We start from the raw sequence: 461,373 nt of genomic DNA on the forward strand, positions 1-461,373 counted from the left end.
AATTCTAACCTGTCACGCAAATACCATAACAATGGCATGCTTTCATCTACGTCAATTGGCTGGTCTACGCCATTAATTTTAATAGTTTTGCTCATAGTCGTTCTCTTTAGAAGGTATATTAATAAGTTAATAACTTATTAATATACATTAAAATAGAAAATAAACACTATGGATGGCGTCTTCTTTAATTGTAAGAAATTATAAATAAGGCGTTATACCAGTTTACGTAAGTATTTAGTCAACTCAGTGCTTATGCATGATGGTATTAAATACAACGGGCTGGTTTTGGTAGGCCTGCTATTTTAGTTGCTTGTTTAGCTGGCCCTTTAGGAAATAATCGATAAAGGTAACGACTGTTAGCTTTTTCTTCGCCAAATTCTTGTTTTAGTGCTTTAATCAAGGCACGAATAGCAGGGGAGGTTTTGTACTCTAAATAGAAGTTGCGGACAAAATTCACAACTTCCCAATGATCTTTAGTTAATGAAATGTTATCGGCTTCAGCTATAACTGCCGCGAGATCTTCAGTCCAATCAGTAATATTTAATAGATAGCCCTCTTTGTCGGTATCTATTTGTTGATTGTTAAACGTTATTGCCATGTGATCACTTTTGCTGCTTCATCTGATAATAAAACCAAGTCTTTTAAATTGGCAAGAGTGATATTACTCGTACCTATATCGATACCACGAGCCTGTATATGATCGTTTAATGCATACACAGTCAGCGAGTCTTGTCTGATCATCAATTTAGGATGAGCAATATTATAAACACCATCGTCCATTAAAAAGAGAGTATCTTTGCCGCTAATAACATTTAGGCAAAGGTTGAGTTTATTGTCATTGAATGCGCTATTGCGCACTATGTGTAATATAGCCATAAATTAAAAAGTTAAAATAACGTCTGCTTGATTAAGGAAAATTGAAAATTCGTCTTTGTTTACTAATTTAGCATCTTTAAAGGCGAATTTTGCAGAAAGTTTCCTTTCTAATAAACAAGCCTCACTAATATAAATATCATCAATATCATAAAAACCTAATGCTTTAAATGAAGAGATAAAATCTTTACCGTTAACAAGTTCAGGATTTTGATTTGCTTGGCTTTGATATACACCATCACCAATAAAAAATAATGACACATCCATTTCATAGCTGGCTAATATCAATGCCGCATCCAAGGCTTCTTTAGCATTAAATTTATCAAAGGTTGAACTGGTATTTACGATGGCATATTTTTTAATTTGATCGGGCATCATAATTGTACAACCTTGTCTGCTGCACTGGTTAAAACGACTAATTCCCCTAAACCAGAGATAGTAAATGCAGCATGAATATTATGATTTAATTGTTCATCATCACTGTCGGTTAACCCTCGACGTTCACCGGCGGTAATACAAAGGTGTAATGGTGTAGATGTGTGTTTGTTGAAATCAGCCCAAGCAGTTAATAAATTAATTTCATCACTAGGCGCTTGCACATATTTATTCGCACTTAACACGCCATCTTGATAAAAGAAGATGCCGTTAATAGTGTGCCCTTGTTGAACCAATTCATTGGCAAAAGCTAATGCTGTATTGGTTTTATTATCAATGGGCGAGGTTGTAACAACCAAGGAAAAGCAGCTCAAAATAAATCTATATCTCTTATATGATTAAAATAATTGTTCTTACAAACTTAATACCATAATTTACACGACGTAATGAATGCCGTGAACGCATGGATGCGTAGGAACGATCCTTGGTGATTCTAAGTTAAGTTATCCATGTATAAATCACACTCTAAAGGCTATCCATGCCTGTCGTGTATAAGTATATCCCTATACAAAAAAAAGCTCCGTACATAGTAGGGAGCTTTTAATTATAAATGATTTTTTAAAATTTATTAATCATCATTTCCTGTAAACGCAGCAAGTAAATGCAATAGGCTTACAAATAAGTTGTATATGTTTAAGTATAAAGACACTGTAGCGCGAATGTAGTTTGTCTCGCCGCCGTGAATTATACGGCTTGTATCAAATAAAATTAAACCAGACATGATTAATACAATTGCAGCACTTACTGCTAGTGATAAAGCCGGGATGCCCATAAAAATGTTGGCAATAGATGCTACGATGGCAACTAATAAACCTACCATTAAGAAGCCGCCCATAAATGAGAAGTCTTTCTTAGTCGTTAATGCATATGCAGATAAACCAAAAAATATTAATGCAGTACCACCAAGCGCTTGCATGATTAGTCCACCACCACCAGGCATTGAAGCGTACATGCTTAACATTGGCCCTAAAGAAGCCCCCATTAAACCGGTAAAGCCGAAGATCCAGTAGATTCCGCTAGCTTGGTCAGCTTTTTTGTGTACTACAAATAATAAACCGAATGCAGCTAAGGTCATAACTAACGCTGCTACGTGAGAAAGGCCCATGGCCATTGATATACCCGCTGTTACCGCACTAAAAGCTAACGTCATACCTAATAACATGTAGGTGTTGCGTAAAACCTTATTGATTTCGATAGCTGAGCTTTGGCTAGCAGTATTAAAACCCATTTGAGATTGCATAAAATTTCCTTTGAAAACTTAATTACTTATATACCCGTTATCATTCAAGATACAGGTTTCAGAGTGTTTGAGCGATTCCAATACAAGGCGCAGTTATGTAGTAATGGTTATTCCCTTACAAATAGCTGCAACGAAGTAGTGGGATTGCTCAAGCACTTCTTCGATGGGTTTAAATGCAATTTATGCCGCGTTATTGAATTGAATAATGGAACAACCATTATCTAAATTCAATGCCTTGCCTAAATTTCATTTAACTCCCACTGTAATCCCGCACTTTGAATGGTAACGGGTATTAATTAGATGGGGTCAAATTAAAAAAATTCAATATTTATAATATTAAATGATGTTAAATCAATCCCTTTACCTACTTTTATATCGTATACCGAAGCTTAGGTAAACATAAATCGTGACATATTATGACATACGATACAAATAATGACACTAATAAGCATCAATAATTTGTTGTTTTCTGTAACAGTCATTGCTGTGATCATTTACCATACCGCAGGCCTGCATATGCGCGTAGATAATAGTAGAGCCAACAAACTTAAAACCTCTCTTCTTCAAATCTTTACTAAGTTTATCTGAAATTTCTGAAGTAGCAGGGTAGTCATCAAGATTGTTTAAATCATTCACAATAGGTTTATGATCAACAAAGGCCCAAATATATGCGCAAAAGCTACCAAATTCTTTTTGTATTTCAATAAACAGTTTTGCGTTATTGACTGCCGCTTTTACTTTTAAACGGTTGCGGATAATGCCCGCATCTAATAACAACTCTTCAACTTTTACATCATCAAAATTAGCAACCGCGCTAACATCAAAGTTTGCAAATAAACGCCTATAATTTTCTCTTTTCTTTAGAACGGTATACCAACTTAATCCAGCTTGTGCAGATTCCAAGGTTAAAAATTCAAACATAGTTTGATCATCTTTAACCGGAACTCCCCATTCTTTATCATGATACTCAACATAATCGGGTTTAGTTCCATCTAGCCAAGGGCATCGACATTTTAGATTATTATTAGAGCTGGACATTTGTTTTCCTTAAAACCAAGTTGGTTGTATATATATTGTTAATTTAGCAGAAAATTTCAGCTAACTGGTGAAAAAAATTACAAACAAACTTTTTTTTTAAATTAATGCTTTACAACAATTAAGAGAGCCTTTAATATGCGCTCCATCTTGAAGCAAGCATTGTTTTAAGACTTCAGGTGAGATGGCTGAGTGGTCGAAAGCACCGGTCTTGAAAACCGGCATGGGTTTGTAGCCCATCTAGAGTTCAAATCTCTATCTCACCGCCATATTTAAAGAAAAACCTAATCGAAAGATTAGGTTTTTTTTCGTCTCAAGAAAAGGCATGGGTTTGTAGTGCTAATCCAACTTAGAGTTCAATCTTCCATTACTCCGCCATATTAAAAGTAAAAGCCCAACATCAGTTTGGGCTTTTTTTTACCAAAATTTTAGAGCATGGGTTTGTAGCTCTAATCCAACTTAGAGTCCAATCTTCACTTCTCCGCCATATTAAGAAAAAAGCTCAATCAAAAGATTGAGCTTTTTCGTTTTAGAATTGAGATAAAAACCCATAGGGTTTTTATCCTACACATATTTTAAAAATCATAAGATAAGCCCAGAAGCGGGCCATGAGTGACGGTGTCGTACTTAAAGTAACCTTGCTTACCAGAACTACCATCTTCGTAATCTACCCAAGTGGCTTTATAGCGCATATCTAATGTTAAAGATTCAGTCATCCGGTACATAATTCCTGCTTGCATGGAGTAGGTAATATCTGAACTCACTCCGAAACCACCAACATCACCATGAAGCACCATAGTAGAATTTGGAGTAATGTGAACTAAAATTCGCATACCTAAGATAGGATCAACCCAGTCTTCTTCGATGTTACGTTCAAAATCAATCGGTAAAACTGCTGATTTAATGCGAACGTCAATATCGTTATCCCACCAACGAAAACCTATAAATGAATCGACAAAAACATTTGGGTAATGTTTTCTTTTGATCACTAGCCCTTCTAACACGCCTTGGCGCACACTGGCATCGACAAAACCGCCAGCATCTGACGATACTTTACCTTGTAAGTCCATAAAACCATAATCAAGGGCGAAACCCCAACCTGATGTGTGATGAGCTTCAAAATGCAGCATGCCGGCCATTTCGAGGTTTTCTAGTATAGTATCAAAATCTACTTCAATATCAGGTGAGTCAACAACACCTATACCAGCATCGCCTTCAATAGTTGTGGCTAAAGCATAAGGTTCTAGTTGAAACGACCAGTCATCGGCTAATGCGACGTTAGAGAGAAACATTAAACCTATGGTAAAGGTAAAACTTATTTTTTTGAGTGTTTGTATGTCCATTGAATACCCTAGAGAACTATTTTTATTAGTTCTTTTATTATAGTCATAAGTTTTCGTTATATGTTAATCAATAATGTTTGTGCCGTGTGTAATATCCTTCACTTAAGTTTGATGAAATCACAAGCTCTTAATTTACAATCCAGAGTTAAATTAAGCATAGTTAATTCCCGAACATTCTTAGCTAACGAAAGTCTTGTTCGTATAGACCAATCTTCTTCAAGTTTAAGAGAAACCCTGATCGAAAGATTATGTTTTTGTCATTGAAAAATAAGTATTTTGAAAAATCTACTTACAAATCCTTTAATCTTAGCGCTATTTATTAGAAAACGTAGCTGCTAGGCTTAATATATTCCAAGTATTTAAAGTCGACTTTATAAGTCTTTTGTACAACAGCTAATCCCAAGGACAATAGTGTTGAAAAATAGTGTACTCATCATACTGCTTGTTATTTTTGTAGGTGGTTGTGCCAATAATGACTGGCGAACAGCCAGTCGAGAATCTGCAGGTATTGCTTCCAACCCTGGTGACAATAAACGTGCGGTGATTGAAGTTTATGCCGCGGATGCGTTTAGCTGGCGTGGTTGGTTCGCTGTACACCCTTGGATCGCATTTAAAGAAGCGAATGCGTCAGAATACACCGTTTATGAAGTGATAGGCTGGCGGGTAAAAAGAGGTTTGCCAGCATTGCGAAGCTATCAAACCATAACCCCAGATCGTTATTGGTACGGATCTAAGCCTGAAAAATTACTCTCTATTCAGGGAGAAGAAGCTGGGCAATTAATTCCTAAAATTCAAAACGCAATTAAGCAATACCCTTGGGCAGATGAATATAGTGTGTTCCCGGGACCTAATAGTAATACGTTTTTAGCATGGTTAGGTTTGCAGGTTCCAGAGCTTGAATTAGAATTACCGTTTAGTGCTATAGGCAGTGGTTATGCCGACTTAGACAACTAAAACCTTGTAAAATAGCTCATAGGAAACCTAAGCCTAAAGCTGAAATAATAAAAAAACTCACTAACCACATTATTGATAGTTGTAAGTGTTTCAATAAGAACCAGCCTACAGCTACCAGAGCTATATCCAAGGTATTAAACACTGCATTTGTAAATACTGGCGTATACAGTGCAGCAAACAGTAAACCTACAACAGCAGCATTTACTCCGGCAATAGCGCCTGAAAGATTAGGGTGTTTTGCTAAGTTGTGCCAATTATTTAGTACGGTTAGCAGTAATAAAAAGCCGGGCAGAAAAACACCCAATGTTGCAATCAATGCGCCAACGATCGGCGCACTTGGTAACAATTGAAACCCTAAATAAGTTGCAAAAGTAAACATAGGGCCTGGTACCGCTTGAGCGGCTGCATACCCGGTGAGAAATGAATCTTGAGATATTTGATCACCTAATATGTTTTGTAGTAACGGCAGTACAACATGGCCACCGCCAAACACTAAGCTACCAGCTTGATAAAAATCACTAAATACTTTTATTGACGTTGAATATTGAGCTAATATTGGTAGGCCAAACAATAGACCAATAAAAAATAAAAAAGGAAATAATGAAATACTTGATTTATCAGCGACGTAGTCTGTATGGCCGGACAGGTATTTATAACCAACAAGCGCGGCTAAAATTAGTACAACTATTTGCGGCACAACACCTGAAATCAACCATAAAACAACCGCAGTAAAGAAACATAAAGATATTGTGATCGTTTGCTTACAAAAGCTTTTATACATTCCCCAACAAGCATCAGCAACAACAACAACAGCTAAAAGTTTTAAGCCATGAATAATATGTTCAAATGTACTGGTTTCAGTAAGTTGACTACTTACCATTGCAAGTATAAGCATTAGTAATATTGAAGGTAGGGTAAAACCGAGAAATGCTAAACAAGCACCAACAAGACCATGTTTTTTATAGCCAATAGCAAAGCCAACCTGGCTTGAACCAGGTCCTGGGATGAATTGGCTCAATGCAACTAATTGTGCGTATTCTTGATCATCAAGCCATTTTAATTTTTCAACAAACGTACTTCTGAAATAGCCTATATGGGCAGCGGGGCCACCAAAACTAACCCAACCGAGCAGAAAAAAGGTTTTAAAAACTGTAAACAATATATTCACCCTAACAACGTATTGCATTAATTTTATTAGAGCGTTGCTTAGGATTCAATTAAATTTAAGTTAAATTATGATGACAAGTTTCTTTAAATTTGTTGTTATACCAATCTGCATAAAGAATAGTATTAAGCAAATACCAGCACAGTTAATGTCCATAACATAGCCGCTAGCCCCGCAGCTAAAGACGCAGGCGCTATTTGCGACTTCACATGATCCATTAAATCACATCCTGTAGTCATCGCACTGAGTATAGTCGTGTCAGAAATGGGCGAGCATTGATCGCCATACACGCTGCCATTAAGTACAGTAGCAAAACATACCGCCATAAATAGTTCGGGGTTTGTCAGACCTTGCGACTCACAGATTGCCCAAGCGAGTGGCATTGCCAGTGGAAAAGCGATTGCGTATGTACCCCAGCTAGTGCCTGTTGAAAAAGCAATCACCATAGTCATTAATTGCAAAATAACCGGTAATAACCAAAACGGTAGCTGTGTACCCAGTTGTGATACGAGAAACAGACCACCACCTATTTCTTTACTAATAGTGCCAATAATAACTGCTAACATCAAAATTACCGAAGCGACAACAACCCCTTTTAAGCCATTACCAAAGCCATCAACAACATTGACAAGCGACATTCCTTTGCCTAAAGCGATAAAAATTGACAATAAAAGGGCACTGCCAAAGGCCCAGTTAATTTGTGGCGAACCGTAAACGATAAAAGTAACTACTGCAATCGCAATTAGACTTAGCAGAGGTATGAAAAATTCCAACACATGCGGATTGTAGTCTTCTGGAACATTACAATGCTGTAACTCTTTAGCACTCAGTGGCGTGGCATTACTTGCATCTAACTCACCCGTTGTTGCAGCGCGGTGATGTGCTGCTCTTATTCTCTTTCCTGAAAATTTGGTTATATTTAAACTTAATAACAAGGTACCAACCACGGCAAGTATGCCGTAAAAACTAAATGGAATACTGCTAAAGAAAAATTTTAAACGATCTGTTTCAGTTGCCAGGAATGCTACTCCCGGCACAAATATTAGCGCTTGTATATATGCGGGCCAGGCATTCAGGGCTATCACGGAAGCAATGGGAGACGCAGTAGAGTCAACAATGTAACTCATTTCTTCATGGCTAACACTTGCTTTATCCGCCAGTGGCCTTACCGTAGTACCAACCAGCACAGTACTCATGGTACCACCTTGAAAAAATAAAATACCAAGCAACCAGGTTACAACTTTTGCCGATCTTGGGCCTCTAACAAAATGTTTTGTCATATAGTCAGCAAATGCCTGCGCGGCACCTGTTTTGGTCCAAACCCCCAATAATCCGCCTAATAACCATAAATACAACAATAAAATTGCTGCTGTTCCTTCTTTAGCAAGGTTTGGGATAATGACATTATCGGTGAGGTTGTATTCTCCTAACATAACTGCACCCACAACTACGCCACTAAATAAGGCGGTAATAGGCTCTCTTGTTAACAAACACAAGGCGATAGTGATAAAGGCGGGTAACAATGACCAAAGACTGAAATGAAACGCCGGTTTTAACAGGGTTAATTGCTGTTTATCGTCTACCACCCACTGTTGCTCTAATTGTGGCGGAAGTTGGCGTTTGTTTAAATTTTCCTGACTGAGCAACGATTCATGATAAGGCACACTGTTAGTGATAACAATTTCTTGATCTTTGTATTTATATGCGGGTAAACCTGAGTCTGAGGTGTATATATTGTAAATATAAGATTGCTCAACCCAAGTTTTTTCAACATTTTTATTGATGTAAAGAGCGCAACACAGGCCAATTACAAAAACGAACAGGGCAACATGATTGTGACGTTCACTGATTAGCTTCATTCATTTTTCCATTGAAATTGCATTATTTAGCCTGCTAAGTAATGTGGATATTTGTTGATACAATATCTATCTATACAGGAAAAAAGCAGAAAAGAGAATGCTTAATTAATCGACATGTCGTAGTTGCAATGATAGTTAATGCGACCATCAATTAGAAACAAATTTAAGTTCAATTATGTTTATTACATATATGCCGATGAACTGACGCTAATGTCGCCTTCAACAAAATGATCAAAGCTTTGTCGTAAAACTTGGCCATCAGGCCAGTGTAATTCAACCACACCAAGTAATGGTTGGTAGCGAGCAGTGTATAATGTCCCCCAACCATGCCAGTCGCTGGATTTTCTTAACAATGGTGGCTGCAGAAATAAATCAACCAAAGAATTTTTAGCTTCTCGGGGGTCGGCTATACGAGTTGATAAATACTGTGCTCGAGTGTAACTGTCGGCAATAGCATCAATGTCTTCAATGGCACTGCCGTCTTGATGGTTGGTCGCGAAGGCTAGGGAGTTAACCTGAACTTTTTCGCCGGGACAAATTACAACTGTTTTGTTGTTACCTTGACGATCTACTACTGTAACGTTGTACGGCATATGAATGGGCACATGGGTCAACACGTCAACGGCTTGTTCGGTAGTGCTGCAAAACTCTAGTATATAACGTAATACTATGGTGATGGCAAAACCGTCACCATGTGCCTGACGGCCACCGTAGGCTAGTGAAACTGCCAAGCCATGCTCATTCATCCCATCAATAACCCCCCATAAACAGTCGGTCATGGCAATTACCCGAGTCCCATTCCAATTGGTATGCAATAATAATCGGTCGCATAACTGTGAAGGGAAGTCATAATTTCGCACCAGTTCGATACCGTAGTTGGTTTTGCAAGCTTGAGAGCAACCAGAGCGAAAAACAGGCGGTTTATACAGACATAAAAATGCACACGTTTGCTCATCAGCACCAAAGGCCTGGCATAAACCATCATAGGTAACGAGTAATTTGGGCATAAATTGTTGTATTTTTTCTCGCCCCTCTTGCGCACTTACACGTTCAGGGGCGCGGCTTAACCAGCGATGATAAGCTGGCCAGGTTTGAGCGTAGGTTAATGCCAACTTTTCACCTAGAAAGTGTTCTTGTTGGGACGAAAACCCCATTGTGGGGATTTGTTCAATCATGATTTAATGTATTGCTTAAACTGCGCTGAAGCATCTTTTAACCATTTTAAGTTGCCGTTTTCAGACTCCGTGCCGGCACTATTTTTATCGATCTCTATTTTTACACTTTCAGCTACTTTAGTCATAGCCGATAAATCAACAGTTTCTTTGGCTGCTATTGTTAAATTCAACTGTTTATGTGGCTCATTTGCTGCTGATGGATTATCACCAGAATGGTCTAAAGCCAAATTGCCATAATCAACTACGTTCAGATCATCGTTTGGCTCTGCAATTTTGTGCTGAGTAAATGGCTGAGTAACATCAGGGATAACAACATCATTATTAACACTTGGGCCCGGTTCTGTTGCGATCCTGCTTTTACTTTCCCTAGTTGGTTTTTGCAATGGACCTAAGCTGTCAAGATAATCATTCGTTCGTTGTTCTTTGTTATAAACAGTAAAGTTTATTTTGCTGTCACGAAAACTTTTTAGTGGTTGGCCTAGACTCCGTAAACCTACTTCTCGTTGACGACGAACGAGATCGAAATCAATTTCAGTAACCAAGTACTCATCAGTTTCACCTGCTTGATGCAGGACTCTGCCAGAAGGATCAATAAGGCATGACTGACCGACACCACCGACCCCCAAACCATTGACATCAATGATGTAGCTTTGAAAAAGAGCGCCACTACTACGGGCCAGGTTTAATTCAATCTCACGATCATTAGTGCCGGTTAATACCGGGTGCAAAATAACTTCAGCGCCCATTGAAGTAAGAGTCCGAAGTACCTCAGGAAACCACATGTCATAACAGATGCACACACCAAAACGGCCCGCGCCAGGTACATCAAATACTACAAATTCGTCCCCAGCTTCTACGCCTTCTTCAAAAGGACAAAATGGGAATAGCTTTCTATGACGGGCAATAACTTGGCCCTGTGGGTTGATCACTGGCGCGGTATTAAAAATTGCATTATCTCGTTGTTCAAAAAACGAACCGGGAATTAGCCATATGTTATGTTTTTGTGCCATAGCACAAAAACGATCTTCAGTTACCCCAGGCATGGGTTCTGCAAAACTATGTAAAGGACCATGAGCGGCCAGTTCACTGACAACTACCATCTCTACCCATGGGTACAAGCTCATCAGTACATTAATTTTATCTTCAATCGCGTCTACATTGTTACCATGCTGCAAATTCATTTGTATGCCAGCTATACCAAATGGCGTCATAATTAGTGTGTCCTGATTTAGTGATTATTATGTGGAAAGCCCTTGATTCATAATAGCCTAATTTGGTGTGGCAAATGCGACGGCTATTAACAAAAGCGGATTTATTGCAACCTGCTAATTGAAATAGTTAACTTACTCTTTCTGCAGATTTGTCTTTTTTGTTCTGAATCAAAATTTATCAAATTTTATCGAGAATTAGAAACACCAAGGTATACCTTTTTATCACTAGTGCATAACGTAAAGTTAATATTAATTGTTGTTCTAGTCATAAAAACATCAATATCTGACTACATTTTAACCATTAAAACATAGCATTAACATTCAGATTAAACAATATTAACAACCCACTCTCCGTTTACGAAAATGTTATGTATTCAATAGGATAGCGTATGTTTTGGTTCCGTTCATGGTTTGATTTTGTGCTAATCGATAACTTTTGTTGATCCTATCATTGGCAAAATTTTTATTTCCATCTAATTATCTATGAGCAACTTCTGTTGCTGTCACTCTATAACTTTAGGTTATCAATTTCACAAAAATCAGAATCTCTAAAATGCTGTGCTTATATTTTTTCTATGTATATTAAGACTTTAGAATTAATGGTCTTGCTTATAAATATCTCACACTACTGTGACAATAAAATACGTCTAATTTAATACGACGGAAATTTATATAAGGCTGATGGTAAACCTTGAACTTTATACGAACAAACACTGGATAATTACATTATGAGTAACGTTGAAAATAAAAAAACTCAAGAGATGATCGGCTTTTATCATCAACTTAATAATAAACGGCAAGATACCTGGGTGAAATTAAAAAAATATACCTTTCACCTTTCAACTAGCAGTCGCAGCAGTAAAGGGCATAACCGATTAAAGAAGGCAGTTGAACTCTCATTAACGTCACTGGAAAGTATTGAGGATTATACCGCATTTCCATCGAAAGAAGATTTTCGTTATTTATGGATCCAATTTGAACAGAAAGATTATGTTGGCTTAACCCATTCGGTCGCGCAAATTCATTATTTTTTGGAAAATGGTACTTATCGCCGTAAAGACGTGGATTTATCTTTATCAACCACTGAATCAAAAGCCAATTTAGAAGCGGATGATGAAAACCCGAATAGTATTCAGGGGGCGAATAATTCTCGCTCAAGACCATATTTTGAAGTTCTTATTGTCGATGATTTACTCATTGATGCAGAAAACCAATTGCTCAATGCGATGCGAACTATGCGTCATCATGATGATCAGTTCACCTACAACACCATCGTTGTGCCTACATTTGAAGATGCCATTATCGCGGTGTTAATTAACCCTAATATTCAAGCCTGCATCTTACGACCTAGTTTTCCGATGAAATCGAAACGTAATAGCGGTCTGATTACTCATGTAGTTGCGGCTATCGATGAAAAGCTGCGTAAATATGTTTATAACAGTAAAAATCAGGGCAGTGAACTGGGTCGATTGATCAATTATTTACGACCAGAGTTGGATTTATACTTAATCTCCGACATGGCCATGGAAACTACCAATCAAGATGATGATGGATATTTTAAACGAGTATTTTATAGTGAAAACTCCAACTTAGATATGCACCACAGTATTTTGGGCGGTATTGCTGAACGTTTTGATACACCATTTTTTTCAGCCCTAAAAAAATACAGTCGAAAACCTACCGGTATATTTCATGCGTTGCCAATTTCTCGTGCAAAATCGATAGAAAAATCGAACTGGATAGGAGATATGCTCGACTTTTATGGGGCCAATATATTTCTCGCTGAAACGTCCACTACATCCGGTGGGTTAGATTCATTATTGCAACCTAAAGGACCGTTAAAAAAAGCCCAAGAATATGCATCTAGAGCCTACGGATCGCGCAGTTCTTATTTTGTCACAAACGGCACATCAACTGCGAATAAAATCGTAGTACAAGCGCTGGTGCAGCCGGGTGATATTATTTTGGTTGACCGAGATTGTCATAAGTCACATCACTACGGCATGGTACTTTCTGGAGCACACGTAAAGTATTTGGATTCTTACCCGATAAATGATCTCTCCATCTATGGCGGCGTACCATTAAAAGAAATAAAGCGAAACTTATTGAAATACAAAGAATTAGGTCAGTTAGATCGAGTTAAAATGTTGCTGTTGACCAATTGTACCTTTGACGGTGTGGTATATAACGTGCGTCAAGTGATGGAAGAATGTCTGGCAATAAAACCAGATTTAGTGTTTTTATGGGATGAAGCCTGGTTTGCTTTTGCTAGCTTTAACCCTATTTATCGTACCCGTACAGCAATGTTTTCAGCAGCATCATTAAGTAGACGTTTTAAGCGCACAAAATATCGTAAAAAATATGAAGCCTATCAGCAGCACCTTGCCAAATTGTCACCCGATGAACAGCACGCCTGGATGTTAGAAAATAAGCTGATGCCTAATCCGGATATTGCCAGAATTCGTACGTATACCACGCAATCCACACACAAAACATTAACATCGTTACGTCAAGGTTCGATGATCCATATCTTTGATCAGGATTTTCGACAAAAAGTTGAAAGTACCTTTAACGAAGCGTATATGACACATACGTCTACTTCGCCAAATTATCAAATTTTGGCATCACTTGATATTGGTCGTCGACAAGCCGAACTTGAAGGCTATGAAATGGTCAACAAGCAGCTTGAATTGTCAATGACTATGCGTCAATCGGCGTATCAAAGTGAACGTTTGAAGAAATACTTTGATGTACTCGTTAATAAAGATCTGGTTCCCGCTGAATTCCGTGAATCCGGCGTTGAAACATACTTCAATGTTGACAGCGGTTTCAGCCAAATGGAAGAAGCCTGGGCTAATGATGAGTTTGTGGTCGATCCAACCAGGATCACCGTGCATATTGGTAAAACCGGTATCGATGGTAATACCTTCAAAGATAAGTATTTGATGGATAAATACGGCATCCAAATTAATAAAACCTCGCGAAATACCATTCTTTTCATGGTTAATATTGGTACTTCGCGTAGCTCGATCATGTATCTATTAAATTGTTTATACAAAACCGTTAATGAATTGGAAATTCGTGATGAAGAAATGAGTCCGGCCGAACGTGCTATTCATCAAAAACGGGTTGTATCATTAACCAAAGAGTTACCGCCATTGCCTGACTTTAGTTGCTTTCATAGTGCTTTTCGACCCGGTACAAATCTGGGTACAGATGAAGGAGATATTCGTAAAGCCTATTTCCTTTCTTATGATTGTGACAATTATGAATACATAAACTTAGATAACGGTGAACTTGAGCGCGCAATGCAAGCAGGAAGAGAGCTTGTTTCAAGTACTTTTATTATCCCTTATCCACCAGGTTTCCCTATTTTAGTACCAGGGCAAGTGATCAGCCAAGAAATTTTGGAATACATGAAAGCACTCGATGTGACCGAAATTCATGGCTATAACCCTGAGCTTGGTTTAAGTGTGTTTACTGAACAAGCTTTAAATCGACTCGAACAAAAAATGGTTGCTGAATTGGCAGCGGTTATGCCAATTAAAGAGCCCGCAAAGGTAGTCAAAACGGCAACTAAGCGAAAACAAAAAGTACCCGCAATAAAGTAACAGGTAGTTACTTTATTACAACTCGCCCCTCTGGTGCATAACTCAGAGGGGATTAAACTAAAAAACACGATAACAACACTAATCAGACTCTAAAGAGAATACAGCTATGAAAAAACTCAATGGTTTAACGGAAATATACAAATTTTTTCGGACCTACAAAAAACCGATATATTTTGTTTCAGCATCGCCTTTTAATATTTTAGGATTAGGACAGCTAGTTCCTTCGCTGACGTATGTTAACTATTTTGATTGTTTTGATGGTGTACATCATCGGGTATTTACCCCCAAAGATCGTGGCGCCCCTGAATTCACCTGTTTAGAAGATGTAGTTAACTATTTGTTAGAGCATAACGAAACAAAAGACTACATGGCAAAGCAGGGCGGTGGTGGACATATGATGGCAGTGATGTTCGATGAAAAAACAGAACAACTTGCTAAAGATATGGGTATTAACTTAGCGATGCCATCGCACGAATTACGTAACCATTTAGACTCGAAAATTGTCACTACCCAAATGGCCAATGAAGCCGGGGTAGCTAGTGTACCAAATGTGTTGGGTGAAGCCGAAACCTTTGAGCAGTTAATGGCGTTGGCAAAATCAGGAAAGCTAGGTAAAGACTTAGTGGTACAAACACCATACGGAGATTCGGGTAAAACCACGTTCTTTATCGCCTCGGAAAAAGATTGGCAGCAATATGAAAAGCTGATCATCGGCCAAGAAATTAAAGTAATGAAACGCATTGACCCACGTTGTGGCACTGTTGAAGCCGTAGCGACGAAACACGGCACTATTGTAGGCCCTATTTTAACTGAACTTGTTGGTCATAAAGAACTCACCCCATTTAAAGGCGGATGGAGCGGTAACGAGGGTTTCGTTAATGTACTCGAAAAAAATGCTCGTACTAAATTAGAGCGCATGGTGAAAAAATTTGGTGAGCGCCTTTATCAAGAAGGTTATAAAGGTACTTTCTGTATTGATTATTTGATTGATAAAAAAGATGGTCGTATGTATCTTGGCGAATTAAACCCGCGCATCAGTGGGGCATCACCAATCACTAATTTATTGACACAAAAATACGGTGGCGTGCCATTGTTGATGTTTCATTTGTTAGAGCATATGGGGATTGACTATGATATCAATATTCGTGACATCCAAAAACGCTGGCGTGATTTTGATACCTGGTCACAAGTTGTTTTCAAACATACCGGTGACGATGTTCGGTTACTTAAACAGGTGCCACGCTCTGGTATTTGGCGAACTACCCAAAACAATGATGTTGAATTAGTGCGTCGAACTGCCGATTGGAGTAATGTGTCAGGTATGGATGAAGCATTCTTTTTACGAATTTTAGGACCAGGAGAGTACATTTATAAAGGTGCTGATATGGGAGTGTTGTTAGTTAGAGGTCATTTGCAAACTAAAAACGACAAACTTACACCTAGGGCTAAAAATTGGGTTGGGGCAATGAAGTCGCAGTTCCAATCAGCAAGCCTTGAGACTGAAATTCACCCTAGTTTATCTGATACGGATATACTCGGTAAGGTTTTTTAAAGGCTCATTTAACTTCTTGTACCAGTAGTTAATAATACTAAAAATAACAAAATTTATAGCATCTCTGATAATTGTAAATTAATTCTCTCTGAATTAAAAAGGCTAGGAATATTTATTCCTAGCCTTTTTTTTATATAAAGAATACTAGGCCACAACACATTAAATGACGTAATTAAATTACATAAATATCGCTTAAAATCACATTAAACTTGATTCTTACCTGTTATTGTTGTAAAAATACTACAAAATATATTAAAGAGGAAAGGTTGATGGAAGATCAAAATGAAGTAATTGAAGAAAAAAATACGTTAGAGTCAACAAAGTTTGATTATGATAATGGCGGTTGGCCACGCGATTTTGATATTCGTATTGAAGTGGCTGAACAACGTGAAGTATTTGACGTATAAAAAAATACGAAGCTGATTTGATATTTAATCAAATAGGTATAAAAGCTATTTGCCTAAATATTTTTCAAGTTTTTCTCGCCAACTATCGTTGCGCACAATACGCAACAATACCCGATTTAACGGCTCTCTTAGTTCACTTCCTTGCGCTAAGGCAAAGCCGTAATCCTGGCGTTCAAAAGTTGCGGCTGAAATTTCAATTTGGCCTTTAAATTCAGTTTGAATAAAATATTGCAGTAATGGTGCATCGTATACCATTGCATCTACCTTGCCTTCAACAATGCCTTGTAGACCATCTCTTACATTTGGATAGGCCTTGATCATATAACCGTTATTTCTAAGAAAAGTTGCGCTGGTAGAGCCCGTTAATGTGGCTACACGCAAGTTATTCAAATCTTGCAAATGTTTTATATTAGTATTTATTTTTTGTACGGTTAATATACTTGAAAAGGCGGCAATAAAACTAGCAACTATCATCAAAGCAGTAAACATCCATATTACCCCAATCGCTCTACCTACTTTAGTGAGGGGGGTTTTATCACCGTATCCCACCGTTGTCATTGTTGCTGCAGCCCACCAAAAGCCTTCATTTACATGTTGAATGGTGTGGCTGTCTTCGCATTTGGATTTATGTTTATGTTCAACCAGCCACATGAGCCAACCTACCAAAAACAGTAGCAAAAATAATGATCCAACAACCTGAATAAATTGTAATGAAAATAACTGCTTAAAAGTAGATAGCCAGATATTACTTTCTTGATCAGATTTTGTCGCAATGGCAAAACCTGTAGTATGGTGTGGGTGGGTAAAATCCATTAAAGGCTCACGTTCTTCAGTGATCGTTATGGCTGCAATAACAGCATCTAACTCCTTCTGTTGTACACCATTAAGTAGTTCTGGCAGGGGACGCTCTTCAAATTCGTATTTAATGTTTAATTCGATGGCAATTTCTCGCCATAATTCGATACTGATCCCAGACCAGCTATTGTCAGAATTTTTAATAGCAAAAGGTGGCGAGTGCATAGTCCCTATGCGCAGCACTTGTTGGGAGGCGACTTGATTATTATCACTTTCTGCAAGTACAGTATTATTCGGCAGCAATGCTGCCGATATAAAGGCAATTAAGAAGATAAGCTTACGCAATATTTTACATCCTACCGTTAGTTTCCAACAAAAGGTAAACTTAAATATAGCTGAATCACCAAAGCATTTGTAATATCGATGAAAAAAGCACCAACTAAAGGTACGACTAAGAAGGCTTGTGGAGATGGACCGTGGCGGGCAACTAAAGCTTCCATATTAGCGACAGCTGTTGGCGTAGCCCCTAAACCAAAACCACAATGTCCGCCGGCCATAATTGCTGCATCATAATTTTTACCCATAATGCGAAACGTTATAAAATAGGCAAACATCATTAATACCGCGGTTTGGATCAATATAATAACCATCATAGGCCCCGCGAGGTTTGCCAGCTCCCAAATTTTTAATGACATTAGTGCCATCGCTAAAAATATTGATAATGCCATTGTGCCCCATAAATCGACACAAGCGCGACTCAAGTTGTAACATTTAGAGAACTCACATAAATTAGTCGCTAACACCCCAAACAATAGAGGAATTAAAAAAGAAGGGAGTACAACACCTGCTTCTTTTAGAGCCATGTGTCCCAAATGTCCGATCACCATACATGACAGAATAACAAATAAGGTTTCCATCATTTTTTTCGGTGTAACCAGGTCATGATCTTCTGGATTGAACGTTATGGTGTCATCGAGTTCTTCGTGGTATTCGCCGGCTTTCAAGTCATAGCGTTTAATTAAACGTTTACTTACTGGGCCGCCTACCAATCCGCCTAAGACTAGACCCATAGTGGCCGCCGCCATCGCCAACTCAAATACACCACCTGACATGTTATATTCAGTGATAAATAAATCAGCATAGGTAGCACCATTACCATGCCCTCCGGAAAGGGTTACTGAACCGCCAAGCAAGCCCATTAATGGGTTCATGTCGCTTGCTAGCGCTAATGATACTCCAACCGCATTTTGCAGGATCAAGTACATAGAAGTGACAATTAAAAACAGCACCACTTTCGGACCACCTTTAAGCAATAACTTAAAACTGGCACCTAATCCTACGGTGGTAAAAAATATCGTCATGAACGGCTTTTTAAAGCTCATATCAAAATTAAGTTCAATATTAAAATAGCTATAAGCAATTGCTGCAATTAAAGAAAATACAATACCTCCAACCACAGGTTCAGGAATATTGTTGTTACGTAAAAATGAAATTTTACTATTGCAAAAATACCCTGCAAACAAGATCAATAACGCTACTAATAATGTCTCAATAAGGCCAATTTCAATTTCCATGGGAGAGTATTTACCTCTAATTTATTTTATTGTTGTTTATCAGCTGCATACTAGCAGGGTGATTCTTGTGTGTAAGCTTTATATTTATCTCTGCTAATAAATTTTGTTAATTAAATATGAATAATTTATTTCTGTAATACAAAATAAAATATCGTAGTTACATTTTACTGGCTACGTCTTCAAAAGAATCTGCCTTGCGAATACAAGATATATTTAAGTTGTCATCTTTTCCGGTTACTGAAAATACACCGACACGAGGTAAGCTATTATAATCAAAGTGATTACTGAAGTAATAACCGCCAGTATCATGGGCCATAACATAGTCATTTGGATTTAATTTAGGCAGTTGTTGATCGACACAAATTAAATCACCAGCAAAACAACAAGGTCCTGCAACATCAGTCGCTATAATTTCATCAGTTTCTGCTGTTTTTTCAATACCTTTTGCATTATAACCAGTAACTCGTATTGGCCATGACTTTGGTAAAAAGGCCGTTCGAGTAAAAATTTGCGCGCCAGCGTGTGTAGTCGCAATATGACGACCGCCAGAGTTTTTAGTGTATTCAACGCGAGTAATAATCACACCATTTTTAGCTGCAATCGCTCGGCCAAACTCTGTTTTTACTTGGTATTTATCGGTAAAAAGCAATGGCACATTTTCTTTCAAAACTTGCGCATAATCGGCAAAACTTGGTTTTACTTCTTCAGAGCTAAAATTAACGGGTAAACCACCACCAATGTCTAAACGTTTAATTTGTTGTTGGCCAACTTGGTTATTTATTTCTTCTGCCAATTCAGTAATGACCCCGATACCCTTTGCCATCAATTCTAACGCGCAACCTTGCGAGCCAGTGTGTGTATGTAAGCTTGTTAACCAAGGGCGTTGTTGATATATGTTTATCAATTCTTGTTTGTTGTTGCCATCTGCTAACGGATATCCAAATTTTGATGTTGCTGTTGCTGTACTTGTTGAGCTTATTGCACCGCCACCAATTTGTGGATTAATACGAAAGCCAATCACTGACTTGGTATTTGGGAATTCCTGCATTAACTGATCTATACGAGCAAGCTCTTGAAGGTTATCGATATTTAATGAAATGTCATTCTCAATACAAGTACGTAAGTCGTTTAAAGTTTTCGCAGGTGAATCAAAAATTATACTTTCATTATCATAACCTGCATTTTTGGCTAATAATAACTCGCCTGGACTGGCCACCTCTGCACCCATGCCGTATTTACGTAAAGCGCTTAATACTTCAACCAAAGCATTGGCTTTTACAGCAAACGTATGAAAGAAATTATTTGGAAAAGCTGCGTAAGCATCACTAACTGTCTTTTGTAAACCGTCAAAATCCATAATACCAATTGCACTCAGGTTACTATCGATAATGTTGGCTTTTATTGCTGTTTGAATTATCTGTTGTTTTCTAATCATGTGGGTATCTCTAGATTTAAATGTTGATAAAATGTCAATGCATTTAAGATAAAGGAGCAATAAATCTATAGATATTATTAAGTGTTAGATGATGCATAACTTTAGGTTATGCATGTTAGAAATTTGTTGCGGCTTTGTTACAACTCATGGTTATACCTTTACTATAGAAATGAATTGGCCGCTGATATGTTCGCTCGCTATGATTTTTAAAATGATAAAGCTAATTAAATAACAAATTATTTGGCAAGATTTCAATTAAAATGAAGGTGATTATTATGACTACCAATATTTCTCAGGATTTAAACAGTTATATAAATAACAATTACAACAAAGCAAACGTTAGTCCTTTTATCGAATTCTCACAAGAGTTGCTGGAGTCGTCATTAAATGACGAAATCCAATACTTGCCAATTGAGCGACGCTTTAATTTAGCATTATCACTCTGGGAGCATGTTATCAGTCGTCAACCTCATGAAAATAAAGTAGAGATTCAAACCATTGAAGAAAATGGTGACAATGTGTCTACCTTGCACATTATTAGTGATGATCAACCATTTATTGTCGATTCAATCACCAACTTAATAGTCGAGGAAGGTTATCAGATTAAATCCTGTTTGCATCCGGTTTTGGATATCCAAAAATTATCCTCAGTCGATGAACGTCAGAAAAGTGTTGACGTTTCTGCTATTTATTTTCAACTTAGCAGTCAATTAAGTGAACATGCAGGACAAAATTTAAAAGATAAAATTCTTGCGCTATTGAATGAAGTTAAATTGGTTACCGATGATTGGGCAGCAATGCTTAATCAAGCAAAGGTCTTAGGCAACAGTCAAAACAATGACTCTAATGTTGAGCAGGCAAACGAATTTATGCAATGGCTTTGCCAAGATAATTTCACCTTTCTTGGCTACTACCCAGTTTCACTTTCAACAGAGAATCCGAGTAATACTGATATAGAGAGTTTAGGCATTTTTAAACAATCAGTTGACCCGTTATCTTTAGATAAGGTGTCGTTGAAAATGATGAGTAAAGAGTTGCAACACTTTATCGACTCTGAACTCACCTTGTTAATATCGAAATCGACGGTAAGGGCGAAAATTCATCGCCATGACTATTATGATCAAGTCAGTGTTAAACAATACTCAAAGCAAGGCAATGTTATAGCCATACATAGGTTTATTGGTTTATTTACCCAAGCTGCTAATAATCAAAACCCGATAACAATTCCTTATTTACAGGGTAAATTAAACGCTGTAATGCAGGAGATTAACTACAAAGAAGAAAGCCATAACTATAAAAAGTTTCGCCATATATTAAAGGCACTCCCTAAAAGAGAAATTTTTGAGAGTAACTCTGCCGATCTATTTAGCTTAGCTAAGGGCATTTATAACCTAACTTCTCAAAGTAAGTGTGGCACTTTCATTAGAGAAAACAGTTTTAATCAACAAGTATCAGCGCTGGTATTTGTTTCTAAAGATGCATTTTGCACGGATTTACGTGACGAAATAGAAAACGAATTATGTCAATTTTATGGTGGTGAAATATTATCACGTCGCTCAATGTTAAATGATAACTACTTGGCGCAATGGCATTTTACCTTAGTAAAAGGAAAGCAATCATCAAGTCAGCTATGTCTAGACAGCCTTATTGCTCGTATTGAAGCAAAAACCCAAAGCTGGATAGAAAGTCTTAGCACGTTCATTTGTGAACGTTGGGGGGATGCGCAAGGGTCACTGTTAATGCAAAAGTACCGCAATAGCTTTTCAAAAAGTTATCGCGAAAAATTTACAGTGGCAGCTGCGGTAAAAGATATTGAACATTTTGAGAAACTGAATCAAGACAGTAAATATCAATTTCAAATTTATCGTAACGAGCAAGATCAAAATAACTTGCTACGGTTAAACATTTATTCATTCGTGCCTGGTATTGCCTTAAGCGATTCAATTCCAATTTTAGAAAACCTAGGTTTTCGTCCTCTGGATGAATTTGGTTTTAAAGTGCTTAATAATGACTGTTCAACCAATGACATGTATAGCTACACACTTGAATGTCCTGCAGGTAAAGAGCTCGATTTGAAGCAAGTAAAATTCAATCTAGAACAAGCGTTAACAGATGTTTGGGCAGATAAAATAGAAAATGATGGTTACAACAAATTATTATTAACTGCCAATATCAATATTAGACAAATTGTCATCATTCGCGCTTACGGTAAATATTTACGTCAGCTTGGCCTTGGTTATAGTGAAGAGTATTTTCAACAAGCGTTGATTACCTATCCTGATATCGTTGCCGATTTAATTGCGTTATTTGAACAACGTTTTTCAATTAATGACAGTTCCATTGCCAAGCGTATGCTATTGACCAGTGATATATCCAAGAGCCTCTTTATTAAGTTAAATAAAGTAATCAAGATAGATCATGATCGAATTCTACGTAATTTTGTCGCGGCTATCTCGGCAACGGTCAGAACCAATTTTTATCAACAGACAAACACCGGTCAACAAAAATCGTATTGTTCTTTTAAGATCTTAAGTGGTGAAATTGAAGATGCACCACAACCACGTCCTTACGTTGAAACGTTTGTTTACTCGCCAAGAGTTGAGGGGGTTCATTTACGTTTTAGTGCAGTTTCACGTGGAGGTCTGCGTTGGTCCGACCGAGAAGAAGACTTTCGTACTGAAGTGTTAGGCTTAGTAAAAGCCCAACAAGTTAAAAACGTGGTTATTGTACCGCAAGGAGCAAAAGGTGGTTTTGTTCCTAAACAACTGCCAATCGATGGTTCTCGAGAGTCTATTACCAATGAAGCGATAGAATGTTATAAAATATTTATTTCCGCGCTGTTAGACATTACCGACAACAACACCCCAAAAGGCATAATTAAACCGCAACAAGTAGTGTGCTTTGATGGTGATGACAGCTATCTTGTTGTTGCAGCTGACAAAGGAACCGCAACATTCTCCGATATTGCTAATGATCTTGCCAAACAATATGATTTTTGGTTAGGCGATGCGTTTGCCTCTGGTGGAAGTGTTGGTTATGACCATAAAAAAATGGGCATAACAGCAAAGGGGGCCTGGGTGTCAGTACAAAGGCACTTTCGAGAAATGGGCATAGATGTTCAGCATGACGAAGTTAGCGCCATTGGTATTGGCGATATGTCTGGTGATGTGTTTGGTAATGGCATGTTGTCTTCACAAAGCATTAAGTTAGTCGCGGCGTTTGATCATCGTGATATTTTTATTGATCCAACTCCTAATGCCGAAGTTAGTTTTGAAGAGCGAAAAAGACTGTTTAACCTGCCACGTTCATCGTGGCTTGATTACAAAAGCGAACTTATTTCAACCGGAGGCGGAGTCTTTAGTCGAAGCCTTAAAAGTATTCCGTTATCTGCAGAAATTAAACAGTTGTTGAACATTGCAGACGATGTGCAAGCCTTATCTCCAAATCAATTAATCGCTTACATTCTTAAAGCTAAAGCCGATTTACTTTGGTTTGGTGGTATCGGTACCTATGTAAAATCGACTTTGGAAAATAATAATGACGTTGGCGATAAAGGTAATGATGCTCTGCGAGTAAATGCAGCCCAGTTACAATGTAAAGTAATTGGCGAGGGTGGTAATTTAGGTTGTACGCAATTGGCCAGAATTGAATTTGCTAAAGCAGGGGGACGTGTAAATACCGATGCAGTCGATAATTCTGCCGGAGTGAATTGTTCAGATAATGAAGTTAATATCAAAATTTTGCTTAATCGTTTGTTAATTGATAAACGATTAAGCCAGAAAGAACGTGATTGTTTACTTGAAGAAATGACCGAAGACGTAAGCCAAATGGTATTACAGAACAATACCTATCAAGTACAAGCCCTGAGTTTGGATGAAGCAAACAACCATGCCCATTTTGACAGCTTTACTCGTTTAACCCATTATCTAGTTGACAGTGTTGAATTAAATCGTGAGCTTGAATATCTGCCCGATGATGATGAATTACAAGGCCGTATCCTAAATAAAAAAGGTCTTACACGTCCTGAATTGGCGGTATTAATGGCTTATTCAAAAATGGATGTGAATAACGATTTATTACAACAAGAAAATTTTCTCGAAGATGATTACTTTGAGAAATATTTACTGGCGGCGTTTCCGCCTGTACTGCAGAAAAAATATTCAACAGAGATTGTCGAACACCCTCTGGCTAAGCAAATTATTGCCACTGCCGTTGCCAATGAAATTTTCAATCGAGGTGGTATTCATGCGGTACGGGAGCAAACCGGTGCCAACATTGCTCAAATTGTTAAAGCGTTTATCATTACGAAGGAGATCTTCCAACTAGATGAGATTTGGCAAGATATCGAGTCTTTAGAAGGGATTGTTCCTGCTGAGATCCAAATAAAAATGATGGTTGAAGTACAACGTTTCTATCGTTTAATGGCGATTTGGTTTATTAATAATGATGATCATAAATCCAGCATTCAAACGGTAGTCGCAAAATTCAGTCCGGGTATAAACTTATTACAACAGCTTAGTGGTGATGGAATAATCTTGCCATTTACACCAGTTGCCAAGTCTTTATATAAGTTAAATGCAGGAGCGGATAGCCGTGGAATTGTTGATAAAATTCATCAGTTAAAAGTGTCTAGTGTGGTTTTTTGTGACATTGTAAAAACAGCTCAAGAATTAGAAATTACCGTTGAAAAAGTGTTATTGAGTTATCAGAAAGTGACCAAATTAATAGGTATATCCTGGTTGATTGAGCAAACTGAAACAGTAGAAACAACAGATCATTGGTCAAGAATGGCGCTGTTCTCGTTATTACTCGACTTACTCGAGTTAAGAGAGCAGTTAGTATTAAAAATTACTAAAAGCTATGTAAAATACGCTCCTGACGTTGCAATTGACAAGTGGGCAGAAACAAAACGGTCTGATTTGAACCGAGTTGAACGAGTTATTGACGATCTAAAAGCTAATGGGGTGCTTAATATCGATAAGTTGTATTTTGCTAATAGACAGATGCGTACATTATTAAGTTAATAAATTAACTTATTGAAGATAAAGGCAGTTAATATTTAACTGCCTTTACTTGTTAATTACTTTTTGCTGGCAAACACTTTTGTTAAATAAGGAATAAATTCCTGTACAACTTTTGGTAAGCCTTTATTTTCCAAGTGCAATCCTTTGATCGTGATATTCAAAGGTGGATCAAAAGAAGCGATAGCAATATCATCGGTTAAGTTATTTTGCGCGGTAAACTTATCTACAATACAAATACCTAAGCCTTGGGCTACTAGTCGGGCGGCAATAAAATATGTTTGTACTTTAATTAAAGATTTTGGTGCAACCTTTTCTTCGATTAATCTTTTCCAGGCAATATCACCTAATGGACCACTGCTGGTGATATCAATAAATTCGACTTCTGCAACTTCACTGAGTTTAAGTTTATCCGGGCAATGTGGGAATAATTTCTTTGGGTAAACAATGACTAGCTCAGACGAGGCAAAATCTACTGTTTTCACACCAGGCATGTCTTCAGGTGCAAACAAAACAGCTAGATCACACTTGTGTTCCATCAAGGCTTGTTGCACAGAATCATTATGAATGGTGGTGATATTAAATTCGACATTGGGAAATTTTTTGTGAAAGTTAGCAATGCTGATTGGTGTGACATCAAAACCAAGTGCAGGGCTGATCCCCAAATTTATCCGGCCATACTCAGATTTTTTAATATTATCAGTGGTATTTTTTAAGGTTAAAATTTGTTTATATATTTTGTCCACTTCAGTATAAAGCAACTCTGCTTCTTCGGTTGGGATCAATCTGCCTTTAATCCGTTTAAATAAGTTAAAGCCTAACTGCATCTCAGCATGAGCTAAAACCTTACTAACAGAAGGCTGAGACACATGCAGCATATTTGCCGCATTGGTAATAGAGCCAGTGGTATAGATGGCATGAAATATTTCAATATGACGTAGGCGCATTCAGTTCTCTCTTTAGTTAAATACGTACAGTGCACTACAGTAAAAATCTCTAAACATGGATAAAAATATTACGATTTATGGCATGAATAGTTCCTAGCCGTAATCATATTTAAGTTAATCATATCTCAAGAAGAGTGCAAACTTATTGTTTTTAAATTATTTAATTTTTGTGCGTTTTTTAAAAATTGTGCTACTTTTTCAGTAAGATAACATCAATTTAACACCGTGTGATTTAGCTATTCATCCATAATGTATAACCTTAGGTTATAGCTTTACAATCAACAGTCATTGGTATTTGTTACGTTTTTTATTCATGGTTACTAGGTGTTAAATAAACGTAAACCAAATGAAAACTTAAAATCGAAATATAAACTTTGTAGTTACATACAAGTTTAAAAAAATAACGATTAACTGGGAAATAAGGTGAATAAAATGAAAACGAATACCAAGGCAAATTTAAAACGTAAACATTTAAGTTTGTGTATATTGGCAGCAATGTCATCGCAGTTTGCATATGCACAAGAGCAAACACAAGCAGAAAAAGAAGCTGATGTTGAACGAATTATTGTTGTCGGTTCAAACATTAAAGGCAGCACAATGGCTAGTGCTTTACCTGTAACTGAATTAAGTGCAGAAGACATTGCAGCTACCGGTGCTTTAGATGGTGATGAACTTTTACGTTCAATTCCTCAAATTGGTGCTGTTGGCTTTACCGGAACCCGTGGTGGTAATACCGGTACCAATGCTGCTCGTGGTGATGTAGGCTCGGTAAATTTACGTAGTATCGGTGAAGGTAATACCTTAGTTTTACTTAACGGTCGCCGTATGGTTAATCACCCAATTACGCAAACAAATTTTGGTGTGCCGGTAACCTCAGTTAACTCAAATACTCTACCTGTTTCTGGTCTTTCACGTGTTGAAGTACTTCGTGATGGTGCTGGTGCATTGTATGGCTCTGATGCCGTTGCAGGTGTGGTGAATTATGTTACCAAAGAAGATTATGAAGGTGGCAGCTTTAAAGTCCGTTATGGTGCTGAAGAAGGTACCGACCGTGATGACTTTACAATATCTGCTAACAAAGGCTTTGAATTTAACAATAGCCAAACGTTTTTCATGATCAGTGCAAACTACGCTAAGAAAAATGGTTTACAAGCATCAGAAAATGGTTTTTCAAGTAATCAAGACTTACGTTCAAGAGCACCAGAAGAGTTTGCCGATAATAACAGTTTTGATAACCGTTCAACTCTAGAACCGCATGCCGATCTACATTTTATCGGCTTACCAAGCAGTATCGATGATTATATCATTCGACCTACTACTTATACCAATGATGCAGGTGATTTAGTCACTGCGGGTAGTTGTGGTGGTGGTGCTTTGACTGATGGCGGCGGCGTTATGGGCGATGTATGTCTTGAGCAAACCGGCAGTCACAATAGAGCATTACGTCCTAACCGTAACGAAGAACGTACCTTGGTTCCAGATATTGACAGGTTAAATATTTTTACTAACTTAAGCCATGAATTTGATAATGGTATTGAGTTTTATAACGAGTCAACTTACTACAGCTCTAAAGCGGAACGCCAGTGGGAACAATCAGCAATTTTAAGTAATGGTACCTTTGATGTACCAGCGCACAGTTATTATAACCCATTTGGTCCAGTAAACTTTGCCGATGGTCGAGTTAACCCTAATCGTATTGCCGGTTTAGACCCAGCAGACGTGCCTGTTGAAGGTCTTGCTTATAATTTACGTATTCGACCTACCGATGTTGGTCCACGCCAAGTTGAAGTTGAAAGTACTAGCTACCGTTTCTTAAATGGTTTACGTGGTACATGGAATGATTGGGACTGGGATACTGGTATATTATACAGTGAAGCAGAAACTGATGATAATATGAGTAATCGCATTAGCTCTCCTTTACTACTAGCTCAGCTAAGTTTAGATACTGCAGATGCTTATAATCCCTTTACTGGCGTTAATCCAGATGATCCTACGAGCATTATAGATTCAACACCTAACCCGCAATCTAGTATTGACCCGTTTTTAACTACGGCTCAACGTAGTGCAAAAACAACATTAACAATGGTAGATTTTAAAGCATCAAACCCATTTTTATTTGAATTGCCTGCTGGTGATGTTGGTATTGCATGGGGTCTTGAATACCGCGAAGAAACGTTGGATGAAGACAACAGTGATATATTTGATGGCACAAGACCATTTGTTGAAGGTAATGCTGATCCGGTTAACCTAAGTAGTTTACAAGGCAGTAGTGTTCGTCTTGATGTATATGGTGAGCGTGAAGTTTTCTCTGCCTACGTAGAAGTTGCCGTACCATTGTTAGCTGACCTACCTGCTGTACATAGCTTAGATGTACAAATGGCGGTTCGTTATGAAGACTTTAGCGATATTGGTGATATTACTCGTCCGAAAATGGCCGTGTCATGGTACCCAATTGAAATGTTACAATTTAGAGGGGCAATTTCTAAAGGTTTTAGAGCGCCTAACTTAATACAACTAAACTCTCCTGGTGCGACACTTACTACGGGTGTTGATGACTTTGCTGAAAGTTCTTTAGATGCTAATGGAAATGTTGTAGTTAATTCTGACACGTTAGCAGAAGCCGATGGTAATGGTAACTATAATTTATCAACATCAGGTAACAAAGACTTAAAAGCGGAAGAAAGTGAAAATATTAGTTTAGGCTTAACCCTACAACCAATAGATAATTTAACCTTTACTTATGATTGGTGGGAAATTGAGACGACAGATACTGTTGGTGTGCTTTCAGACGAAAACATTTCCCGTCTTGACCTTATTGCCAGAGGCGAAGGTTCATCAAACCCTGACGTTGTTCGTGGTGAAATTGATGAGGAAAATCCGTTAGGTGAAATCGTACAAATCAATCGCAGTTACGAAAACCTGAATACCCGTACGATTACTGGTTACGATATTGCAGTTAATTATGACTTAGATACATCAATTGGTGATTTTGGCCTACAGTTAAATGGCGCCAGAACTTTAAAGTTTGACCAGGAAGCTGGCGGTGATGCTTTAACCATCGTTAATGCAGGAGCAAATCCAGAAGTATTAGGAACTGCAGTTGGTGATATCGTAGGTACCAATAGCATTCCTGAATGGCAAGCAACCGCATCAATTAAATGGAACTCAAATGATAAGTTATGGGCTGCAGGTTTATTTGTTAAATACGTTGGTGAAGTAGATACTGGAGTTTCAAATACGGTTGATAGTGTAACAACGTTTTATGAAATGGAGTCTCAAACCCGTGCGAATGTTTATTTAACACGTAAAGACTTTATGGGCTATGAAGACTTGAACCTTTCGTTTGGTATTAATAATATCTCTGACGAAGAGCCACCATTGGCTGATACAACGTTCGGTTATGACGGTTCATTACATTCAAGCCGTGGCAGATACTTCTACACTAGCGCAAGTTATAGCTTTTAAACTTTAGCTGGTAGATAGTTATCTATATTATATGGCTCGGCTCGTTAATCTAGTCGGGCCATATTTTTTTCTCTTTTAATCGATAAAACTAAAATAAGACAATATCATGAAAAAATTATTATTTACTTGCTCATTATTATTTTCATCGGCGCTACTTTACTCTTGTACATCCCCTGAACTGAATGAAAGTGACAATGCGCAAGCGTGTAATGTCGGCAATGTTAAGTTAACAACTGACTTTGCAACAGGTCGTATGGACAGTTGTAAACGTGTTGCTGATAACGAATTTTTAATTACATTAATACCAGAAATAAATAAAACAAACGCGCCGATAAATTCCAGCCCTTGGTATGCCTTTCAAGTACAAGCAGAACAAGCTACAACAATTAAGGTTACTATGCTAGTACAAGGTGACAAACATAGATACCCTCCAAAAATCAGCCAAAATGGAACAACTTGGAAACTACAGCCTTATAAGCTTAATGGTGAACGTTTAGTAATGAATATAGACGCATCAAACAATGCTGTCTATATTGCTGGTCAAGAAATAATTAATAACGAATACTATGATGATTGGGCAAAAACATTATTAGCTAAAACGTCTATAAGCTATGATTTACTTGGCGAGTCTACTCAAGGCCGCCCGATCTACAAAATTGAGAGTAAAGGCAGTAGTAATGAATGGTTAGTTATTTTAGGTCGCCAGCACCCACCTGAAGTGACTGGCGCACTCGCACTTTTCCCTTTCGTAGAAACCATTCTTTCAAACAGTGAATTAGCCGCTTCGTTTCGTGAAAAATACAATGTATTAGTCATTCCTAATATCAATCCAGATGGCGTACAAGCCGGTAACTGGCGTCATAATGCGAATGGTTATGATTTAAACCGTGATTGGATTGACTTTAATCAAATTGAAACCCGTCAAATAAATGCTTATTTAGAACAACTGGTTGCCAGGGGTCAAAAAATTAAATTTGCCGTCGATTTTCATTCAACCAAAAGTAATGTTTTTTACACTATGCCAGTGGATTATGGTGTTGAAAATGCCTATTTCGTGCGCCATTGGTTAGGCGACTTAGATCGCAAAATGCCAGATGTAGAAGTGGTATTAAAACCCGGTAACAACCCTGATCAGGCGGTTGCTAAACAGTATTTTTCAGATAAGTTTGGCGTACATGCCATCACATATGAAATGGGTGATAACACCGATAGGCAAGAAATCAAAGATATAGCCTTTAATGCATCAAACTTATTGATGGCAAATATGTTGTCTGATGTTGACCACAATAAAGAATAGGAACCAAGTTTTAATATGAAACCTTCAAATCAATTTTTAGTATTGCTTACCATAAGTTTGACTGTTTTATCAGTATTGTCAGCTTGCGGCCCTGAAGAAAATAACGTACGTACGTCTCTTAATGCCGATATTTTGATCAGTAATGGCACAGTTTATACCGGTGATAATTTAAAACCGCAAAACTTGGATATCGCCATTTGTGAACAAGTAATTTGTGGTTTATACAACACTGGTGATCATAACGTAGATGCTAAACATATAATTGATGCCAAAGGTAAAATTGTCAGCCCTGGCTTTATCGATCCACACACCCATAGTTTGTCAGAGTTACGCAGCAAAGATAAAAACCATAATCTTAACTACTTAACCCAAGGGGTCACTACGGTTGTTAATGGTAACGATGGTGAAGGCCCAGTTGATATTGCCGCAACAGCCAAGTTTCTGGAAGCAAATGGTATTGGCACTAACGTTGCTTTGTTCATAGGCCATGGTAGCGTGCGCGAGCAGGTAATGGGCCGAGAGCAACGCTTTGCAACAGATGCAGAACTTGCACAAATGTCGGCGTTAGTTGAGCAAGCAATGAAAGATGGCGCGGTAGGTTTATCAAGTGGTTTATATTATGTTCCAGGCAGTTATGCGAATACTGAAGAAGTGATAACGCTGGCAAAAGTAGCCAGTAAATATCAAGGGATATATGACACCCATATGCGTGACGAAAGTACCTTTAATATTGGTATTTTGGCTTCTCTTGATGAAGCGATAGAAGTTGCAGAGCAAGCGAATATTCATTTGCACTTAGCACATATTAAGGCCTTAGGCGTAGATGTTTGGGGGCTAAGCGAACAAGCCATAGAGAAAATTGAGCTAGCTCAAAGCAAAGGCGTCAGTATATCTGCTGATCAGTATCCTTGGCTTGCTTCCGGTACCAAGTTGCATAGTGCGGTAATGCCTAAATGGGTAATGGCCGATTCAAAAGCTGCATTTCATCAACGTTTGAATGATCCAAAGCTGACTGAAAAGCTCAATCAGGAAATTAAAGAAAACATCAGACGACGAGGCGGACCATCATCACTATTAGTTACCGCGTTTAAAGATCAAAATTTAGTTGGTTTAAACCTGGAACAAATAGCTAAACAGCGTAATTTAAGTGCTGTAGCCACAGCTATACAATTAGTACAAGAAGGGGATGTCAGAGTTGCATCATTTAATATGTCACCAAAAGATGTTGAAGCGTTTATGGTAAAACCTTGGGTGGTTACTTCCTCTGATGGTACAAATGGCCATCCACGAAAATTTGCCAGTTTTCCACAAAAATATAGTGAATATGTTCGCAACAAAAAACTACTTTCTATCGGCGAGTTCGTTTCTAGGAGCTCGACTGAAACTGCAAAAATACTTGGTTTGCAGCAGCGGGGCACATTGAAATCAGGTTTTAAAGCCGATGTTATTATTTTTGATGCCGATGAATTTGCCCCGCGGGCGAGTTTTGCTAAATGGAATGAATATTCTAAAGGTGTAAATACCGTTATTGTTAATGGCGCTGTTGTTATTGCAAATGAGCAATATAATAATAAGCTCCCAGGCAAATTTATTTTCTAGCAAAATATAAAAAACATTAATTGCGGATGTAATTACATTTTCAATTAATGTTTAACCTTTAACTGCTTTGTTTTTATATTGTATTGTATTGTTTAACCGATTTGATCGGGTGGAATTAATTGCAGTAAGACGAGTAGGGAAATTACGGAAAAATAAATGCGGTTAAATCCTTTTAACCGCTAAGTGACAGGGGAGTTGTATTAATCTGCTTAGTTATAGCCAAGCACAAAGGCTTCACCAGACTCTTGAGAGCCATCATAATATCTAGCGAGTGATTTTTGCTTTGTTTGTTTATCATCAATCACTTTTGGGGAATAGTATTTATTCAACAAGTCTAAAATTGAATAGTTATCTTCATTTTTAACTTCGTTCATGACATCACCTTCATTGCTGTACTATTGGGCTTGGTTTAACTTAATTTCTACATTAATAATATAAGACTTTTACACTTAAAAATATTAGTAAGAGTTTTGTATGCTATAGCTCAAGGTTATACCAATTCCATTAATTATGTGATTTACTTTTTATTGAGGAAAAATGGATAAATACAAGGCATGAAATTTTATAAGTAGTTATTCTACTTAAAGATTTTATAACGCAGTAGTTATTCATTTTAACCATTAAAAATGAGCAGATAATTAATGGAGTTGGTATTATGAGATTTTGGTAGTTTTTTTAATGAGTAAAGACGATTGTCGAGAAATCATGGCTTATTATTCAATTTTTCTACTAAATGACTATAATAAACAACCTTTAGCCTAGACTATCTATGTTCCTTAAAGCAATATAGAGTAATAGTACTAATTTATAATTATTTACCAAAATGAGTACAGCTGTGAATCCTGTTCAGTTAAGACAAAAAATTAGAAGTGGAGAACACAATTCTAACACTTCCGGATATTGCCATGGTTTTGTGCAATGTAATTTAGTGATGCTGCCAAAAGATTGGGCAGCAGATTTTTTAAAGTTTTGTCAATTAAATCAGAAGCCTTGCCCTTTAATTGGTGTTTCGGAAAACCCTGGTGATATACATTTGCCTGATATAGCTGCTGATTTAGATTTAAGAACTGATATTCCAAGCTATCGAATATTTAAAGATGGCATTCTGACGAAAGAAGTAACGGATATAACTGAATACTGGCGCGATGATCTGGTTACTTTTGCCTTAGGTTGTTCATTCTCCTTTGAAGAAAGCTTGATTGCTGATGGCCTCGATGTACGTAATATTAGCGAGCAGGTCAATGTACCTATGTATCGCACTAATATTGAGTGTAAACCGGCAGGACCATTTAAAGGTAATATGGTGGTAAGTATGCGTCCTTTTAATCCAAGTGATGCTATTCGAGCAATTCAAATTTGCACCCGATTTCCATCCGTTCACGGTGCACCTGTGCATTTTGGTGATCCAAGTATGATCGGTATCGAAGATATAAATACTACGGACTATGGCGATGCTGTAACTATTAAAGATGGCGAACAACCGGTGTTTTGGGCATGTGGTGTAACACCGCAAGTCGCTTTAGAACAGGCAAAGCCTCCATTTTGTATCACTCACAGTCCTGGCTGTATGCTAGTAACCGATTTACCAAACAGTAAATTAGCTGTTTTATAAGTGTAAAAGGGAATATGTATGTCGTTATTATTAAATTGTGACTTAGGTGAAAGCTATGGCTCTTGGACTATGGGGCTAGATGCTGCGGTAATGCCGTTTATTGATCAAGCCAATATCGCTTGTGGTTTCCATGCTGGTGATCCATTAGTGATGCAAAATACTTTAGCGTTGGCAAAAACACATAATGTTATGGTCGGTGCTCATCCTGGTTATCCAGATTTGGTCGGTTTTGGTCGTCGTTCGATGAAATGTTCAAAATCAGAAATTATCGCTTTTATGCAATATCAAATGTCAGCACTTTATGGCATGGCGCAAACACAAGGGTTAACCCTAGAATATGTTAAACCGCATGGCGCTTTGTATAATGACATGATGGCAAATATTGAGGTGCGTTCAGCGATTATGGAATCTGTAGCAGAATTTCCATACCCGATCACCTTAATGTTACAAGCAACACCTGCTTATAGAATTCATCAGCAAGAAGCAGAGCAATTAGGCATAAAATTATGGTTTGAAGCGTTTGCGGATCGTTGTTATGACGATGATGGCAAACTATTGGCTCGTTCAAAAATTGGTGCTGTACACAATAAAGAAAACATGATCGCCCAAGTTGAGCAGCTTTGCACACATGGTACGGTAACAACGGTAAGTGGTAATGCTTTATCTATTCATGCAGATACACTTTGTGTACATGGCGATAATATGGAAGGGGTAAATGCCATTGAAGAAATTAGAGAGCGTATCGGTAAATGAAGATCGAGGTAGCGGGTGAAAATTCGTTAATCATTTATTTTGGTGATAGTGCATCACCAGAAATCTCTGCACAAGTACAAAAAGCAGCTCGTCAGTTGCAAGAACAATTTACTGATAAGTTAATCGATCTAGTACCATCGTATGCATCGCTACTGGTTATATATGATGCTTTATTGACCGATCATTTTCATGTTCAATCCATTATCAAGCGAACGTTATCTGATAGTTCAACAGTGGGGGTAACTGCGGGCAAAGTCGTTATTTTACCTGTTTATTACTCACCTGAGTCTGGCGCTGACTTAGAAGCATTAGCAAAGCGAGCAAACTTAACCGTAGATGAAGTAATTGAAATTCATCAGCAAACCGAGTATCGAGTTTACGCCATTGGCTTTGCCCCAGGTTTTGCGTATTTAGGTGAAGTTGATCCCAGGATCGCGACGCCACGCCTTGCCATACCAAGGTTAAAAGTACCAAGGGGAGCAGTTGCTATCGCAGATAGGCAAACAGCGGTTTACCCGGCACAATCACCAGGTGGCTGGAATATTATAGGTTTATGTCCACAGCGAATGTTTGATCCAACGGCGACTACTACTATGCCGGTAGAAGTAGGGGATACAGTCAAGTTTAAAGCAATAGGCAAAGATGAATTCATCGCCTTAGGTGGAGAGTTATGAGCGGTTCAAAACCATTAGGCTTTAAAGTATTAAACCCTGGAATGCTAACGCTTATCCAAGATTTAGGCCGTTACGGTTGCCATGATATAGGTTTAACTACTGGCGGGCCATTAGACCCTGAGGCATTCAAATGGGCAAATAAACTACTTTTTAATGATTTAAATGAATCAGCATTAGAAATATCCGTTGGCGGGTTAGAGCTTGAAGCTCAGGTAAATACTGATATTTGTGTTACAGGGGCTAAAATACCTTTCACCATTAATGGTAATAAAACGCCACAATGGCAATCAATTACTGTACATGTAGGTGATAAAATTGCATTCGGTTTTGCCAGTGAAGGAATGCGCAGCTATCTAGCTGTACATGATGGTTTTCAAATATCTCCAACGTTTGGTAGCAGCAGCACAGTCGTTAGAGAAAACATTGGCGGCATTAACGGTACGAGATTACAAGGTGGAGAAGTAATTCCTTGTTCATATTATGAAAGTAATGCCAGTCATTTTAAATTAGTAGATAAACCTGTTTACAGCAATTCTATTACATTACGAGTAATAATGGGTTATCAACAAAGTGCATTTACGGATGTGCAAAAACAAATCTTTTTCTCCAGTACATACAACGTGACCGAAAGCTGCGATCGAATGGGTTATCGGTTAAGCGGTGCAGAGATAAAGCCTGCGGTTGATGGAATTTTATCTGAGGGTATTTGTTTAGGAGCTATTCAAGTACCGGCGAATGGCCAGCCAATTATACTAATGAACGATCGTCAAACTATTGGTGGCTACCCGAAAATTGGTTCAGTTTTATCGATTGATTTAGCGAAACTTGCCCAATGTGGTCAAGGAGCTACCATAAAATTTGAACAAATAAAGATAGAAGATGCGCATAACCTTTTACATTTAGAACAAGTGAAATTTGCACAAACACCAATGGCGAATACAGAAACTACATTAGTTTATCAACACGAATCTCCTGTTGATAAGTGATTAAGAGAGATATTTTGACTGAATTAAACCAGAGCCAAATAAACCTTAGCGAACTTGAGTTAAGCAAACAGATTGAAGATTTACTTGTCGCTCTAAACCCGCGCGGTATGAAAGATATTCAACCGGCACTAAAGCCTGGATATTATCTTCGTGCAGCCCAAATTCTTAAAGGTTTAACCGGCACAGTTTTAATCGGAACAGGATTTCCAGTAACTGACACTTTTGAAACAGATGGACCAGTTGGTGCTATTGCTCTGTATAACGCATTAGAAGAACTTGGTGCACATCCCATTTTAGTTGGTGGAGAATCTTTTGTAAGTTTGACTGAAAATGAATATCGTGTGCATAAACTGATAGAAGGTGATTTCACCCATTCCAAACAAGAGGCGATAGATACCCTAGCGAAGTTACAACCGCAAGCAATTATTTCAATTGAACGTCCAGGCCTTTCTGAACAGGGGGGCTATTTTAATATGCGCGGTGAAGACATAAGTGCTTATTGTGCCTGTTTTGATCATTATTTAAATGAGGCTGCTTGTCCTACGATAGCCATTGGTGATGGTGGTAATGAGATAGGTATGGGTAATATTAAACAAGCAATTTCCGGTTTAGATATAACCCCATCAATAACAACATGTGATGAATTATTGATTGCCGATGTTTCCAATTGGGGAGCATACGGGATCCTTGCGATATTAGGTATGTGGGTAAAAAATGATTTGCTTGCAAAGGTTGATCCAATCGCCGTGCTTGAATATATATCAGAAAGAGGCAGCGTTGATGGCGTTACTCGAGAAAATAATTTAACTGAAGACAGTTTCCCTCCTGCTTACGGACATGAAATTATTTCAAACTTAAGAAAGTTAACAAAATTTATTAAAGATTAGAGAGTGTTATGAGTATTGTATTTTTAAACGATTCGTTTATGCCAATGGAGCAGGCAAAAATTTCCCCTATGGATCGTGGTTTTTTATTTGGTGATGGCATTTATGAAGTGATCCCATCTTACGACACAAAACTAGTTGGCTTTGCCCCTCATATTGCACGTATGCAAGAAGGTTTGGAGTTAATTGGCATAAAGCTTGACTGGAATGTCGATAAATGGCGCGAAGTCGTTGAGTCGCTTATTGAAAAAAATGGTGGTGGCAACCTAGGTATCTATTTACATGTTAGTCGCGGTAACGATGGTAAACGCTCTCATGCTTATCCTGAAAATGTAGCTCCGACCATCTACGCTTTTGCCTTTGATATTCCTGCGGCTACGGTTGCAGATAAAACCATTACAAAAACCTATAAAGTAAATTCAACAGAAGATTTACGTTGGAAACGTTGTCATATTAAATCGACAGCTTTATTAGGAAATGTAATGCATTTTCAACAAGGCTTTACTGATGGTTGTAATGAAACATTACTATTTAACGCGAATAACGAATTAACTGAAGCAAGTTCTTCAAATGCTTATATTGTTAAAGATGGTGTAATTACAACGCCACCTTTAGACAATCAAATATTACCAGGTATTACTCGTTTAATTTTACTCGATATCCTTGCAAAAGATGGTTCACTGAAAGTTGAAGAACGTGTTGTTACTATGGATGAAGTTGAAAACGCGGATGAAATTTGGTTAACCAGCTCGAGTAAAGAAGTCGCTCCGGTAATAGAATTTAATGGTAAGCAAGTTGGTAACGGTGAAATTGGCAATGTGTGGTTAACCGCACAAACCCTTTATAGCGCAGGAAAATACAATTACTAATGGCCCGTCCTACGAAAGCTTTAATTAGCAAAAGTGCTCTACGTCACAATTATAAAGTGGCGCAGTCATTGGCACCTGATTCGAATAATCTAGCTGTGATAAAAGCGAATGCTTATGGTCATGGTGCCGTTGTAATTGCCTCTATATTAGAGCCTTTGGTACCTGCTTTTGGAGTAGCTTGCATTGAAGAAGCTATAGAACTGCGTCAAGGTGGTATATCTAAACCCATATTACTATTAGAAGGCATTTTTAGTAGTGATGAAGTAGAAATAGCAGTAGCTAACAACTTTTGGATTATGGTTGATAATTCCCAACAAGCAAACTGGGTGTTAAACGCTAAAATATCAGCGCCGGTAAAGGTTTGGTTAAAAGTTGACACAGGTATGCATCGACTAGGCCTTCAACCTAACCAAGTTAATGACATTTATTTATCGTTAAGAGCAAGTGAAAATGTTTACGATGACATTATATTAACGACTCACTTCTCCAGTGCTGATGAGCATGCAAGTTCTGCAACCTCAAATCAAATTGCAGTATTTAATCAGACAAAGCTACAGCTCCAAAACTGTTTAGGCAAAAATGATGTTATACCTTGTAGTTTAGCAAATTCAGCGGCTTTACTTGCTTTTCCTGAAACACGTTTAAATTGGAACCGCCTTGGTTTTATGCTTTATGGAAATTCACCTTTAGATCAAGATAATGAAGCGTCAAAAAGTTTAATGCCTGTGATGTCACTTAAATCGGCAATCATTTCGATTAGAGAAGTATCTGCAGGACAGTCCGTTGGTTATAATCAATCTTGGACCGCAACAAGAAATACTAAAATAGCCACTGTAGCAATTGGTTACGGTGATGGTTACCCAAGGAGTGCTAAATCTGGAACTCCAACATTAATTAATGGCCAACGAGCACCATTAGCAGGGCGTGTTTCTATGGATATGATCACTATAGATGTGACTGATATTGTAGATGTTAAACTCGGTGATGATGTTATTTTATGGGGAGCAGAGCTTCCCGTTAATGAAATTGCAGAATTTTCTGACACCATAGGCTACGAAGTATTAACGAGATTGTCGAGTAGGACACCTAGTATCCTAATCGATTAGTTATCAATAAAAATTATATTTAATCCGATTGATATAGAGCTATTTTCTAACTGGTTTATGTTTTTTATACAGGGTTTGTTGGTTTTTTCTGCAAACAATCAACTTTTATTAAATTATTTAGAAATATTTAGATTTAGCACTTTACAAGTGCGCCGTCAGTCTTTAATATTCGCAGCAACTCGGTGAGATGGCTGAGTGGTCGAAAGCACCGGTCTTGAAAACCGGCATGGGTTTGTAGCCCATCTAGAGTTCAAATCTCTATCTCACCGCCATATTAAGAAAAAAGCTCAACCAAAAGGTTGAGCTTTTTTCGTTTTAGAATTGAGATAAAAACCATAGGGTTTGTAGCGCTAATCCAATATAGAGTTCAGCCTATAACATACCGCCATATTAAGAGAATAGCCCAACACCAGTTGGGCTTTTTTTATCCAAAATTTAGAGCATGGGTTTGTAGTGCTAATCCAATATAGAGCTCAGCTTATAACATACCGCCATATTAAGAAAAAAGCTCAACCAAATGAGCTTTTTTCGTTTTAAAATTGAGATAAAAACCCATTGGGGGGGGGTATAGCCAACTCATACTAAAGAGTTCCAAAAGATGTATGGAACATTTTTTCACGAACTTTTTCGCCCGTAGGGTAAATTATATGGACGTAATTTATACAATCTCTATGTCCTGGCTTTGTATGCCTCCCCGTCAAAACCACATAGCTTCATCCATGAAGCGAACCGCTATATTTGAATAAAAACCTAAGAAAGGCATCGGTTTATAGCACGGAATCTATCTTAGAGTTCCCAAAAAAGGTGCCGAGTATATTTTAAATAATTGTAAGTTTGTATTTCTACACAATAGTCAACCTGTTATTTATTGCGATAATTGGTTATGCTTAAAATATCAACAAATAGTTATTTATTGATGAACTGAGGGTTTTATGACGATAAATATTAAACTAACAGTCTTATTTATGGTGTTTAGTTTCTCCATGCTTTTATCTGCATGCTCATCTCATCCCGAGCAAGCTACCTTAGTAGATATTGATACAAGCAATTTGTTGTATGATGACGCTTTCCCAACCCACTCAAACTTCTCAATTGAAACAGAAAAGCAAATTTATGCTCTAGATGATGTTATGCAAAAATTTGTTAGTTCTCGCTTATTGCATGAAGAAGACCCATACAAACGAGCACGTTTGTTGTTAAAGAAATTATTTCATCGTTCTCCAGAAGATTTAAGATATCAAAATGGAGCTAATTTAACCGCACAGCAAGCATTTCATCAAAATACAGCTAATTGTTTGTCCTTGACTATTTTGGCCTACACGTTGGCTAAAAAAGCGAATTTAAAGATTGAGTTTCAAGAAGTGCTAATCCCTGAATATTGGGTAAGAGATGGCAATTATAATTTGTTAACCGGGCATGTAAATATCAAGGTTGTTGGAAATTTGAAAACCACGAATACAATAGTATGGGGCAATAAAGAAACCGTTATTGATTTTGATCCTTATAATGTGAAAAAACATTTCCCTAAAAATCTCATATCCAAAAGCAGGGTAACAGCAATGTTTTACAATAATAAAGGAGCACAAGCACTGGTAAGAAGTGAGTATGATTTAGCCTACGCTTATTTTAAAGCATCTATAGAACAAGAGCCTAACTTTAGCCCTGTTTGGGGAAACCTTGGGTTACTTTATAAGACGGTTGGCCTTAAGGGATATGGAGAGCAGGCTTATTTTGCTTCGGTAAATTTTAATTATAAAAATTATAATGCCTGGAATAATTTAGCTATATTAATGTCAGAACAAAATAGACATGAAGAAGCTAAACAGATTTATAGCTTTATTCACAAAGCTCGGATGAAAAACCCGTATTACCATGCGTTATTAGGTGAGGAAGCGTATTATAATGGTGACTACAAAGTAGCCATTGAGCATTACAAAAAAGCCAAATCAATGACCGATAAAGAACATGAGTTTTATTTTGGTTTAGCTAAATCTTTTTATAAATTAGGTAATTATAAAAAGTCAGAATTTTACCTACTAAAAGCTAAACGGTATGCCAATTTCAAAGATATAGAGGACAAATATCAGCACAAACTTAATTTATTATCTCGCTTGTAATGGCAAGAATAAGTAAACGTATAAAGGCTTTAATAGCGGGGGGATTGGTTTATTTCTTCTGTATTCATCTACTTGCTTTTGAAGCTGACAACTCGCAGTTAATAGATCACCTTAAACAGCTATCCTCAAAAGAATTTTCAGGGCGTTATCCAGGCAGTAAAGGTCACGCACTAGCCTCTAGATATATTGCCCAAAATTTATCACCAGCGAATCACAACAGCACTTTTTTTAGTGAACCTTTTCATTATGATTATGGTTTTAGCCGCAAAATAGGGGTAAATCATATTTTTATTAGGCAAGGTAAGCTTTTTAAAAATAAATTTATCATTATTTCTGCGCACTATGATCACCTTGGAAAAAAAATGGGGAAAATTTATTACGGCGCTGACGATAATGCTTCGGGTACGGCAGCACTATTAAGTTTAAAGCCCTGGCTAGAATCTATAGATACTAATTATACGCTAATTCTATTAGCGACTGATGCTGAAGAATATGGTTTTAAAGGCGCGAAAGCTTTTTTGTCAGAGTCCAAAGTTAGACAAAAAGATATTATCTTCAATATAAATTTAGACATGATTTCTTATGGAAAAAAACATAAAGCATTGTATATAGCTGCTTCCAGAAATCAACCTGAGCTTAAGTCATTAGTCGAACAGGTAAATAAAATATCCCCTGTAAAGTTCATATTTAAAAATAAACTGGACAGTAATTCTATTTCGTCATTAAGAGCATCAATCAATTTACATAAAGCGAGTGATCATTACGAATTTCATAAAGTCGGCATACCATATTTATTCGTAACAGGTGATAACCATAAGAATTACCATTCCCCCAAGGATACGTTTAAAAACATTAACCTTGGCTTTTATTCAAATGCCTTTGAAAGTATTAAAAATCTTATCTGGGAAGTAGATCAAAATTTATCTCAAAAAACTGCAATATGAACATCATAATTAATCCATTTACGCTATAATCTGTTTTTATTTTTAAGTAACAGCTAAGTATAATTACTATAAGCTCAATCCATGAGGCCGATAATATGGATAAAAAATTCATTACCGCACAAGAACTTCTTGAAGATTCATTTCGTGTTGCACATAAAGTATATAAAGATGGTTTTAAACCGCAGTTCATTATCGGAATTTGGCGTGGTGGCGCACCGATTGGTATTGCAGTACAAGAGTACTTTGATTACAAGCAAATCGAAACTGATCATATTGCTGTTCGTACTTCGTCATATTACGGTATTAACCAGCAAGCAAAAGAAATAAAAGTACATGGCTTACATTACCTTATTGAAAATGCTAATGCTGGTGACTCATTATTAATTGTTGACGATGTTTTTGATTCAGGCCGAAGTGTTGCGGCCTTGATTGAAAAAATCCAAGAGCAAATGCGGTTAAACACGCCAAAGGATATTCGAGTTGCCTGCCCGTGGTATAAACCACAAAACTCAAAAGTTGATATTGTACCTGATTACTATGTGCATTCTTCTGATGAATGGTTAGTGTTCCCGCATGAATTATCGGGATTGACTAAAGAAGAAATTATTAATGGCAAGCAAGATTTGACCAATATTCATGACATATTATTTGAAGAATAATAAATTGTTATGATTTATATGAATAGGGCACTTAGGTGCTCTTTTTTGTTTTCAGAGAAGATGGAATGTAAACTGCCACGGATGGTGATAAATTAGTAAAACTTCAGGGATGAATGATAACAATTTACCATGAAAACGTTAAAATTTAAGCGTTTTATGACGGAAGGAGTTTAGTATTAATTCGTATGGTACAAAATTATATTTGAGTAAGGGAAATAAAAAAGGTCTCACAAGAGACCTTTATATCATCAAACTAATTACTTATAACTAGAATGTGTATGTAGCGCCAACTAATGCTGTTGTGCCTGAATCTTCCATTCCAGTTCCACGGTTAGTTGGAGCATCAGAGATAGCATCACCGTATGAAGTTGCTAAAACAGCACCGATTAATGTCCATTGTGGAGCAATATTATATGTGCCAATAAGACCTACTGAAACGTTTGTAGTGCTTTCACCGCCAGAGAATAATGGGTCACCAGAATTCGCATTTGCACCATAGTAGAAGTAGTTAACTGAATCTTCTGATAATGATTCTGCTTTTACCATACCCGTTAATGTTCCTTTAGCTGACGCTAAGAAGGTATAACTAGCAGTGATATGCATTTCACCACCACTGTCTTCTTCAGACGAAGCGAGTAAAGATGCATCTAATTTAAACATACCTGATTTCCACTGGGCGCGAACACCAGCTAAACCTGTATCGTCTACTTCATGCTCTATCCAAGGACCGTCACCACGATCATAACCTTTGCGAGATTGCGCAACCAAACCAACACGGAAACCTGTATCTTGAGGTTTCCAAGCCCACCAACCTAATTTGTTGTATTCGAAGTAAAACGTATCGTTGTAACTTACATTAATTAATGGCACTCCAGTTGATTCGGTATCATCAACACCAGCAAAAGTAGGCGCATTAACAACACCTAAACCTACAGACGCTTTCCAGCCAGATTTAGCTTCAGTTGGAGTATCTGGTACATCACTAACACTACCTGCAACACCAGACCCACCAGCCATAGCTGAAGTTGACGCTAAAAGTAGCGACGTAACTAATAATTTTTTCATTTTATTATCCTTAAATACAAATACAAACCTTGTGGAAGGCTAATTATTTTTTTAAAGGGAATTTACTTAATTCCTCTAGTTATTAAGTATTAGTTTAAAACGCAAACTATGCAAGAAAAAACATCTAAAGGTTACAATTTTCTAAGAAAAATCATAAAGTTGTAATTAGCTGATTACAAACAAGGTTAAAAAACAACCTAACCAAGAGGTTTTTATTTAAATATATTCATATAAAGCTTGCCTAAATTAAATTTATTACTAACAATCATATACATAAAACCTTTAATGCTAGGCGTTGTTAACTTTGAATCAAAAGCAATTTGCTTGTTATGAGTGTGATACATTAATAACAATCACTTCTATTAATGAAGGTGAGGTTGCTAGTTGCCCTAGGTGTCATCATCATATTGTAGATAAAAAATATGATTCAATAAATCGTACCCTGGCAATTAGTGGCACAGGTCTTTTGTTGTTTATCCCAGCGACATTTTTCCCACTTATGTCAATGCAGTTACTTTCTGTAGAAAGCTCTGCAAGTTTAATGTCTGGAATATCTGCATTATGGCAAACAGAACTTTATCTAGTAGCAACCTTAATCTTCTTATTTTGTGTGTTGGCACCTTTGGTAAAATTAAGTGCAGCGTTTTTTGTTACTTTAGGGTATAAACACAAGCGCCATCAACATCCTTTCTATAAACAATTAATGTTGTTTTATCATCACGTTGATAGCTGGGAAATGCTAGAGGTATTCTTGATAGGAATATTAGTATCTATTATAAAACTTAAAGATATGGCCGATTTATCCTTTAATTTAGGACTGTTATGTTTTAGTGCATTTATGCTTTGCGTATTATCATTAAAGGTAACTTTGGATAAACAGATGATCTGGGATGATCTTGACTATGAGCACTGATTTAAAATCCAGCAATCAAGAAAGTAACACAGCTAAAGCCCAAGGTTTGGCCCAATGCCATGTGTGTAACCTTTTGATTGATATTGATGAATCAATAGATAATTACTGCCCAAGGTGTGATAGTAAAATTCATATGCGTATATATGATTCTTTACAACGTTGTTGGGCGTTAACTATTTGCTCTTTAATTGCATTCATTCCTGCCAACGCATATCCCATTATGACCATTCTTTACTTTGGCAAAGGCCAACCAGATACCATACTCTCTGGTATTGTATTATTACTTAAGTTTGGTATGTACCCGATTGCAGCTATTGTGTTTATTGCCAGTTTTGTTGTGCCATTAGCTAAAATCATCGGATTGTTTGTTTTGCTACTATCATTAAGAAACAAATCCAAACTTACCAAACAACAGCGTACTAAAATGTATCGCTATATAGAATTATTTGGCCGCTGGTCAATGTTAGATGTATTTGTAGTGGCTTTATTAGTCGCCTTGGTTGAAATAGGTGCCGTTGTTGAGGTTGTTGCCGGGCCGGGGGCAACGGCTTTTGGAATTATGGTAATTTTAACTATTTTTGCTGCCAATAGCTTCGATCCACGTCTATTATGGGATGAAGAAGACAATGAAATGGCATTAACTAAAGAGAAGAAAAATAAAAGATGAGTGAAGAACAAGCTGTTATTTCAAATAAATCACCAATATCGTCGATCTGGTTATTGCCTGTTTTGGCAGCGTTAATTGGTTTATGGTTGTTATTCAAATCTTTCAGTGATGCTGGAATTGATATAGTAATAAAAACAGATAGTGCTGAAGGCATTGTTATTGGAAAAACCGAGCTTCGCTACAAAGGTTTTCCAGTTGGGCTAGTGACAGATTTAGATTTAGAAAACCTAAATACAGTATTAGTTTCTGTTGAAGTTAATAATAGTGTTAAACAGTATCTTTCAGAAAACTCTCTATTTTGGTTAGTTAAACCAGAAATTAGCTTATCTGGTGTATCAGGCCTTGATACAGTAATTACCGGGAATTATTTCGAAATATTACCTGAAGAAGGCACTAAATTAGTAAAAGAGTTTGTCGCATTAAAACAACCGCCACCTAAGTCTGAAGACTCCCCAGGATTACATGTAACTCTACATTCTAAAGAGCTCGGTTCAATTGCTCACGGTAGCAGTATTTATTACAAGCAAATAAAGGTAGGGGAAGTATATGGTTATGATATTTCCGAAGATAAAAGCCATATTAAAATTAATCTGTTAATTGATGAAGAGCATAAAGATTTAATAAAACTTAATACACGTTTTTGGAATGCAAGTGGCATTGAAATGAAAGGAGACTTGTCTGGTTTTAAATTAAGAACTCAATCTTTAGCTTCAGTGATAGGTGGTGGTATCGCATTTTATACCCCAGAAATCGGAGATATTAAAACCAAAGTTGAAAACTTTACCGAATACCCTTTATATGAAGGCTTTGATGAAGCTAAAGCAGGTATTGTGGTTAAAATGAATTTTCCCCGCAATAGTGGCATAAAAGCAGGGATCACTAAGGTTATCTTCGAAGGTGTAGAAGTGGCAACCATAGAAGACTTTGTTTATAACCAAGCTAAAGGTGGCGTTACAGCATCAGTGTTATTTGATCCAAGGCTAGAGCCATACTTACTAAGTGAGATGGAGTTTTGGTTGGTAAAACCAAGTATCAGCTTAGCAGGGATTTCTAATGTTGATCGATTGCTTAGTGGCACCTATGTTTCTTTTCGCATAGGAGGGGGGGAGCCAACAAGAGAATTTGATGTGCTACCTTCTGTACCGGCATTAAAGTATTCTGAAGAGGGATTACACCTTAATATTGAAGCAAACAGTGTCGACTCCTTAGCCTTTGGCTCTCCTGTATTTTATAAAAACTTAAAGGTAGGTAGTGTTCAAAATCATAAATTATCAGAAGACCAGCGATTTTTTAATGTACATATACATATTGAAAAAGAATACGTACATTTAATTAATTCCACTTCAGTATTTTATGAACAAGGGGGACTAGAGGTTTCAGGCTCATTAAAAGGCTTTACTGTCAAAACCTCACCGCTACAATCAATGCTAGTTGGCGGAGTGTCTTTTCACACCATAGATTTTGATGATGCACAAACGGTAACAAATGGTACAACGTTTGAATTAAACAGAAATTTTGAAGATGCTTTAAATACTGAACAAGTTACGATCACTGCAGCAATTAAATATGAACTTACCGCGGGAATTACCAAATTAATGTTTGCTGATAAACATATAGGCACTATAAAAGATATAACGCCTAGTTCAGATCTTAAATCTTCTATTATTTCTATTGGCTATCATCGTGATTATAAAAATTTATTTAAGGAAGATTCGAAAGTTTGGATTGTCGAGCCTAAACTTTCCACTGGTAATTTAGCCGGATTCAATGCACTACTAACCGGAACTTTCATACAGGTTAAGCCTGGTTTTAGTACAAAATATAAAAATCATTTTAAATTGCTGGCTAAAGCACCTCCATCGTCTGCAGATGATAGCGGTTTACAAGTACGCTTTAAATTAAAAGATGCCGATTCAATTGAAAAAGGCACGCCAATTTCATATATGAAAATGGTTATAGGTATAGTAGATACTGTTTATTTTAGTGACGATGGCATGCACGTAGAAGTAGCTGCTACCATAGAGGACAATTTTAGACATTTAGTTAGCAACACATCCCAATTTTATCAAAGTAGTGGCATAAGAGCTCATGCAGATATGACAGGTATGACAATACAAACGGAAAGTTTGCAGAGCATTATCAGAGGAGGGATTGCTTTAGATAATGAGCGTGCAAATTTAGATGATTTAGCCGAAGAAATGACAGAATTCGTATTGCATCCTAACTTCGATACAATGAATCAATCAGGTACAGAAGTGACGTTAACCTTTAATGAAGTTGTAGACATAAAGGTTAATGCGACTGTTCAATATGCAGGGCATATTGTCGGTCATGTAATGTCAGTGAAACTCAATGAAGCATTAACGAAAACTAAGTTATTATTAACATTAAGTAAAGACCACTCTAAATTAAGTTCCACAGGCTCTAAGTTTTGGTTAGTTAAACCTGAAGTTAGTATGGCAAGAGTAGCTAATGCGAAAGCATATTTTACCGGAAATTACATTGGTGTTTTAGCGGGTAATGGTGAACAGATAACAGAATTTACTGGCTTATTAAATGAACCGGCAACAACAGCAAAACCTAATGGAATTAATATCGTTTTAACCAGCAATGTTAAAGGTTCAATCAATATCGACAATCCAGTTTATTATCGACAAGTAAAAGTAGGACGAGTTCTAGGTGTGAACCTTAATGAAAATTCTGATGGTGTTTATATTTATATCAATATAGATGATCAATATACGCAGTTGGTGAATAACAAAACTGAGTTTTACAATGCCAGTGGTATAAAAATTGATGCGGGTTTATTTTCTGGTGTCAAAGTGGACACTACATCTATTGAAGCAATTTTAGCTGGTGGTATCGCATTCGCTACGCCGGAAGATCCAGAAGCAACAGCAATTGAAAATGGACACACATTCAATTTAAATTCTGAAGCTGAAGAAAGTTGGCATGACTGGAAACCAGTGTTAACGAAATAAAAAATGATGATTAAGTAAGGCTGCTAATTAAGTAGCCTTAATTTTATCAACGGATTTAAAATAGCTGTTTATTGGCTATAGAGTTAAACAAGGGCGTATTCCTTACACTGAAATGTCCGTTAATGTTAATTAGTGGACATTTACTTTCAAAGTATTTAACATAGGCTGTAATGCTGTTACTTAATAAAAATTAAGATTTGGCATTTATAACCATTAGCATTCAATAATAATAACTTTGGTACTTTTCTATGTCAGATGTTTTCAACGCTGAGCCATTATTCGATTCTCATCGCTATTTTCAACTTATCCATAAAAATACATTGTTCTGTGATGACAATCCTAATGTTAAAATTTTTGTCGAGCAAGCTTCTCAAACTGTTCCAGATGCATTAGAAGATTACCGTTACACTAAAGAGTTTCTTCAATCTAAAGGTCGACGAAATGAAGCTACCTATAATTTATTTCGCGGTGAAACTGAAAAGTTTTTATTGTGGTCATGGCTTATTGCAAAAAAATCTGTGGTGCAATTAAAACGTCGAGATCTAGAAACCTACATCGATTTTATTAATAAGCCACCACATTATTGGATCTCAGATAATGTGTATCGTCGCTTTGATAATCGCAACGGAATTCGTGATATCAACCCTGACTGGCGCCCGTTTGCCATCAAAATTCCTAAGGCGCAACGTTTAGCCAATGTGGACCATAAGCAAAAAAAACTAAACTACAAATGCTCTCAAGATACACTAAAAGCAACATTTTCAGTGCTTAATGTTTATTACGACTACTTGGTTACTGAAGATTACGCCTTTGGTAATGCTATTGCCTCAGTTAAAAAAGATTGCCCGTTTTTGATCAAAGACAGCTCATTTACCGAAGTTAAGCGTTTATCAAGCCTACAATGGGATTATATCCTTGAAAGCGCCACAAAAATGGCCGATGAAAATGAAGATCATGAACGCACCCTTTTTATCATAGCAAGCCTCAAAACCTTATATCTACGTATATCAGAGCTTTCAGAACGCAATAATTGGGCACCTGTTATGGGCCATTTTTGGCAAGATAAAGACAAGAATCACTGGTTCAAAGTATTTGGTAAAGGCTCTAAACAACGAGATGTATCGGTGCCTGACTCCTATCTTTTATATCTGGAACGTTACCGGGAATGTCGCGGCTTATCAGGCTATCCATTATCTAGTGAAACAGATCCGTTGATCCATAAACTTAAAGGCTCTGGCGGTATGACATCGCGTCAATTACGCAGAATTGTTCAACAAGCATTCGACTTTGCCTTTGAACAAATGGTTAAAGAAGGTTTTGCTAATGAAGCACAAACCTTAAAAGAAGCAACAACCCATTGGCTTAGACACACTGGTGCGTCGATGGATATAGACTCCAGACCTTTAAAACATATGGCTGATGAACTTGGCCATGCAAGTATGGGCACAACCGATAGAGTTTATGTACAGTCAGATCACCTAGAGCGTGCTAAATCAGGTAAGAAACGGCTAATAGAAAGTAGATAATGAGACCCTGAAATAAATTCAGGGAATGGTGTTAAGGGTTAATTTCAGATCAACCAAGCCACTAGCGGCTATTCAGCCGCTTTAAAGGTATGTGAATTTGGTAGGGTTAATGCTAATGCGGGGTCCAGTCTGACATTATGCCAATTTACCCGCCAATCAAGGTGCGGACCAGTTGAGCGCCCTGTCGAACCAATTTCAGCAATTGCCTGACCTTGTAGAACTTTATCACCAACTTCAACTCTGCTTGCGCTTAAATGCAAAAATGTTGATGTAATACCGTGACCATGATCAATAATCAATGTGCCACCAGAATAAAACATATTAGGCGACCAAAGTGTGATAATACCTGCAGCCGGAGATTTTACCGCAGTACCTTTGGGGCCAGCATAATCTAAGCCATAATGCGGATTTTTAGGAACACCATTATAAATACGCTGGCTACCATAAACGCCAGTGATCCTGCCTGTAGATGGCGCTTTAAAACCATGGGCAAAATCAATATTATCTGAAGAAATTGCCCTTGCGGCTCTAATTTGTATACTGTCTTTAGTAATTTGCTTAAGCGCCTCAGCGCTTGGCTGCATAATTTTTTTATCAATGCCTTCAATACTTTGTACATTATACTCGCGTTTAGAAGGTGTTAAATATTGGACCAACTCTTTACCTTCGGAATTTATAATTTTAAGCTCATGGGTTTGTTCATCATCTCTAGAAAAACCTAAGGTAAATAAGCCATGGCGAGATACTTTTAATGGATCTTTATCGAAATAAACTTCACTGCTAGGACTCGTTGAACCTACAACCAATCCACCTTGAGTGATGTCACCATCTAGCTCAAGTAAAACCTTAGCTTTTGCAGATTGACTCAAACACACTAATAATAAGCCCGATACTAGTTTACTAACTGGAAACTTCTTATGCACTTGCTATTGCTCCTTTACCTACACCTTCAAATGCTACAACTCTATAGTTATTAGCATCGTTTGCAGCTTTTAATTGTCTGGCAATATAATCTGCTAATAGTTCAACTGTAGAATCACAATCAACTATTTCTAGTGTGCCTGCTCTAACCGCAATGTCAAACCTTCCTTGCGGTGCATAGTAAGAAAAGTATTGGTGATCGGGTTTTAATTTACCCTTAGCTTGTTCTGACAGTTCTACTTGGCTTAGCTCAATTTGATCTGACACTGTTGCTAAGTAAATATCTTGCCAGCGATTGCACCACATTTGCTCAAGATCCGTTGATCGGACATCATTTTCATAAATATGAATGGTAGAGCGATGCCCATGTGCAATTCGTTGACAATTTCCATCATGTTTTTTCAAGCCGTGGGTATAATGGTAGTATTCACCATTTATATTTTCAGCGCGCAACGTTAATTCGATTCCCTGAACATTTTCTGGAAGTTGTTGTTTTATAACACTTTCCAGGTAACGCGTTACGCTAAGTTCGTTTATATAGTCAGTTTCAATTTGAGCAAATGCAGCACTTGGTGATTGTAAAAATATACCATTATCTTTTACGTCGAAATCAACATATAAATGATCACTACGGTTAGATTTTGAAATTGAAATATCAGAGTTTTGTGTTGGCAACACTAATTTGTGATCAACGCTGTCATCAATAATAGCTTTGATTTGTTTTTTAACAATGCCAAAATCTAATACCATGCTTTCAGCATTTAAGTCGCCAGATAATAGCACGTCAACTATCCAACTTTCACCGACAACTCCCCTTTCACTACATAAATAAGAGAAATCAATTACGGTTAAATCATTAACAAACAGCTGCATGTTCTTCATCAACCTTGCCCTACTTTACTTGCCATAAAATTTGTTCATTAGCACGAATAGGTACAACAACATCGTTACCAAACGGCATAGTTGCTGGAACGTCCCAGCTTTCTTTAACTAATGTAATTGAATCAGTATGACGTGGTAACTTATAAAAGTCAGGGCCGTTGAAACTGGCAAAACCTTCAAGTTTATCCAGTGCATTTTCTTGCTCAAACACTTCAGCATATAATTCTATTGCAGCATGGGCTGTGTACGCTCCTGCACACCCACAAGCGTTTTCTTTATTCGCTTTGGTATGTGGTGCTGAGTCTGTACCTAAAAAGAACTTAGTACTACCACTGGTTGCTGCTTCTACTAACGCTTGTTGATGAGTATTGCGTTTAAGTACTGGTAAACAGAAGTAATGTGGGCGTATACCACCAACTAACATATGATTGCGGTTAAATAATAAATGATGTGCTGTTATTGTGGCAGCTACGTTTTCACTAGCGTTATTAACAAAATCTACAGCATTTTTTGTGGTGATGTGTTCAAGTACAATACGTAAATTTGGAAAGTCTTTCACTACGGGTGTTAAAATCCTGTCTATGTAAGCTTTCTCACGATCGAAAATATCTATGTCGTTATCGGTTACTTCCCCATGTAGCAATAACGGCATATCTTCCGCTTGCATCGCTTCCAGCACTGGGTAAATATTTTTAATGTCAGTCACACCCGATGCAGAATTGGTTGTAGCGCCGGCAGGATATAATTTAGCCGCGTAAACAATACCACTTTCTTTGCAATCTTTAATGTCTTGTGCCGTTGTATTATCTGTAAGATATAACACCATTAAAGGTTGAAAGTGCTCAGTTTCGTTAACCGCTTGAATTCTATCAAAGTACTCTTGTGCCTGCTCAGCATTCATTACCGGTGGAACCAGGTTTGGCATGATGATTGCGCGGCCAAAATAACGGCCTGTGTCTCTCACTGTATCTTTTAGTACTTCGCCATCGCGTAAATGTACATGCCAGTCGTCTGGACGAGTAATTGTTAATGTAGTCATAGTTTCCAACTTATTCAGCTTAATTTATAGTAAGCAAATTTATATATTTGTGTTGCGTTGATTTTATCTTGCCCTAATTTTTAAGACAATCAAATCAACACTTTATTGCATTTTAGTTAAATATATTAACTAAAATTTATTTACTGTTTCTGCTTGATTCAGGCTTTCTTCCTGCTTTAGCTTTTCGTCTTCAGCAGCGGCAAGTAGTTTCATTAACTGATCTTTTAAGTTTGGCGGTACTTTATGAATAGTTAAAGAGCCTTTTAACGGGTTGTAGGTAACATCAGTACCAAAGTGCGAGCGTTCAAAACTCACGCTGATGCCAGCACCAAAGCCGGAATATTTTGTTACTTTGTTAATTACGGCTTGATCATGCGGAAAGCTATGTTCAATTTCATATTCATTTTCTTTACAGAAGTTAAAAAACTCATCGCCATTATCTTCATGCGGAATAGCTTGCGATAACTCTTGTAAGTCAACTTCTTTGCCTGTTTGTTGTTGTTCTTTACAATAAGAAAGCAATTCTTTTCTGGTATTTTGTTTTTCTTCAGGGTTTAGTTGATTTACATTTACAAAATCTTCAACCGCTTGTACTAATACGTGCGATTGTTGCTTAGGATCAACGCCTTCTTCACAACCCAAAAAGTCTAAAAAGAAATCTGATACTTTTCGGCCGGCACGCCCTTTTATAAAAGAGATATAACGTAATTTCTCAGGTGAATCAGCATAATCAAATAAATCGATTCTGGCTGCTAGTTGCATTTTAGAGCTATCAATATGTTGATCAGCAGCTATATTTAACTCACCATCAACGTAGTAATGTTCAGTAACAGGCAATAAACAGACAAATAAGTAACGGCCACCGAGCATTTCATAGTGGCAAGTTACTAAATAACCAGTTTCAGCAAGATCATATTTTTCAAGTTCTTGTTTTAATCTGATACTGGCCTGATTTGAAAACGGGATAAATTGTTCTTGATCGTCTAAATAATCTTGCATCAACTTTTTAAATGGTTGTGATACATCTTCACTTGCTTCATCTTTAAATGAACCGTAGGCTTTACTCCCCTTACTGTTATAAGTATTGTGAAGAGATTCAATGAAATTTGTAATTTTTTCATTGATTTCAATCAGCCCTTTACTTGATGTTATTTTAACTTCGGTACTATTTTCTGCTTTAGTTAGATAATGCAGATCGATATTGGTTATAATTAAACTCATAATAATTGGTCAGTTTTAACTTGTGTTAGGTTTTGATAAACTAAATGCTATTAAACTAAAAACCCTTAAAAAGGATGTAATTTAAAAAATAATGCCTATTGTATCTAAATATTCTAATGAACGTGTAGAAAAGATTGTTCAAAATTTAATTGATGTACTTGTAAAGGAAGAAGCTTCTACAGATCTTGCCTTGATGTGTCTTGGTAACACTCTATCAACAATTATAAATAATCAAGTTCCAGAAAAACAAAGAGACGCTATTGCTAAAAACTTTGCCAATGCATTAGCTCAATCAACAAAAACAATAAAATAACAAAATTTCGCGAATATTTATATGGTTACTACAGAAAATAGTTCATACAGTAAAAGGTTATTGCATCTTATTAGTTGGGGACATTGGTTTACCTTCTTTAATGTCGGTGCCGCAATTTTAATTGCTGTTATATTTCTTCATGCTGAAGGCATACCCGAAACATTAATTGGCAAAGCCTATATGCTAACCAATTGGTTTAGTCATATGGCTTTTTTAACTTTTATCTGTTTTGTTTTAACTGTATTTCCGCTTACTTTATTGTTCCCTAAAACAAGGTTTATTCGCGGCGCCGCATCGTTTGTCTTTAGTTTCGCCCTATGTTTATTGGTCATTGACGGTTTTACCTATGCTGAACTTGGTTATCATATAAATACCGACTCAAGCTCGCAGATATTTGCATTGTTAAAGGAAAAGTTTCAATTTGGAACGCTTTCTTTGACCACCTTAAATTGGATAATATTTATTGCCATTTTATTATTTCAATTAGTGATGAGTAATTATTGTTGGAAGCACCTTAAAGAATTACAGCAACTCAAAGCACCTAAATATTTGGTTGGTGTATTTGTTTCTTCTTTCTTTATTTCTCATATAATCCACGTGTGGGCCGATGCAGACCTTGAATACAGTGTATTAAGGCAAGACACTGTATTACCGTTCTCTTATCCTTCTACGGCAAAAACCCTGCTCACAAAATATGGTCTATTTGATCGTACAGATTATGTTCAACGCAAAAATAATCCTTTCTCATTTACCAATAAAACGCCTGATTACCCGGAACTTACAGAGGTATGCAAAAACATAAATACTCCACAACGTTCTACATTTTTAGTGTTAAATGATAAAGTTTTAACTGAAAAGCAACTCAACCAATTTAATCAAAGCTCAAGTGTAAAAGGTAGTAACTTACTAAATTACATCGACAATGCGAGTAGTCATGATGCTTGGTTTAACCTGCTCTATGGTCTTCCTACTATTTATCAAGAAGATATGAAAGCTCAGCAAGCTGAACCTATGTTGTTCCAGCAAATTAATGCTGCACAGTTAACTACGTCAATTAATGTTTTTGCCAGCAAAGACGGTAACTCAGATTTACCATTGTGGCTTTCGAATTTATTTACCAATCAAAGCCAATACGAAGATATATCGAGCTTTCTGTTTGCTGATAAATTAAATGGTTTAAAACCTGGCTTGCATGTTTTCTATTTTTCAGGTCAAACCGATTATCAATATGAACTGTTTGTAAATGCGTTATTACTAGCGCAGCAACAAAAAGATTTAAAAGATATCATCTGGCTAAGTTCTTTAGGTAACGATTTAGATAAAACTACATTAACACCAAAACCTGCTCTATTTATCTTCGCTGAAAAGCAAAGTCGAGCAATTAATGAATTAACGAGTGTTATGGATGTACAAAGTACTTTAATGCGAAATTGGTTTAATTGCCGTTTAGATTACAAGCGCTACAGTAACGGCCATAACATTTATCGAGTAAATGATGACCGATTATTTGCTAATACAGCTGAAAACGGTTTATTAGTGATTAAGAAAGATAAAAATTTATTTATCGATCAACAAGGAAATTTCGAAACTTATTCGACTCAACTCGATACATTAATTAGTGAAGATTCTGATTTTCCAATGCTTATCGATGGCGTAAAACTAATTAATTCATTTAGTTTACAAAACAAATCAATAGATCAGAACAAGAATTAAACAATCAAACACTTAAGTTCAATTTTAGCTATGCAACCGCTAAAAACTTAATTACTATTGAAGTGTCATTTATATGGTTCTTTATAGATGGTGTATTAATTGAAAATAGTCGGGGTGTAGCGCAGCCTGGTAGCGCGTGCGTCTGGGGGACGTGAGGTCACAAGTTCGAATCTTGTCATCCCGACCAATTTCAAAATATTTAATAATAAGTACACAAGTTACTAATTCCTAATATCCCGACCAATTTCAAAATATTTAATAATAAGTACACAAGTTACTAATTCCTAACATCCCGACCAATTTCAAAATATTTAATAATAAGTACACAAGTTACTAATTCCTGATATCCCGACCAATTTCAAAATATTTAATAATAAGTACACAAGTTACTAATTCCTGATATCTCGACCAATTTCAAAATATTTAATAATAAGTACACAAGTTACTAATTCCTAATATCCCGACCAATTTCAAACTTAAAAATATTTTATTTAAAAGATGTCTTTTCAAAAGGGTCTCACCACGTTCTTAGTTTTTAAAACGTTATGAATAGATTTCCCAAATTCACCTCAATTAACCGTTAACCCTTCTTATTTTATTTACCTGCTATACTTATTTTAAGCATTCATTAAATATGTTTCGCTCAGTTGTGCACTCTCCCCAAACCGCACTTGTTTAATGAATATTTTTCAACACTGAACAACGCGGAGAACCTTATGGTACGCCATTATTATTTAAGCAATGATTTGGATGAATTAGAAGACGTTGAAAACGAGCTTCTAAAAGAGGGATTTACCACACCGCAAATGCACGTATTAAGTGAAAATGATGCGGAAGTACAAAAACACCATCTACATGAAGTAGAGTCGGTATTAAAAAAAGATGTGGTCCATTCGACTGAAGTTGGCGCTTTAGTTGGCTTAGCTGGGGCTGCATTAGTTTTAATTACGGCATATTTACTCGAGTGGACAAATGGCGCAGCTGGATGGATGCCTTTCATATTCTTAGCTGTAGTTGTATTAGGCTTTTGTACTTGGGAAGGTGGATTTATAGGTATTCAACGTCCTAATGTTGAGTTTGTCCGTTTCCAAAAAATGTTGGCTGAAGGTAATCATATATTTTTTGTTGATGCTGAACCTGAGCAAGAACCGCTGCTAAAAAGATTGATGAAACATCATCCAAATTTAGTGGTTGAAGGACTTGGGGAAGCCACACCATCATGGGTGGTTAGAGGCCAAGACAAGTATCATGACTTTATGAAAACCATGCCATAACATACTATGTTCATATAAATGCCGTGTATTATTAATGTTATACGGCATTTTTTATTTTTAACTTATCGAAATTAAGCTTTCTGCTTAATGATCCTTCTTCTAAAAGTTAAATTCTGTAATAACAGAAATTTCAAATACTTGTGGTCAAATACCAAAAATAGACTATGTTTAATAAAGATAAAATTATTTGGTCTTTTCGTAGTTTGTAGTGGAAACCCTAAATAAATAATTAGAACTGGTAATGCCATAGAAGCATAAATAACAGTAATAATAATTTAAAAGGATTCATATGGTATGGCAATTGCGATTGTTATTCTTATACTCATACTAGCGACAGTAATTTTTCACTTCTTAAGCCCTTGGTGGTTTACTCCCCTCGCCTCTAACTGGAGCTCTATTGATGGCACCATAGATATAACTCTGTGGGTCACAGGTATTGTTTTTGTTTTAGTTAATTTATTTCTTGCTTACGCTGTTTATAAATTCCGTCACAAAAAAGATCAAAAAGCAGATTATGAGCCTGAAAATAAAAAACTAGAGACCTGGTTAACAATCATAACCACTATCGGCGTTGCCGCAATGCTTGCACCCGGTCTAGTTGTTTGGTCTGAATTTGTTCATGTACCAGAAGATGCAAAGGAATTTGAAGTTGTTGGTCAACAATGGAGTTGGAATTACAGATTTCCAGGTGAAGATGGCTTACTAGGTAAAATTGATAATACCGTTATTTCTGCTCAGAACCCTTTTGGTATTAGACCTGATGATCCTAATGGACAAGATGATGTGCTAATAAACTCTAACGAAGTTCATCTGCCAATAAACCAACCAGTCAAAGTTTTGCAACGTTCGAAAGACGTATTGCATAATTTTGCTATCCCGCAATTTCGGGTAAAAATGGATTTGGTACCGGGAATAACAAGTTATTTTTGGTTTACTCCAACAAAACTAGGAACTTATGATGTTCTTTGCCAAGAGTTATGTGGCATAGCTCATTACTTAATGCGCGGAAAAGTGGTTGTTCAAACTGAAGCTGACTTTAATATCTGGTTAAGCAAATTCCCAACCTTTGCTGAATCCTTACAACGGCCCAAAGGTGACGTAGTCGCTGGTAAAAAGCACTATCAAGCGTGCGTTGCTTGTCATGGCGTCGAAGGTTTAGGTAATGAAGCAATGAATGCTCCAAAACTCGCGGGTCTTTCTTCTTGGTACAGTAAGCGACAATTACAATATTTTAAGCACAATGTAAGAGGATCATCCTCAGAAGACACATTTGGTGCTCAGATGGCGGCCATGTCGGCAACTTTACCTGATGATAAAGCCATTAATGATGTTTCAGCATATATACAATCCTTACCTAACAATAAAATGAAACAGCGTACAGAAGCTGATAGTAGCAAAGGTAAAATTTTATACCGTAATTGCAGTTTTTGTCATGGCAATAATGGCGAAGGAAATTACGCATTGAATGCACCAAGGCTTGCCGGTCAACACGACTGGTATTTAAAACGTCAGTTGCTTAATTTTAAAAATGATATTCGTGGCAAACATGAAGGTGATCTTTACGGCAAACAAATGGTGCTTATGTCGCGTCTATTACAAAACGATGATGCAATTGAGCAGGTTTTAGCTTATATCAATCAACTGCAGCCAATAAATAACGAACAAAACAAAGCCGTTTTGCAAGAATAACAAGTAACCACATTTAAAGGTTTTTTATGACACATATTGCGATTGCTGATCAAATAGAAGAAGACCATGAACCAAGTGGCTTTATTCGTAAGTACATTTGGAGCCAAGATCATAAAGTTATTGCCATACAATATGCCGTTACTGCCATATTTGTAGGCTTAATCGCACTCGTACTTTCAGGAATGATGCGCCTGCAATTAGGCTTTCCAGATAGTTTTTCTTTTATTGATCCAAGTTCATACCTACAGTTTGTCACTATGCATGGGATGATCATGGTGATTTATCTATTAACTGCATTACTGCTAGGCGGCTTCGGTAACTATTTGATCCCGTTAATGGTTGGTGCTCGCGACATGGTATTTCCCTATTTGAACATGCTCAGTTACTGGACCTATTTATTAGCGGTGATCATTCTTATTTGCAGCTTCTTTGTTACAGGCGGTCCTACAGGGGCTGGCTGGACTTTATATCCACCGCAAGCAATATTACAAGGAACCCCTGGGGCTGATAAAGGCATCATTTTGATGTTGGCATCTTTAGGTGTTTTTATCATCGCGTTTACGATGGGTGGTTTGAATTATGTTACTACGGTATTACAAGCAAGAACAAAAGGTATGACCTTAATGCGGATGCCCTTGACTATTTGGGGGATATTTATTGCCACTATTTTAGGCTTACTTGCGTTTCCGGCATTACTCGTTAGCGCCATTATGATGTTGTTTGATAAATTACTTGGCACCAGTTTCTTTATGCCCGCGATAATTTCGCTAGGAGAGTCATTGCAATACACCAATGGTAGTCCTATTTTATTCCAGCATTTATTCTGGTTCTTTGGGCATCCTGAGGTTTACATCGTTGCCCTACCAGCATTTGGAATGGTTTCAGACGTAATCGCTGTTCATGCTCGTAAAAACATATTTGGTTATCGAATGATGGTTTGGGCTATTGTCGCAATAGGCGGTTTAAGTTTCGTTGTATGGGCTCATCATATGTATGTGAGTGGAATGAACCCTTATTTTGGCTTCTTTTTTGCGACCACTACACTGATTATTGCCGTACCTACGGCACTTAAAGTTTATAATTGGGTTCTAACGCTCTGGAAAGGAAACATCCACCTAACGGTACCTATGCTATTCGCAATAGGCTTTATATTTACCTTCACCCACGGTGGTTTAACAGGGCTTTGGTTAGGAAACGTTGTAGTTGATTTACCTCTGTCTGATACCTATTTTGTTGTTGCTCACTTTCACATGGTTATGGGCGTATCGCCAGTAATGGTGTTATTTGCGGCCATTTATCATTGGTATCCAAAAATTACTGGTCGCTATTTTCATAATGGTCTAGGAAAGATCCATTTTTGGCTCACATTTTTAGGTACTTACGCAATATATTTACCGATGCACTATCTAGGATTTTTAGGGGTGCCGCGCCGCTATTTTGCTATGGGTGAAACTAACTTCATACCTGATTCTGCAGCATCGTTAAATGCCAGTATTACCGTGTCAGCAATAATCGTTGGCGTGGTGCAATTAATATTCTTATATAATGTAATTTACAGTTTAAAATATGGCAAAAAATCACCACCTAACCCATGGGGAGCAACAAGTTTAGAATGGCAAACCCCTGATAATCCACCAAAACATGGTAATTGGGGAGAAAAATTACCGGTTGTACATAGGTGGGCTTATGATTTTAGTGTGCCTGGTGCTGCGGTCGATTTCTTACCGCAAAACCTCCCCGATAATGAAGTAAAAATGCTCGACAACTCTACCTATGTAGGCCAAAACCCTGAACAGCATGGAGAAAGTTAATGGGATTATTTAATACTCTAGCTGAAAAACCTTGGCAGGAAAGCTCGTCAGGTGTTGGTTTTGCCCACCTTGAAGAAAACTATACTCCCGGTAAAACTGCACTGAAATTCTTTCTTGCCGTTGTGTCTGTAGTATTTATCCTTTTTATCATTACCTTCTTGTCACGCACTCAATTTTCAGATTTTCAAGCGTTGGCTGGTGAGCCTTGGTTACCATTAGAAAATAGTGATCAACTAATGATAAATACGGGGGTTATTTTATTCGCCAGTATTTTTTTACAACTTTCAGTGCTACTTAAAAACAAGGTTTCTGCCAATACCAGGTTTAGCTTAATTTGTCTTGCTATGGTTGTCAGTTTGCTATTTATCTTTGGTCAGTGGCAAGTATGGCAACTACTAAACAACAATGGCTACTACGTTAACTCTAATCCTGCCAACAGCTTTTTTTATTTACTAACAGGTTTACATGCTCTACATCTAATAGGCGGGCTGATAGCAATGATGAGGCTGCTGTATGTATTTTATCGCAATAATAATTCATCACAATTTAATCGGGCGCTGCAATTAGCAACAACCTATTGGCACTACTTATTTTTTGTATGGTTAGCATTATTCACTTTACTAACCAGCTCTACTGAAACATTTAAAACGATAGCCCAAATTTGCGGCTTTTAGGTGATTTATGGCAAATGATGACAAACACAGTAAACAAACAAGCTCTTGGCAAAGTGCTGTAGCTGACTGGTCTGCCGATAAAGAAACCTTCAACATGCCTTGGGGCAAGTTGATGATGTGGATTTTCTTATTAAGTGACACTTTTATCTTTAGTATTTTCTTAACCAGTTATATGAAAGTTAGGATGACGACTACTGTAGAGTGGCCAAGTTCAAGTGAAGTTTTTGCCCTTACTATTGCGGGTAACCACATACCATTAGTTTTGATCGCCATAATGACATTCATCCTGATCACCAGTAGTGGCACCATGGCAATGGCGGTCAACTTTGCTTACAAAGGGGATAAATCAAAGACTTTTTATTTGATGATTATAACTGCAGTGTTAGGTGCATCATTTGTTGGTATGCAAGCATTCGAGTGGACAAAATTGATTGTTGATGAAGGTATCAGACCTTGGGGAAATCCTATGGGTGCCGCTCAATTCGGCTCTATCTTTTTCATGATCACCGGTTTTCATGGCCTGCACGTAAGTTGTGGTGTTATTTATTTGGCGATTGTCGCCAATAAAGTACGCAAAGGTGATTATGATAAAAAAGGCTTCCATATTGTCGAAATCACCGGTTTGTATTGGCATTTTGTCGATTTAGTTTGGGTGTTTATTTTCGCCTTTTTCTACCTTTGGTAAATTAATAGAGTTGTATTAGTTAAATGGAGAATTTTCATGAGTCAGTCAAGTGATCAACAACAACATCCAATTAGTCTCTATTTGAAAATATGGGGACTGTTGTTTGTTTTAAGTACCCTTTCATACCTTGTTGACTACTATCAATTAGAAGGGATTCTTCGTTGGACCTTAATATTAGTGTTCATGTTTTTAAAAGCTGGATTAATTATCGGAATATTCATGCACGTCAGTTGGGAAAAATATTCGGTAAAACTTTTACTCTTTATTCCTCCTATTGCTGTACTTATCTTTATTGCACTTATGGCGATAGAAGCAGATTACACCTATTTAAATCGTTTAACGTTTTCCAAGTAACAGTTCATAACATTAAAATAACGGATTAATAATGGTTGAGAAGATAGTCACTTTGCATAAACAATTTTCCCTGCACGGCTTAGCTTATTTTGAAATGTGCAAACCAAAAGTGGTATTTATGTTGTTGATAACAGCATTCGTTGGCATGCAATTAGCACCTAATGAAACTAATGATCCTGCTCTAGCTCGCCTTACAACGATGTTTATTGCTGTAATAGGTATTGGTTTAGCTGCAAGTGCTGCCGCCATTGTCAATCATTTAGTCGACGTTAATATTGACAGCAAGATGGTGCGTACCCATAAACGTCCGATGGTTATAGGTAGTGTGAGTAGCAGTAAAGCTAAACTTCTAGCAACGCTATTAACATTTACTTCTATGCTGTTGCTTATTAATTATATTAATTTGCTTACCGCGATATTAACTTTTGCCGGGTTAATTGGATATGCGTTTATCTACAGCCTTTATTTAAAGCACACAACGCCACAAAACATCGTTATAGGCGGCCTGTCTGGAGCTTTACCACCTTTATTAGGCTGGACGGCAATGACCAATGAGGTAAGCATAAATGGGCTAGTACTATTGGCTATCATCTTTTTCTGGACTCCTGCTCATTTCTGGGCTTTAGCCATAGATAGAGTTGATGATTATAGAAAAGCCAAAGTGCCAATGTTACCGGTTATCAAGGGCGTTGCTTATACTAAAGTTTGTGTCATTATTTATACCTTATTAACAGTATTAGTCAGCTATATCCCGGTTGCAACAGGTATGAGTGGTGCTATTTATTGTGTTTGCGCTACAGCGCTAGGCGCTTGGTTCATATTTAGTGCAATAAAACTTAAATGTTTTCCTACCCCAGGCTGTGCCATCAAATGTTTTTATGTGTCGATATACTACCTATTAGGCCTTTTTATGGCCTTATTGGTTGATCATTTTTGGCAAGTCTATATTCATTAATGAAAATGAACACATTATCAAAACAGCACTTTGCACTATTTGGATTAGTTATTTTATTGACGATAACTCATTTAATTTATCTTAGCAGCCAACCGTCTAAACAAACGCTCATACCGCCCAAGATCAGCGGTACAATATTAATTAATCCGTATAAGATCATACCCTTTACCCTTATCGACCAAAATAACAAAATATTTAACAATCAAAAATTAACGGGCAATTGGCATTTAGTCAGTTATGGCTATTTGCATTGCCCAGACGTTTGTCCTACAACCTTAATTCTATTAAGCCGTATTAAAGAAAAATTAACTAAGAACTCATATTCTTTGAATTATTTGTTTTACAGTGTTGATCCAACAAGAGACCGACCGAATAACTTAAAACAATATTTAAGCTTTTTTGACGATGAATTTATTGGTTTAACCCATGAAGATACTTCTGAACTCAATAATGATTTTGCTAATAATTTAGGTATTAAAGCCGATATAAAAACCATAACTGATAATTCCATTGTCCAAATAAAAGTTAGCCATGGGGTGCATTTATTTTTAATTAATCCTGAAGGTAAGCTCGTTGCAGTTTTTAATCCTCAAGAAAATTTTAATGATATTAACAACTCAATACCAACGTTTAATCAAGCATGGTTATATAAAGATATTACCGCAACAATTGATTATTTAAATTTAAAATCGAACAGTTGATCAAACCATCTCCACTTTATTTAGACACTAAAATGTAGTTATTAAAGAATGAACTAAGTCTCAAATTAATAATTTAATTCACTAACTATATACAAGCATAAAGACTCCGCTAACTCTGTATTGTTTTCGCTTAAACGATATGTGGATAAGTTAGTGAGCAAAGTTTCAATACCGCAATGCCAGCCTTTTATTTAACTGCTCATTTAATAAATTCAATCATGTTGGTAACTAACAAGTAGGTGAATATTTACACACTTAACGACAGAGTTATCAGGGTTACTCATGATAATGCAAGCAGGGTTATCAGGGTTACTGACATAAAGCTTCGGAGAGTTATCAGGGTTACCTTGAATTTATCACCTAGAGTTGTTAGAGTTATCAATAATTTATATGTTATTAAGAGAAACTGGCTATGCGCTTTCCAATTGTTTTGTTATTTAATCCTGAAACTAATGACTACAAGGTCACCGTTCCAGACATGCCTGGTTGCAGCTGTAGAGCTAAAACTATGGATATCGCTTTGAATGAAATTATTGCGGTAATCGAGAGTCATCTGTCTTTATTGGCAGAGTACTCAGAAGACATTCCAAATGCTTCAAGCTTTGAAAATCATGTAAGTAAAATGGAATTTAGAGGCGGAGTGTGGGCGGTTGTAGATATTGATATAACCCCATTTTTAGGGAAGAGTCATAAAATTAATGTAACGCTACCTGAACTTCTAATTAAGAAAATTGACGAGTGTGTATCATCAAACCCTAACTATGCGACACGCTCAGGATTTTTAGCTACGGCAGCAATAAATGAATTAAAAAACAGTTAAGTTGCTTTAACGGCAGTCTTGTATAATAAAACTATTAAGTCTAAAAACTTAAAACAAAAGTGAAAACAAATGAATAAAAACCTTTTATTGTTAAGTAGTTCAAGAGTTGGCGATACTGAATATTTACAGCACGCTAAAGAAATGATCAATGAACACCTTGGCGAAGCTCGAGAATTAGTTTTTGTTCCCTATGCTGGCGTTACTGTCAACTACGACCAATATACCCAAATGGTGCAAACCGCCCTAACCGATTTAAACATCAAAGTTATTGGTTTGCATACTTTTACCGACCAAGTAGCCGCTATAAACAATGCACAAGCCGTGGCCATTGGTGGTGGTAATACCTTTCATTTATTACATCAGCTTTATGAACATAACCTTGTAGAGCCACTAAGAGCAAAAACTGACAAAGGCATGCCTTATATCGGTTGGAGTGCTGGTTCAAATGTAGCGGGAAGTACCATCAGAACAACCAATGATATGCCAATAATACAGCCGAAAAGTTTTGATGCACTGGCGTTAATTCCTGTGCAATTGAACCCACACTATACCGACTACAATCCTCCGGGTCATAATGGTGAAACCAGAGAGCAACGCCTTGCTGAGTTTATGGTGTTAAATCCAACCACTCATATTGCCGCAATCGTTGAAGGTACAGCGTTAAAAGTTACAGACAATAGTATGACCCTTATTGGTGGTGCACAGGGTTATTTATTCTTAAATGGTAAAAAAGACATTATCGCAGCAGATGCGGACATTAGTTTCTTGCTTTAGGCTGAGTTAAGAAAACTTGGCAACGATATACTCGCAGGTACAGCCATGTGGGGTCAGACCAAAACCTATTCTTTTTGAATAGGGTTTTGCTCTGACCCCAGTTCCATGGACCGGAACTAGTTAACCCATAAGAAGTGGATTCATCGAAATGCGCGAGCGAATTATTACAGCAGCTCTAAATCTATAGAGTTAATTGCTTGCTCTATATCACTAATAAAACCAAGTCGGCCTAGTAAAGGGGCTTTGAATGTAGATTGCAGTAATTCAATATTCTCTTCAAGGTATTGCATATGCACCGGATGATTTGCCACCCAACCGACAACATTCACACCATCATTAAGTATGCTTTCATAAGTTAAAATTGCATGGTTTAAACAGCCTAGTTTCATGCCAACAACTAAAATCACATCGAGTTGTTGTTGTTTAACAAAGTCGGATAAAAAATCTCCGTTTCCTAAAGGTAAGCGCCAGCCACCAGCACCTTCCGTTATGATCACATCTGCATTTATTTGCATAACGTCGTTAAAATAAGCACTGATCAAATCTGTTTGTATCGCACTATTAGCTTTAAATGCCGCTATATGTGGCGCTATTGGTTCAGCAAAAGCAATAGGGTTAATGTTTTGAATTGATTGCTGACAATTTGACTGACCTTGTAAGAGCTTGGCATCTTGGTTCACTAAATTGCCGTCTATTAACTCACAACCTGCAGAAACAGGCTTAAATACTGCTACTTTGTTATTATTGGCAACAAAACCAGCGGTAATTGCTGTTGCAACTAAAGTTTTTCCTGCATCAGTGTCCGTTGCTGTTATAAAGTATTTATTCATGAGTATTCATCACCATACCAGTACAAAGTTGATACGTTGCTGGATAAACGCCCTGCTCGGTTAAATAGCCATCATAAGCTTGGGTCATTTTTTTCCAGCTGTTTTTACCTGACAAGCCTTTACGTGATCTTTTAGGTACTTTACTAGCGCCTAAATTTTTAAGCTCTTTTGCTAAGTGTCGAACATTATCGTAATCAAGTACAACCGGGGTTTTCTCTAGTTTGGTAATGCTCAAGCCACTAATCTGTAAAGAGTGCTTAATATCGATTAGCTCATTAAAGTCTATAACATGGTCATCGTTGTCGACACTAAGCCAAGATTGCTTTAATTCATTTAAAGTACCATCTAATAGACTTGAAAAAATAAGTACACCATCAGGCTTTAATATCCGTTTTATTTCAATAAACGCATCGGTTAATGGATTACACCATTGTATAGCAAGATTAGAAAATACGATATCAACACTGTTATCTGCCAATGGTATGTTGTGCATATCGGCATTGAGCCAATTTATGTTTTTGTTACGGTTCAATTTTGAATAATTGAGCATCTCTTTTGATAGGTCTAAGCCTATTACGGTATTAAATTTAGTTGCTAATACGTTAGCAAAATAACCTGTACCGCAACCTAAATCCAAGACTACACTATCGTTATTATTTGGTAGATTTGACAGTAATAATTCACCAGAATAACGCTGTAATCTAGCCGATTCATCGTAAGATTTTGATGCATTACCAAATGTATTGGCAATTTGTTGTTTTATTTGTTCTGTAGGCATTTGCCTATAACCTCATTAATACAATCAGCTAACTCTATGATATCTTTATCATTATGACTCGCACTCAAGGTAACGCGTAACCTTGATTTGCCAATTTCAACAGTCGGTGGCCTAATTGCAGTTAACCAAAAACCTTTGTTTTTCAATTGTAGCTGACAATACAATGCATTTTCTTCACTGCCGGTTAAAATGCCAATTATTGATGACTGAGAATCTGTTATCTCAATACTGTTATCAAGTTGAGATTTGAATAAACAGGTAAGCTTGCTTATTTTTTCTCTGCGCCAGTGTTCAGATTGACAAAGTTTAATACTGGTGATTGTCGCCACTGCATTTGCAGGCGGCATCGCCGTAGAATAAATATAATCCCGACAACGATTAACTAAATAATCGATAAATTCTGCGCTACCAGTAACCGCAGCGCCTTGGGTTGCTAGCGCTTTACCAAAGGTGATCATTTGAATAAGGTGACTGCCTTTTTCAATATTTTGTTGTTCTAAGGTGCCTTGACCTTCTTTACCAAGCACGCCAACACCATGAGCATCATCTATATATAAATTGGCTTGATGTTTTAAAGCAAGGTTATTAATACTGGATAAATTACCTGTATCGCCATCCATACTATAAACACCTTCAGCAATAATTAACTTGTCATTACAGTCACTACTGCTAAGCATATCGTTAAGTTGTTCACAGTTGTTGTGCTTGAAGCGTTTGCTTTTAGCTTTAGAGTTGAATGCGCCATCAATAAGTGATGCATGACTAAGTTTATCTAGAAAATAACCGGTATTAGTACTTTGCCCTAATGCAGATAACACACCTGAATTTGCACTAAAACCTGTTGAAAATAGTAAACACTTAGGTGCTTCTAACCAATCAGCTATTAATTCTTCTAACTCTTGATGTGCTTTACTGTAACCTGTTACTAAGCTTGATGAACCAGAGCCACAGCCATATTGCTCTATGCCCTTTTTAAAGGCCGATTTGATATCACAGTGCTGGTTTAAACCGAGGTAATCATTACTGGAAAAGTTTATGTATTGCTTACCTTGATGAACCAATAAGCGTCCAGCACCTTTATCTAACTCTTTGCGAGACCGATAAAGGTTCAGCTCTTGCTGTTTAGCAAGTTGTGGCTTTATAAAAGAAAAGGACATTTAACTAACTGAACTTACTTAGCAGTTGCGTCGTAAAACAAGTCTTTGTTTTCACTGTTTACAATAGCTGTTCTTAGGGCATATTCTTCGTCGGCTTGTTGCCCTTCTGTTTGTGCGTTTAATCGTTCTGTATTAATACCTAACTTTTTAAATAACATCATATCGGCATCAGCTTCAGGGTTATCAGTAGTCAGTAATTTACAGCCATAGAAAATAGAATTTGCACCGGCAAGGAAACACATTGCTTGCATTTGCTCATTCATAGCATCACGTCCTGCAGATAAACGAACGTGAGATCCTGGCATCATAATACGGGCAACAGCGATACAGCGAATAAAGTCGAAGTTATCTAAATCTGCAACATCAGCTAACGGTGTACCATCAATTTTAACCAACATGTTAATTGGCACACTTTCTGGTTGTTTATCAAGATTGGCGAGTTGTACTAATAATGATGCCCGATCAACTGAAGTTTCGCCAAGGCCCATAATACCGCCACTACACACTTTCATGCCAGATCCACGTACATTGTCTAAGGTGTTCAATCTGTCTTGATAAGTTCGCGTTGTAATAATTTGGTTATAATGCTCAGGTGACGTATCTAAGTTGTGATTGTAGTAATCTAAACCTGCATCACTTAGCGTATCAGCTTGCTCTTTTGACAACATTCCAAGCGTCATACAGGTTTCCAGTCCTAATTCTCGAACTCCCTCGACCATCTTTACAATATGAGGCATATCTCTTGCCTTTGGATTTCTCCACCCAGCCCCCATACAAAAACGAGTAGAGCCTTGTGCTTTAGCCTTTTTAGCCGCTTCCAGTACATTCTCTACTTCCATTAATTTTTCTTTATCAACATCGGTACTGTATCTGGCACTTTGAGAACAATATTTGCAATCTTCTGGGCATGCGCCTGTTTTTATTGACAATAAAGTGCTTACTTGTACTTCATTTGGATTAAAATTGGCGCGATGTACTGTTTGTGCTTGAAACATTAGATCGTTAAACGGTAAATTGAAAAGTGCTTGTACTTCAGATACGGTCCAATCGTTTCGGACAATGGCATTAATAGACATAAAATTCTCTGTGAATGTAACGGATATAAGTTATTGCAAGTATTGCGTTTAATAGGTAGTCTAACTTTCTCAATCATCCTGTCAACTAACTAAAAGTTTATTTGTTTACCTATGGTTAAAAATTATACAGCCATTTTGATGTATGACCAAGAACATCTTTGGCATCCCTATACTTCAATGAATTCTCCCTTACCCTCTTATCTTGTAGAACACGCTGATGGTGTATATTTACATTTAGCCAGCGGTGAAAAAGTAATCGACGGTATGTCTTCTTGGTGGTCAGTCGTGCATGGTTATAATCACCCAGTGTTAAATGCAGCGATGAAAGCTCAAATTGATAAGTTTTCACATGTGATGTTTGGCGGCTTAACCCATACTCCGGCGATAGAATTAGCCGAAAAGCTTATCAGCTTAACACCACAAGGATTAAATAAAGTATTTCTTGCTGATAGTGGCTCAGTTGCGGTTGAAGTTGCTATCAAGATGGCTATCCAATACCAACACAGTAAACGTAAACTTAATAAAAACAAAATGCTGACCATTAAAAATGGTTACCATGGCGATACATTTGCCGCGATGTCAGTCTGCGATCCTGTTAATGGTATGCACCAATTATTCAGCGGCTTTATCACTGAAAACTTTTTTGCTGATGCTCCACAAATTGGTTTTGATCAGCAATGGCATGAAGCAGACTTAGACAGTTTAAAACAGCAATTTAGTGATAACCATCATCATATCGCTGCACTTATACTAGAGCCAATAGTGCAAGGCGCTGGTGGTATGCGTTTTTATCACCCTGAATTTTTAAAAGCTTGCCGAACATTATGTGATCAATACGATGTGTTGCTGATTGCCGATGAAATTGCCACTGGATTTGGCCGAAGTGGAAAGTTATTTGCCTGCGAACATGCAGATATCAGCCCTGATATTTTATGCTTAGGTAAAGCCTTAACCGGAGGCTACTTAACACTTGCCGCGACTCTATGTACTGATCATGTTGCTACAACCATTAGTGAAGGAGAAGCTGGCGTATTTATGCACGGTCCAACATTTATGGGCAACCCACTCGCATGCGCGGCGGCAAATGCGAGTCTAGATTTGCTTATTGAAAACGATTGGAAAAATCAGGTAAGTAATATTGAATCACAATTAAACGCAGAACTCTTGCCATTATCCAAACATGACAACGTAGCAAACGTTCGAGTACTTGGTGCCATTGGCGTAATTGAAGCTAAGTACCCAGTAAATATGGCCATTATTCAACAAAAATTTGTTGAACTTGGTGTTTGGATAAGACCATTTGGTAAGCTTATTTATATCATGCCACCGTTTGTGATCAATAATACTGAATTGACGAAATTAACCAGCGCAATCGCTGAAGTAGTTCAATGTGCTGAAGTTTTTAATAAATAAAGCTATTTTGCCGAAAAATTGGCTGATAACGTTAAGTATTACTTGAGTCTACGCTGAGCGTAGGTAAAATACATCAATCCAATAAGTGCATATTTTATATTAAAATTTATATGCAGCTATTAATTTAATAATTATTCAAAATAAAATGAGGTCAATAATGACATTTACTGCAATTACTGATGCCCTAGCGGGTAAATCAGCTGTTGGCGATACAGTAACAGTAAAGGGTTGGATCAGAACCCGCCGCGACTCTAAAGCCGGTATTTCCTTTTTAGCAATTCACGATGGTTCGTGTTTCGATCCTATTCAAGCAGTTGTACCAAGTGATTTGAATAATTACGAAGAAGAAGTTTTAAAATTAACAACTGGCGCATCTGTTGCTGTGACGGGTACGTTAGTTGAATCTATGGGTAAAGGGCAATCGTTTGAAATTCAAGCCACACAAGTTGAAGTGCTTGGTTTCGTTGAAGACCCTGATACTTATCCTATGGCAGCAAAACGTCATTCAATTGAATTCTTACGTGAACAAGCGCATTTACGTAATCGCACAAACATAGGTGGCGCCGTAACTCGCGTACGTAACTGTTTAGCACAAGCTATTCACCGATTCATGCATGAAAAAGGTTACTTTTGGATCAGCACACCACTTATCACCGGCTCTGATACCGAAGGTGCTGGTGAAATGTTCCGTGTAAGTACGTTAGATTTAGAAAACTTACCTCGTGATGATAAAGGTGCCGTTGATTACACAGAAGATTTCTTCGGTAAAGAAACATTCCTAACGGTATCTGGTCAACTTAACGCTGAAACACTTGCCTGTGCCATGTCTAAGGTTTATACCTTTGGACCAACATTTCGTGCTGAAAATTCAAATACCTCGCGTCATTTAGCTGAGTTTTGGATGATGGAACCTGAAATTGCCTTTGCTGATTTAGGCGATGCAGCAACACTTGCTGAAGAAATGTTACGTTATGTCTTTAAAGCTGTTTTAAAAGAACGCCCAGATGATATGGCTTTTTTCCAACAGCGTGTTGATAAAACCGTTATTGACCGTCTGCAATCAGTTGTTGATTCTGACTTTGTTCGTATGGATTACACTGATGCAATCGATATCTTACAAAAATGTGGTAAGAAATTTGAAAACAAGGTTGAATGGGGGGTAGATTTAAATTCTGAACACGAACGCTACCTTGCTGAAGAATATGTTAAAGGCCCATTAGTATTAATGAACTACCCGAAAGACATTAAAGCGTTTTACATGCGCTTAAATGATGACGGTAAAACAGTTGCTGCTATGGATGTACTTGCTCCTGGCATTGGTGAAATCATTGGTGGTGCACAACGTGAAGAACGTTTAGATGTACTTGATATGCGTTTAGATGAAATGGGCTTAGATAAAGCGGATTATAGTTGGTACCGCGATCTACGTCGTTATGGTACTGTACCTCACGCTGGCTTCGGCTTAGGTTTTGAACGTTTAGTTGTTTATGCAACTGGCATGCAAAACGTACGTGACGTGATCCCATTCCCTCGTACACCAAACAATGCAGATTATTAATAATTCTGCAGCGCATTATTATCAGTTTTAAATCCAAAAAGGCGCTATGCGCCTTTTTTTGATCTTTAAAATAGCAAAGCTAATTCAACTTTGTTGGACTACATTAAGTGATAGAGTGAAATGAAGAATTCAACAGTTTACTTAAATCGTTGGGAGCAATTTCAATTTCTAAACCTCTCTTGCCAGCACTAACAAAAATAGATTGATGAAGTACGGCGCTTTCATCTATTACGGTAGGTAATAATCGCTTTTGTCCTAATGGACTGACTCCACCTAATACATAGCCAGAGCTTCTTTCGACAGCTTTCGGATCTGCCATTGCTACTTTTTTTGATTTACTCGCTTTGGCGAATCGTTTTAGGTTTAATTGCTGCTCCACCGGTACAATGGCAACCAGCAATTTATTTTGTTCATTAACAACCACCAAGGTTTTAAATACCCTGTTGGCAGCTACGTTAAGTTTTTCAGCGGCTTCCAGGCCATAGGACAAAGCGTTTTCATTATGAATGTAGTGATGGATTGTGTAATCTATTTTATGCTTATTCGCAGTATTTATTGCAGGAGTCATAGATCACAGCCACTTATCAATAAAGTCCGCAACTGGCTTTCTTGATTTATTTGTTAGTTCTCGGCTTTTAGTACCTATATAAATAAAGCCGACGATATCATTTTCTGCAGAAATCCCGAGACCATCTTTTACCACATTGCTATATGCCACATCTCCCGTACGCCACATTGCACCATAACCTAGAGAGGTACTTGCCATTTGTATGGCATGAGCAGCACAACCGGCTGTAACTAATTGTTCTTGTTTAGGCACTTTCGGGTGTTGTTTATAATCAGTTGATACCACAATAAGTAACGGTGCTCGATAGGCCATTTTCTCGGCCTTGGCAATTTTAACATTATCCTCAGTTAACGCTTTAATCGCGCGTACATAAATACTGGTTAACTTAGCTAAACCAGCACCTTGTATTTGATGAAATTTATAAGGGTTTAGACCTGCATGGTCGGGAACCGCCATGGCAGTAGCAAAAATGCTATCTAATTGTTCAGGTGATGGCGCAGGTTCTGCTAAGAAGCCATTTGACTGTCTTGCTAATAAAAATTCAATTGCCGACATATAGTAAATTTGAAAAAGAAATCGATGTTATAAATTAACATAAAAAGGCCTGAATAGTAATATTCAACAATTGCAGGCCAGGTAAACATGATCTGTTTAAGTAATATTTATTCGATTTTTTTTAAATCATCTTCTTCTGGTTTAAAAAGCCAATAATCTAAACTCACATATCGACCTGCACCAATAAAAAATAATGCTAATAACATAATAAAATAGGTAGAAGCGAATTCAATGCCGTTATTGAGTATTACCACATTGCCTTTTTCATACAGCCAATCGGGATTACCATTTTGATCAACAATTTCTTTAATTTTGGTTAGTCTTGTTCCCGCATCTTCACTATTTTGTAAACTATTATCTGCACTTTCAAAGCCAACCCAAGAAAAAACTTGGGCAGAACTGGTTGCTGGATTGGTCGGAGTAATCGCAAACCAGCCATTGTCTAAATGAACCGTGGTTGCAGCAACAATCATAGTAATCATTAACGGAATACTAAATAAGCGTGTTGCTAGGCCTATTAATAATAGCCAGCCGCCAAAAAACTCTGTCCATGCGGCTAAATTAGCTAACAAATCTGGAAACGGTAAACCTAAGCCCCACTCGGCATTGCCAAACCATTGTACAATTTCGGGTTTAACCATAATTTGTTCAAAAAGATCAAGCTCGCTATTACTTAATTGCATCTTGTTATAGCCCGCAATAATAAATACTGGCGCTAAAAAGATCCTTAATAATAAAGCAGGTATTGCATCAAGCTTAAGTAACTTATCAACAACCGTGTTGTATAAATTTATAATATTCATAATTGTCCTTTAAATTAGTTTTATTTCTTTTTTTCAATAACTAATAAGAACATTGTAGTTCAATTTATATTTCATACATTTTTAATAAACCAATATTTACTCAGTTTGTGTGTTTAATTGTAAGTATTTTTTAATAAATGATAGTTTGCAAAGATCTTTTATTGATTGCGATGTATATTAAGATAAGTAGAATTTTCAACAAGACGTGAGGATATATGTCTGAAAAACCAAGTGTTATTAAAAAAGTATTGAAAAAGTTATGGGCGATAATAAACACTTCTAGAAAGGTGTTTTTAAATTTAGTTTTTTTTGGCTTTTTGATCTTCTTATATAGTGTATTAACCGATGATTCCCACGAAGTTAAAATCCCCAATGAAACCGCGTTAGTGCTAAACTTTTACGGTACAATTGTTGAACAAAAACATGAAGTTGACCCGGCCGACGCTATCATGCAAGAAGCGTTTAATCAAAAAGAAGAAAATCCTGAAATGTTAATCACAGATATTAAAAATGTGATTAAGACAGCTAAGAATGATGATCGAATAAAAACATTGGTTCTATACCCACAAAATCTTAAACGTGCTGGTTTACATCACTTACAAGAGATAGGCGCAGCTATTAATGACTTTAAACAATCAGGAAAAGAAGTTGTCGCCTTCGGTGATTACTTCTCTCAAGATCAATATTTTTTAGCGTCTTACGCCGATAAAGTATGGATTAACCCAGAAGGCGCAATAGTACTTGAAGGTTTTGGCCGCTATAGAACTTACTTCAAAGCAGCCTTGGAAAAACTTAATGTTACTCAGCATGTATTTAAAGTAGGAACATATAAATCTGCAGTAGAACCTTACATTCGTGACAACATGTCTGAAGAGGCAAAGGAAGCCAACAAAGAATGGCTTACACAACTTTGGACTAGCTATAAACATGACGTTGCAGAAAATCGTAATATCGACATGAACGACTTTGATGAAACTGCGGTAGGGTTATTAGCTAAGCTTGAACAAGCCGAAGGTAGTTTTGCCGTTTATGCCCTCCAAAGCGGTTTAGTTGATGAACTTAGAACACGTGAACAAATACGCATTGCAATGATAGATAAAGTTGGCAAAGCTCATGCTGGTGATCAATATAACCAGATTAGTTATAAAGACTACTTAAAAGCTAATAAAGCACCTTTCCCTGTTGTTAACCCTATGACCGATAAAGTCGCAATTGTTGTTGCTAAAGGTACTATTTTAAATGGTGATCAAGATCCAGGCACTATTGGTGGGGACTCTACGGCTAAACTTTTAAGAAAAGCTCGTTTAAACGATAAAGTTAAAGCTGTTGTATTAAGAGTCGACAGCGGTGGCGGCAGTGCTTATGCCTCAGAAATTATTCGTCAAGAAGTTGAATTATTAAAAGCCGCAGGAAAACCAGTTATCGCGTCAATGGCAAACTATGCTGCATCAGGTGGTTATTGGATTTCTGCATCGGCAAACGAAATTTGGGCATCGCCAAATACTATCACCGGATCTATAGGTATATTCGGCATGTTTCCAACCTTCGAACGTGCTCTTGATAAAATAGGCATTCATACTGACGGTGTTGGTACAACCGACTTGGCGGGGCTTAGCGTTAGCCGGCCATTAAATAAAGACATAGGTAACATTATTCAGGCAAGCATTAACCGTGGCTATAAAGAATTTATAACGTTAGTATCGGAAAATCGAGGAATGACGTTAGAAGAAGTAGACGCAATTGCTCAAGGCCGGGTTTGGACTGGTGCTAAGGCCCAAGAACTTGGTTTAGTCGATAAATTAGGGAATCTCGATGATGCCGTTATTGCTGCAGCTGATCGAGCAGGATTAAAGGTTTACGATACTTGGCTCGTTGAAAAAGAGCTTAGTGCAAAAGATATGTTCTTAAGAAACATGTTTGAATCTGCACAAACATTTTTACCTGAATCTGAATCACCAATGACAAGCTTAGCTAATCCTACTTTAAAGCAACGTATTATGAAAATGATTAATGAGTTTGAAAGCATTAACCAATTGAATGATCCCAGGGGTATTTATTCAGTCTGTTTAACTTGTGAAATGAATTAACAGAGTAAGTCACACCCAAGCAAGACTAAAAATCTTGCTAAACTAAAATCGAGGATTTTTCCTCGATTTTTTATTTTATACATACATATATTATGTACTTAGTACATCATCGTACATACAGGTTTAAGTTGTGAGATTCGAAACATTATCAAATAAACATGCAGATTTACTATTCCAATTTGAGTTAGAAAATAGAGATTGGTTTGAAACATTAATAGCTTCAAGAGGAAATGACTTTTATACAGATAATGGATTTAACAAACATTTTTCAACTTGCATTTCGGATGCAAAATTAGGCAGAGCTTATTCCGGTGTGCTTATTGAAAAAGGTGCAGTTGTAGCACGAGGGAACCTTAAAGGTATAGATACTAAAAACAAAATTTGCTCTGTTGGTTACCGTGTGGCAAAAAATAGTATTGGCAAAGGTTATGCCAGTTACTGTCTTGCAGAGTTAATTCGAACAGCAAATACCTCATATTCAATAAAGGAGCTAAAGGCACAAGTATTGGACAATAACCCTGTATCAAAAGCAGTGTTAGAAAAGTTAGGGTTTAAAGCTACTCATCACGAGCATTATTTTACTGAGTTTAACGGAATAAATCTTGGGTGTGCAACATTTAATTTTGTATGTGCATAATATGCGATTTAAGTATTAACAAGTGAGCGTTAAAGGCACTTTTAATTGGGTCGGATTGAGTCAAAAATACGATTTATCCTTCAGCCAGTTCGCTTTATGTGGTTTAGGTTTAGTAACGCTTTGGCATTTATAAAATGCTAGGAGCTGATATACAATTCTAGAAAAACAACGATCATACTGGCAAAATCCGGTACATATATTTTAGGAAAAGATTGTTTCGTGGCACATTATATTCTAAAAAAGTTCCCGACTTGCGCCGGGATCAAGTAGTTATTTATATTTAGAACATTCACAGATTGAAGGGACTATAAAAGTTAACTAATAAAAATTGGTCTTACTCGGTCAAGTAAAGGCTGCTCTTCTTCACTTAAAGGCCCACAATTTAACCATTGTTTTAACTTTGTGGTTACATTCACCTCTTCACCCTGCATCATTTTATCTGACAACAATTGAACTTGAACAGCTAGCCTTTGCTCAGCAAACTCTGTTGGTGATTCGACATTTGCAAGAATTTCAAGCTCTAAAGTAAGCTGTTCACGCAGAGTTTTATTGGCTTCTTTGTTTAAAGCAAATTGTATCGCCTTTTGCCAACTTGTTGGTAAAGCTTGGTAATAACTGTTCTCAGTAAGATTTGCCTCATTTGTTTCTTCTGCCATAACGTTAAATAAATTAACAAATACTTGCTGTTTGGCTGTAATTTGAGACGCTTTAATCTTTGCTTTCACATTATTTTCAGCACTTATTGCTTGATTCAATAATGTTTTAAGTAAAGGTTTTGTGTCTTTTAAACTACTGATCAATGTTTCAATTTCAACAAGTAGATTTTGTTGAACTTTAATTTCTACAGCAGAGTTTAATGCGTTATTTAATGTAGTTAATTGCGCTGCAAACTCTTCAGTTCGAGCATTTAGTTGCACTTGCTCTTGTTGTTTAATGTCATTACGTTTGGCAAACATCTGATCGTTTATTTTTCTAAATGTCATCCATAAACTGTTTTCTTTGTTAGGGCCTGCATGACCTATATCTTGCCACTTTTGCTGCAGTGATTTCAGTTCATTGATTGCTGAAAATACATCTTCATTATCTAGTTGCAGCTTGGCTTTATTAATTAATAGTTGTTTTAATGCCGCATTATCGTGATGAAATGTATGTATAGCTTTTTTCAGTGGTTCTACTAATTCATTGAATTTTGGTTGAATTTTTACATATTCCGTCCGGTCTACTTCACCAGAATTACGCCATTCTTTTAATAGTTTATGTAGCTGATTATCAATTTCTCGCCAATTTACTTGTTCAGCATTCGATTGAATTAACAACGCATCAAGTTTTTCGATTACATCCACTTTTTGCTTTAAATGATTTGCTCGTATATTTGCTTGCTCCGCATAAAAAGCCCTACATGGAGCAAAAGCAAGCTCACAAGCGTTATTAAATTCAGTATTTAATTCTTTATCTAACGCTTCATCTGCATGGCCTAAAGCATTCCAATGCTTCCTGAATGTTTTAACTTGTTCAGCTTGTGCCATTGGATTATCTAGCGGTTGCTCAATAAGAGCTTTGATCTCTGCTAATACTTCTTGTTTACGAGGGGTTACGATAAATGCTTCAAGTTCATGTAACTCTGTGATTTTGCTTGTAACACTTTCAAAGTCAGCAACGATTTTTTGTTGCTGACTAGCAGATAAATCCTTTATTAAATAAGTTAATTTTTTGTGTAAGCCAAAAGCCGATTTGTACTTACCGTTTGCCATCAAGCGTTTTAGTTCTGAAACTTTTTTACGGAAATGTTCAAAAGCTACATGCTGCTGCTTTACCAGCGGCTTAAGAGCTTTAGTCCAACTTGCTTGTAATTCATCTCGGGCACAAATAATGGATTGCGGCAACACATCGTTAGCCAAATCGTTTATTTGATGCCATTGCTGTTGCCATTGTTCAAAAACAGGTTTACGAAGATTAAGCTCTTCTATTGTTTCAGGTATGGCTAACGTAGATAATTTAGATATAAGTGAGGTTGCACTGCTTACGCACTCCGCCACTTCAGGCAGTTGGTTGAGCTTTTTATGTAAACTTTTAACTTGCTTATATAAGCTGTCTTTCTCTGTATCTGCTACAGTTGATGACTCTATTTGCTTATTTATGTTATCTAGATGTTGGCTGACTTTAAATTCATCTAATTCGGTGTTTTCAAAAACGGCTTCACTAATTTGCTGAGAGATTAACGCTATCTCAGCCTTTATTTCGGCCTTTTCGGCTTGCTCTTTAGCTGTTTGCTCATTAATAAATTGCTGATGTAGATAAGCTTCTTCACGTTGACCAAAATGCTTTTTCAACTGCTGTTGAATATGTTCATGTTTATCAAGGTATTGCTGTTTTTCTTCTGCACTTAAGTGAACGAAGTCTGTGACTACCGCTTGCCATTCTTCTTCTAAAGAACGTTTACGCGCCTGCATGTCTGCAAAGTCTTGTAAATCTTTTAAAGCAAGTAACTTTGATAAAAGTAATTGTAATTGTTTTCTTATTTTTTCGGGCTTAGCCGCAAGTGCTAGAAGATTATTGAGCTTGTTAACAAGTTCAGTTTTAAATTTACCATCTTTGAGTTTTCTGGATAATTTCTCGAGTAAATTGATATCCTCGATACCAGTTAAGATTTCATGCTGTAAATCAATATTATCAGTTTTAACTATAAACTGAGTTAGCATATGCGGTTTGTTAACTTTCGCAATTAATGCCTGCAATATCTGATGTTCATGTTCAACCATTAACCAGCTTTCAAAAAATGAGGTTTTCTCGCATTGTTCTAAATAACTTAACTTTTGCTCGACAGTAATAGTTGCGGAATTTAAGATTTGCAATTGCAAGCGTTCATGCGCGAACTGGCGAATATTTAATTTATTGTGTTCAAAGGCTGTGCTACGAAATTGTTCGAATTCATTTAATTTCAACAACGCTGCGCGACAGACTAACTCGCTTGAATCATTAGCGATAATTTGCCTAATAATATCGATATTATTTTGCTCATCTAAATCAAATTCTTGAATTGCTTGTATACGTACATTGGCATCTTTGTGTTGCCATTTCGCTTTGAATAATTTGCTAAAGATCATAAGTTTTTGAACCTGGCTATATCATTATTATTATCAGAATTTACAGCTAGAGCAGCTTGTTTGAATTGTTTTTTTAATTCGGCTTTGCTCTTATGCACAATACCGCCATCACTGCCAATAGTAAGAATATCATCACTATTTAAGTGTCTAGATTGATAAGCCATAGACAATTGCATAGCTGAATCTCTTTGCGCTTGATCAACTGGTGTACCTTCTGGCCACTTACCCGTTTCAGCGGCATGTTTAAGACGTTCATACATTTCAATCGACATATTATCGACAACTTCAAAAAGATCCATGACTACTCTACTTCTTCTTTAACATTAAAATTCTAACACGATTTACTATATACCAAGAAAAACCTAATACGGCGGTTCCTGTAGCGACACTATATTGCCATGATTCTGGTGAAGGCTCTCCCCAAAACATGAAACCAAAACCGCCACAAAATAACAGCATAGCGACCATTGACTGATTCATTAATTTTTGTGAAACTTCCAGACGAGTTAATTGTTGCATATTTACTCGTTGTTCTTCATTTAATTCAGCCAAAACACATTGGCAATGGTTACACACTGCTGCTTTCGATGAAATACGCTTTGCACATTTGGGACAATTAATTAATGCCATAATAACCTCTTTGCATTGGATGGTTAATTTTACCTAAATAACGCCTAAAAAAAAACGCCCTTTTGGACGTTTTTTATAAATAAGCTTGAATTACAACTTAAAGTTTCTTTTCCCATAGTTCGGCATTCTTAATACCAAGCTTTTTCGGGTCAAATGTGTATTTTTCAACGCCAGCTTTACGTTGTTCTTCATAGTCTTTTAATGCTTTGAGCGCAGGTTTAGACATAAAGAAAATAATTAAGATGCCGATTATATTTAACCATGCCATTAAGCCAACACCAATATCTCCCATTCCCCATGCAATATCAGCAGCTTTTACTGTTCCGTAAAACGTGGCACTCATAATAACGGCTTTTAATAAAAACGTTAAACCTGGTATTTTTAACGTACGGTGAATGTAATAAACATTATTCTCCGCAATAAAGTAGTAAGCCAAGATAGTGGTAAAGGCGAAGAAGAATAAAGCAATAGCGATAAACGGTTTACCTACACCAACAAAAACACTGTCTACTGCCATTTGAGTAAATGCAGGGCTGTTGGCAGCAACTTCTGCAGCTACGTTTTGGATAATAAATGCGTCACCTACACCATGAACATTGTACGCGCCAGTAATAAGGATCATAAATGCAGTAGCTGAACAAACGAATAAGGTATCAATATAAACAGAAAAGGCTTGTACTAAACCTTGTTGCGCGGGGTGGTCTACTTCAGCGGCGGCTGCAGCATGCGGACCTGTCCCCTGGCCTGCTTCGTTCGAATAAACACCACGCTTAACACCCCAACCAATTGCAGCGCCTACACCAGCCATAGGAGTAAATGCATCACCAATAATTAGCATAAATACATGTGGCAATTGATCTATGTTTAAACCAATAATTATCAGAGACACTAAAATATACGCAAGCGCCATAAAAGGAACGACGATCTGGGTGAAGTGAGCAATACGTTTAACCCCACCAAATATGATAAACCCTAGCAATAACACAACTGCAGTAGCCGTATAAATTTTGGCATAACTAATTACACCTAATGCAGTATCAAGAGTACCCGCTGTCCCAAATGCTTGTTCTACAGCTTCACCAATACCATTAGATTGCACCATAGGTAGCATAACGCCACAAGCTAAAATTGTAGCAATGGCAAATATCCATGCGTACCATTTTTGGCCCATTGCTTTTTCAATATAGTAAGCTGGACCACCACGGTATGAGCCTTCATCTTCTTCTTTATAAATCTGCGCCAATGTTGATTCAACATACGCTGTAGATGCACCTAAAAATGCGACCACCCACATCCAAAATACTGCGCCGGGGCCACCAAAGCCAATAGCTGCAGCAACACCGGCAATATTACCGGTACCAACTCGGCCAGATAATGAAACGGCTAATGCTTGAAAAGATGAAATCCCCTTCTCAGAGCTTTTACCTGATAACAGTAGTCGGTACATTTCTCTGAAAAAACGCACTTGTACAAAGCGGGTTTTGTATGAAAAGAACAGGCCAGTGCCTAAACATAGGTATATTAACGCAGGGCTCCAAATGATCCCATTTATAAAATTAACAAACTCTAGCAAAGTAAACCCCTAAAAAATTATTTTAATTATTGTTATTTATCCACACTGATTTCATTAAAAGTATGTGTGGAGGTTTGTATTAATTTCCTCACAAGTAACGCCATTGACCAGTGAGGATTAACCTGTTCTTGTAATAACAAAAACAGGCCAGATAACTTATCTTAGATCATCTACAACATGATAGATAGCTGTCAAAGTATCTCTACCTAAGATGCTGCTGCGATTATCATTCCAACCCACTAAAGGATCAGGCAATAAATCATTATCTTTAAATGGCATTTCAACGGTATATGCCAAACATTTAAACTGTTCACCTACCCAGTTTGAGCCAACCGTTAAGTTGGCCTTTCCAGGTTCGTCTTTATCGTAACCCCGACTATCTTGAAACTCAGGTGTAATAGCTAAAAGAACATTTTTAAACTTTTCTTCTAACATTTTATGATGCTCGCTATAAGAAGGTATACCTTCGCAACCAGCAACAAAATTTACCGGTAACGCTTCATCGCCATGAATATCTAGATGCATATCCACACCAATTTGCTTCATCTTCTCGGTTACAAGATAAACTTCCGGGCTCTTTTCCATTGAAGGCGTTTGCCATTCACGATTCAAATTAACGCCAAGCGCATTAGTTCTTAAATGGCCGCGGTAACCACCATCAGGATTCATGTTAGGCACCATGTAAAAAACCGCCTTACTAAATAAAGCACGAGCAGTACCGTCATCCTCATCCAACAAGCGATCTATAAAGCCTTCCATAAACCATTCTGCCATCGTTTCACCTGGATGCTGACGAGCTGTTAACCAGATATTCATTTTACCTTCTTCAGGCTCACCCACTCTTAACAAGCTAATATCACGTCCATCATACGTTTGCCCTAATACTTCTAACTGGCAATCAGCATCAAGTTGCGCTTGATGGATCAAATCTTGATGACGCTCATAGCTATAAGGTACAAAATACGCAAAATACATTGAATCAAATTCAGGGGTAACCGTGATAGTTAAGTTTTGACCATCAAACGTGGTTGGTACTCTAAACCAGGTAATACGATCATAAGACGCTACCGCTTGATAATCTTTCCAACCTTCTACGTATGCAGACTGACCGGCATTGGTAATTGTTAAACTATGTTCACAGCGCTCGTTATTGTGCAATTTAAAATGAAACCATTGATAATATTCAGATTGATTATCAAGTTTTATTTCCAATTGAATATCGTTAGCTGAATCAGCTTTAATGACACGAATATTACCACTGTCAAAATTTGAAGAGATTTGCATTGTGAACCTATTATTTATTTAAAAATTTAAATAAGTGTACACAAGTGTTTGCTAGATAAAAAGCAAGGTGAGGATAAAGTTGGCAATAAGTTAACCTTATAACTGTAAAGAGATTAATACTTAAACAAATATATATTAATACCGCTAACGACTACGAAGAAATAGCCCTAACTCAGTCGAATAGCCCATTGATCTATGTTCAATTTCACCCAAATAATTGACCACGTAGTAACTAGGATATGCAGAGACTTGATAGCGCTGTTTAACTTCTTCATTGCCGTATAAAATCGGCAGAGACAGGTTTAATTTATTTGAAAAATCTGAAACCTCTTTTTTATTAACAAAATCCAGCGCGACAGCAACTACGCTAATATTGTTATCTCGTTCATATAAGCTTTGTAAATTTTGAATACTTATGCGACATATTGAACACCAAGGAGCGAAGAAATAAACAACAGTTTTGTGCTCTTTGCTATTGGGTGTTTGATAGATAAATGTTTGTTCTTCGCCAAGCCCGGTTAATTCAAAATTGGGCGCAGTATCTTTATCCCAACTAGATAACATGCTTGTCTCACGAACCATAGACACTAAATTAACAACAAGTGCGATAATAAATAACTGAGCGATAAAACCTTTCAATTTTTAATCCTATAAAACAACATGCTTAGTTAGTAGACCACAGTTAAATAAAATCTATTTCCAATTTTAGAAAAAATTGATGGTTGTGCATTATTATACCGCTCTGCATAAGGAATGAGTTGACTATATATTTAATCCGTTTGGTATTATCACTACCCCGATAAATAAGAAAGGCTAGAAGCACATGCTACTAGCCTTACATTTAAACTGTCACCGAATTTTACGACAATGAGTTTAATTATGCCTTTGGTAAGTTCTGGAACGTAACACCAGCCATTTTATGCATCACTTTAACAACCTGGCAGCTATAACCAAATTCATTATCATACCAAACGTATAATACAGCGCGATCGTCTTCAACAATCGTTGCTTGTGAGTCAACAACACCAGCGAAACGAGATCCAACTAAATCTGTAGATACAATTTCAGTTGAGGCTGTGTAGTCAACTTGTTCACGCAATGGTGACTCTAGTGATACACCACGTAAGTAATCATTCAATGCTTCACGGTCTGTAGCCGTTTTGAGGTTAAGGTTCATAATAGCCATAGAAACGTTTGGCGTAGGAACACGAATTGCGTTACCCGTTAATAAACCTTTCAATTCTGGCAATGCTTTCGCAACTGCTTTAGCTGCGCCCGTAGAAGTGATTACCATGTTAAGCGGTGCACTGCGACCACGACGTTCAGATTTATGGTAGTTATCAATTAAGTTTTGATCGTTAGTGTATGAGTGAACGGTTTCAACGTGACCATTTTTAATGCCATACTTGTCATTTAGTGCTTTAAGTACCGGTGTGATTGCATTGGTAGTACAACTTGCTGCTGAAACAATCTTGTCTTCATCCAAGATCATATCTTGGTTAACACCGTAAACGATATTTTTAATGTCGCCTTTACCTGGTGCTGTTAATAGTACTTTACCAACACCTTTAGATTGAAGGTGCTGACCTAACCCATCTTCATCAGTCCAAATACCAGTGTTATCAACAACTAAGGCATCTTCAATGCCGTATTGGGTGTAATCAATTTCACTAGGTGATTTTGCATATATTACTTTAATGTATGCACCGTTAGCACGAATTGCACCTTGGTCTTCATCAACTGAAATACTGCCATTAAATGCGCCATGGATTGAATCACGACGTAACAGTGATGCACGTTTTTCAAGATCACCATCTTTACCCGGGCGGATAACAATTGCACGTAAACGTAAGTTCGCCATTGGGCCAGTACGTTCGATAAGTAAACGAGCCAAGATCCGACCAATACGACCAAAACCGTATAAAACAACATCTTTAGGTGCTGGTGCGGCTTGCTCTTTTAATGGCGAAAGCTCTTTTTGAAGGTATTGCTCAATGGTTAAATCATTGGCTTCGCCTTGGAATAAGTAACGGTATGCTAATTTACCTACATCTATACTTGCCGGACGTAAGTCCATTTTACTTAATGCTTCGACAAACGGAAAACTCTCACGTAAACGTAACTTGGTTTCTTCATGAGTACCAACGTATTTATGTGCTTTGATAATATCAATTGCAGAAGCATTCACTAATGGACGGCCATATACAGAAACCTCTACACCGAAGTTACGATATAATTGTCCAATAATTGGTTGCATTCTTTCAGCGAAATCCTGGCGTTCCTGCCAGCTCTTTTGATACATTTCCTCGTGTTGAGAAGTCATTCGGTAAACCTTAATTGTTATAACTAAATGGAATTGTATCGGTAGCTTTTATGCAAAAACCAATACAATATTAAAATTCGACGCTATTGTAATAGATGTTGTAACTTTTCTCCACCACTTACAAAACGTTTTTACATTTTTTTAAACAACAACATTAACTGTCGTTAGAGGCTTCAAAATTTAGGCTTAAAGAGTTAACGCAGTAGCGTTTAAAGGTAGGAGCTGGGCCATCATCAAAAACATGACCAAGATGCGAGTCACAAGCTTTACACTTTATCTCAGTACGCTGCATACCATGACTGCTATCAGTTAGATAGGAAACTTTATTTTCTATTGCCTCAAAAAAACTTGGCCAGCCACAACCGGACTGAAATTTTGACGAACTTAAAAATAAATGATCTTGGCAACACGCACAAACATAACTGCCCTGCTGCCAATGATCATAATACTTTCCTGAAAAAGGTGATTCGGTAGCACCTAAGCGACAAACTTTAAAAGCGTCAGCCGATAATGTTTCTTTATACTTGTCATCTGCTGCACTCATCTTGTTTACCCTTTTAAACTTGCTCTATAGGACGTCCGGGAGATGTCCACTGTACATGAAACTTTTGCGTTGCTGGCTTATCGACTCGTTTAAACGTATGAGCACCAAAATAATCACGCTGCCCCTGTAATAGGTTAGCAGGTAGAACAGCACTACGCATTGAATCATAATAACTTAATGACGCAGAGATAGCGCCGATAGGGATACCCATCATGGTTGCTTTCGCTACCGCATAACGCCAGTTTTGTTGATACTTGCTTAATTGTTCACTGAAGAATGAATCTAGTAATAAATTCTCCAGTTTATCATCGCGTTCAAATGCATCGGTAATTGATTGCAAAAACGCAGCTCTAATAATACAACCTGAACGCCAAATTTTAGCTATAGATGCAAAGTTTAATTGCCAGTTTTGCTCCACACTGGCTAATTTCATTAACTGAAATCCTTGGGCATAGGCACAAATTTTCGCGCAATACAAAGCATCATGTAATTGGCTAACCAATTCTTGCTTTTGAGTATCGCTATAGCTTTCAACATGGGGCGCAGAAAGTGTTTTCGATGTCTGCTGACGCAAGGTTTTAAATGCTGAAATTGAACGAGCATAAACCGCTTGTGAAATTGTCGGGGCTGGACAACCAACTTCCAATGAACTAACGGCAGTCCATAAACCAGTGCCCTTTTGTCCCGCTTGATCAAGAATAAGATCAACCAGGTGTGAACCTGTTTCAGGGTCTTTATGACGTAATACTTCAACAGATATGCCCATTAAATAACTATCAAGTACACCTTCGTTCCATTGGGAGAATATATCAGCAATGTCATCACAGCTAAATTGTAGGCCTTCACGCAATACATGATAGGCTTCACAAATCATTTGCATGTCAGCGTACTCAATACCATTGTGAACCATTTTTACATAATGACCTGAGCCCGCGGGACCAATATAGTCTGCGCAAGGTTCACCATCTACTACAATTTGACCTGGTTCAGTACGCTCAATAGGCTTACCCGTTACAGAATCAACTTTAGCAGCAATCGCGCTCCAAATAGGCTTTACCCTAGTCCACGCATAAGCAGAGCCACTTGGCATCAAAGCAGGACCAAAGCGCGCCCCCACTTCACCACCAGAAACCGCGGAAGAAAAGAAGATAAAGTTGTCCTGATAGTTCGATTCTCGCTTTACGGTATCTGTCCATAAACTATTACCGGTATCAATTACGATATCATCAGGCTGTATGCCCGCGCCGATCAAATTTTGACAGACTTGATCTACTACCTCACCGGCAGGAACCGATAATACGATAAGGTGTGGCGTTTTTAATTTTGACAAAAGCTCTGTATATGATGAGCAACCAATAACTCTAGGAGTTTGTTTATTTGTTTCTAGAACATCTTGTTCGATAGCCGCTTCGACCTTTTCAGAATCTAAATCAAAAGCAGCAATTTTATAGCCATTATCAGCTAAATTTAGAACAAGGTTTTTCCCCATAACACCAAGACCTACAAAGCCGATGTCACATTTATTTGTATTGTTTGACATTTAAAATATTATCCACATTTACATCAAATTTATTATTAACCAGTGTATTTTGCCATAAACCACTTCATTTTGTAATATTTACAAACAAATTAAGCTTAAATCTAATAAAACTACACAAAAACGCAAATAAAGCTTGATATTTCGCTCAAATGTTGTAATTTTACTACATTATATTTTCCATAAGGATTTTAAGCATGAAAAAAATTGCAATTAATGGTTTTGGCCGTATTGGTCGCTTAGTATTTAGAGCTGCCGCAGAGCGAAATGATTTAGAAGTTGTTGCTATCAATGATTTGATCGACATAGATTATATGGCTTACATGCTTAAATACGACTCTACACATGGTCGTTTTAAGGGAACTGTTGAAGTTGCAGAAAATGCTTTAATTGTAAATGGAAAGTCAGTTCGTATCACTGCAGAACGTAATCCAGAGAATTTAAAATGGGATGAAGTAGGTGCTGAAATAGTTGTTGAATCAACCGGCCTATTTTTAACTGATGAAACTGCTCGTAAGCACATTGCTGCTGGCGCGAGAAAGGTTATCTTGTCAGCTCCTTCTAAAGACGCAACCCCAATGTTTGTTTCAGGTGTTAACTTTGATGAGTATCAAGGTGAAGACATTGTTTCTAATGCTTCATGTACAACAAATTGTTTAGCGCCACTGGCGAAAGTTATCAATGACAAATTTGGTATTGAAAACGGATTAATGACTACAGTACATGCTGCAACAGCAACACAAAAAACAGTCGATGCGCCAAGCGCAAAGGACTGGCGTGGTGGTCGTGGAGCTGGTCAAAACATTATTCCATCTTCAACTGGTGCAGCTAAAGCTGTTGGACGTGTTATTCCAGAACTAAATGGTAAACTTACCGGGATGGCATTTCGAGTACCAACACCAGATGTTTCTGTTGTCGACCTAACTATCAACCTTAAAACTTCTGCCAGCTATGAAGATATTTGTGCTGCTGTTAAAGAAGCTTCTGAGGGTGAAATGAAAGGTATTTTAGGCTATACCGAAGATGCGGTTGTTTCTAATGATTTTATTGGTGAATCTTGTACTAGCGTGTTCGATGCTAAAGCAGGTATTGCGATGACAGATAAGTTTGTAAAACTTGTTTCTTGGTATGACAATGAAATGGGATATTCAAACAAAGTATTAGATTTAGCAGCTCATGTATTCGCTTATGAGGAAGCTGTTATCCCAAAGCGTTTAGCTAGCTAAGAAACATATAGACTACTATTAGTTAGTTAACTCAAAAGGACCTATATAGGTCCTTTTTTGTTTTTTTGGGGAGAAGAAATGCAAACTGCCATGGACCGTTCTATCACATCCATGTGAACTCGGCATTCATAACATCGTTTTAATCATTACTTTAAGTTGTAATCTCAGGAATTTAATAAAGCCAACTAAATTCAACTTATTTGATATAACTGCAGCAGTAATCTGTAACTTTATTAATTTTGAGTTTAAACGTTGAATCTTTAGGAACTTCAAAGCTTTCACCACCTTTTATCTGTTGCCATTGAGAGTTGGGTAAAAGAACATCTAAATCACCAGCAATAATCTCCATTAATTCTTTTTCACTGGTATTGAACTCATACTCACCAGGCAGCATTATACCTAAGGTTTTGCTCGAGCCATCAGCAAAAATAACTGCGCGGCTAGTCACTTGCCCATCAAAATAAATATTGGCCTCTCGTACTACTGACACATTTTGAAATTCTGACATATTAAAATTCCTACATTAGTTTAAAATTGATATAAAACGTTATTTTAAAACAATATTCACGATGCGTTTCAACGTTTTAGTTATAACTTAGCAATAATCAAAAATTTCCCTGAATAGATTGCGTTGGGCATGGCACATTGACGTTTTCAATACTGCATGGTTGTTTAGGATTGGGGTCGAGCACAACTTTCTTATTGCCTGAGCCGAATGTGACAGAGGAACAAGCTACAGTGTTGCTAAATAGGCATATAATAAAGAATACATTGCACCTTTGTTTAAGCATAAAAATAACGGCCTGTACTAACTTCATAATTGATTCGTTTAATGTAAAGGACATAAAGAATGGCGTCAACGCATAGAGGCTAAGAAACAAACCATGGCAGTTTGCATTCCTTCTTCCATAAAGCAAAAAAGGTCGCAAAAGCGACCTTAATTAGTAATGTATTTTATCTATTTTGTAAATTGCCTAGCTGCAGCAACTGCATTTTTAGTAATTTCGGTAATTTTAGCCCAATCTTTGTTAGCAACGGCATCATTTGGTACTAACCATGAACCACCAATACAGCTTACATTGTTTAAGTTTAAATAATTGCCCATATTATCCTGGTTTATGCCACCTGTAGGGCAAAAGCGAATATTAGGGAACGGGCCTGAAATTGATTTGATCGATTTAGAACCACCTACAGCTTCAGCCGGGAAAAACTTAAAGTGATCAAAACCAGCATCTATACCTGTCATTAATTCTGAAATTGATGCAATTCCTGGAATTAATGGAATTTTTGACTCTTTTGCCGCGGCCAGTAACTCTTTAGTTAAACCTGGACTTATGGCAAATTTTGCCCCAGCATCAATTGATTGTTGCAGAGTTTCCGGGTTAATTACTGTTCCAGAGCCAATCATAGCTTCAGGAACATTAGTCGCGATTTCTTTAATCACTTCTAAAGCATTAGCTGTTCTTAAAGTAACTTCTAAAACATTGATGCCACCAGCAATTAATGCTTTTGCAATTGGTACTGCATCTTCAACATTCTCTATGACTAAGACAGGAACAATCGATCCTAATGAAAAAATTTCTTCTGGCTGAGTTAGCCATGTATTTGTTAACGACATAAGTCCTCGTTTATATTTTGTTGAATTAAGTAAGCGCTAGCACCAAGTAAACCAGGTTGTGATTCGGTGATCACAAAAGTTGGTATTTTCGCATTAAAATGGGTAAACCGACCTTTTGCTTCGAAACGGCGTCTAAAACCGCTCTCTTCAAAGAATTCCAAAAACCTTGGTACAATCCCACCTGCAATATAAACACCACCAAAACTGGCTGTTGTTAATGCTAAATTACCGGCAAAACTACCCAAAGTTTTACAAAACTGCTCCATTGTCTCTAAACAAATATCACAGCGTTTTTCGATTGCACGGTTGGAGATTTCCGCCGCACTAAAGTTTTTTGTATCGACATCACGATAGTGGCAAAGTGCTTGATATATTTGCTCAATTCCTAAGCCTGAAAGCAATTGCTCGTAAGATACGCGTGAATATTTTTCTTTTAAATAGTTTAAAATGGCAATTTCAACATCGTTAATTGGAGCAAAGTCTGAGTGACCACCTTCACCGCCAACACTTATCCACTGATCATTACCCCAAATTACGTTAGCAACTCCTAAACCAGTACCTGGACCACAAATTGCAATAGGTTTGTGACTTACAACCTCACCGCCGCCTATTTTATATTTTTGCCACTCATCTAAACTATTAATCGACCAGGCAATAGCTGTATAGTCGTTAATCATATGAAGTTTATTTAAACCTAGATCAGCTTTTAATTTTGCTTTAGAAAAGCTCCATGGCAAGTTGGTCATATCAATTAAGTCTTGATCAACGGGACAAGCAATAGCTAGACATGCGTTAACGTCTTGCTTAAGACTATTTATCTCTAATGTCTGCAAGTAATCATCAATTACATTACGTAAACAAGGATATTGTGAGCATTGATAAGTCTTTAAATTTTTAATATTTCCTAATTCATCTAGCATCGCTATACGTAAATTAGTGCCACCAATATCTGCAACAATATTAATTACATCATTTGACATTACACATTGTCCTCAGAAAACAATGAACAAGCTCCTAGCTCAGCGCCACTTAAATTGTTGCGCATAAAGCCAAACATTTCTCGGCCCATGCCTTGATGTTCATGCTGTGCAGCAAATTTTGCCAATGGGCGGTTGTTAAGCTCTTCTTCATCAACCATTAATGTTAATTCACCAGTTAAACCGTCAACTAAAATCATATCGCCAGTTTGTACTTTCGCAATTAAACCGCCATCGAGTGCTTCTGGCACTAAATGGATAGCAGCAGGTACTTTACCTGATGCGCCAGACATACGGCCATCAGTAACTAAGGCAACATTGAAGCCTTTATCTTGAAGAACACCTAATGGTGGCGTTAATTTATGACATTCTGGCATACCGCGGGCTTTAGGGCCTTGGAAACGAACAACAGCAACAAAATCTTTATCTAATGAGCCAGATTGAAAAGCAGCATCAAGTTCATGTTGATCTTCAAATACTACCGCTGGCGCTTGTATAACTTCTTGACCATCGCGTAAAGAAGAGGTTTTCAAAACAGAACGACCTAAATTACCTTTAAGTAGTTTTAATCCACCATCTGCTTTAAATGGTACACCAGGGTTTGCTATAACTTCAGCATCGCCAGATACTGTCGGTCCATCAATCCAAACTAATTTACCATCTTGCAAGGTAGGAACTTGCGTGTAACGTTCTAAACCTTGTCCACAAATTGTATCTACATCTTCATGCAGTAAACCCGCATCTATCAGCTCTCTAAACAGTAATGCCATACCACCAGCTTCTTGGAACTGGTTAATGTCAGCAAAACCATTTGGGTAAATTCTAGTGATTAATGGCACTGCATCAGATAAATCGGCAAAGTCATCCCAATTAATGATGATCCCGGCCGCGCGAGCAAAGGCGATAATATGCATAGTCAAGTTCGTTGAACCACCAGTTGCAAGTAATGCAACGATTGCGTTAACGATTGATTTTTCGTTGATCATTTTACCAACAGGAACAAAATTACCCGATTGTTGAGTTAACCGCGTAACTTGTCTGGCTGCAGCTTTAGTGAGCTCTTCTCTAAGTTCAGTGTTTGGCGCAACAAATGAAGCGCCAGGTAAATGCAAGCCCATCACTTCAACGACTAATTGGTTTGAGTTTGCCGTTCCAAAAAACGTACAAGTACCAGCACTGTGATAAGAAGCAGATTCAGCTTCTAATAATTTATCTTCACCAACCTCGCCTTTAGCATATTGTTGTCTAACACGAGCTTTTTCTTTATTTGGAAGTCCTGAAGGCATTGGCCCTGCTGGTACAAAAACTGTCGGTAAATGACCAAATGTCATTGCAGCAATAAGCAGACCAGGAACAATTTTGTCACAAATACCAAGCATTAAGGTACCGTCAAACATGTTATGCGACAGCGCAACGGCTGAAGACATGGCAATAACATCACGGCTCATCAAGCTAAGATCCATGCCCGGTTGCCCTTGAGTTACACCGTCACACATTGCAGGTACACCACCAGCAAACTGCGCAACACCGCCGGTATCACGAACAGCTTGTTTAATTATCTCTGGATAAGTTTCATACGGTTGATGTGCTGATAACATATCGTTATAAGCTGACACTATAGCTACATCACTATGATTTAACTGTTTTAAAATAGACTTGTCTTCTTTACCACAAGCGGCAAAACCATGAGCTAAATTGCCACAAGACAACGCAGAGCGGTGAACTTTTGAAGACTTAGCATTATCTATTTTTGTTAAGTAATCAGTTCTTTGTTTTTTACTTCGTTCAATAATGCGATTGGTGATCGCGGTAATATTTTCATTCATTTTGATATTCGACATCGGTTATTCCGCCCAAAAAATATTGCAGGTTTTATCTTCATTTTGTAAAAATGCTCTAATTGGCATTGCTACCGCGTCATCATTCGCAAGCGCTTGCGAGATAACATCTTGCTTTGATTGACCGACAACATGTAAATAAAGATGTGAAGCTTGAATTAAAGCAGCATAGTTAAACGTAACTCGTTCATAAGGAGCTGTAGTAGGTACAACTTTTATTAAAGCCGGATCTGCATTTTCATCAAGTCCTTGATGCACTTGTGCACTACAAGGAAAAATTGACGCTGTATGACCATCTTCGCCCATACCTAAAATAACCACGTCTAAAGGCAAAAAGCTGTTTGCTTGATCAGTTAAATTAGTTAAGTATTGCTCGGTTAGTGCATCAGCTTGTTTTAAAGAAAAGAATGTTGCATTTGCAGCATAGTTTTGTAATAAGTTTTCTTTTAATAAACGATCATTTGAATCAGTATTTTGGGTATCTACCCAGCGATCATCGACTAAGGTTATGGTAACCTTTGACCAATCAATATTTTTATTTGAAAGTTCTTTAAATAAACCTTTTGGCGTGCTACCACCAGAAAAAGCAATGCTGGCATAGCCTTTATCAGAAATTGCTGCAGTTAATTGCTTGGCAATACGCTGAGCAAATTTTTGATCTAGCATATTGCGAGTTCTAAATGTGTTGTTGATGTTCATTATTCGTCCCAATCTCTATCATCTCTGGCAATAAGAGCAATTGAAGAAACAGGCCCCCATGAACCAGCGGCATAACCTTTTGGTGCTTCATTTGATGAATCCCAAGCAGCTTTAATACTGTCTATCCATTCCCAGGATGCTTCTACTTCATCACGACGAATAAACAAACCGGCATTACCGTTAATCGCGCTTAAAATCAAACGTTCATAAGCGTCAATTACGCGTGAAGAATCGTTTATATCAGAGAAACTTAAATCAAGTTTAGTTTCTTTTATCTCAAGCTCTTTGGTGATCCCTGGAACTTTGTTCATCACGGTTAACTCTACACCTTCGTCAGGTTGCAGACGAATAGTTAATTTGTTTGCTGGCAATTGCGAGTAACTATTATCGAAGATATTATGTGGTTGATGTTTAAAATGGATCACAACTTCAGAATGCTTACAAGGCATGCGTTTTCCGGTTCTCATGTAAAATGGAACACCTGCCCAGCGCCAGTTATCAATCTCGGCTTTAATGGCAACAAAGCTTTCAGTAGTACTGTCTGTTACTGCCCCGTCTTCTTCAAGGTAGCCTGGTACCGGTTGGCCATTCATATGACCTTTAGTATATTGACCTCGTACCGTTTTTTCATGTACGTTACTGCGGTCAATCTTTCTTAATGCTTTAATAACTTTAAGTTTTTCATCACGAATATTTTCTGAGGATAAATCCGTAGGCGGTTCCATAGCGAGCAAAGACAATATTTGTAGTAAATGGTTTTGCACCATATCGCGAATTTGACCGGTATCATCATAAAAACCCCAACGGCCTTCTATTCCAACACTTTCTGCAACAGTTATTTGTACATGATCAATACAAGTATGATCCCAGTTGGTACTAAACAACGAATTGGCGAATCGCAATGATATTAAATTTAATACCGTTTCTTTACCAAGATAATGATCAATTCGATATATTTGAGATTCTTTAAAATGTCGACTGACTAAATCGTTTATTACTTTTGAGCTTTCTAGATCATGACCAATTGGTTTTTCCATCACTACCCGAGCAAAGTCATTATTTAGCTTATGCGCTTTTAAACCATCAGCGATGAGTCCATAAATCGAAGGTGGCGTGGCTAAGTAGTGTAATGTATAAACGTTAGCATCAAGTACTTTTGCTAATGATTTAAAACCAGCTTGATCAGAAAAGTCTAATTGCACATAGGAAAACAATTTAATAAATTCATCAACTTTATCGGCTGCAATTTGATCTGCGACAAAAGTGTTTAAATTTTCTTTTACAAACGCTTGAAAGTCAGCGTCTTCAAACGCCACACGGGCAACGCCAATTATTTTAACCTCGTCTACGAGTAGGTCTGCAACAAATAATTGATATAGAGCTGCGAACAATTTACGTTTAGATAAATCACCTGCTGCACCGAATAATACGATTTGTTTAGCTGATAATAATGAAGATTCAGACATGAATATTAATCTCTCAAAATAATGAAAATAAATTACATTTAAGCTTAATTTATACTGATATCGGGCTAAGGTAAAGAACAATTTGTAATTTAATTACAGCGAACATTCCTTGATATATAAGGATTAACGGCAAATAGGTGTTGTTTATTTATAATAAACCTGGATAAATTATAGAATTACGTTAAAATAATACATAAATATGAAATAAATTTACATAAAAGCTGTTTTATTTCATAAAAATAATTTACAGTAGCAGTAAATCAACCGAGGCCTGTTAATGAATATATTAGAAAAAATCACCAACGAGTTTGATTCTTTTAGTAAATCAGAACGTAAAGTTGCGGAAGTAATTTTAGCTTCACCGGCAACAGTAATACATTCAAGTATAGCTGCTCTGGCTAAGCAAGCGAATATAAGCGAACCTACCGTTAATAGGTTTTGCCGCCGTTTAGACACTAAAGGTTATCCAGATTTTAAATTGCATTTAGCTCAGTCATTAGCAAATGGTACACCTTATGTTAATCGTCACGTAGATGAAAACGACAGCGCTGAAGAGTATACAAATAAAATTTTTGAATCTACGTTAGCGAATCTTGAAATGGCACGCAAAAGTTTAGACACAAACTTGATCAATCGTGCGGTCGATGTGTTAACGCAAGCTAATAAGATATCTTTTTTCGGTCTAGGGGCATCAGCAATCGTTGCCCATGATGCGCAAAACAAGTTTTTCAGATTCAATGTTCCTGTTGTTTATTTCGATGACATATTAATGCAACGTATGAGCAGCATTAATAGCGCACAAGGTGATGTAGTCGTTGTTATTTCTCATACAGGTAGAACTAAGCCATTAGTAGAAGTTGCCGCCATGGCCAGAGAAAATGACGCTATTGTTATTGGCATCACCGATGCGAACTCGCCACTAGCGAAAGAATGCAACATAGTTTTATCCCCTACAGTGTCTGAAGATACCGATTTATATATGCCAATGGCCTCGCGCATTGCGCAACTTACATTAATTGATATTTTAGCCACCGGTTTTACATTACGCCGCGGTGATAAATTCAGAGATAACTTAAAGAAAGTTAAAGACAGTTTACGTAGCTCACGTTTTGAGCGTAAAGATTAATTAAATTTACAATATAAGGTTTCCCCTCCATGCCTAGAAGAACGAAAATTGTTGCTACCTTAGGGCCAGCAACAGATGATATCAATGTACTAAGAGAAGTAATAAAAGCCGGAGTTAATGTTGTACGCCTTAACTTTTCACATGGAGTGGCAGAAGATCACATTCAACGCGCTGAAAATGTACGTGCTATAGCTAAAGAATTAAACACTTACGTAGCAATTTTAGGTGACTTGCAAGGACCTAAAATACGTGTTTCAACGTTTAAAGATGGCCCAATCCAGTTAGAAATTGGCGATAATTTTATTTTAGATGCTGACTTAGGCAAAGGTGAAGGTACTAAAGAAAGTGTCGGTATAGACTATAAAGCCTTACCTAAAGATGTATCTAACGGTGATGTACTATTATTAGATGACGGTCGTGTGCAATTAAAAGTTGAAAGTATTGAAGGTAACAAAGTTCATACTGTTACAACCGTTGGTGGCCCTCTTTCTAACAATAAAGGTATTAATCGCCAAGGTGGCGGTTTATCAGCTGCAGCATTAACAGCAAAAGATAAAGAAGATATTAAACTCGCTGCTAAATTAGATGCTGACTTCTTAGCCGTTTCTTTCCCTCGTGATGCTGCAGATATGCGTGAAGCACGTTTACTTGCTCAAGAAGCTAACTGTAATGCTCGTTTAGTATCAAAAATTGAACGTGCTGAAGCCGTAAATGACAATGATGTACTTGATGGCATCATTTTAGCATCAGATGTCGTAATGGTAGCTCGTGGTGACTTAGGTGTTGAAATTGGTGATGCAGAGCTAGTTGGTAAGCAAAAACATATTATTGCTCGCTCTCGTCAGTTAAACCGTGTAGTTATTACCGCAACACAAATGATGGAAACCATGATCACTCAACCTATGCCTACTCGTGCAGAAGTGATGGATGTTGCCAATGCTGTTCTTGATGGTACTGATGCGGTCATGTTAAGCGCTGAAACTGCTGCCGGTAAATACCCAGTAGAAACAGTTAAAGCAATGGCACACGTATGTATAGGTGCAGAAAAGCAACGTTCTGTAAATATTTCAGGCCACCGTCTTGAAATGATGTTTGAAGGTGTTTCTGAAACAGTAGCTTTATCGGCCATGTATGCAGCGAATCACTTAAAAGGCGTTAAGGCAATTATCTCGTTAACAGAGTCGGGCATGACATCAAAAATCATGTCTCGTATTACTTCAGGTTTACCGATTTATTCATTATCTCGTCATACTAAAACCTTAAGTAAGTCTGCTATTTATCGCGGTGTTTACCCTGTTCAATTCGATTCAACCGACTCAACTGAACACGCTTTGTCAAAAGATGTACTAGACGCGGTGTTGGCGACAAATATTTCAGAATTAAACGACGGTGATTTAGTTATCTTTACTCATGGTGATACTATGGAAACGGTCGGTGCTTCTAATACTATGAAGATATTAACGGTTAAAAAATAAACATTCCCAATGTTTACTGATAAAGCCAGCTAATTAGCTGGCTTTCTCGTTTCTCGTTTCTCGTTTCTATAAAAATTTTATTCTCTTTAAACTGATCTGTTATACTTTATATATTAATGACTTATGAGTATAAGCTATAGCCATGACTAATAAAATTCCAGTCAAAAATATCGCCATTCTTACCAGTGGAGGTGATGCGCCGGGAATGAATGCGGCGATACGAAGCTGCACTTTAGCCGCCTTGCATTTTGGCCATAATGTTTATGGTTTTTTACACGGTTTTAAGGGCTTACTGAATAATGAATTTACCGCTTTAGCTGAGCAAGACGTAAGAGATATCATTCATTATGGCGGTACAATTCTAAAAAGTGCGCGTTGTCCTGAATTTTTAGATGAAAACAAACAACAGTTAGCGGCTGAAAATTTAACTAAGTTGCACATCGATGCTTTGATTGTTATTGGTGGTGATGGTTCATTTTGTGGAATGTTAGCGCTTGCAGAATATTATAAAGGCCAATTAATTGCCCTGCCCGGTACCATAGATAATGATGTCGATGGTACCGATCACACCATTGGTTTTGCCACTGCCGTAAATACCGCAATAGATGCCATAGATAAGATCAGAGATACAGCTGATGCATTCGAACGAGTTTTTGTTGTAGAGGTTATGGGTAGGCACAGTGGCTTTTTAGCTTTAAATATTGGAATAGCTAGTGGTGCTGAGCAAGTTTTAACATTTGAAAACTTTCAAAACCCTGGTGTAGAATTACAAAATATTGCTGAGCATATAAAACTTTGCAAAGAAAAACGTGGTGCCAGTAGCTATTTAATTGTTGCCGCTGAAAATCTTTGGCCACAAGGTGTTGAGCAACTCTGTATTGATTTACAAGCCTATGCGAATATAACTTGTACACCATGCATTTTAGGTTACATCCAACGAGGCGGCTCTCCAGTGGCGAAAGATAGGATCATGGCCACTAAAATGGGCGTGGCAGCTGTAAATGCGATTAATGCTGATAAATCGATGATTATGATTGGTGAAATCTCAGGTTCGATCAATGAAATTAAGATAACACAGGCCGTCAAACACAAAAAGCAAGTTAATGGCGAATTACTAATGGCGCAGAATTCTATATTAGACATTGCTGAATTAGCAAAAATAAATAAACTCTAATAGTTTTTGTCGTTAGAATAAAAATTAGCCTAATACTGCTTGTTTTACTTTATCTTTATAACTGCGACTTACTTTCATCTCTTTGTCATTAGTTAGAATTAAATAATATTCGCCACTAACATGATTACCAAACTTATCTATATAGGTTTTATTGACAATGCTTGAACGATGAATGCGAATAAACAGTTTAGGGTCCAACAATTCTTCTAAATCTTTCATTGTTTTTCTTAAAATATGGGTGCCTTCATGTGTATGTACGCACATGTAATCGCCAGCGGCATCAATACATAGAATATCTTTTGTTGGTACTAGCGTTGTTTCACCTACATCTTTAATCGCTAATACGTCGGAATACTGGCTAACACTAACCGGGCCATTAGCGGCCAGTTCAGCTAAGATTTTTTCACAATCATTGCCCGTAACTTCACTAACTAATTGCACAAGCTTGTCTTTATGCTCGCCATCTTTAGCATGCTCTAAGGTTTTAACCACTTTAATAATAGCGTCTTCAAGCCGGTCATGGTCAACAGGCTTTAATAGGTAATCCAGAGCGTGTATTTCAAATGCTTTAATTGCGTATTGATCAAATGCAGTGACAAAGATAATAAGCGGCATTTTTTCATGCATTTCTTCCAGCGCTTGTACAACTTGAAAGCCATTAATCTCGGGCATTTGAATATCAAGAAAAACTAAATCAGGCTGCTGCTTGGTTATTTCCTGTATCGCCTCACGACCATTGCTACATAATGCGCATACATCAATATATTCAAAAGCGCTAAGCCTGACCGCTAAGCCTTTTCGTGCGAGAGGTTCATCATCAACAACTATTGTTTTTAGCGTTTTATTCATTCGTCATGTTCAAGTTGAAAAGGGATCCGTATGTTTATTTTAACGCCTGTAGGAATATTGTCACTAACTACTATGGAATAATTATTATCATATAGTGCTGACAAACGATCTTTGGTGTTAACTAGCCCTACACCATTCTCTCGGTGTAAGTTGCCATTGATAATTTCAGTGCCTGGGCCATCATCGGCAATTTCTAACTGTAGATCGTTAGCAAATCTCGACACTTTAATGGCAATAGTGCCACCATTTTCTTTAACGGCAATGGCGTATTTAATGGCGTTTTCAACGAGAGGTTGAAATAACATACTTGGCACTAAAGCATTTTGACAATTATTTTGCACTTCAAAAGTAATTTTTAACCGTTCTTCAAATCTCACTTTCTCAATTTCAAGATAAAGGTTCACCGCTTTTATTTCTTGTGACAAGGTTACCTTTTTCATTGGGTCCATATCTAATGAATAGCGTAAAAAATCACTGAGTTTAGTCACCATACCATTAGCCGTTTTATTCTCATCTATAAGAATTAGAGTAGAAATAGCATTTAATGTATTAAATAGAAAGTGCGGGTTTAACTGATAGCGCAACATTTTAAGTTGTGCCTGGTTGGCCATATTATTAGCTTTTAGTACTTTTTGTTTTTCTTGCTGCAGCATTTGATAATATTTAATACCGAAATACAAACCACTCCAGCTCAACATAATGTAAAAGGACCATACTGCCGATTGTGCATAATAGAGCCAAAAATCGGGACGCCAGCCGTGTTTGTAAATTTCCCAATAGGTAATATTTTTTACTACTTGCCATAACAAGCCTGCACAATAAGATGAGACAATTATTACAATCGCAATTTTTAACGGTGATAAATTCCAAGCTTTTTGATAGATGTAACGTAGAGGGATAGAAAACAAGGCACCAGCATAGGCACTCAAAATAACTACCCAAGTAAATAGATCTCTTAAATCATGTAATAGCGACCCTAGGTAATGCACCAGAGCAAAACCGATCCAGCCGCCGATATGCAGTAACCAGAAAAAACGATTTCTATTTTCGATAAACTCTTGCCAATTCAAAATATTACTCAACACCGATAATGAACTTATTGTATAACTTCATTATTACTGAAGTAAAATGTAAACACACTGTGATTAATCGTAACTTTATTGCTATTTACCGCAAATTTTAATCATCCAATAGAGTTAATAACAGCTGTTTTTGCTGCTTTATTGATAAATCAGATACAGCATGCACCGAATCAGAAATATCATTAAAAAACCATAACGCATTGATTAATTGACTTATTTTAAAGTACCGCGTTACCTTATCTAGATTTAATGACCTTATATATGGCGCTAAATTTTGTGTAGTATTAGGGCTTGGTAATAAAAGCGAAGTTTGATCATCAGGTGAAACTCCATTTATAGCAAAGCACATACCAACATCGTATTCAGGCTCTGCTAATACACTATATTCCCAATCAATTAACCATGTATGTTTATCCGCTACAAAAATATTATTAAAATTAACATCACCATGATTTACTACATAACGTGTTTCATCAATATCAAGCGATTGCATAAGTGACTGCCAATAACGCTTAATTTGAGTTATCTGTTCATTGGTTATATTTGCTGTATTATCTATTTTTTCAACAAGCTCATTGAATATAAGCTGAGGATTAAACACTGGAAGTGCAGCAGGTAACTGTTGGCAGTGTTGTATTAGATTGACAGCACAATTGAGCTTGTCGATTGACGGTATTGCACTCTGCTGTAACGTTTCGCCAGTTAAATACTCGGTAATGATATAACCAAATAAATCTGACTCCTCAATGATTAAAGGACCAAAACCTGTAGCTGCGGCTGATTTTTGTAATTGTATCTGCTGTTCCCAAGCAATAGTATCAGGTAAATGATTATTAAATATTTTAAGAAAAAGCGAGTATGGTTTAGTAACAAAGCTTACCTTAAAACACTGATGACTTAAGCCACCAGTGATTTGAGTAACTGAACTATACCCTTGCAGAGTATTACTTATCGATAAAATTTTATTGAGTTGTAGCACGTTCAGGTTTCAACACTCTACTGGCCGTTTCAGCTTGTTCTACTTTGTACAGTTTAGACCAATTTATAAAACCAATTATGCACATTAATATATTGAAGCTACCAAGTACTGCTGTTGGCTCAAGGCCTTTTTGTAAATATAGAAACACTGACACTGTGTTTATTACAAACCAATACAACCAATTTTCAAGCAGTTTTATCGTGACTAAATACGTAGTAGATACAGCAAAAACCGTAGTAAATGTATCTAAGTATGCATAATCGGCGTGAGTATAATTATCCATGTACCAACCTAACAACAAACTTAATATTGTTAAAAACGTAATAAGTTTAATATGCTTTAAAATTGGCCAAGTACATACCGGCATTTGATTATTTGCTGTTAATACATCAGAGTTTTGCCAACGATACCAGCCATATAAAGCCATGGCCATATAATAAACGCTTAATAAAGATTCCATCAATAGTGACACATCATAGAAAATAACTGTGAATATTAATGTGCTAATAAACGCAGCTGGCCAACACCAGCTATTATTACGGGCAACTAAAACTACATAGGCTATCGACAAGCCTACAGCCAGTAATTCCCAAAAAGGTAACCCAATAAAGTAATTAATAATACTTTGCATTAACTGCCCTTTCTTTAACGATTATATTTCAGCTTCAGGCTCGCTACGATCGCCACTAATAAATTTACAAACAAACACCGCACTGCCAAGAGTTTGATGCACTTGCTTTATTTCCTGCATAACCGTAGCAACAGCTAAATCATACTCGCCAAACACTTGCGTACTCATTCCATTAGTTACTACTTTTAAACCGTCAACGGTTCTCAGAGTACGAATAAACGACCAAATTTCAGCTTTGAATTTTTCTTCCGCTAATGGATATAGGCTTATTTCTATGGATATTTGCATAATAATCTCATTGTTTAATTTTGTCAGAGGTGTCTTCCGTATTTTTTGTATTCAACACAGAGCCACCTCTAACACCACCACAAAGTGGCAAGTAGAATATTTAGTAGATTGATTAAAATTGATAATCTACTGTTATACCGAATTCAGCGGGTGCAGCTAATTGATAATACCCTTTGGCAGTATAGCTATCGCGCGGATCATTACCAAAATAAAAGCCGCGGCTTTGATAATCTTCATCAGTAATGTTACGTCCCCACAGTTTAACTTGCCAGGTATCTTGAAAATAAGTGACCGATGAATTTAATAATTCTATGGCTTCTGATTTTTCACGATGAGAATCTGAGAAATAAAACTCATCCTTGCCATCAACACTAACATTAAATAAGAAATTATCGTTTAGAAAGTAATTTACGCCAAAATTAAATTGGTATTGAGGGGAATGAGCTTGCTCTTCTCCAGAATAATCAGTTTCATTTCCATCTGAATCTGTGTGTATATAATTCGTATACTCACTATCAAGTAAGCCTAAAGATCCATACAGCTCGAAATTATCATTGATATTCCATGCTCCATCAATTTCTAAACCTTGGTTTGTACCAGATGAAGCATTCACTAGATAACTAACAAACTCTGTAGACCCATCTTCACGGAAAACTTCAGTATATGAACTGATTTGCATGTCATCTCTGTCCATATAAAACAAGGAAAAACGAGCATATGCATCACCGTCTAAATAGTTTTGCTTTAAACCTAATTCGTAGTTCATTACATATTCAGGTTCAAATTCACGGTTATCAGCACTCAAAGTGCCACTTGAATTGACTCCTCCGGCCTTAAAACCACGATTAACTGAACCATAAACTAAGCTATCAGCCGTTGCTTGATAGGCTAAAACAACTTTACCACCAACCATAGTGTCAGATGGCTCAAAATTTACTCCTTCTGAATTACTGTAATCTGCATTGCGGTCTTCAACACGAATACCGGTTGTTAAGGTTAAGTTATTAGCAACTTTACTGTCTAATTGCACAAAACCTGCAATAGTATCAGCGTCAAATTCAGATTCTAAGCCTCCATAAGTATATTCACGTATTAAGTCTTCGCTTTCATTTTTATGGTAAACACCAGCAACCCATGAAGTGGTGTTAGCAAATATTTGGTGATCGGGCTTAGAAACTAATCTGATCTCTTGGGTTGAAGACGCTTTATCTCTAAAATAATAATCTGTTGAAGAATAATCTCCCCACGGACATTCATTTTCTACGCATAAATCAGCATTACTCCAATCTTCATCATAGCCGTAATCAAGTTCAGAATCGGCGTAACTGAAAATTGAAACCACATCAACAGTGTTTAGTCCGCTATAAGTTGCTTTAATACTTGTTGCAATGGTTTCTTGCGTATCAAAACCAGGCTGATCGGATAACGTGTCACGGTTATTATCTAATGAGAAAGCGTCATAACCATTGTCAAAGTCTAAATAAAACACTGACATATCAATTGTTAGGTGTTCTGAGGCTTTGTATTTTAATTTGGTTCTAATCGTTAACTCATCTTTGTTATTGGTATCTTCTTTATCTAAGTAGGTATTTTCAATAAAACCATCACTCTGAAATTGCTCAACGGCTACTCGGTAGCCAAGCTTGTCACTTGCTGGTCCTGACAACATCAGTCCTAATGATGATGAATTATAGTTACCAACCATAGCTTTCACTGAGCCTTCAAACTCTTGAGCAGGATCGAAGGTAGTAATATTAATTACGCCAGCCATAGCATTAGCACCAAATTTTGTGCCTTGCGGACCTCTAAATATTTCAACTTGTTTTACGTCAAATAACGATGCCGCACTGCCAATACCGGTGAAATCTACTTCATCAATAATAACACCTACTGACGGGTTAATTGGCTCTTTAAATTGACTTCGCTCACCTATTCCACGTATTTGGTAATAGCGAGCGCGACTAGAGCCACTGGAAAAGTTAACATTTGGTGTAGCTAACACTATTTCTTCTAGGTTTTGTGCGTTACGTAGGGCAATATCATCACTATTCACTACGGATAAAGATGATGCAGTTTTTTGCAGGTTTTGCTCTCGAAAGTCACCGACTACTTGAATAATTTCAAAGTCTTGTTCTAATTCGGTATTAGCATCAGTTTCAGCAAAAACGCTGGTCGGAAGTAAAGCCAAAGTTATAGCCGAAGCTAAAATTGATTTACTGGCTTTAAGTGTAGTGTGAAAGTTCATTACAGATCTCAGATTAATTTTATAATGGAGATCCGGCACAAAGAAGGAAATATAGAAAATGGAACTGCTGTGTAAAAACGATCCAATGATTCTTAACCATCCCTACGCCGGTATTATCCGGTTCAGGTTCAAAGGGTTTGCGTTTTACAATAGAGCTTATTGTTAACTGCATCTCAGTTGTCATCACATTCGTAATAACAACACCCCCTGGCTCGGTGCGAATACTATCAAGTTTCATCATTTTGTAAATAGGTGTAACTATATAAATTACTACTAAAACAATATTAAACCTTATATAACTAAATGCTGTTCAGATAAAAGTGCATATTTAAAAGCTGGAGGAAGGCTACCCTGCTAACATCGGACCTAAACGTTTACCGCCAACTAAATGCATATGAATATGATAAACCTCTTGGCCGCCATGGTTATTACAATTAACCAGTAACCGATAACCATCTTCGCTAATGCCCTCTTCCATTGCTAATTTTCTAGCTACGGTGAACATACGACCCAGCGTTAATTCATCATCTTCAGTTACATCATTAACCGTAGGTATAAGTTTATTAGGAATAATTAAAATATGACTCGGTGCTTTTGGCGATATATCTCGAAAAGCGGTAACTAAATCATCTTGATACAGTAAAGGTGTTGGAATTTCCTGGCGGATAATTTTTGAAAATATAGTTTCTTCACTCATGAGAATTCCTTTATTACTGGGCCACAATTGGCGCTTTAAAGCTTGCTAACATGGCATTAACCAACTCTTGGATTTTAGCTTGTTTTTCTTCAACAGGTATTTTGGTTTTCTTAATCGCTTTAGACACTACTGAACGCCAAACTGATTTCCCTTCTGCAGGGTCAACAAAATCTATAATAATCGTGCCTTCCACATAATCCTTTATTTCAACTTGCGTTCCAGTATGATGCGGATAGCTATAAAAACCTCTACAACGCCAACATTGGTAGAAGCCAGTATTGTAAGTTCTTAATTGAGTTTTATCTTTAGTGACTAATTGAAAGCGTACTTGCATGTCTGCATCAGCTTTATCTACTTCAGCCATGCCTTTTTGTTTTAGCGTATTGCTAATAGCTTTAATCAAACGATCGTTGTCTAAACTGCTCAAGTTTCGGTTAAGTTTTTTTGACGCCTGTTGATTTGCTTCAAAGTCATCTAACACAACAAATGTTTGTAACTGTGCAAAGTTATATTCTGGATTGTAATCAATATCAGGATTATACGATGTAGCACAGCCAGATAGTAACAATAATAAAGCCGCGAACTTAAAACATGAAAATTTCATCAAAACCTCTATTTAATTATCTATGTATCTAATACTACTAATAATAATAGAAAAATGTAGATTTATTTCAGTTTTAAGATGATGAAACTAAAAAATATGTGCTTAGTATTGCGATTAGATGAATAACGCGGGATTTTAAATTAACTAGATTAAGATCAGATACTGAAATAAATTCAGCAAAATGATAGTGATACTGCAACAAGTTCAGCAAATATCTTGAGGTAGTCTGTAAATATGAATAAAGGAAATATATTAAAAATGGTACCCGGGGCCGGACTTGAACCGACACATCATGTTGATAAGAGTGACGTGGGATTTTAAATCAACAAGATTAAGAGCAGATACTGAAATAAATTCAGCAAAATGATAGTGATACTGAAACAAGTTCAGTAAGTAAGTTTATTAGGAGAATATTGGATATCTTAAAATGGTACCCGGGGCCGGACTTGAACCGGCACATCCGTTAAGACGCGGGATTTTAAATCCCGTGTGTCTACCAATTCCACCACCCGGGCACAGTACCTATAAAGGTTTGGGTATGCTTTTTTGAGTAGAGATTGGTTCCCTACTTTTCTAATAAATAAAATGAGATTTATAAGAAAGAAATTGGAGCGGCTAACGAGACTCGAACTCGTGACATTCACGTTGGCAACGTGATGCTCTACCAGCTGAGCTACAGCCGCTTCATATAGAGCTATGTTACTTAATACATTGTAGAAATGGTACCCGGGGCCGGACTTGAACCGGCACATCCGTTAAGACGCGGGATTTTAAATCCCGTGTGTCTACCAATTCCACCACCCGGGCATTGTATTCCTAAATTAGGATAATGCCTGTCATTTCTACATGACTAAGTAGCAAAATATTAGATTGGATTGGAGCGGCTAACGAGACTCGAACTCGTGACATTCACGTTGGCAACGTGATGCTCTACCAGCTGAGCTACAGCCGCTTCATATAATCTATTTTGTAACATTAAATTGGAGCGGCTAACGAGACTCGAACTCGTGACATTCACGTTGGCAACGTGATGCTCTACCAGCTGAGCTACAGCCGCTTAATTTAATTATTACGTTCTTCATACAAACCATCAAATCAATGAAAATGGTACCCGGGGCCGGACTTGAACCGGCACATCCGTTAAGACGCGGGATTTTAAATCCCGTGTGTCTACCAATTCCACCACCCGGGCAAAGTGGAGGCGGGTCCCGAAGTCGAATCGAGGTCCACGGATTTGCAATCCGCTGCATAGCCACTCTGCCAACCCGCCAATTTTCATCAACTGTTGGTGATGTACTTCCTTAGAAAAAATTGGAGCGGCTAACGAGACTCGAACTCGTGACATTCACGTTGGCAACGTGATGCTCTACCAGCTGAGCTACAGCCGCTTCAAGATGTCGACTCCTTGTCAACGGATGTGCATTCTACATCGTTCTATTGATGAGTCAACACTTTACCTTCAATTTTTTTCTATTTTTTTCTGTTTGCTTAAAATACGACTAATCTGTCGTTTTTTTAACTTAAATTTGTAATTTATTTAACCACCTAGTGAAAATAAATGTTTATTATTTTTTTGAAAATTCTGGCCAAGCTGCTTTAAGATATTGAAACATTGAAACAAAGGCAAAAACAGTGGCAAAAAAGTAAAACCCCCATGCTGCATAATTAATCACAATTGCAGGTAAATCGAACAAGCCTAAAGGAATTGGATAATTAGGATTCCAAATTAAGCCCATTAATGCCAACATTTGCGCTGCTGTTTTCCACTTACCTAATTCAGATACAGCAACATTACCGCGCTTACCTAAATCAGCCATAAATTCTCGTAGCGCTGAAATTATAATTTCACGAGCAACCATGATTAATGCCGGAACGGTAACCCAAAGGTTACGGTATTCAGAAACTATTAATACCAAGGCGATAGTAACCATAAGTTTATCAGCGACAGGGTCTATAAATGCACCAAAGTTACTAGACTGTTTTAATTTTCTAGCAAGGTATCCATCTAATGCATCGCTGATAGAAGCCACCCAGAATACTGCGAACGAGGCAAAATTTGACCAATTTTTTGAAAATGTTTCAGGCATCATGTCGTGCATGTAAAACACAACGACAAAAACAGGGATTAAAATAATCCGGAAAAGTGTTATTTGATTAGGTATTGTCCACATAACTCTACTACAGGCTTTTTATTATAAATACATTGTACATGATGAAGGTTAATTGTCATGTAAGCTATTGAAAATATTTGTCGCTAAATCTTTACTTATACCTGGTACTTTCATCAACTCATCTACCGTCGCTTTTTTAACTTCTTGTAATCCGCCTAAATATTTAAGCAGCGCTTGGCGCTTTTTCATGCCAATACCTGGAATTTCTTCCAACGTTGATTTAGTAGCAGCCTTTCCTCTTTTTGCTCTGTGGCCGGCTATAGCAAAACGATGTGATTCATCTCTGATATGCTGTACTAAATGTAATGCAGGAGAAGTAGCTGGCAAAGAAATAAGTTGATGCGAGCCTGCCATGATTAGGGTTTCTAACCCTGGTTTTCTAGATTCGCCTTTTGCTACACCAATAAGCATAGGCGGTTTTGTTATATTTAAATCGGCAAAAAATGTTTCCGCTCTTGCTAATTGACCTTTACCACCATCAATAAACACGATATCTGGCAGCTTATCTTCGTCAGTAACTTTACTATAACGTTTGTTCAGGGCAAAAGACATTGCCGCATAATCATCACCAGGAGTAATACCATGCACGTTATAACGCCTGTAGTCGCTTTTTAACGGCCCATCAGTATTAAACACAACACAAGAGGCAATAGTTTGTTGTCCCATGGTATGGCTTATATCAAAACACTCAAGCCGCTCTATTGGCTTGGATAACTCAAATTCATTATTTAAATCTCTAAAACGCGCTTGCATCGATTCTTTATGGCTATTTTTTACATTTAAGGCATTTTCGGCATTGGTCGTCGCCAATTTTAAATAGCGAGAACGCTCTGAACGAACGTTTACTGAAAGTTTAACGTCACGCTCTGCTTGTTTTGTTAATAACACTGCAATTTCTTTTTGAGATTCAAAAGCAAGCGGCAGAATGATTTCTTTGGCAATATTAGCTTGGTCAACGCCTTCGCCTAAATAGTGTTGACTTATAAATGCTTCTACAACTTCTTCATCACTGGTATTGGCTGGAATGTTAGGGAAAAAACTTTTACTTCCCAGAATTTTTTGATCGCGGATAAACAACAAATGCAAACAGGCTTGATTCTTCAAACGATGGAAACCAATCACATCTAACTCTGCGGTTGTACCACTAACAAATTGCTGTTGTTGAACTTTTCTTAACGTAGCAATTTGATCTCTATATCGGGCAGCATTTTCAAAATCCAATTGCTCACTTGAAACTTCCATATTACTAACAAGGGAGGAAATCACTTGTTCATTTTTACCTTGTAAAAATAATCGAGCCAAGCTTACTTGTTGTTGATAGTCTGCATCGGATATTTTTCCTACACAAGGGGCTGAGCAGCGCTTAAGTTGATATTGCAAACATGGTCTTGAACGGGCCCGGTAGTAACTATCTTCACATTGTCTAATTGGAAAAAGTTTTTGCATTAACCTAAGACTTTCCCATACAGCACCTGCTGTAGGGAATGGGCCAAAGTATTCGCCTTTAGTACGTTTACCGCCACGATGAGAGCCTAATTTAGGGTGCTTATGGGAACTAATTAATAGATACGGGTAAGATTTATCATCTCTTAACAGAACATTATATTTAGGCTGGTATTTCTTAATGTAGTTATTTTCTAAAATAAGGGCTTCGCCCTCAGTATGAGTTACAGTGACATCTATAGCTTTTATATGACTCACTAAGGCCCTAGTTTTAACACTGCCAACATCTTTTCGAAAATAACTACTCAGTCGACTTTTTAGATCTTTTGCTTTACCTACATAAATGATAGTTTGTTCACCATCATACATACGGTATACACCGCTTTGCTCAGTTACCGAAGATAAGAAAGCTTTATAGTCAAAGTCATTACTTTGCTCTGTCATCAAATTACCAAATATATTCTGTTAGGAAATTCTACAACATTTCTGTATTAAGCATGCCATAACGAATTGCTAAGTGAGTAAGCTCAACATCGTTACTCACCGAAAGTTTATCGAACATACGATAACGATAACTGTTTATGGTTTTACTGCTTAAACTTAATTGATCTGATATATCAACCACTTTTTCACCACGAGTGATCATCATCATAATTTGTAATTCACGCTCAGATAAAGAAGAAAACGGGCTTTCATCAGGTTTATTAAATTGACTCAATGCCATTTTCTGGGCAATTCCGGGGGTAATGTAACGTTGACCGCTTTTAACCGCTTTAATCGCCTGAATCATCTCCTGCGGTGGTGTATTCTTAGTTAAAAAACCAGAAGCGCCTATTTGCATTACTTTCGTTGGGAAAGGATCTTCAATATGAACAGTTAAAATTAATACTTTAATGTCAGGGTTATAGCGGATGATTTTCTTAGTTGCTTCTAAGCCCCCTATTCCAGGCATATTAACATCCATAAGCACAACGTCGGGAACATTAGCACGGCAGTACTGCACGGCTTCTTCACCGGTAGATACTTCACTAACAACTTCAATACCTGAAGCATCTTCAAGTAAACGTCTGATCCCCATTCTAACTAGATCATGATCATCTACCAACAATACTTTGATCACTTATTTCCCCTACGGTGCAAATCACTTTTTTTATTAATATAAAAATACCACATATGTTATATGCGATTAAAGTTTATTTTGATTAAGCCAATTATTAAGTAAGCCAATTTGGCCATTTTTATAAGCTGCATAAGTAATACGAATCGCATTTGATAAAATAACACTATCGTTCCAATCCGTTTGGTCACTAATTTTTGCATAACATTCAATGGCTTCGGAAGTTAAATAGCCTCTAACCTCCTTTTTTCCACTGTCTTTTTGTTTATCTCGAAATCTTTTTTGCTTTTCAGCATTGGTTAATGCGGCTTTTTTGCTAGGCTTATTAGTCATAGGCATTACCTTTTAATATATTTATTGCTTATGGTTACGGATAACCAAAGTAATTGCAATTTATTTCAAATAATTATTGTTTAGTGTACAAGTGTTCGCTAAAGTAGCGGCAGATTTTCTGATAATGCCAATTAGCTGATAATTAGCATTATCTATTATACATTTAATAGAGAAAGTAGAGTCATGACAAAACAAAACTCATTTGACAAAGCAGGTCTAATTCAAGCTGGTACTGGTGAATTATTTGGTCCTGGAAACAGCAAATTACCTTCAGACAATATGTTAATGATGGATCGCATCGTTAAAATTACTGATGAAGGTGGTAAATATGGTAAAGGTGAAATAATTGCCGAACTAGATATCACTCCTGATCTTTGGTTCTTCGATTGTCACTTTAAAGGTGACCCGGTAATGCCAGGTTGTTTAGGCTTAGATGCAATGTGGCAATTAGTAGGCTTTTTCCTGGCTTGGTCTGGTGGACCTGGTTTAGGCAGAGCGCTAGGTGTGGGTGAAGTTAAATTCACTGGCCAAATTTTACCAACAGCTTCTAAGGTTACTTACCGTATTGATCTTAAACGAGTAATTAAACGTAAGTTATTTATGGGTTTAGCAGACGGTACTGTAGAAGTTGATGGTCGTGTAATTTACGCAGCTACTGATTTAAAAGTTGGTTTATTTGAAGATACTTCAAAATTTTAGAAACTAGTTTTAAAATCATAAAAAAAGGGAAGTTATCACTTCCCTTTTTTATACGTATTTTATTGAAATTGTTAACTAACTCGACGTCGTCTAAACAATAAAGACATACCGGCAAGTATTGATAGGAAACCAAAGCTTGCGCCTCTTCGTTCGGTTTTTTCACCAAGCTCTACTGAACAGTCATTTACTTGAAACTCTTCACCTGTTGGCGTTAATCTAACCGCAACTAACACGTCCTGTTCAGCATCAAGAATAACTTGCCCATCAATAGAGAATGGTTCGCCTTTTGAATCTAATTTAGGAGCTTTAACCCAAGCAGTACCTAATATTACATTATTATCATCATTGATATCTCTGGCTTCTACTATGGTGTACTTAGCTTGATCATCACAGCTTAAAAACTGGTTAACGTTATAAAACGCATCATCGTTAATGCTGTATAAGAAACCATGACGGCGACGTGGAGTACTACCACTATCGACGAAATCTTCAACTTCACCTTCACCAACTATCATGCCATTATTATTAATCGCATGCGGGTAACTTGATGACCCCTTGAAAAAGTCAGTTGGAAATACAGGTGTAATTTCAGCATCATTTGCATTGGCGTAATAAAACTTTGTTCTGGCTTTACCGTTAACATATTTGTACATGTAACCGGTAAATACACCATCGTTGTTAATATCTAAGGCTTTTGAGTCAAAATAATCGTCGCGATCAGTAAAATCGATAATTTGGTCATCTTTAAATATTGCAGCGAAACTGCCCACTCGTTCATTTGAACTTGGTGTTGTTTCGTCTTCATCCCACCAAAAGTGAGAGTAACCAACAATGATGCCAGAATCATTGATACTTAGTGCATCACTGGTAAATGGTCGTTTATCGTCTTCATCAATATTTACCACACCCCGACCTAAATCGGTTGCAGCTATCAATGTGCCTGATTCGTCAACTTCCCATTTCAACGCATTTGAATAATATAGATTTGGTCGAATGATTTGCACACAGGCTTCAAATGGCATGTCATCCTCGCGATCATCACAGTAATCGCCCTCTTCCTCCAAATCTTCAACAGCTCTTGAGTTAAGTGCTACACTTGAAGTACCGATAGCGACAGTATTGCCATTTATAGACGCAATATCATTTACCGCAGACAAACCGCCATAGTGATTCGTTGTTTCATCTAATTCAGTAAACGGGATCAAATCAAATTCAACAGAGCCATCAATACTTCGTACCCAACCACGGCTAGCAAAATCATTAACCCAATGGGTATTTAATTCGCTGCCGCCATCATCAAATGGGTCTAATGCTTGGTAAGGAGCTGAAGAGTGTCCATAAACAAGGCCAGCATCTGTTATGCCTTTTGCTACATCGATAGTTGAACGAGTATAGTTACCGTCTTCGAATGTTTCATCAAACACTGGTAATTCTATTGCTGCGTCACTATTAGGCTCATAAACATAAACTTGCGCATCGCCGTACTTTTGATGTAGCGTACCACCTTTACTTCTGAGCCATAGAATTGTCCAAGAAAGAGCGTTTGCATCAGGATTCCCTGCGCGTAATGCATCTTCGGCGGCATCATCTATTTTAAATAAATCATAGTAACTATCATGAGTATTATTGGCTAAACGCACAATTTCATCAAAATCGTCACCATCTTCATCAAAATGTTGAAATTGAACAGGAAAGTTGTAAGTTGTTTGTCCAGACAATAAAACTTGTCCGGAGTTATTTTGTTCAATACCGTATGAATTTTCAACGGTATCAACAATACCTAAATCTTCTATGGTGTATGTAACAGCCTGTGCTGCTGGTGCTAATAAAGCACCGGAAATGCTTAACGCTATAACTGATTTTATCAAGGTTTTCATTAACTACTTTTCTCTTGAATTTCTTCTAATTCTTGCCAACGGTCAAAAGCCTGTTCAAACTTGGCTTCAATTTCTTGTAATTCTTTTAATACTTGTTGAGTTTTATCTGAAGATTGGCTGTAAAAATCAGCACTGCTTATTTGTTGCTGATAATCTTCCACTTGTTGTTCAAGGGTTTCCAATAATTCGGGTAATGATTCTAACTCATGTTTTTCTTTAAAAGATAATTTATTTTTAACTTTATTTACTGCAACAGATTTTTCCTGCGTTTTTTCTTTAGTTTTGTCTTTGATTGTAAATTTCGCATTTTGTTCCGCTTTGTAAGATAAATAATCTTCAACGTCACTATAACCACCAACAATTTGCCCTATTTCGCCACTACCGTCAAAGTAAAGACAACTATTTACACAATTATTTACGAAATCACGATCATGACTTACCAATAATACCGTGCCAGGGTAATTTGCTACTACCATTTCGAGTAATTCAAGGGTTTCAATATCCAAATCATTGGTTGGCTCATCGAGAATAAGTAAATTACTTGGTTTTAAAAATAGTTTCGCAAGTAACAAACGGTTTCTTTCACCACCCGATAACGCACGAACCGGTGTACGAGCTCGTTTAGGACTGAATAAGAAATCTTGTAAGTAACCAAGTACGTGACGCGGCTTGCCATTAACCATTACTTCTTGCTTACCTTCAGAAACTGCGTCTTGTACTGTCATGTTGACATCAAGTTGGTCGCGGTGCTGATCAAAATAAGCAATTTCTAAATTAACGCCATTACGCATTTTACCGGAGGTTTGTTGATACTGACCGGTAATTAATTTTAATAATGTTGACTTACCAACACCATTACCACCAATAAAAGCAACACGGTCGCCACGAGTGATTAATAAATCGAGACTATTAATGACGCTCTTATCACTGAATGTCATATTTAAATTTTCACACTCAAATACTAATTTACCAGAACGATCGCCTTGGGTAAGCACCATATTGTCTTGTTTTTTAACATCGCGGCGGGCTTTACGTTCTTCTCTTAATTTATCTAAAGCTCGAACACGGCCTTCATTACGAGTGCGACGCGCTTTTACACCTTGGCGGACCCATACTTCTTCTTCAGCAAGTTTTTTGTCAAACAAATGATTTTGCTGGGCTTCAACTTGTAAGTCATTTTCTTTTTGCTCAAGGTACAAATCATAGTTACCAGGGTAACTTGTTAATATACCACGGTCTAAATCAACTATACGAGTAGATACCGAGCGAATAAATGCTCTATCATGACTGATAAATATTATTGTTCCGTGATAGTTCTTAAGGAAGTTTTCTAACCACAGCACACTAGTAATATCCAAGTGGTTAGTCGGTTCATCCAGCAACAATACATCTGGATTCGTTACCAAAGTCCGTGCTAATGCCACTTTTCTTAACCAACCACCTGAAAGCTCTTTAATACTTTGATCAGGGGTTAAATGCAGCTTACTTAATACTTGTTCGATACGCTGTTCGTCTTCCCAAGCATTATTTTGTTCAAGCTTGCCTTGGATTTTCGCCATTTCTTCTAAGTTTTGCTCTGATGGGTCTTCAACTACAACATTAAGTATTTCGTGATACTGACGAATAAGTTTGCCGTTAACTTCTAGACCAAGAGCAACATAATCAAAAACAGTGGTATCTTCAGATTTAGGTGGATCTTGTGCGAGCATGGCCACTTTAATATTATTGGTAAAAACCATCTGTCCATCATCTAAGTTTTGCATACCATTGATGATTTTCATTAATGACGACTTACCTGCGCCATTACGACCAACGAGACATACTCGTTCGCCTGTTTGAATTCTAAACTCTGTATTGGCGAGGATCTTATCTTCGCCGAACGCAAGCTCTGCGTTAGTAATTCTAATTAGTTCCACTGATAAACTCTTGTAATTGTTCAATATTAAATGGCCAATATAAGGCCATATGACTATTTAAATGCTCTAACACAGGAATGCTTGTGCTGTATAACTCAACCAACTCAGGCTGTTCAATAATATCTACGTAGGCAATATTATCAGTATTGATCAGCTCGGCGCATAGCTGTTCAGCTATTTCGCATAAATGGCACCCGTCGGTGCCATATAAATTATATTGTATGGTTTTCATAACATTCGGTTCTTTATAAACGGCTAATACACCAACTGTTATGTATATGCTTGTTACGTTTAAAATCAAAATCGCGAGTAACTTCCGTTAAACACTCAGCTTTTAGGCCAACTAGATTTAACCCGTCAAAATCCATTTTAAAGCCACGTTTATTATTGGTGAATATCAGTTCACCTTTATCAGCAACAGATTTCATTCCGGTTTTAATTAAATCCATATGATCGCGCTGTACATCAAAGGTTGTATTCATCCGTTTTGAGTTTGAAAACGTAGGTGGATCAATAAATACAACATCATATTTAAAGCTATTTTCTTTTAACCATTGCAAACAATCAGCTTGAATAAACTCATACTTGTGGCCACGCAATTTATTTAATTCAAAGTTATCTTGGGCCCAGTCTAAATAGGTTTTAGACATATCTACCGTAGTTACTTTTTCAGAGCCTGCTATAGCAGCTTGTAATGAAACAGAGCCCGTATAGGCAAAAAGATTAAGTAATGTTTTACCTTTAGCTTTTTTAGCAACAATTTTACGGGTTTTACGATGATCTAAAAATAAACCGGTATCTAGGTAATCCCATAAGTTAACTTTTAGTAAAGCATCGTATTCTTTTACGATAAGTGACTTTTTACTTTTACTTAACTGTTGGTACTGGTTTTTACCTTTTTGTTTACTTCTTACTTTTAACGCCACCTTATCTGTGTCAATGTTCAATACTTTTGGAGCCCAAAAAATTGCTTCTTGTAAACGTTTCGCTGATTTTACTTCGTCAATGTCTTTTGGCGGCGCATACTCGTGCAATACTAAATGATCGCCATAGATATCAATAGAGACATTAAATTCAGGAATATCGGCATCATAAACGCGGTAACAATTAACATCGTTTTGCTTAAGCCAAGATTTTAAACCTTTTACATTTTTCTTTAAGCGATTGGCAAAGTCTGAATTCTGACCAGTAAAGTCGGTTTGCACAGGTGTACGATCTAATTGACCTTCGTCAATATTATATAACGCTAATTGACAATCTAATGGGCCATTTTTAAATTTATAACGTTTAAAGCTAGATAGCTTTAGTAATGAGAGCATTTCAACATTGGCGGTAATAAGGCCAACTTTCCAACCTAAAAACTCTTGTTTAAATACTTTACCAAGCTCGGTAAACGTAGACACAAGCTCAGGCAATGAACCAATACGTTCTCCATAAGGCGGGTTAAATAGAATATGGCCGGGTTCACCGAATTGATTTTTAAGTTCTTCAGCTCGACCTTGTTTGAATTCAATCATATGGCCAAGGCCAGCGCTGCGAGCATTCGCTTTCGCTGTTTGCATTACCCTGCCATCCATATCAAAGCCAAACACTTTAACTTTACTTTTTGCTAATGCTTGTTCGGTTTCTTGCTTTGCTTTATCTAATAGTTGATTAAATAAACTAGCATCGTGAAATTTCCAACGGCTAAAGCCCCACTGCTCTCTATCTACACCGGGTTGTATTCCCGACGCCATTGAAACAGCTTCAAGCAATAATGTACCTGAACCGCACATAGGATCAACTAGCGGCTTGCTTGTATCATTTAACCAGCCAGAGCGAACAACTAGTGCTGCAGCTAGGTTTTCTTTAATTGGCGCTGCTCCAGAATGTTCACGATATCCACGCTTAGACAATGAACGACCAGAAAAATCAATATAGAAAGTAACTTCATTTCTAAGTAACCTAGCCTGAATACGAATGTCAGGATTAGTTTTTTCAACAGAAGGCCTATCTAAACCCTCATCTCTGAAACAATCAACTATCGCATCTTTTACCGTTAACCCACCAAACTGTGAATCACGTATGTGTTCATTTTTACCAACAAAATCTACGGCGAAGAAGTCTTCACTGGTAAAATGCTCAGTCCAATCAATATCTTTTGCAGCTTTATATAGTGCATCTTTATCTTTTACTGCTGAAGGCGCATCAATACGAATTAAAATACGACTGGCTAAGCGAGACTTTAAACAGGCTTGATAACCCGTTTCCATAGTTGCACTAAAATGCACGCCTTCAGGGCGCTGCACTACATCACTGCCACCTATTGCAGTGATTTCATCGGCTAGAAGTGACTCTATACCAAAAGAAGTTAAAGCTAAAAATTGTTTCATGTGTTGATCCAAAGCATTTGATGGCGCAGATTATAAACGACCTGCCCGCATTTGTCTTATTACAAAGACAATTAACACAACTTTATTAACCATTTGATCGTTATTATAAATTTCAGTCCCCAAATAACTAAAAAATAGACTTTATAGCCTCAAAAATCATACAGTTTGAGTACATTAAAAAAGCGCCTGATTGTTTATTGCCCACAAATGTAAATTATATTAATTATTTAGATAAATCTGCTTGCATTATGTCATGGCAATCCTTATAGTACGCCTCGAATTCAGGCGCGGGATGGAGCAGCCTGGTAGCTCGTCGGGCTCATAACCCGAAGGTCGTCAGTTCAAATCTGGCTCCCGCAACCAATTCTCTTTAGTTAATGAAAGTTAAGTAAAAGAATTCTGAATTTATTCTTACATTATGAATCAAAACTGATGTGGCTTGTTTGAGAATTTTCTTAAACCATTCGGACGCGGGATGGAGCAGCCTGGTAGCTCGTCGGGCTCATAACCCGAAGGTCGTCAGTTCAAATCTGGCTCCCGCAACCAATTTTCAATTCAGTTTGTAAATTAAAAATGTCTGAATACCCTCTTTAGTAACAGAGTTTAAATAGTTACTGGCTTGTTTAAGTTTATCTTAAACCATTCGGACGCGGGATGGAGCAGCCTGGTAGCTCGTCGGGCTCATAACCCGAAGGTCGTCAGTTCAAATCTGGCTCCCGCAACCAATTCTCTAATAACAGAATTCAAATAGTTATTGGCTTTCCTATTTATATAGGTCATTCGGACGCGGGATGGAGCAGCCTGGTAGCTCGTCGGGCTCATAACCCGAAGGTCGTAGGTTCAAATCCTGCTCCCGCAACCAATTTCCAAATGTAAAAAAGCAAACGATGAAAAAGCCCTAACGGGCTTTTTTCGTTTCTGGCGTTTAAAAAACAATATAACCATATCCAGTTCTATAAAAAAATTGTTAGCTCGTCTGAGTCAGTACTGCATTATTGCAACTCAAATTCATCAGCATCTAGAAATGCAGGAAAGTCATGTTTGAATTTCTCAAGCTTGCTAAAATCGAGTTGCGTGGTAATAATTTGTTGTTGATTATCAACGGCACTAATAATGGTTTTACCGCTAAAATCAATTATCGTCGTGCCACCAGAGTGTGAAGTATTTCTACCATCTTCTCCGATGCGATTGACGCCAACAACCCAGGTTTGATTCTCCATTGCCCGCGCTTTTAATAAGGTATCCCAAACATGGCGCCTCGCCGCTGGCCAATTAGCGACATTGACCATGAGATCATAGTCCTGACGGTTTCTAGACCAAACAGGAAAGCGTAAATCATAACAAACCAATGGCAGTATGTTGATGCCATTAATCGTGATTATTTTTCTGTTTTGGCCTTGTGCGACGTGATCTTGCTCTTTGCCTAGGCGAAATAAATGGCGTTTATCGTAATGTTCAACAGTGCCATTAGCACAGACCCAATAAAAGCGATTCACCTTCTTATCGTTTTGACTTACTAACACACTGCCAGCAACCACACAGTTATACTGTTTTGCCATTTTCTTTAGCCATGCTAAGGCAATGCCTCCATCTTCGGCTTCTTCCACACCTTTTTTATTAATACAAAAGCCAGTTGAAAATGTTTCTGGTAGCAATAATAAGTCGGCAGCAAAATTTTCTCTAAAGTGATCTGCGAACAGTTGTTCTAAGCGATTAAAATTGGCTTGTTGATCTAGCCAATGAATATCGTATTGCACCGCTGCTATGGTTAAAGTTGACATAATATTTCTGCCGCTTGAAATAAGGTGTCGTCGTTTTTGGCAAAACAGAGTCGGATCACCTTATTATTCTGATGATAATTCAGCCGTTGCTCTGCTTGATAAAATGGACTGAGGGGAATAGCTGCAACACCTACCTCTTTCGTTAACCAATGACAAAATTCACGATCATTGAGTTCTGATATGGCTGAATAATCCAATAATAAGAAATAAGTTCCTTTTGACGGTAGTATGGTAAAGCGAGAATATTTTAGTGCGTTTATGAGTACATCTCTTTTTTGCTGATAGAAGCTTGCTAAGCTTGTGACATGCGAAGATTGCTCTTTTAACATTTGCGCAATCGCTATTTGTGCAGGAGTAAATGTGCTAAAGGTGACGTATTGATGGATTTTTCTAAACTCGCTAGTAAGCTTATTGGGTGCGGCGCAATAGCCCATTTTCCAGCCTGTACAATGAAAGGTTTTACCAAAGCTAGATACGACAAAGGCTCGTTTAAATAACTCAGGATAACGCAAAACACTTTCATGGCGTAAGCCGTCAAAGGTCATGTGTTCGTATACTTCATCGCTGATCACATATAAATTATATTTCTCAACCAATGCCTGTAACGTACTCAGATCCGACTGGCTAAGTATTGAACCCGTCGGATTATGTGGGCTGTTGATAATAATGGCGCGTGTTTTTGCATTAATTGTTTGCTCTACCAGAGCCCAGTTTATTGTATAACTTGGTGCATCAAGTGCGATGTGGCGACATTTTCCTCCTGCAAGCTCAATGGCAGGCTCATAAGAGTCGTAGGCGGGATCAAAAATAATCACTTCATCATTTTGGCGCACAAGGGTTTGTATGGCGACCCATAATGCTTCGGTGGCCCCTGAAGTAATAGTAATGTTGTTTAGCCCATCAAGCTTTTGTTCAACGGCTAAATCAGTTTGATATTGCCTATGCACCATTTCGGCAATTTGAGTTAATAGCTCAGGCAAGCCGTTTGATGGTGAGTATTGATTTTTCCCTTCATTAATCGCTTGGTTAATTTTATCTTTCAAAAAAGCAGGTGTATCAAATTCTGGGAAGCCTTGAGATAAATTTATTGCCTGATGTTGATTGGCCATTATCGACATTTCAGTAAAAATACTGGTCTCTAAATTTGGCAGTTTACTGATAAAAGAGGATGACACAAACGGCTCCTATGATTTTGTTTAAGTGAATATTGAAACAAAGTTCTAATGTTAAGGATAACGGCTTATTAGTTCAATTGTTATCAGTTTTTAAACACTAATATTAAAAAGGCTTTGATGCTTATATATATACATGTGTGGTCATTTTCTTTGATAACATCTGGACGAGTTTTAGTTAAACGATTACAGATAATGTAGGACATGCACGGGATTGAAAAACTCAAAATTGATTTCCTTGGCTATCATCGAGTTCATGACAGGGTTAAGCGAGAATTATGGTAATCATAAACTCCGTAAACATGCTGCCACATTCAGTTAGACAAAATGGGCACAGCCCTATCAATACTCATTAATTTAGAATGTATCTACATTTTATTTACATTTGTATTGACAAAATCTTTCAATAATTTATTATTGTCACACGTAATGACGAATCGTCACTTAAAATATGACCCCAAGAATTTTAGATGAGCACAGTTTAAAAGCTCGTGAACAAGACATTATTGATGCAACAATCGCATTAATTGAAAAACATGGTGTTGAAAATATCACTATGGATAAAGTCGTTGCTGCTGTGCCCTATTCAAAGGGCACTGTTTACAAACATTTTATTGGCAAAGAAGATTTGTTTTTAGCCATAGGTAATCATGCAGCAACCATATTGTCTGACTTATTCAGCCGTGCAGCACAGCATCAAGGTTGCGCTAGAGAGCGTATGATGCTTAAGAATATTGCATATTTGCTGTATGCAATATTGCATCCCTCGTTGTTTAAAACGGTTCAATGTTCTAAAAGCCCAAATGTATATGGTAAGTCCAGTGAAAAAAGAATACGAGAGCAGGATTTACTAGAGCAAAAACTAATGGGCACCATTTTTGGCATCATTGAAGATGCACAAGCAAGTAATCAGCTAGTTTTGCCTGCACACATGAGTATTATGCAGGTTTGCTTTAATATATGGGCAGCCAATTACGGTACCATCGAGTTGCTTTATTCTGAAAGTGATATGTGTGGTGGTATACCTATGGTCATAGAACGTGAATTATTTAATCAAAACAATCTCATTTTTGATGGCTTAAGATGGCAACCATTAACAGAAGAAAAAGACTACAAGCAAGCACTAGAATTAGGATTAAAGACAGTATTTCCAGGCGAACTTGCGCTAATGAAATCTATGGGTAGAGAATTAAATTTCAGATAATTAATCCCAGCAAACTTATGCAAAGAATTTACAGGTAAATACCTAATCTATTTGGGTTTTTATTAATAAATAAGCGGTGACTATTTTGCCGTTTTTTTAGCACATTATAGTGACGATTCGTCATTATAATACCAACAAATTGACCGGTGTGCGCACCGTTTTTTTTACAATAATTAGTGACGATTCGTCACAATGGAGAGACCATGAAAGATAAGCTGTTTGGCTTTGTCGGAAAACACCCAATTTGGGTTATTCTCGTTAGCCTATCCTTCGCCTTTTTTGCTGCTTCAGGAGCACAAAACTTGGTATTTAAAAGTGATTACCGAGTATTTTTTGGTGCTGATAACCCACAATTGATGGCTTATGAGTCAATGCAAAATACATATAACAAGAGTGATAATGTTTCATTTGTTGTTGTACCTAAAGACGGTAACGTTTTTAGCGCTGAGCATTTACAAGCGTTAAAAGACTTAACCAAACAAAGTTGGCAAGTGCCCTTCTCTACTCGAGTAGATTCAATTACTAACTTCCAATACACCTATGCCGAAGACGACGACATGATCGTTGAAGACTTAGTTATGGATACCAGCAAGTTAACTTCAACAGATTTAAGCAATATCAAAAACATTGCTATTAACGAGCCGCTTTTGCTTAATAAAATTATTTCACCTACTGGCCATGTATCTGTGGTCAACGTTAGCGTGCAATTTCCAGGGTTAGATCCAAATGCTGAAATTGCAAATGTGTCAAATTTTGTAAAAAAAATGAAAGCTAATTTTATCGTTGCCAACCCAGGAACTGAAGTTCATTTATCCGGTATGGTTATGATGAACGGAGCTTTTACTGAAGTTGCTATGAGTGATAGCGCGACTTTAATACCATTAATGTTCTTAATTGTTATTGTCTTTATTGGCCTGTTATTGCGTACTATATCCGGTACTTTTGCCACAGTGATGATTATCATCATAAGTATTGCTACCACTATGGGAATAGCAGGCTGGCTCGGTTTCTATTTAACCGGTCCTTCTTCATCGGCACCAACCATGATATTAACTTTAGCGGTTGCCGATTGTATTCATATACTCTCGTCAATGTTTTATGAAATGCGCCAAGGCAATGACAAAAAAACAGCTCTGGCGAAAAGCTTACGCCTTAATTTGCAACCAATATTCTTAACCAGTATCACCACCGCTATCGGTTTCTTGAGCATGAATTTTTCTGATTCACCGCCATTTAGAGATCTAGGCAATTTGGTCGCCATGGGGGTTATGCTGGCTTTCATATTTTCAATTACCATTTTCCCGGCATTACTGACGGTACTGCCAATTAAAATAAAAGCAGTGGCAGAAGGTAAAACCGATGCTATGTCTACTTTAGCAAGCTTTGTTATCAAAAAAAGAAAGCTATTGTTGCCATTAACCAGCGTTATTATTATAGCTTCAACGTTGTTTATTCCTAAAAACGAACTCAATGATGACTTTGTAAAATATTTCGATACATCAATACCATACCGTGTTGCTACTGATTACATGCAAGAACATTTATCAGGTATGACATTATTAGAAATATCCGTTAAAACAGGCATCTCTAGTGGTATAAATAACCCGGAATATTTACGTAATTTAGCCAACTTTAGCGATTGGTTACGCCAACAACCTGAAACGGACCACGTTAATACCATTACGGATACCTTAAAGCGTTTAAATAAAAACATGCATGCTGACGATCCTGCTTGGTACAAATTACCTACAGAGCAAGAAATGGCGGCGCAATACTTATTACTTTATGAAATGTCACTACCTTACGGGTTAGATCTAAATAACCAACTCAATGTAGATAAATCATCAGCTAAAATAGTGGCTACTTTCAAAAACTTAACCAGCAATGAATTGATTGAAATAGAGCAACGAATTAATGCATGGTTTGCCAATAACGCAGCCCAATACACAGTGGATGTTGCGAGTCCTAGTTTAATGTTTGCCCATATTGGCCAGCGCGGTATCAACAGCATGTTAATAGGCACCACGTTAGCCTTATTACTTATCTCAATTATTTTAGGCGTTGCCTTAAAGAGCTGGCGCTACGGCGCAATTAGCTTACTACCTAATTTGATTCCTGCGGGGGTAGCATTTGGTATTTGGGGACTCATTGAGGGTCAAGTTGGTATGAGTATATCCGTGGTTATTGGTATGACTCTGGGTATTGTTGTTGACGATACCGTGCACTTTTTAACTAAATACTTACATGCACGCCGTGAAAAGCAAGCTAGCCCTGAAGCTGCGGTTCACTATGCTTTTGGTAATGTTGGTAGCGCCCTGTGGACAACCACATTCGTATTAGTCGCTGGCTTTATCGTTTTGGCACAATCGTCATTTAGCTTAAATGCTGACATGGGTTTACTGACCGCCATCACTATTCTTATTGCATTGATCGTTGATTTCTTATTCTTGCCACCGTTGTTGATGGCACTTGATAAAGATAAAAACACAGCGTCAGTAATAAATCAGAACACCTTAACTGCCGAACTTTCAGCAAGTTAATTAAAATATTTGGAGAAAATTATGTTAAATAAACAAATCATTGCCAGTCTTTTTACTACTGTGGCTCTATCAATAGTAACTGCTAATGCAATAGCGGTGCCGTCACAACAAGTGCAAGCCGAAAAGCTGGGTTTAGAAATATCTGAAGAAGCTAAATCACGTGATACTGGTTGGGCAGATAACACTTCCGATATGTTGATGTTACTGCGGAATAAACAAGGCCAGGAGAGTATTCGTGAAATTAAAACAAAAACCCTGGAATTGTTAGACGATGGCGATAAAAGCCTAACTATTTTTAACAAACCAAGGGATGTAAAAGGCACGTCTTTTTTAAGCTTTTCACACCCTGTTGGCAATGATGACCAATGGCTCTATTTACCGTCGTTAAAGCGAGTAAAGCGTATTTCTTCACGCAATAAATCTGGCCCATTTATGGGCTCAGAATTTTCTTTTGAAGATTTAAGTTCATTTGAAATTGAAAAATATCGTTATAACTATTTAGGCGATGAGAACATAAATGGTCTTGAAAGTTTTATGGTTGAACAATTTCCAGTGGCTGAAAACTCTGGCTATACAAGGCGTATCGTTTGGCTGGATAAAATAGAATATCGCGTACAAAAAATTGATTTTTATGATCGTAAAAATTCACTGCTAAAAACCTTGTCATATAGCGATTATAAACAGTATTTAAATAAATATTGGCGTGCTGATTCGGCATTAATGATTAATCACCAAAGTGGCAAAAGCACCGAGTTACAATGGAGCAACTATGCTTTTAAAACGGGATTAGTCGAAAGTGATTTTAACCGTAACACCTTAAAACGTGCGCGTTAGTCACAATGAACCTGATACAGAAAATAAAAAAACCAGTGTTGCTTACTACGCTTGGATTAAACAGCATGTTGCTACCGTTAGCAGCCTCTGCTGACGATTTTGAGCTCTCTGGTAAGATTGGCTTTGAACAGCGCTACTTTGCCGAACAAGGCCAATACGATGGACAGCTAGAGCACAGCCAAGCATCAATCTTTGTTGAACCTGAGCTTTATTGGGGGTGGAATGAAGGCAGCGACACCTTAACTTTTAAACCCTTTTATCGCCAGGATGAGTATGACGATGAACGTAGCCATGCTGACATTCGCGAGTTGTCTTACATTCATGCCAGTGACAACTGGGAATTGAGGGCCGGTATTCGTAAAGAATTCTGGGGGGTTACAGAGTTTCAACACCTTGTCGATGTAATAAACCAAACCGATGGTGTTGAAGATACCGATGGCGAAGATAAACTCGGCCAACTTATGCTTAACCTTTCATTAGTGAAAGATTGGGGCATCATCGATATGTATTTATTGCCTGGTTTTAGAGAAAGAACGTTTGTCGGTCAGGAAAGTCGTCTGCGCGGCCCTGTAACGGTTGATAACCATAATATACGTTATGAGTCTTCGGCAGAAGATAATCATCTCGATGTGGCGATGCGCTGGAGTCACACTATAGGCGCCTTTGATTTGGGCAGTTACTGGTTTCATGGTACTAACCGCGAGCCCATACTAACGCCAGTAACTGAAGGCAATAAAGTAGTACTCAATCAATACTATAACCAAATGGATCAGTTTGGTGTTGATCTTCAAGCAACCATTAACGATTGGTTGTGGAAATTTGAAACCATATATCGTACTACCGACGATGATGACTTTTGGGCGACTCAAGCTGGTTTTGAATATACTTTTATCGGAGTATTTGACAGCAACGCTGATGTCGGCTTATTAACGGAATATGGTTGGGACTCGCGCGGTGAAGGAGATGAAAACTCTCCGGGTGCCAATATACAAGACGATATCTTTTTGGGCAGTCGTCTTGCGTTTAACGATATGCAAAGCAGTGAGATGCTGATTGGTTTTGGTGCAGATTTAGAGCACAATGCCTTTAGCTTTCTTATCGAAGGTAACCGACGCTTTGGTGAAAACGTTAAAATAAGTCTCGATCTCAGGCTACTGCAGAGCACTAATAGCACAGATCAACTTTATGTTATCAAAGATGATGACCATATTCAGCTTGCAGCAGAGTATTATTTTTAATGGTAGATTTATAGATGGGTAAGTTCCTGTATATAATCCTGTGATACTAGTAGTTATTAGTATCAATTGACAAAAGCCTCTCCCTGAGGCTTTTGTCATTTATAAAATTAATATAACGTAAGCATTTTGCTAATACACTATTATTGCTCATACTCTAGCTATTCCACAATTTAGTTATGTCACTGGTATTCAATGCGAAAGAACAATCCTACAATGCAACAATTGTTAAACACTCTACCCCAGCAAGGAGAGCTGGTTTGGATAGGAGTAAGGCCGGCAAGAAATGAAGTAATGTTAGAATTAATCCAGGCTGAAGTTAAAGTTGGTGAAGGTCTAGTTAAAGATAGGTTTACTGGAATTAGTGAAAGTAAAAGGCAGATCACATTAATTCAACATGAACATTTAATGGCAATGGCTTCGCTATTGCACCAAGACGAAATTTCAGCCAATATACTAAGACGAAACCTTGTAGTAAAAGGGATTAATCTGCTTGCCTTAAAAGGGCAAACCTTTTGTATAAACGATGTAGTATTGCAAACTACAGGCTTGTGCCACCCTTGTTCTAAAATGGAAACTACTTTAGGTCCTGGTGGTTATAATGCAATGCGGGGGCACGGTGGCATTACCGCGAAAGTGTTAAGTCCTGGATTTATCAAGATAGGTGATACCGTTAAATTAAGTCAGAAAAAAGCTCAATCACATTAAAATATGCCTAACTTTTGATTGTTGTAATTTAAAAATTACATTTATCATCGATACTAAATTTATTATTTTTATTTTTTACACGGCCCCTTCAGCACGCTCTATCACTCGTTTTAGGCCAAAATACGTCCAAAAAGTAAAAAAAGTTAAGATCTTTTAAAAAATCTATTGATCTTGCTGTAGAAGTGGTGTTTTATAGTGTTAGTGATTCTGCTTTGCTAATAAATAAACATTTTAGTAGTGTTACTTTTTTTAATTATTCAACAAGGAATAAAAACAATGAATAAAAGTGAATTGATTTCAAAAATCGCTGAAGGCGCAGATCTTTCTAAAGCTTCAGCTGGTCGTGCATTAGATACTTTAATCGAATCTGTTACTGCTGAGTTAGCAAGTGGCGGTGACGTTGCACTTGTAGGTTTTGGTACTTTTAAAGTTAGCGATCGTGCTGCTCGTACTGGCCGTAACCCACAAACTGGTGCAGAAATTCAAATTGCTGCATCTAAAGCTCCTGGCTTCAAAGCTGGTAAGTCTTTAAAAGATGCTTGTAACAGCTAATTAACGCTTTATAAGTATTTTAAAATAGCCGCTTTTTAGCGGCTTTTTTGTACCTGTAATAAAAGTCGTCATTCTATTAATTTCGAAGCGAAAGCGTCACCAATACAACGCCATGATCGGTACTTTCACCATCGCGTTCAAATATAGGGTTTATCAGGTGTCGGTCATAAGTGTCATAGTTACTCACTTCAAACAAACTGCCTTGGAAATTCGCATCAAACTCACATGATAATAAAATATAATCCAGTACTGATTCGGTAGCGCCGTAGTAATGTGTAGGCTTACGTGAAATATGCTCAGTATCGTTATCGGTACTTTGGTATAAATCCCAAGCATCACTTAAACAATATTTTTCAAGGTAGGCGTTGACATCAAATGCAGAGGCAAAGCGTAATGTATTGGTTAACAAATGCGTGAGTACCCCATCTTGTAGAGTATTGTTAAAATCTCCCAGTAGTATCATTGGCCGGCCTGATTGTTCTCTTTGGCAAATCATTTCAGCAAATAACAACGCCGCTTCACTACCACGTTGCACAGACGAGCCCCAACCTCCTATTACTTGCGCCTTGAGTTTCTCGATAATATTTTTTTCTGGCGACAATTCAATGTTTTGTTCATGCTCAATCAATGGTCGTTTAGATTTAAAGTGCACAACATAACAATCACAAAGTCCTATGTGAGGTAAATCTATGGTTGCCCTTAACACCTTGCGACTGAATGAAAAATCTGCATTAAGCCCTATCGCCTTTGCTAAAGCTTCATCCGGCTGCACGGCAGCTATTTCGGTAATGTTATATTTTGAGGCAATCGCAACTACCGGACTTTTACAAATAAAGTCATCAACAACTTCGGCTTCATCAACAACATAAAAGTATGGATAGCCTTGCTCTTGCACCAACTTATTTAATGGCACTGGGCTAAATACTTCCTGAAAGCCAATTACATCAGGTGTAAATTCAGATAAATAATCAGATATCCAATTTTGTTTTTTTTGCCATTGCTCAGCACTTAATATTTTTTCAAAATCGTAAAATGCAAAAGGAGGTTCAATATAGTTATATAAATTGAATGTGGCAATTTTGATGGATGAGTTTGGTACAAATTTGGCAGTATCTGCCGGCGTACTTGCTTCAATACTGTTATTGTTAGGCAACCGCAATCCTTGGGTATTGTTTCAATTATAATTTTTGAATAATAAAATTATAACTGATTAAAACACTACTTGTCCGCTTTTCACCTGCCGTAAAACACACAATTGCGATTAAAGTTACAATTAAATGAATTGTTTCAGTCATGAAATAAGGTATTATCGAAAATTATTATTTTATTTCTGAAAATTTCCTATGGATTTCACTGTTTTAGCTATCTTTATCCCAACCGTATTCTTCATTTCCATCACCCCGGGAAGGTAGACCAAGTTTTGTAAATTGGTATTGTGACATTGCCAGCGGTGGTTTAATTGATGCTGGTGGTGTTCTAACGGTGCATCGCCACACATCATCGCATTGATTCAATAGTTAAACGATAATGTTAGCGGTGTATCAATATTCAAAAGCGATTACCCTGGCATGATTAGCATTGGTAGCCGGTTGCTAATAGATAAGATGATCAACAATGCGCTAACCCAAACGCCACAAATTAATTCATCCGTTTATCCTGAACAACCTTACAATTCATTAGCTATGTTTCAACAATGTGAAGCTGATCCTTGGTCATTTTATGATCCAACGTCGCCGACATACTTTGAAGGTTTAAAAACACCTAAGTGGCAATTACCATAAATCATTAGCACGTAAATTCCTTAAACTTTTATAATGCAAAGTGTTTTTTCTTGGCTTTTTCAAACTCTTCTTGGTCTGCATTCCAAACCCTTTTAAGTGGTATTTCTTACTAGGCGTTACAATGATGCAGGTAAAATCATTTTCATCATCGCGGTACAAGAATTGCCAAAAATACGCCGCACAAGCCTGTTAAATGTCAGCCATAGTAAACGCTTGAACATCCCACCAAGTCATACCTTTAAGCATTTTGTAAGGTAAGCCGGTAATAACGGACCACTCTTTAATGGTGTCAAACTCACCCTTTAACGCATCATATAGCATTAATCCACTATGGCCCAGGCACCATAATTTATTCAAGCCTTCATTACTTAAACTGGCCTTAGTTTTTGAATTTTTGTTGACTGTTTTTTTATCAAACGAATCACTTTTTGCTTCAAAGTTTGTCTGTATCTTAGCCATAACTACCCCTAACGACTTAGTGACATATTATGTCAGAGCATAGCATGCGGCATCTATGGTAATGCCTGGTGAAACCAGCAATAGTCAGATTATGTTGAAATAGAAGTGCTTTACTGGTGATTATGTAGAAATAAGCGCAAACCAAAATGCATAATTGGATATTTGTACTAAACTTATTTTCAACTTTTAAAGGAGGAAATAACAATGAATATGTCCAAATATTTCATTGCCGTAATAACAAGTAGTATGTTCATAACTAACCCTGCACTTTCACAAGACGCAGGAAATGCAAGCAACAAACTAAGTCAACTCGATTGCTCGACAAACCAAATAGCCAAGTTTGATGGTGAAAATTGGGTTTGTGCCGAAGATGTTAAAGAAAGTGGTGGTTATGTAGTAATCGATAGTGAAGGAAAAGAAGTTGCTGAAGTGTTTCCTAGAACTATCGGAGGGTATTACTCTGTAATAAGAACTAAGTATACTTATCAAACCGCCACTGGTACCGAAAGAGCCATAATGTTACAACTAACAAAGGAAAGGTTGGCTGATGGAGTAAATATAGTTTTCAAAGAGTTGAATTGCCAAGGCCCCGTTTATATGTATTCCAATAATCTATTCTTGAGTGGTTTCGATTATCGTGCAGCAACTTTAGTCGACCCAGTGTCAGGGGATGCAACTGTATGGGTTAGTAAAAACGGAATTCCTGAAGAAACTACCTTAACAAGCTATATGACAAACTTTGGCGAATGTAGAAATTTTTCATCCCCTTCTACTCGACTATTGATTGAAGCTGAAGTTCTGTATGATGATTTTCATGAAGTATATCCCCCCCCTTATCATATGGAAGAAAGATAACTAATCGATAGGATCAGTAATATGGGCCTTTTCTTTACAACAAGCCAATGAGCCAAACCACCTCTTTTAGGCTAAGCTTTATTTTAAATGTTGAATACTGGTGACTAAATGAAAATTGCCTGTTTAGTTTTAACTTGTTGTTTGCTTGGCTCTTGTGCTTCAAACACGCGTCACGTGGTAACCGTTTCCGCAGATGATATGTCACATATTGAGTTTGTTGCTTTTCTAAAGTCTACGTTTGTAGAAGATATACCGACTAAAATTAAAACTCGTCAAGGCGAAATACTCCAGTTTGACGTTGATAAAATCACTGATGAATACGTTGTTGGCTACTACGTCCCTAAAGTAAAAATAAGCGATATTGAAACAATCTCATATCATGAAGGTGAAATTACAAAAGGAATTGATCCGGGAGATTTTTTTCAAGCAATGGAAGCTATTCCTGTCTTTTTAGCTGGTATCGTTCTTTTAATCGCACTATTGCTCTAAGCTAACGAGCCGCTTTCATACTCTTAGGTGAAGTAGATTTGAAAGCTAATTATTTTCTTTAGGGGGTAGGCACTTATAATCTTAAAGGACTTGGCGTCATTTAAAATCTATATTAGAACTTTCTAATGGGCTGCTATTGACTGTTTGCGTCAGTCGACAAAATAACGTAAGTTAAATCAAAAGCCTAACGACGGCTAGAGCGAACAGCAGTCGTTGATAGTGCAAATAATTTGGTAAGAAATCTCAATAAAAGCTCACACCCTTCATATATCGGTTATTAGATAAATAATTAATAACAAATCAACATACAATAAATAGACTCAAAGCTAAAAGTGGTTATTCTACTAAGAGCGATCTACGGACGGTGATGTTGTTCGGTTTTTAACAATTTTAGCAAACAATAACGTTTCAATTTTTAAGGAATTTAATTAATATGGATTTTTACTTAGATATATATTTTCCATTACTTTTTGTTTTTATGGCTGTCTTTTTTTTATACATTGGTATTAAAGTTATAGTATCAAAGAGACCTTTATTGTTCCCATCGAAAATTTTCTTTATATTTATGCTATTAGCTTTTTCTCCTCAATTTATTATGTCGTTTGAGCGTTTTGCTTCACCTACGTTTTTAGACATGGGAATAATTTTATATATCAGTCCTTTAATGTTCGTTGTTATCTTAGCTTTTATGTGGATTCAAATGAAAGGTTATATGGCGATTGGTATATCGGATAATTCATTTAGAAATGCAATCCATTACTCATTAAATAAAAATCAGATTGAATTTGAAGAACAACTTTCGTTAATTAAATTAACAAGTATAAAATCAGAGCTTCAGGTTGCAGTTCAAAGTTGGGTTGGTACTGGGCAATTAAAATTGAAAAAATCAAAAGATAAGGACTTAATGTTTAATTTGATTTCAAGTATAAATGAATATTATACATCTAATACTATTAAACCAAATAATATTACATCAATTTTTTATATTGTTATGGGGGGATTTATGTTGATTTTTGCTAGCTCCTCCTATTTTTTCACTCGATGATAAAAATAGCTCTAAGCATTTAAATCGGGTTTATTTGTTGTTTTAACATTCAACATTTACTAGTAAAAATCGACCAACGGCCGTTCAATATCAATTTAAAAAAGAGTAGGCGTTATTACTAAGAGGTCTACATATTAAACTGTTATAAATTATGGGTAATAGATTGACTCGCATTGAAATTATGATGCTCATTGGAGTATTAGGGATTATAGTAAGCTTCCTGGGACGGGCGGGTTATATAGATTTAGATGGCGCTATCAACGGTGTTGTAGTTGCAGTGCTTGATTACTTTAATGTAAGCACCAAAACACGAGAAAATCTTCTTTATACCTTCTATACCGTAGTCATATCTGCGATTTGCTACTTCACATATAAGAGGTTCATGCGCGAAAGGGCTGAAGCGCGGAGAGAAAATAAACCATGGAAAAGATGGTTATTGAGGGTGTTATTCATCATAGTTTGGTCTCCTATTATCTTTGTTTTTTCTTTAGTGCTCATAAACAGTGGTAAATAACTTATAACAAGGCATTAACTCAAGTATATGAGAAAATGCTAATAGGCAGTTAATGGCACAAAGCAGCCGAAATCATGGATTCCCGCCTTCGCGGGAATGACGGTGTTTTTCTACTACCGCTGGTGGCACTTTTGAGACGGTCATCGCAATATCAAAGAAGATCCTGAAACTAGTTCAGGAAGACGATTTTCTATCCACAATACGCTTAAGGAGGTCCCTCATTTCGCTCCACTCGTGGGGGATGGCGGTGTACTTTTTCTACTTCTCTTTGTGGGACTGATCCGACGGTTCGAGTCTGGTATCCTATCCTAAAACACACCTTGTTTTAAGATCGAAATCGAATAAGTAGAGAAACAGGATTTAAATGTTTCAAATGTCAGCTTACGGGTAATCGATTTATTTTCTTTTGAAAGCTCCGAGTAGGCATTTCTGCTGAGCCTGAATACCAATAGGCCAATTAAACCTTCCGCAATGTGGCATTTGCTGACGAAAAAAATAAAGCTCAACAATTAACGCTAATAGAGCCTTTTGTTTATTAAGTGACCGTTCACAACAATTTATCACTTTTTTTTATTTTTTTTTCAATATTAAAAATGATAAAATATCCTCTCTAAAACGTACTAGGTGAGTTTTGAAAAACACTAGTTATTTTCTCACCTAGTGACATTCTCACCTAGATACGCCACTAGTTAGGATAGCTTACAAATCACAACTAAAACCCACAACTACAAGGATTTACAGTATTGGACTTCACAATTTTAGCTATCTTTATCCCAACCGTTTTCTTTATAAGCATCACCCCGGGAATGTGTATGACGCTTGCGCTCACTTTAGGCATGAGCATTGGCGTTCGCCGCACAATGTGGATGATGATGGGTGAATTAATTGGCGTTGCCGCTGTAGCAGTTGCTGCGGTTTTAGGAGTTGCGGCTTTAATGCTTAAGCTACCCGAAGTCTTTAGCATTTTTAAAATCGTTGGTGCTCTATACCTTGCCTATCTAGGGATTCAAATGTGGCTATCTAAAGGCAAAATGGCTATTACCCACAATCGCGAAGCTACTCCTACCGTATCGCGTAAAGGGTTGTTTATGCAGGGATTAGTTACCGCTATAGCGAATCCAAAAGGTTGGGCTTTTATGATTTCGTTATTGCCACCGTTTATTAATCCAGAAAACTCTGTTGCTGTGCAGTTAAGCTTTTTGGTCGGGGTTATTATGGTATCAGAGTTTATTTGTATGATGTTGTACGCTACAGGCGGTAAATCATTAGGACTATTACTCGCTAAAGCTGAAAATGTACGTGTAATGAACCGTATTTCAGGAACCCTAATGATGGGAGTTGCGCTTTGGTTAGCATTAAGCTAACTAATACCAATTCGTATAACTTGAACGTGGGAACAAATTATTGATAACTGGTAAAATCAAACATTAAGATTTCAATTTTATCGTTAATTATCAATTCAACCCACATAGTCCAAATCATTTGATCTTCAGTGCAAGCACCGATTAAGGTGTTGGCAGAATAAATTCCATTGCTTTGTTCAAAAAACAATGGAATTTTTCCCATAAACATATCCTTACCTTCAAGCCACGCCGATTTTATTTGCATTGACGGGTTAGATTTTGATGTTAATGAAAAATATATTTCATTTTCTGACATTATCACATTTGGGCTAGCATTTAGTTCAAAACGACCAAAAGCATAAGTTCGTAAACAAGATCCAGCACTAAAATCACAATAATTTTGATCATGAATTTGTGGTTTATCTGTTTCAATAAATTGATAACCTAAAAAGCCTAAAATTATCAATAAAATTAGAATTATAGCTGTATAAAAATTACTCATAAATACCATTAAAAATAGTGAATAGTATGATAAAACCCAGATACACTGTACATAAAAGTTACAAATAGAAACATTTTGTTGATCTAGGTCATATTTTAAAACGTTAAGCGTGACAATTGCCCTTGCAACGCTTATTATCGCATCCGAAAAATAACAAACTATAAAGTGTTGTTTTTTTGAACTATAACTTAGTAGTTACAAAAGTTTTTTTGAACGCTTCAGGGTGGATGAATTCTAGTAACTATATTCACTCACATCAACTTTATAATTATATAATGTGGAACCTTTAATATGAGTCAAAGCAATCTGACAGAAATGGATTACAACTACAAAGTTGTTCGCCAGTTTACTGTAATGACTGTAATTTGGGGTATTGTTGGTACGGCAGTCGGTGTTTTAATCGCAGCACAGTTAATCTGGCCAGCGCTTAACTTCGAAACTCCGTGGTTAACTTACTCTCGTTTACGTCCTTTACACACCAATGCAGTAATTTTCGCATTTGGTACAAGCGCTCTGTTCGCCACGTCGTACTATGTAGTACAGCGTACCTGTAAAACAGCATTATTCGGCGGTAAACTTGTCGCTTTCACCTTCTGGGGATGGCAAGCCGTTATTTTATCTGCTGCAATCACCTTACCTTTAGGATTAACATCTTCAAAAGAATATGCTGAACTAGAATGGCCAATTGACATTTTAATTGCCTTAGTATGGGTGTCATATGCGATTGTATTCTTTGGTACATTATTAAAGCGTAAAACATCTCACATTTATGTGGCAAACTGGTTCTTTGGTGGTTTCATCTTAACCGTTGCTGTTTTACACATTGGTAATTCAATGGTTATTCCATTAACTTGGACTAAATCATATTCATTATACCCTGGTGCCATCGATGCGATGATGCAGTGGTGGTATGGACATAATGCCGTTGGCTTCCTACTAACTGCTGGTTTCCTAGGTATGATGTACTACTTTGTACCTAAACAAGCTGAACGTCCGGTTTACTCATACCGTTTATCAATTGTTCACTTCTGGGCACTTGTATCTTTATACATTTGGGCTGGACCTCATCATTTACATTACACCGCGCTTCCTGATTGGACACAAAGTGTCGGTATGGTAATGTCTATCGTTTTATTCCTTCCTTCATGGGGCGGTATGATCAACGGTATTATGACGTTATCGGGTGCATGGCATAAACTTCGCCATGATCCAATTTTACGTTTCTTAATTGTTTCTCTGTCTTTCTACGGTATGTCTACGTTTGAAGGGCCAATGATGGCAATTAAATCTGTAAACGCATTATCTCATTACACTGACTGGACTGTTGGCCACGTACACTCAGGCGCACTAGGCTGGGTAGCTATGGTTTCTATTGGTGCTATGTACCACTTAATTCCAGTACTATTTAACCAAGGTCGCATGTACAGTGTTAAATTAATCAACGTTCATTTCTGGTTGCACACTACCGGTATTGTTTTATACATAGTAGCAATGTGGATTTCAGGTGTAATGCAAGGTTTGATGTGGCGTGCGGTTAACACCGACGGTACCTTAACCTACAGTTTCGTTGAAAGTTTACAGGCTTCATATCCGTTCTACTTCATTCGTTTTGTTGGTGGTTGTTTAGTAGTAGCAGGTTTCCTATTAATGGCTTACAACATGTTCAAAACTATTGGTGCTAAAGACAATAGTTTAGAAAAACAAGAAGTGATGGCTTAAGGAGAACCCTATGCAAAATAAACATGAAAAAGTAGAAAAACACGTAGGTTGGTTCTTTACCTTTACTATTGCTGCGATCAGTATTGGTGGCTTGGTTGAGATAACACCTTTGTTTTTCCAAAAAGAAACAACAACACCAGTAGAAAGCTTACGCCCATATACTGCGTTAGAAATGGAAGGTCGTGATATTTACATTCGTGAAGGCTGTAACAACTGTCATTCACAAATGATCCGTCCATTACGCGCTGAAACAGAGCGTTACGGTCACTACTCTGTTGCTGGAGAGTCCGTTTGGGAACATCCTTTCTTATGGGGTTCTAAACGTACTGGTCCAGACTTGGCACGTGTTGGCCAACGTTATTCAGATGATTGGCATTATGCTCATTTAATGGATCCTCGTTCAGTAGTTCCTGAATCTAATATGCCATCGTACTCTTGGTTAGCTGAAACACCAGCGTCAAATGAACTATCAGCCAAGAAGATGGAAATTTTTAATATGCTTACCAAAAATCGAAGCCATAAAGATGCGGATGGTAACCCTATCCCACTTTACTCAAGCGACGATATTGCTAACGCAGGTTCAGAATTTAAAACGACGAAAAGTATTACTGGTAAGAACAGTCTAACTGAAATGGACGCTCTTATCGCATATTTACAATCACTTGGTCATGCGTTGAAATAATTATGGATATTGGCTTATTAAGAGGCATTTTTACGGTATTAATCTTTGTACTATTCATTGTGATAGTACTTTGGGCTTATAACAAAAACCGTAAGTCATCGTTTGATGAAGCCGCTAATTCTATATTTGACGAAAATGAAAATAAAAACGATAAAGTGAATACGAACAAAGGAGACAATTAATGTCTACATTTTGGAGTGTATGGATATCTGTTTTAACACTGGGTACCTTAGTAGGTTGTTACATACTACTACGTTGGTGTTTAAAAAACTTCGCTGGTGTTCCTGAAGGGGAATCAATGGGCCATGAGTTTGACGGTATCGAAGAATTGAACAACCCTCTTCCTAAATGGTGGAGCACGTTCTTTTTAGTAACTATTATTTGGGGCTTTGGCTACTTAGCGTTATACCCTGGTTTAGGTAACTACAAAGGTTTATTTGGCTGGAAAAGTTCTAACCAAGACGTAATGAGCCTTGCCGATTCAAAAGCACAAGTTGCCTCAATGAAAGAAGCTGGTTTTGCGGTTCAATATGACCGTGAAGTTGACCGTGCAAATGCTAAATTTGGTCCTATTTTTGCTGAATTTGCTAAGCAAGACGTTGAATCACTAAGTAAAGATAAAGCTGCGCTAAAAATTGGCCAACGTTTATTTTTACAAAACTGTTCACAATGTCATGGTTCAGATGCCAAAGGTACTACAGGCTTCCCTAACCTAGTTGATAACGACTGGTTATACGGCGGTGATGGTGCAACTATTGAGCAATCAATTTTGCATGGCCGTAAAGCGCAAGGCATGATCGCCTGGGAAACTATGTTAGGTGGCGATGAAGGCGTTAAAGAAGTTGCAGCTTACGTACTTTCTCTTAACCCTGAGCGTGCAACTAAAGTAGACTCAGCCCTAGCCGCTAAAGGTGAAGCTAAATTTGCTATGTGTGCAGCTTGTCATGGCGTAGATGGTACAGGTAGTACTGCAATGGGTATTCCATTAGGTGCACCAAATCTTTCTGACAATACCTGGTTATACGGTGGTTCTGAGCGAGCAGTGCAAGAATCAATCGCTAATGGCCGTGCCGGTGTAATGCCTGCTTGGAAAGGTATTTTAGGCGAAGATAAAGTACGTGTAATTAGTGCATACGTATATAGTTTATCTAACCAAGAATAACTAAAGACTTTTTAATAAAACCCTGTATGGCGATGCTAGACAGGGTTTTGTTTTGTATACAAACCAATTTGATTAAATTCATTACCAACTCAGAGCTATGTTATAGGGTCCATAACAAGCAAAATTTATTTAGATATAGTTGTTCTATATTAAATGAATTTTGTGCAGTTAGAGTTCCTAGAACAAGCTCCCGAGGGTGAGTTTAAAAGGCTTATATGCTGCGTTATTGATTTTGACAAGGGAACAACCATTCTCTTCAATCAATTACTTGCCTATAAGCCTTTTAATTCTCACTGAGTGGGAAGTAACTTAGTCAACTTGGTATTATTAGTTTTTATTTATTTATAATTTTATTAAAAATATAAATAAGTAAAAATTTATATCGAGAATCACCCTCTTTATCGTTGATTAAATACACGGTAAAATAGCGCCTCAAATTAAACGAGAAACAATTTATGAAAACAGCTTGGTACAAAGAGCCATGGGCTTATTTAGTCTTCGGCCTTCCTTTAATTTCAGTTGTCGTTGGCACTACAGTTTTTTTTATCGCCAATAAAAATGCTGATACTGTAGTCGTTGATGATTACTATAAAAAAGGCAAAACCATTAACCAAGATATTCGTAAGTACAAGCTTTCACAAAAACTAGGCATACGTTTTGATATGCAAATTTCAAACAATGAGGTTATATTAAAACCAACCGGCATTGAAAAAACATTTCCTGTCCTTAACGTTAATTTTTATCATGTTACCATTGCTGAACGTGACTTTTCAGTAAAATTAACACCTGATGGTAACGGTTGGATGCGTCAAAGCTTTGATCAAAATGTCGAGGGAAAATGGCGAGTGCTAGTTACTCCATATGATAACAAATGGAAAATGCAAACTACTGTAGCCCTACCGCAATCGCAATTTTCCGAGTTTGAATTACAGTACTAATGAATAAACCATTTAAATGAATAATAAAAACTGCTTTCATTGTGGCGAAATAGTCCCGCCGGGTTTTTCCTTATCTGTGCTCATCGACAACAAAATGCAAGATATGTGTTGTATCGGTTGCCAAGCGGTAGCTACAGCAATAGTTGAAAATAATCTTGAAGACTATTACCGGTTTCGCAGTGAAAAAGGTAATAAAGTTGATGCACAAGTTCCCGACTCTCTATTAAATAATCAATTTATTGATGATGAAAATTTACAAACCGAATTCACTTTCGATGTGGATAATTGCAAAGAAACAATACTGTCTATCGATGGTATGTCTTGTGCGGCATGTGCGTGGTTAATTGAAAAACAATTATCGCAACAAAGCGGCATAGCTAAAATACAAGTTAACGCCACAACACAAAGAGCAACTGTTGTTTGGCAAAATGAGTTGATCAAACTCAGTGATATTTTGACGGCAATTAATCAAATTGGTTATCAAGCACTACCGTTTAAAGCAAATCTAGCTGAACAACGTAATAAACAACAAGCTAAAGCCTTTATACGCCGCCTTGGTGTTTCTGGAATTTTAACCATGCAAGTAATGATGATTGCTTTTGGTTTATATTTTGGCGCATTTAGTGATCTGGCTGAGCATAATTTGGCTTATTTGCGCGGCACGAGTTTTGTTCTCACTCTCCCAATAGTTACTTTCGGTGCGTTTCCTTTTTACACTGGTGCTATATCAGCATTGAAAGCCCGTAGGTTATCAATGGATGTTCCTGTATCAATTGCCATTGTATTAGCGTTTTGTGCCAGTACTTGGGCAACATTTACTCGCTCGGGCGAGGTGTATTTTGAATCATTGGCAATGTTTACCTTTTTATTGCTTATTGGTAAATATTTAGAGTTTAGAGCGCGTGCAAAAGCCGCTGAAGTATCGGCTAACTTACTAAAACTCATGCCTTTAACGGCAACGAAATTACTCACCGTTAATAACCAAGTACAAGAGCAAGTGATCAGTGCTAAACAATTAGAATTAACCGATATAGTCATTGTTAAACCAGGAGAAACCATTCCTGGAGATGGATTAATACTGACTGGCCAGTCAAGTGTTAACGAGGCTATGCTTACTGGCGAGCACTCGCCAGTACAAAAATCTAAAGGCGCAACGGTTTTTGCAGGCACAGTAAATGGTGATGGCAACTTAACCATAGAAATTATTAAAACTAATTCAGACAGTTTTCTTACTAATTTGATCCGTTTAAGTGAGTCTGCACAGGCGCATAAACCAGCTATAGCTAAATTATCTGATCGTATCGCTCAATACTTTGTCGCATTAATATTGTTAACCGCAATTGCTACTTCCATTTACTGGACCATACATTCACCCGAAGAAGCATTTTGGATCACCCTTTCGGTTTTGGTAGCTACCTGCCCATGTGCGCTTTCTCTTGCCACACCCACAGCACTAACTTGCGGCACAATTAGGCTTAATAAAGACGGCATCATGATTAAAAATGCCCACGTATTAGAAACCATGCCAAAAGTAAATTGCTTTGCTTTTGATAAAACTGGCACGTTAACCAATGGTGTGTTTGCTATAACCAAAGTTAATTTACTTAATAAACAATACGACAAAGAAAGTGTGCTAGCCATTGCTGCGGCTTTAGAAGCTCATTCTGAACACCCTTTAGCAAAGGCATTCAACCAATACAGAAACCACGATATCAATGTTAATGATGTCGAAGTGGTTCCAGGTTGCGGTGTTAAAGGCACTAAGGATGGTCATCAAATATGTATTGGAAAGATAAGCTGGATAGAAGAGAGCTTATCTGTTGACGCTTGTTATAATAAATCACAGTGCTTACTCACCGTAGATAATATTCTTGTTGCTGCGTTTTATATGCAAGATACTTTACGTACTAATACTAAGTCAGTGATCAACAGCATGCGTTTATCCAACATTGAAACGATGTTGATCAGTGGTGATAATAAGGCTGGGGTTAACGGTTTTAATCAGCAAGTAAAACTCGATCAAAGCTTTGACACCTGCAGTGCCAATGACAAGCTGAAAATTTTGGCTGATAAACAAAATGCAGGTAAAACTGTCGCAATGGTTGGCGATGGCGTAAACGATTCACCAGTGTTTGCCCAAGCTCACGTATCGATTGCTATGGGAAGTGGTACAGAGATAGCGAAAAGTGGCGCCGACGTGATTTTAGTGAACAATCATCTTGCAAGCCTGTTAAGGCTTAAAGCTATTGCGTTGAAAACCTCGAATATCGTTAAACAAAATTTTGCCTGGGCATTGGCCTACAACGCCATTATTCTGCCGTTAGCGGTGTGTGGTTTTATCACCCCTTATATGGCAGTATTAGGTATGTCAGCAAGTTCGATTATTGTTGTTACTAATTCATTAAGATTATTAAAGTAGCTATTTTATGAGTGTTATTTATATCCTTATTCCTATTGCCATTATTTTTACCGCTATTGCAATTTATTTATTTTTTTGGGCGGTAAAAACAGAACAGTTTGACGATTTGGAAAAACAAGGCATGAGCATTTTGTTTGATGATGAACCGGTAAGTAATAAAATTAGCAGCACTGCCACCGATACAAATAAATCAAATGAATCTGAACTCCAAGATAACACCAGCCACTCAAATAAAGCTGACAAATAACTCCATATGGAATTAGACTTTTTATCCGCATTTTTAATTGGTATTGCAGGTGCGGGGCACTGTGTTGCTATGTGTGGTGGCATAACTACAATGCTGACAGCCTCAATAGCAGACAAAACCAAGGCCAGTATCAGCCTAATTTTCGCTTACAATTTTGGTCGCATTTTTTCTTATTCAGTTGCAGGTGCAATTGCTGGATTTACCGGCTCTTTAGCTGCTAAGTCGCTCGGTTTTCCGATATTATGGTTAAAAGTTATCGCTGCCTTATTCGTGATATTTTTAGGGCTTTATATTGCCAAGTGGTCTTTCGTTCTAGCAAAAGTAGAAAATATTGGTAAGTTTCTGTGGAGATACTTACAACCACTGAGTAAGAACTTTATCCCGGTAAAAAATGTTAAACAGTCTTTACTGTTAGGTATGGTGTGGGGTTGGTTGCCTTGTGGTTTGGTCTATTCCACCCTAACTTGGTCTATTGCCAGCGCGACATGGCAAAATGGCGCATTAATAATGCTAGCTTTTGGCTTAGGTACATTACCTGCATTACTTACTTTAGCTTCAGGTTATAAATTTGTAACCGAAATGTTACGTTCTGATCTAATTCGTACATTAACAGCTATTTTACTGATTTTTTACGGCTTATTTTCGTTATTTATTGCCCTAAATCAAATATTTTAGTACCCTGCACCACATTAAATATGGAAATAGCTGTAATAATATGCCTCAAATAATACCGATTGCAAATAACATTAAGTGTCAGAACTGTAGTATCAGTGAACTTTGTTTACCATTTAGTTTAAATGAAACCGAGTTGAACTTACTTGATGATATTATTCAACGTAAAAAACCAATCCAGAAAAATACGCAAATATTTAAAGCTGGCGAACAATTGCATACTCTATATGCAATACGCTCTGGTACCTTTAAAACATTCATTATTTCTGAGCAAGGCGAAGAACAGATTACCGGTTTCCATTTAGCCGGCGATTTAATGGGCTTTGATGCCCTTTCAGCCAAAAGCCATCCGAGCTTTGCTAAAGCGTTAGAAACATCAATGGTATGTGAAATACCGTTTGAAGTACTCGATACACTATCAAGTAAAATTCCTAAGCTTAAAGCCCAAATGATGAGCTTAATGAGCGACGAAATACAGTGTAACAGCGAAATGTTACTATTGTTGAATCGTAAAAATGCCGAAGAAAAGTTAGCAACATTTCTTGCTAATTATGGCCGTAGATTAGGTAACCGAAATTTGTCATCCGTTGAATTTAACTTACCAATGACCCGAAGCGAAATTGGCAATTATATTGGTTTAACCATAGAAACAATCTCTCGTTTAATGACCCGCTTTCAAAAAGAAGGCTTGATCAAAGTAGAGAACAAATTCATTACTATACTAGATAAAGATGCCTTATTAGAACTGGCCGGATACACTAAGTAAACTTCCTCCTCTCATCTCTTTATGCGTTGATTTATACTTGATTTAAATCAACGCGTTAATAAACCTTACATAAATTTTCAATACATATTTGTAACAATCGCCAGTTCATATTAAGCTTATATCAGCTTAATTATTTTTATATTGGTGAACGTATGGAAAGTTATCAGAATATATTAGTCGTTATTGACCCTACAACTGAAGAACAAAAAGCATTAGCACGGGCATGTACTCTGGCTAAACATTCAGGAGCTAAGGTCACCGCATTTTTATCTATTTATGATTTTTCCTATGAAATGACCACAATGCTATCCGGTGAAGAACGTGAGGCTATGCGTGAAACGGTAGTTAAGGGTAGAGAAAATTGGCTAACTGATTTGATCGAAGACTTTGATTATGACATTCAAACTAAAGTGATTTGGCATAATCGCCCTTTTGAAGCCATTCTTGCTGAAGTAAGAGATAATGCCTTTGATGTGGTCATTAAAAGCACACACGAGCACCCTACCTTACAATCAGTTATATTTACCCCAACAGATTGGCACCTTATTCGTAAGTGTTGGGTACCATTATTGTTAGTTAAAGAACACACCTGGCCTGATAATGGTCATATTCTAGCTGCAGTAAACGCTGGTAGCGAAGAAGAAGAACATCAATCACTGAATAACAAAATTTCTGAAGAAGCAATCAATCTAGCTAAACTCATTAACGCTGACGTACATTTTGTAAATTCATATCCAGGCACACCAATAAATATTGCCATAGAAATACCTGAATTTGATGCCAACGAATACAACGATGCAATGAAACAACACCATGTTGATGTAATGAAAGAACATGGTGACAAATACAATATGGCTGAGCAGTACTTACACGTAGAAGAAGGCCTGCCAGAGGATGTTATTGAAAAAGTTGCCAACCAAATTGATGCTGAATTAGTGATCTTAGGCACAATTGGCCGCACAGGGTTATCAGCAGTTCTTATTGGCAATACTGCCGAGCATGTAATTGACAGACTTAATTGTGATCTATTGGCATTAAAGCCAGATGGTTACCAATCGCCCTTCCTTAAATAAAACCTCTATCGTTCTCATTTCTCCGTTATAAGCATTATTAGCTATATTATTAATGCTTTTAACGTCAGATAGCCTTAGGTATAATGCGCGCCTTGAAGATAACTATACGGTACGCAACATGTCACTACAGACGCTAAATCACCCATTAAACGATTCTGACATTAAAATTGCAAAGCAACAATTAGCAAAACTTGCTAAGCGCTTTCGCCATCATGTAGGTAAAGCAATCAGCGATTACAACATGATTGAAGATGGTGACAAAGTCATGGTGTGCTTATCTGGTGGTGCCGATAGTTATACGATGCTTGATATTTTGCTAAAGCTTAAAGCTTCTGCACCAATCCACTTTGATATTGTTGCGGTAAATTTAGATCAAAAACAACCAGGCTTTCCTGAACATATTCTACCAAACTACCTTGAAGATTTAGGCGTTGAATACCATGTAATAGAAGAAGACACTTACTCTATTGTTATGGATAAAATACCAGAAGGCAAAACCACCTGCAGCCTTTGCTCACGCTTACGTAGAGGGATTTTATACAGCACGGCAAAAAGGTTACACGTAACCAAAATCGCCCTAGGTCATCATCGGGATGACATGATTGAGACACTTTTGTTGAACATGTTCTTTAATGGTAAAACTAAAACCATGCCCGCTAAACTTGTATCTGATAATGGCGAGCATGTAGTAATACGCCCACTGGCTTATTGCAAAGAAAAAGAGATTAAGCAGTATTCTTCATTAAAACAGTTCCCTATTATTCCATGCAATTTGTGTGGCAGTCAGCCAAACTTACAAAGACAAAATGTTAAAGCCATGCTACAAGACTGGGATGTTAAATTTCCCGGCCGGGCAGAATCTATTTTCACTGCATTACAAAATGTAGTGCCTTCGCATTTAGCTGATCAGCAATTATTTGACTTTAAAAACGTTGATTTAAATACCGGTGTAATCAATGGCGGCGACATAGCGTTTGATAAAGAAGAAATAAACTCAGCAGCAAGCTTTGTTCAACCTAAATTTGAGCAAGGTGATCTGGTAAACATTATTGAAATTAAATAATTCAGCTTTTTACCTAACTCACATTCACCTTAAAAGGCTAGTTTATTTATACAATTAAAGCCCCGGTTAACATATGTTATGGGGCTAAGCACTACTTTATAGCTTCTGTTATTTTCTTCTTAGTTAATTTCATATTAATGCGTACAAAAATTTCTTTACGTATAAAAGTAACAATTATAAAGCTGTTCATTGCTGTACCGAATATTGAACTGACAATAAGCATTATTAAGTACCATGTTGGCATTCTTGCACCGTCATGTAAAAACCGAGCAATGTATTTTAATTGATAAGCTAGGCTTTTCTCTTTAAATGTTTGCGCCGATTGTAATTGGCCATTATGTAGGTCGATTTTTATGGTGTCGGTTTGTTGTAAACCGAACATGGTATCGTCATTAAAACTTAGTGAGTATATATAACTATCCCCTTCCTTAGTTCGAGGTTTTGATATCGACACTAGCTTTGATTTTGGCCAAAGTTTTTGAGCAGCTAAAATTTGTGCTTGCCAGTTATTCGCATGGGCTATTACGGGTGTTGGTTTGTTTTCATCTAAGGTCGACTCTCCCCAAAAACCATAAGTAATGTAAGCACCACTTATTGCCATAACCAATAACGGTATTGAAAACAGTAAACCCAACTGAATGTGGCTCTTTATCAGTGCGCTATTTTTAGTGTTTTTAGGTAGAGTTTGCTTCCATCTAAAACCTTTTTTAATCAACCACCATAAATATAAACCAATAAACATAATAATAGTTGCCAAAACAGCGCTAATGGCATTTGCGTGCATACCTGCTTCACCTAATTGAAAGTTACGATGAAAAAAGAATAGCCAGCGCCAAACGTGATTATTGGCATTTAATTGCGTGTTTATCTCGGTTAATTCAGTGGTTAAAAATACCGACTTTTCTCGTGAATAAGCTTCTACATATGGATTGGTTGCAGTCGGTAATTTAACTGCGGTAGCAGTTGGGTAATTAGTAATAATATGCGCCGCTATTTGAGCTTTTTGTTCTGCAGTTAAACTAGAGTATGTTTGACCTTTATCATCGAAACGCTTAATTAAATCGACGCTACCAAGGTAAATACCTGTAGTTAATACTATGAGCATTACCAGACTGATAATAAAGCCAAGCCAGTTATGTAGAAGTTTTAAAAATTTTGTCATATGTGTTCAATTATTTAATATTGTGACCACTTGTTTAGTTATTTAATTACTAAACAAGTGGTAGTTATGGGGGATTTTCAAATGGGATTAAAAACTGGCTTTTACTTCAAAACGCACTGTGCGCTCTTCACCAACGGTGACGTTATTGGTGCCACCGCCAGCAAGATAGTTTGTGTCGAATAGGTTTTCAACATTCACTCTGAAGTTAATATCATTACTAGCAAATCTAGTGGTATAAGTAGCCCCTAGATCTACGCGTGTGTAGGATTCTTTTTCGATAGTATTTTCGCTATCAGCAAAACGGTCTCCCTGATAAAAAACACCTGCGTTTAAAGCAACGTTTTCGCTTAGTTCATAACGCCCCCATAAAGATGCCGACCATTGTGGTGCATCAACGGGAGTTTTCCCTTGATAGTTTTCATCCCGTTCAAATTCAGCATCAAGATTCATGGCTGAAGCCATCATAAATAACTTATCAGTTACGGCTCCCTGAGCTGAAAACTCAAAACCTTGGTGTCGTTGTAAGCCAGACTGGGTAGTGATGGAGTCATAATTTGGATCATTAAATAGCGCTTCAGTAATCAAAGAGCCGCTTTTTTCAATATCAAAGTACGCCGTTGTTACTAACAATCGCTCGCTAACTTGCCATTTTGCACCTAGCTCAATTTGTTCTGAGGTAATTGCGTCTATATTCATGCCATAGTTACTATCTGTTTCATCGGTAATTGTTTCGCTTGATTGTGGCTCAAACCCTTCAGTGTAACTGGCATAAATAGTTGCATCATTATTTGGGTGATACATGATGCCAAACTTGGGTAATATAGATTCGTTATCAGCACCTTGTTTATTTTGTTTGTCATACCGAGCACCGATTGATAACTGCCAGAATTCATTAAATGTAATTAAATCTTGAACATAGACCCCGTAATAGTCATATGCACTGGTATACAGGCTGTCGTCGGTTTTATAACTAATGTTTGGTTTTTCTGGCTCAGGAGAACCTGGTACATACTCAAATGAGTCTGCAGATGTTTTTAATTGGCCATAATAATAATCTAGGCTATTTGCGCCTAATAAAAGCTGATGAGTTATTCCTACTAATTCAAATTCGCCACTGAAATCAATAAACGTGGTTTTAAATTGCCAATCGTCAAAACGATCATAAGGCTTTGATTGATAACTATCTCCTGCTTGATAATCGTCAGGCTTTTTTGGTGCTGATTCAAAACGTTGACGTTCAAAATTTTGCTCGTTATATCCCAGCTTTACCTGCCAACTTTCCGCAAGATAGTAGGTCAAGTCGATACCTGTGTTTTCAACGTTAATGTCAGTGAATGCCCAAGACATATCATAAATTGTTTTATCATCGCCAATGATTTCGCCACTTTCATCAAGCCAGGCACCTGTATCAAGCCCTGCTTTGTCCTCAGTTCGGTCATAATGAATGCGTAGCAATAACTCATCGCTTACATCATAATCAAGCACCATAGAGCCCAAGAAACGATCACGTTCACGTTCTTCTCCATTTTCATATTCTCGGCTAAAAATAACATCTTGTTTTACCAATACCGTTCTGTAGCGTAAAGATTCATCATTGCTGAGCGCCCCACCACTATCTAAGGTGAAACGATTCGAACCGTTTTGATCGGTATCCATACTTACATTGGTAAATTGCTTGTGTGTAGGTTTTTTAGTTACCATATTAATCAGACCGCCTGGGGCAGATTGACCATAAAGGATGCTTGCCGGTCCTTTTATAATTTCTACAGAGTCAAGCGTTTCAATGGGTTGTTGATAGTGGGACCAATGTTGGTGACCATCACGTAAATATCCGGTAGATGAGCTTAGTTCAAAACCTCGGGAGCTAAATACTTCTCTATTTCGCTGTTTTGAGCCTGCAGTTAAACTTGCATCGTTTGCCACAACCTCACCTAGTGTCGTAGCCAGTTGTTCATCAATTATTGTAATTGGTATAACCGTTACCGATTGCGCAGTTTCGAGTAAAGGTGTATCTACTCGTGTGGCGCCAGATGCGTTATCAACTTTGTAATCATTGAAATAACTGCCTTGTATTTGAATAACTTCAATACCTGGCATTTGCTGCTCAGCCATAGCGGTTGAAAGTGAACAAGAAGAGAAAATTGCGAGAGAAAGAGAAGTTTTGTTCATTTTAGATCTCATTAAGTTGTTTGTTGTTTTTGTGTGTTCGAATCGCAACGGATTCTAATTCACTTGAAATCAAATGTAAATAAGAATCATTATCATTCGCAATAAACTTAAAAGGTATAGATTTATAAATATTTAATAAGGCCAAAGGCAGAAGCCTTATAAATATATTTATTTATCGATTTATATGAACTGGTAGATGAGGATTTATGGTAGGAAACAAGCTTTGAGACGGCTTATTAGCTTTATATAATCAATAAAGCTAAACGCTATGAATGTTTTATTTAAAAGGCTTTGTAGGGTATTTAAAAGCTAAACACCCTTCTTACGTTTGAACTGTTGAATTAATCGTCTTTGATCCAAGGTGATATTACTTGTGGCGGCATATCAAAGCTAATAGCCATATCATTAGATTGATTCTTTTGATTTATGTCTAACTTACACTTGTCTTGTTGGCAATTTAAAGCACTTTTAAATTCTTCATTGATATAAGAAATACTGTCAGCACGACTAAGTTCAACATGTAAGCCACTTACATTTGGCATCATAAACCAAAGGAATGAACCAAATTCATCAACAAGCTCTTGCATCTGCTTGGTGATTAACGCTAACTCACTAAAGCTAAAGTCTGTTTTGGTTTTATCTTTAACTTGCATCTGCATTTGTAAGATACAGTTTTGATATTCATCTTTTAGCTTTACTCGTAATAAAGCAAACTTGTCGTACAATTCACGCGATAATGGCACTAAAAGTTGGCCATCTGCAGCTATATCAACTTGCTCAGGCTCTTTGCCTTGTGCCAGCATAGTGGCACTAACCAGATCACAACGGGTTCTTTTATAAGAATCGACCAGATAAAATCCCATGGTAATTTGATCAAGCTTGTTTTCTTTAATCAAATCTAAGCGCTGATAAAAGCCTTTATACTCCAGATCTACCGCTTGGCTGGCAAAAGCAGTAAGCGATAACATGCCTGCCACAATGTACTGTTTTATTGATTTTGTTTTCATTGGAGTCTGTTTCTTAAATTTCATTTAACTCGTTCACGCTTTAATATATTTATGGTTATGACGCAGCATAGTATTTATTTCGACAATATAATCTATACCACGCTCTGAATACGGTAATAAGCCGGTAGCAAGTACATTAGGCAGAAGTTCAACATCATTGTCTCTTAACTGCCCTCTTATAGTTCTAAATAAGTCATACGCTGCATTGGTATTAATATTATGAAAATAATGATTAACCATCTGCTCTAGGCTATCAAAAGCTGCTACTTCATGATTAAGGCCTGAATCTCTGCCTTTAGGCACAAGGCCACAACCTTTTTTAAAGCACCACATACCAAAAAAGTTTAAACCAATGCGAGCAAAGCGAGAGCTGCCCCAAGCCGACTCATTTGCAGCTTGAACCAAAACTAATTCTCTTGGTATTTGATCAATTCTTAATAACAACTGCTTTATAATAATTTCAGTTGAGGAAGTATTTTTTAATTTGTACTTTTGCGCTTGTTTAGTTAAAAAGTTACGTTGTTTTCTCGATAAAGGTTTATCTGCAGCTAGGTCTTCAGCAATTTTAACAACCTTAGATCTACGCTTGGCAAGCCTTTTATTTTCATCATCGATGGCTGGTTTTAAAAAGTCAAAGAATTGCTGCTTGCGCGTCGGGATATCTTTAATAGTAATAAAATTAGGTAATTGCACATCATGTAACGGTTGTTCAACAACTCTAGTGGGTTTTGTTGCCGTTCTGTTTTCTATTTTATGATCACTTATCAGGACTTCTGTTTCACTAATAAATATAAATGGGAATAATGCCATCATAAAAATGGCAATGAGTAATACACCTTTAATTGTATTATGTTTTTTTCTATTTGGACTAACCATTATAAGATCCTTCTTATATTCATAAACTAAATTGATTCATATCTACTAAGCTGAAAAGTACATGTCTTGTTCACCAGGTTTACCGATTACCTGCATACGAACACCAAAAATTTCTCGATATAAAATACCCTTAATATTGTAATAAAGTGGCGCTAAAAACCCCATAGAGATAAAAAATATAACCATAGCAATTATTGGCGGAAAGCCCAGAAAACCAGGCAATAATGACAGCATCGCGGCCAGCAACAACAAGCTATATATCTGTAACAATTTAAACCATTGAAAGCGTGTTGCTTTTAACGATAAAACAATAGCAGGAATTGGTGACATATTTTTTTCAACAATAAGTGGAATTGTAAGCGATAAAGCTACTGCAAGGTAAATGCCGGGTAAAATCAAGTAAAAACCTAGTGAGGTGATACTGGCAATAATAAGCGCGGTAATCGCGGTATAGGCGCTGCGTTTTAAAAATGCAAAAACAAAACCGGTACGGGTTTTAATGCCAACAGCATGCGAAACCCCCATCATTTCAATACCGGCAATAAAAGGCCATAACAACACGGTAATGATTAAATTAATCGCCACTTGCGCTTGATTATTTTGCATTACCGTTTCAATACCGCCCATATATTGTGCGGCAACCATGGTAATAATAATGCCCATTAAAAAGACAAAAACCAAACCTAACAGTATTGCTTGTTTATTGGTTTTAGTTAATAACCATCCTTCTTTTAAAATTGCCTGAACATCGAGTTTGTATTCTCCTTGAACTGCTTTTTCAAGGTTAGAGCCTATTTCAACGAATCTTTTTTCTTGCACAATAATGATTTTCTTTTTTGAGAATGAAAGATGATTATACCAAACTAATACTAAGTCTAATACCGGGTGATTAGTAAAGTATGGTTAAGTTTGTAATGAATTATGTGATTTTGTACTAAAACAGGATCAAATAAGTACTATTTTTATTGCTAAAGCGATCAGCACTATTCCCATAAAACGATCAATTACATGGGCCTTTTGTAAAAGCTTTTCTCTAAATTTCCCTATGGTTAACATCACCGATAAAAAGCTAAACCATGCAGCAGTAGCAATTGCCATATAGCCACCGTAAAATGCTTGGACTGAAGTTGGCGTTTGCGCTGAAATTATCAAGGAAAACAAAGACACAAAAAATAAAGTCGCTTTAACGTTCAAGCCATTGACTAAAAATCCGGTCAAAAATGCTTTACCCGAAGATTGTTCCTGCTTATGTGCAAATTTTACATTGTCGTCTTTATGGCTTGCTTTCGCACGCAGTCCTTGCATACCAATATAGAATAAATAGGCTGCCGCGATATAAGACAATACGGTGAAATACATCGGATTTTGGGAAATTAATAAACCAATACCGATTAATGAATAAGTCACATGAAGAAGTATCGCCGTTCCTACACCAAGACTGGTGATAATTGCTGTGCGACGGCCGCGCGTTAAACTTTGTTTAACAATTACAGCAAAGTCTGGACCCGGGCTAGCCACCGCTAAAAAATGCACCAGTGCAATGGTTAAAAATTCGGCGTAATACTGACTTAAATCCATGTAAAAGATCCTTTATCTTTCTTTTTTGAGGTTTAGAAGAAACTGTGTAAAAAACTCGCTGCCTTTTTTATAGCACAGTTCAATATTTCTATCGGGTATTCCTTCTGGATCAGGGTGGGCATTAACTGCCCTATCCATCGACGCTTCCCGTATAATGTGCAAAATAGGAAATGGTGATCGGTTAGTAAAATTACTTTCATCATCTTCAGCCACGCCATTAAAGACATAATCGGGGTGAAAAGATGCTATTTGATAAACCCCTTCATATCCCTCTGCCACCATAAGGTTTTCAGCCATATTGACTAACTCAAGGTAATCGTAAAAGTATTGAAAGTTTTCTGGGTAAATAACTAAAGTCGTTTCAAGCTCTGGATGTTCATCCAAATGTTTACATTCTTCCAGTAAAGATTGCAGCGCCGAGGCTAAATCAACATTTCGAACAACCGGATAAGCAATAGTATTTTGTACAAACTCTTTTTTCGCAAAAGGACAAAAATTCAAACCGATAATGATTTCGTCTACCCATTGTTTGCATTGATTTATTACTTGTTGATCGCTGTACATAAGAAAATACTTGGTTTTAATAAAGTATTAGTTTACCAATTTCCCTCCGCTTGTTACTAATACATTTTAAATTTAATTATATTGGACGATGAACAGTCGGGGTTCTTGCTATTACCCATTGGTGAGTTACTATTAGAACATGTAAGTATTGTAACGGACTGATATGTTTAAATTTATTTTTAGCTCCTTAGATAAAATATTGTTTTCCGTAAATGTTGTACTAGCCATGCAATTACCGGGCTTTATTCAACAATACGGTCAGCGTATATCAGGCCATTTAGCTGAAGCTCAATATCAACTGCAAAAATATCAATACATTGCCGATCAACACTACCAGGGCGATATATTATTGTTGGTAAAGCGTTATCAAATGAATAGCGATCCAGGTATAAACGCTGCTGGTGATGTGGTGTTTGACTTAATTGAACGCATATCCTTATTAACGCATCACGTTGCTCATTTATTTGAGTCAGATTATTTTGCCAAAATATACTATTTTATAATTGAAATAGATTTAGATATAGCCAAAGCAACATTACAAGATTATCAATTAACAATCCCTTTAAATACTGCGGCAATAGCAACCGGTATAGGCTTTGCTATCTTCGTTAGCGTAATTTCTACAATGACTTTAAATTTATTTCAAAGAAACACTTAATTATTTGCATAAATTGTGTACATTATAAGTAACGGTTTACTAAATTTGTGGTGTCATTTTGAAAAAAACGGATGTGTCAAACTACAACCATTACCTAAAAGTTGTTGATTGCCAACAAGCTTGCCCTGCCCATACGCCTGTTCCTGAGTACATTCGCCTAATAAGCGATAAACGTTATACCGACGCCTACATGCTTAATTGGCAATCTAATGTATTCCCTGGCGTTTTAGGAAGAGTATGCGACCGCCCGTGCGAGCCCGCTTGTAGAAGAGGTAGAGTTGAAGAAGAGCCTGTTGCTATATGTCGGTTAAAACGAGTAACAGCAGACTATAAAGACGACATTACCGAACTTTTACCAAAAGCCCCCAGTGAAAATAATGGTAAACACATAGCTCTTATTGGCGCAGGCCCGGCGTCATTAACGGTAGCTAGAGATTTATTACCATTAGGTTATCGAGTATCTATTTTTGATCGGGATGCAAAGGGTGGCGGAATGATGCGTAGTCAAATACCAGCATTTCGATTACCTGAAACCGTGCTTGATGAAGAAATAGATTACATTTTAAATATGGGCGCAGAAACTCACTTTGGTAAACCAATCACCAGTCTGCATATGTTATTGCAACGAAATTTTGATGCAATCTTTGTCGGTACAGGAGCCCCTAGAGGCAGGGCTTTAAATATTCCTGGCTATGAACAAGCCAAGTCACACATCGCCATTGGTATAGATTGGTTAGCTAATGTCAGCTTTGGTCATAGCGATTCCGCCCCCAAAAGAGTTGTAGTGCTAGGTGGCGGTAATACTGCGATGGATTGCTGCCGCACTGCTAAACGGCTTGGCGCGAAAGATGTAAAAGTTATTGTGCGCTCGAGCTATGCTGCAATGAAAGCGTCCCCCTGGGAAAAGGAAGATGCGAAAGCTGAAAGCATCGATATTATTGTTAACCACACCCCAAAAGAATTTGTCATTGAAAAAGGTAAATTAAAAGGTGTGTTGTTTGATGAAGTTGAATCATTTTACGACCGCGGCGGTCACCGTGTGCTTAACAATACCGGAAATACTTTGCTGGCTGAATGTGACCTAGTGCTCGTTGCCATTGGCCAAGATACATCATTTCCTTGGATAGAACGCGATATAGGCCTAGATTTTAATGATTGGGATCAGCCCTGTTTAAACGAAGCAACATTACAATCGAGCATTGAAAAAGTCTTTTTTGGTGGTGATGCAGCATATGGCCCGGAAAACATCATAACCGCTGTTGCCCACGGTCATAAAGCCGCTATTTCTATCGATTTATTTTGTCAAGGCAAAGTACCAAGCCAAAGACCAATTAGTAACTTCAACCTTATCAGTCAAAAAATGGGCATGCATGAATGGAGTTACACCAACATTATAGACCATGACAATCGCAACCTTGTGCCCCATATAAGCTGGGAAGAAGCAGTAAAAGAACTAACAACAGAAGTTGAACTGGGCTTTGATGAACAATTAGCATTAGAAGAAGCGAGTCGTTGTTTAAATTGTGACGTGCAGACCGTGTTTACTGAAAGTACTTGTATTGAGTGTTCTGCTTGTGAAGATATATGTCCAACTGATTGCATTAACTTTATTGAGGATATAAAAGATAACCATACACCTGAGCAAGAACTGCTAAAAGGTAAACTGAAAGTAGACAAAGCCACCGACGAGCAAGACTATTTCATCTCCGACAAGCTCAAAACCGGCAATATTATGGTGAAAGATGAAGATATGTGTTTGCATTGTGGTTTATGTGCAGAACGTTGCCCTACAGCCGCATGGGATATGCAAAAACTTACCCTTGATAACATAGAGGCGACAATAAAATGATCAATGAAAATGTTGAAGATAATACCTCTACAAAGATAAATGACTTTGTCGTTAAGTTCGCCAATACCAATGGTACAGGCTCTGCCAGTGCCAATAATATGTTTGCCAAAGCGATTATGCGTATGGGCATACCGGTGAGTGCAAAAAATATTTTTCCGTCGAATATTCAAGGCGCACCTACCTGGTATGAAGTAAGGATTAATGAAAATGAATTTTTAGGTCGACGCGGTGGAAAAACAGAAATTATTGTTGCGATGAATGCGCAAAGTTTTATTGAAGATATAGAAGATGTTGTCTCTGGCGGTTATTTATTATTTGATTCATCGAAACAAATACCCGCTGATTTGCTCAGAGATGATATTAATTACCTTGGTATTCCTATTTCTTCCATGTGTTTAAAAGAGTTTCAAAACCCAAGGCAACGACAATTATTTAAAAACGTGATTTATGTCGGCGCGCTTGCTGCTCTGCTCGATATTGAATTTGGAGTATTAAAAACCTTAGTTGGTGACCAGTTTAAAGGTAAGGAAAAACTAATAACCCCGAATGTGTATGCTTTAGAACTTGGCTTTCAATATGCAAGCAATCACTTCTCTTGTCCATTGAACTTTAAAGTTCAGCGCCGTGATCTGATTGGTAACCGCATTATGGTAGATGGCAATACGGGTTCGGGGCTAGGTGCGGTATATGGTGGGGCTACTGTGGTTGGTTGGTATCCCATTACTCCTTCGACCTCTGTTGTTGAGAAATTTGCCAGTTACTGTCAGCGGTTAAGAATAGACCCGGCAACTGGCAAGAAAAACTTTGCTATTGTACAAGCTGAGGACGAATTGGCTGCAATTGGTATGGCGATAGGCGCCGGTTGGAACGGTGCACGCTCGTTTACCGCTACCAGTGGTCCTGGCATCTCATTAATGGCAGAGTTTTTGGGCTTGGCTTATTTTGCCGAGATCCCTGTGGTGTTGATCAATATTCAACGCGCTGGCCCCTCAACAGGTATGCCAACGAGAACACAACAATCAGATGTATTAGCATGTGCATATGCATCTCATGGCGATACCAAGCACGTTTTATTATTTCCTGAATCACCCGCTGAATGTTTTGAGCACAGTGCCCTCGCCTTTGATTTAAGTGATAGATTGCAAACCCCGGTGATCATTATGAGTGATTTAGATTTAGGCATGAATGACCACTTATCTGCGCCATTTATCTGGAATGACAAACAAAAATACGATCTGGGAAAAGTGTTATCTATACGTGAATTAGATAATACGGAGTCTTTCGGACGCTATCGTGATGTAGATGGCGATGGAATCTGTTATCGCACTTTTGCCGGAACACATCCCAATAAAGGGGCTTTCTTCACCCGTGGAACATCGAGAAATGAAGATGCCATTTATTCTGAAAAATCAGCTGACTATGTTGATAATATGCGGCGTTTAGAACGAAAATTTGCTACAGCCGCCACCTTGATCCCAAAAGCAGAAATATCATCAGGGCTACAAAACACCCAGATAGGATTAATTTACTACGGCTCAACTGCCCAAGCAATCGGTGAAACAAAACATATTCTACATAAACAAGGTATTCCCGTTGACTTAATGCGAATAAAAGGCTTTCCATTTGGTTCAGAAATTAAAAAGTTTATCGAACAGCATGAACAAATATTTGTAATTGAACAAAACCGAGACGCGCAAATGCGTACCTTGCTGTCAACTGAGTTAAACATTGATCCAAATTGCTTAACATCGGTTGTTTGTTTTGACGGATTATCAATTACAGCAAAACAAATAAGTAATGACATTATTCAGGTAATAGAGCAACAAATACCTAATCAGGAGGTTGTGTAAGATGAGCTTTGCAAAATCAAAATTTAGACATAAGTCACTACCAGTAAATGATTTAGGCTTAACCTATCGAGACTACGAAGGAGCAATATCAACACTGTGCGCCGGATGTGGTCACGACTCTATTTCTTCAGCTATTATTCATGCCTGTGCCGAATTATCTATTGAGCCACATAAAATTGCCAAGATGTCGGGTATCGGCTGTTCTTCTAAGGCGCCGAACTATTTCCTTAATAACTCCCATGGTTTTAATACCGTACATGGCAGAATGCCATCGGTGACTACTGGGGCCAACCTGGCCAATAAAGATTTAACCTATTTAGCCATGTCAGGTGACGGTGACAGTGCCTCAATAGGTTTAGGTCAGTTTGCCCATGTTGTTCGACGCCAGCTCAACATGGTGTATATGGTCGCTAATAATGGTGTTTATGGCTTAACTAAAGGTCAGCTTGCTGCAACATCAGATCGAGGAGTAAAAAATAAAACCGGTGATACTAGCCTATTTAATGACATAGATCTGTGTACTATGGCCTTACAACTTGGCGCGTCATTTGTAGCACGCTGTTTTTCTGGTGATAAAGCACAATTAGTTCCAATTATAAAAGCGGCAATTGCTCATCAAGGTTTTGCCTTTATCGATATAATCTCACCCTGCGTTACTTTTAATAATCATCCGGGTTCTACTCGCTCCTATGACTATGTACAAGAGCATGTTACAACAGGTGCGGTAACGGATTTTGTACCTATTAAGGAAGAAATCACTGCGCAAATACCAGAAGGTGAATTTGAAGATATTTGTTTACACGATGGTTCCGTTATTCGAATCCATAAACTTGATAAAGGCTATGATACCTCAAACCGCTTAAAAGCTATGACTGATGTAGAAGAGCATAAACAACGAGGTGAAATTTTGACTGGTTTACTTTATTTAAATCCTACAGCCAGTACATTTCATGAGTTAAATAACACTGCTGACACACCAATGAATCAAGTAAAGCAAGATTTACTCTGCCCAGGCGAACGTGTGTTAGGCAGTATAAATGACAGTTTTCGATAATAGCTTCAAGCCATAGGCTTGGAGCCATAAACTTTAGCAATGACATCAAATTTACAGTTTATTGCGCTGACATTGGTATAACCAACTCGTATTAAAGACTCTGCGCCCAAAGTTGCCCTAACTGCAGAAGCACAATGTAAGTAAATAGCGGTATTTTCTTGTTTTACTAACTCTAGTACTTTCATTTCTAACAAACCACGTGGAATATTAATAGCACCTATTGCAGAGCCAGCAGCATATTCAACAGGCTCCCTGATATCAATAAGTAAGCCATTATTTTCAGCTAGTTCAACAAATGCCTGTTCAGCAGTGACTTTTCTTACATTTTTACCTGCCTCTTTTAAGAGCTCAGGGATAGTTTTTAACATTAATAAATCCTAGTTTGAACAATGCTTATTTTTATCGAGCGATTATAATCAATAATGACTGTATATAAAAGACGTACATTAGATTTATCTAATATATAAATACATCCATTTTTTAATAAGATAAACCAACGTTACGTGTTAAAGAATTACCAATATAAATTTTACTTTCTTATCAGTTATTCCAAGTCCATTAAATAATTTGGCCAATTATTTAATGGACTTGGAATTAATTCTGCGCTACTTTCTTTTCATCCATAATCCACAGAAGTTTCAAGCTATGATAAACAATGGCATCGGCGGTTCAACCGCAACTAAAGAGTTAGGCAAATTAACGAATATGGTATCTGATATTGTGCCTATTTCTAGCGAAGAGTATCAGCAAAGGATTAACAAAGCGCAGCAAATTATGCAGCAAAACAACATTGCTGCTACGTACATAAATGCAGGTACTAACCTTTATTATTTTACTGGCACTCGCTGGTATGCATCTGAACGTATGGTTGGTGCAATTATTCCAGCCCAAGGTGACATTGTATATATTGCCCCGCATTTTGAAATAAGTACCCTTGAACAGTTTATGGTAATAAAAGGGGCGGTCAGCAGTTGGCATGAGCACATCAGTCCCTATCAGACATTTGCAGAAAGTTTAGCCGCAATGAATATCCTAGCGGGAAATATTGCTATTGATGAATCTACTGCATTCTTTATCGCGAATGGTATAAACAAGGCAGCACCGCAATTTAATTTAATCGATGCTAAAGTTGTAACGGCCGGCTGCCGAATGTGTAAAACTGCAGCAGAAATAGCCTTATTACAGCGTGCGAAAAACATGACCTTAGAAGTACATAAAGCCGCTGCAAAAATATTACATGAAGGCATAACGACTAAAGAAGTAGAAGCGTTCATTAATGAGGCTCATAAACGTGTTGGCGCTACTGCAGGTTCATATTTTTGTATTGTATTGTTTGGTGAAGACTCAGCCTATCCGCATGGCGTAGCCACCCCTAAATCATTAGATTTAAACGATGTTGTGCTTATTGATACTGGTTGTCAATTAGAGGGCTACAACTCTGATATTACTCGCACTTATGTGTATGGCAGTGCCAGCCCTAGACAAACACAAGTGTGGAATAATGAAAAAGAAGCGCAACGTTTGGCATTTGAAGCAGCGCAATTAGGCCAGCCGTGTGCAAGTGCAGATAAAGCAGCACGAGACTATCTTGCCACCGTTGGCTTTGGTCCTGATTATAATATTCCAGGCCTTCCACACCGTACTGGCCATGGCATTGGTTTAGACATTCATGAATGGCCTTATTTAGTGCTAAATGATCAAACACCTTTAGCCGTTGGTATGTGTTTTTCTAATGAACCGATGATTTGTATTCCAGGGGAATTTGGCATTCGCCATGAAGATCATTTTTACATCACCGAAAGCGGCCCTAAGTGGTTTACCGAGCCAGCTCACTCTATTGATGACCCATTTGGTTATAACGTTTAAAGTTGCATATGCTTACTCAAGGTAAAATATTCATCGTTGGTTTACCACGTACGGCGACCACAAGTATTTGTGTCGCCATGCTGGATTTGGGCTTTAAAGTTGCGCATACCTGCTATACCTTTAATTGTTTGCATCAAGCTCAGGTTATTGCTGATGCACCTGTTTTTTATCACTTTAAAGAGCTCGACCAAGCATTTCCAAACTCAAAGTTCATTTATCTTGAACGTGACCTAACAGATTGGTTACCCTCGATTAAGCAATTATTGCTAAGAATGCATACTAATGTTACCCGACAAGATGGTGGTTTTAACCCAATAATTAAACAGAGTTATACCAATATATTTAAGCCTTTTACTATTGAAAAACTTGCTGATGATAGCTTTCTTGAGCAATGTTACTTAAATCACCGGCAAGACATAGAACAATACTTTAGAAATAGACCTGATGATTTATTGCGTTTAAATGTTGCCAAGCAAGGTAGCTATCAAACATTACTTAATTTTTTTAAATTAGCCGTCAGTAATGATGATTTTGTAAAAATTAATATCGGCGGCAAGGTTACGGCCTGGAAAGATATTAAACACCCTAATAAAATTGAATCGACCAATAAAGGTCGCATCGATAAAAACTTACTCAACGAACTTAACATCGGTGACAATAATTAACCATTGTACGACATAAAAACTTATCAAAGCTGCGTAACAGCCACTAGTAAGCCCCACTAAGATTAGTTAGAATGAAGCTAATTTAAATTAATGTAGTATGTACCCAAATGGTTGCTTTTTTCGAATATATCCCGCTTGTCGTATTTTTTATCTTTTATAAAATGTTCGATGTTTTTATTGCTACAGGTGCGTTAATCGTTACCTCGGCAATGCACTTAGTTGTTATGAAGGCAACTGGCAAACCGATCCTGAATAGACATTGGATCTTCTTTGGTTTAATTGCGGTATTTGGCGGTTTAACCATCTTTTTCCATGACGATACCTTCATAAAATGGAAAGTTACCATCATAAATGGCTTCTTTGGTATCGCACTATTAGTCAGTAAATATGCGTTTAATAAAAATCTGTTGCAAAGCTTTATGGGTGAACAAATTAAGTTACCAGATGCAATTTGGAGCAAATTTAACTTGGCATGGGTAGGCTTCTTCTTTACTTGTGCACTGCTTAATTTATACATTGCCTTTAGTTTTGACCAAGAAACATGGGTTAACTTTAAAGTGTTTGGCTTAACCGGCTTAACTTTTACGTTTGCTATTGTTTCAATAATGTCGATATATAAATACATCCCTCAGGATGAAACTGAAAGTGCCACTCAAGATAAAATAGAGAAGTAAGCAACTATGTTATACGTAATTTACAGTGAAGATGTACCAAATTCGTTAGAACTACGGTTAAGTGTTCGTGAGCAACACATAGGCCGATTAAAGCAATTACAAAATGAAGGTAGGTTGATTGTTGCCGGACCTTGCCCTGCAATAGATAGCGAAGATCCAGGTAGCTCTGGTTTTACCGGTTCTTTGTTAATATTAGAATTCAACAGTTTAGAGGATGCTCAAACTTGGGCTGATGCTGATCCTTATGTGGCTGCAGGCGTGTACAGTAAAGTAACAGTTAAACCTTATAAAAAAGTATTACCTGCATAACTAATCTGAGCTTAATTAATCATTAAAGCAGAATTGAATAAATCAACTAGCGCTTTCGTTAGTTGATTTTTTTAATGGCTTGGCAAACAGTATAAAAGGCAAAGCTAACGGCCCTAGTAGAGCTCCCAAGATTGCCCAGTACTATACCAATTCCATTAAGTTATTTCACAACTCAGAGCTATATCAGTGGTTCAATAACAAACTAAATTTTATTGGTATAGTTTGTCTATCCCCATGAAATTTTGTGCAGTTAGTGGGCCACTGATAAGCTCCCAGTGGCGAGTTTAAAAGGCTTATATGCTGCGTTATTGATTTTAAAAAAGGAATAACCATTCTCTACAATCAATGCCTTGCCTATAAGCCTTTTAATTCTCGCTGAGTAGGAAATAACTTGATGGACTTGGTATTTACATTCGCTTTACGCCACCTGGCAATAAAATAGCATACGAAAATACAAATCACGTTAATAAATAATAAAAACAATATCGCCATTAGCTTTTCCGATTATTCTTCATTATGTAATATCTGAGCTTGCTGCTGTTTTAATTCATCAGCGGCCTGGTTTTCATCACCTAGCATAATAGAGAACCATTTGGCTTCATCTGAACTTTCTAAGCCTATTTTAATGATCATGGTTAGTGGTACCGACAATAACATGCCAACAGTACCTAATAGCCAACCCCAGAATATTAATGATAAAAATACTACCAAAGTTGATAAACCAAGGCCCCTACCTAAATAACGAGGCTCAACCATATTACCCATTACCGTGTTTATCAACATATATCCTGCCCCGATCATAGCCGCAGCAAATGGATTCAGTTGCAGTAACGCTAACAGCACCGCTGGCACTGCGGCAATAATAGAGCCAATATTAGGAATATAATTAAACAAAAAGGCTAAAACGCCCCACAGTAAAAAGAAATCTAACCCTATCGCCCACAGCATCAAACTCACTAAACAACCGGTAGCGATACTTACGTAAGTTTTAATAGCAATGTATTGGTTCACTGAGTTGAGGAATTTGTCGATTTGTTGCATCTTCATTTGTGGGTCTTTAAGCGCTAAATGAAGTTTTGCTGGTATGCTAGGCGCTTCAAACAACATAAATACCACGGTAATAATGATCAAAAACAGGTTGGCCATAATATTGCCAAACCCTGACAACATATCGGCAGCAAAGCCCATGGCCGCAGCAGGATCTAAATATTGCATCAATATGGTTGAAGACACTTTAATATTGTAGTCTGCTAATTTATCGATTAAACCAGCAAAATCACTGGATAATTGAGCCCGGTATTCAGGCATTAGTGCAGACAATTCAGCGAGCGAATTGCCAATTAGACTAGCAAGAGACATGCCTATAGCAACAAAAATGGCGATCACTAATATTATCGCTAGTCCTTTCGGTATTTTATATTCAGCGGCCTTATTAATAACCGGGTTGCACATTATGGCAATAAATAAAGAAAGTAAGAACGGGATCAAAATACTGCTGGCAGTTTTTATGCCTGCCATGATAATAACCAAAGCGGCTAAGATTATTAAAACTTTAACTATCCCAGTATTTTTAATTGATAAGTCCATGAGAAATCTCTTTTTTTTTATATTCTTATAAGATAACAAATAAATACACTATTTACACTCAATGAGTTATCGGTACTTAATACCGCTCTCCCTAAGGAATGAGTATAATTTGAAACTGGCACTTTTCTCTCCTTTTAGACTATTGTTAATAATGAAAGACATTTCATAATTACCCGTAAATTAAATAATGAACATTTTAATAACTGGTGGTACGGGTCTCATAGGCTCGGCTTTTATAAATAAATATCAACACAAATATAACTTTGTGGTATTAACTCGTGAGCCAATAAAAGCTAGAAATCACTTCCCTAGTTCAAATAAAATTAACTTTATCGATACACTAAATAATAAGGCAGATTTAAGTGATTTTGAGGCGGTGATAAACCTGGCAGGTGAACCTATTGCGGATAAGCGTTGGAGCTTAAGACAAAAGCGTGCAATTTGTCAAAGCCGTTGGAAATTAACGAACAAGTTAAGCCATTTAATTAATGCATCTGCTAACCCACCCAAAGTGTTCATTTCAGGCTCTGCAGTTGGCTATTATGGTCGACAAGGTAATACCGAGATCAATGAACACTACGAGGATATTAATGAAGAATTTACCCACAAAATTTGTAAAGTATGGGAAGACAAAGCTTTAATAGCGCATGATAAAAGCAGAGTCTGTTTACTCAGAACCGGGATTGTACTGGCAAATTCTGGCGGGGCATTAAAGAAAATGCTCCCGGCATTCAAGTTTGGTTTAGGAGGAAGAATATCATCAGGTCATCAATACATGTCATGGATCCATATTGAAGATATGATTGATGCGATAGAGTTTTTATTAAATAACCTAGACTGCCAAGGAGCATTCAACTTAACCGCACCAACACCAGTGACCAATGCAGAATTTACCATAGCTCTAGCAAAATCATTACATAGACCAAGCTTTGCAACAGTGCCGGCTATTGTATTAAAAGTACTGCTTGGAGAAATGTCTGATTTACTACTCTATGGACAAAAGGTACTCCCTGAGCACCTGTTATCACAGCATTTCAAATTTACTTACCCAAATATTAATATTGCGTTGGCTGAATTACACAATTCATAACGTACGCCTTATTAGCGTTAAACTCGATAAATTCAATAACCGCCAACAAGAAAAAAGTCCGACTAATCCAACAAATAAAGCCCCTAAACCAATGCCAACAAACCAATAAAGCAAATGCATTGACGGCTGCATCTCAAAGACTCTTGTTTGAATAACATAAACACCTATTTCCATAGCAATGCTCGCCATAAAGCCTGCGATACCACCTAAAATTACAAACTCTAGTACGGTTGCCCCCTTTAATAAGCTACCTTTTGCTCCTAATGTACGTAAAATTGCTAACTCTCTTTCACGCTCTTCCATACTGGCTTGAACTTGCGCAACTAAAACGAGTGATCCCGCGATAACAACTAAAGCAAGAATAAATTCTATCGCTAAGGAAACTTGCTCTATTACCGAGCGTAATTGACTGATCATTGCTTGCACATCAATCACACTTATTGTTGGGTATTGAGATAAAAATGTCTGCATTAGCTTTTGTTTATTTGTTGGTACGTGCATGGCTGAAATAAAAGTTGCCGGAAAATCTGCCAACACATTATCAGAGAAGATCATATAAAAATTTGGCTGCATCGATTGCCAATTCACTTCTCGGATACTAGTTACTGGTAACTTAATTTGTTCGCTACCAATTTGAAAACTTAATTGGTCGCCTAATTTTATTTCTAGTCGCTCAGCAAGCTTGGACTCAATTGAGACTTCTGCAGAAGTGCTGTTTGGTGCAAACCACTGCCCTTGCACAACTTCATTTTCTTTAGGTAAAGTAGAGTGCCAGGTCATATTCAATTCTCGACCAATACCTTGCCTGCCCTGATCGCTCTTGTTTGTTTCTTCTTTACTGGCCTTTTTTAATAATTTTTCTTCATTAATAGCGGTAAGTCTTCCCCTAACAATGGGATATAACTCACTAGAATTCATATCATGTTTGGTTAAAAAGCTCTCAACCTGCGGCACTTGTTCTTTAGTTACGTTTACTAAAAACTGATTAGGCGCATTTACAGGTAGTTGTGCTTGCCATTCATTAATCAAATCATTACGTACCACTAACATCAGCAATAATAAATTAATCGCAATAGTAAAACTTACTAACTGCACATTGTTCTGTTTGCCGCGACGTTTTAAATTTGCCATAGCCAAATGGAAAGCTTGCCCGGCTTGACTACCTACCGCCCGGCCGGTATTTATTAGCAAACGACCGAACAATAATAAAATTCCAATAATCACGCCACCACTTGCCATAAGTGCCAAAGATAAGGACCAGTCACGGCTAAATAACATTAGTAAAACAAAAATAGCAATTACAGGAGGAAGATTTCCCAGAACAGTTTTTTTAGTATTGATATCAGCAAAACCATGAATAACCGCTAAAACCGGTGTAGAAATCAGCATTTTCATTGGTGTTATAGCAAAAGCGAACGCACTGATCACCCCAGTTACCATAGCGACTAAAAGCGGGTAAAATGAAATTGAATTAGATGTTCCAGGCAAGTAGCTAGACATTAAAGACAAGCCAAAGGTTTGCAAAGCAAAACCAATAACTAAACCGATGCTAATTGAAAATATCGACAGGCTGGTCCAATGTAATAAATATAAATTTCGTATATGCACCCTATTCGCGCCCATGGCTTTAAACACGGCCACCATAGGCTGATGACGTTGACCGTACCTTCTACTTGCCACAGAAACAGCCACAGCCGCCAGAATGATCCCGAGCATGCTTGCCAGTGATAAATATTTTTCAGCTCTGGTTAATGCATTAGCCAACGGTGTTTGCTGACTTTTAACATCGTACCAACGCTGGATATCACTAATCTTTGGTTTTATCCATTGTTCATACTGACTAATTGCATCTGCACTACCTGAAAATAAATAACGATAGGTTAAACGACTGCCCGGTTGTACAACTTGGGTTAACTCTACATCAGCTAAATTGATAAAAACTCGTGGACCTTGAGTGAAGACACTAAAAGATGCATCAGGCTCTTTATTTATGGTTCCGGCAATTGTAAATTCTGCCGCGCCAAGCTCAAGTTTTTCGCCAATGTTAACGTCAAGCTTTTCAAGTAAATCAGCTTGAACCCAAACAGTGCCTCTAACGGGAGCACTCTTAGATAAAACATTTGAACTTTGCGGATCATTTATTAATAACTCCCCTCTTAACGGATATGAACTGCTAACAGCTTTAACCGACGCCAATTGCATTTCATCACCAGCAAACACCATGGAGGAAAATAACATCACCTCAGCATTGTTTAATTGTAATTCTTTCGACTTTATCAGTATTTCATTTGCTGCCGGGCGCGATGATTGAAGCACTCTATCAGAGGCAATAAAACTATTACTTTTATTGATCAATGCCGATTGAATTTGTTCAGAAAAACCCGACAGTGAAAAAACCGTCGCAACAGCTAATATGATGGCTAGGCAAATAATGGTTAATTCACCCCGTTTAAGCTCGTGTCTAAATAGCCGCAGTGACTGTTTAACCCATATAGGCATGTTAACTTACCTCTGCCATGGCTACTTCTTGATTGATAAATTCCCCAGCTTGCATCAAAAGCTGTCTTTGGCAACGCAACGCTAATGTAGAGTCATGGGTAACTAACACTAAGGTAGTACCTTGTTGTTGGTTAAGTTCAAACAACAATTCAGTTATTCTTTCACCAGTTTTACTGTCTAAATTGCCGGTAGGCTCATCAGCAAATAAAATGGCTGGATTTGATATAAACGCGCGAGCAATGGCTACACGCTGTTGTTCACCACCAGATAATTGCCCCGGATAATGTTCAATTCGATCAGCAAGGCCAACTTTTTCAAGCATGGCAATCGCTTTTTCTTTTGCATCAGAGTCATTAGCCAGCTCTGCAGGTAACATTACATTTTCGAGTGCAGTTAAACTATTTATCAATAAAAAAGATTGGAAAATAAAGCCAACATGATCTGCTCTTACTTTACTGCGACGTTCTTCATCAAATGAGTGCAGAGCTAAATTGTTTAAGTAAATTTCTCCAGAGCTTGGTAAATCTAACCCCGCGAGTAAAGACAATAACGTAGTTTTGCCTGAGCCAGAGGCACCAATGATAGCAATACTCTCTCCAGACTTGACTTGTAGATTAATTGCTTTCAGGATAGTTAAAGATTTTTCATGTTGACTATTACTGGCAGTTTTCACTGTTTTAGTAACATTGCGACACTCTAATATTATTTCAGGTTTTATATTCATGCTTAAAAAACTAACTCTTTCATTCTTGTTCATTTTAACCAGTACGTTTTCAATGTCGGTATTGGCTCAACAATCTATTTTACTCTTAGGTGATAGTCTCAGTGCAAGTTATGGGATGCAAGAAAAAGATGGCTGGGTAATGTTACTAAATAATACATTAGAACAAGAAAAAGCAAAGTATCGGATCATTAATGCCAGTATCAGTGGCGAAACTACAGCAGGCGGATTAGCGCGGCTGCCGGGTATATTAGAGAAGAATAGCATTGATTATTTATTGATTGAATTAGGCGGAAATGATGGTTTACGTGGTTTCCCACCTAAACTAATTAAAAATAACTTGTTACAAATTATTGAATTAGCACAAGCTAAAAATATTAAAGTATTGCTTTCTGCTATTCGAATTCCGCCAAACTATGGCCCTAGATACAATAAAATGTTCTCAGATGTTTTCACTCATGCAGCAAGTGAAACTAATGTAGTTTTACTGCCTTTTTTTATTGAGTCGGTTGCGGCTAAACCTGAATTAATGCAAGCCGATGGTATTCACCCAACAATTGCAGCACAACCATTAGTGGCCATTGAAATGAAGAAGATATTAGAGGCGGTTTTATAATATTTAATGGCGTGATTACTACATTTTTTTAGAGTATTGTCTGCGATCAAACTCCTTTTGGTACTCTTCTTCTTTTAGGCGTTCTTTTTCAGCATCAACAGGCTCATTTTTTAGCATTAGCACCGTCACATAAATAATCCCAAGTGGCGGGATTATCGACAAAAACACACCAAAAAACACCGCAACTATCGGAAAGCGAACTTTATCGCGGCCATAGTAATAGCTTAATGCACCATTTACTATCATCAATATTATGACGAAATCGCCAAACTCTGACATTGTCATTCATGTGTTCCTTTATACCCGTTACCGTTGAAGATGCAGGTTTTAATACGCTTTTAGTGTTTAGTAATTAAATTTACTGTGAAATAAGAGCGAACACAAGTTTTGACTTTATTAATAAATAGACAGGCACAAAAAAGCCGACTTACGTCGGCTTTTTTATCACTGTAAAGTGGCGTCCCCAAGGGGATTCGAACCCCTGTTACCGCCGTGAAAGGGCGGTGTCCTAGGCCTCTAGACGATGGGGACGCTGAAATTGCTTACGAAACAAGTTTCGTATTTCAGCGTAAGGGTGAACATTTCATTTATGAAATTGAACAATCTTTATTTTTCGCTGAATTTGCTTCCAAAGCACTGCTTTAGATATTTAAGCGTTCTTCACCAGCAAGCTGGTTAAGACCTAAGATAAAACTGTTTAGAACATCAAAGCAAAGCCCTGCTGTTCAATGGCGTGCATATTAATGAGATTAGGTTGTAGTGTCAACAAAAGTTATAGATAAAACACAAAAAAAATAACTTAATCGAACTGTATCGTACAATTTTTAAAAAAGCAGGTACAACAGAATTAAAACCGTTTTCAACATGGAAGCTGTATATGCCGTAAAGGCATGGATGCGTAATACCCATCTGCATAAAGAATGGTATAAGAACGGCCCATGGCAATTCTAAGTTATTTTATCCCAGACACAAAAAAGCCGACTTACGTCGGCTTTTTCATCACTATAAAGTGGCGTCCCCAAGGGGATTCGAACCCCTGTTACCGCCGTGAAAGGGCGGTGTCCTAGGCCTCTAGACGATGGGGACGCTGAAATTGCTTACGAAACAAGTTTCGTATTTCAGCGTAAGGGTGAACATTTCATTTATGAAATTGAACAATCCTAATTTTTCGCTGAATTTGCTTCCAAAGCACTGCTTTAGACATTTAAGCGTTCTTCACCAGCAAGCTGGTTAAGACCTAAGATAAATTGTATTGATAAAATAAGTGGCGTCCCCAAGGGGATTCGAACCCCTGTTACCGCCGTGAAAGGGCGGTGTCCTAGGCCTCTAGACGATGGGGACGCAGAATTTGTTTTACAAAACATGTTTTGTTAATTCTGCGTAAGGGCTAACGTTGAACTTGTTCAACTGAGCAATCCTATATTTTTGCAGAAATTATTCACGTTTACAACATACTGCTATTAGCAATGTGTTAGTTAAAACTTTTTTCTGTGTCCGGTGCAAGCACCTGGCACTAGAACTTAATCACTTAAGTTATCTAAAATAAGTTGGCGTCCCCAAGGGGATTCGAACCCCTGTTACCGCCGTGAAAGGGCGGTGTCCTAGGCCTCTAGACGATGGGGACGCAGAAACTGCTTATCAAAATATATTTTGATGTTTCTGCGTTGGCATTCAATCAAGCTCTGCGCCGATTGAATAATCCTTAAAAATTGCAGAAATTGTTTTTTAAATTCTGCGTAAGGCGAATGTTGAACTTGTTCAACTGAGCGACCTTATTTCTTGCAGAATTTGTTGTCAAAACATACTCTTAAAACGTCTCTGCGTAAGGGTGAACATTTCATTTATGAAATTGAACAATCCTTATTGAGTTGTCGATTCTAAAACCAACTATCAATTGCAGAGTTTTCTGTGTCCGGTGTAAAACACCTGGCACTAAGAACTTGTATATTACCTTACGGTACAACTTACTTTTTAAAAATGTTGGCGTCCCCAAGGGGATTCGAACCCCTGTTACCGCCGTGAAAGGGCGGTGTCCTAGGCCTCTAGACGATGGGGACGCTGGTGTTATCAATTAAGTTAACATTCGCATTGTTATATATCGAAATATATACCATCTCGTAAGAGATCTTACGTCGGTTTTTGCCAAAACCCTTAGAAGTATATTGGTGGAGCCATGCGGGATCGAACCGCAGACCTCTTCGCTGCCAGCGAAGCGCTCTCCCAGCTGAGCTATGGCCCCATACTTCTACTTTCAGGAGCGACCTAGACTCGTTGAAAGCGAGGCGAATTCTATGCAGTCATCCCAAAACTGTCAACCTATTTTTTTAAGAAAAACGCAAAAAAGTGTGAATTATTGTATGTTCGTTCATTTATCGATCGGATTGCCTGTTTTTTAACAAACTAAATGGCGGCAAATCGCAAAATATGATCGTTCTTTATTTATTTAAACGTTAAAAATAATAAAATTAAAGCACTAAAAAACATCCCACCTAGTCTGATTACAATTTTTATATAGCATAAACTACTGTTTTCACATTAAAATGGCTTATGCTTGAAGATACCAAGTAAAGTAAGTTATTTCCCACTCAGTGAGAATTAAAAGGCTTATAGGCAAGGCATTGATTGTAGATAATGGTTATTCCCTTATCTAAATCAATAACGCAGTCTATAAATCTTTTAAACTCACCCTTTGGGAGTTTGTTATAGCCTCACTAACAGCAGAAAATACATTTAATATAGAATAACTATATCTAAATTAATTTTCTTTGTTATTAAACTTATAAAATAGCTCTGAGTTGGGAATAAATTTACTTTAATTGGTATTTACTAAGTCTGCCTTTCTTTATTGCTATTATGAGGCTTATAAATAGGATATTTAGTTTATGCGTTTGAAAAAAATGAATGTTGTTGCAATTGGTGGTGGCCATGGTTTAGGAAGAGTATTATCTACCCTATCCTTTTTAGGCGATCAGTTGACCGGTGTTGTAGCTACTACGGATAATGGCGGTTCTACCGGGAAATTAAGAAAACGTAGCAGTACTATCGCTTGGGGTGATTTACGTAATTGCTTAATGCAACTTGTTGATCCTAACTCTGTAGGCTCTAAATTATTTAATTTCAGATTTGATGGCAGTGATGATTTAAGCGGCCACAATCTTGGCAATTTAATTTTATACGCACTCAATGACATCCATTCCCGCCCTCTTGACTCAATAAAGCTGATCAGACGAATATTACGAGTAAGAACTCGTGTGCAACCTATGTCTGAAACCCCTACTGACTTAATGGCTTTTTATGCTGAAGGTCGTTGTCGTGTCGGTGAAATATCAGTAGATGACATGGCTACTATGCCTAAAAACATGATGTTAGCGCCTTTAGTTAAAGCTTTACCTGAAACGTTAAAGGCGATTAAAAATGCCGATTTAATTATTTTAGGCCCAGGCAGTTTTTTAACATCGGTAGTCCCCCCTTTATTGGTAAGAGACATTTCAAAAGCTATTACATCAAGCAAAGCCCGCTGTGTTTTCATCGATAATATTGCAAAAGAGCATAGTCCCGCAGGCGAATTAACCATTGATGAAAGGCTTGAATGGTTAACTTATAATATTGGTTGTCAGCCTGTAGATATGGTGGTCACAGAAAATATGGACGCAACATCGAACTTTGTCGATTTAATTAAAACACCGCTCGCTAGTGGCAAAGTAGATTATTTTCATGACAAGGTTTTGTTAGTTGATGCGCTGGAGCAATGTTTACTTGCTTTTGATCAAGAGTCTATTACTGATCAAACAATTACGATAGATAGTGGCGATAAAAAGCAAAATCACAAACCCGTTAGCCACTAATTATAAATTTACAAAGATAATAAAAAGCCCCCGATTACTGTCAAACAATCGAGGGCTTTTTTAGATATAGCTAATTGTATTAATCGTCTTCGCTAATACGACTGGCAACTGCGCCTTGCTGACCTTTATATTTAGCATCCGCACGTTTATTGTACGGACGTAGTGCATCGCCTGACATAGTTTCAAAGTTTAACGCGGCTATTTTCATGCGTGGTCTTAATGCTAATGGCAACTTACCTGAATTGAAAAACTCTAAAACAATTTGGCCGGACCAACCTGGATCAATCCGGTGAGCCGTTACATGAACCATTAAGCCTAAACGTGCTAAAGATGAACGTCCGTCTAACCACCCCACTATATCAGCAGGTAATGTGACAGACTCGTGAGTTACTGCAAGGGCCAATTCACCCGGATGTAAGAAGAATGCATCGCCATCATCAATATGAATTTCATCACTCATTACTGTATTCATTGCATCTTGAACTTCAGCTTTAGGTCCACTTAAATCAATAAAAGGTGCGGTATGATCTTGGAAAACACGAAATTTATGACCTAAACAAATATCAACGCTTACTCCGGAAATCATCGATTCATCTGGTTTTGGCATAATTACAATTTTTTCTTGTTCAATTAATTCAATAATATCTTTATCACAAAGTCTCATATTTTATTCTTCTATATTCTTTACAGTAATGATTTCAGCAGTATATGGACTGTTGGCATCTAATTGATTATATAATTGTGCGGCCATATTTCGCGCTATTTTACGGTACAACATAGTAATTTCACTAGTAGTATTTGCTAATACTGACGATTTACCTGCGTCAGAGTCTTCTCTAATGTGGATATTAAGCGGTAATTGCCCCAATAAATCAACTTTATATTGCGATGCGATATGTTCTGCGCCGCCTTGACCAAATAAATGCGAGTGATGACCACAGTTTTCACAAAGGTGATAACTCATATTTTCAATAACGCCAAGTACCGGTACTTTAACCTTATCGAACATATTAATGCCTTTTACTGCATCCTTTAAGGCGATATCTTGTGGTGTGGTTACTATAGTGGCCGCCGCAACAGGTACTTTCTGAGCAAGGGTTAATTGTATATCGCCAGTGCCTGGCGGCATATCAATGATCAAATAATCTAAAGGCGCTCCATCACCCTGCCAAGCCGTTTCATTCAGCATTTGTGAAAAAGCAGAGCTGGCCATAGGGCCACGCCAAACAGTTGCATCTGTATCTGACACTAAAAAGCCGATAGACATTGCTGTTAGGCCATTTGCTAAAAGTGGTTGCATCAATTTACCATCAACAGATGACGGTCTTTGGTTTTCAATACCTAACATGGTTGGAATGGAAGGCCCATAAATATCAGCATCTAAAATACCTACTTTTGCCCCCTCTGCCATTAACGCATAAGCCAGGTTTACTGACGTAGTTGATTTTCCAACCCCGCCCTTACCAGAGGCGATAGCAATTATATTCTTAATACCAGAAATGTTATGCGTTCTCACAGGCTTAATATTAAGAGTTAGGGCAAGCTCAATATCGATATCTAAATGAGTCACAAGTTCTCGGGCGATATCTTCAAGCTCTCCTTGGCATGGAAACGGTAACGTAAACTCAAGTATATATGTCTGCTTATTTTGCGCGATATTAAAGGCAGACACAGAGTTTATTACACCACCTGGAAATAATTCAGATTGATACTCAGACAGAAATTCGGTGATTCTGTCACTAACATTTTCTTCAGGTTTGTTACTGCTAAACGGGTTTTTAAACATAATGGTTAGTTTTTCTGATGATTTATAATAATTATTAATGAAAATACGCCTTAAATTCTGTACTATCACACCCATTATTTCCATTAAAATATTTATAAATTAGGCAAGTTCGTTCAATGACTAGCAATAATCGTAAAATTCTTGTGACCAGCGCGTTACCATACGCCAATGGTCCGATCCATTTAGGTCACTTATTAGAGTACATTCAAACTGATATTTGGGTGCGTTTTCAAAAAATGCGTGGCCATGAAACTTATTATGTTTGTGCTGATGATGCTCACGGCACGCCTATTATGCTTAAAGCTCAGCAATTAGGTATTACACCAGAAGAAATGATCAGCCAGGTTCGTGAAGAACATATGGCTGATTTTGCTAGTTTTAACATTGAATTCGATAACTACCATTCAACACACAGTGATGAAAATCGCGTATTTGCTGAAGAAATTTATAATCGTTTAAATGCTAAAGGCCACATTAAAACTCGTACTATTTCTCAGTTATTCGATCCTGAAAAACAAATGTTTTTACCTGATCGCTTTGTAAAAGGTACTTGCCCTAAATGTAAAAGCGAAGATCAAAACGGTGATAACTGCGATAACTGCGGTGAAACTTACTCACCAACTGATTTAATTAATCCTATTTCAGTCGTATCAGGAGCAACGCCAGTATTAAAAGATTCAGAGCATTACTTCTTTGACTTACCGGCATTTGAAACAATGCTAAAAGAATGGACACGTAGTGGTTCATTACAAGAAGAAATGGCCAACAAATTGGCTGAATGGTTTGAATCAGGTCTACAGCAATGGGATATCTCTCGTGACGCCCCTTACTTTGGTTTTGAGATCCCTAACGCACCGGGTAAATTTTTCTACGTATGGTTGGACGCACCTATTGGTTACATGGGCAGTTTTAAAAACTTATGTGATAAACGCGGCATTAACTTTGACGAATTTTGGGAAAAAGACTCTACTGCAGAGCTTTATCACTTTATTGGTAAAGACATTATTTATTTCCATTCGTTATTCTGGCCTGCAATGTTAAGTGGTGCGGATTACCGTCAACCTACATCAGTTTATGCTCATGGCTTTGTCACGGTTAATGGTCGTAAAATGTCTAAGTCAAAAGGCACATTCATTAAAGGTCGTACTTACTTAGAACACCTTAACCCAGAGTTTTTACGTTATTATTATGCCGCTAAATTAACCAGCCGCATTGATGACTTAGATTTAAACCTTGAAGATTTTGCGCAACGAGTAAATTCTGACTTGGTCGGCAAAGTTGTAAATATTGCTTCGCGCTGTGCAAGTTTCATATCAAAGAAATTTGACGGCATGTTATCAACTAATATTGATAATCAAGAATTAGCTGATGAAGTTATGACTGCTGGCGACTCTATCGCTGATTTATACGAGAAACGCGAGTTTGGCCGTGCAATGCGTGAGATCATGGCATTAGCTGACAAAGTTAATGAATACATCGCAGTTAAAGAACCGTGGCAGTTGATTAAAGAAGAAGGTAAACAACAAGAAGTTCAAGACATTTGTTCTTTGGGTATTAATTTATTCCGCATCTTAATGATTTACCTTAAGCCGGTATTACCTGAGCTTGCTGCTAAAACCGCCGGTTTCTTAAATGACGAACTGATCTGGGATGGCCATAAAGCGCTATTAGTCGATCACAAAGTAAATAAATTTAAAGCGTTATTACAACGTGTAGAAATGGATAAAGTAAACGCTATGGTTGAAGATTCAAAAGAAAATTTAGTTGCCGCTCAAGAAGCCGCGCCTATTACCGGTCCGCTTGCTGATGACCCTATCGCTGATGAAATAGGTTTTGAAGATTTTGCTAAGGTTGATTTACGTGTAGCTAAAATTGTTGTTGCTGAGCATGTTGAAAAGGCCGATAAACTGCTTCGTATTGAGGTAGATTTAGGCGGTGAAACCCGTCAAATATTTGCCGGTATTAAATCAGCTTATCAACCTGAAGATTTAGTCGGTAAGCTTACTGTCGTCGTTGCCAACTTAGCACCTCGTAAAATGCGTTTTGGTATGTCAGAAGGCATGATCATTGCTGCAGGCCCTGGTGGGAAAGATATCTTTATCTTAAACCCTGATGACGGTGCACAACCTGGCCAGCGTGTAATGTAACACGCAGTTAGTTTATTGATTAAGGCGAGCTGTGCTCGCCTTTTTTTATGCATTCATATTGGGAATAACGGTTGCCGAACCTAACTTTTTCTTTACTTAAAAATCCACAACTAGCAAGATATTCTACAATTATAAGAATTAAAATATATGTGGAGTATCCATGCCAATAAATAATAATAAGCCATTAACGAAACAGGGGATTGGTCAGTTATATGAAGAAGATCCTATTGCTGCCGATTTAAAAGTATTTGGCAGAACTTCAAATCCACTTACCAGACGCGGGTTCTTAAAGGGTCTTACCGCCATGAGTACCATTTTAGGTGCTGAAATTGTCTTTAGCCGCTTTATGCCTTCAGGTATGATCCCGGCAGCACTGGCTCAAACGGCAGAAAGCTTTATCATTGAAGGTAAACACCCAGGCTTATTAGTATTGAACGATCGCCCTATTAATGCAGAAACTCCACCACATTTATTAAATGATGCTGTAACTCCTGCAGATAAACTATTTGTTAGAAATAACGGAATTCCCCCCACAAACGTAAATATTGAAAACTGGACACTTACCATTGGTGGTGAATCGGTTAAAGATGCAAAAATTTACACTTTAGCAGATCTTAAATCCAAATTTAAACATCATACCTATCAGTTAACGTTAGAGTGCGGCGGTAACGGACGTTCTGAGTTCAATCCTCCGGCAAAAGGCAATCAGTGGACGACAGGTGCTGTAGGTTGCCCTAAATGGACGGGTGTTCGCTTAAAAGACGTATTACTTGATTGCGGCATTAAAGATGATGCAATCTATATTGGCTATCATGGCGCTGATGCACACTTAAGTGGCGATCCAAGTAAAGCAGCTATCTCACGCGGCGTTCCTATGAATAAAGCGCTAGAAGATGAATCATTAATCGCATGGGCGATGAATGGCGAAGATTTGCCGATAATGAATGGGTTTCCATTACGATTAGTTTTTGGCGGTTGGCCTGCCTCTACCGGCGGTAAATGGTTAAAAGGTATCGATATTCGTAATAAAGTACACGATGGTACAAAAATGACCGGTACAGCCTATCGGGTACCTTGTGAAGCAGTTGCACCAGGAAGTAAAGTTGCCAATGAAGATATGTGCATTATCGAAAACATGCCGGTTAAATCATTAATCACCTTTCCTAAATCTGGTGCATTACATACCTTAGGGGAAAAGTTTGCTGTAAATGGTCATGCTTGGGCTGGTGATAAAGCAGTTGTAGGCATGCAAATATCGATAGATTTTGGTCAAACATGGCTAGACATTCCTGTTTCTAAAGCGGTTAACCGCAATGCCTGGCAACATTGGCAAACGAAAGTAGAATTCCCCAAAGCAGGCTATTATGAAGTTTGGGCAAAAGCAACCGACTCTGACGGCATTGCTCAGCCAATGATTTTGCCAGGTTGGAACCCTAAAGGTTACTTAAATAATGCCTGTCATAGAATTGCCGTGAAAGTTGTATAAGGATTGACTATGAATTCTAAAACGTTACTGCAATTAGGTTTTGCTACTTCGCTAGCATTTAGTGCAGTTAGCTATGCTGGGCAACAACTAGATAAAGATACAGGTTTAGTTATAGACGATGGTTTCGATATCGTTAAAGCCAACTGTACCGCTTGTCATAGTGCTGCACTGGTTAACCAAAATAGGATGTCGAGAGAAACGTGGTTAGAAACAATCCGTTGGATGCAGGAAAAGCAAGGACTGTGGCCGTTAATGCAAAATGAAGTCATAATCCTGGATTATCTAGAAAAGCACTATAGTCCAACGGATAGCGGACGGCGTAAAAATTTACCGGAACATTTATTGCCAGCAGAACAATAGCCTCTCTTCGAGAGTAACGTCCGAATGAATTCAGACCAACCAAAGCTAATTAACAGGCATTCGAATTACCACTGGATGTTAATTCGAGTACCTGAATCGACTAAATCAAGAAATTCATCCATTTCATTGTTCGTTAAAGCAATACAGCCATTAGTCCAATTAAACCTTTGCGTTATTTTAGGGTTCTTAGTATCGCCATTTTTTTGGCCATGGATCATGATAAATCCCCCAGGTTTTAATCCTTTATCCAGGGCTTGTTCAATATCTATTTCATTCGGATAACTAATGTGCATGGCTCGATAAAATTGCGAGTCTTCTTTTTTATAATCTAAACTGTAACTACCTTCAGGGGTTTTATTATCGCCCTCTTGTTCTTTATGACCCTTAGGACTGTTTCCTAAAGCTATGTGATACTTTTTCACTAACGTGTCGCCGGCATAGAGGAACATAGTACGTGTTGATTTGTCGACTTTTACCAAGTCAACTGCAAAATGAGGTGTGTTAGCCAAAGAGAGGCTAGAAAAAATAAATAAACAGCAAAGTAAAACGCGCATTATGGCCTTCATAAAAAAATAGTATACCGCTAGTTATATAAATATATATTAATTATAGCAACTTGATTTTGGCTATAAATATCTAGCCCCTAAACAACTAATGACAGATTTGTTGTTTGAAAAGTATATATTCATCGCTGCACTGATCTTCTTCAACGCAAATACTTAATAAATCATCGATCATATGATGTAAGGCTCTACGTTCAATTTGCTTTATTTGTTGTTGATGCTCTTCACTTAACATGTGATACATAGATGCTGCACCAAAATCGCCAAAGATAATATTAGCCTGTTGATCAAACAGAGTGTTATGAGCGTATAAGTCGCCATGACAAACTTGATTTTCATGCAAATGAGAAAATACATCTTCCATTTGTCTAATAATTTTAGCTATTTTTTCGATAGATAAAGTAAAACCAGAAGGAAACGTATCTCGAGTACAACTATTAAAGCACGGCGGTAACCCTAGGTTTTTATAATTAGCAGGTATCAAGGACATAATTAAGGCCAAATAACCTTGCTCATTTACCTGTGCCAATGACTGCACCAGATTTTTATGGTTACCTACTTTCAAACACGCTTGTAGTTCATCTTCAGGATAACCATCACTAGTAACCTCTCCTTTAAATACTTTAACAGCAATATCATCAGGAAGTGTAGTTTGACGGTTATTCCAAGTGGCCTTTGAAATAACTCCTGATGCGCCTTGACCGAGAACATTTTCTAATGTGAAGCTCGATGAAGCAATTTCAGGAACGGATTGAATATTAATATCTGCCTGACTAAATGGATTGCCAGCAAAAGCAAACCAAGCAAGTTTAGGTAAATTTAATAATTGAGTTGGACATTGTTTTAATTGATTTGCCGATATCCTTACTAACTCTAGATTAGTCGATTGGGTTAATGTTTGTGGCAGAGATGTTAAACGATTACCTGCTAATGCTAATTTTTGCAGGCGCGGACGCTTACCTAATGAGTCAGGCAAAACCTCAATACGATTATCCGTTAAAATAAGCCAACGCAACTTTATTGGTAATGAGTTATCTGGAACTACATTAATTTGGTTTGATTTAAACCCTACCATTTCTAAACTAACACAGCCGCCAAGCACTTGTGGTAATGTTTCAAAGTTGTTGTTACTGGCAAAAATAATTTTAAGTTTTTTTAACTGCCCCAACTCTTCTGGTAAAGAAGATAATTGATTATTGGATAAATCAAGAATTTCTAAACTATCGGCCAAAGTTAGAATTTCTAACGGAAACGATGTTAAGTTTTCAGAAAGTGCCAAACGTTTAGCGCCAGTCAGTTCGCCAGATTTTAATTGGGCAAGAGTCTGCATGAGGTATCCAGAAGATAAGAGATAAAAACGGGGGAAGTCTACTAGAAACTAATCTAAAAATATAGAAACCGATCGACTTAGTTAAAAAGGACTGATGGTTCGCTTTAAAAATTCAATAATTTTCTAACTTGATCTGCTTGCTGCTCAGCATTTTTTTCAGCTTTTAAACGCGCTTCTTCCTTGGCGTTGTCAATGGTACTTCTTCTACTGTCATTAATATATTGCAAGGTAACTCTGTTGATTAATGCCGGCTGTTCTTCTTTAGCTGATGCAAGAATTGCTTTTAAATCTGAAATTTGGCCATTCAGTTCTGCAATGATCACTTTACTTTTTAATAATTCTTCTTCAATCAGTTGCGAGTCAGATTGATTTGGCTCGGGCTCTAAATGCCAATTATTAAAATCGGTGGCGACTTTTTTAAAACCCCAAACGGTAGAAAGACTACATTGATTAAATAGTTGTACAGCATCTTGCAAAGAAACTCTGTTGGTAATGATCCACATACCATTAAGTAAAGCTTCTTGATTTGAGTAATTAGGAGTAGATGGTGAATTGCTGCTGTTTTTAACAGGGCGTACGATCACATCGCCATTACTAACAGCTTCGTTAAACAGGGTTTCTATTTTTTTTATTTTTCTAGAAGCCATAATAATCCATATCATTTAATAACGTATTCAAGATAAAGCAAATTCAACTTAAAAACAAGTTAATTGGCGTTTAGTCCTAAATAAAAAACACTCAAACCTGTTGTTTTTAAAGATTTTATTAAATTAAGTCAAAGCTAATTTATAAGTTTGAATCTTGATTAATGAAGTGTATCGTCTTTTGACAATACTCACCATTATTAAACGTATCTAAGGCTTGTTTAAAAATATCTTCTTCGCTGATTAGGTGAAATAACGTCATGCTGGAAATAAATTTAAGATCGTCGGGCCGCCCCATGATCTCAGTTAATGTTTTTTCTTTGTGTTGTAATATGCATTTTGTTGCAGCAATTAATCTCAGCTTTAATTTGGGTATTTTTAAATAATCTTGCGCTTGTTGTACAGACTCTATTCCGTAATGTTCGGCATTTTCAGAATGACCCAAACCGATTATCTGTGGAAATACATACCATATCCAATGGCTCTGCTTTTTACCTGCTTGCAATTCACAACATACACGTTGCCAACATTTGTCTTGGGCTCTGATAAATTTCAATAATGGCATTGCGGTTTCACCTTAACCTTTAAATAAACATAGATCGTTGGACAAGGTTTTTATATGACGCATTGCCTTTTGTTAACGAATTTGTGTTGCTATTGAATTGGTAAAACAAGTATAGCCAAAGAAAAAATGTTAGCGTTTATTTCTTAAATATTTAGATAGTTTGTTTAATCGTTGAAAAATAAAGTTCCAAATATCATAAGGCTATTCGTGTTTTTGTTGATCGACCACAATAAAATTTAACATTTTCTTTGTTTTATTTTATCAAACTGCGTTAGTTACGATATAATCCTGTTAATTATTTTACTCACCCAAAGGGTTAAAGGCATTTACATTGGCTAAACAAAAACAGAGTTCAGATAAAAACCAAGCTTCATATGATTTTGATTCCATTATCATAGGTACTGGCCCTGGTGGCGAAGGTGCAGCTATGAAACTGTCTAAGCAGGAGCAAACTGTTGCCGTTATTGAACGTTATAAAAAGGTTGGTGGTGGTTGTACGCATTGGGGCACTATACCTTCAAAAGCATTACGCCAATCAGTTAGTCAACTAATCCAATATAACTCAAACCCTTTATTTGCCAATAACGAGAAACCAAAGCATCTTACCTTTCCTGATATCTTAGGCCATGCCTCTTCAGTAATTGATAAACAAGTTCGTTTACGCTCTGGTTTTTATAATCGAAATAGAGTGACCAATTTTCATGGACAAGCTGAGTTTGTTGATGCACATCATGTAAAGATCACTCTTGATGATGGTTCAATTGAAGTTATTAGCGCTAAAAACATTATTATCGCCACTGGTTCTCGCCCTTATCATCCTGATGATGTAGATTTTACCCACCCACGTGTGTACGACTCAGACAGCATCCTTTCGCTAAAACATGATCCTAGGCAAATTATTATTTATGGAGCTGGCGTTATTGGTAGTGAATACGCGTCTATATTTAGAGGTTTAGATGTTAAAGTAGATTTAATCAACACTCGTGACCGTTTACTGTCATTTCTAGATGACGAAATGTCAGACTCATTAAGTTATCACCTTTGGAATAATGGCGTGGTTATCCGCCATGGCGAACAAATTGAAAAGGTAGAAACAACTGATCATTGCGTTGTTGTACATTTACAGTCGGGTAAAAAGATGAAAGCCGATTGTTTACTCTTTGCTAATGGCCGAACGGGTAACACTGCTGAATTAAATTTAGCTGCCGCTGGTTTAACTGCCGATGGCCGTGGTCAAATTAAAGTTAATGGTGCTTACCAAACCGACGTAGAAAACATCTACGCAGTTGGTGATGTTATTGGTTACCCAAGTTTAGCCAGTGCTGCTTATGATCAAGGTAGAATTGCTGCTAGTGCAATTATTGATAATAATGCCGCAGGTAAGCTCATTGCAGACATTCCAACAGGGATTTATACAATTCCAGAGATCAGTTCAGTGGGTAAAACTGAATTAGAGCTTACTGAAGCGAAAATCCCTTATGAAGTTGGCCGTGCACAATTTAAACACTTAGCTCGAGCACAAATTGCTAATAGCTTAGTCGGTTCTTTGAAAATTTTATTTCATCGTGAAACGAAAGAGATCCTTGGGATTCATTGTTTTGGCGAGAATGCTGCCGAAATTATTCACATTGGGCAAGCGATCATGCAACAGAAAAATGGTGGTAATACAATTGATTACTTCATTGAAACCACATTTAACTACCCTACTATGGCCGAAGCTTTTCGCGTTGCAGCGTTAAATGGATTAAATAGGTTGTTCTAAAATATAAAGGCTTGTAAAAGCATATTATAATTGGTCTAGAACTCCACCAGCCTCGCCATTGCGGGGCTTTTTTCTGCCCTTTGCTTTACATAATCATTAAACAGTCTTAAATTAAACAGAAACAGCTTTCATTGGCAACCAATTAACAATAAGACGTTACGGCTGAAAATCTGTAATGGCTCATCTTAATGATGCCAAGAAATTATCTAACTTAAATAATAACAATATCAAAGAGAATAACTTTGGAAATTCTAGTTTTAGCCTTGTCGCTTACTTTATTAATATGGCTTACCATGCGTGGCGCCAACCTTATCGTTGCGGCACCATTTTGTGCACTCATTTTAGCCTTTTTAAGTGGTATAGACATTGCGACTGTCGAAGAGCATGGCTTTACTTTTATCTACATGAAAGGCTTTACCAGCTTCTTCGCATCCTGGTTTTTGGTGTTTTTGCTCGGTAGTATCTTCGGAAAACTGATGGAAGATTGTGGCGCTGCCGAAAAAATATCGCATTATATCATGAGTCATGTTGGTCCAAGTCAGGCGCCATTTGCAGTTGTGTTAGCCTGTGCAGTTTTAACATATGGTGGAGTAAGTGCATTTGTTGTTGCCTTTACTTCATACCCTATTGCGTTAAGTTTATTTAGGGAAGCCAACCTACCTCGTCGTTTTATTCCAGGTTGTTTAGCGTTCGGGTCAGTCACTTTTACCATGACAACTGCAGGCTCACCTGAAATTCAAAACTGGATCCCGATAAAATACTTGCAGACCTCCCCCTGGGCTGGTTGGGAAGTCAGTCTTCCAATAGCATTGTTTATGGCGATTGCAGGATATTTTTGGCTTAACAAAATGGTAGCTACTGCAGTTGAAAATGGTGAAACCTTTATCGACAGAGATAACGACCCACATCCAGATGAACGAGATTTGCCGGGTTTACTACCCGCTCTCCTTCCTTTAATTTCAATTGTTTTGATCAGTTTCTTAGCTCATGAAGAGTTGCATCAAAATGCACTGGTTTTGGCCTTATTAGTTGGCTGTATTTTAACTTATCTATTAAACATCAAGCATTTCCACACTTTGGAAAATGACTTACATGAAGGCGCTTATTCAGCTTTGATTGCCACAGGAAATACTTGTGCTGTAGTTGGCTTTGGCGCTCTCGCAAAAGTGACGCCGGGGTTTGATATCGCCATGGATTTTGTGCTGAGCCTACCTGGCAGTGGTTTAGTCAGTGCTGCGGTCGCCATTGTTATTATTGCCGGTATAACTGGCTCAGCTTCTGGTGGACAGTCTATCGCTCTGCCTGAACTCGCGCCGCATTATTTAAATGCAGGGGTTGATGCCAGTGAATTGCATCGAGTGGTTTCAATAAGCTCAGGGGCATTAGATTCCCTTCCTCATAATGGTTATGTCGTTACTACAGTTAGGGCTATTTGTGGAGAAAGTCATGCAACAGCCTATGGACCAATCTTTGCGTTAACGCTTATTTTACCGTTAATTGGTACAGTATTAGCGGTTACATTATTTACTATTTTTTAACTTAAATTGTTTCTAACCTTCTGATTATAAAGCGCTATGTTAGCGCTTTAAGTTTCTCTCTTTAGCAATCGATCTAGTAAAGCTTTCTACGAGTAACAAAAAAACATTACTTTTTATTCTCATCAAACAAGCAAACTTCCTAAAATAATAAGTAAGAATATCTAAAATTGTATTATTTATTACTATTTGAATGATAAACAAATCTAAAGCACAAAAATGTGTAGGAAGAATATAATGACGACACTAACACAAAGCTATATGACCGGTGAAGGGTCAGGCCAGTTACTCTATGAGACTATAGGAAATTGTTTTGATCGAATTGCAAAGCAGTATCCTGACAATGAAGCCTTAGTGGTGCGTTATCAAAATATTCGTTGGACTTATGCTGATCTACACAAAGAAGTAAATAAATTAGCCACCGGCTTAATTGCCTTAGGTATAGAGCCAGGCGACCGTGTTGGTATATGGGGGCCCAATAGCTATGAATGGGTATTAACTCAACTAGCTACCGCAAAGATCGGTGCCCTAATGGTATGTCTTAACCCAGCCTATCGATTATATGAATTAGAGTACGCATTAAACAAGGTTGAATGTAAGGCTATTATTAGTGCCGAACAATTTAAAACCAGTGAATACCTGAACATGCTAACAACATTAGCGCCAGAGCTAAAAACATGTCAGCCAGGTAAGCTGAAATCAGAAAAATTACCACATTTAACTACCGTTATCCGCATGGGTGTTGAGCAAACACCCGGTATGTATAACTTTGGCAATGTTTGTGGCATGGGCTCAGAGCAAGGCAAATTAAAACTGGCTGAATTAGCCGTAGAATTACAACCTGATGATGCAATAAATATTCAATTTACTTCTGGTACTACAGGTAACCCCAAAGGCGCAACTTTAAGCCATAATAATATTCTTAACAATGGTAATAATACTGCCAACGGTATGCAATTTACTGATAAAGACAGACTGTGTATTCCTGTTCCTTTGTATCATTGTTTTGGTATGGTATTGGGTGTTTTGTGCTGTGTCACTACTGGTGCCACCATGGTATTCCCGGCACAAGCGTTTGACTCGCGTTCTACCTTAGAAGCCGTACATAAAGAAAGATGTACAGCTCTACATGGCGTACCTACCATGTTCGTAATGGAACTCGAACATCCTGATTTTAGTGATTATGATGTAAGTTCACTGCGCACAGGTGTTATTGCAGGCGCGCCATGCCCTGAAGAGTTAATGAATAACATCATTAACAAACTACATATGGAAAGTGTTGTTATTGGTTATGGTCAAACAGAAGTTAGTCCAATAAACCATATGACTTTACCGAATGATACCTTAGAAAATCGTACTCAAACCGTAGGTCGTGCAATCCCTTATGTGGAAATTAAAATTGTCGATGAATCAGGACGCGTAGTAGCAATTGGTGAGCAAGGCGAAATTTGTACCCGGGGTTATTCAGTGATGTCGCATTACTGGAACGATAAAGAAAAAACCGCAGATACCATAAAAAACGGTTGGTTATATTCAGGTGACTTAGGCACCATGGATGAACACGGTTATGTTCGCATTACCGGCCGTATTAAAGATATGGTGATACGCGGTGGTGAAAATATTTACCCGCGCGAAATTGAAGAATTTTTATACACTCACCCTCAGATTTCAGAAGTACAAGTATTTGGAGTGGTTGATGAAAAAATGGGAGAAGAAGTTTGTGCCTGGATCCAACTTAAAGAAGGTGAAACAGCTACAGAAGATGATATTAAAGCATTTTGTAAAGGACAAATAACCCACTTTAAGATCCCGCGCTACATTCGCTTTGTTGATGAGTACCCAATGACGGTAACTGGCAAAATTAGAAAAATTGATATGCGCGAGCAAATGGCGAAAGAGCTTTACGGCTAACTGTTATTAACACTTGCGCTTCAATAACCCTATAGCGTTGTTATCTAAACTAATTTTACTCGCCTATTTGCTGATTAACACAAATAATCATCAATAAATTAAAACAGGTTCATAAATGGTCGATACTATTTGTGAGCCTGTTATACCAAGCTCACTATTGGTTAAAACCACCAAGTTAAGCGCAAAGATGTCATCACAGAATCGGTTTCATAGCCAAGTGTATCGAACGAGTAATGACTTTGTGCCAAGCCCAGTGATACTGATTTAGATACATGAAAGTTAATACCGTAACTGAAAAACATATCCGTGCCACTATCAGAATTGAGTTTTTCACCATCAGAACACAAAATGAAGCATACATCAGACCTTCTCAGCTCGGTTTGCCAGTAATATAGCCCTAACTTGCCAACCAGATCAATATGCTGGTTCAACGGGTAATGAGCAACCCCGGCCAATGAATAAGAGTCCAGTTCAAATTCATTGTTAGTCTCAACTTCTTCGCTGTACCCATAAAACCCGCCAAACTCAACGGCAAAAATGGCATTAAATTTAGCGCCTATGTAGAGTTCCATTCCTGTATCTTCTTCCAGTTCACTCTCGCCGGGATCCCAACCCCCCAAACCAATACCTACATAAGGCTGCAGTTCAAACTCCTGCTCTTTGGCTTCACTAGTTTGCGCTGTAGCGGTGCTTAATACCATGGTGTAAAAAACAATAAATAGCAACATGGAAAAATACTGACTTAAAAACCTATCTGGTGTTAATTGATAAATATGGGCTTTAAATGTTTGTACATACTTACGGATCAATAAAATTCCACTATTTCTACGAAGCAGTAACTGATAAAGAATTGCGAATAACATAATTAATTCCTAGTTGATGTATGCCATAGCTATGCTATTGCAAGCAACTTACCAATCATGAAAAAAATGAATAACTAACTGTTATATAGATAAATAATCAACCGCAATAAATATTACCCTCAATAAAAGATGAGCTTTAATGCACATATCAAGTACATTTATGTGCTTCAAATTAGATAGAATACTCCCGGATATTCATCCCAGCTAAATCATTCAGTATCCCGGAGCAGTAAACAAATATAAACTCTATAAAAAAGGGCTACCGGTTAAGTAGCCCTGTTAGTTTAATTTGTCGCTTCCTGAAATGTGTTTACACTTTTAGGATGGAGGATAGCATTTTTGAACTCTTTATTTGTCTTTTTGTTGATGCAAAAACATAACGGTTATGCCCGCCAGAAAGGAGCCCGCGGCCATCATAAGTGCGACATTGGTTAACGGAATACCGGCGGCAAATAGAAACCCTGGTATCATCGGACCAAGTACTGCACCACCGCGACCAATGCCAAGAACAAGTCCAGAGCCAGACCCCAGCAGTGACGAAGGAAAAGATGAGGAAAACAGTCCAAAGAAACCAGAGATGGCGGCAAATATAAAGGTCCCAGTAAAGAAGCCAATTTGTTTCATGCTCGCTAATGTGTCGGTGAAATATGGAAAAAGTCCTACGCCGATTGCGGCAAAAATAAGACAAGTAACCATCAATACTCTAATAGGCAAAAATCGTGCAATAATCCCCATACCGATAGAGCCGACAACACCACCTAAACTGATAACACCTAAAACTTTAGTCGCTTCTGAAGCAGAATGTCCAAGGTCTGAAACAATCGTTGGTAACCATTTAACAAAATAATAATAAGTACCAATATTTCCAAAATAGGCGAATAGAAGAATACCTGTAGTGACAGCTAGACCACCTTTAAATAAATTTTTAGCGCCAACAGGTTCAATTTTTTGTTGTTCTTGCGACTTTAATGTTTCAGGTACGGAATGACCCAGACGGCGCATAATTTTTTGTATAAGTTCTAGGGCTCCTGCTGGGCGTTTACGCTCAAGGAAAGAAACCGTTTCTGGAACTAACAAATACACCAGTGGAATGAAGAGAAAACTAATAACAGCGCCCAAATAAAAGGTCACACGCCAATCGTACTGTTTAAGCAATGGTGCCAGAAACGTAGCGCCTAAATAAACACCAAAGGCAAAACCACCTGCGACCAAGGTTACCGCAAGAGATCTGTTTTTATTGTTGCAGTAATCACTTGATGTCGCCGTCGCCGCTGCAAGTAATCCACCAATACCTATACCGGTAAATACACGAGATGCCCCCAATACCCATACATTAGGCGCTAAACCAGCAATTGCCATGCCTATAGTCAGAATGATTAGGCCGAGCAACATTGTTGGTCTACGTCCACGCGTATCGGCCAACGCCCCCATTACAATTGAGCCCAATGCCATACCTACAAGTTCTAACGGCAAGATTATCCCTAACACGGCTTTAGAAAGTCCCCACTCGGCAGTCATACCAGGTGCGGCAAAAGCTATAGCCAAAACATCGTAGCCATCAAGGGCTAATATACCGATACAGATAGCGACAACATACCATTGCCCTATTTTCATTGGCTCCTGTTGAATTCTTTCAAGCGCTCCTACTTCTGCATTCATATTCTCTCCTAGTTATAATATTTCTTATTATCTAACCCCTAATAGGCTTGATATGGTGTTATGCATTGTTATTGGTTTTATTAATTGCACTTAACTAACTTACAATAATCAATTTACAATTGATGTAGGGCTGGAGGTCAATATGCCTAAAAGGATAGTCAATTGGGGCAAACTTGTTTGCTTTTACCGAGTTACCAAGGTTTGACTTATAGTGAAGGGGCTAAATATAAGTTGATGTTCTTAGTGTAACTTAAAAAATTAACAATTATATGTAACAGTGTTTTTTACATATTTAAGCAAAATAGCGCACAATTTTTTATGTCGAGAATCACTATATTTGAAATATATTATGAAAATAATCATTTGAGTTAAAACAGCTTTAATTTTTTAATGATGAAGATTTAACTCGCCAACAAAGAAGCATAAAAGCATATAGGTTGAGCCAAGCTAATGTTCCGCCACTAGAGCCTGAATTGTGTTTCGGCTCAACGGTAATTGTCACTTGCGCACTAGTACGAGCTCCAAGAGAGTCAGCTACTTGGTACGTTAACATTTCAGAGCCACTATATTTTGTTGGCGGCGTATAACTTAATTGATTATTATTTATTGTCACTGCGCCTTGGCCGTTATAAGTAACACTGGCAATAGATAAGCTATCATTAATATCTACGTCACTATCATTAACTAAAACGTCTAGCAAAGAAGACGCACTTTGATAAGGAACAGTAAAGGTATCATCTACAGCAACGGGAACATCATTAACGGCCAACACAGTAACAGTAAGCATAAAAGAATTACTATCGTCTTCACCGTCATTAACCGTTACCGGTACGCCTAACTCCCCATTGAAATTTTCATCAACAATAATGGTATTTTCTAAAACGTGATAGTGCTCAGATGCGGTGATCGACAAGCTAAACTGTTCAGGAAATTTATTGTCTGCATCAACAACTACCAAGTCTGTTAACGATATTGTAAGTTCATTGTCTTCGTATACTTCTAAAGGGTATTGAGCAACAATCTCAGGAGCGATATTTTCAGCGGTTGAATTGAATACTTGAAAGTCACTCGTCGACAGGGCAAAAAATACATTATCCGTACAAGTAATTTTTAATCGAGAGGTTTTACTATTAACGACAGGCGTATTAATTAGCTGTTCACCATCATTTTCAGTTTCTGTAGCCAAGATAAAATCAAAGCTCTGGCCACCATTGGCAGAAAATTCAATGTCTACATATTGGCAATTTACGCCATTAATATCCTCAGTATTGGCCACATCCCAACGGACTAGACTTTGTGCTTGCTCTGACCAATAATCATTATTCGCCGGCTCGGTAAGTACAAAGGGACCAGCATTTGCCAATACATTTACTAAAGTTGCATCTACAGCTACCCCACCTTGCTCATCACGAGCCGTTACTTTAAAATTCAATGTTCTTGTTGTGGTTGGGTAATTTTCACCAATAACTAATTCACCACTTAACACACTAGCCAATTGTGGAAACGTTCGTGCAGGGTTAGTGGTAGGTTTAAAAGACCTGAATATTGGCCTGTCACCATTATCAATCATAGTTTCTGGATCAAAAGATGCTGTACCTAAATCGTATTGCTCCCAAGCATAAGTTAAGACATTATTATCATCACTGGCAGTAGCAGTTAAGGTAAAAGGTGTATTTACAGGTATGGTAAAATTAACGCCAGCATCAACGACTGGTGGTTGATTAAGTGATTCATCCGGTGTAAAGCCTGCACCGCAACTATTTCCATATGGAGAATTAATTAAATAGTCACGCATTTCTAAAATAGAATTTATATGAAAATAATCATCCGAATTGGTTTGTAAGTTAGTTGGAGCACAAATACCCGTATAGGCCATAATAGTTGACCCGCTGCCAGGTTCGAAGGCAGAATCACTCCAGCGATTTCCCGAGCAAGCACCACTTAACGAGTTAAAACTGTGCTCAGCGCCTAGTTGATGACCTAATTCATGAGCGACAAAATCAATATAAAAACTGTCATTCGTTGGTGCTTCACTACCGGTTACGCCTACAGCTTTCCATGGGCCACCATAGTTTACCCCACCATCAATAAATTCTTCATTATCACAAATAACACCAACACCCGCTAAGCCACCTGCGCCAGTTGTTAACAAGTGGCCTATATCATAATTTGTGTTGCCAATGTATTGTTCGGCTATCGCTGGATTTTCATATACGCCATTGTCAGTATTATCAAATGGGTCCTGTGAATAATCGTAACTGCCGTCAGGTTTTTGCGGAGCTAAAAATATTACCGCATCAGAATTATCAGCCAAGATAAATTCAACCGCCAAATCACGACTAAACACCGCATTCATGCGATTAACTAAAGTGACGATAGCTGCTAACACTTGTTCCTTGGTATTACCATGAAATACGCTGTATTCAGCTGATGTTGAAAATGCGATACGATAGCGTTTATTTATTGAGGTTAACCCCGTAGTTTTTGCGGCTAAAGCAGTTAATTCGGCACTAATTTGCTCACGGCTAGCTTCCTTAGTACTGTCAGTTACCTTTGTCGTTAGCGGTAGAGCATCTTTTTTATAGTAGCTCAGGTATAACTCATTATTACCACGTTGTTGTGGGTCAATGTATACTGTTTCGCCATTATGATTAAACGCACCATGAAAGCCATTACTGCTAATATCGAATCGGCCACTATTTTTAGGATTACCAACTTGCATACCAGTAAATGTTTTTATTGTTGGATACTTGGCAGAAAGTGATTGTGGAAGCACTGAATTTTGCTGCAAATTAAATGTTACTAACTGGCCATTTGGTAATGGCAGTTCAAGTTGCAAGTGCGCTGTTTTCAACTGTTTATTTAAAGCGTTAATATTTGCTGATAATAAACGTGAATTTTTGGCTTTAATATTGAACAAAGCCTTTGCTTGATTACTTTTACTTTGAATAATATTGCTATGTTGATCTTGCTCAATCCATAAAGAAGAAGCTGTTCCTTGCGCAAAGGCTTGAGATGAGATCATACTCACATAAACAAAGATAAACTTAACAGGTGAAAACAACTTCATGGCTACAACTTAGGTAATTAATTTAATAGAGGTTAATTAACAGGCAAATATACTGGCAAAAATAGTAAATTAATTCCAGTCAAAAAGGTTTAATCTAATGTTAATTTGTAGATTTTAAAGTTTAGAAAGCAAAAAAAACAATTATAGGGCTTTCGGGCTGCTATAACGAGTTATTTAACTATTATCCAGTGAGCTTCGGTAATCTCTAGGTGACATACCTACCCAACGTTTAAATGCGCGAGAGAAGTTACTGCAGTCGGTAAAGCCTAATAAATAAGTGGCTTCTGCCATCGACATGCCATCTTTGCCAATGTATTGCTCAGCTAATTCTTTGCGAATTTGATCAAGTAAATCTTGATAGTTAGTGCCTTCTTTCTTTAATTTGTTATGAAAAGTACTTGCGGTCATATGTAATGACATTGCCACTCGTTCTCGTGAACAATTACCCGATGGGAGAAACTCGATAAGTTTAGCCATTACCCGAGATTTTAAATCTACCTTGGCGGTTTTCTCTAAAAATTCAGTAACGGTTTTATCGCTCTCGCGAGCAAGTTCACGGTTAGAAGCAGGTAATTCTTTATCGAGTTCAGATACTTCTAGACAGACTGCGGTTTGTTTGGCAGAGAACTCAATTTCACAACGAAAATAATCATGATATCTTTGAATAATATCATCACTTGGTGTCCAGATCAGACTAATCTTTTTAGGGGTATACTCAGGGCCGCGGATCATTCGAATAAACTTTACTGTGATCGCCGCAAAACAATCAGAATCAAAGTTTTTAACTACTTGTGAGCCGTTATCCAACTCGTTACTGCTTAACCAAGCCTTGCCTCCAGATTCATGATACTCAACAGTTAATAACGTACTGATTAATGCAAAATAACGCTGATAACGCTGACAAAATGAGCGGAGGTTATCGCTATATAATAAACCAACGCCCAGTGCATGGTAGCTGGCTGGGCTTAAAAATTCGCAGCTTTTTAAACTTAGGCTTGGATCAGTTGCTGAAATTCCCAGTTCAATAAACTTCCCCATTAAATCATAAGGAACCCGATTGATACCATGTTTGTACTCTTTAATATTGATGCCAGCTTGTAATAACAAGATGTTGGTATCCACATCAGATGCATTTAACGCCTGCGATATGGTGGCAGCATTGCCATAAAAACTAGTTGGAGAAATATTTGCCATTGAAGTGAGCGGCCCTAACGAGTATTTGATCCACATTAAAATAAATGATTTCCACTAAGGGATAATTTACTTTAAATGGTATAAGTATTTAAAAACAATAATACTTTAATATTAGCCTATGTTTGGAAATTAAATCAATAACTATAAAGAATCAGTTTCAACTACTTCTGTAACCCGATTATTTATAGCTATATGCGTTTAATAAAATGCGATATACACCGTAAGTAAATAATTGAAAAAAGAAAATAATAAAAACGCTGACGATAAACACATATCGCCCTTTACCACTAATGCGACTAAACCCACACGTTGTCTGGCTTGAAGATCTATTTAGCTTGATCAGGTCTAACTTTTCGTGGCGTGTCATCAATCTCTTCTGGAAATTCAGATAAATTGATTTGTACTCGTTTACTACTCTTTGCCAGTAACAACAAGCCTATACCAACAACGGTTTGGGTAATTAACCAATTCAGTTTCCCTTGGCCAAACAGCAAGTGTTGTCCCCAGTAAAAGCCTAAATCCAAACTCACAGCTATACAGCTATACATTAGAAACTTATTCCATAATGTTTGCAGCCACTTACTGGCATTAGGTTTTCGCGCAAAAATAACAATTAACAGTAAAATACCAGGGATACCTGTGGCTAAACTTAAATAAAATAGGCTCGAATCTGAATAGACCCACTGAATTAAACTTAACTTATCGCGTAAATTACTTAATGATAAAATACCCACAACATAGCCTCGTAATAAAAAGGCCAAAATAAAATAAAATATAAAAGACAGTTTTAAACAGTTATGTTTGTCAAAATCTTTGATTGAATAATTTGCTAACGGGTGCACTGCGATGTCTACTTTTGGTTAATGTTATTTCTTAGGTCTTAGATGCTAGATATCAGGTTTTGAAAGGTGAGCTAAAGTATCAGCATTATCTTCCCAATTTTGTCCATCAAAGTTTTCTACCGGCCATTGCTGCCATTCGTCTGTGTCTAAACATTTAGCGTTAACACTATAGCCATCAGGATTCGAGCGCGGAATATAAAATGATTTAACTCCGCACGTTTTACAAAAATAATGCTTCGCCACTTTTGTATTGAATTGATAACAGCTTAATTCACTTTGATCAGTCAGCAGAGTAAATTTATTACTTGGTACAATTAAATGAATAAACCCTGTAATCGTACACATTGAACAATTACACTCGGTAATATAGGGCGTATCTACTACCTCTATGGCAAAACGCACCTTTTTACAATGACAACCACCTTGTAATGTTCTTATCATATGTCCTCAGACTCTAAATCTTTGATCGCTAGGATTATTGCCCGCAAAGCCTTTGATTTAAACTCTCGGTAAAACAATACATAAACTACAGCAAGGCTTGAAACAATAAACATGAGCGGATGAAAAAACCAACTTAGCGCGGCTAACGAAAAATAGTACGAGCGTAAACCATAGTTATAGGCGTGCCCTGCTTGGTCTTGCACTACGCCCATTTGCTTGGCGTAATCAAGTAACGCTGGATTTGTGGTTTGTTCCGCCACGGGGGCCGCACCTATCAATATGTTTAAAAAACCGTACTGACGCATTGACCAGGTAAATTGAAAAAATGCCATAACAAATATCATACCTAGTAAACTAAGTTTAATTTGAATAGCGACATGATTGCGTTCAGTGGCAATTGGAATTGATGATAAAACTTCATTAACATTGTCTACCTGAGTAAACAGTGTTAACACACCAGCTAATATCAATAACGTTGTTGAGGCGAAGAAGGCGACATGGCGATCTAAATTTGACAGTAACGCTGCATGTGAAACACGTACATCATTATCAAGAATTTGTCGCATCCATAAAATTCTATGCTGATGTAGGACTCTCGACAAACAAGCGGTATTTTTTGCTTTAATACGAGCAAACTGGGTATAACCAATCCAACAGGTAAAAAATAGTGTTAAGGCAATAAAATCAAAAACGGTTAATGACACTATAATTCCAAATGATCTTTAATGAATAATTATCTATTTTCATTATGCCTATTCAATTTATATTATCCATAAGTTAATAACTAATTCGATAAAAAAATTTCACTATTAAGGCATAATCAACCCGCGTTAATTTAGTGTTAAGGGCTTAATTACATTGACAGTAACTCGTTAAATACGCTATAAAAAGGTTGTTAAAAGGTATTAACAATACAGGGCTCTGTAAATATTAAAGCTCTGACAATAATAATAAATGCAAACATAGGAAGTAGTCATGATTTTGCCCCGGAGGAGCGCGACAGTATTAGCCACGCTAATGCTATTTTGTAGTACTGCTTTTCCATCTTTGGCCGAGCCAATTATCATTCCAAACATTAAAGCTGACATTACATTTGATGGCGAGCTTAATGAGCCTGTATGGCAGCAAGCCAAGCATGTTTCGGTTAATATTGTTAACTATCCTTATGAAAACACCCCAAGCCCAGTACAAACTGATGCCTATATATTTGAAGATGGCACACAGATTTATTTTGCTTTTATAGCGCAAGATCCTAACCCAGAAAAAATTCAAGCGTTTATTCGCGACCGTGATGATGCATTTTCTGATGATATTGTTGGTATCAAGTTAGATACTTTTAACAATCACCGTCTGGCTTATAAGTTTTTTGTTAATCCTTATGGCGTACAAAACGACGGCATAGATAATGAAATGACTTCGCAAAATAGCAACCTTTGGGATGGCATATGGGATGCTAACGGCAAGGTAACCGAACATGGTTATCAGGTTGAATTTGCTATCCCTTATCGAGAGCTTAATTTTGAAGAAAGTGATGATATTAAAACTTGGGGGATAGAGCTGTTAAGACTATACCCAAGAGATAAAGTATTGCGTATTTCAAATATTGAGCTTGATCGTAATGACCCTTGTTGGACTTGCCAAATGGATGAAATGCAAGGTTTCGAGCAAGCAAAAATAGGTAAAAATTTATTAGTTACGCCATCAGTAGTTGCAAAAGTAGATGAAGAACGTGACGTTTATCAAAATGAAGATTGGCAATCTGACAATGATGCTGAGCTTGGCTTAAATGTACGTTGGGGTATCACCCCGGATGTAATGCTGAATGCAACAATAAACCCAGATTTTTCCAATGTTGAGGCTGATGCAGGGCAATTATCTGTTAATAAAACCTCTGCGTTATTTTTTGATGAAAAAAGAACATTCTTTTTAGACAATTCTGAGTATTTTTCCAGCCCACTTAATCTGGTGTATACCCGAAACATCACAGACCCTGACGTTGGAGCTAAAATTACCGGAAAACTTGATAAACAAACCTTTGGCTTTTTTATGACCAAAGACAATTTTACCAGCTTAATATTACCCGGTAATCTTTATTCACTACCTGATGAAATAAATGATGAGAGTTATTCAGGCGCGCTGCGCTATCGTTATGATGTAAATGAAAACTTGTCATTTGGCCTAACGTCAACAATGCGAAGCGCTGATCAATATCACAATTACGTTAATGCTATCGATGCTAAATATAAAATGTCGGTTAGCAATACTCTTATTGCCCAAGTACTAACATCAGATACAGAATATCCTGTAGCGCTTTATGAAAAGTGGTGTTCGAATGGTAGCGCACAAGATGAATGCTATTTACCGTCAATGATTAACAAAAATCAAGGTAGCTTTACCGACCAAGCCTTTAACCTTGAATTTGAACACGACAGTGAAAATTGGTTGTTTAAAACAAAATATCTGGCTATCGGCGAAGATTTTCGTGCAGACCTAGGCTATCTTCCACAAGTTGATTATAACGAGTTCACTACCACAATTAATCGAACTGTTTATTCTGATGATACCTTTTGGTCAGAAATGATTTTTGGCGGAGAGTTTCAAACGAGTCATAATGATGACGGTGATTTAATCAATAAGCGCTCATCAATAAGCTATACCATTTGGGGCCCATGGCAGTCCCTTTTTGATGTGATATATTCGCATGAAGAGCAAGTTGGTTTACGTTATGATCCCAACCTGAGTGCGATTGATGATAATACCAGTTTATTTGAACTGGATTATGTAGACTTATACATGAGCATTCAGCCCAGAGCCGATCTCATGTTTGGTTTTTCTAGTCGTATTGGTGACTCCATTGATTATACTAATGATCGCAAAGGTGAGTTAATTGAATTTGCCCCTGATCTTATCTGGAATATTACTACTCATTTAGAACTTGAATTAATGCATGTGTATGCTGAATTAGAAGCTGATAATGACTACGTCTACCGCGAAAATATTACTGATTTCAGATTAACCTATGCGTTTAATGTGAACAGTTTCCTGCGGTTAACCATGGTTTACAATGCTACCGATTACAACTCTAATAATAACCCTGATATTATTATTGATTCGAATTATCATGATAACCTTTCGACACAACTGCTTTATTCTTATAAATTAAATCCACAAACGGTATTCTTTTTAGGTTACTCTGACAACTCAATTGATAATGAATTGGTTGGCGAAAAGAAAGAATTAAAACAAAATCAACGTACCGCATTTTTAAAGCTTAGTTACGCTTGGATGTAATTTATTTACTAGAATCGAGAACAGACATTAACTGCTTCGCAATTAATTGTCTTCGAGAAACCAAGAGCCAACCCTGCTAGCGCACTAATCACGTTCTTAACGCATAACTACTTCATCCTAACGTCCTGGCATTTCCTGAACTTGTTTCAGGATCTAAAAGTAAAAGCGAGCTCCTGACCTTCGTCAGGAACTGGTGACGTTTTATACTCTAGGGGCAATCATTTCCTGAACTTGTTTCAGGATCTAAAAAAAAGCGAGCTCCTGACCTTCGTCAGGAACTGGTGACGTTTTATGCTCTAGGGGGCAATCATTTCCTGAACTTGTTTCAGGATCTAAAAATAAAAGCGAGATCCTGACCTTCGTCAGGAACTGGACTGGTATCGTTTTACACTACTTAACCGGCATTCATTTTATCTGATAAGCATTGTTGTCTAGCCAAATATTCCAGAGAAGCACATTCATCAGTTGGAGCACCACTCGCTTTAACCGAGCTTGATGAATCATCTCCAGTAGAAGTGCATGCTGTCAATAATATGCTGAAAAAGCAAAGCAATATAACTTTATTCATAATAGTCTCCATATAAATTCTACTTAAAGAATAGCTAAAGATTTTTGATTAGCTAAACCATTTTTTCATATTTTTCTTTGGCTGCATCAATAATTTCTTGTGCTACTTTTTTCTTTTCATCAATCACTACCGTTGCTGATATTTTATCTTGAATAGCTTGCCGATTAGGATCCCAATACACCTGTAAAAAACCTAGTAAACCAGTGGCAGGACCAGCAGCATAACCACCGAACCGACCAAAACTATCCCACAGAGATAACGGTGTACCATCAAGTTGCAACACTCGAATATTCATTAATCGTTTACCCGGTGTTTTACCATTCCAGCGTGCAGTGAACACGGTAAAATAAAACGCAGCCCAACCAACGCCTAAACCTAGATCGTCAATAATTCCTTTAAACAGCTCGATGATTGAATAAATAGGTCTATCATTTTTCTTTTCCTGATCTTCTGGATGCCCTTCGTAGTAATTATTTATATCGGGCTTTTCTACATTTTCGACAGCAGGTATTGATTGCTGTACAACTTCTCTTTTCTCATTTTCTATAGTGGTATCCATATCTTGTTTAAGTTCAATCAATGCAGTGTATTTATGTTCCAAGTATTGAACAAGCTGCTCTTGATCCACTTCAGATAATTCTGTTGATTCACTCACATCGGTGAATAAGCCAGTCGCCTGTTTGGAATTTAAACCAAGCTCGACAGCTCTGTCAGGAACTTCAGTGAGCACTTCTTGCCAACAAGATAATTCAGTACAGTTGTGTTTTTCTATTTCCTGAATGGTTTTGATCGCATAACCAGCCATTTTAAATGCCGTGCCTACATTTACATCTTTATCGCCAATAATAATAACGCCATCTTCTTTTAATTGTCTTAACTCTTCTTGGCTTTGTTCGTTAGTACCATCACCAAATAAAGATTTCATTAGCGGCGGTAAGGTATTTAATAGCAACACTAATACGATTAACGCACCAAAAAAACGCATAATGGCACGACGTTTACGCCCTTTCACCTTTCCTTGCTGCTCTGCTCTGCGTTTACTCCCCATTCTAAAGGCCATAATCGCTAATGCTATCGCTAATAACTCGCCACCAGCGCCGCTCAATGCTGCAATCAATAAAAAATCAATCGAAATAGCAACCCCGCGTTTCCATGGACTTGCTATTGCAGTGCCAAATAACTCTTCATTAAATTTGAACGCAAATGGGGTGATGATTTCTTGAGTTTCATCGAAAGTTAGCTTCTTTTTAGTTTTAGCGAATATGTTTATCATCAAACTTCCTGTTGATTTTTACTTAGCTCCCGCATCGAGTACGGGACGCCCTAATACCGTTTTTTCTTAGATCCCGTATCAAGTACAGGACGACTGGAGTCGGTTTAGAGTAACTCTTTAATGCCTGCCGATAAACCTTCAATCGTCATTGGGTACATTCGACTGGCCATCAGTTGTTTCATTAAACCAATCGATTGATAATAATTCCAGTATTTTAATGGCTGAGGATTTAACCAAATACAATTATCAAAATGTGCAGTGATACGCTCTAGCCAAACACTGCCTGGCTCTTCATTCCAATGCTCGACGCTGCCGCCAGGGTAGGCAATTTCATAAGGCCCCATAGTGGCATCCCCGACAAAGATAATTTTATAATCTTTTGAAAAACGATGAATGATATCCCAAACATCTAGCGTTTCTTGATAGCGGCGACCATTATCATGCCAAACATGCTCATACACACAATTGTGAAAATAAAAATATTCCAGATGTTTGAATTCGGTGTGCACCGCTGAAAATAGCTCTTCACAGACTTTAATATAATCATCCATTGAGCCGCCAACATCAAAAAACATCAATACTTTTATTGCGTTATGACGCTCTGGTTGCATTTTTACATCAAGGTAACCAGCATTTTTAGCAGTTGCTCTAATGGTATGATCTAAATCAAGCTCTTCTCCTGCCCCGGTGCGAGCAAATTGCCGCAGCTTTCTTAATGCAATTTTAATGTTACGTGTACCCAACTCTACACTTGAGTCCAGATTTTTAAATTCACGTTTATCCCACACTTTAGCTGCACTGAAATTTCTATTGCCATCTTGGCCAATTCTTACACCTCCAGGGTGATAGCCTTCAGCGCCGAACGGTGACGTACCACCAGTCCCTATCCACTTATTGCCGCCTTGATGGCGTTTTTCTTGCTCGGCTAAACGCTCTTTTAACGTTTTCATAAGCTCATCCAAGCCGCCAAGTTTTTTTACCTTGGCTTTATCTTCTTCACTTAAATGCTTCACAAAGCGTTTTTCTAGCCAGTCTTTAGGAATACCTGATAAATCCAGCTCTACATTAGCTACTCCTTCAAAATAATTAGCAAAGGCTCGGTCAAATTTATCAAAATGGCTTTCATCTTTAACTAATATCACCCGAGATAACGTATAAAAGTCATCGATAGAGCAAAAGATCACATGCTTTTTCATCGCACCAAGTAAATCGAGTAACTCACGTAAGGTGCACGGTACTCGATACTCACGCAGCTTGATAAAGAAATCTAACAGCATTAACGCTCACCACGATGCATGAACGCTAGCTTTTCAAATAAATGTACATCTTGCTCATTCTTTAATAATGCGCCATGTAATGGTGGGATAGATTTTTTCTGACTGGTTTGATGCAGCACTTCTGTCGGGATATCTTCGGCAACCAATAGTTTTAACCAATCAATGAGTTCTGATGTAGATGGCTTTTTCTTTAAACCGGGTATGTCTCTAAGGTTAAAAAATACCGCTAACGCTTCATCGAGTAAGGTTTGTTTTAAACCGTCAAAATGCACATCGACAATGCTTTGCATTTCATCTTTTTCAGGAAACTTAATGTAATGAAAAAAACAACGACGTAAAAACGCATCGGGCAGCTCTTTTTCATTATTAGAAGTAATAATTACAATTGGCCGTTGCTTTGCTACGACTTTCTCTTGGGTTTCATAAACGTAAAATTCCATTTTATCGAGTTCTAACAGCAAGTCGTTCGGAAATTCAATATCAGCTTTATCTATTTCATCAATCAGTAATACAGGGCGCTTGTCTGCAGTAAAGGCCTGCCATAGCTTACCCTTAATTATGTAGTTACTGATGTCTTTTACCCCCTCGCTACCTAACTGGCTATCGCGCAAACGAGAAACCGCATCGTATTCGTACAAACCCTGTTGTGCTCGAGTAGTAGATTTTATGTGCCATTGGATCAAATCGGTTCCTAATGCTTCGGCCAACTCTTCTGCAAGCATGGTTTTACCGGTGCCAGGTTCACCTTTAATTAGTAATGGTTTTTCAAGTGCTATTGCAGCGTTCACGGCAAGTTGGAGATCTTGGCTAGCGATGTAATTTTTGGTGCCTTTAAATGTACTCATGGGATCCTTGAAAATTTAATAAACATATTAAAACAAACAGTTATTAGTTATATCGTTCTATTACTTTCGAAAATATGAAAACGGTGTAATCTTAACTACAATTAACGCAAATATTAACGCGATTTAACCGATTTTCAAAGGACTAAACCATGACAAACTTATTTCAAAACAACCCAGATACTATTGGCCAAACGCCTTTAGTAAAATTAAACAATGTTACTGGTGGTAATGTATTCGCAAAAATTGAAGCGAGAAACCCTAGTTTCAGTGTGAAATGTCGTATTGGCGCAAACATGATTTGGGATGCTGAGAAAAAAGGAACTCTTAAAAAAGGCATTACCATAGTTGAACCAACCAGTGGTAATACCGGTATTGCTTTAGCGTTTGTAGCCGCATCTAAAGGTTATGACCTAATTCTTACTATGCCACATACCATGAGTTTAGAGCGTCGTAAGCTATTAGTTGCATTAGGGGCAAAACTTGAACTAACTGATGGCGCAAAAGGCATGAAAGGCGCTATCGATAAAGCCGAAGAAATTAAAGCTCAAGATCCAAATAAGTATTTAATTTTAGGTCAATTTGATAACCCGGCAAACCCAGAAATTCATGAACTAACGACTGGCCCTGAAATTTGGGATGATTTAGAAGGTAAAGTTGATATTTTTGTAGCAGGTGTAGGTACTGGCGGTACTATTACAGGTGTTAGTCGTTATATTAAAAACACTAAAGGTAAAGCATTACAATCAGTTGCCGTTGAGCCAGAAGACTCGCCAGTAATTGGACAAAAATTAGCAGGTGAAGAATTAACGCCGGGTCCACATAAAATTCAAGGTATCGGCGCAGGTTTCATTCCAGGTAACCTGGATCTTTCAATCATTGACTCAGTTGAACGTGTTTCAAATGATGATTCAATGGCAATGGCACACCGTTTAATGAAAGAAGAAGGTATTTTAGCTGGAATTTCATCAGGTGCCGCAGTTGTAGCAGCTAAACGTTTAGCTGAAAAGCCTGAAAATGCTGATAAAAATATTGTAGTGATATTAGCCAGCTCTGCAGAGCGCTATTTATCAAGCCCTCTGTTCTCAGATACATTCACTGACGCTGAACTTTCACAGTAATAAAATATGAGGGTCAGAGTCAGGTTATTTGTTAATAACCTGACTCTGACCCTAGTTTTTATTGACTAAAAACTTTACCTTCTCTGCGCGGGTCCGCTCCACCGATTAATTTATCTGTAAAGACCTCAATACCATGGATACCACTGTTTAAGTCTCTAACACTAACTTTATGACCCATAGATTCTAGCTGTAATTTATAAGCAGCAATGTCTGTGCCTTTCTCTAAAGTGGTAGCATCATTGCGATTAGTCACTTTAGGTAAATCGATGGCTGATTGAATATCAAGTTGCCAATCTAATACGCCAACCACAGTTTGCGCAACATAGTTAATTATTCGGCTACCACCAGGCGAGCCAACAACCAATCTAAGGCTTCCATCTTGATTAAACACCATAGTGGGTGCCATAGAGCTTCTAGGGCGTTTAAATGGCTCTAAACGATTAGCGACAGGGGAACCGTTTACCATTGGTGCTAATGAAAAATCAGTAAGTTGATTATTTAACAGAAAACCTTCAACAAATACCGCTGAGCCAAAGGCCATTTCAACACTGGTGGTCATTGAAATTGCATTACCTTCTCCATCAACAATTGAAATGTGCGACGTTGATGGCATTTCTATGGCATTATCATTGGCAAGTTTTGCAATGTTTTCAAATTCTCCGGCTACAGCCCTGCCCATATCAAACTTTGACGAGATCAATTGCCCACGTTGAGTTAAGTAATCTGTAGCAAGTAATTGCTCAACCGGTACGCTTACAAAGTCAGGATCGGCAATGTATTTTGCTCTATCAGCAAACGCTAACCGTGAACTTTGAGTAAAAAGGTGCAAAGCCTTTGCATCATTAGCTGGATATTGCGCTAAGTTATGCTGTTCAAGTTGTTTTAGAATTTGAATTACTGCAACCCCGCCGGAGCTAGGCGGCGGCATCCCACAGACTTCATAGAGCTTGTATGCACCACAAATTGCTTTACTTTCTGTTGCCCGATAATTTGCCATGTCTGATAACGAAAGGCGTCCTGGAGCTATTGCAGAGTTTTGAGCGGCATGAACAATACTATTTGCTATCCAGCCCTGATAAAACACTTTTGTGCCCTGTTTAGCGATAGCTTTATATACTTTAGCTAATTCGGGGTTCTTAAGTAATGTTCCAGCAGTTACGGCTTGCCCGTTTGGGAAAAAATAATTGCTCGCTGCTGGTAGTTTTTGAATTCCTGGATTAAACGCCATTGCGACCAGTTTTGCCATACGAGGCGATACTATAAAACCTTGTTCGGCTAAATTTATTGCATCATCAAAGAGTTCTGACCATGGTAGCTTGCCGTGTTTTTGGTGGGCATCTTCTAACGCTTTTAATACGCCGGGGACGCCAACACTACGACCACCAACTACAGCATCAATCCAACGCACAGGGTTACCTTGTGCATCTAGAAATTGATCTTGGCTAGCGTGTTCAGGGGCAACCTCTCTACCATCAAAAGTAGTTAACTGCTTATCCGAATTATTGAAATGTAAAATAAATGCGCCGCCGCCGATACCTGAAGACTGAGGCTCAACTAAAGTGAGCACCAGTTGCACAGCAATAGCCGCATCAATGGCATTACCACCTTTTGCTAAAATATTAAAACCTGCTTCGCTCGCATATGGATTTGCTGCAGCAACCATATACTTTTTGCCTACTACCGCTTTCGATTTTTGTATGCCCGTAGCAGCTTCAGGCTCTCTATCTTCACGAACAACGCTATTGCTTGATTGTTCCACGGTACAAGCTGTTGTGAACATTAATAATGGGATAAGGGTAAATAGTTTTAGCTTATTGAACACGTTAGTTCCTTTCGTTTCTATTTTTGTTAGCCAGTGACAATTGAAATTGATTGAATTTAGTAAAGCTATCTAGCAACTCAGCATACTTGTCATTGTTACCTTCTAAGGCTATTAATGCATGTGCGCATGCTTCTAATGAAGATACATCACTGTCTTTATGATGCTTGCGAATAACATACTGGCTTTTTATATTATTTGCCAGAGTGATTTTATTTAGTTGCTGCAAATTTGTTGATAACTGGTACATGCGATAGGCTTTTTTCCACGTACCATCCAGCACAAGAATTATTGTTTGCTTTTGCATATCAGTAGATAGCTTACTTACTACTTGGGTATCTTCCGTAGGATAAAGTAATAAGACATGATTATTTACATCGTTAATGAGGCTATTTAGTTCTACACTTTCATCAAAGTTTTCACCAATAATAATATTGGAGTTTTGCAAACTTAAATGCGCTAGCATCGCTGTACCTTTAGCTTGCTTCTCTTCACTAGGATGTTGTAAGAATATAACCCTTACATTGTTTTCAATGTGGCAACATAAATTACAAATACATGTGACTAGCGGTCGTTGACACCTTGTGCAATACTGTCTGCTCATAACACCGACAAGCAAAAGCTTGTTAAATAAAAATAATTAACCTTATTATAAACTTGAAAGTCCCCTATGTTGAAGTTGTCTTTACCTTTTAATTCGCAAGCATTCACCTTGCCCTTATGTATTTTCATTGTTGCGGTAATTGTTTACTTGCTGCCTGACGGTATTTCAGAGTATTTAATTTTTGATCGCAACCGGATAATCGATGGTGAATATTGGCGCTTTATCACTGGTCACTTTGCCCATACGAATTTCAACCACTTGTTATTAAATCTTGCCGGGCTAACTATGCTATGGGCGTTACACGGCGATCATTACAGCAATAAAACTTATAGCGTGTCATTTTTCCTTGCCGCGTTTATTTGTAGTGTAGGCATATTTTACTTGGTGCCTGACATGACACGATATGTAGGCTTGTCTGGCGTGTTACATGGCATCTTTGTTTGGGGCGCTATACTAGACATTCAAAAAGGTTGGAAATCAGGCTACTTATTATTGATTGGTGTTTGGGGCAAAATCCTTTACGAGCAAGTATTTGGTGCTAGCGCCGATGTTGAAGCGTTAATTAATGCCTCGGTCGCAATAGACGCTCATTTATGGGGCGCTGTTGGAGGCTTAATACTACCGTTGATAATATTTACTCAAAAGAAAATAAAAAGATAACTTCCCAGGCGCAGCATTCTAGCTTTGCTTCGCCCCCAACCCCATAGAAAACCGCTTGAAAGTCGTTAGGTAAATAATACCGCCACAGTAGTGGCCATTATAGAAATGCGCAGTAGATCTATTAATTCTTAGAAACTGTCTCCGGAGACGATAGTCCTATACGGTGCACCCAAATTGAATAGTTCGTTTCGCTAAAGCTCTGACCATATTCTTCTAACAATTCTTGTGCATCTTCTTTTGAATTCATTTGTTCACTTAAGCGCACAAAGAATGATTTATCTTGTGGCATCATGTCAGCATAACTTTCATGCCCAACCACTAATTGCAACATAGGTTTACCTCCTATACGCCTATTCCACGACCAGCTTTCTGGCCATTGCATTTGTTTAGCAGCATCGCTTATCGCTTTAATAGATGCTTGCATTTCAAAGCGTTCACCTGGTTTTGGGTAAAGCGTATCAACCGAGAAATATTTAAAGGTCTTAGAGGTGTCCCAAGAACTATTATCGCTATCAACTTTACTGTAAAAATGTTCTCTGTGTTTAATGTATTTAAGGATATTTTCACGCCAGTGCTTAGATGTTTTTGCGGCCTTACTCCATTCATTATGGTCGCTTATTTTGTCCCAATTAGTACAACATGCGCGTAAAACATAAGTATCAAGTTGATCACCAACTACTTGGGTGTATACATTCCAACTAACTTTCTCGCCTTTATCAACGCGGTATTGCATATGGGCCTTTAAACCTTTCTCAAAGGCTTTTTTATTCACATTATCGATTGTTATAACCCATACGTCCGTTAAAGGAGTTGCGTTTTCTTCTGAAGCCCTTGAACCAAAAGACAAGAGCCCCAAAAGCCAAATTAAAGATAAGCTTAAATGTAATTTTTTCATTATGTTCCCTAATACTAAGCGCCAGTTGATAAATTCATAAATGTAATTGATATAACTAATTTAAATCATTGAAATTACTATAGTTGATAAATTTTAAAAAAGAAACGAGGTTGAAAGAGACGAGGTTGCTAGAGACGAGAAATTAAGAGAGAGGGTTCGGTAATGTTTCGGTGTTTTATGAAAGCATAAGGAGACTGTTAGCATTTAACCGAAGACTAAAACAGCAAGCTGCTTTTCGTTTCTAGTTTCTCGAAGTAGATTTACGAAGTAAATTGAATGTTCTGATAAAATATTTTTAGGAAGTGAGAATTTTGAATATAAGTACTTGTATCTACTAACCACTGAAGAAGTGGTCGGCCGTGAAGGATTTGAACCTTCGACAAATTGGTTAAAAGCCAACTGCTCTACCAGCTGAGCTAACGGCCGATACAAGGGTATACTTTGATTTTTAAATGAATTGGTCGGCCGTGAAGGATTTGAACCTTCGACCTATTTGGGTATAAGCGTTAAAAGCCTCGGCTTTTATTATACTCAAAATTCCTATTACATTTTAATGAATTGGTCGGCCGTGAAGGATTTGAACCTTCGACAAATTGGTTAAAAGCCAACTGCTCTACCAGCTGAGCTAACGGCCGAATTCATTTTTTACAACAGCGTTTATATCACAACCTCAATCTTTTATTTAAAGAAAGTGGTCGGCCGTGAAGGATTTGAACCTTCGACAAATTGGTTAAAAGCCAACTGCTCTACCAGCTGAGCTAACGGCCGATATAAACTTTACAAAACTATTTTTACTTTTCCTTAAAACAAGAAAAAGAAGTGGTCGGTGTGAAGAATTTAATCTTCGACCTATTTGGGTATAAACGTTAAAAGCCTAGGCTTTTATTTTATAATCAAAATCTTCGTCTTAAAAAAGTGGTCGGCCGTGAAGGATTTGAACCTTCGACAAATTGGTTAAAAGCCAACTGCTCTACCAGCTGAGCTAACGGCCGCCATAGTTTTTTACATTGAAGTTGGTGCCTCAATGCGGGGCATATGATACTGATAATAATTATTAGTGCAACAACAAATTTCAGTTTTTTGTAAAAATAAGTTTGTATGCGCAAAAAGAGAGCAGATAGAGCAAGTTATCGTCAAAGTATGCAATCAATTGCGCTCAAAAAACATACAGTAACGATAACTAACATGGATTTTAATAAAACTAAAAAAAATTATAAACTAGATAAACGAGCTTTGGCTAATTGCGCCGCAGATGAATCTGCATATTCTTTAATCAGTTGATTAAAGATCGTTTTCGCCTTTTGCGGGTTATTTAGCTTTTCCTCAACCATGCCTAATTTCAACATTGCATCACTTCGCTTGTTTGAATTTTCAAAATTATTGATCACATTTGAAAATTCAGTGCCTGCTTCATTCAACTTTCCTTTATTAAAAAGTAATTGCCCTAACCAATAATGGGCATTGGCTGAATAACTTGAATTAGGAAACTTTTGGTTAAACGATTGAAACTCAGTAATGGCCTGATCGTATTTCTTCTGTTTCAAAACTAAATTAACCGCATGATCATAGGCTTCATTTTCGGTTAAGTTTGATGAGTAATTAACATTACTATTGTTGCCTGCAGCTGGAACTTTCGGCGCAGATTGTGCCGCTGCGAGCCTTCTATCAATTTCTTGATACAATTCACGCTGACGTTGCAGAATTTGATTAATAGTATAGGCCTGCTCTTCCGTAACACCTCTAAGCTCGCTGAGTTCAGTTTGTAGCTCATCTATTTGTTGCTGCATTGCGTTTAATGCATTGTTCCGAACCTGCAACGTACGTTGTAACGTAGTCACATCTGCTGGCTGTGCAGAGTTCACAGTTTGTTCATTGATGTCTAAAACAGGGGCTGGCTCAGCCGCTAATGCAGTTGTACTAGCCATTACCGCTAAACCGAAAATGAGTTTATACGATGTCATTGAATATCCTATTACCAAAATTATTAATTTACTAAGTCAATACTAGTAAATATTTACTCATATAAAAAGAGAAAAAGCTTGATAACCAATTAAATAATTAAGAATACAGAAAACTGATATTCTAATAAATTTAATCTGTTACAAGCTTTTTAACAGTATCTTCAATTAAACCAGTATATTTAAGGTTTAATTAAAAATTCGTCGATTAGTATACTAATACAGCGCGACGGTTTTTAGCAAAAGCACCTTCTGTGCGGTCGCTAATAGCTGGTTTTTCTTCACCGTAACTAACGGTTTCGATTTGAGACGATAAAACACCAGAGTTTTCTAGGTATTTTTGCACAGCTTGAGCACGACGTTCGCCAAGAGCTATGTTGTATTCTGGCGTACCACGTTCATCAGCATGACCTTCAATAACTACACGAGCGTTAGCATTGCTAACTAAAAATGTAGCATGCATATTTAAAATATCAGTTACTGAAGAATCTAATTTAGACGTATCGAAGTCGAAATAGATAGTGTTAGATGTTTGTAACTTATCTTGTTCTTCTTGTTTAATTTGCTCTAAACGAGCTACTTCTGCAGCTGCGGCAGCTTCAGCAGCTTGTTGCTCTGCTTGTGCTTGTTGTGCAGCTTGGTTAGCAGCTAATTCTGCTTCAGCTTCAGTTGTGTCATTTGAGCTACATGCAGCCATTGCCATTAATGGCAGAGCTACAGCAATGCTTTTAACAAGTTTATTTAAACGCATTTTATTTCCTTTTTTGAAATTTAAAATTAAATTATTTTTATTATAGGTATGGTGACCATGCTGGTGCTTTTACCTGCCCATTTTTCGCAGGCAAACGTGCTTTAAAGCGGCCATCAACAGATACCAAACCCAGTACTTGGCGATTATTATACAAAGTACTATAAATTATCATGCCACCGTTAGGGGCAATACTTGGTGATTCGTCCAATCTAGTCTTCGTTAAAACTTGTACAGGATTCATCGAATCAAGCTCTTGCTTAGCAAGATGGTATTGTCCTTGTGTGCGATTAACCATTACCAATTGACGGCCATCGGGAGTAAAAGAACCACCAAGATTCATTTCTCCATCGAATGTAACTCTTTTCACTTTACCACTTGCTAAATCTACGCGATATAACTGCGGTTTACCACCCCGTTCTGAGGTAAATATTAAAGAATTTCCATCCGGTGCCCAACTTGGCTCAGTATCTATGGCGCGATGGCGAGTAATACGGCGTAATTTTTTAGTGGCAATATTCATTACATATACTTCAGGATTGCCATCTTTAGACAATACCATAGCCATGCTCTTGCCATCAGGAGACCAGCGAGGCGCGCCATTTATACCTTTGAAAGTTGAAATTACTTCACGCTGAGCAGTATAAATATTTTGAATATATATTTGAGCTTGGCGTTGTTCAAACGTTACATAGGCTAATTTTGTACCATCGGGTGACCAGGTTGGTGACATTAAAGGCTCTGAAGAACTTAATAACACTTGCTCGTTGTAACCATCATAATCGGCTAGCACTAATTGATATTTTTTAGCACCACTGTCGCGCACAATCACGTAAGCAATTTTTGTTAGAAATGCACCGCGAACACCAGTAAGTTTCTCAAATATGCTATCGGATATTTGGTGTGCTTTAGGGCGAAATAGTTTTGCTGGAATATATTGACTAGGACTGGAGTTAATCAATACATGGTCATTACTTTGCACTAATTGGCCATTCTTTAACGAGCCCCCTTCACCGCCGGTCATTTGTCCGCGGATAACATCGACAAGTTTAAAAGATATCAGATAATTATTTGGCGTTGATTCGGTAACGTTACCCATAACAATAGCTTCAACCCCTAAACTGGCCCAAGCTTGAAAATCAACATCGGCAACTTTTGTTGGCATTTGCGGCATATTCATCGTGCTAATAGGATTAAATTTGCCGCTGCGCAATAAATCATCGCTGATAACTTTGGCAATGTTTTCAGGTAATGCACTAGTGCCATTATAGGTAAACGGTAAAACAGCTATCGGTCTGGCCGTATTAACACCGCCAGTGATAACCAGCTCGAGTTCAGCTTGTGCAGTTGTTATTGTTAAGGAGAGAAAAACCAATCCGGCAAATAATTTTTTAAATATCATTCTATTTCTAATTTTCCATTAATTAATTTCTGGTATGTAATTTATGCTAAAGCTTTTAAATTGATTAAACACTTCAGGATCTTTCGAAACAGGTAAGGTACCGGCTTTATTTACGGCTTTCACAGCCTCTAAACAAACCACTTTATCGCCCGCCCCGGCTGTAGCACTTATCACAAAACCGCTACTCGCTAATTTAATTTTTATTTTACAAGACTTACCACGCATTGTTCCTTCATCGATGATGAAATTACGAGATATTGCTTGCGACACTAACGCTTTATATTTATCTACCTCACCCATAACTTGCCGACTACGAGCAGTGTCACGAGACGCCATTTCTTCAAGCATTTGCTGTTCTAACATGCGTTCTTGCTCAGCGCGTTCAGCGGCTTCTCTTTTGCGTTTATCATCTTCCAGCTTTTTACGGCGACGCTGTTCTGCAGCATCAGCAGCGGCTTTTTCTTCTTTTAAACGTTTCGCTTTTGCGTCACTTGCAGCTTTTTCAGCTTGTTTACGCTCTTGCTCTTTTTTCTTACGTATTTTCTCTTGAGTTGCTGCTTTCGCTTTCGCGGTTTTTGCCGCAGCATCAGCTTTTTTCTTTTCAGCTTCTTTTTTCTTGCGCTGTTTTTCTAAGTTTTTTATTTTTTGAGCTTCATTTTTGCGTTTTTTAGCCGCATCATCAGCTCTACGCTCTAATTCTTTAATGCGGTCATCTTCACGTTTTTTAGCCGCTTGTTTTTGCCTTTTAAGTTTATCAACTTGTTGTTTCAGTTTGCTCTCATCAATAACTACTGCATCAATCACTTGCATTTGTGGTTTAACAACAGGCTTAGCTTTAGGACTAAAGTCTGTATTAAGCATTAATACAATGGCCATGATTAAATGAAGACCTACTGCCGCAGCAATAGCAATGATATATTGCTGTTTAGCATTTTTACCATCGGGCAAATAGGTAAACACCAACATGCATTTGTTAACTAAATTGCAAATCGCATTTTTAAAAACTGCAAACACTTTATTATTGCTCCGGCGATTCGGTCATTAGGCCAACGGAAGGAACACCCGACTGTTGCAATAACACCATGAGTTGAATAATTGAATTATATGGGACATTACCATCACCATTAACCACTACAGGGGTGTCTGGATCAACTTCTAATCGCGCTCGAACTAACACTGCTAATTCGGCAGGTTCGAGCGATTCAGACTTAGAGTCGCCCACATTTAAATAAAACAAACCGTCAATATCCACACTGGCAACAATGGGTGTTTTAGAGTCTTGTGGTAGTGACTCTGAATCAGCTTTTGGCAAATCAACTTTTACCCCCTGAGTGATCAAAGGAGCAGTCACCATAAAGATGATCAACAGCACCAACATTACATCAATATATGGCACAACGTTGATTTCGGCTACACGTTTACGTTTAACTCTAACGTACATACTAAATCCTCGACGCTATTGAGCTTGAGTTCGGTTAGAGGCAATAGATTGGCGTTGTAAGATACTTGAAAACTCTTCGACAAAATTACCATAACTATTTTCAAGTTTTTCAACCGTATGAGAAAAACGGTTAAATGCCATTACCGCAGGTATTGCAGCAAATAATCCCATAGCGGTGGCAATAAGTGCTTCGGCTATGCCAGGTGCAACCATAGAAAGTGTTGCTTGCTGAACTGCGCCTAAGGCAATAAATGAATTCATAATTCCCCAAACCGTACCAAACAAGCCAATATAAGGGCTAATAGAACCAACGGTTGCTAAAAAAGATAAATGAGTTTCTAATTCATCTACTTCGCGAGATAAGGAAACTCGCATAGCTCTATGGGTGCCATCAATAACTGCCTGTGGCGATGAATCAGGGCTTTTCCTGATACGGGCAAACTCTTTAAAACCCGCGACAAATAAACTTTCAATACCATCTACAGCGCCACGAGCACTGATTTCTTTGTACAATTTACTTAAATCAGCACCAGACCAGAATTTGTCTTCAAACGTCGATGATTGTACTTGGGCTTTATTCAGCGCTTTTGAGCGTTGAATAATCATGGTCCATGAAGCAATAGAAAAACCTAATAAACAAAGCATAACCGCTTTGACCAGAAGGCTGGCTTGTAAAAATAAATCAAAAAACGATAATTCAGCGTGCACTAGTTAAAGCTCCTAAAATTTGTTCTGGAATTGCACAAGGTTTGGCGCGTTGTAAATTAACGCTAGCGACGAGCACGGAAACATTACATAAAATGTCGCCGTGTTGATTTTGAATCACTTGCTCAAATACCAAACTGGCTTTTTTTAAATTTGAAATTGTTGTTGTAATGGTTAGCAAATCATCGAGTTTGGCAGAGGCTCTGTTATCCATTTCAACCTTTCTGACCACGAATCCTAACTTTTGTTCAAGAAAAAATGACTGATTTATTCCCAAGTCTCTAAGCCATTCCGTTCTGGCTCGCTCAGCAAACTTTAAATAATTAGCGTAATAAACTATGCCACCGGCGTCGGTGTCTTCATAGTAAACTCGCAAGTCATATTGAAAAGCATTGTTATTATTATTCATTCGCTCTAAATAGTAGATTTGTACATTTAAATTACACTGGCTTATATTACGCGAATTTAAACCCTACACTCAAGTGGATTAATGCAATAGGTTAAATTTTTTTTCATTTATTTTATAAAAACAATATTTAAAAAATCACGATGAGCGCATCCTCTTTTACAATTTACACATAACCATTATTTTTATTAACTTATGAAAATAACTAATTACAACAAAAACAACTTAGATACAAAGGCACTAAAGAGAACTCCTACCAGCAATAAATAAATTCTATTCATTAGTTTTTCTAATGAATAATTTTAATTTATTTAGTTTGTTAACTTTTTATTTACTCCATATAATTCCCCCATCTAAGCGACATCTCTTGTTTTAATTATGTTTCTGGATTTATTTAACTTCCTCCTATCAACTTATGTTGTTTGCCCGCTAATTAGCGGGCTTTTTTTTGCCTTCATGGAGGAAGGCATGTCGAAATTACAGGGAGGTAGTATTTCGACGTCTATTCGATTACCACTAAACTGATTAACTTTTGAATAAATTCGGACCAACCATAGTAAAATAGAGGTTGGCGCGTGCTTGTTCGCGCGTTAGCTAAAATTATTTCTTTAACTTTCTATAATTTATCAGTAGTTTAAGTGTATTAAGAATTTAGCAAAGTAAACTAATGCAACTTACTGACATAAATGTAATTATCAAAGCTGAGCAGTGGCTATCTGCAGGCAAGCCTATTTGGCTTTGTACTATTTTAAAAACCTATGGCTCTGCTCCTCGGCCAATAGGCTCAATTTTTTTAACCGATGGTAATGAACGGGTAGGCTCTATTTCAGGAGGTTGTTTAGAAGATGCATTTGTAAATATGATCAAACAAGGCAGGTTCTTAAAGACAGCACAGGTATTCACTTACGGTGATCATGCCGTTGAGCAAGACATTGCTAGAGAATTACCTTGTGGTGGCACAATTCGTTTGTTAGTCGAGCACTTCATTCCAACTGTAATTAATCAACAAATCATTGTTAACTGGCTTGAACTTGCCCAAACTCAGCAAGCCTTTTTAAGAGAAGTTTTCTTTAATGATGATATCAGCAACACATCCCCGCGGTTAGATGACACATTCCCACAAGTTGTAGAAGACAATTTAAGTGTACAGCTGGCTTATGCTCAGGTGTATTCACTTTTACTCATAGGTATAGGACAAGTAACCGAGCACATTGCGCAATTAGGCTTGCAGGCAGGTTTTGATGTAAAAGTATGTGATATGCGCAAAGAATTAAGTTCAAGTTGGCACTTTACTAAAGCCAATGGCGGTGTCGATATCCATTGGCAGTCACCCGATGAATTTATTGAGCAATATGCAAATAAACGCAGTGCGGTATTAGCGCTCGCTCATGATCCAAGAGTTGATGATGTTGCTATGATGACCGTATTCGATACCCCTGCTTTTTACATTGGCGCTATGGGTTCAATGCGAACAACCGCAAACCGACGCGATCGACTTAAACGAATATGTGCATTAAGCGATGAGCAATTAAGCCGATTAACCGCCCCCATCGGATTAAATATTGGTAGTAAAACTCCGTTTGAAATTGCCATTTCGACCATGGCTGACATCATCAGGGTACGGCACTCAATTAGCAAAGAATTATTATGACCCATCATATCGCGCTGGTGCTTGCTGCAGGCTTCTCCAAACGTTACGGCAGTGACAAAAGGCTGTCGGGTGACAAGCAACCATTAATTTTACAAACCCTAGATTTAGTTTGTCAGAATTTTAACACCGTATATCTTGTACATCGCCACCTTGATGATACTTTTCTGGCTACAATTAAACACAAATCACTTAGTTTAATCCCTGCACCTAAGGGCGATATCGGTTTAGGAAATAGTTTAGCCGCAGGTATTAAGGGTATTTTGAAAAATCAAACAGCAAATAAGATAAGTAGTGTCAGTATTTTCTTAGCCGATATGCCCTATATAAATTCTGACACTATAAAAATGCTATTACGCGAATCGGTTAGTAGTAACATTGTCCGGCCAATGTTTCAAAATCAAGCTGGCCACCCTGTTTGTTTTGGTACTGAATTTTTGGCGCAGTTAAGTCAATTATGTGGCGATCTTGGCGCAGTAAAAGTTATCAAGGCCAACAATGATAAATTACATTTAATGAAAGTAGACGACAGTGGCACCGTAGCAGATATTGACAAACCTGGTGATTGGCAAAGCTTAAATTAAACATTTATGAAATATTTATATACATAACTGGTATTGCTCACTTTATTCATTGGTGATAAATTGGCTTCGATTTAATTTTGGATAATGTCTCACACAGATGAAACCACACTGGTTAAGCTACTTATTAGTACTTTCGATTGCTTTGCAGTCGTTTTTTACTGTGCTTAACGCTCAAGAAATCCATCAAGTAGAAAACGAGCATATCAAAATTGAACATTCCCACGACAATGACTTTCAAGTAGCGTCAGATAATAGCGCTGATGATGACCATCAAATCGAAGACTGCCATCATTGTGGCCATTGCCATGGCTCTCATTCTCAATGGGTAACGGCAAATGATCTTAACTCTATTGCACAAAGTAATAACGAACAATCATTACCCTATTTAGTTGTTAGTAATAATGGTCACTTAGATAGCCCGCTTCGCCCTCCAATTTCTTAATTTTTATTAACAAAGTTTATTACGTAATTTCTTTTCATTAAGGAATTGCTGCTTATTATTTTTAAAAGTTAAGAGAATTTATATGAAACCTATTTATAGTGGCCGCATTGTGCTGGTCGCATTATTATTAGCTATGCCTTTTTCATTTAGCCAAGCAAGTGAAGAAGATGGTCACAATCACGCTGCAGAAGAACAGCAAAGCAAACCTAACACCGTATTAGCTTTATCGGACGGCGACGGAATCCTGACCGAGGCTAACGATGAAGACCATGAATCTGCCATAGAGTTATCAACAAAACAAGTTAGTCTTGCCGGTATCAAAGTTGAAACACTTACTGCCAAAATCATGCACGAAAAAGTTTATGCGCCAACTGAAATCAAGGCTAATGGCTATACCAGTTATGTGGTATCGCCTAGAGTCGATTCAATTGTATTAAAAAGACACGTTGCCCTAGGCGAACATGTCGTTAAAGGCCAACCTTTAGTCACTCTTTTTAGTGAAGTGATCGCCCAAGCAGAGGCTGATTATCGTATTTATTACAATGATTGGCTTAGAGTGCAAAATATAGATAAAAGTGCAGTGAGTGAGAAAAGTATCTCTGAAGCCGAAACGCGTTACAATGCTGCCCTTGCCAGCCTTAAGGCGTTTGGTTTATCAACAGCAACAATCAACCAACTTAGCAAAGATAACGCCTCACCTCTTGGTCAATATACCTTGGAAGCAATACAATCTGGTTCGGTATTAAGCGATGATTTTCAACAAGGCCAACGAGTTGAATCGGGAAAGACGCTGATGGTGCTTGCCGACGAGAGCGAACTTTGGGTAGAAGCAAAGTTATCACCTAGTGTTGATCTTGCCTTACCTGCGGGAACTAAAGCGACATTAACGGTTTATGGCACTTCATATGTCGCAACTGTGATCCAAGAAGCACACACTATTGATCCTGAAACTCGTACTCGCATTGTACGTTTATCTGTTAACAATGATGATCATAAATTACACGCAGGTATGTTTGGCGATGTGTTTTTTAACTTAGAAACGGCAACTGAAGTAATTGCCGTACCAGAAACAGCGCTTATGCGTGGCAGTGATGGTGATTGGCTAGTATTTATTGAAGATCATCCTGGTGAATTCATCGCTAAAGAAGTTGAACTAGGACGATCATTAGGCGAGTTTAGAGAAATATCAGGCATCGCATCAGGGTTAAATGTTGTTATGCAAGGGGCATTTTTTATTGCCTCAGAGCAAGCAAAAGGCGGCTTTGATCCGCACAACCATTAATAAATTGGAGTAGTTTACTATGTTTAATCGAATTATCGATTGGGCGGTAACGAACCGATTATTGGTTGTTATCGCACTGATCACCCTGTTAGCCACGGCAATCGCCGTGATCCCTAAGTTGAATTTAGATGCATTTCCTGATGTAACCAACGTGCAGGTCACTATTAATACTGAAGCGCCGGGGTTAGCCTCGGAAGAAGTGGAGCAATTAATTACGTTTCCTATTGAATCAGTCATGTATGCACTACCCGATGTCGCGCAAGTACGCTCTATATCTAAAACCGGCCTTTCCGGCATTACGGTAGTATTTAATGAAGGAGTCGATATTTATTTTGCCCGGCAGTTAGTGTTTGAGCAATTACAATCAGCCAAAGAACTCATTCCTGCCAATGTTGGTTCACCAGAATTAGGGCCAAACACTTCAGGTTTAGGGCAAGTTTATCAGTATATGCTGATTGCAGAGCAAGGTTCAGGGTACGACAACAAAAGCTTGCGCAGTCTAAACGACTGGGTAGTCAAATTATTACTAATGCCAGTAGATGGGATTACCGATGTGTTGTCTTTTGGCGGTGATGTACTGCAATATCAAGTGAACATAGATCCATCTAAATTATTATCATACAACCTTACTCAAGCTGATGTAATTGCTGCCCTTGAACGAAATAACAGCAATGTTGGCGGTTGGTACCTAAATCGCGGCCAAGAGCAGTTAGTGATCAGAGGCACAGGCTGGCTTAGCCACTCAGAACAAGGCTTGCAAGAATTAGGTCAAGTACCGCTTAAAACAATTGCCGGAACTGTAGTAACCGTTGCCGATGTCGCTAAAGTAGAATTTGGTGATGAAATTCGTCAAGGCGCGGTTACCATGACTGAAAGAGATGTTGAAGGTAATGTTAATTCACTCGGTGAAGTCGTTTCCGGAATTGTGCTCAAACGAATGGGGGCAAACACTAAATCAACCATTGATGGCATTATTGAGCGCAATGCGTTAATTAATCAAGCTTTACCTGAAGGGGTCACGTTTAAACCATTTTACGATCAAGCTGATTTAATTAAGCAAGCAATTGACACTGTGACCAATGCTTTATTATTAGCGTTTGTGTTTATTATTATTGTACTAGCGCTATTTTTATTAAATTTAAGAGCTACCTTTCTGGTCTTAATATCTATCCCTATTTCAATCACAATTGCTTTGTTGATCATGTCTTGGTTTGGTTTATCCGCCAATTTAATGTCACTTGGAGGAATTGCTGTGGCCATTGGTATGCTAGTAGATGGCTCGGTAGTTATGGTGGAGAATATGTTTAAACATTTAACCTCTCCTGATGCTATTCATCAGCAAAAAGCCAAAGATAGGAATGACCAAGAAGATGACCCTCATGATATCGCACACGACAGTAATAACCCGCAAGGTATTTCATTAAGGCTACAGCAAGCTGGTAAAGAAGTTGCTCGGCCAATATTTTTCGCCACCATGATCATACTCGTAGTGTTTACCCCTATGTTTACCTTTGAAGGGGTTGAAGCTAAGTTATTCCAGCCTATGGCGATTAGTATTATGTTAGCCATAATTTCAGCATTGTTTGTCGCGCTGATCATTGTGCCGGCTTTAGCAACCTTTATGTTCAAAAAAAGCTTTAAAGCACCAAACAATGTATTGTTAAATCCATTAGAAGCTGGTTATCGAAAGTCATTAAAGTGGGCAATAGAGAATAGTAAAATAGTGCTATCAATTGCTTTAGCGTTGTTACTGTCTGCTGCATTTTTAGTACCTAAATTAGGCACAGAGTTTGTTCCTGAGCTTGAAGAAGGCACAATAAACTTACGAGTAACTTTAGCACCTTCGTCAAGTTTAGAAACCGCACTTAGCGTTGCACCAAAACTTGAAGCCATGCTGATGGAATTTCCTGAAGTGACCTATACCCTGAGTCGTATTGGCCGACCGGAAATTGGCGGCGATCCTGAGCCGGTAAATAACATTGAAGTTTATATCGGTTTAACACCCATATCACAATGGACAAGTGCAACTGACAGAGTTGCCTTACAAGAGTTAATGTCAATTAAGCTTGAGCAATTTCCGGGTTTACTGCTGAATTTCTCACAGCCTATCGCCACACGCGTAGACGAACTTTTATCAGGGGTAAAAGCGCAACTTGCCATTAAACTATTTGGCCCTGATTTAACAGTGCTGGCCGAAAAAGGCTTAGAGATAGAAAGTGCTATTAAAGATGTCAATGGTGCCAGAGACGTTGCCATTGAACAAATAGTTGGTGAATCACAACTGGTGATAAGCCCAAATCGTCGACAACTTTCTCGTTATGGTTTGTCAGTTGATGATGTTATGAGGGTTGTTAGAGACGGCCTTGGGGGGCAAGCTGCCGGACAGATAATTAATGGTAATGAACGTTATGACATTTATGTAAGACTTGCTGAAGAGTTTCGCAATAAGCAGGACAAAATTTCTGAGCTGCGCATACAATCACCAACCGGTGCTTGGGTAAGGCTCGGTGATGTTGCTAACGTTGGCATTGAATCAGGACCGCCGCAAATAAGGCGCGATGATGTACAACGCCGAGTAGTAATTCAAGCTAATGTACAAGGCCGCGATATGGGGAGCGTGGTTGCTGATATACGTGCAGTTATAAACAATAAAGTTGATTTACCAGCTGGTTACTCGGTATTAATTGGCGGACAATTTGAATCGCAACAGCGTGCACAGAAAAGGTTAATGATAGTAGTACCAATTTCACTGGCATTGATTGCTTTGCTACTTTATTTCTCATTTGGTTCTATCGGGCAAGCGGCCTTAATATTAGTAAATGTTCCTTTAGCGATTATCGGCGGCGTATTCTCATTGTACTTTTCTGGGCAGTATCTATCGGTTCCTAGCTCCGTAGGCTTTATTACCTTATTTGGAGTCGCTGTGTTAAATGGTGTGGTAATGGTTGAAAGTATCAATCGACGAGTAGTAGATGGCGCGTCGATAACTAATGCAGCTTTTGAAGGGGCAGTATCAAGATTGCGTCCGGTATTAATGACCGCGTTAACTTCCGCATTGGGTTTATTGCCAATGTTATTATCAAACGGCGTTGGCGCTGAAATTCAAAAGCCTTTAGCCTCTGTGATTGTTGGTGGTTTGGTTACCGCTACGTTTTTAACCTTGTTTATTTTACCTATTCTATACAGCGTATTTTCAAGGTCTAAAGCACAGTAATAAATTTAATACCAATATCAAAACAAAAGACGACCTGATTGAAATCAGGTCATCTTTAATTGAGTAGAAAAACTCGACTATTTATTTGTTGGTTTGTCTAAACCAAAATGTAGGTAGGCATTGTCAGTAACAATTCGTCCACGAGGTGTGCGTTGTAAAAAGCCTTGTTGAATTAAATAAGGCTCTATTACATCTTCAATGGTTTCACGCTCTTCACCAATAGCGGCGGCAACATTATCTAAGCCTACAGGGCCACCAGAAAATTTATCAATAATGGCGAGTAATAACTTTCTATCCATTAAATCAAAGCCTTCGGTGTCAACCTCAAGCATGTTCAATGCTTTAGATGCTGTTTCCTGCCCTACTTCACCTGTCGTTTTTACTTCAGCATAATCTCGTACCCGGCGTAACAATCGATTGGCAATACGCGGTGTTCCACGCGAACGTTTTGCAATTTCAAATGCACCTTCTTCATTTAAATCGACATTTAAAAAGTGCGCAGACCGGCTGACAATATCTTTTAAATCAGCAACTTTATAAAATTCTAAACGCTGAACAATGCCGAAACGATCACGCAGCGGTGACGTTAAAGAGCCAGCTCTTGTTGTTGCGCCAATAAGAGTAAAAGGCGGTAAATCCAGTTTAATTGAACGAGCAGCAGGCCCTTCACCTATCATAATATCTAATTGATAATCTTCCATTGCTGGGTACAAAATCTCTTCTACCACAGGGCTTAATCGATGAATTTCATCAATAAATAATACATCGTTTTCTTCAAGGTTGGTCAATAGTGCGGCCAAGTCACCGGCCTTTTCCAAGACTGGACCTGAGGTGGTGCGAATATTCACGTCCATTTCGTTGGCGACAATGTTTGCAAGCGTTGTTTTACCTAAACCGGGAGGGCCAAATATAAGCAAATGATCAAGGGGTTCACCGCGATTTTTAGCCGCTTGAATGAAGATTTCCATTTGCTCTTTTACATGATCTTGACCGGTATAATCGGCAAGCATTTTAGGGCGAATAGCCCTGTCTATGGTTTCTTCTTCACGATTTGCCGTTGGCTCTATTATGCGCTCTGGTTGTATTAGCCTGTCTGCTTCAATCATAGTGTTTACTTATTTATTTGTTGTTTAATTTTATAGCATTGATTTAAGAGCATCACGGATCAACTCTTCTGAACTCATATCGTCAGCAAAAATTGCTTTAACCGCCTTATCTGCTTGTACAGGCTTATAACCAAGAGATACCAAGGCGGTAATTGCATCATCCTTATTAGAAGCCGCTGTTACCAAAGAGCTATCAGCTGAAATTAAGTCTATTGGCATATTATCTGTTGCTGGTGTAGCGATATCATTACCCCAGTCTTTTAACTTATCACGCATTTCAATGAGTAATCGCTCTGCAGTTTTCTTACCAACACCTGGAATTTTAACTATTGTGGCAACATCATCAAGAGTTACACAATGCACGAATTGCCCGGCTGACATATTTGATAAAATCGCGAGAGCTAATTTAGGACCGACACCGTTTACTTTAATCAACAAACGAAACAGCTTACGTTCAGTTTGATTGGCAAAACCATACAGTAATTGTGCATCTTCACGCACTACAAAATGGGTATAGATCACCGCTTCTTGCTCAAGCTTGGGCAGATGGTAAAAGCTTGTCATGGGCAAGGTAACTTCATAACCTACGCCATTACATTCAAGTAATATTTCAGGTGCTTGCTTTTCAATTAAAATGCCGCGTAAACGTCCTATCACCGCTATTTCCTATTATTGTTGGTGCGATTTAATATGCAAACAATACCACTGTATAAATATATAGTAAACAAAAATAATTAGGGTCAGATCTAAATAAGATCCCGAATCGTATTCGGGACAACGCTAGTGCGTCGATTAATGATTCTGCCCCTGATACTTATCTAAGGCGGCCACGTACGGTTTTAGTTGCTCGGCCAGACATTTTTATCAATGATTCATAACTGTGCGCATGGCAAATTGCTACCGCGAGTGCATCAGCAGCATCTTCTTGCGGTGTTGCCGGTAGTTTTAAAAATGATTTCACCATATGCTGTACTTGTGATTTATCAGCCGCCCCCGTGCCAACAACGGCTTGTTTTATTTGCCTTGCCGAATATTCAGATACTTCAATACCGTTGTTGGTAGCAGCAACTATTGCCGCGCCTCGAGCTTGGCCTAGCTTAAGCGCTCCACCGGGGTTTAAGCCCATAAATATTTGCTCAACAGCAACCATGTCGGGTTTAAATTGCAAGATCAGTTCAGATACACCGGCAAAGATGATTTGCAGTCGTTCAGGATGGTTATCGCCGGCAGACAAGGTTTTAATGCAACCGCTGCCTAGGTAGGTAAATTTTCGTCCCTGCTTTTCAATAACGCCATAACCGGTTAGCCGTGAACCTGGGTCGATTCCTAAAATTATGCTCATTAAAATTTTTATACTTATAAATATTTTGCTATTAAGATGACACAGAAAAACAGGAAATAAAAGTAGCTTACATTTCGACTCTTTATATACTCCCTAACAGCGGCGACATCACAACCATATGGATACTCGAACAAGCAGGGTATGACGTAATTAAACACCGTCATTGCCGCGGATGCGGTAATCCATGCTTTTCGTTTCTCGTTTCTAAAAAACATAACCCTCAAAAGGCTCCATGCCTGTCGGGTATAAGTACATCAATGTACAAAAAAGCCTTGTTTGATCACTCAAACAAGGCTTTTTGACAACACATTAAACACTACTCAGCGTCAGCTTCTTCTGGCTCTTGTGGAATGGCTTGTATACCAAGTTCTACAAGTTGAGCCGGATTTGCTTTACTTGGTGCATTCGTTAATGGGCATGCCGCCGTTGTTGTTTTCGGGAATGCCATAACGTCACGAATTGATGTAGCGCCAGTCATTAACATTACGATACGGTCTAAACCAAAGGCTAAGCCTGCATGTGGCGGTGTACCGTAGCGCAGCGCTTCTAATAAGAAACCAAATTTCTCTTGTGCTTCTTCATCGCTGATCCCCAAAATTCTAAATACTGCCGCTTGCATATCTTCATTATGAATACGAACAGAACCACCACCTAACTCACAGCCGTTTAACACCATATCGTAAGCATTCGATAATGCACCAATTGGATTAGCTTCAAGTTCTTCAGCCGTTACTTTTGTTGGTGCAGTAAATGGGTGATGCAAGGCGTGTAAGCCGCCATTAATTTCTTCAAACATTGGGAAATCAACAACCCAAAGAGGTTTCCACTCATCTGAAACCATACCTAAATCTTCACCAAGTTTAAGACGAAGTGCGCCTAATGATTCTGTAACCACATTATATGTGTCAGCGCCGAAGAAAATAATATCGCCGGTCGCTGCATTAACTCGTGTTAATAACGCCGTTACTTCTTCATCTGATAAGAACTTCAAGATTGGTGATTGTAATCCGTCACGACCTGCATCCACGTCGTTTACTTTTAACCACGGCATACCTTTAGCGCCGTAAATACCAACGTACTTGGTGTAATTATCAAGCTTTTTGCGTGAAAGTTCTGCTGCCGCGCCAGGTACTTTAATTACCGATACACGACCTTTTGGATCATTAGCAGGACCTGAGAAAACTTTAAATTCAACGTCTTTTAAAATATCAGCAACATCTACGATTTCAAGCGGGTTACGCAAATCTGGCTTATCTGAGCCGTAACGAGTCATTGCCTCTGCGTAAGTCATGTGCGGAAATTCACCCAAATCTACATTTAGCAGACTTTCGAATAATTCACGGATCATTTTCTCAGCAACAGCCATCACTTGCTCAGCAGACATGAAAGACGTTTCAATATCTATTTGAGTAAATTCAGGTTGACGGTCAGCACGTAAATCTTCATCACGGAAACATTTTACGATTTGGTAGTAACGTTCCATACCTGACATCATCAGCAATTGTTTAAATAATTGTGGTGATTGTGGTAAAGCAAAGAAGTTGCCCTTTTGCGTACGTGAAGGTACTAAATAATCGCGCGCTCCTTCAGGCGTTGCAGCCGTAAGGATTGGTGTTTCAATATCCATGAACGCTTGGGCTTCTAATGAAGCGCGAACTTGTGATGTTACTTTTGCACGAAAACGTAAACGTTCAGTCATCTCAGGACGACGTAAATCTAAATAACGATACTTAAGTCGGTTTTCTTCACTATTTTCTTGGTTGGAATCAAGCGGTAACGGTGCAGATTTATTTAAAATATTAAGCTCTAAACCTAAAACTTCAATTGCCCCCGTTGCCATAGTTTTATTCACTTGTGATTCAGGACGAGCGCGAACCTTACCTTTAATTTGTACACAAAATTCATTTCTCAAAGTATTTGCTGTCGCTAACACGTCTTGTAAATCAGGATCAAAAACAACTTGTACTAAACCTTCACGGTCGCGTAAATCAACAAAGATCACCGCACCCAAGTCACGACGACGGTTAACCCAACCACAAAGTGTTACTTCTTGACCTACGTGAGATTCGTTAACCTCACCACAAAATAAGCTACGCATTATTGATAATTCCTGAATATAATTTTGCTATGCATCTTAGTAAGAGTTTTTCTAGTTATAAATATCACTAAATCAACTATGGTTTGCGCTGTTTCTATCAGTGATAAAAATCATTTTTGCAGCAAACAAGATGCCTAAATTTAAAAGCGGTTATTATAAAGCAATCAACACCAATGTCACCTGAATTAGAGTCTTTAACCGTAACTTTTAGTAAAAAACAAATGACATTAATTTTTATAACGCGAACTTTTAGGATAAAATGTTTATACGCTTTTTAAAATCTGTATATTCATGAGTTCTAAAGAAAAAGATTTAATTTATTCATCACCAAAAACACGCGTTGAAGATTTCCGCTTTGACGCCCAAGTGGTCGAAGTATTTCCTGACATGATCAAGCGTTCTGTACCGGGTTACAGCACGATTATTGAAACAATTGGTCAACTAAGTGCTCGTTATGCGCAAGATGACACTAACATTTACGATCTGGGTTGCTCTCTGGGCGCAGCAAGTTTAGCAATGCGACAGAATATTATTGCCGATAATTGCAAAATTATATCTATTGATAACTCAAAAGAAATGGTTGAACGTTGTCAAATTCACGTCAACGCTTTTAAAGCAAAAACACCTTGTATGGTAAAACAAGGTGACATTTTAGCTGAAGACATGCACAACGCTTCCGTTATTGTGTTGAACTTTACTCTACAGTTTATTGCGCCACAACATCGACAAACGTTGTTAAACAATATCGCCAAAGCTCTAGTGCCAGGTGGTATTTTAGTGTTATCTGAAAAGATTTATGATGAAGATCCGGTGTGTATGGATTTGTTAAATGATTTGCATCACAATTTTAAACGAGCCAATGGCTACAGCGATTTAGAAATAGCGCAAAAGCGGGCCGCCATCGAAAATGTAATGAAGCCCGATCATTTAAATACTCATTTACAACACTTGCACGAAGCTGGCTTTAGTCATGCCACGCCATGGTTTCAATGTTTCAACTTTTTCTCTTTAATCGCGATCAAATAGTGATATCAACAAATCTATGAAAGAATTCAACAAATTTTATCAACAAATAGCCGGTAACCGCTTAGCCCATTGGTTAACATGTTTACCCGAGCAACTTAGTACTTGGCAAAAAAATGACTTACATGGTGAGTTTGCCAAGTGGCAAAAAACTATTGATGCCCTACCAAATACAAAACCAAGCGCTATTGAATTAAAAAACAGCGTTACTGTTGGTTCAGCAGATGATATCAGTGAAGGTGAACAAAAGCGCATTAGTAATTTATTGATGAATTTTAAACCTTGGCGGAAAGGCCCGTATCATATTCATGGTGTACATATAGATACCGAATGGCGCAGTGATTTTAAATGGGATCGTTTAAAGCCACATATCAGTGATTTAAAAGACCGTTATGTATTAGATATTGGTTGTGGCAGTGGCTATCACTTATGGCGTATGCGCGGTGATGGCGCAAAGTTCGTTGTTGGCGTTGACCCTACGCAATTATTCATGATGCAGTTTTTAGCGATGCAACATTTTATCAAAGATGACGCTGTTAATCTTTTACCTTTAGGTGTCGAACACCTACCAAAGTTAAAGGCGTTTGATACGGTGTTTGCTATGGGCGTGCTTTATCATCGTAAATCACCAATCGATTTTTTACAGCAACTCAAAGCGCAATTAGCCCCAGGCGGCGAATTAGTGTTAGAAACCTTAGTTATTGAAGGCGATAAACATACGGTGCTAGTACCTGGTGATCGTTACGCAAAAATGCGAAATGTTTGGTTTTTACCAAGTTGTGATGCATTAGTTTTTTGGATGCAACGTTTAGGTTTTAAAAATGTACGCGTGGTAAATACCGACAAAACCGCCTTTGAAGAGCAGCGCCAAACGCCTTGGATGGAAACAGAGTCGTTAGAAGACTTCTTAGACCCGAACGATCCATCCAAAACCATCGAAGGTCACCCTGCACCATTGCGTGCCATTATTGTAGCCAACATTTAATCGACTAAGTATAAGCAAAAGAGTTTACTATGGAAAAAGTATTTCGCGCAAAAACCACCATAGAACAATGGCGAATTTTTCATGCTGTGGTTGAACATGGCAGCTATGCAAAAGCCAGTGACGCACTGAATAAAAGCCAGTCTTCGTTAAACCATGCGGTTGCCAAATTGCAATCACAGCTTGGTTTAGCACTATTAGAAGTTGAAGGCAGGCAGACTAAAATTACCGAAGCAGGTACAGCCATGCTGCGCCGCTCAAAAAAATTGTTGGAAGATATCCAATCAATTGAAGATTTTGCCGATACCTTAAATGGCGGTTGGGAAGCAGAAATAACCATCGCCTGTGAAGTGTTGTATCCAAAACATCGTTTACTAAAAGCCTTACAACAATATTGGCCACAAAGTCATGGTAGTCGATTAAAAATTACCGACGAAGTGATCTCCGGCTCGACCGAAGCAATTAAAAACAAAAGCGCTGACATTGTTTTAAGCCCAAGTACATCTGAAGGCTTTCGTGGTAATCACTTGTGCAGCACAAAGCTTATTCCTGTTTGTCATCGCAGTCATGAAATTCATCAGCAAGAGTCGATAAGCAGTGAAGAACTAGCCAGACACTTGCAAGTTGTGATCAGCGATACAGGTAAAGCAAAACCCGACAAAGGCTGGTTAAAATCTGAAAAACGTTGGACAGTTTCAAGTTTTTTTGAGGCAAGTACCATATTAAAACAAGGCATTGGTTTTTGCTGGCTTCCCTGTCATCTAATTGAAAGTGAAATGAATGATGGCAGCCTTAAAGCGATAAACCTCGAAGGCTCGGCACAAATTGTAATTCCTGTAACCTTAGTTATCCCAGACAGAGAAAATGCCGGACCTGGGGTACTATTGCTTGAAAAAATTATCCTTGCTGAGCATAAATCCGATCGTGAGTGAACGTTTTAGTTAATAAATAAAAGGGACTGGCCCCTTTAATTTTGTTGATATTTATTTTGAATTCAGTATGTTAAACCTATACAGGGTAATATAGTGAATGTTTCATGAACGAGAACTGGCTGCAAAGACGATTATCAAACGGCTCTTCACGACAACAAGATCATCGCTCACCGTTTCAACGAGACCGAGCTAGAATTTTACACTCTGCCGCATTTAGACGTTTGCAGGCCAAAACTCAAGTTATGGGGATTGGCCAAAGTGACTTTTACCGTACACGTTTAACCCATTCTTTAGAAGCTGCACAAATTGGTTCTGGCATAACCGCTCAGCTTCGTTCAAAATTTCCGGAGCAATGCAGTCTATTGTTACCGAATGAAGATTCATTAATTGAAGCTATTTGTCTTGCTCATGATATTGGCCACCCGCCTTTTGGCCATGGTGGCGAAGTGGCATTAAATTATATGATGCATAATTTTGGTGGCTTTGAAGGTAATGGTCAAACCTTTCGTATCGTCACTAAGTTAGAGCCGTATACCGAACATTTTGGCATGAACCTAAGTAGAAGAACCTTATTAGGCTTATTAAAGTATCCACAAATTATCGATAAGCTGGCCAATCATCAAATTCCAGCTACCCCGGTAAACTTTAGACAATTAAAAGCAAGCGACTGGCATCCACCTAAAGGTTTGTATATTGATGACATTGAACTGCTCAACTGGGTTTTAGAACCATTATCTGAAGATGATAAAGCACAATTTCAAAAGATAAGTGTTAATGCCAGTAAACACCATAAAACCCAATTTAAATCGTTTGATTGCTCAATTATGGAGCTTGCTGATGATATTGCTTACGGTATTCACGATATGGAAGATGCCATCGTTACTGGTGTGGTTAATAAAGACAGTTTTGTTGAACATGTAATAAAACCGTTAGAACAGTTAAATGATTCTTGGTTAAACCAAATCGCCAGTGAATTGGCCGACAAGCTGTTCTCCAAACAACATCATAAGCAAAAAGACGGCATTGGCTCATTAGTTAATTATTTAATTACCGCAATTGAGCTTATCGATTTAAACAAGGTTAAAGGCACAAGTTTTGTTGAGCCTTTACTTCGATACAATGCCGCCCTACCCGAAACAGAAGCTGCAGCTTTAGCCGTATTTAAAGATTATGTTTACCAATTTGTGATCAAACAAACCAATATTCAGCGTATGGAATATAAAGGTCAGCAAATCGTCATGGAATTATTTGAAGCTTTTGCCAGCGATCCACAAAGGCTGCTACCCGATGCCACCTGCCAACGTTGGTTAGATGCCTGTGAAAACAGCCAAAACCCACAACGGGTTATTGCCGATTATTTGTCGGGTATGACTGATGAATTTGCCACTAAGATTTATAACAGCATGTTTTTAGCTAGTGGTATCAATGTTAATGAAGATAATTACTAATATCTACAGTAGTTGGATGCTATTCGCGGGTTCATCACTTTGACAAAGCTCAGCAAATTCTTCGGCTAAGCGCTCAGACTCACCAATAACGGTTTGCCAGTATTGAATTCGTTGCTGTTCAGACATTTCGGTAAAATCTTTTCTATCCGGTATTTTTCCATAAGGTAATTTGGCAACAAATTCATCGGTAGGCGATAATACCAACGTGTTGTCAAAATACTGATGCTTAGCAAAGCGGTTTTTAATGTACTTATCAAACCAGCCGGGTTTAAATTCATTATAAAAATGCGGATACAAGACTAAACCATTTTGCTCTGTGGATGATTGCGGTAAAAATGGTTGGTCAAAATGATAATCGATAATACCGCCATCGCGAAACATACCGCTGTCAGCGCCATTAATATCCTTAACGCCATTAACAACCATAGGTATTGATCCTGTCGCCAGTAGCGCTTGCTGTACATTATTTTCGTGCAAAGCGACCAGTTTTGAATCGATGCCATCATTATAATCAAATGGAATTTGGTTAATATCACTACTAAATATGGTTCGTTGATAATATTTACCTAAATACTTGCGACTTACCCTGTTTGCCAGCGCCGAAACGAGTAGACCAAACAGCAGCACACTCTTATTTTCATACCGAGTCAGACCTTTTGATTTTGCAACAATTAAGGTGTTTTTAATTATCGGATTACGAGCTATTTCTTCGGCATTACCGTCAACAATATGAGTTAACAGCTTTTCACTTTGTTCGGTTACTTGCTTAATACTTGCATTACTCGGGTAAGACAAATGTGAGTAACCATCAATTAATCGATTTATTGCGGCAAGCGGGTCCGGCTGGGCATAACAGCTAAATCGCCACGCTCCTGCTGAAGAGCCAAGCGTATAAAGTGGTGTTTGCCTTTCTTTAAAAAATTCCCTACAAAAAAATCTATCTAAACCGGCAAGCACAAACCATTTAGGGCCACCACTGGCGCCAACTAACAACTTAAATTGCTCCTGACTAATACCCTGTTCTTTTATTTGCGCTAATGCAGTTTTACCCGCATACACAGCTAACGCTTTTCTCACTGATTATTCCTATTAAACTATTTTTAAACTGTTTTTTTAACTGCTTTTTTATAATAAAGTGCGCAAATAGCGCCGGCAGGATCTTTTATTACCACGTATTTGTCATCACCACCCATTGATTTAATTTCGGTTAATAATGTCCCGCCTTTAGCTTGCACAGCACCAACGGATTCGTTGATATCTGCCACTAAAAAGTAAGGCAGCCAAACGGGCGGTAAATCAGCATTAACGCCTGTTGAGTGGCAAACACCCGATTTAGCTTCACCATCAAGAGGACTGGTCATTACATAATTCTCATAATCGCCCATATTGCAACCTTCGCTATTCCAGCCGACGACATCTTGGTAAAAATCTTTCACTGCTGTTGCATTTGAAACGGTTAAGTCAAGCCAGGCGACATCGCCAATTTTATCATTTGCCATGCTGCTCACCTTCTATGATTTAGCGTCGAGTATTTTCGGATTTTTTGGATAAAATTTATCAGGCATTTGATTTATATGCTCAAAAAAACGAGTGTCTTTATAGGGTTTTGTCGTTGCTCCGCACGCCTTAGTTTCACTGCGTTCAACAGTTTCATAACTGTGAACGTTAGCACTATTTATAGGTTAACACACGTATAAAATCAAAGTTCAGCATAAGCCATGTGTAACTACCAACCACCTAAATACTTAAACTATATAGGTGAATTTATGAGTACTATTAGAAAACTAAAATCTGGAAATTACAACGTTAATATTAGAATCCAAGGCCATAAACCAGTAAGCAAAACTTTCCCCAGTTTATTTCAAGCCGAACTCTGGTCTAAAGAAACGGAAGATAGAATAAAAGATTGTTTAAATAACACTTCCAATAGTGGCTTGCAGTTTGTCATAGATGAATATTTAACAAGAAGACTGACCAATTACGATGGTACGCCTAAATCCTCTCACCACGCTTTTACTTTCAGAGGAAAAAGCTTAGTGAAATATTTAGGGGATATTCCTTTGAGAGACATTACAACAGGCATGATTAGCTCATATCGAGATTACAGGCTTAAATCAGGAAGAGCTGAAGCGACTGTTCATGGTGAAATGGCATTTTTAGGTAGGTTATTTGATTTTGCATCGATTGATTTAGATATACCTAATCTTGTTAATGTTGCTAAAAAGGTTAAGAAACCATCTGGCTCTAAGCAACGAGATGTGGTTATAAACAAAGATGAACTAATAACGTTTGTCGCTCATACACCGGCAAAATATAGAAACTATTTAAAGGTTCTATTTTATACATGTAGCAGGAAATCAGAATTACTTCACTTACCTGTGGAATGGATACATTTAGATGAACAAATAATTAAGTTACCAGATTACAAAACCAAGACTAAAACCAAAAGAGAAGTGCTACTCAATAAGGAGGTCATCGCTATTCTAGAAGAAGAAATATCGTATTCAAAAATAAGAGGCGAGAATACTTTATTTAACTTCGTTTCTGGCACTGTGAGTGAAGTATTTAGAAAAGTAGCCGAGAAACTTGGCTATGAGGGTTTGGTACTACACTCTCTTCGCCATAGTGGTGTTACTCATTATGCAAAGAAAGGGTTAAGTACTGTAGCATTAAGGTCGATAACTGGACATAAATCACTGATTAGCCTTAACAGGTACGTAAAGAATATACCAAAAGAAACATTACCTTTAATGGATGATTAGAAATAAAATAATCACTTAGATTTACAGGCACTGAGTCGTGACCTGATGTAAGCAATTGATTTTCACTAGCATTTAAGTCATTTTATGTTAGTTTATTATTGTAAATAAAACACTGGAAAAGGAACTAAGGATGGAGAAAATCACAGCATTATTCTTATTGCTGACTCTAACAGCATGCGGTGGTGAAAGCAGCACTGACACAAAAGAACAAGTACAGCCAAAAGAAACACCAGAAATGGTTATTGGTGAAGGGAAATTTAACGAATCAAAGTTAGGATAAAAGGAATTAATGATGAAAACAAAAATAATAACACTAGCAATTTTAGCTGCATTATCAAACACCGTTACAGCAGCTGAAATTACAGAATTTAAAAAAGGCGATATTGCCACTGCAGAAGCTTTTAATAATAACTTTAAAGCTGTCCGTGACGATACAATTCTTAACTCCAATGCTATTGAAGAGTTATCGATAAGCACCAACTCTAAATTGACCACTATAGAAGGCAATACAACATCTAACACAACAGCTATTGAAACTTTAGCTGCTAATATAGAACAGAGTAGAAGTAATCCTCCCCTTTTCATAGAAGATTTGAATAGATTAAGGGTGGGTGAATTTATTCCAGCAGGAAGTGAAGATGACATGGTCATGCTAGATTCACTTAACCTATTAGCATCCCTTGATGATATCTTTAGCGGAAGAGTAACCACGTCAGAACCAAATTATGCCTCTCCAGATTGCCAAGGAACCGCATACTTTCGAAGTAATAATGAAATAATGTTTTCTGTTAGGCTAGCTGAAAATGGAATTTTGGTGGGCTATGATGAAGCAACCAATGAAATATTAATTATGACCCAGAATGTCGAAATGACAGATGTTGAAATTAAAAGCTGGTCTTACGGTGGAAATTGCCACAATCATGACGAATACAATATCAGGAATGAGAAGGTCTACACCCCTTCGAGACAAGAATTACCGAACATGTTAGCTTGGCAATGCGAACCTGAAAACCAAAGTGTTGATTGCCATAAAAGCCTATACCTAGGCGGAGAATTGAAAGCGCCATTTTTCATTAATAGATAAGTCAAATACACCTATAAGAATTAACCACGAACATCACTTAAACCTCCAACTCAGCTTAAGTGATGTTTTTCCCATCAAATAAAGCCAGCTTACTCAACTGCCGCCACCGTAATTAGTACCATTTTGCCAGCACTTGAGGCGATATATAAGTACAGGGTAGTTACGCAGAATGAACCCCCTTAACAGTTTGAATTTCATGATATAATAGCTCATATTCCGTTCAACAATAACAATAGGGACATTTATGCCAAACACCAAGATAAACTCCTCATTTGCAGACTCAATAGCAGAGCTTATCGAAAACCTAAAAAAAAGCTGGATTGGAGGTAACCAAGAATTATCAAAACAAGATTTTAAGTCAGAACTTGAGCAAACTTTCGAAGACGTTTTTAACGAAACAATCGAAACGACCCTAAACCTACAACGAGACCACCCAGAGCACAGCAAAGAAGAAATCGCAGCTCTTATCAAGCACCCTAACAGAAAAAGGAGGATACTAGGGGAAGAACAACGCCCTGATGTACATATAAGCCATAAGTTTTCTTTTCAATATTCAGGACTGAAGGGCAAATTTGAAAAATTAACCGACTCAATCAAAACCAGAGTTTGGCACGATTGGAAAGACAAGTTTAGATTCATCGTAGCAAGATTCTTATCTACAGTTGCCATCGGCACAGGTGCCTTGATGATTGCTATGTTTGGCTATCACTACCTTGGATTTGAAACCGCTGTACTGAAGAAGATTGAATATAAACCAGCAATAACCCAAACAGTAAGCACTAAGCCTTAAAGATGGATATTAAATACCCTATTAAGCTACGCTTTATCCATGTTATCGCAAAAGGAATTGCCAGCATGTACCAGTTATCCCTATGTCAGTTTTATCCAATGCAAAAGCAATAAAAAGCCCTGAATCCAAAGAGGAAACAGGGCTTTAAATTAAAATACTACTGACTACTTAGTGCCAACCTGACGCGATTAAAATCGCCACTCTAGCTTGGTACTGGATTTACTCGAATGACTCTTCAATGCCACAAGGAGAAGTAGAGAAAGTACGCCGTCATCCCTCACGAGCGGAGCGAGATGAGGGACCTCCTGACTTATGCTGTGGCTAGATAAATTAGTTTTTAGCCTAAATTGAAACCTTCAATTGGTCGGCAAAGTGCCAGGAGCGGCCAGTCGATAACGCCCAAATAAGGGGCTGATTAATAGTTTGCTAAAATGTGAAGCGGAGCGGAATTGAGCAAACTGTTAGCAGTCCCGCTTTATTTGCCTTGTTAGGTTTATGGGGGGTGATAGTTCCACAATTTCTTTTTTAAGGTCTTCGAAAATACCAAAAGTGATATTTAAAATGCTTTCTAATTCTTCAAAACTTTTATAGGAAGGCAGTTTATATATTTTTTTATCAAAGTTGAACCCCATTTTCATAGGCATAAAGTCAATTCTTCCACTTGGCTTAATGACGACATCATTAACGCGTAGCCCTAACACAGTTTCTACAATTCCATCTTTTAAAACGAATTGCATTCCTAAGCTATATTCATCAGTAATTTTTGTGTTAAACCGAAAAAATGACTCTCGTCTATCAGATTCAATCGTATAGCCATATTTTTCTAGATATTTTTTATAAGTATCATGATGATTTCCTGATAAAGAGTTTTTACGGTCATTAAAAGAGGAACACAACTCTTTAAATCTTTCCACGATATTTATCGCATTAAGTTTTAGAATGAAGATTTCTTTATTCATTTAAACACCTGAATTTAGGGACAACTGCTATAAACCTAACAGCACTATTAACAGGAAAAAAACCTTCATTTGTGTTGTGGAAAGGAAGGTTTAACGTAAAGAGAGAACGTCTCTTAATCGCTCGCAGAAGCCTGTGAGATTTTTCTGTTAATCAAGTTCTACTCCGAACAGAGTTTCACCCTTTGTTGTTTGTAGAAGTTCGCTTTATCTTTATCCGCAGGAATACCAAATGTAATCTTGCCGATACCATGCTCGTAATGCAACTCAAGCAATCTAATAGCACTACAGTTTTTTAATTTGGCTGATTTGATTAAACAAGACCATGCAATTTTGGCCTTATCTTCATCTGGAAGCTTAGTCTTAAAGGTTCCCGCTTCTTCTTTATTTGGTTCGTAAGCGACCTGGAAGAAGACAGAATACATTTGTTCAGCATTTTCTTCTATTGGGCAATCGCTAGCTTCTGCATAAGGCAAATTAAACATTATTATGCTTAGAACAGTAATCCATTTCATCTAATTATTTACCATGCTCCAGTGTCTGCTGCTCGCTCGCAGCAGCCGTTGGCCGCTGCACTTTTGTTATCAATAACTTACGTCAGATTTCCAACTTACGCAAATATGAAAATAGCTATTGATGAAATAACTATAAATAATCACTACATTTTAAATTCCACTCAGATAACAACCCTTTCACAGCATCATTAACCTCTTTACGTAAGTGCATATCGTGTGCTTGTAACTCGTATTCATAGTGAACAGATTTATATTCTGTAACCTGCCTGCAACTAAAGCTTCCAGCACTTTCTGAGCAACTGCCAATATACCAATCATTGGGTAACGACTGATCTGTTTTCTTCATAGGAGGGTATTTAACTAAGTGCCACATAAATAATGGTTTGTGATATGCGTAAACCCTTGTAAATGGAAGCATGGGATCTTTTTCGACATACACACTTTCCCTTTCACTGTATATATTCCATGCAGATTCAGCCATCCCTTGAGGGTTGCCTATCTGAGATTTAGCATATGCTAACCCTGTTAGCTTATGTTCAAAATCCACTCCATGTTTGTTTATATGACTAATTGTATATTCAGGTACTTTAGCCTTTATTGCTTGAGCAGGGATATAAATTAGCTCCTGACCTTCAGAACTATCTAACTGGTCTTTTATTGGCTCTAAATAAGCTTTCATGAATGAAGTGTTAGGCGAGTAAGCCGAAGGATAACAAAGAGCTGTATCATCTAATTTCACAGCTTTAACTTTATCTTCAGTCGCAATCGAGAAGAAAGAAATGATCAGGCATAGTGTTGCTAAGTATTTCATAAATTCCTTTTTAATATAGTTATCGGCAATGGCAGGTTATCGCTCTTTATAGCCGTTCATTATCAATAACTTACGCTATATGCTGTGACCGTGCAAATTGTGCCATAACCTGCCAGTCGCTAACGCCTCGCTAAGAGGCTAATTATGTTGGCTCGTGGTTTTGCGTTTTTTGTCAAAAGCCGTGACAGCGTTATTTGTACTATTGAGCAACTTGTTAGTGTTACACGCCATCAATGTATTCCAAGCATCTTCAGAGCTACTCTTTATCGTAAGAAAATCAAGTTGAATAGTCGTTAAGACAGCTATTTTTGCTGAGTTTTCTTTGGTTGGTTGCCACTCCCACTTCTTTATGGCTTTAAGAGCTTGATAATTAAAAATATCATTCGGATATGATTTTATTATCCGAGGGTCAAAAGCTTTTCCCTCGCTATTGATAATCAAAGAGAATTCAACACAGCCAGTTATAGCTTTAATAGCCGCTTTTCTGGGGTAGCGTGGAGCAATTTCTCTTTTTTCTTCCCAATACTGTATTACTTCATCTTTTTTATTTGTTAAATCAATATATTTCGTAGGTTTTTGAGCAACCGAAGTGCAGCCGCATAAAGTAAAAATACCTACAAACATTAATTTTTTCACCATTAACCTCCGTAACCCTCTAACGCCTCGTTAAAAGCCAACTGTTTTTTGTCCTTTTAAACGACTTGTTAGCCGTTTTTACCAAGAATATCTGAAACAAAGTCACTTGCTTTTATATATGTTCTACCACCTAAATTGCCATGACTTCCTTCTGGAGACCAACTTCCTACAACTCCTATCACAGGATCGTCCTCCCCAAAACTCATAGCTTTTTCATATGTATCAAAGCTGAAACCGTCTTTAGATTTTTGAATTAAAACAAAATAGCAGTTGGCTAAGCCTTGAGGCGTAGGAAATGTAATTAGAACGGAGGTTCCATCTTTTAGAATTTCACTTGTTATGCCCTTAGCGTAGTCATTTGATACAACCTCAGAGGCAGCCATATTAAGTCGAGATAAATCCCCCTTAATTAAATCAGCATAAAACCCACCATTTGTTGTAAATGTCCACTCTGGAAGAATTTTGTGTTGGAAGAAGTAAACTTTTTTAGAAGTAGGTACCTCCTGATTTTTAGCTGATTCAACAGGTATGTTTGATTTCGGTGTTGAATTACACGCGCTAAGAAAAACAGTAAGTATTAAAATATAAATTTTCAAAATAACTCCTTGTGCAAGTTTGCACTAAACGGCTAACAGCTTTTTTAAGAAGAAGATAACACCTGCATTTGCTGTGTAAAATGCAGATATTTATTCGATAGCGTATGTCATTTAATCGGTCACAGAATCCTGTGAGTGTTGTTAAGTGGATAATTTAAATTCACCAACGTCTGCTGGCCGCTCCTAGTAGAATAACTACTTTCAGCTTTTAGTCTATTGAATGGATATTGATTTTTGATTAATTATTTATCTAATAACAGATATATGAAGGATGTGAGCTTTTATTGAGTTTTCTTACCAAGTTATTTGAGCCATCAATGACCGCAAATCGCTCTTTTAAGCCGTTTACTTGGTAAAGGCACTTGATATTACCTTACCGTTATTTTCATCAATAATACAGTCGTAACATTGAAAGTTGAAGGCATGAATTTCACCATTTTTGGAAGAAATGTTTGTGTAGCAATCGGTTGAGGAAATACCGCCTAATGACTCTATTGTCCAAAGCTTGTTTCCTTCCTTGTCAAATGCCTCGACATTTCTAGCTGCTTTCCAGCTTGGGTAATCCATCCAATTAAATAGCTTTAGAACGATGTTGTTATGGGTTAATACAATTGGAAATTCCATTTTTACAATCCTTGTTCTAGTTCCGCTTCTCATCGTAATAAGAAGGTAATTTAGGACAATCAAAATCACCTTCGTTGAACATATCACTTATATGCTCAGGGAGCATTTCAGACATTTTGTTATATACAGATTCATTGAGAATGTGAAAGCCTGCGGGTTTATCGGCAGTACCTAAGAAATTCTGTACATCACTTAAATTAGGATAATGAGCGGGCTGATGAAAAAATCGCATATATTCTTGGAGGGTTCTATAGACATACATTAAATCTTTAAGATTAACTTCCACTGTTTCATTTTCATCAATTTTTTCGAGGTCGTAGGAAACAATCTCTTCTTGATTATCGGTAAAAACTCTATCCATTTTAAATTCAGACTCGTTGTGAAATATGGCACTTACATGATGCGGCAAATCTTGACCTATCAACGGCTGCTGCTCGCTCATCACAGACTGTCAGATAATATAAAAAAATGCAAACCTGATTGCCCGAAAGATAACATTAGCTTTGCCCCACCCAATACCTAGAATAAGATAATCATTGATATAGGTGTTAAGCACCAGCCATCCCCCCACACTGCAACCCATGATAAAATCAAGATAATTCAATGGTGCTTATTACCCAACAACTTAACTAGTTTTTATATAACGATATAGCGTTGCTACGCCAACACCAGAGGCTTTAGCGGCCTTTTCTTTAGAGTAACCCATACCTTCAATCAATGAGATAGCTTGCTTACATTTATCAATAGTAGCCTGTGATTGCTGCTTACCTCTGTACTTACCCTCAGCCCTAGCCGTAGCTATACCAATCGCTTGTTTCTCTAACATCTGCTCACGCTGCATTGTTGCAACTGCTGCCAATGTAGTTAAAACCATCTTACCAGCACTAGAGGTTATATCTATCTCACCAAGGTCATCAATCTTAATACCAACACCTTTACCAACCATCTCATCAACAAACTCTAATACCTCAGTAGTATTACGACCTATTCTTGACAAGTCTTGAACCACTATTGAGTCACCACACTTAACTACAGCCTTTAATTTAATGAATTCAGGTCTATCAAGGGTTTTACCCGTTTGTTGGTCAGAATACACACCATCGACCTTATACTTACCCTCAAGGTAATTTACTTGTTGTTGTACATTTTGCTCAACTGTTGAAGTTCTAGCGTAAATATAAAGCATCTATCATCTCACTTGACTGACTATCATATAGAGACCCTAATGATAACCCTGTCACATAGATTAATCAACACCTAAATGATAGATACATTCAACACTATCTTTAAAGGGTGCTCAAATGATAGAGGATATATCAAGTGTTTGATTTTGCATCAGTTACAATACCTATCCCTTCGATTAGGGTGTCGAGAAAATTCACCCCTAAAAGTTTAGGCCAAGACTTAAACTCGTCAGAGCTAATAAAGTCACTTAAAATAGTCTGCTCGGTATCGAACTGTTTACATACTGGCGAAGTTCTACTGAAATGACCTTCTTGAGTAAATGTCGTTTCGCCTAGCTTAACTGATTTAGCGCACTTACTTGCTAAGCTTTTGAGTCGCTTAATCATTACTGGTGCAGACCTCCTATACTGTGTTAATGATATATCCATATAACCAATCATCATTTCAAAGTATCGTGACGCATTTTCAAACTCTTCATCACAATTCATATTGTGATTTACAGCACCTTTTCTACCGCCAGAATTAAAAGCATCCGCTATATACCCCTTAAGCTTGATATCATAAAGACCTATACTTATCAGCCTACTTTTTACACTTTTCAGCTGGTCGCTTAAAAACTCCTTCCTATAAGAATCAGCATCCTCCTGCCACTCACTACATCTAGCATATCGCTCATTATACTCATTTGCTTTACTTGCGGTATTTATCAAGCTACCTTTTACCTCAATTCCAGTAACTACGATACCATCGGCAGCGGAGCCAAAAGAGGCTAAAAGCATCACAATAAAAGCTATATTAATTGTTGCTTTCATATTATCCCTGTTTAAAATAAATCTTTATTACTAGTGTTGAAATTTAGTTATCATAACCACTACATGCGATTACCAAGAGGTATTAAGTAGCGAAACAAAGGATTTCACCAAGCTAAGTAAAACCTCCCTATCACCTTTATATTGACCAATTTCAAATGTAATTTAAGTGATAACCTTTTTCATACCTTAAACTTACTACTTGACAAAGCAAGAGAAAAGTGCTTTAATATCAACCAGTAACAGCGCACCTAAAAACAAGGTGGTTAAAACCTGTTACACACGAATCCGTTACAGTGATGGCACAAGCTTAAACTAGACGGTTTTTTTATGCCCGAAATTCAAGGTTACGAATATGAACTTTTATAAAACAGCGGATGTTTATTGCATAGGTATCTGCAACTACCAAGGAGAAAATAATGACGAGGAATATAAAACAAATTAAAACATTAATAGCTGCGCCAGCCATGGGGAAAACCCACGCAGTTATAGAGAAACTATCACACACTGATGATAGAGCCGTAATTGCCTGTATAAGTAAAGTACTCGCAGAGCAGACCCATCAAGACCTAATTGATAAGGGTGTCAATGCTACACTTATATATAGCGACAATTCGAAAAGTGTCGGAAGCGATATAGAGCAAGAACTTAATAAGCACATCAATATAAGTGGCACTCAAGTAATTGTGACTTGCCATGCAGGGATATGGTTTTTAAAGGGAAAGACTGATAATTACAATCAGCAGATACCAAATATATATAGTGATTGGGATTTATACATTGACGAGGTTCCTAGTATTGTCAACTTTACATCCGTCCCGATGGATTTCGGTAATATGCATTACGACGAGTGGACTGAGGTAGGTACTGATAAAAATAGCACTAGAAGAAAGTTTAAACTCTGCAATGCAACGGGGTTCATTTCTAAGATTTGTAAGGAAAAGAGGAGTAACCCAGGATTAGGGACATTCAAGCCTGAAGTGTACGGTCTATTTAACACTCTTTATCAAGGAAGGACTATTACACTCGACACAGCGCCAGATAAAAGAACAGGAAAGCCTAAAAATAGACTTCATTTTTTAGAGTATAAGGATGCTGAAACTACAATGAATATGTTCTCATCAACCACAATAATGGCTGCAAATATACACAATACGATTGATGCGTTATTTTTGAATAGCGTGTTTAAGTATTCATTTGTAGATAGTGAAATTTTACCAAGTCGTTCTAGCTATCCGTCAGTAGATAGAATTACCATATACCCACTACTTGGCGTAAACCATACAAGAACCCTTGAAGAGAAGCTGATTGATGGCCAAGAGGTATACTCACTAATGAAGTCTTCAGCCTTAAAAATAGCAGGTAATCAACCTGCCATCTATACGGTTAACGAGAACCGTAAAGCCATAAATAATCAAGGCTGGAGGAAGGATGACAAACTTGTACCTTACAACGCACAAGGTATTAATTCTTACTCTGATGTAAACGTTGCTATAAGCTTGTTTAGGTACAACCCTAGTTCTGACCATATAGTGATGTTAACTGAGCTAGCTGAGAAGCTCAATATTGAAAGTGATAAACTTATTGAAGCCTTCATAGTTAGTAAATCTCTAGAGCCAATGTTTCAATTATTGACTAGAACCAGTATTAGGAACATGGAATGTAAGCTTGGAATAAAATGGATTGTCTCAGATGAAAGAGCCGTTAAATACCTAACCGAAGGGTACTTTAAAGGTGCAAACGTTAATCGTGATTATGTTATTGACATACCCAAAGCAACTCTAAACAAGCAAGCAGAAGATAGAGCTCAAAAAGATAGTTTATGGAGAGCTGAGGTTGGCAAGCTACTTGCTGCTGATTCAAATATCTCTATAAACAAAACATTACACCAATTAAAGTTGGTGCTTTGCGAGAATGCACCATCTAGAACAAAGTGCTATACACTACTAAAGGAATTAAGACCATTGTATACACAGGTAGAGCTGAAACTCGCTGCTTAACGGGCTTTATTGTTAGCTGTTCGCGAGCCTCTATATAACTATATTAGACCTTACGAACACCTATAATACTATTGAATTATTAGCTTAGTTATTAATGATGATAATTATTTATTCAATAGGAATCTGAATTAATAAGGTCTATCTATATATATCTTTGAGTAGATTATAGAGTCTATTAAAACGGCTACAGCCTAAATAAAAACAACTAAAATATTTTATAATAGATTCCATAAGCTCTTAACCTTTGGTGGATTGTCGAAGACAAAAAGTTTGAAAGGTTATAGAGGCGTATGTACAGTTACTAATAAACCCATGTTAACTCTAGGTAATTTATTGTTATTTTTTAGCATGCGAACCAGCAAACTCCTTACAGGAGCTGCCTTAGCTGCCAACAAGTAGGGAGTTAATGGTTTTGTCATATTGCAACCCAATAAGAGGGGCTTACTAAGGATTTTACTCATCGTAAACTCAATAAAAGCCAATTTTATACTTGCTGCAATTCTTCAGTTTTTCACTAAAATTATTGGTTTTGATGGGCAATCAGAGTTACTGGGTTTATTTACAGCTCTCATTTGATTTAAGGGTTGATATTTATAACAATAGCCCTAACATGTTTACTATAAAAAATAACAAGAAAGAGTAACTTTATTAATGAGCAAAAAATATCAAGTATTTATTTCATCAACCTACACAGACTTAATTGATGAAAGACAGTCAGCAGTATCAGCGGTATTAAAGGCAGGACATATACCCGCAGGGATGGAGTTATTTAAATCCGGAGACCAAAGCCAATTAACAACAATTAAGCGGTGGATAGATGAGTCAGACATTTATATGCTTATACTAGGTGGCCGTTACGGCTCTGTAGAGGAAGAGTCTGGGTTGAGCTACACAGAACTTGAATATAATTACGCTCTTGAGTCAGGCAAACCTTTATTTGCTGTTGTTATCAAAGAGGGCGCATTAGATAACAAAGTTAAGTTAATAGGTCGCGGTGTACTTGAAGATGAAAACCCTAAGCTTTTAAAGGTCTTTAGGGAAAAGGTTCTTAGTAATATCTCTTCATTTTTTGATGATGAGAAAGACATTCGCTTGTGTGTTCATGAAACTCTACCAGATATTATCGGCAGTAAAGATTTAAGTGGTTGGGTTCGTGGTGATAACATCCCTGATTCAAGTGGTCTAATCGATGAAATAAGTAAACTTACAAAAGAGAGAAATGAGCTAGTTAAGCAGAATGCGAAATTAACTAAAGAGTCCACTCTTCCTATAGCTAAATCACCAGAAATCCAAGAGTTTGATTTACTTATTGATGTGTTAAGGTCTACCTATATCAATACTCCGACGTATCTTGGGAAAGAATTTACAGAAGATAAATACACTGTATTTGAGTGGTTAATTTACCTACAAGATTATGTAATTAAAGGCTGTCAATCTAACGCTAAAGCCGATAAAAACCCCTATTCTTCTTTTGTTTTTCACACCCTCAACACTAGACTACAAATACATGAGTTAACAACTATTGAAAAAATTACAGGTTCACATGTTAGGCGTGTAATAGCGAGCAAAAAAGGCTTGAAATTATTGGCTTACTTTGAAACCAAGGCAGCATTAAGAAAGGCAAAAGAAAAGAAAACAGCAAAATTGAAATAAAGGTATATAAGCAAGACTGCATTATTCATCCATGAGTTGATACAGCACATCCATTTGCTTAACTTAGTTTTGCAGGGAGGGCTACTATTAGGTTAGTAGCTCACCCATTCAATATAGATTCAACTCACCAATTAGCAAGTAGCTAAGCTAAATCCATAGCATCAAGTACCGACTGTGCGTCAATTTTCACATACAGTTGTAACACAATGAATTACAAAACTATTACGTTCACAGTTACCATTGAGCTCATTCACAGTAATCTATTGCGAACGTTCGCATTAAACGCTACTATTTGACCGTGGTTGGTTAGATACTTTTGGATGCTTGATTAAGCTTAAGTGTGCAGCAGCTTCGGATTTTTTGGATAAAATTTATCAGGCATTTGATTTATATGCTCAAAAAAACGAGTGTCTTTATAGGGTAGTTTCATAAACCCTGAAATGCCAACACCCTTGATAGTTGGCAATAAATCTAGAATATCTTGTAAGCACTGTTTAAATTCAGTTTGTTCGTTATGATTTAATAGCATTAAATAACTGTGAATTTTTAAATGTTTATCTAATACCTCAAAAATAATACAACCAGTGTGATGAATTAAATTCAATCTCGCCAATACCGCCATAATGCCATCTGGCAAACGTAAATATTCATCCGGATCTTTACCATCTTCAAAGTACGAATGAAGCTGACTGGTGTTATCACCTTCGGCAAGTTTACTTACTTCAAATGGAATGCGTTGATTAGCGTTAGCGATAAATGGCGTGGTATTACTTTTACGTTCAACATGTAAAGTATCTCTGGCATTAAATAAACAAGATTTAAAAATACCGATGCGGAAAATACCTCGGGCTAAAGTAACCATGTTATTCACTGCAGATTTAAATGAATATTCCAGACTCGGATCGAATAAACTTACATTAGAGTCAACATAAACGCCTTCTTTTTCCCACCGTATTGCTAAACCGCCAACTACAGGAAATTTTGCCAAGCGACTAACCGCAGCTACGAATGCTTTCTCTGTATCGCCCATACCAACTAAGAAATTTTTATAATATTTTTCTAGTTGTACATCGTCAATATCAACCAAACTTTCTTTATCGGCCTGTGCCCTTAAGAACGATTTACGTGAGCCATAAACTACGGTATCTATTTCTTCCTGATGGACTCTTTGCCAAACGGGGATCATCGCCTCAACGTGTAGTTTTGTTGGTTTGCTCGCTAACACGATATTTTTTAATAGATTCAAGTTATTAATTAAATAATCACCTGCTTTTAGGCGTAGTTTAGGATCTTCTCCCAACATACCATCTAATGCTTTCGCCAACATTAAGGGTAAGCCTAATGATGATGCCGGTATTACCTTGTAGCCATAACGACATGATTGCCCCGATGCCAGTGCGTAAATGGTCGCGGCCATGCCCTGCTCATCAAAACGAGGCGATGATAAACCGCCATTTAATTGATCATCGCCGATAAAATAAATATCGCCCATACGTGAGTTGGTTTGTTGCAAATCACCACTCATTAAATCCATGATGTTATTGGCCGTACTATGACCGTCTTTGTCACATTGTGCCCAAACCGAAGAGCCCCAATCAATAAGCTGCATCTGGTTGTTTTGTTGATCAAATACAATATTGGAGGGTTTAATATCACCATGAACAACAGGTTGATTGCGAGTATTGTTCTTGGGCTCGCGAATAAACTTTAACAGTTCAATTAACTGTATGGCAATATTGATAACTTGCTCAGTAGGTAACGGCCCTAGTTTATGTGAAATAACATCTAAATCATCACCAGGTGCACGGCTCATATGAACGATTGATTGGCGTTTAATTTTTAAGTATTCAAATAACTTAGGGATGCGTTTATGCTGTAACATAGACTGCATTTCAGCTTCATCGGCCAACCGGTCTTGTACGTGCTGTGGCAAGTTAATGCGTGAAAACTTAAAAACTTGTGCTTCACCGCTATCATCTTCACCAGAAAAAACAAAACCATAAGCGCCTTTACCGATCATTTCGACATTGCTGTAGCCAAGTTGAATTAGCTGGTTTTTACTTAATTCAATCCACTGCTTTAACTTAGCAGCATCTTTATGACTAAGTAGATAAATAGACTGATCTTCAGCGATATAAAAGTGCTGGAGTTTTTTCTCTGCCAAAACGTCATCTCAATAATTTTATTGATTTAATCATATAGGTTTCGTTAATTATGCTAAAGTTTTATTAATAATAAAATTTAAATTAGGCTTACTTTTGACTAAACAACACCTTTATTTAGTTTTTTCCTTATTATATTTCTTATGTTTCGCCAACATGGTTGAAGCTAGTAATAGAGATCTTAGTGAGATTGAAGCAAGTAAGATCCTAAAAGTGTTAACTTGGTCAGGCCAAGATAATTATTTGCCAAGAGCTGGCTCTCCTCCTCGTTTAGATAAAGACTATTTAGAAAAATTTGCTCAAGACAATAACCTCAGCATTGAATACGTATATAAAGATGACTTCGCCGACTTAATTCCGGCATTAGTCAAAGGTGAAGGAGACATAATAGCGTCTAACCTCACCATAAACACTATGCGAAAAAGACAAATTGATTTTACTCTGCCAATTGTTGAAACCACTGAATATTTAATTATGGCAAGTAATGCCAAAGGTTTAGCCAATGCAAAAGATTTAGACAATCGTAAAGTTGCGGTACAACCTGGCACCTCCTATGCGTTCACCGCAATTGGGTTAGCCAAAGTTTATAAAAACCTTGAGATCATCGAAATCCCCAAACACCTTAGCCATGATGAAATTTTTGATAAAGTGGCGATTGGTGAATATGACTTAACCATTGTCGATTCAAACATTATTGATTCCACTTTAGAGTATCGCCAAGATATAAAATTAAGTCTGCAAGCCAACAGCGCCAAGGAAATGGCTTGGGCAGTAAACAAGCATTCTAAATTATTAAAAACCGCGTTAAATAACTTTTTAGTTCAACAACAAATAACCATTGATAAAAGTATTCCTATTAAAGATGAATGGGACATTATTAATGAACGCCGTACCATTAAATTTGTAATGCGCAATAACATCTCTTCATATTATTTATGGAAAGGTGAATTGATGGGCTTTCATTATGAGCTTGCTAAAGATTTTGCCAGAGCGCACCATTTACGCTATGAAATTTTAGTTGCCCCAGATAATGAGGCGATGTTTGAATACATCAAAACAGGCAAAGCCGACATTGCTCTGGGATTTTATACCCCAACTCAACGACGAATCAATCAAGGGTTAAGCTTTTCTCGCCCTTATCATTACGCCACAGAGCAATTAGTTATTGGCGCGAACGATCCCTTAATTGATAGCCTTGAAGATTTAAAATATCGAAATATTACCGTTAGAAAATCCAGTTCTTACTGGTATACCGTTAAAGATTTACAAGCCTTAATGCCTGAAATTGTGCTTACCGCGGCGCTAGAAACTTATGATACCGAGCGCATCATTGAAGCCGTAGCCACCGGCGAATATGATATTACCATTGCCGATAATCACCTTGTAGATTTAGTGCTAAGTTTACGAACCGACATAAATGCCAGTATTAATATAGGTAAAGAAAAAGGCCAAAGCTGGGTAATACAAGCTGGTAGTAATGCATTATTGAGCAAAGTAAACACCTACATTAAACGTACCTATCGCGGCCTTTTTTATAACGTAATTCATAACAAATACTTTGAAAATCAAAAGCTCATTGATAAGCATCATCAAGACTTTACCTCACAAAAAACTGGGGGGGCATTATCGCCTTATGATGATGTAGTAAAGAAATATGCCAAACAGTACGGTTTTGACAGCAGTTTATTGATCGCTCAAATGCACCAGGAAAGCCGCTTTAATCCAAATGCTAAATCTTATGCTGGGGCATTAGGTTTATTTCAAGTTATGCCCAGAACAGCAAAAGAGTTAAAAATATCAAACATGACCAATCCCGAAAATGGTATTCATGCGGGAGTTAAGTATATGCACTGGGTACAAGAAAGAATGAAAGCGATGGACGTGCGTCAAGATCAACTCATTTGGTTTTCATTGGCTTCTTACAATGCCGGCGTTGGCCATGTCAGTGATGCCATCCGTTTAGCTCGGCAAAAAGGCTGGCGTGATGATGTGTGGTTTGACAATGTCGAGCGGGCAATGTTGTTATTATCTAAACATCAATACTCTTCGAAAGCACGCTACGGTTATGTTCGTGGAAATGAACCGGTAAATTACGTGCGTAACATTCGTCACAAATATCAAGCTTATATCCACCAGGTTGAGTTGGCTAGTAATCTTTAAAACAATGTTTCTTTAATAAAAGGAATAGTGATTTTACGTTGTGCTTTAATAGAAGCTTTATCGAGTACATCCAAACATTCTACCAAATCATTCATATTTCGAGACAAACGATTTAATAGAAACTTGGCTGTTTCTTCATTCATTTCAATGCCTCGCAATTTCGAGCGAAGTTGCATAGCTTGTATCTTGTCTACATCGGCTAATGGTTTTAGCTGTTCAGTAAAACCCCAGGTAATACGTGAAACAAGATCGGGTAAGGTAATAAGTAAGCTGTTGGCACTATTGTTACCGGCAATGATTAACTTTTTATTATTTTCTATTACTCGGTTATATAAATCAAAAATACCTTGTTGCCAATGTTCATCACCCGCAATAAGGTGTAAATCATCCAAACAAATCAAGTCAAAATTCTCAAGATTGGCTAACACCTCAACTGATAGTTGTTTGATTTCTGAAAATGATAAGCATAAAGAGGTTAAGCCCATTTCAGCGGCAAAAGCACAACTGGCATGCAATAAATGAGATTTCCCTACACCTTCTTGACCAAATAAGTAAAAACCATTGGTCGTGGTTACAGGCGTTTGAATAAAGGCTTTTAGCTGACCAATAACGGCACCACTGTTAACAGCATAAAAGCTGTCAAAAGTTTCATCATCAGGTAGATGAACGGCTAAAGGTAACTGCTCAGTATTCGACATTAACCCTTCCACATAAAACTAATCGTATCATCTTCATTAATGACCCCTAACGGATCGTGGCTTTCACTTAGTTTTTGTTCAAGTTTCAAGGTTTGTTTTATTGCCTCAGCGTTAGCTAAAATGTTGAGTCTAAATAGCATTTTCTCGCCAAACACGCTGATCAGTTTAACATCTGAAACTAAGGTTAAACTCGTTAAAAATTCACTGACTGAGACAAAGGCCTGCATTGAATTAACATTGGCAATCTCAATATCCAATTGCCCTTGCTGTTCAGTATTAAATACATAAGCATTGTTTTTGTGTAAATGCTCAGCTAAATCATTAACCGCTAAATCGATAGCTTTATTTTTATCATCGCCGTTTACTTTACCCTGTATGACTTCACCCTGACTCATGTATTGCCAGTCAACTGAGTATTGCCACTTTTTACAGATACGTCCACAAGTCGTAATGTCCGGCTCTTCAATTAACGTACTGTTGGATACTCGAATAACCACAACCGCTTCGGCTAAATAGCGACTGGATGCTTGTTGTAATGTGTCAGGAAAACGTCCCCAAACATCACTAACAGAAATATTCATCGCATCGGTTAAGTCCATTAAAGGAAAATTAACTGGTAACCCACGATTGTTTGCAGTGGCGGTTACCTGTGTTTTTAATTCGAATGTTGAATCATCAACAACATTACGATCAATACCATTCTCATCAACCATCCATACGGTTATAAGTGGACGATATTTGCCCCAAACACTGGCATTGGCTTTTTGCAGTAGCTGATTTATTTTTTCTTGCTCAAAACTGGCTAATAAAAACGTTTCATTTTCTACTTGATTATAACTGAACTGGCTTAAATAATTGTTCGGCTTAAGCAAAGCACTTTTTATTTGTTTATTTGTTTTAACAAATTCTGCCCCAGCCAGCTTAACGAGTACTTGTTTAAATGCTTTTTTAGCCGCTTTTTTCTTACCCGAAGACGTACTATCAACTAACACGTGTGCTTGATATAAATCGTTTACTTCTACAGTAAACGCAGGAAATGCCATTACAGCAAACAATAAAAAAGTGCTGATAGCTTTAATAGGAGATAAATTTATTCTTTTCATGGGCAAATATTATCATATAGATTAAGAATTTAGCCAAGAAAAAAAATATTTTCTCACAAAGATTTTATATCGGCGCCAGCACTGGTAGAATATGCGCAATTTTTATAAGTAATTTGCCAATATTGGTATAAATAACATTTTAAGGGTTCCAAGTGAGCGAGCAAAAACAATCGTTAAGCTATAAAGACGCAGGTGTTGATATTGACGCAGGTAATGCATTAGTTGAAAAAATCAAATCTGCGGTTAAGAGAACGACTCGCCCAGAAGTTATGGGTGGTTTAGGTGGTTTTGGTGCAGTATGTCAAATTCCTGCGGGCTATAAAGAGCCAGTATTAATTTCTGGCACCGACGGTGTAGGTACTAAACTGCGCTTAGCTATCGATTTAAAGAAGCATGACACTGTAGGTATTGATTTAGTTGCTATGTGTGTAAACGATTTGCTGGTTTTAGGTGCAGAGCCTTTATACTTCCTGGATTACTACGCTACGGCAAAACTTGACGTACAAGTTGCAGCAGATGTAGTTGCCGGTATTGCTGAAGGCTGTGTGCAATCTGGTTGTGCCTTAGTTGGTGGTGAAACCGCTGAAATGCCTGGCATGTACCACGAAGGCGATTACGACATCGCGGGTTTCTGTACAGGTGTTGCAGAAAAATCAGAATTAATCACTGGTGAAAATGTTGCTGCAGGCGATCAACTTATTGCCCTTGCCTCTTCTGGCCCTCATTCAAATGGTTTCTCATTAATACGTAAAGTATTAGAAGTAAATAATACCGACACTAGCGAAATGCTGGGTGAGCGTTCAATCGCCGACCATTTATTAGAGCCGACTAAGATTTATGTTAAATCTACTTTAGCCATGTTGAAAGAAGTTAAAGCTAATGCTCTTTCACACATTACTGGTGGTGGCTTCTGGGAAAACATTCCACGAGTATTGCCAGCTAACACCAAAGCTGTGGTAAACGGTAACAGCTGGCAATGGCCTGAAATTTTCAACTGGTTACAAGAAAAAGGTAACATTACGACCCACGAAATGTACCGTACATTTAATTGTGGTGTTGGTCTGATGATTGTTGTGCCAGCAGATAAAGTTGAACAAAGCCTCGAAATTCTTAAAGCGCATGGCGAAAATGCCTGGCACTTAGGTGAAATTCAAGCAGCTGATGACAATGAAGAACAAGTGGTAATTAACTAATATGCCATCTGCAAACTTAACCGAGAAAAGAATTGTTGTTCTGATCTCGGGAAGTGGTACTAATTTGCAGGCAATAATAAATGCCTGCAAAAACCAATATATTAACGGCAACGTTGTTGGGGTGTTATCTAACAAAGCTGATGTATTTGGTTTAACCCGTGCTGAAAACGCTGACATTGCAACCTGTGTACTTTCTCATAAAGAATTCGATACTCGTGATGCTTACGATATTCAGTTGTTAAAAGAGATTGATGCATTTGAACCTGATCTTGTTATCCTTGCTGGTTTTATGCGTATTTTAACGGCAGAATTTGTACAACACTTTCAAGGTCGCTTGTTAAACATCCACCCTTCTTTATTACCTAAGTATCAAGGTTTAAATACCCATCAGCGGGCTATAGATGCCGGTGATAAAGAGCATGGCGTTAGTGTTCATTTTGTTACTGAAGAGCTTGATGGTGGCCCGGTTATTTTACAAGCCAAAGTGCCGGTATTTGCCGGTGACAATGCTGATGATCTTGCAGCCAGAGTGCATGAACAAGAACATCGCATTTACCCATTAGTGGTTAAATGGTTCTGTGAACAGCGCTTAACAATGAGCGAAGAATGTGCCAAACTTGATAATCAAGCATTACCAGAAAATGGTTATGCCAGTGATGAGTAACACTAATTATTAAACTTAATTGAACTAACTTACTGTCTCATCACTCTAATGTTTTTCTACTACATTATTTTTAGAAACAAAGGGTTAATATGAACAGTAAGTTATTATCTCCTCTTTTATATGGCTTAGGCCTAGCCTGTTTTTCCATATCTACCGTTGCAGCGCAGCCCGTTAATAGCATTCCTGATTTTACCGCAAAGTATAATATTGTCCATGATGGCGACATTGTCGGCAAAGCTGAGCGCACCTTGAAAAACCTTCCTGATGGCAGTTTTGATTTTAATTATAAAACCGATATTGAATGGCTAATTTTTTCTGATCATAGAAGAGAAATAACCACCAACAAAATTGTTGATGGCAAAGTGATCCCGCTTACCTATCAATCTGATAGAGAAGGTACTGGCAAAGACAAATATTATCATTGGCAATTTGATCACGACAATAAAACTGCTTACAACCTGAAAAAAAAGAACAAGCCGATGAAAGGCGAATGGGTAGATGGTTTGCAAAGTAAGTTAAGTTATCACTTGCAGTCGCGATTAAACCTTATTAACGGCGTTAAAAACTTTCATTTCGAGGCATTAAGTACGTCAGGTGGTATTAGTACATATAATTATGAATATATTGGCAAAGAAGAATTAATGTTGCCATTCGGGGTTATTGATGCAATAAAATTAAAACGTAAAAAACCAAATACCAAACAAGTGACTTATGCTTGGTTTGCGCCAAAATTAAATTATTTAATGGTTAAATTACATCAAATTGAAAGTAGTTTTCAGCAATTTCAAGCAGAGCTGGTATCGGTAGAGCAACACATAAATAAAGCCGACTCTACTGAAACTGACAAAGCACAATAACTAACGTCTAATACCAACCGATTACCCTAGCCTATTGCCTTGATAGGCTATTTCACCATATTCAAAAGCTAACCAATCACCTGCTTGCAGTTTAGACCATGTTTCATCAGCGGTGAGAGGTTGAGTGGCAATAACGGTAACCACATCGTTTTCTGTGGTCTCTTTTTTAAAATCAATAGCAACATCGGTATCAATTAACTGCGCTGGGCCAAATGGCGCACGTCGGGTGATCCAGTGTAAGTTATTTGAGCAATAAGCGAAAATGAACTCACCATCACTTAAAATTAAATTAAATACCCCTAAAGCATCAATAAGCTCGCATAAACTTGCTAAATAATTATAAAGAGCTTCAGAAGCAGGCCTGTTATCACCAAATTTAATCCGTAATTGTTCTAATATCCACACAAACGCTTGCTCACTATCGGTGATACCGATAGGCAATAGTTTATGAGTTTTCAGTATTTTTTTATGGTTGGCTAGTTGACCATTGTGCGCATAAGTAAAGTTTCGTCCCCATAACTCGCGGGTAAAAGGATGGGTATTTTCTAAGCTTACCGGTCCGGCATTGGCTTGTCTTATATGACAAATTACCGCTAAACTTTTTATCGGGTAGTTAGTAACCAGTTTAGCAATTTCAGAATCAAAGCTTGGTTTAGGGTCTTTAAAAGTACGACAGCCCTTGCCTTCATAAAAAGTAATACCCCAACCATCTTTATGTGGTCCGGTATTACCGCCTCGTTGCATTAAGCCAGCAAAGCTAAAACAAATATCTGTTGGTACGTTGGCACTCATTGCCAATAATTCGCACATGTAAAGGCCTTATCAATTCTTGTAAAACTTATTTTCTAGTATAACGATTAATTAACATTATTTTCAGTAAAAATTTAACAAAAACTTCAGTAAAAATTAGCTCAATTTGCAGAGTTAATTATACTAATAGTCATACTAACGTTAATAAATTATTTGATCTTGCAACAAAATGTAATTATGCTTAAATAAAAGTAGTGGTCAGACCTCTTATTATAGAGTTATTGGGGAGTTATTGTGGAAGTATTAATCGGTTTATCAGCATTTATTTTAATCACGGGTTATTTAGCCTATACCAGAGCCTCACTTAGTGTATTCACCACGTCGTACGCATTATTAATGTTTATCGGTAGCATGTTTAACTTAGTCGGTGGATTTAGCTGGATCGTATTTATTGCTATTGCAGCAATATTCAATATTAAAAGTTTACGACAAAGCTTAATCAGTGAAAAACTACTTAAAGCTTTCCAAAAAATTATGCCGGAAATGTCTTCAACTGAAAAAGAAGCATTAAATGCAGGTACTACCTGGTATGAAGCTGAGCTATTTAAAGGCGATCCCGACTGGCAAAAGCTGCATAAATTTCCTCAGCCCCGGTTAACGCTTGCAGAACAAGCCTTTTTAGATGGCCCGGTAGAGGAAGTCTGTCGTATGTGCGATGACTGGGAAGTTACTCATGAATTGGCCGACCTATCACCCCAAGTGTGGCAATACTTAAAAGATAATAGATTTTTTGCCATGATCATCAAAAAACAATATGGCGGATTAGAGTTTAGTGCTTACGCGCAATCTCGAGTGTTACAAAAACTTAGTAGTGTATCGGCAGTGTTATCAAGTACCGTTGGTGTACCAAACTCATTGGGTCCGGGTGAATTACTACAGCACTATGGCACCAAAGAACAGCAAGATCATTATCTACCTCGCCTTGCAACGGGTGAAGAGATCCCATGTTTTGCCTTAACTAGCCCCGAAGCGGGATCAGACGCTGGTGCAATACCTGATTTTGGCATTATATGTAAGGGTGAGTTTGACGGCAAAGAAGTGTTAGGTATGCGTTTAACTTGGAATAAACGTTACATTACCTTAGCACCGGTTGCGACAATTCTTGGTTTAGCGTTTAAATTATACGATCCTGACCAGCTTATTGGTGAAGAAAAAGATTTAGGTATTACCTGTGCTTTGATCCCCACTGATATTAAAGGTGTAATTACCGGTCGTCGTCATTTCCCGCTTAACGTACCATTTCAAAATGGACCAACTCAGGGAGAGAATATTTTTGTACCCCTAGATTTCATCATTGGTGGTCAAGATATGGTTGGTCAAGGTTGGCGCATGTTGGTTGAATGTTTATCTGTTGGCCGTGCAATTACCTTACCTTCTACTTCTGCCGGTGGCGTTAAATCGCTTGCCCTTGCAACGGGTGCCTATAGCCACATTCGTCGCCAATTTAAAATGCCAATAGGTAAAATGGAAGGTGTTGAAGAAGCCCTAGCCCGTATTGGCGGCAATGCCTATTTAATGGATGCAGTAACTACAATGAGTACTGGCGCTGTTGATTTAGGTGAAAAACCATCGGTTGTATCAGCCATATGTAAGTACCATCTAACTGAAAAAATGCGTGATTGCGTTATCGACTCTATGGATATCCATGGCGGTAAAGGCGTGTGTATGGGGCCTAATAACTACGTAGCACGCGGTTATCAAGGCGCACCAATAGCTATCACTGTAGAAGGGGCAAATATATTAACGCGTAATATGATCATTTACGGGCAAGGTGCTATTCGTTGTCACCCTTTTGTATTAGCAGAGCTTGAAGCTGCGGCTAACCCTGATTTTGAGCAAGCAAGTCAAGATTTCGACCAGGCGCTATTCGGCCATATGGGCTTTACTATATCAAACATGGTTCGTTCAATTTGGTTCTCATTATCCGGTGCTCATTTAGTTGGTGCGCCGTATAAAGATAAAACGCATCGCTACTACCAGATTATGACTCGTTTCAGCTCAAATTTAGCGCTATTGTCTGATTTATCTATGGCTGTTCTTGGCGGCGATTTAAAGCGTCGTGAGCGTATGTCAGCGCGTTTAGGTGATGTGTTGAGTTACTTATATCTGGCATCTGCTACGTTGAAGCGTTTTAACGATGAAGGTCGTCAGAAAGAAGATCAAGCCCTAATGATGTGGGCAATAGAAGATAGCTTGTATAAATGTGAATTAGCAATTAAAGAGTTAAGCGAGAACTTCCCTAACCGCTTTATTGGTAAAGTATTTAAATTATTGGTTATGCCATTTGGTCCATCGCTGAAAAAACCAAGTGATGTGTTGGATCACAAAGTATCACAGATACTGCAACAACCTAATGCTGCCCGTACACGTTTAGGCCAAGGCCAGTATTTAAATAAAACCGATGGAAGTTTATTAGGAAAATTAGAGTTAACGCTTGAAAACATCATTAAAGCGGAAGCAATTGTAGATAAAATCAATAAAGCAACAGGTAAGCGCCACGCCATTATCAACTTAGATAAATTAGCTGAAACAGCCCTGATTGATTCATTAATCAGCAAAGATGAAGCTGAATTTTTAACGCTAACTGAACAGCAACGCAAAGATGTAATTAACGTTGATGATTTTGATTCTATTGACCTGGTTGCCAATAAAGAAAAACACTTGGCTAACCAAGAGCCGAATAAGGATGAAAAAGCGGCTTAAGACTAATTTAAGAAACGAGAACGCTAGAAGCGAAGAGCAAGATCCTGAAACTATAAAGCCTGCGTTCCAGCGAATGCTGGCTTTATCATTTAAGAAACGAGATTGTTAGAAACGAGAGACGAAGAGCATTTCTAGTTGATGTTAACCCCCTACCATTTCCAAAGACCCTATCATTTGCTGAACTTGTTTCCGGATCTAAAGTTAATCTGGATCCTGAAACTGGTTCAGGAAGGAGTAAGAATCGTCGTTTCTCGTTTCTAAGAATATCTACCCCGCTAAAGCATAAGAATCGATTTGCGAATTTTTATATTCCAATGGCGTTAAACCAAACCAAGCCTTAAACGCCCGTGAAAAATTACTATAGCTGTAATAGCCCAATTTAAACGAAATTTGCTCCAGATTTGTGCTGTTATCCCTTATCAGTTGTACCGCCGATTTCTTTCGCAAGTTATCAACAATTTCCTGAAAATTAGTATCTTCATTATTGAGCTTATTTTGCAGTGTACTTTCGGACATACCACAAATTTTTGCGACATTGAGTTTATTACATTTACCTTGTGCTAATAGCTCTGTAACTATTGTCGTTACTTTAGAGGTAAGGTCAAAATCATAACTACGTTGTAAAAATTCAAACACCATTTTATCTGATTTTTCAGCCAACTCTTCATTTGCCCATGGAAATTCAATATCGAGCTCTGCATTATCAAAAAGAACCATGGTCTTATTAGCAGAAAATTCAATCTCGCAATCAAAATAATCAATGTAATCCTGAAGAATGTCTTCTTTCGGAGTCCAGGTTAAGCATATTTTTTTAGCTTTAAAATTTGGTCCAATTGATAATTTAAGTAACTTGATGGTTAATGCAGAAAAAACATCAGAATAAAAATTTGAATTTACGCTGTTAAGATCAACGGTTTCTTTAATGGTTAGGTAGCTTTGTGATTCATCTTCAATGAAATCAACATCAATTAGGCTAGTTATAAATGCAAAACCAGTGCTGTAACGCAGGCAAAAATCCCTTAATGACGAACTAAACAATAATCCGGTGCCAAAGCTATTAAAAATTGCTGGATTCAAATGTTCACAGGCTTTAATCGCAACGACAGGAGATGTTTCTTTTATCATTAAATTAATATAGTCAGAGCATCGCTGCTCAGGAATGCGCTTATAAATATTGTTAAGTTCGTTGCTATTAATTCCACAAGATTTAAGGATTGCATCAACATCTAATGAATACTGTTCAATAACCGAATGCATAAAAGTAAGACCACCACTGGAACTGCTCGCTAATAATTTCTTCATGCTATATATCCTATGAATAAAGTGGAAAACAGTTTAACGATAAAACCATTTTTGTTAACCACCCTTATGGGTGAATCGTCAATAAAATCAAATAAAACCTTTTAATTACAGTCCATTAAACAAATACGTTGACTCAATATAACTAATAAAAAAAAGCAATATCAAAGCACTACTTCTGATATTGCCAAAACTTTATTATGTTAAAAAATACTTTATTAATAAGCATTAAGCCTGATGACAAGTTTAATACCGAGTTCGTTAATAAAGTGAGGATATTTTAATAATTAGAAGGGTTAATAGCCAATGCTATATGAGTATAATAATTATGCATCAAGCGCATAATTCACCCAGAGCCTAAGAATTAAAAGTACAAATGAAGAGCGATAAGCAAAAAAAGAACTATAAGACAAAAAGCGCAAAACGTTTATCTTATAGTTCGATATTATATTTAATTAACTACATAGCGTTAAGATAGGCTTTATAGGCTTTAAGCCTAACCGTAGCAGCGCCGACAATATCCATAAAACCCAATATTGGTAAAGGTTTACTTGCTGAAATCCACGCAGAGCCTGTTGCACCAATTGGCACATTATAGCCCTCAGGTTGGATAAACTCGATTACCACGGTACGACCATGAGCGCTCATGTTTTGACCAACATGTTGACGTACTTGTTGGTCAACACCACGAGATGAGATCATCGCTTCGCCTGTTCCTGCGGTAATACTGTGTACCCTACCTCTAAAAATTTCCCCCGGATAAGCATTAACATAAAACTCGGCAAACTGGCCTATTTTGATGTAGCGATAAGATTGATCAGGTATGCGCATTTCTACAAACTTTTTACTGGTATCATAAATATGCATATTACCTATACGTGAACCCGCCGCAATGTTAGTGATAGACATTTGGCCATCAAAAGGAGCACGGATCTCTTTTCTTGATTGATCAAAACGAGCTTTTTCTAGATCTGCTTCAAGCTTAGCCTTTGCTGAAATAGCCCCTTTTAAATTAGATTTTACGGTTTCAATCTGACGCTCAGCGAAAACACCTGGTGCTTCAACACTACGCTGAATATCACGTTTACTTTGAGCAATAACTTCTTCTTGCTGCTCAATCTCAGCCTGAATACCTTGCATAATAGATGAAGACTCGGTATCTACAAGGGTATAGATTAAATCACCTTTTTTTAGTATTTGATTATGGGTGACGTAAATGTCTTTAATTTGTTCACCAACTAATGGGCTCAAAACAGCGTGTGGAGCTTTTACGGTTGAACTGTCGGTTAAGTCTGCAGGAGACCAAAAACGATGCGCGGTAAATAACATAAAGCATATGAACCCGCCTAAACCGACAATTCTAACAGCATTCTTTAATGTCCATTCAATGACACCAAGCTTTACCAGAATCCACATAATAAGAATGTAAGGGAGCATTATTTCTTTCATTATTTATTTTCCTTATTATCTTCTGCTGAGCGATTATCTTTATGAATAATATTTGATAACCAGTCACCGATATGAGACCAACTGGTGAACGCAATAATTATCGCTAATACCCACCACGCCTTATGAATAAATAAACCACAAAGTGATAATGCAAACACTAACTGCAATTGCGGCGATGCGTTCGCTTCAGCTTTATGTACAGCCACTTCATGTAGTTCCCATAATAAATACCCAATATAAGCAAATACCGATAATGTAATAAAAAAGATCAACCCCATAAAAATTTCAGAATCAAGTAACCCTAAAATAGTTGGGTATCCGTCAGAAAAATAACTTTCTGGTAAGTCTTTGCCATGTATTTCTCCTAAAAACGACAGTGCTTTAGCAATAGCGCCTACAACCACGATAAAAATTACAGCTTTAACGATAAAACTAATTATCTTCATCCCTAAGCTCTTGTTGGTTTTTTCAACAGTTGAAACTTCAGACATATACGATTCCTTAAAAATCATTGTAAATTGGTTATATATTTGTTAACTAAGTTAATTTTAAGCTAGATTTCAGATAATCAAAGTGACTTTTAATCATATATATTATGCAAGTGATTAATAATCATAATTAACTATTTGTTTATTTAGCTTATATTAAGAAAGCTTCTCTATTTGGTTCAAAAGTTTTTCTTTAAACCACTGATGGGCTTTACTATTTTCTGACCGTTTATGCTCGAGTAAAAAAAATTCGATCATGTCTTTTTTTGGTAAATTGAATTCATAAACAGCTACGAAATGATTAATTAAATCAAGACTGTTTATTAATAGACTTGGACCTACAAATAAACAATCACTGTTTTCCATAATTTCTAACAGCATTTGCAATTGGCTGGTTTTATATAAAGGCTCTTTGCTTGCCCCTCTTTTAGCTAGCATTATCTCAACAGGACCAGTAAATTTTGCACTCTGATTATTTTCAACATTTAACGAAACGAAGTCATAGGTTAAACAATCATCTAATGTTACTTGTTTTTTGTTAGTCAATGGATGATCTTTGCGTGCAAATATAACCGTCTTTACTATGCCTATAGACATGGCGTTAAATCTTGGCGGAATGTCTTTTGCAACGTGAATCGCAAAATCTAAGGTACCAGCTTCTAGTAAATCAAACGGATTAGATTTTGCCGTACTTTCGATTAATTGAATACTTGGCGCTTCTTTATGTAATAAGTTAAATAACGGTAATATTAAGTTATGACTTAATATCGAAGGTATCGATATTGAAAAGCTTTGCTCACAAGTTAACGGGTCAAACTCTTCTGACGACAAAATGCTATTTAAACTTTCGAGCGCATGGGGAAGCATTCGCTCAAGTTCTAACGCTTTCGCTGTAGGGCTAATACCGACAGAAGTTCGGTAAAACAGTTGATCGTCAAATAAATCTCTAAGCCTTTGTAACGTTCTGCTCATTGCTGGTTGAGTAATAAACAATGTTTCAGCCGACTTGCCAACATGGCGCTCTTTTAACAACACACTTAACGACACCAACAAGTTTAAATCTATGCGAGATAATTTTTGTTCTAATATCTTCATTTTATGCACTCAAGTTATATTACTCATTAACTATATGCTAGAAAAATAGATAATGCATAATTTAAATTTGTCAATAAGTGTTCCTCACATTTTGCTTTATTTGTTTTAATTTTCACCCGAAAGGATGAGTGTCCTTTTAATTATGGTGCAGTAGTCTTTATCTATAAATCTGAAATGTATAGAAAACAGACAGCAACAAGTAGAGAGAAAAAATGAACTCATTTGAAAATAAAGTAGTAATAGTAACTGGCGCATCGGCAGGTATTGGTAGAGCAACCGCATTAGAATTTGCCAACCAGGGTGCAAAAGTAGCTCTTGCTGACATTAATCAAGCCGGCATTGAAGCTACTGCACAATTAATCAAAGACAACGGTGGTGAAGTACTTGTTGTTGTTACTAACGTTGCTAATATGCAGGATTGCCAAAACATGGTTGATAAAACTGTTGAAAAATATGGCAAGCTTGACGTAATTTTTAACAATGCAGGTATCGCCGGTGAGCGAGCATTAGTGGAAGACACAACAACAGAAATGTGGCAAAAAGTCATCGATATTAATTTAAATGGTGTGTTCTTTTGTACTAAAGCGGCTATTCCTGCCATGTTAGAAAATGGCAGCGGCGTTATCATAAATACAGCTTCAGTTGACGGACTCGTTGGTATGAGTACCATTTCACCTTACGTTGCGGCTAAACATGGTGTCGTTGGTTTAACGAAATCTACGGCCTTAGAGTACAGCAGAAAAGGGATTCGTTGTGTTGCTGTTTGCCCTGGCTATATTGTGACTGATATGACTGAGGAAAGTTTTGCTAATGAGGAAAAAGAATTATTTAATTCGATGATCCCTTTAGGGCGTGGAGCTACCCCACAAGAGGTTGCCAATTTTGTTACTTGGTTAGGATCAGATCAAGCCAGTTATATGAACGGTTCGGCTCATCAAATTGATGGAGGTTTATTAGCCGGCATGGGGATTGTTGAGTAACCTTCATAGTCCTTTAATACTATCAACGGTTTTAACACCCTGTAAAAAATAGAGACTGACTAACTTGAGTCGACAAGCAATTGCTTGTCGACTTTTTTATTTTTATCTGTCTAAAAATACAATTATTAACAATGCACTAACAACTAAACAACAAACGTAACATTATGATATTTATACTTTAAAACAAGTTTTTGGAGCTGAATTCAAAATTCACCCCTTAGGGTGATATTGTCAAAAAAGCATACGTATTACTGTCAATGCATAAGTAAATCCCATTCAACTTATGGAAACGAATATGTTTAATTTTGATGAAGTACCTTTACCAAAACTTGGCCTAACAGGCTTAGATGGAGTTTTGAGTGAAGAAGAGTTAGCAATACAAGATGTGACCCACCGCTTTGCCGAAGAAGTAATGCGCCCTATTGGCGAAAAACTTGACAAAATGGATCCACAAGATGTTGTAGCCGAAGGTTCACCATTATGGGATTACATTGCCAAAATGGATGAATCTGGACTTTTAGATTTAGAAGCTATCGGTGGTATGAGTGATGCAGAAAAATCGCGCATCATCCCTATCATTTTTGAAGAGTTAGCTTGGGGTGACTGTGGCTTAGCACTAACCTCAATGGTATTAAAATTTCCAGCTTTTGCCGCATACAATACTGGTAAGCCCGAATTAATTGAACGGTTTGGTAAACTTCGTGGCTGCTGGGTAGCAACACAACCTGACCGCGGTTCAGAAGTGGTCGATATGGATTTTACCGAAGGTCATCCTGATACCAAACAACACCGTGGTAACTTGCATGCCCGTATTGATGGTGAAGAATTGGTGATCACCGGCCAATCAGCCGCTTGGGTGTCTGCTACCCCTATTGCAGAATGTGCCCTACTTTACTGTCAATGTGATTATGGCGATGGTTTATATAAAGAAGACGGCAGCCATAATTATGTCGCGGCACTAGTACCATTTGATTTACCCGGCGTATCTAAAGGCAAACCTCTCGATAAAATGGGCATGCGAGCCTTATGTCAAGGGGAAGTATTCTTTGATGAAGTAAGAATTCCATTGAGTTACATAGTAGCGGGTCAAAATGAAGCATTTCCTAGTTTCTTTGGCGCATTGACCTTTGGCAATATGGAAATGGGAATTTCTTTTACCGGTGTTGCTCGAGCAGCATACGAGCATGCCCTGGCTTATGTACATGAACGCAAACAAGGCGGCACAGAGCTTATCAATCATCAAACCGTACGCGCTCGCTTATTTAAAATGCAACAAAAAGTTGAAGCATGTCGAGCGTTGGCATTACGTGCATTTGCCTATAATTATGGCCCAAACGGACCACATTTATTAGCATCAGCTACCAGTAAAACCTTTGTTACCGACACCTGCGTAGAAGTTACCAGTGAAGCTATTCAGCTTCTTGGTGGCAATGGCTTAACCAAAGAATACCCAGTAGAAAAACTTTTCCGGGATGCCAGAACAGCGCAAATTGCTGATGGTGAAAATAACGTTTTAGGCCTTAAATCAGCAACCTGGCTGAGCAAAGAATATAAAAATAGAGTCGGGCTTTAATACCCACAGTTTAGAAAATTAGGAATATTATTATGAACAACAAACCTGTAATAGTGTACGGCGCAAGTGGTTATACCGGCCGTTTAGTCTGTGAATTTTTACGTGAATATCAAATTCCATTTATAGCCGCAGGCCGCAATAAACAAAAGCTTGAAGATGCTATGGCGAAAGTGCCGGGTATCGAAACAGCAAATTATGAAATTGCCGTAGTAGAACATTCGGTGGAAGCATTAACTGAATTTTTTCAAGGGGCAAAAGTCGTTTGTAACACAGTTGGCCCATTCTCCCGTTTTGGCACGGCTGTGGTTGAAGCTTGTTTAAATGCAGAGTGTCATTACCTTGATACTACTGGTGAGCAGCAGTGGATGATTGAGATGCGTGATACGTTCTCAGAAGCTTATGCTGAAAAAGGCTTATTACTCGCACCATCTACAGCTTATATGCATGCTGTTGGTAACATCGCTGCAGAGTTTTGTTTAGAAAACCCAACGATTGATGCAATTAATGCAGCTTGTATTCCAACAGGAGTACCAACTGTTGGCTCTACGCAAACCGTTATGGATATGGCTCGTAACAAACAATACTGGCTGGAAAATAACGAGTTGGTTGAAATTGTCGACCCAATGAAACACGCCCATGAAGTTACTATTCCAGGTTTTAATTCTTCTATTATGGCACTCCCTTGGGGCGGTGGCAGCATTCCTTTATGGTATGCAAATGATACTCGTGTAAACAGTGCAAGTTCATTAACAGGTTTTACTAACCGTCCATTAATGCAAGGCGTTATGGCAATGGCTGCGCATTATGAAGATAACTTAAAAGACTTACCTGTTGCAGAACAAGAAGCTCAACTTGATGCAATGGCAGCAGGTATCACTCCAGGCATGCCGCCGCGTGAAAACCGCACTATTCATCGTTTAGTTGACCGTGTTTACGGCGTAGGTCCTAAATCACAAATTTGCGTAACAATTATAGGTCACAGTGCATACATTCAAACCGGTTTAGTACAAGCGTTTATTGCTAAGCAATTAATCAATAAAGGCCCTAACAACGTTGGTTTCCAATCCCCTTGTAAGGCTGTTGGTCATCATGAGTTGTATGGCGCTTTAGAAGGTTTTGGTTTCTGCGATATGAAAATAGAAGAATTTTAAGAAGATTATAACTGCTATTTAATTTAGCAATTAAATAGCTTTTTTGAGGAAAATAGTTCATGCGAGTAATCGATTTTTTTGACCAAGGTGCAGCATTTTATCCTAATAATGTTGCCTTTCATGATTTAGCTGACGGCAGTGACACGACTTACGCGCAAGCGAGTAGAGTTTCTCATAAAGTTGCATCAGCTTTACACCAGCGTGGTTATGTAAAAGGTAGCAAAATAGGTATTTTAGCGCCTAACTCAAATGTTGCCTTTGAGGTGTTATTAGGTGCGTTTCGCGCCGAAGCTGTTTGGTTACCAATTAATCCGCGTAACCCAGTGGACATCAATGTAGATCTGTTAACTCGTTTTGATGGTGACTTATTACTGTACCATTCAAACTACGAAACAGAAGCGCGCGCAATTGCTGCTGGCACACCCAATTTGAAAGAAATCGTATGTATCAATAAAACCGACATTGAAGGTGAAAATCTTGATTCTTGGTTAGCAGCTGCAGATGATTTTCACCAAGTTGGCGACGAACAAGCTGATGATATAGCGGCTATTTTCCCAACCGGTGGCACAACAGGTAAATCAAAAGGTGTGATCATGTCACACCAAGCGATTGAAGCTATGTTTACTAATTTCTACAGCCACTTTGATTATTATGACAACACTTGTCACTTAGTGGTTGCGCCAATGACTCATTCAGCAGGCTTAATTGGTGCTTTGCATTTTGCCCGTGGTGGTAAAAACGTAATGATGGCAGCAGCCGATCCTGAGGGCATCATGCAAACCATTGAACAGCAAAAGATCACGCACTTTTTCTTACCGCCAACGGTTATGTACATGATGCTGGCGCATGAAAATGTAAATAATTACGACTACTCATCTTTACAACACTTTTTAGTAGGCGCTGCCCCTACTTCGCTTTCTAAATTAAAAGAAGCGATTAACGTATTTGGCCCTGTAATGACCGAAGCATTTGGTCAATCAGAAGCACCCGCGGCAATTTGTGCAAAAGCGCCATGGGATTACATGAACTCTGACGGCAGTATCAATGATGCTCGTTTAGCATCAGTTGGCCGCCCATGTGTGATGAACAAAGTAGTTATTATGGACGATGATTGCAATGTATTAGCACCAGGGGAAGCCGGTGAAATTTGCGTAAAGGGTAATTTGGTTAACCCAGGGTACTACAAAAACGAAGCTGCAACTCGTGAGGCACAAATTGATGGTTGGTTACATACCGGCGATGTCGGCGTTATGGATAAAGATGGTTACATCACCATAGTTGACCGTAAAAAAGACATGATCATCACCGGTGGTTTCAACGTATTCCCAAATGAAATTGAACAAGTGATCAGTGCACAAGCGGCAGTACAAGATTGCGCTGTTGTTGGTATCCCTGATGAAAAATGGGGAGAAGCAGTGAAGGCAGTTGTACAACTCAAACCTGACTCTGACTTAATTGAAAGTGAGTTGGTGGCAATTATCAAAGCTGAACTTGGCAGTGTGAAAACACCAAAATCGATTGATTTTGTCGAAAGTTTACCTCGTAGCCCAGTAGGGAAAGTGCTTAAAGCAGAGATCCGCAAGCAATTTTGGGGTCAATCAGAGCGTGCAGTTAACTAGGAAAATATGATGACTAGAACAGTAGTAATTTGTGGCGTAGGCATGGTGCCTTTTAAAAAGCCAGGTAAAAGCGATGGTTATGAAGTGATGGGCGCGAATGCTGCCAAAGCAGCACTAGCAGACGCTACTTTAGACTATAAACACGTAGACCAGGCATTTGCTTCTTATGTATATGGCGACAGCTGTGCCGGCCAAGCCGCATTGTATGGCGTAGGTATAACGGGTATCCCAATTACCAACGTAAACAATAATTGTGCCAGTGGCTCAACCGCATTTTCTTTAGCTGCGCAAGCGATTCAATACGGTATTTCTGAATGTGTAATGGCGCTCGGTTTTGAACAAATGACTCCTGGCGCTATTGAAATGGCATTTCCAGATAGAACCAGTCCATTACAGCGTCATACCGACGCGTTAGCTGATTTGGTAGGCGCAAGTGCAGAAGAACGTCAAATGCCACCAGCAGTAATGATGTTTGGATGCCAGGCTGAAATTGTGATGAACGAGTATGGCATTAGCGAAGAGGCAATGGCACAAATTGCGATTAAATCTCGTGTACACGCAGAGCATAATCCCAATGCAATTTACCGAACTCCGTTAACCACCGCAGAGATATTAGAAAAACCACCGATTTATCGCGGTTTACGAAAACTTTTTGCCTGTCCACCGAGTTGTGGCGCGGCATCAGTCATTGTCTGTAGTGAAGAGTTTGCTAAAAAACATAATTTAGACATTAAAGTGATATTAAAAGGCAGTGGTAATTGTAGCGATAAAGCCGACTACTTCAACTCTCACCCCTTAGATATCACCTTTAGAGCGTTAAGTAAAAATGCTGCCGACTTAGCTTACGCTGATGCCGGAGTAGGGCCTGAAGACATCGATGTTATCGAACTTCACGATTGCTTTACCAGTAACGAAATACTTACCTATTCTGCTCTTGGTTTATGCCAAGACGCTGACATAGAAAAGTTCATCATGGAAGGTCAAAACACTTATGGCGGCAAATATGTTGTTGGTCCATCAGGTGGTTTATTAGCAAAAGGACATCCATTAGGCGCAACAGGTCTTGCCCAGATCACCGAGTTAGTACAACAACTACGCGGTCAATCAGGTAACAGACAAGTTGATGGTGCTCGCATCGCTTTGCAACACAATGGAGGTTTAGGCAGCGCAGGTTTCGTAAACATTTTCGAACGCCTGTAACACCTAACCAAAGGACGTTTTTATTCAGTTAATTACGTCCATTTTTTTACCCTAACAAGGTTACAAATTGATACAAACGCAACACCTTAAACACATTTTATTAATCAACTAAAACTCAAACTTAGATCGGTTAAAAAATATTTTTTAAATTAAAAGCTATAACAACAATAAAAACAATATGTTAATAGTATTTTTGGAGTGCTAATAAATGAAAGTTACAAACACAACACGAATGAACAAGAGTAAACTGGCGTTAGCTATTGGTGCATCTATGATGTTATCTGGCTACGCAATGGCGCAAGGAGCTGCAAGCTCAGAAAGTGGTAAACTTGAAGTGATTCAAGTGACCGCAACAAAGCGTACTGAAAGTATTCAAGACGTTCCTATGTCTATCACCGCAATTAACGGTGATAGAATTGAGAAAGCAGGCATCCAAGATTTATCTGAAATGTCTGGCTACATCCCTAACCTAACAATCTCAGAAGGTGCGATTAACACTAACATTTATATGCGTGGTGTTGGCTCGGGTATCAACCGTGCATTTGAGCAATCGGTTGGTATGTTTATCGATGGTATTTATATGGGACGTGGTAAGCAATTTCGTGCCCCATTTCTTGATTTAGAACGCGCCGAAGTATTACGTGGTCCACAAGGTGTTTTATTTGGTAAAAATACTATTGCCGGCACGATCAACCTTTCTACGGCAAAAGCAGAAGCTGGCGGAGATTTTGAAGGTAAAGTAACGGTAGATGTTGAACCAGAATATGGTTCTCAAGGTGTTAGTGCGGTATTAGCATCAGGTTTAACTGATGAGTTAGGGGTGCGTTTAGCGGTTAAAACATCTGAATCAGATGGCTACATGGAAAATACTTTTACCGGTCGCGATGAGCAATCAACTGAAGAAGACATTGTTCGTTTATCTGCGCACTGGGCTCCATCAACTGACCTAGATGTACACATGAAAGTTGAGCATACTGAATTTTCAACAAAAGGGACAACTGCACAAATTATTGGTTTAGAGCCTATGGGCGGTTTAGCAAACTTTGTTGCTGGCATGGTAGCACCGATGCTGGACTCTGAATTTGGTGATGATAAAGACGATTACAAAACATCGACTGATCAGGCATTAAACCCAGAAATGCGTGAAGTTGAATCAGATAATGTGTCTATTAACATTGATTATGCCTTAGGTGATGGCACGTTAACGTTAGTTACAGGTTACTCTGCTTATGAGTCTGAGCTACTGCAAGACGTTGACTTCATGCCGGTGACTTTCATCAATACCAATGACATAGAAGACTTTTCGCAAGTCAGCCAAGAAATTCGTTACGCTACCTCAGGTAACAATAAATTTGATTACATTACTGGCGTTTATTACCAACAAAATGAATTAGATTTTGACTTCTACTCACATGTTGACACCACGCAAATCAACCCAGCATTAATGGCTGCATTCGCAGGAGTGCCGGCGCAAGCAATTAATCCAGCATTCCCAGCTGGCTTATCGTTAGTTGATGTTGGTATTACACCAAACTCTTTCACTCGTACAACCAACTTTGATCAAGAAACAGACTCATTATCAGCCTTCTTCCAAGGTACTTATAACTTTAGTGAAGATTTTAGAATTATTGCAGGTGGTCGCTATACGGAAGAAACGAAAGATGTGATTCGTAGAAGTATGAACGCAACTATTGATTCATCACTATATGCATCAGCGGTAGACATCACGCCACCAGCAAGTGCATACCCGTCACCAGAATTAAATGGCTTTGTAACGGCTACTTTATTAGGTGTTGCTGTTACCGATCCTGAAGGCGGCGGCTCTCGAGATGAAAGCCAATTTATTCCTTCGGTTAAATTCCAATATGATGTAAACGATAAATTTATGGTTTATGGTGGTGTTGAACAAGGTTTTAAATCTGGTGGCTTCAACGCTAATGCCGATGCTACGGATGAAAACAATGAGTTTGAAGAAGAAAAAGCTATTGGCGTAGAGCTTGGTTTTAAATCAGATTTACTTGACGGCCGTGCACGTTTAAATATGGCAGTATTTCACACAAACTTTGAAGATTTACAAGTGACTACCTGGAACGGCTTCGCTTTTGAAGTTGGTAATGCGGCAGAGTCTGTATCACAAGGTATTGAAGTTGACGGTTCATTCCTAATTACCGATAACCTAACCTTTAGCGGCTCATTTTCATACCTGGATTCTTACTATGAAGACTATGCAACTGGTCCTTGTACCGCTGAAAAGCAAGCTATGGGTATGGAGATTTGTGATTTAACCGACGAATCAACGCCATTCGCACCAGAAATTTCGTCATCTTTATTCCTTGATTACGTAACAGAAGTTGGTGAGTCTATGGAGTTTTTCGCGCAACTTAACGTTAACTTCAAAGATGACTTCTTCTTCGATACAGATTTAGATCCTAAATTAATGCAAGAAGCTCACACTAAAGTGAATGCTAGAATTGCATTAGCCTCTATTGAAGAAACTTGGGAATTAGCATTAATTGGTAAAAACCTAACTGATGAAACGACATTCAGTGCCGGTCTTGATGTACCGCTAGTTAAAGGTGGTTACATGGGCTATACCGACGCACCTCGTACGGTATCTGTTCAAGGTACTTACCGCTTCTAAAGTAACCGGGGTCAGAGTCAAGTTTCCCAGTAAATCAACTGAGAAAATTTGACTCTGGCCCTAGTTTATTTTCGTATTTACTTATCCAACTGCTGAGTCAATACCAAAGTAAAACCAGGAACAACTCACTATGTTTAATCAAAAATTTCCAGAAAAACGAGCATTCATTACTGGCGCTGCCAGTGGCTTAGGCTTAGAAATATGCCAACAACTTGCCAAACATCAATGGCGCTTAGCCATTGCTGATATCAACAGCGAACGTTTAGCCAATACTAAAACCGAACTTGAAAACCTTGGTGCAAAAGAAGTCATTGCTATCGAGCTAAACGTTACCGATGCAGAAGCAATATTCAGCGCAGCAGAAAATATAGAACAAAACTGGCAAGGAATTGATTTACTGTTTAACAATGCCGGGATTGCCGGCGCCGGTAAAATCGAAGAAATTGACCGTGATGACTTCGAACGAGTTATAGATATCGATTTATGGAGTGTTATTTACGGCTGTCGTGCTTTTATTCCAATGCTGAAAAAGCAAAATGCTGGCCATATTATCAATACCGCCTCAAGTGCCGGCACCTTATCCGCTGCAGAGATGGCCAATTATAACGTAGCCAAAGCAGGCGTTGTTTCATTATCAGAAACGTTAAAAGTTGAACTTTCGCCAAATAATATCGGCGTTACTGTATTGTGTCCTACCGTATTCAAAACCAACCTGGGTGAGTCGGTAAGTGGTAAAACAGCGTTTGAACGTAACTTGCAAGAGCAGTTAAAAGAATCAAAAGTGACAAGTGCCGACATTGTCAAAAAGACGTTTAAAGCAATTAAAAATAATAAACTCTATGTAATGCCGCAAAGTGATGCAACCTGGGGCTGGCGCATAAAACGGCTAATGCCAGAAACCTACTCAAAGTTAATGTCTTACATGTACAAAAACCGTATCTGGATTTACAAACATTTAGATTAATTAAACTAGAAGCGGCTTCTACGCTTCACTTTTTAGTAGATATCTAAAACTGACTTTTGCAATGCAAAAAACAAAAACCAGATTTTCTGTGTAAATCTGGTTTTTAAATAATTCTAAATATTTGTATTATATAATCACTGTTTGATCAAATCACCAATCATGTATTTTCGGTCATGCCACTCTTGGGTTGGCGAATACATACGGTACAACAGGAAGAACCCCTTATTAGGCAAGGTTTGCACCCAGTTTGATTTTCCTTGTGGTTTGGTCGATGAAAACGTAACCGTAACAGAACCATCTTCATTCGTTACTAGCTCACCTTGACTATCAAACCCGCCTGAACGCTGTTCTGTCGCTAATATGCTGCGCGACTGGTTGTCATATGCCATGAAACTCCAAAAACGTTTCATCGGCGGGTTTGGTGGTAACGTCACAGTATAAACTTCGTTGCCATCAAGAGCTTCACCTTTATCATCAGTAGTCGTCATTAAATATGAGCTGCCCTTGCCATCAAACTTAGCAGTCATAAGTGGCGTAATGCCTGTAGCTACATAATGAAACGCTGTGCGATCATCTAGGTATAACGCGCCGTCTTTAATAAACTGATATGACATAGTGCTACCAAACGGTAAAAACCAGTTGCGTTTATCTCCATAAAAATATGAGTCTTTATTTGACGGTCTAAAGGCTTCATTACGAGCATGAACATTGGCGATACCCGCAGCTTCTTTCAGTGCTTCAAGTTGCTCACCCTTAGGATTAAATGGTTTGCCCTTTTCAATGCCTATTTTTGCAAGTAAACCGCGATAATGCGGGTCACCAGATGTTACTGGCTCATATTGGATCATTTCATTTAATTCATGATAAAAGTCTTCATTATTAGCATGAACCGTATTCATTTTAACGCCACTAATATCCATGTATTTGACTTTGCTAGCCCCTTCACCTAAACGGTACATTTTAAAAGTTTCTTTAAATTGTTTTATTTGTTTAGTATCGGCATACCTAAACGCAACCCAATGTTTGTACGTCGGTGTTGTTAATACTATATGGCCTTCTGGTATTTCTCCTTTATAACTGTCATGTACAACAATATATTTAGCGCCTTTACCTGCGTCTTCAGGGTTACCAACACCAATATCACCAACATATTGAAAAAATGCATCATCGATAAAACCTAATACTGGTGTTTTAAGGTCCATAACTATTGGCCCATTTTTTACATCAACACTAAATAATGCATATGGAGTACTGGTATTACCGGTTAACCATAAGCTCTTACTATCTAAAAATGATTCACTGATCGGAATAACTTTATTTGATGTAGCGCCTATCGATTCTAAACCAACTTGAATTGCTTGCATTGACGAAATTTGAATACCATCAGTAAATACATTCACCGCCCTTTGAATATACATGTAACGCTGAACTTTACTCATGGTTTCATCAGACGGGTAACCGTCTTTAAAATGTAAATCACCAACAGCTTGAGTTTTAACTACATCAGGCGTGGTTATATTGGCGGGGATATCGGAATTTGCAATTACCGAGCTGGTAAAAATGCAACTCGCTAAGACTAAACTGGTCGTTATTTTGGTAAATTTCATATAATTATCCCTGTAAAAATTTAAAATTAATCATTGAAAGATTATTACGAATAAATCGGTTTATGTTGAAGTTGTTGACACATTACATTTATAGATTTTGTGTTTTCACCCGCTAATTCAAATTCAGCACTATTTTATTGCTATAACCCCGACTCAACGGGGCTATATAAGATAAAAGTAAATTTACTTAACGAGTTCAATATCGTTTAATTCAAAACTACCGTCACGTAAACCTGGCGTTGGTCCATAAAAGCGGAATAACAGGAAGAAACGGCGGTCGTTGGTTGGTATCCAATTAGACTCTAAGCCTTTAGGCGCTTTAGGTCCCATATAAATGGTAGTACTGCCGTCTTTATTTTTCTTCATATCCATATCTGAATCGACACTACTTTTGGAAATATCCCTTAAGTATGAGGCTGTTTCTAAGTCGTAAACTGTTATTGCCCAGAAATCTTTTGCAGGTACATTTGGTGGAACAACTAACTTGTAGTTTTTATTACCATCTAACCATTGGCCGTCAGCGGTTTCTGCTAAATCTAAATAAAAGGTGGCGGTACCATAGTTTTTTACACTTGAAATTATTGCGTAGTAAACAGAGCCTCGAGCACTATAGTCATAATAGCTTGGGTACTCATAGCTCATTTCTGTTTCAATAGCGCCAGGAGGTAATAATAAACTCCATTTTTTGCCCGGGTACATCCACGGGTTTAGATGACGATGATATTGCTCAATCATAAATTCTAAGGCTTGCGGCGCGGCTTTAGCATAAATTGCTTTCATGCTGTCATCTGGCTTAAAGGCTTTGCCTTTTTCAATGCCAATGCGTTTTAACATGCCCATCATGGTAATGTTTTGTTTTTCTACCACTTCTTCTTGAATGATTTCATTTAAGTCAGTGTAAATGCTTTGGTCTAAAACAGGCGTGCCTTCTAGTATTTTTCCATAAATATCAACATAGTTATTCTTAGGTGGGTTAGTCGCTTGTGCTAAAGGGTAAACTTTTATTGTTTTCGCAAAGTCAGCAGCTTTTTTTAAATTTTCAGGCGTCGGACCACCTTGCATGATCGGTCTTAATATCGCAAAACCGTTATTGGTACGTTGTTCATAAGTATAAGCTCTATCTAAAAGTGGTCCTTGGTAACCTTTAGGTAGTAAAATATATTTAGCGCCGCGCCCTTTATCACGTCCTGCCGCGCCAACATCATCAATTGGTCGCTGCCATGCGTCCATTAACGTACCAAAAATACCAACACCATCAGCAGAAGGTGGTATTTCAACTACCATAGGCCCGTTCTCAATATTCCAAAAAAAGCTTACATAAGGTGTGGTATTGTTAGGTGTGGCAGTTTGGTACTTCCAATCCTGAACTTTACTGTTGTAGGCAATATCGTTCATTTTCACACCTAATGCCGTATGACCATCTCGATACCCTTTATAGTTAAGTAATGGCATTGACCAAACTACGGCTTCTATAGCACGACTGTGAGTCATTTTCTCACTGATAGTCTGCTCTTTAGCCATACTGCTGGTGCAACATATAAAAAATAGCAATATCCCTAGAACAGAGTGAATCAATGTGGTTACAGATTTGTTCATACCTATTATCCTTATAATATAAAATATGTTTATTTTATTCATAAACTTAGCTTAGATAGGGATATAGTAAAATTCCAACTATCAGCAAAAATAACTAAAATAAAGTTTGAACTTTCAATAGGTAAGCTTCATCACCCGTACGGGTGAATACTGTTAAAGTATGTAAACAACGAAAACAAAACGGTCTACATGCTAAAGTGACCGTTTTTTTAAATCATAATGTTATCTCTAAGCACCTGAACTCAAAGTAAAGTTACAGACATTATATTGCCACTTCAGCAACGCCAGCCAATGTGTGAGTACCTTCAGCTTTAGTAGCAAAAATTTCAATTCGAGCTCTTAGCTCGCCATTTTCATTAACAATATCGACAACTTCACCTGTACAGGTGATTACGTCGTGTAACTGGGTAATTGCTAAAAACCGATTACTGAATTTTCGTAGTTTTGATTGCGGTTGCCAATTTGTTAACATTCGCCCTAAATAAGCCATCGATAACATACCATGGGCAAATACATCGTCCATGCCTGCTGCTTTAGCAAAATCACTATCAATATGAATTGGGTTATGATCGCCACTGGCGCCTGCAAATAATGCCAGCGTGCTGCGCTTTATTGCCGGAAGGGTTAATGTTGGTAATTTATCGCCAACGTTTATATTAGTCATTTTAACAATCCTTAGGCGTTACGATAAACTAAAGTACACGTTGCCTTGGCAACCAATTTGGCATCTTGATTGCTGTAACTCGATTCAAGTTCAACAAATTCAAGTGCACCGCCCTTTTTAGCAAACATATTTACGATCGACGAGCTTACTTCAATGCTATCGCCAGCGTAAATACTGTCGAAATATTCAAATTCTTGTGAGCCATGTAAGAGTTTCGCTATGTCCATGTTTAACATGTTAAGTACAGGCAGCAACTCTGGTCCTTCAAGCTCTATAGTGAATGGAAACGTTGGCGGTGCTGGTATAGTTTTAAAACCGGCAGCAATTGCCGCTTGTTCATCAGTATAAATTGGATTAGTTTCGCCTATAGCTTTAGCGAACATTTTTAGGCGGCCTTTTTCAACATCAATGTTAAAGGCAGGAAATTTATACCCTACTTTAGTTTGATCTAACATTGATTTCCCCTAAACCTTGCGGAACATGCTAACTACGGCAGCACCACCAAGACCAAGATTATGCTGTAAGGCAACGCGCGCACCTTCAACTTGACGTTTGCCGGCGGTACCACGTAAATGCCAGGTAAGTTCGGTACATTGTGCCAAACCGGTCGCGCCAATTGGATGGCCTTTACTCATTAAGCCGCCTGACGGGTTAACTACAAATTTACCGCCATAAGTATTATCATTATCACAGATAAATTGCTCTGCCTGTCCTTCGTCACACAAACCTAACCCTTCATAGGTGATCACTTCATTCGGAGTAAAACAATCATGCAGTTCTACTACCTGAGCTTCTTCTGGTCCCATACCCGCTAGTTCATAGACTTCTTTGGCGGCTTTAGCGGTCATTTCTGAACCAATAAGTTTCATTGGATCTGTCCAGGTATCGGCAATATCAGTCGCAATTGATTGTGCGACAATTTCTACATTGGCGTTGGTTAAACCATGCTTTTTCGCAAATGCCGGACTACAAACTACCACCGCTGCTGCGCCACACGTTGGTGGGCATGCCATAAAACGAGTCAAGTATGGCGGGAATATAATTGGTGATCCCATCACTTCATCTAAAGTGAGTTTATTAGCAAATAATGAATAGGGGTTATTTACCGCATGGCTTCGAGTTTTAACCGATACTTTGCCGAAAATATTTGGATTGGCATTATATTTTTCAATATACGCACTGCCTGCTTGGCCAAACATGCGAAGTGCTAGCGGCCCTTCAGGCGCAGTTGAAATCTCAGAAAGTTTATTTAACATAGGATCAAACGGTGATTCTCTATCATCCCAGTGCGAGCCTAGCGCGCCTTTTTGCATTTCTTCAAAACCAAACGCTAACGCACATTCTACTGCGCCAAACTCAACCGCTTGTCGAGCTAAATAAAGTGCAGTGGAGCCTGATGAACAATTATTATTAACATTGACTACCGGAATACCAGTCATGCCCACTTCATATAGAGCATGTTGGCCACAGGTGCTGTCACCATATATATAACTGGCATAAGCTTGCTGAATATATTTGTACTCAATACCGGCATCACTCAATGCCAACTTGATCGCTTTTGCGGCCATTACTCGATACGGTTCATTCTGTCCTGGTTTAGAAAATTTTACCATTCCTACACCAGCTATACGTGTATGTGTCATATTCCTACTCCTATTCCTGTTTCTATTTGTTTGTCTTTTTCGCTAACAGATCTAAACCAACCATATCGCCCACGGCAACAAAGGTACTGCCAATATCTAACGCTGGCTCTGATTGCTCAAAGTTGCATATGTCAGCCCAGCGCGATGCTACTTGCTCAGCACTCACGTTATTTTCAACACCAAAGGCAACGCCTTTACTGCGCTCAGTACGAATTTTTGCAAACCAGCTTGCGCCTACTTCAAAAACACCACCATTTTCAACGCTGTTTTCATCACATAGCTTAATCACTAATGGCACAACATATTCTGGGCTAGTGGCTTTTAATATCTCCTCATCCCAAATCGTTTCCGTTAATCGAGAGCCTGCAATAGGAGCGATTACATTTGAGTAGACGTTTTTGCGAGCACCTTCAATAGCAAGCGTTTTGCCTAAACCAAGTAACGCCGATTTGGCGGCACTGTAGTTCGCCTGGCCAAAGTTGCCATAAATACCGGCCGCCGAGGTAGTGAAAATAATTCGACCAAAGCCTTGTGCTTGCATGTATGGCCAAGCAGCTTTCGTTACGCTATACGCACCATCAACATGAACGTTAAATATCTTCTGCCAATCGCGGTCTTGCATTTTAGTAAAGCTGACATCACGCAAGAAACCAGCATTATTTATGACAATATCAATACGGCCATAGTTATCGATAGCAGTTTGGACAATGCGTTCACCAAATTCAACGGAGTCGTAGTTAGCAACAGCATCACCACCAAACTCTTTAATTTTTGCTACAACGCTATCAGCAGCTTTTGAATTTTCACCTATGCCACTGCCAGAGCCGCCTAAATCATTGACCACCACCTTAGCACCACGTTTGGCAAACTCTAAGGCATAAGCACGCCCCAGGCCGCCACCTGCACCGGTAACAATAACTACTTGGTCATAAAAACGAATATTACTCATTGAACAAACCTCTGCTTTATATCTTTATGCAATAGTAAAAGTTAGAAACAGGCTCTAACTTTGTTTAAATTTTAGTGACTATTAATTTAGGCAAATCGCTGAACAGCCACAATGTCCGAAAAACACCATTAAATAGACTTATTTTGACCTCGGCTGTTTTGGGTAATTTTTTGGTAGGTTTCGGACATTGCTCTACAAGGGGAGCTCTATATGATGAGACAATAATAAATTGATTAACGAGATCTACAACATGTCATTATTTATAAATACCGGCCGGGCACTAATGTTATTGGGTGCAATTTTTTTTACAGCTATATTTTTGAAAGTAGTTTTTCAATTCGAACTATTGCCTGGTTTTAGCTATTTAAGTAGCTACCTGATGAGTTTTTGTGGCGCACTATTAGTGGCGTGGGGTCTATTAATGATTAAAACAGCCGAGCACAAAGAGTTTATACCGACAGTGGCCTACGCTACCGGAATCATGTTGCTGTTATCTGCCATTATGCGCATAATCGCGATTTTTGTAGCACCACAAACCTTTGAATTTTTACCCGCTTTTTTTGCGCAACTCGTGCCTATTGCCGAGAGTGGTTTATTTATCATTCTTGCGGTTGTATTTTTAACTCGTTATAAACAGTAATACTTTTAACACTTAGATAATAATATTATTTTTCTAAGTGTTACTCTTCCTTGCCTCTATATACGGTAGGCGTTAAGCCGGTCCATTTTTTAAAGGCTCGTATAAAGCCACTCGGCTCACTAAACCCAGTTTTATAGGCTATTTCTGCTATTGATAGGTGTTGTTTAGTTAAATAATAAATGGCTGAATCGCGGCGCATAAAATCTTTAATTTTTTGATAACTCACCCCTTCTTTATTCAATTTTGCCCTTAAGGTCTTTTCAGTCATAAATAGTTTATCAGCGACTAAGGTAAAGCTTGGAAAGTTATTTTCTTCAAAATCCTCAATAATCAAACGAATTTTAGCACTTAAACTTTGATCATCAATTGGCGTAAACAGTAAGTTTTGGAAGGTGTTTTTTAAGTATTGTTCTAACTCACCAGTATTTTTTTTAATAATGGGCATCGCTAAATAGTCTTTACTAAAAGACAAGCTCAGAAATGGTTGGTTAAATTTTCTAATACCCGGAAATAAGTATTGATATTCACTTTCATGAGCAGGTGGCGAGTAATCAAAACTGGCACATCTGATTATAATATTTTTGCCAATCAGCCAACTTGCAAACCGGTGCCAGGCGTTAAGAATAAATTCGGCGAGTAAATGTTCAGGATCTAACTCTGGGTTTGCTAATACGACTCTAATTTCGACTTCATCACCTGTGGTGTAAAGCTCTAATTGATAGGCCTGACAATGCAGTTGATAGTAACCAAAACCTAACTCTAAAGCTTTGCCTAAATTGGCGCAGCTACTCATCACATGACTGGCATAAAAAAAACTGCCTATAGGTAATGGCTGCTCGATTAAACCAAAATGTTCATCATCCAGTTCTAGTATGGTTTGTTTCAGTAAATTGACAAAATTTTCAGTAGATATTCTTAAATGACTATTTTCAGCTTCATACGCAGAAATACCACAACTTGCTAATATGCTTGCTGAATCTTTTCCATGGCGATTTAACGAATTAACCAGTGCCTGTACATAATGATAAATAATGGTATTTTTTTTCATTAAAACGATATCTTTATGGGTTATATCTCTAAGTTAACGTTTAACCTGAATTTAGCAAACACCCAAACGGGTGATTTAAAGAGAGAATTAATGGTTATTAGTCTGCTGTATTTGACTAAACATTTGTGTTGCTTGGATACGATTACTTACCCCAAGCTTTGCATAAGATGTTTTTAAATGAGTTTTAACTGTATTTATTGATACGCATAGTTGATCGGCTATTTGCTGGTTTGAATTTCCGCTGCCAAGTAATTGCATAACTTTTTGCTCTGCCATGGTTAAACTTTCAACCGACTGCATTTCAAAACGCTTTCTTATATCCAGGCCTTCAAAACGCTGACAAATCTCTTGCATAAAGGCCTTTCTACGCGGTGATAATTCAGTGAACGACCATTCATGGAGAAATTCAATAGCAACCTTATCAAGCCGTCCTAAATACTGAATGATATTTTTTTTACTGGCGATACTAATGACTTTCTTTAAGGTTACTTTAGCGCTGTTGATGTCTTTGGCGATAATATAAATATTCACTAAAAAAACCAAAGCTCTAACCTGTTGAAGCGTCCTTGATGATTGCTCAAACTCTAAAGCCACTTGCTTTAATTTGGCAATACAAGTTTCCATATCCCCTTTGGCCGATAACATTAAGCAATCTATCATTGCACCGTTATATAATAAGTGATTATTTTCTGGTGTGTCGGTATTTATATTCTCAGCTTTGAAGGAATCATAGATTGTATTGGCTTCTTCGGGATTTGCGGTAAACAAGTAATAGCGGATCGCTTCATAATAAATTGGAATTTTAGAGGTCGTTAATTGTCTTGATTCTAACAGCTCAAGTAACTGTTCTATCATTACCTCTCTTTGTTCATTATCATTAAGATCGGTAAGCAATTGGATATGTGTGACATAATACCAGGCCAAAAATGATGGCTCAGCAATATAACTGATAATACTGCCTGATGCCTCAAAATAGCGCTTCGTGACATCCAAATCACCGATAATATAAGCTGCCATACCGCGCATAATATTAACCAAATGAGCCAATTGGCTATCATGTTCTTGGCTATTGATAAAGGCAGTTATTTCATCACATTTAGCTAAACACTGATTGGTATTGCCCTGAATAAATTCAAACATAGCCAAGGTAGCTTTGATCATCACTGTACTATAAAAAAGGCTGCCACCGCGGGCAAAAAATGCAGCATCTTCACCTGTTTCTTTTAACTTTTCAAATTGGTTACTATGTAAGTAACCGATACATTGTACAACTCTTAGCGCATTCTCAAAATGTGGCAGCGTTAGTGGTCGTTTACTCATCGCATCATCAACTAGTTGATGGTAGCTGAAAAAGTTATCAGTCCAAGCCGCATGCGCAGCTTTTACCGCTAACAATTTTATTTGTTCGCGCCCTTGTATTTTTAAATTTTGTTTGAGCATGTGTTCAAGGTTTTCAATAGCCTGTTGGCCTTTGCTATGCTGATACGTAAGGGAATAATTCCAGGCTTGCAGCACTAAAAGGTAAACATTGGATAGCAGCACATCGTAAGGCAGCTGGCTGATTAACACATTAAAGCGCGGAAAATTACCACTGGCAATGATAGCATTGCCATGCTCTTCCAATATCTCAACTGCATTTTGGTATTGCTCAGCTTTAATATAATGATCGACCGCTTCCAAATAAATTTGGTGCGACAAATACCAATCGGCACAGCGTTGGTGCAATACCTTAATATCCTCAGGTTTGTGAATAGTGAGTTGCTGATATAAATAATCTTTGAGTAACGGCTGCAGTGCAAACCACTCGAACCTTTCGGTAAGGTCGTTTTTATAAAGACGCATGATCGGAATTTTTTTTACAACGCTAGCTGAAAATTCCGACGACTCGGTGATGGTATCGATTAATTGCTCACAGAGAAAGTCACTGATGGAAATCATCAACAACCATTGCTTTTCTTGTTCAGATAAGCCAACAATAATTTCTTCAACAAAATAAGCGGCTAGATTTTCTTCATTGCTTGAATTTGCTGTCCAGTGCGACAAATTTTTATGCATACTGATAATTGCAGGCCAACCACCGGTAATGCTGAAAACATTAGTAACATCATCGTTAGTTAAAGGTGTTTGATTGAATTGCTCTGAGTATTGCTTGATTTCATCTATCGTGAACGCCAAATCATGAGCTTTTAGTTTGCAGACTTTTTCAGCGACATAGGCTTTAGCAATAGGAAAAGGCAAATCGACTCTACTGGCAATAATTACATTGATTTTTTTTGAGCTGTTTAAGATTAATTGCTGGAAAAAATCGGCAATAATAGCGTGATGAATAAAATGAAAGTCATCAAAAAACAAATAGATAGATTTTTTACATTGTTCCAGTTCAGCAATCAAATGATAGACAAAGCTTAATTGTGAAATGTTTTCATCATAAACTAAACCTTTGTTTACCAACCCTTGTGCCTTTAAAGCCTCCAGGAAATAAGTGAAAAAAAACTCTGCCTGATTGTCATCATTATCTAGACTGGTCCACACTACTAACCCCGATTGTTGCAAAATGTAGTTAGCATAATCGATCATCAAATAGCTTTTACCATAGCCGGCGGGCGCTTTGATAAACAAAAACTTAGTTTGATCAGTTAAAGAGATGCCTATTTTGTCTATTAAACGAGTTCTTCGATATAACTTTGCTGGTTTAATAGGAACTACATATTTTTGCATACTATTGATGTACCTAAATATTTAATATTAAAACACAGAGAATAATTAACTATTATTACCATTAACCATAGCAGATTATTTTGCTATTTTAATACGAAGATTGAAAACATTTATCTGCTAATTTAGCTATTGATGATGGCAGTTTATTAAAGTAAAAAATGGCGTAAAACAATGTTTTACACCAATTTTAAAATGATTAAATACTAAATTTTAGTTATGTTAAGCCATATTTATCTTTATAAATTTGACTTAACATGGTGCCACCTTTTAACGATAATACGTTGTTTTCACCATCGGTGATCAAACCTGCACGGGCATCTCTAAATAGCTTTTCAAGCGGGTACTCTTTAGTTAACCCATTACCCCCAAACATTTGTAGCGCTTCGCTAGTTACATCCACTGAAGTTTTGGTAACAAAAGTTTTTGCTGTAGCACTGCCAAGTAAGTGTGGGCCATTAGGGCCATAGTTATAATTAAATGCACGATGCGCCATTCCTCGACATGCTTCAACATTTCTGAACATATCAAATAAACGCGCTCGTACACTTTGATGATTGATGATTTCGCCACCACCTTGTTTACGTTCATGCACGTAAGTAAGAGCGTGTTCATATGCAGCTCTGGCAATGCCTGTATAGGTGATACTCATTTCCATATTGCCAAACGTTAATGATCCGAAGAAGCTAGGATATGCTTGTTCTTTGCCAGCAATAACATAACTCATTGGCACTCGTACTTCATCAAAGTACAGTTCGCCTTGTGGCAATGAGCGCAAACCAAGTTTTTCAAGTGGCAAGCCGCGAGAAAACCCAGGTAGATCAAATGGCACTAATACCCCGACATAATGAAGACCGCCATCTTCACGATAAATGCCATCGCCATAGTCACATTGGGTGTACATTAGGCCACATTCAGCCAATGGTGCGCCAGAAACCCAAGCAGATGTTTGCCCAGAAATCACCAGTTCATCACCATCAACACGGGCAATTAAATTACCACGACCATGTTTTGAGCCAGGAATCGCTTCGGTTTTATCAATATCGAGTACATCACTGCCTCTATCTGGTTGCGTGCCAATCCAGCAGCCACGTAAATGGCCAAAACGTTCAATTAACTCAGCATTGCCTGTACCTACAGCAGTAATTGCGGCGAAATGAGTAACCATGGCTAATAACGTTAGGCCCGCATCTCCCCAAGCAAATTCTTCAAGGATAATAGGTAGGATACGAGCTTTTTCTTCATCAGTCATGCCACCTATCGCTTCTAAATCAAAAATACCTGACTCGTGTAATTTGTCATAAAACTCCCATACAGGAGAATCTTCTGCTACTGCTTGCTCAGCAGTTAGCTTGTCCATTTTTTCGCCAATTGGACGCATGACCTCTTCAGCAAAACGGTGTGCTACTTCTTGAATAGCTAGCTCTTCTTCGCTCATCAGACCTTCTAAACCGGTAAGGCCTAATTTCGGTAGAGGTACTTCATTTAATACAAACATGTTATTTCCAGATATTTATTTAAGGAGTATGCTGTTAAGCTAATCCTTTCATAAACGTTCAGAATCACCCTGTCGGGTGATATTTTTAAATTTAAAAATATAAAATTAAAAAACCATGTAAAAGCTATTGAGTTTTAGCTACAAAATTTCGTATTAATTGCGGCCAATGTTGAAGATCAGAATATTTATCTGCAATATAAAGTTCTGTATTTGCCATTATTTGATGTAATTCAGTAGCAGTTTCGACTGGATGGCTTGGATCTCCAGTCCATGCCAAAATAAGCGTAGGAAGGTTAATCGATTTAAGTTCTTCCTTAGAAGGTAGATCAGTCAAAGCAGCCCCTTTGAACAGATTTGACAAGGTCTTTCTTTTTATTGGTTTTATTCCTTCAAAAACTCCTTGAATGTTTTCTTTCTTTGCCGCAACTAACCAGGCAGGAAGCAAGCGTTCAGGTTTTCTAGCCATTAGTTTTGCCAAAATCCTGCCGCCCAGTAAACCACCAACAGTTGCGAGTTTATGGTAAAGTTTTCCTTGCTCAGCTCTTGTATGCCATGCGGTTGGCGGGTTCATTAAGATCATACTTTTAATACGTTTGGGAGCAAGCATGGCTGAATAAATAGTGGTAGCACAGCCCATTGATTGTCCACCGGCAATAAATGTATCCACGCCAACCTCATTGGCAACTGACAACATGTCATTGGCTAAATTTTTCCAATGGTAATCAGATGGTGAATTTGATGCTTGTGTTTTACCATGACCACGAGCATCATAGCGCACTAGCTTTGCTTCTTTTGAAAACTTGTGCCATTGAAAAATATCCAATAAATCTTCACTTTCAATGCTTGCCGTTAAACCATGGCCCCAAACGAGTACTTCACCCTCGCCTTCTACTTCAACATTAAATTCTAAACTATTTATTTTCATTTTAGCCTTCGTTTGATACCTGGTTAATAAATTTGATTGTTTAGCTAATTTAAACTGTAACATTAATTGAATATATTTAAATTCGCTTTACCTTAGGAAATAAAAAACCACCAGATTTAAAAAAACTGGTGGTTTCAATCAGAGTCACACTAGGTAATCAACTTACCTAAATGAAGTTATTTGACGTACCATTTCAGAAACTAGAAATGGTACGTACCTTGTACTGTAACAGTACGTGGTGCATCGGTATAACCAATATAACCACCAGCAACTAATGGCGTGTCTAAACCAGCAGAAAATGTTGTTTCATCTGTTAAGTTTTTGCCAATTAAAGATACATCCCAAGTATCCTCAGCAGACGCTAACGACAGCATCAAATTTACTTTACTGAATGAGTCTTGTTTTAAGTTTTCATCAAGATCGCTATCAACATAGTATTCATCAGAAAAATTAACATTTAACCGTGCAGCAAATAATAGTGAGCTACCGATTTCTGTCTCGTAGTCTAAGAAAAGCGATGCTGACATTTCAGGCGCGAACGGTGTTGTTTCATCAGTTAAATCACAAATAGTTTGTGGGTTTACCGGATCTTTAAGAATTGGAGCTGTACATGGACCATTTGAGTAGTCGTCATAAGTAGAGTCTAAAAATGACAGAGAACCACTAAATGTCCAGTTATCACTTAGTACATATGCGCCATCAAATTCGACACCTTGTGTTGTTGACTCTGCAGCATTACCAACACTAAAGCCAGTACCTGTCCATGACGTAACTTGCAGGTTATCAAATGTGGTGTGAAATACAGCCACATTTAAACGAGCTAGGCCATCAAGAAAATCTGATTTCACCCCTAATTCAAGACCTAATGCTTCTTCATCTTCAAACACCATATCTTCTTCTGCAGCAGCGGTATCAGAGTTAAAACCACCGGCTTTGAAACCCTCTTCAGCAGTGGCATAAATCATCATGTCATCATTAACATCGTACTGAATTTTGACTGATGGGGTAAAGTGTGACTCGTCATAACTATCAGTGTACTCAGGTGTTTTCACATTAACGGCTAATGCTACCGCGGTAAATGCACTGTTTGCATCAGCTGGAATTAAATTGTCAAAGGTATGATTTAATTGTACTTCACCATGGGCACTTTGGCGGAACACATCTTTTGTATCATCGGTGTACCGACCGCCAACAGTTAAACGTAACGCATCAGTAAAATGATAAGTACCTTGGAAGAATGCCGACAAGGTTTCGGTTTCCTGGTTAAAGTTCGATACTCGGTCTAACGACTCAGGCGCAAAGCCGATGTCGGTAAAACTTAACCCACCTAACGCATCTCTAGGTGCGTTGTAAGCTGGCATTAATGCCGGAGTGATTGACGCAACATCAATGTGAGTTGCCACATCCATTACTAAGTCTGAATCTGAGTAATAAATCCCGGTAATGTAATCAAATCTGCCACCAAGTGAACTGGCAAACCGAATTTCATGACTGGTTTGATCAAAATCATGGTCATCGGTAGTATGTAAAAACGGGAACGGCATATAATCTAAATCTTGGTGTTCAATTGACTCATAAGCGCTGTAACCGCCTGTATAAGATAAAACACCGCCGGCTAAATCATAATCAATATTCAAGGCAACGTTATCCGCTTCTACCCCACGAAATTCACCTTCATAGGCATTATCAGAACTTCGGGTATCGTCTAAACTGGTTTCAAAATCATCTTGCACACTTGGAATCACCGCACCAAGAATAAAACCGGCTAAACCATCTAATGGCTTTGCACTGATAAATTGCGAGGTGCTACCAACACTTTCTGTTTCCGAGTTTTCTGCTTTAAAATGCACAGATAAGTCATCTATTGGCTGCCAATGAAGAGACAAGCGAACAATCGTTTCCTCTGATTGTGACTCATCTCTGTCTAAGTTATTATTCACCATGTAACCGTCAGAAGAAGAATCTTTTACAGCTAAGCGATAACCCAACTCATCTGTTATACCACCAGCAAGTACGCCAGTTAAGCCTTGGCTATTATATTCAGGTTCATACTCTGCGATAACTTTACCTTCAAAATCTGAACCGGCTTCGGCTTTCGCTGTACTAAGGTTTAATGTGCCGGCAATGGTATTTTTACCAAATAAGATGCCTTGCGGACCACGCAAAATTTCAGCACGTTCCAAGTCTAAAAACGGGGCACGAAATTGCTTACTGCGGCCCATGTAAATGCCATCAATGAACATACCTACCGATTGCTCAAACGAGCGGTTGTTACCTGAGCCAACACCGCGCATAAAGATATTGGTGTTAATGGCATTTTCAGAAATACTTAAGTTTGGCACATAATCAGATATTTCTGATAAATCTTGTATCGCTGATTTTTCAATCTTGTCACCGTTTATGGCAGTAATTGACATTGGCACTGACTGAACACTTTGTGAACGCTTTGTTGCCGTTACTTTGATTACTTCAAGACCTTTTAACTTTTCACCTTCGACTTCTTCTGCTGCAGTTGCATTGCTGCTAATAAAAAGTGTGGCACCAATGGCTAATGCAAGTTTGCTCTTTCGTAAATTCTGACTATTTGTAATAAATTTCATTAAATTCCTCTCCTAAAGGTAAATTCTATTTTGTTGTTTTTATTATTTTTATTTGATGTTTAATTGCTTAATGCAAAACAAAGCTCATTTAAAATGAGGTTTATGTTGTTCTTTCAAAAATGTTGACAAAACCAGAGCTGCCAATTCCCCCGTTGTGTTGTAGAGCGATTCTTGCGTGTTCAACTTGTCGTTGACCACATTGACCTCTTAGTTGTTTAACTAATTCGGTTATTTGTGCAAGTCCGGTTGCGCCTAACGGATGCCCTTTTGCCATCAACCCACCAGATGGGCCGATAACAACTTTGCCACCGTAGGTATTCTGTCCTTCTAGAATAAATTTTTCTAAATCATCATCAGCACATAACCCTAATGCTGAATAGGTGAAGATTTCATTACTGGTAAAGCAGTCATGTAATTCAATAACATCAATATCATCAGGGCCAACCCCGGCACTTTCATAGGCTTGCTTACATGCTTCACGGCTTAATGCGCCAAACGTGACGTCGAGTACATTCGAAGTGAAATACTCAGGTTTATCGCTACACCAACTTGAGCCTTTTAAAGTAATACTGATATCTAGGTTATGTTTTTTGGCAAACTCTTCACTACAAACAATTACGCTGGCAGCACCACAACTTGGTGGACAAGCAAACAACTTACGCAAGCCACGATAAAGTGCTGGCTGCTCTAGCACTTGTTCAACAGTTAGTAGCTCACGATAAATTGCATAAGGATTAAATTCGGCGTGTTTTCTAGCTTTTACTGCGATGCTTGCCAGTGCTTGTTCACTTATATTGTAATCGTTCATTAATGCTTCAGCTTGGCAACCAAACATTAATACTGCCGGAGGTAATTGCGCTTCGTGCAGGTCTAGTCCCATCAAATTAACAATGGCATCGGTGTGACGTTGCAGCGGACTTGTTCTGTCTGGGTACATCATCTCGATGGCGCCAGGTGCCATTTGCTCAAATCCTAAAGCCATAACGCATTCTGAAATACCGTATTCAACCGCCTGTGCCGCCAAGGCAAACGCGGTTGAACCACTAGCACAGTTATTATTCACATTAGTGACTGGAATACCGGTCATACCTATGCCATAAAGTGCAGCTTGGCCTGAACAACTATCGCCTTGCACATAAGAGGTAAATGCCTGTTCAATTAAGGAATAATCTAAACCTGCATCAGTTAATGCTACCCGTCCAGCATTGGCGCCCATAACTTGGTAACCGTCACTTTGACCAGGCTTTTTAAATGGCACCATACCAACACCACAAATTACTACTTTTCTAGTCATTGTTTATCCTGTTTTTCAAATGGCTGATTATGTAACAAGCCGTTTTTTTCAGCTTTGCTTTGCTATTGAATTACAATTAATTACCTTTAGAAATAAACTAATCGGTAATCGTTTACTGTGATTCACCCTATCGGGTGATATTATTAAAAACATTCAACAAAGTATAAATTATCGATTAATAACAGTCAGTTATAAGCAAAGACCTTTATATAAAACATTACTAATTACTGGTTTTATTACCTTTTTAACAATATAAAAAAGGCCACCAACTTTGGTGACCTTAAAGTTTTTGCTATGGAGAGTTAATTCACCATACGATTTTCGCTGTTCCAGTATTTTTTACGAATGTCTGTTTTTAATACTTTGCCTGCTGGGCTGCGGGGCAAATCATCGACAAAATCAATCGATTTAGGTGCTTTTACACTACCCAATTCTTGCTTCACCAGATTTATTAAAACTTGCTCATCAATAGTGCTACCAGATTTACATAGCACTATGGCTTTGACTGCTTCGCCCCATTTTTCATCAGGAATGCCGATCACCGCACAATCTTGTATTTCTGTATGGGAGTTAAGCACTTGCTCAATTTCGTTAGGAAATACGTTAAAACCACCGGTAATGATCATATCTTTTTTACGATCTACTATTTGGATATAACCATCTTTATCCATAACGCCTACATCACCAGTATGCAACCATCCGTCAATTTGAGCTTCTAGCGTTGCTTCTGGGTTCTTGTAATACCCCGGATTGACAATATGGCCTTTGACACAAATTTCGCCTGCTTGCCCCATAGGTAGTGGTTTATTATCATCGTCCATAATGGCGACTTGGTTTAATACGCAAGGACGACCTACAGTTTTCAGTCTGTCTTCATTAATAGAACCATCGGCATTAATATAATCCCACGGCGCTTTTGCACAAATTGCCGCAGGTGCTTCTGATTGACCAAACACTTCGGTCATAACCGGACCAAAAACCTTTATCGCTTCTTTTAATTTAGTCAAAGAAACAGGCGCAGCAGCTACGATAAAATGTTGTAGTGATGAATAATCATATTTACTTACATCCTCGTGTGCCAACATCATATACATAACGGTTGGCGGTAAGAAAAAATGGGTGATTTTATGTTGTTCAATAACCTTTAAAATTTCACCTGGATCAACTGCTGCCATAATGGTATTGGTACCGCCACGGGCAAAGTGCATAGCGCCCATCAGCCCGGCAGAATGAGTCATTGGCGCGACAACTAAATGATTAGTGTTATCGTAATAATTAAAATGCGCATAAAAATTGGAAAACATCGTTTCCAAGGCCTTATTAGACATCATTACGCCTTTTGATTTACCCGTTGTGCCGCCGGTTGGGAAAATAGCCATAATGTCATCATCACTGCCATCCCCCATTTCATGGTGTTTATCTGCAGAAGCTAACCAGTGGGGTAAATTTTCACCATCAAGGTCTTTATCAATGCACACTATTTGTTTTAGGTTTGGCGCATCATTGGCAATGGCTATTGCTTCATTTTCATAGCTTGAATGAAACATTAATAAGTCGCCATCAAAACGATGCAATAAGTCGGTGTTTACCTCTACCGGGTTACGCGGGTTTACTGGCAACCACACGGCTTCGGCGCGAAACAAGCCAATTAAGCATTCAAAAGCAATGTTTGAGTTTGGCGCCAAAATACCAATTTTTGCCCCTTTACCGAAACCTTGTTGCGTTAACGCACTTGCTAGTTTATGACTAAAAGCTTCGGCTTGTTTATAGGTTCTTTTTTCATCGCTTGCCAGTTCATGAAAGGCAATGTTGTCAGGGTATAATGTCGCGCCCTGATCAAAAAAATCAATTATACGCATGGTCATTATTCCTATGAGTTAATCATCTTATAATCAACCAAACCAAAACTTCTCAGTTGATTGGCTAATTCGTTATGTCCTACCGCTTCACACGCTGATGAAAAACCGTTTGTTTTTTGTAAACCACCAATTAACAAGCTAGCGGTTGCTGCTTGTAAGGCACCAGTAGTTAAATACCCACACGACGTTCGTACTTCACAAGTTGCTGAATCAAAAGAGCCACTGCCATGCACAACATCTAAGCAACGATGCACAAGCTTGTTTTCTCGTGGCGGCATAGTTGCCTGCATGCTATTACCGTACTCAGCTAACTTCGCCGCTTTTTCTTCTGTAGGCAAATGCTTGATTTCGTTTTCATAGGTATTTTGTAAATCCAAAACCATTTCCATCATCGCTCGGTTTTGGGTTGCCGTTAATTGTTGAACATTGCGAACCCTTGGATCATGTTCAAAATAAAGCGGCAACATACCGCCGCCCCAAGGATGTGCTAGCAAAGAATCTGCACGGCCAGGAACACTCACTTCATAGCCCTTCGCTACAGGCCAGATCACACGTTGATTATTTTCTAATTTAAATGATTGTTCGGCAATACTGAACATGGCAAAGATAGTTTGGAATGAACCAACCGTTGGTACTAATGTAGGCGCAGTAAGACAATTTAAGGTATCAATTTGACCTTGTTCTAACACCATACGCGCACCAATTTCTAACGAGGTATACATGTATGATGTGCCTGGAGCCAAGACTAAATTCTTTGCTGCGAATTTTGGCCCTAACTCTTGCTGAATTTTAGTGATGAAATTCATTTCACCACCGGTATCTAAATAATGACAGCCTGCTTCTAAAGCTGCTTCAACGACTGGCTGACCAAAATACATGAATGGGCCAACGGTATTACAAATAACTTTTGCGCCTTTAAACAGTTCAGTTAATGCTTCTTTAGTATGCTCAACTTGTACCACTTCATAATCTGCGGTTTCAATACCAGGAACTGTGGCCATTGCGGCTTCAATTTTTTCAGCATTTCGACCAGCAGCAATAAATGAAATGCCGTATTCACGTAAAAATTCAGCAACTAATTTTCCGGTATAACCACTTGCGCCATATAACACTACAGATTTATTTGTCATAACTTTTTCCTTCAGGGTTTTAGCGTATCAGTCCAACAATGTTTCTCTCAGAAACTCCTAAAAGTTATAAAGAGTGGACGTTAATTAGAAACGATATCGACTTTTAAAATTATTTTAATTTATGCTGTTTACGCTAAACTTTTAAAAACTGTTCAGAATCACCCCTATGGGTGATTTTACCAAAATGCTTAATTACCGGTGAGAAATAGGCAATTTCATCCGAACGGGTGAGGCTTTTAATTAATTGCAGGGTTAAATATAAGTAATACATTTGAACATACAAAAATGCAGGACATTACATGTTAAATAAACGTTTCCCCGAAAAGCGCGCCTTCATAACCGGCGGCGCCAGTGGTTTAGGTTTGGCCTACGCTAAAAAATTGGCCAGTGACAAATGGCGAGTAGCAATTGCTGATATTAATGAACAGCGCTTAGCTGAAGCGAAAGTCGAACTTGAACAGTTAGGCGGTGTCGTTATCACTATGGTGGTTGATGTAACCAGTAAAGAACAACAACAAAATGCCGCAGATCAACTTGAACAAGCCTGGGGCGGTGTGGATTTAGTGTTCAATAATGCCGGCATTGGCAGCTGTGGTAAATTAAATGAGCATGACGACGAAGAATGGCACCGGGTGATAAACATTGATTTATGGAGTGTTATTCATGGCTGTCGTATCTTTGCGCCGTTATTGAAAAAGAACGGTGGCGGTCATATTATTAATACGGCATCGAGTGCTGGTACTTTATGTTTAGCGGAAATGGCTGGCTATAACGTGGCTAAATCTGGCGTGGTTGCGTTATCTGAAACGCTAAATGTTGAACTATCTACCGACAACATTGGCGTAACGGTTGTATGCCCTACCGTGTTAAAAACCAATATTAGTGAATCGATGAAAGGCGAGACCAATTTCGAGAAAAACATTGCGCAACAAATTAATGAGTCAAAATTTACCCCAGAAATGGTCGCCGATAGTACCTTTAAAGGGATATTGGGCAATAAATTGTATGTTATGCCACAGGCCGATGCCCGTTGGGTGTGGACGTTTAAGCGTTGGATGCCTGAAAAATTTACTAAATTGATGACTTTCTTATACAAAAACCGTAAATGGATATACTCGCACTTAGATTAAAATAATCAGGGTCAGAGTCAGGCTTTACTGTAAAACTTGACTCTGACCCTAGTTTTTGACTCTGATATTAAAAAAGCCAGTTCCTTACGGAACTGGCTGTTAAAAGGTTATCGTATAGCTTCAATAAACTAAAAGCATTGAGCTCCGGGAATACATGGATAATCACGATCTTGTACCGGGGTGATTTCGATAGTCGACAGGTCGACTTCAAAATTGTAATCGGTGTTTAATACTGGCAATTCGTCAATGGTTTTTGCCGCCGCTTGGATCTGTTCAAGTGAAGGACCAGGTGTACAAGTGGCAAGCGATGATCCGATTTCACCACTACAACGCGGGATATGTTCGTCAGTATGGTATTGGGTCCAGCTTATTTCACCGTTGAAGAAATCGCCAGTCATAGTACAACTTGCTTCGCCCTCATCGTCTAGTGGCAAACACTTGATGTCAGTCTCCAAGGTACTATTTTTTAATAAGGTAATTAATAAACGGTTATCAAACGTTGAGACAAATTGATTATCGGTTTGCAAGGTAAAGTCATAATCGACGGTAAACGGCACTGATTTCCAATAATTACCGCTATTGTATGGATATTCATTGCCTTCTTCCGGGCCATCTGTACAGGTCATCAGCGGCGCGTTTAGCTCTGCTGTACATTGCGGATACCAGAAACTCGGTACATTTGCCACCCAACATAACGGGTAACCGTCATGAAATTGATTCATGCAAGTAATTCGTTCTAATTGACCCAGACTACTAATTCCGCTACTCATATAATCGGTTAACTCTTGATCGAGAATATCCATGATCTGTGCAGGCTCTTCAATTGCCGGGCGGGCAATAACACCTTCACAAGGGCTTTTAAAGTTAATATTTTGTTCATCAGCCTTGATTTGCAGTTGTTCTACAGCGCTCAAAGGAGTAATCGGGTTAGTGAGCGGTGTAGTCATACAATTCATTCCTACATTACCTTGCAGCCAAAGTGTTAATGGCAGAGATTCCCAGCTGTTAAGCACATCGATATTGACAATTTCGTTTTTACTAAGCAGTAATTTGTTCAACGCGGTTAATTTGGATAATGGGCTGATGTCTTCAATATTGTTATTAGCCAAATCCAATTGCTCTAGCGCTGTTAAGTTGGCCAGTTCACTAATGCTTGTCAGATTATTATCCGAAGCGTCAAAGTCTTGTAACAAAGTAAAGTTACTAACGCCCTGCATACTTAGTAAGTTGTTATTGGAAAGATCTAAATCAATTAAAGCAACAGATTGGGTTAATTGTGCCAAATCATTGACGTTAGAATTAATCTGGTTATGACTTAAATCAACACTGGTCAAAAGTGGTTTGTTTGCCAAACCTGATAGCAAGGTGCCAGGGGCAATACCGGCATAATCAGAATCAAGCAGGTTGTAAGACAAGTCGATCATACTCAACTTACTTAGTGTGCTCAGTCCGTCAGTATTGGCAAGCTGGTTATTGCTTAAGTTCAATTCAGTTAGTTCAACTAGGCTACCCAAGGCAGCAGTATCAATAATCTTGTTTTTACTTAAATCCAGTTTAGTGATCTGCACTAAACTTGCCAAAGTGCTAATATCACTAATTTCATTATTAAATAAGGTAAGTTGGGTTAATTGTGCTAGCTTTGAAAAATCAGCTAATTCAACCACTTTCGCTTTATGAGCATATAAAAGCTGTAAATCGCTGGCACTCTCTAGCAGACTTAAATCGGTTACTTGGGTACCGGAAATATCTAACTGTTTTAACTTGGTTAATAAAGCAATATCGACTAAATCGCTTATATAAGTGTCACTAATATTCAATACTTGCAAATTCGTAGAATTTGATAACACTGACGTATCGCTGAAGTTGGTACCGCCCATATTTAAAGTTTGTAGCTTAGTTAACTGGGCTAAGGCACTAAAATCTTCTGCTGGTATTCCCTGAATAAGCAGCTGTTCTAACTGCGTTAACTGTGCCAGTATTGAAATATCGCTTACCTTGGTTCCAGCCAACTCTAATACTTTAAGGTTGGGAAAGTGTGTTAGCGCACTAATATCGACTAAACCTGAGCCACTACAATAAAGTTCTGTAACCTCATCAGCAGGTATGGTTTTATAAGTGGTATACGGGTCATATAATTCACGATCTTTTATTGTTGGGTTAACACTTTCACGTATACAAAATTCTAACCATGAACCATATTCAGCATCCCAAGGATAGTTGATCATACCAATTTCAGGCAGTGACTTGTTTTTATCACGATCAAAGTAATCGTCTTCATTTAACACGCCATCGTTATCAATATCAGGATCTTCATGATCAACAAGACCATCTGCATCAAAATCAGGGTTTTCAACTAAATTTTCATCACCTAAGATTTGCTCAATCGCAGTGGTCAACACATTATACTCGGCATTAATTGTTGCTAATGTTTCGTCATATACTTGTTGGTTTTCAACAGAAACTAATGCCAAGGTATCAGATACAGTGTCAGGTAATGCATACTCTTCGGAGTCGATAATCACCTTAAGTACACCGGCAACTTCCAGTACTTTTTTATGGTCAAGCGTATCCAGAATCGCATTTAACTGGCTTTCATTGTCAAATGGCTGGTTACCATTCGCCGCCATTGCCAAAACATATTTTGCGGTAGTGACATTGGTTACATTTAAGCCAAAATAATCGAGTGCGATAATATACTCTTGCGATGTCTCATAAGATACCAAGGTGCGAAACGACTCTAACAACGATACTAGTTTTACGCCTGGGTTATATTGTTCGTCGCCAATAGCTGTAATTTTTACCAGTTTATCGAAGTTTCGCTCATCAATTTCGATATCTCTGAATACATAAACACCATTAGAGTTGCCGATGGTGGTAAATGATTCATCACCAACGTCAAGCGTTACTTGCGGTCGCACCAACGGCTCATCGGTCACTAAGCCTTGTATCAACAAGGTATCGAATATACGCTCGCTGGTAAAAACCATTGACTTTTCAACCGTTGCTCCATCATTGTCGGTTACGGTTAAATGCACGGTAAAGCTAGTATCTTGTTCGACACTTGGGGCTGTGAAGCTAACTTCTGCAGTATCAGCACCGCTAAGCACTAAATCAATGCCCGCAACTGACCATGAGTATGCGGCAACTGTGCCATCAATATCTGCAACATCGGCACGCAAGTTTGCTTGTTGATGCTCAACGGCACGATTCGCGCCAATAATTTCTGCAGTGGGTGCCTGGTTAGTAATTTCTGGTGGCTCACTACCGCCGCCACCGCCACCACAACCAGTTAAAGCACTGGCGGTTAGTAAACAGCTCGATAGTAATATTTTTTTATAATTAGAGGATAAACTCATTCTGTTTCCTAAATATTAGTTTAAGTATTTTTTAGTGTTACCAAAACCATTAATTATTAATCAAGACTTGATAATTAATGGCTAATAGAATTTGCTTACCATTGATAAAACCATTACTGCAACAATACAAGCAAGCAGCTCTCAAATAATCGACTATTATAACTTTACAAATCATCTTTTATCTATATATACAACAACTTATAGAATAACAACAAAACACTATCGGGGTTTACTGAAAAAATAAATGCCGGCTAAATCACTTAAATTTGAGCTATAAAAACTCATGGCTATGGCGCTAAAGGAACATAGCTTTGGCCAGCAGACTGTGAGAATTGATCAAACAAAAAAGCAGCTCATAGAGCTGCTTTTACTTGCTTAACTTATGGTGTTAATTAAAAAACATAAGTGGCTTCCATTGAAACGCTGCGTCCTACAGATGCGCCGCCGTATTGACCAGCATTGTAATACGGCCATGAGGTGTGAGTATCATCACCAGGAGGTTTTGGATTAAAGATATTTATTACCTGAGCACTTACCTTTAACGAACCGTTCCAAGCGTATGAAGAGGTTAAATTAAACGTATAGTATGGGTCTAGACGATCATACTTTTCATAAAAATAGCTGTCTTCATCACCAAACTCTTGTGGTGGATTCCAAATTGGAATAGAGCCAGTTCGGCGACCACTTAGGGTAATTGATAAATCATCATCTGCCCAGGTAACCGAGCCATTAACCACAGAGCGAGCAGATTTATTAAAGAATAAATCACGAGTATGTATCTCTTCACTTTCATCGTCGACTTGATATGTTGAATCGAGAGTGTGAGTCCAAGCTAAATTAAAGTACCAATCCCCAATGTTGCTTTCATAATGATAAGCAACTTTGGCATCAATACCTTCTGTAGTTTGCTTAGCGACATTTACATGGGAGGTGCTCACCGATTCAACCTGTTCACCGGCAAAGCCAGCTTCTTCTCGATTGATTTTTTCTGCATTTTCCTGACATTGTTGACTACCTGGCACAATATCCGGTCGCTCATTTACTGGGAAAGGATAATAATTATCTGCGTCTTCATTTTCGGTATCACGAACCTTACAATAGTAGTCTAGCTCTAAAATTCCTTGAATTGATTCCCCTTGCACAAGCTGCTCTATTTCAATTTGGTACCAATCCACGCTCATATTCAGATCATCGGTTACATCCCAAACAAAACCGACACCATAGTTTGTGCCCTCTTCTTCTTTCAACGTTTTTGAGCCTGAACTATTACCTTTTATCGATTGCGGATAACAATCTTCACTTGGTTCAAATTGTTCAACATCATCTGGTAATTCGCCAGTAGCGTCATCGCGTTGATTTTCATAGAATTGATCTTCACACACCGACAAATCGGCACCGGATGAATAATAACCACCTTCGGTGGCAAATACCCGGTGCATATCAGGGGCACGGAAGCTTTGGCCCCAATTTGCCCGAACTAACAATTCATCGAGTGGACGATATTCAAGACCAATTTGTGGCGAGAAGCGGCCACCAACATCGGTAGTATCATCATCGTATTGATCATATCTGCCTGCTACTTGTGCACTTAATGTGTCTAGGATTGGCAATTGCAGCTCTAAACCAACGGCATAACGTTCACGGTCGCCGCCACCTTCGGTACCAGTCACACCAAACCAACCAAAGCCATCATTATTTAGAGTACGATCATCAAGGTTAATATCGTAACCTTGTTTATTCCATTCTGCGGTCAAGGCAAAATACATATCACCACTGGGTAATTCAAATATTGGCCCGGTAATTAAACCATTAACGGTGTTTGAATATGAATCGGCTAACGTTACTTGTGTGCCAAGCAATGCATCTTTCATAGCACTGGTGATCGGCTCATACAGATCGTGAGTGCCCAATCCATCGTAATAATCTACGTTCCAGTAATCGCCTTTTGAGCCAAGGTACATCTGGTAAACTTGCTCTTCTTTTAACAGGCTTGAATACTTGTCATTGCTATTTTCACTGCGACTGAAATTAATGTCCCAGTCAAATTCATCGAGTAAAATACCTTTGACACCAGTGTTTATCTGTAATCCGGTATCTTCAATACGACTATTTCTAAAGCCAAGTTCATGCTCTGCAAACAAACGCTGTTCGGTGCGGTAATCCCAATATTCAGAGCCGGCATAATCATCACTTATTTCCTGTAGTGCTTTCATATTACCATCGCCATTAGCTCGGTATTCAATAATTGGCGAGTTAACGTAATGAAAACTGCCACGTAAATAGGCATCCTGTTGGGCATACATTACATCGGCATATGCGATGATATCGTCGCTTAACTCATATTCACTGCTAATATAAACTGATACGGTTTCACGTTCATTGCGAATAGAATTCGTACCTGATAAATCTGTACCACAATATTTACCATAGTTGTCTTCATCATCCTCGCCCTCATTCATGATACGTTCGGTCCATTCATAACCAGATCCCGAATCAATACAGCGCTGCTGTGTGGGGTCTCGATATAAAGTCCAACTTTCATCATGGTCCTTATCGTCGGCGCCGTGATGTTCGGTCCAGTCTTCATCAACATTGTCTTTATCTTGATAAAAGCCTAACTTCACCATTTCATCAACAATAACAATACCACGGTCGAGATAATTATGACCGGCAGGACCATCGTCGACCGAGTCCATAAAATCACGGTCTTCGGCAAAAATAGGATCTTGTTTTTGATATTCTACTGCCATAGTTACCGTGTAATCATCACCCGATGTACCGGTAACTAACTGAAAGCGCGCTTCATCGCCGCCCCCTTCTGTTGTAGTACCTAACTTGGCACTAAATGTAGTGTCATCAACATCTTTCTTGGTAATAATATTCATTACCCCGGCAACCGCATCAGAGCCGTAAATTGCCGATGCACCTGAAGTTAATATTTGAATATTTGAAATAGCTGCTGCTGGTATCGACGATAAATTTACAAAGTTTGACGCACCGTTATATGGCGCTGGGTAATCGGCAACTCGACGACCATTGATCAATACCAATACCTGGTTATTACCTAAGCCGCGTAAACTCACCGTTTGCGCGTTTGGCGTAAAACCACCTTGCGAACCCCATTCAGCCCCCTGTGTTACACCGGTATTTTGAGTTAAGTCTTTTAATGCATCATAGGCTGTAGCAAAGCCCTTTTTTAGCATGTCGTCAGAGGTGATAACCGTTACCGGGCTTACCCCTTCCAACACGTTGGCTTTAATCCGTGAGCCGGTGACTTCAACTACTTCAATGTCTTCGTTTAGTTCACTTTTTGTTTGTTCAACCGTTGTCTGCTCAACCGCTGATCGCTCAACCTCTTGGGCTGACTTATCTTCTGCAAATGCATGGCTGTTTGCGCTTGCAAGTGTGCCAAGCATTATTGCGGCTTGAATACTGCGGGCAAGTTTGTTTATTTTAATCACAATTAATTTCCTAATTAGCAAGCAGTCGATGGACAACATAAATATTTTGTCGCCACCTGACTCACTTGCATTAATTATTATTTTTCTAGGTATTATTTTTTACGACGTAGTACTAAGCCTGATAAGAGCAGAGCAAACCAGATAAACCCGCTGCTGCCGCCTTTGTCATTATCAATACCTGTAACATAAACAGTAGTTAGTACCGGATTAGACTGACGCTCACCATTACTGCCAATCAATTCAAACGTTATCGCTTCATCATGCTTAAATTCAGGCACAGTAAAACTTAACTGCGACTCATCGATACTAGCCACTACTTCAGGGCCTTCGGTTTGTTGCCACTGATAGCTAATTTGTGGAGAATCAATAACCGCATCAACGACTATGGCGTCTAAACTAACCACTTCACCTGTCATAACTAAGGTGTTTGATGCTTCGACCATAAAGAACGGTTTGCCCTGCACCATAGTTGGTTGTTTAGTACGAGCAATTTGTATTAGTTCACTATCATCAAGCATGGACGTGACATAAGGGGTGATGTCGCTTTTACCTGAAACATTTTGATAGTTAAACACAATTACTACTTCACTAGCCGTAGAATTAGCCGAATGGGTATAGGTCCAAGTAAGTTGCTCACCATCTTGTTCAACGGTTAACGGCTCGGCGGACGTGGTCGCACCATCAATAACGCTATCGATAGTAATGGTTTCCAGCAATGCACCCGGCTCAAGATCTAACGACATTTGATATTCTTTATCGTGAGTAGTGTTATTGGCCATAAAGCTGATTTTATAACTTGCCAGACTGTTAGCACTATCATTCTCAATTAAAGATAAAGCAACATCATCAACACCGCGGGCAATATTGACGTTAACCATACCAATATTAATACCTAGCTCTTCTTTTGTACTAAGACCGATCATGCCGTAAAAGCGATCATCCTCTTGCATATCTTCCTGCCAATGGATATCAATTGGCACGATAGAGTTGGCATAATTTTCTTTTGGTGCGCTAACTTTTAATTCATCTTCGCCATGAACTTCCAAATCATCACTAACAACGGTCACCGCCAATTTAATATCGTCATAAGTTTGCTCCGCGACCGGATCGTAGTCTGGGTCTTCCAAGTGATTGAACTGGTTACCATAGTTGTGAACGAGCAACCAGAAATCACCATTTGGTGGGGACGGCACATCAAGTAATTCCAACGCAGCCATAGTAGCTCGGTTAAGGACTTGCCCAGCTCTTATTTCAAAGGCACCGGCTTCGCCATCAAGGTTGGCATCATAGCCCAGATATAGATCTATATCAGGTGATGTGGTTTCCAACACCTCGATAATTAACCGATCTGAACGGGCCGGAATACTTACGGGAACAACGAACACCGAGTCTTTGTCATCTTCGTAATAATACGGGCTCATTGACCGTTTAATGCTAGTACTGTATAGCTTAGCTTTCGATAACGGTGACACTGTCGTGGTAAAATCATCACTACCAACAGTAGAAACACCTGCTAATGGCGCACTACCTTCATTACGATGGGCAACAATGTTAATTTCTTTCGGCGCTTTACCCGCTTTAAACTGCACAGTTACCGGTAAAGAAACACTAGGGATTGATTCATCGGTTGCGGTTAAATGCACGCGACCATCGGACCAATTTGTGTCTAACTCGTGATTGACAGTAGCGGTAACGATAATACTGAAATTTTCACCCGCCTTAACCGTGAATGGGCCATTGTCTTTATTACTGGTTAATACCATGCCTTTGGTGGTGTAACTATAAGATACATTCCAGGTTGCATCTTTGGTTGCAGTAAAGGTTCGTGACCAGCTACAACTACCTTGACACTCGCCCTTTGATAAGCTGGCCAAATTCATTCGTTCTGGCTTACCGTGCCAGCCATCGGGTAATTCTTTCACCAAATCGCGAATACTTTCGATCGGCTCTTCGGCCTCTCCTGCAATAGCTGGCAAGCGAATAAACACGACATCACCATAAGGATCAGCTTGCATATAGCCGTCATAGGTCTCAGTCATAACTAACGCGGAGTTAACCGCTCTGCCGACATTAGCAAGACCTGCGCCAGTGGAATGGATTTCAGCCGGTATAAACGTTTGTTTTTTCTTTACAATTGGGCCGTTAAATTTGAGCTCGGTGCCGGCAGTTAGCATCAGCGCCGATTGCACCTGGGAAGGTGTCCACTCAGGCTTTAAACCTTTCATCAGTGCCAGCATTCCGGCAATATGCGGGGATGCCATCGAAGTACCGGTTTGATATACGGCATCAGTTCGAGAAATTTGGCTCGGGTGTTTATCGTACTCTTGCATGCCATAGCCAAGACCTGACGCTAACACACTCACGCCAGGCGCAGCGATTTGCGGCACCAAATAATCACTACTAAAAACGTCCGGGCCTTGTGATGAGAACACCCCGACAACAGCGGAAAAATCCTCTTCTGGCGCTAACGATGTACTGCTGATAAGCGTTGAAGCACTGATCGCCACTTGATGGTCTTCGCCTGCGGCCAACCAATCGAGTAACAATTCACCAGTTTTTTCTTCCAGCTGAATCGATGGAACGCTGTGCCAGTCGGCAACGAGATTATCAGGTGTTTCGTCGGTATTAATAAGGATCATACCAGCGCCGCCTGCAGCTTTTACCGCAAAACTTTTTGAAACCCGGCTCATGCCGCGGCCATTAACGCTACCACCACGATTACAAATAATCACTTTACCTGCAACTTTGTCAGGATCTAACGAGCCTAAGCCACAAGCCCCTTCGATGCCAAATTTTTCTACGGCATCACGATGACTATGTTCATGGGTATGGGTATACCGGCCACGATTTTGCTGCATTTCCCAGTGATACCATCGGTGCTGTGGATCGTCCTCATCATAAATATTTTCATGTTGATCCTGCCAAGTGAAGCCGGCATCATTAATATGGGTATGTTCATGTTCATGGGTGATATCCTGACGATACTCAACATCGCCGGCATAGACCACGTCTGTTGCAGTTAAACCCTGGGTCGCACCAGCGCCGACAAGTGTCTGACTTTCTAAATCAAACATGGTATCGCCGCCCGATAAGGTTAACACTTTTTCATCGAACGCGCGGTCATGACTTGTTGCCGCTACCGACAGCAGCCAAGGGGCATTGCCTGGCGTTCGCATCGAGCCGCGGCCACTCATACCTGAATTACCGGCTGAAACCGCAACATGAATACCCGCCTCTCGTGCTCTTAAAAATGCCAGTGAGGTATGGTCATACCAAGGTATTGAGGGGGCCTTACCAATAGAGTAATTAAGTACATCGACATCATTATTAATCGCGTGCTCAATCGCTTCAATGGCTTCTTTCTCGTTACAACTTCCGTGCTTGCCACACACCTGATAAGAGATAATGTTGGCATGCGGGGCAACACCGCTGATTTGCTCATAGATAAAGTCTTGTGGAAATAACGCTTCCAGCGACGTACCCATTTCCGTCTCGGTTTTAATGTTTCTGACCACATTACCAGCAATCGTCGATGCTACGTGTGAACCGTGACCATAGGTATCCTGGCCAGTAGCACTACGATTATCTTGTAAGGATCGGTTAACGAGATCGCGGCCAAATACACCGACGCCGACAACGCCGACTAATTTGTCATTACACCAGCCTGGTTTGGCGATACAATCACCAAAATAAACGCCGTCGCCGTATGGGTTAGTATGATCATAATCTATAATGCCATCGCCATCTTCATCGACTTTATCGGCAAATGAGGGGTTAAAGTCCGGTAAATTATCCAGATCATTAATGTCTTCTACCGGCTGTAGAAATGAGGCGATGCCAGAATCAATCACCCCGACCACTATACCTTCGCCTTTAAAGCCGTCAAACGCCGAGCTGCCCGCCCAAATTTGCTCGGCACCGGAAAACTTCGGACCGCGGTCAGTAGTTAATTGCATTGTCTCAAATTTGTTGACCGCAATAACCCCTGGCATTTGCGCGATAATTCGTGCTTCACTGGCACTAATTTTTGCTGAAAAACCATTAAGTACGGTGTCATAGTGAGTGTCGACGGCAACGTCGCGTTTTAAGCGTAAATCAATATAGAGTTGTTGTTCACTCTGTTTGCCGGCCAAATAATGCTTATAACGTTTCGACGCTAAACTTTTAGTGTTTAACTTGCCTTTTTCAGTCGAGTTGGCCTGCTTACTGGCCAGTATATTTGTCGCTGGTAGATCATTTACCTGCCCCGCATAAGTGGCCAGCGGCTCATCCGCCAATACCACTAAATAATCACTGGTAGCAGTGCGCTGCTTTTCGTTAAAACGATTATTAAAAATATAATAACCCGCTTTATTATCAACACTGCGTAGCATGCTTGCTTCGCCATCATCTGACGTATACGCAATTTCATGCTGAGCAAACGCCAATGCGCTAAATTGCTGGCTAGCCAATAAAATTGGCAATGCCGATAATATGGTAGTTAGTTTAAATTTCACGATAGATTCCCTTTAAGGAAGCAGCAATTGCTCCCTTTAAATAATTAACAGTAACGACGACGCACTAGCATCAATAACATACAAAGGCTGATAAACATCGAGCCTGCCGATGGCTCTGCATCAGTCGTCTGCGCATCTTCATTGGCACTGGTTATTTCGAAATTGATTTTGGCTTTTAGTCTATTAGCACCATCGGTGACGTTAACGGTGGCGCTATAGTCCCCTTTACTTACCGGGCTGCCGCCAAGGATGCCGGCTTTGTCTAAAGTTAAACCGAGCGGTAAATCAGTGGCGGTAAAAATCAAGCCCTGGTTATCGGCGTCGATAAAATATTTAGCTAGATCGATTGCCGCCAGCTCCTGCTGCTGTTTAGCCTTGATATGTTCAATATTTGCCACTTGCAGCGGCGCATTATCGTTGACATTGGCAACCCCTATGGTGATTGGCAGTTGTTTACCCCACACTTTGCCCCAATTAGCGGCAACCATAAGTTGGTAAGTCTTATTTTGTTCATAATCGAGCATGCTGCTATCTCGAACCGCTAACACCCCATCTTCAGATAACTGGAAAGGCGCGCCCTGGCCACCATCGATTAACAAGATACGTTGATTATTTAATTGTGTGATTTGCTCTTCAGCCATTTGCACGCGGCCGATGATTTGACCATTTTGTGCATTTTCTGGCACGCTGAAACTTTGCCCTGGCTTAATGGCTTGCACATCCCCACTACCATCAGCGACGGCGAAATAAGAAAGGGTTGGATTAAATACTACAGCGCCTGGTAAGCATCGATCATCTCTGAATAGGGATGCACAGCGATTATCAAGATAAAACGACACGCTGACTTTGCCCTGTGGTGGTACAGTCAAATGACTTTTCCACTCTACCGGTTCATCGTCAACCATGTTGGCAATTTTAATGGCACTGCCGGTGTGTAAAGAATAAGCCGCATCTATCGACAGTTCAGGTTCATTAAGCAGGTTGTTAAAATCTATATCGCGACGAAACGCACTTTCATCGATGCCATCAATATCAGAAATACCGTCTGCTAAGCACGATGCTAGGGTATTGTTTGCCGGAAAATCACAAATGACACTGCCGTTAAATTCAATCGCCTCTGGCACACTAAAGGTTAGAGTTTTATTAAAACGTGGATGAGATAATGAACACTTTTTAAGGCCCTGTACAGCATCATCGCAACTGTAATCATAGGTGCTAAGTTCAAATTTCTCTTTTTCGTTCAGGTCAAAATAGCCATCATAAAAATAGCTAAACAACGACATGGTTAATGGCGAAGTAAACACCCGAATACAGTTACCGGCATTGTCTTTGTTGTAACCGTCGTCACAACTATCATCAACTGGCTGCGCTTCTTCATTTTCATCGGCAATAACCACGTCGATCATATCGCCATTCAAGAAAAAGTTATGCATCATGATCGGATCATCAACGCCTGGCAGTGATTGCCTGTCGCTGACAAACTGCATGGCAATCGGCTCTTCAAAGGTGGTATGATTGATTTCATCATGATACATTTTGTCGGTACAAATATTGATGATAAGCGAGTCGCCGCCGGGACTAACCACTAATGGTAAGCCGGTATTTTTAACTCTGGCGCGCGGGTCAAATACATTAAACTCCATGGAAAGATCAACGTAGTTGCTGGTAAAACTATTATCTTCAGCAAGATCAACCGATAGAGTTGTCAGCTTACCTCTTTCACGTTTTACCGCATCTAGCATAAAATTACTGCCATCGGCTAAGGCGACATTGATTTGATTGTGTAAATTTATATTAAGCAGTCGTGACCCCATACGATCGGGGTGATTACTCATTGGAATTTCAAACGATTCAAATAATCTGACCGCCAGGCTCAGCTTTCTGCCGGACTCACATTGCTGCTCAGGGTACAGGCCACCGGCAAGGGATTTAATATAATGTCCGTGATTACCTAAACCTTGCTCCGGTTTTTGCGTGGCATTATAGAATAATGGCATAGCATATAAGTCTTGCTCAATATTAGATGTATTGGTAATTTCCGCTTGATAATGAGCAAAGCGAATATCGTACTTGGCGCTATCTTGCCAATCTGCACTATGGGGTAATTCTGGAAATTCTTCACCTTTGTCCAAATAGTATTGCTCATTATGAATAGGGGTGAAATCATTAGTCTCGGCATCAGCGACAAACGGCGACGAGCGCTGCGGTATCACTAACCAGGGCATATGAATACTGGCGCCTGGATTACGCTCATGGTTGAGTTTAATAAAACCATTAATGGCCAGTTGTTCCCAGTTTTCTAGGGTAAAATCACCGCCTTTTCTAATTGGCGTTACCGGTAATTTATCGGCATCAACATTAAACGATACAGTAACGGCTTTTACTTCATTTGGCGCCAGTACAATATGCTCAGGCATAACAACATCGATGGCCTGATTGCTTAAACGTTCGCCATTGATAATGATTTCAGCGTCATAGCTTTGGCTTTCTTCGGTTAGGTTTTTAATGATAATGTTACGGGTAAATCCGGCTTTATCAAAAACTGGCTGGTTACCTAAATGAATACTTGGCAGTAAAGTACTTTCTTCCATCATCAGCGCATAAGATTTATTTGCGGCCAGAGGATTAATTGAACCACCACCAATTTGCGCGACGCCCCAATGCTGTTCAATATCAAGAATACCAGTATTGACAATAAGCGCTTTTACTTCTTCATTGGACAAATCAGGATGCGATTCCATGATACTGGCGGCAGTGCCGGCAACTTTTGCCGCGATCAAATATTCGTTCGCCTCCATTTCCTTAAATATCGCGCCGCCAGCGGCTGCCGCGCCTTTGACATTGCGATTTAATGCCAAAATATCCGGTTTCAGTATTGACTCACCACGGGTAGGGCCAAATGGACTATTGCCGGCAACTCGGTATGCGCCATCTTTATGTTCAGAGTAGCCAACCGTTAGCGCTTCTTGCACCGCGCCGCGATAACTCATTGAGTAATAGTTATGAAACTTATAATAATCATCATTTCCTGCAGGTACGACGACTAAAGAGCCGGTGGCCGCGGCAGCGCGAATTAACGCGGTTTGCACAGTAAAGTGATTGCCGCCGGTTTCCTGCTCGCGATAATAGGAACTGACACTGTTGGCATAATTAATCAGTAAAATATCAGCGCTGTCCGACATATCACCGTCTTGATTCGGGTCCATTGCCATTTCAAGTGCCAGCGCAAATGTGCGGCGACCCTCGTACCTGACATATTGATTGAACGTTATGCCACTGGTTTTATAGGCCAGTATTTTTGCGTCACCTGCCGATTGCCTGATCAATGACGCCGCCATGGTACCAATGCCGCCCTTATATTGTTGCAATGAGTTATATGGCGACTGAAAATCTGCAGGATATTCTAGCGGATTATAATCGTAGGCACCTTTCTCGGAAGCAAAGTCGAAACCACCAATCACTACATTATTAGGGAATCCGCCCCAATAGTTAGTCAAATTGGCATAGCCCTTATTATAAGCGGCAAATGTACCCTCACCGCCTAAAGTTGCATGGGTATAATCGACACCAGAGCCGATCAGTGCAACCACGGTGTGGCCACCATCATCATTTACTTGCAGTTTTGCGTACGGGCTTTCCTCCTGATCGATAAACTCAGCATCACTTTCATCAATGGCATTAACACTCGACACTAAAGAGTTTTGCATAAGCTGCGTTGCGGCAACCCCTGTCATTTTGACATACATCATATTGCCAACAACACGAAAACGAGTGCCAACCACAGCATGTTGATCTAAGGTTAAAATCTCATCGATAACACTTTCTTGGCTGGCATTGATTTGTAAGCTGGCCTGTTCGCGTGAAATATTTTGATCTTCCATCGCTTGTACAAGCGCACCTGCACTAGACAAAGTAACTAGATAGGTTTTAATACTTGTTGTTGGTTGTTCATAGATAGAGATAGTGTCGGAATCGCTTTGCAATTCTGACGTAGTATTTGACATGCTTATGGCATATGAACTTGCTGTAACCAAGCTAGTTACACAAAATGCCAGTGTTGATTTTTTAAAAATCATACACTAATACTCCTTGCTAATTTATTATGCGGTTATAGTTATTTTTGGCATAAAGAGAGATTGAGCGGGACAAAATACAAGAGGAGTATTGGTTACGCAATCAACTGATATCTGCGATTCGTTGATTAGTGATTGAATTATCATTCATTTATTATCAATACCAAAAACGATACATTTAACTCTTAAATAACAAAGACTTAAAAAGTTTAAAATAATTAAAATATCACCCTGAAGGGTGAATACTTTTCAAAAAATTTAGGAGGAATGGGCTAATACTCAGTCATTCAAGTGCACGACTCTAAGGATGGAAGAGGTAGAGGGATGCACGTAGGTAGAACAAAGCAGAAGAAATTATCGAGGATGCCAGAGCGGAGGCGGAAATCCATTACATTATGGTTCCCGTAACAAGTACGGGATGACAAAAAGCGAGGAGTTGATGACGAAAAAGCGAGGAATTGATAACGGATACTTTGCAAGTAATAGCCACATTCTGTGGACCGTCAAATACTTATAGTTATTGTAGTGAAACGTATTCGAAGTAGCGAAGCTACATATTCGAAACTAAAGTGAAGTTACAAATCTATTGCCGTTTTCAACCTGGAAGTTGTATATGCCGTGATCACATTTTCAACATGGACGTTGTATATTAGAGCAATGCATTAATACATGGATGTAGAATAACGCAGGAGCAGTTATCGAGGGAGCAGTTGCCGAGAATGTGAAAGAACGGTCCATGGCGATTTGCATTCCATCATCCCTGAAATAAAAAAACCAGTTACGTTAGTAACTGGTTTTTAAATTTAGCCTATTGAAACAGGCTAAGGCATTAATCTGACCTTTAGAATACGTAAGTCATTTCAGCTGAAACTGTACGACCTACTGCTGCGCCACCGTATGCACCATTATAGAATGGCCATGAGTAAGCAGTTACATCTTCAGGCGGTTGTTCGTTTAATACGTTTTGAACCTGTGCTGATACTTTAAAGTCGTCACTGATGTAATATGCCGAGGTAAGGTTAAAGGTATAGTAAGGGTCTAAACGCTGAACACTTTCGTGATAGTAACTATCTTCATCACTAAACTCTTTTGGTGGATTAGAGATAGGTATAGAGCCGATTCTTCGACCACTTAAGGTTACTGATAAATCACTTTCAACCCAGGTAACAGAGCCATTCATAACCGAACGAGCTGACTTATTCCACCATTTATCACGAGTATGAATTTCTTCACTCTCTTCATCTGCTTGATATGTTGAGTCAAGCGTATGGGTCCAGGCTAAGTTGAAGTACCAATCACCAAAACTGCTCGAATATTGGTAAGCAGCTTTTGCATCGATACCTTCTACCGTAGTTTTTGCCAGGTTAACATGGCTGGTCGTTACTGACTCAATTTGAGGACCTGCGATACCCGCATCTTTACGAGTAATGTTTTCAGCATTGGCGATACATTGTGGGCTGCCAGGAGTGAAGTCTTCTCGTTCTTGCGCGTCAAATGGATAATAGTTATCTGCATCTTCATCTTCTGTTTGGCGAACTTTACAGTAGTAATCATTAAGTAAAATACCCGACATTGATTCACTTACTACAGATTGTTCAATCTCTACCACATACCAATCGGCCGTTACATTTAACGTTTCAGTGATATCCCAAACAAAACCAAGACCGTATGTTGTACCCTCTTCTTCTTTAAGAGTTTTAGAGCCTTTACTGTTACCTTTAGCTGATTGTGCCATACATGGTGATTTAGCCGGATCGTAGGCTTCCATTTCTTCTACAGGCGTATCCCAATCGCCATCATCATCTTTGTACTGCTCGTAATAAGCGTCTTCACACGTTGAGTAATCGTACGCAGTGGTGTAATAGCCACCATCGGTTGCAAATACACGATGCATGTCTGGCGCTCTAAAGCTCTTACCCCAGTTACCACGGAACAACAAATCACCTGTTGGGCGATATTCCATACCTACTTGTGGAGTAAAGCGGCCACCAACATCACTAGTATCATCTTCATATTGATCATAACGACCAGCAAGTTGCGCGCTTAGCGTATCAATGATTGGAAATTGTAATTCCAGACCAACCGCGTAACGTTCACGATCACCGCCACCTTCAGTACCAGTAACGCCATCCCAGCCATTACCATCTTCATTAAGGGTTCTATCATCAAGTTCAATATCATAGCCTTGCTGATTCCATTCGGTAACCAAGGCAAAATACATATCGCCAGCTGGTAGTTCCATAACCGGACCTGAAATAATGCCGGTTACTGTATTTGAGTATGAGTCAGCCGCAGTTAGTTGTGTACCAAGTAACGAATTACGCATATCTTGGGTAACTGGCGCATATAAATCAACGGTACCAACACCATCGTAGTGCTCTATACCTTGTTCTTCATACCAATAAGTATGGGTATTGTAGCCACCTTTATAAAGCGTTCTTACCGCTTCTTCTTTTAATAACGTCGCGTATCTATCATTGGTATTTTCACTACGGCTAAAGGCAAGCTCCCAATCGTAATCATCAAAAATTACGCCTTTAAAACCCGCATTTACCTGTAAAGCAGAATCTTCAATGGTGCTGTCTCTATACCCTAATTCATGTTGAGCAAATAAACGTTGCTCAGTACGCCAGTCATATTGGCTTGCACCTTCGAAATCACCAGGAATAACCCCTTCTTCTAGAATGGCCATATTGCCTTCTTCACCTTCAGGTAAAAGCTCTAGAATTTTGGTATTAACAAAGTGGAAACCGCCGCGCACAAATGCATCCTGTTGTGAATACATTACATCAGCATAAGCACTGGTATCATCAGTTAAGTTATACTCTCCGCTTAAGTATAGCGATACAGTTTCACGCTCGTTGCGTAGTGATTTTGTGCCTGAAAGATCAACACCACAATAGTTACCCCAAACGAAATCATCATCATCTTCATCATCAGCAACAGTAACACGCTCAGTGTATTCATAACCTGAGCCTGACGCTAAACAGCGTGGCTCAGTTGGGTCACGATACCATTTCACGCTTTCATCAACGTCTTCAGTATCTTCATCATCAGGGTAAAAACCACGCTGCGCCATGTCATCAACAATGACAATACCGCGATCCAGTGCGGTTCTTTCTAATGGTCCATCGTCTACTGAGTCCATAAAATCACGATCGGCAGAAAAGATTGGATCTTGTTTTTGATACTCTAATGCTAAGGTTACGCTGTAATCATCACCAACTGATCCGGTAACTAATTGGAAACGACCTTCATCGCCGCCGCCTTCCGTTGTAGTACCAATTCGGGCACTAAACGTAGTATCTTCAACATCTTTTTTAGTAATAATGTTAACAACACCCGCAATAGCATCTGAACCATAAATAGCCGATGCACCTGAGGTTAAAATTTCCATTCTAGAAATTGCCGCAGCAGGAATAGATGATAAGTTAACAAAGTTTGACGCACCATTATATGGCGCTGGATAATCAGCAACACGGCGGCCATTAACTAATACTAAGGTTTGGTTATTACCCAAGCCACGTAAGTTAAGTGATTGCGCATTTGGCGTAAAACCACCTTGCGCGGCCATTTCAGCGCCTTGCACTACACCGGTATTTTGGGTTAAATCTTTTAATGCATCATACGCCGTTGAAAAGCCTTTTTTAAGCATCTCATCAGCGGTGATCACCGTAACCGGGCTAACACCTTCAAGGGCATTTGCCTTGATGTGTGAACCGGTAACTTCGACCACTTCAATTTCTTCGGTATCAACAGTTTCTGTTGATTCGTTTTCAACGACTTGCTCAACTTCTACGCTTTCTACTTCGTCTTGTGCAAATGCAGCAACGTTAAAACTCCCCACTGCACCAACAATAAATGCGGCACGAATGCTTGAGGTTAATATATTAATTTTTCTCACAATTATATCCCAAATTATTTAGTATTTATTCAATTACGCAGCCAGCAAAAACTGCCTGCGTGATCATTTCTTTTTTTATTATTAAATTATTTCTGTGCTTGTTGACGACGGATAAATAGGGTCATCAAGGCAAGTACAAACCAGGCCATACCGGTGCTACCACCAGAGCCTTGCTCTTCTTGTTCTACATAAACAGAGGTTTCAATAGGTTTTGAATCTCGCTCAGAATTGTTACCAATTAAACGAAAGGTGATGGCTTCATTTGTTTTAACAACAGTAAAGCTGATGCTGGTTTCGTTGTTGGTAACATTTACAACTGGACCGGACGTTTGCTGCCAGTCATAGGTGATTGGTGCGCCGTCGATAACCCCGTCGATTAATGTTGAAGTTAAGGTGACTAGCTCACCTTCCTCGACCAATGAATCAGATGCTGCAACGGTGAAAATTGGCGCACCTTTTACCATCTCAGGTGCTGCGAACGCCAGCTGAGGCTCGTCTTCATCATTAAGTTGTGAAGTGACATAAGGCGTAATGTCGCTATAGCCTTCAACATCGGTGTAATCAAATACAACAGTGACAGTTTCAGCGCCTGCATTTACACCTTGCTTATACTCCCAAGTAAAGGTGTTACCTTCCTGGTTATAAGTGAAATCTTGACCTTTGGTGCCATCGGCATTGTTATCAGGGTCTGAGCTAATTTGCATGCTTTCAAATGTAGCCCCGTCAACTAGCTCCATAGACATTTGATAGTTTTGCTCACTATCTGAGTTATTCGCCATAAAGTGAATATTGTATGACGCTAAACCCGCGCTCTTATCTAATAAGCGTAATTTCACATCATCCTGATCACGGTACAAGTCAATGTTCACCCAGCCTAAATTACCAATTAGCTCTTCAGAGGTGCCCAGCACCATGGCACCGTAATAACGTGTTTTTTCACGCATTTCTTTATTCCATGAGACAGTCACCGGAATATCAGAATGGGGATAATTATCTTTGGGCGCTTTCGCCTTTAACGCAGTATCGTTTTCATCTTCATCGGCTTCAAACTCATCCTTAACAACACTGACCACAAACTTGATGGTATCAATCTTACTGGCCTGCTCTGGATCGAACTCATCTCGGTCCTCATTGTTAAATTGATTACCATAGTTGTGGAGCATTAACCAATAATCGCCATGTGACGGTAAAGCATAATCGAGCTTTTCATGAGCTTTTGACGTTGCAGCCCATAAATGAATTCGATTCCACTCATTACGATCAGCATAGCCGTTTGCATTGCTGTCTTTCCCCATGTACACATCGATGTCTGGTGATGATGTTTCAAGAATTTCCACTACCAGTCGATCAGTGCCTGCCGGCACGGTAATTGGCATAAAATATGCGGATACGTCCGTTTCTTCTCTAAGGTAATCAGGCATACTCGAACGTTTTAATGACACATTATATTCAATGCCGGCTTCTAAAGTGGAAGTCAAAACAGTTAAATCGCTAGTACCAATAGACACTACATCGTCAACTATTACGCTGCCAACATTACGATTGGTATTAATTTCTACCAATTCCGGCGCACTACCGGCGACAAAATTTACGGTAACCGGCATAGATACGGCAGGAATACTTGGGTTAGACGGAGTTAAGTGCACACGACCATCCGACCAAGAACTATCAAGTTTTTCGTTAACGCTGGCGGTCACGGTAATGTCGAATTGTTCACCTGCGGCTAATGAAATAGTCTGACCATCAAGATCACTGGTTAACTCCATACCTTCAGTGGTGTAACTGTAAGATACGGTCCAATCAGCATCTTTAGTCGCGGTTAACGTACGAGTCCATTGGCATTGACCTATACAGTCGCCTTTTGACATACTGGCAATGTTCATTTTACTTGGTTTACCGTGCCAGCCGGGTGGCAGCTCCTTAACAAGATCGCGAACATTACGAATATTTTCATCTTCACCTTGTTCAGCTTCACCAGGCTTGGTCGGCATTTGCACAAAGGCAATATCGCCAAATGGATCTGCGGCTAAATAGCCGGCGATGGTTTCATTCATAACCAAGCCCGTTTCAATGGCTAAATCAACTCGAGCAACACCGGCACCAGATGAATGCAATGCTGCAGGTGCCCAGGTTTGCTTTTTATCCACCACAGGACCGACAACTTTTGCATAAGTTCCCGCGGTTAGCATTAATGCTGATTGTAACTCGGCCGGAGTCCATTCTGGACGACTGGCCTTGAGTAAAAGCATCATACCCGCCACATGCGGTGACGACATCGACGTACCGGAAAGATACCTAAAGTCTTGATCTGTTGTCGCATTCAAATTAAGGGTAAATTCTTTCATATTGTGACCTAAACCACCGGCAAGAATATCCTGACCTGGTGCAGCTATGTCTGGTACCAGATAATCACCACTGAATAAATCGGGGCCCTGTGATGAAAAGCCAGTCATGATGCCACTGTAATCTTCATGTTCTTCAAATGTTTGGCTGCTTACTAAGTGCGAGTCACTGATAGCTACCTGGTGCCCTTCGCCTTCTGCTAACCATTCAAGCAATAATTTGCCGTCTTTTTTATCAAGATGCGCCGACGGGATAGTATGAAAATCCGAGGCAAGGTTAGTTCCCGAATCATTCGTATTAATTAAGATCATTCCGGCTGCGCCAACAAGCGACAAGTTATGACTCTTCACCGCGCGGCTTAACGGACCATCAAGGGAAACACCGCCGCGTTTACAGATCACGACTTTACCGGCCACAGCTTCTGCGGGAATCGAATCGATACCACAAGAGCCGGCCATTTCAAAATCATCAGCGGCGCTGGCATATTCAACATCAACAGCGTAGACAACATCGGTTGCTGGCAAACCTTGGGTTGCACTTTCTCCGATAAGAACATTGGTTTCTAATTCAAAATCAGCCGAACCACCCGATAAAGTCACTTGTTTTTTATCGAAAGCACGGTCATGAGTTACCGCCGCAACACCCATTAACCAGGGTGCATTACCAGGAGTTTTAATTGTGTATTGACCCATAGCACCATTATTTCCTGCCGATGCAGCAACGCTTATACCAGCTTCGCGAGCATTTAAATACGCCAGTGACACCCAGTCATACCATGGCGACGCAGGAAAACTGCCAACCGAATAATTGATAACATCAACACCAACGTCTATCGCATGCTCAATGGCATCAATCGCATATTGTGGATGACAATAACCACCAGAGTCACAGATTTTGTAAGCAATAATATTCGCATGTGGCGCGACCCCGGAAATTTTTTCATAAACAAAGTCGTGTTGGTACACTTCGGGTAGCAAGCCACCTATTGCTCCTTCAGTTTTTACATTTCGAACCACGTTACCCGCCGCAGTTGAAGCCACATGAGTACCATGGCCGTTTGAATCCTGACCGGTTTCTGAACGCTGCATATCGCGCACTCGCATAAAGGTGTTTTCTTCATCCCGGGCAAAAATAAGCGTTTTTTGCAGATGCCCAAACGGCACGATGCCAATTAACTTGTCATTACACCAGCCTGGGCTGTCAACACAGTCACCATAATAGCCAGAGCTTGAATCAGGATTTGGCTTCGGATTGACATGGTCGTAATCAATCAGACCATCGCCATCTTCATCTACTTTATCGGCGAATGATGGGTGAAATGGCGGTAAATTACTCAGGTCATTAATATCGTCTACCGGCTCTAAAAACGAGCCAATACCAGAATCGATGATACCAATGACCATACCCTCGCCTTTATTTCCGCTTGCGGTCTCGGTTCCTCGCCAAACGTTTTTTGCCCCAGAATAAGCTGGGCCACTGTCCGTTTGAATTTCAGCAATACCAGCTTTGCCCACGGCAATAACGTTTGGCAGCTGACTGACTAATATGGCTTCTGAAGGCGATAACGTTGCAGTAAAGCCATTGAGTGCCGTTTGGTACGTCGAGCCAATTTCAACGTCGCGTTGTAAACGCAAATTAAGATGAAATTGGGTCTCGTTTTGCTTATTGGCCAGGTAGCTTTTATATTTTTTAGAGGCCAAACTTTTGGTATCTAATTTACCCTGGCTAGTTGTATTACTGCCTTTACTGGCAAGAATATTCGTCGGAGCAAGGTTATTGATCCCGCCACGATAATTAGTTAGTGGTTGGTCTTGTAAAATAATGAAATATTCATTACTTAAATGTTTACGAACAAGGTTGTCAATATCGAGAGTAGCAGAGCCAACGTCGCCATTGTCCAACGTTCTAAATGGTACTGTTACAGTATTATCTTCAACAAACCTACCTAATTGGTAAGCGTGTTCAAGCGCATTAGTTTCAGCGCTCACGCCGGCACTAGCAAGTACCAGTGAACACGCCGAAATCATTTTACTTAACTTAAATTTCACAAAAAATTCCTTACGGAAAGAATCAGACTCTTTCCGACACATAATTATCTAAAACGGCGACTACAAAACAGCACTAACGACAGCAATATATAAATCGAACCACCGGATGAGCTTTTTTCATTGTTTGAGTCAGTACTCGTTGCGGCGATGTTAAATGCCATATCTGCCTGGTAGAAGTTTTGGCCGTCATTGACGGTGATCTGTGCAGTGAATTCGCCATTAACAAGCGGCGTTCCTGTCAATAGGCCAGCACTGTTTAAAAGCAAGCCTTGCGGTAAGTTTTTAGCTTTGTATTTAAGACCAATACCATCAATATCGGTGAAATATACAGATAAGTCCTTGGCATCAATGGCTTGCCCTTGCACACCGATAAAGTCTTCTATCGCTGAAACTTGCTGCGGAGCATTGTCGTTTGAGTTGGTAATATATACATCAATCTGCTGGGTCAGACCGTTGTTCTGGCCAACTTTAACGCTCACCAACAAAGGGTAATGTTGATGTGTTTCGTAATCGATGCGAGATGTATCACGAATTGATAACACGCCATCAGAAGAAAGCTGGAAAGGTGCGCCGGCACTGTCACCAATTAACGTCAATTCGGCTTCGGCAGTGATTAAGCCGCTAATCAATGTTGTATCAGTTAATTGTACTTGTCCAAACGCTTCACCAATTGCTGTATTCTCAGCTACTGAGAATATTTGGCCTGGTTCAATAACCGGTAAAACTGAGTTGTTACCAGCGATAACATAATAACCAGTTTGTGGGTTAAATACGGCAGCTCCTTCTGAACATTTACGGATTTCTACGTTCACCACTGAACACTCTGCAGAATACAAGGTTGATGTTTTCGCTCGAGTGTTGGGCTGCAATGTAATGCTATCTTGCCAGTCAAACGTTGTTTGCTCAGCTCTATTGAACTGCGCAAATTTAAACATAGTGCCAGTAAAAGACGACGTGCCTGGTGAACCATCAAATACAGGTGGAATAAGCAAGGTATCGAGCTTTACGGTTATTTCATATTGCCACTTATCAATTTCAGCAATCTTAGTTGAATTTTTGATTTGCTCGGCGATACAATTTGCCGTAACGCTTTTGGCCGGAAAATCACATATTAATTCACCGTTGGCAATTAATGGTGAATCAAACTGAATCGCTTCAACAAACAATTCATGTTCAATTCTACATTCAAAATTAACACCTCCATTGACATAACAGACCGGCGAAAGATCGCCCTTACGCAAGCCAAAGTCGGCTAAATACTCATACAGATAGGTATCAACGACATCTTCAGGGTAGTAATTTATACAATTCTTATTAATGTCTTTTATTTGATTGTTGCCACACTCTAATTCCGCCGGATCTATGGCATCTTCATTTACTTTATTTGTTACCAGGCCACCAAGAGTAAAGTTATGAATTAACGGCGCATCCCATGGACCAGGAATTCCTACTCTGTCGGTCGATACAATCATCGCCAACGGCTCAGCAAACGTTTGTTCATTAATCGCACCATGGTATAAGTCATTAGTACAGATGCTATTGATTACCGTTTTACGATTCGGGGTAAATATCATTGGCAAACTACTAGGCTTAATACGTGCCGTAGGCCTGAAGCGATCATACGCCATGCTTAAATCGATGTAGTGGGTACTAAAGCTGTTTTCACTATTTAACCTACTGGTCAGTTCGGTAAGTTGAAAATCAGGCGAGCTGGAATTTGCCAACACGTAATTATCATAATTTGCGTCCTCGACCGCTTGCATGGTATATAACTTAATTGCGACCAGATTCATGCCCCGCTCAAAATGGTTGGCAACGGGCAGATCAATATTGTCAAACATGGTAACGGCAATGCTAAGTTTTTGACCTGATTCACAACTTGCCTCTGGATAAACGCCACCAGCAATGGTTTGTGGAATATGACCATAGTTAGTTGCTAAAGAAAGTGGTTTGCGCTCAGTCCGATAAATAATCGGCATCGAGTATAATGTTTGCGGATAATCACTATTATTGACAAGATCAATTAAGTGCTCTTCAAAATTGGCGCCGTATTCAAGCGCGTCTTCAATTACATTACTGTGCGGTAATGGTGTGTAATCAATGTTGCGCTGCCCAGATGCGTATTCTGAATAATGAAAAGCGGAATCAAATGAGTCTTTATCAATCTCAATATCATCACTCACTTGCGGCATTACCAGCCAGGGCATGCGAATATTGGCGGCATTATTTATGCTGTGATTGAGTTGTAAATAGCCTTGAAATGCCAGCCTGTCCCAATTTTCAATGGTGAAATCAGTGCCTTTGGTGATGATATCACGCTCTAACTTTGCGGCATCGATACGAAATGTTACGGCAACAATTTTCTCTTCACCGGCGGCTAATATAATCGTCTCTGGAAAATCAATGCTTATCGCATCGTTTGAAGCTTTATTGCCATTAATGATAATTTCTGAATGATAGAGTTGCTCGCTGTCAGAAATATTTTTTATCTTGATATTACGACTAACACTACGTTGACCACTAACATCTAAAAACCCAAGATTTAAACTAGGTTGGTGATTATCATTATCGATCATCAGAGCATAAGAAGAGTTTGCCGATAATGGTTGAATCGTACCACCACCAATTTGCGCAACACCCCAATCGTTAATAGTGTTGATATTACCGGTATTAACAATTAATGACTTTACTTCGCTTGGGGTAAGTTCCGGGTGATTTTGCATGATCGACGTCGCCGTTGCTGCTACTTTCGCCGCCAATAGAAAATTACTGGTTTCCATCTTACCTTGGCCAGAGCCAGTTGCCGCAAGAGCACCAAATACTTCACGGTTTACCGATAATATATCCGGTTTTAATACAGAATCACCTCGGGTAGGTCCGATACTTGTCGCTTTATCGACGTGATATTGGTCATTTTCAACGTACGCCGTACCAACAGTAATGGCCTCGGGTGCTGTTGCACGTGGCGCGACATTAAAATAACTGTGATGGTAAACAGTAAAGCGTTTTGGCAAGCCATTCTCATCGACGATGACATTGTCATTAGAGTCAAAACGATATTCGTAAAAACCACTGGCATCACCTGATGGCAACACAACCTGCATGCCCGTTGCGGCAAGTGAGCGCAACATTTTAACTTCAACATTATTCGAATCGATGCCAGTTTCAAACTCTCGATAAAAACCGAATGACGATGCAGGAGTATCTAAAATCACGACATCCGCACTATCCGACAAATCGCCATCCATGTTTGGATCTATAGACATTTCCAGCGCACTAAGAATAGCTTCTCGCCTTTGTGCTATATGGTAGCCCGCAAAGGCTATACCTTCGACTTTATATGCTAGTATTTTAGCATCGGGCGCCGCTTGTTTGATCAAAGAAGCGGCCATTGTACCTGTGCCACCTACATAGGTTGAAAAGTCGCTTGGATATTCCAATGGGTTGTAATCGTAAACACCACTTTCTGAAGTAAAATCGAAACCACCAATAACAACATCATTAGGGAAGCCTTCCCAGCTGTTGACTATGTTGTCATACGCCTGGCCATAATCACCGTTACCGCCTAATGATTTATGGGTATAATCAACACCGCTGCCGATAATAGCGACCACAGGTGCGCCTTTCGCATCGTTCACTTTTAACAGCGGGTAAGGATTTTCGACCTTAGCCTGCAAACCTTTCGCCTGCATCTCGCTATTTGCTGCAATCTTTCTGCCCGTAGCGATAATACTGTGAATATGTTTATGGTCCGCCAATTTATCAACGCTAGCCTTAGGCATTACCACGTGCAACATATTACCAATAAGGCGAATGCGATCGGTAATATACGCCGTTGGTTCAAGAGCCGTGATGTCAGCAACCAATTGTTGCTGCTGTAAAGAGACTTGACTAATTGCCTCTTGACGGTTAACACCGTTTTTTGCGTAGGAGGTATCTATGGCACCAGGTTGCTGTAACAGTATTCTATACTCGGCTACGGATTCAGATAATTCATCGCTGTTCGAGCCTTGAGAATTCTCTACCGGATGAATTAAGTAATTGCCAGTAGTATCTGCCTGTGCAGTAGTACTAAAAGCAGAACCAATCAGTAAGGTCAGGAGTGATGATTTTAAAACCATTAAAACGACTTCCTTTTTAACTTTCGTGTGTAGCAACGCAATATTTATTTATTAATTTTCACGTCGAATTTGTTTACGCAGCAACATACGGCAAGCATTTCTATTAAGCAATTGCGTGAGCTTTAGAACCTCTTTATTTTCAGTTGATTATTTATCTTTTTATTATCATTAAAATTATTACCTTTACTTTCAACAAGTTAATAAAATAAAAAAACAAATTTAACGATATTCAGTAAACAAAACTGATGTCGATTTGTCCAAAATTGATATAAATATCGATAAATTTCTCAGCGGAACAGCGTGGCTAAGATAGCTTGTTAATTAGTTGTCGACAGGAACTAAGCTTGTCAACGCTCTTTGGTACACAACGGGGTTAGTCTAGGTAGTTGCACTCCATTAAATGATGGAAATGGCGCATTGACGAAATTAAAAATAATGTCAACGGCGTGCATTGCTGTTAAAGGTGTTGTTAATAAATATCAGCAAATTACAATCTGGTTATGATGTGATGTTTTGTTATTGTCATAATTAAACGGAACTGTTGCACGGATTATGATTAGAATCGCTAGAAAATAAAGGGTTAAGTGTTAATATATTGGCTCAATTAAGGGAAGGATTAACTTAAAATTGCTACCATTTCCTGAACTTGTTTCAGGATCTCATTAAAGTAATCAGATCCTGAAACGAGTTCAGGAAGAAAGCGACAACTACCTTGAAATAACCGGCATTCCTTCATCCTTGAAGCTACAAATCTATTACCATCCTTGGCGATTTGCATTCCTGCATCCCTGAAGTTACAAATCTATTGCCACCCATGGCGATTTGCATTCCTGCATCCCTGAAGTAAAAAGCCACCAAAGCACTTTTGCATTGGTGGCTATTTAGACTTTTTCAGCTTCAAACGGCTTGTCAGTTAACTAGTGGTGACTAGAAGCCTCCACAGCCAATTCCACCTTCACATGCTTCACCGTTGATTGGTCTGTAGGTAATATCCCTTACATCTATAGTAAACGGGGTGGCCGTTTTATCCACATTACCATCTTCTCGCGGAATAACTGTGTCATAGGCTGGGTAACAGACAGCAATAGTATCGCCGGCATTACCTGAACAGCGTGGTATGTATGGCTTATTATGTGGTTGTTGCCAGCTAATGGTACCGGTAAAGGTTGAATTTGGATGATTCTCCTCATCGGCCGTCATAATACAGGTAGATAAGCCATCACTAACTGCCGAACAGCTAAGGTCATAGGAATGATCGCTTTTGCTAGATTTTAACAACTGTAATAATAACCTGTCTTCAAAACTAGCGGCAAATTTATTACCCGGAAGCACCCGCTGCTCAAAATCAAAAGTAAAGGCAACACCTGGCCAGACTTCTGTGGTTCCATATTTGACAGTATCTTCAGGCTGACATTGTGCCTGTAAAGAGTTAGCCTCGGCTTTACAGCTAATTCTGCTATCATTGGTTAACGCGTGATTCGATTCAAAACAGATCGGATACATTTCTTCGCCGGCGTGTTTTGAAATACAGGCAATTCCATCGGTAATACCCAAGGAACTGGAGCCATTTGATGAAATTCCGGCAACCTGAGTGCTCAAGTTTAATACAGTCAACGGAGTTCTGGCCGCCTCACCGTCAGGGTCAACACCAAAAGGTCCACCAGTTTTAATATCAAACTCTTCCGGTACGATGCATTGCTCTTCGGCGTCGTCATCACCTATCAGAAGTGTTGTTCCATCGGCTTTTGCTCTGTCATTAATGGCAACTTGCAATTCACACAGTAGCTGATTATTTCTTAAGTCCACCTTGGCTGGTAATACTTGCCAGTTAAGTAACGTATCCACTGAGCGAATGGAGTTATCACTAAGATCTAATTGATTAAGGCTCTCCAAAGCCGCTAACGGACTTATTACTGTACTACCTAGTAGTTCATTATTGGCTAAGCGTAATTCTGTTAACTGCGTCATTTCACTAACGCCAGCAATATTACTAATGTGATTATTATCTATAGATAATACTGTTAATGCCGTTAATTTGCTTAAATCATCGATACTGCCAGAAATATTATTATCACTTAAATTTAAAGTAGTTAATTCAACCAGGCCTTTTAGTGGAGCAACATTAACAATATTGTTATTACTAGCGTCAAGTTCAGTTAACTTCGTCAATGCAGCAAGAGAGTCGATGTTAACAATATTATTGTTACTCAAATCTAGCTTAGTAAAATTTGTTAATGCGGCAAGTGAGTCAACATTAACTATTTCGTTATTATCTATGTCGAGCTCACGTAGTTGCGGCATATTAAAGAAGTTAGGCAAGGTAACAACTTTACTGTAACTGGCACTTAATGAGATGAGCCCGAAAGCGTCATTCAGTGGCGATAAATCTGTTATCAGGGTTTTAGCAACATAAACCTCACTTAACTCGGTAAACCCAGTTAGCGCGGTAAGATTGGTAACGGCAGTGCCACTTAGATCTAGTTTTATTAATTGCGTGTTATTTTCAAGGTGGTCAATATTTTTAAAGGTAGTATTAGCTAAATTTAATTCAGTTAAACCTGGCATATTCATTAAAAATGAAAAATCATAGGTTTTGTTCGAATCAGCGAGCGCCGCACTGCTGGAATTGGCTGCGAGCGTTAACTTTGTAATAGGTAAATGTTTTAGTTGGGCAAGTCCTGATATATCAGATGCATTGGTAAAGTCTACCGAAGTGACATTGACAAAGTATTTCAATGCAGAACTAATGTCGCCGTATTTTTTATATTCGGCACAATTAAGGGCGGTAAACTCAGTAACCGGCACATCTAGTTGTGCATTACTCATGCTTCTCAAATCATAGGTGTTGCTAATGTATTCACTGCGACGAGCCATTGCGTTTAAACAACCAAGCAAAGCATTATCATGATTTCTGGCATTTTCTTCATCAAAATCTTTAAGCGTTAACTGCGATACATACGGTAAGTATTGGCTGTCATCATATGGGTGGTGATCAAAATACAAATCATCAGTATCAATATCTTCAATATCCTGGCCAGCTTTATCTTTAATGATGTTTAAATAACCATCACCATCGATATCCTGGTCGAAAATATCAAACACAGTATCGTTATCGGTGTCTGGAAATTCGCTAATATCAGGGTCGGCAACAATCGTTCGTACAGTTTCGTTATATAAATCACCGTCGGCTTGCAACATATTTAAAACATTGGTGTATGCGCTTGGGTCTGTTAATAATGCAAAGGTATCTGCAACATTTTCTGCTAATGCGTATTCTGTGTATTTACCACGAACATCAACAACGGCTTTGAGCACAGCGGCAATCTCTAGCATGCTCTCGCGACTGGTATCGTAAAGGTTAGGATATATTTCGTTGTAAGTATCTTCGTCGGTAATAGGCGCTTTGTCGTTTAATTGCTGAGCAACAAGGTATTGAGCAGTTGATAAATTAGTAACATTGACGCCAAAATTTTCAGTAATGGTGATAAAGCCCAATGAGCTTTGTTGTTGATAGACCGTATTAAAGCTGGCTAACAAAGACACCAACTTTACTTTTGCTTGTGCAGGTATGGCGCCAAGCGCGGTAATTTTGATCAGTTCACCGAAGTTACGCTCATCAACAATAACTTCAAGGTCATAATAGCCTAAGCCATTGGCGGTGGTGTTAAAACTCTCATCGCCAATATCAAAGGTAACGTCAGCGTCTACTACTTCTTCATCAATAATCTGGCCGAAAAACAGCAGCTCTTTTTTGATCGGAATTGCAGTAAACACAGTAGACGATGTTGCAGTTAACCCATCATTATCAGTTACTATTAAAGATACAGTGAACGACATTTTTTCGCTAATGCTTGGCGTGATAAAACTTAACTGCGCGCTATCAGCCGCGATTAATTCAACGGTGTCGGTGTCAACACTCCATTGATAACTGGCAATTTTACCGTCAATATCCATCGCATCGGCACTAAACGTAGTCACCTCTCTTTCGGTTGCACGATTGCTACCGACAATTTCAACGGTTGGTGCCTGGTTAACTATATCTGGAGCGTTAGATTCTCCATCGCTGCCACCACAGCCGGTGAGTATGCTTGCTGTTAGTAAACAGCCGCCGTAAATTATTTTATTATAGGTTTTCCGAAACGCCATTATTGATACCTGTGTTCAATGAGAAATTTTTTTCAGTTTATTCATACCTTAGATATAAAGTTATCCAAGGCAGAAAAACCGCTTTTAATTGGTGCGTATAATTAAACCGAATTAGCATGAAGAGCAATCAAGACAAACTCAAAAATTGCACTTTAAGTCATCTTTGAAATATCTATTAACTTAAAAATCAGTAACTTGCATACAGAAACAAGATGTTATTCTAGCTAGTTAAAGACGTTATTTTGGTGAAGAAGTTAGTTATGTGGTTACGAGGTTAAATGCTAGTTATGCTATCGGACAAGTAAAATGGCTGTAACAAAATCGGTTAAAACAGTGAGCCACAGATTAATGGATAAGTGGTTGTTACACTGAAGCCTGATCCGGCTTCAGTGTTAAAAAAGTTAAAGCAAATGAGAAACTAGTTTACAGCGGGAGTGAAAATATATCAGCATCTATTACTCCATGCCGAGTGACAATTACACTGCCATCTGCACCTGGAGCTATGCCTTGATAAGCTCTTATAGAAAGCACATCAAATTGTAGTACAACCTCTACATTTAGGTCTTTGTTGACCTTCATCAGCAGGTCTTGTGATTCAGTTCTTTTTAAAAAGTAAATATGCTCGTCTTTAACGTAAAAGCTGGCAAAATCTTTACTTCTCAAATTTTTAGTAACTTGGGTAAACGTGTTGCCGGTCGGTTCAAACCTCCAAATACCGTTTTGATCAAATCTAGATACGTATAAATCTCCATCGCTCCCCTCTTGCACAAACACTTCCCCTGAATGGGTGATTTGTTCTATTTCTCTGGTTGTTAAGTGATATTGAAAAATCCCCCACTTGCCGTCCTTAAAGCCAGAAAAATACAAACGTTGTTCATCAACAGACCAACTAGGGTTTTGAATTGGCATATCTAACTTATCTTCAATAATAATGTCACTGCCATCTATTTTAGAAATGTATAAATAAGCTTGCTCTTTCCCTTTAGGGTCAACTCGCATGGCAAACCAACTACCATTAGCAGAAACTGTAGGGATAGAAATAGCGCCAATATTATTAGTAAGTTGTTTAGATACATATTGTTTTCGTTGCCATACTTCCCAGTTACCCGAGCGATTGGAATTAAAAATAATGCTGTTGTCATTGCTTACATATTGACCATACAAATCGCGCGATGAAGAGGCAATTCTTCTTATTACCTTGCCGGAATCAATAGATAATTCTTCAACTTGCTCGTTAGCATAATGTCTGGTAAAAAATAATTCATTGGTTTTGCTGTTGATAGCTAATGTACCTGGTGTTGCTGTTTCATCAATAAGTTGTTGCTGATTACTTTTTAAATCGATAGCAACCACGACATAAAGGCCATTATGAGGTTTGGTGACGAATAATTTTTGATTACGCTCATCCCAAGCCAGACTTAGCATTCTAGCTTCAAGTTGTAGGAATGAATCTTCACTAACATTTTGTTGTTTATAATCGCTAATAATCACTAGCTCGGAAGCTTCTAAATAACGGCGAATAATGACTAGTTTTTCATCGTTTTCAACAAAGGTTACGGATAAATCCTGATGATTTTCTTTCGGGAAGCTCACTTGTTTTTCGCTATTGCTGGCTAAATCATAACTAAATATAGCCACCCTGTTATCCAATACTTTATTGTAAACTAAGGTTTTTCCATCCTTGCTCCAAGCAACAGGGTTAGTATTAGATGCGCCCTTACAGCCCTTAACTATCGTTCTATTTTCATTAGAAATTAGACTATAGATGCTAATGGTACACTCTTTATTTTCTAGTATTTTTTGATAGGCGATTTCAGTACCTGATGGTGACCAAACCGGAGAAATTTCTATATTATCTTCTGTAGTTAATCTTCTTAACGGTGTTTCTGGATTTTGCAAATTTTTTATGTAAATTTGTCGTGTTTTTCCTAATGGGCGCCACTGAAATGCCATAAAAGCACCATCGGGGCTAATACTTGGCTGTTTTTCAATCCCTTCATAATTAGTTATGTGAGTTGCATGTTGAGTAACTTTATCTACCTGTGTTTTCGGAGACATAAAACGAATTGATGTAGCTATTAGCCCGACAATAATGATGGCAACTGCCCCATATTTTACCGCTTTAGAATAACGGCTAGTAAATTCATTATCTGAACTAATTTCTTCAATACCTTCAATGTTGGCCAGCATTTGATAGCCTACTTTTTGAATGGTGGCAAATACTTCATCAGGCTCAGCGCCTAAGTCAGTAAACGCTTTACGTAATTGCCACACCGCATTGGTAAAACCAGTTTTGCCAACACCTTCATTGCCAAGCCAGATCACCTCAATGGCTTTATCTTTACTGACAATATGTTCTTTCGAGACGATAAACAATTTTAAAATTTCAAAGACCTTGGCAGAAAGCTGTTCGGTTTTTTCGTTTGAAGAAATCGTCATGCGGGCACAATCTACTTGCCAACGACCAACCTGATATTTACGAAATGGTACTTCAATCATGATCTATATATAACCTTGAGCAATAACCTAAATAAACCAGTAAACATAGATTTACAAACTATATAAATGAATAATCCAATGAATTTACAGGGCTTTTTTTTCTTTAACAAACTATATTATAAATGAAACTAAGTTGGAATCACTCCTTCGGGTAATACCAATATATAATTTGAACACTGACTAACTTATGTTAACTATAGTTTACATAAATAGCATTGTACTTTATTTTGCAGAAGCCCTTGTCATGACGCGCTTTATTAACTGAATCGGACAGGTAACCTGCATAGTTAATTATTGTTACGGTAATAAACTATGGATAAACAAAAACCAGCTAAATATAGCTGGTTTGTTTATAAATTAATGACTAAGAGATTAATTTTTCAATTTAATCTCTTAGTAAATTAATGATATGTTTATTATTTACGAGAAATTGTGTATGCACCAACATCTAACATTTCGTATGCCATCATATTTGGCATTTCCATACCAAATTTACCCGGCGCCATACCACTACCAATAACACCTGTTAATTCACCTTCTGGTGCTGCTTGTACATAATCATAGTAAGCATTGTGAGTAGAAGTACTACATGTACCTGAGCTGTTCATCTTACTCATTAACTCTGTTGGGGCGTCAGCCTTGGCAATAACTTCTGAATCAAGCGCTACTGAATAAAATTCACCATTAACACTGTTTGTTAAAATTCGGTCGCCACCAACACTCCATTGTTGTTCGGCAGGATTATAGTAAGCGCCATTTGAGTCAGTCCATGCAACTTTCATAAATGCGTCGCCGGTACAATCTTCACTACGGTATGACAAACCTAAGTACTCGCCATCTTCGTGTGACATCGCTATACGATTTTCAGCATCTACGTATGTATTCCAACCTGTGATTTCTGAAAGCCCCATAATCGCCTGAACCACAAGACCAGCTGAATCACCGCTTAATTCAACGCTCATCAAGTCACCTGATTTTGCAAGTACAGTACCAACTACTTCGCCTGACTCGTTAACCATTTGCCACTCAACTTTGCCCATTGCCATTGCAGCCATTGCATCAGTGTTAGCTTGTACAGCAGCAGTATTAGCATTAACCGTTGCAGAGTTTGCAGCAATGGCATCTGTATTAGTTTCAATAGCTGTAGCGTTTGCTTCTGCAGCTGCATCTGCTGCATCTGCAGCTGTTTGAGCTGCCATTGCAGCATTGTTAGCCGTTGTTGCTTTTTCTGCTGCGGCATCTGCTGCAGTTTGTGCAGCGGCAGCGTCCATTGAAATGGCAGTAAAGTTTGCGTTTACGTCGGCGGCTACGGCTGCTTCACCAGCAGTGAATGTTTTTAATTCAGCTGAAGTTGCTGAGAATGATAATGCTAAAGCAATTGCTGATGCTGTTAATTTTAATTTCATGTGTAATCCTTGAGAATTATTTACTTCTAAATTAATTAGTTTTTATATTTGTTTTACTTATTACGTTGAACGCTTGGCTTATTGCCACTCGGCTTCATCCCACTTTTGACTTTCATCATCCCAAACAAGTTTGGTATCTGCTGGCGGCGGCGGTGTGACAACCTTTGGTTCAGCATCTGAACTGCCCGAGCCTCCACCACATGCGCTTAGCACAACAGATGCAAAAATTGCAGCGGTAATACTTCTAAGTTTATTAGGCATTAATCTATTCCTAGTTAGTGATGTTTTGTGCAGTTAACTGCTGTTCACATATTTTTGTAAAGCAGTTAGTGCGTTAACCTTTATCAAGGCGTGAGAAATTAATACCGCACCTAAATCACCGTCACAAGCTACAACACCTCAAATCGCTATTTATTAGTTATCTTTTATTTATCTTGTAATTATTTAACAATAAAAACAGCCACTTACAAGTAAAAACACAAATATCAGAAAATAAAAAAGATAACCATGTAGCGTTTTTTTTTAGTTTTAATGGGTTAATTTTTCGAATAAATGTAAATGGCCTTGAACTTTTTAAACTACGCTACTTAAACAAATCAAATTAAGCTCCAATTCGAAAAACAATGGCTCACTAAATTAAACAGGCAGCTAGACCTTTATTAACTGAAAATGAATAGTGATGATGAATTGAGCATTTTAGAGTTCTGCTAATTAGGTAATTTTTAGAATAATGGTGTAAGAAAAGCTTGGTTATGGATTAAACCAAGTGTGTTAGGTATTTGCATAACATCTGATATTCGACAACTTGGTCAAGTACAGAGTAATGGTTTGACAAAATAAAATCATCGGAACAACAGTATGACACGCAACTAGCCTGAAAGATTTTTATCTCATCGATTAAACGTAAACTACTTTGACCTAACAAGCTGATAATTATGATTATCTATTGAGCTCAGACAGGCTTAGTAAATCATACTCTGTAACAGGAACGCACTAATAAAAAAGCCTGATATTCTTTATTAGAATATCAGGCTTCAATTTTTGCCTAAAAAGATTACTTTTCTCTTGTCTATTAAGAGGTTACTACTGTTACTGACAATGGCCTGGCGTAATACATTTATCCTCATCGATTTCACGGCTAATAAAGCTGAAGGCTGATAAATCCAAGTCGAACGTAAATGGCGTACTTGTACCTGGAACAGGATCGTCTTGCGGCCTCTCGGCTAACGGCGTACAAGTTGCAATATGGCCATCTTTTATACCATTACATTGTGGTTTTACCGTATAGGTATGAGTTTGCTTCCAGCTAATGCTCGGCCCGTTAATCATGTGACTGCTCAAGGTACAGGTACTGGTTTCAATACCATCGTGCTGCGCATCGCTAGAAAGAGGTGAACAAGTAACCACGGCTTCAAGAGGCACGCCAATACCACTAATGCTTAATACATTTAATAATGATCTACCTTCAAAGTCACTGACAAAGCGACCGTTTGGCTGACGACCAAAGCGGGTATCTACGGTCAAGGTAGGGTAATGCTCACCCATGGCAAATGTTTCATCAAGGATATTACAGGTGTAAATCGTTTCATCTACAGTACCATAACATTTATACTCACCACCAATTGGTGCGGTCCAACACAAAGGTTGCGTCATCGTGCCTTTAAATAAACAACGGTCATTTTCGGTAAACGTAACGCCATTGCTAATATACTTGCGCCCTGTTGGTCTGTTACCAGGACCATAGCCTTCCAATTGATTTATGCCAAACATGCTTAACATGGCAATATTTAACGGTGTATCTTGCGGTATGGTTTGCGGTATGGTTGGAATTTCTACCACCACACAGTCATCCATGGACAGAATAACGCCAAGCGCTTCGGCTTTACTGATAAGTATCGCAACACTGTCATCACATTCGATATCCGGGTTATTAGTGAGGTTTATCTCTTGTGGTAGCACATCCCAATTATCTAACGGAGTCACGGCGAACAAAGCATTATCTTTAAGGTTAAGGGTCTGCAAGCTTGATATTTCACTGAACCCACTTAAATTAGTTAACTGATTACCGTTTAACTGCAACTCTTTTAATGCACTGGCACCAACAAAGTTTGGCACAGTCGTGAAATTATTCGAAGATAAAAATAACTCCTCAATAGTCGCCGCATAGCCTAACGGGTTAACGCCTGAATTTAACACGCTGAGATTGTTATTAGACAAGTTTAATTTTTTTAATTGCGTCAAGTTTGTTAACGAGCTGGCGTCAACTATCTGGTTACCAGCAAGATTTAACTCGCTAAGGTGAGCTAGTTGCGCAAGCGGAGCTGGATCAACAATGGCATTATTTTGCAAGTTGAACGTGCTACCTGTATTGGTTAAATATTGCAGAGAGGCAAAGTTAACATCGCTATTATTCAGTTGGTTGTCGTTTAGCGTAACAGCTGTTAACAACGGCAATTGCTGAAAATCTGGTAGCATTGATATTTGATTATACGCTAATTGTAAAGATGTCAGCTCGGTTAAAGAGGTTAATGGACTGGCATCAACAATTTCATTGTTTGCAAGGTGTAACTGCTGCAAATTGGTTAATGCTGTTAATGAATCAACATGAGTGATCTTGCTGTTGCTGGCATTTAGTGTAGTTAAGCCGGAAGCATTAGTTAGTACCGATACGTCAAAGCCTAACGTAGTAGAAACATTAAGGTTGGATAATGCCGGCAAATTTGACAGCACGTTAAAGTCATCTGCCGTAACGCCAGCGATATTAAGCTGAGTTAATTTTACTAAACCCGCCAATTCACTAATATCATCAACCTTGGATGCTCTGGTAAGTGTAAGCTGAGTTAAATTGGTAAAATGTTCAATGCCTTGTAACGAGTCTAAATCAGCACAGTCTAAACGGGTAAATGCCAGTACAGATGTATTATTAAGGGTATTAGTTTCAAGCCCTTGACGACTTAGCTCGGCATTTACTGCCGCAAGGTTATGAGTAGCGCAGCGGTATAACATATTATGTTTATCGCCTCTTTCATCCCTGCGTATATAAAAGCTATTTTTGATCATACCAACTGTTGGTGCATATAGCTCGGCATCTTTAGGGAAGTAATCTATAATGCCATCGGCATTACCCGACTTGTTATCTAGATCACCAGCTATATGATCGCCGTCAATATTGTCATCTTCAGAGTTGATGATGCCGTCTAAATCTAGGTCTGGGTATGGCACTAAATCTTCACTGCGTTTGGTAGCATCACTGGCGTATGCCAATAGCCCCGGTACCAAAGATGTTACATAATCATGCACTGCATCAGGATTTGCTGCGAAGGTGTAGGTATCGTTACTGTTTTCCGGTAGTTCATATTCAGCGATATCAACAATCACCTTGATCACGGCTGACAAATCGAGAACTTCATCTTCATCCAGTGCAGCTATTGCATCTTGCAACTGTTTGTTCGTGGTTATTTCAGAGTCTGGTTCAAGTGCTTCGGCCAATATATATTGCGCCGTAGTATAGTTGGTAACATTGACGCCAAAGTATTCACCTTTAACCAGATATTCATCTCTGCCGGCTAATTGTTTTAAGCTGGCGAAACTTTCCAGTACAGAAACCAGCTTTACACCCTGATCTGTTTTTTCGTCACCTATGGCGGTAATTCTTACCAATTCGTCAAAGTAGCGCTCTTCAACGGTTAAGTCGATAAAATAGTCCCCGAGACTGTTGGTTTTACCGGTATCTGAGGTGAATTGTGCATCGCCAATATTTATTGTGATATCAGCATAAGCAAGCGCTTTATCAATAACTTTACCAGAAATAGTCAAGCTTTCAAAAATAGGCTCACTGCTTACTTCCAGGGTTTGTGTTGCCGTTGCGCCATCATCATCGGTAACAGTCACACTGACCGTAAAAGACATTTTTTCGTCAACACTTGGCGTGGTAAATGTCACCTGTTTGCTTTTAGCGCCGGTTAAAGTAACCGAGCTATCACTTACCTCCCATTGATAATTACTAATGCTGCCATCAATATCCTCGGCGATGGCCTCCAGGGTAATTTCGCTGCGCTCTATAGCGCGATTGGCACCAAAAATTGAAACTGTTGGTACGGCATTGGCTGGTGGCTCTATGTCTGCTCCATCGCCACTACCACCACAGCCCGTTAACGACATGCTCGCAGCAAGGGTTGTAGCATAAAATAATTTTGATAACTCAAAACTGTTTTTCATTATATTTCCTCTGTATTGTGACACCGTTTATCGGTGCTTCAGCAAAACTTATCGACATTTATGATGTAATTATTCGTTAAGTGTTTGCTTACCACATAGTCAGGGCAATAGCGCTGACTATGTCTTTATCTTTATAAAACGTAAACCAATTCAATCGATACGGTACGGCCAATCGCAGCACCACCATAAACGTTGCCGTTGTAATATGGCCATACAGTATGTGACTCATCTTCAGGTGGCTCAGGGTTGAATATATTTACCACTTGGCCACTTACCGTTAAGCTGTCATTAAATTGATAGCCGGCAGTTAAATTGAAGGTATAGTACGGATCTAAACGTTCTACATTGCCTTCAAAATAACTGTCTTCATCACTAAACTCCGCTGGGGGATTATAAATAGGGATAGAGCCAATACGTCGGCCACTAAACGTAACGGCCAAATTATCCTGTCGCCAAGACACGCTGCCATTTACTACAGAGCGGGCATCCTTATTCCACCATAAATCGCGAATATGAATTTCTTCTGATTGCTGATCAAATTGAACGGTAGTGTCTAAGGTATGAGTCCAGGCAACATTGAAGTTCCAGTCACCAAAACCACTGCCATAAAAATAGCCGACTTTGGCATCGACGCCTTCAATGGTTTGTTTCGCAGCATTGATATGCGAGGTCGTTACGGTATCAATTACCGGACCGGCAAAACCGCCATCACCACGTGAAATTTTGGCCTCGTTTTCTATACATTGGCTACTACCAGGGACAATATCGGGGCGCTCTGTAACAGGGAAAGGATAAAGCTCTTCGTCACTTCTGTCTTTACAGTAATAATCAGTACTTAAAATAGTGGCAACACTTTCACCAGTTACGACTTGCTCTTGCTCAATGGTGTACCAATCAAGCGATAAATTAAGATCGTCGGTAACGTCCCAAACAAAGCCAACACCGTAGTTAGTGCCCTCTTCTTCTTTTAAGGTTTTTGAACCTTTTGAGTTACCTTTAATCGATTGCGCTGGGCAATTTGCTGATTCTGGGTCGAATGGCTCTAAATCAGCAGGATAGTTACCGGCAGTATCACGGGCGTTTTCGTAATATTGATCTTCACAGCTTGAAAAATCAACACCAGCAGTATAGTAACCACCGTCGGTGGCAAAAACCCTGTGCATATCTGGCGCTCTGAAACTTTTACCCCAGTTACCACGTAGCAATAAATTGGAGGTTGGTTTGTAAGTAAGGCCTACTTGTGGAGAGAAGCGACCACCAACATCGGTAGTATCATCGTCGTACTGATCGTAACGGCCAGCAAGTTTCAAATTCATATCTTCAATAATAGGTAAATCTAATTCACCACCAAATGCATAGCGCGAGCGATCGCCGCCGCCTTCAGTGCCGGTTAAATTCCACCAGCCCATGCCAGCGTCATTAAGCATACGGTCATCAAGTGATATGTCATAACCTTGCTTGTTCCACTCAGCAACCATAGCAAAATATACATCACCCGCGGGAAGCTCAAATGCCTGACCGGTAAGAACACCGGTAATGGTATTTGAATATGAGTCAGCGACAGTTTTTTGACGCCCAACCAAATCATTGCGCATGTCAGCAGTGATAGGTTGGTACAAATCAGCACTGCCAAGCCCATCGTAATAGAAAATATCCCAAACTTGACCAACGTTGCCTAAAAAGGTGTCGATCACCGCTTCTTCTTTAAGTTGGTTCGATGATGAAGTGTTATCGTTTTCACTGCGGCTAACGGTTATATCCCAATCGTACTCATCAAACAGCAGGCCTTTCATTCCCATATTTAACAATAATGAGCTGTCTTCAATGTTGTTGTCGCGAAAGCCGAGTTCATGTTTTGCAAACAGACGCTGTTCGATGTGATAGTCGTAGAATTGCCCGCCTTCTCCCAAAGGCGCCATATTGCCGGTACCATCAAGTCGGTCTTCAATGATCGGATTATTGATAAAATGAAAACCACCTTGGGTATAAGCGTCCTGTTGTGAATACAACACATCGGCATAGACTTCAATGTCATCGGTTAGGTTGTAAATACCACTTAAATAGGCTGATACCGTTTCGCGCTCATTTCGAATGGTACGGGTACCAGATAAATCGACGCCACAATAATAGCCGTAGTCAAATTCATCATCTGTGCCTTCTTCCATGATACGTTGCGTATGTTCATAGCCATTCAGCGAATCATTACATTTTTGAGCGCCCGGATCGCGATACCAGCGACGACGCTCGTCGATGTCTTCGGTTTCCTCATCATCGGGGTAAAAACCCAGTACCGCCATTTGATCGACAATTACTATGCCACGATCTAAGTATTGATGCCCCGCTGGACCATCGTCAACCGAGTCCATAAACGAGCGTTCTGAGGAAAAAATGGGCTCTTGTTTATGGAACTCAATAGAGCCGGTAATGGAGTAATCATCATCAACAAAACCAGTGACTAACTGCACCCGGCCTTCTTCACCACCTCCTTCAGTGGTGGCGCCTACTTTCACACTAACGGTCGTCTCTTCAACGTCTTTTTTGGTGATAATGTTCATTACCCCGGCAATGGCGTCTGAGCCATATACGGCAGAAGCACCAGCGGTAACGATTTCTATTCTATCAATGGCCGCCATCGGAATGGTAGACAAGTTAACAAAGTTGGAGCTGCCATTATATGGCGATGGGTAATCGGCCATGCGACGACCATTCACCAATACCAAAGTTTGGTTATTGCCTAAACCGCGCAAATTTACGCTTTGTGCATTCGGGGTAAAGCCGCCTGATGCCGCCGCCTCTGCCCCTTGGCTGACGCCGGTATTCTGGGTTAAATCTTTTAACGCATCAAAGGCAGTAGCAAAGCCTTTCGCCGCCATATCTTCAGCGTTAATGACCACAACCGGGCTAACACCTTCCATATCAACGGCTTTTATGCGCGAACCGGTTATTTCAACCCGCTCTATTTCTTCTTCACTGGTTGTCGTTTCATCAACTGAATCATTCGTTTCTTCAACAACTGTTTCGGTAACGGCATCGACTGAGATGTCATTTTCATTGGCATAGCCAGTAAAACTAGCTACTGCGCCAAATAACAGTGCGGTGCGAACACTCGCCGCTATTATGCTTACATTTTTCACAATTCTCTCCCACAAAATTTCGGGTTTCGACCCGAATTTTTCAAGCTGACACTAGCGTGCTAGGGCCAGCTTGGTATTTTATTAATTAATTCGTTTTGGTTAGCTATTTCGACGAGTAGCGCAATTTCGAGCACAAAGCGTTAACAAGGCAAGTACACTTAAGAGCCAGTTAAAACTGCCTGATTTACCAACATCTTCGCCGGTAACTTTAAGGGCAATAGTTTCGGTTACAGCTGAGCGCTCACCGTTGTGACCAGTCATTTCAAAGGCGTAGCTTTTGCCATCGGCATCATTAGGCACAACAAAGCTGATCACTTTATCGTTGGCATTAAAGTCAACTCGCGGACCTTCAATTTGCACCCAGTTATAACTGATGCTGGAATTTTCAATCACGGCATCAATCACCTGGGCAGATAACGTCACGCTCGTACCTGGATCAACAAGTTGCTCGGAGCTGTTAAGCGCAAAAATTGGACGGCCATGCACCATCACCTTATCGGTCATGGTGGAGAATTCACCTTCATCTTGCTCATCTAACACTGAATAAACTGCTGGTGTTACATCGGTGAACCCTTCAACATCGGTGTAATTGATGATTAAGCTGACATTTTGAGCTGGTGCGCCATTGGCGTGTACATACTCCCAAGTCAGGGTATTGCCGTCTTGATTGTATTGAATATCTTCACCGGCCGACTGAGCTGCAACGCCAGCCTGTTGTGCTTGTTGACTCAATGATTCAACCGTGCTGCCAGCAACCAAGTCGATAGATAACTGGTAATTTTTATCTTGTCCGGAATTATTTGCCGCCAAGGTAATATCGAAACCAGCACGTTCACTTTTTGCATCGTGTGATAGTAGGCTAAGTTTTACATCATCTTCACCGCGGTTTAAGTTAACGTTTACTGTACCAACGTTGCTAAGTTGATTCTTAGACGTGGCAACATGAAATAAACCATAGTAACGCTCGCCTTCAGTCATCTCTTTATCCCAGTTCAAAGTCACCGGTACTTCAGCGCCGCGGGCGATTGCTTTAGGGGCGTTAATGGTTAAGCTATCATCATCACCAGGGACAACACTCACTGAGATCTTAAAGGTATCGATTACCAGTGCTGCGGGGTCAAATTCTTCATGATCGGAATTGTTATAATGATCGCCAAAGTTATGCACCATGATCCAATAGCCACCGTTTCTCGGAGTTTGATAATCAAGCATTTCATTAGCACCCGGGTTTGTCCCCCAAAAATACACCAAATCAAGTTCTGGTATGTCGATAAAACCATCACTGTCACCATCGACGCCAACAAAAATGTCTAAGTCTGGCGAACTGGTTTCCAGTACCTCAATGACTAAACGCGATGCACCATAAGGAATATTAAGCGGTATGGCGACCATACCGCGACGATCTGATTGCTTAACATCCTTCCAAATTTCGGTTGGGTGCTCAGCCCTTTGCACAGTACCTGTGTATATATCAGCTTTGCTTAAACTTGATTGAGTGATAGTTAAATCATCACTGCCGACAGTAATAACACCTGCAACCGAAGCAGAGCCCTGATTTCGGTGCGCGGTAATATCAATATTTTCAGGTGTTTGTCCTGCAACAAATTCAACAGCAACAGGCAATGATACCGGTGGAATGGTGTCATTGTTGGCAGTTAAATGTACACGGCCATTGACCCAGATATCTTCAAGAGTACCAGTAAGAGTCGCATAAAAGGTGATGCTAAACTCATCACCAGCACTGACATCAATAGTTTTCCCATCAGTGTCACTACTTAGTTCAAAGCCCTCGCTTAAGTAACTGTAGGAAATTTCCCAACTGGCATCTTTGGTTGCTTTAAATGTACGGGTCCAGCTACATTCAATTTCACAATCACCTTTTGATAAACTTGCTAAATTGATGCGAGACGGCTCACCGTGCCAGTCTTCGATGGGCTCACGGGTAAGGTCACGCAAATCTTCAGTAGATTCATTACCTTGGTCTTCATCTTCGCTATCGGGAGCAGAAATTTTAAGTCCAGGTACATCACCAAGCGGGTCAGCAATCATGTAACCTTTTTCGGTTTCATTCATGATTAAACCCGAGGCAATGGCTAAATCTACCCTTGCTAAACCTGCGCCAGTTTGATGTAAATTTGCCGGTTCATAGGTAATTTCATCGTTTTTGTATTCGCCGTAATTTTTTAAGCCAGTACCAGCAGTTAACATTAACGCAGATTGCGCTTCGGCAGGTGTCCATAGCGGCTGTGCCTTTTTAATTAAGGCAAACATACCGGCAACATGAGGTGATGACATTGAAGTACCGGTCATATAAAGAAAGTCTTTATCACTGGTTATTTCTGGGTCCTTGCGGATATCGGCCATGCCGTCCCCCATACCTGCAGCCAGTACTTTAACACCAGCGGCTGAAATATCTGGCACCAGATAATCATGGCTAAACAAGTCAGGCCCACGGGATGAGAAATCTCCCATAATGCCACCAACGTCATCATTTGCGACTAATGATGAGGCATTAATGGCAACTTGGTGATCGCTGCCTTGCGCTAACCATTCAAGTAATTGCTTACCGGCTTTGCGCTTTAAGTGCACCGCAGGTATGGTGTGCAGATCATCGTTGGTGGTATCAAAAAAGGTATCTGAGGTGTTAATTAAAATCATCCCCGCCGCACCAAGATTCTGCACATGGTAACTTTTTGAGATACGGCTTAAGCCGCCATCTTCATCGCTACCACCGCGATTACAGATAACCACTTTGCCAGCAACCTTCTCGGCTGATATTGAATCAGCACCACAAGCGCCTGCAATTTTATAAACATCTTCAGCATTAATATTGTGATGAACATGGGTATGTTCATAAGCAATGGTTTTATTATCTTCATCTGTTTGATAAGAGTGCTCATCGTAGCTTGCATGTATATAATCATCTTCATCAAGGCTGCTATGGGTATGGGTATGACTATGACTTCCTTCACCGGTGTATTCAACATCTTCAGCAAAGACTACATCAGTTAACCCTAAACCTGTGGTGGCACCAGAGCCGATAAATTGGTCGACATCAAATTCTTTGGGGCCGCCAGATAACGTTAATACTTTGTCATTAAAGTCGCGATTATGGGTATTAGCTGCAATGGCCGTTACCCAAGGGGCATTGGCAGGAGTACGAACGGTATAACTACCATTCATTCCTGAATTACCTGCTGACGCAGCGACGTGAATACCAGCTTCGCGAGCCGCTAAAAACGCTAATGCCGAAGCCTGATACCAAGGCGAATGTGAAGGGCCACTGACCGAGTAATTTATTACATCGGCCTCAACGTCAATCGCGTGTTCAATTGCGTCAATGGCATAACTTTGGTTACAACTGCCAAGTGGCGAACAAATCTGATATGAAATAATATTGGCATGCGGAGCAACACCACTTATTTGCTCATAAACAAAAGACTCGTCATATACACGTCTTAAACCTTTGCCCAGCTCAGATTCAGTGCGAATATTTTTTACAACATTACCAGCAGCGGTAGACGCAGTGTGTGTGCCGTGACCATTAGCATCTTGCCCAGTTCGGGTTCTGGCATCATCATACGACTTGTTGATGATATCAACGCCAAACACCCCTACGCCGACAACGCCAATGAGTTTATCGTTACACCAGTTTGGTGCATCAACACAATCACCAATGTAGTTGCCTTCTCCCCGTGGGTTTTCATGGTCATAACCATCACCACCAATATCAGCAAAGGATGGATGAAATGGTGGCAAATTTTCAGTATCGAAAATATCTTCTACAGGGTGTTGAAATGAAGCAATACCACTATCGAGCACAGCAACAATAATCCCTTCACCTTTGTTGCCAGGAATTTGCAGATCGGCACTTCCGTTCCACACATTATCGGCACCTGAATAAGACGGACCACTGTCGGTGTCGATTTGATCAAAACCAACTTTTTCAACTAATTTGATGCCGTCGAGTTGTCCTAAAAGCACTGCTTCTGATGGTGTAAGTTCAGCAACAAACCCATTCATCACAATAGAAAAACTACGCTTGATCTCTACTTTGCGCTTTAATTTTAATTCGACATGCAATTGTGCTTCTTTTTGCTTACCACTTAAATAATTGCGATAACGTTTAGAGGCTAGGCTTTTAGTATTTAACTTGCCAGTTTTTGTTGCGTTACTACCTTTACTGGCAAGCATATTGGTGGCAGCAAAATTTACATTGCTGCCATCATAAGTGGCTAATGGCGAATCAGTTAGTACAACGAAGTATTCGTTGATATGGCTGCTTTCAAATTTGCTTAAATCTGTTAATTTAACCGGTGAATTTTTTACTTGCGCCGTTGCATAAGGCAAAGTTTCACCATCTTCATTACCTGGAATATTGACACCAGCATTCACACTGGTGGCAATGCCTGCGGCAACTAGAGTCATATATGAGACGATACTGTTTGTATAAAATTTCAAAATAAATCCTTAGAGCGAGCCGTTAAAGGCGCGCTAAAATATTTTTCATAACAAGGCGACGGGATAAAGCGACAAAGGCAAATAACAACATAGCGGCACTGCCACCAGAGGAATCGTTTGCAGCATCGTCTGCGTCAGATGCACTGCTACTATCGCGTTCAATTGTGAATTGAATATCGCTGGTTAAGGAGTGAACACCATCGCTGACTGTTATAGTGGCGTTAAATTCGCCGCTTTGTGATGGTGTGCCGCTTAAAATACCGGCCTTATCTACCACTAATCCAGCAGGTAAATCACTGGCGGTAAAGACCATGCCTATACCATCAATATCGCTAAAATATTGGCTAAGATTGATGCTTTCAATAGGCTGATTTTGCACGGCAACAATGTCGTTAATTTCGTTGAATTGCTCAGGCGCATTATCGTTGGCATTGCGCAAATTAACCTTTATGGTGTTAACTGCGCCCATACTGTTACCCAAACGCAGGGCAATTTTTAACTGATATGATGGATTGTTTTCAAAATCAAGTAGCGCATTATCGCGTACTGACAGGATGCCTTGCTTAGATAAGTGAAATGGTGCGCCAAAGCCGGCATCCATTAGCATCATGTTAAAATAAAGGTCCTCTTCTTGATCAAAGGTCTCTTTCAACAATCGGTTAGTAATACGAACTTGCCCTAATATGTCTCCAATTTGGGCATCTTCAGATACAGTAAACTCCTGACCTGGGGCAACGGTTGAATAACTTGAGTTATTAGTGGCGATACGCTTAAAGTCAGAAACAGGGTCAAAGACATAACCACCCTCTGAACAAGTTAATGGGTCAACCACACCAGCAGGGTTAGTAACTCCACCACCACAGGCTGTATCTCTAAGGTAAGAAATAACAGCACGTTCGCCAGCCTGTAAAGTAATTTTATTATCCCACACTTTATTTTCTGGCTGCTCTTTACTGTTAGCCATTTTAATGGCAATACCGGTAAGAAATGAATTGTCAGTTGCAACAAATGCAGGTTTAAGTATTTGATCAACCATCATAGTCACGCGGAAATTCATTAAATCTTCAACATCACCATTATCGCGAACTAAATTACGCGGGTAACAAATAGCCGTTGTTGACTCTTTGGCAAAATCACAAGTTAACCCTTCTGGGTTACGGTTAGGAGATAAAAATTGCATCATGTAGGTTTTTGAATGAATGGCAGTACATTGGGCATTTAAATTATCATCCCAACTTCCACAGTCAAAGGTAAACTCTTCTTTCTCGGTTCCTGTAGCGGTTGCGATATAATCGACAAGATCGACACCTAAAGTATGCTCGTCATACAGCTGAATGCAGTTATCGTTGTTGTCTTTAACAAAACCAGTCTCACATTCCACTATTTCCGGCGCTTCTTCATCAGGCTCGCCCTCGACACTGTGACCACCTAAATCGAAGTTATGGGTAAGAACATCATCGTAATAACCCGGAACATTATCGCGGTCAGTAGAAAACTGCATACCGATAACATCATTGAAGGTTTGTTCATTAATTTGGCCATGGAATAATGTATCAATACAGACATTGCTGACAATAGTATCATTGCCCGGTACGGCAATGGTTTCGCCATCAGCCCACTTATGACGCTTTAACGGGTCCATAGGATCGTATGGCATCGATAAATCAATATATTGCATTCCTACTTTTCGAACATCGTCTAAACGAAGCGATAAACGGGTGATGTGGCCAGGGGAAAGTTGAAAGCCATCAAGAGTACGAGCTTTGTATTCCGCGAGTTCCACTGTTTCTTTGTCATACAAATTAATGGCTAACATGGTGCCGGCAAAACGGTCAAAATGTTTTGACGTAGGTATTTGCAGCGGGTCAAAAAATGTGACTGCTAACGTTAACTGTTTACCTGATGGGCACTGCGCAGCGTCTGCTTGAGTCAAGTCACCGGCAATGGTTTTAATGATATTACCAACGCGCGCTTTCTTGTCGTTTGGATATTCATCAACATGGTAAATGAGTGGCAAGGCATAAAGCGTTTGTTCAACATTGGATACATTTTCTACCTCGACCACATTGTAATCTTGGGCAATACTGTATGGCACTTTTTCGCGCCAATCAGCATCATGTGGCGGGATAAAATCAACACTGTTATCTGGTATGTTAATCCAGTCGCCTCTTTCATAATTGCCATCGACTACAAACGTATCGCCACGTCTTGGCATAATAAGCCAAGGGATATGGATTGATGCGCCAGGACTAACATCATGGACTAAGGTGATATTACCGTTTACTGCATACTCGTCCCACTGAGCAGCACTAAAATCTTGGGTAGTGACAAACGGGTTTTTCGCCAGGTCATTGGCATCTATGCTAACCGTGACTGGGACAGTAATTTCACTGTTTGGCGCTAAAGTTATTTGATTTGGAAATGATAACTGTACCGCATCATTATTGACCTTGTTACCGTTTTTATTGATGACGACATTGTAATGCTGAGTCTCGTTCGACAAATTTTTAATGATCACTTCTTTGCTAAAGGTATTTTGGCCAAAGACTTTAACTTGGTCAAAGTTTAAACTTGGCTGATAATTACCTTTTTGATACATCAATGCATGAGATGTAGTTGCCGCAATAGGGTTAACTGACCCGCCACCAATTTGCGCCACGCCATGACTGTTATTAATCGCAGTAATACCAGTATTGACCAGTAACGCTTTCACTTCTGCAGCGGTTAATTGTGGATGCTCATCCATAATGCTGGCTGCAGCAGACGTTGCGCGAGCCATTGCTAAAGAGACATTATCCTCTAGTTTATCAAAACCAGTATTACTGGATACAATTGGCGCGGTCATTTCTGAAGTGACGGCCACAACATCGGGTTTTAATACCGAATCAGGACCTCGGGTTGGTCCTATTGGACTGTCATATGCTATTGAGTATTGGTTTTCTTCACGCTCAGAAAAACCAACCGTTAATACTTCCGGTGCTAACGCGCGATTAGCAATATTAAAGTAAGTGTCATAACTGCCCCAGTTACCAGCACCAGCAATTACCAATGCCCCCGTTGCAGCAATATCTCGAACAAGCTGAACAGTGACACTGCCATGTGAATGACTGTTATCATTTTCATCGATAAAGCCAAGGCCGCCAAGTGAACGGCTTAGTAGAATAATATCTGCCCGGTCAGAAATATCGCCATCAAGGTTAGGGTCAATCGCCATCTCAAGTGCGGCAACAAATTTTGCACTGGCTAAGCCATCAACAATAACGTTACCTTCAAAGGTTACACCTTCAGTTTTATAGGCATAAATTTTCGCATTCGGCACTGCATTTAACACCGCGAAGGCACTCGCGGTGCCGTAGCCAGCATGGAATTCAAGCGTGTCGAAATTGCGGTCGACCAACTTTGAATGATACTCTAACGGGTTATAATCGTAACCGCTGTTTTCTGAAGCAAAATCAAAACCGCCAATTACCACATCATTAGGAAACTCATCCCAGGCATTGGTATTATTCATCCAGGCATTGAAGTACCCCTGATTATCAACAGCACCGCCAAGCGCGGTATGAGTGTAATCGACACCAGGGCCGATAAGGGCCACGGTGACGTTATCGCCTGCCGGATTTACTTTTAAAAACGGATAGGTTTGATGTAATGAATCGCCACCAGATACGCCCTGTTCATCATCTTTGCCCGCCATTAATTTCAGTGGCTCTGAGTCCAAACTGGCTATTAATGATACTGACGCGACGTTAGTATTGTTTTTAAGAGCATTTACCGCTTCTTGGTTCATGCGCATAGACATGGTATTGGACAACAAGCGTGTGCGAAAATCCATCGATGCGCTGGTATCATTAAGCCGTGCCAACGCTAAGATATCGCTTTGCATTTGTGTTATCAAAGCCAGTTTGGCTTTGGTAGCAGGGGTATTGTGTTGTAGACCTGCGGCCTCGGCATTTAACACAATCGAATATATGCCTCTTTCAGATTGTTCAGCAAACGCGTTTGACGTGGGCTTTGCAACTGAGAGCATCGATATATCACCACTATTGGTTGCAACAGCTGCTGGGCTCAGCAAACTGGAAACCAATACTGCGACAGTGGTTGATTTAAAAATCATGTTGTCCTCTTTCATTTCGATTTATCGTTATAAGTTTTGTAAGCAAATGCTTAAATGCGAAAACAGCCGGCGGCTGGAATCTTAGTGTTCCTACTCTGCACGCCAAGCTGATAATTAATAACAGGTTTAGCCAAAGCCAGTTGCTTCCGCCCCCTGCCTTAGTTTTTTCTGGTGCTAGCACGTTGACGGTTACATTACCCGTCGCGGTTAAGCCCTGTTGATCTTTGATTTGATAGCTAATAGATTCGCTGCCACTAAAACCAGTTGCTGGTTGGTAGCTAATTTGTTGGTGGTTTATACTAACGCTGCCTTGCCCTTGATAATCGACAGATATCAGGCTGATCCCATCGTCGATATCCGCATCAGTATCGTTGGCTAATACATCAAACAGTTGTTGACTGTCGGCGTCTACGTCGAATCTATCCGAATTGGCAATGGGGGCAACATTACTGCTCAGCTGAAAATCATCCGCTGAAATAGCAAAAAATATATTGTTAACACAGCTGATTTTTAACCTGGCCTGCTCAGTATTGAGCTTGGGGCCGATAATGCTTGCCATACCATTATTTGCGGTATTACCTAGTAAAGTATGGCCAAAGGTAAGCCCGCCGTCGGTTGATAGCTCAATATCAACAGCTTGACAATTGATCTCATCATCCGCTGTATTAGCAATATCCCAGTATATGTTGTTTGTTTCACCAGCAAACCAAATGTCATTTTGAGTTGGCGAGGTTAGTTGAAACGGTACAGAATTTTCCAACACTGTAAGTTTGACTGAATCTGTACTGATGGCACCTTGACCATCGCGGACACTGATATTAAAGTTTAAATCTCGATTTGTGCTGGCAAAGTTTTCGCCAATGACTAAATCGCCCGATAGAATACTTGTTAACTGCGGGAATGTGCGAGTTGCCAGTTCACTCGGTTTAAATGATCGAAACAACGGTTTTAAGCCATCATCTTTCATGTCATCCAAATTATATGACGCCGTTCCTAAATCGACTTGTTCAAAACTGTAGGTTAGCGTATTGCCTTCATCATCACTGGCGATGGCCGACAGCGTAAAGGGGGTCTGAGCAGGAATAACGTAATCGTCACCAGCATCGACACTTGGAGGCGTGTTTGTGCTTGCCACATTCGTGCCACACGATTGACCAATTTGCCACGGATCATCGGTTAAATAACTTTTCATTTGTTCAATTGAGCGAACATGAAAATAATCATCAACACTGGCTTGTAAATTTTCACTACCACAAAGGCCAGCATAAGACATGATGGTAGAGCCACTGCCCGGTTCAACCGCAGATAGATATTCACGATTGCCTCCCCAACAGCTCTCACTTTGACCATTAAAGGTGTGCTCTGCACCGAGTTGATGGCCCAGTTCATGGGCAACAAAATCAATATAAAAACTGTCATTTATTGGTGAGATACTGCCAGTTACGCCCATGGCTTTTATTGGGAAATATTCTTGGTCATCTTCAATGTAAGTATCGTTGTCACAAGTTGCCGCAACCACTGCCAAGCCGCCTGCCCCAGTGGTTAACACATGACCAATATCAAAACTGTCATTACCTAGTTGCTCGCGTAGTACTTGTGGATTGTTATAGACATCCATATCGGTATTAACAAAAGGGTCTGTATCAGCATTCAGATAAATGACGTCGTCATTATGTTCAGCGAGTTGTAAAGTGATACCTAACTCTATACTAAATACCTGATTTAGTCGGTTAACCATGGTCGTGATTGCCGATAGCACTTCAGCTTTATTACCACCATGAAACTGACTGTACTCGCCAGAAGTGGCAAATGCGATGCGGTAGACTTTATCGATGCCAGCGTGCTGCGCCGATTTACCAGAGGCACTGTCTTGCAATTTTTGCGCAAAATATGGTTGAGTTTTACCGGAGGACAATACTTGTGTTTCTATGGCAGATTTCGAGGTTATAGCATCTTTTTTGTAATAGCTGATATAGTTGCGATTAGCCTTAGCATCAGGCCCCTGCTGTTGTGGATCTATATAAATGATTTCATTTTGATAACGCAAAACCGCATGAAACCCCTGATTGGTATAATCAAGACGGCCATAATTGTTATCATTACCAACCTGGACACCTTTATAGGTTTTTATAGTTGGATACTTTGCCGCTAACGATGCAGGTAAAACATCAGTCTCAGTTAAAATAAATTCAACCATATCGCCATCTGGCATTGGCAAAGTGATCGTTTTTTGAGATTGCTGCAGTTTGTGCTGTATTAGAGAGGTATTTAGTTCAAGTAGACGAGAGCGATTTGCGATTACTTTTTTACTAGCTAGATTATCTTCATGCAACGATACAAATGAAACATCTTGCCACATAGATTGTGCAGCATAAGCATCCACTATAAATGCATAAAGCATATAAGCAGAGATAATAGTGACATTTTTAAGTAATTTAGATAGCGTCATAAAAACCATGTGTTTAATAATAAAAAAACGCTAAATTGCTATTAAGCTAATTTAGCGCCATGGATGCTATCTGTTATCGTTGTATTAGTTAAGCTGAGCTAATCTGCGAAACCTTTTTTTTTCATCTTTTATTCATCTTTAAATTATCTCTTGCATTTTATCCCTTTAACATCAACAACTTGAAACAAAGATTAATACTTAAGAGTGCATATAATTAAGCCATAATTGCCATAAAAATTAAGTGTTTTCGTTTAAAAAGGCTACGTATTTAGTCATATGACGTACTAGTAACTAAATACATTTATAGAATTACTGCTTTAAAATTTCAGTAGAATAGATATTTGCATCATATACGCGGTTACGTGTTAGCAAAAATGTTTGGTGATCTGCAGTTGATATGCCAAAGCCTTTATGAATGGTACCCGAGGGAAATTTGGTAGTAATTTTAAATGTATCCTCACCTAAATAATTCAATAAGATATCACTTTCATCATCACGATAGATAAAATAGATACTGTTATTTTCCCAAAAGAAGTTACCAAAATCACCTTGCTGTAACCCTTTAATAATTTGAATCGAATTTTGTGTTTCAGGGTTAAACTGCCAAATACCATCCTCACCTTCTTTCGTTATATACAGCATATTATTATCACCCTCAATTGCGTATATATCATTTTCAAAGGTAACTTGGCTGATCGTTGAGTTAAAAATATTCATGGTGAATATTCCAGAGCCAGCTTTTGTTTTTGACGAAAAATAAATTGCATCACCTGTACGATTCCAGGTTGGATTTTTAGGCTCTAATTCACCTGTATTCAGCAGGGTTAATTTTCCTTTGGGCAAGTCGCCTAAGTAAAGTTGATACTGATTAGTTTCGTCTGCTTTTAAACTGACTACAAACTTATCACTTTTGGGTGACGCTGCTGAGTTCAGCACTTTACCAATACCGTTGGTTAAGTTCTTTTTACCTTTTACAGATTTTATCCATAAATCGATTTCTCCGGAGCGGTCTGAAACAAACAGCACGGCGCCAGTATTGGGGACATAACGACCAAAATAATTACGATAGATAGATTTTACCCGACTTACTTCTCGGTTATCTTGCAGTAATGATTTTTGAACAATAAATTCATGGTCTAGATGTAGAGAAAAATATACTTTATTGTTCGCTTGACTAATGCTTAAGCCCGATGATGAATCGATATATTCTATTTCTTCTAACGTCTGATCTTTTAAGCCATACCTTTGTGTAGAATAATTACCATTGTTGAAAATGGTCATATAAATAGAATTTGTACTGTAATGCCAATCAAGACCTAGAATACCTTCAAGGTCACTAATAAGGATTTTATCTTTTTTGTTAAGTTCTGATTTAACTAGACTGGTTTTATTATTTTTAATTCTTACAAATACAAGCTGGCTGTTATCTTGAGAATATATACCCATAACATCTTGTTCACCGATTTTAGGAAAACTAACCGGCTTTGCTTGTTTTTTAGATTTATTACTGACTAATTGCAAACTGAATAGCTGGGCCTCACCATCAATTAATTTTGGGTAAATGAGAAATTTACCATCGTCAGACCAAGATAAGCCATTTTGTTGGTGTTCATATAAACAACCGGTATCCAAAATTTTAACTTTTTCGGTAAAGATATGCTTAATACGTACCTGGCACTCCCCTTTGTTTGTCAAAAGTAAAAACGCAACGGTCTCACCAGTGTTCGACCAGGCAGGCGACGATTTTTTAGCCTGACCGCTAGTTAACGCTCTTATTGGCTTATGATTATCAAATAAGTCCTGAATATATAGTTGAGATTCGCTTTCGTCTTCTTGCCAGCGAAATATTAGATACCGTTCGTTGTAAGAAATCGCCGGTTGCTCTTCAATCCCCTGCAATTCCGTCACTTGTAAAGCTATATGTTCGGTAAATTGATAGTTATCTTCCTGGGTGTATAAAAGATAACTAAGACTAGCAATTACTATCAAAAGTAAAGAGGCAACCGTCGCTATCAACCAGCCTTTTTGCCAAGATTTTAACGTAACGTTAGCTTGTTGCATTGCCTCTTCTATTTCAGCCTCTGTAGCGATAGGCTCAGGCTTTATAACTAAAAAATACCCTACTTTATGGAGTGTTTTAAAAATTTCTTCGTTTTCAGCGCCTAAGTCTCCAAAGGCTTTGCGTAATTGCCACATAGCATTGGTATAGCCGCGTTTACCAACGCCTTCATTGCCATCCCAAATAATTTCAATTGCCTGATTCCTTTGCACAGAGCTATCAGCATTTAATATAAACAGCTTTAATAATTCGAATACTTTTATTGGCAGCTTTATCGACTTATCGGCAGTTGCTACCGTTAATTCATGACAATTAATGGTAAACCTGTCTATCTGATATTGCGAAAAAGCTAATTCAATCATGATTTAATTACAAAGACCTCATTTCAATCTAATTTACTAGGGGTTGGAAAAAACCATTCATTGCGCAAGATCTCAGCTCTAGGCTGATACAAACGCACCACATAATTCCAATTATTGAAAATAGCTAAATTATTTTTCGAGCCCGAACGACCAAAGTGGATAGTGACACTACCATCAATGTTTTTTTCTGCTGTAGTGCTATTTATGGAATAAACAGCTGATTCATCTGGTTCAAATAAGCCATGTTCATTGTAAATACTGATCGACCAAAATGCATCAACGGGCACGCTTTCTACTGTTAGAAAATATGAGGCTAAGCCGTCTGGATTATCCACTTTACCTTGTTCATAAATAGCATCTTTTTCTGGTAATCCTCCCCAACCATAGGCCGCCCCATACCGATGCTTTTTAGGTTCGATCTGATCAACATGACCGAAATAGCCTCGTAAAGATACTTTCTCAGTGCCCGTATTCATTATCTTTTTACTGATTTTATCAAAGCTTGCTTGCTCATATTGGGGTACAGAAAAATTACCGATATCGTCTTGTTTTAACTGTACAGCATTTTGCAATTGATGGGTTATTAGCAAACTTTCCTTGTCTGTTTTGTCAACAAAGGTGCGAATAAGCATAAAGGCATAACGACTTCCTATGCTTTTTTGGCTCAAGATATGAGTGCCTTGATAATAGGTAGTAATAGAATGTTCCTGACTGACAACCATAAGGGATTGATATTTACCGTTTGTATCCGGCATGGTTATTTCTACAGGGCTGTTTAAATCGACAATTGCAAATGAATAAATGGTATCCAAATTTACCCGTTTGCTCACTTGATTATTCAAATCGTACATCCAGCGGTTGTGGTGAAACCGACCTAAATTTGAGAATCTTTTTATATAGTTTTGCATCTGTATATCAGATGCTGCCCGCACAAAATTATCTTCCGTAACGATTGTTTCAGCTTCTATTTTAGTGGGTGCATTAGGTGTTGGTGTAGCGCTATGTTCACCGCATGAGATAAGGGAATGGAGAGCTAGAATAATGATGTGAAATTTTTTAGACATTAGCTTCAACAGAAACGTCTCCAAATGTATATGAGTTAACAATAATATTGATAGATGAACTTTTATATTTATTAACTTTAGAATAGCCTACCATTGCTCAATAGCAACTCATTGAATTAAATAAGCATTCACAATAGCTAGAGTGAAAGATTAATCGTCAGCACATGCATGCCCAACGATAACAATTCGCCTAATATGTATTGTTCATTATGGTTTATTGTTGCTCAACGCAAAATGGCAATACCGCTACAAACAGTATTGCCATTATGAGCGTCAAACACCGCTCAATTTACAATGCAGTAAAGCTGCCGGTTTTAAGGCAGTGTTACTGTAGATTATTTACCGAAGATACTGCGGGCAATCACCAAACGCTGTACTTCGTTAGCGCCTTCGTATATTTCACCAATTTTACAATCTCGGTAGATGGCTTCTAATGGAAACTGTTGGCCAGTAGCCGCTAATTCTTTAACAAAGCCATAACCACCACAAACTTGAATAGCATCGCGAACTAAATCGCCAGGTAAGGCACTGCCAATAAGTTTGGCCATGGCACACATTTGTTGTACACCTGAGCGCTTTTTGTCTTCAATCATTGCCGCTTTTATATATAGGTTGCGGGCATTTTCAAGCTCTGTTGCGTATCCGGCAAACTTAAACTGCCAGTATTGGAACTGGCTAATTGGCTTGCCAAATATTTCACGTTTTTTCATGTAATCAACAGCAAAATCAAATGCCGCTTGCGCCATACCAACGCCACATGCGCCTATACCTACTCGGCCAAGCGTTAAGGAAGTCAGCGCGGCTTTTAACCCCTTACCTTCTATGCCGACAAGGTTTTCATCAGGTACAAATACATCATCAAAATACACATCGGCAGTTAATTGGCTATGGTTACCCATTTTCTTGTCAGGCTCACCTACACTTGCACCATCGCTACTCATGTCAATTAAAAACATGCTCATTGAGTCATCCATTTTACACAATACAAACATTTGTTGTGCCACTGGTGAGTTGGTGATCCAACGTTTACGGCCAGTAATTTTATACCCACCTGCTACTTTAGTTGCTGCAGTTTGTAACGCACGTACGCTTAAATCGGTGCTTGCTGCGGGTTCACTAGTGGCAAATGCCCCTACTAGTTCACCACTAATAAGCTGTGGGAACAGCTTTTGTTGCACCGCAGGCTTGGCATGCTTTAACGTGTGACCGAACAATATCAGTGGTACGTCAATAATCGCCGCGGCAATACCTGAACTTACATAGGCAATTTCTTCTAATAGCACCATAGTTGCGAGCGTTGGGTATTGCAGCCCTGCTCCGCCATGCTCTTTAGCAAAAGGAATGGCAAGTAAGCCTTCATCACCCATTTGCTTAACTAATTGCCATGGAAACTTATTTACATCTTCAGCTGTGGTATTAATTTCGTGGGCAATCGGGCGAATTACCCGGTCGGCAAATTCGCGTACTTTATTACGCACGGCAACTGTTTCTTCAGGTAACCAAATATCGTCAAACATTTGCTCGCTTATTCTTACTGGGTAATCACTCATGAGAGCCTCTTTATTGGTAATATTATGAATTAATGCCGTTGATAGCAGTTTGATATTCTTGCTTTAGCTGAGCGGCCAAGTCGCTAATAGATAGGATATTATTAATGGCTGATACACCTTGCCCGGCTGACCAAATATCTTTCCATGGTTTTTTCATCGATGGTTTCTCATCTACATCACTCATTTCTGCGCCAATATCGAAACCATCGGGCGTAGGCAGGTTATCTAAATCAAAACCTGCATCTGTTACGCTTTGCTTAATAAAGTTGGCAGGGATACCGGAAATGGCATTGGTGTAAATAATGTCATCGGCTTTTGCATTAACAATAAGCTGTTTGTAAGGCTCGCTTACCTGACATTCTTTAGTAGCTAAAAATCGTGTGCCCATATAGGCTAAATCGACACCTAAACAACGTGCAGCTGCGACTTCGGCGCCGGTTGATATGCTGCCAGATAATAATAATGTTTTATCGAAAAATGAGCGTAACTCTTGCACTAGAGCGAATGGATGTAAGCTGCCAGCATGACCTCCAGCGCCAGCGGTAACGGCGATTAAGCCATCAACACCTGCTTGCTGGGCTTTGCGACCATGACGAGCATTAACAACATCATGAAACACTACCCCGCCATAGGTATGAATAGCATCAACGACGGTGCTTATTGCGCCAAGTGAGGTAATAACTAAAGGCACTTGATGCTTTACCAGCATAGCTAAGTCTTGTTGCATTCGGGCATTCGATTTATGCACAATTAAGTTAACGCCAAATGGCGCTGCCTTCTTGCCCGTTGTTTGTTCAAAATCGGTTAATGCTTGTTTAATTTCAATGATCCATGCCTCTAAACCTTCCAAGGTTCTTTGATTAGCGGCAGGAAACGTACCTATGATCCCTTCGATACAGTTGGCGATAACCATTTTAGGGGTCGACGCTAAGAACATTGGTGCACTAATAACAGGTAACGATAACCTGCCAGCAAATGATTCAGGTAATGGCATTACAAACTCCTATTTAAAATAATAATACCAATCTGCATAAGAAATGAGTCACTCAGCGATACTAAAAGAGTTTTAGGCAAGGCTTTCATTTTGTACTATGGTTATTCCTCGGCTCTGGCTCCATGCTTCGCCCTAACTCCTGCTTCCATGCAGTCGACAGAAAAAATGTTTAACGCAGCATAAAACTCTTTTAGCATCGCCCTTTGGGTGATTATCAAACCCACGATAACGGCCCAAAATTTAAAGAAGATAGAATAACTATCTGCTTCAAATTTAGATTGTTCTAGTGCGTTTGATAAGCACTGATCTGACTATATACTTATGCAGAATGGTATAAGATGATTGTAAATTTCATTGCTTGTGGTTAATATCATTATAAATGACAACTTTGTGGGGATATTGGACAAATGAGCATATTACATGATTAAGTTTGCCATTATTGCTCTTGATGGTTGTTATGGCTCGAGTCTACATGGTTTAGTGGATGTTTTAGTTGTTGCTAATGCATACATTGCCAAGGAATCTGGCGATGATACGCCGTTTTTTAGTTGGCAATTTTTTACTAGTGGCCAAGAAAAAATCCAGACCAGTAATGGTCTATCTATGGATGAGCCATTAGTTGAAACCTCTCAGCAAGCACTTGAAGAATTTGATGTGATTTTTATCCCTGGAATTTACTATAAGGGAGTAAAAAACTTTAGTAGTAAACTCGTTAAACAACAAAATTTATACCACTGGCTTAAACTTCAACATAAACAAGGCGCTATTATTTGCGCGAATTGCACTTCGACATTTTTTTTAGCTGAATCGGGGTTATTAACAAATAAGCGCTGTACCAGTATTTGGTGGTTAGAACATTTATTTAAACAGCGCTATACAAACATTACGCTTAGTTTTGATGAACTGATCGTTGAAGACAGTAATATACTCACTGCCGGTGCCGCTACTTCTCACTTTCAGTTAGGTTTAACGTTATTAAAACGGTTTACCTCAGAGTTCATCGTGCAACAAACAGCAAAAGCCATGTTGATTGATACTCGCACTGTGCATGTGTCGCCAGAGCAACTGCTCAACCTTGCGCGCGAACACAATAATCGGTTGGTGCAAAATGCTCAGCAATGGATTAATGAGCATTTGCATGAAACGTTCACGGCAAAAGATTTAGCCAAGCATATTGCCTGTACGGAACGAACACTAACCCGTCAGTTCAAAGACGTTTTAGCGGTTACGCCGATTAAGTACATACAAAATTTAAGAATAAACCGGGCCAAGTATTTACTGGAAAACAGCGAGTTCAGTTTAGAGCAAATTATTGACAAAGTAGGATATAAAGACCGCAGTACATTTTCAAAGCTGTTTAGTAACCAAACAGGCCTACCACCTATGAGTTATAGACGACAATTTGCTCAATCAAAAAGTAAATAAATTAGTTTTTAGCCATTAAAATTGATTCGAGTAAAGAGTTTTGTCGCCTGAATGCGGTTGCTCACGCCAAGCTTTTTATAGGCAACCTTTAAATGTGATTTCACCGTATTGATAGATAAAAACAGCTCGTCGGCTATTTGTTGGTTAGAAAAGCCCTGCCCTAAAAGCTCCATAACACTTTGCTCTTTTTTGGTGAGCTGTTCAAAGCTGTTCGCATCAAAGCTTTGCTCCCCCCCTTGCCCTTCAAAGGATTCACATATTTTAATAATAAATGCTTTACGAGTTGGTGAAAGTTCATTGTTAGACCAGTCTTGCAAATAACCAATGGCAATACTGTTGAGACGCGCGAAAGGTTGTAGCAGCTTTTTATTAGCGGCAATAGCAATTGCCTTCTTCAAATTAGTTTTAGCCAAAGCAGTGTTTTCACAGGTAATATAAATATTCACTAAAGACAATAAACACTTTAATTGCGCTAATACTCTACCCGCATCTTCGTAATATTTGCTTTGCTCAGAAATGATTTGTTTCGCTTGCTCATAATCCCCTGCATCAATTAATACTAAAGAATCTACAAGAGCTTCGTTAACTATAGTGTGGCCAGTTTGGTATTGATTTTCAGCCATTTGTTGTTTGAAGTTTTGATATAAATTTAAAGCATCATCACGATTGCCATAAGCAAAGTAGTGTTCAATAACCTCATAAACCAAAGACACTTTCGATAAGGTTAACTGACGGGGTTTTACCAACTCCCGAAATTGCTCCATCAAAATTTCTTTTTGCTCTTGCTCGCCTAAATCAGTGAGCAATTGCAAGTGTGCGGCATAATACCAAGATAAAAAACTAGGCTCAGAAAGATAGCTAACTATCGCTCCAGACTTACTAAACGCTGCTTTGCTGCTTTCTAAGTTGCCCTGATAATAAGCAATAATGCCTCGTAACACGGTAATAATATTATCAACCAAATAGTGTCCATCTTGATTAGCAATAAAATGATCTAGATAATCACACACTTGCAACGCTTTATCTAAGTTACCGAAAGATAACTCCATTACAGTCTGCGAAACTTTTATCACTACTGTGCTATAAAATAGTTGCCCGCCACGGGCGAAAAACTCAGAATCATTGATTAAACTATTTACCAACTCAAAATCATTGTTATGCATAGCTAACAGGCAATATTCCGCTCGTATTGAGTTTTCTGCATAAGGCAGAGGTAATGGGCTTTTCGCCATTTCTGCTCTAAATATGTCTTCATGATCAAATACGGTATCATTGAAAAGTCCCATAGCACCGCTTATTGCAATTAATGGGCTATGATAATCTGCCGCGAGTTCAGGGTTGTCTTCAACAATCTTTTTCATCGATAAAACAACATTATGAGCATTTTTGTGTTGATAATTTAACGCGTAAATCCAACCAAGCAATACCAATATAAACGGGTTGGTGTTTAATACCGACATCGGAATCTTCCTGATCAACTTTTTAAAACCGGGAAAATTACCACTGGCAATAATTTCAAGACCTCTGTCTTCTATAATATTCACTGCAGCCTCAAACAGTTCCGCTTTAATGAACTGTTCAGCGGCTTCAACATGACGTTGCTGTTTTAACAGCCAGTGAGCTGCATTTTGATGCAGCTTAAAACTGTTTATTTGTGGGCTTTCTTTTAATTGTTTTTTTAAAAATTCTCGCATCAACGGATGAATAGAGAAAGACTGCATTTGAGCTGGCAAGGATGGATCATTAAATTGGGTAATGGGGATAACATTAATAATACGTTTACTAAAGTTTTCTTTACCAATTAATGCCTTAATTAAATCGTCGGATAAATATTCAGTGATCGATAACGAAATTACATCTTGCTGCTCTTGCTCGCTCAAAGCTGACAAAATATCTTGATAAAAGTATTCCGCTAAAGAGGTATTGGTATTAGAGAATTCTTTTACCCAGTCACGCGATTTTACATGCCAATCATCACTGTAAATACTCGGTCCAACAATTGCAGGCCAACCACCGGTGCGATTTACGACTAAATCGATTTCATCATCAGATAAGGTATTGAGTGAGGACAACTCGGAGATATGCTTAATTTCATCGCTGGAGAATGATAAATCTTGCTGATTAATTTTAATTATTTTTTCAGAAATCACCCCTTTGGCAGTCGCAAATGGCGGGTCTATTCTACTGGCAACAATCACCTGAATATTTCTTGGTGACTGCAGGCAGAGCTCACTAATAAAATCAATAACACTGGCATCATTAATTAAATGCAGATCATCAAAGAAAAAACAAATGTCTTGCTCTGTTGCTTCTAATTGCTCAAACAATCTATGGCTAAAACGCACAAAAGATATGTTTTCATCATAAACAAGAGTGTCATCAATAAGTTTTTGCGATCGCAATTCATTTAAAAAATATACCGCGAAATAATCAAAACTATTATCATCAGCGTTACAACTAAGCCATACAACCCCTTTGCCTTCTTTTTCAAAAAGATGGGCAAACTCGGTCATTAAATAGGTTTTACCATAACCACCTGGCGCCTTAATGAATACTAATTTAGTATTCATAGCGATCTTATTAGTAATTTTATTTATTAAGCGTTCTCGGCTTACTAAATTACTCGGCTTAATAGGAACAAGATATTTTTGCATATATAAAAGTTAGCATAGATAAATCTATATGTAATTGAAAGATAAACGATTAGAAACAATTAACAAAAAAAGTACCTCTAATGAGGTACTTTTATAATATCTTGACTAAATTTGGCATTGGCGCGGGGAATTAGCATGAAGCATCTAAAATATTTAGGTGACTGCTATGCAGACGACAAATAGTTCTCTGAATTAATTTGTGTTATGAATAATGCGAATTAATTTAAAATTTAACCTATAAAGCTTTGCCACTACATGAATTCAGCCTAAAACCAATCTGCCATGACATTTTCAACCACTGGCGAAATTCTGAAAGTCAGCATCCAGTCTGGACCAAAATCTTCATTTTTTTCAACATAGTAATCAAGTTCAACACTTAACTTCCAAGGCCGTTCATTCCATTGTACCGTTCTGCCTACATTAAAATTCAGTGGTACAGTCCACTGCTCACCTTCCCAATCATAAGTGAAAGTTGGTTGAGTACCATAGTTCCAGCCACCACCAGGTAACGCCACAAGGAATATTTGCGACGTAGACTGACTGACATCAACATCACCAGCAACATCCCAATGGTGGAACGCTAACAGCCCTACTGCGCTGGTTGGGTTCATTTTTACATAATAATACTCTGGGCCTAATGTGGTTGTTTCACCTTGGCCAATTTTTTCATCTCCGGTAGGTAATGTTATATAAGTACCAAACGCATGAGATACCCCATCAACAGCTTTTGGTGAATACATTAAATCAATACTTGAATCGCCAATGCCACTTTCATCGCTAAAGTCTGCGCCTTTAAAAACAGGAGTATCTAAGTAAAAAGGGATAGCCGGTCTAAATAGTATTTTTGCCCCGTTATCTAAAGGAAAAGGCATTGACGGTTGAAATAAAATTGAATTACTTTGTTGTTCATCTGCGTTTGGTAAATCACCTTCAAATGTACGGGTTTGAAATTTAAAATGTAAGCTTGCCAGCGCCGAAGTTGGGTTAGCCAGCTCTTTTGCGACTTCATCGGTAGATTGTTCTTTGGCGGCGAAAACGTTTAAACTCAGTGCACTTAACATTAATGCTAATATTATTTTGGTCATTTTTTATCCCCGTAACAAAGAGCAGGCATACCAGCAGTTTATTGATATACCTGACTAAGTTGTAATTAACCTAAGTTACATAATTCTACTTTACTAACGTAAAATCACTTGGTGCCCATGTTTTATCAAACCATGGTTGTAATGGCCCGTATAAACGTAACATTGCAAACCATGCCTTACCAGGAGTGGTTTCAGTAAAGTTTGCTGATGGTTTTCCATTTGGCAGCTGAGGACCAAAGTATAATGTCACCGAGCCATCTTCGTTATACACTAAGTCATCTCGTTTATTATTCTTACTCGGATACTTTGAGCCACCTGGTACTTGCAATTCAGAACGTGTTTGTGGGTCATATGCTACCATCGACCAAAAATCTTTTGCCGGAGCATCAGCAGGCAGTGTCACTTGGTAGGTTTTTTCACCATATAAAATTTCACCACTTTGATCGCCGGTAGTCATCGCATAATTAGAGCCAACACCTGGAATTTGTAATGCCATTGCAGGTGTATTTACCGTGGCTAAATAGAAAAATAATGTACGTGCATCCATATTACGACCACCTTCGCCGCCATCTTTCAACCATTGATAGTCACGGCCGATAAAGCCAGTAAACCACTGCTTACCTTCAAATAAATAAGCGGTTTCATCACGTGTTTTAAAAGCAATACTACGCGCAGTTGCATTACCCACCTCTACTGCATCTTGCAAAATAGCTTTCATCCGAGCATCAGGCTTGAAAGGCTTGCCTTTTTGTAAGCCAATTGCAGCGGCTTGACCGCGTAGCTCTGGATCTAAGAATGAAACAGGTTCTTTTTGTAGTACATGCCATAGCTCTTCATAAAACTTATAGTCGTTTGCATGAACGGTATTAAAGAATTTTCCAGAGCCATTAGTAAACTTCATTTCTTTTGGATTTTTAGCATCTTTAAGAGGGTATATCTTTAAGCCTGTACGCCACATCTTTGATGCATGATCAGGTTTACCGTCTTTTAAGAAACCACGCAATATCAGCCAGTTGTTATAACTGGTTGATTGTGCAATCCAGACTTTTGTTTCTTTATCACCAACCATTACTGTTGCACGGGTATCTTTACCACGGTGTTGCATGCCATTTAATGTTGGGGTTAAGTCACCTTTATAATCTGGTGGTAAAATAATGTAAGTACCACCTTTCTTTGCATCTGGTCCAGGCGCCCCCATATCAACAACAAAACGGAAAAACGCATCGTTGACCGTACCCGGTCCAGCTCCTGCAGGAATTTCTACTACGGTCACGCCATCTCTTTCTAAATCAAGCATGGCTGCAGCATAAACAGTATCAGTATTACCCGTTAAAAATAATGGAGTAGAATCCATCAAGTCATCAAATACTAATACTTCATTAGAGTCATCAACACCTACACTCTTCATTCCTAGGCGGATACCTTCAACAGATGTTGCAGGAATAAAGTTTAAAAAAACATCAACCCCTCGAATAAAATCTAAGTTGTCATATACTTTTTGTAAGGTTTCATCCGTAGGAATACCATCGTAAAACTTTAATTCACCTATACTTGTTTCTACTGTATTAGGCGTCATAATTTCAGTCGGTATTGTTTCGTTGAACCCTTTCGTCGGTTGCTCTTTCGCCATTGATTCAAAAGGTAAAAGAAAAGATGTAGCCAAAACAGTAGATATCGCTAGTGCGGTTAATTTTTTAGAAAATTTAGCCATTTGAGTTTCCTCGATTAAATAATTCGATTAAATGATACACATACAATTTACATCTGGATAATTGCTTATTTTTATTATGCATTATACGTTAAGGTTATGAGTGAAGCATGAAGTTATGCGCAAAGTGGATTTGAGTTCTCATTGCTGAATATAATTTTTATTATCATTAATAAACATAGTTCACTAAGTTAAAAATTCAAATAAAAATCAGTAAAGCATCACAAAAACATAAGGTTATTAACAAATCCAGTTAAAATACAATGTGATTAATAGTTAATGATTTCATATACTATCATTACTCGCTAAATCCAATATGCCATCAACTGTATTGGAAGACCTGAAGGGGTTGGAGGTAACAACCACAAACTAGTAACCCAAAAAAGTTATCTTGATTATGTTTACCTGTACTCATTGCATAACAGGCAATTAATAGGCTGAAAAATATAGGAATTGATAGATACTTAGTTATAAGGTTCATTGCTGCTTTAAATCCCTTCCCTGAATGCCATTCAACGAACGCTGCCCACTCATTTATTCCCGTTAGCTTTTGCATTGCAGTATGTAACATAAACCTCTGTAACAACCACCAGTTAGACGATTTTTAATTTAACTTCATATCAAATTTAACTGGTGTAAAAAAATGAGTTTCAAATTTTTTATTGATAATGGTTTGTAACAGCGCTTTGGCTCTTTGCTTTGAAATAGAGTCTGTCACCTGTTTTTTATAATAGGCTGAAGTAAATAGTAACTGAAGTGTTGCTTGTTCTTCATCATTTTTAACCAGAGCCTTAAGTGCCGTATTGTTATTATGTTTAATATCGGCAATTTGGTATAAGCAGGCTAGTGCTATTTGGTGCTCACTATGTTCAATAGCGTATAGGTATCGGTTAACTAACTTCTTATAATGTGTACTTTGATTAAAATGAGCGGCTATTATTTGTTTGTTGTTCTTGATGACTTTCATTATCGCCAAAACAAACAAAAGAGCAGTAGAAATCATTATAACCAACCACCAATTGATAATTGATGTGCTAGTTGGTTTTTGACTTTCTGCTTTTTGTGGTACATTCGCGATGATTTCATCGGTAGACTCTCCCACTTGAAAGCTCATCTCTGGCACTGTCACAGTCTTAAGTTGTTTTTTGGTCGTGTCCCACCAAAGGACGGTTTCAGCAGGAAGTTTAAAGAGTCCTTCTTGCTGAAAAATTAATGTAACTGACGAGGTTAAGTGAGCCTGACTTATGTCGTCGAGTACATCGTAACCATCAGATTTGTTAGCTGGTTTTTCATAAATCTGCGCACCGTCAAATTGAATAGGCTCAAGGTCAAGTAACATAACGCCATGTAAATTATCACCGTGGAACTCTCGTTTTATGGTAATAGCGCTACCAATGGTTAGCGCTTGTTCAGGTTGCTTGGTAATTTCACGGACAACTTCCAATTTCGAACTAGCAATATAATGTTTTATCCCTTCAAGTTTCTCGGGCCGAGTGATATTAAATTTGTATGGTGGTGTCTGTATTTTACCAGAAACCACTTTTCCTTCGACGTTAATGAAAGCTTCTGCAGCAATTGAGGCTACGTTATACTCTCCCTCTTTTAGTGGGTACAGAGCGACTTCTTTGGTTTGGATATACCATTCTTTTCCTTCTATGGCTTCTATTTTAAAGCCTGTTTTAGCAAAAGATTTGGCGACAATGGCATTATCGATATTGAAAAAGTCAATTTTCATATTGTTGCTAAAGTCATGAGAACTGATTAACTCTATTTCTAAAATAGCTTGCTGGCGAGGCACAATTTGGCTTTGTTCTTTTAGGCTTATTGATACCTTTAGAGCACCACTTTGCATTAAATCTTCAACAGATAGCGGTGTATTCGCTGAACTAATAGTACTAAAAGTCACTAATAAAGCGATAAACAGCAACTTGGATACTGATTGACAAGAGTATTGATATAGTGCTTTAACGGTTTGCATCAATATACTCCTGTTGGAACTTCTTCTGCAAAAATTTAGTTGGATTTTGCTCTACTTGCTGCAGCCACATTTCTCCTGTCAGCTTTGTTTGATTTTTTTGTGGCTTGTCTTTAATTTTCGCCAATTCTTCTTCACTCATTTGTACCGCGTTGTCAGGTGATGGCCCTCCTCCACCTTTCGCTTCAGTTTTTACCTGATTCTTTGCCACTTCTTTTACAATCGCTAAGTTATGCTGAGCATGAACATGTTGCCCATTATTTTCTATAAGTTTTTCATATTTTATAATGGCCAAGTTGATATTGCCCGCATGTGCCAGCGCATTAGCTTCGCCAAATAATGCTACTTCACCCGGGATTTGAGAAAAAACCATTGCAGCTTGTAAAAATTCACCGTTGGCATAATAGCTATAAGCGACCCAATGTTGTTCGGAGAAAGTCAGTGCTGCTTTGCCAAACTCTTCACGTTCAATCATAAGCATGGCTTGTTGATCTCGGCTAAGCCATAAATTAATAAATGCCTGCGGGTTACTATAAATTATTGTCGTAATTAGCAAAATAACTGTTAATAACCAGCGCGATTTGTAAGCTTTAATATTATTTCCAAATTTAGCAAAAGCACTGGTATTAGGAAGCTGAGTTGCGATGTTGACATTATCTACCATTGCATTGTCCATCCTTTTCTAAACCAAAGAGCTTGCAATGGGATCAGTAAAAACAATAATAAGTAGCCCGCATCGAACCAAGGCAATGAGTTGTCATCAACATTTTGCAAGGTGTTGTTCAGTGAACGTAATACCATTTCTACATCATCAGAGTTATGAGTAAAAGGCACCATATTACCATTGCCGGCGTTCGCTAACTCTTCAAGCAAGCTTAAGTCACTCGCGCTTAACCCTGTGCTACTGGCCAAACCGCTATCTGGATTTTCACCAATCGCCCAGACAACCATTTGATGGGGAGTGCCTGTTAATAAGTTTTTAAAGCCGTTAACTGCTAGTTGGTTGGTTTGATCGGTTAACAGCAAAATACTTGATGGTGCTTTGACTTGCGCCAATAAAGTTTCTGCTGCAGGTAATACGGATTGTGGTACTTTACCACTTGCTGGCATGATGCTGCTATCTAAGACATCGAGAAAATGACGTATCATTTCTTTGTCTTGAGTAATTGGCATAGCAACATGAGCAGAGCCTGCAAAAGCAATTAGAGCTGTTTTTGCGTCTCCTCGCTTTTGTAATACCTCATTAACTTTTTGCTTGGCACGAAGTAGTCTTGACGGTTGCACATCGCTAGAGTTCATACTCGCTGAAACATCTAAGCCAATAATCAGCACCGATTCATCAGTAAAAAATGGCGTAGGTTGTTGTTGCCATGTTGGTCCTGCCATGACGAGCGTGATGAGCACAGCAAACAGCATAAATAATTTTTTGGGAGTGAGCCGCCTTTTTTGTTGTTCTTTGATGGCTAAGTGGTAAATCATGGTATCTGACATGTGATCTTGCCATTGCGACAATGAATCTTCACTCTTGACCACAAAGCGCATAAATAAATACAGAGGAATGATGGCCAGTAGCCACCAGGGGCGTATAAAATGAAAATCGGCCAATTGATGCAAGGCTAGGTTATCAATAACATTAAGCAATAAATCAGGCACGGTTCACCTCACCCACATTATCTGCTGCTTCATTTGATGGCTCTGACAACAATAGAGCCTGTTTTCTCATAAGCAATTTAGCCATTAAAAATATAATGGCAATAAGTAGGTTTGTGACAAAATAAATACCAATTGTCCAGTGATGCAGGCTGGTTCTTGGACGATATGAGGTTGTTTCATAAAGCTCTTGTTCTAGTTCATCAATTGTATCGTATGCTTGGCTTAACTCTGCTTTGTTGAGTGCTTGGAAGTTTTTTCCGCCAGTAACACTGGCGACATTTTCAAGGGTTTTAATATCCATTTTATAGTCGCCTTCACTAGCAGGATCACCAACGGCGATGGTGTAAATCTTGATTTCATTTTGGGCTGCTATTTCAGCTGCTTTGATTGGCGGCATAGCTGAGCCTGTATCCTCACCATCGGTAAGTAGAATAAGTACCCGTTGTTTCTTACTGTCTTGTTTAAAAATATTAATAGCTAAACCAATTGCATCACCAAATGTTGTTTTGAATCCCGCATAGCCTAATTTAGTTTGGTTGAGTAATTGCTGCCAAGTCGTAATATCTTCTGTAAATGGAGCCTGTAAATAAGGAGCATCAGCAAAAAGGATTAAGCCTAATCGATCATGTTGACGTCGACTAGCAAACTCATTTAATACATTCTTGGCCGCTTCTAAACGGCTAATTTTATTCCCCGCTTGATCAGTAAAATCTTGTTCAGACATAGAACCTGATAAATCCAGGGCAAACATGACTTCTCGAGCTGATTTTTTCTGCTCTACAGGGTCACCAACCCATTCAGGTTTGGCAACAGCTACCACTAAAGCAACCCAGCCAATAACCAACAAAACACGCTGTAAGATGCGGCGATTAAGTTGCACTGCACCTTGCTTAGGTTGCTCTCCTGATACTGCAGCTAGTCGCTGAAAATAAGGCACTTGAACCGAGTCTTTTTGCTCTTTATACGTTGGGAACAACCAATAAACAAGCAGAGGCAACCCAATCAGGCAAAGCAACCAAGGGTGGGCGAGTTCAATCATGATTCCCCCTGATGATATTTTATCCAATGACTTATTTGTTGTTTAAGTTTATTAAACTGCTCGGTTGTTAACACCGGTGCGGGGCTATAAGATAAGTGGTTAAGCAATCCTGCGATTGGTGTTTTAGAAAACTCTGATTTTGGACATTCTTGATCTAGCCAAGTTTCAAAAGCCAAACCAGTAAGGTCAGCGACACTTTCTCTTTTATATCCATAAACAGCGGTTTTTTTGAGTAAAATTGGCAACTTTTGAATATCTTCAGTGCTTTGTGTTAGTAGCCCTAATTGTTGGTTAGCCCAGCGCCTGTAGGCATTGTCCATGAAATGTTTGAATACAAGGTAAAAGCGATAAAAGATAAATAATACAAAAAGAAACAGTAATATTTGCCAGCCGAGTGTTTCAGGCCACCAGCTAATGTTATCAGGGGGAGATACTTCTAGAAACTCTTCAAGCATGGGGTTGCCATTTTTTGGAGTAAACGAGCTATTTTCTTGCATTTGCATAATTCAAATTATTCCTACTACCATTAACCAATCACTAAACCTAACGCCTTCCTAAGCTGCTTTTCAGTAGGAAGTAAAGTATTGAAAGGTAGAAGCGGTATTCGGTATTTACGTGCAGTTACTCTAAAGTTATCAATTGCCTGCCTAACATCCTGTTGGAAAGCTTGTTTCAATTGTGCTTTGTCTGAGGAAACTTCTATTTGCATAGCACCGTCACTGACTACCATTTGCTTCATGCTAGCTAATTGGTGTTCTAGTGGGTCAGTAACATGACAGCAAATAATATCGTTGTGTTGGCTAATGGTTTTAACTAACTCTGCACATTTATCATTCCACCCCATGCCGTCACTTATAAAAATAACTAAAGCATCGTGACCAACAATTCTCAACGTTTGTTCAAACATGTTTTCTAATGACAAACTGATGTTGGTATTGGCCACACCACTGCTTAATGCTCGGTTTTGCTTACAAATCTCAGCTAAAAACTGCAACACATGATGCTTACTGCGTTTGGGAAGAATGGTCAGGCTGTTTTCGCTATTAAAGACAATACCACCGACTCGATCTGTAGCTTCTAGCGTACGCCAAGCTGCCAGAGCAGCGATTTCAGCGGCGATAACTGATTTGGTTTTGCCCTTGCTACCAAAGAACATAGATTGGCGTTGATCGACCAACAAAAACACGTTGCGTTCGCGCTCCTCTGTATACACTTTTACGTGTGGTTTGCCAGTTCGCATAGTGACTTTCCAGTCCATGGTGCGTATATCGTCGCCCAACTGGTACTGGCGCATCTCTTCAAAGTTTAGACCGCGACCTCTCAGTTTAGATACATTCTTACCTGCCAAAATACTATTAATTGGTTGCTTGGGGCTGAATGAAAAGCCACGTGCTTTAAATTGTAGGCGTGTAAGCACATCTAAATTGGTATAGATATTAAGATCAATTTCTTCTACTTTTTCTGGTGTAGTCGCCATGTGTAGAGTCTCTCAGGTCATCATAAATAAGCAATTAAACCTTGCAGGTTAAGCCACTGCAACTTGCTTTAATATTTCATCAATTACTTGGTCGGGCGTAATGCCTTCAGCAAGAGCATCATAGCTCAGCATTAATCGGTGGCGTAACACAGCATGAACAACTTGACGAATATCATCAGGATCAACAAAGTCTTTACCATTTAACCAAGCCATTGCACGTGCGCTTTTATCTAATGCCAAGCTTGCACGTGGACTCGAACCGACTCGTATCCATTTTGATAACGGTGAATCAGGGTATATCTGTGGCTCACGTGTTGAAATAACAACAGACACCATGTAATCAAGTACAGCATCACCGCAGTAAATATCTTGGACTTGTTCTCTAGCATCAAAAATACACTGTGGATCAATCGGTTCAAATGATTCTTGGGTTGGTTTTTCTTCCCCACGAACTAATTTAATAATTTGGGCTTCAGCCGCTTTATCAGGATAATCCAAGTTGATCTTCATGAGAAAACGATCCATTTGTGCTTCTGGTAGTGGATAGGTTCCTTCTTGCTCCACTGGGTTTTGAGTTGCTAAGACCATAAATAGTTCGGGCAATTTATGAGTTTTACCAGCAACGGTAATTTGCCTTTCTTCCATAGCTTCTAACAGAGCAGCTTGTACTTTCGCTGGTGAGCGATTAATTTCATCGGCCAGCAGCAAGTTGTTAAATACTGGCCCCGGTTGGAACGTTAACGTGGGTTTGCCATCTACTTCTTGATAAACCTCTGTTCCCGTTACATCTGAAGGTAATAAATCAGGGGTAAACTGGACACGACCTAGGTCAACCGACAAGGCTTTAGCGAGAGCTTTGATCGAGCGAGTTTTGGCTGTTCCGGGAAGGCCTTCTAGCAGAACATTACCATTTGTTAAAAGCGAAATTAATAAGGTTTTAACCATATGTTTTTGACCAATAACAGATTTTTCCATTTGGCCTTGTAACTGCTTGATTATATTTAAGGTGTCACTCATTAGTATTCCTAAAAGAATCAGATTTTTGTCATTAACATTAAACTTTCTGAGGGTTTAAAAGACTCAAAAAACCAACCAAGAAGGTTGGTTTTCTACTGATAGGCAACTATCACTTTTGAGCTTTTACAGCTGCTATGATTGGGTCTTCAGGTGAATCCATGACTTTTTGGTTCACACCATAGTGGCGTGAGGTAAAGGTGAAATCATTTCCTTTGGTGTCAATGTTATTTTTTGCATTGTCACCACAGTTAAATGAAATGGTAATAGTCCCGTCATTATTTTTCTCCCACCTATGAGAGTTAACATTGTTAACCCCTTCCATTAAGTACTTGCTGCTATCATAAGCGGTAATTGAAGTGAAAAACTTGTTTTTAGGATCTTCAAAGGTTGATGTATAACAAATACTTGCTTTCATTTTTGGGCTGTTTGCATATTTATTACCGACCATGGCTTCTGGACTTGCCCCCCCCCAACCAGCAGCATTTTCTAAGTTCCACTGGTGAAGATCTGTGACCTTATCTGAAGTACGTGGAAAGGTATAAGTAAACTTACTCATATTATTTACCTCTTGCGTGTATTTTTTTACCCACGCCTCTACTTCTTCGTAATTGTAAGGTTGAACTTGGTAGTTGACAGCAAAGTTAAACTGGCTAACATCCACTTTTTCTAATTGTGCACGCGCATTTTCAATACCTTTTTCGGTGCCTGAGCGGTAAATGAAGAAAGAGTAGCCTGACTCAACTGGTAAACTATAGTTACCATCTTCAACAACATAGTGCTGACCATGACCACGCTCAGTTATTACTTGCACAGCCATATAGTTATTTGTTTCTGGAATGTTAAAGGTTACTTTACCATCTACAGCTTTCACAATTGCAATACCGTAAAGAGTATCATCGTTCATTTGCACGGTTGGTGCATCCTTTCCGCGAGGCGGTAAGCCTTTCATTTTTGCAAATTGTTTGTTTGCACCTAGCGCAGTCCAATTACGAAAGTTACGAGAAGTCTCAGCATGAGTGAAGTTTTCTTCATTTACAGTTAATGATTTAGCCGTCTCTGAGCTCGCGATTGGCGCGTATGTTGTAAAAATTGCCGTGATTGATAATGCAATAATGGAAGTCTTAAAATTCATGTTGTTACCTTTTAAAGCTTAAGTAATTGATATTCATAATAAACTATAGTGTAGTTTGTTAAGAATGCTAATAAAAAATGTCCGTACTGAAATTTAAAGTTAAAACTCCAGTCAGCGCTAAAAACATCTAAGAGCATAGCCCTTGGTTTTAATTAAACCGTCTATTTATTTCAAATTAGACTGTTCAACATTTGTTCAGATGGGGCTAGTATATACATCGTTGTATTATTTGAAAAATGAGTTATTATTATTAACAAATATAACCAAATGGAATAGTAGGTAAAGTGGAAAGTGAACAAATACTATCCAGGATAGATTTAAATTTGCTTATAGCTTTAAGTGTACTGTTAAAAGAACGTAATGTGAGTCGAGCTGCTGATAAGTTATTTATCAGTCAACCAGCGATGAGCAAAACATTGCAAAGGCTCAGAGATACATTTGACGATCCAATGTTTTATCGAACTAGCGATGGCATGATGCCTACAGAGAAGGCGCAATATCTTGGTAAACAATTGCCCCATATTATTGCCCGATTGGAAAAGCTCGTTAGTTTACCAGATTTTAGTGCTGCTTTATGTGATAAAACCTTTTCTATATCTATTCCGCCATTATTAGCTCACGGTTGCATTTTAGATTTATATGAACGGCTTACTATTGATGCTCCCAATGTCAGTATTAGTGAGCATCCTCCAATGTCTAATCCATTTCAGTTGATGGAGAATGGTGAATTAGATTTTGCGATTTATTCATCTAGTGATGTGCCTGCATTATTTAGTGCAACTTACCTAGGAAATGTAGACTTAAGTATCTATGCAGGGCTTCAACACTCGTTAGCCTCAAAAGATAAGGTTACTTTAGAGGATTGCCTACAATATCAATTTGTAAACCTAATTGTGGAGTCACACTCAAAGGTGGCTTTTTCTCATCCCGTAGAGAGCTTTCTTATCAAAAAAGGAGTAGAGCGTAAAATTAAATTTTCAAGTCACCAATTACAAGTGATACTTGATATATTACAAACAACAGATAATTTGCTTATAGCTCCAGAAAAACTTGCTTCAAAAACAAATACTGTTGCTAAATATGTTCCAGTATTTCACTTTGATTTGCCCAAAAGAGAGCGACTTAAGTTCTATTTAGTCGAGCATAAACGCACACAAGACAGTGCTGCACACGCTTGGTTTAAGAAATTATTAATAGATAATTTATCAAACTTTAATCAATAATCTATTTAAGTGGTTAAAGCAGTATGACAGTTCAAAGTTGATAAGGTTGTAAAGAGCAGGGTAAAAATTGAAACACCTTTTAGCTTCCAATGAAACTACAATCAACTACAAAAAAGTCCAAGGGCTCATGAAGTGACCTTGGACTTTCATTAAAAACCGTCAACCTATTCCAGGTCGGGGCTGTTTATTTTACTAAGTGGAAGTCACTTGGTTTCCATGATTTATCAAACCATGTTTCAGTTGGACCATATACTCGGAAAATCACGTTGTAGCCTTTTCCTTCAATTGTTTGAACCCAGTTACCTTCAGCACCTTTTGGCGCTTTTGGAGCAAAATGAATGGTTATAGTACCGTCAGCATTTTTCTTAACACTTTTGTTAAGGCCGTCGATCCCAGATGAAACCTGATCAGTTTCAAGCATAGAACGGGTTTGATTATCGTAAACCATAAAAGACCAGAATTTTGTTACAGGTGCATCTGCTGGCAACGTCACGGTATAGTATTTTGAACCATCTAATAGATTGTTTTCAACATCGCGAGTTGCTAAGCGGTAATCCGAACCAGCGCCAACCGTTTTAGTGACCATATCTGGTGTAATACCGGTTGCCATGAAATGGAACATTGCGCGATCATTGGCATTGACTACCCCATGTTCGTTATCTATAAATAAATGGCCGTTAACTAATGGCGTAAACCATTTACGATCGTCATAAGTTGTAACAGACTCATCTGGATGGAAATAGTAGCTACGTGCATCAGCAGTCGCTATTTTAGATGCTTCTTCTAAAATCCCTTGCATTCTCGTATCAGGCTTAAACGGTTTACCTTTTTCAATGCCTAATCGTTTAGCAAGTGATAACCACTCCTGATCAAATACTGCAGAAGGCTCGTGTTGTATTAGAGCATTAACTTCGTCGTAGAAGCTCTCATCCATGGCATGTACTGTGTTGTACTGAACACCCGAAAAGTCTACGAAATTAGTACGTTCTTCTTTACCGTATGAATAAAGCTTCATCGTATCTTTAAGTGTTTGGACGTCAGCCTTCATTGTTTTAGGCGTAGTGATAATACGGAATAACAACCAGTGTCTGTAGCCTTCAGTTTTTACGTGTATATAGCCTTTAGGTAGTTCGCCTTTGTATGAGCTATGGTAGAAGAAGTATTTACCCCCTTTCCCTTTATCTTGTGGGTGAGTCACACCAACTCGTGACACGAATTTAAATGCGGCATTATCTACCAGACCTAGAATAGGGCTGCCCACTTCAAGAACAACCGGGCCACCTTTAACATCAACTTCACCTGAAACGTAAGGTGTTGTTGTATTGGCCGTTAACCAAATGCTTTTAGCGTTTAGTAAGCCTTCAGAAATACCTATGGTACGGTTGGGTTCCATACCTATGCTTACATGGCCTTGTAATAAGCCGTAAATAGATGCTACCGGAATACCAGATAAAAATACGCGAACAGCGTCTGCCGTGTCAACAAAGTCACGAGCCTTCTCGTGTGTGCTTAAACTTGGCGCGCCATCTGTGTAGTTCATTGCTCCTAAATATTTAGACTCTACTTTATTCGGTGTAATAATAGAATCTGGAACTTTGGCTTCATAAGTTGCCGCATGAGCCATACTCATAGAGCTAACAGCGAACATTGCAGTAAATAGTACTTTCTTCGGTGATTTAAACATACTCATAATCCTTCTAGGGGTTGGATAATAATTAACTGACGATAATATAGTCATTTGGCCAATTACTATCCAATATCTTTAAATGATTAGCATTATGCACACGGCGCATATTGAATTATCACTTTAATTAATATCACTTATATTTATTGCGCTATCTTTCCTTATATTCAAACTGAATGGGTACCATGAATATGGTGGTTAAATGGTTGGCAATTTCCTGAGCTAGCTCAGTTGATTGCTCCTTCTGGTTTGCAATGGTTGGAAAACTGATACCTAAGGATATACTTAGTAATGCTATAATTTGGAATGTGCATGACATTTTAACTCCCTTTCCTGCTACTTATGTTCACAACGTTTGTTGAAAGCCTGGCTTTCTTTAATAGAACTTACATTTTGTATGTTTTTTTATTCGCAAGTGTCTAAAAAGTTAAAGCTTTTTATAAATAGAAATATTAGTTCAGGTTACTTTTTTTACCAGTTTTTTGATAAAAAGTTCGTAATTTGGATAATTGTTTGGCGCTAAAGCCAACTAATGAAATGACTATTGAAAAACCTTTGATGATTTTTGGCTGAATAATCAAAATGAAGTTTAAACTGATTGGGTGCTCGCCCCATATGATTGAAGCCTACCGACTTGGCTGCTTCTTTAACATTGTAATCTTAGTTCAACAAATCCTTCATCGTTTGTAGTCGATGCAGGATGGTAAGTGTTTAGTTGAAGTAATATTGAAAAACAAAGTCGATGGCCAACATATCAATATTTTAACTTTCAATAAAGCTTAATCCTGAAAAATATTAAAGCACCAGGTTACTATCTATAATGTATTTTAACTTTGATCTTTTAGCGTAGTTTGGCTTCTGATAACAACAATAAAACATATTAAAGATATTGACCAAATTACCCCTTTTAATATTACTGAATTTAGGTCGGTATGCACATGTTCGGCTCTGAACGTTGCACCTCTTAGATAGGCTTCTAAGTGGACATAAAAGAAGGCCTATAAAAAGGCCCTCTTTTGTTTTGCTTCAGGTTAGTTAAATAATGGTTAGCTATTATTTAACTTTACCAATGGTAGTAAACGGTAGCCATCATCTTTAACTCGATCTGATGGAATGTAGTGACGAATACCTAGATTGAAAACCCCTGTAGCGTTTTCAGTGGCAATGTTATTAAGTGCGTCGCTGCCACAACCAAAACTAATTGTGTAAGTGCCATCCTTATTTGGTTTTGCTGTATTTGAACTTAAGTTAGCAAGGTCGTTAAACATAAAACCATTTTTATCATAAACAGTGATAGACCAAAACGCTTTATTTTTAGGGTCTTCAAAAGTAGCTTGATGACATTTATCCATCGGGTAGTTACCCGAAACTTCGTACACGTTATCTTTAAGTTGAGCGCCGCCCCAACCTATAGCCGCACCAATACCATATTTTTGTTTGGTAAATAACTCTTTTGAAGAGTCACTAGGATCGGTAAACATACCATAAAGTGCTTCAGCACCTTCCTTTTTAAGCAGCGCAGGCATTTGCGCTTTTAAGCCATTTTCAACATTATGGAACGACGTTTTATCTACTTGCATCGATTCAAACTTATTATTTGATTTCGCCGTGATTTTCATTTGATCTTGTATTTTATGAGCTTCTTCTTTAGAGAAAGTCGCATCTAAGCGAATAACTAAATAAAGGTGGTTTCCTGTGTGTGTTGTTAAATTGAACGTACCAGACCCATATTGCATCGCTTGAATACGATGATCTTCAGTCACTGGTTGCACTGACATATACTTCCCCTTAGGGATATCAGGCATTGTAATATAAGCGCCTTTAGATACATCAACTACCGCCATTGAATAATAGGTATCACGATTCATTCGAACCACAGGTTGTTGGTCTGTAGGTGTTAATTCGCGTTTATGTAATAGGTTATTAACCCCAACAAGATCTTGGTTTTTCAGCATTTGTCGTGATGTTTCAAGCGTTGGGTAGTTATCTTCTGTTACTACCGTACCGCCTTTGGCATAAAACTGGTCCAAAGTTGAAACTGTATCTCCAGCCATAGCTGAAAACGTTAAAAGATTTAAACTAAGCGCTGTTGCTAATACTACTTTATTCATTTTGTATCCTTCAATATCATTAAAAACAGTTTATTCATTTAAATATGTTGTCTACCTAAATAGTTTAATCAAAAACAAAAATAAAACAAATGCATAATTAACATTATGCATTATGCCATATAGGCATATACAGATTCACTTAGGGAACAGCAAATATAGGTTAAGATTTAATGACATCCCTTCAGGATCTCCCGGTGCCGACTCAAGCCAATACTTAAAACCGCCACCAACTAAAATTGGTTGTTCGCCAACCATAAAAAACTGTGAAGCAGTTAGTGTTAATGGGATAGACCACTCATCATTATTCCAGTTATAGTTTGTTTCAGAGGTAAGCTCTATGGTCATCGCGCCTTCGGTTGTATAGTCAAAGAATGGCTGAATAAAGGTGTTACTATATGTCCCTCCTATATGCCCTTCTGCTGAATATACTTGGTTAGCTAAAAATCCATAAGTTTTAGAGCCATCAACTCTTAATGCGATAAACGATCCACCAAAACCATGCTCTTCAAAACCAAGGTAATCATCGGTAGCGCTATCAAATTGCAGATATGGTCCGTAACCGGTTATCCAGCCATTTTCAGTAGGCTTATCTGGTGAAAAAAACAAACTCTCACTAATATCACCTATTCCTTGTTGAGACCCTGCCCCAGGAAAAATATCATCTTGTTGAATAATCGGAACTATGGTTCTAGTAATTAGATTCCAATCTTCGCTCAACTCAAAAGGTATGATGGGTTGAACAAAAATCGTGCTGCGCGTTCCATCATCAACCGGCCCTATATTTTCATTGTATTCAAATTGAACTGGCACCATGATCATGGTGGTTAGCGGGTTGGCAATTTCTTGCGCTAATTCTTTGTTTTCTTGTGCTTGAGAGAAGAAACTGACTAACAAAATCAAGCTACACAAACATGCTGTTAGTCTTTCAACTTTTATCATTATATTACTTCCCTGAAAAATTTTATTTACCTATTAATTCAGGTTAATACATAAATAGAAATAATCCAGACAAGTTGTTGTTTTTTTTGAATTATAGGCACTAAGCTAGTAGTTTAAAGCCATCCATGGCGGTTTAAATTACTAAATAATTTTAGTTAAACTTGTTACTCCTAAAAACTTATTTCTAATGTTTTAGTTGTTGCTCTTGTTACGCAAGGCGTAAACAATTTTTGTTCTTGATGTTCATTAGTATTGAGTACCATATCTTTGTGCTCTACTTCACCTGATTTAATTTTACATTTACAGGTACCACACACACCGTTTTCACAAGACATGGGGACGAAAATATCATTTTCTTTAAGTACCTGAATAATCGATTTATCTTTAGGGATCAAAAACTCTTGTTCATGACCGGTTACTTTCAGGGTGAATTCTTTGTTTGCATTAACATCTCCCTGCTCTGCCCCGGTAAAGCTTTCTTTATTAAATTTCTCTTCAGCTACACCTGCTGTTTGTGCGCTGCTTTCGATGTAGTTCATAAAACCTTCAGGACCGCAAACATAAACGTTGGCAGTGGTATCAGCAGATAATACTTGTTCGGCATTTAATGCTGCTATGTCTCTATCATCATCAATATATACATTAATGTTGTTGGCAAATGGCAATGAGCTCCACTGTTGTTTGAATGCCCACTTATTATCACTGGCAAAGCAATAATGTAATTCAAATGGCGTTCTTTGATGATGTAACTTCCAAGCCATAGCGAGCATAGGAGTGATACCAATCCCGCCAGCAAAAAGTAATACATTAGACGCCGGTTTTAAGGCAAATAAATTACGTGGTTTACTGATCTTAACAACTTGACCAACCTTGAACGTTTGATGCAGTAATTTTGAACCACCCCGACCGTTTTCTTCACATTGCACCGCTATCTGATAACAATTGCTTTGTTGATAATCATTACAAAGGGAATATTGACGAACTATTCCGTCTGCTACCTCTACATCGATATGCGCCCCAGGCTCAAACTCAGGCAAGCTTTGTGCAGTTTCATTTGGTTCGAATGTATAGCTGTTAATACCTTGAGCAACCTGCTCAACCGCAGTGATAGTCACATATAAATACGATTGCATGTCTTGATTTTGAGCATCTATATCTTGCTGAACTTGCTTATACAGTTCTTGGTTTTGCCTATTTAATTGAGTAAATTTTTCAGCATCAATACCGATATTCGCTAAGTTTTGACGTTCAAAAACATCTTTTCCTAGTTGCCATGCTTGCCAGTTTCGATATATAGGCATGTTAGGGTATAAATGATGGATTAAATGCCTGTTCTGGCCAAAATAAACTGTCGCAAAAGGACTGTCAAAGCCACGAATAATCGACGTAGTCATAAATGGACTTTGCTCTTTTACACTGCACTTTTGGGGAGGATGCTGCACATAAGCAAACATTAAAATAGCCACAAAAAAACCAATACGCTGTGGAATAACATACAACATTAAAAACTCGTACCAATAAGCTGAAGTGAAACCGAGCACTAGCACCGAAATATATATGCTCATAGACAGAAGGTTTATAACATTGGTGCTTTTGGGAGCGGAATCACGATTACAAAAGCTCCAATAACACCAGTAAAAGTCATGAGTAAAGATTTTAAACATTCTTGTTAACCAAACACCTTGATATAAGTAATCATCAGGGTCTTCCACTCCACAAGTATCGCGGTGGTGAGTAAGGTGTTGATGTCTAAATTGCACTATAGGCAACTGCGGATACGGTATACAGGTAAGTAAAGTACCTAAGATATCATTAACCCATCGGTTTCTTGACAGTACTAAATGTGAAGCTTCATGAACGGTTAATATGAAGATAAAAAATGTGTAAGTACTTAATAACGTTAACCACCATGCCGATAAATTGCCTGCTAACCATTCAGTAGAAAGATAAAACCATGCCATTAAGCTTAACAAACAGCTTATTATTAAAACCCAATTTATCACAGGAACATAAAGCAGTTTTTTAAACTCAGCTCTTGCTGCCAGTTCTTTTAAATCTTCGATTGCTGCTGTCGGCATTTGCCCTTTTATAGTGTGTGTATTCATGGTTTACCTATTGATGCTCATTTTACGCATCATTAATGTATCAATTGGTACATAAAGTATCGCAGAATGTTTATTCGATCAATAGAAATTTGCTCTTTGTGCTGTTGTCAATGTTACTGATTACAGATAGGGGTAATTAAATTGCTGTTATTACAAAGGTATTTACTTTTATAATGATTATTATAAATGTTGTTATATTTATACCAGTTCGCGTAATGATGTGATCATTATACGGATTGGTATTACTCAGGAAGGTAGGTTATTTCAATATGGCTAGACCAGTAAAAACAGAACAAGGCAAGGGGAATGTTGAATGGACCAAGCAACAATTAATTCATGCTGCTGCTGAGCAATTTTCAAAATTTGGCTTTGAAGGGGCTTCGTTGAGTAAAATTCGCGAAAAAGTTGGCGTTAAAAATTCAACAATTTTATATCATTTTAAATCTAAAGCGGGTTTGTACCTTGCAGTAACCGAACATTTAGAAAGCAGCTTTGCCAGTACATTGAGCGAGTTGATCAACAGTAATGAACACTTAACAGCATTAGAACGCCTTGGTGTTTTTTGTAAAACCTTGCAAAGCTGGGGCATAGAACACCAAAACTTTACCGCCATAATAATTCAAGAAATGATGAATAAAGAGCTGCATAGTGCCAATAGCCTTTTTTACCAGAATATTGGTGCGTTATTCCAACAAGTAATTGCTTTCATTAAAGGCGATGAAAGTGAAGATGTTTGGCTAGACGTAAACTGGCAGGTATGTATTGTTAATATCATATTTTCTATTTTAGTCGGGCAAGCAGTTTCGGTAGCAATTCCTATGGCAATGGGAATTGATGAGGCAGAATATCGAACTCAGCAGCTTGATGAAATCATACGCAACCAAACGCTTGCTATGGTTAGAAATAGAGAAACTGCGCTAGAATTCTTACGAGAATAATACCAATCTGCATAAGAAATGAGTTGACGATATATTTATGCAGAATGGTATAAGTAAAACAACGGGCTTTAAATTATAACTAAGCTTTAAAGACTTGCATGCGGGCCAAACACTTCATAATGAACCCTTGTTTCACACACTCCTAAGGTTAACAGCTGCTGTTTGGCAAACTGCATAAAACCAATCGGCCCACACAAGTAGAAATCACCATCACTGAGTGGTAGTGACTTACTTGAAAAATCCATAACGCCATGTTCTATATTTTTGTTCTCGCTTATTTCATCACGATACCAGGTTGTTTGCTGCCAGTTTTTGTCAGCGGTTAGGCTTTGCACTCTTTGATTAAAAGAATGCTGCTCTTCGTTTTCACAAGCATGTAAATAGTGCACCGGAAACTGATAATTGTTCTGCGCTAACGTTTCAAGCATAGATTGCATTGGCGTTATCCCTACTCCAGCGGAAAGTAATACCACAGGCGCGGCTCTATCAACAAAGAAGAAATCTCCTGCTGGTGCATTGACGTTTATTACATCGCCAATAGCTATGCCATCATGCAGGAAGTTTGAAACAATACCCGGCACACCAATAGTTTCACGTTTTACCGAAATACGATAGGTTTTGCCGTTAGGTTTATCTGACAAGGAATATTGACGAATTTCTTTATAGTCACTACCTGTCGGTATTACTTCTACGCCTAGGTACTGACCTGGGGTAAAGTCAATCACGGGTTGTTTATCTACAGGCTCTAAAATAAAGCTTTTAACCAGCTTTGATTCAATTATTTTGTCGATAATTTTAAATGCCCTTTTTCCTGTCCAGCCACCCGTTGTATTCGCATTGGTTTGGTAAATTTCATCCTCACGCTTAATAAATATTTGTGCCAGAAATTGATAGGCACTGCCCCAGGCTTCTTCGACTTCACTGGTAAATGCTTCGGGGGCAAGCTCTCGTAGCGTTTCAATTAAATGATGACCGACAATTGCATAATGATCTGCTTGAATATTAAAGCTGGTATGTTTGTTGGCAATACGTTCTACCGCCGTTGTTAATACCAATAAGTTTTCAATATTTTTCGCGTATGCAGCTATCGCTTCAAACAAAGCAACCTGCTGTCTACCAGTGTGTTGGTTAGACATATTAAAAATATCTTGCAGCTCAGGGTTTTGACTGAACATGCGCTTATAAAAGTATGAAGTAAGCTCTGGACCGGCATTTTCCAATAACGGAATAGTGCTTTTAATAATGGTGATGTGTGCATCTGTTAACATAAGTACTCCAAAAGGGGTTAGCCTTTTACTTGGTTGGTTAATTAAAATAGTTAGTAAGCCAATTTCATTGCAAAAGGCTCAATCGGTTAAATGTGTGTAAAGTTTTAAACTGGTGAAAATTATTTGGACAGCTTAGCGCTAGATAAAATGGGTATGTATATGCTTAAAAATATAAAGCCAGCAGCTATCCACAATATCGCGCTCAAATTCCAGGCAAGCTGTATTTGCTCAAACATTGGCAGCAACACTCGTGCTACTGCGGCACAAAACATGAATACGAAGCTGACCGATACTAATTTATGCGGCTGTAGTTTTCGCCCAGTGTGCCCTAGTGACACTCGGCTCATCATTGCCAGGATCATTAAGCCCATTGCGCCAATGGTTATCATGTGCAAAGCGTCGCTGAACAATATAACTGAGGTTAAATAACTGGCGCCTAGCAACAACAAACCAATAGCCAAACTTAGATATGACAGGTGCAATGACCATAATAATGAAACTTTAATCGTTGCCGCGCTATGCCAATAGCTTAAGCGGAACATGTGCAATAAACCGGCTGAAATCATTAATGCTGCGGGGGTAAAAGGCAAAGCAATAAATTGCCCGGTAAAGAATACTAGAATTCCTAATATGGACGTTGTAAATAACAACGGCGTTAAAAATTCTGGACTATTAATTTTGCCAATTTGAGTTGCCGAATTGGTGAAAAACGGAATAACACGACCGCCTAAAACGCCCATCAGTAAGCCAAACATTAACACTGCGGTTCGGGAAAAATGTAACGCTAGATCGGTTCGACCTTGCAAATCTAAAACGAGTACACCGATATTCAAACACATTAACACCGACAGTAGAGCAATAAATAAATAGTTGCGACGGTTTTTCGCCTTTAATACCAAGGAACTAAATGTTGCAATAACAACTAACCACCATAAAGTTTGTAATATAACGGCGCTATAAATATAAAAAGACTCATCAATAAATAAACTAACTCGCACCAATAACCACAGGCATAATAATAGTATTACCGCCCCGCCCTTAATGCTTTCTCTGCCTGTCCAGGTTTGAACTGCAGTTAACAAAAAGCCTGCCGCTACCGTTGCAGCAAAGCCGAACAGCATTTCATGAATATGCCATACAGTTGGTGTTAATCCATTGCTAAAAATTATGCTAAAGCCGTTTAAATACCCCAACCAAAGCGTTAACGATACAATAGATACTGCAGCTGCGCTGACAAAAAACGAACGAAACGCTAAATCAAAAAATGAATGTTGGCTAAATCTTTTGCTCATTGAATGTTCACTTTCTACATCATTTTGCAAATGAGTAATATCAGGGTCGGTTATGGATATCATCTTAAAAAACCTTCTCGCCAAATGCATGTAGCGCAATACAACGTAGCACATAACCAATTTTAACTAAGCCAGCAAAAATAATAGTGGCAATATGTGCTGACACTTGTGCCGAAATACTGAAGCTTTCATCAAAACCAAAGGTAATCGCAATACAAATAAACACAATAAGCAGCGACGTGACCATTAACCAATTACCTGCAACCAGGCACTTTTGAAAGTTTAAAGCATTGGTAATGCTTGGCAGTTGACCTGCTAAAGCAAAGTGTGAATACATAATTTTAATTCCAATATCTATTTATGTGGTTAATCTATACTTAGTTTTGCAACTGCCATGCCAACAATTAAAAAAAACACAACACAAATAAAAACAATAACTTAATACACTTGTTGATATTTAACACCTTTAAATAGAGTCAAATTGACTACCGAAACATTGTAGTCATAGTGACTCACTGATATCATAGTGACTACAACAGTTAAGAGCATCCTGTATGAATCAAATTACTTCAGCCGCATTATTAGAGTTAGCAATAGAGTCAAGCAAAAGCTTAAATTCAAAAGACAGGTTTACCCGTTTGCTTGATACGGTAAGAAAAACCATTGTTTGTGACGCGGTCGTACTACTTTCTTTTCATGGCGATAGATTGAAACCGATAGCCCTGCAGGGGCTAAGCGCTGATACATTAGGGCGCCGCTTTATCATTAGTGAACATCCAAGATTTGAAGTTTTATGTAAAGCAACCACTGTTGTACGTTTTGAGGCAAATAGTCCTTTACCTGATCCCTATGATGGCTTGTTGTCTGATCGTGAAGGTGATTTGCCGGTACATGCGTGTATGGGCTTGCCACTGTATTTTAATAATAATTTAATCGGTCTGCTTACCATAGACAGCTTAACGCCACATGTATTTGATAACATCCCTGGTCGTACCCTTGAGGTGATAAACGCCATTGCCGCAACCTCATTAAATACCGCATTAATGCTCGAACAACTCGAGCAACAGGCAATTCACAATCACAATGTGATGACTGAACTTACGCAAGAAGCATTGTTAAGAGATGGTGGCGAAATTATTGGTACTAGCGATAACATCGTGAAGCTAAAGCAAGAAATAGACATAGTATCGGGCTCTGACTTTAACGTTCTTATCCACGGTGAGTCAGGCGTTGGCAAGGAACTAGTTGCCCGCACGTTACATAAAAACTCGCCAAGACAAAATCAACCATTGGTTTATGTTAACTGCGCGGCATTACCTGATAATTTAATAGAAAGTGAACTGTTTGGTCATGTAAAAGGGGCGTTTACCGGTGCAGAACATACTCGTGCCGGAAAGTTCTCTCTTGCAAATGGTGGTATTTTATTTTTGGACGAAATTGGTGAACTGCCTCTTTCTGCACAAAGTAAAATTTTACGAGCCATTCAAAACAATGAAATCCAACCCGTCGGTCAAGATAAAATAGAATACGTTGATGTTCTCATAATTGCCGCTACCAATCGAAACTTAAAGAACGAAGTTGAGCGAGGTCACTTTCGTTCAGATTTATATCATCGACTAAATGTTTATCCTATTACGGTGCCACCACTTCGGGACAGAATTGGCGATGTACAAATATTAACCGGATATTTTATTGAACAGAGTAGGCGTAAATTAGGTATTGCTCAGTTAAAAGTAACTCAACAAGTTATCAAAATATTAGAACAGTATGATTGGCCTGGTAACGTACGAGAATTAGAGCATGTGATTAGCCGCTCAGCCTTAAAAGCAAAGTCTCGACAGCGCACCAATAATGTAATCAAAGTTGAGGTTGCAGATTGCGATGATCTAGTCAGTTCGAATAAATTAGCCAGCAATAATGATATAAATGAATTAAGTGAGCATGAGCAGAAAGTTAATACCGAGCAAAGTATCAATTTGCGTACAGCGACAGAAGATTTTCAACGGAATTTAATTTCTTCAATACTATACCAAGAACAAGGCAATTGGGCAGCAACGGCCAGACGGTTACATACCGACAGAGCTAATTTAAATCGAATCGCTAAACGTTTAAATATTAAAGTGTTAAAAGTAATAAGTGAGCACTAGATCAAAAACGTCTTACTGAAGGTATACCTGAAAGTTGGATACTTTATTGAGCTGCTTTCATGGCCCGAATTCGAAAACCTATCGGGCTCAAGCTTTTTTAGTTTAAAGCTTAAGCGGCAATAATTTTATTTGGTACAGGCGATACGAAAATATCGAGTGTACGTAACAGTTCGGTCCAAAAGCCTAAGTCTTTTTCACTGATCACCTGCCGTATGCTTTCTCTTAATATTTGCTGCTCATTTTCATCGCCAGAGCTGATAAATTTTTGCCAGTTAAATTGACCAATATTATCTAAGAATTCTAATAAAAAGCTTTTATTTATTGTACCTAAAGATAAATAACGGTCATCAGCAGTACGAAAATATTCATAATAATTACCTCTAGATAGCATCACGTCTGTCAATGCAGGATCATGTTTTTGCGGCCCTATAAGAGATAAAAAATACTGCTGTGTCATAAATAATCACCCTGCTTAAAATTTGAGCAGATCATACGTAATTGTATGAGCCGTTTCTAATGCTTTATCCGTATAAATAATATGTTTTAAAAGCATAATGTTTAGTTGCTTAATATTAATTATTTAATGGCTTGGTATAACTACTTCACAATTTTATTAGTAGTTAACAACCCTATTTCCTCTGCAGTAAACCCTAAAGCCGTTAAAACACTTTTAGTATTTTCATGATTAGGCTCTGTGGTATACATATTTAAAGGATCAGGGGTTACTGAATTGAATTTAATTGCCGGAGCAATTTGGTCTACAACATCTCCATTATTGGTGGTCACTTTAACGAGCATATTTCTGTCTTGCATTAATTGTGACCTTGCTGCTTGGGATACAGTTAACACAGGCTCTACGCAACAATCTAGCTGACCAAATAACGTTTGCCAATGCTTTATTGATTTTGTCGAGATTACTTTTTGAACATCCTCTTTCAACGCGGCTTGTTTCGTTAAATTATTTGAATAACATCGATTTAGCCAATCTGGTTGGCCAATACTTTCAAAAAAACTCTGCGCAAATTTAGGCTCTAAACTGCCAACCGATATGTAGCTGCCATCAGACGTTTGATAGTAATCATAAAAATGACCACCATTGAGTACATTTCCACCTAACTCAGGATCTACATCTGCTCCCACGGCACCGGCGCCAAACATAGCTGTTAAGGCAAATGCAGCATCGGTCATACTGATATCTAGATGCTGCCCTAAACCAGTTGTTGAACGTTCAATCACCGCTGCCATAATACCCATTACCGCATGATGAGAGCCGCCAGCAATATCTGCTATTTGGGTGCCACTTAATACCGGACCTGTCACTTTTGTGCCACTAAAGCTTGCAAGACCTGATAACGACAAATAATTAATATCGTGTCCGGCTCTATCTTTAAAACATCCTGTTTGGCCATAGCCGGTGATTGAACAGTATATTAATTTTGGATTAATAGACTTTAAACTATCATAATCAAGACCAAACTTGGCCATAACACCCGGTCTGAATTGCTCTACGATAACATCGTATTCAGCAATGAGCTTTTTAACAATATCTACCGCTGCTTGTTGCTTTAAGTCTAAAGCGATTGCTTTTTTATTTCGGTTTAGCGTCAGAAAGGCATGCGAGCTGCCGTTTAATGTTGGGCTAAACGATTTGACTAAATCATGACGTCCCAGCGCTTCAATTCGAAGCACATCAGCTCCCATATCGGCAAGCATCATAGTTGCGTAAGGACCAGGCAATAATGTAGATAAATCAAGAACTTTTAGTTGTGATAATGGACCTGCCATAAAGCTTAAAACACCTTAAATTGTAATAGCTAAGCATGACATTGTAGTTTGATAGTATTATTTAAACATCGCCCGAACGGGTGAAATAAAACCAAGCGCATGAACAACGCTTGGTTTTATATTATTAAGATGGATAGATTATTAGCTGGTTTGAGTTGGAAATTCACTAAACATAGCTTTAATAACTTTTGCTATTTCTTGGCTACGCTCTTGAGGAGTATCAAATTCTTTAACTGATTTATGGATTGAACTTCGCCAGATAGATTTCTGCGATTTATTGTCAACCACATCAATAATTATCGTGCCTTCAACGTAATCTCGGGCACTAATATGTGATTGTCCATACGCACCGTACCTTGAATATGAAACAGGTGTTGACGTTACTTTCACTTTATCTTTTGTTACCACAAAATAATTGATCAACACATCTGCAGAACTTTTATTTTCTTCATCTAAATTAAGCTTTGCTAATTCTGCTGAAATAGAGTCGTTAATACGATCTCTATTCATATCGCTAAGATAAGGGTTTTTATACAGTTCATCGCCAACAACATGAAAACTATCAACCGAGTTAAAGTTATACGCATTGTTATAATCACTTTCTGCCTCATAGGTTGTACTACACGCCGATAACAGCGCCAGCAAAGGTATAATCACTAATTTAATTGCTTTCATAAAAACCTCATTTATCATGCATTTAATTTATTAACTGGAGCAATAATAAATGCATAGCACTAATACATCCAATAACAAAAACTGATGGGGTAATATGCACATAGCGCATAATGCTTAGTACTGTAGTTAAACAATGATTACCCATCTTATTATTTACCGACTACACTACTGTTATTGTACATATAAGCAATAACGGGGTTAGGATGAGTTTAGCTGAATTAGTTGCTCTTGCTGAAATTTGCGGAGGTTTTGCTGTTTTAGCAACCTTGATTTATTTGGTCGTGCAATTAAAAGAAAATGCAAGACTGATGAAGGCAAAAGCCACCACGGCAACCTTTCTTGGTTGGTCGCAATGGAATGATCGTATGAGTGTTCACCCTAACAAAGATCTGTTTATTCGATCCTTTCATGCTAATGAAACAATAGAGAATTTTAGTCCAGAAGAAATTGCCGTGTTAGATTTTATCGGACGCGCCGCGATACAAAGATTTATGGCCGGCTACTTTCAATACAAGGCCGATATTTTAGACAATGAATCTTGGCATCATACCATTAGCTTTTGCCACAGTTTTTTGGCGTTACCGTTTTGGTCAGTGTGGTGGCAAGAAGAAAGTAAGCAAATGATTTATTCCGAAGAATTTATCGAAGCAATTTGTTCCGCGCCCATCGTAAAATTATCAATAGGTGAAGTATTTAATCAGCAAGTGCAGACGCAAACTTAATTAAAGATGAAATCTAGAAAGTATAAGTGACACCTATGCCTGGCCCAGTTATTTCCATATCATAAATAAAACCATCTCCTTTAAAATCTACCTTTTGGTAACGGTAGAAATATTTTAACTGCCAGTTTTCCGAAATTTGATGGTTTATCGCAATATGAGCCATGTAGGCTTCGTCAACATCTCCTAACCCGCCAACTTCGAGACGAGTATTGAAACTAAACTTGTCACTAAATTGCCAAGACGTATGAATGCCAACAAAACCATCGGTCCAGCTATCACCCATGGTAATTTCACTTGGCAGTATGCCACCCGAAGCATCAATGCTTATGTCGGTATCTAAATCCATATAACGCACGCCAGCATAGCCATACAGTTGAAACGTTTCTTTGACAACAAATTGATAGCCACCAGCTACATCTAAAACGGTACCGCTAATTTCCAAATCAATTTCAGCACTACTATTGCCAACAGCCGTCGTGAAAGATTTCGTCGCGTTATCTGAAACTTCCAAGTAAGTAAATTCAGTAAATAACAACCATTTATCTTTTTTGCCAGCAAAGTTGAACATGGCGCCTAAATCAGTACTGTCGATAAGATCTTGGAAGTTTATATCGATATCTGCTGGCGGCGGGTTAATGTCGCCATTAGGGCCTAATCCATAAGCTCCGGCAGAGCCTTCATTCGCTGCTGCCCACACATAGGGCGTAGCTTCAAATTGCCATTCTTCGGCGTTAACAGTATTACTTACAGCAACGCTTGTTAGAGTTAACGCTGCTAACGATGAGCTAGTAAGAACATTTATTTTTGTCATATTAAGATCTGTATAAAATAACTAATAATCATTATTTTAAATAACAACAGATCTGCTTTTCTAATTACTTTAATGCAAGATAATTATTACTCGCTGTAATAATGGCTTTAAATTAAATGCGCTTAATTAAAAATACAGTAAGCATATGAAATATTGAAATATTCTTTATTTATTCCATCTAAAAATTGGTAAAAATAAATATATGATCTAGCCTTAATTTTAATAGTTAATGTATAGGTGGGAAAATAATATGAAGTATAAGAAAACAATTAAACTTATTACGGTAATAAGTTTGCTCTTAAATGGCAGTATAGCGTTAGCATCTGAGACTAAATCGACAGATCCTAGTCTTGATCCAATGAAGTTTTCACCACACGCAAATAATACCCAACCTAATAATGTTTATTGGGGTGATTCTCACCTACACACTGGTTTATCACTCGATGCTGGTTTATTTGGTAATACCGTAACTATTGATGATGCCTACCGATTGGCTCGCGGTGAGCAAATTAATTCTGCCAAAGGCATTCCGTTAAAACTTGCTCGGCCACTGGATTGGTTAATTGTTACTGATCATACTGATTTAATGGGCATTGCCACAGATATTCAACAAGGGGCTGATAATGTTGTTGCTATTCCAAAAGGTAAAGAATGGCATGAGGGCTTTAAAAAAGGCGGTAAAGCCGCCGGTGAAGCAGCTTTTGATTTGATTCAAAATTTTTCTCAAATGACCATACCAGAGCAAATGGTGAAAGATTATAGCCCGGGCTCTGAAGTATTCGGTAACATTTGGAAAACCATTGTTGATGCATCAGAACAACATAATGAACCAGGTTTATTTACCGCGTTTATTGGTTTTGAGTGGACCTCTGTACCGAAAGGCTTCAACCTGCATCGTAATGTTATTATTCGTGACAATGCAGAAACAGCCTTAAAAGTTCAACCACCAACTACCCAGCCACCTACCGGTAGTACCAACCCACATGATTTATATAAATGGCTAGAGGAATACGAGAGCAAGCATGGCGGTCGAGCGTTTGCGTTTTCGCATAATGGTAACTTATCAAATGGCTGGATGTTTCCTACCGACAAAACTTATCATGGCGGTACAGTTGATGAGGAATATGTAAAACTCAGAGCTAAATGGGAGCCGCATTACGAAATGACGCAAATAAAAGGTGACGGTGAGGCGCACCCTTATTTATCTCCAGATGATGAATTTGCTGACTATGAAAATTGGGATGTTGGCAACCTTGATATTTCTGAGCTGAAAAAACCGGAAATGCTCAAAGGTGAATATGCCCGTGAAGCATTAAAACAGGGCTTAGCATTAGAGAAAAAACTCGGCTACAACCCGTATAAGTTTGGTATGGGAGGCGCAACAGACAGTCACACCTCGCTGGCAACAGCCGATGAAGACAATTTCTTCGGTAAATCAACCAGTGTTGAGCCGTCTAAAGATCGTATCGCTCATCCTTTTATTGCCTCTGATTTAGGCCGAATAGAAGGTTATATGCTTGTTGCCTCAGGCTACACCGGCGTTTGGGCACACGAAAATACCCGAGCGGCGTTGTTTGATGCAATTGAGCGTAAAGAAACCTACGGTACCACTGGCCCGCGTATGACGTTGCGTTTCTTTGGTGGTTGGGATTATCAGCAAGAAGATTTACAAGCCAATGACCCGGCAAAAGTTGGCTATGCTAAAGGGGTACCTATGGGCGGTGACTTAGTCCAACAAAAATCGGATAAAGCACCATCATTTATGATTTATGCGATGCGAGATCCAAAAAGTGCTTACCTTGACCGAATTCAAATCATTAAAGGCTGGCTGGATACTAAAGGTAAACTACATGAAAAAGTGTATGACGTTGCCGTATCTGATGGCCGTAAGATTGACAGCTCGGGACGAGCGAAACAGCCTGTAGGTAACACTGTAGATGTCGAAACGGCTACCTGGAGTAACAGCATTGGTGATAGCCAATTAGCAAGCGTTTGGGTTGATCCTGACTTTGATAAAAGTGAATCTGCGTTTTATTATGTCAGAGTACTTGAAATTCCAACTCCGCGTTGGGTGTTATACGATAAAGTAAGAATGGGCGCTGAAATTCCAAAAGAGGCAGAATTAGTGGGCCAAGAGCGTGCTTACAGTTCACCAATTTGGTATTCGCCTAAATAATATTAAAACCTGAGCCTTGCTGTTCAAAAACCAGCAAGGCTTATTTTTCATTTAACTGTTCGTGTGCTGTTAAATTACTAATCACCCTGTTATCTTCTAATAATAATAAATCTAATATTTTCCATATGCTAAAAAAAATAATTACTGAACCACTGATCCACTTTCTGTTTATCGCCATTGTCTTTTTCATTGTTTTTGATCGCTTAAATAGTGATGCAACCACGGCAAATAGCATCAGAATTAGTGAAGCGAGAATAGAACAAATCAGGCAAAGCTTTTTAACTCGTTGGAACAGAGAGCCACAAGCGAAAGAGTTGGAAAATGCAACTCAGCACTTTGCCATTAATGAAATGTATTTGCGAGAAGCAAGGGCATTAAGTTTGGATGTTGGCGATAAAGTGATTAATCGGCGCCTTCGTCAAAAAATGGACTTTTTAATTGAAGATTTAGTGTCAGCCAAAGAGCCCACTGTTGAAGAGTTACAGTCTTACTATCAACAGAACATTGAAAACTACCAAACTATGCCCATGTACAGCTTACAGCAAGTACACATATCAATTGATAGGACACCAGAGCAACTAGAGAAAAAAATAGAACAACAATTACAACTGATTAATCAGGGACTTCCACCGCAAAGTGAAGTTACGCTTTTACCAGCCCAAATTAAGCAAAAGTATTCAGTGCAAATCGATCGGTTATTTGGCGATGGCTTTAGTGAAAAACTTAGCAATTATCCATTATCTACATGGTCAGGCCCTGTATTTTCAACTCTAGGACAGCACTTTGTCTTTATTGAACAAAAACAACCCGTAACAAATAAACCTTTTGAGTCGGTTAAACAAAACGTTTTAAAAGATTGGCAGTATCAAAACTTGCAAGAAGCAAAAGCCAGTTTTGAGCAAAAGCTGCAGCAAAATTATACCATTGAACGAGTAAACGCCAACAGCGAACAGGAAAGCGAATGAAGTATGTTCTTTTATATTTGTTGATGTTTTTCTCAACTGAACTATTGGCAGATGACATGCGGCCAGCGTCGGTTAATATCAATTTAGTAAACGATACTGACTTTGATTTGGTTTGGAAAATCCCTATCAGAAATGGCGTTAGAGAAACGTTAACAGTTGTTTTCCCCGAAGATACCAAACTATTAGCACCAAAAAGAACTCATATTATTAATAATGCCTATATTGAATATACCAGTTTTCAGAGAAAATCTGGTGTGGTTGGCCTAAAGCTACGTATAGATGGCATAGAGCGCTCTAGTGGGGATGTGTTATTAAGAGTGAGTGATACACAACAGCAAACAATAACGACGGTACTTAATATTGAACAACCTAGTTTTATTGTAAATTCTTTAGTAGCAACAACCGCTTTCAATACCGCATTAACCTACATTGAGTTAGGCATTGAACATATATTGATTGGCTTAGACCATTTATTATTCGTTGCTTGCCTAGTCTACATTTCAGGTACAGGTAAGAAGTTATTGTTAACCATAACCGGGTTTACCATAGCTCACTCAATCACACTCTTTCTTTCCGCTACCGGTGTATTTGTGATCCCTATCCAACCGGTGGAAGCAGTAATAGCGTTAAGTATTATATTTTTAGCCTGGGAAATTGCCAAAAACCGAAAACACAGCTTAAGTTTACGCTACCCCGTACTTGTTTCTTCCAGTTTTGGCTTGCTGCATGGGTTTGGTTTTGCCGCTGTGCTTAGTGAAATTGGCTTGCCTGCAGCGGAAAAAACTCTAGCTCTACTTAGTTTTAATATTGGCGTTGAAGTTGGTCAATTAATGTTTGTTTTCGCACTATTTATCGTATTCAAGTTTATTGCAATTATGTATAAATCGTTATCATTAGAAAAATTGCGAATACCGGTAAGTTATGCTTGTGGCAGCATTGCAACTATCTGGATGATAGAAAGGTTGGCTGTATTTTAAATAGCTACCTTTATAACTTATTACAGACTCAATCATTAATAAATTAAACATTTATCAAATGTCTATTGTATAAAAACTGATAACTTGATGTATTCTTTAAAAATAATGTATAAAAATACAAACAGGGCTCACCAATGAAGAAAACATTTAAAGCCATGTTAACGGCTATTGCTCTTGCTGCGCCTTTTACCGCCTCAGCTGAAGATTGGCAATTTGAATTTACCCCATACTTATGGCTTGCCGCCAATGAAGGTAGCACAGGTGCATTCACTGCTGGCCCTTTAGGCAATGAGATATCATCTATTTCAGAAGTTGATATCACTATACAAGATTTATTAGATCACTTAGATGGCGGCACTATGTTTAACTTTGCCGCGAAAAAAGGTGACTGGTTAGCCTATTCTGAATTTACGTATTTAACAGTATCAGATGAACAATCGGCGACAATCGGCCCCTTGGGAGGATCGTCAGTTGATTTAGAATTAGGCATTGATGGTACCATTTTAGATGTTGCTGTTGGTTATCGTGTTGTACAAAACAATGGCTTTGATTTATACCCTTATGTGGGCTTTAGATATATTGATTTAGAATCTGATCTAAAGCTTGATGGATCAAACGAGGTTATAGGCATAGATACTACCTTAGGTGATGATTGGATCGATCCGGTTGTTGGTGTGCATGCTGCGTGGAAAATCAATGATACGTTTGCCTTTCAAGGCCGATTAGAGCTCGGCGGCTTTCAAGACCAACCCGAAGAACATTACACAGTGACCGCTACTTTAAATCATAAACTTTCTGATAAATGGTCGTTAAAATATTTCTATCGTTATTTAAAAGTGGACTATGCCGACAATGGCTTTATTTATAATATGGAAGTGACGGGGCCTGGCATGGGCGCTACGTACAGTTTCTAATTTTTGTTTTTGATTAGTATTAAATTAAGGGAAGCTAAATCATTTAGCTCCCCATTTTAGTTTGATTAAACTTTTCCGATCACGCCTTTACCAATAATTTCTTTCATGATTTCAGAAGTGCCACCATAAATACGTTGTACACGGGCATCAACGTAAAAACGTGAAATTGGGTATTCTTTCATATAGCCATAACCACCAAACATTTGCAGCGCCATATCAATGACTTTACCTTCCATTTCACAAGCTGAATATTTCGCCATACTGGCCTTTTCAGTGCTCAGTTTCTTGTCGATTAATAACTCTTTATAATGCTCCATCATAACGCGGTGCAATTCAACTTGCGTGGCCATTTCAGCAATTTTTTGACGAATATCTTGCAGTTTTGCTAACGGTGCGCCAAAGGCTTGACGTTCTTTTATGTATTCAAGTGCTAATTCAAGTGCACCTTCTGCGTGAGCCGTACCAATACATGCACAAGCTAAACGCTCACGCGGTAGTTCATGCATTAAACCTAAGAATCCGCGATCAAGTTCACCAAGCAAATCATCTTCAGTAAGCTCTACGTTATCGAAAAATAGCTCTGAAGTATCAGCGGCGGCCTGCCCCATTTTGTCTAGGTTTTGACCGCGTTGGAAACCAGCTTTATCGCCATCTACTAAAAATAACGATGTTCCCTTTGAACCAGGAACTGTTAAGTTAGTTTTAGCAGCAACAATATACAAAGACGCATTCTGACCATTGGTTATGAATGTTTTAGAGCCACTTAAGCTCCAGCCGGTAGCTGTTTTAGTCGCGGTAGATTTCATCCCTTGTAAGTCACTGCCAACGCCTGGCTCAGTCATACAAATAGCACCAATGCATTCACCGGAAATCATACCAGGTAAGTATTTTTGTTTTTGTGCTTCAGTACCGAGGTTTAAAACATAATGCGCAGCAATATCAGAGTGAACAATTAAATTACAAGCAAGAGAGAAATAACCGGCTTTAGCGATTTCTTCAACAACCAGCATATTAAAGTCAACACTTACTCCAAAACCGCCATCGGCTTCTGGAATATCACAACATAACAGCCCTTCCTCGCCCATTTTTATATAAAATTCTTTAGGAATTTGCTTCGCGTTTTCCCAAGTTTCATAGTTTGGTGCGACTTCATTTTCAATAAAACGAACAACAGTTTCTTTAAAAATGCTTAACTCTTCTTGTAAATCACTTCTCATATTGATCTCTATTAGTTTATTTTAATCCTATTTAATCAATGTAGTATTTGTTGATGACAAAAAAAACACCCTTACGGGTGAAATTTATGTTTTTATTAATCAGCATTAACGCATAATCATTGTAAGATCATCCGCGCGTTTGTTGCTTGAATAGGACGGTTATTTGGCTCATGTAATACGCTGCTAAATGCTTTTAATTGCTGTTTTGATGCTTGCACAGGTGTTTTCATCACTAACCAGCGAACACCTTCAGAACATGGTGGTGTGGTTAACGAACCATTGAATCGATAATAGTCTTTATTTTCAGGCAAAATATCTGCGCCATTAAACTTAGCTGTTAACGCATGCTTATCACCTTCATGTTTGGGCATTTGCTGCCATGCAGGCATTAGCCCTTTATTTTCACCTCCTTGCTCAAACATAACAGCGACTACAGCTAAGTTGCCACTTTTATCAGCATGTACAAAGTGAGCTTCTAAAGGATAAGATGTTCCATTAATGTGATTTTCGCTTGGCGCATGAAAATGAAATTGTAATAAATCAAATGAATTGCCATCAACGTTAATGTTACTACCCGAATTCAAGTTGACTTGTACCGTATGACCATTATTTAAAATTTCTTTTGCCATAGCATTATAGTTAAACTTAATTGGCGATAACTCAGCTTCAATAAAACCGGTTAAATTAACTGGTGACTGATTATTTCCTGAACATTGATAGTTGTCAGGTGAAAGTTTAGCCCAGTTATCAGCGCCAACCTCGCCACTATAGCCCCAATGAACATCGCCGCCAGCAACTACTGTTGAAGAAAAAACTAACGCGCTTGTTAATAATAAGTTTTTCATTTAAATACCTTTTATCTAGTTGAATATTAACTATAGATTAAATTAATAGATTCATTTGAAATTCTAGATATTTAGGTGCACTCGGAAGTTTAAATGAGTCAAATAGAAACGAGAAACTAAAAGCATGGATTACTGCCTGCGCGGCAATGACGGATATGTGGTTATGTTTATTTCAGATAGAGGGACTCGAACCCGTGACCCCAGAAGATCATGGCGAGACAAGCCGCTTATTGCTTTTATAAATAAGAGCAGAGCTTAACCAACTGAACTACCTGATAGAAACTAGAATGCGAGAAACGAGAAACTAAAAGCATGGATTACTGCCTGCGCGGCAATGACGGATATGTGGTTATGTTTATTTCAGATAGAGGGACTCGAACCCGTGACCCCAGAAGATCATGGCGAGACAAGCCGCTTATTGCTTTTATAAATAAGAGCAGAGCTTAACCAACTGAACTCGATGCGTTAGTATCGTCCTGAACTGGTTTCAGGAACTAAGGCTACATATGAGATCCTGAAACAAGTTCAGGAAATGGTGCTGCTATTTATTTGGAAATTATTTGGAATTTACTAATGAAAACAAAATTGGCGGAGTGGACGGGACTCGAACCCGCGACCCCAGAAGAGCATGGCGTGATAGGCAACTAATTGCTTTTATAAATAAGAGCAGAGCCTAACCAACTGAGCTACCACTTAGGTAATTTAATGTATATTTAAAAATGGAAATATTGAAAGTTTGATATGATATTTTAACAAAATTGGCGGAGTGGACGGGACTCGAACCCGCGACCCCCGGCGTGACAGGCCGGTATTCTAACCAACTGAACTACCACTCCGCGTTTTTTGTCGCAATGCTAACATGTTTATCAAATCAAACTGGCGGAGTGGACGGGACTCGAACCCGCGACCCCCGGCGTGACAGGCCGGTATTCTAACCAACTGAACTACCACTCCGCTGAGATTTGATCGTAATATGCTATATGTATCGTTGGCGGAGTGGACGGGACTCGAACCCGCGACCCCCGGCGTGACAGGCCGGTATTCTAACCAACTGAACTACCACTCCACATAGGATACTGCATAGATATTACTTGATGTGCTTAAGTTGGCGGAGTGGACGGGACTCGAACCCGCGACCCCCGGCGTGACAGGCCGGTATTCTAACCAACTGAACTACCACTCCGCTACATAAGTCATCGGCAACAACATGTCGTTGAATGCGGAGCGAATAATACGGATATGAACTATACGAGTCAACTACTTTTTTGAATAAAAATGAACGACTGCGCAAATGTCATACAATAAGCATGAATTATACACGTTCCACTTCAAGATTCAGGTTTCATTTTGAGGTGTTAATGGAATAAGTACCAACAAAAAGGCTACTCAATAAGTTCACCACGCCAAATACTTTTTCCTGCTTTTTTCTCAACAATAGCCATGCGTTCGTCATGAGCAGATAATTCATCATCACTGGCTAACACAACATTTAACGCGGGCCTATTCTGCTCCACCCTACGCACATCATTTGAGTTGCCTTTACCATCACCCTCATTCAATTTAAGGTGTTTTTGATAACGGGTCATCTCAATATATACATAAGCCAATAACTGAGCATCAATTAAAGCTCCGTGATAGGTACGATCTACTAACTTTTCAACTCGATAATGACGAGCTAAAAAATCTAAAGTTTTTGGCGAACCAAATTGATCACGAGATGTTTTTAAGGTATCTGTTACGGTACAAATATCTAAGGTTTTAGGTAACCCTCGACGGGTCATGGCAAATTCATGGTCCATAAAGCCAACATCAAATCGAGCATTATGAATAACTAGCTCTGCGCCTCGAATAAACTCAATAAACTCATCAGCTACCTGATTAAACAGTTTTTTATCTAACAAGAATTCATTACTCAAACCATGAATATTAATAACTTCTTGTTCCATATGCATTTGCGGGTTTATATACACATGATAACTACGGCCGGTAAACCTTCGGTCGATAAGTTCAACACAGCCAATTTCAACAATGCGGTGGCCTTGTTTAGGGTCGATACCCGTTGTTTCGGTATCAAGAACAATAATACGTTCTGGTTTGTCTGTTACTTGTTGCTCGCTGCTTTGCACACTTTACGCCTTAGGCTTATATCGTAAATATATATAAACAAATTCTACCCTATGCTGTAAATCAAAAATACCAGCTTTTATCATTCTTAAGCTATTTCATGGTAATTTAAGCTGATAAACTTGAGTCTAATCGCTACAACCAATAAATATAATGACTAAAGCAATAAAACAATTAGAAATATTTACTGACGGCTCTTGCTTAGGCAACCCAGGGCCTGGTGGTTATGGCGCAGTATTAAAGTACCAAGGGCATGTAAAGGAGCTGGCGCAAGGTTATCAATTAACCACCAATAACCGCATGGAAATGCTGGCAACCATTAAAGCGTTAGAAATTTTAAAAGAGCCTTGCAAGGTTACGGTAACAACTGACAGTCAATATGTACGGCAAGGCATTACAGGCTGGGTTAATAACTGGGTTAAAAACAACTGGCAAACAGCGAGTAAGCAACCGGTTAAAAATGTTGATTTATGGAAGGCCTTATATGAACAAAATAAACGGCATGACATTGATTGGCAATGGGTAAAAGGTCACTCTGGCCACCCAGACAACGAACGTTGCGATGATTTAGCCAGAACCGCCGCAGAAGGTAGCGATTTACTCAGTGATATAGGATACCAAGTTGGTTAAATTGGTATTGCATTCATTAAATAATAAAAAGCACTTTATATTACAGTCTATTGACCAGAACTAAAAAGTTAAAATGGTAATAATAAAGGCATTAAACAAAAATTTACAACACTAGGAATTTCCATGGCGTTACAAATAGAACAGTTTTTTCATAAAGCATCGTTCACTCTCACTTACATTGTTTTTGATGATGTAAGTAAAGACTGTGCAATTATCGACCCCGCGCTAGATTATGACGCAGTAGCTAGTAGTGTAGATACTGTTTACGCAAAACAATTAATTGCATTTATAAAAGATAGTGGTTTGACCGTAAATTACATTTTAGAAACTCACGCGCATGCTGATCACATCTCTTGTTCGTTTTATCTAAAACAGCAACTAGGCGGAAAAATTGCTATCGGCCGCGACATAAAAGGTATTCAAAAAACCTTTAAAACAGTTTTTAATCTGGCAAAAGACTTTAACACCGACGGTGTACAGTTTGATTTGTTATTAAAAGATGGCGATAAACTGCCGTTAGGTAATTTTGAATTTAATGTATTAGCAACGCCTGGCCATACTCCAGACAGCGTTACTTATGTGATTGATGGCAACGCGTTTATTGGCGATACGTTATTTATGCCTGATTCAGGCTCTGCCCGTTGTGACTTTCCTGGTGGTGATGCCGCGCTTTTATACAGCTCTATTCAGAAAATTTATGCCTTGGGTGACGATACTAAATTATTTATGTGCCATGACTACCAACCGGGAGGCCGTGAATTAAAGTACATAACTACAGTTGCAGAGCAAAAAGCAGAAAATATACAAGTTAGCAGCAATGTAAACGAAGCTGATTATGTAAAAGTACGTGAAGCGCGTGACGCAACACTAGCAAACCCGAAACTTATCTTCCCGTCTCTACAATGTAATATTCAAGCGGGCGATATGCCTGTTGCAGATGACGATAGCCAGTACTATTTCAAAACGCCGATTTCAGGTATTGAGAAGTTAAAGTAATAAAAGAGCACAGAAGAGAGCTCACTGTCGAGCAGGGAGAACCCGATTTCGGTAACTGCTCCCTGCGTTATTCTACCTCCTACATCCATGTAGTCGGTCATTGGGAAGACGGCGTATATATTCCAGAAACAATAAACCGTCATATAAAAGAAGAAGTCCCTAAATAAATTATTACTTAAGGGCTAAGCTAGAGTGAGGCGATGAGGCTAAACGATATCAGGACCTCCTGAAGTCGTAGTGAGCTTCAAAATATAGCTATTATTCTTTCGTCCGTACCCACTACCTATAGTAAGTCTGTACGGCGATGCTCTCCCTCTACTGCGTTGCTTGTATAGCAGTTAACGCAATCGTATAAATAATATCGTCAACTAATGCTCCTCGAGATAAATCGTTAACCGGTTTATTCATGCCTTGCAACATAGGGCCAATGCTAACGAGATCAGCAGAGCGTTGTACCGCTTTATAAGTTGTATTACCGGTATTTAAATCAGGGAAAATAAATACTGTCGCTTGACCAGCAACTTTCGAATTAGGTGCTTTTTTCTTGGCAACATTCTCCATGACCGCGGCATCATACTGTAAAGGACCATCGATTAGTAAATCAGGACGTTTACTTTGCGCAATTTTAGTTGCTTGGCTGACCTTTTCAACATCTTGTCCCGTACCTGAGCTACCGGTAGAGTAGCTTATCATTGCCACTTTAGGCTCAATACCAAACGCTTTGGCAGAATCAGCTGATTGAATAGCAATATCAGCAAGTTGCTCTGCGTTTGGATCAGGGTTTATCGCACAATCACCATAAACAAAGACTTGATCAGGCAGTAACATAAAGAATACTGATGAAACTAAAGAGTTTCCAGGTGCTGTTTTAATTAACTGTAATGCCGGGCGGATAGTATTGGCTGTGGTGTGCACCGCACCTGAAACTAATCCATCTACTTGGCCAAGTTGTAACATCATAGTACCTAATACTACGGTATCTTTGAGCTCTTCACGGGCAACTATTTCAGTTAGGCCTTTATGCGCTCGAAGCTCCATTAACGGTTTTACGTAATTTTCAACAATACTTTCTGGCTCAGTAATTAATACCCCAGCAGGTAATGTGATGCCTTGTTGCTCGGCAATTAATAATATTTCATCTTTATTACCTAATAACTGACAACGAGCAATATTACGCTCAGCACATATTGCCGCGGCTTTTATCGTGCGAATATCATTACCTTCAGGTAGAACAATAAGTTTATTGGCGCGCTTGGCTAAATCAGTAAGTTTGTGTCTAAACGCAGGCGGTGACAACAATTGTCCCCTAACTTTGTCACCCACATATTTATCTATCCAGTCTTTGTTTAAATTGTCGGCAACAAACTGCTTAACACGCTCTTGACGCTGAACATCTTCTTCAGGTATTTCAGGGTTAAAGCTTAATAAATGACGCGATGTTTCCCAAGTATCCCAAGGCACTGACAGTACAGGTAAACCGGTTTTAAATGCTTGCTGACAAAGCTCCATCACATTGCCGTTAGGTAAATAACCATTGGTTAATAGCAACGCTCCTACTTTGGTACCATTAAGCGCTGATAAACACGTGGCGATGATGATGTCGGTTCGATCTCCTGGGGTAACAATTAAACGTCCGGGTACTAAATGACTCATCAAGTTGGCGACACTACGCGCACAAAAACTGATACTGCGGATACGTCGATGCTCTATATCGCCGTCATTTAAAATATGCGCAGATAAATAAGTGCTTATTTCGGTTACTCGCGGAGCAACGAGGTCCATTTCCCAAGGCACCGCGCCAATTAATTCAAAATTCGATTTATGAAACAGTTTTAGCGCTTGCCAAGGTGCTAAGTCGGTTTCCCCCTGAAAATCATCTTCTCTGGGTAATAAACCGAACACGTCTTTATCGGGTGAGTTAATTTTGTTGATGATACAGCCTTTTACTCGGCGGTTTTTTATGCCGCCAAAAGTTTTGGCGCTTAATTCTATTCTGTCTTCAAATTGTTCCGGGGTATCATTGTCAGGTGTTGCAACAAAAATAATATCCGCAGAAAGCGCAGAGGCCACTTCCTGGTTTATCTTTGCAGCATACGTTTGACGAGTGGTTTGAATAAGACCTTCAATAATAACTACTTCATGATCATAACGTTGAAAATTACCAACAATTTCTTCAAGCACAACATCAAGTAGATCGTCACCAACCTTCTCTTCAACATAGCTCATCGGTATAGAGCCTACATCTACATCACTAAATTCTGCAGGAGAGTTATAGTCGTTAGACATTTTATTTCGTGATGGTTGGCTAATTGGTTTGAAATAACCAACATTAATACCGAGTTGCTGCAACTTATGGTAAAAGCCAAATGTGGCACTGGTTAAGCCTACTCCAAAACCTACCGGCACTAGCATAATACGACGTGGCATGTTATTTCTCTCCTGAAATTAATTGGTAGGTTTGCTCGGCAATGACTTGCTCTTCGTTGGTTGGTATTACCCAACAATGTTGGCTGTTAGGGGTTGAGATCAATCCACTTTTACCAAACCTCACATCTGTATTTTTAGCTTCATCTAAACGGATATTTAATAAGTGTAACGAGTTAGCAATGCGAGTACGAACCAAGTCAGAATTTTCACCAATACCACCAGTAAACACTAAACCATCAAAATGGCTCAAACTTGCCATATAAGAGGCAATTGTTTTCGATATACGATAGCAAAAGATGTCCATAGTTAGATTTGCACGTTCATCTTGGTCATTAATTATCGCTTCTTCAATGGTGCGACAATCGTTACTCATTTGAGAAATGCCTAATAAGCCACTGTCTTTATTTAATAGGTTGGAAACTTGTTCTGGGGTGTAATTTAACTGTTCAATTAAATGAAAAATAATACCGGGATCTAAATCACCACTACGAGTCCCCATAACCACCCCTTCAAGTGGGGTTAACCCCATTGAAGTGTCAACACTTTTACCGTTATCTATTGCAGTAATACTACAGCCGTTGCCCAAATGAGCGGTAATAACACTGGTTTGTGAAAATGGTTTTTCTAGTAACTTGGCTGCCTGCTTAGCAACAAAGTAATGGCTAGTACCATGAAAGCCATAACGGCGAATACCATGTTCTTCATATAAATTGTAGGGTAAGCCATAAATGTAGGCTTTGGCCGGCATTGTTTGGTGAAAAGCGGTATCGAATACAGCTACCTGTGGTAAATCAGAAAATGCTTTCTCAGCGGCATTAACACCAATTAAATTTACCGGATTATGCAATGGTGCCAGCTTTGCTAACTTCTCAATCGAATACTTCACTACATCATCAATTAAGGTAGGAGTGGAATATTCTTCTCCACCATGCACCAACCGATGTCCTACAGCAAATAAACACTCAACCAAATTATGTTGATGTAAAAATTCAACAATAAAATTAACGGCTACCTGGTGGTCAAATGGTACGGCAAGTGGCGTATTTTCTTTATTACCTTGAAAAGCAATTTTAATAAATGCCTGTTTTGACAATAATCGTTCGCCAACACCGGAAACTATAACCTCACCAGAGATGGGGTCAATAAGGGAAAATTTAAGAGAAGAACTACCGCAATTAATTACTAGTACAGCTTTATTAGACATGTTGTCGGCCAATGGGATTGTTAATGCTAAATAGTATAGTGCTAAATACCCAATAGAGTTGATTTAATTCAATAAAAATTGATTTATTAACACTTTATTTAAATGAGTTGATCAACGTGACCAAGTAGCTAATTTTAATGTTCGAAAGTTGTCGATAATCAAAATATGGGCAAACTATAAGTCTAAATGTTTTATTTATCGCGAACTCTTCATTGAGCCATAAAAGATCAGCACTAAACTGATTGTTATTGATTAATGAACTGGCAAAGGTTCTACCCATTATTATATGAATATCATCTGCTGAGCTCTGCTTAGTGTACTGATGAAAACTTGTTTGGTTAAACAGTAATGCTTGTTGAGAGCCTTTCTGTAATAGCTGTTGATCTCTTAAAACTTGCCAAGTGTTAAAACTTGACGGGCTTAGCTCAAAACACAATTTAGCATACACATTAAAAATTTTACGCCAATGATTGCCAGTTAAACGCCCTATTTCTAATATCTCACCTGCTTGAATTGGTACCACTTTACTGAGCTGTTGGTACTGTTCAAGTGGTGGTCGATTATCGATGTATACCTTGATACGAGCACTTTCATTACCGAATCCCGCACTTGGCTTTATGTTTTTATTCATTCTCAACAACTTAAATATTTACTTTTCCTAGTCATGATAACGCTATAGCTAAAGAACACAATCAAGTTAAAATAACACTGTATATAAAATCAGTAAAAGTTCTTGCATTACATTAACTTTACATATACTGTTGTTTTATACAGTAGTTAAATATATCAGCTGGAGCAAACAAATGAACAATTCAATTGCATTAAAAAACAGTAACTTAAATACAAATATAAAATTAAATCAAACATGGTTTAATATTAAGCACGTAGATAACGAACAATTTTTCAGCAGTGATTTGGCCAAGGTTTGTGCTAAAAACCAGAAACAAAAACGTTGGATATTATGTGTAGATGGTGATGAATCAAGTTTGCAGACTCTTGCTGAAAATGTAGATACGTCTAAAATTTTACGCGTTAATGGCCAGCGCCAACCTATTGCTTTCGATAAAATTGCCCGCGCGCTTTTAAAAGGAAATTGCTCTACCGTTATCCTTTGTGATCATGACTTTAGTGAGCGTCAATTAATGATGCTACAAAGCTGTGCCAGACAAGGAAATACCGAATGCATTGTGGTTAACAAGAAACAAAATCAATTGCATTAATCTTGTAATATCTTTTGGTAAAGATACAAAGCAATTTAAATACCAAGCGAATTAAATATCTAACCATTTAATCCGTTTGGTATCCTACTCCAGTTGTTCCACCAGCTTTCTGTTTTGTATTCTTTACCGTTTTTAAACCTGCTATAGTGTTTGCCATATTCATCTTTAACGTTAAGTAATTGTTTTGCTAAAACCATGCCCTTGCGGCTCAAATAAATCGTTTTCACTTTGCTGTGAAAACTATATCAATCAAACACGATCACCAAAAACGGCTGAACAATTAATGCGTTCACGCTATTGTGCCTATACGTTAAAAAATTCCGAGTATATTGCTAAAACTTACGCAATGAGTAAGCAAGCTGGAAACAGTATCGAAGACATTGCCGAGTGGGCAGAGCAAACGACTTGGTTATTGTTAGAAGTTATAGACACTGATTATGCAGATAATAAATTTCATTTTGTTGAGTTTGTTGCCACATATTTAGTTGAAAACGAAGTTTGGCGGATGCATGAAAAATCAAGATTCGTCAAAGAACAAGAAAAGTGGTGTTATTTAGATGGCGATGTTTTTGAGCATAAACTGATTAAAAAGCTATCTAGAAATGAAAACTGCCCATGTTTAAGCGGCAAAAAATTCAAACGTTGCTGTATGAGAACTTAGGATTAACCTTAACAGACGTGAATGAATGCTTCGCATAAAAACCTATGTAAACAATTATACCAAGTCCATTAATTACCTGCTCATTTTTAATGGTTAAAATGAATAACTACTGCGTTATAAAATCTTTAAGTACGTAAGCATGGATGCTGCAGGTAGAGCGACGCAGGATGCCAAAGCCGAGAATAACTACTTATAAAATTTCATGCCTTGTATTTATCCATTTTCCCTCAATAAAAAGTAGATCACATAATTAATGGACTTGGTATTAGCATTCGGGCGATATGGTTATCTAGTTTCGAATACGTAACTTCGTATACGTAGCGTCGCTACTGAGAATACGCTGTGCTTCGATAGTATTTTAATTCGAAGGTTCGAAGTACCATATTCGCAGTGCAACGTATTCGTGATTCGTTACTTCGTTAACCCGTTCTATGATCAACTGGCCAAGACAGTATAAATTTGGCGCCGCCGAGTTCACTATTTTCAACTCTTGCGCTACCATTGTGCCAAAGCATGATCTTACTCACGATGGCTAAGCCTAAACCAAAACCGCCAGTGTCTTTACCTCGGCTTTTATCGTACCTTGAAAACGCATCAAAGATGATCTCTTTAAAATCGTCATCAATACCAGGGCCGTTATCTTCAACAACTAATGAACATTGCTGGTCATCACTCAATAATGATACTTGCAATTTCCCGTTGCCATACTTTACGGCATTGGTTAATAAGTTACTAAATGCCCTATTAATAAAATGCGCATCGTATTCAGCCATCACACAATCTTGCTCACAGGCGAAGTCTATTTCAATATCATTGCAGGCAAAACTGGCTACTTGAAAATCAACTAACAGTTTAACATCACTGTTGGTGAAATTTATATTGGGCTGTTCACTTTCAAATGCAGCGTAGACCAATAGTTCATTAACTAATGATTCTAGTTCTTCAACGTCAGTACTAATTTTATCGATGTACTTTTCACGTGTTTCATCGTCTTTTGCGCCACGTAATACTTGTAATGCAAATTTACTGCGTGCTAAAGGTGTTCGTAATTCATGGGATACGGCATTGGTTAACTCTTTATGGGCTTCAATTAAATTATTGATCCTTGATGCCATCATATTAAATGTATTCATCATAGGTTGAACCAGTACAGAGTCAGCTCGATCAACTTTTATTTTAAAGTCACCATAACCAAAATCTTTTGTCGATTTAGCAAGCTTGTCTAAATCTTTTGAAATTGGCCAAACCCAGAAAAAGATCACTACTCCTAGTAACAGCACACTGATCACACGTATAAGTGCTGCATCTCTTGGTCTAGTCGGAGATTGCACAGGCCCTAAAATTAAGACTTTATTTTGGTTAGCGATAGGATGAAATAAGGTAATATCGTTATCGTCGTAATAGACGGTTACTCGTTCATCTTTTACATACTCAAGATCTGGTAATAACTTTTCAACGCTATCACCTGATACTAATTGAATGGGTAAATTATAGCGCTGGTTAGCAAACTCTACTTTCTCTTGCCATTCATCAAGCGGAAAATTTTCCAACCTGTCGTTTATTGCTATAAGGACGGTTTTATAGCCTGTATAAGATTCAACGTCTTGTTCAACATTCATGCTCCAAAATTCGTCTAATAACCAACTTAAAGCACCAAAACACGCAACAATCAAAAAATACAGGCTAAAAAAGGAGCGACCTAGATTCATTGCTTATTCCCAAGCATCTGGTACGAATAAGTAACCTTGTCCCCAAATAGTTTTGATCCTAAACGGTGTTTCATTGCTATCGTGTAATTTTTTACGTAAACGAGATATACGTACATCAACACTGCGATCCATGCCATCATATTCACGACCTACAACAGCTTTGTAGATATAATCTCGGTTTTGAACTTCACCTGCTCGCGTTGCCAGTAACCATAACAGGTCAAATTCTTGGCTGGTTAATTCAATATTTTCACCGGCAAGAGTAACTTGACGAGAGTTACGGTTTATATGCAAACCACCACAAGTTATTTCAGCTTTCTCACTGCCACCTTTTGGTAATTGTCCACGTCGTAGAAGTGCATTTACACGAGCAAGCAATACACGCGGTTCAACTGGTTTAGCAACATAATCGTCGGCACCAATTTCTAAACCAAGGACTTGATCAAAGTCGGTGCTTTTTGCGGTTAACATTAAAATTGGGTTGCTAAATGAAGGGCGAAGATCACGGCATACTGTAAAGCCATCTTTACCTGGCAACATAACATCTAAAACAATTAAATCTGGTGAAAAGTTTTCTACTGTTTTAGAAACCGTATCACCTCTAAATTCTTGCTTTACATGAAATCCCTCACTCACAAGAAAATCTTTAATTAAATCAGATAACTGACGGTCATCTTCAACCAATAGTATTTTTTTCAAACTCGGTTTATTTTCTGACATTAAATATCGCTCCATTTATTAACAACGAACTTATTCATTTTGTAATCATTTAGTAGAAAAGTTCTCTTCTCGTACATCTACTTATAGTTATAACAAAATAATTTGACAGTTAATAATGTTATTTCACAAAGCAGGTCACATTAAATTTACATCTTAAATTCATATATAACAATAACTTAATCGTAATTTTTAACGTTTTTTTTATTTTTTTGATAACAAATCAATACCCGTGTTTACAATCTAATTACAAAGGTAATTTTAAATGGTTAAAAAAACGTCACTACCGTGTATAAGATTTGCTCTTGGTTACATTTTAGTTAATTGATTTATAAAGACTAAATTAAAAAGTGATTTTTTTTGTTTTTTTTCTGTATAGACTCAATTTTCAAGGTTAAAATAGCTAAAAATAACAGCTACAATGCGTGCTATGACTGAACAACAAGCAAAAAACTCTTTATATACTCTGCTGTTAATTGTTTTATTAAGTTGTGCAGGTATTGCCTTGCCATACCCTATTTTAGCGCCTTTATTTCTAAATGAAGTCAATGGTTTCACCACTTTTGGCGGTATTGAACCAAAAATTTTGCTGGGATTTTTATTAGCAATTTACCCTCTTGGCATATTAATAGGCAGCTCTTTCATTGGTGCAGCGTCTGATGTTTACGGCCGACGTAAAGTATTAGTTATTACCTTAATTTTTAGTACCATAGGTTATCTATTTTCCGTGTGGGCATTGCTAAGTGAAAATTATCTGTTATTTGCACTAACAAGGTTTATCACCGGCATTAGTGAAGGTAACATTGCTATTGCCAAAGCAATTGCAATTGATTTGTCACCGCCTTTAGATAAAACCAGAAATTACTCTTTGGTAAGTGCAACTACATATGCAGGCTGGCTACTGGGCCCTCTTATCGGCGGACTATTACAGCCTTATGGCGCTTACCTTGCTTTTCTAGTTGCAGCTGTGGCTATGGTCTTTGCCATTGTTGTTGTGAACTTCTATTTAGGAGAGAGTAATCGTAGTAAAGACACTGACCAACATGCACACCTCTCCATTAGACGGATGCTTTATCAAAATAATTCATTTACCTTGTTAAAGCATAAACCAATCAGGCGCCTGTTTTATGTATTTCTCTTTTCAACACTAGCCACTAATGCATATTATGAGTTTTACCCGTTATGGTTGGTAGAAAGCTTTAACTTTTCAGGCCCTAACATCGGCTTTATAACCGCAATTTTAACTACAGCAATGATCCTAAGCAGTATTTACCTATTACCTATAGTTAAAGCTAAATATGGATTAGTTAAAGCGTCTAAAATATCGATGTTTTGTTTTGCCCTAATGATGTTTTCCCACTATCTATTTACAGAAAGTAGCAGTTGGTTTGGCTATGTGTTTATTGGAATATTAATTGCAATTTATAATGCGATGCTGCCTATTTTTGCCTCTGAACAATTTGCCGATGTTAGTCAAGGAAAATTAATGGGATTAATCACCACAACGTTCAGTTTATCTAACGTATTAATGGCAATAATTGGCAGTATTATTTCATTATATGGCAGTGTGTATTCCATCATGTTTGGTGGTTTATTAATGTTAATAGCAATTTCGCTATTACATTTTTCTTGGGCAGATAATGCCACTAAAAAAACCTGATGTAAAAATCGGCGAACAACAACGTACAAGCCTGAGCTAAGTTCTGTTAGCATAGGCAGATTATTAAATAATAAAGACTATTAAAATGAAAGTTATCTCGTTTAACATAAACGGCCTGCGCGCTCGTTTACACCAATTACAAGCAATAATCGATAAGCATCAACCTGACGTTATTGGCCTGCAAGAAATCAAAGTTCATGACGAAGCATTTCCTTTAGCTGACGTAGAAGCTATGGGCTATCACGTGTATTTTCATGGTCAAAAAGCCCATTATGGCGTTGCCATGCTTTGTAAGAAAGAGCCTATTTCAGTGCAAAAAGGTTTCCCAAGTGATAATGATGATATGCAAAAGCGTATGATCATGGTGAAGACTACAAATGACAAGGGTGAAGAAGTAACAGTTTTAAACGGTTATTTTCCGCAAGGCGATAATATTTCTCATGAAACTAAATACCCTTATAAACGTCAGTTTTATAAAGACTTAATGAGTTATTTAGATAAGCATCACTCCCCTGAAGAAAACATTATAGTAATGGGCGATATTAACATATCTCCTATTGATTTAGATATTGGTATTGGCGCCCCCAATCAAAAGCGTTGGCTAAAAACTGGTAAATGTAGTTTTCAACCAGAAGAACGTGAATGGTTAGCAACTCTATTAAATTGGGGCTTTAAAGATACCTTTAGAGAGCTATATCCAGACACAAAAGAGAAATACTCTTGGTTTGATTATCGCTCTCGTGGGTTTGATGATAATCGTGGTCTGCGCATTGATGTAGTTTTGGCTACTCATGATCTTGCCGCTACTTGCATTGAATCTGATATCGATTATGAGCTGCGCGGTATTGAAAAGCCGTCTGATCATGCGCCAATTTGGTCAACATTCAAATAAATATCATGACGAATAATAGCCAGTACCGTTGTCCTATTTGCCAGCAAGCATTAACTCTTGATAACAAGAGTTTTCGCTGCGCGAATAATCACAGCTTTGATCAAGCTAAAGAAGGTTATGTAAACTTATTACCTGTACAGCACAAGCATTCTAAAGATCCCGGTGATAACAAAGAAATGGTAACAGCGCGTCGGACCTTTCTCGAATCAGGATATTATCAGCCATTACGAGACCGTTTAATTGAACTGAAAAATCAATATATTGCTACGGGTAATATATTAGATGCAGGCTGCGGTGAAGGTTATTATACCAATGCTCACAAAACTGATAAACATCAGGTCTATGGTGTAGATATTGCGAAAAACGCAGTTAAAATTGCCGCTAAAAAATACCAACAATGTAATTTCAGTGTCGGTTCTATAGCCCAACTGCCTTTTGTTGATGGATTTTTTGACTGGCTGTTTTCAATTTACGCGCCGATAAAAACGGAAGAATTTAGTCGATTACTCCAAAATGAAGGCTACTTGCTTACAGTTACACCAGGTGCAAAGCATTTGTGGGAATTAAAGCAAATGATTTATCAAACACCGAAATATCATAATATTGAAAAACAACAGCTTGATGGCTTTGAACTTCTCAAGGAAGAAAACCTTAATTATGAAATGAATTTTGAGCATGGTGAGCAAGCGTTAACATTACTGGCAATGACGCCTTTCGCCTTTAAAACGTCAGAGCAATTAACGAATGCACTCAAGCAGGCAAATGACTTTAAATGTCAGGTTGATTTTATGGTGAGGATTTATAAAAAGGCATAAAGTTCCTGAAACAAGTTCAGGAAGTAGAAGTAGTTGGTTCAGGAAGTTGTAATTTATTTTGGGCGTTGTAGTTGTTTTTACAACTCCACCCCTGAATTTATTTCTGGGTTAACTCTAACGCCATTCCCTGAATTTATTTCTGGGTTAACTCTAACGCCATTCCCTGAATTTATTTCTGGGTCTATGCTGAGTAGATACTGAAGCAAGTTCAGTAAATGGTTAATGGTTAATTGTTCAGCCAGTGTTTACTAGTTTGAAATTAACTTGTTTTCTGTAAGTAGATGAGGCTGCCCGTGGTTATTTTTGCGAATAGCTAATATTTAATAATTTGGCTAAATCTAGAAAGCTAGGGTTATTAACTACAAGCTCACTTTCATTATTCTGAGCTTTAAGCCTTTCCACGCCGCTTTTATACCAATTTGCCAAAGATAGAGGCAGTTTCTCTTTTGATTTCTTATTCATTAAAAACAATGCTTGCACCGGCAAAGAGCCGATAAATAACGAGTATACGATTGATTGTTTCAACTGTTCAATGCCGATAAACAATATTGGCATTAAAAAAGCTAACAGCGCCAATGCCGCACCGTGTTTAAGTACGAAACGACTGACTAATACCGCTCTGTATTCAGAAAAATATTGAATGAGTTCTGGGCGTTGTGGCCAAAGGTTTACGTATAGACGCCCTTGTCTCACTTGCTCTAATAAGGTTTGCTGCATGATTTCTATTCTATAAGAGTAACACTATAAAGATAACACATATCTGAATAATAATTTGAAAATATATACATTGAAAACGTTACAAAATTTATCTAATAATTTTTATTGAGAGAAAATCAGCTAGTTATAGTCGCTAAAAAGATCATTTTATCACTCTATTCTGAGATAATTAATAAGAGTTAATATACATTAATAGCCTTTAAATGAGTATTTCATTACTAACAGCAAATATAACAAGCTGTACAAATAACAACCAACATCAAGCAAAGGTTACTTTTCGAACAGGTTTATTTTATTCAATAAATACATGGCGTTACAACTATAGTAAAAGCTTATACACACAATTACCCACACCTTCTGTGGATAATCATTTATAGGTTATTAAATAAAGTTTGTCTATATTCATCATTTAAGCGTTAATTATTGCTAGTTATGCAATAAATATTAAGATATAGCTAAATTTTATTGATTATCACTTTACTTTTTATACCAATAGTAAGTCCGCTGCGGTATAGTAAAGTCAATCTATAAAGCACCAATGAAACGTTAATGACCAAGCAAACTCTGCAAATATTAGATGAGTTATTTACCATTCACAGCTTCACTCCCGAAAGTGAGGTACCAAGCAATGTCTTTTCTGCGAAAGTGTATTTTATTAGTAAAACTTATGACGAACTATCAATTGTTGTACCTGAAAATATTCATTTGGACAGTCTAGAAAGCGAATCAAACTGGCGCGCGCTGGAAGTATTGGGTCCTTTGGGGTTTTCATTAACAGGAATTTTATCAAATATTGCCGGCGTATTAGCTGAAAAAGAAATTAGTATTTTTGCCATATCTACTTTTGATACTGATTACATCTTGGTAAAACAAGAAAGACTAAAAAAAGCAGTAAATTCTTTAAGAGCAAATGATTACCTTATAATTAATGATTAGCCAATTTAATACTGAAATTTAGAACAAATAATTAAGAGAACAATAATGACAATTCTTTATGGTATCCATAATTGCGATACGGTTAAAAAAGCCAAATCATGGTTAGATAAAAACAATATAAGCTATCAATTTCATGACTTAAGAAAAGATGGCTTAGATGAAACATTGTTAGACAGCATTGCTGCTAAATCGACTTGGGATTTATTAATCAACAAACGCAGCACAACTTTTCGTAGTTTAAGTGATGAAGTAAAGAATAATTTAACCGCTGATATAGCTAAGAAAACGGTTTTAGAACAACCGACCTTACTAAAACGACCGCTCTTAGAAATTAATGCCCAATTGCATTTAGGCTTTAAACCAGCTCAATATGAAGAGATTTTTATCAATGACTAATACATCAGCAGTGATCGAATTAACTAAAGATTTAATTTCAAGAAAATCAGTAACGCCTTTAGATGAAGGTTGTCAGGAATTAATGGCCAAAAGGCTAACTGCTGCTGGTTTTAACAATGAATCTATGGTGTTTGAAGATACCACCAACATGTGGGCAAGACGCGGTACTGAGCACCCGGTGTTTTGTTTTGCCGGTCATACCGATGTTGTACCAGCGGGACCGGATTCAAAATGGCACACCCCTGCTTTTGAGCCAACAATAAAAGATGGTTGGTTATATGGTCGTGGCGCTGCCGATATGAAAGGCTCTCTTGCAGCAATGATCGTTGCCACTGAACGTTTTGTAAAAGATTACCCGGATCATAAAGGCTCTATTGCTTATTTAATAACATCTGATGAAGAAGGCCCATTTATTAATGGTACAACTCGAGTCATTGATACTTTAGAAGCGCGTAATGAAAAAATTGATTGGTGTATTGTTGGTGAACCATCTAGTACAGACAAAGCCGGTGATATAGTTAAAAATGGCCGTAGGGGCTCAATTACTGGTGACTTAATTGTTCATGGTATTCAAGGCCATGTCGCCTACCCGCATTTAGTTAAAAATCCTATTCACCTGGCAACGCCTGCTTTAACCGAGTTAAGCACTGAGCATTGGGACGATGGTAATCAATATTTTCCACCAACGAGTTTTCAATTATCCAATGTAAACTCAGGTACCGGCGCAACCAATGTAGTACCGGGTGAGTTACATGCTATTTTTAACTTACGTTACAGCACTGAAATTAATGATGATATTATTATTAAGCGAGTAACCGATATTTTAGATAAGCACCAGCTCAACTATGAAATAAAATGGACCTTTAATGGCAAACCGTTCATAACAGGTGAAGGTAAGTTGTTATCTGCTGTGGTTGATTCTATTAAAGAAGCCAATGGCGTAGACTGTACGCCATCTACCGCTGGTGGCACATCAGATGGCCGTTTTATTGCCCCAACAGGTGCACAAGTAGTTGAACTTGGACCTACTAATGCAACCATTCACAAAGTGAATGAAAGTGTAAATTGTCAGGACTTAGAAGACTTAGTCGAAATGTACTACTTGATCATGAAGAAATTATTAACTGATTAGGGCATTATTTAACCTATGCAAGTAACGATATCCAATGCCAGCGTGACAGGCTGTACCGATGAACATATACACTACTTTAATGATAAGTTAGGTGTACATCAGGCAATGGTTATCGCATTTTTAAAGCTGCAACAAGCGGCTTTAAAAAGTGGCTTGAATCTACAAATTGCTAGCGGTTATCGTTCATTTAGCCAGCAACTTGCTATATTTAATGGCAAGTTATCTGGTCAACGTAATGTTTTAGATATTCACAATCAAGTGTTAGACCTTTCGCGCTTAACCAAGATTGAACAAATAACCAGTATTTTACTATTTTCAGCATTGCCTGGGGCCAGTCGTCACCATTGGGGTACAGATATTGATGTATACGACCCAAATCTTCTCAATGATAAACCACTGCAGTTGGAGCCATGGGAATATGAAAAGTCTGGACCACAAGCAAAGTTAAGCAAGTGGCTGGATGAAAATATGCAGGATTTCGGCTTTTATCGGCCCTATGATTTATACCGCGGTGGGGTTGCTGCTGAGCCTTGGCATATTTCGTATCAACCATTAGCGAGTTTATTCGCCGAACAACTAACACTCGATTTACTTAAAAAATGTTTAAATGAAAGTGAAATATTGAATAAATCTGATGTTTTAGCAATGTTAGACATTATCTATAAACGATACATTACCAATGTAGGAACACCTTAATATGGACTCTTGGATTATCATCGCCATTATAGTAGCGGTTATTGCCACAATTATTGGTAATTTATCAATGCTACAAAAAAGTGCTAAACCTATTCGTAAAAAAAGTCTAAACGACTTGCAAGAAACACTTCCTAGAGCGGGCGAACGCAGAGAAGAGGACATTAAGCAACAGCGTGAAAAACGCAGAAATAATCGTTAAGAAAATTTATAAAAATCCGGTATCAAATACAGGATGACTACTTTCGAGTACAGAACACTCTCTTCCAGAGTAAGATGACAGCCTCCTACATAGAACACAACCATCGTCTACAAGATGACAATCGCCAAGTACATTACACAAGCCTCTGCCAGAGCCCCTAAAGTACAGACGATACAGCCACTTTTTGTTCATCGGTAAAAACACAATTTCTTACACTCTGCTTTTCAGTTATAACCGTATGAAAAATATGGATTTTTAACATTTTGTTAACATTTAGTTATATTTGCTAACATATTGTAAATTTAACTAACATCTCAAAGCATTTAAAATATACCTAAATTAATAAAAAATCTAACATACTGAAAAATAACAACTTAAATCTTTATTTTAGAGTTGGCACACTCAATGCAGTACTAGATTCAGATAAAACGATTTTTGTCGTCCCGTACTTGATACGGGATCTCAATATATAAGGTATAAAGTGATGAAATCTACTCAATTTAAATTAAAAGCAGCTCTTCTGGCAGCAACAATGCTGTCTTCTTCAATGTTTTTAACGGGTTGTAATAATGCCGAAGCCGTGGCCGAAGAAAAGCCAGTCGAAGTAATTGCCATTCCTGTAGAAGTTGCAGTAGTTGAAAGTGGCGATATTAGCTCTAATTATGTAACCACTACCGTATTAGAGCCTAAAGAAGAAGCGGAAGTCATTTCTAAAGCTTCTGGCATTTTAGAAAAACTTTATGTAGAAGAAGGACAGTTTGTTGAGGCAGGAGAGTTACTTGCAGAGATTGAGCCAGAGCGTTTTCAACTAAGAGCAGAAAAAGCCAGAGCTGAGCTTTCAAGCTTGCAATTAGAATTAGCCAGGATTAATAAAGTACATAGCCAAAAGCTAGTAAGTACTGACACGTTAGACAAATTAAAATGGCAATATGAAATAGCAAAATCAAATGTAAAAATTGCCGAGTTAGATTTAAAAGAAACAAAAATAGTGGCCCCAATTTCAGGATATATTTCAAAACGTTATGTAAAAGAAGGCAATCTAGTCGAGCAATACCAAAGCCAAAAGCTGTTTCATATCGTTAAACTACAAGTATTAGAAAGTAAGGTAAATTTACCAGAGCAAGAATTAAGTAAATTGCGCTTAAACCAACCAGCAAAACTTAGTTTTACTGCATTTCCAAATAAACAAGTAATTGCTCATGTTGAGCGTATCAGCCCCGTTGTTGATTCAAATACCGGTACCTTTAGCGTAATACTTAAAGTTGAGAATTCTGACAATACCCTAAAAGCTGGTATGTTTGCCCAAGTTAAGCTTGTTTATGACGTGCATAACAATACTAAGCTTTTACCTAAAAAAGCGCTGATATCTATGGACAACAAACACACGGTATTTACCATTACTGATAATAAAGCTCATAAAACTGTAGTTACTCTGGGTTATGAAGATGAATCATTTGTTGAGATCATTGATGGTTTGGCCCTAGATGCACAAGTAGTAACTACCGGTCAAAACAACTTAAAAGATCAAGCTGTAATTCAAGTCATTGAAGCTATTTAAGCAATTTACTTATACTAATTAAATCAATAAAAACTATAAAAACAGAAATATAGATCAAGGAAATTGCTATGAATGTGGTTAATGTTGCGGTTAAAAGGCCGGTAACTGTGTGGATGTTTACGTTTGCTGTATTATTATTTGGTATGGTGAGCTTATCAAAGTTATCAGTAAATTTATTACCTGAACTGTCTTACCCTACGCTAACAATTCGTACCGATTATATCGGCGCAGCGCCAGGTGAAGTTGAACAGTTGGTCACTAAACCTATTGAAGAAGTTGTCGGTATTGTTAAAGGTGTGCGCAATGTCCAATCTATTTCAAAAGCCGGTCAATCAGATGTATTACTCGAATTTGAATGGGGCACCGAAATGGACCTTGCAAGTCTTGAGGTCCGAGAAAAGCTCGATGTTATACGCCTTCCCTTAGACGTTAAAAAGCCATTACTTCTAAGATTTAACCCTAACCTGGATCCGATCATTCGCTTTGCTTTAAAAACCAAACAAAGCAATGAAGACTTTGACCCACAAAAACTTAAATCAATAAGAGATTATGCCGATGAAGAGTTAAAAAGAAAACTTGAGTCTGTAAGCGGCGTTGCTTCAGTCAAGCTTGGCGGCGGTTTAGAGAAAGAGATCCAAGTTTTAATTGACCAACACAAGGTTAGCCAGCTTGGTATCGACAGCCAACTTATTGTCGATCGCTTACAGCAAGAAAATATTAATCAATCAGGCGGTAGGGTAGAAGATGGCACACAAGAGTACTTAGTCCGTACGCTAAACCAATTCAAAAATTTAAATGACATGCGCAATGTGTATATAACCAGTGTAGATGGTAAGCATATTCGTTTATCTGATATTGCCAAGGTGATTGATTCTCACAAAGAACGCACATCAATAACCCGCGTAAATGGCGCTGAAGCAGTAGAAATTGCGTTATATAAAGAAGGTGATGCCAATACTGTTAATGTTGCCAAAAAAGTAGATTATAGAGTAAACCAATTAACTGATGAATTACCCGAGGACTTAGAGCTTGTAAAAGTTTATGACCAATCAAGGTTCATCGCCAATGCCATTAATGAAGTAAAGAGTGCTGCGATTATTGGCGGCTTATTGGCCATGCTGATTTTATTCTTTTTCTTAAAGAATATTTGGGCGACAGTGATCATTTCAATATCAATTCCGGTTTCGGTTATTGCTACATTTAATTTAATGTATGGCAACGATATTAGTCTAAATATCATGAGCTTAGGCGGTATTGCTTTGGCGGTAGGGTTATTAGTAGATAACTCAATTGTTGTTTTAGAAAACATCGCACGACGCAAAGAATTAGCTGAAACTACGGACAGCGCCGCCAATAAAAATGCAGCAGTGCTAGGAACAAAAGAAGTATCTACGGCCATTATGGCTTCTACATTAACCACAATGGCTGTATTCTTCCCATTAGTGTTTGTTGAAGGCATTGCCGGGCAATTATTTAGGGATCAAGCCTTAACGGTTACCTTTGCCCTACTCGCTTCGCTCGTTGTCGCCCTTACCCTTATTCCAATGTTGTCATCGCGAGAATTTAAACCCACGCCGATGAATGATGACTCTACAACCAAACGTCAATTAGCTCCTGACGCAAGTAAATTTCAGCAAGTTAAATACTATCTTGCCACACCAATAATTTGGGTATTCCAAGGCTTGTTTTATTATCTGCCATTACTGATTTCTATGGTATTCACTTTTAGTTTTAGAGGCTTAAAACTAGTATTAAGTAAAGTTTTTCGTCCGCTACTTTGGCTATTTGATAAAGTTTATAATAGCTTAGCCAGTTTATATCAAACGTTACTGGCAATTGCTTTAAACCAGCGAATTGTTGTACTGGTTATCATCATTGCGATGAGCACCTCTGCTATCCCATTAATTAAACAACTTAATGTAGAAGTGATCCCTCCACTAGCTCAAGGTGAGTTTTATGTAGAAATTAGCCAACAACCAGGTACGCCTTTAGATAAAACCGATAATACATTAGCCAAACTTGCCAACGAAGCCGCTACATTGTCGCAAGTTGACCGAACGTATGCTTTAGCAGGAACGGGTAGCTTAATGAATGCCTCGCCGGCTCAGGGTGGTGACTATTGGGGTAGGTTAAATGTGGTACTAAAACAAGGTAGTACTGAAGCTGAAGAACAGTTAGTGATGATTCATTTACGCCAATATTTACAAACAATTCCTGGCATACAAATGAAGTTTTCCAGCCCAGAGCTATTTAGCTTTAAACCGCCAATTGAAGTTGAACTTGCCGGGTTTGATTTAGATTTGCTTAAACGTTATAGCGATAAAATTAGTAACAAGCTAAATGATAACAAACGCTTTATCGACGTTAAAACATCCTTGCAAAATGGTCACCCTGAAATTAAAGTATTTTTCGATCATCAACGATTAGCCCAACTTGGTTTAACTGCGCCACAAGTAGCAAAGTTATTAGCAACCAAAGTTGGTGGCTCGATTGCCAGTCAATATTCTCTTAAAGATAAAAAAATAGATATTTTAGTACGCGCCGATGAAGCAAGTAGAGATTCAGTTAACGATATTAAGCAAATTATTATTAATCCACAAAGTGATAAAGCGATCCCGCTGTCAGCGGTCGCTGATGTAAGGTTGTCTGTAGGACCAAGTGAAATCACTCGTATCAGCCAGCAACGGGCGGCGGTTATTTCTGCTAACTTTGCTTTTGGTGATATCAGTGGTGCGGTAACCGATGTACAAACTATTATTGATGACTTAAATATACCTTTAAATGTTAGCGCTAAAATTACCGGCCAAAATGAAGAAATGGACGTATCTTTTACATCACTGGTTTACGCCTTATTACTGGCAGTATTTTTAGTGTATTTAGTCATGGCTTCACAATTTGAATCTTTATTACATCCTTTACTGATTTTATTCACGGTACCATTAGCTGCGGCAGGATCTATATATGGTCTCTTTATTACCAGCACACCTTTGAGTGTCATTGTTTTTATCGGTTTGATCATGCTTGCCGGCATCGTCGTGAACAACGCCATTGTATTAGTCGATCGCATTAACCAATTGCGAGAATCAGGTATGGCTAAAGGTGATGCGATTATGACTTCAGCGACTTCTCGCTTACGTCCAATTGTGATGACCACGTTAACCACAACCCTTGGTTTACTGCCATTAGCAATAAGTGTTGGTGAAGGCGCTGAAATTAGAGCGCCAATGGCCATCACGGTAATCTTTGGTTTGTTATTTGCCACTCTGTTAACACTGTTTTTCATCCCTGTGTTGTACAGTTTATTTGATCGTAAGCGTTTTGGAGAAGCCAATGCCTAGTTCAAATCAACAAGAAACATTACAACAGGATAATTCAGCGCCGACCAATAACAAAGAAACCGTTGGCGCAACTCTGGCAAGCTTTGCTTTAAAACGTCCAGTTACCGTGATCATGATATTTCTATCTTTATTACTTACCGGTATTGTATCTAGTCGCTTGCTACCTTTGGAAAAGTTTCCGGGTATTGATATACCACAACTTTGGATTAATGTGCCCTACCCTGATGCTTCGCCAGCTGAAGTTGAACGTTTGATCACTCGCCCAATTGAAGAGTCTTTAGCAACAATATCAGCCATTAAAAGTATGCGTTCTACCTCACATGAAGGCGGTGCTGATATTCAATTAGAATTTGATTGGGAAGAAAACATCAATGCCAAAAGTATTGAAGCACGCGAAAATGTCGACGCCATTCGCCATTTACTACCGCGCGATGTAGAACGAGTTTTAGTATACCAGTTCAATACTAACGACATGCCTATTTTTCAACTTAGGATCTCATCAGAACAAGATTTATCAATGGCTTATGATTTGCTTGATCGAAACTTAAAACGGCCATTAGAACGTGTACAGGGCGTAAGTAAAGTTGAATTATACGGTGTTGATAAACGCCAAATAAGCATTCGCTTAGACCCTGACAAATTAGTCGCTTTGCATATTGATAGAGCGCTGCTTGTCAAAAACCTAAATGAAAATAATTTTTCCATGGCAGCCGGTCACTTTTATGACAACGGTGAGAAGGTCATGGTAAACCCTGTTGGCGAGTACCGCAGTATTGATGAAATTAAAAATTTAATTGTACAAGATAACATTCGTTTAAAAGATATTGCCAGTGTTGAAATGACTCTGCCTATTCCCTGGGAAGGGAGGCACTTAGATCAAACCTACGCGATAGGTATGAATATACTAAAAGAATCAAATGCCAATTTGGTTGATGTATCAAAACAGGTGTTAAAAGTTATTGAGCAAGTGAATGAAAACCCACAATTTAATGGCATTAATCTTTACATTATGGATGATACCGCAAAAGGTGTAACTGATTCGCTGTCTGATTTATTAAACGCTGGAATGCTTGGTGCCCTACTGTCTGTTGGTGTGCTGTATTTATTCTTGCGCCACTTTGTTACCACCATGATTGTCGTACTCTCTGTACCAGTTTCAATTTGCATTACCTTAGGGGTCATGTACTTTGCTGGCTATAGTTTGAATATTTTATCAATGATGGGCTTATTGTTAGCGGTTGGTATGCTGGTGGATAACTCTGTAGTAATAACGGAATCAATTTTTCAGGAAAAGCAAAAAACAACAGACATTGTCGAAGCAACAAAGAAAGGTGTTAATAAAGTATCTCTTGCCGTAATTGCCGGAACAGCAACTACGATGATCGTATTTTTGCCAAATATTGTTGGTACTAAAATCGATATCACCATATTCTTAGAACATGTTGCTATTGCTATTTGTATCTCGTTATTTGCATCATTATTGATCGCGCAAACACTAATTCCGCTACTTACCAGTAAAATAAAATCACAAACAAAACCAAATCAAAATAAAGCTAAAGCCAGCCGGTTTGAGCACTTTTACTTAAAAAGCCTCCGCTGGACCCATCACCATAAAATAGCGACGTCTATTATAGCCTTGCTTATTTTATTTAGTGTTGCTATTCCCATGCAGTTTGTTACCGGGGATGAAGAGCAAAACTTTAGTGATAATCGCTTATTTATTAGCTGGGAATTAAATGATCAATTTAATTACGACACCGCTGAAAAAATCATTAACAAAATGGAAACCTATCTTTATAGCAACAAAGAAGAGTTTCTAATTGACTCAGTGTACAGCTATTACGCAAGTCACAGCTTACAAACAACATTGATTTTACACGATGGTGAATTACCGATTTCAATGAATGAATTAAAAGAGAGAATTCGTGAAAACCTACCAAAGTTTGTTCGAGCGACTCCCCGCTTCGGTTTTGATCAGGGCAATGGCGGCGGCGTACAAATAAGTTTAACCGGCATATCTACCGACGTACTAATTGAATTGAAAAATAACCTGATCCCGTTAATTGAACATATTGACGGCATTACCGATGTAACGTCTGATATCAAAGGTCAGAAAAAAGAAATGCAGATCAGCGTCGATAGAACCGCAGCATTTCGCCATGGCTTAAGCACGCAAGATGTTTCTAGTGCAATTTCTTTGGCACTTCGCGGTCAGCCGCTTAGAACGTATCGTCATGGTGACAGCGGTGAACTAGATATTTGGCTTAATTATGATTTAAAAGTGAAAAAATCAATAGATGAATTGAAGAAGCTGCCGGTAATAGAACATAACGGCAAAACGATCACTCTTGATAATGTCGCGACAATGACGATTAAACCAAGATTAAGTGAAATTCGCCGTTACAATCGACAAACCGCAATAACCATTCAAGCCAATTTAGATGATATCACTCTAGACGAAGCAAAAGAAAAACTTGAAGCAACCCTTTCAACCATTACTTTACCATCAGGCTATAACTACAACCTGGATGGCAGCTTTGTTCGCCAAGATGAAACCGAAGATGTCATGGCAACAAACATGATCCTTGCTGTTTGCATGATTTATATTGTTATGGCGGCGCTGTTTGAAAGTTTGCTACTACCTACAGCTGTGATCACTTCACTATTATTCTCTTTTGTCGGTGTATTTTGGGCGTTCTTAATAACCGGCAGTTCGATGTCGGTCATGGGGATGATAGGCATGCTCATTCTGATGGGGATAGTGGTTAACAATGGTATTGTACTGGTTGACCGGATTAATCAGCTTATTGAAAAAGGGGATGAAATAGAAGCTGCAGTAATGCAAGGTTGTAAAGACAGACTTCGCCCTATTTTAATGACCGTTTCAACCACAATTCTAGGTTTGATCCCATTGGCATTAGGTAATACTCAAGTTGGTGGTGATGGCCCAACTTACGCACCAATGGCAATTGCCATAATTGGCGGCCTTACATTTTCAACGATAACCAGTTTATACCTAGTACCGCTTGCCTATGTTTTATTACTTCGCCTAAAAGCGTATACCTCAAAATTAGTTGGCAATTCAAAAAATATCGTCAGTAAAGTAATCAAGGCATAAATAAACACGTTAAAACTCGGGTCAGAGTCAGGTTAAAACTATGAAATTAATTTGACTCTGACCCTAGTTTTTTTTGTATAATAATGCGTTTTTTATTTATCGATTATTACAGTGGTTTTAAATGTCTGATTATCAATTACGTTTTGGTGGTATTGAGCGCTTATATGGCGTTGATGGTGCTAAACATATCCAACAAGCACACTTTTGCGTTATTGGCATTGGTGGTGTTGGATCTTGGGCCGCAGAGGCTCTTGCTCGAAATGGTATCGGTCAAATTACCTTAATTGATCTTGACGATATTTGTATCACTAATACCAATCGACAAATTCATGCTTTAGCTGACACCATAGGTGAAGGTAAAGTAGAGGTGATGAGCGAACGCATAAAACAGATCAACCCCGAGTGTGTGGTTAATGAAGTTGAAGATTTTATTACTCAAGAAAATTTGTTTGAGTTAATCACCAATCAGTTCGATTACGTAATTGATGCTATTGATTCAGTGAAGGTAAAAACCTCTTTAATCGCTCACTGTAAGCGTAATAAGCTGCCAATGATCACTGTTGGTGGAGCCGGTGGACAAATAGACCCAACCAAAATTGAAATTGCCGATTTAAGTAAAACCTACCAAGACCCGCTGTTAGCGAAAGTTAAAAATCAATTACGCCGCGACTTTAATTTTCCTAAAAACGTAAAACGAAAATTCGGCATTGATGCGGTATTTTCAACAGAGCAGTTAATGTACCCCACCAGCGAGGGTGGCGTTTGCCATGCTAAGCAAAATACTGATGGCGCCATGCGTTTAGATTGTAGTGGCGGTTTTGGTGCGGCCACTCATGTTACTGCCAGCTTTGCTTTTTTTGCTGTAGGTAAAGCGATGACTAAATATTTAGCAAAAAAGCAACGATAACCTACACCGGGTAGCGTAGCTGCGTAATCGAAACTAAAATTTAATACGAGAATGCTAGAAACGAGAGACGAAGAGCTTCTGGCCCCGAAATAATGCGAGAATTGATTCACGCCAACCAAATTAATGCCAACTAGCTTAAAACACCAGGTTGGTCTGAATTTATTCAGATGTTATAAAAAAGGCTGCAAATGCAGCCTTTTCAACAAGATAACAATATCAACTAACCGTTGTTAGCTTCTTCAACGCGGTTTTTTAATTTTTGCCCCGGTCTAAAAGTTACAACTTTACGTGCAGAAATTGGGATATCTTCACCTGTTTTAGGGTTTCGCCCTGGTCGTTCATTTTTAACGCGCAAATCAAAATTACCAAAACCTGATAATTTAACCTGCTCGCCACCTTCTAAACTTCCTCTGATCTCTTCAAAAAACTCTTCTACCAGTAATTTGGCATCTCGTTTACTTAAACCGAGTTCTTCATATAAGTGTTCTGATACTTCTGCTTTGGTTAGCGCCATGTTTTTAATCTCTCAGTGATGCGTCAAGTTCGCTTTTTAATGCATCGACCACAGTATTTACAACTTCCGAGATATCCTTGTCTTCAAGTGTTCTCTCGTTATCTTGCAATGTTAATGCTATTGCCAGACTCTTAAAACCGGGTTCGATACCTTTACCTTGGTATACATCAAATAATTCTAGGCTAACTAAATGATTTGTGCCAACCTTTTCAATGAGTTGTAGCACTTTTTTTGCATTTATTTCATTTTTCACTACTACAGCGATGTCTCTTCGGTTCGCAGGGAACTTAGAAATGGCACTAGCTTGCGGTATTTTTTGCTGCAAAATTTCACTTTGTAATAACTCAAACGCTAAAGTTCGACCATTTAAGCCAAGTTTACGTTCAAGCTCAGGGTGAATTGTACCAACATAACCAACTAACACTTCGCCACGGTAAATTGCCGCTGTTTGTCCTGGGTGTAGTGCCGGGATGTCTGCAGCTTTAAACTCATAGGCATTAGCATTTGCAGTTAACGCAAGTAACGCTTCCACATCGCCTTTGGCATCAAAGAAGTCTACCGCGGCTTTTTCTAAATTCCAATGTTCACCGGTTTTTAGGCCAGTGATCACACCAGAAATCATAGCCTGTTGGCGTACACCGTTTTCAGCATTGCTGTCAGGAACAAATCGTAAGCCACACTCAAATAAACGTACACGACTCTGTTGACGATTTTGATTGTTTACTACAGATTGAATTAAGCCAGTCCATAAACTTAAACGCATTACTGACATTTCAGAAGAGATTGGATGTGGTAAGGTCATTACCTCTTCTTCAGGATGTAACAATGATTGAACTTTTGGATCAACAAATGAATAAGTAATTGCTTCTTGGTAACCTCGAGTTACAAGAGTATTTCGGAATTTGGCAATATTCAGTTTTGCTTCTTTATGGCTACGCATTTTAAGCTTAGCGGTAGGAGAAACATTAGGAATATTGTTGTATCCATATACACGGGCAACTTCTTCCGTTAAATCTTCTTCAATTGAGATATCAAAACGATAAGCAGGAACGGTTGCTGTCCAAACATCATCGTTAAATTCAACCGTTAAACCTAAACGAGTAAGAATTTCAGTCACTTGTTCAGTTTCTATATGAATACCGATACGTGAATCTAATTTCTTACGACGTAATGTAACCGCACGCGGCGCAGGAATATGTTCTTCACTAATACCTTCAACTACAGGACCAGCTTCACCACCAACAATATCTAATAATAATGCAGTTGCACGTTCAATAGCTTGACGCTGTAATTGTGGGTCAACACCACGCTCATAACGATGAGATGCATCAGTGTGTAAGCCGTATTGACGAGCTTTACCTAAAATAGCAAGTGGTGCGAAGAACGCACTTTCTAATAAAATATCAGTAGTGGTTTCAGTTACACCTGAATCTTGACCACCAAAAATACCCGCCATAGCTAACGCTTTGCTGTTATCGGCAATCACTAATGTTTCTTTAGAAAGTTTGACATCAACGCCATCTAACAAGGTTAATTCTTCATTTTCATCAGCAAAACGAACATTGATTGCGCCGTCAATTTTAGCTAAATCAAATGCGTGCATTGGATGACCAAGCTCTAACAGTACAAAGTTAGTCACGTCTACAACAGGGTCGATTGCTCGCACGCCACAACGGCGAAGTTTTTCAACCATCCAAAGAGGCGTAACCGCTTGCGCATCAATATTTTTAATAACACGAGCTAAATAACGAGGACAAGCTTGCCCTGCAACTATATTCACGTCTATGGCATCTGTAATTGTTGCTGCTTGCTCTGTAATTTCTACTTCAGTAACAGCAATATTGTTTAGTACGCCAACTTCGCGGGCAATGCCCTTTATACCTAAGCAGTCACCACGGTTTGCGGTTAAATCAACATCGATTGTTACATCGTTTAACTTTAAGTATTCACGAATACAGGTGCCAATTGGCGCGTCCACTGGCAATTCAAGAATGCCATCAGAGCTTTCCGCTAAACCAATTTCAGATTCACTACAAAGCATACCGTGTGATGGTACGCCGCGTAGTTTGGCTTTTTTAATTTTAAAATTACCAGGCAGTACTGCACCAACTTTAGCAACAGCGACTTTAAGGCCTAAGCGACAATTTTTAGCACCACAAACGATATCAACAACTTCATTACCAACATTTACTTTGGTCACTTGCAATTTGTCTGCATCAGGATGTTGCCCGCATTCAACAACTTCACCAACAACAACGTTGGTAAATTCACCGGCAACAGGGTCAACGCCGTCTACTTCCAGGCCAGCCATGGTAATTTGATGAGCTAACTCATCTGAAGATATCGCAGGATTTACCCACTCACGTAACCAAGATTCACTAAATTTCATTTTATGGCTTTCCTACTTGAACTGTTTTAAGAAGCGAAGATCATTTTCAAAGAATGAACGTAAGTCATTAACGCCGTAACGTAACATGCTTAAACGCTCAACCCCCATACCAAAAGCAAAACCGGTATAAACTTCAGGATCAATACCAACACTGCGTAAAACATTAGGGTGAACCATGCCACAACCTAATACTTCCAGCCATTTACCGTTTTTGCCCATAACATCAACTTCAGCTGAAGGCTCAGTGAACGGAAAATAAGAAGGACGGAAGCGAATTTCTAAGTCTTCTTCAAAAAAGTTATGTAAGAAGTCATGTAAAATACCCTTTAAATGAGTAAAGCTAACATCTTTATCAACCATTAAACCTTCAACTTGGTGAAACATTGGCGTGTGGGTTTGGTCATAATCGTTACGATATACACGGCCAGGAGAGATAATACGCAATGGCGGTTTTTCAGTTTCCATGGTACGAATTTGTACACCAGATGTTTGCGTACGCAATACTAATTTAGGATTAAAGTAGAACGTATCGTGATCAGCACGAGCAGGGTGATGATCAGGAATATTTAATGCATCAAAGTTATGAAAATCATCTTCAATTTCAGGACCGGCTTTTACTTCAAAACCTAATTCCCCAAAAAAGCTTTCTATACGTTCGATAGTTCGCGTTACCGGGTGTAAACCACCATGTTCGATAGTATTACCAGGAAGAGTAACATCAATAGACTCAGCAGCTAATTTTTGCTTAATTTGTTCACTACGTAAAAGCTCACCTTTTAAGTGAATAGCTTTTTGTACTTGTTGTTTAGCTACGTTTATTAACTGACCCGCTTTAGGACGTTCTTCAGCACTTAATTTACCTAAGCCTTTTAATTGCTCAGTTAATTTGCCTTTTTTACCTAAAAACTCAACTCTTATTTGGTCGAGTGCAGCTGGATCGGCTGCGCTTGCTACGGCTTGTTCTGCCTGCAAGATAATGTCATCTAAATTCATGTTCCCTCGCGCGAGTTATCTATCGCTGTTGAGTATCGTTAATTGTGGACACAAAGGCCCTAAAATAGAAAAGCGGTAATTTTACACGAAAATTACCGCTAACATAGAAAAAATAAGCATTTTTTTGTAATTTTTACCGAGAATGTACCTTATCTAAATAAAACCGACTCTTTATTAAACCAATAAACGCAAAAAAGTATTGAAATAAAAGCGAAAACTCCGGTTGAAGCAAAGATTGGGATCAGTAAACTATAATCAATTGTGCCTTTGAGTAATTCTTTAATTGCTAATGCGACATTAGATATCGGAACTATCGCCCAGGTTGCATTAAGGCTAATACCGGGCGTCATACCAACAATAACTGGAAATATCACAAAAATTGACAATGGCCCCATATAATTTTGCGCTTCTTTATAACTGCTGGCGTATATAGAAATGGCCAATAAGGTTGCCGAAAATATGGCCGCCACAGGTACTAAAAGCAGCACAATCAAGCCATAATCTAACCAACCAACAGATGAAAGTATTTCAGAAACTTCTTGCACATCGAATAGTTGCCCAACAATAAACGACCAAAAGATCATACTAAAAATGGTTATCAGCGCTGTCATAACAGCCGTGGTCAAAATACATAAGAACTTGCCAATGACCAGCGAAAATCGTGATATGGGTGTAAGTAGCAAGGTTTCAATGGTGCCTCGTTCCTTTTCACCTGCGCCTAAATCAATTGCTGGGTACATAGCACCGGTTAAACACAAAGGGATGAGTAAATAAGGGATAAAACCACCTAACTGTTCACCAAAGCTTTCACGTTCATCGGCGGTATCAATTTCTTCAAACTTTATCGGCTTTTTAAACACCTCAAATTGTGATTCATCGAAACCTAAGTTAATCAACATCTCTTTTTGCAACGTTTCGCTAAAGGTGGCTAAAGCCTCTTCTACTTTACGTTTAGTGCCGCCGATTATATTGGAGCCATTAAAATATATCTTCCACACTGATGGCTCTGAATTATTAAATTGCGCTTTAAAGTCTTTGTTGAGCACAATAACTAGATCTAACTCGTCAGCTTTTATTTTTTCTATAATATCGTCTTCGTTTTCTACTTCAATTTTCATTGATTTAAAATCATTATGATAAAACAATGCGGTCGCAAATTCAGGGGCTACGCTTTCATTAACCAACACATAGCGGATCATTTTTTCTTGTTCGGTAATGGCTGCTTTGGTGCCTAAAAAGCCCATTACACCAAACACCACAGGGAAAATTACCATTGGCAAGGCGATGATAAAAAATAGGGTCTTTCTATCGCGTAATAACTCAATTAGTTCTTTAATGAATACTTGCCACATACTATTGTGCTCCCTTTAAAACATTCATAAAGGCTTTGCGTAAATCAAGATCACTTGCTTGTTGCTGGAAATTACCCACACTGTCATCAAAACAACTAACCCCCTGATAAATGACAGAAACCCTATCGGCAAGTAACGCAATTTCATCAAGGTGATGGGTTGAAAAAATAACTGCAGTCCCCTGCTGTTTCATCAATTGGACAAACTCCATTATGGTTTCTGTCGCCATAATATCTAGGCCAGTCGTCGGCTCATCAAGTACTAAAACTTCAGGGTTATGTATTACCGCACGAGCTATTGATACCTTTTGCTGCATGCCTGTAGATAAGTGTTCTACCCGTCTGTCTAAATAACTGGTTATGGCTAAACTTTCATAAATTTCATCTGCGTCATTTTTTAAGAACTCATCAGTCACACCATGTAATTTAGCAAAAAACTCTATATTCTCCCTAGCTGTTAATCGCCCATACAAACCAGTTTTACCCGATAAAAAGCCAATTTTTTGCTTAGCAATTTTAGGGTTTTTCACCACATCAACGTAACTCACATTAATGATACCTGAGTCAGGTTTAAGTGCCGTAGACAAAATTCTCAGGGCCGTAGTTTTGCCTGCGCCATTAGGTCCAAGTAACCCTAACACTTCGCCTTTGTCGCAATGAAAGCTGACATCTTTTAGTGCATGAAATTGATTGCCCTGCTCGCGTGGATCTTTACTTTGGCCATTATTTTTTTTCTTATGAGCTTTTATTGGAAATGCTTTACTCAGATTTTCAACTGATATCATTAAAATCCCTTTGAGTTATCTGAAATGGGGAAGAGAGCTTTCATTAAGTGTAACTGCCATTTATAACAAAGCAATATATCGGCTACATATTTTAACTGTTTGTAACAACTTCTTTATTTTGTGCTTCACAAGGGTTAGATTACATTGTCTTAATTTAATAATAGTTCTAACCTTATGAAAACAAAATCTAAATTAATTAGTCTTTTCAGTGCATTAACTGTGACTTTAACAAGTACGGTAGGCGCAAAAACATTCGAACAGGCATATCACGAAATTTCTGCAGATAAATTACATGAGCATGTAAAGATTATCGCTTCTGATGAATTTGAAGGAAGATTACCTACCACTAACGGTGAGAAAAAAGTACTCGATTACCTGACTACACAATTTAAAAACAATGGCTGGAAACCCGGTAATAACGGCAGTTATTTACAAGCAGTTGAGTTATCAGAAATAACCGCCGGCGATGACACCAACCTTACCATTAAAGGTAAAGGTAAAACTAACAAGTTAAATTACTTAACCGAAATGGTTTTAGGAACATCACGTGTTAGCGAGTTAGAAACAATAACCGATTCAGAAATTGTTTTTGTCGGTTATGGCATTAATGCACCGGAATATAAGTGGAATGATTATGAAGGAATCGATGTAAAAGGCAAAACTGTAGTAATGTTGGTGAACGATCCTGGCTTTGCATCAGAAATACCAAGCCTTTTTACCGGTTCGGCAATGACTTATTATGGTCGCTGGACTTATAAATATGAAGAAGCAAGTCGACAAGGTGCGGCTGCGGCAATCATAGTTCATGAAACTGCACCTGCATCATATGGATGGTCAGTTGTAAAAAATGGTTGGTCTGGCCCACAATATAAATTATATGCCGAAGATGGTAATAAAAGCAGAGTACAAATTGAAGGTTGGTTAACCACTCAAAGTACTCATGAATTATTCGCGCAAGCAGGTTTAGAATTTAACACTTATAAAAATAAAGCCATGCTTGGACCTATCAATAAATCATTAGGTTTAACGGCTACTGCTTCAGTAAAAAGTACCATTAAGCGCTCTACGTCTCATAACTTTATTGCAACGCTGCCAGGTAGCGTTACACCTGAAGAACACTTATTATTAACTGGCCATTGGGACCATATGGGCAGTGATGACAGTTTAAAAGGTGATAAGGTTTATAATGGAGCTCATGATAACGCCACAGGTATTGCCGGTATAATTGAAATATCTCGAGCTGTTGCCAGTTTAGACACAGCACCTAAGCGCTCTATTACCGTAATTGCCACGACAGCGGAAGAGCAAGGTTTATTAGGCTCTAAATATTATGCTGAAAATCCAATTTTTCCATTAGCCAAAACGGTTGGTGTACTAAACTTAGACAGTTTAAACATTCTTGGAAAAACAAAAGATTTAGTGGTGAACGGCTTAGGAAAGTCTGAAATGGAAAACTATCTTAAAGTCGCGGCGAAAAAACAAAATAGAATATTGGTAAAAGAAACCAACCCAGCGGCCGGTAGTTACTATCGCTCTGATCATTTTAATTTTGCTAAAGTTGGTGTTCCTGCTTTATACGCTGGTGGCGGTGGTAAGCCAGTGGATGCAAAAACGGCAGAATATCGTAAGAAAACTTTACCAATAATGCGCAGCTGTTATCACCAGCTATGTGATGAATATAATCCTGACTGGGACTTTTCAGGCGCAAGGCAAGATTTACAGGTTACTTTTGATGTACTTTATCAAGTAGCTGATTCAAAAGATTGGCCACAGTGGTCTAAATCAAGCGAGTTTCAACGTTAATAACTTGTAAATAATTAGTTTTTGAATAAATTTGAATAAATATTCTAATTTAGATGAAATTGCTATTGATTTTTAATAGCAAATATAAGATTCTCAGGGGCCGCGATGTAATAAAGTTTACATTGCGGCCTTTTCTTTTATAAGAGTTAAGTTCAACATAGCCATTTATTACTCTGTTGTTGCCTTAAAAATTTTTATAAAGGTTTATTATTTCGATTTTGATTTTGTGAGGAAGCATATTTTATGTGTTCAATTTTTTGTATTCTGGACATCAAGTCTGATGCCAGCGCGTTACGAGGGCAAGCCATAGAGCACTCTCGTTTATTAAGACACCGAGGGCCAGATTGGTCTGGAGTTTATTCAAATGACAATGCTATTTTAGTGCACGAGCGCTTAGCGATTGTTGATACCGAAAATGGCGCACAACCTTTATATAATCAAAATCGAAATAATGTGTTAGCTGTTAATGGCGAGATCTACAATCATAAGAACCTTGAAGCTAATTTAAACGTTGATTATGCATTCCAAACTAAATCTGACTGTGAAGTGATTTTACCTTTATACGAAGAGTTTGGTGTTAACTTTATCGATAAATTGCAAGGCATGTTTGCTTTTTGTTTATATAACCAAGAAGACAACAGTTATTTAATTGCTCGTGATCACATGGGGATTATTCCTTTATACATGGGCCATGATGAACATGGTAACCTTGTTATCGCCTCTGAAATGAAAGCGCTAATGCCTATTTGTAAAACAGTAAGTGAGTTTCCTCCGGGACATTACTTAGACAGCAATGATGGCGAAATCAAACAGTACTACAAGCGTGATTGGACTGAATATGATGCCATTAAAGATAACACTACTGATATTGCTGAATTAAGAACATCTTTAGAAGATTCAGTAAAAGCTCATTTAATGACAGACGTACCTTACGGGGTGCTATTATCAGGTGGTTTAGATTCATCATTAATATCATCTATCACCCAAAAGTTTTCAGCTCGCCGTGTTGAAGAAAACGATTTATCTGAAGCTTGGTGGCCAAAAGTTCATTCATTTGCCTGTGGTTTAGAAGGCAGCCCCGATTTAATTGCCGCGCAAAAAGTGGCTGATTCAATTGGTACTATTCACCATAGTATTACCTTTACTGTTCAAGATGGTATTGATGCCTTAAAAGAAGTGATTTATCACATTGAAACCTACGATGTAACGACAATACGTGCATCAACACCTATGTGCTTGATGGCTCGTAAAATTAAAGCTATGGGCATTAAAATGGTGTTGTCTGGCGAAGGTGCAGATGAAATTTTTGGCGGTTACTTATACTTCCATAAAGCGCCAAATGCTAAAGAATTCCATGAAGAGTTAGTACGCAAGTTAGATAAGCTACATATGTTTGACTGCTTACGTGCCAACAAGTCAATGTCGGCTTGGGGAATTGAAGCTCGTGTACCATTTTTAGATAAAGAGTTTATGGATGTGGCAATGCGTATCAATCCAGAAGACAAAATGTGTAAAGATGGCAAAATTGAAAAGCACGTACTTCGTGAAGCGTTTGAAGGCTACTTGCCAGAAGAAATTTTATGGCGTCAAAAAGAACAATTTTCTGATGGCGTTGGTTACTCTTGGATTGACAGTTTAAAAGAGCATGTTGAGGAACAAGTATCTGATCAGCAATTAGCGAATGCAGAATTTAAATTCCCGCATAACACACCAGATACTAAAGAAGCGTACTTCTACCGCACAATATTTGAAGAGCACTTCCCGTTAGCATCAGCTGCAGAATGTGTTCCAGGTGGTAAGTCAGTAGCCTGTTCAACAGAAGCGGCACTGGCATGGGATGAAAGCTTTAAAAACATGGCAGATCCTTCTGGCCGTGCTGTACAAGCGGTTCATAACGAAAGTTACTAGTAGCCCATTCAATAGGCTCACTTTAAAAAGGCTATAGATGATATCTATAGCCTTTTTTACGTCCGAATGAATTCGGACCAACCATGGAAATTAACCGGATATAAACGCCGGTTGGCGTGAATTTTAAATCATGGATGATTTAACTTAGAATTGCCAAGGATGGTATAAATTCTGTATTCACGCGTAATGGCGAAGCCAAAGGTGAATAGCTTAAGCAAAATTTCCAACAGGAACATTTTCAGTTGCAGATGTTAAGTTTGCGATGTACTTATGCAAGTATTCAGAATCTTTTCCTACCCCGCCAAGAGTGGCTGACCCTCGTGTATGCATCCAAGGTAAACCAATAAAATACAACCCTTGAACAGCAGATACACCACGATAGTTTTCAGGGTAACCTTGCTCATCCAGTTTTACATTACCTAACCAAGAAAAGTCAGGCTTATATCCCGTCGCCCAAACGATGTTCTTTATGCTACGCACTTCTGTATCGCTAAAAGTGATTAAATTGGACTCTGCCGAAACAGTTCGGCCAACTTGCTTAACATTATCTCGAGCAAGTAATTTTTTGACATTAGTACCAATAACAGGTTGCATTCGTTTAGCAATTTGTTTGCCTAAGTATGAATGTTTCGACAAAGATAAAACGCCGAGATTTTTAAGCCACCACCATAGCGTTTTGCCTAAAAACGACTGTGGCAATGATGCTAAACTGTTGACGCCAGAGCTGAAGCAAACACGGCCAGTATCGGCAATTTCAGATAAAATTTGTACGCCGGAATCACCGCCGCCAACCACTAGGGTATCGCCTGCTTGTAATTGTTGTGGACTTTTATAGGCTGAGCTATGTATTTGGGTAATATTAGAATCAATATTAGCAGCAAAGCCAGGAATAGAAGGCGTATGAAATGGCCCGGTAGCAACGACTACATTTTTACATTGCAGCTCGCCCAAAGGTGTATCAAGAACATAGTTTTGATTATTCTTATGTAACGCTTGTACCGTAGTTTGAAGCTGTATCGGTAAGTTAAACGTTGATACATATTCAGATAAATAAGCGGCAACATCATACTTAGTCGGATATTCATTAGGGCCCTGATAAGCAAGTCCTGGAAGACCATTGTATTGTTTTGGAGTAAATAGCGTTAATGAATCCCAACGGTTTAACCAAGCACTGCCTATTTCATCACCACTGTCGACAATTAAAAAACGAACGCCTAATTTTTTTAATTGATAGCCCATAGCTAATCCAGCCTGGCTACCACCTACCACAATATAATCGTACATACTTTACCGTTTATTTAGAATTCGAGTGCATGCTAACAAATTTGGCGCTAAATTTGCATTATTGTCATAAAATAAAATAATTTAATCTGGGGTGAAATATGTACAGCCGCAAAAGTTCGTGATTATATGTTTATTTGTAGAGTTATAAGTTTTTATCGGCTTTATGTAGTAATGTACGTTCATTAAAAATCAAATCCGGGAAACAACTTTGATAAACCTCTCACTTAAAATAACAGCATTAACACTTAGCATATCATGCTTGATGTCTTGCTCAGAGCCAACCATCAAGCAAACTGAACAGCCTTTGAATGGTAAACAACTTGCGCAGAAATACATAATTATTGATGGTCACATTGACGTTCCTTACCGACTAGAAAAGCAATGGGATGATGTTACTAAAGCCACTGAAAGTGGCGACTTTGACTATCCAAGGGCAAAATCTGGCGGTCTAAATGCGCCATTTATGTCTATCTATATTCCTGCAGCTTTTGATCTAAGTGGTGGCTCTAAACAACTAGCAGACAAATTAATTGACTCAGTAGAGTCAATAGTCAGTACTGCCCCCGAAAAATTTGCTATCGCTCGTAGTGTCAGCGATGTGCAAAAACATTTTCAGCAAGGTTTAATTTCACTTCCTATGGGCATGGAAAACGGCAGTCCAATTGAAGGTAAAATTGAAAACTTACACCATTTTTATAACCGAGGCGTACGTTACATCACCCTGACACACTCAAAAACAAATCATATCTCAGATTCATCTTATGACCCATTACGCCCAGCGAGTGGTCTTACTGATTTTGGCAAACAGTTAGTATTAGAAATGAATAAAGTTGGCATGATGATAGATGTCTCACATATTTCTGATGATGCGTTTTATCAAGTTATGGACTTAACAGAAGCACCCGTAATTGCTTCTCATTCTTCAGCTCGCAAATTTACCCCTGGATTTGAACGTAATATGGGTGATGATATGCTGCTAAAGTTAAAAGAGAATGGTGGTGTTATTCAGATAAACTTTGGCTCTGGTTTTATCGCACAAGATTCTTTAGAGCACAGAAATACCTACAAAGCAGCGCTGAATGAATTTATGGCAGAAAATACTGTAACCTCTAATAGCGATGAAGTGAAAGTTTTTACCCAAGAATACTTGGCTAACAACCCCTTCCCATTCGCTTCACTTAATGATGTGCTCGATCATTTCGACCACGTTGTAAAGCTTATCGGAATTGATCATGTAGGAATAGGCTCTGATTACGATGGTGTTGGCGATAGTTTACCTGTTGGTTTAAAAGATGTAGCAAGTTACCCTAACTTAATTGATGGCTTACTGCAGCGTGGCTATAGTGAAATGGATATTGAAAAGATCCTTTCGGGTAATGTACTTAGAGTATGGCAAGCCGTTGAAAACTACTCTAATCAACATTGATAGCGTTCACATACCATAATGAAAAACCTATATTTACTACAGGCAAAAACTCTAACTCCTATAAAGCAAATACTGGATGAAGCAAATGCGCCTGTAGCAGATATATATGAAAAAGCATTATTACCCCAAGCAGCATTATTTGATGAAAATATAACAATTTCATGGATTCCATTTCGAAATTTAATGGCAATTATCGAAAGAAAATATCAAGTAAAAGATTTGGGGTTTATTTTAATTGATAAGATTGGAAATACACACTTAGAGCAATATTTAATTTTTATTCAAAAGCACTCTAGCAACCTACTCGATGCGTTAGAATTATTTTGCGATATAAACACCTTCACAGCTAATAATAATGATTTATGGATAGAAACGGATAAAGCCGGTCATTGGTTTTGTTACAATCCAATAGAATATAACAATATAGGTAATAATGTTATTGAACAATATATTCTGGCTTCAATGATTGAAGTAATTCAATATTTAACGCAAAGCTCTTGGACGCCAAAATTTATCGGTTTAACTCGCTCAGATCATCACTACTCTAGTAATAAATACTTAAAAAATGCCCAATTAGCCTACGGGCAGCCTTCAACAAGAATACTAATAGATGAGCAAGTAAAAGAATTAATGCAAACTGGCAGCAAACCGCAAGCAACCTCTATTGCAATAAACAACTTTGCCGCATCAATGGTGGAGCAATTAACCAAGATATTACAGCCCTATTTATATGAGTATTTACCTAGCATTGATGATGCAGTAAAAATTACTGGCTTGAGTAAGCGTAGCCTGCAACGTTACCTAGCCAATGAAGGCATGACCTATCGAAAACTGATTGAATTAATTCGTTTTGAACGATCAAAAAGCTTGCTTGAAAATTCGCTATTAAGCGTAGAGATGATCAGTAAGCAATTGCATTATAGTAATTACCATAATTTCAGCAGAGCCTTCAACCGCTGGGCGAAAATGACTCCGACCAAATATAGAACACCCCACCTTTAAGACTGTAAACAATAACGTAACAAAACTGTATGATTTGTAATCGTTTGTATTGGCGCCAAATGATATAGATGTATTTAACCTTTAGGCATAACATGCCGGCAATTAATTTATAAACATCATCATTTGAAGTGAATCTTCTTAGGACTATAAAATGAAATTTGTAAAATCATTAACTAACCTTGCCCTAGCCGGCCTGCTTACTACGACATCAGTGTTTGCTACTGAAAAAGAAATTTCAGCTGACGAAGCTGCAAAAGAACTTGCTAACCCCAATACCGCATTTGCTAGTTTAACGTTTAAAAATCAATTTAAATCGTATGATGATGGGAGCGAAGTTAAACTAACGTTATTCCAACCATCTTTACCGTTTACAATGGACAGTGGCGACAAAGTTATCTTTCGTCCCGCAGTTCCAATTATTCATGATAACCGTTCTAATGAATCTGGAATTGGTGATATTGGTTTCGATTTAGTGTTCGCTCCAAAGCAAGAAGACCCAACTTCACTAATGGCTTTCGGTATGGTTGGCTCTTTACCAACAGGTAGCTCTGATGTTGGTGGTGGTGAAGTTGTTGCTGTAGGCCCCGCGTTATTCCTAGGTAAATTTAAAGCAGATGGTACCGGCTTAATCGGCGCATATACGTCTCACCTTGAAAGTATCGATGAAGGTGAGTTAGGTGACGCTGGTAAAATGAGCGTAACGTCTTCACAATTAATGTGGATCAACATTGAGCAAGGTGGTTGGACTTGGGGCTCTGCACCAAAAGTTGAATATAATCACGAGATTGAAGATGAAAAATTAACATTACCTGTTAACTTTACGGTCAGTAAAACAACGATTTTAGGCGGCCGCGCTTGGAAATTTGGTATGGACTTTGATTATTACGTAGAAAAGAATGATCTATACACTCCTGATTACATGATCACGTTTTCAATCACTCCTGTAGTTGAAAATGTAATAAATACTTGGATACATAACTAAATCCAGTCAGATAAATAATAGATTTTATGTAAAAGAGGCAGAGTTAAACAATTTTTAACTCTGCGCTTTTGTATTATTAGATATTAAATCCTGAAATAAATTCAGGAAAATATGGTTAGTGTTTAGCCATGCTATATTACGAAACAACCACCACAAACATTACTGAACGACTATCATCATTTACTGAACGACTACCACCATTTACTGAACGACTACCACCATTTACTGAACGACTACCACCATTTACTGAACGACTACCACCATTTACTGAACTTGTTTCAGTATCTCTAGTCTATTTTATTAAACTGTAAATCCCAAACACCATGGCCTAAATTTTGGCCACGATTTTCAAATTTGGTTAACGGTCTAGAATCAGGGCGAGGTACATAGTCTTGAGTTTCAGACAAGTTATTAAACCCAGGTGCTGTTTTCATGTCTTCTAACATACATTCAGCGTAGTTTTCCCAATCGGTTGCCATGTGGAAGATACCGTCTACTTTTAATGCGCCGCGAATACTTTCAATAAACTCAGGCTTTACTATACGGCGTTTATGATGCTTAGCTTTATGCCAAGGATCAGGGAAAAACAATTGTACTGTATCAACTGTTCCTTTAGGAATACAGTCTGCTAATATTTCTATCGCATCGTGTTCGTATACTTTTAAATTTGTTACACCTTCAGCTTCAGCCTCAGCAATACAAGCACCTACACCTGGACGATGCACTTCAATGCCAATAAAGTTTATCTCTGGTGCCGCTTTAGCCATAGCAACTAACGACTTACCCATACCAAAACCAATTTCTAAGGTAATAGGATTGTCATTACCAAATAATGTTTTAGCACTTATCATTCCATCAGCATGGTTCAACCCCATAGTATCCCATAAAGTATCTAATGCACGGGCTTGGGCTTTCGTTAACCGACCTTCACGCTTTACAAAACTGCGCACTTTACGAATGTACTTTCCTTCCGCTTGTGCTTGCTCAATGGTTTTGTGTTTTTGTTGGTGATTTTCATTAGTCATATAACTTTTACTCTATTGCTTGTTCGAAAAACGGGGTTATACCAATTTGATATTTTAGATGATAAAATAGCGGGCGCTATTATCGTTTTTTTACGCAGATAACTCAATAACCCTATTCTAAATTAAACAAGGTTATTGCGTTTTTATATGATTATTTAGCGGTTATGCCCACCAAACATCATATAAATCAGATACTGCCACAGATTTAGCGCCAGCATTGGTTAACCAGGCTTCAACATCTTTACGATTCTCATCTGTACACTTACCAAGCTTTTGAGTACATACCAAGCCATGCCAAATTAAATCGCCTTCGCCACCAAAACCTAAACCATTTGGCTCGATAACTTCGTCAAAAAATTTATCCATAAATTCATCAATCGCTTCATCTGTCGTACCTTCAGCAAACTGCCAAGCTAAATCAAAGCCTAATTCTTGAAACTCATCTACGCGCATTTTTTTACGTAAACGGCGACTACGGTTGCTTACTTTTTCTGTCATGATAATCCCTAATTAATGTTCAATTTAAACCCATATAACCCTGATTAAAAAGATATAAAAAGAGTAACAAGTATTTATGGTGCGAAGAATAGTGCTAAATGAACAAATTGCCAAGTTTTATTGCAGCTAAAGACAAACTTATTTGTCGTGGATCAACCAAGCTAAAAGCGCTACACTCGCGGATATAGTAGTAAATAACAATAATGATAATCATGTCTTTTAGTGAAAATGTTTTAACTTGGTTTGACAACCAAGGCCGCAAACACTTACCTTGGCAACAAAGTAAAACTCCGTACAGTGTATGGATTTCAGAGGTAATGCTACAACAAACTCAAGTTGCCACTGTCATCCCGTTTTATCAACGCTTTATGAATAGCTTTCCTGCAATTACCGACTTAGCCAATGCTGATGAAGATTTAGTGTTACACCACTGGACTGGTTTAGGCTATTACGCCCGGGCACGTAACCTGCATAAAGCGGCCAAAATAATACGCGATGAATATGATGGAGTGTTCCCTGAGAACATAGATGAAGTAATAGCCCTTCCTGGTATTGGTCGAAGTACAGCTGGCGCAATATTATCTCTGGCGCTTAACCAGCACCACCCTATTCTCGATGGTAATGTTAAACGAGTATTAGCTCGGTACCATATGGTATCCGGATACCCTGGGCAAAGTGCCTTTGATAAACAGTTATGGCTGTTATCAGAAAAACTGACTCCGGAGCAAGGCGTTGCCAACTTTAATCAAGCGATGATGGATTTAGGCGCCATACGCTGTACACGCAGTAAACCTAGTTGCACTGAATGCCCACTAAAAGAAAACTGCCAAGCATTTTTCCATGAAAAACAAGCTGAGTTTCCCGGAAAAAAGCCTAAAAAAGATAAACCTATTAAGCAAACTATTATGGTTATGTTTACCAATGAAGACTCGGTATTAATGTATAAACGACCACCAACAGGCATTTGGGGCGGTTTATGGAGCTTTTATGAAATAGAAACATTTGATGAATTACCACGACTTGAAAAGGAGCTAGGCCTTACAATAACCAGTAAAAATGAATTAAAGGGCTTTCGGCATACATTTTCACACTTCCACTTAGATATAAAGCCATTACAAGCAACGGTTGAAAGCTTAAGTGATAGTACAAATGGAGTAATTATTAATGAAAATGATCAACAGCTTTGGTACCATCTTCAACGCGGCGCAAATGTAGGATTAGCCGCATCAAGTAAGACTTTATTATCATTAATAAATGAACATATTATTGAACAACCAATCAAAGAGAAACAATTATGAGCCGTAAAGTATTCTGTCAGCATTTTAATAAAGAAGATGATGGTTTAGATTTTCAATTTTATCCTGGCGATATTGGAAAAAACATTTTTGATAACATTGGCAAAGAAGCTTGGGGAATTTGGCAGAAAAAACAAACCATGCTTATTAACGAACATAAGTTATCTATGATGAACCCAGAAGATAGAAAATTTCTAGAAGAAACTATGGTGGCATTTTTATTTGAAGGTAAAGAGCCAGAAATCGAAGGCTATACACCAGAGAAAAAGTAAGCATTGTTAATAAAACGATAAATAATCGTCTAGTTTTGCTCAATAAATCGATAGATTGGATTAAAAATAGCCAAACAAACATTTATTTGAAAAAAGTAGTTGACTGAATAACAGAAAAACAGTCTAATAGCGCCCGTCTTCAAGGCAAAGCCAAAAAGCTTAGTCAAACGAAGCGCCCCGATAGCTCAGTTGGTAGAGCAGCGGATTGAAAATCCGCGTGTCCCTGGTTCAAATCCGGGTCGGGGCACCATTAATTTCAGAGACAATGATTAATTGTTGTTTCGGTGCCAAGATACGATAACTCAAGTTTAAATTTAGTTTGACTATCGCACACAGTTTTGTGTGCCGACTTAGCTCAGTTGGTAGAGCAACTGACTTGTAATCAGTAGGTCGCCAGTTCGACTCCGGCAGTCGGCACCATTTATATCAAAGCCTCAGCAGAAATGCTGAGGCTTTTTTATTTGTATTGTCCCGTCCTGAAATAGGTTTACACTTTTAGGATTTATTTATTTTTAGCTTTTAATTACTCCAATGCGAAATAAGCTACCTTTAACTCAAATATTGTTAATGGCTATTTTAGGCTCGAAGTTTACCGCTTAATGGGTTTCCCCAACCTTTAATTACCCACATTTGTAACAAAACATTTAATTGATTATAAAACAATTTTTCTTTAAAAAATAATGATATAGAATCAATTTCAGTTACAGTAATTAAACTTAATAAATCAAGGAATGATATGAACAAATTGAATTTATTTCTCGTATTTTTTTGTCTGACGTATTTGTCTGCCTGTGGCGAAACAAAACCGACAGTAAATAAAGCCCCCGTTATTACCATAGAATCAACGCTAATAATAAACAGTGGCTCTACCGTTGAACTTAGCGCAGTTATATCTGATCCCGAAGGAGATACAGTCAATATTACTTGGCAGGCGGATAACCAGGAGGTGAGTTTTACTGAGCCTAATGAATCATCTACTTCAATCACCTTCCCGACAACCAATATAGATATGGTTGTCGTAATAACCCTCATAGCTAAAGATAACGCGGGCAACTCAAGTCAAAAATCAATCTCTGCTGAAATTAAGGCTGACACTACAACAAATGAAGCACCGATAATTAGCATGCCTGCTGACCAAAAAGCCTTAGGAGGGCAAAACATTGTACTGATTGCCACAGTACAAGACCCACAAGATGATGATGTGTCAGTGGAGTGGTATGCGGAAAATGCAGATATAACTTTTTCTGATAAGAATAATTTAACCACCACTCTCGCCCTGCCCGATGTGAACAGTGAATTAACCACCACTATCACCTTAAAAGCTACAAATACACAACAGAACCAAAGTGAAAAAACACTTCAGCTAATTATAACGCCAAATAATAGTGAGCCAGCGCCTACGGTTAATATAGAACTGGTAGAACACTTTAATACCATATCAGGTGATGTCACCACCCTTAGTGCGCGCTTAACCAGTAATGTTGAATTAGAGTCAGTTTTATGGGATGTAAATTCTTTAAATGTTAACGATGAATCTATCGAAAACATCACCCAAGGCAATGTCACCGAATCAATAATTACCTTTACTGCCCCGCCAGTAAACCAATTGACTGAATTTCCTGTCAAAGTTAGTGCAGTTACCGCTCAAGATGGTACATTTATGGCCGATAGTGTTGTTTCTATCGCTGTTGATAGCACGTATACACTAAGGGTGACTTTACCCGAAACAGTAACGGTAGACGAGAGTACAAGTACGAGCATTACGCCAATAATTGAAAGCTCACATGCAGTTGACTCTTACCAGTGGCGCTGGTTATCAGAGCAAACACTAACATTATTAACACCAAATAATAAAGTACTGAGTATATCAGCACCTTCGGTAGACTCAGATATTCAAGGGCAACTTGAGCTAACAGTAATAATGGGAAATCTAAGCCAAACCGTTACCACTGAACTCACCATAGAAAACCAAGAGACTGCAAGTGATGTTATTGTAACGGCTTCCAAGCTAATTGCGGTAAAAGGCCAAGCAATTACACTTAATGTGATTACAGAAAATTTCGAACAAATTAAACAATGGTCTTGGCAAGTATCAAATGTGCAAGGTAGCAACATCAGTGAAAGCAATAAACACTTTGAAATAACCGCTCCCGATGTTACCGGCCAACAAACCATGACGATTACTTATCACGCCACATTAATTGATGGCAGTGAAGTTATGAAAATAGCAAACATAACGGTATTATCAGAATCTATTGCCAGAAGCTCTTTTAATTTTGATGCGGGCGATATTCCTATAATTTACAACAATATTGAGAAAACCTACGCTTTCAGCTTTACTGATCAGCACGGCTTAGTAGATGCATTATCGATTGACCAAAGCTTAACATTCAGCACCTTCGAAAAAGTTGAATTAACACGCGATGGGGCTCAAATGAACCTAGTATTAAAAACGAGTACGATAACCGCTGACTATATTGACTTTATGTCACTCAATATTGTTTATGGGGATTATGTGCAACAATATCCTATTCAATTAAAAATGCGAGTTAATTAAAAGCCATAAGTTGAAAGAAGGCTAAGTACTAGAAGCGCTGTTTGATAATAAACAACGCTTTAGCTAACAAATTGTTGCCTGCGAATGCTGTTAACTCTGATAATTACCAAGGAACATCGTCACGGCTGAGCTAATAATATCCTGTTGCTGTGATTTATCAGGAAATGGTTGGCCTTGTACTACTTGTGGCCAAAAACAAAAACCTTTAAGTAAAGCAAAGAACTGAGTAGTCGCAAACTCGGCATCATCCACTTTTAATACGCCATCAGCATTTGCGGCACTAATCCAGCCAGATAAATTACCATCACGTTTTTCAACTTCTGCTAGTGCTTGATTAATACGGTGGGGAGAGTGCATAGCCTCGGCCATTATGACTTTAGCCAAATCAATAAACGCCGGATCAGACAATAAACGAAGTTCTTGTTCAGCAATGTCAGTTAACTGCAACGCTAAACTCTTATCTGCCTGATAATGAATAGAGACTGCAGTGGTGAATAATGCCAACATTTGTTTAATAATCGCATCAAATAATAAATTTTTACTCGCAAAATGATTATAAACAGTACGCTTGGAAACCCCTGCGCTATGGGCAATTTGATCCATACTCGTGGTTTCAAAACCCTTGTTTTTAAATTCACTGATAGCTGCAGCGATTATTGCTTGATTTTTTTCGTTACTTCTAGCCATTAGTTGTCCTGTTATACCAATGATTTTTCCAGAATGGTTCAATATTACACTGAGTGGTTTACTTTTCAATGCATTTTAATTACACTGCACAGTGTAGTTTACATTTTAAGTACCTTATATGATAAAAAACCTTTTCTTAATTATTGTTATTCTAGGAGCAATCATGACTTCATGCGCCATAGTACAACCAAATAGTAACCATGGAACTATAGAAAATTCACCGCAATTTAACGACGGTAAGTTTCAAAATAGCAAAGCTTTAGACACCATGTCGCTAAAGAAAATTCCTGAATACATCAAGCGCTACTTAAGCGAAAAACGCAAAGACGTAGCACCAATAAAGCCTATACCTGTACAGAGAATTAGTACTGAAGCATTAAAAAGCTTGCCCGCAGACAGTATCACCCTATTTCGTTTGGGGCATTCAAGCTTTTTACTTAAAGCCGAGAATGCCTTTTGGTTGATAGATCCTGTTTTTTCTGACAGGGCGTCACCATTTAGTTTTATCGGACCTAAACGGTTTCATCAACCACCGATCAGTATTGAAGAACTCCCAGAAATTAGAGGAGTTATTATTTCACACAACCATTATGATCATTTAGATAAATCAGCAATTAAGGCGATGGCTAAAAAAGTTGCAACTTTTATTGTTCCATTAGGCATAGCCGCTGACTTGGAAGCTTGGGGAATTGATAGTAACAAAATTATTGAACTTGATTGGTGGCAGTCTTCTACAATTGCAGGGCTAGAGCTAACGATGACGCCAGCGCAACATTTTTCCGGCAGGGGGCTAACGGATAGTAATAAAACACTTTGGGGATCGTGGGTGATAAAAAGCAGCAAACAATCTGTTTTTTACAGTGGCGACAGCGGTTATTTTGATGGCTTTAAGCGCATAGGTGAAAAGTACGGGCCATTTGATTTGACCATTATTGAAACTGGGGCGTATGATAAAGATTGGCCAGATGTACATATGACCCCAGAGCAAAGTTTACAAGCCCATATTGATGTAAAAGGTAAAAGAATGCTACCCGCTCATAACGGTACCTTCGATCTAGCCTTTCACCCTTGGTATGAACCGTTAGAGCGGATCACTCATTTAGGCAAAAGTGCGAGTATTGATATTATTACACCAATTGTTGGCGAACCTGTAGCAATTGCAGCCAATATAAGTTTTCTGCCGTGGTGGCAAGGGTTGAACTAAAGCAGAGTGATTGTTTTAAATGATTTAAAAACGTTCAAAACTGCGTGTTTTTGTATAAAGAAAATTGAACTGCCCTACTGGTTAGATCCGTAGCTAATACCAATTTTCATAAGTATGTAGTCAAATCAAGTCTTAAAACCAATGGTATAATACGAAAAGCAGTAGTTTGACTCCGACATGACTCCATGGATAGCTGAGATAAAGCGACGCACTAGTGCATGGATGCACTTAGGTAGAAAAATGCAGGAATAATTGTCGAGGGAGTCAGAAACAGAGTCGATACCATTCCTGCGTAGAAAGCAAGCAGCCCTACCCTCGATTAGTTTTTTGTAACAATTCATTACTCGATTTCTATAGTTAATTTCACTAACATCATTAAAACCAACTACCCACCTACTTTACCCTATTATTGACACAACATGCCTCGACTCTTTTCTAGTTGACAATACTTTTTATTCAGTTGTAACAAGGACATAAATACTATAAGTTAAAATTGAAAATTGAAAATTGAAAATTAAATTTAACAAGGAATTAAAATGAAATTTAAAATAAAACAAATATTACTCCCCTTATTTTTAGTCACTTTAGCCGGCTGCAGCTCTACTAACTCTGATGAACAAGCTTCTACGGAACAAGCAACTGACATTGTTGCTGCCAATCAACTTGAAAAAAATAATGGAAATGCTCCTGCTAGTAGTGAAGGACAAAATCTCGCTAATAACACTGAAGGCGCTACAACCAAAAATAAATTGGGCTATAAATGCGAAAATATTGTATTAACAGGTACTCGCATTAAAAAAAGAATTTGCACTACCGCAGCTCAACGTAAAGCGTCTAAAGAAAAAGCTCAGGACTTTCACCGTCATATGAAAATACCTGACAGTATTGGCCCTAAGGCACAATAATTGGCTTAATTCGTACAGTAGCATCATTTTTAACAAAGCCTCAGCAGAAATGTTGAGGTTTTTTATTTAGAGAAATCTAGTTAGCTCGCTATTCTGTTTATTCGGACCGGTTCATCAATATTCTCAATACCAATTGCAAAATTCATTCTCACCAAAAAATGTTTAAACTTTAATCTTACAAACTTTAAAAAATTGAGAAAAGCGTATATCTTTTAAGGTATTAGATTCATAGGGATTGTTCAATGCTTGCAAAATTCAATATTGGCGCAAAAATGGCGCTAGTTTTCTCCTCTATTTTCCTCATTATGTTATTCAGTGTTGGCTTATCAATTAAAGATCTGCAAATGAGTAATGCAGATTTTAAATCCTATCGTGATTTTGCCCGAAAAAGTGTGTTGTCAGGACGAGTACAAGCGAATATGTTGATGGCATCAAGAGCTGCCGGTAGTTTCCTCAAAACTCGTGACGAAGAATATTTCGATATTTTTCAAAATCGTATTGCACAAGCCAAGCGCTTTGCAGTTGAACAGCAAGACGCTTTAAACGATGATACCCGTAAAGCACTTAGTATCGATTTAGTAAACAGTATTGACCAATATCGCAACGTATCGCTGCAAGTATTTAAACTTCTGCGTCAACGAGACATCATTTTAACTCAGCGCTTAGATCCACAAGGGATCAAAATGCGTAAAAATATTGAATCAATTATGATTTCTGCTTTTGCAGATCAAGATGCAACCGCATCGTATCATGCAGGTAAAGCGTTAGAAGGTGTATTGCTTGGCCGCCTTTACGTATTAAAGTTCTTAGACAAAAATAGAAAAGCTAACGTTGATCGCGTCCGAAGCGAATTAGGCAAAGGCTTTGAAGACACACTGCAAGATATCATAGACAATATCGAAAACCCCGATCGTAAATTATTGCTAGCTGAATTTATTGATGCTCGCCTTTTTTACCTTGAGTCTTTTGAGCAAATGGTAGAAACAATTTATTCTCGTAACGATTTAATAGCACAAGAGATGTTACCTCACGATCAAAAAATTGCCGAACTATCTGAGAAAATAAAGCTTTCACTTAAAAAAGATCAAGACACACTGGGCCCACAAGTTCAAAAACGCAATGATGAAAGTGTTGTTACTGTTATTGCTACTTCGGCTATTGTATTAATACTTACTATTATTATGGGCTGGATGATTATTCGTGCTATCACTAAACCGCTCAAGGGATTAGTTAAGGTAGTTGAAAATGTTCAGAAAACTGGTGACTTATCATTACGTTTTGAAAATAATGCCAAAGACGAAGTCGGCTTAATTTCAGACGCTTTTAATAGGTTTCTAACAAGTTTAGATGTTAAAGCTGAAATAGCTAAAAACGTTGCTCGCGGTAATTTATCAACCAAGGTTTCATTGTTATCAGCTAAAGATTCTTTAGGCCAATCTTTTCAAATGATGCTCAAAAGCTTATTAACTAAAGAGAAAGCGCTAAAACAAATTAGCTTGGGCGTTGTAGATATTAATATAGAAGCAGAATCAGATGAAGATGAATTAGCGCTTATGCTTAACAGAATGATTTCAGATATGAGAATCATTGCTGAAAAAGCCGATATTATTGCCAGTGGTAATTACAATGTTGAGATTGAACCTCGTTCAAACAAAGATACGCTTATGCAAAGTTTGGCAAGGATGACTACAACCTTGCAAGAAAATTTTGAGAAATCAAAGCTGGAACATTGGTTAAAAACAGGCCAAAGTATTGTTAATGATGAGGCCCGGGGTAACCAGTCAGAAGAGCAGATAGCCAATAGTGTTATTACCGCGCTTTGTCAGCATATGAATATGCGAGGTGGTGTTTATTACAGCCATAACACTGCAGAGGAAACACTTGAGTTTTTAACCGGGTATGCGTTAAATAAAGTACCAGACGAGTATAAATCTATTAGCAAAAATCAAGGGCTTGCCGGACAAGTACTTGCTGATCGCCAGACATTAGTCATTAATGAATTGCCAGAGCATTATTTTAACATTAGCTCATTAACAGGTAATACTGACGCCAAACATTTAATTCTTTTTCCTTTTATCTACGACAATGAACTACTCGCCGTTATTGAACTTGTTTCATTAACACCAATTACCAACCAACATAAACAGCTATTAGGCACCGTAGAAGAAAATATTGCTATTGCGATATTAAGTGCTCGCCATCGCAGTAACACAGAAAACTTACTGGTTAAAACTCAATTGCAGGCAGAAGATCTTGAAAACCAAAAGCAAGTCATAGAGTCAACAAAAGACAAGTTAGAGCATGCAATGCTCTTAGCTGAGCAGGCCAGCGCCTCAAAAAGTGATTTTCTAGCCAATATGTCGCATGAAATACGTACCCCAATGAATGCCATTATAGGTATGTCGCAATTAGCATTAAAAACCGACCTTGATAACAAGCAAAGAAACTATATTGAGAAAGTACATCGTTCATCAGAGACTCTACTTGGCATTATTAATGACATCCTCGATTTCTCTAAAATAGAAGCGGGCAAACTTGATATGGAACAAATCGAGTTCAGCCTTGAAGATGTGTTTGACAATCTTGCAAATTTAGTTGGTTTTAACGCCGAAGATAGAGGTTTAGAACTTATATTTGATATTCCAAGTAATATTCCAACCGCATTAATAGGCGATCCATTAAGGCTTGGACAAGTGTTGGTAAACATTGGTAATAATGCGGTTAAATTTACCGAAGAAGGTGAAGTTCTCATTAGTGTAAGAATTATTGATGAAGACGAACATAGCGTTAAATTACGCTTTAATGTAAGTGATACTGGCGTTGGTATAAACGCACAACAACAGAAAAAACTGTTCCAATCATTTTCACAAGCTGACACATCTACTACCAGAAAGTTTGGTGGCACAGGTCTTGGTTTAGCCATTAGTAAAAACTTAACCGAACTAATGCAAGGTGAGATAGGTGTTGAGTCTGTTGAAGGCCAAGGCAGTACTTTCCATTTCACCGCTTTATTTGAAAAACAACAGGTTCAACAAAAACAGAAAATAGATAAAGCGCTCAAATTAGAACAGCTTAACGTTCTGGTTGTAGATGATAACAGCTCGGCTCGAGAAATTTTGTCTTCAATGTTAGAAAGTTTAGGTTTCATCGTTACCAGTGTTAACAGCGGCGCCAAAGCGCTATCAACAATAGTTGAGTCAAATGAGGTCGATCCTTATAAGTTAATCATTATGGACTGGAAAATGCCTGGAATGGATGGTGTTGCAACTATACAGGCTATTCAGCAGCATCAAAGCATTACCAAACAACCTAAAATAATTATGGCAACTTCATATGGCAAAGAGGAAGCGATGCTAGCGGCTAATAAAGCTAATATCGACAATGTACTTGCAAAACCGGTGACCGCTTCAAGTTTATATGAAGCCATTATGCTCTCACTTGGGCACGAGATCATAAAAAGATCTCACCAAACCAGAGCAGACGTAACTAATGAGGTGCTAGAACACTTAAATGGAGCCCATCTGCTTCTAGTTGAAGACAATGAAATAAACCAAGAATTGGCCGTTGAAATACTCACCACTAACGGCATGACAGTAGTGATAGCCAATAATGGTCAAGAGGCGATCGACATTTTACAAAACCAAATATTTGACGGTGTATTAATGGATTGTCAAATGCCCGTACTTGATGGCTACCAAGCCACTCGAATGCTTCGAGAGCAGTCAAAGTTTAAAGACTTACCTATATTAGCCATGACAGCCAACGCGATGTCTGGCGATAAAGAAAAAGTAATTGCCGCGGGTATGAATGATCATATTTCAAAACCTGTCAACATACGCGATATGTTTACTACCATGGCGAAATGGATCTTCCCGAAAAATTCAATACCGCAAGGAGAAACAATTCTTGCCAGCTCTGATGTCATTGAAATTGAACCGCAATTAATTCCTGATGTTTTATTTGGTATCAACACTCAGCAAGGCTTGGCTATTACCCAGGGCAATAGCAAGCTTTATCACAAGCTTTTAGTCAAATTTAGAAACGCGAATCTAGACTTTAAAGAGCGATTTACTCAAGCTGCTTTTACCGAACAAAATAATGATGAAGAAGCGACTCGTTATGCCCATACATTAAAAGGCGTTGCAGGTAATATTGGCGCTGAAGATGTGCAAGCTGCTGCAGAAACATTAGAGGCTGCTTGTGTAAATAACGACAGCGAAGCAACAATAAAAGAGCACTTTGAGCAATTAATGACTCACCTTTTACCTGTGTTAAAAGACCTTGAACAACTTTCATCAATCATGTCAGCCGATACTAGCATTAAAGTGAATATTGCTGCAGAACAATTAGTTCAACATTTTGATGAATTAGCTGATTTACTAGCCAATTTTGACACTCAAGCTCAAGATTTGATAAACAAATTACAAACATTTCAGCTAGATAGCCTGATTAATGAACAGCTGAATTTAATTGCAGAATCAGTTACGGATTATGACTTTGAACAAGCGCAAAACTTACTTAAAGCAATCATGAAATAAACAACGCTCAGTTAAGAAAGACTTCGTGATTTCCTGCCATTTTAAGTTCAGGGTGCTTTGTAACTACTCTTTTAAGCTGAGGCTCTTGCCGTGAACTAAGCTCGACTAATAATACATAACGACCTGATGCTATTTCGCTTTTGATCATTTCAGGATCCACGGTATTGTTGGTATTAACGAATAAGTTGTGGGCTTGGTTAGTAAAAAAAGTAAAAAATAAAACGACAACGGCTAATGAAAACCAAACAAGGCTAAACAGAATAAAGCCATAAAAATAAGAAACTATGGTGATCAATACGGCAATAAATGCCGAAAGATAAAGGTTATAATTACCTAACAGTAATGACTTAAATATTTCATCGGTGATTGGCATAAATGTATCAAGGTGCTGGGTACCTTGAGTTTTTGAAATAAGATGGATCTGGGGCTTTGAAAACCCATTGTTTTCTAGTTCTGAAGATATAAGCTTCAAATCACCTATATCGTCGCAAAGATAAAAATGCCTCTGCATAAAATCCCTCTAAAATTGTACATTCGTTCCTTAATTAAAATTATGGCTTATTAATGTGAAAGATCAAATTAAGAGGTAAATTTATTTATTATCGACGCCATCGTTCGGGATGAAAGTAACTCCATTTGCAACAGAGTTTAAACCATCTATGTCATTCTAAGTTAACTCATTCATCAAGCAAAAAAAATGAGACACCACAGTGTCTCATTTAAAAATAACTTTAAGCTTCCGGCTTGAGTTGGGTCCTTAATAATCCATTTATCACCGCCCCACGCGATTTAAAATCCATTTTTCCCTTTGCTTCCTGCATTCATCCTGAAATACTCAATCCCGCGAGCTTTAAGCTATGTCACAATTAAAGTCCAATTTAATTGATGAAACAATATCCATATTGTATAGCGAGCTGTCCATAACGTTATTACCCTCTATGGTAATAACAAAAATGATTGCATCCTTGCCGGTTCGTCCTAAACCCTATGTCTCCTGACAATATGTATATTAACAAACCAGTTACATTTCAAAACCTGTAAACTAAAAATAATTAACCACAATTATAATGAATTATATCGAACATCTCTGAAGGCCCTTGTTTATATGGGCTGGTGACTTTTTGTAAGAAATAGAAGAGAAAACTAATAGGATTATCCCACAACGCTGTGAGATATGTCGCACATACCTAGAGGAAAATGACCATAATCAAAACTACTGTTATTTGTGGTAAATCTACTTCGATTTTGGAATTTACGGAACGCTCTGGAGTTTTTCAGAATAAAGAAAGTGTTTTATTCATATGAACGAACTGAATCACGAGCATTGGTTATGACCGCTGATGCGACAAAACAGTCAGATATTCAAGCCTAATAATGATAAAGCTAAGTTCAGGTTATCGCTTTCAACCTGACACTATTGTTCTTCAATATAAGTTGCTAACTTGCAATTTATGCGGATCTTTATTTGTTGTAAATAGTATATGAATCATGTAGGAAATCTTAATGTATTATGGCTCATATACGATCTGACATTTACTATGTCCAGCATTAGGATAAGTTTACGCATGGAGCCTTATTTCATGACACTACAAGTGAAAATAGCCACTGTAAAAAACAATGGCTTTAATAAGATGAATTCTAAATAATGTCGCTAGGGCCAGTATCGGAGTTCATTGCTTTCGAAGTTATCGGGGTCATTAACGCGGTCACTGCCATCGGGGTGACTATGGCCAGTTTACCGTATTTTTTGATAAAATTGCGGCGATTTTCCTGCTTTTGTTGCTCTACTTCACCAGTACTAGTCTTATTTTTACTACTCATCAGCTTCCCCTTTAATCTTCTAATTTGACTTGTTTAACTAAGTCGGCTTGTAATTTGGCCGATAAATCACTCAATGTTTCGCCGTTTTGATAAACCGCTTGCACTTTGTAACTGTGCAACGACTCACTTAATCCCGGATGAGTAAATCGGGTATTACTTGTGGTAAACAGCACGTCAGTTTGATCGACGTTTTCGCCTTCGTTGTAGTACACATTGTATGCCGTAGCTTCTGCGATATAGGCCCAATTTAGGCTAATGTTGCTACCGTTACTGGTGATTTTCAAACTCGTAGGGATGGCTGAATCAGGGTCGATAACGGCATTATTATCACTCTCGATAGATTCAGGTGTATCATTATTATCTGTTGGTTCGGTAGCAGTATCTGATTCAATATTACTCCCATCTACGGGATCTGTATCAGAGTTGATGCTATCTTCCGGCAACACAGTTTCCGGTGGCAATTCTTCGTTTGGTTCTACCTGGCTTTCGCCACCACATGCTGTCAATAACATCGCGGTGAACAGCAGTGGAAGTTTATTGTTGATCATATTCAAGTCCTGTTATTGCTTATGGCGTTTCAACGGTCAAGCGGCGACCATCAGTGAAATAATAGCCGGCTTCTGCCTGGCCCATGAAATTCAATGAGCCGGCAAGAATCGTACTAATCCTTTTAATTAAACCATCATCGGTGTCTTTTAAGCTGGTACTGTAAAAGCGCAGCGCTAATAAATGCGCACCATCACCATAGGCCGGAATGGTAAAATCGGCACTGGTAAATTGTAAATGAGAGGTGGTTTCCCCTTGATAGTGGTAATCGGTAAAGCTATGCGTGCTTAGCATTGTGCTGGCTAATACACCGGAGTTTGCGACTTCATCAAGGTTGGTAAATTCAGCACTAGCACAGGCTGGGTCGGCAGCGCTCACTAAGCCACAATTGTCGATAACCACTTTGCTTTTTAGGTCTTCATACGCTAAAACGGTCCAGCGAACCTTATAGTCACCGGCAGATAAAGCACCGATTAGTGGTGTTGTGAATGTGGTATCGGTACTGGCAAACACTTGAACGTCTTCCACTAAAGGGCTCAACCTGCGAGCGGCTTCTTTGGCTGTGGATTGCTGAAAATAATTACTGACAAAAATTGGTAATGTTATGCCCGCCGTAGCATCGTTTACCTCCAATAACATGCCCTGAAAGTTATGATCGAGTTGCTCGTAAGTAAAAACAACATAACATTCACCGTTAGCAGGGATACTTGTCTGGCAAGAGCTATCAACATAGGTAATATTATCTGTTGCATTGTTGTCTCTCATCACTGCAATCTGTCCGGTTAAATCAACCGCCGTTGCATAATTATTGACGATGGTCACCGTTGTAGTTTTTGTACTGAGCTCATTCTCTTCTTGCAGGGAAAAATAGATTTGCTCTTGGCTGACGTCTAATGTTGCCAATGCAGGGGTCAAAAAGGTTGTGCTGATAAGTGCAACAACCGTGGCAGTTTTATGTATTAATTTCATCGCAATTTTCCTTACTGTGCAGCTTCAATGATAATTTTACGGCCTAAACCATCAGCGAGTGACATACCCTGTCCGCCGGCAGCAATGACAGAGATGAAATGGTGCTTCATCGCTTCGTCGACATCAGCGCGGTAATACACTCGGGCAACAAGATTGTTACTGTAGGCAGGCATGGTGATGGTGCCGGTAAACTCGGTCACTGAAGAGGCATAACTGTTATAGGTGGTTGCCCCAGTAGTAGCGTAACCGGCTGTAGCTTCAACCCAGCCAATGTTGCTGCCAAAACCTGCGGCACAACTTTCAGCAGTGGTGTCAGCACAATCGAAAAGCGCGATGATAGTGCGATAAGAGTCGTGGTAACCATCGATGTTAAATTTAGCATCATAAGCAGTGCCCGCAATCGGCAGAGCCGCGATCGGGGTGTCGGTGCCCAAATCTGTCACTCTGAAATTCTTCAGTAGCGGCGCAATTCTACGCTTAGCTTGCTCTGCTGTGGCTTCAGCGCTAATATCTTTAATAAAAAGAGGGAATCTACGAGTTGTATTATCCAGATCCGCATATAGGTACTTTATGCGAAAAATGTCATGATTTGGTACCGTCGTGGCAGTTTTTAGTTGGATTAAGGTAAACTCACAGGATTGGCCAGTAGCTAACACGGTATTGCTATTACAAGTACTGTTGGTTTTATTATATTCTTCATATAATATCCCATTCGGTGCTGTATCATTACCTTTGAAGGTAAAATCGTACGAGCCTTCATTGGTAATGGTGATGATTTGCTTTCTGTTTGTTACGTTGCCTCCGCCTTTAACGATAAAATAACTTGGACTAACGCTAAAGCCTTTCGTGCCAGAAAAATTAACTTGTGGCTGGTTAAAGCCTTCTTGCGCAGCACTGCTAAAAAAATCTACCGAGTTAGCATTGGCGCTAATGGTAAGCGCAAAGCTATAATCGCCGGCACTGGTGATCAAGTCGGTAATATCTATGGTGTATAGCTCACCTTGTGCAGTATCAAGTACTTTATCAAGTTGAGTGACATCGAATGATTTGAGTACGGTTGCACCATAGCTGACACTTGGCGCAGTACTGCTGTTAACCTGCGTTTCGTCCCAAGTGGTGTTGGAAGCTTGCCTTAGCTCGACTGTGGTGTCGCCAGCAACTTGTCGAGCAGACAATACCAATTCGACTTTCGTAACGCCCGTAGGGCTATACTGCGCAACGTTGAATTGTACGTAGGCAACCTTTGCTGAAGCGGCATCATTTAGATCTTTAATGGAGATGAATTGTCTGTTGCTCCAGTTGTTATCGATATTAGCAGCGTTGCTGTAATTATCTTTATCAAAGCCGACGCTTGTATTCACATTGATAGTGGCTGCATCAGCCATTCCAGTAGATAATAGGGTCAATACCAAAGCGCACTTAACGGCATCGACGAATCTACGATGACACAGTCGTTTTTTTAACTTAAATCTCATAATTGGGTATTCCCCTTCAGTGGTAATTTATTGTTTTTCACTATGATAGCGATGGCTTGAACCCGGTAGGTTGGTTAACTCAAGGCAGCCATTACACTGCCAAGAGTTAACACGGTTGGGATCGTTCAAATTAACTGCAGCTTGCTCATTACTTATTTTTCGGCTTAGTTTTTTTATTTGATTTTTTGGCTGGCGCAGTAAACTCTTCTAGGCTTATTTTGCCGTCACTATTTCTATCTTTGCGCTTAAAACCATTTTTCAGCATTTGGTTTTGCTGTTTGCTGTCGGTAATATTTAACCTGACAAAGTGATTGTCCAAATTCACTTTAAATTCCGACATGCTCAGGTGCTGGTCCTGATCGACATCTAATTTATTAAAACGTTCGGCTTTACTTGCCTGACTAGCAAAGCTGGTTAATAAAAGTATGCTTAGACTAATTAATGATATTTTTTTCATGTTTTGGGCTCTCTTGTAAATAATGACTTTGCTTTGATTTTTTATTAACGATTAAAATTTCAATTTTAATTTCAGGCCTTACCAGGAAGATAAAATTTTAAAATTAACCGTAGCGCGTTTATATAAAGAGTGTTTTAAACTGAAAAATCCGTAATGTTTTTCTTATTTTTTTAATTTTTATTTAAAAATTACGAATGAGTTAAGAAAGTTCAGAGCGTCACGCTAGGTAGCTTGAATAGTGCCTTTATGAAAATATAAAGGCACAAGATGAAAATTACTGAGTGTTGACAATGGCTGAATGACTCAGCCGCCAATTAAGCGCTAAAACAGTTGTTCTTTATCTAAGCGAAAATCATCAATAATGATTTCATCGGTACCGGCAGAAGATTTACTGTTGCGCTTCATCCTAAAAGTGATCACATAGCGGGCATCATTTGGGCGTTTTCGGAAGGTAAACGTAATGTCGCCAGATGTTGCCGGAAGGATATCCCCAACATCATTGCGGGTTATTATTTTCTCTCCGGCATCATCATAGACATCAATTAAAATTTCAAAATCAGAATCTCGCATAGTGATAACTTTAGTTGCCAAACGGAAAATATAGCGAGTCCCTTCGCGGTCATTAGAAACATCAAGCTCAGTACTAAGGCTTTTCCAATTTTTATCACCCTGCCCTAAAGAAAATCGCAGTGAATTAGTCCCTTTCAGTACTTTTTCTGGATCGGAAGTTAAACTAATTTCACTTGCCGAGCTAAGCCAGCCAGTCATGCCATTTTCGAAATCGCCATTTATCAACGGCGAGCTAGCACCCAAGCGGACAATAGATAGATCATCAAATAAATACCTATACTCGCCAATTGCTAGTGGCTCAACAACAAACGACAAATGCAAGTGAGTGGCTCCCACAGGCTTAGACGTGGTGTTAACAAATTCGACACGGCGATTATTGTCATCGAGGAAATTGCTACTTTGATCAGTTAAGGTGCCATTATCGGCATTATTATCATTATCCCAAGCAAGGTGTAAATACGCATGACCAGGTGCATCAGTTGTAGAAATAAGTCCATTGCCACGGATGATATAACGGGTATTATCAAGATCTAAAGACAGTTCAAGCGTTTGTCTCAAACTAGCCTCAGCAACAAGCACAGTAGCATTCGTTTTAATCTCAGCACTCGCACCAACAATACGGCTATTATCGTTATCTGAACTGCCGAATGTAGCGTTACCTAGTTGGCTCCAGCCGGTTAAGCCATTTTCGAAGTTTGAATTGATGAAACGCGGAGTAGCAGAGATAACATCGTTAAGTTCCAGTAACTCACCTTCTGGATCTATGGCTTTATATTCGGAGTAGTTTTCTCCTGTAGCTAACTCAAAAGGTGACAACTGAAATCCCAGTGAGGTTTCATTGCCCTCGGTATCAATACCAATCACCCGGCGCGGCGTAATTTTTGAATAATGTAATTCAACATTTCCGGCAAGAGAGGTGGATTCAACGAGTTTTGGTAAGTAAAACTCATCACGTATTTCCGCAAGCACGCCAGGATCAATAGTTTCAACCAGACCTAAAGCACCGTACCAAAAATCAGCGATGCCAACCGATGGCATAACATAACTTGCATCTGTCATTGACCATCGCGTTAGCATTGAAAGGTTAGGTTCCGTTGAACTATTCAGCATTTCTTGTCGTAGCCCATCACGATAGGCCATGTAACCACCTACGACGGGAGCCGTCCAACCTAGCTGACCTAAACCTAATACCGCAGGGAAATGTATGATATTCCCAGGGTGATCACTTGGTCCATCGTTGTAATAATTCCCTGACTTTTCAGGATTATTACCAGCAGAAAATGCGGCAAAATAAGGGGCGCCTAAATCGTCGCCAGCGGCTCGGGTAGCCGCATAATAGTTACGGTTTTGCTCATTCCAATCGGGATCGTCAAAATGGTGTCGCAGGATCATGGTGCCGCCCATAATTATAAAGGCTGAATGAGATGCTCTTATCACCGGTTCGTTTAACAACCAATCACTATAATTCATTTTAGTGCGGGAGTAGACATATTCGGCGTAATCTTGAGTGGCAAACGGGTCTTGCGCGGCGCCGATATCGCCGTAAAGCCAGGTTTCATTGCTCATTTTGTTATTGACTAAAATAGGGCCATGCTTATCATTGGTCCAGGTAATACGTTGTTCGGCGCGAATGGTATCACTTGCCCGTTTCATCGTTTGCCGTAAATACTCTTTATAGGCTTGGATATTATCATTGTCAGGATAAAATTCAGCCGCTTTATACACTGCTGGAATAAACTTCATGCTGATATAAACTTGTGGCTGGGCATTGTCATTACTGACATTACCATTCGATTCGTAATTACGGACAAAATGCCCATCAACGGTTTTAACCCCACCTAACGTATCGGGGTGCAAGCCGGCATGACGTTTGATCAATAACTCGATTAGCGGTTCAATGTCAGCATCAGGGCTCACTTTATCGGCAGCCATCAGCAGATAAATGGCCCAGCCAACATTATCAGCTATGGGGCTAGTGCTTGGACTTTGATCCGCAGCAACGATTTTTCGAGTAAGAAACCCTTCTGGTACTAAGTTATTACCACCGGTAATAGTGTTAGTCGACGTTAAACTCTTTATTGCCGACACATACTGGCTCAATTCATCTTTTAACCAAGCATCGAAGTCCAAACGAGTGTCTGTTACATCATGGATGATCGCGGCCTTAGTGTTAGCAAGTAACATTTTGCCGTCGGCTGTCGCTGCGATATCGGCTAAATCGGCAGAGAATTCACTATACAGCGATAAACTCGCATCTTTCTCCCCCCGTAAATCATCGGTACTGATCATTAACACACTGGCTTTTATGCCGTCGTTTTTCAGTAAGTAAAGACCTTCGGTACTGCTGCTACCATAAGTGCGAGCAAACGTAAGCGCTTGTATGTCCGACTCTACAGCAATTGTGTCCAACACTACTGTGTCTATAGCGCTACGATAAAGGCTATTTTTTGTAGTTAAATAAAGTGTTTGGCCGGGCATATCAATGGTTAAGCCTGTTACTGCGCTATCAGTTGCTACTATGTTCCCTATTGGCTGATCGCCTTTAGTATCTGCAACAGCGTTACGAGTTGCATCATAGCGATATAAACCATTCTCGCTACCAACAAACAACTCTCCTTTAAAAAATGTCATACCATAACGTTTCGTCCCTGCGTTATCTGCAGATATTGTTAACCGGTCAAAAACACTTAAGACTTTAGTGTTGGTGTTATAAGCGAGAATCGCATCTTTATCCACATCGCTGCTTTTGGTACAAATACCGAGATAAAGAAACCTGCCACTGGGAGTAAAACTCATTGCACAAATAGCGTTGTCTTCTGATAAGTCAGCACCTGGTAGTAGTGCTTCAATTTCACTACTGGTAATTGAATTTAATAAATTTTGACGAATATCCCGAATTTCAATGAGTTCGTTATTGGCTATTGCATATTCACCACTAAGTTGAGCGGCAGCAACTAATGATACCGAATCAGTACTCGCATATTGCCAATCATTGATGCGAATATTCTCATTTACATACAATTCAGTCGAATTTTTGGCTGCAACGTTAATAGACAAGGTGTTTTGCCTGCTAGCTTGTCCATCAGTGACCTCAATCACTACAGAAGTAACCCCGATATCTGTCGTAGCGGGCGTACCTACTAACTCGCCATTAACAACGGCTAACCAGCTCTCAGCACTGACTTTAGTGAAGATTAAGTCATCGTTATCGGCATCAGTCGCCAATAATAGTTCCCTAAAAAGCACACCTTCAGTAGCATTGGTATTGGTAATTGTTGGAGTTGTAGGGGCATGGTTAAGCGTTAATTCTGGCTCTGTTTTTTCTGATGAACCGCCACTACAAGCCGATAGCAAGGAAAGAATAAGGCATATAGAAAAATACTTTATCCGCTTTAATAATTGAATGTACAACATGGTAGCTAAGGGCCTCTTTTAAAGTTCAACAGTGATATTTTATTCAGGCCAAGTGTTTATATGCATAACATCATTTTATTATTATCTAACTAATGGCCTGATAATAAATATTTTTTCATTTCTATCTTATAAAGAGCCGTCAGAATACTATATCCGTAACCTTTTTTGTCTTTAATTTCATTTTACGGCTGTACTAGTGGAAATAATTACGAACTCTGACTATTCCAAACGTTTAATACTATATAGGGGCAAAACTTACTTAATGTACAATATTGAGATAAAGCATACGCTGCCCAGTTATAATTTAGTTAATACAGCAACCTTCAGTTGCAGCTCTGTACACGTACGATTATTTATCATGCAGATAAAGAAAGAATTTACTAGTACAATCCAGCAATGATTTTAGACGCCTAACCTGAATTATTAATACTGTTTTTTTACGGATAAAGCCCCTTGCCTACTCTTTACTAATAACCATTAATTTAACTGGATATTAAATGATAGAAATAAAAAAAATCAGGCTAAGCTTATTTTTGCTGACAAATATAATTTGTTTATTCATGACAGGAGTGAGTCAGGCGAATGAACAGCCAAACATAGTATTAATTTTCGCCGATGACATGCATTATGGTGCATTAGGAGCAACAGGCTCTGTTAAAACTAATGCTACCACCCCCAGAATTGATTCAATTTTTGATACCGGCATGCGCTTTAATAATGCTTATGTTACCCACGCCACTTGTGCACCAAGCAGAGCGGGCATAATGACTGGGCGATATCAAGCAAGATTTGATTTTGAAACCTTGCCAGGTTCAACCGAAAGTCGCTATGAAACAGACTATGGTGTTGATGAAAAAGAAGTAATGATGCCAGCTATTTTAAAACAGGCGGGTTATGAAACTTATGCCATTGGTAAGTGGCATTTAGGCACTGCTGATAAATATCAACCCAATGCAAGAGGGTTTGATCATTGGTTTGGTTATCGAGGTGCCAGTGGTTTTTATCAATTTAAAAGTGAATTACAGGCAATAAAAAAAGATAAAAAAGTTGTAATAAAGAAAAATGAAAAGCCCAATTTAGATATTGTTCGCAACGGTGAATCGGTTCAGGTCAGAGGCTACTTGACTGACGCCTTCGCCGAAGAAGCAAAGCAACTTATATTAAAGAAAAAAGATAAGCCGTTCTTTTTGTATTTTGCCCCTTATAACGTTCATGCACCAGACACCGTACCTAAACATTATATTCCGAAAGGAGGCACAGCACATGACGGGGTTATTGCTGCATTGGATGCTTCCGTAGGCACGATTCTAGATGCGTTAGACCAAGCCGATCTTACTGACAATACGCTGGTAGTCTTTGCCAATGATAATGGCGGCAAGAAGGTCTACAGCACAATTTTCAGGGGCAATAAGGCTACTTATTATGAAGGAGGGGTGCGAGTACCCGTAGCGATGCAATGGGGTAATAAAATTGCCAGTAAAAGCCAATACAATGGGATGATTTCGACTTTAGACTTTTTGCCAACATTTGCAAAAGTTTCCGGAGCTAAATTACCTGAACAATTAAACCTGGACGGTAAAGATATCAGTGCACAGTTACTAGGTCAGAAAACACCATCCGATGTTAGAGGTGACTTATTTTGGCGCAATGGTTCGCACCGCGCAGCTCGAGTGGGTGACTGGAAATTAGTGTGGAGTATTAATAAGAAAAAGCTCAAGACATTACATAAAGAGTTAGGGATAAAACATTATAAAGGTCGGCAAGTAATTGATGCTGAGCGCAATGACAACTTATTTGAGCCACCAGAACTTTATAACTTAGTGCAAGATCCCAAGGAGCAAATGAACTTAGCAAAGCAAGACCCTCTGCAGCTAGCGACTATGATAAAAGCCTATAAAGAATGGGAAGCTGAGCTCCCTAAGTGGAGACACTGATAGTACTACTCAGTGCGAGTAATGGAGTGAGTTATCACTTGTTGTTTATTTGCATTTCCACAGCGAATAAGTTGAAAGCCGCACTTTAGGCGGCTTTCAACTTACCTAACACCTTAATGGACAAACAAAAATGAAAGAAAAAGTCATGATATTGAGCCTGTTTATTTGCCTCTTTTCAAAAGCAAATATTGTACATTCATATCAAAGCAAAGCAACTACATCCCCAGACAGTAAGCCCAATATCGTGATCATTTACTCCGATGATCAAGGTTGGGGAGACGTTGGCTATCACGGCTATAATGACGTATATACCCCGAATATAGATAAACTCGCCAAACAAGGAACGCAATTTTCTCAAGCTTATGTTTCGGCATC

Annotated in this window: 363 protein-coding genes, 31 tRNA genes and 1 riboswitch (2 of these 395 only partly in view); of the genes, 163 read left to right on the forward strand and 231 right to left on the reverse strand. The window is 38.4% G+C overall.

Features of this window, described 5'->3' with window-relative positions; all coding sequences use genetic code 11:
• The 7 genes from RI844_RS03745 to RI844_RS03775 form a co-directional block, all read right to left on the reverse strand.
• Positions 1-95: the 5' end (the start) of a (2Fe-2S)-binding protein gene (locus tag RI844_RS03745; RefSeq protein ID WP_348397129.1), read on the reverse strand. The gene continues 373 nt to the left of window position 1, outside the view; 95 of the gene's 468 nt are visible here — the first part of the coding sequence; its start codon is at positions 93-95; the stop codon falls past the left edge of the window.
• Positions 96-265: 170 nt separating this feature from the next.
• Positions 266-598, reverse strand: coding sequence for a TusE/DsrC/DsvC family sulfur relay protein (locus RI844_RS03750; RefSeq protein ID WP_348397130.1), 333 nt, complete (start codon positions 596-598; stop codon positions 266-268).
• Positions 589-876 (reverse strand): sulfurtransferase complex subunit TusB, encoded by a 288-nt coding sequence (tusB, locus tag RI844_RS03755; protein WP_348397131.1) that lies wholly within the window; start codon positions 874-876, stop codon positions 589-591. The genes RI844_RS03750 and tusB overlap by 10 nt, the downstream gene beginning before the upstream one ends.
• Positions 877-879: 3 nt before the next feature.
• Entirely contained in the window at positions 880-1,251 is a 372-nt protein-coding gene (gene tusC / locus RI844_RS03760; protein WP_348397132.1) for a sulfurtransferase complex subunit TusC, read from the reverse strand.
• Positions 1,248-1,622, reverse strand: coding sequence for a sulfurtransferase complex subunit TusD (gene tusD, locus RI844_RS03765; RefSeq protein ID WP_348397133.1), 375 nt, complete (start codon positions 1,620-1,622; stop codon positions 1,248-1,250). Before tusD ends, tusC begins: the two co-directional genes overlap by 4 nt.
• A 254-nt stretch (positions 1,623-1,876) precedes the next feature.
• Positions 1,877-2,548, reverse strand: coding sequence for a Bax inhibitor-1/YccA family protein (locus tag RI844_RS03770; RefSeq protein ID WP_348397134.1), 672 nt, complete (start codon positions 2,546-2,548; stop codon positions 1,877-1,879).
• Positions 2,549-2,989: 441 nt separating this feature from the next.
• Positions 2,990-3,586: a DNA-3-methyladenine glycosylase I gene (locus RI844_RS03775; protein WP_348397135.1), complete on the reverse strand. Its 597-nt coding sequence runs from the start codon at positions 3,584-3,586 to the stop codon at positions 2,990-2,992.
• A 175-nt stretch (positions 3,587-3,761) separates the two neighbouring features.
• Here RI844_RS03775 and RI844_RS03780 point away from each other — a divergent pair.
• A tRNA-Ser gene (locus RI844_RS03780) sits at positions 3,762-3,852 on the forward strand.
• Positions 3,853-4,158: 306 nt separating this feature from the next.
• On the opposite strand, the gene RI844_RS03785 is transcribed toward RI844_RS03780, so the two are convergent.
• A complete protein-coding gene (locus RI844_RS03785) occupies positions 4,159-4,926 on the reverse strand; it encodes a hypothetical protein (RefSeq protein WP_348397136.1) in 768 nt (255 codons plus the stop codon).
• A 414-nt stretch (positions 4,927-5,340) separates the two neighbouring features.
• On the opposite strand from RI844_RS03785, the gene RI844_RS03790 reads away from it, so the two are divergent.
• Positions 5,341-5,880 carry a DUF3750 domain-containing protein gene (locus tag RI844_RS03790; RefSeq protein WP_348398313.1) on the forward strand — a complete coding sequence of 180 codons (540 nt, stop codon included), beginning with the start codon at positions 5,341-5,343 and terminating at the stop codon, positions 5,878-5,880.
• A gap of 16 nt (positions 5,881-5,896) precedes the next feature.
• Here the strand turns inward: RI844_RS03790 and chrA are convergent, their stop codons facing one another.
• The 4 genes from chrA to RI844_RS03810 form a co-directional block, all read right to left on the reverse strand.
• Complete coding sequence (gene chrA / locus RI844_RS03795; RefSeq protein ID WP_348397137.1) at positions 5,897-7,039, reverse strand: chromate efflux transporter; 1,143 nt, start codon at positions 7,037-7,039, stop codon at positions 5,897-5,899.
• 131 nt (positions 7,040-7,170) lie between these two features.
• On the reverse strand, positions 7,171-8,904 hold the full coding sequence (locus RI844_RS03800; protein WP_348397138.1) for a Na+/H+ antiporter NhaC family protein: 1,734 nt from the start codon (positions 8,902-8,904) through the stop codon (positions 7,171-7,173).
• A 182-nt stretch (positions 8,905-9,086) separates the two neighbouring features.
• Positions 9,087-10,079, reverse strand: coding sequence for a C45 family peptidase (locus RI844_RS03805; RefSeq protein ID WP_348397139.1), 993 nt, complete (start codon positions 10,077-10,079; stop codon positions 9,087-9,089).
• Positions 10,076-11,290 carry a carbon-nitrogen hydrolase family protein gene (locus tag RI844_RS03810; protein ID WP_348397140.1) on the reverse strand — a complete coding sequence of 405 codons (1,215 nt, stop codon included), beginning with the start codon at positions 11,288-11,290 and terminating at the stop codon, positions 10,076-10,078. The genes RI844_RS03805 and RI844_RS03810 overlap by 4 nt, the downstream gene beginning before the upstream one ends.
• Positions 11,291-12,018: 728 nt before the next feature.
• Between RI844_RS03810 and RI844_RS03815 the strand changes: the two genes are divergently transcribed.
• From RI844_RS03815 to RI844_RS03825, 3 genes are all read left to right on the forward strand, one after another.
• The gene (locus RI844_RS03815; RefSeq protein ID WP_348397141.1) at positions 12,019-14,901 is read left to right on the forward strand and encodes an aminotransferase class I/II-fold pyridoxal phosphate-dependent enzyme; all 2,883 of its coding nucleotides are present in this window, start codon (positions 12,019-12,021) and stop codon (positions 14,899-14,901) included.
• 106 nt (positions 14,902-15,007) lie between these two features.
• Entirely contained in the window at positions 15,008-16,453 is a 1,446-nt protein-coding gene (locus RI844_RS03820) for a hypothetical protein (protein ID WP_348397142.1), read from the forward strand.
• A gap of 269 nt (positions 16,454-16,722) precedes the next feature.
• Entirely contained in the window at positions 16,723-16,860 is a 138-nt protein-coding gene (locus tag RI844_RS03825) for a hypothetical protein (protein WP_348397143.1), read from the forward strand.
• A gap of 45 nt (positions 16,861-16,905) precedes the next feature.
• Here the strand turns inward: RI844_RS03825 and RI844_RS03830 are convergent, their stop codons facing one another.
• From RI844_RS03830 to RI844_RS03840, 3 genes are all read right to left on the reverse strand, one after another.
• Positions 16,906-18,000: a transporter substrate-binding domain-containing protein gene (locus tag RI844_RS03830; RefSeq protein ID WP_348397144.1), complete on the reverse strand. Its 1,095-nt coding sequence runs from the start codon at positions 17,998-18,000 to the stop codon at positions 16,906-16,908.
• A gap of 17 nt (positions 18,001-18,017) precedes the next feature.
• Positions 18,018-19,229, reverse strand: coding sequence for a sodium/glutamate symporter (gene gltS / locus RI844_RS03835; protein WP_348397145.1), 1,212 nt, complete (start codon positions 19,227-19,229; stop codon positions 18,018-18,020).
• Positions 19,230-19,386: 157 nt separating this feature from the next.
• Positions 19,387-20,664, reverse strand: a complete 1,278-nt coding sequence (locus tag RI844_RS03840) for a type III PLP-dependent enzyme domain-containing protein (RefSeq protein ID WP_348397146.1) — start codon at positions 20,662-20,664, stop codon at positions 19,387-19,389.
• Positions 20,665-20,939: 275 nt separating this feature from the next.
• On the opposite strand from RI844_RS03840, the gene RI844_RS03845 reads away from it, so the two are divergent.
• Positions 20,940-25,688 (forward strand): NAD-glutamate dehydrogenase, encoded by a 4,749-nt coding sequence (locus RI844_RS03845; RefSeq protein WP_348397147.1) that lies wholly within the window; start codon positions 20,940-20,942, stop codon positions 25,686-25,688.
• A gap of 56 nt (positions 25,689-25,744) precedes the next feature.
• Here the strand turns inward: RI844_RS03845 and RI844_RS03850 are convergent, their stop codons facing one another.
• A complete protein-coding gene (locus tag RI844_RS03850) occupies positions 25,745-26,632 on the reverse strand; it encodes a LysR family transcriptional regulator (protein WP_348397148.1) in 888 nt (295 codons plus the stop codon).
• Positions 26,633-27,064: 432 nt separating this feature from the next.
• On the opposite strand from RI844_RS03850, the gene RI844_RS03855 reads away from it, so the two are divergent.
• The 3 genes from RI844_RS03855 (at position 27,065) to RI844_RS03865 (ending at position 32,993) form a co-directional block, all read left to right on the forward strand.
• Complete coding sequence (locus tag RI844_RS03855) at positions 27,065-30,097, forward strand: TonB-dependent receptor domain-containing protein (RefSeq protein ID WP_348397149.1); 3,033 nt, start codon at positions 27,065-27,067, stop codon at positions 30,095-30,097.
• A 106-nt stretch (positions 30,098-30,203) separates the two neighbouring features.
• Positions 30,204-31,394 carry a M14 family metallopeptidase gene (locus RI844_RS03860; protein ID WP_348397150.1) on the forward strand — a complete coding sequence of 397 codons (1,191 nt, stop codon included), beginning with the start codon at positions 30,204-30,206 and terminating at the stop codon, positions 31,392-31,394.
• 15 nt (positions 31,395-31,409) lie between these two features.
• Positions 31,410-32,993 carry an N-acyl-D-amino-acid deacylase family protein gene (locus RI844_RS03865; protein WP_348397151.1) on the forward strand — a complete coding sequence of 528 codons (1,584 nt, stop codon included), beginning with the start codon at positions 31,410-31,412 and terminating at the stop codon, positions 32,991-32,993.
• Positions 32,994-33,202: 209 nt separating this feature from the next.
• Here the strand turns inward: RI844_RS03865 and RI844_RS03870 are convergent, their stop codons facing one another.
• Positions 33,203-33,367, reverse strand: a complete 165-nt coding sequence (locus tag RI844_RS03870; RefSeq protein WP_348397152.1) for a hypothetical protein — start codon at positions 33,365-33,367, stop codon at positions 33,203-33,205.
• 461 nt (positions 33,368-33,828) lie between these two features.
• Here RI844_RS03870 and RI844_RS03875 point away from each other — a divergent pair, with 461 nt between their 5' ends.
• The 11 genes from RI844_RS03875 to RI844_RS03925 all read left to right on the forward strand — a co-directional run bounded on the left by RI844_RS03875 (position 33,829) and on the right by RI844_RS03925 (position 43,597).
• Positions 33,829-34,605, forward strand: coding sequence for a putative hydro-lyase (locus RI844_RS03875; RefSeq protein ID WP_348397153.1), 777 nt, complete (start codon positions 33,829-33,831; stop codon positions 34,603-34,605).
• Between the two features lie 18 nt (positions 34,606-34,623).
• A complete protein-coding gene (locus tag RI844_RS03880) occupies positions 34,624-35,358 on the forward strand; it encodes a 5-oxoprolinase subunit PxpA (protein ID WP_348397154.1) in 735 nt (244 codons plus the stop codon).
• Complete coding sequence (pxpB, locus tag RI844_RS03885; protein ID WP_348397155.1) at positions 35,355-36,032, forward strand: 5-oxoprolinase subunit PxpB; 678 nt, start codon at positions 35,355-35,357, stop codon at positions 36,030-36,032. The genes RI844_RS03880 and pxpB overlap by 4 nt, the downstream gene beginning before the upstream one ends.
• Positions 36,029-37,018, forward strand: coding sequence for a 5-oxoprolinase subunit C family protein (locus RI844_RS03890; protein ID WP_348397156.1), 990 nt, complete (start codon positions 36,029-36,031; stop codon positions 37,016-37,018). The genes pxpB and RI844_RS03890 overlap by 4 nt, the downstream gene beginning before the upstream one ends.
• A gap of 14 nt (positions 37,019-37,032) precedes the next feature.
• The gene (locus tag RI844_RS03895; protein WP_348397157.1) at positions 37,033-37,905 is read left to right on the forward strand and encodes a glutamate cyclase domain-containing protein; all 873 of its coding nucleotides are present in this window, start codon (positions 37,033-37,035) and stop codon (positions 37,903-37,905) included.
• A gap of 8 nt (positions 37,906-37,913) precedes the next feature.
• Positions 37,914-38,771 (forward strand): aminotransferase class IV, encoded by an 858-nt coding sequence (locus tag RI844_RS03900; RefSeq protein ID WP_348397158.1) that lies wholly within the window; start codon positions 37,914-37,916, stop codon positions 38,769-38,771.
• On the forward strand, positions 38,771-39,877 hold the full coding sequence (gene alr / locus RI844_RS03905) for an alanine racemase (RefSeq protein WP_348397159.1): 1,107 nt from the start codon (positions 38,771-38,773) through the stop codon (positions 39,875-39,877). The genes RI844_RS03900 and alr overlap by 1 nt, the downstream gene beginning before the upstream one ends.
• A 181-nt stretch (positions 39,878-40,058) precedes the next feature.
• Positions 40,059-40,149: transfer RNA gene (locus RI844_RS03910), tRNA-Ser, on the forward strand.
• Positions 40,150-40,809: 660 nt separating this feature from the next.
• Complete coding sequence (locus RI844_RS03915; RefSeq protein WP_348397160.1) at positions 40,810-41,994, forward strand: tetratricopeptide repeat protein; 1,185 nt, start codon at positions 40,810-40,812, stop codon at positions 41,992-41,994.
• Positions 41,994-42,938, forward strand: coding sequence for a M28 family peptidase (locus tag RI844_RS03920; RefSeq protein WP_348397161.1), 945 nt, complete (start codon positions 41,994-41,996; stop codon positions 42,936-42,938). Before RI844_RS03915 ends, RI844_RS03920 begins: the two co-directional genes overlap by 1 nt.
• Positions 42,939-43,033: 95 nt before the next feature.
• Positions 43,034-43,597, forward strand: coding sequence for a phosphoribosyltransferase (locus tag RI844_RS03925; protein WP_348397162.1), 564 nt, complete (start codon positions 43,034-43,036; stop codon positions 43,595-43,597).
• A gap of 267 nt (positions 43,598-43,864) precedes the next feature.
• On the opposite strand, the gene RI844_RS03930 is transcribed toward RI844_RS03925, so the two are convergent.
• Positions 43,865-44,662 carry a MipA/OmpV family protein gene (locus tag RI844_RS03930; RefSeq protein WP_348397163.1) on the reverse strand — a complete coding sequence of 266 codons (798 nt, stop codon included), beginning with the start codon at positions 44,660-44,662 and terminating at the stop codon, positions 43,865-43,867.
• Between the two features lie 304 nt (positions 44,663-44,966).
• Between RI844_RS03930 and RI844_RS03935 the strand changes: the two genes are divergently transcribed.
• From RI844_RS03935 to RI844_RS03950, 4 genes are all read left to right on the forward strand, one after another.
• Positions 44,967-45,575, forward strand: coding sequence for a paraquat-inducible protein A (locus RI844_RS03935; protein ID WP_348397164.1), 609 nt, complete (start codon positions 44,967-44,969; stop codon positions 45,573-45,575).
• On the forward strand, positions 45,565-46,242 hold the full coding sequence (locus RI844_RS03940) for a paraquat-inducible protein A (protein ID WP_348397165.1): 678 nt from the start codon (positions 45,565-45,567) through the stop codon (positions 46,240-46,242). The genes RI844_RS03935 and RI844_RS03940 overlap by 11 nt, the downstream gene beginning before the upstream one ends.
• On the forward strand, positions 46,239-49,223 hold the full coding sequence (locus tag RI844_RS03945) for a PqiB family protein (protein WP_348397166.1): 2,985 nt from the start codon (positions 46,239-46,241) through the stop codon (positions 49,221-49,223). The genes RI844_RS03940 and RI844_RS03945 overlap by 4 nt, the downstream gene beginning before the upstream one ends.
• A gap of 248 nt (positions 49,224-49,471) precedes the next feature.
• Positions 49,472-50,749: a tyrosine-type recombinase/integrase gene (locus tag RI844_RS03950; protein WP_348397167.1), complete on the forward strand. Its 1,278-nt coding sequence runs from the start codon at positions 49,472-49,474 to the stop codon at positions 50,747-50,749.
• Positions 50,750-50,817: 68 nt separating this feature from the next.
• Here RI844_RS03950 and RI844_RS03955 read toward each other — a convergent pair whose 3' ends face one another.
• The 4 genes from RI844_RS03955 to yejK form a co-directional block, all read right to left on the reverse strand.
• On the reverse strand, positions 50,818-51,672 hold the full coding sequence (locus RI844_RS03955) for a M23 family metallopeptidase (RefSeq protein WP_348397168.1): 855 nt from the start codon (positions 51,670-51,672) through the stop codon (positions 50,818-50,820).
• Entirely contained in the window at positions 51,665-52,543 is an 879-nt protein-coding gene (locus RI844_RS03960) for a 6-carboxytetrahydropterin synthase (RefSeq protein WP_348398314.1), read from the reverse strand. The genes RI844_RS03955 and RI844_RS03960 overlap by 8 nt, the downstream gene beginning before the upstream one ends.
• 19 nt (positions 52,544-52,562) lie before the next feature.
• Positions 52,563-53,591, reverse strand: a complete 1,029-nt coding sequence (gene pyrC / locus RI844_RS03965; RefSeq protein WP_348397169.1) for a dihydroorotase — start codon at positions 53,589-53,591, stop codon at positions 52,563-52,565.
• Between the two features lie 129 nt (positions 53,592-53,720).
• On the reverse strand, positions 53,721-54,812 hold the full coding sequence (yejK, locus tag RI844_RS03970) for a nucleoid-associated protein YejK (RefSeq protein WP_348397170.1): 1,092 nt from the start codon (positions 54,810-54,812) through the stop codon (positions 53,721-53,723).
• Positions 54,813-54,903: 91 nt separating this feature from the next.
• Here yejK and RI844_RS03975 point away from each other — a divergent pair, with 91 nt between their 5' ends.
• The 13 genes from RI844_RS03975 to pepE all read left to right on the forward strand — a co-directional run bounded on the left by RI844_RS03975 (position 54,904) and on the right by pepE (position 66,575).
• Positions 54,904-55,125: a YejL family protein gene (locus RI844_RS03975; RefSeq protein ID WP_348397171.1), complete on the forward strand. Its 222-nt coding sequence runs from the start codon at positions 54,904-54,906 to the stop codon at positions 55,123-55,125.
• A 21-nt stretch (positions 55,126-55,146) separates the two neighbouring features.
• Positions 55,147-56,838 (forward strand): DUF3413 domain-containing protein, encoded by a 1,692-nt coding sequence (locus RI844_RS03980; RefSeq protein WP_348397172.1) that lies wholly within the window; start codon positions 55,147-55,149, stop codon positions 56,836-56,838.
• 110 nt (positions 56,839-56,948) lie between these two features.
• Positions 56,949-57,025 (forward strand) — tRNA-Pro (locus RI844_RS03985).
• A gap of 529 nt (positions 57,026-57,554) precedes the next feature.
• Positions 57,555-58,112 (forward strand): NAD/FAD-utilizing enzyme, encoded by a 558-nt coding sequence (locus RI844_RS03990; protein ID WP_348397173.1) that lies wholly within the window; start codon positions 57,555-57,557, stop codon positions 58,110-58,112.
• 294 nt (positions 58,113-58,406) lie between these two features.
• Entirely contained in the window at positions 58,407-59,801 is a 1,395-nt protein-coding gene (gene coxB, locus RI844_RS03995; RefSeq protein WP_348397174.1) for a cytochrome c oxidase subunit II, read from the forward strand.
• A gap of 26 nt (positions 59,802-59,827) precedes the next feature.
• Complete coding sequence (locus RI844_RS04000) at positions 59,828-61,612, forward strand: cytochrome c oxidase subunit I (protein WP_348397175.1); 1,785 nt, start codon at positions 59,828-59,830, stop codon at positions 61,610-61,612.
• Positions 61,612-62,286 carry a cytochrome c oxidase subunit 3 gene (locus tag RI844_RS04005; RefSeq protein WP_348397176.1) on the forward strand — a complete coding sequence of 225 codons (675 nt, stop codon included), beginning with the start codon at positions 61,612-61,614 and terminating at the stop codon, positions 62,284-62,286. Before RI844_RS04000 ends, RI844_RS04005 begins: the two co-directional genes overlap by 1 nt.
• Before the next feature lie 7 nt (positions 62,287-62,293).
• Complete coding sequence (locus RI844_RS04010) at positions 62,294-62,971, forward strand: heme-copper oxidase subunit III family protein (protein WP_348397177.1); 678 nt, start codon at positions 62,294-62,296, stop codon at positions 62,969-62,971.
• Positions 62,972-63,007: 36 nt separating this feature from the next.
• Positions 63,008-63,325: a cytochrome C oxidase subunit IV family protein gene (locus RI844_RS04015; RefSeq protein WP_348397178.1), complete on the forward strand. Its 318-nt coding sequence runs from the start codon at positions 63,008-63,010 to the stop codon at positions 63,323-63,325.
• Positions 63,326-63,356: 31 nt separating this feature from the next.
• Complete coding sequence (gene cyoE / locus RI844_RS04020; RefSeq protein ID WP_348397179.1) at positions 63,357-64,280, forward strand: heme o synthase; 924 nt, start codon at positions 63,357-63,359, stop codon at positions 64,278-64,280.
• A gap of 5 nt (positions 64,281-64,285) precedes the next feature.
• On the forward strand, positions 64,286-64,981 hold the full coding sequence (locus tag RI844_RS04025) for an SCO family protein (RefSeq protein WP_348397180.1): 696 nt from the start codon (positions 64,286-64,288) through the stop codon (positions 64,979-64,981).
• A 412-nt stretch (positions 64,982-65,393) separates the two neighbouring features.
• The gene (locus RI844_RS04030; RefSeq protein WP_348397181.1) at positions 65,394-65,801 is read left to right on the forward strand and encodes a type II toxin-antitoxin system HicB family antitoxin; all 408 of its coding nucleotides are present in this window, start codon (positions 65,394-65,396) and stop codon (positions 65,799-65,801) included.
• 69 nt (positions 65,802-65,870) lie between these two features.
• Positions 65,871-66,575 carry a dipeptidase PepE gene (gene pepE / locus RI844_RS04035; RefSeq protein ID WP_348397182.1) on the forward strand — a complete coding sequence of 235 codons (705 nt, stop codon included), beginning with the start codon at positions 65,871-65,873 and terminating at the stop codon, positions 66,573-66,575.
• Positions 66,576-66,739: 164 nt separating this feature from the next.
• Here the strand turns inward: pepE and bioD are convergent, their stop codons facing one another.
• From bioD to bioB, 4 genes are read right to left on the reverse strand one after another with little or no spacing between them, the layout of a single operon-like run.
• The gene (bioD, locus tag RI844_RS04040) at positions 66,740-67,405 is read right to left on the reverse strand and encodes a dethiobiotin synthase (protein WP_348397183.1); all 666 of its coding nucleotides are present in this window, start codon (positions 67,403-67,405) and stop codon (positions 66,740-66,742) included.
• Positions 67,398-68,183, reverse strand: a complete 786-nt coding sequence (gene bioC, locus RI844_RS04045; protein WP_348397184.1) for a malonyl-ACP O-methyltransferase BioC — start codon at positions 68,181-68,183, stop codon at positions 67,398-67,400. Before bioC ends, bioD begins: the two co-directional genes overlap by 8 nt.
• Entirely contained in the window at positions 68,165-69,340 is a 1,176-nt protein-coding gene (locus RI844_RS04050; RefSeq protein ID WP_348397185.1) for an aminotransferase class I/II-fold pyridoxal phosphate-dependent enzyme, read from the reverse strand. The genes bioC and RI844_RS04050 overlap by 19 nt, the downstream gene beginning before the upstream one ends.
• A 14-nt stretch (positions 69,341-69,354) precedes the next feature.
• Positions 69,355-70,416, reverse strand: coding sequence for a biotin synthase BioB (gene bioB / locus RI844_RS04055; RefSeq protein ID WP_348397186.1), 1,062 nt, complete (start codon positions 70,414-70,416; stop codon positions 69,355-69,357).
• Positions 70,417-70,527: 111 nt separating this feature from the next.
• Here bioB and bioA point away from each other — a divergent pair, with 111 nt between their 5' ends.
• Both bioA and asnS read left to right on the forward strand, forming a co-directional pair.
• A complete protein-coding gene (bioA, locus tag RI844_RS04060; protein WP_348397187.1) occupies positions 70,528-71,829 on the forward strand; it encodes an adenosylmethionine--8-amino-7-oxononanoate transaminase in 1,302 nt (433 codons plus the stop codon).
• A gap of 157 nt (positions 71,830-71,986) precedes the next feature.
• Complete coding sequence (gene asnS, locus RI844_RS04065; RefSeq protein ID WP_348397188.1) at positions 71,987-73,387, forward strand: asparagine--tRNA ligase; 1,401 nt, start codon at positions 71,987-71,989, stop codon at positions 73,385-73,387.
• A gap of 103 nt (positions 73,388-73,490) precedes the next feature.
• Here asnS and ybaK read toward each other — a convergent pair whose 3' ends face one another.
• From ybaK to RI844_RS04080, 3 genes are all read right to left on the reverse strand, one after another.
• Entirely contained in the window at positions 73,491-73,955 is a 465-nt protein-coding gene (gene ybaK, locus RI844_RS04070; protein WP_348397189.1) for a Cys-tRNA(Pro) deacylase, read from the reverse strand.
• 3 nt (positions 73,956-73,958) lie between these two features.
• Positions 73,959-74,510, reverse strand: a complete 552-nt coding sequence (locus tag RI844_RS04075) for a nitroreductase family protein (RefSeq protein WP_348397190.1) — start codon at positions 74,508-74,510, stop codon at positions 73,959-73,961.
• 107 nt (positions 74,511-74,617) lie between these two features.
• A complete protein-coding gene (locus RI844_RS04080; protein WP_348397191.1) occupies positions 74,618-75,313 on the reverse strand; it encodes an HvfX family Cu-binding RiPP maturation protein in 696 nt (231 codons plus the stop codon).
• 215 nt (positions 75,314-75,528) lie between these two features.
• On the opposite strand from RI844_RS04080, the gene sppA reads away from it, so the two are divergent.
• A complete protein-coding gene (gene sppA, locus RI844_RS04085; protein ID WP_348397192.1) occupies positions 75,529-77,400 on the forward strand; it encodes a signal peptide peptidase SppA in 1,872 nt (623 codons plus the stop codon).
• A gap of 130 nt (positions 77,401-77,530) precedes the next feature.
• Positions 77,531-78,037: a GNAT family N-acetyltransferase gene (locus RI844_RS04090; protein ID WP_348397193.1), complete on the forward strand. Its 507-nt coding sequence runs from the start codon at positions 77,531-77,533 to the stop codon at positions 78,035-78,037.
• A 314-nt stretch (positions 78,038-78,351) separates the two neighbouring features.
• Here RI844_RS04090 and RI844_RS04095 read toward each other — a convergent pair whose 3' ends face one another.
• From RI844_RS04095 to gndA, 9 genes are all read right to left on the reverse strand, one after another.
• Positions 78,352-81,141, reverse strand: a complete 2,790-nt coding sequence (locus RI844_RS04095) for a DUF349 domain-containing protein (RefSeq protein WP_348397194.1) — start codon at positions 81,139-81,141, stop codon at positions 78,352-78,354.
• Entirely contained in the window at positions 81,138-81,440 is a 303-nt protein-coding gene (locus RI844_RS04100; protein WP_348397195.1) for a YeaC family protein, read from the reverse strand. The genes RI844_RS04095 and RI844_RS04100 overlap by 4 nt, the downstream gene beginning before the upstream one ends.
• 7 nt (positions 81,441-81,447) lie before the next feature.
• A complete protein-coding gene (locus RI844_RS04105) occupies positions 81,448-81,771 on the reverse strand; it encodes a hypothetical protein (protein ID WP_348397196.1) in 324 nt (107 codons plus the stop codon).
• A gap of 97 nt (positions 81,772-81,868) precedes the next feature.
• Positions 81,869-83,344, reverse strand: a complete 1,476-nt coding sequence (locus RI844_RS04110; RefSeq protein WP_348397197.1) for an alanine/glycine:cation symporter family protein — start codon at positions 83,342-83,344, stop codon at positions 81,869-81,871.
• Positions 83,345-83,500: 156 nt separating this feature from the next.
• Positions 83,501-84,628 carry a M14 family metallopeptidase gene (locus RI844_RS04115; protein WP_348397198.1) on the reverse strand — a complete coding sequence of 376 codons (1,128 nt, stop codon included), beginning with the start codon at positions 84,626-84,628 and terminating at the stop codon, positions 83,501-83,503.
• 144 nt (positions 84,629-84,772) lie between these two features.
• The gene (locus RI844_RS04120) at positions 84,773-85,267 is read right to left on the reverse strand and encodes a TlpA family protein disulfide reductase (protein ID WP_348397199.1); all 495 of its coding nucleotides are present in this window, start codon (positions 85,265-85,267) and stop codon (positions 84,773-84,775) included.
• A 238-nt stretch (positions 85,268-85,505) separates the two neighbouring features.
• On the reverse strand, positions 85,506-86,951 hold the full coding sequence (locus RI844_RS04125) for a glyceraldehyde-3-phosphate dehydrogenase (RefSeq protein ID WP_348397200.1): 1,446 nt from the start codon (positions 86,949-86,951) through the stop codon (positions 85,506-85,508).
• A 154-nt stretch (positions 86,952-87,105) separates the two neighbouring features.
• Complete coding sequence (gene msrB / locus RI844_RS04130) at positions 87,106-87,495, reverse strand: peptide-methionine (R)-S-oxide reductase MsrB (protein WP_348397201.1); 390 nt, start codon at positions 87,493-87,495, stop codon at positions 87,106-87,108.
• 13 nt (positions 87,496-87,508) lie between these two features.
• Positions 87,509-89,035 (reverse strand): NADP-dependent phosphogluconate dehydrogenase, encoded by a 1,527-nt coding sequence (gene gndA / locus RI844_RS04135; RefSeq protein WP_348397202.1) that lies wholly within the window; start codon positions 89,033-89,035, stop codon positions 87,509-87,511.
• Positions 89,036-89,229: 194 nt separating this feature from the next.
• Between gndA and gap the strand changes: the two genes are divergently transcribed.
• A complete protein-coding gene (gap, locus tag RI844_RS04140) occupies positions 89,230-90,258 on the forward strand; it encodes a type I glyceraldehyde-3-phosphate dehydrogenase (RefSeq protein ID WP_348397203.1) in 1,029 nt (342 codons plus the stop codon).
• Between the two features lie 196 nt (positions 90,259-90,454).
• Here the strand turns inward: gap and ppnP are convergent, their stop codons facing one another.
• From ppnP to zwf, 6 genes are all read right to left on the reverse strand, one after another.
• Entirely contained in the window at positions 90,455-90,766 is a 312-nt protein-coding gene (gene ppnP, locus RI844_RS04145) for a pyrimidine/purine nucleoside phosphorylase (protein WP_348397204.1), read from the reverse strand.
• A 450-nt stretch (positions 90,767-91,216) separates the two neighbouring features.
• A complete protein-coding gene (locus RI844_RS04150) occupies positions 91,217-91,876 on the reverse strand; it encodes a bifunctional 4-hydroxy-2-oxoglutarate aldolase/2-dehydro-3-deoxy-phosphogluconate aldolase (RefSeq protein ID WP_348397205.1) in 660 nt (219 codons plus the stop codon).
• Positions 91,867-92,856, reverse strand: coding sequence for a glucokinase (locus RI844_RS04155; protein WP_348397206.1), 990 nt, complete (start codon positions 92,854-92,856; stop codon positions 91,867-91,869). Before RI844_RS04155 ends, RI844_RS04150 begins: the two co-directional genes overlap by 10 nt.
• Positions 92,856-94,679, reverse strand: a complete 1,824-nt coding sequence (edd, locus tag RI844_RS04160; RefSeq protein ID WP_348398315.1) for a phosphogluconate dehydratase — start codon at positions 94,677-94,679, stop codon at positions 92,856-92,858. Before edd ends, RI844_RS04155 begins: the two co-directional genes overlap by 1 nt.
• 18 nt (positions 94,680-94,697) lie before the next feature.
• A complete protein-coding gene (gene pgl, locus RI844_RS04165) occupies positions 94,698-95,390 on the reverse strand; it encodes a 6-phosphogluconolactonase (protein WP_348397207.1) in 693 nt (230 codons plus the stop codon).
• Positions 95,390-96,856: a glucose-6-phosphate dehydrogenase gene (gene zwf, locus RI844_RS04170; RefSeq protein WP_348397208.1), complete on the reverse strand. Its 1,467-nt coding sequence runs from the start codon at positions 96,854-96,856 to the stop codon at positions 95,390-95,392. The genes pgl and zwf overlap by 1 nt, the downstream gene beginning before the upstream one ends.
• 277 nt (positions 96,857-97,133) lie before the next feature.
• On the opposite strand from zwf, the gene RI844_RS04175 reads away from it, so the two are divergent.
• From RI844_RS04175 to RI844_RS04185, 3 genes are all read left to right on the forward strand, one after another.
• The gene (locus tag RI844_RS04175) at positions 97,134-97,982 is read left to right on the forward strand and encodes a MurR/RpiR family transcriptional regulator (protein ID WP_348397209.1); all 849 of its coding nucleotides are present in this window, start codon (positions 97,134-97,136) and stop codon (positions 97,980-97,982) included.
• 29 nt (positions 97,983-98,011) lie between these two features.
• Positions 98,012-99,457, forward strand: a complete 1,446-nt coding sequence (gene pyk, locus RI844_RS04180; protein WP_348397210.1) for a pyruvate kinase — start codon at positions 98,012-98,014, stop codon at positions 99,455-99,457.
• A gap of 142 nt (positions 99,458-99,599) precedes the next feature.
• Entirely contained in the window at positions 99,600-100,631 is a 1,032-nt protein-coding gene (locus RI844_RS04185) for an ATP-dependent 6-phosphofructokinase (RefSeq protein ID WP_348397211.1), read from the forward strand.
• A 24-nt stretch (positions 100,632-100,655) separates the two neighbouring features.
• Here the strand turns inward: RI844_RS04185 and RI844_RS04190 are convergent, their stop codons facing one another.
• The 20 genes from RI844_RS04190 to RI844_RS04285 all read right to left on the reverse strand — a co-directional run bounded on the left by RI844_RS04190 (position 100,656) and on the right by RI844_RS04285 (position 113,070).
• Positions 100,656-101,480: a LytR/AlgR family response regulator transcription factor gene (locus RI844_RS04190; RefSeq protein ID WP_348397212.1), complete on the reverse strand. Its 825-nt coding sequence runs from the start codon at positions 101,478-101,480 to the stop codon at positions 100,656-100,658.
• Complete coding sequence (locus RI844_RS04195) at positions 101,477-102,550, reverse strand: sensor histidine kinase (RefSeq protein WP_348398316.1); 1,074 nt, start codon at positions 102,548-102,550, stop codon at positions 101,477-101,479. Before RI844_RS04195 ends, RI844_RS04190 begins: the two co-directional genes overlap by 4 nt.
• Before the next feature lie 109 nt (positions 102,551-102,659).
• Positions 102,660-103,541, reverse strand: a complete 882-nt coding sequence (locus RI844_RS04200; protein ID WP_348397213.1) for a phosphotransferase — start codon at positions 103,539-103,541, stop codon at positions 102,660-102,662.
• A complete protein-coding gene (gene pnuC, locus RI844_RS04205; RefSeq protein WP_348397214.1) occupies positions 103,525-104,172 on the reverse strand; it encodes a nicotinamide riboside transporter PnuC in 648 nt (215 codons plus the stop codon). Before pnuC ends, RI844_RS04200 begins: the two co-directional genes overlap by 17 nt.
• Positions 104,173-104,193: 21 nt before the next feature.
• Positions 104,194-104,460: a hypothetical protein gene (locus RI844_RS04210; RefSeq protein WP_348397215.1), complete on the reverse strand. Its 267-nt coding sequence runs from the start codon at positions 104,458-104,460 to the stop codon at positions 104,194-104,196.
• 112 nt (positions 104,461-104,572) lie between these two features.
• Positions 104,573-106,705, reverse strand: a complete 2,133-nt coding sequence (locus RI844_RS04215; protein WP_348397216.1) for a TonB-dependent receptor — start codon at positions 106,703-106,705, stop codon at positions 104,573-104,575.
• 82 nt (positions 106,706-106,787) lie between these two features.
• Positions 106,788-106,923: riboswitch (TPP riboswitch) on the reverse strand.
• A gap of 128 nt (positions 106,924-107,051) precedes the next feature.
• Positions 107,052-107,402 carry a purine nucleoside phosphoramidase gene (hinT, locus tag RI844_RS04220; RefSeq protein ID WP_348397217.1) on the reverse strand — a complete coding sequence of 117 codons (351 nt, stop codon included), beginning with the start codon at positions 107,400-107,402 and terminating at the stop codon, positions 107,052-107,054.
• Between the two features lie 13 nt (positions 107,403-107,415).
• Entirely contained in the window at positions 107,416-108,006 is a 591-nt protein-coding gene (locus RI844_RS04225) for a DUF4136 domain-containing protein (RefSeq protein WP_348397218.1), read from the reverse strand.
• A 428-nt stretch (positions 108,007-108,434) separates the two neighbouring features.
• Positions 108,435-108,521: transfer RNA gene (locus RI844_RS04230), tRNA-Leu, on the reverse strand.
• A 92-nt stretch (positions 108,522-108,613) separates the two neighbouring features.
• Positions 108,614-108,689, reverse strand: a tRNA-Gly gene (locus RI844_RS04235).
• A gap of 37 nt (positions 108,690-108,726) precedes the next feature.
• Positions 108,727-108,813: transfer RNA gene (locus tag RI844_RS04240), tRNA-Leu, on the reverse strand.
• 69 nt (positions 108,814-108,882) lie between these two features.
• Positions 108,883-108,958: transfer RNA gene (locus RI844_RS04245), tRNA-Gly, on the reverse strand.
• 29 nt (positions 108,959-108,987) lie between these two features.
• Positions 108,988-109,063, reverse strand: a tRNA-Gly gene (locus tag RI844_RS04250).
• Positions 109,064-109,111: 48 nt separating this feature from the next.
• Positions 109,112-109,198, reverse strand: a tRNA-Leu gene (locus RI844_RS04255).
• Between the two features lie 4 nt (positions 109,199-109,202).
• Positions 109,203-109,276, reverse strand: a tRNA-Cys gene (locus RI844_RS04260).
• A 42-nt stretch (positions 109,277-109,318) separates the two neighbouring features.
• Positions 109,319-109,394, reverse strand: a tRNA-Gly gene (locus RI844_RS04265).
• 177 nt (positions 109,395-109,571) lie between these two features.
• On the reverse strand, positions 109,572-110,177 hold the full coding sequence (gene pgsA / locus RI844_RS04270) for a CDP-diacylglycerol--glycerol-3-phosphate 3-phosphatidyltransferase (protein WP_348397219.1): 606 nt from the start codon (positions 110,175-110,177) through the stop codon (positions 109,572-109,574).
• Positions 110,178-110,225: 48 nt separating this feature from the next.
• Positions 110,226-112,064: an excinuclease ABC subunit UvrC gene (uvrC, locus tag RI844_RS04275; RefSeq protein WP_348397220.1), complete on the reverse strand. Its 1,839-nt coding sequence runs from the start codon at positions 112,062-112,064 to the stop codon at positions 110,226-110,228.
• A gap of 31 nt (positions 112,065-112,095) precedes the next feature.
• On the reverse strand, positions 112,096-112,740 hold the full coding sequence (gene uvrY, locus RI844_RS04280) for a UvrY/SirA/GacA family response regulator transcription factor (protein ID WP_348397221.1): 645 nt from the start codon (positions 112,738-112,740) through the stop codon (positions 112,096-112,098).
• 66 nt (positions 112,741-112,806) lie between these two features.
• A complete protein-coding gene (locus tag RI844_RS04285; protein ID WP_348397222.1) occupies positions 112,807-113,070 on the reverse strand; it encodes a hypothetical protein in 264 nt (87 codons plus the stop codon).
• Between the two features lie 183 nt (positions 113,071-113,253).
• On the opposite strand from RI844_RS04285, the gene fabA reads away from it, so the two are divergent.
• Entirely contained in the window at positions 113,254-113,769 is a 516-nt protein-coding gene (fabA, locus tag RI844_RS04290) for a 3-hydroxyacyl-[acyl-carrier-protein] dehydratase FabA (protein WP_348397223.1), read from the forward strand.
• 71 nt (positions 113,770-113,840) lie between these two features.
• On the opposite strand, the gene RI844_RS04295 is transcribed toward fabA, so the two are convergent.
• From RI844_RS04295 to rlmKL, 4 genes are read right to left on the reverse strand one after another with little or no spacing between them, the layout of a single operon-like run.
• On the reverse strand, positions 113,841-115,646 hold the full coding sequence (locus RI844_RS04295; protein ID WP_348397224.1) for a DUF3466 family protein: 1,806 nt from the start codon (positions 115,644-115,646) through the stop codon (positions 113,841-113,843).
• Positions 115,646-117,562, reverse strand: a complete 1,917-nt coding sequence (gene uup, locus RI844_RS04300; RefSeq protein WP_348397225.1) for an ATP-binding cassette ATPase Uup — start codon at positions 117,560-117,562, stop codon at positions 115,646-115,648. The genes RI844_RS04295 and uup overlap by 1 nt, the downstream gene beginning before the upstream one ends.
• The gene (locus tag RI844_RS04305) at positions 117,549-117,794 is read right to left on the reverse strand and encodes a glutaredoxin family protein (protein ID WP_348397226.1); all 246 of its coding nucleotides are present in this window, start codon (positions 117,792-117,794) and stop codon (positions 117,549-117,551) included. Before RI844_RS04305 ends, uup begins: the two co-directional genes overlap by 14 nt.
• Positions 117,795-117,807: 13 nt before the next feature.
• Complete coding sequence (gene rlmKL, locus RI844_RS04310; RefSeq protein WP_348397227.1) at positions 117,808-119,934, reverse strand: bifunctional 23S rRNA (guanine(2069)-N(7))-methyltransferase RlmK/23S rRNA (guanine(2445)-N(2))-methyltransferase RlmL; 2,127 nt, start codon at positions 119,932-119,934, stop codon at positions 117,808-117,810.
• Between the two features lie 286 nt (positions 119,935-120,220).
• Here rlmKL and RI844_RS04315 point away from each other — a divergent pair.
• The 4 genes from RI844_RS04315 (at position 120,221) to RI844_RS04330 (ending at position 120,796) form a co-directional block, all read left to right on the forward strand.
• A tRNA-Met gene (locus RI844_RS04315) sits at positions 120,221-120,297 on the forward strand.
• A 106-nt stretch (positions 120,298-120,403) separates the two neighbouring features.
• Positions 120,404-120,480 (forward strand) — tRNA-Met (locus RI844_RS04320).
• Between the two features lie 102 nt (positions 120,481-120,582).
• Positions 120,583-120,659: transfer RNA gene (locus tag RI844_RS04325), tRNA-Met, on the forward strand.
• Between the two features lie 60 nt (positions 120,660-120,719).
• Positions 120,720-120,796: transfer RNA gene (locus RI844_RS04330), tRNA-Met, on the forward strand.
• A gap of 130 nt (positions 120,797-120,926) precedes the next feature.
• Here RI844_RS04330 and RI844_RS04335 read toward each other — a convergent pair.
• Together RI844_RS04335 and RI844_RS04340 are read right to left on the reverse strand one after the other, a co-directional pair.
• Positions 120,927-121,715: an amidohydrolase gene (locus tag RI844_RS04335; protein WP_348397228.1), complete on the reverse strand. Its 789-nt coding sequence runs from the start codon at positions 121,713-121,715 to the stop codon at positions 120,927-120,929.
• The gene (locus tag RI844_RS04340) at positions 121,703-122,833 is read right to left on the reverse strand and encodes a methionine aminotransferase (RefSeq protein WP_348398317.1); all 1,131 of its coding nucleotides are present in this window, start codon (positions 122,831-122,833) and stop codon (positions 121,703-121,705) included. Before RI844_RS04340 ends, RI844_RS04335 begins: the two co-directional genes overlap by 13 nt.
• A gap of 505 nt (positions 122,834-123,338) precedes the next feature.
• Here RI844_RS04340 and RI844_RS04345 point away from each other — a divergent pair.
• From RI844_RS04345 to RI844_RS04370, 6 genes are all read left to right on the forward strand, one after another.
• Positions 123,339-124,091 (forward strand): TetR/AcrR family transcriptional regulator, encoded by a 753-nt coding sequence (locus RI844_RS04345; RefSeq protein WP_348397229.1) that lies wholly within the window; start codon positions 123,339-123,341, stop codon positions 124,089-124,091.
• A gap of 203 nt (positions 124,092-124,294) precedes the next feature.
• Positions 124,295-126,631: an efflux RND transporter permease subunit gene (locus RI844_RS04350; RefSeq protein ID WP_348397230.1), complete on the forward strand. Its 2,337-nt coding sequence runs from the start codon at positions 124,295-124,297 to the stop codon at positions 126,629-126,631.
• A gap of 21 nt (positions 126,632-126,652) precedes the next feature.
• Complete coding sequence (locus tag RI844_RS04355) at positions 126,653-127,465, forward strand: outer membrane lipoprotein-sorting protein (protein WP_348397231.1); 813 nt, start codon at positions 126,653-126,655, stop codon at positions 127,463-127,465.
• 65 nt (positions 127,466-127,530) lie between these two features.
• On the forward strand, positions 127,531-128,703 hold the full coding sequence (locus tag RI844_RS04360; RefSeq protein WP_348397232.1) for a hypothetical protein: 1,173 nt from the start codon (positions 127,531-127,533) through the stop codon (positions 128,701-128,703).
• 291 nt (positions 128,704-128,994) lie between these two features.
• Complete coding sequence (locus RI844_RS04365; RefSeq protein ID WP_348397233.1) at positions 128,995-129,408, forward strand: MOSC domain-containing protein; 414 nt, start codon at positions 128,995-128,997, stop codon at positions 129,406-129,408.
• Positions 129,409-129,684: 276 nt separating this feature from the next.
• Positions 129,685-129,960, forward strand: coding sequence for an HU family DNA-binding protein (locus RI844_RS04370; protein ID WP_348386062.1), 276 nt, complete (start codon positions 129,685-129,687; stop codon positions 129,958-129,960).
• Between the two features lie 76 nt (positions 129,961-130,036).
• Here RI844_RS04370 and RI844_RS04375 read toward each other — a convergent pair whose 3' ends face one another.
• Complete coding sequence (locus tag RI844_RS04375; RefSeq protein ID WP_348397234.1) at positions 130,037-131,113, reverse strand: endonuclease/exonuclease/phosphatase family protein; 1,077 nt, start codon at positions 131,111-131,113, stop codon at positions 130,037-130,039.
• Between the two features lie 415 nt (positions 131,114-131,528).
• Here RI844_RS04375 and RI844_RS04380 point away from each other — a divergent pair, with 415 nt between their 5' ends.
• Positions 131,529-131,741 carry a hypothetical protein gene (locus RI844_RS04380; RefSeq protein WP_348397235.1) on the forward strand — a complete coding sequence of 71 codons (213 nt, stop codon included), beginning with the start codon at positions 131,529-131,531 and terminating at the stop codon, positions 131,739-131,741.
• Positions 131,742-131,930: 189 nt separating this feature from the next.
• On the opposite strand, the gene RI844_RS04385 is transcribed toward RI844_RS04380, so the two are convergent.
• On the reverse strand, positions 131,931-132,200 hold the full coding sequence (locus tag RI844_RS04385) for a hypothetical protein (protein WP_348397236.1): 270 nt from the start codon (positions 132,198-132,200) through the stop codon (positions 131,931-131,933).
• Positions 132,201-132,404: 204 nt separating this feature from the next.
• On the opposite strand from RI844_RS04385, the gene RI844_RS04390 reads away from it, so the two are divergent.
• The 5 genes from RI844_RS04390 to RI844_RS04410 all read left to right on the forward strand — a co-directional run bounded on the left by RI844_RS04390 (position 132,405) and on the right by RI844_RS04410 (position 136,467).
• Positions 132,405-133,055 carry a hypothetical protein gene (locus RI844_RS04390; protein ID WP_348397237.1) on the forward strand — a complete coding sequence of 217 codons (651 nt, stop codon included), beginning with the start codon at positions 132,405-132,407 and terminating at the stop codon, positions 133,053-133,055.
• Between the two features lie 108 nt (positions 133,056-133,163).
• Positions 133,164-133,544: a hypothetical protein gene (locus tag RI844_RS04395; RefSeq protein WP_348397238.1), complete on the forward strand. Its 381-nt coding sequence runs from the start codon at positions 133,164-133,166 to the stop codon at positions 133,542-133,544.
• Positions 133,545-133,977: 433 nt separating this feature from the next.
• Positions 133,978-134,589: a hypothetical protein gene (locus tag RI844_RS04400; protein WP_348397239.1), complete on the forward strand. Its 612-nt coding sequence runs from the start codon at positions 133,978-133,980 to the stop codon at positions 134,587-134,589.
• A gap of 163 nt (positions 134,590-134,752) precedes the next feature.
• Positions 134,753-135,103 carry a hypothetical protein gene (locus tag RI844_RS04405; protein WP_348397240.1) on the forward strand — a complete coding sequence of 117 codons (351 nt, stop codon included), beginning with the start codon at positions 134,753-134,755 and terminating at the stop codon, positions 135,101-135,103.
• Between the two features lie 743 nt (positions 135,104-135,846).
• Positions 135,847-136,467 (forward strand): LysE family translocator, encoded by a 621-nt coding sequence (locus tag RI844_RS04410; RefSeq protein WP_348397241.1) that lies wholly within the window; start codon positions 135,847-135,849, stop codon positions 136,465-136,467.
• 37 nt (positions 136,468-136,504) lie between these two features.
• On the opposite strand, the gene RI844_RS04415 is transcribed toward RI844_RS04410, so the two are convergent.
• The gene (locus tag RI844_RS04415) at positions 136,505-136,948 is read right to left on the reverse strand and encodes a hypothetical protein (protein ID WP_348397242.1); all 444 of its coding nucleotides are present in this window, start codon (positions 136,946-136,948) and stop codon (positions 136,505-136,507) included.
• A 291-nt stretch (positions 136,949-137,239) separates the two neighbouring features.
• Between RI844_RS04415 and ccoN the strand changes: the two genes are divergently transcribed.
• The 11 genes from ccoN (at position 137,240) to ttcA (ending at position 147,689) form a co-directional block, all read left to right on the forward strand.
• Positions 137,240-138,667 (forward strand): cytochrome-c oxidase, cbb3-type subunit I, encoded by a 1,428-nt coding sequence (gene ccoN, locus RI844_RS04420; protein ID WP_348397243.1) that lies wholly within the window; start codon positions 137,240-137,242, stop codon positions 138,665-138,667.
• 10 nt (positions 138,668-138,677) lie between these two features.
• The gene (gene ccoO / locus RI844_RS04425; protein ID WP_348397244.1) at positions 138,678-139,349 is read left to right on the forward strand and encodes a cytochrome-c oxidase, cbb3-type subunit II; all 672 of its coding nucleotides are present in this window, start codon (positions 138,678-138,680) and stop codon (positions 139,347-139,349) included.
• Positions 139,350-139,351: 2 nt separating this feature from the next.
• Positions 139,352-139,531 carry a cbb3-type cytochrome oxidase subunit 3 gene (locus RI844_RS04430; RefSeq protein ID WP_348397245.1) on the forward strand — a complete coding sequence of 60 codons (180 nt, stop codon included), beginning with the start codon at positions 139,352-139,354 and terminating at the stop codon, positions 139,529-139,531.
• Positions 139,531-140,511 (forward strand): cytochrome-c oxidase, cbb3-type subunit III, encoded by a 981-nt coding sequence (gene ccoP / locus RI844_RS04435; protein WP_348397246.1) that lies wholly within the window; start codon positions 139,531-139,533, stop codon positions 140,509-140,511. The genes RI844_RS04430 and ccoP overlap by 1 nt, the downstream gene beginning before the upstream one ends.
• A 455-nt stretch (positions 140,512-140,966) precedes the next feature.
• Positions 140,967-141,449 (forward strand): FixH family protein, encoded by a 483-nt coding sequence (locus tag RI844_RS04440; protein ID WP_348397247.1) that lies wholly within the window; start codon positions 140,967-140,969, stop codon positions 141,447-141,449.
• A gap of 16 nt (positions 141,450-141,465) precedes the next feature.
• A complete protein-coding gene (locus RI844_RS04445; protein ID WP_348397248.1) occupies positions 141,466-143,868 on the forward strand; it encodes a heavy metal translocating P-type ATPase in 2,403 nt (800 codons plus the stop codon).
• A gap of 7 nt (positions 143,869-143,875) precedes the next feature.
• Positions 143,876-144,115 carry a cbb3-type cytochrome oxidase assembly protein CcoS gene (gene ccoS, locus RI844_RS04450; protein ID WP_348397249.1) on the forward strand — a complete coding sequence of 80 codons (240 nt, stop codon included), beginning with the start codon at positions 143,876-143,878 and terminating at the stop codon, positions 144,113-144,115.
• Positions 144,116-144,121: 6 nt separating this feature from the next.
• Complete coding sequence (locus RI844_RS04455) at positions 144,122-144,790, forward strand: sulfite exporter TauE/SafE family protein (protein WP_348397250.1); 669 nt, start codon at positions 144,122-144,124, stop codon at positions 144,788-144,790.
• Positions 144,791-144,830: 40 nt separating this feature from the next.
• Positions 144,831-145,553 carry a fumarate/nitrate reduction transcriptional regulator Fnr gene (gene fnr, locus RI844_RS04460; protein ID WP_348397251.1) on the forward strand — a complete coding sequence of 241 codons (723 nt, stop codon included), beginning with the start codon at positions 144,831-144,833 and terminating at the stop codon, positions 145,551-145,553.
• Between the two features lie 152 nt (positions 145,554-145,705).
• The gene (uspE, locus tag RI844_RS04465) at positions 145,706-146,626 is read left to right on the forward strand and encodes a universal stress protein UspE (protein WP_348397252.1); all 921 of its coding nucleotides are present in this window, start codon (positions 145,706-145,708) and stop codon (positions 146,624-146,626) included.
• Positions 146,627-146,744: 118 nt separating this feature from the next.
• Positions 146,745-147,689, forward strand: a complete 945-nt coding sequence (ttcA, locus tag RI844_RS04470; RefSeq protein ID WP_348397253.1) for a tRNA 2-thiocytidine(32) synthetase TtcA — start codon at positions 146,745-146,747, stop codon at positions 147,687-147,689.
• A gap of 91 nt (positions 147,690-147,780) precedes the next feature.
• On the opposite strand, the gene RI844_RS04475 is transcribed toward ttcA, so the two are convergent.
• The 7 genes from RI844_RS04475 to RI844_RS04505 form a co-directional block, all read right to left on the reverse strand.
• Positions 147,781-148,851 (reverse strand): PepSY-associated TM helix domain-containing protein, encoded by a 1,071-nt coding sequence (locus RI844_RS04475; RefSeq protein WP_348397254.1) that lies wholly within the window; start codon positions 148,849-148,851, stop codon positions 147,781-147,783.
• Between the two features lie 87 nt (positions 148,852-148,938).
• On the reverse strand, positions 148,939-151,020 hold the full coding sequence (locus tag RI844_RS04480) for a TonB-dependent siderophore receptor (RefSeq protein ID WP_348397255.1): 2,082 nt from the start codon (positions 151,018-151,020) through the stop codon (positions 148,939-148,941).
• Positions 151,021-151,361: 341 nt separating this feature from the next.
• A complete protein-coding gene (locus tag RI844_RS04485; RefSeq protein ID WP_348397256.1) occupies positions 151,362-152,027 on the reverse strand; it encodes a DUF2987 domain-containing protein in 666 nt (221 codons plus the stop codon).
• 33 nt (positions 152,028-152,060) lie between these two features.
• Entirely contained in the window at positions 152,061-152,903 is an 843-nt protein-coding gene (locus RI844_RS04490; protein WP_348397257.1) for a glucosaminidase domain-containing protein, read from the reverse strand.
• A 45-nt stretch (positions 152,904-152,948) separates the two neighbouring features.
• Positions 152,949-153,722 carry a hypothetical protein gene (locus RI844_RS04495; RefSeq protein WP_348397258.1) on the reverse strand — a complete coding sequence of 258 codons (774 nt, stop codon included), beginning with the start codon at positions 153,720-153,722 and terminating at the stop codon, positions 152,949-152,951.
• 126 nt (positions 153,723-153,848) lie between these two features.
• The gene (locus RI844_RS04500) at positions 153,849-154,481 is read right to left on the reverse strand and encodes a LysE family translocator (protein WP_348397259.1); all 633 of its coding nucleotides are present in this window, start codon (positions 154,479-154,481) and stop codon (positions 153,849-153,851) included.
• Positions 154,482-154,493: 12 nt separating this feature from the next.
• On the reverse strand, positions 154,494-155,045 hold the full coding sequence (locus RI844_RS04505; protein WP_348397260.1) for a DUF1415 domain-containing protein: 552 nt from the start codon (positions 155,043-155,045) through the stop codon (positions 154,494-154,496).
• Between the two features lie 163 nt (positions 155,046-155,208).
• On the opposite strand from RI844_RS04505, the gene RI844_RS04510 reads away from it, so the two are divergent.
• From RI844_RS04510 to RI844_RS04525, 4 genes are read left to right on the forward strand one after another with little or no spacing between them, the layout of a single operon-like run.
• Positions 155,209-155,703 (forward strand): DUF2937 family protein, encoded by a 495-nt coding sequence (locus tag RI844_RS04510; protein WP_348397261.1) that lies wholly within the window; start codon positions 155,209-155,211, stop codon positions 155,701-155,703.
• A 58-nt stretch (positions 155,704-155,761) separates the two neighbouring features.
• Entirely contained in the window at positions 155,762-157,552 is a 1,791-nt protein-coding gene (locus tag RI844_RS04515; protein ID WP_348397262.1) for an FAD-dependent oxidoreductase, read from the forward strand.
• Complete coding sequence (locus tag RI844_RS04520; RefSeq protein ID WP_348397263.1) at positions 157,549-159,402, forward strand: 2-oxoacid:acceptor oxidoreductase subunit alpha; 1,854 nt, start codon at positions 157,549-157,551, stop codon at positions 159,400-159,402. Before RI844_RS04515 ends, RI844_RS04520 begins: the two co-directional genes overlap by 4 nt.
• A 1-nt stretch (position 159,403) precedes the next feature.
• Positions 159,404-160,456 (forward strand): 2-oxoacid:ferredoxin oxidoreductase subunit beta, encoded by a 1,053-nt coding sequence (locus RI844_RS04525; protein WP_348397264.1) that lies wholly within the window; start codon positions 159,404-159,406, stop codon positions 160,454-160,456.
• Between the two features lie 5 nt (positions 160,457-160,461).
• Here the strand turns inward: RI844_RS04525 and RI844_RS04530 are convergent, their stop codons facing one another.
• Positions 160,462-160,824: a rhodanese-like domain-containing protein gene (locus RI844_RS04530; protein WP_348397265.1), complete on the reverse strand. Its 363-nt coding sequence runs from the start codon at positions 160,822-160,824 to the stop codon at positions 160,462-160,464.
• Between the two features lie 280 nt (positions 160,825-161,104).
• Here RI844_RS04530 and RI844_RS04535 point away from each other — a divergent pair, with 280 nt between their 5' ends.
• From RI844_RS04535 to RI844_RS04550, 4 genes are all read left to right on the forward strand, one after another.
• A complete protein-coding gene (locus tag RI844_RS04535; RefSeq protein ID WP_348398318.1) occupies positions 161,105-162,322 on the forward strand; it encodes a M24 family metallopeptidase in 1,218 nt (405 codons plus the stop codon).
• An 8-nt stretch (positions 162,323-162,330) separates the two neighbouring features.
• Entirely contained in the window at positions 162,331-162,987 is a 657-nt protein-coding gene (locus RI844_RS04540; RefSeq protein WP_348397266.1) for a sulfotransferase, read from the forward strand.
• A 107-nt stretch (positions 162,988-163,094) separates the two neighbouring features.
• Entirely contained in the window at positions 163,095-163,661 is a 567-nt protein-coding gene (locus RI844_RS04545; protein WP_348397267.1) for a septation protein A, read from the forward strand.
• A 6-nt stretch (positions 163,662-163,667) separates the two neighbouring features.
• On the forward strand, positions 163,668-163,970 hold the full coding sequence (locus RI844_RS04550; RefSeq protein WP_348397268.1) for a YciI family protein: 303 nt from the start codon (positions 163,668-163,670) through the stop codon (positions 163,968-163,970).
• A gap of 504 nt (positions 163,971-164,474) precedes the next feature.
• Here RI844_RS04550 and RI844_RS04555 read toward each other — a convergent pair.
• Entirely contained in the window at positions 164,475-165,557 is a 1,083-nt protein-coding gene (locus RI844_RS04555) for an AI-2E family transporter (RefSeq protein WP_348397269.1), read from the reverse strand.
• Positions 165,558-165,744: 187 nt separating this feature from the next.
• On the opposite strand from RI844_RS04555, the gene RI844_RS04560 reads away from it, so the two are divergent.
• Positions 165,745-166,647, forward strand: coding sequence for a TIGR01777 family oxidoreductase (locus tag RI844_RS04560; protein ID WP_348397270.1), 903 nt, complete (start codon positions 165,745-165,747; stop codon positions 166,645-166,647).
• Here RI844_RS04560 and RI844_RS04565 read toward each other — a convergent pair.
• Both RI844_RS04565 and RI844_RS04570 read right to left on the reverse strand, forming a co-directional pair.
• Entirely contained in the window at positions 166,642-169,146 is a 2,505-nt protein-coding gene (locus RI844_RS04565; RefSeq protein WP_348397271.1) for an ABC transporter permease, read from the reverse strand. The genes RI844_RS04560 and RI844_RS04565 overlap by 6 nt on opposite strands.
• Before the next feature lies 1 nt (position 169,147).
• Positions 169,148-169,870, reverse strand: coding sequence for an ABC transporter ATP-binding protein (locus tag RI844_RS04570; RefSeq protein WP_348397272.1), 723 nt, complete (start codon positions 169,868-169,870; stop codon positions 169,148-169,150).
• Between RI844_RS04570 and RI844_RS04575 the strand changes: the two genes are divergently transcribed.
• Positions 169,869-170,483: an arylesterase gene (locus RI844_RS04575; protein WP_348397273.1), complete on the forward strand. Its 615-nt coding sequence runs from the start codon at positions 169,869-169,871 to the stop codon at positions 170,481-170,483. The two genes, RI844_RS04570 and RI844_RS04575, sit on opposite strands and share 2 nt — an antisense overlap.
• A gap of 18 nt (positions 170,484-170,501) precedes the next feature.
• On the opposite strand, the gene RI844_RS04580 is transcribed toward RI844_RS04575, so the two are convergent.
• The 7 genes from RI844_RS04580 to RI844_RS04610 all read right to left on the reverse strand — a co-directional run bounded on the left by RI844_RS04580 (position 170,502) and on the right by RI844_RS04610 (position 172,722).
• Entirely contained in the window at positions 170,502-170,768 is a 267-nt protein-coding gene (locus RI844_RS04580; protein WP_348397274.1) for a hypothetical protein, read from the reverse strand.
• Between the two features lie 170 nt (positions 170,769-170,938).
• Positions 170,939-171,014, reverse strand: a tRNA-Glu gene (locus RI844_RS04585).
• 479 nt (positions 171,015-171,493) lie between these two features.
• Positions 171,494-171,569 (reverse strand) — tRNA-Glu (locus RI844_RS04590).
• Positions 171,570-171,748: 179 nt separating this feature from the next.
• Positions 171,749-171,824, reverse strand: a tRNA-Glu gene (locus RI844_RS04595).
• Positions 171,825-172,031: 207 nt separating this feature from the next.
• Positions 172,032-172,107: transfer RNA gene (locus RI844_RS04600), tRNA-Glu, on the reverse strand.
• A 357-nt stretch (positions 172,108-172,464) separates the two neighbouring features.
• Positions 172,465-172,540: transfer RNA gene (locus RI844_RS04605), tRNA-Glu, on the reverse strand.
• A gap of 106 nt (positions 172,541-172,646) precedes the next feature.
• A tRNA-Ala gene (locus RI844_RS04610) sits at positions 172,647-172,722 on the reverse strand.
• Positions 172,723-173,365: 643 nt separating this feature from the next.
• Here RI844_RS04610 and RI844_RS04615 point away from each other — a divergent pair.
• Entirely contained in the window at positions 173,366-174,328 is a 963-nt protein-coding gene (locus RI844_RS04615; RefSeq protein ID WP_348397275.1) for a gluconeogenesis factor YvcK family protein, read from the forward strand.
• 79 nt (positions 174,329-174,407) lie between these two features.
• On the opposite strand, the gene dcd is transcribed toward RI844_RS04615, so the two are convergent.
• Positions 174,408-174,992, reverse strand: a complete 585-nt coding sequence (gene dcd, locus RI844_RS04620; protein WP_348397276.1) for a dCTP deaminase — start codon at positions 174,990-174,992, stop codon at positions 174,408-174,410.
• Positions 174,993-174,995: 3 nt separating this feature from the next.
• Positions 174,996-176,114, reverse strand: coding sequence for an iron-sulfur cluster carrier protein ApbC (apbC, locus tag RI844_RS04625; RefSeq protein WP_405054474.1), 1,119 nt, complete (start codon positions 176,112-176,114; stop codon positions 174,996-174,998).
• 116 nt (positions 176,115-176,230) lie between these two features.
• On the opposite strand from apbC, the gene metG reads away from it, so the two are divergent.
• The 3 genes from metG to RI844_RS04640 all read left to right on the forward strand — a co-directional run bounded on the left by metG (position 176,231) and on the right by RI844_RS04640 (position 180,107).
• The gene (gene metG, locus RI844_RS04630; protein WP_348397278.1) at positions 176,231-178,261 is read left to right on the forward strand and encodes a methionine--tRNA ligase; all 2,031 of its coding nucleotides are present in this window, start codon (positions 176,231-176,233) and stop codon (positions 178,259-178,261) included.
• Between the two features lie 304 nt (positions 178,262-178,565).
• Positions 178,566-179,747: a sulfite oxidase gene (locus RI844_RS04635; RefSeq protein ID WP_348398319.1), complete on the forward strand. Its 1,182-nt coding sequence runs from the start codon at positions 178,566-178,568 to the stop codon at positions 179,745-179,747.
• Between the two features lie 9 nt (positions 179,748-179,756).
• Entirely contained in the window at positions 179,757-180,107 is a 351-nt protein-coding gene (locus tag RI844_RS04640; RefSeq protein WP_348397279.1) for a hypothetical protein, read from the forward strand.
• A gap of 65 nt (positions 180,108-180,172) precedes the next feature.
• Here RI844_RS04640 and RI844_RS04645 read toward each other — a convergent pair whose 3' ends face one another.
• The 4 genes from RI844_RS04645 to RI844_RS04660 all read right to left on the reverse strand — a co-directional run bounded on the left by RI844_RS04645 (position 180,173) and on the right by RI844_RS04660 (position 183,209).
• Positions 180,173-180,616 (reverse strand): L,D-transpeptidase family protein, encoded by a 444-nt coding sequence (locus RI844_RS04645; RefSeq protein WP_348397280.1) that lies wholly within the window; start codon positions 180,614-180,616, stop codon positions 180,173-180,175.
• A 142-nt stretch (positions 180,617-180,758) separates the two neighbouring features.
• Complete coding sequence (locus RI844_RS04650; RefSeq protein ID WP_348397281.1) at positions 180,759-182,000, reverse strand: leucine-rich repeat-containing protein kinase family protein; 1,242 nt, start codon at positions 181,998-182,000, stop codon at positions 180,759-180,761.
• A 104-nt stretch (positions 182,001-182,104) separates the two neighbouring features.
• Positions 182,105-182,647, reverse strand: coding sequence for a hypothetical protein (locus RI844_RS04655; protein WP_348397282.1), 543 nt, complete (start codon positions 182,645-182,647; stop codon positions 182,105-182,107).
• 139 nt (positions 182,648-182,786) lie between these two features.
• A complete protein-coding gene (locus RI844_RS04660; RefSeq protein ID WP_348397283.1) occupies positions 182,787-183,209 on the reverse strand; it encodes a DUF1810 domain-containing protein in 423 nt (140 codons plus the stop codon).
• A gap of 331 nt (positions 183,210-183,540) precedes the next feature.
• On the opposite strand from RI844_RS04660, the gene sthA reads away from it, so the two are divergent.
• The 3 genes from sthA (at position 183,541) to RI844_RS04675 (ending at position 188,417) form a co-directional block, all read left to right on the forward strand.
• Complete coding sequence (sthA, locus tag RI844_RS04665; RefSeq protein WP_348397284.1) at positions 183,541-184,971, forward strand: Si-specific NAD(P)(+) transhydrogenase; 1,431 nt, start codon at positions 183,541-183,543, stop codon at positions 184,969-184,971.
• A gap of 236 nt (positions 184,972-185,207) precedes the next feature.
• Positions 185,208-186,509, forward strand: coding sequence for a GntP family permease (locus tag RI844_RS04670; protein ID WP_405054475.1), 1,302 nt, complete (start codon positions 185,208-185,210; stop codon positions 186,507-186,509).
• A gap of 234 nt (positions 186,510-186,743) precedes the next feature.
• On the forward strand, positions 186,744-188,417 hold the full coding sequence (locus RI844_RS04675; protein WP_348397286.1) for an AMP-binding protein: 1,674 nt from the start codon (positions 186,744-186,746) through the stop codon (positions 188,415-188,417).
• A gap of 161 nt (positions 188,418-188,578) precedes the next feature.
• On the opposite strand, the gene RI844_RS04680 is transcribed toward RI844_RS04675, so the two are convergent.
• The 7 genes from RI844_RS04680 to RI844_RS04710 all read right to left on the reverse strand — a co-directional run bounded on the left by RI844_RS04680 (position 188,579) and on the right by RI844_RS04710 (position 197,190).
• Entirely contained in the window at positions 188,579-189,280 is a 702-nt protein-coding gene (locus tag RI844_RS04680) for an outer membrane beta-barrel protein (RefSeq protein ID WP_348397287.1), read from the reverse strand.
• 348 nt (positions 189,281-189,628) lie between these two features.
• Positions 189,629-190,939 carry an MFS transporter gene (locus RI844_RS04685; protein WP_348397288.1) on the reverse strand — a complete coding sequence of 437 codons (1,311 nt, stop codon included), beginning with the start codon at positions 190,937-190,939 and terminating at the stop codon, positions 189,629-189,631.
• Positions 190,940-191,318: 379 nt separating this feature from the next.
• A complete protein-coding gene (locus RI844_RS04690; RefSeq protein ID WP_348397289.1) occupies positions 191,319-194,009 on the reverse strand; it encodes a reprolysin-like metallopeptidase in 2,691 nt (896 codons plus the stop codon).
• A gap of 174 nt (positions 194,010-194,183) precedes the next feature.
• The gene (locus RI844_RS04695; protein WP_348397290.1) at positions 194,184-195,203 is read right to left on the reverse strand and encodes an AraC family transcriptional regulator; all 1,020 of its coding nucleotides are present in this window, start codon (positions 195,201-195,203) and stop codon (positions 194,184-194,186) included.
• Between the two features lie 326 nt (positions 195,204-195,529).
• Positions 195,530-196,045: a DUF2919 family protein gene (locus RI844_RS04700; protein WP_348397291.1), complete on the reverse strand. Its 516-nt coding sequence runs from the start codon at positions 196,043-196,045 to the stop codon at positions 195,530-195,532.
• A 45-nt stretch (positions 196,046-196,090) separates the two neighbouring features.
• Positions 196,091-196,486, reverse strand: coding sequence for a GFA family protein (locus tag RI844_RS04705; protein WP_348397292.1), 396 nt, complete (start codon positions 196,484-196,486; stop codon positions 196,091-196,093).
• Positions 196,483-197,190, reverse strand: a complete 708-nt coding sequence (locus RI844_RS04710) for a DUF599 domain-containing protein (protein ID WP_348397293.1) — start codon at positions 197,188-197,190, stop codon at positions 196,483-196,485. The genes RI844_RS04705 and RI844_RS04710 overlap by 4 nt, the downstream gene beginning before the upstream one ends.
• A 271-nt stretch (positions 197,191-197,461) precedes the next feature.
• Here RI844_RS04710 and RI844_RS04715 point away from each other — a divergent pair, with 271 nt between their 5' ends.
• Entirely contained in the window at positions 197,462-199,777 is a 2,316-nt protein-coding gene (locus RI844_RS04715; RefSeq protein WP_348397294.1) for a carbohydrate binding family 9 domain-containing protein, read from the forward strand.
• A 394-nt stretch (positions 199,778-200,171) separates the two neighbouring features.
• On the opposite strand, the gene RI844_RS04720 is transcribed toward RI844_RS04715, so the two are convergent.
• The 4 genes from RI844_RS04720 to RI844_RS04735 all read right to left on the reverse strand — a co-directional run bounded on the left by RI844_RS04720 (position 200,172) and on the right by RI844_RS04735 (position 203,740).
• The gene (locus RI844_RS04720) at positions 200,172-200,345 is read right to left on the reverse strand and encodes a hypothetical protein (protein WP_348397295.1); all 174 of its coding nucleotides are present in this window, start codon (positions 200,343-200,345) and stop codon (positions 200,172-200,174) included.
• A gap of 52 nt (positions 200,346-200,397) precedes the next feature.
• Positions 200,398-201,618, reverse strand: a complete 1,221-nt coding sequence (locus tag RI844_RS04725) for an RDD family protein (protein ID WP_348397296.1) — start codon at positions 201,616-201,618, stop codon at positions 200,398-200,400.
• Positions 201,619-201,722: 104 nt separating this feature from the next.
• Positions 201,723-202,895, reverse strand: coding sequence for a vWA domain-containing protein (locus tag RI844_RS04730; RefSeq protein ID WP_348397297.1), 1,173 nt, complete (start codon positions 202,893-202,895; stop codon positions 201,723-201,725).
• Positions 202,895-203,740: an AAA family ATPase gene (locus RI844_RS04735; RefSeq protein WP_348397298.1), complete on the reverse strand. Its 846-nt coding sequence runs from the start codon at positions 203,738-203,740 to the stop codon at positions 202,895-202,897. Before RI844_RS04735 ends, RI844_RS04730 begins: the two co-directional genes overlap by 1 nt.
• 149 nt (positions 203,741-203,889) lie before the next feature.
• Here RI844_RS04735 and cysK point away from each other — a divergent pair, with 149 nt between their 5' ends.
• Positions 203,890-204,858, forward strand: a complete 969-nt coding sequence (gene cysK, locus RI844_RS04740; protein WP_348397299.1) for a cysteine synthase A — start codon at positions 203,890-203,892, stop codon at positions 204,856-204,858.
• A 58-nt stretch (positions 204,859-204,916) separates the two neighbouring features.
• Here the strand turns inward: cysK and ggt are convergent, their stop codons facing one another.
• Both ggt and RI844_RS04750 read right to left on the reverse strand, forming a co-directional pair.
• Positions 204,917-206,638 (reverse strand): gamma-glutamyltransferase, encoded by a 1,722-nt coding sequence (gene ggt, locus RI844_RS04745; RefSeq protein WP_348398320.1) that lies wholly within the window; start codon positions 206,636-206,638, stop codon positions 204,917-204,919.
• Positions 206,639-206,681: 43 nt separating this feature from the next.
• Positions 206,682-207,281 (reverse strand): tRNA-uridine aminocarboxypropyltransferase, encoded by a 600-nt coding sequence (locus RI844_RS04750; RefSeq protein WP_348397300.1) that lies wholly within the window; start codon positions 207,279-207,281, stop codon positions 206,682-206,684.
• A 66-nt stretch (positions 207,282-207,347) separates the two neighbouring features.
• Between RI844_RS04750 and rrtA the strand changes: the two genes are divergently transcribed.
• The gene (gene rrtA, locus RI844_RS04755; RefSeq protein ID WP_348397301.1) at positions 207,348-207,941 is read left to right on the forward strand and encodes a rhombosortase; all 594 of its coding nucleotides are present in this window, start codon (positions 207,348-207,350) and stop codon (positions 207,939-207,941) included.
• 121 nt (positions 207,942-208,062) lie between these two features.
• Here the strand turns inward: rrtA and RI844_RS04760 are convergent, their stop codons facing one another.
• From RI844_RS04760 to ybgC, 12 genes are all read right to left on the reverse strand, one after another.
• Positions 208,063-208,836, reverse strand: coding sequence for a hypothetical protein (locus RI844_RS04760; protein WP_348397302.1), 774 nt, complete (start codon positions 208,834-208,836; stop codon positions 208,063-208,065).
• Between the two features lie 350 nt (positions 208,837-209,186).
• Positions 209,187-209,262 (reverse strand) — tRNA-Lys (locus RI844_RS04765).
• Between the two features lie 133 nt (positions 209,263-209,395).
• Positions 209,396-209,471, reverse strand: a tRNA-Lys gene (locus RI844_RS04770).
• A 57-nt stretch (positions 209,472-209,528) separates the two neighbouring features.
• Positions 209,529-209,604, reverse strand: a tRNA-Lys gene (locus RI844_RS04775).
• Positions 209,605-209,752: 148 nt separating this feature from the next.
• Positions 209,753-209,828 (reverse strand) — tRNA-Lys (locus RI844_RS04780).
• A gap of 219 nt (positions 209,829-210,047) precedes the next feature.
• On the reverse strand, positions 210,048-210,797 hold the full coding sequence (gene ybgF / locus RI844_RS04785; protein WP_348397303.1) for a tol-pal system protein YbgF: 750 nt from the start codon (positions 210,795-210,797) through the stop codon (positions 210,048-210,050).
• Positions 210,798-211,002: 205 nt separating this feature from the next.
• A complete protein-coding gene (gene pal, locus RI844_RS04790) occupies positions 211,003-211,545 on the reverse strand; it encodes a peptidoglycan-associated lipoprotein Pal (protein ID WP_348397304.1) in 543 nt (180 codons plus the stop codon).
• A 40-nt stretch (positions 211,546-211,585) separates the two neighbouring features.
• Entirely contained in the window at positions 211,586-212,944 is a 1,359-nt protein-coding gene (tolB, locus tag RI844_RS04795) for a Tol-Pal system beta propeller repeat protein TolB (protein WP_348397305.1), read from the reverse strand.
• 18 nt (positions 212,945-212,962) lie between these two features.
• Positions 212,963-213,958, reverse strand: a complete 996-nt coding sequence (gene tolA, locus RI844_RS04800) for a cell envelope integrity protein TolA (protein ID WP_348397306.1) — start codon at positions 213,956-213,958, stop codon at positions 212,963-212,965.
• Positions 213,959-213,962: 4 nt separating this feature from the next.
• Positions 213,963-214,385 (reverse strand): protein TolR, encoded by a 423-nt coding sequence (gene tolR / locus RI844_RS04805; RefSeq protein WP_348397307.1) that lies wholly within the window; start codon positions 214,383-214,385, stop codon positions 213,963-213,965.
• Between the two features lie 15 nt (positions 214,386-214,400).
• Positions 214,401-215,093, reverse strand: a complete 693-nt coding sequence (gene tolQ, locus RI844_RS04810) for a protein TolQ (RefSeq protein ID WP_348397308.1) — start codon at positions 215,091-215,093, stop codon at positions 214,401-214,403.
• A complete protein-coding gene (gene ybgC, locus RI844_RS04815; RefSeq protein WP_348397309.1) occupies positions 215,083-215,499 on the reverse strand; it encodes a tol-pal system-associated acyl-CoA thioesterase in 417 nt (138 codons plus the stop codon). Before ybgC ends, tolQ begins: the two co-directional genes overlap by 11 nt.
• Before the next feature lie 664 nt (positions 215,500-216,163).
• On the opposite strand from ybgC, the gene RI844_RS04820 reads away from it, so the two are divergent.
• The 5 genes from RI844_RS04820 (at position 216,164) to RI844_RS04840 (ending at position 222,666) form a co-directional block, all read left to right on the forward strand.
• Positions 216,164-217,147 carry an XdhC family protein gene (locus RI844_RS04820; protein WP_348397310.1) on the forward strand — a complete coding sequence of 328 codons (984 nt, stop codon included), beginning with the start codon at positions 216,164-216,166 and terminating at the stop codon, positions 217,145-217,147.
• Complete coding sequence (locus tag RI844_RS04825) at positions 217,144-217,728, forward strand: nucleotidyltransferase family protein (RefSeq protein ID WP_348397311.1); 585 nt, start codon at positions 217,144-217,146, stop codon at positions 217,726-217,728. Before RI844_RS04820 ends, RI844_RS04825 begins: the two co-directional genes overlap by 4 nt.
• A 97-nt stretch (positions 217,729-217,825) precedes the next feature.
• A complete protein-coding gene (locus RI844_RS04830) occupies positions 217,826-218,170 on the forward strand; it encodes a DUF2946 domain-containing protein (protein WP_348397312.1) in 345 nt (114 codons plus the stop codon).
• A gap of 82 nt (positions 218,171-218,252) precedes the next feature.
• A complete protein-coding gene (locus tag RI844_RS04835) occupies positions 218,253-219,452 on the forward strand; it encodes an efflux RND transporter periplasmic adaptor subunit (RefSeq protein ID WP_348397313.1) in 1,200 nt (399 codons plus the stop codon).
• Between the two features lie 19 nt (positions 219,453-219,471).
• Positions 219,472-222,666 (forward strand): efflux RND transporter permease subunit, encoded by a 3,195-nt coding sequence (locus tag RI844_RS04840; RefSeq protein WP_348397314.1) that lies wholly within the window; start codon positions 219,472-219,474, stop codon positions 222,664-222,666.
• A 77-nt stretch (positions 222,667-222,743) separates the two neighbouring features.
• Here RI844_RS04840 and ruvB read toward each other — a convergent pair whose 3' ends face one another.
• The 4 genes from ruvB to aspS all read right to left on the reverse strand — a co-directional run bounded on the left by ruvB (position 222,744) and on the right by aspS (position 227,212).
• On the reverse strand, positions 222,744-223,772 hold the full coding sequence (gene ruvB / locus RI844_RS04845; RefSeq protein ID WP_348397315.1) for a Holliday junction branch migration DNA helicase RuvB: 1,029 nt from the start codon (positions 223,770-223,772) through the stop codon (positions 222,744-222,746).
• Between the two features lie 30 nt (positions 223,773-223,802).
• Positions 223,803-224,429: a Holliday junction branch migration protein RuvA gene (ruvA, locus tag RI844_RS04850; RefSeq protein ID WP_348397316.1), complete on the reverse strand. Its 627-nt coding sequence runs from the start codon at positions 224,427-224,429 to the stop codon at positions 223,803-223,805.
• 157 nt (positions 224,430-224,586) lie between these two features.
• Positions 224,587-225,114: a crossover junction endodeoxyribonuclease RuvC gene (gene ruvC / locus RI844_RS04855; RefSeq protein ID WP_348397317.1), complete on the reverse strand. Its 528-nt coding sequence runs from the start codon at positions 225,112-225,114 to the stop codon at positions 224,587-224,589.
• Between the two features lie 316 nt (positions 225,115-225,430).
• On the reverse strand, positions 225,431-227,212 hold the full coding sequence (aspS, locus tag RI844_RS04860) for an aspartate--tRNA ligase (RefSeq protein WP_348397318.1): 1,782 nt from the start codon (positions 227,210-227,212) through the stop codon (positions 225,431-225,433).
• Positions 227,213-227,503: 291 nt separating this feature from the next.
• Here aspS and cmoA point away from each other — a divergent pair, with 291 nt between their 5' ends.
• The 4 genes from cmoA (at position 227,504) to RI844_RS04880 (ending at position 231,597) form a co-directional block, all read left to right on the forward strand.
• A complete protein-coding gene (gene cmoA / locus RI844_RS04865) occupies positions 227,504-228,238 on the forward strand; it encodes a carboxy-S-adenosyl-L-methionine synthase CmoA (RefSeq protein ID WP_348397319.1) in 735 nt (244 codons plus the stop codon).
• 16 nt (positions 228,239-228,254) lie between these two features.
• Positions 228,255-229,220 carry a tRNA 5-methoxyuridine(34)/uridine 5-oxyacetic acid(34) synthase CmoB gene (gene cmoB / locus RI844_RS04870; protein WP_348397320.1) on the forward strand — a complete coding sequence of 322 codons (966 nt, stop codon included), beginning with the start codon at positions 228,255-228,257 and terminating at the stop codon, positions 229,218-229,220.
• 29 nt (positions 229,221-229,249) lie between these two features.
• On the forward strand, positions 229,250-230,149 hold the full coding sequence (locus RI844_RS04875) for a LysR family transcriptional regulator (protein ID WP_348397321.1): 900 nt from the start codon (positions 229,250-229,252) through the stop codon (positions 230,147-230,149).
• Between the two features lie 104 nt (positions 230,150-230,253).
• A complete protein-coding gene (locus RI844_RS04880; protein ID WP_348397322.1) occupies positions 230,254-231,597 on the forward strand; it encodes an anti-phage deoxyguanosine triphosphatase in 1,344 nt (447 codons plus the stop codon).
• 3 nt (positions 231,598-231,600) lie between these two features.
• On the opposite strand, the gene RI844_RS04885 is transcribed toward RI844_RS04880, so the two are convergent.
• Together RI844_RS04885 and RI844_RS04890 are read right to left on the reverse strand one after the other, a co-directional pair.
• The gene (locus RI844_RS04885; RefSeq protein WP_348397323.1) at positions 231,601-232,674 is read right to left on the reverse strand and encodes a patatin-like phospholipase family protein; all 1,074 of its coding nucleotides are present in this window, start codon (positions 232,672-232,674) and stop codon (positions 231,601-231,603) included.
• A gap of 23 nt (positions 232,675-232,697) precedes the next feature.
• A complete protein-coding gene (locus tag RI844_RS04890; RefSeq protein ID WP_348397324.1) occupies positions 232,698-233,096 on the reverse strand; it encodes a VOC family protein in 399 nt (132 codons plus the stop codon).
• Positions 233,097-233,363: 267 nt separating this feature from the next.
• Here RI844_RS04890 and RI844_RS04895 point away from each other — a divergent pair, with 267 nt between their 5' ends.
• From RI844_RS04895 to RI844_RS04910, 4 genes are all read left to right on the forward strand, one after another.
• Positions 233,364-234,359 (forward strand): tyrosine-type recombinase/integrase, encoded by a 996-nt coding sequence (locus tag RI844_RS04895; RefSeq protein ID WP_348397325.1) that lies wholly within the window; start codon positions 233,364-233,366, stop codon positions 234,357-234,359.
• Between the two features lie 130 nt (positions 234,360-234,489).
• On the forward strand, positions 234,490-234,639 hold the full coding sequence (locus RI844_RS04900; protein ID WP_348397326.1) for a hypothetical protein: 150 nt from the start codon (positions 234,490-234,492) through the stop codon (positions 234,637-234,639).
• 9 nt (positions 234,640-234,648) lie between these two features.
• Positions 234,649-235,443, forward strand: a complete 795-nt coding sequence (locus tag RI844_RS04905; RefSeq protein ID WP_348397327.1) for a hypothetical protein — start codon at positions 234,649-234,651, stop codon at positions 235,441-235,443.
• 244 nt (positions 235,444-235,687) lie between these two features.
• The gene (locus tag RI844_RS04910) at positions 235,688-236,233 is read left to right on the forward strand and encodes a hypothetical protein (protein WP_348397328.1); all 546 of its coding nucleotides are present in this window, start codon (positions 235,688-235,690) and stop codon (positions 236,231-236,233) included.
• A gap of 461 nt (positions 236,234-236,694) precedes the next feature.
• Here RI844_RS04910 and RI844_RS04915 read toward each other — a convergent pair whose 3' ends face one another.
• From RI844_RS04915 to RI844_RS04955, 9 genes are all read right to left on the reverse strand, one after another.
• Positions 236,695-237,192 carry a hypothetical protein gene (locus RI844_RS04915; RefSeq protein ID WP_348397329.1) on the reverse strand — a complete coding sequence of 166 codons (498 nt, stop codon included), beginning with the start codon at positions 237,190-237,192 and terminating at the stop codon, positions 236,695-236,697.
• A 158-nt stretch (positions 237,193-237,350) separates the two neighbouring features.
• Positions 237,351-237,704 carry a hypothetical protein gene (locus RI844_RS04920; RefSeq protein WP_348397330.1) on the reverse strand — a complete coding sequence of 118 codons (354 nt, stop codon included), beginning with the start codon at positions 237,702-237,704 and terminating at the stop codon, positions 237,351-237,353.
• Positions 237,705-237,834: 130 nt separating this feature from the next.
• Positions 237,835-238,515, reverse strand: a complete 681-nt coding sequence (locus RI844_RS04925; RefSeq protein ID WP_348397331.1) for a hypothetical protein — start codon at positions 238,513-238,515, stop codon at positions 237,835-237,837.
• 138 nt (positions 238,516-238,653) lie between these two features.
• Complete coding sequence (locus RI844_RS04930) at positions 238,654-239,154, reverse strand: energy transducer TonB (protein ID WP_348397332.1); 501 nt, start codon at positions 239,152-239,154, stop codon at positions 238,654-238,656.
• A 65-nt stretch (positions 239,155-239,219) separates the two neighbouring features.
• Positions 239,220-239,747, reverse strand: coding sequence for a hypothetical protein (locus tag RI844_RS04935; RefSeq protein WP_348397333.1), 528 nt, complete (start codon positions 239,745-239,747; stop codon positions 239,220-239,222).
• 345 nt (positions 239,748-240,092) lie between these two features.
• On the reverse strand, positions 240,093-240,371 hold the full coding sequence (locus RI844_RS04940; protein ID WP_348397334.1) for a hypothetical protein: 279 nt from the start codon (positions 240,369-240,371) through the stop codon (positions 240,093-240,095).
• A 16-nt stretch (positions 240,372-240,387) separates the two neighbouring features.
• Positions 240,388-240,813, reverse strand: a complete 426-nt coding sequence (locus tag RI844_RS04945; protein WP_348397335.1) for a hypothetical protein — start codon at positions 240,811-240,813, stop codon at positions 240,388-240,390.
• Positions 240,814-240,996: 183 nt separating this feature from the next.
• Positions 240,997-241,557, reverse strand: a complete 561-nt coding sequence (locus RI844_RS04950; RefSeq protein ID WP_348397336.1) for a recombinase family protein — start codon at positions 241,555-241,557, stop codon at positions 240,997-240,999.
• A 130-nt stretch (positions 241,558-241,687) separates the two neighbouring features.
• Positions 241,688-242,368 (reverse strand): hypothetical protein, encoded by a 681-nt coding sequence (locus RI844_RS04955; protein ID WP_348397337.1) that lies wholly within the window; start codon positions 242,366-242,368, stop codon positions 241,688-241,690.
• Between the two features lie 416 nt (positions 242,369-242,784).
• On the opposite strand from RI844_RS04955, the gene RI844_RS04960 reads away from it, so the two are divergent.
• Positions 242,785-244,365: a hypothetical protein gene (locus RI844_RS04960; RefSeq protein ID WP_348397338.1), complete on the forward strand. Its 1,581-nt coding sequence runs from the start codon at positions 242,785-242,787 to the stop codon at positions 244,363-244,365.
• Between the two features lie 651 nt (positions 244,366-245,016).
• The gene (locus tag RI844_RS04965; RefSeq protein ID WP_348397339.1) at positions 245,017-246,018 is read left to right on the forward strand and encodes a DUF4062 domain-containing protein; all 1,002 of its coding nucleotides are present in this window, start codon (positions 245,017-245,019) and stop codon (positions 246,016-246,018) included.
• Between the two features lie 334 nt (positions 246,019-246,352).
• On the opposite strand, the gene RI844_RS04970 is transcribed toward RI844_RS04965, so the two are convergent.
• Complete coding sequence (locus tag RI844_RS04970) at positions 246,353-248,182, reverse strand: protein kinase domain-containing protein (RefSeq protein ID WP_348397340.1); 1,830 nt, start codon at positions 248,180-248,182, stop codon at positions 246,353-246,355.
• A 94-nt stretch (positions 248,183-248,276) separates the two neighbouring features.
• On the opposite strand from RI844_RS04970, the gene RI844_RS04975 reads away from it, so the two are divergent.
• The gene (locus RI844_RS04975; protein WP_348397341.1) at positions 248,277-250,340 is read left to right on the forward strand and encodes an MltF family protein; all 2,064 of its coding nucleotides are present in this window, start codon (positions 248,277-248,279) and stop codon (positions 250,338-250,340) included.
• Here the strand turns inward: RI844_RS04975 and hda are convergent.
• Together hda and RI844_RS04985 are read right to left on the reverse strand one after the other, a co-directional pair.
• Positions 250,337-251,038: a DnaA regulatory inactivator Hda gene (gene hda, locus RI844_RS04980; protein ID WP_348397342.1), complete on the reverse strand. Its 702-nt coding sequence runs from the start codon at positions 251,036-251,038 to the stop codon at positions 250,337-250,339. The two genes, RI844_RS04975 and hda, sit on opposite strands and share 4 nt — an antisense overlap.
• Positions 251,038-252,141, reverse strand: coding sequence for a DUF2066 domain-containing protein (locus RI844_RS04985; protein ID WP_348397343.1), 1,104 nt, complete (start codon positions 252,139-252,141; stop codon positions 251,038-251,040). Before RI844_RS04985 ends, hda begins: the two co-directional genes overlap by 1 nt.
• 152 nt (positions 252,142-252,293) lie before the next feature.
• On the opposite strand from RI844_RS04985, the gene purM reads away from it, so the two are divergent.
• The 3 genes from purM (at position 252,294) to RI844_RS05000 (ending at position 254,855) form a co-directional block, all read left to right on the forward strand.
• The gene (gene purM, locus RI844_RS04990; RefSeq protein ID WP_348397344.1) at positions 252,294-253,334 is read left to right on the forward strand and encodes a phosphoribosylformylglycinamidine cyclo-ligase; all 1,041 of its coding nucleotides are present in this window, start codon (positions 252,294-252,296) and stop codon (positions 253,332-253,334) included.
• Between the two features lies 1 nt (position 253,335).
• Positions 253,336-253,998: a phosphoribosylglycinamide formyltransferase gene (purN, locus tag RI844_RS04995; protein WP_348397345.1), complete on the forward strand. Its 663-nt coding sequence runs from the start codon at positions 253,336-253,338 to the stop codon at positions 253,996-253,998.
• A gap of 89 nt (positions 253,999-254,087) precedes the next feature.
• Positions 254,088-254,855 (forward strand): DUF3108 domain-containing protein, encoded by a 768-nt coding sequence (locus RI844_RS05000; RefSeq protein WP_348397346.1) that lies wholly within the window; start codon positions 254,088-254,090, stop codon positions 254,853-254,855.
• A gap of 21 nt (positions 254,856-254,876) precedes the next feature.
• Here RI844_RS05000 and RI844_RS05005 read toward each other — a convergent pair whose 3' ends face one another.
• Positions 254,877-255,665 carry a class II glutamine amidotransferase gene (locus RI844_RS05005; protein WP_348397347.1) on the reverse strand — a complete coding sequence of 263 codons (789 nt, stop codon included), beginning with the start codon at positions 255,663-255,665 and terminating at the stop codon, positions 254,877-254,879.
• Positions 255,666-255,899: 234 nt separating this feature from the next.
• Between RI844_RS05005 and fadE the strand changes: the two genes are divergently transcribed.
• Positions 255,900-258,368, forward strand: coding sequence for an acyl-CoA dehydrogenase FadE (fadE, locus tag RI844_RS05010; RefSeq protein WP_348397348.1), 2,469 nt, complete (start codon positions 255,900-255,902; stop codon positions 258,366-258,368).
• 267 nt (positions 258,369-258,635) lie between these two features.
• On the opposite strand, the gene RI844_RS05015 is transcribed toward fadE, so the two are convergent.
• The 4 genes from RI844_RS05015 to RI844_RS05030 form a co-directional block, all read right to left on the reverse strand.
• Positions 258,636-259,670, reverse strand: a complete 1,035-nt coding sequence (locus RI844_RS05015) for an AraC family transcriptional regulator (RefSeq protein WP_348397349.1) — start codon at positions 259,668-259,670, stop codon at positions 258,636-258,638.
• A 456-nt stretch (positions 259,671-260,126) separates the two neighbouring features.
• Positions 260,127-261,116, reverse strand: coding sequence for an efflux RND transporter periplasmic adaptor subunit (locus RI844_RS05020; RefSeq protein ID WP_348397350.1), 990 nt, complete (start codon positions 261,114-261,116; stop codon positions 260,127-260,129).
• Positions 261,116-261,607 carry a magnesium transporter gene (locus tag RI844_RS05025; protein WP_348397351.1) on the reverse strand — a complete coding sequence of 164 codons (492 nt, stop codon included), beginning with the start codon at positions 261,605-261,607 and terminating at the stop codon, positions 261,116-261,118. The genes RI844_RS05020 and RI844_RS05025 overlap by 1 nt, the downstream gene beginning before the upstream one ends.
• Positions 261,608-261,760: 153 nt before the next feature.
• On the reverse strand, positions 261,761-262,699 hold the full coding sequence (locus tag RI844_RS05030; protein ID WP_348397352.1) for a LysR family transcriptional regulator: 939 nt from the start codon (positions 262,697-262,699) through the stop codon (positions 261,761-261,763).
• Between the two features lie 212 nt (positions 262,700-262,911).
• On the opposite strand from RI844_RS05030, the gene RI844_RS05035 reads away from it, so the two are divergent.
• The 7 genes from RI844_RS05035 to RI844_RS05065 all read left to right on the forward strand — a co-directional run bounded on the left by RI844_RS05035 (position 262,912) and on the right by RI844_RS05065 (position 272,827).
• Complete coding sequence (locus RI844_RS05035; protein ID WP_348397353.1) at positions 262,912-263,679, forward strand: SDR family NAD(P)-dependent oxidoreductase; 768 nt, start codon at positions 262,912-262,914, stop codon at positions 263,677-263,679.
• Positions 263,680-263,974: 295 nt separating this feature from the next.
• On the forward strand, positions 263,975-265,252 hold the full coding sequence (locus RI844_RS05040; RefSeq protein WP_348397354.1) for an acyl-CoA dehydrogenase family protein: 1,278 nt from the start codon (positions 263,975-263,977) through the stop codon (positions 265,250-265,252).
• A gap of 32 nt (positions 265,253-265,284) precedes the next feature.
• Positions 265,285-266,403, forward strand: coding sequence for a saccharopine dehydrogenase family protein (locus RI844_RS05045; protein WP_348397355.1), 1,119 nt, complete (start codon positions 265,285-265,287; stop codon positions 266,401-266,403).
• 59 nt (positions 266,404-266,462) lie between these two features.
• Complete coding sequence (locus RI844_RS05050; protein WP_348397356.1) at positions 266,463-268,022, forward strand: class I adenylate-forming enzyme family protein; 1,560 nt, start codon at positions 266,463-266,465, stop codon at positions 268,020-268,022.
• 9 nt (positions 268,023-268,031) lie between these two features.
• Positions 268,032-269,222 carry a thiolase C-terminal domain-containing protein gene (locus RI844_RS05055; protein ID WP_348397357.1) on the forward strand — a complete coding sequence of 397 codons (1,191 nt, stop codon included), beginning with the start codon at positions 268,032-268,034 and terminating at the stop codon, positions 269,220-269,222.
• Between the two features lie 208 nt (positions 269,223-269,430).
• Complete coding sequence (locus RI844_RS05060) at positions 269,431-271,863, forward strand: TonB-dependent receptor (RefSeq protein ID WP_348397358.1); 2,433 nt, start codon at positions 269,431-269,433, stop codon at positions 271,861-271,863.
• A gap of 130 nt (positions 271,864-271,993) precedes the next feature.
• Positions 271,994-272,827: an SDR family NAD(P)-dependent oxidoreductase gene (locus RI844_RS05065; RefSeq protein WP_348397359.1), complete on the forward strand. Its 834-nt coding sequence runs from the start codon at positions 271,994-271,996 to the stop codon at positions 272,825-272,827.
• Between the two features lie 134 nt (positions 272,828-272,961).
• On the opposite strand, the gene RI844_RS05070 is transcribed toward RI844_RS05065, so the two are convergent.
• The 6 genes from RI844_RS05070 to RI844_RS05095 all read right to left on the reverse strand — a co-directional run bounded on the left by RI844_RS05070 (position 272,962) and on the right by RI844_RS05095 (position 279,286).
• Positions 272,962-274,434 carry a DUF1214 domain-containing protein gene (locus RI844_RS05070; RefSeq protein ID WP_348397360.1) on the reverse strand — a complete coding sequence of 491 codons (1,473 nt, stop codon included), beginning with the start codon at positions 274,432-274,434 and terminating at the stop codon, positions 272,962-272,964.
• Positions 274,435-274,617: 183 nt separating this feature from the next.
• The gene (locus RI844_RS05075) at positions 274,618-276,030 is read right to left on the reverse strand and encodes a DUF1254 domain-containing protein (protein ID WP_348397361.1); all 1,413 of its coding nucleotides are present in this window, start codon (positions 276,028-276,030) and stop codon (positions 274,618-274,620) included.
• A gap of 262 nt (positions 276,031-276,292) precedes the next feature.
• Positions 276,293-276,694: a MaoC family dehydratase gene (locus tag RI844_RS05080; RefSeq protein ID WP_348397362.1), complete on the reverse strand. Its 402-nt coding sequence runs from the start codon at positions 276,692-276,694 to the stop codon at positions 276,293-276,295.
• Between the two features lie 11 nt (positions 276,695-276,705).
• Entirely contained in the window at positions 276,706-277,149 is a 444-nt protein-coding gene (locus RI844_RS05085; RefSeq protein ID WP_348397363.1) for a MaoC family dehydratase N-terminal domain-containing protein, read from the reverse strand.
• A 9-nt stretch (positions 277,150-277,158) separates the two neighbouring features.
• Positions 277,159-278,337: a lipid-transfer protein gene (locus tag RI844_RS05090; protein ID WP_348397364.1), complete on the reverse strand. Its 1,179-nt coding sequence runs from the start codon at positions 278,335-278,337 to the stop codon at positions 277,159-277,161.
• 22 nt (positions 278,338-278,359) lie between these two features.
• Positions 278,360-279,286, reverse strand: a complete 927-nt coding sequence (locus RI844_RS05095; protein WP_348397365.1) for an SDR family oxidoreductase — start codon at positions 279,284-279,286, stop codon at positions 278,360-278,362.
• Between the two features lie 250 nt (positions 279,287-279,536).
• On the opposite strand from RI844_RS05095, the gene RI844_RS05100 reads away from it, so the two are divergent.
• Positions 279,537-279,926 (forward strand): hypothetical protein, encoded by a 390-nt coding sequence (locus RI844_RS05100; protein ID WP_348397366.1) that lies wholly within the window; start codon positions 279,537-279,539, stop codon positions 279,924-279,926.
• Positions 279,927-279,966: 40 nt separating this feature from the next.
• Here RI844_RS05100 and RI844_RS05105 read toward each other — a convergent pair whose 3' ends face one another.
• The 8 genes from RI844_RS05105 to RI844_RS05140 all read right to left on the reverse strand — a co-directional run bounded on the left by RI844_RS05105 (position 279,967) and on the right by RI844_RS05140 (position 292,995).
• Entirely contained in the window at positions 279,967-280,974 is a 1,008-nt protein-coding gene (locus RI844_RS05105) for an AraC family transcriptional regulator (RefSeq protein ID WP_348397367.1), read from the reverse strand.
• A gap of 87 nt (positions 280,975-281,061) precedes the next feature.
• Entirely contained in the window at positions 281,062-283,692 is a 2,631-nt protein-coding gene (locus RI844_RS05110) for a LuxR C-terminal-related transcriptional regulator (protein ID WP_348397368.1), read from the reverse strand.
• A 214-nt stretch (positions 283,693-283,906) separates the two neighbouring features.
• Positions 283,907-285,187, reverse strand: a complete 1,281-nt coding sequence (locus RI844_RS05115; RefSeq protein WP_348397369.1) for an acyl-CoA dehydrogenase family protein — start codon at positions 285,185-285,187, stop codon at positions 283,907-283,909.
• A gap of 124 nt (positions 285,188-285,311) precedes the next feature.
• Entirely contained in the window at positions 285,312-286,112 is an 801-nt protein-coding gene (locus tag RI844_RS05120; RefSeq protein WP_348397370.1) for an alpha/beta fold hydrolase, read from the reverse strand.
• Between the two features lie 200 nt (positions 286,113-286,312).
• On the reverse strand, positions 286,313-288,712 hold the full coding sequence (locus RI844_RS05125; RefSeq protein WP_348397371.1) for a TonB-dependent receptor: 2,400 nt from the start codon (positions 288,710-288,712) through the stop codon (positions 286,313-286,315).
• 100 nt (positions 288,713-288,812) lie between these two features.
• Entirely contained in the window at positions 288,813-290,006 is a 1,194-nt protein-coding gene (locus RI844_RS05130) for a thiolase C-terminal domain-containing protein (protein WP_348397372.1), read from the reverse strand.
• Positions 290,007-290,308: 302 nt separating this feature from the next.
• Positions 290,309-291,865 carry a class I adenylate-forming enzyme family protein gene (locus tag RI844_RS05135; protein ID WP_348397373.1) on the reverse strand — a complete coding sequence of 519 codons (1,557 nt, stop codon included), beginning with the start codon at positions 291,863-291,865 and terminating at the stop codon, positions 290,309-290,311.
• An 11-nt stretch (positions 291,866-291,876) separates the two neighbouring features.
• Positions 291,877-292,995, reverse strand: coding sequence for a saccharopine dehydrogenase family protein (locus RI844_RS05140; RefSeq protein WP_348397374.1), 1,119 nt, complete (start codon positions 292,993-292,995; stop codon positions 291,877-291,879).
• Positions 292,996-293,294: 299 nt separating this feature from the next.
• On the opposite strand from RI844_RS05140, the gene RI844_RS05145 reads away from it, so the two are divergent.
• On the forward strand, positions 293,295-294,125 hold the full coding sequence (locus tag RI844_RS05145; protein WP_348397375.1) for an SDR family NAD(P)-dependent oxidoreductase: 831 nt from the start codon (positions 293,295-293,297) through the stop codon (positions 294,123-294,125).
• Positions 294,126-294,253: 128 nt separating this feature from the next.
• Here RI844_RS05145 and RI844_RS05150 read toward each other — a convergent pair whose 3' ends face one another.
• The 21 genes from RI844_RS05150 to RI844_RS05250 form a co-directional block, all read right to left on the reverse strand.
• Positions 294,254-297,481 (reverse strand): leucine-rich repeat domain-containing protein, encoded by a 3,228-nt coding sequence (locus RI844_RS05150; RefSeq protein WP_348397376.1) that lies wholly within the window; start codon positions 297,479-297,481, stop codon positions 294,254-294,256.
• Positions 297,482-297,873: 392 nt separating this feature from the next.
• Complete coding sequence (locus RI844_RS05155) at positions 297,874-300,942, reverse strand: TonB-dependent receptor domain-containing protein (protein WP_348397377.1); 3,069 nt, start codon at positions 300,940-300,942, stop codon at positions 297,874-297,876.
• Positions 300,943-301,034: 92 nt separating this feature from the next.
• Positions 301,035-305,438, reverse strand: coding sequence for a S8 family serine peptidase (locus RI844_RS05160; RefSeq protein WP_348397378.1), 4,404 nt, complete (start codon positions 305,436-305,438; stop codon positions 301,035-301,037).
• A 44-nt stretch (positions 305,439-305,482) separates the two neighbouring features.
• Positions 305,483-309,514, reverse strand: coding sequence for a S8 family serine peptidase (locus tag RI844_RS05165; RefSeq protein WP_348397379.1), 4,032 nt, complete (start codon positions 309,512-309,514; stop codon positions 305,483-305,485).
• Positions 309,515-310,352: 838 nt separating this feature from the next.
• Positions 310,353-313,415, reverse strand: a complete 3,063-nt coding sequence (locus RI844_RS05170; protein ID WP_348397380.1) for a TonB-dependent receptor plug domain-containing protein — start codon at positions 313,413-313,415, stop codon at positions 310,353-310,355.
• Between the two features lie 86 nt (positions 313,416-313,501).
• On the reverse strand, positions 313,502-317,806 hold the full coding sequence (locus RI844_RS05175; RefSeq protein WP_348397381.1) for a S8 family serine peptidase: 4,305 nt from the start codon (positions 317,804-317,806) through the stop codon (positions 313,502-313,504).
• A 44-nt stretch (positions 317,807-317,850) separates the two neighbouring features.
• Positions 317,851-321,927 carry a hypothetical protein gene (locus RI844_RS05180; protein ID WP_348397382.1) on the reverse strand — a complete coding sequence of 1,359 codons (4,077 nt, stop codon included), beginning with the start codon at positions 321,925-321,927 and terminating at the stop codon, positions 317,851-317,853.
• A gap of 616 nt (positions 321,928-322,543) precedes the next feature.
• A complete protein-coding gene (locus RI844_RS05185; RefSeq protein WP_348397383.1) occupies positions 322,544-322,705 on the reverse strand; it encodes a hypothetical protein in 162 nt (53 codons plus the stop codon).
• Positions 322,706-322,854: 149 nt separating this feature from the next.
• A complete protein-coding gene (locus RI844_RS05190; RefSeq protein ID WP_348397384.1) occupies positions 322,855-326,073 on the reverse strand; it encodes a leucine-rich repeat domain-containing protein in 3,219 nt (1,072 codons plus the stop codon).
• Positions 326,074-326,496: 423 nt separating this feature from the next.
• On the reverse strand, positions 326,497-328,572 hold the full coding sequence (locus RI844_RS05195) for a DUF5050 domain-containing protein (protein ID WP_348397385.1): 2,076 nt from the start codon (positions 328,570-328,572) through the stop codon (positions 326,497-326,499).
• Positions 328,573-328,988: 416 nt separating this feature from the next.
• A complete protein-coding gene (locus RI844_RS05200; protein ID WP_348397386.1) occupies positions 328,989-329,978 on the reverse strand; it encodes a hypothetical protein in 990 nt (329 codons plus the stop codon).
• Positions 329,979-330,056: 78 nt separating this feature from the next.
• Positions 330,057-330,239, reverse strand: a complete 183-nt coding sequence (locus RI844_RS05205; RefSeq protein WP_348397387.1) for a hypothetical protein — start codon at positions 330,237-330,239, stop codon at positions 330,057-330,059.
• A gap of 828 nt (positions 330,240-331,067) precedes the next feature.
• Entirely contained in the window at positions 331,068-334,196 is a 3,129-nt protein-coding gene (locus RI844_RS05210; RefSeq protein ID WP_348397388.1) for a leucine-rich repeat domain-containing protein, read from the reverse strand.
• A gap of 131 nt (positions 334,197-334,327) precedes the next feature.
• The gene (locus RI844_RS05215; RefSeq protein WP_348397389.1) at positions 334,328-337,330 is read right to left on the reverse strand and encodes a TonB-dependent receptor domain-containing protein; all 3,003 of its coding nucleotides are present in this window, start codon (positions 337,328-337,330) and stop codon (positions 334,328-334,330) included.
• Positions 337,331-337,429: 99 nt separating this feature from the next.
• Entirely contained in the window at positions 337,430-341,791 is a 4,362-nt protein-coding gene (locus RI844_RS05220; protein WP_348397390.1) for a S8 family serine peptidase, read from the reverse strand.
• A gap of 22 nt (positions 341,792-341,813) precedes the next feature.
• The gene (locus RI844_RS05225; RefSeq protein ID WP_348397391.1) at positions 341,814-345,905 is read right to left on the reverse strand and encodes a S8 family serine peptidase; all 4,092 of its coding nucleotides are present in this window, start codon (positions 345,903-345,905) and stop codon (positions 341,814-341,816) included.
• Complete coding sequence (locus tag RI844_RS05230; protein ID WP_348397392.1) at positions 345,895-348,354, reverse strand: reprolysin-like metallopeptidase; 2,460 nt, start codon at positions 348,352-348,354, stop codon at positions 345,895-345,897. Before RI844_RS05230 ends, RI844_RS05225 begins: the two co-directional genes overlap by 11 nt.
• 309 nt (positions 348,355-348,663) lie before the next feature.
• Entirely contained in the window at positions 348,664-350,775 is a 2,112-nt protein-coding gene (locus tag RI844_RS05235) for a winged helix-turn-helix domain-containing protein (RefSeq protein WP_348397393.1), read from the reverse strand.
• Between the two features lie 23 nt (positions 350,776-350,798).
• The gene (locus RI844_RS05240; RefSeq protein WP_348397394.1) at positions 350,799-351,839 is read right to left on the reverse strand and encodes a DUF1214 domain-containing protein; all 1,041 of its coding nucleotides are present in this window, start codon (positions 351,837-351,839) and stop codon (positions 350,799-350,801) included.
• Between the two features lie 335 nt (positions 351,840-352,174).
• Positions 352,175-353,389, reverse strand: coding sequence for an acyl-CoA dehydrogenase family protein (locus tag RI844_RS05245; protein WP_348397395.1), 1,215 nt, complete (start codon positions 353,387-353,389; stop codon positions 352,175-352,177).
• A 22-nt stretch (positions 353,390-353,411) separates the two neighbouring features.
• Positions 353,412-354,383 carry an NAD(P)H-dependent flavin oxidoreductase gene (locus RI844_RS05250; protein ID WP_348397396.1) on the reverse strand — a complete coding sequence of 324 codons (972 nt, stop codon included), beginning with the start codon at positions 354,381-354,383 and terminating at the stop codon, positions 353,412-353,414.
• Positions 354,384-354,803: 420 nt separating this feature from the next.
• On the opposite strand from RI844_RS05250, the gene RI844_RS05255 reads away from it, so the two are divergent.
• Positions 354,804-355,808, forward strand: coding sequence for a GlxA family transcriptional regulator (locus tag RI844_RS05255; RefSeq protein WP_348397397.1), 1,005 nt, complete (start codon positions 354,804-354,806; stop codon positions 355,806-355,808).
• 8 nt (positions 355,809-355,816) lie between these two features.
• On the opposite strand, the gene RI844_RS05260 is transcribed toward RI844_RS05255, so the two are convergent.
• The 11 genes from RI844_RS05260 to RI844_RS05310 form a co-directional block, all read right to left on the reverse strand.
• Positions 355,817-358,378, reverse strand: coding sequence for a LuxR C-terminal-related transcriptional regulator (locus RI844_RS05260; protein ID WP_348397398.1), 2,562 nt, complete (start codon positions 358,376-358,378; stop codon positions 355,817-355,819).
• Between the two features lie 350 nt (positions 358,379-358,728).
• On the reverse strand, positions 358,729-359,547 hold the full coding sequence (locus tag RI844_RS05265) for a hypothetical protein (protein ID WP_348397399.1): 819 nt from the start codon (positions 359,545-359,547) through the stop codon (positions 358,729-358,731).
• Between the two features lie 85 nt (positions 359,548-359,632).
• Positions 359,633-361,258: a DUF1254 domain-containing protein gene (locus RI844_RS05270; protein ID WP_348397400.1), complete on the reverse strand. Its 1,626-nt coding sequence runs from the start codon at positions 361,256-361,258 to the stop codon at positions 359,633-359,635.
• 601 nt (positions 361,259-361,859) lie between these two features.
• Positions 361,860-363,233, reverse strand: coding sequence for a hypothetical protein (locus RI844_RS05275; protein WP_348397401.1), 1,374 nt, complete (start codon positions 363,231-363,233; stop codon positions 361,860-361,862).
• Entirely contained in the window at positions 363,220-363,894 is a 675-nt protein-coding gene (locus RI844_RS05280) for a hypothetical protein (RefSeq protein ID WP_348397402.1), read from the reverse strand. Before RI844_RS05280 ends, RI844_RS05275 begins: the two co-directional genes overlap by 14 nt.
• Positions 363,888-364,883: a VWA domain-containing protein gene (locus tag RI844_RS05285; RefSeq protein ID WP_348397403.1), complete on the reverse strand. Its 996-nt coding sequence runs from the start codon at positions 364,881-364,883 to the stop codon at positions 363,888-363,890. The genes RI844_RS05280 and RI844_RS05285 overlap by 7 nt, the downstream gene beginning before the upstream one ends.
• Positions 364,876-365,922, reverse strand: coding sequence for a vWA domain-containing protein (locus tag RI844_RS05290; protein WP_348397404.1), 1,047 nt, complete (start codon positions 365,920-365,922; stop codon positions 364,876-364,878). Before RI844_RS05290 ends, RI844_RS05285 begins: the two co-directional genes overlap by 8 nt.
• Positions 365,919-366,425 (reverse strand): DUF4381 domain-containing protein, encoded by a 507-nt coding sequence (locus RI844_RS05295; protein ID WP_348397405.1) that lies wholly within the window; start codon positions 366,423-366,425, stop codon positions 365,919-365,921. Before RI844_RS05295 ends, RI844_RS05290 begins: the two co-directional genes overlap by 4 nt.
• Positions 366,426-366,448: 23 nt before the next feature.
• Positions 366,449-367,399, reverse strand: coding sequence for a DUF58 domain-containing protein (locus RI844_RS05300; protein ID WP_348397406.1), 951 nt, complete (start codon positions 367,397-367,399; stop codon positions 366,449-366,451).
• Positions 367,400-367,447: 48 nt separating this feature from the next.
• Positions 367,448-368,416 carry an AAA family ATPase gene (locus RI844_RS05305; protein ID WP_348397407.1) on the reverse strand — a complete coding sequence of 323 codons (969 nt, stop codon included), beginning with the start codon at positions 368,414-368,416 and terminating at the stop codon, positions 367,448-367,450.
• Between the two features lie 109 nt (positions 368,417-368,525).
• The gene (locus RI844_RS05310; protein WP_348397408.1) at positions 368,526-369,548 is read right to left on the reverse strand and encodes a hypothetical protein; all 1,023 of its coding nucleotides are present in this window, start codon (positions 369,546-369,548) and stop codon (positions 368,526-368,528) included.
• 284 nt (positions 369,549-369,832) lie between these two features.
• Between RI844_RS05310 and RI844_RS05315 the strand changes: the two genes are divergently transcribed.
• Positions 369,833-370,771 (forward strand): LysR family transcriptional regulator, encoded by a 939-nt coding sequence (locus RI844_RS05315; RefSeq protein WP_348397409.1) that lies wholly within the window; start codon positions 369,833-369,835, stop codon positions 370,769-370,771.
• A gap of 184 nt (positions 370,772-370,955) precedes the next feature.
• Here RI844_RS05315 and RI844_RS05320 read toward each other — a convergent pair whose 3' ends face one another.
• The 4 genes from RI844_RS05320 to RI844_RS05335 all read right to left on the reverse strand — a co-directional run bounded on the left by RI844_RS05320 (position 370,956) and on the right by RI844_RS05335 (position 377,610).
• Entirely contained in the window at positions 370,956-372,461 is a 1,506-nt protein-coding gene (locus RI844_RS05320) for a DUF1254 domain-containing protein (protein WP_348397410.1), read from the reverse strand.
• A gap of 1,040 nt (positions 372,462-373,501) precedes the next feature.
• Positions 373,502-374,566: a DUF1254 domain-containing protein gene (locus RI844_RS05325; RefSeq protein ID WP_348397411.1), complete on the reverse strand. Its 1,065-nt coding sequence runs from the start codon at positions 374,564-374,566 to the stop codon at positions 373,502-373,504.
• Positions 374,567-374,701: 135 nt separating this feature from the next.
• Positions 374,702-375,505 carry a transporter gene (locus RI844_RS05330; protein ID WP_348397412.1) on the reverse strand — a complete coding sequence of 268 codons (804 nt, stop codon included), beginning with the start codon at positions 375,503-375,505 and terminating at the stop codon, positions 374,702-374,704.
• Between the two features lie 170 nt (positions 375,506-375,675).
• Positions 375,676-377,610 (reverse strand): fatty acid desaturase, encoded by a 1,935-nt coding sequence (locus tag RI844_RS05335; protein ID WP_348397413.1) that lies wholly within the window; start codon positions 377,608-377,610, stop codon positions 375,676-375,678.
• Positions 377,611-377,879: 269 nt separating this feature from the next.
• Between RI844_RS05335 and RI844_RS05340 the strand changes: the two genes are divergently transcribed.
• The gene (locus RI844_RS05340) at positions 377,880-378,548 is read left to right on the forward strand and encodes a TetR/AcrR family transcriptional regulator (RefSeq protein ID WP_348397414.1); all 669 of its coding nucleotides are present in this window, start codon (positions 377,880-377,882) and stop codon (positions 378,546-378,548) included.
• Between the two features lie 86 nt (positions 378,549-378,634).
• Here the strand turns inward: RI844_RS05340 and hmpA are convergent, their stop codons facing one another.
• From hmpA to RI844_RS05355, 3 genes are all read right to left on the reverse strand, one after another.
• On the reverse strand, positions 378,635-379,816 hold the full coding sequence (gene hmpA, locus RI844_RS05345) for an NO-inducible flavohemoprotein (protein ID WP_348397415.1): 1,182 nt from the start codon (positions 379,814-379,816) through the stop codon (positions 378,635-378,637).
• A gap of 119 nt (positions 379,817-379,935) precedes the next feature.
• The gene (locus tag RI844_RS05350) at positions 379,936-381,171 is read right to left on the reverse strand and encodes an NnrS family protein (RefSeq protein WP_348397416.1); all 1,236 of its coding nucleotides are present in this window, start codon (positions 381,169-381,171) and stop codon (positions 379,936-379,938) included.
• 1 nt (position 381,172) lies between these two features.
• The gene (locus tag RI844_RS05355) at positions 381,173-381,445 is read right to left on the reverse strand and encodes a hypothetical protein (protein WP_348397417.1); all 273 of its coding nucleotides are present in this window, start codon (positions 381,443-381,445) and stop codon (positions 381,173-381,175) included.
• Positions 381,446-381,662: 217 nt separating this feature from the next.
• On the opposite strand from RI844_RS05355, the gene norR reads away from it, so the two are divergent.
• Complete coding sequence (gene norR / locus RI844_RS05360; RefSeq protein ID WP_348397418.1) at positions 381,663-383,255, forward strand: nitric oxide reductase transcriptional regulator NorR; 1,593 nt, start codon at positions 381,663-381,665, stop codon at positions 383,253-383,255.
• Between the two features lie 109 nt (positions 383,256-383,364).
• On the opposite strand, the gene RI844_RS05365 is transcribed toward norR, so the two are convergent.
• From RI844_RS05365 to RI844_RS05375, 3 genes are all read right to left on the reverse strand, one after another.
• Positions 383,365-383,712 carry a CoA transferase gene (locus RI844_RS05365; protein ID WP_348397419.1) on the reverse strand — a complete coding sequence of 116 codons (348 nt, stop codon included), beginning with the start codon at positions 383,710-383,712 and terminating at the stop codon, positions 383,365-383,367.
• Between the two features lie 140 nt (positions 383,713-383,852).
• Positions 383,853-385,040, reverse strand: a complete 1,188-nt coding sequence (locus RI844_RS05370; RefSeq protein WP_348397420.1) for a CaiB/BaiF CoA transferase family protein — start codon at positions 385,038-385,040, stop codon at positions 383,853-383,855.
• A gap of 141 nt (positions 385,041-385,181) precedes the next feature.
• Positions 385,182-385,715: a DUF4136 domain-containing protein gene (locus tag RI844_RS05375; protein ID WP_348397421.1), complete on the reverse strand. Its 534-nt coding sequence runs from the start codon at positions 385,713-385,715 to the stop codon at positions 385,182-385,184.
• A 203-nt stretch (positions 385,716-385,918) separates the two neighbouring features.
• On the opposite strand from RI844_RS05375, the gene RI844_RS05380 reads away from it, so the two are divergent.
• Positions 385,919-386,437, forward strand: coding sequence for a hypothetical protein (locus tag RI844_RS05380; protein ID WP_348397422.1), 519 nt, complete (start codon positions 385,919-385,921; stop codon positions 386,435-386,437).
• A 13-nt stretch (positions 386,438-386,450) separates the two neighbouring features.
• On the opposite strand, the gene RI844_RS05385 is transcribed toward RI844_RS05380, so the two are convergent.
• A complete protein-coding gene (locus RI844_RS05385) occupies positions 386,451-387,248 on the reverse strand; it encodes a hypothetical protein (protein WP_348397423.1) in 798 nt (265 codons plus the stop codon).
• Between the two features lie 250 nt (positions 387,249-387,498).
• Between RI844_RS05385 and RI844_RS05390 the strand changes: the two genes are divergently transcribed.
• The 4 genes from RI844_RS05390 to RI844_RS05405 all read left to right on the forward strand — a co-directional run bounded on the left by RI844_RS05390 (position 387,499) and on the right by RI844_RS05405 (position 392,280).
• Positions 387,499-389,424, forward strand: a complete 1,926-nt coding sequence (locus tag RI844_RS05390) for a DUF3604 domain-containing protein (RefSeq protein WP_348397424.1) — start codon at positions 387,499-387,501, stop codon at positions 389,422-389,424.
• Between the two features lie 125 nt (positions 389,425-389,549).
• Entirely contained in the window at positions 389,550-390,389 is an 840-nt protein-coding gene (locus tag RI844_RS05395) for a peptidylprolyl isomerase (RefSeq protein WP_348397425.1), read from the forward strand.
• On the forward strand, positions 390,386-391,366 hold the full coding sequence (locus tag RI844_RS05400) for a HupE/UreJ family protein (protein ID WP_348397426.1): 981 nt from the start codon (positions 390,386-390,388) through the stop codon (positions 391,364-391,366). Before RI844_RS05395 ends, RI844_RS05400 begins: the two co-directional genes overlap by 4 nt.
• Positions 391,367-391,500: 134 nt before the next feature.
• Positions 391,501-392,280 (forward strand): hypothetical protein, encoded by a 780-nt coding sequence (locus tag RI844_RS05405; RefSeq protein ID WP_348397427.1) that lies wholly within the window; start codon positions 391,501-391,503, stop codon positions 392,278-392,280.
• 65 nt (positions 392,281-392,345) lie between these two features.
• Here the strand turns inward: RI844_RS05405 and RI844_RS05410 are convergent, their stop codons facing one another.
• The 7 genes from RI844_RS05410 to dnaQ form a co-directional block, all read right to left on the reverse strand.
• Positions 392,346-393,497, reverse strand: coding sequence for an acyl-CoA dehydrogenase family protein (locus RI844_RS05410; RefSeq protein WP_348397428.1), 1,152 nt, complete (start codon positions 393,495-393,497; stop codon positions 392,346-392,348).
• Between the two features lie 116 nt (positions 393,498-393,613).
• A complete protein-coding gene (locus RI844_RS05415) occupies positions 393,614-394,342 on the reverse strand; it encodes a carbonic anhydrase (protein ID WP_348397429.1) in 729 nt (242 codons plus the stop codon).
• Positions 394,343-395,101: 759 nt separating this feature from the next.
• A tRNA-Asp gene (locus tag RI844_RS05420) sits at positions 395,102-395,178 on the reverse strand.
• 41 nt (positions 395,179-395,219) lie between these two features.
• Positions 395,220-395,296: transfer RNA gene (locus RI844_RS05425), tRNA-Asp, on the reverse strand.
• A 35-nt stretch (positions 395,297-395,331) separates the two neighbouring features.
• Positions 395,332-395,408: transfer RNA gene (locus RI844_RS05430), tRNA-Asp, on the reverse strand.
• Between the two features lie 40 nt (positions 395,409-395,448).
• Positions 395,449-395,525 (reverse strand) — tRNA-Asp (locus RI844_RS05435).
• Positions 395,526-395,724: 199 nt separating this feature from the next.
• Positions 395,725-396,468: a DNA polymerase III subunit epsilon gene (gene dnaQ, locus RI844_RS05440; protein WP_348397430.1), complete on the reverse strand. Its 744-nt coding sequence runs from the start codon at positions 396,466-396,468 to the stop codon at positions 395,725-395,727.
• A 151-nt stretch (positions 396,469-396,619) separates the two neighbouring features.
• On the opposite strand from dnaQ, the gene rnhA reads away from it, so the two are divergent.
• Together rnhA and RI844_RS05450 are read left to right on the forward strand one after the other, a co-directional pair.
• Entirely contained in the window at positions 396,620-397,096 is a 477-nt protein-coding gene (gene rnhA / locus RI844_RS05445; RefSeq protein ID WP_348397431.1) for a ribonuclease HI, read from the forward strand.
• A 123-nt stretch (positions 397,097-397,219) separates the two neighbouring features.
• Positions 397,220-398,092 (forward strand): MBL fold metallo-hydrolase, encoded by an 873-nt coding sequence (locus RI844_RS05450; RefSeq protein WP_348397432.1) that lies wholly within the window; start codon positions 397,220-397,222, stop codon positions 398,090-398,092.
• A 315-nt stretch (positions 398,093-398,407) separates the two neighbouring features.
• On the opposite strand, the gene pta is transcribed toward RI844_RS05450, so the two are convergent.
• The 3 genes from pta to RI844_RS05465 all read right to left on the reverse strand — a co-directional run bounded on the left by pta (position 398,408) and on the right by RI844_RS05465 (position 402,354).
• A complete protein-coding gene (pta, locus tag RI844_RS05455) occupies positions 398,408-400,519 on the reverse strand; it encodes a phosphate acetyltransferase (protein WP_348397433.1) in 2,112 nt (703 codons plus the stop codon).
• A gap of 1 nt (position 400,520) precedes the next feature.
• Complete coding sequence (locus RI844_RS05460) at positions 400,521-401,723, reverse strand: acetate kinase (protein WP_348397434.1); 1,203 nt, start codon at positions 401,721-401,723, stop codon at positions 400,521-400,523.
• Positions 401,724-401,817: 94 nt separating this feature from the next.
• Positions 401,818-402,354, reverse strand: coding sequence for a DUF6942 family protein (locus RI844_RS05465; protein ID WP_348397435.1), 537 nt, complete (start codon positions 402,352-402,354; stop codon positions 401,818-401,820).
• A 172-nt stretch (positions 402,355-402,526) separates the two neighbouring features.
• On the opposite strand from RI844_RS05465, the gene RI844_RS05470 reads away from it, so the two are divergent.
• Both RI844_RS05470 and RI844_RS05475 read left to right on the forward strand, forming a co-directional pair.
• Positions 402,527-402,943, forward strand: coding sequence for a hypothetical protein (locus tag RI844_RS05470; RefSeq protein ID WP_348397436.1), 417 nt, complete (start codon positions 402,527-402,529; stop codon positions 402,941-402,943).
• A gap of 184 nt (positions 402,944-403,127) precedes the next feature.
• Positions 403,128-403,604, forward strand: coding sequence for a YchJ family protein (locus RI844_RS05475; RefSeq protein WP_348397437.1), 477 nt, complete (start codon positions 403,128-403,130; stop codon positions 403,602-403,604).
• A gap of 419 nt (positions 403,605-404,023) precedes the next feature.
• Here the strand turns inward: RI844_RS05475 and RI844_RS05480 are convergent, their stop codons facing one another.
• Positions 404,024-405,313: an ATP-binding protein gene (locus RI844_RS05480; protein WP_348397438.1), complete on the reverse strand. Its 1,290-nt coding sequence runs from the start codon at positions 405,311-405,313 to the stop codon at positions 404,024-404,026.
• Between the two features lie 3 nt (positions 405,314-405,316).
• Positions 405,317-406,012 carry a winged helix-turn-helix domain-containing protein gene (locus RI844_RS05485; RefSeq protein WP_348398321.1) on the reverse strand — a complete coding sequence of 232 codons (696 nt, stop codon included), beginning with the start codon at positions 406,010-406,012 and terminating at the stop codon, positions 405,317-405,319.
• 448 nt (positions 406,013-406,460) lie between these two features.
• On the opposite strand from RI844_RS05485, the gene RI844_RS05490 reads away from it, so the two are divergent.
• The 3 genes from RI844_RS05490 to rlmA all read left to right on the forward strand — a co-directional run bounded on the left by RI844_RS05490 (position 406,461) and on the right by rlmA (position 409,397).
• A complete protein-coding gene (locus RI844_RS05490) occupies positions 406,461-407,690 on the forward strand; it encodes an MFS transporter (RefSeq protein ID WP_348397439.1) in 1,230 nt (409 codons plus the stop codon).
• 85 nt (positions 407,691-407,775) lie between these two features.
• Positions 407,776-408,582: an exodeoxyribonuclease III gene (gene xthA / locus RI844_RS05495; RefSeq protein WP_348397440.1), complete on the forward strand. Its 807-nt coding sequence runs from the start codon at positions 407,776-407,778 to the stop codon at positions 408,580-408,582.
• Positions 408,583-408,587: 5 nt separating this feature from the next.
• Positions 408,588-409,397 carry a 23S rRNA (guanine(745)-N(1))-methyltransferase gene (gene rlmA / locus RI844_RS05500; RefSeq protein ID WP_348397441.1) on the forward strand — a complete coding sequence of 270 codons (810 nt, stop codon included), beginning with the start codon at positions 408,588-408,590 and terminating at the stop codon, positions 409,395-409,397.
• Between the two features lie 297 nt (positions 409,398-409,694).
• On the opposite strand, the gene yfbV is transcribed toward rlmA, so the two are convergent.
• Entirely contained in the window at positions 409,695-410,114 is a 420-nt protein-coding gene (gene yfbV / locus RI844_RS05505) for a terminus macrodomain insulation protein YfbV (RefSeq protein WP_348397442.1), read from the reverse strand.
• A 549-nt stretch (positions 410,115-410,663) separates the two neighbouring features.
• Here yfbV and RI844_RS05510 point away from each other — a divergent pair.
• The 9 genes from RI844_RS05510 (at position 410,664) to tcdA (ending at position 422,394) form a co-directional block, all read left to right on the forward strand.
• On the forward strand, positions 410,664-411,050 hold the full coding sequence (locus RI844_RS05510) for an ACT domain-containing protein (protein WP_348397443.1): 387 nt from the start codon (positions 410,664-410,666) through the stop codon (positions 411,048-411,050).
• Positions 411,051-411,095: 45 nt separating this feature from the next.
• Positions 411,096-411,446 (forward strand): ArsC family reductase, encoded by a 351-nt coding sequence (locus RI844_RS05515; RefSeq protein WP_348397444.1) that lies wholly within the window; start codon positions 411,096-411,098, stop codon positions 411,444-411,446.
• Entirely contained in the window at positions 411,421-412,578 is a 1,158-nt protein-coding gene (gene dapE, locus RI844_RS05520) for a succinyl-diaminopimelate desuccinylase (protein ID WP_405054459.1), read from the forward strand. Before RI844_RS05515 ends, dapE begins: the two co-directional genes overlap by 26 nt.
• Positions 412,579-412,593: 15 nt before the next feature.
• Positions 412,594-413,274 carry a M15 family metallopeptidase gene (locus tag RI844_RS05525; protein ID WP_348397446.1) on the forward strand — a complete coding sequence of 227 codons (681 nt, stop codon included), beginning with the start codon at positions 412,594-412,596 and terminating at the stop codon, positions 413,272-413,274.
• 1 nt (position 413,275) lies between these two features.
• Positions 413,276-413,473 (forward strand): hypothetical protein, encoded by a 198-nt coding sequence (locus RI844_RS05530; protein ID WP_348397447.1) that lies wholly within the window; start codon positions 413,276-413,278, stop codon positions 413,471-413,473.
• Between the two features lie 484 nt (positions 413,474-413,957).
• Entirely contained in the window at positions 413,958-415,031 is a 1,074-nt protein-coding gene (locus tag RI844_RS05535) for an efflux RND transporter periplasmic adaptor subunit (protein ID WP_348398322.1), read from the forward strand.
• Between the two features lie 68 nt (positions 415,032-415,099).
• Positions 415,100-418,369, forward strand: a complete 3,270-nt coding sequence (locus RI844_RS05540) for an efflux RND transporter permease subunit (protein WP_348397448.1) — start codon at positions 415,100-415,102, stop codon at positions 418,367-418,369.
• Positions 418,362-421,487, forward strand: coding sequence for an efflux RND transporter permease subunit (locus RI844_RS05545; protein WP_348397449.1), 3,126 nt, complete (start codon positions 418,362-418,364; stop codon positions 421,485-421,487). The genes RI844_RS05540 and RI844_RS05545 overlap by 8 nt, the downstream gene beginning before the upstream one ends.
• Before the next feature lie 121 nt (positions 421,488-421,608).
• The gene (gene tcdA / locus RI844_RS05550; protein WP_348397450.1) at positions 421,609-422,394 is read left to right on the forward strand and encodes a tRNA cyclic N6-threonylcarbamoyladenosine(37) synthase TcdA; all 786 of its coding nucleotides are present in this window, start codon (positions 421,609-421,611) and stop codon (positions 422,392-422,394) included.
• A gap of 220 nt (positions 422,395-422,614) precedes the next feature.
• Here tcdA and ihfA read toward each other — a convergent pair whose 3' ends face one another.
• The 5 genes from ihfA to RI844_RS05575 all read right to left on the reverse strand — a co-directional run bounded on the left by ihfA (position 422,615) and on the right by RI844_RS05575 (position 428,426).
• Entirely contained in the window at positions 422,615-422,908 is a 294-nt protein-coding gene (gene ihfA, locus RI844_RS05555; protein WP_348397451.1) for an integration host factor subunit alpha, read from the reverse strand.
• 4 nt (positions 422,909-422,912) lie between these two features.
• Positions 422,913-425,297, reverse strand: a complete 2,385-nt coding sequence (pheT, locus tag RI844_RS05560; protein ID WP_348397452.1) for a phenylalanine--tRNA ligase subunit beta — start codon at positions 425,295-425,297, stop codon at positions 422,913-422,915.
• A gap of 12 nt (positions 425,298-425,309) precedes the next feature.
• Positions 425,310-426,290 carry a phenylalanine--tRNA ligase subunit alpha gene (gene pheS, locus RI844_RS05565; RefSeq protein WP_348397453.1) on the reverse strand — a complete coding sequence of 327 codons (981 nt, stop codon included), beginning with the start codon at positions 426,288-426,290 and terminating at the stop codon, positions 425,310-425,312.
• A 149-nt stretch (positions 426,291-426,439) separates the two neighbouring features.
• On the reverse strand, positions 426,440-427,642 hold the full coding sequence (locus RI844_RS05570; protein WP_348397454.1) for an ABC transporter permease: 1,203 nt from the start codon (positions 427,640-427,642) through the stop codon (positions 426,440-426,442).
• Position 427,643: 1 nt separating this feature from the next.
• Entirely contained in the window at positions 427,644-428,426 is a 783-nt protein-coding gene (locus RI844_RS05575; RefSeq protein WP_348397455.1) for an ABC transporter ATP-binding protein, read from the reverse strand.
• A 174-nt stretch (positions 428,427-428,600) separates the two neighbouring features.
• Between RI844_RS05575 and RI844_RS05580 the strand changes: the two genes are divergently transcribed.
• Together RI844_RS05580 and asnB are read left to right on the forward strand one after the other, a co-directional pair.
• Entirely contained in the window at positions 428,601-430,229 is a 1,629-nt protein-coding gene (locus tag RI844_RS05580; protein ID WP_348397456.1) for a M28 family metallopeptidase, read from the forward strand.
• A gap of 243 nt (positions 430,230-430,472) precedes the next feature.
• Complete coding sequence (gene asnB / locus RI844_RS05585; RefSeq protein ID WP_348397457.1) at positions 430,473-432,137, forward strand: asparagine synthase B; 1,665 nt, start codon at positions 430,473-430,475, stop codon at positions 432,135-432,137.
• Positions 432,138-432,347: 210 nt separating this feature from the next.
• Here asnB and RI844_RS05590 read toward each other — a convergent pair whose 3' ends face one another.
• The gene (locus RI844_RS05590) at positions 432,348-433,421 is read right to left on the reverse strand and encodes a flavin-containing monooxygenase (protein WP_348397458.1); all 1,074 of its coding nucleotides are present in this window, start codon (positions 433,419-433,421) and stop codon (positions 432,348-432,350) included.
• A 262-nt stretch (positions 433,422-433,683) separates the two neighbouring features.
• On the opposite strand from RI844_RS05590, the gene RI844_RS05595 reads away from it, so the two are divergent.
• From RI844_RS05595 to RI844_RS05610, 4 genes are all read left to right on the forward strand, one after another.
• The gene (locus RI844_RS05595) at positions 433,684-434,847 is read left to right on the forward strand and encodes a dipeptidase (protein ID WP_348398323.1); all 1,164 of its coding nucleotides are present in this window, start codon (positions 433,684-433,686) and stop codon (positions 434,845-434,847) included.
• A gap of 18 nt (positions 434,848-434,865) precedes the next feature.
• Positions 434,866-435,849, forward strand: a complete 984-nt coding sequence (locus RI844_RS05600) for a helix-turn-helix domain-containing protein (RefSeq protein ID WP_348397459.1) — start codon at positions 434,866-434,868, stop codon at positions 435,847-435,849.
• Between the two features lie 151 nt (positions 435,850-436,000).
• Positions 436,001-436,831, forward strand: a complete 831-nt coding sequence (locus RI844_RS05605; RefSeq protein WP_348397460.1) for a hypothetical protein — start codon at positions 436,001-436,003, stop codon at positions 436,829-436,831.
• A gap of 128 nt (positions 436,832-436,959) precedes the next feature.
• Positions 436,960-437,142, forward strand: coding sequence for a hypothetical protein (locus RI844_RS05610; RefSeq protein ID WP_348397461.1), 183 nt, complete (start codon positions 436,960-436,962; stop codon positions 437,140-437,142).
• On the opposite strand, the gene trmB is transcribed toward RI844_RS05610, so the two are convergent.
• Together trmB and RI844_RS05620 are read right to left on the reverse strand one after the other, a co-directional pair.
• Positions 437,119-437,856, reverse strand: coding sequence for a tRNA (guanosine(46)-N7)-methyltransferase TrmB (trmB, locus tag RI844_RS05615; protein ID WP_348397462.1), 738 nt, complete (start codon positions 437,854-437,856; stop codon positions 437,119-437,121). The two genes, RI844_RS05610 and trmB, sit on opposite strands and share 24 nt — an antisense overlap.
• Before the next feature lie 162 nt (positions 437,857-438,018).
• Positions 438,019-438,354 carry a YggL family protein gene (locus RI844_RS05620; RefSeq protein WP_348397463.1) on the reverse strand — a complete coding sequence of 112 codons (336 nt, stop codon included), beginning with the start codon at positions 438,352-438,354 and terminating at the stop codon, positions 438,019-438,021.
• Positions 438,355-438,566: 212 nt separating this feature from the next.
• Between RI844_RS05620 and mutY the strand changes: the two genes are divergently transcribed.
• The 5 genes from mutY to RI844_RS05645 all read left to right on the forward strand — a co-directional run bounded on the left by mutY (position 438,567) and on the right by RI844_RS05645 (position 442,478).
• Positions 438,567-439,652: an A/G-specific adenine glycosylase gene (gene mutY / locus RI844_RS05625; RefSeq protein WP_348397464.1), complete on the forward strand. Its 1,086-nt coding sequence runs from the start codon at positions 438,567-438,569 to the stop codon at positions 439,650-439,652.
• On the forward strand, positions 439,649-439,921 hold the full coding sequence (locus RI844_RS05630; RefSeq protein ID WP_348397465.1) for an oxidative damage protection protein: 273 nt from the start codon (positions 439,649-439,651) through the stop codon (positions 439,919-439,921). Before mutY ends, RI844_RS05630 begins: the two co-directional genes overlap by 4 nt.
• A 174-nt stretch (positions 439,922-440,095) precedes the next feature.
• Positions 440,096-440,171, forward strand: a tRNA-Phe gene (locus RI844_RS05635).
• A gap of 94 nt (positions 440,172-440,265) precedes the next feature.
• A tRNA-Thr gene (locus RI844_RS05640) sits at positions 440,266-440,341 on the forward strand.
• Between the two features lie 316 nt (positions 440,342-440,657).
• Positions 440,658-442,478, forward strand: coding sequence for a hypothetical protein (locus RI844_RS05645; protein WP_348397466.1), 1,821 nt, complete (start codon positions 440,658-440,660; stop codon positions 442,476-442,478).
• A 90-nt stretch (positions 442,479-442,568) separates the two neighbouring features.
• Here RI844_RS05645 and RI844_RS05650 read toward each other — a convergent pair whose 3' ends face one another.
• Positions 442,569-443,165 carry a TetR/AcrR family transcriptional regulator gene (locus RI844_RS05650; protein ID WP_348397467.1) on the reverse strand — a complete coding sequence of 199 codons (597 nt, stop codon included), beginning with the start codon at positions 443,163-443,165 and terminating at the stop codon, positions 442,569-442,571.
• A 163-nt stretch (positions 443,166-443,328) separates the two neighbouring features.
• Here RI844_RS05650 and RI844_RS05655 point away from each other — a divergent pair, with 163 nt between their 5' ends.
• The 3 genes from RI844_RS05655 to RI844_RS05665 all read left to right on the forward strand — a co-directional run bounded on the left by RI844_RS05655 (position 443,329) and on the right by RI844_RS05665 (position 449,812).
• Positions 443,329-444,369, forward strand: a complete 1,041-nt coding sequence (locus tag RI844_RS05655; protein ID WP_348397468.1) for an MBL fold metallo-hydrolase — start codon at positions 443,329-443,331, stop codon at positions 444,367-444,369.
• 536 nt (positions 444,370-444,905) lie between these two features.
• Positions 444,906-445,274: a hypothetical protein gene (locus RI844_RS05660; RefSeq protein ID WP_348397469.1), complete on the forward strand. Its 369-nt coding sequence runs from the start codon at positions 444,906-444,908 to the stop codon at positions 445,272-445,274.
• Positions 445,275-445,516: 242 nt separating this feature from the next.
• Positions 445,517-449,812: a response regulator gene (locus tag RI844_RS05665; protein ID WP_348397470.1), complete on the forward strand. Its 4,296-nt coding sequence runs from the start codon at positions 445,517-445,519 to the stop codon at positions 449,810-449,812.
• A 7-nt stretch (positions 449,813-449,819) separates the two neighbouring features.
• Here the strand turns inward: RI844_RS05665 and RI844_RS05670 are convergent, their stop codons facing one another.
• The 7 genes from RI844_RS05670 to RI844_RS05700 form a co-directional block, all read right to left on the reverse strand.
• Positions 449,820-450,323 (reverse strand): LYR motif-containing protein, encoded by a 504-nt coding sequence (locus RI844_RS05670; RefSeq protein ID WP_348397471.1) that lies wholly within the window; start codon positions 450,321-450,323, stop codon positions 449,820-449,822.
• A gap of 1,127 nt (positions 450,324-451,450) precedes the next feature.
• Entirely contained in the window at positions 451,451-451,633 is a 183-nt protein-coding gene (locus tag RI844_RS05675; protein WP_348397472.1) for a hypothetical protein, read from the reverse strand.
• Positions 451,634-451,644: 11 nt separating this feature from the next.
• Positions 451,645-452,181 carry a hypothetical protein gene (locus RI844_RS05680; protein ID WP_348397473.1) on the reverse strand — a complete coding sequence of 179 codons (537 nt, stop codon included), beginning with the start codon at positions 452,179-452,181 and terminating at the stop codon, positions 451,645-451,647.
• 19 nt (positions 452,182-452,200) lie between these two features.
• Entirely contained in the window at positions 452,201-453,148 is a 948-nt protein-coding gene (locus RI844_RS05685; RefSeq protein WP_348397474.1) for a hypothetical protein, read from the reverse strand.
• Positions 453,149-453,159: 11 nt separating this feature from the next.
• Positions 453,160-454,623, reverse strand: coding sequence for a CBM96 family carbohydrate-binding protein (locus RI844_RS05690; RefSeq protein WP_348397475.1), 1,464 nt, complete (start codon positions 454,621-454,623; stop codon positions 453,160-453,162).
• Between the two features lie 148 nt (positions 454,624-454,771).
• Positions 454,772-455,080 carry an EF-hand domain-containing protein gene (locus RI844_RS05695; RefSeq protein ID WP_348397476.1) on the reverse strand — a complete coding sequence of 103 codons (309 nt, stop codon included), beginning with the start codon at positions 455,078-455,080 and terminating at the stop codon, positions 454,772-454,774.
• 321 nt (positions 455,081-455,401) lie between these two features.
• A complete protein-coding gene (locus RI844_RS05700; protein WP_348397477.1) occupies positions 455,402-459,064 on the reverse strand; it encodes a hypothetical protein in 3,663 nt (1,220 codons plus the stop codon).
• A gap of 497 nt (positions 459,065-459,561) precedes the next feature.
• Here RI844_RS05700 and RI844_RS05705 point away from each other — a divergent pair, with 497 nt between their 5' ends.
• Both RI844_RS05705 and RI844_RS05710 read left to right on the forward strand, forming a co-directional pair.
• Complete coding sequence (locus RI844_RS05705; RefSeq protein ID WP_348397478.1) at positions 459,562-460,998, forward strand: sulfatase-like hydrolase/transferase; 1,437 nt, start codon at positions 459,562-459,564, stop codon at positions 460,996-460,998.
• A gap of 130 nt (positions 460,999-461,128) precedes the next feature.
• Positions 461,129-461,373 carry the start of a sulfatase family protein gene (locus RI844_RS05710; RefSeq protein ID WP_348397479.1) on the forward strand. Its footprint extends 1,306 nt past the window's final position, so 245 of the gene's 1,551 nt are visible here — the first part of the coding sequence; its start codon is at positions 461,129-461,131; its stop codon lies beyond the right edge, outside the window.

Origin of the sequence: Thalassotalea fonticola (assembly GCF_032911225.1) — a bacterium.
In the GTDB taxonomy this organism is placed as follows: Bacteria; Pseudomonadota; Gammaproteobacteria; order Enterobacterales; family Alteromonadaceae; genus Thalassotalea_A; species Thalassotalea_A fonticola.

What these genes read in the sequence shown, in the direction of transcription:
- RI844_RS03750 (WP_348397130.1), bottom strand. Translation starts at nt 598, where the DNA reads ATGGCAATAACGTTTAACAATCAACAAATAGATACCGACAAAGAGGGC.
- tusB (WP_348397131.1), bottom strand. Translation starts at nt 876, where the DNA reads ATGGCTATATTACACATAGTGCGCAATAGCGCATTCAATGACAATAAA.
- tusC (WP_348397132.1), bottom strand. Translation starts at nt 1,251, where the DNA reads ATGATGCCCGATCAAATTAAAAAATATGCCATCGTAAATACCAGTTCA.
- RI844_RS03770 (WP_348397134.1), bottom strand. Translation starts at nt 2,548, where the DNA reads ATGCAATCTCAAATGGGTTTTAATACTGCTAGCCAAAGCTCAGCTATC.
- RI844_RS03775 (WP_348397135.1), bottom strand. Translation starts at nt 3,586, where the DNA reads ATGTCCAGCTCTAATAATAATCTAAAATGTCGATGCCCTTGGCTAGAT.
- RI844_RS03785 (WP_348397136.1), bottom strand. Translation starts at nt 4,926, where the DNA reads ATGGACATACAAACACTCAAAAAAATAAGTTTTACCTTTACCATAGGT.
- RI844_RS03800 (WP_348397138.1), bottom strand. Translation starts at nt 8,904, where the DNA reads ATGAAGCTAATCAGTGAACGTCACAATCATGTTGCCCTGTTCGTTTTT.
- RI844_RS03805 (WP_348397139.1), bottom strand. Translation starts at nt 10,079, where the DNA reads ATGATTGAACAAATCCCCACAATGGGGTTTTCGTCCCAACAAGAACAC.
- RI844_RS03810 (WP_348397140.1), bottom strand. Translation starts at nt 11,290, where the DNA reads ATGACGCCATTTGGTATAGCTGGCATACAAATGAATTTGCAGCATGGT.
- RI844_RS03815 (WP_348397141.1), top strand. Translation starts at nt 12,019, where the DNA reads ATGAGTAACGTTGAAAATAAAAAAACTCAAGAGATGATCGGCTTTTAT.
- RI844_RS03820 (WP_348397142.1), top strand. Translation starts at nt 15,008, where the DNA reads ATGAAAAAACTCAATGGTTTAACGGAAATATACAAATTTTTTCGGACC.
- RI844_RS03825 (WP_348397143.1), top strand. Translation starts at nt 16,723, where the DNA reads ATGGAAGATCAAAATGAAGTAATTGAAGAAAAAAATACGTTAGAGTCA.
- gltS (WP_348397145.1), bottom strand. Translation starts at nt 19,229, where the DNA reads ATGGAAATTGAAATTGGCCTTATTGAGACATTATTAGTAGCGTTATTG.
- RI844_RS03840 (WP_348397146.1), bottom strand. Translation starts at nt 20,664, where the DNA reads ATGATTAGAAAACAACAGATAATTCAAACAGCAATAAAAGCCAACATT.
- RI844_RS03845 (WP_348397147.1), top strand. Translation starts at nt 20,940, where the DNA reads ATGACTACCAATATTTCTCAGGATTTAAACAGTTATATAAATAACAAT.
- RI844_RS03850 (WP_348397148.1), bottom strand. Translation starts at nt 26,632, where the DNA reads ATGCGCCTACGTCATATTGAAATATTTCATGCCATCTATACCACTGGC.
- RI844_RS03855 (WP_348397149.1), top strand. Translation starts at nt 27,065, where the DNA reads ATGAAAACGAATACCAAGGCAAATTTAAAACGTAAACATTTAAGTTTG.
- RI844_RS03860 (WP_348397150.1), top strand. Translation starts at nt 30,204, where the DNA reads ATGAAAAAATTATTATTTACTTGCTCATTATTATTTTCATCGGCGCTA.
- RI844_RS03865 (WP_348397151.1), top strand. Translation starts at nt 31,410, where the DNA reads ATGAAACCTTCAAATCAATTTTTAGTATTGCTTACCATAAGTTTGACT.
- RI844_RS03870 (WP_348397152.1), bottom strand. Translation starts at nt 33,367, where the DNA reads ATGAACGAAGTTAAAAATGAAGATAACTATTCAATTTTAGACTTGTTG.
- RI844_RS03880 (WP_348397154.1), top strand. Translation starts at nt 34,624, where the DNA reads ATGTCGTTATTATTAAATTGTGACTTAGGTGAAAGCTATGGCTCTTGG.
- pxpB (WP_348397155.1), top strand. Translation starts at nt 35,355, where the DNA reads ATGAAGATCGAGGTAGCGGGTGAAAATTCGTTAATCATTTATTTTGGT.
- RI844_RS03890 (WP_348397156.1), top strand. Translation starts at nt 36,029, where the DNA reads ATGAGCGGTTCAAAACCATTAGGCTTTAAAGTATTAAACCCTGGAATG.
- RI844_RS03900 (WP_348397158.1), top strand. Translation starts at nt 37,914, where the DNA reads ATGAGTATTGTATTTTTAAACGATTCGTTTATGCCAATGGAGCAGGCA.
- alr (WP_348397159.1), top strand. Translation starts at nt 38,771, where the DNA reads ATGGCCCGTCCTACGAAAGCTTTAATTAGCAAAAGTGCTCTACGTCAC.
- RI844_RS03915 (WP_348397160.1), top strand. Translation starts at nt 40,810, where the DNA reads ATGACGATAAATATTAAACTAACAGTCTTATTTATGGTGTTTAGTTTC.
- RI844_RS03920 (WP_348397161.1), top strand. Translation starts at nt 41,994, where the DNA reads ATGGCAAGAATAAGTAAACGTATAAAGGCTTTAATAGCGGGGGGATTG.
- RI844_RS03925 (WP_348397162.1), top strand. Translation starts at nt 43,034, where the DNA reads ATGGATAAAAAATTCATTACCGCACAAGAACTTCTTGAAGATTCATTT.
- RI844_RS03930 (WP_348397163.1), bottom strand. Translation starts at nt 44,662, where the DNA reads ATGAAAAAATTATTAGTTACGTCGCTACTTTTAGCGTCAACTTCAGCT.
- RI844_RS03940 (WP_348397165.1), top strand. Translation starts at nt 45,565, where the DNA reads ATGAGCACTGATTTAAAATCCAGCAATCAAGAAAGTAACACAGCTAAA.
- RI844_RS03945 (WP_348397166.1), top strand. Translation starts at nt 46,239, where the DNA reads ATGAGTGAAGAACAAGCTGTTATTTCAAATAAATCACCAATATCGTCG.
- RI844_RS03950 (WP_348397167.1), top strand. Translation starts at nt 49,472, where the DNA reads ATGTCAGATGTTTTCAACGCTGAGCCATTATTCGATTCTCATCGCTAT.
- RI844_RS03960 (WP_348398314.1), bottom strand. Translation starts at nt 52,543, where the DNA reads ATGCAGCTGTTTGTTAATGATTTAACCGTAATTGATTTCTCTTATTTA.
- pyrC (WP_348397169.1), bottom strand. Translation starts at nt 53,591, where the DNA reads ATGACTACATTAACAATTACTCGTCCAGACGACTGGCATGTACATTTA.
- yejK (WP_348397170.1), bottom strand. Translation starts at nt 54,812, where the DNA reads ATGAGTTTAATTATAACCAATATCGATCTGCATTATCTAACTAAAGCA.
- RI844_RS03975 (WP_348397171.1), top strand. Translation starts at nt 54,904, where the DNA reads ATGCCTATTGTATCTAAATATTCTAATGAACGTGTAGAAAAGATTGTT.
- RI844_RS03980 (WP_348397172.1), top strand. Translation starts at nt 55,147, where the DNA reads ATGGTTACTACAGAAAATAGTTCATACAGTAAAAGGTTATTGCATCTT.
- RI844_RS03990 (WP_348397173.1), top strand. Translation starts at nt 57,555, where the DNA reads ATGGTACGCCATTATTATTTAAGCAATGATTTGGATGAATTAGAAGAC.
- coxB (WP_348397174.1), top strand. Translation starts at nt 58,407, where the DNA reads ATGGCAATTGCGATTGTTATTCTTATACTCATACTAGCGACAGTAATT.
- RI844_RS04000 (WP_348397175.1), top strand. Translation starts at nt 59,828, where the DNA reads ATGACACATATTGCGATTGCTGATCAAATAGAAGAAGACCATGAACCA.
- RI844_RS04005 (WP_348397176.1), top strand. Translation starts at nt 61,612, where the DNA reads ATGGGATTATTTAATACTCTAGCTGAAAAACCTTGGCAGGAAAGCTCG.
- RI844_RS04010 (WP_348397177.1), top strand. Translation starts at nt 62,294, where the DNA reads ATGGCAAATGATGACAAACACAGTAAACAAACAAGCTCTTGGCAAAGT.
- RI844_RS04015 (WP_348397178.1), top strand. Translation starts at nt 63,008, where the DNA reads ATGAGTCAGTCAAGTGATCAACAACAACATCCAATTAGTCTCTATTTG.
- cyoE (WP_348397179.1), top strand. Translation starts at nt 63,357, where the DNA reads ATGGTTGAGAAGATAGTCACTTTGCATAAACAATTTTCCCTGCACGGC.
- RI844_RS04025 (WP_348397180.1), top strand. Translation starts at nt 64,286, where the DNA reads ATGAACACATTATCAAAACAGCACTTTGCACTATTTGGATTAGTTATT.
- RI844_RS04030 (WP_348397181.1), top strand. Translation starts at nt 65,394, where the DNA reads ATGCGCTTTCCAATTGTTTTGTTATTTAATCCTGAAACTAATGACTAC.
- pepE (WP_348397182.1), top strand. Translation starts at nt 65,871, where the DNA reads ATGAATAAAAACCTTTTATTGTTAAGTAGTTCAAGAGTTGGCGATACT.
- bioD (WP_348397183.1), bottom strand. Translation starts at nt 67,405, where the DNA reads ATGAATAAATACTTTATAACAGCAACGGACACTGATGCAGGAAAAACT.
- bioC (WP_348397184.1), bottom strand. Translation starts at nt 68,183, where the DNA reads ATGCCTACAGAACAAATAAAACAACAAATTGCCAATACATTTGGTAAT.
- RI844_RS04050 (WP_348397185.1), bottom strand. Translation starts at nt 69,340, where the DNA reads ATGTCCTTTTCTTTTATAAAGCCACAACTTGCTAAACAGCAAGAGCTG.
- bioB (WP_348397186.1), bottom strand. Translation starts at nt 70,416, where the DNA reads ATGTCTATTAATGCCATTGTCCGAAACGATTGGACCGTATCTGAAGTA.
- bioA (WP_348397187.1), top strand. Translation starts at nt 70,528, where the DNA reads ATGGTTAAAAATTATACAGCCATTTTGATGTATGACCAAGAACATCTT.
- asnS (WP_348397188.1), top strand. Translation starts at nt 71,987, where the DNA reads ATGACATTTACTGCAATTACTGATGCCCTAGCGGGTAAATCAGCTGTT.
- ybaK (WP_348397189.1), bottom strand. Translation starts at nt 73,955, where the DNA reads ATGACTCCTGCAATAAATACTGCGAATAAGCATAAAATAGATTACACA.
- RI844_RS04075 (WP_348397190.1), bottom strand. Translation starts at nt 74,510, where the DNA reads ATGTCGGCAATTGAATTTTTATTAGCAAGACAGTCAAATGGCTTCTTA.
- RI844_RS04080 (WP_348397191.1), bottom strand. Translation starts at nt 75,313, where the DNA reads ATGAATATTATAAATTTATACAACACGGTTGTTGATAAGTTACTTAAG.
- sppA (WP_348397192.1), top strand. Translation starts at nt 75,529, where the DNA reads ATGTCTGAAAAACCAAGTGTTATTAAAAAAGTATTGAAAAAGTTATGG.
- RI844_RS04095 (WP_348397194.1), bottom strand. Translation starts at nt 81,141, where the DNA reads ATGATCTTTAGCAAATTATTCAAAGCGAAATGGCAACACAAAGATGCC.
- RI844_RS04100 (WP_348397195.1), bottom strand. Translation starts at nt 81,440, where the DNA reads ATGGATCTTTTTGAAGTTGTCGATAATATGTCGATTGAAATGTATGAA.
- RI844_RS04105 (WP_348397196.1), bottom strand. Translation starts at nt 81,771, where the DNA reads ATGGCATTAATTAATTGTCCCAAATGTGCAAAGCGTATTTCATCGAAA.
- RI844_RS04115 (WP_348397198.1), bottom strand. Translation starts at nt 84,628, where the DNA reads ATGCAAATCTCTTCAAATTTTGACAGTGGTAATATTCGTGTCATTAAA.
- RI844_RS04125 (WP_348397200.1), bottom strand. Translation starts at nt 86,951, where the DNA reads ATGACTTCTCAACACGAGGAAATGTATCAAAAGAGCTGGCAGGAACGC.
- msrB (WP_348397201.1), bottom strand. Translation starts at nt 87,495, where the DNA reads ATGAGTGCAGCAGATGACAAGTATAAAGAAACATTATCGGCTGACGCT.
- gndA (WP_348397202.1), bottom strand. Translation starts at nt 89,035, where the DNA reads ATGTCAAACAATACAAATAAATGTGACATCGGCTTTGTAGGTCTTGGT.
- gap (WP_348397203.1), top strand. Translation starts at nt 89,230, where the DNA reads ATGAAAAAAATTGCAATTAATGGTTTTGGCCGTATTGGTCGCTTAGTA.
- ppnP (WP_348397204.1), bottom strand. Translation starts at nt 90,766, where the DNA reads ATGTCAGAATTTCAAAATGTGTCAGTAGTACGAGAGGCCAATATTTAT.
- RI844_RS04150 (WP_348397205.1), bottom strand. Translation starts at nt 91,876, where the DNA reads ATGTCGTTAACAAATACATGGCTAACTCAGCCAGAAGAAATTTTTTCA.
- RI844_RS04155 (WP_348397206.1), bottom strand. Translation starts at nt 92,856, where the DNA reads ATGTCAAATGATGTAATTAATATTGTTGCAGATATTGGTGGCACTAAT.
- edd (WP_348398315.1), bottom strand. Translation starts at nt 94,679, where the DNA reads ATGAATGAAAATATTACCGCGATCACCAATCGCATTATTGAACGAAGT.
- pgl (WP_348397207.1), bottom strand. Translation starts at nt 95,390, where the DNA reads ATGAACATCAACAACACATTTAGAACTCGCAATATGCTAGATCAAAAA.
- zwf (WP_348397208.1), bottom strand. Translation starts at nt 96,856, where the DNA reads ATGTCTGAATCTTCATTATTATCAGCTAAACAAATCGTATTATTCGGT.
- RI844_RS04175 (WP_348397209.1), top strand. Translation starts at nt 97,134, where the DNA reads ATGAATATATTAGAAAAAATCACCAACGAGTTTGATTCTTTTAGTAAA.
- pyk (WP_348397210.1), top strand. Translation starts at nt 98,012, where the DNA reads ATGCCTAGAAGAACGAAAATTGTTGCTACCTTAGGGCCAGCAACAGAT.
- RI844_RS04185 (WP_348397211.1), top strand. Translation starts at nt 99,600, where the DNA reads ATGACTAATAAAATTCCAGTCAAAAATATCGCCATTCTTACCAGTGGA.
- RI844_RS04190 (WP_348397212.1), bottom strand. Translation starts at nt 101,480, where the DNA reads ATGAATAAAACGCTAAAAACAATAGTTGTTGATGATGAACCTCTCGCA.
- pnuC (WP_348397214.1), bottom strand. Translation starts at nt 104,172, where the DNA reads ATGCAAAGTATTATTAATTACTTTATTGGGTTACCTTTTTGGGAATTA.
- RI844_RS04210 (WP_348397215.1), bottom strand. Translation starts at nt 104,460, where the DNA reads ATGCAAATATCCATAGAAATAAGCCTATATCCATTAGCGGAAGAAAAA.
- RI844_RS04215 (WP_348397216.1), bottom strand. Translation starts at nt 106,705, where the DNA reads ATGAACTTTCACACTACACTTAAAGCCAGTAAATCAATTTTAGCTTCG.
- hinT (WP_348397217.1), bottom strand. Translation starts at nt 107,402, where the DNA reads ATGAGTGAAGAAACTATATTTTCAAAAATTATCCGCCAGGAAATTCCA.
- RI844_RS04225 (WP_348397218.1), bottom strand. Translation starts at nt 108,006, where the DNA reads ATGAAATTTTCATGTTTTAAGTTCGCGGCTTTATTATTGTTACTATCT.
- pgsA (WP_348397219.1), bottom strand. Translation starts at nt 110,177, where the DNA reads ATGTGGACAATACCTAATCAAATAACACTTTTCCGGATTATTTTAATC.
- uvrC (WP_348397220.1), bottom strand. Translation starts at nt 112,064, where the DNA reads ATGACAGAGCAAAGTAATGACTTTGACTATAAAGCTTTCTTATCTTCG.
- RI844_RS04285 (WP_348397222.1), bottom strand. Translation starts at nt 113,070, where the DNA reads ATGACTAATAAGCCTAGCAAAAAAGCCGCATTAACCAATGCTGAAAAG.
- fabA (WP_348397223.1), top strand. Translation starts at nt 113,254, where the DNA reads ATGACAAAACAAAACTCATTTGACAAAGCAGGTCTAATTCAAGCTGGT.
- RI844_RS04295 (WP_348397224.1), bottom strand. Translation starts at nt 115,646, where the DNA reads ATGAAAACCTTGATAAAATCAGTTATAGCGTTAAGCATTTCCGGTGCT.
- RI844_RS04305 (WP_348397226.1), bottom strand. Translation starts at nt 117,794, where the DNA reads ATGAAAACCATACAATATAATTTATATGGCACCGACGGGTGCCATTTA.
- rlmKL (WP_348397227.1), bottom strand. Translation starts at nt 119,934, where the DNA reads ATGAAACAATTTTTAGCTTTAACTTCTTTTGGTATAGAGTCACTTCTA.
- RI844_RS04335 (WP_348397228.1), bottom strand. Translation starts at nt 121,715, where the DNA reads ATGTCAACTTTAACCATAGCAGCGGTGCAATACGATATTCATTGGCTA.
- RI844_RS04340 (WP_348398317.1), bottom strand. Translation starts at nt 122,833, where the DNA reads ATGTCGATAATGGCCAATCAACATCAGGCAATAAATTTATCTCAAGGC.
- RI844_RS04345 (WP_348397229.1), top strand. Translation starts at nt 123,339, where the DNA reads ATGACCCCAAGAATTTTAGATGAGCACAGTTTAAAAGCTCGTGAACAA.
- RI844_RS04350 (WP_348397230.1), top strand. Translation starts at nt 124,295, where the DNA reads ATGAAAGATAAGCTGTTTGGCTTTGTCGGAAAACACCCAATTTGGGTT.
- RI844_RS04355 (WP_348397231.1), top strand. Translation starts at nt 126,653, where the DNA reads ATGTTAAATAAACAAATCATTGCCAGTCTTTTTACTACTGTGGCTCTA.
- RI844_RS04360 (WP_348397232.1), top strand. Translation starts at nt 127,531, where the DNA reads ATGTTGCTACCGTTAGCAGCCTCTGCTGACGATTTTGAGCTCTCTGGT.
- RI844_RS04365 (WP_348397233.1), top strand. Translation starts at nt 128,995, where the DNA reads ATGTTAGAATTAATCCAGGCTGAAGTTAAAGTTGGTGAAGGTCTAGTT.
- RI844_RS04370 (WP_348386062.1), top strand. Translation starts at nt 129,685, where the DNA reads ATGAATAAAAGTGAATTGATTTCAAAAATCGCTGAAGGCGCAGATCTT.
- RI844_RS04380 (WP_348397235.1), top strand. Translation starts at nt 131,529, where the DNA reads ATGATTAGCATTGGTAGCCGGTTGCTAATAGATAAGATGATCAACAAT.
- RI844_RS04385 (WP_348397236.1), bottom strand. Translation starts at nt 132,200, where the DNA reads ATGGCTAAGATACAGACAAACTTTGAAGCAAAAAGTGATTCGTTTGAT.
- RI844_RS04390 (WP_348397237.1), top strand. Translation starts at nt 132,405, where the DNA reads ATGAATATGTCCAAATATTTCATTGCCGTAATAACAAGTAGTATGTTC.
- RI844_RS04395 (WP_348397238.1), top strand. Translation starts at nt 133,164, where the DNA reads ATGAAAATTGCCTGTTTAGTTTTAACTTGTTGTTTGCTTGGCTCTTGT.
- RI844_RS04400 (WP_348397239.1), top strand. Translation starts at nt 133,978, where the DNA reads ATGGATTTTTACTTAGATATATATTTTCCATTACTTTTTGTTTTTATG.
- RI844_RS04415 (WP_348397242.1), bottom strand. Translation starts at nt 136,948, where the DNA reads ATGAGTAATTTTTATACAGCTATAATTCTAATTTTATTGATAATTTTA.
- ccoN (WP_348397243.1), top strand. Translation starts at nt 137,240, where the DNA reads ATGAGTCAAAGCAATCTGACAGAAATGGATTACAACTACAAAGTTGTT.
- ccoO (WP_348397244.1), top strand. Translation starts at nt 138,678, where the DNA reads ATGCAAAATAAACATGAAAAAGTAGAAAAACACGTAGGTTGGTTCTTT.
- RI844_RS04430 (WP_348397245.1), top strand. Translation starts at nt 139,352, where the DNA reads ATGGATATTGGCTTATTAAGAGGCATTTTTACGGTATTAATCTTTGTA.
- ccoP (WP_348397246.1), top strand. Translation starts at nt 139,531, where the DNA reads ATGTCTACATTTTGGAGTGTATGGATATCTGTTTTAACACTGGGTACC.
- RI844_RS04440 (WP_348397247.1), top strand. Translation starts at nt 140,967, where the DNA reads ATGAAAACAGCTTGGTACAAAGAGCCATGGGCTTATTTAGTCTTCGGC.
- RI844_RS04445 (WP_348397248.1), top strand. Translation starts at nt 141,466, where the DNA reads ATGAATAATAAAAACTGCTTTCATTGTGGCGAAATAGTCCCGCCGGGT.
- ccoS (WP_348397249.1), top strand. Translation starts at nt 143,876, where the DNA reads ATGAGTGTTATTTATATCCTTATTCCTATTGCCATTATTTTTACCGCT.
- RI844_RS04455 (WP_348397250.1), top strand. Translation starts at nt 144,122, where the DNA reads ATGGAATTAGACTTTTTATCCGCATTTTTAATTGGTATTGCAGGTGCG.
- fnr (WP_348397251.1), top strand. Translation starts at nt 144,831, where the DNA reads ATGCCTCAAATAATACCGATTGCAAATAACATTAAGTGTCAGAACTGT.
- uspE (WP_348397252.1), top strand. Translation starts at nt 145,706, where the DNA reads ATGGAAAGTTATCAGAATATATTAGTCGTTATTGACCCTACAACTGAA.
- ttcA (WP_348397253.1), top strand. Translation starts at nt 146,745, where the DNA reads ATGTCACTACAGACGCTAAATCACCCATTAAACGATTCTGACATTAAA.
- RI844_RS04475 (WP_348397254.1), bottom strand. Translation starts at nt 148,851, where the DNA reads ATGACAAAATTTTTAAAACTTCTACATAACTGGCTTGGCTTTATTATC.
- RI844_RS04480 (WP_348397255.1), bottom strand. Translation starts at nt 151,020, where the DNA reads ATGAACAAAACTTCTCTTTCTCTCGCAATTTTCTCTTCTTGTTCACTT.
- RI844_RS04485 (WP_348397256.1), bottom strand. Translation starts at nt 152,027, where the DNA reads ATGAAAACAAAATCAATAAAACAGTACATTGTGGCAGGCATGTTATCG.
- RI844_RS04490 (WP_348397257.1), bottom strand. Translation starts at nt 152,903, where the DNA reads ATGGTTAGTCCAAATAGAAAAAAACATAATACAATTAAAGGTGTATTA.
- RI844_RS04500 (WP_348397259.1), bottom strand. Translation starts at nt 154,481, where the DNA reads ATGGATTTAAGTCAGTATTACGCCGAATTTTTAACCATTGCACTGGTG.
- RI844_RS04505 (WP_348397260.1), bottom strand. Translation starts at nt 155,045, where the DNA reads ATGTACAGCGATCAACAAGTAATAAATCAATGCAAACAATGGGTAGAC.
- RI844_RS04510 (WP_348397261.1), top strand. Translation starts at nt 155,209, where the DNA reads ATGTTTAAATTTATTTTTAGCTCCTTAGATAAAATATTGTTTTCCGTA.
- RI844_RS04520 (WP_348397263.1), top strand. Translation starts at nt 157,549, where the DNA reads ATGATCAATGAAAATGTTGAAGATAATACCTCTACAAAGATAAATGAC.
- RI844_RS04525 (WP_348397264.1), top strand. Translation starts at nt 159,404, where the DNA reads ATGAGCTTTGCAAAATCAAAATTTAGACATAAGTCACTACCAGTAAAT.
- RI844_RS04530 (WP_348397265.1), bottom strand. Translation starts at nt 160,824, where the DNA reads ATGTTAAAAACTATCCCTGAGCTCTTAAAAGAGGCAGGTAAAAATGTA.
- RI844_RS04540 (WP_348397266.1), top strand. Translation starts at nt 162,331, where the DNA reads ATGCTTACTCAAGGTAAAATATTCATCGTTGGTTTACCACGTACGGCG.
- RI844_RS04545 (WP_348397267.1), top strand. Translation starts at nt 163,095, where the DNA reads ATGGTTGCTTTTTTCGAATATATCCCGCTTGTCGTATTTTTTATCTTT.
- RI844_RS04550 (WP_348397268.1), top strand. Translation starts at nt 163,668, where the DNA reads ATGTTATACGTAATTTACAGTGAAGATGTACCAAATTCGTTAGAACTA.
- RI844_RS04555 (WP_348397269.1), bottom strand. Translation starts at nt 165,557, where the DNA reads ATGGACTTATCAATTAAAAATACTGGGATAGTTAAAGTTTTAATAATC.
- RI844_RS04560 (WP_348397270.1), top strand. Translation starts at nt 165,745, where the DNA reads ATGAACATTTTAATAACTGGTGGTACGGGTCTCATAGGCTCGGCTTTT.
- RI844_RS04565 (WP_348397271.1), bottom strand. Translation starts at nt 169,146, where the DNA reads ATGCCTATATGGGTTAAACAGTCACTGCGGCTATTTAGACACGAGCTT.
- RI844_RS04575 (WP_348397273.1), top strand. Translation starts at nt 169,869, where the DNA reads ATGCTTAAAAAACTAACTCTTTCATTCTTGTTCATTTTAACCAGTACG.
- RI844_RS04570 (WP_348397272.1), bottom strand. Translation starts at nt 169,870, where the DNA reads ATGAATATAAAACCTGAAATAATATTAGAGTGTCGCAATGTTACTAAA.
- RI844_RS04580 (WP_348397274.1), bottom strand. Translation starts at nt 170,768, where the DNA reads ATGACAATGTCAGAGTTTGGCGATTTCGTCATAATATTGATGATAGTA.
- RI844_RS04615 (WP_348397275.1), top strand. Translation starts at nt 173,366, where the DNA reads ATGCGTTTGAAAAAAATGAATGTTGTTGCAATTGGTGGTGGCCATGGT.
- dcd (WP_348397276.1), bottom strand. Translation starts at nt 174,992, where the DNA reads ATGAGACTTTGTGATAAAGATATTATTGAATTAATTGAACAAGAAAAA.
- apbC (WP_405054474.1), bottom strand. Translation starts at nt 176,114, where the DNA reads ATGTTTAAAAACCCGTTTAGCAGTAACAAACCTGAAGAAAATGTTAGT.
- metG (WP_348397278.1), top strand. Translation starts at nt 176,231, where the DNA reads ATGACTAGCAATAATCGTAAAATTCTTGTGACCAGCGCGTTACCATAC.
- RI844_RS04635 (WP_348398319.1), top strand. Translation starts at nt 178,566, where the DNA reads ATGAGTACCATTTTAGGTGCTGAAATTGTCTTTAGCCGCTTTATGCCT.
- RI844_RS04640 (WP_348397279.1), top strand. Translation starts at nt 179,757, where the DNA reads ATGAATTCTAAAACGTTACTGCAATTAGGTTTTGCTACTTCGCTAGCA.
- RI844_RS04650 (WP_348397281.1), bottom strand. Translation starts at nt 182,000, where the DNA reads ATGCAGACTCTTGCCCAATTAAAATCTGGCGAACTGACTGGCGCTAAA.
- RI844_RS04655 (WP_348397282.1), bottom strand. Translation starts at nt 182,647, where the DNA reads ATGGCTTCTAGAAAAATAAAAAAAATAGAAACCCTGTTTAACGAAGCT.
- RI844_RS04660 (WP_348397283.1), bottom strand. Translation starts at nt 183,209, where the DNA reads ATGCCATTATTGAAATTTATCAGAGCCCAAGACAAATGTTGGCAACGT.
- RI844_RS04675 (WP_348397286.1), top strand. Translation starts at nt 186,744, where the DNA reads ATGACGACACTAACACAAAGCTATATGACCGGTGAAGGGTCAGGCCAG.
- RI844_RS04680 (WP_348397287.1), bottom strand. Translation starts at nt 189,280, where the DNA reads ATGTTATTCGCAATTCTTTATCAGTTACTGCTTCGTAGAAATAGTGGA.
- RI844_RS04685 (WP_348397288.1), bottom strand. Translation starts at nt 190,939, where the DNA reads ATGAATGCAGAAGTAGGAGCGCTTGAAAGAATTCAACAGGAGCCAATG.
- RI844_RS04690 (WP_348397289.1), bottom strand. Translation starts at nt 194,009, where the DNA reads ATGAAGTTGTTTTCACCTGTTAAGTTTATCTTTGTTTATGTGAGTATG.
- RI844_RS04695 (WP_348397290.1), bottom strand. Translation starts at nt 195,203, where the DNA reads ATGGCAAATATTTCTCCAACTAGTTTTTATGGCAATGCTGCCACCATA.
- RI844_RS04705 (WP_348397292.1), bottom strand. Translation starts at nt 196,486, where the DNA reads ATGATAAGAACATTACAAGGTGGTTGTCATTGTAAAAAGGTGCGTTTT.
- RI844_RS04715 (WP_348397294.1), top strand. Translation starts at nt 197,462, where the DNA reads ATGATTTTGCCCCGGAGGAGCGCGACAGTATTAGCCACGCTAATGCTA.
- RI844_RS04720 (WP_348397295.1), bottom strand. Translation starts at nt 200,345, where the DNA reads ATGAATAAAGTTATATTGCTTTGCTTTTTCAGCATATTATTGACAGCA.
- RI844_RS04725 (WP_348397296.1), bottom strand. Translation starts at nt 201,618, where the DNA reads ATGATAAACATATTCGCTAAAACTAAAAAGAAGCTAACTTTCGATGAA.
- RI844_RS04730 (WP_348397297.1), bottom strand. Translation starts at nt 202,895, where the DNA reads ATGCTGTTAGATTTCTTTATCAAGCTGCGTGAGTATCGAGTACCGTGC.
- RI844_RS04735 (WP_348397298.1), bottom strand. Translation starts at nt 203,740, where the DNA reads ATGAGTACATTTAAAGGCACCAAAAATTACATCGCTAGCCAAGATCTC.
- cysK (WP_348397299.1), top strand. Translation starts at nt 203,890, where the DNA reads ATGACAAACTTATTTCAAAACAACCCAGATACTATTGGCCAAACGCCT.
- ggt (WP_348398320.1), bottom strand. Translation starts at nt 206,638, where the DNA reads ATGTTCACAACAGCTTGTACCGTGGAACAATCAAGCAATAGCGTTGTT.
- RI844_RS04750 (WP_348397300.1), bottom strand. Translation starts at nt 207,281, where the DNA reads ATGAGCAGACAGTATTGCACAAGGTGTCAACGACCGCTAGTCACATGT.
- rrtA (WP_348397301.1), top strand. Translation starts at nt 207,348, where the DNA reads ATGTTGAAGTTGTCTTTACCTTTTAATTCGCAAGCATTCACCTTGCCC.
- RI844_RS04760 (WP_348397302.1), bottom strand. Translation starts at nt 208,836, where the DNA reads ATGAAAAAATTACATTTAAGCTTATCTTTAATTTGGCTTTTGGGGCTC.
- ybgF (WP_348397303.1), bottom strand. Translation starts at nt 210,797, where the DNA reads ATGACATCGTATAAACTCATTTTCGGTTTAGCGGTAATGGCTAGTACA.
- pal (WP_348397304.1), bottom strand. Translation starts at nt 211,545, where the DNA reads ATGCGTTTAAATAAACTTGTTAAAAGCATTGCTGTAGCTCTGCCATTA.
- tolB (WP_348397305.1), bottom strand. Translation starts at nt 212,944, where the DNA reads ATGATATTTAAAAAATTATTTGCCGGATTGGTTTTTCTCTCCTTAACA.
- tolR (WP_348397307.1), bottom strand. Translation starts at nt 214,385, where the DNA reads ATGTACGTTAGAGTTAAACGTAAACGTGTAGCCGAAATCAACGTTGTG.
- ybgC (WP_348397309.1), bottom strand. Translation starts at nt 215,499, where the DNA reads ATGAATAATAATAACAATGCTTTTCAATATGACTTGCGAGTTTACTAT.
- RI844_RS04820 (WP_348397310.1), top strand. Translation starts at nt 216,164, where the DNA reads ATGCAACTTACTGACATAAATGTAATTATCAAAGCTGAGCAGTGGCTA.
- RI844_RS04825 (WP_348397311.1), top strand. Translation starts at nt 217,144, where the DNA reads ATGACCCATCATATCGCGCTGGTGCTTGCTGCAGGCTTCTCCAAACGT.
- RI844_RS04830 (WP_348397312.1), top strand. Translation starts at nt 217,826, where the DNA reads ATGAAACCACACTGGTTAAGCTACTTATTAGTACTTTCGATTGCTTTG.
- RI844_RS04835 (WP_348397313.1), top strand. Translation starts at nt 218,253, where the DNA reads ATGAAACCTATTTATAGTGGCCGCATTGTGCTGGTCGCATTATTATTA.
- RI844_RS04840 (WP_348397314.1), top strand. Translation starts at nt 219,472, where the DNA reads ATGTTTAATCGAATTATCGATTGGGCGGTAACGAACCGATTATTGGTT.
- ruvB (WP_348397315.1), bottom strand. Translation starts at nt 223,772, where the DNA reads ATGATTGAAGCAGACAGGCTAATACAACCAGAGCGCATAATAGAGCCA.
- ruvC (WP_348397317.1), bottom strand. Translation starts at nt 225,114, where the DNA reads ATGAGCATAATTTTAGGAATCGACCCAGGTTCACGGCTAACCGGTTAT.
- aspS (WP_348397318.1), bottom strand. Translation starts at nt 227,212, where the DNA reads ATGCGTAGCTTATTTTGTGGTGAGGTTAACGAATCTCACGTAGGTCAA.
- cmoA (WP_348397319.1), top strand. Translation starts at nt 227,504, where the DNA reads ATGAGTTCTAAAGAAAAAGATTTAATTTATTCATCACCAAAAACACGC.
- cmoB (WP_348397320.1), top strand. Translation starts at nt 228,255, where the DNA reads ATGAAAGAATTCAACAAATTTTATCAACAAATAGCCGGTAACCGCTTA.
- RI844_RS04875 (WP_348397321.1), top strand. Translation starts at nt 229,250, where the DNA reads ATGGAAAAAGTATTTCGCGCAAAAACCACCATAGAACAATGGCGAATT.
- RI844_RS04880 (WP_348397322.1), top strand. Translation starts at nt 230,254, where the DNA reads ATGAACGAGAACTGGCTGCAAAGACGATTATCAAACGGCTCTTCACGA.
- RI844_RS04890 (WP_348397324.1), bottom strand. Translation starts at nt 233,096, where the DNA reads ATGGCAAATGATAAAATTGGCGATGTCGCCTGGCTTGACTTAACCGTT.
- RI844_RS04895 (WP_348397325.1), top strand. Translation starts at nt 233,364, where the DNA reads ATGAGTACTATTAGAAAACTAAAATCTGGAAATTACAACGTTAATATT.
- RI844_RS04900 (WP_348397326.1), top strand. Translation starts at nt 234,490, where the DNA reads ATGGAGAAAATCACAGCATTATTCTTATTGCTGACTCTAACAGCATGC.
- RI844_RS04905 (WP_348397327.1), top strand. Translation starts at nt 234,649, where the DNA reads ATGATGAAAACAAAAATAATAACACTAGCAATTTTAGCTGCATTATCA.
- RI844_RS04910 (WP_348397328.1), top strand. Translation starts at nt 235,688, where the DNA reads ATGCCAAACACCAAGATAAACTCCTCATTTGCAGACTCAATAGCAGAG.
- RI844_RS04915 (WP_348397329.1), bottom strand. Translation starts at nt 237,192, where the DNA reads ATGAATAAAGAAATCTTCATTCTAAAACTTAATGCGATAAATATCGTG.
- RI844_RS04920 (WP_348397330.1), bottom strand. Translation starts at nt 237,704, where the DNA reads ATGAAATGGATTACTGTTCTAAGCATAATAATGTTTAATTTGCCTTAT.
- RI844_RS04925 (WP_348397331.1), bottom strand. Translation starts at nt 238,515, where the DNA reads ATGAAATACTTAGCAACACTATGCCTGATCATTTCTTTCTTCTCGATT.
- RI844_RS04930 (WP_348397332.1), bottom strand. Translation starts at nt 239,154, where the DNA reads ATGGTGAAAAAATTAATGTTTGTAGGTATTTTTACTTTATGCGGCTGC.
- RI844_RS04940 (WP_348397334.1), bottom strand. Translation starts at nt 240,371, where the DNA reads ATGGAATTTCCAATTGTATTAACCCATAACAACATCGTTCTAAAGCTA.
- RI844_RS04945 (WP_348397335.1), bottom strand. Translation starts at nt 240,813, where the DNA reads ATGAGCGAGCAGCAGCCGTTGATAGGTCAAGATTTGCCGCATCATGTA.
- RI844_RS04950 (WP_348397336.1), bottom strand. Translation starts at nt 241,557, where the DNA reads ATGCTTTATATTTACGCTAGAACTTCAACAGTTGAGCAAAATGTACAA.
- RI844_RS04955 (WP_348397337.1), bottom strand. Translation starts at nt 242,368, where the DNA reads ATGAAAGCAACAATTAATATAGCTTTTATTGTGATGCTTTTAGCCTCT.
- RI844_RS04960 (WP_348397338.1), top strand. Translation starts at nt 242,785, where the DNA reads ATGACGAGGAATATAAAACAAATTAAAACATTAATAGCTGCGCCAGCC.
- RI844_RS04965 (WP_348397339.1), top strand. Translation starts at nt 245,017, where the DNA reads ATGAGCAAAAAATATCAAGTATTTATTTCATCAACCTACACAGACTTA.
- hda (WP_348397342.1), bottom strand. Translation starts at nt 251,038, where the DNA reads ATGTCGAATACTGAGCAGTTACCTTTAGCCGTTCATCTACCTGATGAT.
- RI844_RS04985 (WP_348397343.1), bottom strand. Translation starts at nt 252,141, where the DNA reads ATGAAAAGAATAAATTTATCTCCTATTAAAGCTATCAGCACTTTTTTA.
- purN (WP_348397345.1), top strand. Translation starts at nt 253,336, where the DNA reads ATGCCATCTGCAAACTTAACCGAGAAAAGAATTGTTGTTCTGATCTCG.
- RI844_RS05000 (WP_348397346.1), top strand. Translation starts at nt 254,088, where the DNA reads ATGAACAGTAAGTTATTATCTCCTCTTTTATATGGCTTAGGCCTAGCC.
- RI844_RS05005 (WP_348397347.1), bottom strand. Translation starts at nt 255,665, where the DNA reads ATGTGCGAATTATTGGCAATGAGTGCCAACGTACCAACAGATATTTGT.
- RI844_RS05015 (WP_348397349.1), bottom strand. Translation starts at nt 259,670, where the DNA reads ATGAAGAAATTATTAGCGAGCAGTTCCAGTGGTGGTCTTACTTTTATG.
- RI844_RS05020 (WP_348397350.1), bottom strand. Translation starts at nt 261,116, where the DNA reads ATGAAAGAAATAATGCTCCCTTACATTCTTATTATGTGGATTCTGGTA.
- RI844_RS05025 (WP_348397351.1), bottom strand. Translation starts at nt 261,607, where the DNA reads ATGTCTGAAGTTTCAACTGTTGAAAAAACCAACAAGAGCTTAGGGATG.
- RI844_RS05030 (WP_348397352.1), bottom strand. Translation starts at nt 262,699, where the DNA reads ATGAAGATATTAGAACAAAAATTATCTCGCATAGATTTAAACTTGTTG.
- RI844_RS05035 (WP_348397353.1), top strand. Translation starts at nt 262,912, where the DNA reads ATGAACTCATTTGAAAATAAAGTAGTAATAGTAACTGGCGCATCGGCA.
- RI844_RS05040 (WP_348397354.1), top strand. Translation starts at nt 263,975, where the DNA reads ATGTTTAATTTTGATGAAGTACCTTTACCAAAACTTGGCCTAACAGGC.
- RI844_RS05045 (WP_348397355.1), top strand. Translation starts at nt 265,285, where the DNA reads ATGAACAACAAACCTGTAATAGTGTACGGCGCAAGTGGTTATACCGGC.
- RI844_RS05050 (WP_348397356.1), top strand. Translation starts at nt 266,463, where the DNA reads ATGCGAGTAATCGATTTTTTTGACCAAGGTGCAGCATTTTATCCTAAT.
- RI844_RS05055 (WP_348397357.1), top strand. Translation starts at nt 268,032, where the DNA reads ATGACTAGAACAGTAGTAATTTGTGGCGTAGGCATGGTGCCTTTTAAA.
- RI844_RS05060 (WP_348397358.1), top strand. Translation starts at nt 269,431, where the DNA reads ATGAAAGTTACAAACACAACACGAATGAACAAGAGTAAACTGGCGTTA.
- RI844_RS05065 (WP_348397359.1), top strand. Translation starts at nt 271,994, where the DNA reads ATGTTTAATCAAAAATTTCCAGAAAAACGAGCATTCATTACTGGCGCT.
- RI844_RS05070 (WP_348397360.1), bottom strand. Translation starts at nt 274,434, where the DNA reads ATGAAATTTACCAAAATAACGACCAGTTTAGTCTTAGCGAGTTGCATT.
- RI844_RS05075 (WP_348397361.1), bottom strand. Translation starts at nt 276,030, where the DNA reads ATGAACAAATCTGTAACCACATTGATTCACTCTGTTCTAGGGATATTG.
- RI844_RS05080 (WP_348397362.1), bottom strand. Translation starts at nt 276,694, where the DNA reads ATGACTAATATAAACGTTGGCGATAAATTACCAACATTAACCCTTCCG.
- RI844_RS05085 (WP_348397363.1), bottom strand. Translation starts at nt 277,149, where the DNA reads ATGTTAGATCAAACTAAAGTAGGGTATAAATTTCCTGCCTTTAACATT.
- RI844_RS05090 (WP_348397364.1), bottom strand. Translation starts at nt 278,337, where the DNA reads ATGACACATACACGTATAGCTGGTGTAGGAATGGTAAAATTTTCTAAA.
- RI844_RS05095 (WP_348397365.1), bottom strand. Translation starts at nt 279,286, where the DNA reads ATGAGTAATATTCGTTTTTATGACCAAGTAGTTATTGTTACCGGTGCA.
- RI844_RS05100 (WP_348397366.1), top strand. Translation starts at nt 279,537, where the DNA reads ATGTCATTATTTATAAATACCGGCCGGGCACTAATGTTATTGGGTGCA.
- RI844_RS05105 (WP_348397367.1), bottom strand. Translation starts at nt 280,974, where the DNA reads ATGAAAAAAAATACCATTATTTATCATTATGTACAGGCACTGGTTAAT.
- RI844_RS05110 (WP_348397368.1), bottom strand. Translation starts at nt 283,692, where the DNA reads ATGCAAAAATATGTAGTTCCTATTAAACCAGCAAAGTTATATCGAAGA.
- RI844_RS05115 (WP_348397369.1), bottom strand. Translation starts at nt 285,187, where the DNA reads ATGTTTGTATTAAATGAAGTACCTCTACCGAAATTAGGCCTTACCGGT.
- RI844_RS05120 (WP_348397370.1), bottom strand. Translation starts at nt 286,112, where the DNA reads ATGAAAATAAATAGTTTAGAATTTAATGTTGAAGTAGAAGGCGAGGGT.
- RI844_RS05125 (WP_348397371.1), bottom strand. Translation starts at nt 288,712, where the DNA reads ATGAAATTTATTACAAATAGTCAGAATTTACGAAAGAGCAAACTTGCA.
- RI844_RS05130 (WP_348397372.1), bottom strand. Translation starts at nt 290,006, where the DNA reads ATGACTAGAAAAGTAGTAATTTGTGGTGTTGGTATGGTGCCATTTAAA.
- RI844_RS05135 (WP_348397373.1), bottom strand. Translation starts at nt 291,865, where the DNA reads ATGCGTATAATTGATTTTTTTGATCAGGGCGCGACATTATACCCTGAC.
- RI844_RS05140 (WP_348397374.1), bottom strand. Translation starts at nt 292,995, where the DNA reads ATGACAAATAAATCTGTAGTGTTATATGGCGCAAGTGGTTATACCGGA.
- RI844_RS05145 (WP_348397375.1), top strand. Translation starts at nt 293,295, where the DNA reads ATGTTAAATAAACGTTTCCCCGAAAAGCGCGCCTTCATAACCGGCGGC.
- RI844_RS05150 (WP_348397376.1), bottom strand. Translation starts at nt 297,481, where the DNA reads ATGAGTTTATCCTCTAATTATAAAAAAATATTACTATCGAGCTGTTTA.
- RI844_RS05165 (WP_348397379.1), bottom strand. Translation starts at nt 309,514, where the DNA reads ATGATTTTTAAAAAATCAACACTGGCATTTTGTGTAACTAGCTTGGTT.
- RI844_RS05180 (WP_348397382.1), bottom strand. Translation starts at nt 321,927, where the DNA reads ATGGTTTTAAAATCATCACTCCTGACCTTACTGATTGGTTCTGCTTTT.
- RI844_RS05185 (WP_348397383.1), bottom strand. Translation starts at nt 322,705, where the DNA reads ATGCAAATCGCCAAGGATGGTAATAGATTTGTAGCTTCAAGGATGAAG.
- RI844_RS05190 (WP_348397384.1), bottom strand. Translation starts at nt 326,073, where the DNA reads ATGGCGTTTCGGAAAACCTATAATAAAATAATTTACGGCGGCTGTTTA.
- RI844_RS05195 (WP_348397385.1), bottom strand. Translation starts at nt 328,572, where the DNA reads ATGATTGAAGTACCATTTCGTAAATATCAGGTTGGTCGTTGGCAAGTA.
- RI844_RS05200 (WP_348397386.1), bottom strand. Translation starts at nt 329,978, where the DNA reads ATGAAATTAAAATTAACAGCATCAGCAATTGCTTTAGCATTATCATTC.
- RI844_RS05205 (WP_348397387.1), bottom strand. Translation starts at nt 330,239, where the DNA reads ATGCCTAATAAACTTAGAAGTATTACCGCTGCAATTTTTGCATCTGTT.
- RI844_RS05210 (WP_348397388.1), bottom strand. Translation starts at nt 334,196, where the DNA reads ATGAAAAACAGTTTTGAGTTATCAAAATTATTTTATGCTACAACCCTT.
- RI844_RS05225 (WP_348397391.1), bottom strand. Translation starts at nt 345,905, where the DNA reads ATGATTTTTAAATCAACCACTGTCGCAGTATTGGTTTCCAGTTTGCTG.
- RI844_RS05230 (WP_348397392.1), bottom strand. Translation starts at nt 348,354, where the DNA reads ATGACGCTATCTAAATTACTTAAAAATGTCACTATTATCTCTGCTTAT.
- RI844_RS05235 (WP_348397393.1), bottom strand. Translation starts at nt 350,775, where the DNA reads ATGATTGAATTAGCTTTTTCGCAATATCAGATAGACAGGTTTACCATT.
- RI844_RS05240 (WP_348397394.1), bottom strand. Translation starts at nt 351,839, where the DNA reads ATGTCTAAAAAATTTCACATCATTATTCTAGCTCTCCATTCCCTTATC.
- RI844_RS05245 (WP_348397395.1), bottom strand. Translation starts at nt 353,389, where the DNA reads ATGAGTGATTACCCAGTAAGAATAAGCGAGCAAATGTTTGACGATATT.
- RI844_RS05250 (WP_348397396.1), bottom strand. Translation starts at nt 354,383, where the DNA reads ATGCCATTACCTGAATCATTTGCTGGCAGGTTATCGTTACCTGTTATT.
- RI844_RS05255 (WP_348397397.1), top strand. Translation starts at nt 354,804, where the DNA reads ATGATTAAGTTTGCCATTATTGCTCTTGATGGTTGTTATGGCTCGAGT.
- RI844_RS05260 (WP_348397398.1), bottom strand. Translation starts at nt 358,378, where the DNA reads ATGAATACTAAATTAGTATTCATTAAGGCGCCAGGTGGTTATGGTAAA.
- RI844_RS05265 (WP_348397399.1), bottom strand. Translation starts at nt 359,547, where the DNA reads ATGACCAAAATAATATTAGCATTAATGTTAAGTGCACTGAGTTTAAAC.
- RI844_RS05270 (WP_348397400.1), bottom strand. Translation starts at nt 361,258, where the DNA reads ATGGCTAAATTTTCTAAAAAATTAACCGCACTAGCGATATCTACTGTT.
- RI844_RS05275 (WP_348397401.1), bottom strand. Translation starts at nt 363,233, where the DNA reads ATGCAAACCGTTAAAGCACTATATCAATACTCTTGTCAATCAGTATCC.
- RI844_RS05280 (WP_348397402.1), bottom strand. Translation starts at nt 363,894, where the DNA reads ATGGTAGATAATGTCAACATCGCAACTCAGCTTCCTAATACCAGTGCT.
- RI844_RS05290 (WP_348397404.1), bottom strand. Translation starts at nt 365,922, where the DNA reads ATGATTGAACTCGCCCACCCTTGGTTGCTTTGCCTGATTGGGTTGCCT.
- RI844_RS05295 (WP_348397405.1), bottom strand. Translation starts at nt 366,425, where the DNA reads ATGCAAATGCAAGAAAATAGCTCGTTTACTCCAAAAAATGGCAACCCC.
- RI844_RS05300 (WP_348397406.1), bottom strand. Translation starts at nt 367,399, where the DNA reads ATGGCGACTACACCAGAAAAAGTAGAAGAAATTGATCTTAATATCTAT.
- RI844_RS05305 (WP_348397407.1), bottom strand. Translation starts at nt 368,416, where the DNA reads ATGAGTGACACCTTAAATATAATCAAGCAGTTACAAGGCCAAATGGAA.
- RI844_RS05310 (WP_348397408.1), bottom strand. Translation starts at nt 369,548, where the DNA reads ATGAATTTTAAGACTTCCATTATTGCATTATCAATCACGGCAATTTTT.
- RI844_RS05320 (WP_348397410.1), bottom strand. Translation starts at nt 372,461, where the DNA reads ATGAGTATGTTTAAATCACCGAAGAAAGTACTATTTACTGCAATGTTC.
- RI844_RS05325 (WP_348397411.1), bottom strand. Translation starts at nt 374,566, where the DNA reads ATGAATAAAGTAGTATTAGCAACAGCGCTTAGTTTAAATCTTTTAACG.
- RI844_RS05330 (WP_348397412.1), bottom strand. Translation starts at nt 375,505, where the DNA reads ATGATAAAAGTTGAAAGACTAACAGCATGTTTGTGTAGCTTGATTTTG.
- RI844_RS05335 (WP_348397413.1), bottom strand. Translation starts at nt 377,610, where the DNA reads ATGAATACACACACTATAAAAGGGCAAATGCCGACAGCAGCAATCGAA.
- RI844_RS05340 (WP_348397414.1), top strand. Translation starts at nt 377,880, where the DNA reads ATGGCTAGACCAGTAAAAACAGAACAAGGCAAGGGGAATGTTGAATGG.
- hmpA (WP_348397415.1), bottom strand. Translation starts at nt 379,816, where the DNA reads ATGTTAACAGATGCACACATCACCATTATTAAAAGCACTATTCCGTTA.
- RI844_RS05350 (WP_348397416.1), bottom strand. Translation starts at nt 381,171, where the DNA reads ATGATATCCATAACCGACCCTGATATTACTCATTTGCAAAATGATGTA.
- RI844_RS05355 (WP_348397417.1), bottom strand. Translation starts at nt 381,445, where the DNA reads ATGTATTCACACTTTGCTTTAGCAGGTCAACTGCCAAGCATTACCAAT.
- norR (WP_348397418.1), top strand. Translation starts at nt 381,663, where the DNA reads ATGAATCAAATTACTTCAGCCGCATTATTAGAGTTAGCAATAGAGTCA.
- RI844_RS05365 (WP_348397419.1), bottom strand. Translation starts at nt 383,712, where the DNA reads ATGACACAGCAGTATTTTTTATCTCTTATAGGGCCGCAAAAACATGAT.
- RI844_RS05370 (WP_348397420.1), bottom strand. Translation starts at nt 385,040, where the DNA reads ATGGCAGGTCCATTATCACAACTAAAAGTTCTTGATTTATCTACATTA.
- RI844_RS05375 (WP_348397421.1), bottom strand. Translation starts at nt 385,715, where the DNA reads ATGAAAGCAATTAAATTAGTGATTATACCTTTGCTGGCGCTGTTATCG.
- RI844_RS05380 (WP_348397422.1), top strand. Translation starts at nt 385,919, where the DNA reads ATGAGTTTAGCTGAATTAGTTGCTCTTGCTGAAATTTGCGGAGGTTTT.
- RI844_RS05385 (WP_348397423.1), bottom strand. Translation starts at nt 387,248, where the DNA reads ATGACAAAAATAAATGTTCTTACTAGCTCATCGTTAGCAGCGTTAACT.
- RI844_RS05390 (WP_348397424.1), top strand. Translation starts at nt 387,499, where the DNA reads ATGAAGTATAAGAAAACAATTAAACTTATTACGGTAATAAGTTTGCTC.
- RI844_RS05395 (WP_348397425.1), top strand. Translation starts at nt 389,550, where the DNA reads ATGCTAAAAAAAATAATTACTGAACCACTGATCCACTTTCTGTTTATC.
- RI844_RS05400 (WP_348397426.1), top strand. Translation starts at nt 390,386, where the DNA reads ATGAAGTATGTTCTTTTATATTTGTTGATGTTTTTCTCAACTGAACTA.
- RI844_RS05405 (WP_348397427.1), top strand. Translation starts at nt 391,501, where the DNA reads ATGAAGAAAACATTTAAAGCCATGTTAACGGCTATTGCTCTTGCTGCG.
- RI844_RS05410 (WP_348397428.1), bottom strand. Translation starts at nt 393,497, where the DNA reads ATGAGAAGTGATTTACAAGAAGAGTTAAGCATTTTTAAAGAAACTGTT.
- RI844_RS05415 (WP_348397429.1), bottom strand. Translation starts at nt 394,342, where the DNA reads ATGAAAAACTTATTATTAACAAGCGCGTTAGTTTTTTCTTCAACAGTA.
- rnhA (WP_348397431.1), top strand. Translation starts at nt 396,620, where the DNA reads ATGACTAAAGCAATAAAACAATTAGAAATATTTACTGACGGCTCTTGC.
- RI844_RS05450 (WP_348397432.1), top strand. Translation starts at nt 397,220, where the DNA reads ATGGCGTTACAAATAGAACAGTTTTTTCATAAAGCATCGTTCACTCTC.
- pta (WP_348397433.1), bottom strand. Translation starts at nt 400,519, where the DNA reads ATGCCACGTCGTATTATGCTAGTGCCGGTAGGTTTTGGAGTAGGCTTA.
- RI844_RS05460 (WP_348397434.1), bottom strand. Translation starts at nt 401,723, where the DNA reads ATGTCTAATAAAGCTGTACTAGTAATTAATTGCGGTAGTTCTTCTCTT.
- RI844_RS05465 (WP_348397435.1), bottom strand. Translation starts at nt 402,354, where the DNA reads ATGAATAAAAACATAAAGCCAAGTGCGGGATTCGGTAATGAAAGTGCT.
- RI844_RS05470 (WP_348397436.1), top strand. Translation starts at nt 402,527, where the DNA reads ATGAACAATTCAATTGCATTAAAAAACAGTAACTTAAATACAAATATA.
- RI844_RS05480 (WP_348397438.1), bottom strand. Translation starts at nt 405,313, where the DNA reads ATGAATCTAGGTCGCTCCTTTTTTAGCCTGTATTTTTTGATTGTTGCG.
- RI844_RS05490 (WP_348397439.1), top strand. Translation starts at nt 406,461, where the DNA reads ATGACTGAACAACAAGCAAAAAACTCTTTATATACTCTGCTGTTAATT.
- xthA (WP_348397440.1), top strand. Translation starts at nt 407,776, where the DNA reads ATGAAAGTTATCTCGTTTAACATAAACGGCCTGCGCGCTCGTTTACAC.
- rlmA (WP_348397441.1), top strand. Translation starts at nt 408,588, where the DNA reads ATGACGAATAATAGCCAGTACCGTTGTCCTATTTGCCAGCAAGCATTA.
- yfbV (WP_348397442.1), bottom strand. Translation starts at nt 410,114, where the DNA reads ATGCAGCAAACCTTATTAGAGCAAGTGAGACAAGGGCGTCTATACGTA.
- RI844_RS05510 (WP_348397443.1), top strand. Translation starts at nt 410,664, where the DNA reads ATGACCAAGCAAACTCTGCAAATATTAGATGAGTTATTTACCATTCAC.
- RI844_RS05515 (WP_348397444.1), top strand. Translation starts at nt 411,096, where the DNA reads ATGACAATTCTTTATGGTATCCATAATTGCGATACGGTTAAAAAAGCC.
- dapE (WP_405054459.1), top strand. Translation starts at nt 411,421, where the DNA reads ATGAAGAGATTTTTATCAATGACTAATACATCAGCAGTGATCGAATTA.
- RI844_RS05525 (WP_348397446.1), top strand. Translation starts at nt 412,594, where the DNA reads ATGCAAGTAACGATATCCAATGCCAGCGTGACAGGCTGTACCGATGAA.
- RI844_RS05530 (WP_348397447.1), top strand. Translation starts at nt 413,276, where the DNA reads ATGGACTCTTGGATTATCATCGCCATTATAGTAGCGGTTATTGCCACA.
- RI844_RS05535 (WP_348398322.1), top strand. Translation starts at nt 413,958, where the DNA reads ATGAAATCTACTCAATTTAAATTAAAAGCAGCTCTTCTGGCAGCAACA.
- RI844_RS05540 (WP_348397448.1), top strand. Translation starts at nt 415,100, where the DNA reads ATGAATGTGGTTAATGTTGCGGTTAAAAGGCCGGTAACTGTGTGGATG.
- RI844_RS05545 (WP_348397449.1), top strand. Translation starts at nt 418,362, where the DNA reads ATGCCTAGTTCAAATCAACAAGAAACATTACAACAGGATAATTCAGCG.
- tcdA (WP_348397450.1), top strand. Translation starts at nt 421,609, where the DNA reads ATGTCTGATTATCAATTACGTTTTGGTGGTATTGAGCGCTTATATGGC.
- ihfA (WP_348397451.1), bottom strand. Translation starts at nt 422,908, where the DNA reads ATGGCGCTAACCAAAGCAGAAGTATCAGAACACTTATATGAAGAACTC.
- pheT (WP_348397452.1), bottom strand. Translation starts at nt 425,297, where the DNA reads ATGAAATTTAGTGAATCTTGGTTACGTGAGTGGGTAAATCCTGCGATA.
- pheS (WP_348397453.1), bottom strand. Translation starts at nt 426,290, where the DNA reads ATGAATTTAGATGACATTATCTTGCAGGCAGAACAAGCCGTAGCAAGC.
- RI844_RS05570 (WP_348397454.1), bottom strand. Translation starts at nt 427,642, where the DNA reads ATGTGGCAAGTATTCATTAAAGAACTAATTGAGTTATTACGCGATAGA.
- RI844_RS05575 (WP_348397455.1), bottom strand. Translation starts at nt 428,426, where the DNA reads ATGATATCAGTTGAAAATCTGAGTAAAGCATTTCCAATAAAAGCTCAT.
- RI844_RS05580 (WP_348397456.1), top strand. Translation starts at nt 428,601, where the DNA reads ATGAAAACAAAATCTAAATTAATTAGTCTTTTCAGTGCATTAACTGTG.
- asnB (WP_348397457.1), top strand. Translation starts at nt 430,473, where the DNA reads ATGTGTTCAATTTTTTGTATTCTGGACATCAAGTCTGATGCCAGCGCG.
- RI844_RS05590 (WP_348397458.1), bottom strand. Translation starts at nt 433,421, where the DNA reads ATGTACGATTATATTGTGGTAGGTGGTAGCCAGGCTGGATTAGCTATG.
- RI844_RS05595 (WP_348398323.1), top strand. Translation starts at nt 433,684, where the DNA reads ATGTCTTGCTCAGAGCCAACCATCAAGCAAACTGAACAGCCTTTGAAT.
- RI844_RS05600 (WP_348397459.1), top strand. Translation starts at nt 434,866, where the DNA reads ATGAAAAACCTATATTTACTACAGGCAAAAACTCTAACTCCTATAAAG.
- RI844_RS05605 (WP_348397460.1), top strand. Translation starts at nt 436,001, where the DNA reads ATGAAATTTGTAAAATCATTAACTAACCTTGCCCTAGCCGGCCTGCTT.
- RI844_RS05610 (WP_348397461.1), top strand. Translation starts at nt 436,960, where the DNA reads ATGCTATATTACGAAACAACCACCACAAACATTACTGAACGACTATCA.
- trmB (WP_348397462.1), bottom strand. Translation starts at nt 437,856, where the DNA reads ATGACTAATGAAAATCACCAACAAAAACACAAAACCATTGAGCAAGCA.
- RI844_RS05620 (WP_348397463.1), bottom strand. Translation starts at nt 438,354, where the DNA reads ATGACAGAAAAAGTAAGCAACCGTAGTCGCCGTTTACGTAAAAAAATG.
- mutY (WP_348397464.1), top strand. Translation starts at nt 438,567, where the DNA reads ATGTCTTTTAGTGAAAATGTTTTAACTTGGTTTGACAACCAAGGCCGC.
- RI844_RS05630 (WP_348397465.1), top strand. Translation starts at nt 439,649, where the DNA reads ATGAGCCGTAAAGTATTCTGTCAGCATTTTAATAAAGAAGATGATGGT.
- RI844_RS05645 (WP_348397466.1), top strand. Translation starts at nt 440,658, where the DNA reads ATGAACAAATTGAATTTATTTCTCGTATTTTTTTGTCTGACGTATTTG.
- RI844_RS05650 (WP_348397467.1), bottom strand. Translation starts at nt 443,165, where the DNA reads ATGGCTAGAAGTAACGAAAAAAATCAAGCAATAATCGCTGCAGCTATC.
- RI844_RS05655 (WP_348397468.1), top strand. Translation starts at nt 443,329, where the DNA reads ATGACTTCATGCGCCATAGTACAACCAAATAGTAACCATGGAACTATA.
- RI844_RS05660 (WP_348397469.1), top strand. Translation starts at nt 444,906, where the DNA reads ATGAAATTTAAAATAAAACAAATATTACTCCCCTTATTTTTAGTCACT.
- RI844_RS05665 (WP_348397470.1), top strand. Translation starts at nt 445,517, where the DNA reads ATGCTTGCAAAATTCAATATTGGCGCAAAAATGGCGCTAGTTTTCTCC.
- RI844_RS05670 (WP_348397471.1), bottom strand. Translation starts at nt 450,323, where the DNA reads ATGCAGAGGCATTTTTATCTTTGCGACGATATAGGTGATTTGAAGCTT.
- RI844_RS05675 (WP_348397472.1), bottom strand. Translation starts at nt 451,633, where the DNA reads ATGAGTAGTAAAAATAAGACTAGTACTGGTGAAGTAGAGCAACAAAAG.
- RI844_RS05680 (WP_348397473.1), bottom strand. Translation starts at nt 452,181, where the DNA reads ATGATCAACAATAAACTTCCACTGCTGTTCACCGCGATGTTATTGACA.
- RI844_RS05685 (WP_348397474.1), bottom strand. Translation starts at nt 453,148, where the DNA reads ATGAAATTAATACATAAAACTGCCACGGTTGTTGCACTTATCAGCACA.
- RI844_RS05690 (WP_348397475.1), bottom strand. Translation starts at nt 454,623, where the DNA reads ATGAGATTTAAGTTAAAAAAACGACTGTGTCATCGTAGATTCGTCGAT.
- RI844_RS05695 (WP_348397476.1), bottom strand. Translation starts at nt 455,080, where the DNA reads ATGAAAAAAATATCATTAATTAGTCTAAGCATACTTTTATTAACCAGC.
- RI844_RS05700 (WP_348397477.1), bottom strand. Translation starts at nt 459,064, where the DNA reads ATGTTGTACATTCAATTATTAAAGCGGATAAAGTATTTTTCTATATGC.
- RI844_RS05705 (WP_348397478.1), top strand. Translation starts at nt 459,562, where the DNA reads ATGATAGAAATAAAAAAAATCAGGCTAAGCTTATTTTTGCTGACAAAT.